Origin of the sequence: Paenibacillus sp. FSL k6-2145 (assembly GCF_037976585.1) — a bacterium.
GTDB lineage: Bacteria > Bacillota > Bacilli > Paenibacillales > Paenibacillaceae > Paenibacillus.
The window spans coordinates 3,460,062-3,921,434 of sequence record NZ_CP150267.1 but is presented as its reverse complement, the minus strand read 5'-3'; the positions used below and the strand labels follow the sequence as shown (position 1 = coordinate 3,921,434).

Below are 461,373 nucleotides of genomic sequence, written 5' to 3'. Positions count from 1 at the left end.
TTAACACCTGTTCACTTGTAATGTAATATTTCTGCCACGTATCTCCCTCATTCTGATGATTGTGGATAAGAGGCTGCAACCGATCAAGAGATGAGGCAAATTGTGCTTCAGGCGTCTGCTTTGCTTCAAACTCTAACCATAACTGGAGTAGTTCTTCAGCCTGTTCCTTAGGCAACATACCAAATAGCCGATGAGCCGCTTGAAGTTCACGATCATATTTATCCGTATTCCCCACCGTATCGTAGGCAAAAGTATCTCCCGCATCGATCTCAACCAGATCATGAACGAGAAGCATCTTAATGACTTTAAGAATATCCACATCCTTGTTGGCATGACTCTGTAAAACCAAAGCCATCATCGCCAGATGCCAGGAATGCTCCGCATCATTTTCAAGTCTCTCCCCATGCATTATTCTCGTCTTTCGTTCAATTGTCTTCAGTTTATCAATCTCAATGAGAAATTGAATCTGATCCTGTAATGATTCGCTCACAGCACATCCTCCTTCATGTCAGAAATCAAATCTTTTATTTTCATAGATTCTCGTCTCTTCATCATCAAGCAGATATCCTTTGCCGATATAGGCCCAGTTATTTTTTTCATATAGTCAGTCAGATCAGTACACAATATCAAAAATTTGCAACATGTTAATTTCCCTTCACGTGGATCTGATTCAACATATATTCCGCATACTCCAGAAGTAAGGCTTCATCACTCAAATTCACATTCTCCAGATCACCATTGTACTTTGCAAGGCATTGTGAGATGACCTCCTTGTATTTAGAGGGAAGGTTTGTAAGTGCCCATTCTCCTGCTTCTCGCTTGGAGTGAATGACTGAATCTTTCACATACAAAAGAACCCGAGACAGACTCAATACATAGTAGACCGGGTTTTCCACAATTTCTTCAATTGCTGAACTCGCGTCCGATGTGATTGAGGCAATCATATGTTCACGATTTTCCGGTTGGAACAGATCCTTAATAGGTTTACCTTCCAGCACAATACCTCGATCATAGATGACCGCCATATGTGCTACCAGATCCGGATCTTCATATCCGCCACAGAGATATTGCTCATCCGTTCGATATTTCTCCCGGTGATAAGCAGAGTAATGAAATTCGAAAGGAGTAGGGTATGCCATGGCAACAATCGCAGTTTCCAGTACAACACTGAGTTCAAAACCTTTCGTAATGTGCATCTCATCTTCAATATGCATTAGCTTTTGTGCAATCCTTCGATAGGTGTCGGCAGATCGCTTTTCCCGGCTAACGACCAAAATATCGATATCACTCTGATTTGGATGAAAGCATCCCATGGCCATAGAACCGTGTAGATATATCCCCACCAAGGCATCCGTTAATTCTTCTTTCAAAACATGAGTAACGCTATCTAAAACAGTTTTTTCATTCAACAAGAGCAACTCCTTTATGTATATGTTCAGGTGTCCAATTCAACGTTTAGTTCACGCACAAAAACAGCCGTCCCCTTCATTCTGACATCCATATCCTCACCATCCCGAATCACACTCACTTGAACCTTTCCATCTCTACCAATCTCATGCCCTTGTTCTATCACAAACTGTACCTCATCGATCTCCGGTTTCACATAAGTTAAATAATAAGCACCCATCACCCCGGAGGCTGTTCCAGTCACTGGATCTTCCGTAGTACCTGAGTAAGGTGAAGAGAAATGTCTGGCATGCATCATCGCATCGGAATCACGAGTTTCGAAACAAAAGGGATGCAGGGAAGCTTTGGGGTTCTCAATTAGAATTCCTGGGAACAGGGAAGAATCCGGTTTCATTTTCATAAAAGAGTTTAATTCACGAATCGGGATTAATAACGTCCAGGTTCCCGTACTCCCATAAACGACTGGCGTAGAAAGGTCGACATCATCCAGAGTTAGGTTTATGGCGCTTACCAGCTTCTCCATATCCCCCTGGAACGGTATAAACTGCGGCTGATCCTGTTTCATTTCCATGTAAATGGTGTCGGCATTGCGCTCAAATCGTATCGGTAATATCCCTACATTGGTTTCAATCGTGATCAACTCTTTGTCACTTAACATACCGCGTGTCTTCAAACCATACAGTGATGCCATTGTGGCATGACCACACAGATTAATCTCATGGCCAGGTGTAAAATAACGTAATCGGACGTCAGCTACTTCAGAGTTCAACACAAATACTGTCTCATTAAAACCAACTTGATAAGCGATCTGCTGCATCGCGATCTCACTCAAATGATCAGCATCAAAAACCACTCCTGCCGGGTTACCTTGACCAGGAACTGTAGAGAAAGCATCATAATGATAGACCGTAATATTACTCATCAACAGACCCACTCTCTCTGTAATCTATGAGACGCACATTTCCATATAACTCTACGCCTGCACCATCAATTACAAGCCCGCCACCATCTTGGCACGCATAAACCGCCGTACAGTTAACGCGTGTATACTCTCTTAATGAATTCAGAGTGTTCTCCGAACCATCCCAGTGCGGTGCAAATTCAAAATCAACGAGTCCCAGTGCTTTCATATCTTTCAGATCTACATTGTTTTCATCTGCATCTTCCCCATACCCAGCTATCTCTATCGTAGGTGTAGTCAGAATACTGCCTGCGCTGACCCCAATCAGAATGCCACCACTCTTCACATAGGAACGCAGCAAACCAAGCACATTTCTCTTCTGTAATAAACTTAGAAAATAAAACGTATTTCCTCCGGATAGATGAATCGCATCACATTCGAAAATAGAGCCAAATGTGCTCTCCTCATACTCCAGATCAAGATCATAATATTGAATGTTATCGATTCCTACTTGATTATAATAACGTCTGGTGTGTTCAAAATATTTCCGCTCCGGATCGGAACACGAAGGAATATATCCGATGGAAGGCTGTTCACTGTTAAATAAGCTTCGTATTCTCTGATCCAATTTATCGTTAGATTCGATTACCAAATCACTTAGCAGAACTAACGTAGTCATCTGATTTCCTCCCGTACCTATTAGACTGGCTTAAACTCTCTATCCAAAATCGAGAAAAAATACTGGTCTGTCCACTGATTGTTCCACCATAGTTCTTCCTGGAAAACGGCCTCGCGTGTCATTCCCACATGCTGCATCAGTGCTGCTGAGCGAACATTTTGTGAATTGCACATGCCGACGACCTTATGAGCTTGTAACTCTTGAAATGCAAATTGTAACAAAAGACGGGTAGCCTCGCTCCCATATCCGTTGCCTGCGCATTCTGAAAGCACACCGTATCCAAGTTCCCAACTTTTTCGGTAATCCACATAACTCCATATCTGAACGATACCAAGAGGTGTATCCTCCGGATCATTCAAGCGGCGTATAACGAAATCATAGGCATACGGTTTCTCATCTGTGACAGCAAAATGGCTGCGATATTTCTCACGGGCCTTTTCCTCATCCGTTTCAACAGTTTCCTCAAAGCTCCATATGTTTGTATCACATTCAAGTTGACCTATGAAGTCGAGGTCCTGCTCTGTGACTGTTGTTATTCTGACCTTCTCTCCCACGAATTCCATGTGGATTCATCCCCTTTGGATTAGGATCATTGTTTGGGAATCTCCCACTCTGTATTAAGCAAACCTCTACCAATATTCCATTTGGCGAGCAATACTCTCTGTTTATTTTCCAGATCAAGGTATGGTGCTGCAACACAGGATAATGTGTCAAACATTTGGATAAAATGAGGCCCTTCCTTGAAACGTCGAAGCCCGCCATATTCTTCATCATCTGCTGCCCATACAATCTTCTTAATCCCCGACATTAATATGGTGCACGAACACATGGGACAAGGCTCACAGGTAGTATAAAGCGTCAAGTCTTTCTTCTTCGAGAATTTCTTCTTCTCTACATCCAGCAAATGTTTTCCTGCCCGACGAATGGCATCCACCTCAGCATGTGCGGTGGGGTCGCAATCCGAGAAGACTCGGTTCCGGCCTTTACTCACGACAATCCCATCCACATCCACGATTATCGCACCAATCGGATACGTTCCTTCAGTAAATGATTGTTCTGCTTCTTCCAGAGCCAAAGTTAGATACTCATAATCCGATAACTTCATTGAAAATCCCCCTAAGTGCAGTTATAGTCGCTTATAAAGCAGATCCTTGTCTAATGTGTAGTAAAAGAGATTGTCGGGATCTCCTTTAAAAGTTAAAAGTTCTTGATCGTGTACTGCCCTGCTTCACCAAGAAAATCACTTTTGGTTAACCCTTCTTCTCCGAGTACCATCCTGTAGTTCGATATCGTACCATCATGGGAAATGATAAACGTATTGCCGCTCTGTTGCCTGCACCACTCAAGAAGCTGTTCAGCTAATATCTTGAATCGACATGCATCTATCTGATTAATACTTTCTCCCCAACAATCCAACCCCAGCTCAACCAATCTTATGTCAGTATACTGATGACTGATCTCTTCCTTGGAATAGATCTGATCGCAGACGAAAGGAACAAACTCTGGATTCTGAGGAAATATTCTTGGGCCAACCAGCGGGCTGAAGAACACAAGATTTTTGTTAGGGGTTAGAAGGAGTGCTGTTTCGATCGTACGTTTCGTTGGACTAACCAAAATGACGTCTTCAGGCGCAAAAACCACTTGTTTACGCAACGCTATGACTTGACTTTTTCCCAATTCAGTGAGGCCAGGATGCAGACAATTTAATTGGTTTGGATAATCCATCAAGTGTTCGCCATGACCATGACGAATAAATGTAATGTCCATAGGCACCTATCCCTCTATTTCTGAATGAAGTGTTTGATGCCTTTTGCATCGAGGAGATCAGTCAGTTCCTTTTTCAAAAACACAGGATAAACTTCCATCTGCTCCAGTTCGTCCAAGGAAAACCATCGGAAGATTAACTTACCGTTATCCTCTAGACCGTTGAATTCAATTTCACTATAAAGTTTATGGGTTTCAGGCAATGTGATGACATAATAAAAGCCAACTTCATGATACTTCAGGCCATCATATTCAAAGAAATCTTCACTAACATATGCGAGCCTTTGCACTTCTACATGAACCCCCAGTTCCTCCATCATTTCTCGCACAATAGCCGCTTCTGTTGTCTCGTTCAATTCTACCCGCCCTCCGGGCAGATTCCAGAAATCATCCTGTTCAGTCGTATGCAAAAGAACTCTTCCCGCATCCATCACAATACCTGCCACACGGAAGTTGAATTTGTTGTGATTTTGTTCAAACGATATATTATTGTTATCTGCAGTGGTCATCTCGCTGACCATCCATCAGCAAATCCGTCCATGAACCCGTTAATGAACGAAGGAATAATAAGTACGAGCAATAGAACCAAACTGACCATGCCCCATCTAACCAATGGTTTCCGTTTGCTTCGAACACCTATAATAATTAAGATTGCGGTTGTTGCAATTAAGGCTACTTCATAAAATGTCATAAAACTGACCTCCGGTATGTATTCGTATTTCATTAAGGTTACTGCAGAATCTTTTCTAGCTTGTGCCTACAAGCCTCGCGGTCATAATCCGAATTATCCAGCCATACCTTATCCATTTGAAGTAACCCATAGATTTCGGTCTCCAGCTTCTTTCTTTCCTGCAAAACCTGTACCGTACCCTCAACACCCTGATAACCCTGTGCCTGCCCCAAACCCTGGTTCGTATAATAATTAATGAATCCCTCTGACCATTCTTTTGGTCTTTCACTAACTGCCTTATCAAAGGTATAGGATATATCTTTCTGGTCGATATAGATGAGAAGCGGATTCAGAGCATGAATGATACGCCCCAGTTCCAATACATACTGCACGTTCTGCTCTTTGGATTGATTGCATTTTACAAGACCCATGGTTAGTGGATTCTGGATAAAACAACATTCAAATATCGTGATGCAGTCATCATTCGTGCTTAACACATTTCGGGCGAAATCTTGCCACTTCTCGGTGATCAGCTTAACATTTTGCTCAAAAGGAATTTCGTAAATATCTCGGCTGAAAATATCCTGTACAATGTGATCGGGAAGCTCTATTCCCCATTGTTCTTTCATCTTACGATAAGGAATCAAGAAACCTTGATCATGGGCAATCGCATTACTTTCCAGAACCTCTCTGTATTTTTCATGCGTTTTCAATAAAGTCTCGAAGTCTCCTGCATAATAAAAAGATACGCCCTCGTAATCAGCAGGGTGATCCAGGTTTCCTTCCTGAAATAGTTGTACCTTCTTGCCTTGTTCTATCAAAATTTCGGAAACCATCTCGGCAATCGTTGACTTGCCTGAACCCGGTAACCCTTCAATCAGTATTAATTGCCTTGTCATCATTACATCATCCTTTATGTTGTGTGATGATATGGATCTTCCATCTATCAGCCACTATGTTATCAATCAATATCTGCAATAACCCATTGCGCAGAATCGCCATCTTCTTTCTTTTTCCAAAACACCATCGTATTGTTATACTCTTCGTTGTTCTCTTTTAACTCATTAACCGTCACCGCTGCCTGATAGAGCTTCCTTTGCTCCTGTATAGTTATATCGCTCATCGAAGTAACCTTGAGAACTTTGTATCTTCCCATACCTGATATAGGAGATTTCGGATCAAAAAGATTCATATATCGCTTTTCATCCTCTTCGTATAAATAACGCATACGGGCATTCATAAGTTTGACGATTTCCAATTTGTCCCCTGTATAGTTTGTTTCATCTAGATACTCTGGTGGGATGTCTTCCTTCTGTTGGGATGTCGATATTTCTTCATCCTGTTGTGCCTCTTTTTCTGTGACACTTTGAGCCGAGGAATCTATTGATTGTTGTGCATCTTCAGTGTTTTCCTGGTTCTGACAGGCCATTAGAAGTAGAAATAATAATGAAACTACAGTTAACTTTTTCATCATCAGCCCTCCATTTAATCATGGATAACACTCCCCTGGTAAAGACCTTAAATGCCTTTTATTTAGAACGAAGACTTCCTATGTTGTAAAATTTTCTCTCAAGGTACATCATAACCCATAATGTGGAATTTGCGAATAAACGAAGTAAACCATCTCTATTTCTAGCACTTTTCACGCAAAAAACACGCTTCTGCACGAGTTACATCATGCAAAGAGCGCGGATATCAGCAGAAATTCCTCCCAAATTTTTTAACTGTCCACAATCATTCTACCTATCTATTAAATAGCATATTCATTATGCCGACCGCTTTAATCTGGATCTCTTTTTCTTCATTATCCGAAAAAAGGTAACTATATGTTGAAATCCCCATATGCTGTATATGTCCACCTGTATAATGAAGCGTCTTTTCCTCACCGTTGATCGTCTGCGTAAACGTCCTGCCTTCATTCATATCATACGAAGAATGGATATCATGTTCACTTGCGAGCCATGCAACAAATTCTTCTTCGTTTGGATTGGCCATTACTAGAATAACGAACAGAACAACAAGCACAACAATGCCCGTTCTTAGTCCTGCTCCCCTCTTGCTACCATGCTGTGTGTACTCACGCCTCAACCCGTTCACCCCGTTTCTTGAACAGAAATCTCTACGTTCTTCGCCAAAACCCAACCACTCAATCCATACGAGGATGAGATCACCATATACTTGTATTTCTCCTCGATCAGCCGGATTTGTAATTCGTCATAGGAATCATAACTGACAGGCCAACCCTGACCCATCCCCGATTCTAACAACTCTCGATTATAAGGGATAAAATGCTCTATATCCCACTCATCCAGATCCAAAATAATGCTGCCATGCAGCGGTGTATCAAACGCATGGGCCATAACACCAGAGAATAAGACATCCATATTTTTCGGCACATCATGACTCGAACGAGTACACATCCTTATCCTTTCGTTCTCTAAATCAACTTCGTAGCTTAATATGATGTTGTCATGCAAACTTGGCATAGTAACTCTCCTTCCAGTGTGCACATATATCAAACACCGTAATATTGTTCATAGTCTGAGACCCATTCCACTTTGGAAAAATCAACAAAATCATACGGCTCGCACTGTTTAAGGTAAAGCAACTCCTCATGTGCCTGCCCCCCGTCCATATTTTCTAGATAAAATAAGGTCCGCTCATATCCCGCACCACATAATAACTGCACATCAATATAACTGCCCGTATCCTGATTCTTTCGTTTGGCCCGCCATATTAGCTGGGTGTCCTCTACATTTCCAATACAGAATAACATGATGCACAATAGTTTCAGAACTTCGTTATCCTCTAAGTTTTGATTCTCTATCTCTTGGTGAAGCAACTGTCGAATGGCCTCCCAGTTTACCTCATCAGGATCCAATCCGTACAGCTCCAACAGTTCTTCCTCGTTCATACGTGTACTCCCTACCTACTTGAGAATGTTGTTTAACTCTTCCGCTTTTTTCCTGCTATCCATTCTAGCATAAAAATAAAAAGCGATGATGTGCAGCACAATGGATAACAACCACATGCCGGGGAACCAGGGAGCAATCATATGGAACATTTCCGTGGAGAATAACCATACGATCGCCATACCTCCTGCAATATTGAATGTGGAAGAAATGGCGATATTCCATACCGGTTTTAACGTAAAATGGTTCCATAGCGCATTGTACATCACGCCAAACAACACAGCTGCAATAGCTGATATGCCGGCAATATTCCACAAATAGCCCATTTCGATTGGTTGATCATTATAGAATAGGGTCAATAGCAAGGTCACCCAGAGTGAAGTAACGGTGAATACTTGAAAAAAGGACATCCTAAGCTGCATCATCATGATAATTTCCCCCTAAAGTTTTTAATATAAAATCGACTGACAAAGTAACTGGAGCTATCACTCAGATCTACCTTAATCCGAGCATGGTCTGTTGCAGAGAATGCGGTGATATACCGTGTGTTGATGATCGTTTGATTATTGATTTTCACAAAATGAATGTCATCCAGGTCTTCTTCCACAAATTTCAAGCGTTTGTTAAGCAAGTATCTCTCGCCTGTAATCACACGTACACAACACATCCGATCCTCTGATTCAAAGGCAATCACCGAACTCAATTGGATCTGTATATTGCGATTATTCTTGGCATGGATGACCGTTAATTGAGTTTCCGATTCACAGATTGCCTTCTGAATACGGTCCCACTTCGACTTCTCCGCCGGATGTGTTATGACCTTGGCTAACCTTTTTTCAACTGTCGTGTCCTCTTCAAAAATGACTTTCATGTGTTTGCCCCCCTCTCACAACTCATATTACAAGCATAGTTACGACTATCCCACTGTATTGCGTTTTGTTGCATGATTTTGCAGGTTTGTTGCATCGGCACTCCATAGATACGAAAAAGAACCACTCCATGGGAGCAGTTCTTCTATGTACTCATCCAGAGTATTCAAGGCATGAGCTATTCTTTTTTATCAAGGTGCTGCCTTAACCTACTCGACCTCCAGATACATCTCCTGATTTTGCAGGATTATCTTATTCATGTGTGCAATAGCTGCTTGCGCCACGGTCTGATAGGTTGCATACAACACCTCTGTTCTCTGTAGCAAGATTGGGTCCTTCTCCATATCCGTTGCTAGCACCTCACGCCACTCTTCACCCACTTTATTTTTGTCCGTAATGAGACTTTCTATCTGGTCCAGTACAGTTACCATCTCATCTATACAAAAAAAGTGCATCCCTTTTTTAATCCCATGCCAACTCTTAATCTCAATGATGTTATATGCAGAAAACCAATAAAACTCTGCCAGACTCTTCGTGTGATTGTGATAGGAATAGAACAGAAATAAAGCTTGTTGCCCTTCGTGTAACTGTCGGTATATCTCTGTTTTGGCTGCCATATCTCTGCCCCGTACAGAAACAAGCATCGGTTTAATACACAACCAGCTAAGCTGCTTTGAATGTACATCTTCTGGTCGAAGTTTAGCCTTCATAACATGCTCCTCTCTATTCACCACTTTAAGGATTCTCTGGTGCTTTCACTGCCGGGTCATTCTCTCCGCCCATTCTGCGTCTGGATGTCTCCATCTTCCCTGTCGAAGGCACATGTTCAGACGCTTTAGCTAATCCGAATTTGGGCATGTTGGCGTATATGGTCTCAAAGGAACCCGACTGAGCCTTGTATGTTTCATGATAAATTCCTACTGTTCCGTCAGTACCAATGGATCGGTTGAATCTTTTCCAAGCTTCCAAGTGTAATCCGCCCCGTGCGTATTTCTCCAACTCATCGTAAGAGCGCTAGTATTGCAGTAGCGTCACCCCACGCCAGCTTATAAAATACTCTGTACTAAGAAATCCGGTCTCCGGATTCATATACAGTTCTTTAATCATCGGGCCCATGGACTTTAAGACAGGCAGCCATTTATGTATAGCCCACAGACGATTGATCCTCATTCCGATAATAAAAACAACAAATTCTCCCTCAATCTGTGCTGAGTATCTTCCCTTATATATATTCGGCACGTCACCCCTCCTTCTCGTCAAAAACAATCGATTTCATCGGGTCTGGACAACCCTTCCTATCCGCTCATAGGCATTCAGGGGAAACTCAAAACTCCACCGTTTGTGATATTCCTCTGGTCCCATTTCCTTCAATTTGCTTAGTTCTCTGTAAAACAGCTTGGTCAACTTGACCAGCGTTAGCTCTTCAGACATGAGTAACCGACCCTTTGTAACGTCTTCTGGGCTAAAGTTATCACTCATCTCATACACCATGAATTGAACGATTACCTGCGAACGTTTCTTGATCCAGAAGCGATATTCTCCTGGTTCGGTCTGCATGGTCATAGTTACCTCTGTTGCTCCCTTGTGCAATGCAACGAATTGACGTGCAATCTCATCAACCGCATCCGACAAAAAAGAAACTGGGATCTCAATTTGTTCTCCCTGATTGGGTTGAATCGTAATATCCATCCATCCGTGTGGTTCAAGCGTCATAACGATGTCCATGTCCTTCCTCCTTTATGTGATTCTATGATGCAAGAATAACTGGAGACCATGCCTTTAATTACATATACTTTCTAATTTAGAATTAGGTGAATTTGGGAGTAGTATACGTCCTTTTAATTTGTGTCCAAGTCCCTTATGGTCCTGTTTGTTTCTCTGCCATTAAAACTCTTACAATGCTGTTCGCGTTGTTAAATTTCATTTTGTTATTCTTCTGTTGGTAGTCCCACCCTTGTTTTATAGCATATTGAATAAGGTTGGATATCAGTCTGGGTTCATAGACAAATATATCCCATGTATCTTCCCAAGCAACATCGAACTCTACATATGTGGATTTAAGCGCATTCGAATAAACCCGAATGACGATATCGTATGCTTGCTCATCCACAACGTACAGGAAAAGTGTATCATTCACTACAATTTTGCGGACTTGTTTCCTGTATATCTTCAGGTAAATCCCTCCCTTGCTTACACAGTGCTGCGTAAATCTTCATACACATTCCATTTTGTATACAATTGTTTTAGAGCCAATCCGGTTGTATGTATGAACTCTTCCATAGCTTCAATGGATAAAATATTAAAATCCCCCAAAGGCTCGTTGTCAGGGGCAGCTAAAAACGCCAGTTTCTCTCCTCTATACTGATACACCTCAGACTCCAGCAATCCGCCTAAATTAAATGCTCTCCCCACGTTCAGCTCATTTAACCAATCGTTGGCCTTGTTCCAATTCCGTAAAATCACAAACTCCAGCTTTGTGACATCCTGTGTATACACGTTTCTTCCATTGGGGTGAACTTCATATGCAGGATATATATCGAATGTCCACACCCGGTCCGTATAGATATGAGCGATGTAACCGCACAGATATTGCAGGAATTTGGGATCACTATAAGCTATCTTCTTGTTGGACTCAAAAAATTCTTTAAGTTCTTCGTCTGTTGCGAACCTTCCTGCCTCTGGCATGAGGTGGGTTTTCGCCTTTTCGGTACGAAGATTAGTTCTTACGTGAATGGAATCTGGAGCGAGGCTTCCCAATAATAATTCAGGGGATGGATCTGATATCAATTCGGATGCAATTGCAAAATGAACCATAGGCCAAGGCAATGTAAAAACTCCTTTCTTTATTAAAAGGCTCCACTATGATGTTCTATGATTTACAAAGCTAAGTGCTCACTCTCTTGTACATGTATCAATTCAATATCCTCACAATAAAATCCTAATATTCCATCCTCATAGTCCTCAACAAAATATTTCATCGGATGATATCCGTGATCTTTTAAATCTTTAATATTAAACCCAATTATCTTAACTAAAACACCATCAGGATCATAACGAAAACTTTCAATATTAGTAAATCTAAAAAGTAATTCATATGTAACATTTGAGAATTTCATTAAAAATGTAATATCTGCTATCAAAATATTTTCATAATATTTGTCTTGTTTTATATACAGATTCAACCCAGCAACCCACTCCAAATTTTGAACAGAAAATGCTGGAATAAAAGGTTGAATTAATTCCATGTTTTTCATCAATCTAACCTCTATTCATTTTGAGCTATTCTATTAACGCTGTCACTCGCGTAGCAATTTAGACTCTCCTTGCTTCAAGTCTACAAATATAGGCTTCTGCACATTGTTAATTGTCGAAATATCAATCTCATCCAGACTTTTAAAAACAAGCTGTAATGACTCCTTTTGTTCATCTTCAAATAAAAGAGTTACCTGATCATCACAGAGTTTTCCTTCCAACTCCGCAATAACGTCAAATAAAAACATTACAAATACTACTTCATTTCCATCCGGATACGTATAGTGCATCCTCTCGCCCGTGTATATGGAGGCCAATTCATAAGAACTCACCTCAAGCCCTGTTTCCTCTTTCACTTCTCTAATCATGGTTTCTTCGATTCGTTCACCTGGCTCCATACCTCCACCGGGTAACCCCCAATCTCCATAATCTGATCTCTTTTGCAGCAGAACCCTCCCCATATAATCTCGAATAATAGCTCCACCCGTAACTACAATACGACTAGTCATTACTCTTGCTCCTCTCTAATGGGTTGCTTCTCAGCAGCTTAAGATTTTTATCAGGAAACTTTTCTATTGATTCATATCCCAAAATGCACAATACATTTCCCATTTACCTCAGCATACTTTGCCATGTTTGCAAGCTTGTTTAATTCGTTGATTAATTCAACTTTGTTGTACACGAGTTTTTCGTGACAGCCCTTCCGTTCTTCTCCATCAAAACAGTAACTCCCTGTTAGAACAATCGGATCCGCCGCATGGCTGAATAGATTGACCCAGGCCCGAATGATTTGATGAAACTTCAACAAAACATCCTGTTCTTCAATAACGGTTATTCCATAGTTGTTCAGTCCACTACATCGCATAGAGGTAGATGGATTCCATGTATCCAACCAGCAAAGGGTATCATAGATGTACGCAACGAATTCGTCTTCCAAGGTCGCATGATTCTCCGTGGTTAATCCACTTCCATGTATTCTCCCTTGTGAATCCCATGAGTAGTAGGTATGAATATTCCCGTCTACTTGCGATTTGTTTTCGATAACAAAATGATGATTCGGCATACCTAAGTACTTCCCCCCCCTTACACGTCACTCCCATAGACTCCTCTTAATTCATCATAACCCATGTATTGGTAAATGGAAATTGAAAAAGATCCTATCTAACTCCCAAATTAGGAGAAGCAAAATAGGACCGTGAAAAAACTTCCTTACATTCATAAAATCCTTCGTCTACTCAGAAATTCTGTTTCTTCTTCTCGATACATCTCTATAAACTCATTGGTCACATGATCATGCCTCAGTATTCCCATATAATCTGTTCCAGGTTTCTTTGGTCTATAATCTGAATCCACCATGTAGATATTGAAGTGCACCTCATCTTCGTCTTCTGATACATCCGTATGATCGAAAAGTGAAATCACTTCATATTTACCGAGAAACCTAAACGGAGATTCCTGACGCTCTATAATATAAAAAGGATATGTGAGGTTCTCTATCTGAAAGAATTTCTGGTATCCCTTAAGCTCATCTGGTATAAGATCCATGTACTGTCTAGCTACATCTTCTGCCTGAAATACACCCGAAATCCACTTCAAATCCCCCTTGGTTGCTGCGATAATGAACAGAGCAATCACCTTCTAATTCAAATATTATTTCTCTCTTTCACGCACAAAAGTCTGGGACAAAATCCGGTGGCTACCAGCGATGTTGTCAATCTCAATGCTATATTCAGACTCGGTATATTCAATCTGATGTTGCTCATAATATTTTTTCCAGAATGAAACTGCGGCTGCATTATTAGCAAGCTGTTCTACTTTGAATGTACCCTCAAATTGAGCAAAAACCAAGTCAACCGCTTGTGCTGCCAGCCCCTGTCCACGATACTTTTTCACCATGAACAGCTCTTGGACGGTATAATCCACGTCTTCCGGCACATATGGAGGTGAGCACACCAGTACGAATCCAATAACCTTTCCTTCATACTGAATCAAAAACGGATGTAATTCATCGCGTTCCAGATATAGATAGGTGTTCGTTGGATCATATTTCCCCTCTTCAAGTAAATCTTCCCCAGAAAATTCAGACAGATCATATAAGTACAAGTTGAACAGGTTGAGAAACAATTCCTTTTGTTCTGCCAAAATACTCGTAATTTTTACATTCATCTTCATTACACATCTCCCTTAGTTAATGAGTTGGTTAGTGATCCATACATAACCTTTCCGATGTCCACAACGAGTTTGCTGTGCCCTGTTCTCAATATATCCTTTCAACCACAGCAGATATAGGAAAAGTTTGGTTTAAACCATAGAGTAACCTTAACTGTCGTAGTGGAAGTGTACATTTGTGCAAAAAAAAGACTCCCTACAGAGTCCGATTATTGGTCTTATCTTTATTTTTCACCAAGTATCCATTAGCACCTAGCTAATAATTATTGAATTATATAGGTTCAACTAAACTTTTTACACAAAAACGGAGAGGACAGAAATAACCTGAAGAAGCGGAGCGTTCGCCTTTATCACCGGATTTCCCCTTTAAAAAGGGAATCAAAAAAATCTGGGGATAACAGCGATCGGAAGGTTGTTCTGTCATTGGAGTGCTCAGTGTAAACCTCTTTAGTTGAACTTATATAGATAATCAACCACAGGATATGAGATCACATTTCGATCTCTATACGTTGAAGTCACCGCTTCGGGATGTGTGCTAAGAATTCCATTTTGCAACATCACCGGCCTGAAACCTCGCTCCATCGCACCGTTGTATGTAAATAGAACACATTCCTCTGCGGCAAACCCGGAGATAATCACCAATTCAATTCCATGACTCTTCAAAACCTGCTCCAGATTAGTTTGCCAGAAAGCATTGGAAGCTTCTTTGGTAACTGTGATATCCTTCTCATTCACATCTACCTCGGGAATAATACGATATTCTTCCGGTGGTGTCTCCTCCATGCCCTCCACATCCTGCACGTGAACGACCACATGATCATTCGAGCGCAGCACGTTAGCTACATGGTTAATGTACTCGCAAGCATGGTCTATCGATCTCTGGTCCATCTTTTTCCGCACAATACTCTCTTGCATATCAATGATTATGAATCCTACTTTCATCCAATCTCTCCTCATAAAATGTAGTATTAATCTTGGTATCACATCTCAAGTTAGTCTTTGAATAATTCATTCAGCATCCGGTCACGGTTCTCCAGAAAGCTGCGGGTAATCTGGTAGTGATCGGTATCCTCATAGGTTACCTCTTGAATATGGTTATCGTCAAAACTTAAAATCTCCGCCCCCGGATACCCGAGCAGAATAGGTGAGTGCGTCGCAATAATGAATTGTGAAGTGCCCGAAAGATCATGAAGGATACGCAATAAAGAGAGCTGCCTTGCTGGAGATAAAGCGGCTTCGGGCTCATCGAGCAGATAGATGCCTTTGGAACTGAAGCGATTGACGAACAGACTGAGAAAAGACTCCCCATGTGATTGTTCATGTAATGAACGCCCGCCATAATATTGAAGCGATGCCGGCATCTCATCGACATGTGATGCGAATTGATAGAACGATTCAGAGCGCATGAAGAAACCATTCGTTATTTTGGGCAACCAGGCCAGCCTGAGATAACTCCCGAGCGAGGATTCCGAAGCATGTGTCTCATAGGTATTATTCCTGCCACCCCCTGCGGTATTGAAGCCACATTGATGTGCGATGCCTTCCAGCAGCGTAGATTTCCCTGAACCATTTTCACCTACAAAAAAAGTAACGTTATTCGTGAGCTCCAATCGTTCCAAGGACCGGATCGCGGGGATGTCAAAAGGATATTGGTCCCGATTCTCGATCTTGGCCGACAGGAGTTCCACACTTCGAAGATACATAGGCATACTCCTATTCATGTTAGATTTAGCTCCAACTACGGCAGGTACCTTTTCGTTTACACATTCCCTATATTAAACGACGAACAGTCGGATGACAAAATTATGGTTGACGGGGGCAGATCAGCTTTTATATTATGTAGGAAGAACGTTCTGATGAAAACATAAAATGAATTGGCGTGTTACCACCCCAGAGGGCATGAGCCAAGAAGCGAACATGAGACTATACTCGCTTCTTGGCTCTTTTTGCGTTCCGGAGGAATGAAAGCGTTAACTTTAGAAACGAGGAGGCGGTGAACCGTGAGTAAAGGAATGGTTCTGCAGGTGGAGCGGGTCGTCGGCAGCAATATTGTTCTGGCCCGGTCGCAGCAGAATACCAAGGAGTACGTACTGATTGGCAAAGGTTTGGGATTTGCGTTCAAGGTGGAAAGCACCGTTCAGTCCGATGATCCGCGGATTGAGAAAAGGTTCCGGCTGGAAGACCGGGAGGAATGGGGGCAGGCTCAGGAGCTGATGAAAGACTTGGATCCCAATGTCATCGACATCTCTGACCAAATTATCCGTCTCATCGCTGATCAGTTTCCCGGCAAGCTGAATGACAAGATCTACCTTGCTCTTCCTAGTCATATTCAGTTCACCTTATATCGTATCCGCAACGGGATGGAGATTCTTAATCCTTTTCTTACGGAGACAAAGCTCAGTTTTCCGAAAGAATTCGAAATCGCCTCGGAAGCGGCGGCCATGATCGGAGAGGCCTTTGGCGTAGAGGTGCCGGAGGATGAGGCCGGGTTCCTGACATACCATGTGTACTCCTCCGTAAATCACGTCCCTGTCGGACAGTTGGTTAAGGTATCCAATGTGATCAGCAAGCTTCTGTCGATTATTGAAGAGGAGGGTGGCGTTCGCTTTGATCAGGGCAGCCTTAGCCAGGCAAGACTCATGATACACCTGCGCTTCTCCATGGAACGCCTGTATCAGCAGCCGATGACGGCCCCCACCTTCGCACAATATGTGAAAAATGAATATACGTCCGAATATCAGCTGGCCAGAAAACTGAGCGCTGTAATGGCCGAGGATTTGGGTACAGAAGTGCCCGAGGAAGAAACGGCTTTTCTCGCAATGCATTTATACCGGCTTTTTCAAACCCATGCCAAAACCAACAACAGAAAGGACAACACACAATGATCTGGAAATGGAAAAACAACAAATCTGCCAAAACATCTGAAACAATATCCGTCGCCTCCCCGCTCACCGGAACCTGCGTCAGTTTGGAAGAAGTGCCTGACGAAGCGTTCGCGCAAGGACTTATGGGACCGGGAGTCGCAATGATTCCCCAGGAAGGCAGGCTGGTCGCCCCTATCGACGGCACTGTGGTGCACCTGATCAAATCGCACCATGCCGTAATGATTGAGCATGCTTCCGGGCTGCAGCTGCTGCTGCATATCGGTATGAACACTGTCAGCCTAAAAGGACAGGGCTTCACACCCCAAGTGCAGACCGGGGATCAGGTCACTATCGGTCAGACTCTGATTGAATTTGACCTGAACGCGATCTCTTCGGCCGGTTATCCGGTCATCACCCCTGTCATCGTTGCGAATGCGGCTGAACAGCCATGGGAGTCGCACCCGGAGTATGGCAGCGTAGAAGCAGGCATGGGAACTATCATGAAAGTCAGCTTGTCCAAATAACCTAAATCAAAAAGGAAAGGAAGAACAATATGCTGAAATCACTGCAAAAGCTGGGAAAATCCCTGATGCTTCCTGTAGCAACCCTGCCTGCGGCAGGTATTCTTCAAGGCCTCGGTCTTCTTAATTACGAAAAGGACATTCCACTCGGTCCCGTGATTGGGGGATTTCTTAATCAGTATGTAGTTCCATTCCTGAATGAGGGAGCGGGGGCGATCTTCGGCAACCTTGCGCTCATCTTCGCCATTGGGGTGGCAATCGGACTGGCGGGGGATGCGGTCGCCGCGCTTTCTGCCCTGATCGCTTATATGGTGCTGACGCGGATTCTGGGAGCTGTTCCAGGTGTATTCGGCTATATTCCTGACGATGTCAAGCTGGATATGGGCGTATTGGGCGGGATATTTGCCGGACTGCTTGCAGCCTATATGTATAAAAAATACCATAATATCAAGCTTCCTGACTGGCTCGGCTTCTTCTCCGGCAAACGCTTTGTGCCGATGGTCACCGCCGGCTCCATGCTGGTGTTGGCCATCCTGTTCGGCATGGTCTGGAGCCCGATTCAGGATGCCATCGGCGCTTTCGGCGCCTGGATTGTAGGCTTTGGAGGCGTTGGCTCCATGGTGTTTATGATCGCCAACCGCCTACTCATCCCGCTTGGTCTGCATCATGTCCTCAACTCCATCGCCTGGTTCCAGATCGGAGATTATACCAATGCAGCCGGGGAAGTCGTGCACGGCGACCTGACCCGCTTCTTCAACGGAGACCCTACGGCAGGCATGTTCATGTCTGGCTTCTTCCCGATTATGATGTTCGCTCTTCCGGCGGCGGCGCTAGCCTTGATTCATACAGCCCGGCCTGAAAAGCGCAAAATGGTCGCTTCGATCTTTATCGGCGCAGCGGTGGCTTCTTTCTTAACGGGTATTACCGAGCCGCTCGAGTTCTCCTTCATGTTCGCGGCTCCTCTGCTGTATGTGGTGCACGCTATTCTTACCGGTGCAGCGGCCCTGATCATGTACCTGCTGAATGTTAAGCTGGGCTTCGCCTTCTCTGCAGGTCTGATCGATTACCTCGTGAACATGAAGCTGTCGACCAATCCGCTGCTCATGATCCCGGTCGGACTCGCATTTGCAGTCGTCTATTATTTCCTGTTCCGGTTCATGATTGTCAAGTTCAACCTGAAAACGCCGGGGCGCGAGGATGACGCTTATGATGCCGATCCCCCCTCTGATACTTCCGCCGTGGCAGCGTCTGCCGACAGCAAGGCTGGCAAAGTGCTCGCCGAGATCGGGGGAACAGATAATATCGAGAGCATTGACGCCTGCATCACTCGCCTCCGGTTAGTTGTCAGGGACGACAAAGCCGTCAACGATCAGGCGCTCAAACAGCTTGGCGCTTCCGGCGTCATGAGGCTCGGTGGTGGAGCTGTGCAGGTCATCTTCGGCACTCAGTCCGAAATCCTGAAGGATGAGATTAAGAAGCTGATGTAATACTCGTCCTCCTGTGAGTTTAAAAGGCGAGAACAAGGGTATGTTTCCCCCTGTTCTCGACCTTTTTTGTTAACCAAGAAGCACAGGATATTCTTTTGAAACGGTTTGGATTGAAAAAAAGAGAGCAAGCTATATGCCCACTCTCTCTGTGTTAATAGACAAATCTGCGCTGCGCCCAATAGCTGAATACAAAGATCGATACCTCGGTCAATAATTTGGCTGCGAGCAGTGGAATAATCAGTTTTTCATTATAAAAGTACAATAAACCATAGTTTAATAACAGCACCAGCAAGACAAGTGAGAAATATTTGGGCAAAGACTGCCGAACCTTCGAGGTTCGTCCAGCGGAAAATACATACTTCCGATTAATCGTATAGTTGAAGATGGAGCTGCATAGTCTTGCTGCAACAACCGACAGAAACAGATTGTGTGTGAAATACTGAATAACAAATAATAGTCCAAAATCAATCAGAGCAGACAGCACCGAAGATGTGCTGAACATCAGGATTGGCATATAGATCCGGAATGAATCAACCAGCGGGCGGAAATGGGAGGACTCATTGTGATCCAAATACACCGTATCAATAAACTCCTCCGTAATCTCATACCCTTCCTTGTGTGCCGTTAACAGCATGTTCATCTCGTATTCAAACCGATCCCCGGGAATCTGGTTCAACCAGTCCAGCATGGAGTAAGGAAAACCGCGTAGACCCGTCTGCGTGTCATATACTTTGGTACCTGTCGTGAGCGAAAAGACCGCCCGTGTGACGGTGTTGCCAAAACGGCTACGTGCTGGAATTTTACCACTGAAGCGACGGCTGCCGAGTACAATTCCTGGTGTCGTTTGTGCAAGAAGTACTTCGAAGATACGCTTAATATCATGTGGCAGATGCTGTCCGTCACTATCTGCGCACACCACACCGCCCTGTGGTCCAAACTCCTTAATATACTGAAAGCCCGTCTTTAAAGCCCTCCCCTTACCCAGATTGACGGGATGTGTCAGGACCGTACAGCCATAGGCTTCTGCCGTTTCAAAAATGCCACGGTAACCGGGTCCACTGCCATCATCCACAATCACAATGGGTCCAAGTTTAAATGTCTGTAACTGCAGAACAAGATTTAGTAAACGCACATCGGGTTCATATGATGGAATTAATATCGTCATGATCCTTGTCCCTCCGTCAGATATAAAATGTCACTTACGCCACGTTCCTGGTTACGCCCTAGCGGATTATTGACGACTCTGCCCATAAAATACATCGTGGATGAACCGCCGCCGTCCAGATTGTAGGCTTCGGTTGCTCCAAGGCCTTTCATGACATCCGCCAGTTCTGCCAAGGTCATGCCACGACTGTCGTCCTGCCGTCCGTCCACCACCACGAAGACGTAATGATTCGGAGCAATCATGCCGATCGCAGTTCTTGGATTCGCATCCTGAATGGAGCGGTTGCCAAAGTTGTTATCGATTTTCACACTGCTAAAATCACTGACAATCTCGCCATCCTGGATCAGAATCGGTCCAAAGGATAACGTATTGGTTGCACCTTCGGCCAGCAGTTCCGAGGAAGAAATTTCGTTCTCGTTGTAGGTTTTCATCGTTCCGTCATTGAACAGGGCAAGTGCATCCCGCGTGGGGCTGTCCCGATACAGTGTTCCATTTCGAATAATGACACCATCATCACGGAATCCGTAATAATCACCGTTAATGGCAAAAATCGCATTATTGGCAGCGGCAATCTCTGACGTATTCTCGGTAATGTTCGTTCCAAAGCTATTGTCCGCCAGCGCGGTTCGCAGGCTGCTTGCATCTGTTAGCTGAACATCAGCGACATAATACGTAATCTGATCTGAGCCAGATCCTGTCTGTACCTTTTCAATATTGACCTTCATATCATCACTCGAATAATTCCAATCATCTGACGTTGCATTCACTTCAGTTGCGGTGGTCGAACTGCTGGTAGAATCATTGGTGGCGCTGCCTGTTGTAGCCGTTGCCGTGTTCTCATCCGCTACAACCACCTGCACATGCCGGATCAGGTAACGGTCAGCCAAGCTGTACAGGATTCCACCTACCGCAAGCACGATGACAAGTGTGCTAATGAGCCATCTGCGCTTTCTTGGGGAGATCGGTCGTTTATTTGGGTCTTTCCGGGTTGGTTTCTCATAGATCTTCATCATGTAAAGCTCACCTCTTCATCTAAGTTCTTAAGGCCATATTAGGCCGGGTAGCTTAAATGAATCTGAAACCATATCAAAAAAGGCCACCCGTTTTCCTAGTAAGGAAATCAGATCACCTTGATTTCAGTTTATATAACCCTAAATGTCACTGTTATCGTTTATATATCTCGTTCAACATACATATCACATATCTTCAACAGAGCTTCCTGTTATGCATCTGCAAAAAGAGCATCGTATGCGGGACAAGGCCGCTTTTCCAAAAATTCCGTTAACGCCGGCGGCTGCTGAGCGTAGATATCCTTCAACGACGTTCCGTTGTAGATGTTGCCAATCACGACAGGATGGCATAACTCACAGATGAGAATATCCCCGTTACCGTGCAAGTGCAGCTGTTTCGTGCCATCCACACAATTAGAGAAATACACACCGGGTTGTTCACGCAAATTCAACTGTTCAGCGAACCGATCCATACAGGTAAAATAGAGCGTTGTATCTGGCTTCTTATGTTCAATCAGCTCCGTTACAGATCGAATAAGCGACTCTCTGGAGACAACCTGACTCCAATCCGTATGCGGCATCTTAATGCTGTTCTGGATCTCATGGATGCGCACACCCAGATCATACACCTTATCGCTAATGGCCTGCATATTCGCTTGATTACCTTCAAACAGTAACGTTTCTAGCACCGTCTCCAGACCGGCCTCCGTGCACAGACGGATATTCTGCTCCAGTCTCTCATACATGCGAGGATGTACGCGGTAGTACGCAGCATACGACTCCGCATCCGTATAATTGAACGAGATATGAATGTTGGACAAGCCTGCATCTCGCAACGCAAGAATCCGTTCTTCGGTCAGCAGACTGGCATTACTATTCAATTGTGTATCAATGCCATGTGCTGCACAGTACGTCACAATCTCCAGGCAATCCTGGTATTTCAGTGTTACTTCTCCTCCGGATAATCGCACTCGCTTGAGACGAGGAAGTTCACTAATAATACGGATGACTTCCTGACTATCGATGCACGCTCCATCATCCCGATTGTAGGCGCAGCAATAGTCACATTTATAATTGCAGTTCGATGTCACTCCCACCTCAAGTCCTTCCAGCTCATATACGCCGGGTGTTTCCAGTTCGAGTGATTTATATCTGTTTTTGGTCGTCAATTCGTTGTACCTCCTGGTTCCTTCATTCAATCCACATTTGGATAACTTGAAGATTATAGCGGTAGGCATCCAGTTCACGATATGACATTATGTACGTTGCTTGCTGAAAACAAAAATAAAACCCATTTCCTCAATAATCGGGAATGGGTCAGAGCTTGGCATATGATTATTGGATTACCAATATAAAATACGATACCTTGACCTTTTGATGCAGCAATTCAAGCTCTTTCTTATTTCTACTTTTATTGTGTACCACTGATAAATTCAGGATTATAGGAAAATCCATGGCTCGCCAGCATGATAAATGACATACGACTTTCAATAACACGTTCTTTATTTAACACGAGTATAGAAATCATCTTTTACGATAGCATACATCTTCAGATCCTGAAGTTCATTTTTCACCCTCATGTATTTCCTCAGCACACCTTCGAATCGCATGCCTGCCTTCTCCATAACCTTGGCAGAACCAGTGTTTTTCACCAAACATCTGGCCTGGATTCGCTCGAGCCCCACTTCGTCAAATCCAAATTGGATGATTCGTTTCACTACCTCGGTCATGTAGCCCTGATTCCAAAATTGATCAGATAACACATATCCCAGCTCGACTCTCCTGTTATCACTATCACACCCTAGATAGTTACAACTACCGATCAGCCTCTTGGTGTGTTTATCTTCAATCCCCCATGGGCCTATTAGATCCGTCTCATAGCGACTCATGACAAAATTTAAAAAAGCTTTTGTATCTTCTATGCTCTGATGCGCGTCCCAAGTGGTGAACTCCGATACAGCAGGTACAACGCAATAACTATACATATCATCCAGATCATCATAGGTAAGAGGCCGGAGTAACGTCCGTTCGGTTTCCAACACCGGAAATGGTTCGAAGAAACTTTCAATCGTTTTCATAGATTTATCCTCCCTCAGATTGTTAGGAAAAAGAAACACACAGCAGTTCGGTCACTATTGCCTAACTCATCTTTTCTAAAATTAAGGCCACAATCTGAGTGTCTTCCACTGCCCATCTTGCTTTACATATTGGACTCGTACATGCTTGCGCTCCGAATCTCCCTGCCAAAATTCTACCTCTTGTGCATTCACGGCATATAAACGCCAATGAGGTGTAACAACACTGGGGTCACGTCTTATCTTTTCCTTCTGAGCTTCGATGGAACGATCCAGTACTTCCTCGCTATCCAAAACCTCACTCTGATGTCCTGTCATGGCAACTGCTCTCGCTCCAGCTGAACGTTTGCGGAAATCATTAGCGCCCGCTTCATCTCCACAATCTTCGGCAATTCCCCTTATCCGAATCTGTCTTCCAAGGGAAGGCCAGTAGAAGGTGAGAGCCACATGAGGGTTCTCCTTCAACTGCTGACCTTTTCGGCTCTCCGAACTGGAGGCAAAATAAAACGTTTCGTCAATTACGTTTTTCAAAATCAACACCCGCGCATCAGGATAACCATCTTGATCCACGGTCGAGATCGTCATGGCATGAGGTTCTTTCACTTCGTTCTCAACCGCCACTCTCAACCAATCCAAAAATAGCTTACCTGGCCGCTCCGGCAACTGCCCCATATCCCATGTTGGAAATGGTCCGGATAAAGACTTCAAATGTTGTAACAGTGAAATGGATTGATCACTCATGTCATCGCCTCCGTCTTCTATTTTCTAATCAAGGTGACTTATCCGCTCATGATCTAGCATCTATATAAATTGAACTAAAGAATATTTACACTGCACACTCCGATGACAGAACAACCTTCCGATCGCTGTTATCCCCAGATTTTTTTGATTCCTTTTATAAAGGGGAAATCCGGGGATAAAGGCGAACGCTCCGCTTCTTCAGGTCCTTTCTGTCCTCTCCGTTTTGTGTAAATGTTCAGTTCAATTTATATAGTAAACAACTAATCAAGATGAATTAACACATTTGCGTTGCTAAGTTTCCAACCATGTCTTCCCTTTTCAACGGTATGTACACTGGTGTTGTCCATGGGATAAAAGCTGGATTTATTACTCCACTCCCTATTTCCAAGCAGATAATACAGAATATTAATCACTCCGCCGTGAGTAATTAACAGAACATTGGACTTGACTGTTTGTTCCTCCATACCTTCGAAAAGTCTCTCGAAAGATGTGCTTATCCGGTTATAAAAATCTCTTGGACTTTCTCCTCCCGGAAAAGGTGAATCCATCTCAAGGGTGTTGAAATAAACCCCTGGGTAATGTTCTTCAGCATCCTTATGGAGCATGCCTGCCAAATCTCCGTTATTCATCTCCCGCCAATCTTTCATTAAGCTAGCCTGCATGTTTAATTGTTTCTCAATTTCCCGTGTAGTCTGCACTGCACGAGGAAGATCACTGCTAATGATCGTATGTATGTTGTACTCCTCAGCATGATGATGCAAATGTTCTCCCAGTCTTTTAGATTGATTGATCCCCTGTTCCGTGAGTCCACGCTCGCTCCATCCGCCTCGATACCCTTCCTCATCCATCCCATGCCTTACCAGGTAAATTTTCAAGATCTCTCCTCCTTTTCCTTCTATAATGAACAATATACCTTTAGACTGTATGACTAGCCCGGTATATATAAAATAAACCCGACCTCAGATAGCTTCTATCCAAGATCGGGTATTTCCTGCTTACCATTTATCTTACAAATGTGTTATGAACTCGCTCGGATTTGATAAAATAAGGAATCCAGATGGCACAAGTGATGACAGATTTAGCAATTTCTCTGATCGAGCTTCCATCTTCCAATTCTTTTGCTAACGGAATCTGGAGCAATAATAGATAATCAATAATGCCAACAATCAGACTGAGACCATAAAAGATAATCATAAGACGGGGTAATATTGCTTTCTTGCTATAAAACGCAAAAATTGTATATACACTGAATAATAAAAACAGCGTATTGTACACCATCTCAAAAACAAGTACTGGACCCCATAATGGGTGATAATAGTCTGATTGTTTGGAAGTTAGCATTTCCCAAGTCTCAGTTGTGAATGTGGGTATTATCTGCTGAAATAATTGCACTGCAAGTAGAATTACCGTAACAAATAAGCCAATCTGGATGAGAATCAGCCAACCACCCAATCCCGATACACCTAGTGGACGGTAGTCTGTTTTTTGCTCATGAATATGTGGTTCCACCTTGTAACACTTCCTTATGTAGTTTTGTTTTTCTGAGATGAGTCTTCCTCGTAATATTGCCAATTGAATCTACGGGTGCTTCACTCCGTTACTTCACGTGCGCTGTATGTATTTTCACACTCTTCTTATAGCGACCTCTCCGCCCTCCTCCTATATAGAATTTTACACAACTTCCTTATTGTACTACGCGTGTCAAGGACGCAACATCCATTTCAAAACATCGTACTCATACACTGTGAAAGCAAACAAGGCCTTCGCTATACTTCCGCCATGTTCAGCAAAGTACACGTACGTCATAATCCTATACAGATACAGGTGGTGACTCTGCATTGGACTACAAAGGAGGATATGGATATGCCCAATCCTAAAGTAAAACTTCTGCCTTTTGCCGATATTTCAAATTATGTCGAGGGCTTCGATATCGTTTCCACCCAGTGGGGCGGTGATGGCCTTGTCTATGTGTTGTTGATGAATCAGATCCCGGAAAGAGAGCGAGGTATGTTCGTCCAAAGTAAATTGAAGCAAAGCTATACGTACAAAGTGCTTATTGTGACAGATCAAACTATCGAGGAAGTTGTCATCTGGGGGCAGACGTTTAATTATCATTACGTACAACCATTACATGATCATCTGCTGCTCGTCGGAGCACGATGTGCGAATTACGGAAATGAAAAGTTTGATCTGAATGCCAAAGTGTGTGATCTGGACGGAAATACATTTCGCGAGTTTCTGTTGGGAGACGGTATCCAAAGTGTACAGGTCACAGAGAAGGGAACGATCTGGACCAGTTACTTCGATGAAGGGGTATTTGGTAACTACGGATGGAGCGATCCAATTGGATCAAACGGTCTGTTGGCCTGGGATGAGCACGGTAATAAAGTGTACGAAAACCGCGCAGCTGACATTGCAGATTGTTACGCACTCAATGTGGTGAATGAGAAGCAGGTCTGGTTCTACTTCTATACCGATTTTGAACTCGGTTGTATCTCAGGGGGAACCAGTGAACCCGACGTTACATTCATGAATCCAAACATCTCCGGTTCCTCGGGCTTCAGTACGGATGGTTATCATTTCTTGTTTGATGCGGGGTACGGTAAACATGGGACGTTTGTGCTAAAAAAAATGGAGAAACCCGGTAGATTGAGCAAGGGGCAGAAGATTGATTTGCTAAATGAAGATGATCAGCCCTTCAAGCAGGCACGGCAAGATTTTCGCCAACATCGTCTGCTACTTAGTGAAGGTAACTTGTTGTATCGGGTAACGATGGAGGAGATTACATCCGCTTCTGGTTTGGATTAAATGACAGGATTGAAGAGGGTTATTTCTTAAAAGACAATCCCTCTTCTTCCAATGCGTTCCGCAGTTTAGGCATGGCAGATGGCCCGATTCCATGCAGCATCAGGATTTCTTTCTCCGTGTACTCCGTAAGTTGCATTAGTGTTGTAATCCCTTCATTCTCCAAGGCACGTCTGGCGGGAGCTGACAACAAGGCTAGAAATCCCTCTGTCGGTTTACGTTCAGCTTCGCACGTTGGACAGGTTGGGCAGTCACTTTTTTTATAATACGAATGTCCTTGTTCGCATGTTCTGAGTGTTCCTTTATCGTTTGTCATTTGGGTGTCTCCCCCTAATTTAAGTATTCAACCAGATCTTAATATCTGAAATCATATTTTCGTATTGTTTTAAAGCCTCTAAAGTCCAAATGACTTGTGATGTTCCTACTAACTGTTCCTCTACGTCCGTACATTCAATCCACAGTGACCGTTTAAGACTATACTCGAGCCAGTCCAACTTTCCAGCAAAACCATTATCCAGAACCACTTCCCAATTCGCTGTTAGACTACCCACTCTCTTCTCATATCCAGCTATAAAAGCCAAGAACCTCTCCTTGTTTATACTTCCAGCGCTATCTACTGACCAATACACAGCTGTTTCTACCAGATCATGCATCGGATTAATATAACCTGCCGATTCCCAATCTATAATAATAGGTATGCCCTGTCTCCACATCACATTCTTAGGCTCCAGATCTCTGTGACTAATCACTTTATTGAATGCTAGCATTGAAGATGAATTCTTAGCCTTCATGCTCCACTCATACAGCTTATTGATATTAGAATCCAAAATCTCAATCCATTCCGAATTCTCATTTTTTCCTTTGTTCAGATAAAACATCCAATCTATTTTTTTAGAATTAGTCGCCTGTGGACTATCCAATTCTAGTTGTCTAAAATCCGTTTTATGGATATCTGCAAGGATCGTTCCCATCAGAGAACTGTTATTGATAGTAACTTCATCTTGTTTCAAACATTGACCCTCAATCCAATCAAATATTAGATAGAATTGATTATCAATGTTATGTATAGAAGCACCCTTTAACCTTTTTGCAGGTTGAGCATGGATATGTTCAGCTGCCACGTCTGCTATTTTTTCTGAATTAATATAATTTTGCACAGCAGCAGGTCGTATCATGATCTGGGGATTCAATGCCTTAACTGCATAATTAGCTTGCGTCGTTTCAATGGCGTACATTCGATGAAGAAGTCCACCTGAAATCGGTTTGGGCGAACTGATCAATTCACCAAGCTGTAATTCATTACACAGTTTCTCAAAATTTAAATTATATTGAGTATCGTTCATATGTTATCCCCTCTCATTTTGGCTATTTGTCTGGAGCAAAGCTTACATTCCGTACTCGGCAAAAACGGCTGCATATTTCTTTTCTAATATCGTCCAGCGCTTTTCGGCTCCGTATTTGGCGTGCAGTTGCTGTAAATAATGCTTGGCTTCTTCCGTATCGCCGGCTTTTAGCAGGAAACGGAAGGTTACTTCGCTTAAATGTAGCGCTGTCTTATCCATATAATAATGGACTATATCTCTGGCCCCTGTTAGCGAGTGTAAGAATGACATACCCTCTTCCAAATGTGACACCAGTTCTTTCGATAAAGCGTCTGGATCGATATCAGGCGTTAAGGTATAGTGGGCCGGAGCGGAAGGGGCTATTTCTCTGATTCGGCAGGTAAAATGAGATGTGAACTCCAATATGTCTCCATTCAATCCAACGGAATGCAACTCCGCAAGTTCGGTGGAATGAACACCACAATTAACATAAAACTGGACTTGTCTACTGGTGTTATACTTTGCTCTTTGAATGTTGAACTTATATGCGAGGTTTCCATCCGCTTTGTAGAAATTCAGATTTTTCTTCGAATAGCCGTGTTTGGCAAATACGGGTTTGACGTCTGTTTTGATGATCTTCTTAAAAAGTTCCTGCATTGATATCACTCCCAAGGCAAAGTTTATTTAATTCGTTGTTACCCTTTTTTGTTCAGAATCATGCTTGTTCTATTTTATAAAAATAAGGGCCACACATGGATTCGTGCGTATACACGTACGTCCATGTAAACGCTCGGTCGAAGATATAGATATCCTGCTCCGAATCAAAATCCGCTGCAATGACCCGATTCGCGTTTTCGTATAAAAGCACCCAACCACCACTTTCATACATCACATATACTTCATCTTTCGGCTCGGCATCGAAAGCATCTCGTGCTTCATCATGTGTCAGACATTTCTGTTGTTCATAACTGAACATATGCCACTTGTACTGGCTATAATGGATAGACTCTTTGACCACATCATCGATATTATGGGCAAATACGCTGTCCCATTGCTGTACAATCCCTTCGGATTCCTCATACAGTTCGGATACGACAACCCCTTTATCCTGCAATTTCTTCTTGAACATATATTCCTGATGGATACGCTCAACCCCCCAATATGCTCGGTTCAGTTCCATTTCGGGTAACGCATCCAGCAGCTCGTTAATTTTATCTCGAATCATCATTACCTCCGTAAGTTATCTGGAATTATAATACCTGGCCCTTGCCTGACTGTTTAGCTTCTTCTCGTAGCATATGAGCCAGTTTGTACATTTCTGCAATGTCATGCCTGTTCTGTTCCTGGAATCTTCGTATTGCCTTATCAATCTCTACCACTTCCACCGCAACCACCTGCTCGCCATCTTCCGGATTCAGTGGATCACCGACAAGTTCAACATCTCCATATCCGATGATTCGTACAAAATGGGGATGCGGAATATGCGGCCGATACGGTTCCAAAGCACTGGATGTGCAATAGAATTGACCAAAGATCTGATAGGACCGCATTTTTGCCCCAAGCTCCTCCATCAGTTCACGCTTCAGTCCATCCATGTAATGCTCACCTGCTTCAAGCGTACCCCCAGGCAGCTCCCAGGCTCCATTATCCAGTTGGAAGACAACACATTGATCCCCGACAAACGGAATGATGCTAATATTACTCACCAGCTTTTCATCCACGATGTCGTTCAATCTGAACTCCGCCTCAATAATTCCCCAATGAATTGACGTACTCAGCGCCGGAAATAGTTCCGCACTCAAGCTACTCATCCGCACCCGATCCTCTCTATCTAATTCCACTATTCTTCCAATTATAGTCGAAAACACAGAAAGAAGGCCACCTTCCCACCGGGGAATACGTGACCCTCTTCTTACGCTCTCTGCCCTTAAGCCTTGAATCAGTGTTCTCTCCAGACTCTCAGACCATTCTCCTTCTAATGCTGCACCAGTTTCCCATTTTCCAAAAAAAGAACCCGGCTACAGAGCGGCAAAATCCGCTCATCATGCGTAACCATCACTGCACTCTTGCCCTGCTCTTTCACGAGCCGTGCAATCATGCAGACAATATCCAGCCCACGTTCCGCATCCAGACTGGCTGTTGGTTCATCCGCGAGCAGAACAGCCGGATCGTTCATCAATGCCCGTGCAATGGCGACCCGCTGACGTTCCCCGCCAGACAGCTTCTCTGCATATGCCTTCCTCCGATGGGTCAACCCCACCGTATCCAGCAGCTCATCCACTCGTTTCTCCGCCTTATTTTTATCCGTTCCGGCGAGCTTTGCGACCACCATCAGTTGTTCTTCTACTTTCAGATACGGAATGAGGTTGGCACTTTGAAATATAAAACCAAGCTGCTGAAGCCGTACATCGGATATATCTTGTTTGCTTTTGCCCATAATAGAGGCTCCGTCCAGCAAAACCTGTCCTTCCGTCGGTTCAAGAAGTGCGCCTGCAATGGACAAGAATGTACTTTTGCCCGAGCCGGAAGGCCCCATCACAGCCACAAGTTCCCCTTCAGCAACTTCAAGGTGCAACTTGTCCAGAATCGTCCGTTTACTGCCACCATCTTCAAAGGTCTGTGTAATTCCCTGCAATACCAATCGGTTTCTCATGCTGCTGTCCTCCCAATCGCATCAAGTGCATCAATTTTGGTAACCTTCCACACCGAGAACAATGAACCCGCCATAGACATGAGTATGAATAATACACAGGTCAGTGCGAGGGTGGATAAACCTAATTGAAACGGCATCGATGCTGGCAAGATGGACTCAAACAGTCGAACCAATAGTACGCTAATCACCAGACTGCCAACCGACAGAACCAACACTTGTAACGAAACACTACCCGCCAGATAAGCATTCCGCGTTCCGATGGCTTTTAATATACCGAACTGACTCGTTTTCTGAATCGTGATGACATAGAAGAATACCGCAAGCACAAACGCCGAGATGACATATAAAAATGCGATCATCATGAGCAATGATCCCTGTTCTTCCTTATATCCAGGAATAGCCGATACGGCATCCGACTTTGTGATGATTTCCGTATTAGGCATTGCAGCACTCAGGCGGTCTATCTGATCGCCCCCATCCTTAATCGCAATAGCATTGTATATCGGAGCATTGGCATTGGTATCTGCTGAACCTTGCGTAGTTCGTGAACTTCCCTGGAGTGCGAGCCACTCCTGTTCATTCAGGAACACCACAGGGGAGTGACTGAAGGACTCATTTTGTACAAATCCACCAACGGTCCACTCCGTTCCGGAAGCTTGATCGACGAGAACAGTGCCAATTGTGACGCCAGATTCAGACAACTTATGATCTACCACAACCTGCCCTTTTGTCTGATCCGTAATCGGAGATCCTTCGGTAACAGTTGGAGCAAGCCAACCTTCGGGATTAACCATGAACAGCGTGACATCGATCTTTTTTGTGTCGCCCGTTGGACTGACCGTTGTCATTTTCACACCCAGTGGTTCAGCGTTCTCTTGCCCCACTACGGAGCGAGCTTGATTAAGCTGATCCTGATCCACTTGTGACCGGGTAAACCGATGATTCGAATCCTGTTCCAGCACAAAGTGGGTTGCTGCCATATTTTTGACCGAAGCTGCGTTATCATACGCCAGCCCCTGTGCAAGACCTGTAACAAACAGTACCAGAAATGAAACCAGTACCATGATTGTAGCAATTAAGGCATACCGCCCTTTGGCATACCTCATTTCCCGAATAGCCAAGTACATGTTCTGTGACCTCCCTCTTGATAACCCAAGTATAGGAGGCGAAAATGAACGGCAAATGAATAACAGATTACATCTGCGGAAGGGTCACGGTGAAGACCGTACCGTCAGGCGAACTGGAAACCTCGATTGTACCGTCATGAATTCGGATAATTTTCTGTACAATGGCAAGTCCAAGCCCGGTTCGTCCGGAAGAACGTTCCCGCGCACGGTCCACCCGATAGAATCGATCGAACAGGAAAGGTAGATGCTCCGCAGCAATCCCGTCTCCTGTATCCCGAATCTGAATCACACACTGGTTATCCGTCTGCGCGGCATGAATCTCGATGCTTCTTCCCTGTGGCAGATGATTCACTGCATTTCCCAGCAGATTCATCCACACCTGCATGAGCAGTACTTCATTGCCGACCAGCTGGATGGATTCGGGCACCGATATCCGAAGCAGCAGTTCTTTTTCTTCGAGTTGCCATTGCAGCACCTGAACCGCTTGCCGGAATTGATCTCGCAAAGAGAACTTTACTTTGGACAGATCCTCGTTGCCTTGTTCAAGGGAGGACAATAGAAGCAATTGTTTACTGAGCAAAGAGAGATGACGACTCTCCTCCTCAATGATCGATGCATAGTGCTCTCGTTCCTGTTCGGGCAGATCGCGATCCGCCACCAATTGGGCAAACCCCTGAATTGAGGTCAGCGGCGATTGAATCTCATGCGATACGTTGGATACAAACTGCTGCCGCGCCTGATCGACCCTCTCCAATTCACGACTCATAGTCATGAAATGCTGGGCCAGCTGTCCAATCTCGTCACGCCTTGCGGTAGGCAATTTCAGATTATATTTTCCTTGTGCAATCCGTTTGGTCGCCTCGGACAGACGTTCAATCGGATGAACCAGATAGCGGGTACTGATCAGAAAGATCAGAATACTGATGCCTATCGTAAATGCTCCAATCAGCGCAAAAAAGATTCGCAGCTCACCGAATTGCAGAATTACATCCGGGCGCATAAAGAGAGCGTAATTGGTATTGTCCAACTGTAGTTGAACACCCACGGTATTGCTTAATTGATTATCGAAAAAACCTGTGATGAACGGTTTGCTTGGAAACTGCGCGACACCATGGTACACTTCACCTCGCAGCACCAATTCTACAGCTTGTTTGTCCAGATCTTTCTCTCGAAATTCGCGGCCGTAGAATCGGTCACTTTCCTTTCCATCTGTCACATAGATTTCGTATCCAAGATCGGCGGCATTGTTCAGATACTGCTCCATTGTGTCCGGTTGCTGCTCTACAAACTGTTTCATTTGTGTCGCAATGCCCACCAGCTTCTCATCATTAAAATCCTTGAGCTTTGCATGATAGTAGATATTCGACAAAAGAAAACCGAGCATGCCGCTGACCACAATCACCGCAACTGTAATGAGGAATACCCGGACGTACAAGGTCCTCAAGGTGCTTTCACCTCCATCTTGTATCCAATGCCCCGCACAGTCTGGATGATGAAATCGTCCGTATAATCGGCAAAACGATCACGGAGTCGCTTGATATGTACATCAACGGTACGGTCATCTCCTTCGTAATCTGCTCCCCATACAAGCCGAATGAGTTCATCCCGCGAGAACAAACGCCCCGGAAACTGCGCAAGTTGTGAGAGTAATTCAAATTCTTTCATTGGCAAAAAGAGAATGGATTGCCCGTCCGTAACCTCCACATTGTTACGGTCAATGACGATTCGGTTCATGCGGATGATATCGCTGGATGTGCGATGGTACCGACGAAATAACGCCTTTACCCGGTAGACCAGTTCTTCAGGTTCAAACGGCTTGGTCACATATTCATCTGTTCCTTTCAAATAACCATCTCTCTTGTCCGATAGCTGATCTCGAGCCGTCAGCAACATAATGGGAATGTCGTAATGCTGCCGAATGTAATCACATAACTCCAGTCCGTCCATGCCTGGCATCATCACATCTAAGATTGCCAGATCGATCGGCGTTTCTTGCATTAGTTTGACCGCTTCCAATCCATCCTGCGCTTCATGAACCCGATACCCTTCCTTGGTCATGACATGCCGCAGGAGTGCTCGAATATTGGCATCATCGTCTGCCAGCAGCAGATGTTTCATATGGTTGTCCGCCCTTCTATGTAACGAGTACATCTCACTTTGATCCTGCACAGATGGTAGCATAAAAGCAATCTCATTCGCCAGCACACATTCTCGGAAACACCGCGGCCATGTTTACATTTCCATGAATCTGGTTGACACTATTATGAGGCGCAACTATAATAAAACCATAACATATGAACGAGCGCTCATATATTCATTTGTAGGTGATCAAACATTGCTTAAGATCATCTATAGTCCACACTAGAAATCATATTACATAACGGAGCCTCGCTCCAAAGGAGAGGATTTAATATGTCCGGACATCATCACAGTCATAACCATGGGCACGATCATGGGCACAACCACGCTCACACCACCAATAACAAAAAAGTACTGTTGTTTTCCTTCATTATTATTACCATCTATATGATCGTAGAAGCCATTGGTGGATTCATCACCAACAGTCTCGCACTCATCTCGGATGCAGGTCATATGTTGTCCGATTCCATTGCGCTCGGGATCGCTTTGCTGGCGTTCACCTTTGGTGAAAAAGCGGTGAATACTGGCAAAACGTACGGATACAGAAGATTTGAAATTTTGGCCGCCACGTTAAATGGAATTACGTTAATCGCCATTGCGCTTTACATTTTCTACGAAGCGATTGGGCGTTTTATCCACCCGCCGGAAGTAGCAACGGTAGGAATGCTAATCATCAGCGTCATTGGACTGCTCGTAAACATTCTTGTTGCCTGGATCATGATGCGTGGTAGCGATACAGAGAATAACCTGAATATGCGTGGTGCTTATCTCCATGTGATCAGCGACATGCTGGGATCGGTCGGGGCCATTGCGGCAGCGCTGCTCATGATGTTCTTTGGCTGGGGTTGGGCCGATCCACTTGCAAGTGTAATTGTCGCGGCGTTGGTATTACGAAGTGGGTTCTACGTCACCAAATCATCTCTGCACATCTTGATGGAAGGAACTCCGGCCAATGTGGATGTGAATGACCTGGTGCAGACTATTAAACAAGTCGATGGCGTCAAAGGCGTTCATGACGTGCACGTCTGGTCCATCACCAGTAACCTGAATGCGCTGACGGCTCATATCGTAGTAGATGGAACGATAGATGTTTATGCATCCGAGATCCTAGTTCAGAAGATTGAACATATGCTGGAGCATAAAGAAATCAAACATGTGACGCTCCAAGTGGAGTCCGAGAAACATCTGCATGACACCTCGGTATTATGTACGGTCAAAGGCGACGCACCAGATGCCCATGCGCATCATCACCATTGAATGTTATACTAAGCATAATTGCTAAATGAAAACAGGGCTGATTCCCCTCACTGGGAAAGCCCTGTTTTTGATTTTTATAATTTTATGGTATATCCTACGGCTTGATGAACACATCCCTGCCTTCTTTTCTGACAGGTTATTCCGCTGTATCATCGACATCTTCTCTTTTTCCATTCTATCGCTAGCTTCATACTTCATTAATCTCCGCCACCACCACAAGATGAACAGCTGGATGAGCTGCAAGAAGAGTCGGAGGATGATCCGGATCCTCCAGAGGAACTACTACTGTCAGTACATTGATCCGCATAACAGCTAGAACTGCTCGAGCAACCACTACTTGACGAGGAACCATAGGCTGCCTTTTCCTGTGGAAGAATTTCCTGCTCCAGCCGGCCCATGTGTAGACCATATGTCGCCTCATTGTGCATGGAGTAATATACCATGGCTCCAGCCATGACGAGAGCTACATCGCTACTTCCGGAAGATGCTGGAGATAGCTCTTCTTCACTTAGAGTTGCGCATCTATGTAGTTGATCAATCAAGTAACCAATCACCTGAGCAGCTTCAGGATCCTCCTGCATGCGTCTGGCATGAAACAGCTCATTCACCAGTTCAGACTGATCTCCCTGTGCGATCAGCTTCTGTACATCACTGGATAATGGGTAAGTGAAAAAATCACCCCAGATTGCAGCACTGTAGGGAGTGAACTCGAATAATTGACAGTACACCCAGTCAAACCATGCACGTGCTCCTGGCGTTTCGCGGCGGGTGATTGCCGGCTCATGGTGCACCGTGGAACCCATGAATTCTGCACAAAAATCAGCGTAAGATTTCGTAAACATCAGCATCTCATGCCACAAATCATCAACTTCATCACTGAACATGGGCACCTGCTTAAGTAATGAAGCCATAATGAAATATCGCTTAAGCTCTATCAATTTCCACCGATACTCCATCGTTTTCATCTGAGGATATTCCTGTTGAATTCGGATCTTGAGTTTGTTGGCAAAATGCTTATTGTAACTCTTCTCCAATTGAAGAATGGTTTGTTGATAGGAGACTTCTTCTCGAAGTCCTAGATTCAATGGTGCTTTTTTTCGTCTGTACGTAACTTTCGTCTGTTTCCTGCGTCTTCCTGCTGGACGGAAAATCTTGAGCTTACGTCGAACCAAATAGACTGTTACAACTAATAAAACTGCTACAAAGTAGTAGTAGATCGGCATAATAAAACCGCTCCTCTCCGTTGATCTTCTCTATGTAAGGGTTAAACTGTCATTAGTATAAATGAGGAGCGGCAGTGATTAATAGAGCCCTTTGGCATACATGCCAGGGCTCTAGTTTTATATATTTCTTTGTTGCTCATTGTTATGAAATGGCAACCATTATACTCGCTACCAGCATCAACAACGTTACGGGCGCCCAGATTCTTCGTTCCCATACACTTCTCGTAATCAGATTCAAAATCGTCCCAAGTACTAAATACGCGACGATAAACCAGATCGCTGTCTCTGCAAAAACAGACAACTGAGGCCAAAGCAATCCTGCTTTACTTAGAACAATGATACCCATGAATGCTAAAATTGCAATCTGAACTATACAGGCAAAACGCATGGAAATGGGGTATTTCCCGGGAAACTTTCCACCCATGGCGTACTCTCCCCAGGGCACACCTACCGCTAAAGCAACCTGAAAGAGAATCACGATTAGGATCAGGATGGTAAATGCTATTGCTGACGCTAATACGATCATGACCACACTCCAGTATTCAAAGTGGCAGTAAAATCACTACCATAATAAAGATACCTTATTTTCCAATCGCAGATCCTTCTTTCTCTACAGAAAGGTAAACATGACTGTTCTCTAAATTATACAGGATATTCCACTAAATCATACTTTCTTTTTTGCCTTTTAGACTCCCCTGCCTGTCCGCTTTCAACATTCATGTCTCTCGATTGGAAATGAATACAAATAGAGACTTTCACTAAAGGAGAGTCTCTATTTGTATTCTATATTGTATTTTACTGAGCAACTACGTTGCTACGGATAATAACTTATAAAAACATTATTTACCCATTAAGCTGAGTCATCATTTCTTTCATATAACGTGTTCCATGGACTTCATTTTTGGGGCTTACCTTTTCAATACGAGCTAAGTCATCAGGTGTCAGTTCAATCGTTGCAGCGTTCGCGTTTTCCTCCAAATATTTGATTCGTTTCGTTCCCGGAATCGGCAATGCGTTGTTAGCCATGGTCCAAGCTAAAGCCAATTGCGCAGGCGTACAACTCTTCTCCATCGCGATCTCTTTGATTTTATCCACAACTTCTACATTTTTGGCGAAATTGTCTCCTTGGAACCTCGGCATATATCTGCGCAGATCATTAACATCCAAATCCTCGAATGTCCGTATCTCACCTGAGATAAACCCTCTGCTCAATGGACTGTATGCAATATGAGTAATATTCAATTCTCTCGCAGTTGGTAGAATCTCGTCCTCAATATCCCTGCTCCACAGGGAATATTCACTCTGCAACGCAGAGATCGGATGAATGGCGTGTGCCCGACGTAAAGTGGAAGCCGATGCTTCCGACAAGCCAAGACAGCGGACTTTTCCCTCTTTAACCAAGTCAGCCATCGCACCAACGGTTTCCTCAATCGGAATCTGAGGATCTACCCTGTGTTGGTAGTATAGATCAATATAGTCTGTATTCAGCCGTCGAAGACTTGCTTCTACAGCCTTTTTCACGTAATCCGGATGGCCATTCAACGTTTCATAGTTCGGAGTGTATCCAAATTTGGTAGCAATAATGCCCTGATCCCGACGTCCCTTCAGCGCTTTCCCCAGTAGTTCCTCATTATGACCGTTCCCATACACATCTGCTGTATCTAGCAGTGTAACGCCAATCTCCAGCGCGTGATGTATGGTCTTCATTGACTCCTCATCATTGGTTTCCCCGTACATCCCCGGAGACATACCCATAACTCCCAATCCAATCGAAGATACGACGATATCGCTATTTCCCAGCACTCTTTGCTTCATTTCTCCATCTCTCCATCCGTTAATATTAGTCTTTACCGATGCTTTCCATTTGATCTAGCAGTTTGCTTTCTGAAGGAAGCTTTCCTGTCTCTATGTCTTCATAGATGGTCAATTTGTTATTCACCGCTGCAAGCGCTTCGGCAATTTCAAGTTGGCGGCGATGTAATTCTTCTTTATATTCGTGAAGGATCGCTTTCCTTTGTGGAATCGTTGAGTCACCATCCAGCGCCAGACTAACCATATGTTTCAGTGTAGATACTTTCATCCCCGTTGCCCGGAAACAGGACATCAGTCTCATCCAATCCAGATGTTCTTCCTCAAACATCCGATTTCCATGTTGATCTCGTTGAATGTACGGAAGCAGTCCCTCCTTCTCGTAGTAACGAATTTTATGTGCAGGACAACCCAGCCGCTCCGAAGCTTCTTTTATCGAGAAAGCCATAATGCTGACTCCTCCTTTATGTTCATTTGTGGATGTATTGGCCGGTTCTTTTACATCCTAAGGCTTAATGTTCACATTAAGGCAAGCACTAATTTCAAAAAAAATTAAATTCACTGACATTCACTATTTTTAACAAATGGAGGACATCACGCACGCTTCGATACTGGGAAATAACGAATAGAGGAGATATGTCGAAAAGATCGTGTGAAAGCTGAGATTCGGAGAAAAAAACTTGGGGAATCTGAGCAATTGTTTCACTTACTTTAATTGTTGAGTGCCATAAAGTACCCTGGCTTGATCACAGTTCAATGGTTCGGTAAAAGGTACTTCCAAGAAGTATTCCAGCTGCCATTGCTGCGTTTTTAGAGCCTGTTTACTTGTTGGCTTGTCCCAGGACGGATATACACGTATGGCGCGCTTGCCACCTTTGCCTTGATCGATACGATATCTCGCTGTAACAATACATGCTTTGGAAATACAAATTGACCAAAATGGCTACCTGAGCGCGTACTAATGACATACATATCTGCTGGATCTGATCCATCATATGGCTGTGTCGATCCATCCTCACTACGCTGCCACCGGGTAACAAATTGTCCAATCTTGGTTGGCGTGGTTTTGGCGACGCGAAATCGAATGGAGAAAGAATTCAAGGTGAAAACTTTACTATTTTAACATCCCTGACATAGTCTTTTCCATTCATTCCATGCCTTTAAATACTCAGGCAGATCATCCGGATGATGCTTGTTACTCAGCCCAATTCGGCAATACAGATGGACCAGAGCTTCCTCTATCAATCTGGATTTATCCATTTCTACTTGCTCTAAAAGTTCGAACGTAGCAAATAATGTTTCGGTGTTGATATCATCCGGCGAAGAGCTAAAAGCATACAAGAAATCATAGAGGATAGGTCCAACCATTGGAGATGGGTCAATAACGCCGATGAGTTCATTTTGATCATATACAAAATTATGAACTCCCGTATCGCCATGCAAAAGAAACTTCTCTTCTTCCTCATGAAACAACCGATCCACTTTGGATTGAACCAGATTATAATCATCTGTCATTAAAACACTTCCAATATTCATCTTTGCTTCATGAATACTAATCTGATTGAATTCCTTCCATGTCCTCCGCGGGAACTCCACTCTCCCCCATGATTTCGTATCTGTAGAACGCACATATGTATTGAATAACTCTTTCACCAGACGAGTTAACCAGTCTCTCTTCTGTCCCCTGTTGAAATGGGTCGTGCCTTCCAGATACGTATAAATAAAATAAGTGTTATCCGGATCAGTGAACACAACTTCAGGCAATAAAGAAGAATTCTTATACGTATCCAAAAACTGCCTGGCGATGTGAATCTGTTCGGATTCATCTGATTTCAGAATATAGTGCTTATTCAGACTTGTACTCAACCGATAAACACGTCCAGCTGTGGTACCTGACAAACTTTGAATTTCAGATATTTCTTCATTGATATGATGCATCTTGAATAAGTTATTGACCTCATTTATCGTTGGATTAATTAACATATGGTTCTCCTCATATAACTAGGATCTTGATTCATTTGGTTAACATAAGGTGGTTTAGATTCCAATTGCACAGTGGCTTATCTTTCAAAATGCGCCCGTTCCTCTTGGTTGGAACTAAAAATATAATCTGGGTACTGGTTTGCCATGGGTGGAAGCTGATCCTCCGGGAAAAACTGCAGATCCTTCATCTCTTCATTATCGGGCGTAAGTTGTCCAGATCTGATCCCGCATTCAAATACGATAGTCAAATATTCAACCTGATGACCATTGCTGTATGTAAACCGTCTGGCTTCACCCCCGTATATTCCGATAATCTTCTCCGGTTCAACAACTAGACCTGTCTCTTCCAGTGCCTCTCTTACCATCGCTTGCGCCGGTGTCTCACCAAGCTCAATTGCTCCGGCAATCAACCCCCAGGTTGATTCGTTATGTTTACGACCGAACAGAATCTCCCCTTGTTCATTTCGGATAATCCCAGCTACACCCGGCATAAAAATAAGCTCATTGCCGATCTTTTCCCTGAGGTTTTTGTAATAGTCTGACATGCCCATGCACAGTTACCTCCTGTCTTCTATTTTCTGAATTCCCCTTCCATGAATGATCCATTGTACGGCATCCCAAATATCCTCTGCGATATAATCAGGTTCAGTCTCCGTCCATTTGTCTCTGAAATTGGTTAATGAAGATTCCCCCCAGCCTGTTCGCACCATGATCTTGGTCGCTCCTACGACATGGGCAGCAAGCATGTCTGTATCTCCTACATCTCCAATAACGATACATTTGGATAAATCCAGACCGAGTTCCTCTGATGCCTGTAATAACATTCCGGGTTTAGGCTTTCTGCAACTGCATTCTTGCTCGTGCGGACATATATAGGAGTGATCGAATCCGTACTCGCGAAATTGCTCTTCAAAATCCTCAACACTTGCTTCTCCACGTGAGATTCGGTATTGATTCGTAAAAGCCAGCACCATAATTCCTTCTCGTTTCAAAAGCAAAATTGCTTCTTGAGCATTGGGGTATAATCTGAAATCTCTTGGATGAATAAAATGACCTGTACCACCGATTGTTCCATCTCTGTCTATAAAAACAGCTTGTACGTTTCCCTGTGGTTTCATCATGGTCTGTTCCCTTCTTAGAAAAATTTCAAGTCGTGTCGTTCATCTATACTTTCTCATCGATAATATGCTTGCTACCATCTTGCTGTTTATGGTGTTGCAATTTTTTAATTTCAGTTTTTAGATAGTGTACTTCTTTGATCAATACATCCAGCTTTTTCGATGTTTTGGATGAATCTATCGCATAACGTACAATTGCAGCAAAGATAAGAACCACAATTAAACTTATAAGTGATACTACTAGAGCTCCATAAAACTCCAAAATGGTGTTCAACTCCTTGCTGTCAAAAAAATAAGTTGTAAAACTCTTCTGAAAACCAAAACCATATAATCCCCAGGATAACCATAATGGTGCCTAGTACTTTTAATATTATTTCGATATGTTTAGGGATATCACTATTGGGAGGGTTATCTTCAAACTCGTAATTCGGTTTAATATTTCGATATCTCATCAGGACAAATATTTTGTATAGAAAATCAGGAAAGAAGTAACATGCAATACCCACGACAAATACGGGAGTAGATAAATAACCAAACGTACTGGTGGTCCATTCCATCTCTATTCCCTCCATATTCATCCTCTTGGTCTCTCTCATTCTTCCTCTACAAGAATGTCAGCACAGCGCACAATCAATTCAGGCATATTTTCTCCACCAAATAGAACATGAAGCTCATATCCATTATCGATCCGATACAGCTCTTGATACAGCCAGTAACTGCCTACAATTCCACCGTCTTGCTTAAGGATTTCCGGCGCAACGAGCGTGAGTTTATTTATATTGGTGAAGCCCCCACGGGTGTCAAAACGAATGACCACTTCATCCCCTGTCAGCAGTTCCGTCACTGTACAATCATGATATTGAACCCGGCTATGTATTTCATCGGAAATATCCTGTGCGATCATCACTTCTCTAAATTCTTTCGATATGCGTTCCATTTCTCTTCTATTTTCTGCACTCTGTTTCTTCAGCTGGAGCATAACTTCTCTCGTGCAATAACCCAACGTAAAGACACGGATATCCGCAATTTGTTCAACGATTTCCTGTGGCAAATTCTCCGCCTTGTATTGAAAATTCCACTCCATCGATTCTTTGTACTCTTCCTTACATTTCTTCTCATCAAAAGGAGGGCGCACATCATATTCTGCAATGAGTTTCTCGATATGCGCTCGTTCTTCCGGAGGCATGTGATAAACGATCTGATCCTCTTCTGTCACTTCTTCGCCACTGAAAGCTTTGTCTACGCGAGTAAGTACTTGACCATCATGCTCCAGCATGTAACGTGGGTCCAAGTTATATAACTCTCGCTCCTGCTTCACATGTGCTTTTTCCTTTCGTTTATACAGCCTTAAAAATAGATTCTCATCGAACTCGTAAGCTCCGTTATGTACTCTTAAACCAAAATGAAGATGTGTCTGCTGACAAAGCTCATACCATTCTTTCGTTAGATATCTCATGGGCATCTCTCCTGTTGATTTATAGAATCAACTTTGCTATTAAGCATAGACCTTTTTAATTTGTGACAAGAATTAAGCTGCACCTCCTCAACGATTCCTTATACTCAACAAACGTACTGGTCTACCCCAAGGTTTGAAACAATTTGTGTTTTATTTCTTTGTCGTTTCGCGCCGCCCATTCATGCACAGCTTCTGCGCCTGCGGACTCCTGACCTCGTTGAAAATAAAAACATAGATCCATCGGAACTAAACGTTTACCATAGAGTTTGATGCCAATCCGTCTGTAATTCATATAAATACACTCAATCTGAGATGCATCATATCTCTGATGTTTCATAGAAATCACATGATCGCTTTCCAGCGTAATACTGGGTTTAGTGAAAAATAAACGCCAGATCAGGAAAACGATATAACCGAGAATAAAGGTCAATATAACGATCAGCGAGTACTTAAAAAAACCATTTTTACCGTAAATACCATCCCTGAAAAGTATAGCTTCAATGACCAACATACATAATAGGCTCAACCATGCTCTTGGATAAATCGTCTTGTATGTGATGAGTTCCACCTCCTAATTATTCTAACCATTAATCCGAAGCCACTCGGAAGGGCCTTTTCTGACAAAATGCTTTTCAACAAAATCCAAAATGTCATCAATTCCAGGCAATGCCGCATTTTCTTTAGCTTCGTCAAACGTCATCCATTGGTACTCGATATGTTCATGATTTAACCGGACAACCTGGCTTTCATCCACATATCCTACGAATACGGGAGCAATATAGATATACTCCCCCATGGGTGAATAATATTGTTCGAATTGATTGGCAGAATACAAACGGACTTCCGTAATACCTGTTTCCTCATGAACTTCTCTAAGTGCAGCTTCCCATGCCTTCTCGCCCTTTTCTATCCCGCCGCCAACATAACACCACTCGTTATGCAACATACGACCAGCCCGCTTCAGCATCAGTACACGGTATTGATCGAGGCTTTTCTTCAGCAGAACTACAGCCACGCCTTCACAACGAATGGGAACTGCCTGTTTCACGTGCTCTGCACCACTCAATTTCTCGCCCCCTTCTCTTCAGAATCGAAGTCCTCCAGAACCTTGAACTTATCCCCGTGGATTTTATCCAGATGTTCCTCTCCCCAATAGCACAGATGATCCAGGGCAGGCTTGAGCCCCCAACCGTAGTCCGTTAACTCATATTCCACTTTGGGAGGTACCTCCGAATATACCTTGCGTTGCACAATCTCGTCCTTTTCCAGTCCTCTGAGCTGTGTTGTCAGCATCTTCTGCGTAATGTCCGGTATCAATCTTCGAAGCTCCGACGTGCGTTTCCGTCCTGTCATCAAATGATAAATAATCAAAGGCTTCCACTTTCCGCCCATCACTTCCAAGGCCGCTTCCACGCCAACTTTATATTTCTTTGTAGCGTTTGTGTCTTCATGTTCCGTCATTTTTGAACCCCTCCATAATCAGGCTATATCAAGGTGAATCATAATCTTTTTATTGCTCTTTTTTCTATTATTTGAGCCTATTTCGAGGAATCCATTTAGGGTACTTTAATGTTCCTATAGCACTTCATTCTTCCTATAGAACATCAAAGTGCGTACTTCCAGATGTTTTCATACCTGTTTATAATAGCATCAGCCACTGATTTATGGCTACAATACTGCAATCCAGAAAGGTAGTGAAAGATAAGATGAACGTACTCGTTGTAGTATCCCACCCCAGAAAAGACTCCTTGACCTTTCAGGTAGCTCAACGTTTTGCACAGGGGCTTACCGAAGCTGGTCACGGTTATGAGATATTGGATTTGCATGAGATTGGATTCGACCCGATTCTTCGTGAGATAGACGAACCAGACTATACCCAAGAAAATCAGGTATTCTCGCCTGAGGTTGAGACGGAGATGGAGCGGTTGAAGAAACACGATGCTGTGGCTTTTGTGTTTCCTCTCTGGTGGTGGCATCTGCCAGCCATGCTGAAAGGTTATGTGGATCGTGTCATGAACAACGGATTTGCCTATGGAGCGAATAAACTTCCTCATCAGCAGATATTGTGGATCTCTCTTTCGGGAGTGACGGAAGATCAGATGCATAAGCGCAACTATGGTCAATCGATCGCCAACCTGCTCAATGTGGGGATTGCCGATTATTGCGGCGTGTCCCAATCGAGAGTTGAGTTTTTATATGAAACGTTGGAATCCAAGCCTGAGCATTATGAGGCATTACTGAATCATGCACATCACTTGGGACTGAACTATGTCAACGATATTCCGACTCCATGATCGTATGAGAAAAAAGGTATGACCCGAATATGTATTCTGAAGTTTTGTGGTACGTTCAATGGCGAATCACAACGCTTGAACACGCAAAAAGGTCGCTCCGAAGAGCGACCCTGCTTGTGTGTCTTGCATTATTTTACTGTCGAGAGAAGAAACTTCTCCAGCATAGTGATATCAGTGATGCTATGGTTGCAAGCTGTGTTATCCATGCATACGTACTGGGCAATGGAAGAAAAGTTGTCTGGCGAATGAGCCTTGGTCTTCACGTTGAAGAATCCAAGCTCCTGATGACGATGACAGAACATACAGTACCCTTTTTTGTTCGTGGGTGTAATCCGTCCCTCGATACCGAGGAATCTGCCTTCGTACGGATACACGATGAACAAACGACTTGTCGCAATGTCAGTCCATCTCAGATAGGTAGTACGTGCGTAATCGATGGATTCGAGATCGGGCACTTTGAGCTTCTTTGCCTTTGGAAACAGCTTCTGAATCTGCTTCGCTGATACTTGCGGATATGGAATCAGATATGATTCGAGCTGGTTCATATACGTCTGCAATTCATGTGTCGTCTCATACGTGGATAACTGCTCCAGCAGTTGCTTTTGTTCCGGAGTCAGTTCATCGAAGATGCTCACCGCATTGGTGCCGACCGTATAACGGACGGTTTCCAATACTTTGGGATCTACAACCGAGCGTAGCGTTTTGAGCAGGAAATCAGCTTGTTTTTGAATATAATTAAATTGATGATTTTGAATAAATGGTGTTTGCATGGCGTTCAGCCCCTTATTTTTATTGGAAGAACAAATAAGGTGCAAAGCCTGCGGGATGTAACATTATGTTGATATTGATTTCAGGGCAACAATCTCATTTTTGTCGCGCCCTACACAAAGTCCGCCCCTATTCAGGCTTTGCGTAAGGCTTTCTAGCGAACGAGCAATCCGGCATTATCCATATTGCCACGTCATAACCCCCAATACGATAGATATAACGAAATTATAGCAGGGCAGCATAGTGTAGGCAACGGGCTTCGTTACAATCTCCTCTGTTCAAGAAATTATTACATCTCAGGCTTTCTTCCCATTCTCCAGCAAATGATCTACTGCTGACTGCTCAATGGCCAGCCCTTCCGTGTAACGCTCCATGAACAAGGCAAATCCATTCACGTCTGCGCTATTTGGAGAAACCTCTTGTCCTTCTGCATCAATAAACACCTTAGTAGTAAGGTACTCTGCCAAACCCTCGTGCTGTTGCTTATTAACCATGTAGGAAGCCAAAATAGCCATTCCCCAGGCGCCACCTTCACCAGCGGTAGACATGACCGACACGGGAATATTCAGTGCGGATGCGCATATTTTTTGAGCGACTAGTGGGGTTTTAAACAATCCCCCATGCGCCCAAATGTGCTCAATCGTTACGTGCTCCTTCTGTGTCAGAATATCCAGCCCGAGCCTTAGTGCAGCAAACGCAGCAAACAGATGGACTCTCATAAAGTTTGCCAGATTGAAACGGCTCTCTGGAGAACGTACGAACAACGGACGACCTTTTGCAATTCCTGTAATGTTCTCGCCTGAATAGTAGCCATAGCTCAGTAAGCCACCGCCATCAGCGTCAGCTTTCAGTGCTTCATTGAACAACACACTGAATAACTGGTTCATATCGGGTTTCTGTCCCATCGCCTCATAAAACTCACGGAACAAGTCGACCCAGGCATTAATATCGCTGGAGCAGTTATTCGCAAGAACCATAGCCACAGGATTGCCATCAGGTGTAGTCACGATGTCAATCTCAGGGTATACCGTAGATAGCTTTTTATCTAATACAATCATGGCAAAAATCGATGTACCTACGGAAATGTTACCCGTACGTTTTTGGACACTATTTGTAGCGACCATCCCTGTTCCAGCATCCCCTTCCGGAGGGCACAGTGGTATATTGGATTCCAAGTTACCTGATGGATCTAACAATCGAGCACCAGCTTCACTAAGATATCCGGCATGTTCACCGGCAGTGTACACTTTAGGTAAAATATCTTTAAGATTCCACGGGTAGCCTTTGTCGGCAATTAAATCGTTAAACTTTTTCACCATTTCTTCATGATATCCCAGTGTGGATTCATCAATTGGGAACATACCTGAGGCATCCCCTATACCTATAGCTTTACTGCCAGTCAACAGCCGATGTATGTAACCTGATAGTGTCGTAATATAATTGATGTTAGCGACATGCTCTTCTCCGTTCAAAATCGCTTGATACAAATGTGCGATGCTCCAGCGCTCTGGAATTTTAAACTGGAATTTCTCGGTTAGCTCTGATGCAGCCTTCCCCGTTGTGGCATTGCGCCATGTACGAAACGGAACCAATAACTCCCCTGTTTGATCAAGTGCAATGTAACCCTGCATCATAGCAGAACATCCGATTGAGCCAATTTTTTGTATCGTTACACCATAATTTGTTTCAATCTCTTGCTTTAATTGATGATAGGTTTGTTGCAACCCATGAATCATTTCATCCATCTGGTAAGTCCAGTAACCGCCAATCAATTGATTTTCCCACTCATAACTGCTGGAACAGATGGTATTAAAATGGTGATCAATAAGTACAGCTTTGATTCGTGTGGATCCAAATTCAATGCCTAGCGAAGTTTCTCCCCTGACTATTGCTTGTTTCAAGATTTGATCCATCATCGTATTCATCCTCTCTGAATTTGGAATCTACCTGATTCGAGAATAAAGTCATCTTAATAACCCAAGTCATTTTAAAATTCAATACATTCGATAAAATTATCCCAAGTTATTCTTCTAAAATCCATTTTGAATTCCCTCCTGCACTAATCATCATTACTATTTTCTTCTCTATCTCACTGCACTCGTAAAACTCGCTTTAAAAATAAGATCATACACATTCGTGTAAGAATCGTAATACTCAAGTGCCTGTTTTCTCTCTTCGTAAAACGACTTCAACCTCTCTTTGTCTCCAGTATCGACATAAGCGATTAACTCTCGACTTGCTTTTTTGTATGCTTCTACACTTCGTCTCGCAGATCCAAAATCAAAGGAATTATAGTCTAGCACGGGAGTAAAGTTCTCCGGTCGGATTCCCGCATTTGATTCAGCTTCCGCTATGAACTCGTGTAATTTCGAGAAATCTACCGGCTCTTCCAGCAGCACATTGCCCAAAATGTGAACCACTTCCTGATCCACCTTGTTGAATCGCGTTGTAAAGACATGATTAAACACATGCATCTCCATCAAATTTCTGGTGTACAGAAAATAGCTATTAACCAAATGAAGCGTTGAGTTTTTATATTCTACCGAGAATCTCGCACCTCGAAGGATATTAGCCGGGATATATACTCGGCCGTCTATCATTTTTGCTTCGGCTCCTGCCTGTGTTTTGAGTTCCTTTTCATTAAAAATTACGCTGATTTTCTTAGGTGCACTTGAAACGGTGTGAGCCATGGAGCAGCTTAATAACGTTACAGCAAGTGTCAACATCATCATCTTTTTCACTATGTACAACTCCTCGTTAGGAATAATCAGGATATATTTGCATTTCACCTTTCTTATCGTACCATTTTATTCAAATAAAGGTAATACTCTACATATGTGCAACGTTCTTATTCCATACACCAAAAAGAAGCCACCTCCCTGGCCTTCCCCAGTTCAGTGACTCCTTTTTCACAACCCTATCCTAACCCCTACATTCAACTACTCCTTAACAGCTCCAACCACAATCCCCGTTACAAAGTACCGTTGCAGGAACGGATACACAAGCAGGATCGGAAGCGCGCTGATAAAGATCTGCGAAGCCCGAATCGTCCGTTGGGACAGGTTCTTCACCGCTTCCGGATCAAGCTTCGACATATCGGCCTGCACGATGATCGTCTGCATGAATGTCGCGAGTGGAAGTTTTTCCGCATCACGGATGTAGATAATCCCGTCAAAATATGCGTTCCAATGCCCAACCATCATGAAGAGTGAAACCGTTGCAATAACGGGTACGGAGACGGGCAGATAGATCTTGATAAACGTCTGCAAGTGCCCTGCGCCATCGATAAATGCAGCTTCCTCCAGATCCTTCGGAACGGTACGGAAGAAATTGAGCAACAGAATGATGTTGAACACCGCGACCAATCCTGGCAAAATCAATGCCAACAATGTGTTCATCAGACCCAACTTCAGAATCAGGATATACCCCGGAATGAGGCCACCGCTGAACAGCATGGTGATGACAAAATACCACAGATAGATGTTACGTGCACGGAACACCCGCGTCTCTTTGGAAAGCGCATAGGCTGCAAGCGTATTAACAATTAACGCAAGTCCAGTACCGAGTACCGTCCGCTCCACAGATACCCATAAGGAGGAGAGGAAGTTGGTATTGGCAAATGTCTTCGCATACGCCTCCAGTGTAAATCCAATCGGCCAGAACGTTACGAGACCAGCATTTGCAGGCGCAGATGCGCTAAGTGATACCATGAGCAAGTGATACAAAGGCAGCAAGCAGAGCAGTGAAAGGATGGTCAGGAACACATTGTTGAATATGCTGAATATGCGGTAAGGCATCGTTTTATGATACATTCGTTTGTCCTCCTTTCTAGAAAATTCGGTATCCGGCGAATCGGTAAGCCAGTCGGTACGAGATCACAATCAGGATCAGGCTGATGACCGATTTGAACAGATTCACAGCGGTAGCGAAACTGAACTGCCCACTTAACAGACCTTCTCTATACACAAACGTATCGATAATATCTCCTTGTTGGTAAATCAACGGACTATATAAGTTAAAGATCTGGTCAAAGTTGGCGTTAAGCACGTTACCCAGTGCCAGTGTTGCGATTACGATCCCAATGGGAATCAGTGCCGGGATGGTAATATACATCGTTTGCTTCCAGCGTCCTGCTCCATCCACTTCAGCTGCTTCATAGAGTGCAGGGTTAATGCCGGACAGTGCCGCGAGGAAGATGATTGTGTTGAATCCAAACTCTTTCCAGACATCACTCGCTATAATCGTGAACCGGAACCAGCTTCCATCCCCCAGGAAGAAGATCGGCTTGATACCAAATACGGAAACCAGGAACTGATTGACAATACCCGTCTGGGCCAGAATGTCGATCAGAATGCCTGATAGCGTAACCCAGGACAGAAAGTGAGGAAGATACACGAGCGTTTGAATCGTTCTTTTCAGCGCCATCTTCCGTACCTCGTTAAGCAATAAGGCAAAGATAAACGGAATGATCAGATTCATGACGATCTTCGTACAGGCAAAAAATAGCGTGTTCCACGTAATTTGCAGGAAATAATCATTTTCCCACATATACCTGAAGTGCTTCAGTCCTACCCATTCGGAATTGAAAAATCCCAGTGCAGGTTTATAATCCTGAAATGCCATTAAAATCCCGGACATCGGAATGTATGAAAATATAAAGACCATAATAGCCGCCGGCAACACCATGAAGTGCAGAATCCATGGCTGTTTGTAGCGTTTTTTTCTCTTTTTATCCAGCTTGTTCCCAACGTTTGCCTGCGGGATCCGCTTACCCTCCAATTTAGCCTCCATAGCGCTTCTCCTGTTCCCAAAAAAAGTTTTTGTGTGTGATCGGGTTCTCTGATATAAATAGTATCAAGCCGTTCTGAGGTCTGACTATATAACATTGTTAGGCTTGATAGTGTTTTGTTAGGGTATCATCGGAAGAGGTTGTTTACACACGAATTAGAAGGAGACTTTTCATGCATATATGGAAGCGCTTAATGCCTTTTCAAGGTACTACCAGATCCCGATTCAGTCTTTTTGCCAAAATAAACTTGTTAATTGTGGTCTTGTTCATCCCCATTCTGATCATGTACACCTACTCGAATAACGTCACCTATGATGTCGTCAGCAAAGAACTGCAGATCTCCAACACCAAACAGCTCACGTTTCTGTCCAGTCAGATCGACTCCCGCATCAATCAGATGATGGATTTCAGCCTGATTCTCTCCCGAGATCCCAATGTCAGAGCTTTCAACGGCCTTAACATGTGGGATGATCGATATGACCGGATGCAGACCCGTTATGTGATACAAGAGAAGATGACGCTGCAAACCGGCGTTACGGATATATGGCCCACCCGATATGCGGTGTATTCACAGCAGAATAAGGATGTCATAGCCAACTACAACCAAACGACAGGATATGATGAGGGGTATTTGAAAAAAAATATGAGTGGACGATGGACCTATGGGGATCAGGGAGCCGCATCACAGGACGAACTAAATTCCTTCTATTGGTTTTATACCGATTCCTTGGCACAGCCGGGGATGCTCACGGGAAGTAATCTCGTGATTGAAGCCAGCTTCAGTTATGAGAATATTCAAAATATGCTGGATACGTATAAAGCGGGCGGACAAGGCGATCCTTTCTTGTATCACAAAGGAAATTCACCCATTCTCAATCGCAGCGCGGACAAGCAATTATCCGCAGAACTCATTCAGTATCTGGATACACACTCTCCAGAAGATACCACCCAAGATGTCGTGAAGCTGAACGGGAAGAAATATCTGGTTAGCTCTGTGAAGTCCACTTATCTGGATTGGCACCTGGTGGACGTGATCCCGTTGTATCAGATTTTGAAACCCATCTCGCTGAGTCAGAATCTGTTCTACACCTGTATGATATTGCTGCTGGTGGTGGGTATCTCTGCGTCAATCCTGCTGTACCGGAATGTGCAATATCCGATCAAACAGCTGATCAAAGGCTTACGCCGCGTTGAGCAAGGGGATTATTCTGTGCGACTGCATAGCAAAAACCAGAATGAGTTCTCATTCCTGTTCCGCCGATTCAACGATATGTCCCATCAGATTCAGGATCTGATCGAGAATGTATTCCATGAGAAAATTAGAGCCAGGGAAGCTACGCTGAAGCAATTACAAGCGCAGATCAATCCGCATTTCCTATATAATTGTCTAGGTTATATCATCAACATGGCCCAGATGAAGGACGAGCAAGCCGTGGTCTCCATGGCGCATAACCTTAGTGCCTATTATCGCTACACCACCCGTATGGAACGGGAGACGTCGTCGCTACAAGAAGAGATCAAGCTGCTGATCAACTATCTGGATATCCAGAAGCTGCGCAATGGTCGCATTGAGTATCACATCGATATCCCTGAGGATATGCTTGCCCAGTCGGTACCACGATTAATGCTTCAACCGATGGTCGAGAATTCAGTCATACACGGCGTGGCGAAGTCCTATTCATCCGGGGAAATTCGAATTACCGGAGAGCGATTGAATGGTTGTGGCCGAATATACATCGACGACGATGGTCCTGGCCTCAGCCCAGAACAGTACGAAGCGCTGAACTTGAAGATGCAAGAACCTTTACAAGAAGAAATGGGCTGCGGCCTTTGGAATACGCACCAACGAATCACGCACCTGTTCGGCAGTCATTCCTACCTCCTATTCGGCCCATCCCCACTAGGCGGATTCCGAACCGAAATCATCTGGGAGATACCAAAAGAGGATACGGATTCCGATAAAGGTAATACCGATACGAATTAATTTCGATACGAACGATAAGTTGATATTTGATTTTGAACGAACCATTTACACGAACATTTATATAAGGCCTTGTTTAAAATAAATGATTAGAATTTACGTGAACTCAAGCGAAGGATTGAAGGGATTCTGTAGAAACGAAGTGTTCGCCTTTCAAGCACCATTTTAACCTTATAATCATCTAATTCAGAAAATGGGGCTTGAACAGCGATCGAAAGAACCCTTCAAATCCGTAGCGATTTTGTTCACTTCACGTATCCTTTGATTTTGATTATTGGCCTTATATACCAACCACCAAGGGAGACATTAAAATGCACATGATGATCGTAGACGACGAAGCACACTGGGTCGATAACCTGTCCATGACCAAGCCCTGGCATACGCTGGGGATTGAACATGTGCATAAAGCATACTCGGCACACGAAGCACTACAAATGATCGACACCCATCCCATCGATATCGTGATCTCGGACATCCAGATGCCCGAAATGACAGGTATTGAACTAATTGAACGCATCCGCATCCGGGACAAAAAAATAAAATGTATTCTGTTATCCGGGTATTCCGAATTTGATTACGCCAAAAAAGCCATCCAGTTCGAAGCCGTAGACTATCTGCTCAAGCCCCCGACTGACGATGAATTAATGGGGGCTGTTCAGAAGGCCATCGATCAATTGAACAACGAATGGGAACTTGTCAGTTCACTGACACGAACGCAGTTTACGTTGCGGGAGAATCTCCCCCATTTGCGGGGACGACTGCTCCTGGGAGCTTTACAGGGACAACGAATCGCTGCTGCCGAATGGGATCGGAAACTCGCTAATTACAATCTTCCCTTTCATACCGGGGATGCCGCGTTGATGTTAGTTCGTTTAGAAGAAGAATTCGGACACTATGACAGCAACGATCAGACCCTGATCGAATATGCCATCATCAATATGGCGGAAGAGATTATGGGTGAGTTTATGGAAGTGTGGGGCGTGAAGGAGGAGCACGGATATCTGGTGTTTTTACTTCAGTTGAAAGAACGGAAAGGCGATATTGGGAAAGAAACCATTCTGGAGAAGCTGTCCATTCAGCTTCAATCCAAAGTAAAACAATTTCTGAAAGGCTCCCTCTCCATCGTTATCACCGAGTGGTTCACCTTTCCGGATCAGCTCTACGATCGCTTCCGTCAGGCTTCCGCCTATTTCCGACAGATTGTTGGAGACGAACGCGAATTCGTCATGCGTGTCAGCGATGTTGAGACACCTGCGGCACAAGGTCCCTTGGATGTGCTGTACACCCCGCCAACGTTTATTAGTCTGCTAGAGAGCGGACAGTGGGATGCCGCGGAAGAGAAAATCCTCGCGGTCTGCGCTGAGCTGGATGAAAAATGGTCGGAATCCTGGGAGCATTGCATGGAGGCAGGTTTTCTTATTACGGCTTCATTCACCAATATCGCCCACCGGAACAAGCTGACTCTGACCACTCTGATGGGAAATGATGTCGAGGATTTGCAAAGTGGGGAAGTTTTCGCTACCATCAGCAAACTTCGGAAATGGTCGCTCAGTGTGCTTGGCAAACTCAAGGAAGGCACGTCCAACGAGATCAAGGACATCCGTTCCGAGTATGTGAAGAAGATTCAGGATTTTACAGATAAAAACCTGCATCTGGATGTGTCTTTGCGTGTGCTCGCTGACCATGTCAATCTGCATCCGACCCATTTGTCCAAGATCTATAAGATTGAAACCGGCGAAGGCATCAGTGATTATATCTCGCGCCTGCGTATGGATCGGGCCTGCCACAAGCTGGTCACGACCACCAAAAAAGTGTACGAAATCAGCATGGAGATTGGTTATATGGACCCGGCTTATTTTATCAAAGTATTCAAGCGTCAATTCGGCGTTACGCCGCAGGAGTATCGCGACCAGCATAAATAACATAATAGAGTCCTATCGAAACTAACAAACTCATATAGATGCCCTCCCGCCCAAATTGGTACAGTTACATTGTAAAGATCATACACCGTAGGGGGATTGAACAATGATCAAATTCAAAACATGGTGGTCACTGCTCATGGTTATCGCGCTCATCACGATCACTGCGTGCGGCAGTGGCGAGACAGCCAGTGACAATGGTAGCGATAATACGCCGGGAACAGTCGGCTCAGCGGAAGCAGAAGCTGCTTTTGCCAAAGGAAAATATGACCCACCCATCGAGTTCAGTTCGGTATTAATGCCGAAGAAATACGTGCAAGGAGATACCAAAGAAAATAACGTGCACGATCGCTGGATGCTCGAAACGCTGGGTATGAAGCACAAAGATACTTGGTATCCGGCCAATGACGATCAATACAGACAAAAGCTGCAACTGGCTATCGCCTCTGGCGAGAAACTGCCTGATTTCGTTACCGTACCCACCAATGCGGTACTGACTAATCAGCTGATCGACTCCGGTCAATTCATCGCTATCGATGAGTTGTTCGACAAGTACGCGAGTCAGACCCTGAAAGATCACGCAGCAGCACATCCTGAACTGTGGTATCCGTTCACCAAAGACGGCAAGAAATACAACATGCCGATCATGGAGTACACCGATAACGACGATACACTGCTCTGGCTCCGCGAGGACTGGATGGAGAAGCTGAACCTGGAAGCTCCGAAAACCATCGCAGACCTTGAGAACATCATGGACAAATTCAAAAACGAGAACCCGGACGGCCTGTCTCCAGACAAAGTATTCCCTCTGGCGATCTCACTGAAAAATAACACCAACACCTGGATGGGTCAGCTCGACTGGTTGTTCGGTGCATACGGCACAATCGAGGAGCAATGGAACAAAGACGCGAACGGCAACCTCGAGTACGGCTCCGTTAACCCGGGTGCCAAACAAGCGCTTGCCAAGCTGGCTGAATGGATGGATAAAGGTTATATCCACGCTGACTCCGCTCTGTGGGACGAAGGCAAATCCGCTGAAAGCTGGACAGCTGGCAAAGCGGGCATTCTGCCTGGCGCAAACTGGGTACCGGACTGGCCTGCACCTGACCTGCTGAAGAACGTACCTGGCTCTAAGTATAAAGCTTACCCTGTTCCAGCTGGCCCAGACGGCAAGATCGGTACGAAGTGGCAGAACTCTGGTGTCAACGCAAGTATCATGATCAACAAGGATGCGAAGCATCCAGAAGCCATCTTCCTGTACTACAACTACTTGCTCGATAACCTTGCGAACCCGGCTGCGGGCAGTGAGTATGAATACGGCTTCGCCAAAGGGTACGACTGGGATATCATTGACGGACAACCGACCAGTGACAAAGAGAAGATTAAAGACTTCTCCAACGAATTCCCGTTCCTGACCGGCCCAGCACGTATCCCGGATCTGTACATGAAAACACTCGTGAAGCTGGCCAACGGCGAGAAGCCTGAAACACCTTACGAGAAACAAATGGCCGAATTCCGTAAACCGGAAAACTGGTATGCTGGTAAAGTCGTTATGTCCCAGATCGACGTCCGTAAACAAAACTACTTTACTGGCGCAGCCACACCAACCATGGTGTCCAAATGGAACCTGCTCCGCCAGTCCGAGATGGAAACCTTCAACAAAATCATCTACGGCAATCTGCCAATTGATGCCTTTGACCAATTCGTCGCCAACTGGAAATCCAATGGCGGAGATCAGATCACGCAAGAAGTGAATGATTGGTTTAAGTCGGTAAGCGCGAAGTAAGAATTGGATTTTGGAAAAGTAAAGCATTAAAACCCGAGCCGAAGCGAGTTATTCACGCTTCGGCTCGGGTTTTTAAGTTAAAGATCTAGGCAGCTTCCCCTGACTTATGGGTTCGCCTTAGTGGATCAAGCCTCAGTATCGGTCTCCTCTGGCATCGACTGACCCAGCAAGGATACTGTGAGCTGAATGCCATCTCGTAGTCCCTGCATATACAACCTCTCATTTTCTATGCCTTTGCTGACAATATAACGATTCTCCCACTCGGTATATTCAGGTGTTTGCTCGACATCTTTACCTGCGAACAAAACTTCAAATGCTTCGTCTGTTCCCCCACGTATACGACTCAATTCAAGGTCATGTTCGATTCGGGCAGATACTTCATCTAGCCTCGCCTGAATCGCTTGTTGCAACCACGGTGGAAGTTTCATATCTTCTCCTCCCCTACACGTTATGTACCTCACTCATCATCGAACAACTCGGCTCTGTCTCGCCTTCATTTCACCCACTCGGGCCACCAGTTCGTCCACCCTTCGGCTCTGTTCTTGCACTTCGGGGTTGTCCCACAACGGAATCGCTTGCTTCAAGGATGCCTCTCCAAGCTGATTAAGCTTGCGCCGTTCCTCTTCCAATAAGTCAAGCAACAGGCTCATACATCCACCTCTCTGATGGGTCTAAACTGCACCATATCTTGTTAATGCTAGACGTGAGCAGTCACTTTTAATGCGATTATCGGTTTATTTTATTTTAATTCGATATCCGCATTAAAACAACCATTATTTCTCATACAATTTGGTTGAAATGAGGTGTGTACATAATGAAGCATAGACAAGAACCACCTGGCGATAAAAACATCATCGGCTCCCGGGTCGTAGCTATTCGTAAAAGTAAAGGTATCAAACAACGGGAATTCCTCGCCAGATTGCAAACATTGGGCTTGGATATCAGTCAGACCAGTCTTTCGCGTCTGGAGGGTCAATATCGTCTTGTTCAAGACTATGAAGTGGTGATGATTGCGAGGGTTTTGGAGGTATCTGTTGGGCATTTGCTTGGGGAAGTTGAGGAGTAAAGAACATTAATTCTTTGAATATTTTCAATATCATAATGTCCCATTGTTTGATTAATGAAAACTCTCTTCTAATTCTTCTTCACTCATTGCTCATAACCTTATATTTTCTACTTCGCTAGTCTACGTTGTCTACGTTTATGCCTTCTTAGTTTATGAACTAATGTTTTCTTTTAAGGTTACAACCAGCACGAGGGTGAAGATTAGATTCTGTCCTCTGAACCGATACACGCCCAGAATGAACCCCAAGATGAGCAACAGAAGTCCCTTTTCATGACACTTGTTGAGTAATATTTTGAGTCCCGTCATAAGGATGCCGGGAAGTAATATCGCGACGCTTACGTAGCATGGTGTGCCTTAAGCACGGGCCAAAATACAGCTTGGCATCTTCCGCGCTAACCCGGAAAGCGAATTCTCGCACATTGATTCAACGCTCAACAACCTGCTCCTATCGCTTGTCGCTTTCCTGCATGACTTTCTGAAGGTATATTTACCGGTGCGAAGTAATCCATGCAGACTTTGCAACTTTTTCGGTAAGGTGTACTTATTATGATACTGAATATGTTTAAAAAATGGTTGTAAGCTAGAAAAGAAGTGGACACATCAATTAAGGAACGAATAATTGATCTACGAAAGATGAGGTGTCCACGGCGCAGGAGAACAGCGGGTACTTTAACAGCATAGATGCTCGGTTATTAGCAAGCAAAAGAAAAACTCAGTTCTTTAACCAAAATTGTACTTCATTATTAGTAGTTATTTCATTCTTTATTAAAGTAGAAAGTATCTGCTCATTTCTAACTTCAAGAATAAACTGTTTATAAACGTTTTCTCTACCACCATTTTCTTCATACCACTTATTTATTCGCTTTTTGTGCTCACTGTCACTTCTAACAATTTTTTCTACTTTTTTGTACTCTTCATAACTGTCGTACTCCCAGATAGCGAATATTTCAGTAGTCGATTCATTACCTGGAACCATCCACCTTCCTACTAGTCTAGCCCCATGCTTAATTTGATTTGGCAAATTAGTTTCTTCAAAATGTGCATTGAAAATATCAACAAATTCATTTCTTACAATGTAAAATTTTCTTCTATAAAACAATATTCCCACATCCCCTTCTAGAGTCTAAAAATCAATCTGCTTTAACTTAAGCAGTAATTATCCCTATGCCGGGACCACGATAACCTTAATCCCAAGTTCTTTAATTTTTTCAATTGCTTCTGGGTCTGCATTCTCATCTGTGATTAAAAGGTCTAGATCTTCAATTCTGCCAGCCTTCGCAAACCCATCGCTGCCAAGAGTACGATGTGTGACAATTCCAATACGGCGTCGAGAAGCGGCAGATACTGCCCGACCGAACGCTCCTACTTCAGGGGAGGCCACAAAAATCCCTTCATCCGAAATCCCGCCTCCTGTGATGAAGCTGATATCAAACTTAAATAGGCGGATAAACTCTGTCGCTAGTACATCTGTAATATTTCCAGATGGTTTTACCCGACCACCGATCAGGTAGGTTTCTATCCACTGTCGTTCCCTTAAAGTATCAGCTACCCGCATGCTGTTCGTGACGATTGTAAGAGGTAGTTGATCAGGTAGATACTGTAATAATACATATGATAAAGATCCGCTACCAATAAAGACAGTATCATTTTCTCGAATATACGATACAGCAAGTTTAGCAATTGCATTGCCTTGTAAGGTCCCTTCTCCATATCGTATTTCTGGTCGAGTTGGAGCTTGTCGAACCTTTATGGATGGAATTGCGCCACCGTGGGTTTTTTTGAGTAATCCGTGATCCTCCATAATGGAGAGATCTCGCCTGATTGAATCAATGGAAACCTGGAACTTTTCCGCCAAGTCTTTGACCATTACACGTTTTTCCTCATTTAATAATGAAAGGATTCTTTCCCGTCGCTCTTCAGCGAACATTCCCGTGTCTTCCTTGATCACGTATCGCACCTCCTGAATATTCATATTCATTCCTGTATTTATTCAATTATATTCATTAATATGCCGTTTTGTAAAGTTTTACACTAATTATAAGCCTCTTTTTTGCCGTTTCTCGCGTTTTTCTTATTACGATTAAATCGAGTTCGGAAAGAACTAAAAACGGCTATTGTATACATATTATTTCTAAATGACTCAATTGTTCTACTAGTATAGATTTAGTGGACTGCATATAACGCAATATAAGAGGCACTAAATCTTGATCAAGTTTAATCTCATTAAATGATTCCATTTCTTTCATATCCCCCTTCAATATGCCGAGGCACAAGTTGCCAAAGGGCATACTAACACAAAGGCAGCAGTCCCACATAAGGAACTGCTGCCTTTACTCCTTTTAAATTAACCCCACTTAATATCAGTGATATATAGGAGTCATCCGCGAGCCTTTGTAGTACTTGAAACATCTATATTCTCGTTTACCTCTCTAAACATACAAATTCCATCCCACAATAAAAGAAGCCAAGATGAAAGCCGAGATGCCAGACATGATGTACATCACCTTTTGTTTTTTGCTGTAACTGTTCTTCCGCAGTTTGTAGATAAGCAAGCAAAGATACGCCACTGCTAGAACCACATATAGTAGGTTAAACATTAAATTGATGCGTATCGAAGAATAAGCAGGATAATTTGGAAACCTCAACTTCGTCTGTATGATGAAAAGATTAAGAAGGAGTGCCACACCTGCAAAGTTAATTGCAAGATGATATTTATCAAAATCGGTCTGAGGATTCACTCGTTTATTTAGTTTGTTAAGAAGCACCCGGATTAAATAGCCGATCAAAGCACATAAACTGAAAATGGCGGCAAGCACAGCAGGAATAAGAGATATCTTAATCAAGTTTACCTTTACATTTGATACAGGCAAGTAATCAATGTAAGGAGTAAAGGAAATTTTATCAACAACCCCATTATGCTCGACAACATGATAAGAACTACTTAATTCAGCTTTTGTGAATTTCCTGATATCAAGGGCCGTAAATAAATTAGTAAATCTAGATGCTGCCCGTCGTGCGGATTGAAAATATCCTCCCCCCTCCGCAGTAACTATATTAGAATTGACGTTATCACCGAAAATTTCTTTAATAAGTCCATAACCATAAACTTCTTCAAAAGACTGATTTGTCATGACCACCACCCCAAATTTAGATTCGGGATCAAAGACAACTTTGCTGGAGAATGCTTTCAAATTCCCTTCGTGCATCAGTGTAGGCACCCAGTATTCCATCTCAACGAACCCATGCGCAAATCGCGGAGTAGAAGTACCTTCATAATATAGACTTGTTGACAACATTTCGTTTAACGTATCCCTGTTCTTAAATAATACATTGCTATCATCTACTGGCATCAACGCTGCAAGGAATTTCCCTAAATCTTCTGCTGTCCCAATCGCTGCCCCGGCAGGATAAAAGGTTACGTATCCTCTGTTCTCAGGGATCAGTTTCAAATCTTTCGTATACCCTTCAATCTCATTCCTTCTTTGTACTAGGTCTGGATGGTCTTGCCCCGTTGGATGAATCGAGGTGTCATTCATATGAAGCGGTTTAAATATATGTTGATTGACATACTCATAAAAAGGTTGGCCACTTTGTAATTCCACGATGTACGCGGCTAAACCAACGCCATAGTTTGAATAACCTACTATATTATTGGGTTTATATATCTGTTTCGGCTCATTTTTACGCAGCGTTTCTCCTAATTCTAACGTTTCATTCTCAGAGTAATATAACACCTCAGCCGCTGTTTGATCTTCCCAACCGGCATTGTGATGCATCAGGTTCATTAGGGTAATTGGATCATCATATTTCAACTTTTTGAAAAATCCCTCTGGCAGATATTCTTGGATATCCGTCTCCAAATCAAGCTTGCCTTGTTCGACAAGCTGCATCACACTCGTATAAACCAACAGTTTAGAGATGGAAGCCCATTCAAAAACCGTAGAGGTATCCGCCTTTCGCTGATTCTCAATATCTGCGTAACCATATGCCTTATTCACAATGGTTTCACCATCTTTGATAGCTACAACCGAAACGGCAGCGGTATACTTCTCATACGATGCAACATAAGCATCAATCGTTTCCTCTAACTTGGATAAAGGAATCCTAGATGGTGTAGTCTCAACCTGTTTCTCTTCAGCGTGGGCAGATACCGCTATTGCCATAATGATAAATATGAATGACAAAACACAAGCGATTAATTTGTTTACAGTGTGATATCCACGATTCATCTGCATTAGCTTCTCTCCTTTTATTTTAAATGTTAATTACATACTCTTTTTTCACGTATGCGTTTTCAAAAGAGTCCACATGAATCTAAATCATTCAACTTTCTCGTTTACTATATTCACAACCCAGCGTTTGCTAGGTGTCAGGCGACTGCCCGCAGCGTGAATATTATGTTAGGCGCTGTCCTGCTCTTCTTCAGTCTTCTATCATCAATTCTTAGCTATAAATGTATAAGTCAATATCAATTTCCGCCCCTAAATCATAAATGAACTTTATGGTATCTTTGTTTAAATACATTGCTGGCTTTTCATTATTCTCTATATTAATTACGACTTCAAACTTACATTCGAGATTGTACTGCCTAATTAATTTTACAACTTGATCTTTTCGATCCTGAATTAGAATTTTAACCTTATCGATCTGATCATTGATATCCAAAGATTCTTCGTACTCTGTAGCTAGCTCCCAACACGTTTCCTTACGAAATAGATCTCTCTGTATAGGATCACCTTTGAGCCAAGCTCTTGTGGGAGGAATTAACAATGTATTTGTAATTATATTGAGGTCAAATTGATCTCCAAATAAACTGAATTCTACTTTTACATTCGTTCTTTCCATCTTGGAATCTCCTCAATTTATATGTCTAGCAGGTTTTCACCTAACGATTCTGTATTCACTACCCAGCTTATGCTGGGTGGCCGGCAACTGTCGGACCAAGGGCGTATGACCGATGCATGAATATAATGTTAACTAAAGTACTTAGCCTCCTTGAATACCCTTAAATAGGATCACTTCTGTATTTATTTATGTACTCTTCTAATGTCTTTCTCGCCTCTTCATATGTTCTAATTACTTCATCTAATTCGTTCTTCAGTTCTCTATGTTCTTCCCAATATTTTTTCCCTACCTTGAGCACCGAACAAAATAAATCCCCCATGTACAAATCTCCTGATCTTAATGGGATCTCCACTAATTTCTCCAAGACTAGAGGTAAAAGAAGATCTAGACTCATTTGTTGCCCGATCAAAAGCCTTAAATCCTCATTATTCAATTCACAGAGAGGTTTCTTTCTTAATTCATTTGCTCGGAGAACTAATCGAGAAGCAAAATTCGGTTTATCCCACTTTTCGTCTTCTAGGTCTTCAAGGGTTTTGGTTACATCCACTTGCTGCATAGCTTCCCCCTCTTAAATAAGTGATTTCCGGCATTTCACATACGTTGTGTATTCACGAACCCTCACTGGCTTAAGCGCGTAAGCGCGGATCAGACGGACTTAGCCAGTACAGAGTTGTCCGCCTGATTCAGCTTCCCCGAAATCCCTCCTGGCGACCGAGGGAAAATGTCCGATGCGTGAATATGGTGTTATGAGATGGTGATGTCTTCTATAGACTACTTTCAAATATTACGCTAGAATATGGTTTTATTACTTGATCCGAAAAATATTCTTTAAAGAATTCATTGGTTGTTCCAGGAAATTTATAATGTTCTAAAGATTCTTCTAGCCTATACACTGTCCTCTTAATTTCATTAATGGGTAACCATTCAATCCCAACCTGTCCAACATCAGCTTGTAGGCTTCTTAATTCATTATTTAGGAATTGAGTACTGCACTCATAAATAAAATCAATAGAATGAACTTCCTTCATTATGAAGGAGTATTCATGATTGCGCGACATGTATTCTCTTACACAAACTAACCTACTACTCAATATTTCAATACCCAGTTCTTCCATACACTCGCGACTTAAAGCCTGTTCCAATGTTTCGTTCTCTTCTTGAGCTCCTCCAGGCAGTACATAATAAATACCTATATTTGCTCTCCTTTTCTTTATTAATAGAAGATTGTCATTCTTGATAATCAATGCTCTTACTGTATTTCGAATCATCTAGAATAATCTCCCTCCATACAATGTCTACATCACTTTCTCATAACGTTACTGTATCCACGACGTCCCACCGACTTAAGCGACCAACGGGAGCGGCCGCGATGCGGTTAGTCGGTGCGGATGTGTCCGCTGAATCTCCCCCTCTGCCAATTGCTTCTCGCGGACCGAGGAGCCACCAGGTCCGAAGCGTGGATATGATGTTAGCAGATGTTAATGCCATCTTAGAATTGCTTCAAAAGTTCTTCTCTTGCTTTGATTAACCACGGATGGACTAATTTCAATTTGTCTCTTTGTTCCCATATGTTATTTAAATAGATTAGTATTCCTTCTGTTAATTTGTGTTCATCCACTTTTGTTCGTATGTCCTTCAAATATTGATGGCCTCCTGGAAGTTCCCATGAGATCTTATCAGAAATAAATAAGACTTTATCCAATAAAGAGGAATGTGGCTTCATAGTTGTATGACACTCTATTGCACTTAACATTTCTTGATCATCAATTTTAAATATTTCAATAGCCATTGCTTTTGATAGCTTTTGATGTACGATTCGGGCATAAGTTCTCTCTTCCGGCAAGATTTCTATTGAAAGCACTTCTGCAACATGTAACATTTCTTTGACTGGAATGACATTACTTATGTCATGAAGAAGTCCTACTTGCTCCGCTTTCAATGGATCTGCATTATATAATTGAGCAACTCGTCTTGCTTCAGCTGCGACTTTCAATGTATGTTCCAATGTTTCTTTATCATTATGTATTGTGAAAAACTTCTGGATATCATACTTTAGATCATTCGTTAATTTAAAGTTTGGCACACACTGTTCAAGTATGGTGTTCATGTTTTTGGGTTCCCCTTTGCATTAATTTCGGCTAACGTTCTTGTGTTCACGAACCCGAGAGGCTTAAGGCGACCAACGGGAGCCGGATCGAAGACTTAGCCTCGCAGGGTTGTCTGGTTTCATCCACTTCCCCGATTACTCCTCTGCCAGACCGAGGGCGTCAGCCCGATGCGTGAAAACAGTGTTAGATGAGGTTACCTTGAGCTACTCACAAAATCCCTCATGCCCTCTCTTAGCATGCTAACCCCTTCTTCTACACTCTTCATATTCTCATCGTCATTCATATTATTCCTTGCATGTAATAATGCCGGTCTTAATGATTCTACTGAATTTCCAAATTGGTACATCCATTCATATCTAGGAACCATCCATAAATGAAAGTGATGTGTTGTATCTTCATTATAAAAATAATAGACCTTATCAATTCCCAATCGTTTTCTTTGTTCACTTCTGAGCTTATGGATTAACGAAATAAATTCTAATCGCTCTTCATCTGTTAATTCATCCATGCAGTAAAAATGCCTCTTTGAAGCTAATATAACTAACCCTTTAATTGGGTAAGCAATATCTTGATGGACATGAAAGTTGCTTGATTCAAAAATTACTCCACCTGTTGAAGAAATCAAACCACTTGTCAATGCGCAGCTTACACATTCAACTTCTACTGATCTTCCATCAGCTAATGTAATTAGTCTTGGCATTATGCACCTCATAGTTTTTGATTTTGATAAGAACTTGCATCGTAATTTCATCTAACGTTATTGTATTCACGACGTCCCACCGACTTAAGCGACCAACGGGAGCGGCCGCGATGCGGTTAGTCGGTGCGGATGTGTCCGGCTGAATCTGCTTCCTCGAAAACTGAAATGCCACTCCGAATCCTCATCTAACTTCGTGCCGGACCAAGGGCGAATGCCAGATGCGTGAATATGTTGTTATAGGATGTCAGCACCTTCTTCGAGATCCTTACAATGTATTTGAATCTAAAGCTTTCAAAATATCCTTCACTAATAATTCTGTTATCATATCACGTGTAGATTCATTAATACTTACTAGCTGTACTTCCTTGTTATATTTGATTTTGTCAATTCCCGGATGACTATCTAGCGGAACTGTCCCTAAAACAATTCGATTATCATAAATGATTTCTTGTACTTTTCTTTGGAAAGATAAGGATAAATTCTGCATGAATCCAATTTCATCAATTACAACAATCTTTTTAAATGTCATGGCCTCTTGTAATACTCTTAAAGCAAATTCTTCGAATTTTTCTATATCGATTCCGTATCTTCCAATTCGAGTTTGACTGGGACTCTCTACATGCGCAATTTCCACACTCTCTCCATCAACGGATACGCATCTGAAACCAATTCGCTCATTAATTGAATTAGTTATTTCCTCAGTGTAAAATCCACCCCAAGTTTCTGATCCAATCTCATTTATAAGTTTTTTTATCAAAGTTGATTTCCCTGCTCTTGGCTTTCCCGTGAGCAAAAATACTCTTTTAGAGCTCTGCTGTTCCCCGTCTATTCTTGACAACAACTTATAGTCAGGTGGATTCAAATTCCACGTCTCATAGGGGACAGAGCGTGGCACACGTAGGGTATCTAAAATGCGAGATTTTAAATGAGGCCGTTTAATGTATTCATCCATTGTAGTTTCATCCAAGTGTAAAAACTTCGCATCTAGTATCTCTTCGGGTTGAATTGTTATTTCACCGCTCACATAGTCCGCATTAAAAACCACAGACAATACGTGAAGTCTTTCATTATAGTAGACGCCGGACACTCCGATGGGGCGGATGACAACTCCGGTTTCTTCAAGGAATTCACGACACACCGCTAGTTCTAATGACTCCCCAGCATCAACAAATCCTCCCGGCAATTCCCAAGTATCAGCTCGTAAATGTGTTCGAACCATCAATACATGCCCCATCTTATTCTGAACAAATGCAGATACAGCAACTAAATGTTTTGACTGTTCTTGCATTGTCAAACACCACCGATCAAGTATTTTGTATTCTGTTCGATATCAAAAAAAGAAGTTTAACATTTAGGGTTTGCGCTGATTTCACATAACATCTAATTTATGTACTTCGTGAATACCACACATCCTGTCCATTAGCTGAACTACGTATATGATAACCCATATTGTTACATTTGCGAAGAAAAATTCCTTAAAAAAAGGGACGGGTAGCATAGTACTCAATCTCCCAAATCCATCCGATCCAACTGGCTTTGAATACGCTGGATATTTTTCGTACTAACATGCGTATATCGCTGAGTTGTACGTGCACTCGTATGACCAAGTAACTCCTGAATGTAGCGCAGGTCTGTCCCGTTTTCCAGCAAATGAGTGGCAAAGGAATGCCTCAGCGCATGAATACTTACCTTTTTCATAATTCCTGCGCGTTGTCTGGCTTCTTCAAAAACCTTCTACACGCTCCGCTCGGTAAGATGTCGATCAGAAGATTGCCCCGGAAAGAGGCAACGATTGAGTCTATATTCAGCTATGTATTTCTGCACCATATCCCAGGCGAGGCTTGAAAGAAGCGTCCTCCGATCCTTTTGCCCCTCCCCTCTCTCACGACGAGTGTTTTCCTTTCAATATCCAGATCGCTGCAACGCAGACGCACAACTTCAACTACACGAAGCCCGGAAGAATAGGTCAGAGACAATACAGCCTTATGTTTAGGGTTGGTTACGGATTTGAGTAATCGAGTAACTTCCTTTTCGGACAATACTTGTGGAAGCTTGGTCTGCTTCTTGGGAAGAATATACTGTTATGGTGATCGTCTCTTCGGTTGTAGTATCATCGTTCATAGGAAACTCTCCTTTGTTCGAGTCTACGTCTTTCTCCGCAATTTTGAAAAATAAAAAAGGAAGGATCTCTACATCCCAAATAGGGAATCAGATGACCTTCCAATCTTTCGGAACATTTATGATGTTGTAAAAGTAGAGATGAGCATAGCAAGTTCAATAGCAAACCTCTACTCCATGTAACTTCACCAAAGCATACACTACTGATCAATTTGTCCTGATGGATAACAGTAGACGATTGAACCAGCTGGTATTTTGTTTGGGGAGATCCCTTTTCCTAAACATATACTGATATTCTTCTTGCCAGCTATAGAATGGTTAATTTGAGTAGAAACAACTTCAAATACTTGCTCTTCCCCATCCGTTTTTAATCTGGTCACCGATCATCTCTTTGATTGTTGAAGGAAGTAGTTCATCCAACTCTTCATTGGCCCCCATAACGATGGTTCCGAATTCGGGTGTATCGAAGACTAAGCCAACGCCAAACAGCATTTTAGCTTCCATTCTGTGCCCACCTTATCTCTGATCTATGAATAGCTCGCCTTTGACATCTCTTACCCTGAGATCGGCATTACGAAGTCTAACCATGGCATTTATCAACAATGTTTAAGTTACCCATTTAGCTTGTAACGTTCTAAACATACAAATTCCATCCCACAATAAAAGCAGCTAAGATGAAAGCCGAGATGCCAGACATGATGTACATGACCTTTTGCTTTTTGCTGTAACTGTTCTTCCGCAGTTTGTAAATAAGGAAGCCAAGATACGTCACTGCCAGAACTACATAAAGTAAGTTAAACCCTAAATTGATGCGTAACGAAGAATAAGCGGGATAACTTGGAAGTCTCGTGTGTATGATTAAAAGGTTAAGAGGAAGTACCGCACCTGGACAACATTAATTGCAAGATGATATTTATTAAAATCTATCCGAGGATTTCCTCGTTTATTTAGTTTGTAAAATAGCATCCGGATAAAATATACGAGCAAAGCAGTCAAACTGAAAAGGATGGCTAGTATGACAGGAATAAAAGATATTACAATCAAGTTCACCTTCCATTTCGATACAGGCAAGTAATCCATGTAAGGAGTGAAGGAAATTTTCTCAACAACGCCATTATGCTCGACCACATTATAAAGACTACTTAACTCAGCTTTTGAAAATTTGGTTATATCAAGCTGCCTGAATAAATCGGTAAATCTAGCGGCTGGCCGCCGTGCGGATTGAAAATATCCTCCTCCCTCCGAAGTAATTATATTAGAATTGACGTTATCACCGAAAATTTCTTTAATAAGTCCATAATAATAAATTTCCTCAAAAGACTGGTTTGTCATGACGACCATCCCAAATTTAGATGCGGGATCAAAGACAACTTTACTTGAGAACCCTTTCAGATTCCCCTCGTGCATCAGTGTAGGCACCCAATATTCTATCTCAACGAATCCATGAGCAAATCGCGGAGTAGAAGTCCCGTCATAATATAGACTTGTCGACAACATTTCGTCTAACGTATCCCTGTTCTTAAATAATACATTACTATCATCTACTGGCATCAGCGCTGCAAGAAATTTGCCTAAATCTTCTGCTGTCCCGATGGCTGCCCCTGTCGGATAAAACGTAACGTATACTCTGTTCTCAGGGATCAGTTTCAACTCTTTTGTATACCCTTCAATCTCATTCCTTCTATGTACTACGTCTGGACGATCTTGCCCCGTTGGATGAATCGTAGTGTCGTTCATATGAAGCGGTTTAAATATATGTTGATTGACATACTCATAAAAAGGTTGGCCACTTATCTTTTCCACGATGTAACCGGCTAGACCAACGCCATAGTTCGAATAACCCACTATGCTATTCGGTTTATATATCTGTTTCGGCTCATTTTTACGCAGCGTTTCTCCTAAATCAACATTTTCATTCTCGGCGTAATAATACACTTCCGTCACTGTTTGATCTTCCCAACCCGCATTGTGATGCATCAGGTTCATTAGGGTAATTGGATCATCGTATTTCAGCTTTTTGAAAAATCCCTCTGGCAGATATTCTTGGATATCCGTATCCAAATCAAGCTTTCCTTGTTCGACAAGCTGCATCACACTCGTATAGACCAACAGTTTAGAGATGGAAGCCCATTCAAAAACCGTAGAGGTATCCGCATTTCGCTGATTCTCAATATCTGCGTAACCATATGCCTTATTCACAATGGCTTCACCGTCTTTGATAGCTACAACCGAAACGGCAGCGGTATACTTCTCATACGAGGCAACATAAGCATCAATCGTTTCCTCTAACTTGGATAAAGGAATCCTGGATGGTGTAGTCTCAACCTGTTTCTCTTCAGCGTGGGCAGGTACCGCTATTGCCATAATGATAATTATGAATGACAGAACACAAGCGATTACTTTGTTTACCGTGTGATGTCTACAATTCATCTGCATAGCTTCTCTCCTTTTATATTAAATGTTAATTACATCTCTTGTTTTCGAGTATGCGTTTTCAAAAGAGTCCACACGAATCTAAGTTATTTCTCCAATGCAATTACACTCCATTTAGGAGAGATGTCGGAGAATTTCGCCTTTCCAATTAACGATGTTTATTTCTTTATCTTTCAAGAGGCACCAATCAATAATTTCACCTATCCATTTTGGCGTGATGATCTCATCGCTCCATTGCGGTGTTACTACTCTTCTGTATCCTATATATTCTGTTGTCCAGCCTTCGAATTCTTCTCCGATGATGACTATATATGGGGGCTTGTTCTTAATACTGTGTTGTCCCACTTCATAAGTGACGATTAACTTCTTATCCTCAGAAACGATATGTAATTTGATTATCCCTTCATCGTCAATATCCGGTTCAACATACCAATAAAATAATCGATTGGATCGAACGATTTTACGTTTATATTTTTTTCTTACGCCCATAACTCACCTCACATATTTTGCTTAACACCGTATGAAGTATTTCAACAGTTTGCCAATCCACAACATTAACACTTTGTTATCCGATGTTGAAGGCCCTTAAGATTCATTAATTCTATTACTTTGTTATTCTTTCTTTATTGCCTAATATGACTTCATGAATTTCATCATATAATTGTAAATCTATAAATTCTTCATGAATCCATAGTCCTTCCTCAACATCTCCTCCCCCCATACCTCCACTAATCCCATCACCAGGAAAGAGTTTTTCGTAAAATAGTCCTTGGCCTTCTCCCTCATTACAGTCCCATGCAATGGTATCTAAATCTTTTAATAGAGTATGTAATGTCTCCTCACTGCAATTTACTAGTTTCATAGGGCAAGACAAGTAGATTTGTCCTCCATCATCACCTTCCATAATTACATATGCATCTGGAGTATCCTGAGCTTTCTTAAAACTGTCTATAAATTGATTGCTCGGTAGTCCATTTGCTTCATTAAGCATATGTCGAACAGGGCTATGGTGCTCTGGAATTACACCCATCTGATTGTTATCATCTTTTTTTCTTTCCATAAGAATACACCTCGTTGTTAGATATATTTTCTTAAAGTCATCTCAAATTAGTTATTTACTTCATTCATTCCTATGACTTGTTCAAATGCTATATTAAATTCTTTAACATTAATGTTTAACTTGATTATCCCTTCTTTATCAAGCCCTTTAGTATCTAATTTAAAAGTACCTGTCAGTTCTTCCGAGCTATTACCATCAATTTTCATATTTATGTCCAATTTAATATTCCTATCAATTAATCGCTCCTGAATATCCTTACTCAAGATCGGTTCAACTGTTTCTAACATTATTGATTTATTGGTTCTATTTCGAAGAGTGAAATTGTATGTTACAACTGTAATACCTGCATCTTCTTCGCTCTCTCCCAGTCCAAATGAACTTGAGTTTATTATCAACCCGTCCTCAACAATTTTATCTGTCTTCACACTGTATGAAATACATCCACTTAGGGCGAGTATTGTTAAAAGAAATAGTAAAATCATTAAACGCTTTTGATTCTTCAATTCGGAAACTCCTTTAATTTTTTTCTTCATTTTTAAGATCCCTATTTGCAAGTTCAAGTGCAATCGCTAATCTAATCCGTGAATATTTCCTAAGTCCTTTTAAATAGTTATTGTCTAGTTGTTTGCTTTCAATTATAGGTTCAACATTGGAGTCGTAACGATCGATTTCTACCTTTGCAATTGTATCGTTATTAATCAGCAACGAAAAAATGTCTTCCCCTTGTTCAGGTGTCCAAAATAAGATATAGGCAGTCTTCATTTTTGGGAAAAACCTCTTAATAACTGAAAGCAATCCTGATCTTATTTCATCATTAAATAATGACTCATGCGATCCTACTAATTCTCTTCTTATAACTTCTTCAGTTTTACTGCCCTTTAATTTTATTAATTTCATAATGCCTCGCAAGTTATCCTTATTTTAATTTTTTGACTTGTTAATTTCCTGTAACGTTCACTAAATACCAACGGGAATGATTCGACAGACTGAGATTTGTAAGGTTGTCCGTTAACCCCACTGATATAGATCTAAGATAAATACTTCATCACCTAACGAAAAATAAATCTGTTCCCAATCAAACTTATCTTTCCATTTAAATTACTATTAGTATTATGAAGTTCTATTGCTCGTTCTAATGGCGAATCAATTTTTATAAACTGATATTCGTGCCCATAGCATCCTCCGAAGTGAGTAATTAAACTACTTACCCCTTCTAAATATCCATTAATTTTATTGAATAGTTCATGATTCATACAGTCACATCCAATATCTTAGTAAATTGATTTTGTCTGTTCCACAATTAAATTCCTCATTTACTCCATAAACTCTTGATATCTTCTACTATAGTTTTTGAAATATGATTGGATGAATCCTGCGGATACAACCATACTGTTACGATAAGAGTTAAACATATCGTTAATCCTAGAATAACTCGCTCAACAATTCTAAATCTGGTGTATTTAAGCAAATAATAAACTAAACTGGATAAGATAAGAATAATCATACCATTCACCAAAAAGGTCATGGGCAAGCTTATAATCCTGCCTAACCCGGTGTTAGGATATTTTAATAAAAGTAAAATCTCTAATACTACAAATGGAACTGACAGTAGAACAATATAAAAAAAATGACTTTTGAATTTCCTCTTCACCACTGAACTCTCCTACTCCAACTCTTTTAATACAATTGCACATAACATTTAGTGTTTACGAGCCCGAGAACCCTAACTGACCAGTAATTATTATTCTTGCTTCCATTGATGTGATTCGTGTAGTTTACCAGTTTCATAAAAATACTTTAGTACTTCAAGCATGGGTATTAATTCTATACAAATGTTATCGCAATAATTTCCCAACTGACCACCAATAACTAGAGAAAATTCACTATTTCCCTGCTTATCGTTCATAAGCGTATATATATATGTTCATCAATTGTAATAGACACTACAAAATATTCCGGTCCGCCTCCAACTAATGCTGAACCTGTGTCTGATACCTCAAAAAAAACTAATGTAAATTTATCTCCATCGAGTTTTCTCAAAAAACGTAAACTGTCTGCCCATGTAGGGTTCATAACTATCTCTTCATTAAATGTGGTCCCATTCCGTTCATCAATGCTAATAGAATTTATCACTTTTTCTTTTTATCCTCCTTCTTTCATCACACATATCCATCTTCAGGTTCACCAACATCAAAACCCAACACTTTTGTCGCTTCCAACTTAAATGTCTCTATCCAAGACATCCATACATCGCTATTCATCTGTGCATAAAATGATAATCCACTAGGCTCAACGGATGCTTCAATGAAAACATCATCCTCTTCAGTTCCAAACCAATATGGAATTCCACTTTTATAACCAATCCACCCTGGCATACGCTCATATACTTTAGAAACTTTATCCCATACCTCATCAGGCAGGTCATACCTTATATTTAGGTTGCAATTATGAGAGTTTATGTTGTTCATTTACATTCTCTCCTTCTACCTTAGACGTACCAAAAAGATCCTATATATACTTCTCCCACTACTTGATCAAGGATGTGTCTCTTGTTCTTTATATACTATTTTCGTTTATCGTTTACCAAATATCTTCTTCCTTTAAGATTTCTTTGGTGGGCTGGTCTACAGCTAACCAAGTAGAAATATCCCCTTCTATTTTTCTCTTCCACGCTATCAAAAAATGTACTTGGCATATCTCGCGGGAATCCATCTGTATCATAGGTACTTCAACACCTTGATCAGAATGTAAGACAGAACTATACTTCTCAAAATCAGAGTTTAAAACAAGAAATTCAGGAATCATATCACCTTGGTTTCTTTTTCGCATTATCAGTGGTTTTTCTTGAGTTCCTATGTGTAGACGGTATTGTTCATTCTCATATTCTACAGCTTCAAGATTTTCTCCCGTGTCAGCTCCGTGATCTTCCCAGCTGTATCCCTCTTTCCACGAAGCAGAAAAGCTACACGTGCTTATCTGATGATATGCATTGGGTTTGATTCTAAATACGGCCCCCCAGCATTCGTCTACTTCCTGAGGTGAAGAAAGATTATGGTTCAGATTACAGAGCAATAACTCGCAATCAAACGAGTCGTAGTAATACTGGTATAGTGTGCCGCCATGTTTGAGCTGAGCACAGTGAGTAGGAAGATAACATTCGCTGGAGACAGCAAGAGAAAGTTCAATTGTTCCTAGAGGCGTATATATTGAAGGTTTTATATGATCAGTACCTTGAATTAAGGCTTCTTTTCCACGAAAAAGCTTCATAATGTCCCTCCTTACTCATCTACTTAAGAGTTACTTTCTATTCTTGATAATTAAAAAAATATTTATTATATAAATTTGGCTCCATTTCTTTTATTCTAATTCCATTCTCTCCTGCGTCCTCTATCCCTCTTATGTAGAAAAGACACTTTAAATTTTTATCAAAGACAATACAAGAAAAGTCCCAGTCTTGATACCTATATTGATCTAATAAATCTTTCTTGGATTTGATATATGGTATAAAACTCATCTTATTTGAGTTATCGATTATTTGTATCACATTATCTAACTTTAATACTTTATTTTTAGATAAGTAGGTATCGAGATCTTCTTCATGGTAAATGTCTAAAAATAAAATAGAATTATCTTCTATTAGTAATCCATCTAGAACCTCGGTGATATTACAATTTAGAATCTTAAAGTATGGAGGCATTTTGATAATTTGTAATGGTTTCATCAGTTCTCCCCAAAAAAGTTTTATCGAGAATTTCATAAAGTGTTCTTATATCTACTAACCCTCACTACCTTAAAGAGTGCAGCGACTTGTCGCAATTCAATAAGGTAGTTCAGGGTTACCTGCTACCTCCACTTCTTCGAAACCCTCGGTATACAAAGAAGTGGAGGCAACGTAGCGTAGATATGTTGTTATTTAGATGTCAATTGTCTTCCACAAAACACTTATAGATTGTATTTCGTTTTCATTCTTTCATATAACTTATATTCCGTATTTCGATTTACAATCTCTCCAATTAACTCTTTCCATTTATTTTCAATCCACTTAGGACTTTGTTCTTTCAGAATATCCTCGTTAAATTGACTATCGATATACTCCAAATCTTGTTTAAGCACTCCTATATCCTTAATTAGTTGATTTCTGGATTCTTTTTCTAGCGATATCTTATTCGATAAAATGTCGTCTGTGATTTCTACACTTATATACGTATACATATCTCTAAACACATTGTAGATTAAATTAGTTGATGATAATTGATCTTCCTTGAAGTCGGAATTCAGAAAGACGAATGATTCTTCACCAACTTTCAAAGATACCGCCACATTTCCTAAGGCATGTATGACTGTTTCCTTGGAAGAGCCGTCCTCTAAACTTTTTATCACATTATCTAAATTGTAGATGGATTCTTTTATACCAATTTCAGTTCCATGATTCATTTTTACGGTGTAATCAACTTCTTGATTGTCTTTGTACGCTTTGAATTGATAGTTGAAGCACATACTTATTATCAATCCAACCATTAGTATGATTATTGCAATATTTTTTCTCATTAAATCACCTCGTAATCTTTCCATACAATGATTAATTTTTTTGTATTTCTCACATACAACAAATTCCATCTACTAGTACCTGAACTAAGTATATGATAACCCATATTGTTACAATTGCGAAAGGAAATTGGCGAATAAGGGAGATTTATTAGTTTTCTCAACCCCTTATCTAATCGATCCAATAGGCTTTGAATACGCTGAATATAAGCAGAGTTGTACAGAGTGCGAATATGCAGTGAGCCCTACATTATAGTAATAATAAAACAAAAAGGTCCTTCTTCATCCCATAGGGAATCCGACGACCTTCCAGTGCTTTTGGAACATATCAACTTTTTAAAAGGTAGAACGTACCGTCTTTCGCTGCAAGCGGGGCTAGCGCCGGCAACCACCTGCTCAAGTCAACAAAGCCTGTGCAATCTGATCCACAATGCCATTGATGCCTGTTGGTCCATAACAACCGATCCATGTCGCGGCATCTACGGAGTGTATTTGCTGTCGCTCATCTGTATCAAGTATCCCCCAGACACGTTGCTCTGTTGCGGATATGCCCTCCTGCATGATCTCATTGCTAAGCAGGAAGTAGTGGCTCGCCTGCACAGCCGGTAGTCTCTCAACAGAGATATGATAGGCCGTGTCGGTGGTATCTGCTACAAATAACGGAACAGGCAGACCCAGGTCACGGTACAGTACAGCACCTGTGCGATGAGAGGCAGAGTGTACGCGAACCAGAGAATCCAGTGGACGAATCAATGCCACGCTCTTACCTGCCAGTACTGGAGCAAGTTCTTCAGAAAGCAATGTGGTTCGTCGGTGATAATCCGCAAGTATACGTTTTGCCTCTGCTCGTTTACCAGTTAATTCACCGAACAGGCTAAGAATGGTCTGCCAACTCTCATTGCGCTTAAACATAAGAACTGGAGCGATCCGGCTTAACCGTTCATAGTACTGATCATGCACCTCGGTGCAAATAATCAGATCCGGGGACAGTCGTTCGACAGCAAGCAGATCAGGGTACTCATATGTTCCTAGTAATTCGGTACCCTGCAGTCCTGCTCTGATATATTGCGGAAAATGGAACGTTCCACTTCCCAATCCCACACTTCCTGCTGGAGATAATCCAAGCGCAAGCAAATGATCTGCATATTGCACATCAAGTACGGCAATTCGCTGTGGAGAACGGGTGACAGGATATTCACCTCGCATATGGCATATCACTGGACCTTGGTCCGACTCGTACGAAGAAGCCATGCGATTCCGCAGCAAGGATTGAGCATAATTTGCATCTGTTTCCTTAGCAGCATCAAGTCGATAACGCAGCGGAGGGACGCCATAATATTTCTTAAATGCCCTACTGAAATAATACATATCGCGATAGCCCATCTTGTCAGCAATTTCTCCAATGGACGCATCCGTATGATGCAGCATCCGCGATGCATTTTCCATCCGTAGCTGGATGACGTACTCCATCGGTCCAAGCTGCTTCTCTTGTTTGAATCGTCGCTGTAACTGCCTTACGCTGCAACCGGCAAGGGCCGCCAACTCTTTAAGCTCCAGATTCTGGCGATAATGCGATGATATATATGACACGACTACATCCACCATGTCGGACTCTGCTCCGCCTTGACCACGTTCATACTCCATGATCAGTTCATAGATCATCCCCTGGAGCAAAGCATGGGCATGAAACCGTTCCAGTCCTTCGCCACGACGCCATTTGGCAACGATTTTTTCCGCATTCTGGATCCATTCTGCCTGAGTCACAGGGTTCTGAATAAACGAATTTTGCAGCGGATGTTTGCGATACGAGGGCATGGTATGTGAGGCTCCTTCCATGGAAGAAGCCTCGTACATGATTACGATATAATAAAGTTCGTCTGATCTGGCCGTCAGCGTAAAGGATGATCCCTTCACCACATGACAGGCAAAAGAAGCTCCAATGTGGCAACCCTCGCCATCCATTGCAAGCTCCCCCTCCCCTCCGTATGCCAGCAGTAGCACATTTGAAGTTAAATCCGTTTCGTGTAAAACGCTGCCTGTCTGCAAAGTACCGCTATACCCGTCAAGCATCTTGATCGTTGTATCACTCCATAGACTTGTCTGTTCTTGCAGCGGCATTTCTCTCATCTCCTGACAATAGCAAAGGTAAAATTCTTGCTGTTGTCATTTTAGTTGAGATTCTTTCTCATTGTCAATTTTCGGACATTTGAGACAATATTCCCCTGACATCTGGTAATAGAAACAGCAGGTAATTCGCTCGCTTTTGGCAACATGCACATTGTCCTTACAATCCGTGAAGCGGGTTAAAGGATTCTTCCTCTCACCAAATACCTCCCCGGATGCCACCTGCGTCAGATATGAAAAGTCCTCTTGAATGATCTTACTTTCCTGCTCAGTCTCGGCTTCATCAGGAGCGAATAGTCGGCCGATACGTACCATGATATTCTCCCAGAGAATACTCATCGAAAGAGGTGCAATCGCAGCAAGTGTCTTTAACAGAGGTGTCAGCTGTACCGCAAACATCTCCTCGAGCACCTTTTCCCGCCATACTCCCCTGTCTCCCGTTAGTCCTTCAGCCTGAAGTCCATTCACCGCTAGAAAAGGAAATCGTGTGCCGCCCTCATGATCTGAGAGCGCCGGATGATAGAGAAAGCTGTTCTCCAGCTGAAAGGTTACATGCTGATGATGAAACGTCATCGCGGTCACGAGCGGAGTCGTCCATAGATAGCCAAGCCGCTTGGCTAACATGGAGGCTGCGACTTTCATGTCAGGCGCATCGATATAGTTCTGAAACCAGCGGATATACTCTCGACACGCCTCTTCGTCATGCAACTCACTCAAAGCAATGGTACGGACACTATGTTCAGGCGGCTCACCAAGCAAAATCGAATGATCCTCTACCGTCTCTTTCCATAAGTCTGTCGAGAGATATGGGTTCATATTAGTTCGATCCGAGCAGGGCTTCCGATGCCTGATCTACAATCAGATTAATCGCAAGCGGTCCGTAATAAGCGATCCACAGAGTTGAGTTTACGTCATACGTGCGGTTATTCTTCACAGCATCGAGGGACTTCCACACGGGATTAGTCAACATAGCCTCTGCCTCTGCTGCGAACAGCTCATCCGACAGCACAAAATAACGATCTGCCTTAATATCAGGGACTTTCTCCATGGAAATTTCAACAGAAGTATCATCCTTAATCTCTTTAACGAGTTCAGGCATGTTTAAGCCCAAATCATTATACAAAATGCCCCCTGTGCGGTGCTCGATGCCATGGACACGGATACCTTCTTTACGCGGACGAATCAGAGCGACTGTCTCATCTCCCATTTTCTCTGTCAGCTGTGCCTTCAGACCAGCAACTTTCTCCTCATAGGCTGTGCGCACTTTCTCTGCCTCGTCCTGCTTGTCTGTAATCTTAGCCACTGTAGCTAACGTATCACGCCAGTCTTCGTAGAAATCGAGCACCAGGGTAGGTGCAATTTTGCTCACACTCTCATACTGTTTCTCCTGGAAGTCGGTCATGATGATCAGATCCGGGTCCAACGCTACAATCGCTTCCAGATTAGGCTCGTCCCGTGTACCCAGAACCTGTACGTCACTCGGTTGATCGCCTAAGTATTCTGGAAAATCCGTATTACCTCCAGCGATAACACTACCTGCCGGCTTCTCGCCAACGGCTAACATTTGATCCAGAAACTTAACATCAAGCACTGCAATTTTCTTTGGTTTTTCGTTTAGAGTGATGTCACCCTTCATACCCTTGATCGTTACGGGAAAAGCTCCGTCCGTCTGCGTTTCCGCATTCGCAGGTGTCTCCGCTGGCGTTGCCGCAGATTGCTTACCACTATCTGTACCTGTTGCGGCACCGCAAGCCGTCAGGACTAGAATAAGGGCCATCATCAAGCCCATAAATAATCGTGATTTGTGAGCAGTATAGGCCTTCTTACCAGCCGCTTGCCCCTTTGTTCCTTGTTTCATTTGTGAATCCCCCTTATGTATAATACTGATAATGATTTTCATTATCGAAACATAAAGAGAGTATATACGATCTCCGTATCGTGTTACCATGTACTTTTGCGACATTTGAGCCGGACTAATGCGACATCGCGAGCGCTTATCCGCCCTTTAATTTCTCAGCGATATACCCTTGCAGTCGGTAGATGTCCGAAAGAAGCTCTTCTTCCTCCGGCGTATTCCCATACTCCCCTAACCAGCGCGGTGTGCGGATATGCCACTCATCTGTCAGGTATTGCTGTTCATCCCGATACTCCAAAATATGTCCCAGGAAATATTCCAGTGATCCAAAAGATTGTTTACGACTATCGTTGATGATGGATTGTGTTTGTTCAATGATTACCTGTAACATGTGTTGAATATGATCTTCTGGATTCATAGCGTTCTCCCCCTTGTCCAGCAAAGTTCTAAAAACAAAAAGAGGAAGGCCCTTCTCTATTCCATAGAGAATCAGACAACCTTCCAATCTTCTTTTCAAAACATGAATCATGTATTAACTCATCTGATGTAGAACTCATCATTTCGAAGCTACTCTGGATATTCCCTTGATGCCTCGATCAATTTATTTTCTTCATCAAAAACGTTCAGCACTCTCTCAATGTCATCCACTTCATAGCTTCTAACAACAATCAGTTGCTGCATATGAAGACCTGGTGGGTCAATGTCCGGTCGAGACAAATTATTTAGCAAACGTTCTGGTGTATATAAGATGCTCCATCGTCTGGAACCATCTGTAAAGACCATCGTGATCTCTATCCAATTCCATTCTTCCGAGTTATCCGATCTCACCTCATCATCAAAGCGCCAGCTTACCAGCCTTGGTCTTAAATTCATTTCTTTTACGATGTTTTTACCTCTCTTCTGCTTAACTTCTTAAATGCCGAGTATTCCTGATCGGACTTCATATAACTTAATATCTTTTCCGCACATGCAGCTGAGCTAAGCTCTTCCGTATTTACTTCCAGATCATATTCATCATAGGAGTAGATGTAGTCGAACTGGGAATGGGCAAGTCCAATCGCGCGATCTCCCCTGCTCTGCTCTCTTCTGGTGAGTTCTTCTTTCGAGCAATGCACACCTACAAACAATATCGGATAATCCGATAGTAAATTATAAAAATCGTTAAACCACTTGTCATTGCTGATAACCGTATCCACGATGACATTCAAACCCATTTCCGAAAACAGTTTAATGGTTGCACAGTACAACGAATTGATGGGGTCAAACAGGATATCTGTCATCACATGGTGTTCCACTTCTCTTGTTGGTTTCATATCTGGATATGTATTGTCGATAAACTGATCATAATTATGCAGAAATTGATCTACAGATAGATGATGAAACGGAATGTCTCCCTGATTTTTCATTTCCATCGCAATGCTCGTCTTCCCCGAACTTGACGTTCCGTTCAAAAATATGATGAGTCCTCGTTCCATATCTATCACCCTTCTCTATAAAATTGGCATTAACTACGACTTGTAGTTCTCAATGATCGCTTGTTACATGTGTTGTACATGATCTTCTATACTCATGAGCGACTGCCGATGAATAGCTTATTTTGAGTCCAATGAAGGTTATAGCCATAACGATATAACTCAAAGTAAGGAAACAGACAGTCCTTCGCTTCTTGCAAACCTCGGTAGCGGGGCCACTGTAAGTAATAGGCTACCCAATAATCGCAAGCGATGGAATAATAAGCTTCGCTCAATATTTCGACAGCTTCGTTGTAATCTTTGCGTGAGCTGAGAAGCTCTCCAAGTGCTTCGTAAACGGACTCGTTATCTTCTTCATCCATGCCTTGAATCGCTCTTTGCTCTAACTTGTTAATCTCCCCTGCTGCCAGCACAACGACCTCCGTCAGACATGCCAAATCTTGTAATGCTTCCTTAGCGGCGTCCGCTACTTCGTCATCCTCTGTAACCATGGAGAATAGACTCTTCAATCCTCCGATTAACTTCTCCCCCAGATCACGCAACGTCGCCTCAGAAGCCTCCTCATTTCCACCGTTGAAATAACCTGGCACGTATTCACCTGTGAAGTCCTCCGGATTCAGTATCTCATAGATCGGACGTATTCTGTCCAGATAACGCTGACCGTCTGGAATCGGCTCAAACACATGTTCAACCCCTGTCCCCGATGGCATAAACCACTGAAAAAATCCGTACAGATGGTCTGCCTCAACCTGCTCATCGTCCGCTGGCTTGATTTCTTCTCCGCCCATCTCTAATAAATAGCGACCATATGCTTGTGGGTCCATGATATATCTCCTCAACTTTCTCAGTCTAATTAAACTACCATTCTCTCCATTCTTCCGTAATATCTTCATGCCCTTCAATCTGTAATCCAGCTTGCCTAGCAGCCTTGTCGATAAAATCAGCCAATTCTTCACGTTCCATCGTTTCAATGAAATAATCATTGGCCTCATTCATTTCATTAAAAGCAACCACCACTTCTTCTACAGCCTTTATTATCTGCTCGGAATCTTTCTTTTCTTGTAATGCAATTAATTGGTTTATAAAGTGATCCAAAGCTTTATCAGACATGAGTAATCTCTCTTCTGTAAAAAGCTCATCTCCGCCTTCAATCATTCTTTCGTTCCATAATTGGGTTGGTTTCTCATGAACTAAGTTATGTAATGTCATTGGAATCTTCCCTTCCATATTTCCATAATCAAAGATATCTATATTCTAGCTGTATCCACGAATGCGTACAAGTGTTCTTATATATCATTTCCAGAGCCTTGTCACATTCTCCAACTCCATCTCGTTGAATTCTAATTGATAGATGTCCGGTTTCTTGGTTTGGTTCATAAAATCCAATCCGTAACTCGAATCAAAGTAATTCATCATCAATGTCATAACATGTCCATGGGTGCCAATAGCTACTTTTTCACCCTTATATTCTTCTAAAATATGTTTTAACACGTCCACTGCTCTATTCTGGCAAACCATGTTCGACTCGCCTCCTGGCAATGCATAATCAGGGTCATCAAACATTCTCTTCGAAGCAGGCTCGAACTCTTCATCTGTAATCATATCATCTGAAAAATGTCTTTCTCGCAGATCCTCCATGATCTGAATATTGATGTCCAACACTGTTGCCAACCCCTCCAAGGTTAGGACAGCTCGGGCATATGGACTTGAGATAATAGTATGTATTCCTTCGTCTTTTAACATTTCTGTTATTTTAGCTGCGTTCACCTTGCCCTCCAAGGTAAGTCCTCTGGTCCTTTCCGTTCCTTCCGTGTACGGTGACTCCGCATGCCTAACCATATACACAATGGTTTTCATAAGATTCTCCTTCAATTCTTCTGACTTATACAATTAAATTTACAATAATTTTCAGATATGTGTATAGTAGAAATGCAGCAAATTTCTTGCAAGGAACTCAAATTCAATGAGAGGATGAGATCATGTCTTTTTTCAAAAATAAAATTGTACTAACCTCTGTATTGATATTCCTAGCTGTCTCCATTGGTACATCAGCATATATGAATGGTCAATCGAAACAAGGGGAGCCCATTCATAAAGTCGTCAACCTTTCGGGCAATTCCTTAACTTTTCATGAAATAGATGAGCTCGATGCGTTTGCTGAACTGATCGTCATTGGCTATGCCATAGAAGACTTTAGAGATCGAGAACATGTCATTACTGCATTTGATGATGGGACTATGCAATCCTTTCACACCAATACAAACATCAAGATTGAAAAGATATTAAAGAAACCTGAAGGTTTCCCTTCAGATCAGAACGAATTAACGATCATCGAGCCCGTTAGCCTGGATGGAGACGTTAAATATACAGCTGATGACTATGTAGAACTTCAGAAGGGTGATAAAAGTGTGCTTTTCTTAATGAAAAACACCTTTGGTGATTATGGATTAATCAATGATAACTTAGGCAAATTCAGCCTTGAAGGGATAAGTCAATATAGTGTACCTCAATCCTCCACTTCTCAAGCGTTATCCAATTACGCGACATTTCGCGACTCTGTCATGAAGAAGTACCATTTGAATTGAGGCTTACGTCAAATGATGAAGTTATCGATTTTTGTCTAAAATCATTGGGTATCACTTTAATCTCCACGTTTAAATGTATAGATTCAGGCAGATTCATTTCAGTTATATTCTCATAACCAATGAAGTAATAATGCTTCTCGTCTAGTTCTATCAAACCGCCACCTGTTGAGCCAGAAGTTGAAATCAAATGTCCGTCATGATAAAGCTCACAAGCAATATTATATTCCGTTAAACTAAACCCTTTCACTTCATATCCAACCTTGATTTGATTTCCCGTGTAATCAGCATTTCGTAAACTAATCGCACCACCATCGACCATTTGGGTCTGAATTGCAATATTTGCCTCGGGCATCTCTGGTTTCTTTAATAAATATCCTACTTTTAGGTACCATATAGCTCCTAATACAACTACAGCAAGTACAATCATAGCAATGATAAACTTCTTTTCTTTTTTATTCATAGCCCTTACTCCTTACATCTGAACACTCTTGAAGTTCTTTCCAAACCTGTGTTTCAAATAATACATTATCCCTGCGCGATCAACATCAGAAAATTGTATTGGATCATCCAACCCACTATCCTAAAAATACCTTGTTAATTCTGTCTCTATCATAATCTAAAATCCAATCGTTATATTCTCTATAGGTATCCACTAGCTTTCCCCTTGATGCTGAAATAACATCGCAACCTCTATCATCATAGATATGAAATATCGTTTTCTTACTTATATTAATGAAATACACCCTATGATATATCTTTGGCTTAATTCCAACTTCATGATTACATATAGCTTTGATTAACTGATTATATTTCAAGTCCTCAACTCTACATTTAGTCCAGTACCTATACATGTTGTTCCTTGGGTCTGAGATGTCACCTGTTTCACAATCCAGACCTGGAAATATCTCAAGGCTCAAGGCTCTAATTGGCCCTTTCTTCTTGATATATTTTCTGTACAGGTTCAATTTTTTCACTTTGTGTTTAGGCTTATCTGCAAAATAAGCTTGAGTTATTAATAGGACTTCATCTTCTTGATCATGAAGAGCCTTAAATAGTTCAAGTGATCGATGATAAACTTGTTCCATGTAATGCTCCGTATTCATTCCAAACATCAGCGGATTGCCAAGTTTGAATCGTATTGCAACATCCCAATTATAAAAAAGAGGTGGCTCTAAGGTCAGGTTTGGAAAATGCTCTGCCAGATACGTCTTCAGATCCATTCTGTGGCCTCCGTGTCTTCTAGGGTTTTTACAGTACCTTAATATGAGAGCTTGAATGTTGTAAAAAAAAGCGCCCCGACCTCATAGTCGTGGCGCTTCCTCTTGCTGTATGGCAATAATTAGCCCATGCAGCTTATCTCAGGCCGCGGCATCTACATGGCAGCGGCTTCTTCTCCCAGCGGCAGCGTGTAATACTGCGCCTGCTGCCCTTCATGCTGCTGGTACACAACGACCAGCAGCGTCCGGCCTTTCGCGGCAAGCGGGCTGGCGCCAGCTAGCACTCGCTCAAGCCGGAACGGAAGCACATCCAATACGGTGTGCTTCTGCAGTTCCTTTTCGCCGAGACCAAGGTCGGCGAAAGCACGGGCACCCATGACCGTCTGTGCGGTCATGGCCGAGGTCATCGGCAACGCACGCGAAGCGTTGCCGTCCACCATGTCCGCCGCTCCATCCGCGGCGGACCCTGTTGCGTCGCCCGAAGTGAGCGACGCTGCACCCCCGGCATCGCTGCCGATCACACCCGTCGCATCTGCGGCAGAGTCTTCTCCGGCAGCAGCCGAACTTGCCCCAGCGGCACTCGGACCCGTGCCGCTGCTTTCCAGCCATGCCGTGCCTGAGGCGCCGGCAACACGTGGCAGGCGAACGTCTTCTGGACGTTCAGCCAACGTTTTCATATAACCCGCCCACTGGTCTTTCTGGAGCGGATCTTCCCACCAGATTTTGCGCGGTTTGTATTTGTGGCCGAGGAAATAGTCCAGTTTCATCAAACCTAGCACGATATCCATATGCGGCGTATTCCGCGACTCCAGGAAGCTGTGCAGACGAGTGAACAGATCCTCCAGTTGGTGACCAATCTTCTGCCAACCCTGACCTTCCCAGTAATCCCCAAACGCCTGGAAGAAATCAAACGGCGAATTGAACTCCTGCTCCATCAGATACTTCAGCGTATGGTCCATCCGGTGTGCATTCCAGTATTTCTCCAGTACATCTTCCAGCCGCTTCAGGCGCACGATGTCGCTGAACGGCAACACGTCACTGCCCAGAATCTCATACGGCGCGTGATCCATGTACGTATAGTTATACTTCTCCGCATCCAGACGCAGACCCGTACCACGCAGCATTTTAAGGAATCCGAGTTGAAGTTCTTCCGGCCCCAGTGCAAACACATCGTTAAACGTCTTGCGGAACGTATTGTAATCTTCCTCCGGCAGTCCGGCGATGAGATCCAGATGCTGATCGATTTTGCCACTAGCTTTGACCTTGTTGACCGTACGGCTCAGCTTGGTAAAGTTCTGACGGCGTTTCACCAGTTCATTTGTCGGATCATTCGTGGACTGGACCCCGATCTCGAACCGGAATGTGCCCGGCGGCGCATTCTCTGCCAGATAATCGAGCACCTCGGGACGCATAATATCCGCCGTAATTTCAAACTGGAACACCGTCCCCTGATGATTCTCGATCAGGAATTTGAACATTTCGAGCGCATAATCCCGCTTGATGTTGAACGTCCGGTCCACAAACTTGATCAGCTTTGCACCCTTCTCGATCAGGTACAGAATGTCCGACTTTGTCCGCTCAATATCGTAATACCGCACGCCGACTTCAATACTGGACAGACAGAACTGACAACTGAACGGACAGCCACGACTGGTCTCAAAATAAACAACGCGCTTCCCAAGCTCCGGAATATCCTCTTCAAATCGATGCGGTGAAGGCAGATCGTTCAGATCCGCTTTTGGCCGTCCTGGCATGAGAATGACTTCTTCCCCTTTGCGATACGCCAGTCCATAGACAAAGTGGAACTTCTTACTTCCTTCCAGCTCCGTCAACAGCTGATGCAGCGTCTCTTCCCCTTCACCCATCACGATGAAATCCACATTGGGAATCCGGTTCATCCAATATTCCGTGTCGTAAGACACTTCCGGCCCGCCCAGCAGAATTTTCACGTTCGGCATAACCTTTTTCAGATTATCAATGACCTTGATCGTCTCTTCGATGTTCCAGATGTAACACGAGAAACCAATCACATCCGCGCCGCGCTGATACAGATCAGACACAATATTCATCACTGGGTCCTTGATCGTATACTCCGCCAGGTCAATATCAAAATCCTTCTCACTGTACGCCTTCAGACATCGCAAGGCCAAGGAGGTATGGATGTACTTTGCATTTAATGTAGAAAGAATAACCTTCATGGTTCACAACCTTTGCCTGGACACCCAGACCATATTTTTTTGGTAAAAAGAAAGCTGCACAGCCATCCTTCCCCGGATGCTGTTCATCTAACCCTTTTGAACTAGCCATTCCATGTCTCATGGACATATCCAACTTTTGTCTTTCAAAGAGTGGACACTCTTTTCAAAAAGACATAGACACCTCGCCAAACCCAGACCACAACATACAGTATAAAACACGCACCTCTAACCTACATGTTGTATACGATGCGGTCAGCCATTTCTAACGCAAATGTCCACCCTTTGAAAGACATTTCGCCACCATTTGTCCACTCTACAGAGACAAAACAATCAACTTCAAACTCAACTTCAACCTGTAAAAGACCTCAATCGTGTTCCATCCACAATTCGTTATCCCCATATTACTGCCTTGAGCCTTTAATCTCGAACCTCTACTGGACACTTCACCCATATCATGGAGAAGCCATCGAATTCTTCTTGAGCGTGTCTTCAAACTCAGGCAAGAGATACGTTGAAAGGATTCCCAAGGTCCAACCCCTATCCCAGCAACTGTAGCTTAAACTCGGCCAAAGGATCGATCATTCCTTGCACCGGAGAAGATGGAACTGTCCAACGGATTGTGGAACAAACGGATTGCACGGAGCAGGAAGATGCTGTGAATGAGAACACAGGCTTGCTAATCCTTGCGAATTGTCCAGACGATTTTCTAAGGAACCGAGGACGACTTATTTGGCCATCCGGTCCTCCTTTTATTTTGTAAGGAACATCAGACACGTTATTGACCAAAATCACCTGACAAACCTGCTGTAAACGGCTGTTTATCCTAATATAGCGAGTTTCAGATTCCTTAGATTGCTGTGGGCGCTTCAAATCCCTGAATAAGACGTCACAGGTTCGTTAGCACTTCCGCTCCATGTTCCGCCCCTGACACTCAATTGTGCTTCGGCTTTCGGCAGATTTCAAGATACCCTCTAGATACATATCTATCATCTTTTCATACATTGAGCTTTAAGCACATGAACTTCAAAGATTGGAAAGTGAAATTTAACAATTTATACTCATTTCATACTCACTCATACTCGTAAAACGCATCGTCATCCGTATCCACTTCTTCACCCGATTGCTTTTGGAAAAACTCCAGGAACGGCAGTCCGTACTTGCGGTACTTGACCTCGCCGACCCCTTTGATATCCAGCATGTCACGTTCTGTCTGTGGACATACCACACTCATCTCACGAAGGGTCGCGTCATTGAAGATAATGTACGATGGTACATGCTCTTTCGCCGCCAGATCACGACGGATCAGACGAAGTTGTTCAAATACCGTCTCATTAACTGCAGATGGCATCGCATCGCGTCCGCGACGTCCGCCATAATTTGTACCCGAAGCCGTTGCCGCTGTTTTGCGGACGACACGCTGCATCACTTCACGCTGGCCTTTGAGGACTTCCACCGCTAGTGGCTGCAAACGAACAACCGGATACTGCCCCTCGGACAACATCAGATATCCTTCGGATACCATCACGTTGATGATCTCCGATATCTCACGCTCTGTCCGATTGCCCATCACGCCGTAGGTTGGCAGAGAGTTGAAGCCGTAATCAAGCACCTTTTTGGCACGGGAGCCTTTGAGCACCGAAGCGACCAGCGATACACCATACCGTTCACGCATGCGGTGAATGCAGCTGAATATTTTCTGCGCATCAATCGTCATGTCTACCAGCTCGCGGTCGTCCGTACAGGAACTGCAAATACCGCAAGGTGTATCGTCATGAACCTCACCGAAATAATCCAGCTGCGCACTGCGCAGACAACGCGTTGTGTAACAGTAATCCACCATCTGTTGCAGCTTCCGGTAATCGTTCTGTTTGCGGTCGCCCTCCATTGGATTCTGCTCAATCAGGAACTTCTGGGTGATAATGTCCTGTGCACCGAATAACAGAATACACTGGCTTGGCTCTCCATCTCGGCCTGCACGTCCGGCTTCCTGCACGTATGCCTCCATGTTCTTCGGCATGCTGTTATGAATAACGTAACGCACGTTCGATTTATCAATCCCCATGCCGAACGCATTAGTCGCCACCATAACCCGTATATCATCGTACAAAAAAGCTTCCTGGCTCTGGGACCGTTCATCGTCCGTCATGCCGGCATGGTAACGTCCAGCGGGCAAACCTGCCTGCAACAAACGCTGATGTAGATCGTCCACGTCCTTACGGGTCGCGGCATACACAATCCCTGGCTCGCTGGCATGCTCGCGCGCATAATTCAGGACAAAGTCCTTCTTGCTCTCGCCGCGCAGCACGCTAAACGCCAGATTATCCCGCCCCAGTCCGGTCACATACGTCTGCGGATCCTGCAAACGCAGCAGCCGCAGAATATCGCCCATGACCTCGGGCGTCGCTGTCGCCGTAAAGGCCGCAACCACCGGCCGCTCCGGCAAACTGTCCACAAACGGCGCTACCGCCAGGTAGCTTGTCCGAAAATCATGCCCCCACTGTGACACACAGTGGGCCTCATCCACAGCAACGCAAGAGATCGGCAAATAGCCCATCTCCTCGCGGAACCAATCCAGCTCCAGTCGCTCAGGCGCGACATAGAGCAACTTCAGCTCACCGCGCTGCGCCGCGCGGATGCGATCATTCACTTCTTTGCCGCTAAGTGTACTATTAATATACGCGGCAGCAATTCCGGCGGTCGTCAACGCATCGACCTGGTCCTTCATCAATGAGATCAACGGGGAGACAACAAGTGTCAGACCCGAATATAACAGGGCGGGGATCTGATAACAGATCGACTTACCGCCCCCGGTTGGCATAATACCCAACGTATCTTCACGTTCGAGTAGGCTGGCTACGATCTTTTTCTGTCCCTCACGGAAGTCGGGGTAGCCATAATATTTTTGCAGGAGACCCTGCGCTTCTTCTAATGTAGGTGTTTGCACACTCATGTAAAGACTCCTTACTTATCACCGGTGTTTTTCCACCAGCTTGGTCCGATCCGATTCTGACATCCGAAAGCGGCTCATATACCGCATCCTTGACAACAAAATGGCGTTCTCATGACTTGTCCGTCAAGCAAACGCCGCTCCCTTTAGTTTAACGGCCCAGCCCCGAATGAGCAACCGCGTTTTACTGTAAAACGTTTGAAGCTTCTTCATCAAAATAAAAACAACCGTCCTGCCATAGGTAGGCAAAACGATTGCATTAAACTTTTATTCACAAATCACACTCATATCATGCTAGTGTACCCGTACCCGTTCATCTGGTGAACCTACCACACCTTTAACTTCACTTTAATCTTTTAACGACTCTACCTCAGACTCCGGCAAGCCACTGGCCTTTGCAATAACAGAAACTTCGATCCCTAATGAGAGCATGTTTTTCGCAATTTCTATAGCCTTCTTTTGTTCGCCTTTTGCTATGCCCTTTTCCGTAGCCCATTCAATCATGGAAGCTTCGTCATGCAAATACTTCTGCCGTTCTTCATACAAACGACGCGCTTCCCGATCCTGACTCAAGAACTCCAGCGTATCCCTTATTTTCTTAACCCCAGATTCATTCATGTTGTATCACCGCCTTTTGCATTCATGCGATAATACAATCCTTTCCTCTGCATCAGTTGTTCATGCGTTCCATCTTCGGCAATTCGGCCATGCTCCATCACAAGGATGCGAGAGCACTGACAGGCAACCTCCATGCGATGTGTGACGAGCAATCCTATTCTGCCTTTCATAAAGTTCAACAAGTGATTCATCACCTTCTGTTCTGTCTGAATATCCAGTGATGACGTTGGTTCGTCCAGAATATACAGATCCGATGACCTCATAAAGAGTCTAGCAAGCGACAGTCGCTGCTGTTGGCCTCCAGATAAATTGGCCCCCTTCTCTTGCAACATTGCTGCGTATTGTCCTTCCTGTGCCTCAATGTATTCATGCAAACCTGCCTTCCCTGCCGCAAGCTTTACCTTGTCCAATGTAACGTCTGAACCCAGACGGATATTGTCTTCGATCGTTCCTGTAAAAAAAGTGGGTGTCTGCGGCATATACGTTAGTCTGGACTGGTCATCCATCTCTACATACTCTGCAACATGTTTATCACCCAGCAAAACGCTTCCGTTTGTTGGCTCGATCAGCCCTGCACACACATGGCATAAGGTAGATTTGCCTGCACCACTGGCGCCAACTACCGCAACCAGTTCACCAGGAACCAGATTAAGCGTAATCTGATTCAAAATCTTCCGACCACTGTCTTCATCGGTTACTGTTACCTGTTGAAGACGTAGCATAGCAACTTCGTACTCTTTATGTGCCCGTTTTTGTGTACTCCCTTGATCTTGGTTACAAATTCCCTGTGCAAACTCCTCATGCTTAGTATTGGATGCGTCAGTCTTCTTGTTCTCCGCCAATTTCAACCATGCAGAGATACGTCCAAATGCACCCACGCTGGCTTGCATCTGACTCCACTGGCTGGACAAGCCGAGTACTGGCCATACCACCAATTCGAACAGCAGACTACTTGCAACAACCATGCCCGGAGACAAAGTCCCCCTAGCCGCAGACAAAGCAATAAGGAACAATGCTGCCAACTGAGCCAGACCAAACACTGCCATCGCTACGTTATCCGACATGCTCAAAGTCATCTGTAACTTGGCCTGAACACGATTCAGTGAATGCTGTTGTGTCCGAAAACGAGCGAGAAACCACGGTGAAGCATCATACATCTGAATCACCGGTATCCCTTCAACATACTGCTGGATCTGTTCTTGGGACTCGCCTTCTCTGGATTCGACCTCATCGGACAGATGTACAATCCGCTGATCATACAACCTCGCCGTGAACCAGATTGCCCCTGCACTTACCAAGGCGATAACAGCAACCCATGCATCTGCTCTGTACAAATATCCCAGCGATAGAGCAATGATGAATACAACCGTAACACCCTCTGCAATAGCCTCCACAACTTCTGCACCATGCTTCGTGTCCTCCTTGATGCGAAGCATCACATCCCCGGACTTCTGTCTGCGCACCCAAGAATAAGGCATCCGGTTTAACAGTTTCAACAGATCCATGGACATGTCCCGTTGCATTGATTCCTTGAGCCATACCAGCACATAACGATGCATCGCGAGCAACACGATAAATCCTGCCAGAATGGCGATAAAGATCAACGCCGTAGCATTAAGCTGCTCCTGTCCCCCATTATGAATAGCGTCTACGAAGAACCCCTGTACAAAGGCAAGTCCCCAATCGAAGATCGCATCTGCTGCGATAAAAATGAGCAAGATCACTACAGCTAATCCATAAGGCTTCATCCAGCGAAAAATAACGGGCCACACTGTTCTCAGTGATACAACTTGCTTTGGATCATCTGGAACATCACTTTTGTTCATCTGATGATGAGCTTCTATTTCAGACTTTTCATTTTCATTATTTTCATTTATCTCATATGCTCCACTTTTCTCATGACTGCTCTTCATTTCAACGTCATCGGTATATGCTGTATCTTCGATCTTGTTACTCATGCTGTTCCTCCACTTCCGTATCCTGCTCCGCAATATAACTTCGATATCCGTTTGGCCGATCCAACAATTCACGATGAGTCCCCGTATCTTCGACGCGTCCCTTCTGAATATAGATGACCTGATCCGCCCGTTCGATCAGCGATAATCGATGAGTAACGGCAATAACCGTTGTGCCTTTGTCAGCAGTGATTCGGGCAAAGAGATCATTCAATCGTTGCTCATGCCACGGGTCTTGAGATGACGTCGGTTCATCCAACAAGAGAATATCCGGGTTCCTCAGCATCGCTCTGGCTAGACTGATACGCTGAAGCTCTCCACCCGACATCGTCCCGCCTTGTGGCTGAAGCTCTGTTCCATAGCCGAGTGATTGACGCATAATCGCGTCATGTGCATGCGTCATGTGGGCCGCAACCTCTACTTGATCGGCAGATATCCCCTCTTGTCCAAAAACAATATTCTCTTCCACTGTACCTGTGAAAATAAAGGCTTGTTGCGGAACATACACCTGATTGACTTGCGCTGTCTGAACTTCGTGCATATCCTTCAGTGAATTCTTCTGATCTTTGACCTTAATCGAACCAGTAACCGGTGTATCTAATCCAGCTATTAATTTCAATAACGTGGTTTTCCCGCACCCACTTGGCCCCGTGATAACAGTAAGTTTTCCTTTCTTGGCCTCAAAAGAAATATCTGTTAACACTTCTTCTTGCTCCGCATACCTGTAAGACACATGCTGCACGTTGATGCTAGCTGGTTTAGATTGCTTTTCAAGCTGCCCCAAATGCGTATCGGACTGTACATATGTATTTGTACTGGTATTCGCAATCCTGTTCTTTTTCTCCAAATCCAGCACTTCAAAGATTCTGGACGCATGAGAAGCCGAGCCAATAAAATCATTCCACAGCCCAGATAACGATTCAATCGGACGAGTTAACTGACTGCTTGCTACCAGAAAAGCTGCCAATCCGCCTACATCCATATGTCCATTCAGGACCTGCATGCCGCCTAGATAGAGAATCAGAATCATGCCACCATATGTCGAGACCCGTCCGGCTGCTTCCGAAAGTCGTTGTAACACAGATACGGACATCGTATGTCTGAACACTTGATCCATTCGATCTTTAAAATGATGGTGTACATAACCCGCGAGTCCGTAACTTCGGATCTCAACTGGGGCTTGGATGATCTCAGTTAGTATCTCATCTCTTGACGCTGCGCTGGCATTCAACTGATCATGCCGTCTTTGCAGACGTTTACCAAGTCCTACCGTTACAAGAGGATAGATCAATGTGAATGCAATGATAGCCAACGACAGCGGCAAGTTCACCCAGCTGAAGTAAGCAAAGGCAAGAATCAGCTGAATAATATTTTTTGCGAGTTCAATGCCATGTTGGTTGATCCCCTTCTGTGCTTCCTTGGCTGAAGTCCAGATCCTGGAGGTTAGGTCACCTGTATGATATTGTGCCAGATCACTTGTCTCTGTGTTGCTAAAGGATGAGAGCAGTAGAGACTGCACAGACAATAATGTCTTTTGCTGGAATAACGTCTCGACCCTCGTCATGAATGCGGTTACAATCAATCGTAATACGACAATGCTAACACCTATGATCAAACCTGAGTAGAGTAACGAAAACTGTGCTTCAGTCGCACCTTTGACCAGTCTTCGGATCGATTCCAAATAACCGACCTCAATCAGGGAGACCATACATGCGGCGAAAAGTAACAGAATGATGAACATACGGTACTTGCCCGTTAGTGTCCATAATCGAGTTAACATGCCTAACGTTGTATAAGTTCTTTTGTCAGCAAACATGGATGGTTTCTCCAATCTTGTCATTAAATTATGTACTTGGTTATGATATCATCGGTGATAAGGAAAAAATGAACATTTATTGCTGTAAGTACTATTAGAAGTAGGGAGATTGATATGCAACACGATCTGCTAGACACACTGGATAAGCTATTCGACTACATAGAAGACCATATTCAAGACAAATTAACGCTGGATCATCTGGCATCTGTGACTCATATATCGAAGTTCCACCTGCATCGCATGTTCAAACATGTAAGCGGACAATTGCCTGGAGAATACATTCGTTCACGCAAACTGGCACGCAGCCTGGAACAATTGGTGAACCTGAATTGGAAGATTATCGATATCAGCGGACATTATGGGTTCGAACATGAACAATCCTACATACGTGCTTTCAAACAAACCTTTGGTATCACCCCCCTGCAATATCGCAAACAGGGAGCTGGAGACCTTGAATTCACAGCCCGCATGACTTCGTCCATGATCACGATGCTTCCGTACGGATATATTTTCACACCAACGTATGTACGAAAACCAGTCATGAAACTCATCGGACAGCGTTCTCATATTCGGTATGCAGATAATGAAGAGCACTATGAAGCCAATTCAGCAGGCAACGACTTTTTCGAAAAACACTTTCATTCGATTCCTAATGTGTTGCAGCCCAACGTGTATATTGGATTTACCAATGAAATTAACGAGGATTACAGTACATATCAGCCGTCTGTAGAAGTGACCTCTCTGGATCATATCCCTGAAGACCTGAATGGAATTGAGGTCCCGGCCAACCAGTATGCCGTATTCAAATTCGTCTGTGATTTCCATCCAAGTCTGATCAATATTGATCATCTGGACAGTGTCTGGACATTTATTGATGAATATTGGCAGAGCCATTCGGGGTACGAGAAGAGTGATCCATACTACTTTGAAAGAATTGATGGCAGTCTGGCTCAGGACCACTACGGAGAAATGGACATTTATATTCCTGCAAAGCAAATTTCACTGTAGGTGGAGGTTAGATGCTTATGGACTCAAATACTCAAGCTAATTCAAGTTCATCTCATACCGATTCTCGCAAACCTTGGATACGCAGACACCCGTTTTTCGCCGCATTTACATTATTGATTCTTGTACTGTTTGTTGCCATATTCCTAAATTTCTGGCTCCGTCCATACTTCTCTACATTTGAACGTTCCGAGCTGGGGGAATTGAGTTATTCCATGCCTTCACGGAATGGTGAGTATACTGCCGAAATTTACGGCGTACCTTACGGTGGTGCGGCAGGCGGCGTTACAATCTGGGTCGATGTTAAGAAGACAAATGGCCCTGAGGACGCCACGGTAAAAACGATCTATCGTGCCGAGCACCACGGAAATAACCATCTCGAATGGGAAAGTGAAAACACACTCCGAATTGAAAACTGGAATGAGTACACGGATGAGACCATTACCCTCAATATCGATGACGAAATATATGATGGATGGGGCTGGGCGTGCAAAAGCATACGAATGAAGGACCAGTCTGTGCGATGCCTGGCACCCGAAAAATAAAACAACTTAGCAGCTAATATGATGGCTCTGAACACTCAAGGTCTCATCTTAATGCGTAATCCTCACTGCACCGCATGTCAGAAGTTCCAACGTTCTGTATGCCTTGTGAAAATTACGCCAAATGCCAATCTTCATTAGATCATGACAGGAGATACACGCGGCAAAAGAAGCCTAAAAAGCCCCACTCACCGACTCTTTCGGTTAAGCGGGGCTGCTCTTGTTCTACATTTTATCGTTTATTTACTTATACTTCATTTGTGGTCTGATATGCTTGTTCACTCATAACTTCGTATCTATCGTACTTAAAACATATGGCAGCATTAAAATTTATCTATCATATCTATTCTACCGCTTAATCTGCTTCTGCTTCTGCTTCTGCTTCTGCTTCTGCTTCTGCTTCTGCTTCTGCTTCTGCTTCTGCTTCTGCTTCTGCTTCTGCTTCTGCTTCTGCTTCTGCTTCTGCTTCTGCTTCTGCTTCTGCTTCTGCTTCTGCTTCTGCTTCTGCTTCTGCTTCTGCTTCTGCTTCTGCTTCTGCTTCTGCTTCTGCTTCTGCTTCTGCTTCTGCTTCTGCTTCTGCTTCTGCTCGCAATTGTGCCTTAAACTCTATTTCCACTCAACCCTTATTTTCACTGATCCGTCTTATCGCATCCTACAGCAACGATTAGTTTTTGTTGTCCTTTCACTTCTATTTCAATCTATTTTCTCTATCTATACTCCCGCTTCAAACTCCTTTGTCCTCATCTGTCCCAGCTCGTCTCCTACTTACGAGGTGATACTTCACCACGTTCTTCCCGCTCCTTCATCTCTTTGCGCACTACCACTTCGAGCTTTTGGCGATTGGCAAGCAATCCGGGATCGTTGGGCAAGTACTCACGGGCTTTGGTGTTATGCATCAATGCGTGCTCCCAGTTGCCCAGATGGGCATAACAAAGGGATAAACGGGCATGTGGCAGCCAAGTGCGGCAGGCCTCTGGTACTGGGCGCAGTCCAGGATCGCGGCTACTCACGTCTACCGCCTGCATATACCAGTAGATCGCCGAGACGGGTTCCTGCCGCTCATGAAAACAGGCCGCAATGGCACAGCAGAAGTCGGCATGTGGCAGATCATACTGGAACGACTGTAGCAATGCGCCGAGCTTACGGCCCGGCTTGCCAAGTCGTTCATAACATTCCGCTAGCCGCGCGCAGGCAATCAAGCGATCCTCGCGGTAACCACTTGGCTGCTCCAGCAGCTTTGCGTACCCGCGTGCCGCCGCCGCATAACGCTGGCGGTCATAACATTCGCCTGCATAATAAAACAGCAGGCGACCTTGGGCTACGCCCTCTTCGGCGATCCATTTGCGCAGAATGCGCACGTTTCGCGCCGAATGATGTCCCGCTTCGCGGCGGTGCGTGACGGCAATGTCTGCCGTAATGACTTCGCCGCGCGGGAAGCTGAGCTGCTCGTGCAGCCGGCCATGCCAGCGGCACCCGGCATCCCGCTTGACCAGGCGAAGGCGTCGGTCCGTCACAAGTGGACTCCCCTCCACCCCCTCGGCCAGCGTATAGTTCAAGATCACAGCTTCCGTCTCCCCCTCAGACGGAAGCTGCTGCTTCAATACCTCCAGCTTCGCCCGTTCCGCGGGCAGCAACACATCGTCCGCATCCAGCCACAGGATATACTCCTGCGTGGCCTTGGCAAATGACTCATTCCGCGCTGCGGCAAAGTCTTCCTTCCATTCATACGTGTAGACCTGGTCGGTATACTGCGAAGCGATGTCCATCGTGCGATCCGATGAACCGGTATCCACAATGACGATCTCGTCCGCGATGCCGGCAACCGAGTCCAGACAGCGCGCCAGCGTGCGTTCCTCGTTCTTCACAATCATGCACAGACTGATGGTGATCACGTTTTGAGCCCCTTCCTGTCGTACGCGTATTGCGAAATGTCATAACGATTTGCTTGCGTTGGTTAAATACTTCGAACAAAGTACTATCGTAAGTTGAACTAAAAGATTTTTACACTGGACACTCCGATGACAGAACAACCTTCCGATCGTGTTATCCCCATTTTTTTGATTCCTTTTATAAAGGGTAAATCCGTGGATAAAGGCCAAGCATATGCTTCCGATGCAGCTTTCATTCAGAACGCTTTTAGCTCAGCTTCTTAATTCTTTCGGGCTTCTCCGTTTCGTGTAAATGTTTATTCCAATTTATTTGGTATTTAGTATTGGTCACGGAATTCATTTCATTTCCACCTTGGCTAACGAACTGAGGTGACGCTATATGGTGTATTTCAGCCACTTGGAAAATGTAACGAATCTGAAGCGCGCTATTCTCGCATTATAGGCATCCATGCGTCGTTTATTGCAGCTTTCAGATAAAATAACGTCGCTGAGATTCGTTACATTTCCTATCTCTGCAAAATCATCTAAATAAGGCGTGTGAGATTCGTTAGAACATAGGATAGCTCTGTCGTCATACTAAACAACACCGCTACCCTTCCCCACTCTCCTGACGACGAAGCCGTTTCACCTGCTCCACCGCACTGTCCAATGCCTTCTTGCGCTGCTTCATTACGCGAAGATGATTTTGTTCCACTTCGGCAAAATGGACATGATCCAGCTCCATCCACTTCATCAGTTGATCCAAAGTCGGGGACATATGCAGCTGTGTACTCCGCCGTTTGCGGGCCACGCAACATAGATATTTATGATGAATTTCGAGTTTCAAGACTTCAAAATACGGCATCAGGGTCATCGCGAGACTTCCCGCATAGAAGGTCTGCTTGTGGTCATAGAACGGGTGATACCCATACGGCACGGTTACCACCAGCGTCCCATCTTCTTGCAACAGCCGATGAATCTGGATCAACAACGTCTCCGGATGAGCAAAATGTTCCAGCACTTCTCCAAGCAGCACAGTATCAAAGGTAGCCCTTACTTTCCATTGCGTAATATCCAGCATTCGAAAATCGACATTGTTCCGAACTGGCCTAGACTCTTTCGCAAGCTCAGCTTGCGCATACCGGACACTTTCTTCTTCCAGATCGATCCCTGTTACACGAAACCCTTCACGTGCCAGCAGAATGGACGTAATCCCCTGACTGCACCCGACATCCAGGATGCGTTTGCCTGTTGCCTCACGGCACATCCAGTGGATACGCGTTCTCGTCGCTTCATGAGAATCTTCCGAATTAATCTCGCCATAATAGCGTTCACTTACACGATCATGATTTGCCATGGGCATCTCCCTGATCCTCGTCGGGATCGATCGCAGCTTCACGACGAGTTACGGCGCCCTCGACTGCCACCTTGACTTCCTCTTTTTGCCCGGACCCTTCTACTCGTTCCTGTTGCTCGTAAACTCTCTTGGCCTCATGCCGTACAGGCTGACCCAGTACCACAATATTTCCCCCGTGGCATCCGGCCGTTGCATTGCGTGTATCAAAAATCAGCTTTGCATGATCTGCCATCTCCTGATAATCAAAACCCGAATGATCCGTCGTAATAATCACCAGATCAGCTCCTGTCCACAATTCCGGCACCGCCGGACTAGCGTGAAGCACTGTACCGTCATCTTTGCGGAAGACAGGCACCATCGGATCGGTAAAAACCACATCTGCGCCCGCTGCGCTCAGCAGCCGGAAGACGTCCAGCGCAGGCGATTCGCGCAAGTCATCAATGTCTTTTTTGTAAGCCATACCCGCGAGTACAACACGTGCTCCCCGCACAGATACACCCTTCTGCTCCAGCAGCTCCGTAGCACGTTTCACCACTCTCTCTGGCATTTGCCGATTGGTTGCATCCGCCAGCTGAATGAATTGCAACTCCGATCCCTGACGATTTGCAGCCCAGGACAGATAGATCGGATCGATTGGAATACAATGTCCGCCGATTCCGGGACCGGGATAAAATGGCATGTAACCAAATGGCTTGGTTGCCGCCGCATTCAGTACTTCCCAGATGTTTACCCCCATCTGTTCACAGGCTGGGGTCAGCTCATTCACAAGGGCAATATTGACACTGCGGAATGTATTTTCGAACAGTTTTGCCGTCTCTGCTACCGTCGTTGAACTAACCGGAACAACTTCGTTGAGGAACGAGCCATAGAACTGTTTACCATAATTCAGACAAGCAGGTGTGGAACCGCCAATAATCTTTGGGGTATTTTTCACACCATAATGCACACTGCCCGGATCTACCCGCTCTGGAGAATAACAGACGTAGAACTGTTCTCCAGCACGCCAGCCGTTTGCCGCTTCAATCGGTTGTTTCACGCGTTCCTCCGTTGTGCCCGGATAGGTCGTACTTTCCAGAATAACCAGGCTGCCTTCCTGCAAATACGGAGTCATGCCATCCACCGCCGCCGAGATATACGAGATATCCGGTTGATGCTCGGCAGTCAGTGGGGTAGGCACACAGATTACAATGACATTTGCCTGCGCCACAGCTGCATAATCAGCACTTGCCTTGAATAACCCAGCCTGCATAAGCGATTGCACAACATTATCTTCTATGCCGATGACATACGACTTCCCGGCGTTCAGCTTGGCTACCTTGGAAGTATCGATGTCAATTCCGTGGACCTGATAACCTGCCTGCGCCATCTCTACGGCCATGGGTAAACCAACATAACCGAGACCGATGACAACAGCTTTCAGGGAGCGGTCATTCATATGTTGTATTAGGGTACGTTGCTGTAACTCTTCATTTCCTTCGTGCTGCTCATGCTGATGATTCTCTTCCATTCCTTCCACCTCCAAACGCTCCGCCTCCCTTCGGTGGGCGTGTCTGAGAACTCCGAACGAGTTTTGAGACACACCCTAATCGATATAGCCGCCTGCACGCAAAAACCGGGCAATCGCTGGTTTGTTCATCATGTCACTGTCCGAGCGATACTCGGAGAAGTTCACACGAGGCAGACTGCTGTACTGATCCGTCAGGCTCTTGTCCTTGTGCTCCGGCAGGATCACATAATACTGCGCATCGTATTGGTACGTACGCGGCGCTTCAAAGGGCGAGATCAGCACTTCATGTAGTTTCTCGCCTGGACGTATTCCCGTCACCTTATAATCGAAGGATGGACGACCTGCCTGTTCCAACATGACGGATGCAAGTTCCGTCATCTTGCAAGCTTTCATTTTCATCACAAAAGTCTCTCCGCCCACGGCCGCTTCAGCCGCTTTAAGCAGTAAATGTATAGCTTCGGTACGCGTCAGGAAAAAACGGGTCATGCCTATATCCGTAATGGTCGGGCTTTTGCCTTCATCGATCTGACGACGGAACAGAGGCACGACACTACCGCTGGTTCCAAGCACATTGCCCCCACGGATACAGACAAACCGAGTACCCTCACTTAGCCAGTTGGCACGGATCATCATTTTTTCACCCAAAGCCTTTGTCATGCCATATACGTTAATCGGATCTACCGCCTTATCGGTGGACACATCGATGACTTTGGGAACCTGCATACGTATCGCTGCCCGAATAATATTCTGAGTACCGATCACATTGGTCTTGAACGCTTCATCAGGTTGGTCCTCGCACACCGGAACATGCTTCAGCGCAGCCAGATGGAAGAGCACATCCACACCTCTGCATGCATCTTCCACTGCCCGATAATCGCGGATATCCCCAATGATGAATCGCAGACGTGGATCATGGTTGAACTCTCGCTGCATCGCAATCTGGGCGTATTCATTACGTGACAGGAGGCGAATTTCAGCCGGGTTCTGCTCCAGCAGCACCTCAGTCAGCTTTTGACCCCAGGAGCCTGTTCCTCCAGTGATCAGAATTGTTTGTCCTTGAATCATGGATGAATCCCTCCCTGATCAGATCATGAATTCGCGTAATACCTGTGCCATCTCTTCGCGGCTTAATCGGTCTTTGGGTGGTACCTTTTTGACTGACGTATTGCTCGAATGCACGATGTTGACATAGTTACGCGGCGTCAGCAGCTCATGCGGCAGATCAATGACATTGCCATGTGTACCTCTGCCCGGAAGCTTGACCCGGTATCCTGCTGCGTATTCGGCTGTCTGATATAAGTAGACATAGAATTGCGGAGAACGGTGAAACGCCGGGGCCATCTCGTTATTTACACTGTCCCACAGATAACCATTCTGGTTGATCAGTGCCATCGTCTGCGGCTGTGGTTGAATATCGTAGAGTTGTTGAACAAAGGTTTTATGGTATAGATCATCCGAATCCAGACGGGCAATATAGAGTTGCTCCGCACCTTCGGCAAACGCCAGAATGGCACGCACACTCTCAATGTTGGTTCCAAAACGAATATTGGAAGGAAGCGGCTCCTGATCCGCCAGAATCTCCCGCATTAAGTCCCCCGATTCCTTGGACAACTTCACCACTGTGAGGAAATCCTGATTCGTCTGTGCCTTCAGGCAATGCAATGTGAACGTGCGGAAGATGCCCATCCGACGCTCCAGCCATTCCCGCGTCAATCGCTGCGGGTCCATTCCGTAATTGTTAAAGTTAATCTCAATCACAACTTTCCTGGACATAACATTCCTCCTCATGTACGCTGCATGTTCCGTTTGTCGAATACAGACTGTTTTCATAGTTTTGATGCCGTCTTCCTACGAAGACCATCTTCTATCTATCTGATCGTTTACAAGCCACATCTCGCTTGTGAATCCAGCACTCTATATCGTATGAAACGTTGATAGAAGCGGTACCGACAGATGTACTAACTTTCATATAAATAGATTGATATACAACCGAAGATGGCGCCCTTCGGGTCGAACGTACATATCGTTACGGTATTCGCAACATAGAATAGAACAGTTCAATTTTCAAAGGAGGCAACCCATCAAATGAATTCGATCTATCTTGAAATGGAAGATGTGCTTGATCAGCTCGAAGCGGCACTTCTGGAACACCGACCGCTGTCTCTTGTACGAGTCGGTGATGGAGAGAATATCGTCATGTCCCAGGAAACCGTGTGGACCACGGAACAGGTCCTTCAGGAGCGTTGGGCCAAGAAGGCCAACTTAGGTCAAAAGGGACTTCGCCTTCCCAACCCGAAACTCCGGGATGAAGTCGCCTCTTCCTTGCAACGTGCCGATATCGTCGGCATTCTTCCTCGCGGTGACAGCACCATTAATGCTCCGGATTATCTCAAAAGACCCCTGACCGACATGGTATTTGCACACTTTGGCATCTCTCCTCCACTGACTTGTCACGCCTGTGTTAATCGGGAACTGGCGCAGAACCCGCGTTTCTGGCAGATGCTTGCAGGCAAGCGTGTGTTACTCGTTACCCGTGAGATTGAGGCACTGCGTGTCATGCTCGAACGTGAGCCGTATAATCTGAACATTGTGACTGCCCTGCCCTTCGACAGCTATGATCAAATGGATGAAACGCTGCACTGGATTCAGACCAATCAACATACCTTCGATGTCGCTCTCTTCTCCTGCGGCGTCAACGCGGTTGTTCTTGCTGAGCGAACAGCCGCACTCGCAGGTAAAGTCGCCATCGACTTTGGCAAAGCCAACAACATCATTCTGAAAGGCCGTGCCAACTGATTTTCAGGCACCTCCAACCTCGAATCAGTGTTTTGCAGCGAAACTTGCATATGGTTGTACGGCAAAAACCCCCGACTTCTTGAGCCGGGGGTTTCTTGCTGAGCGCTAGGCGAAACCTATCGCAGTATTGTCTTGCGTTTCTGGGGTATGAAGCGAACTCTGCCGTCAACAGAAGTGATGACGAAGCACTCTGCTTGTTATATTTCGCCTTTCACTACTAACCGGTGGCTGCAATACCGTATAACATCTCCGGCCCGGTTCTTACTGCTGTGGACACCCCCGAGATGAACGAAGTATACACACTTTCCAATGCTGGTGGTGCAGACAGATCCTGAGCTGTGAACGAATGGAATTCGGCACCTCCGTTCTGTCCAATCGTACCTTCAGCACGGTAGATGATATAGAAAGGATCATATAAAAAACCCCGCACAAGCTCCACAACAAAGGTATCTCCCAGTTCTCCCGTAACACCTACTGTCCCGTTCAACGTAATAATGGGATTCACCACACCCTGCGTCTGTAGACCAATGGTGCCGAAGGCTGCCGGGGATTCTGACAGTGACAAACCGGGCTGTCCTACGGTTGCCGAGTTCATCGAAGTTCTCATATCGAGAAACACGCCCATGAGTAACACCTCCAATGCTATGGGATACCCTATCCTATGAATCTCACTACTCTTATGATTGGATGTATAGCAGATTGCATGAACCTATTTTTATTTGTCGACTGTTAATGGTATATTGAACTGCATAACGAAAATGAACGGATCGTATGCACACAAGCGGTACAGGCTGTTCAGAAGGAGATTACTATTCATGAATAAACGCAAACGTCCAACAGGCAAGACATCGGCCTCGGCCAAGGGGAAATCTTATGCAGGTTCATCCTCAGCACGTTCCGGCAAGTCCAACTTCTCATCTGCCAAAACATCAGGTGCTTCCGCATCACGCAATACGGAGGAGAATAAGAAGCCAATAGCCGCGAAATCATCGGGTGCACCCAAGAAAGCTGGAGGCAACAAACCCAAAAATGCCAGCGCATCCAAACGACCAGGCAATTCCTATTATCGCAAGCAGGAACCACCACGCCAGTACAAAGTGACCGAACCGGATGAACTGTTGAACTTCCTGTTGCAACATCTGAAATCGGGACGGAATGCAGTAAAATCCATTCTGGGTCGTGGACAGGTATCCGTGGATCAGAAGGTCGTAACCAAGTTTAATGAAGCGCTGACGCCAGGTCAGATTGTCTATATTCGAAAAGAAGGTGCAGTCGCTGCTCCGTCCTTGACGGGTATTAACATTTTGCATGAAGACGATGATATCATTGTGATCCGTAAGGAAGCTGGACTGCTGTCCATTGCCGCTGACAAGACGGATGACCTGACGGCATACCGCCAACTGACAGAGCATGTACGCCGCACTAATCCGCTCAACCGGATCTTTGTTGTCCATCGTCTGGATCGGGATACGTCGGGTGTCATGATGTTTGCCAAAAGTGAAGAGGTACAGCAGAAGCTGCAAAACAACTGGAAGGAAAATGTGCAGGACCGCGTCTACGTTGCCCTTGTTGAAGGTGCAGTAGCCAAAGAAGAAGGTACCATCTCTTCCTGGCTGAAGGAAACCAAAACGCTGAAAATGTACTCCAGCTCTCGTCCGAATGATGGACAACACGCCATTACACATTACAAACGTCTGAAGTCGAACCGTGAGTTCTCCTTGCTGGAAGTGCGTCTGGAGACAGGGCGTAAAAATCAGATTCGTGTGCATATGGAAGATCTCGGACATCCGATTGCCGGTGACAGAAAATATGGTGCACGCACAAGAGACCTTGGCCGTCTCGGACTTCATGCACGTATACTCTCGTTTATTCATCCCACAACGGATGAGCTGATGTCATTTGAAACGGATATTCCGAAGCCATTCCTGTATCCGTTCCGTGCAGATGCTCCACCTTCGAAATAACTGCACCTTGATCATGCCTGAAAGGAGGAACGGACACTGAAAAACCTGTTGATCACCGGTTACCGGGCACATGAATTGCAAATTTTTGGACAGAAACATGAAGGTATTCCTTATATCAAAAAAGCCATCTCCTCCCGCCTCACTCCCCTTGTCGAGGACGGTCTGGAATGGGTGCTGACGCCGGGACAATACGGTGTGGACCTGTGGGCCTGCGAAGTGGTGATTGATCTAAAGAAGACGTATCCGCATCTGAAGCTGTCGATCATTACTGCCTTTCAAAACCCGGAAGAGCAATGGAAAGAAGACAAGCAGGAGTATTACCGTTCCATCCTCTCGGGTGTGGACTATTACGGTGCGATTAGCAATCAACCTTATATCGGGCCGTGGCAGTTCACTGCACGGGATGACCTGTTGCTGCGCAAAAGCGACGGTCTTCTGCTCGTCTATGACGAAGATGCTGGAGAAGGCAGCCCCCGTTTTGTGAAGGAAAAAGCCGTGAAGAAACAGCAGAACGAGGATTATACAATCATCAGTGTCACTTCAGAGGATATTCAATCTGTAGCTGAGGATGAGCGCATGAACGATGTTATAGACTTTGACGATTCTTCATTCTGAAAAAATGTAAATCATCTGAAGTCCATTCATGCATAGCTTTCATCAGAAGGGAATCGTATTTTGAATGACGTACATATGTTTTTTTTCGAGGCAGGTTGGGTATAAGTAGTATTATAACTGCGATGATATGTCGTATGGGATAAGGGGAACTGCAACCATGACAATTACGCCAGAGCAGCGCATTCAACTGCATGGATTTAACAACCTGACCAAGTCGCTCAGCTTTAATATGTACGATATTTGTTATACCAAAACCAAAGACGAACGTGAAGCTTACATTGAATATATTGATGAACAGTATAACGCCGCCCGGCTGAGTAAAATTCTAAACAACGTCTCCGATATCATTGGGGCTCATGTCCTGAATGTTGCGCAGCAGGATTACGTGCCTCAAGGTGCAAGTGTGACGATGCTTGTCTCCGAAGGTCCAATCGTGGAGATCCCTGAAGAATCACTTGATGAATCTCCCGGCCCTCTGCCCGATAACGTTGTCATGCAGCTGGATAAAAGCCATATCACTGTGCACACCTACCCTGAATTTCATCCTAGTGAAGGTATCAGTACCTTCCGTGCGGACATTGATGTCTCCACCTGCGGTGAGATCTCACCGCTTAAGGCACTGAATTATCTGATCCACTCATTTGATACGGACATTATGACGATGGATTACCGGGTGCGTGGTTTTACGCGGGATACAAGCGGGCGCAAGCTGTTCATTGACCATGAGATCGGCTCGATTCAGAATTATATTCCGGACGAGATTAAGAGCAGCTTTGACATGATTGACGTGAACGTCTATCAGGAGAATATTTTTCACACCAAGTGTAAACTGAGGGAGTTCGATCTCGACAATTATCTGTTTGGGTACACCAAAGATAAGCTCAGCAAGAAGGAACAACAGGAGATTACAGAATGGCTGAAGCTGGAGATGGACGAGATCTATTACGGCAAAAATATTAATCGTCCCTCTTAAAGAGGTTGTTCAACGCTGATCCATAAGGGCAAGGTCTAAGACAAGACTTCATGAAGGCAGGGTTCTTCTTTTCGGGGGACCTCCGGCATGTGCTTGTCTTTTTCTTTGTTTTGTTGACAGTGTGCAACTTTATTTCTTATTATAGAAGTAACTGTACAATCTACAGTGAAGGAGACTGAGCCCGTGATCGAAACGAATACGACAAGACGTAACGAATCACTGTTACAAGCACTGACTGCACAACACAATGCCATCACCAATAACATTGCCAATGCAGACACACCCAACTACAAAAAGAAAACGGTAGAATTTCAGGAAGAGTTGCGACGTATCGTTGAAAATGGCAAAACCGATCAGCTCGCCATGAAGCGGACTCATAACAAACACTTTCCTATCAGTGATCCCAATTCTTCCATCGTACAGTACCGAATTGTCGAGAACAACGAAACAACGATGAACAATAACAACAATAACGTTGACATTGACAAGGAAATGGCGGACCTTTCAGAGAACCAGCTCATGTATAACTACATGGTTGATCGGGTCAGTGGACATTACAAAAAAATGAAGAATTTATTGAATGATCTGAAATAATGAATGTACAAGCAGCCCGAAATGGCTGCTTTTTTTTATGATCTTTTTCCCTGAGTGTAGCTCGTTTGGTGCCATTTTTCGGTATCCTCTCCTGTTCGTAGTATAATGGGGAGAAACGAATGAATTCATATCGAATAAAAGAGGTGCAACATGTCTCCACGTCATTTAAATGGTTTTCAAGGTTCCAAAGTCAGATTAGCGGCCCCATGCCCGGAAGATTGCATGCGTCTCTCCCGCTTCACAGACGATTATGAATATTTGCGCAACATGGATACCGATATCGCGATCCCGTTAACGCCGGATGAGACAGGGTCCTCCTCCGTCCGCCGCGATAACGGATTTGAATTTGCATTACGTACATTGGAGGGTAACCGATTCATTGGATTCACAGCCCTATACCGGATTGAATGGAACAATCGCTCCGCTCGTCTGGCCATTGGTATCGGCGAAGAAAATGATCGGGGTAAAGGATACGGAAGCGACGCTCTGGCTCTGATTCTTCGATATGGGTTCCATGAATTGAACCTGAACCGGATTGCGCTGGAAGTCATCGAATACAATGAAGCCGCGAGACGTGCGTACCTAAAAGCCGGATTCCGGGAAGAGGGTCGCCAGCGTTCTGCAGTTTTGCGGGATGGCATGCATTATGACCTGATCTCAATGAGTATCCTTGCGGAAGAATGGTCGGCACAGTCTGGGCTTCCTTTATCATTCCGGTCTAATCGTACTCCTGAATCCGGGGATATGGTAGCGGGTGGTTTTTCACAACGTAATGGGAACGAACAAGCTGCGCTGTCCCTGTCGGAATTAAGCTCAGTTCCAAAAGGTGAATCTGAAATTTCACCTCGCATCGGCGTAGGTGCGGTCATCCTGAATGAACGGGGCGAAGTGCTTCTCGCCTGGCGGAATCGTCAGCCCGAACAGCACACCTGGAGTATTCCCGGCGGGAAAGTAGATCCCTATGAATCACTGGAAACTGCCGTCATCCGTGAAATCAAGGAGGAAGTGAATCTGGATATCACCATTGACAGGCTGCTCTGCACGGCGGAGACGATCCAGCCAGAGCAGAAGGAACATTGGATATCCGTGCTCTATTCCACCAAGGTGATTGGCGGTCATGCTCGTAATCTGGAAGAAGGCGGAGCCATCGGCGAGATCGGTTGGTTTCCGCTCGATGATCTGCCCTCTCCACTCGCCTGCTTTGCCGTGCCTGGACTGGAAGCTGTGAAGAAGCTGTATAACCAGAATTAAGCTTGGAGGTGCTTGCAAGTGTTGGAGATTCCTCTTCCTCAACCCGTCCCCTTCATTCTGCATGAATCGAGTTCCCAATTCGATTGGAAAGGCAGCGGCTCGCTATCACTGAAAACATTCCATAACGGAAAAACGCTCTATGAAGCGGGGCGCGGTCACTTCGCAGTCAATAATGAGAACTATCTGCTTCTGAATGAGGGCCAGGAATATAGTCTTCACATTGATTCATCTACTCCAGTTGAATCCTTCTGTATCTTCTTCCCTCCTGGTTATGTGGAAGAGATCGGCCGGAATCTAATTACCAGTGATCTTAAGCTACTTGATGAGCCGTATAGCTATTCATCCTCAAACAAGATGGAGTGGGTAGAACGTACATACGCGATGGATAATCGGCTTGGCGCAGCCCTGAATCAGCTGCGTAATTTGTACAGTCAAGACACGCTGGATTCCTGGGCAATAGCGGAGCAGCTTCATCAGCTTGCTGTTCACATGCTGGATCTACACCGTAACGTTCAGCAAGAGATCAACGAATTGGATATGATCAGACGTTCAACCAGAGAAGAATTGTATCGAAGAGTGTATATCGGGCATGAGTATATCTCCGCCTACTATGATCAGCCGTTAACGGTAGAACAGACAGCATCGGCTGCACAACTATCCGTGAATCATTTTCTACGCAGTTATAAAAAGTTGTTTGGTACTTCACCCCATCGTTATCTGACTGAATGCAGGCTATTGGCTGCGAAGCGGCTTTTGCTAGATTCGGACAGGTCGGTCACCAATATCTGTTATGATGTGGGCTTCGAAAGCCTCGGTTCGTTCAGTTCATTATTCACTAGACGCTTCCATAGCTCTCCTTCCCAGCTGCGGGCAAAAAGGTGATTATGAAGAAGAACCTCCGAAGAGGAACATCTATAATTACATTATCTCATCAGATGGAGGTATTCCTTATGAAACATGCAGAACAGATGAATCAACTATTTCAGGCTGCTCAGTCTGGAGATTTGGCCAACCTGCAATTATTACTCGCCTCTCACCCGGAACTCACCAATACTGAAAATCAGGACGGGTTAACTCCGCTGGGGTATGCCTCTCATTATGGACAAGCAGGAGCAGTTCGTCTTCTTCTGGAGCATGGAGCGGATGTTAACGCCCTTTCTCATTCCAAGGTTTCCTTTATTCCATCCAATACTGCACTGCATGCCGCGCTTGCCGGAGAACGCTCGCCAGAAGTTATCCGCCTTTTGCTCGAACATGGGGCATCAACGAGTATTCTGGACAGCGATGGACAAAATGCGCTGCACTCCGCAGCATTTCATACGGATCAGATTGAACTTATCGAGATGTTACTTCAGCATGGAGCTGATCCAAACGCGCTAAACTCAGCGGGCCAGACCGCACTGGAGATTTCACTTGAACGTGGCAACACGTCTACAGCTTCATGTCTGCGAGCAGCCTTGGCAGCACAGCAGCAACAATGATTAGATAACGTGAGCAATACCGTGAATAACCGTCAGGACTCTTTTTGGAGTACAAAGAGAAGGTCCGACGGTTATTTGTTGTCCTCTACGTTCTCGTATACATAGGTAGTTCAACTTCTATAGAAATCGCAATACATCATATTTTTTTCAGGAAATAAGAACCGTTTGGAGCCTTACGCGGTCTAATACTCAACATATCCATGAAAGGAGGAGCCATGTGACCCCTACCCAGCTCACCATCGCCGCACAAAAAGGGGATGCCGAGGCTTTTGCAGCCTTAATGGAATTACATCAGAGCCGACTGTACCGTATCGCCTATGCCTACCTGCACAATGAAGGCGATGCCCTTGAAGCTATTCAGGAATCAACGTTCAGGGCGTTCCGTCAACTCAAAAAATTAAAAGAGCCCTCCTACTTTGGCACTTGGCTCATCCGCATTCTACTCAACTACTGTGCGGACGAACGCAAACGCAAAAGTCGGTTCAGTCCCGTCACCGAGATTCATGAATCCAGCAGTTGGGATCGTCCTGCGGACCCCGATCTTGCTGCCGCCGTATCCACTCTTGACCGGGATTGCAAACAGATTATTATCCTGAGTTATTTCGAAGGTTTCTCCTTAACTGAAGTTGCCGATATTCTCGACATCCCTACCGGAACCGTAAAATCCCGATTACATCGGGCGCTCGGACAGCTCCGTGATCAACTTGAAACGAAAGGAGATGTATCCTCATGACAGATGAACAAAACTCATTCGACGCATTGGAAGAACGGCTGAATGCTCGCAAGACGGAATATGAAACCATGCCTGTACCGGATGCTGCCTATCAGGCTGTTCAGTCCGGAATCCGCCAGGCTGCCCGCAAACGCAAGTCCCGGCTGCGCTGGTACATGAGTTCCATCTCGGTAGCGGCCTTCATCCTGCTGTTTACCGGATGTATCCGTGTCTCTCCCGCTTTTGCGTCCTTCGTGGAGCAATTGCCCGGCATGGAAGGCATTGTGAGTATGATTCGCCAGGACAAAGGATTAATGATGGCCATCGATAAGTCCCTCTTACAGCAGGTCGGTGTCACCGACGAGCATGATGGTGCTTCCTTGACCGTTGAAGGCATTATTACAGACGAGTCACGTATGGTCATTTTTTACACAATGAAAGGCATGAAAGATCCGGAGAAGGGTGGATATGATATCGATTTGCTGGATGAGAACGGTAAAGATCTTCCGGTTGGATTTAGTTATTCCTCTCCTAAGCCGGCTTCAGAAAGTGGCGTTTACGAGGACAAAATCGATGTCTCATTCACAGAATCTTTACCGCCACAAGAGCTGACCGTTGTATTTAAGGAACGAGGTAAGGAACCGAATAATAAGTGGAATGTCACCTTCCCCGTGGATCACAACTTAACAAAAGGCATGAAAAAAATCATTCCCGTAAACCAAACTATGAACGTGGACGGACAGCGTATCCATGTGAAACAGGCCGTTCTGTATCCCACTCGTCTTGTACTTGATATCGAATATGATCGGAACAACACCAAAAAAATCTTCGGCATTCGTGATCTGCACTTGGTAGATGAGCAAGGCCGAGCATGGAGAACCGATTCATCTTCCATCGGAGGCTCTGGAAGTTCCGTCTTTTTCGAAAGCATGTACTTCTCCACTCCGAAAAAATTGACTTTGCAAGGGTCTGGCCTTTCAGCAGTGGATCAGGATGAACTGGTTATCAGCTTCGATCCCTCTTCAGGTGAAATACAAGGCGGTCCATCGAGTTTGAAATTGCTGCAAAGCACGGTCCAAGGCAAAAATCTGATCCTCGAGTTTTCAATTGCAGATGCTCAAAATGCTACTTCAGGGCTATCATTTACCAATATTGAGGACAGCAAAGGAAACCCTTTCGACATTAATGAAGTAAGCTGGAGCCCTTCCGTCTCTGAAGCAAGAGTTGTCATTAAAAATGGAGCCGCAGCCAAAGGAAATCTGACAATGGAAATATTCTCTTACCCTGATCAAATTCGTGCACCGTTCTCTATTGAAATTCCTGTGACTCCCTAAAGAAAATGTAACAGCCATAATTGCAAGCCAAACGACGTTGTCATGCACTATAATGATAATATTAAACAGCTACATTAAATCGATATGCTTATAGGAAAGGGTGTTTCCACAATGAATAATCGCTCTATCCGTTATCCGCAACCACTCGCGCAAGGGGACATGATCGGTGTGGCAGCCCCCTCCAGCGGTGTAGGCGAATCCCTGTACCATTATCTTGAGGAAAGCAAACGCAATATGGAGCGCCTTGGTTTTGGCGTGCTGGAAAGCCCATCGCTCCGCCACAACACCAAATGTGTGAGTGCCTCCAAAGAGGAACGCGCCGAAGAGATGAATGAGTTTTTCCGCAATCCAGATATTCAAGCCATTATCCCTCCATGGGGAGGGGAATTTCTGATGGATATCCTCCCTCTGCTGGATTGGGAAGCTTTGAAATCGTTACCGCCCAAATGGGTCATGGGATACTCGGATATCAGTACCTTCCTGTTCGCATACACCTTGATCACCGGAACAGCATCTGCACATGGCACCAATTATATTGATCTAAGATCAAACGCCATTGATCCCGTGACTGCGCGCTGGATTGATGTGTTACAGACCAAAGATGGCGGACAGATCACACAATCGTCTTCCACACATTATCAATCGGCATGGAAACCGGAATCTCCTGGTTTTAACCTGGATACACCTTCGCGCTGGAAACAGCTAGACCACTCGGAAGATGCAGATACCGCTGTGGCGTTCTCCGGTCGGCTGATCGGTGGCTGTATGGATACGATCACTAGTCTGATTGGTACGCCATACGCACCCGTCCAATCGTATCTGGATCAGTACTGTGCAGACGAAGGAACGATCTGGTATCTGGAGAGCTGTGAGATGAATGCGGGGGATATCTACCGTCATCTGTGGCAGATGAGACAGGCCGGCTGGTTTGCAGGTGTGAAAGGCTTCATGTTCGGCCGACCTGCGGGTTATTCCGATACAGCCGATTTCAATTTTACTGATGCCCTATCCTCTGCACTTGGGGATCTGGATGTCCCTGTACTGTACGATGTGGATCTCGGCCATGTTCCGCCCCAGCTCACCTTTGTGAATGGAGCATTGGGCAAAGTCGCTTATGAAAATGGACGCGGGAGCCTTGAGATGGCGTTTGTGTAATCACCTTTTATAGGCAGATGCATACCTTGAAGTAAGAACTTATTTTGAGGAAGGGTTGTGCATCATGTCTGAATCCACATCCACGCCATCCACGCGTGTCGTGTATCAAGCCAATCGACCGATGCTTCAATCCGTGCAAAGTGTGCGGAATATGCTTCATCATACAGCTCGGCAGCATATAGGCAAGAAGGTACAAGTCCAGAATATCGATGGGCAAGTGTGGGAAGGTGTCATCATCAGTGCAGACCGGGGGATTTTGTATCTCCAGGTTACCCCGATGCATGGATATCCTGAACCGCGCGCCTTATTTGGACCAACAATTTTGCCGCTTGTGCTGTATGAATTGTTGGTTATCACACTGTTGATGTAGGGCATTGTACTGCTATATCCGAACCTGTTCCAAGAAGCTTCGCTCCTGAGATCTTCAAAGTCTTGGGAACGAAGCTTTTTTATGGTCTCGGCGATGGTGCGGTATGATTCCTTGCGAGCGTGTGAAATATGATACAATGGTGTCGCACCACCCCATATCTCATATGAAACGGAGCTTGATCCGGTTGAAATACATACGTCATGATTCATCACCCGTATCACAAGCCGAGACGGGTATGATTGGCAGCAACCCTACTGAACAATCCCGCGTGATTGCAATCTGTCTGCTCGCAGGCAAAATCATGCTGCAAAGCGGTGGTGAAACCTACCGTGTGGAAGATACGATGAAACGTATGGCGGCTGCGCTGGGTTTACCCCATTCACACAGTTACGTTGTTCCGACAGGCATCTTTTTCTCTGTTGATGCAACCGAACCTGCCAAGCTGATTCGTATCTCCGAGCGTACGACGGATTTGGACAAGGTGTCCGAGGTGAATGCGGTCTCCCGCCGCATCGGACAAGGTGATCTATCCGCTCAGGAAGCCCATGATCTGTTGGTACAGATCGAAGGCAAGCCCTCCTCCTATTCAACGGCTGTGCAGCTTACGGCCGCGGCGTTATCCAGTGGTTGTTTTACCATTATGTTTGGCGGAGGTTGGAGCGACTTTCTTCCGGCGCTGATCTGTGGGGGCATAGGTTATGCAGCCGTTATTGCCTTTCACCGGTTGGTGCGGGTTAAATTCTTTGCCGAGCTTACGGCATCCTTTGTTATTGGCTTACTTGCTTTTCTCCTGATCTATATGGGAGTGGGTCATGAACGGGACAAAATAATTATTGGTTCGGTTATGCCGCTGGTTCCGGGGCTGCTGATTACCAATGCTGTACGCGACCTGATGGCCGGACATCTCGTATCCGGATTATCCAAGGGAGCCGAGGCATTTCTGACTGCTTTTGCCATAGGTACCGGCATTGCAGTTGTATTTTCACTTTTTATGTAAGACGGAGGAATACAGGAGATGCTCCATTTTATTGAACAAGCCTTAACCAGTTTTGTCGCTTCAGCCGCGTTTGGAATCATCTTCAATGCACCAAGGCGCATGCTGCTCCACGGTGGATTTGTCGGCATGATCGGCTGGATCATCTATATCGTGCTTGAATATGCAGCGGATGCGGTTCCTGCTACACTTGCAGCGACCATAGCCGTAGGTGTCATCAGCCAGGTATTCTCTCGCATGTTTCGCGCACCCGTCATCATCTTCAGCGTTGCAGGCATCATCCCTCTGGTTCCTGGTGGACTGGCGTATAATGCGATGCGAAGTTTTGTGCAAAATGACTACAGTGCCGCTATGGAGATGGCCGCCAAGGCACTCATGTTATCCGGCGCCATTGCCGTAGGCCTGGTGTTATCCGAGGTATTAAACCAGATGATACGCCGAATTCCCGCCTCACTTCGGGCAAAATCATCATCGAAATGATTATTCTTTTCATATATCAGCACACGTAAGGCCCGTTGGCATACAGGATAAAATCTTGTATAACAACGGGCCTTACGTGCCACTATCCTATAGAGCACTATAGTGCAGTGAGACAATCAAAGAAGTCTATTTACTTCACGAACGTATTCTTCACACGGACCGATTTTAGGAAATACGGGATAAAGATACAGCACGTCAGAATGGATCGTACGATCAACTGAAAAGCCGGAGTTGCATCAAGCACATGCTGTTCTCTTGGGATTTCATTGCGCGCAATCAGAATCCACGTCACGATGCTTATGATCACATTCATCAGGTACATCACCATCATCATACGCGGAAACTGTCTCTTCCGTTTATATAAAAGAATGAGATTCACGATAACGATCATCAATAGAATGGTACTGCTTATGAAACCAAACCACAGGAGTGGACGGATCGTCTCCCTGTAAATCTGAGGATCGACACCACGGCCTACTTCCCATCTGGCAGGGTCCATGATAACATTCACCTGCGATACATCCGAGATGAGAAACACCAGCGCAAGCCAAAGACTGATCTGGATTAAAATAAGCCATCCGCCCAATCCGGAGATACCAGGCCGTTCCGGTCTGATCCCGGTTTTGGGTTGCAGCGAGTTCATATCCGTATCTGTATCCGAGTTACTATAGTTCATTCCATCCTCCTTTTACACTAGATAAAAAAACATATTATACATTAAAATCTAGATTCTGTGTATTTAAGAGGATAAACGGAGCATCTGGCCTATGATCTCCTCCCTTAGACGTTTATCGCATCGCGCGTTTCATTACCGTTGCAAACAACTCCGCTGCAACACCACTTCCTGACCTCATATAATGTTCTGTATCTGTATGATCAAATCCCATCCAAACCGCCGCAGTCCAATTACTCGTATAGCCCACAAACCACAGATCCCGATTGGCCTCTCTTCCCACACCTTGTATTGCAGCCTGTGTTGTTCCCGTTTTACCCGCTACCTTGTGCTGCCCTAACTGTGCCCGGCTTCCGGTCCCCTGACTGACTACATTTTGCAGCATTCTGGTCATGGCATTCGCCGTGCTAGAGGAGATTACCTGCTTGTTTTCCGACGTATGAGCATATATTGTTCGTCCACGGGAATCTGTAATCTGGCGTATCAGATGGGCTGTATTCAACTTGCCATTATTCGCAAACACGGTATAGGCCTGAGCCATCTTCATTGGTGACACCCCCTGATGCACACCGCCCAAGGCAATCGAGAGGTTTAGATCTTCTTTCCCCAGTTCAATGCCGAGTCGTGCCGCAAATTGATGTGCATCGTTTAGCCCTGTCTCATGAAGCAGCCATACGGCTGGTGCATTAATGGACTTTTGCAGGGCTTGGGACATGGATATTGAACCACTGTAACGCCCACCGAGATTGGAAGGTTGATAGCTGCCATATTGCATGCGTTTATCCGGTAGTATGCTCTCTGGCTTGAACTTCCCCGACTCCAACGCAGGGCCATATGCAATAATCGGTTTAAAAGAAGAGCCTGGCTGCCTTGCATCCATAATCGCCCGGTTGATGCCCCCTTTTAAGGGATTACGTCCACCCATCATCGCTTTCACTTCACCGTTGTGCTGATCGATAATAACCATACTTGCCTGGACTAGCTCGTCTTGGCGATCATCGGGGAATCGGGTAGTGTCTGCAAATGTTTCTTCCATCGCCAGTTGTGCCTGCTGGTCTAGCCCGGTTTGAATAACCCAACCTGCCGATTGAATCTCCGCTTCACTTTTACCTGTGAGCCGAGAAGCCTCCTGAATCACAGCATCCACGGCAGACACATATGCGGGCTTGCTCAAGCCCGGTGAAGTTGTTGCATTCAATACGGTTTCAGGCGGCGTGAAATCGACGTCACGGGCTTTGAGCATCTGCTTTCGTGTAATTAGTCCCTGTTCATGCATTAGTCCAAGGATAACGGCACGTCTTTGTTTGGAAAGTTCAGGATGATCTACTGGATTGTATATGGATGGACCTTTGGGCATTCCGGCCAATGTAGCAATCTGCCATAGTTCCAACTGGTGCATATCCTTAATTCCGAAATACCGCCAGGCTGCCGCCTTTACACCATACTGCTGGCGTCCCATGTAGATCTGATTCAGATACATCTCCAGAAGTTCATCCTTGCTATACCTCTTCTCCAGGGCCATCGCAATCGATATCTCATTCACCTTTCGACTCAACGTTTTATCCCCATTCAAATACAGATTTCTTGCCAGTTGCTGTGTAATGGAGCTTCCTCCCTGACTCAGATTCATATGTATAATGTCTTGCACAATGGCCCTGCCGAGTCCGATGAAATCCAGTCCATCATGGTTGTAGAAACGTCGATCTTCTGTAGCCAAAAAAGCCATCTTTAATAAATCCGGCATGGCGTTCAGATCAGCATATTCGGAATACCCTTTGGTCTGCGTATGCAACCTCGAAATTTCGGTCCCCTCTGCATTCGTAATAATGGTTGAGGAGGCCACCTGCATGGCCTCAGGACGATTGCGAAGCAATCCTTCGCCATAAGTAATCAGATAGAGATAGAAAAAGGCCAAGATCAAAACGACAACCACTGCTCCATCAAATACGTGATACATCCGTCGCTTGCCCCTGTGCTTCAACATTCAGGCTCCTTGTGTACCTGTTCCATTGAAACTCCGCGTTCCTGTCCATTCCGTTGTGTAATCTCTAGAGCATGTTGAAGCAGCAATGTCTGTTCATATGCCAACTTGGCCCAATGCTGAACTTCCACCTCATCCTGACAGCGCCCTTCGATGATCTCATCCAGAGAAGATTCAATACCGTAGAGAGTAAGTTTTATCGGCAAGTCAACCTGTGTAGAAGTAGTTTGAGCGTTCTCCTTGTCTTCTTCCACATGTTGCTGAAGTCCGGGTTGCTCATGCTTAATAGAAGCTCCCTGTATCTCTCTTTTCTCCTGTTTCGGTTCTGATCTGCTCCGCCCTTCCTCATGCAGGAGAATAGCAATCCTATTCAGATTGGCAGCAATTTGTCGTAGTTCACCACCACTTAGAACATCAATTCTTCCAGGATTGTGGCCCAATGCAAGTTCGGCTGTTCCACGCGCAAGTTGACTGAGATCTTCCGCAATCTTCTGGGATCGAATCCAGAAAAAGATCGCAAACACGGCTCCACCAATGAATATGAAGAACGGCTTTGTTCCAATATGGTTGATTCCCCAGTTCATCATACGCGTTATCCATGCTGTATCAGGAAGGACGTGGTGATGCGCAAATCGCAGCACGTGATAAACGACAAAAAGGAGCGCTGCGCTCAGTAACGCGCTTGCTCCTCCAATGTATATGTATCTTAGTCTTACAGTACTGAATCGGGTCTTCATATTCGTATCCTCCTCTATACAACAATAAGTAATAGAGGTAGCATACCGAATATTTCTTAATGAGGAAGTAGTTAACTTCTTACCAAATTCTTAATTATTACTACTCTTCGTAATTACTTGGCGGAGCAGCAGTTACAGGAAATCGGGTAACAAAATCCGTTCTGCCCTTTTCACTGTAGGCAACGATACTTCCTCGATGTAATTCAATCATCGATTTGGCAATCGCCAGGCCTAGACCCGTACCTCCCGTTTCACGGGAACGCGATTTATCCACACGATAGAATCGATCAAACAGATGTGGCAGATCTTGCGCCGGAATCGGTTCACCATAATTACTGATGCGGACTACAGCCTCATCACCTTCAAGGGCCAGCCCAATCTCCATTAGTTTACCTTGCGAACCATACCGAATGGCATTGCTGAACAGATTCTCATACGCTCTTACAAGCTCTCCTGGAGCAGCTTGTATCCATAGTGGCTCTTGCCCGCCGATGATCTTGTAGGTCATGCCAGCATCCTCCAGCATGGGAGTAAACTCTTCAGCCAGCTGCATCAGAAACGAATTCAGGTTCAATGCTTGCAAAGACAACGGAAGACTCCCGCCACTCACACGCGTATATTCGAACAAGTCATCAATCAGCTTACGAAGAGTCAGGGATTTCTCATAGGCGATGCTAACATAATAGCGCATCTCAATCTCATCCTGGTAGCGATCCTTCTCAATGTACTCCAGAAATCCCAGAATAGAAGTGAGTGGTGTTCTCAGATCATGTGATATCCCCGTAATCAGATCGTTTTTGGCAGCAACTGCATTACGCTCTTCCTGAAGCGATAACTGCAATTGTTCAGCCATCTGATTAATGCTTGCAGCAACCACTCCGAATTCATCCGAGGTCTTCACTTCGATGCGATGGGATAACTCTCCTTTGGCAACTTCCTGAATTCCCGCCGTAATTTCATCCAGAACCCGCATCACCTTACGAGAGAACAGGAAAAAAAACAGCACAAAACCAAGCACGCCCACCACAATCATCAAAGGCACCGAACCGATATTATTCACCAACCACCTGATCCCTTGGGCCGGAATGGAATAATCCGGATACGCCTGAGCTTCCAGGATGGTCTGCCCCACCTGGCTGCCCCCGTACAAAATAACTGCAGTTAATATGCCGCTCAGCAGAAATGCATAGATAAATTTCCAACGGACTGTATTAATCAACTTTGAATTCATAGTAGGAACTCCCTGAATGTGTTCATGTCACATGACATCCTGTGGATGTACATGTTTATTGCGGTTTGATCATCTTGTAACCAACACCCCATACGGTCTGAATGAACTTGGGATGTTTGCTATCGAGTTCAATCTTCTCACGAATCTTGCGAATATGTACCATGACGGTATTATTCGACTCCATGAATTCTTCCTTCCAGACCTGACGATAGATCTGTTCCATACTGAGTACTGAACCTTGGTGGCGAGCCAGTAATTCAAGAACAGCAAATTCACGCGGAGTCAGACGAACCGGCTGCTCATCAACCCAAACTTCATGTGTATCTGTATTAATGACTAGATCATCAATAACCCACTCGTGCTCTTTGTTCTCCCGACCTTCATTGAAGGTATGATACCTGCGCAGCTGGGATTTGGCCCGTGCGACAAGTTCAAGCGGGTTAAATGGTTTGGTCACATAATCATCAGCACCGATGCTTAGCCCTGTGATTTTATCCATATCCATACTTTTGGCGGACAGCATGATAATCGGCATTTTCTGCTCTTCCCGAATTTTCATACAAGCTTCGATTCCGTCCATATTTGGCATCATAACATCTAGAATAATGAGATCGATCGACTCTTTTTTCAATTGTTCCAGTGCTTCAAGCCCATCATTCGCGGTGAGAATCCGATAACCCTCGTTGCCAAAATAAATTTCCATCAGTTTAATAATCTCCTGCTCATCATCCACAAGCAGAATGGTTGCTGGCTGTGCCACGGCATTATTCCTTTCCCTTCCCCAATTTTTTACCTGTTCAAAGTATACCACCGAGGGACGAAACTGCGAAAATCATCGTGATCTTCACGGACACGTTCGATCTTGGTCATCATCTCATGTGTCTCTTCCGGCTTCACCTGCTGAATCCACACCACAGAAGACACCAGCGCCATAGCCGTATACAGTGAATACAATCTCCAGAATAACTCATCCGGTTCATTGCCATCGAAATAGCCCTGAATCTGACCTATGGAATATGGAATACTGATCTCCGAAGCAAACAAACCCAGCTTCAAAAATTCATGGATGGGATCCCCTTGATCATAACGATTAAAATCAATCACTCCTGCGAGTTTATCCTGCTTAACGACAAGATTGCTCGGGTGAAAGTCATCATGCTGAAATCCATCTGGACGATTTTTCATCCAACCGAGATGGTCTGCAATAAACGTTAGAATAGCCTGATCCTCTTTCATCACGATCGGGCACTGTTTATAGCGCTCCATGTAACGTTGATGCTTGGTGCTCTTGCGTATGTACCATGATTCTGTCTGTTCCTCCATCGGCAACTGGTGAATCAGCTGTAGCTGCGCTCCTGCTTCAAAGCCAACCGCCCACTGTTGCTGTTCATTCAGTTGAGGCAGTCTCTCGGAAGCATCTTCGCCTTCAATGTAGCTAAGAATCATATATTCGTTCTTCTCATCCAATCTACCTGTGCCCAACGTTGCTGGACACAGTACACCTAATTGTTGCATGCTCTTCAAACATTGATATTCCCTTTGCTTCATCCATTCCTCAGCAACATCATATACCCTCACCAACACATGGCCTTGGTCAGGGACAAACATTTTGAATTTAGCATCCGCTGAATAACCCTTCATAACGGGTTCAATCCGTGTAGCCTGATCAAGTTCAGGAATCTGTTTTAACCTGTCAATCAACGTATTGTCCATCGATGCATTCCATGTATCGTGTCGTTCCATACCAGAATCCTCCGTTATTTCACGTATAACGTGTAGTATCGTCGGTCTATTACCACTTTATCCCATGATGTTTCCTATAACATGCTTATATGTATTCTATCTGTTTCTATTTAAAAAGTACTGATTCGGGTTCTTTGCCCGTTAGGGTCAGCATCGTATACAATTGTCCTCTGTGATGATATACATGCCCCATAATCTCAAGTAACCACTCCAGCCGACTATAGGAAGCTCCCCAGTACGAATCCGTCACATGTAATAACTCTTCCGTGTTAAACTGCCTGTACCGTTGGTATAGATACATCTGGTTATCAATTAAAGCCTGCTTGATCTCATCGAGCGAATGCACCTGGTTCTCTGCATAGAATTGAGCCATCTCTTCCTCCGTTGCACCTTCGGAAATATAAACATCCGCTCGGCAGATCACAGACAGATGGGCTAGTAATTCTCCAACAGGCCGTTTACCTTCAATTGGAGTCAAAGCCAAATCTTCTTCCGACAACTGATCACATATATCAATCAACGATGTTACAGCCACGTCAATATGTTTGAACGCAGATTGAATCAACAGATACACTTCCTTTTTATCCCATTATACAGAACATATGATCGGTTATCAACCAAGATATCCCTCCCTAATATATACCCCAAATCTATATAAATTGAACAAAACATTTACACAAAACGTAGAAGACAGAAAGGACCTGAAGAAGCAACGCGTTCGCCTTTATCCCCGGATTTCCCCTTTATAAAAGGAATCAAAAAAATCTGGGGATAACAGCGATCGGAAGGTTGTTCTGTCATCGGAGTGTGCAGTGTAAATATTCTTTAGTTCAATTTATATAAACATCTACGAACAAAAAAGTCCTTCCTCCTTCTTATAGACGGGATTCAGGACATTTTGTTGCCTATTTGATTTCAAATCTTTGCTCAACTTGAGTATAACGAACAATACGTATGCTCGAATCGTCCAGCCTCCAAGTCAGACTTGCGAATGAAAAATTGTAATTCCCCGCAATCCCACCATTGGAAACCAATAGCATCATGTGTATCTATCTTTAACAGCAGCAGCGTATCGGATAGTTCCTGCCATGTCCGATCCTCATCACCGCCGTAATGCTTGGTCAGCTTCTTCTCACACTCCTGCTCATTATAATCATACTCTTCTCCCAGTGCGATCTGTAATAAGGCACGATGCTCGGCATCTGGATGCTGCCCGTCAGGATATCCAAACATACCACCCCAATTCAGCATACTCGGATGATTCCAGCTCGACTCGAATTCAAGGTATCGGTCATACAGACTCACTTCCGCTTCGGCCTCATCGCTCTCAAGCTGAGACGGCGAGAGCTCATTCAGCGCGTTGACGTCAATATATGCATATGTAGGAAACTCAAGATTAGGCAGCACAGTCACCGAATGTGCAACAAACGGGGCTCCATCCAGCGCGGTATCTCCCTCAGGCTCTCGCCTTATCAGGTTATGAGAACTCGGCTCAAAAATCACACGATGTTCAATGGGACAAGCAGATTCATCCGTGCCAACGAAAAAGTATAACATGCCACGTTCAGGCAATGTCCCGCGCCCATCATTCGGCGTATACGGCGACAAATCCACCAGGTTCAGTTGGGCCAGGAAAGTCATTGGAACTCCTTCTTGTGTTACGGGCCATTCCATGCGACTCGGCAAATCCGGATGTCCACCCACACGTGAGTTTCCTGTTCTGCGATATTCGTCCAGTGTGGATACATCCAGGCGAATTCCCCAGCGGCTTGAAGATAACAACAGATCGGCAGCAACTCCCAAACCATATTCCTCAAGTGTTTTACGGGCTTTTCTGGTCAGACGTTCACATTGTTCTGGCTTAATCATATAGATCCTCCCCTTTTGACAATACACCTATGCTGAGACATATTCAGGTTCACACCTGTATATTCTTCCGCCCGGACGTCTTTCCCTGCTTCTATATAAATTGAACTTAAGAATATTTTACACTTACAACTCCGATGACAGAACAACCTTCCGATCGCTGTTATCCCCAGAATTTTTTTGATTCACCTTTGCAAAGGTAAAAATCCGGGGATAAAGGCGAACTCTTTGTTTCTTCAGGTTCTTTCTGTCCTCTACGTTCTCATGTAAATGTGTATTTCAATTTATATAGAAAAAAGAGACTGACATTCCTTGTCAGTCTACTTCTTTATCCTATATTGCATTTAACGATTCGGATCAGAGGACTTTTCCTGGTAAGCACGCATATGCTCCTCACCGTCCAGGAATTCATGGGCCTGATGGGCTGCCATCACACCATGATAGCTGATATCCAGACCCAGATCTTCCTCTTCTTCTGTCGAACGTACAGGCACAATTTTGCCAATCAACTTTAACCCGATCCAGGTCATGGCGAATCCCCAGATGACCAAGGCTGTAAGGCCAAGTGCCTGAACACCCAGCAACCTCCAGCCGCCACCCATGAATAATCCACCATCCGTGGCAAACAGACCTACAGCAATCGTGCCCCACATCCCTGATGCGGCATGCACCGGGAAAGCACCAACCGGATCATCAATCTGCCGACGGTCCAGCCAGTTGGTGGCAGCCATCATCAATAAGCCGGATACTGCCCCAATGAATATCGCTGCTACATCGCCAACAAAAGCACAGCCTGCCGTAATGCCGACCAGTCCCGCAAGCGAACCGTTAATGACCGATGGTGCATCTGAACGATTGAAGCGGAATAACGTATACAGTAACGTAACCGCACCACCCGAAGCCGCAGATAACATCGTGACAATCGCAATGTGACCAATTCTTACATCCGTCGCGCTGAGTGTACTCCCAGCATTGAAGCCAAACCAGCCGAACCATAACAGAAATGCACCTACAGATGCCAGTGGCAGATTGCTCGGGAGTGCGATGGCACTTACACCAAGTGGCGTGTACTTCCCTTTACGCGGACCAATGATAATCGCAGCAGCCAGTGCCGAGAATCCGCCGAGTGCATGGATGACAGCCGAACCGGCAAAGTCCTGCATCCCCAGCTGACTAAGCCAGCCGCCGCCCCATGCCCAGTGTCCACCAATTGGATAGATGATCGCCGTCATCAATATGATATACAACAGGTAGGCACGGAAGTTGATCCGCTCTGCTACCGCTCCTGAAACGATGGAAATAACGGCAATGGTAAAGGCAGCCTGGAACAACCAGAATGTCTCCAGAGATACCGGTACGTCCAGATGAGACAAATCCCCATTCAGGAAAAATCCCGTTACTCCCGCAAAACCGCCAACGTCCGAACCATACATCAGTCCAAAACCGATGGCATAGAACAGTAACGTTCCAATCGTAATGTCAGCAAATACCTTCATAATAATGTTCACACTATTTTTATAACGCACAAAGCCAGCCTCGAGCAGGGCGAATCCACCCTCCATCAATAAAATCATCGCTGCACTCAGTACGACCCAGACCGTATCAATCCCGGTGCTTAACGTCTCCAAAGTCATGCTTGTACATCCTCCGTTTCACTAAGCTGTCTGAGCTCACGGATTGTATCGGGCGCAAGCTCAATCTCGTCTCGCTCAATGCTGTCCGGATGCTTAATTCGTTCTGCGATCTGATCCAACTCACGTATGCGTCTGCGAATCTGTTCCATCTTGCGAAAACGTTCCTTTACCTGCACCATATACTCTACCGCCTGATGATGGGATGCGGGGCGTCCCGCAAACCATTTGCGTACGGGCGACAACGATTGATAAGCAACCTCTTCTGCTCGACGCTTTTGTTCGAACTGTTCTATCTTCTGCTTGAGCGTTTGGATCTCATTTTCTTTTTTGACCTTCAGCCGTTCGATAAGGTACAATAAATCGGACGATGATATTTGCAATGCTGTATGGTGATACACCTCGTCGATTACTAACATATCATGTCAGGACTCCTTACATATCAAGTTACTTGTACCGATTATAGTTTGCCGGGGTCTGCCCGTCAATCTTTTTTTGGACTTGAGATGGATTGAAACGAACCGTTCATTAGAGAACGGCTTTTTTTATTGGGCACAAATTACATCTAACAAGGCTAATCTTACCTATGATTCGCATTCATTCTTTCCATTCTTTAGGCTTATAGGATAAGCATCCATATTTGGGGTAATGAACATACACAGACTGCCCGCATCACAGAACCCATATATAAGGAGAGGATTATACGATGTTTACTCGTAATGACGATATACGCAACCAAATCTGGGAAGCCGTCTCGGGACTCGAAGAAGAACAATTGAACCAAAAACCTTCACCCGCGCAATGGAGTATTATGCAAGTACTACGTCATCTGAACCTGATGGAAAATGTAATTGGAAAACAAGCCCGCCTGGCTCTCGAAAAGGAACAGACGGTGTCTGTGGACAAAAAAACATATGAATTATCGTTGGACCGCAGCCGCCCCGTCGAGGCACCACCCCATCTTCAGCCGCCAGCAGCGCCTGAAGCACTTGCAGATGTACGCGGTGATCTGGACGAATCTCACCAAGCGTTAAATAACTTTGCATTGGATCATGATCCTGACCTGCTGCGCAGCAAGTCCTTTCCTCATCCCGTATTTGGTGAGATGGATCTTACACAATGGATTGACTTTACAAGTTATCATGAGGAACGTCATCTGGGACAGATTCAAGAGATTAAACATCAGCTTGGCGTGTAAGCACAACCTACACTTTCACATAGCGACGAATATAGTTGAACGACAAAAAACCTCCAATCCTATCATTTAGGTTGGAGGTTTTCAATGTTCTTATCTCACGAACAAGAACGACACTTATATTTTTTTGCCCAAAATCGCCAGATCTCTATTCATACCATCCAACACGGCCACTTCGGGATAATAACCCCACTGTTCAAAACCATGCTTGCGCAATAACCCCAGACTCGGTTCGTTATGTCCGAAAACAAATCCGAGAATGGTCGTAATCCCAAGTGCAGGACATGCTGCAAATACCGTTTCGAGCAAACGTCCACCAGCCCCAATTCCACGGCATTGCTGATCCACGTATACACTGACTTCCACCGTTCCATTATACGCAGGACGTCCATAGAATGAACTGAGACTCGCCCAAGCGACCACCTGTCCTGCCTGCTTCATCACCCAAAGCGGACGATGTTCCGGTGTATGTTCCTCAAACCAAGGCAAACGTTGCTCCACCGTCACCGGCTCCAAATCCGCTGTTGCCATACGGCCCTCAATGGTAGAATTATAAATTTCTACAATCCTCGGCAAGTCCTCCAGGCGCGCATATTCAATCTGCACATCTTCCAGTTTCATCGCTATTCCTCCATCATTCCAGATCGTTCTATTATCATAGAGGATATTATAATGGAAAATAGAAGCCTTCGTCATCCCTAACATTCTGACAGAGAATTACTCCATCATTACTCCGCCAGTCCCTGTATTGTGTTCCCACGAGTTAACTGCTGACTCTGGTCTGCCCAACGAATGTTAATTGAGCGAGATGTGAACAGATCCGGGCCATCCGATACCTGGAAATGCAGATGAGCTTCACTGGAGTTACCCGAATTACCAAGCTCACCGATAGGGTCTCCCTGCTTGAGCTTATCTCCTTTTTTGACCGAAACACTGCCTTCCTTGATGTGTCCCGTGATGCTGTATTCACTGTTGCCATGGTCGATCACCACATAGTTACCCGCCGGCTCTTCTGGATTCATCACACCCGGTACATTGTCCGGTATATCGTTCTTGATATCGACAACGGTTCCATCGGCAGCTGCATAGAGTGGTTCACCAAAAGCATAATAGTTTTCGTTTGCCGTTGCATCACCTTGATAACTGGATTGTTCTTTGGTCCGTACGATATCCAGTGCATAACGCTGCGTTTCGTGCTCATAATGATAGTTTGACAAGGCATCATTGCCTCCCCAGAATACGTACCATTCCCCCTTCATCGGCAATTGAAATTCCGTTTTGGTGAATTTGGCATCCGTGTCCTCATAAGCTTGCAGCGGTTGGATCAAGAGGCCTTCAATTTGATTTTCTTCGGAAAAATAGGCTCGAATCCCTTTGGTCCCAGTCTGATCCTTCCAGGCAACCTCGGTTAATTGATTCATTTTGGCGTCTACCACTTGCTCCCACGATTCAACACCCTCCAGAAAAGGATCAGCGGTCGTTTTGAACTGTTCAAGCGTTAACGTCCCCTTAAACTCGGGAGAGAACTGATTATAGATTGCATCCTTTGAACCGTTCATCAACGTATCTATGAAATTGTCCGGTGTAACCATCGCGCTCACCTCTGAACTTGAGTTCTGCTCCTGATTAGAGTTCTCGCTCGTTTCATTATTGGATGCCTGTTCGGCTGACTGCTGCTCTGCCTGGTCAGAAGTAATGGAATTGCTGTTGCCGCAAGCAGACAATATCACGCAAGCTCCAAGGGTAATCGCAAGCACCTTCCAGCCCTTTCTATGCTGTAATTTTGAATGTGTATGATGTTCTGATTTCAGATGACCTTCTCTGTTCATTCTCAACATCCCTTCTGTTAATCGTTATACTTTCCAGTTAAGTGTACAGAATGAGTCTTATCCTTCGTCTAACCCCATCTTACATGTAGTTAAACTTGCAATACCTTTTGAGGCTGTATAATTAAGATTCCGTTAAGATAGCTCATACGCTATACAGCCTTCTTGGATGGTATGATTAGCAATACACACAACGGAAGGATCAGGAGGTCATTTTTAAACTATGGATAACGTCTCATTACTGCTTGTGGATGATGAACAGGCCATTCTGCATATGCTCAAAACCGTTCTGCTCAAAGAGCAGTTTCTCGATATTGATACCGTTACAACAGGCGAAGCTGCCATTGAGGCATGCAACAACAAGACCTATCATTGCATCGTGCTCGACATCATGCTTCCTGGCAAAAGCGGACTGGAAATCTGTCCTTTTCTACGGCAGGTCACCGATGCGCCCATCCTGTTTCTGACGGCCAAGACAACCGATTATGACAAATTAACCGGATTCGCCGTTGGTGGCGACGATTATGTGGTCAAACCCTTTAATCCTCTGGAAGTCGTTGCTCGAATTAAATCATTGCTTAAGCGTTATTTACCTTCTAAAACCGCAGCGATCTCGGAACCCTTCCCATCCAACGTAAATACGTCATCTCCCAGCATGCCGGAAGGCGTGTACGACTTTGGACGATTCCAGGTGCTGGAATGGGCTGGTGAGCTTCGGGTTGAAGGAGAATCGGTATCCTGTCCGGCACTTGTGTTTCAACTACTGCTCTTTTTCTGCAAGCATCCCAATCGAATCTTCACCAAATCAGATCTATATGAACGGGTCTGGGGCTCTGAATCCATTAGTGATGACAATACCGTGATGGTTCATATTCACCGCATTCGGGAGCGCATTGAAGCCGATCCTTCCAATCCGGTGTTTCTCGTCAACGTCCGGGGTCTGGGTTACAAACTGATTCAGCCGGAACATGTGTCACGCCCATGAGTATTCGTCGCAGGTTAATGACCCGGTTTATCGGGATGCTTGCCGGTGCAGTCGTTCTGATCATCCTGCTTGGGTCTGTAGCCACCTACTGGGTTGTGCAAAAGGTAAATGAAGTGAATCTGGTGGATGATTTTGCTGTTAATGGTCTGGACCAATTGATTAATACAGCAGAGATTCTGCCAGATAATACGATCCGATATGACCCCGAATTGCTGAAACAAGTGGATAAAAATCAAGGCTGGCTCCAGGTTCTGGATGAACAAGGTTACGCTATTGATGAATATCACACACCTGCTGATGTTCCTACTCACTATAAACCGGGGGAATTGATTGCATACTGGGAAATCCAGAAGCCGTTCCCTTATCAGATTGTCATGCTGATTCGGGAGAAAAACGGGAAGGAATTCACCTTGTTATATGGTGAGAGTAACCCGGCCAAGTCCTTAATGAATAAGATTCGTTCAGACCTTGCTTTCACCAACGGGAAGCTTGATCTTAAGACCGACCAACAGGAGGCCCTCCGTGCCGCCAATGCTTATCTTCAAGTATTGGACGCGTCAGGAAGCGAACTCTCCTCCTATAACAAACCGGCCATGGGCGTACCTAGCGAATACACCATTCAGGAACTCGTTCTGCAAGTTCGCTATCCGAGTCGATCAGGTATGTCTGTTGCCACGTGGTACGACGAACAGAATGAAACTACCTGGCTGATTAGCATACCTGGTGATCCATTGGCGACCGGAAACCAAAACCCCTACAGTTTTATTCTGGAACCGGCATTGGTTGTATTGATTGTGTCCATCATCATTCTGCTCATTTTGCTTGCCTTCTGGTATGCCAACCGATTCGGTTCACCCATGCTGCATATGCTCCAATGGTTACAGCGTCTGGAACGAGGACATTACGAGGAACCTACCGGAGCCTTTGGAGTGCCTCGCAGTCAGCGTCGTAACGGAAAGTGGAAGCGAAAATACAACGTGTATGCTGAAGTGCTTCGCTCCATGCAGGCCTTGTCTCACACTTTGAAGCAAGATGAAGAACTTCGGAAACAGACCGATTCTCTGCGGGAGGAGTGGATTGCTGGCATAACACATGACCTGAAGACCCCCCTCTCTTCCATTCAGGGATATGCTCATATGCTTGAGGCAGATAAGTATAGCTGGACGGCGGAAGAAGTCAGGGAATTCGCGGGCATAATGCTTGATAAATCCACGTATATGGACAGGCTTGTCAACGACCTTGCCATGACCTATCGATTACGCAGTGGAGGATATCAACCTGTGGTGGAAGAGACTGACGTAAATACGTTGCTCCGTGATCTGATCCAGCGCGCTGAACGGAATCCGGCATACGGGGAAGGTCGCATCCTATTCCAACCTTCTGAAGTGCCAGTGTATGGCCTTGTCCATATTCCGTCGTTTGAACGAATTGTGGATAATCTGACCGCCAATGCCCTTCTTCATAATCCGCCCGAGTCCATTCTGGTTGTCAGTGTGCATTCTGGTACGCAGGCAGATGAATTCAGCATTCAGTTTGCCGATAATGGAAGAGGCATGGACCCCGAGACGGTATGGAAGTTATTTGAACGATACTATCGCGGTACAGATACAGGTACATCGGACGTTGGATCAGGGCTGGGCATGGCGGTAACCAAAGGTTTGATCGAAGCCATGAATGGTCGTATTGAGGTACAGTCCACCCCTGGTGAAGGAACGATCATTTGCTTAATATGGGATGGGCCGTCCGAAACCAATTAAAATGTTCCGCTTGACCTTTCCATTTTCAGTCTATATAATCGACACTCAATAACACCTGTTCCAATATATTGATATTGAATGCAACACATTTCAGGATAACTTCAATGAGTTGATCTAACATATTTGGCGATGACCAGAGACATGATTTCGTTTGCGTGCTGCCCAGAGAGAGAGGGGATTGGTGAAACCTTCTTCAGCGAACGGACCGGAATTACCCCTCTGCAGCCGTGACCTCGAACCTCATCATTTCGAACCTCTCTCGGATGTTCGGCTTGTTGCCAGTAGAGTTCACCGCCTGATCCCCGATAACGGATTCCAATGAGGGTTATGATGTTTTCTGTTCCGGCGGCTGGCCGAGAGCAGGGTGCACCATAACCAAAATTAGGGTGGAACCACGAGCCAAGCGCACTCGTCCCTTTTCCGGGACGGGTGTTTTTTGCGCTTTCATTTTAAGAAATGGAGAGTGGTTCACATGAGCAAACAAGAAAACAGTAACTCAGCAAGCAACAATTCAGGTAAACAAATAAACAGCCAAGCAAATGATCTACAACCATCCAGTCAATCCATTGAGGTCCGTCTGCAAGGTGGCGTGGTACGTTCTTACGAAGCAGGCATCACTGTAGGTGCGGTCGCCTCATCTATCAGCACAAGCCTGGGAAAACAGGCCATTGGCGGTATTGTAGATGGTCAAAATGTCGATCTCGATTGGGTGCTCAAGCAAGATTGCGAACTCGTTATTGTTACTTTGGACAGCGCGGAAGGTCTGTATCGTTATCGTCACAGCGCAGCACATGTGCTGGCACAGGCGCTCAAACGCATCTACGGTGCAGAACAAGTGAAACTGGGTATCGGCCCAGTCATTGAAGATGGATTCTATTACGATGTTGATCTGGAGCATGCCTTGTCCATCAGTGATCTGGCTGCCATCGAGCGGGAAATGAACAGAATCATTCAGGAGAATCATAAGATCAGTCGCCGGGTCGTTAGCCGGGAAGAAGCCCTCCGTATCTTCGGAGAGATCCAGGACCCCTACAAGCTTGAACTCATTCAGGATTTGCCAGAGGACGCCGAACTTTCAATCTATGATCAAGGAGAGTTCTTCGATCTGTGTCGCGGTCCCCATCTTCCATCCACTGGTCGAATCAAAGCGTTCAAGCTGTTGAATGTAGCTGGCGCGTACTGGCGGGGGAACTCGGATAATAAGATGCTGCAACGCATCTACGGCACTGCTTTCCCGAACAAAGCACAGCTGGATGAACATCTGCACTTGCTCGAAGAAGCGAAGAAACGGGATCATCGTAAACTTGGCAAAGAGCTCGAACTGTTCATGTTCTCCGAAGAAGCTCCTGGCATGCCCTTCTATCTGCCTAAAGGCATGACTGTTCGCACTGAACTGGAGCAATTCTCGCGTGAGCTGCAATTACAGGAAGGTTATCAGGAAGTTCGGACTCCTCTCATGATGAACAACCGGCTGTGGGAGCAATCCGGCCATTGGGAGCATTACAAGGACAACATGTATTTCTCGGAAGTGGACGATGCCACTTTTGCACTGAAACCGATGAACTGTCCTGGGCACATGCTGATCTTCAAAAACACACTCCATTCCTATCGCGAATTACCGATTCGCATGATGGAATTTGGTCAGGTTCACCGTCATGAATTCTCAGGTGCCCTGAACGGCATGATGCGTGTGCGGACATTCTGCCAGGATGATGCTCATCTCTACGTCATGCCAGAGCAGATCGAGGACGAGATTAATCAGGCGATCTCACTGATCGGACGTATGTACGATATCTTTGGGTTCGAATATAAGATCGAATTGTCCACTCGTCCGGAAGATTCCATGGGATCGGAAGAACTGTGGGATCAGGCGGAACGTGCATTGCAAAATGTACTAGATCGCCGGGGCGTGGAGTATCGCATTAACGAAGGAGACGGTGCCTTTTATGGACCGAAAATTGACTTTCATATCCTCGATGCGTTGAAGCGCAGCTGGCAGTGCGGAACAATCCAGCTTGATTTTCAAATGCCGGAGAAGTTCGACCTCACTTACATTGGCGAGGATAGCCTGAAACACCGTCCGGTCGTGATTCACCGTGCCATCTACGGTTCCATTGATCGTTTCATCGGCATCCTGACTGAGCACTATGCGGGAGCGTTCCCACTCTGGCTCGCACCTGTGCAAGTGAAGCTGCTGCCTGTATCAGATCATTACGCAGACTACGCACTCCAAGTACAGAGCCAGCTCCGAGCTGCGGGCATTCGGGTAGAAACAGATCTACGTAGCGAAAAGCTCGGGTACAAAATCCGTGAAGCCCAGATGGAAAAAGTGCCTTATTCGCTCGTACTTGGAGAGAATGAGAAAAATGCCTCATCCGCCTCTGTCCGTGCATACGGTCAGGGAGATCAAGGCATCCAACGTATTGAAGCTGTTATTGAAATGATCCAACAGGCTGTGAAGGCAAAAGTATAAAAGAAGTAACGACCCTATCTATTGGTCACTTATCAGCTTGTGCTGAATTACAACTTCTCATCAGGTTTCAGCCCAACTTGTTCTTCGCTCCATATCCAGAAACGCTCAGCTGAAGCATCATCAACGGCATGTTTCTTCAGCTGCTGCTCTTTCTGTTGATAGAAGTAACGCCCGGTGATGCCGACAACTTCAGGGCTTGTGGCCAGATAAACAGCCGTTCGCGCTCCTTCTTCAGGGGACAAAAAGAATGGAAGCTTGCCCACAAACGCCATAATGCGTGTGCCAAATCCAGTATTGCGATCTACGCCAATACTCGTTCCCACCGCACCAGGGTGTAGACAGTTCACCGTGACAGATGTACCTGACAGTTTGCGGGCCAGCGCACGAGTGAACAACACGTTAGCCAATTTGGATTGGGCGTAGCTTTTGATCGGATTATAACCTTTGTGCAGATGTGGATCTTCGAAGTGGATTTTGCCGGCCTTGTAAGCACCTGACGAAACGTTCACAACCCGTCCCTGCTTCGCAGCTTTCAGAGGTTCTATCAAAAGTAAGGTCAACAGGAAATGCCCCAGATGGTTAATACCGATACTTTGTTCGAACCCGTCTGAGGTTTCCTTCCGCTTGACCATCACCACCCCCGCATTATTAACCAGAACGTCAAGGCGATCATGACGCTCGCGGAATGTGCGGGCAAACTGGCGTATACTTTCGAGTGAACCCAGGTCACACAGCATCAATTCAATCGCAGAAGAGCCGGACTGACGCACAGCTTCCTGAAGAGCCTCCTGTCCGCGCTTCTCACTGCGGCACGCCATGATTACGTGATATCCTTGTCTTGCAAGTTCAATGGTGGTTGCCAACCCCATACCTGAGTTAGCTCCTGTTACAATTGCTGTCTGATTGGACATGAGGTACTTCCCTTCTGAACCTGAGGTTCCGAAATTAGAGGCGCAACGACGGACAATATGAGATAATGATAGGATCACATCTCGGTTTCCATGGGAGGACAAGTATGCTGACCAAAGAAGATTTTAAAAAAGTTAAAAAACAAGCCAAACTTGAAATCGCACTACTCGAACAGGAATATCAGGAAATCTTGCAGAACGTTGATTCTACGCTGTATGAAAAATACGGTATTTTGGACAAAGAAGAAACACGTGAGCTCACCCGAAAACGCAAAAACCGAAGATATGCTTCACTGGTCATCGAACTATGCGCCATTATTGAACAAATGTTACATCAACTGTACAAAGACGTATATCAGAAAAAGTTTAATTCGACCCAGCTGATGAAAACTCCTGCCTACCGTGCACGCTCCAATATGGAGATTATTCAGTCCGAACTCAGTAAAGAGTTCATTGCTCTGGAATCCGAAAAGGAACACTTCGCTGAAGCCCTTAGCCTGGTGTTTCAGACGAGGAACAAACTTGTTCATGATAACTTCTCGTTTGTCTCCATCGTTAAGGACGGCAGTAATGAAGAAGAAACGTTCGAAACATTACTCCATACGGTAAAAAAATATAGAAAACACTTAAAATATAATCGCCCTGAATAACAACAATCATCGCTAAAAAAGAAAAGGAGGTGTACCGGACTACGGTCCGGATCACCATGAGCCATCCAACAACTTCAATTACTGTGCTAAATCTTCAGATTCCTACACCTTCCGGGAACAGCCCCATATTCCCCGTCATGCTTCGTGATTTAGATGGCGTTACCTTGGTGGATACCGGCATGATTGGACAATTTGCAGAACTTCAATCCGCATTGGAACATGAGGGTGTACAGCTCTCGGACGTCAAACGTGTGATTATTACCCATCAGGACATTGATCATATCGGTAACCTGGGCGCTCTGCTGGATGCCATCCCCGATCTGGAAATCTGGGCACATGCCGATGAGATTCCATATCTAACAGGTGAGAAACCTTTGATCAAATTCACGCCTGAACGTCGTGCGCTGTTGCCCGCGCCCGTTTTGGCACTGGCAGATCAACTGCTCTTGCAGCTGCCTGAAGTGAACATCAGCAGAACTCTGTCGGACGGAGACTTATTACCCCTTCAAGGAGGTACACAGGTCATTCATACACCGGGACATACGCCAGGCCACATCTGCCTGTATTTCGGAGAGCAGCAATTCCTGCTCGCTGCCGATGAACTTCGTGTGGTCGATGATGAACTGGTTGGCCCAGCGCCACCCGCGACACCGGACATGCCGGAAGCGCTGCGAAGCCTGAAGAAACTGACCAACCTTAAGCTCAATAAGGTTCTCTGTTATCACGGTGGAGAGTACACGAATGATCCCGCTCAGCGCATTGCCACACTTGTGGAGAGCGCAGAGTAGGTAAAGAACGCGGAGCTGTGAATGCTTTGGGAACGATAACGCATCCTCTTAACGCCGTTTCTCTTCGTGCAGCATTGTGCGTTGTAGCTCATTCAAGGTGAGGATGAAACATACATTACAATCAAGGAGCTGTCCCATAAGTCATGAATTTGACGGGGACAGCTCCTTTAATTAATTAACCACGCACTTCTACCACTCTACTGCACTGGTGTTGACCGTATGCTAGCTCCTATTGCACACGCTATGCATACAGTATGCACGCAGTATCTTATATTGAACTACGACATGTGCACAGTATCTTTCCCTGCCCGGTTGGCAAATCAATTCACCGGAAAATCCGTAACGTAAGTGCCTACTTCTTCACAGAGTTTCACCTTTAATGAATTAGGCACAGTCTAAACGCTATAGTTGTTTTGTAACGAATCTCAGACACCCTATACGCAGTATTTTGAGTATCAGTATTTTCTAACGAACTCCAGATACCTTAGTTACTCATTTCATTGGTTTTTCGGCAGGTTTCTAGTGAATTTTGGCGATATAACGTGACTGAGGTTCGTTATATACTATGAACGCCACCAAACCTCTATTTAAGGTGCGTCAGGTTCGTTAGAGAAATTTTATTTAGAGCGATTCAGATTCAGGGCACTTCAGGGCTTTGGCTCAAGATAAGCGGCAACCGTTCGTTTTAAACTTACTCCATCCACTACCTTACGGCGAGACGAGTTCGGTTCGACGCTTTCCTGTAACACTGATTTTATCTCCTTTGACCCCGACTTAGCTCTCCGGAGTAAGTACAATCAGCTTGTCATCTCCATCACGTGGCGATCCTCGTCCATCCCGATTGTTCGTAAGCACATACAACTTTCCGTCCTCGCCAGCACTCACATTGCGAATTCGACCCCATTCATCTTCGAAGATGGGTTCCACCTTCTCCACCTGTGTGCCATCTTCCGAAAGAGTAACCTTCAGCAACTGCTCTCCACGCAGATTTGCAGCAATCAGCGATCCGGCCCATGGTCCTTCTTCAACAAAAGCTACACCGGACGGCGCCCATGTATCATTCCCACTATGTGCGAGCGGAGCCTGATATGCGCCATTGTCATCGTTGTCTCCCTCCACCTCAGGCCAGCCATAATTCTCACCAGCTACAATCCGGTTAATCTCATCATGATTACGCTGACCATGCTCAGTGGCATAGAGATAACCGTTGTCCGGGTTCCAGGCCAGTCCCTGTGCATTGCGGTGTCCCATACTGTACACAGGTGAATTCGGCCATGGGTTGTCTGTAGGGATCGATCCGTCGAGACTAATCCGCAATATTTTACCCCCAAGGCTATCTTGGTTCTGTGACAGTTCCGGTTCATAACGTTCACCTGTCGTGATATAGAGCAACTTGTCCGGGCCAATCTTGATCCGCCCACCATTATGATTTGTCCCGCCTGGAATGTTACCAAGTAGTTCTTTGTCTATGACCGCTTTGCCATCATTCACCTGGAGGCGTAACACCCGATTGGCAATGTCGTCGCCTTCCAGATAGGAGTGGTATGCATACAGATAACCGTTATCCTCAAAGTCCGGATCAGCTGCAAGACCCAACAGACCTCCTTCACCTTCTTCATTAAAGGGGGCTGAGAATTCAATCAGTGGTTCAGGGGCTAGTTTTCCATCCTCAATGACTCGAATCGCACCAGGGCGTTCCGTTACGAACATCCGACCATCAGGCACACTCACAATCTCCCATGGTGCATTCAATCCTTCAACCAGAACGGAAGCCTGATACGGCATAACCGTCTCTCTCTGCGCTCCACTCTCGTCTCCACTTGCACTGGTATTGCCTCCGTTGGCTGTCTGTCCCTGACCGGTTCCCTGTCCCTGAGACGACTGCTCTGTTCCTCCCGTAAAGGGTTCGCCTGAAGAACATGACGCTGTTAACAGTGCCACACTTAATAATGAAGCATACAGCGGAACGTTTACTCGATTATTCATGATTACATCTCCCTTCGCATATCGTTCTTTTGTATAAAATAACTAAGCCAAGATTCAACGTATTGTTAATATATTTTTCTCTATAGTTGTGGTGTTATTATTCATGTGTAAAGCGGTTTCGCCCTGTATTACCCTTCACACCAGCCGCTTAAACCGAGAATTCAAGGGATTCCGAGGACATGAAATCACCGCAGTTTGGAATTCCATCATAATCTTTTATAATAGAAGGATAGTATGAATGGAAAGGTGGACAACTACACTTATGAATCAAAATCCTTTATCTCGTCTTGAAGCCGATCTGTCCGGGCAAGGATTGGACGCCATGCTGATCACAGATCCAAAACATATCTACTATTTAACTGGATTTGCAAGCAATCCGCATGAACGTTTCCTCGGTCTGGTTCTTGCACGTGGCGAAGAACCCTTATTGATTGTACCCGCACTGGACGCTGAAGCTGCCGCAGCCGCTTCCTCGGTATCCAACATTGCCACTCACACGGATACGGATAATCCATACGCTTTGTTTGATCGTTATCAGGGGCGCTTGGGCCGGGTTGGTCTCGAAAAAGAATATGTGACTGTCTCACGTTATGAGCAACTGACCGCCGCTCTCGGTGCTGCCAGCTTTGAAGATGTCGGCCCTTTGCTTCGCACATTACGTGTGAAAAAAACACCTGATGAGGTAGCCCGCATTCGCCATGCTATTTATCTGATCGAAGAAACACTGCGTCAAGGCCTCTCTCATGTTCGCACAGGCGTAACCGAGATTGAACTTGTCGCCGAGATGGAGTATCAGATGAAAAAGCTGGGTGCTGATGGCCCTTCCTTTGATACCATGGTGCTCACGGGACCCAAAACAGGCCTGCCACATGGTACACCGGGTGAACGGAAACTGCAACATGGTGACCTGTTGATGTTTGATATGGGTGTGTATGCTGGAGGGTATGCCTCGGATATCACGCGTACATTCGCTTTTGGTGATATCTCACCTGAACTCAAAACCATCTATAACACTGTGCTCGCAGCGAACGAAGCTGCTATCCAAATCGTGAAACCAGGCATTACCTGCGCCGAAGTGGATCGTGCAGCACGCCAGGTCACGGAAGAAGCGGGATACGGCGAACGTTTTATGCATAGAGTAGGCCATGGATTGGGTATTGACGTGCATGAGTATCCTTCTCTCCATGGAGAGAATATGGACATCCTGAATGAAGGTACCGTATTCACGATTGAACCGGGCATCTATACCGCAGCAGGCGGCGTTCGTATCGAGGATGATGTAATTGTGACCGAGACGGGTGTCGAAGTTCTGACAACATATCCAAAAGAGCTGCAAATCCTTACCGACTAATCCAATGGGATCTATGTCAAAAACAGCCCATATACATCAATGCTCAGCCGATATTATGTATCATGAACTAAACTGCACGCAACTGTGCTGAACTGTATCTTCAATAATATAAAGTACACACGCGAACGCAAAAATCCCGCGAATCCATGAATATCATGGGTTGCGGGATTTTAATTAATACAAAGCATATCCTAAATTACTCCGTCTGCATTCTACGTAATCTTATTCCTGCTCACTCATTTACCATTAGTCAAACTCATGCGTGATATCCTGCCAAGACTCTAGCTGTGGCAACTGTTGCTTCCCCCAGTAATCCAGAAACCATTGAATAATCCTAGTTGTATCTGTTGTGCTGTAGCTGTAATGCAGGAAACCGTCCTCGCCTTCCTGCAAACGAATCTCCGCCACCATTTGCCCTGGTTCCTCAAGCGCAGCAGCCTGCATATACATACTTCCCTCCACCAGCTCCGAAGGTTTAAGTACTACGTATTCATGCAATTCCAGATTGGAGATCAACTCCACCAATAATGAGGCATTAATGTTATCATTCTCGTAGGTTGTGCCATTGCTTTCCAGTGTATAACGCAGTGTAGAGTACATGTGCGATTCCCCTTTGGTTGAAATCATCGTTGGCTAATGATACACGCTCATAACGACAGGTCGTTTATATTATAACTTTTTCATAAAAATGTAAAAAGGATTTTTCTTGTTTCGGGTCTATGAAAAAAACCCTTGCAGAGTCCGAATTAAAATGGACTGCGCAGAGGGTAATTTTAAGTGATACTCTTTGAATATTCTCTAAGCTTCATCCTTAAACTTAAAGCTGCGTGCAGCATACAGAAACGGCGTTCCGACTGCAGTTAATACAAATTTGATAATATACGTAGTCAGGAAGATTTCCAGCCAAACATCCCAAGGATAGATGAACGCAAATGCGATCGTGCAGAACACCAGTGTATCCACGAATGAACTGATGATCGAACTACCGTTGGTGCGTATCCACAACTGATTGCGCCCTGGGGCCACCTTGCGCAGCCAGGAGTATAATCGAACATCCAGGAACTGACTGATGAAGTACGCCGTCAGACTTCCGAGTGCCAGACGTGGCAGCAGACCGAACAGCTTCGCCATGGATTCCTGTGCAAAGTCCGTTGGTGCCGGGTCAAAGAACAACACCATCTGCATCAGAACCGTCGTCATGATGAGCGTGAAAAATCCGAACCATACGGCTTTGCGTGCCTCACCTGGTCCATATTTCTCATTGAGCAGATCACTGGTCAGATACATGCTGACATACATCGTGTTACCTAACGTCAGTACGATACCCATGATATCTATCGTTTTGGTCACCTGAATGTTGGCTATAACCGTAGCGACACCAATCCAGGCATAGAGACCTTTTTTACCGAACAAGCGGTAACACAGCAGGAAAAATCCATAAGTTACGAGAACAAAAACTGCTCCCCACCCTAAGTTAAACATAAATACATACACTGCCTTCCTAGTTTTGATTACGCGGGATGGTTACGAACCGCGGTTTGGCTCAGGGCCAAAACATGAATACTCTATCACATTTCTCGTCCCATGAACAGAACTAAATAACTCCAAGTCTGCCTGAGTGAATATGATCCCTGCTATATTTCTCCTCTGTCACTCTCGACCATACGACTGTTTTTGTACTTCCTTGCCTTACACCGTGTATCGAAAAAGAAGACGGCTTCACACACCGTGCACAGCATAGTTTGATTTCCGCAAAAAAAAAAAACCGCCCTCCAGATTCCTCCGAAGGACGGCTTTTCTCACTTGATTTGTAGACGGCTCTAGCTATCTTAATGTGAGCTTCTATCTAATCCATTCTGTATTAAGCCTGAGCCGCAGAATCCAGCTCACGGCTCTGATCGTTAAACGTGTCCCGATCGTTTTCCTTCAAAATTCTGCTCGTCACGAGTCCTGATGTCATTGACCCGTTCACGTTAAGCGCTGTACGACCCATGTCGATCAGCGGCTCCACGGAAATGAGCAGTCCAACCAGAGCCACAGGCAGATTCATGGTGGACAATACGATCAGGGAAGCGAAGGTTGCCCCGCCGCCAACGCCAGCCACACCAAACGAACTGATCATGACTACGAGGATCAAAGTCACAATGAAGTCCCAGCTCAGCGGGTCGATGCCGACCGTCGGAGCAATCATTACCGCCAGCATGGCCGGATAGATCCCGGCGCAGCCGTTTTGCCCAATCGTAGCCCCAAAGCTTGCAGACAGGTTCGCAATACCGTCCGATACGCCGAGTTTCTTCGTCTGTGTCTCCACATTCAGCGGGATCGCCGCTGCACTTGAACGGGACGTAAAGGCAAATACCAGTGTTGGCAGCACCTTCTTCAAATACGTAACCGGGTTGAAGCCGGACAGAGAGATAATAATCAGATGAATAATAAACATGATCGCCAGCGCGATATAAGATGCAATCACGAATTTGATGAGCTTTAATATCTCTTCCGCATTCGTTGTCGCCGTTACCTTTGTAATCAGTGCTAAAATCCCGTAAGGCGTAAGCCTCAGCACCAGTGTAACAATTCGCATAACCACCGCATATACCGCATTAACCATACCGCGGAACGTCTCCGCCTGCTGAGGTTTTTTGCGATCCAGTCCAAGTACGGCTACACCGATAAACGCGGAGAAGATAACCACCGCCAGTGTGGATGTACGACGTTCTCCTGTCATATCTGCAAATGGATTCGAAGGAATGAATTCCAGCACTTGCTGCGGGATGGTCTGATCCTTCACATCAACAAGCCGTTCCTCCACCTTCTGAATCTGCGCATTCTCCCGGTCTCCTCCTTGAATCTCAATGGAAGTCAGGTTGAAGCCCAGACTGGTCACAATGCTGACCCCTGCGGCAATCGCTGTGGTGATCAACAGAATGGCAATAATGGAAACACTCATCTTGCCGAGATTTTGCTTGCCCTTCAGATTCATAATGGCCGAGATGATCGACACCATGATCAATGGGATCACGACCATTTGCAACAAACGAACATATCCTGAACCGACCAGATTGAACCAATCGACTGATTTCGTAACTACATCAGAACCTGATGTGTACACCAATTGGAGAATAACCCCGTAAACAACCCCCAGTCCCAGACCCGCAAATACGCGTTTCGTAAAGGAGATATGCTTTTTCTGCATCCAGTAGAGGATGCCAAGTAAGGCAAGCATAACCACTACATTCAATATGACTAGAAAAGTATCCATTTCTTTAAATCCTCCTCAGGCATGTGTGTAACCGGAAAATATCCGGTTTTCTCTTCTATCTTTTGTACTTCCAACAAAGACATTTTACAATATACCACATAACAAACTATTCTGGTAGGTATTAATTGATATTATGTAATATGCATGTAACAGATTCATGTATTTCTGAAAAAAATACACCAAATCGTGAAAATTGTTCTATTCAACCTCCGGTTAATTTTGTAATATAGGTATATCCGCTTATTCCCAAGTTTTCTCAACGTTTAATTTAGGTCTTTCTTCATTGGTAGATAGGTCTTATGATTACGGAAAAGCGACAATGTTAATGAACTTGACGTGAAAGGATGATCATATGTTTCGTAATCGCACCGTCGCCGGTAAAATCAGAGGCACCTTATTCCTCGTTCTGCTGGTTGCTTCCCTGTTGTTCAGTATTAGTTTTTACGCCGTATCGATGAATATTATTCAAAGCTACGTGCTGCCGCAGTTTGACAAAGTCCTAAACACGTCCATTCAGGATATATACAAGAATACTTCAGCATCCAAAATCCTACAGGTACAGAGTGGCGGAGCCGGTTCTGAAGGTGCTGCCATGACCGTGGAATCGTATCTGGCAGATAAAGCAAAAGAACATAATCTGGATGCTGCTTACGTTGTTGCTATTCAAGATGGCTCAGCCAAAGTCGTTGTGGCCAACCCTTCTTCAAACATGAAAGCGCAGGATGAGATCAGTGTAGAACCCGCAATGAATGCAGCTATTGAGAACAAAGAGATGGTAATCAGTGAGGTCTACTCCGATTCCTTTGGTGTACATAAAGCAGCCTTTATCCCTATTGCAGGAAGTAACATGATTATGGCTGTGAGCATGGATGCCCAGTTCATTCAAGACAAGATTACCCAGATTTTCTGGTTATGTCTTGGGATTACAGCATTAGTGTTTGTGCTCGGGTGGCTTATCTCCACTAGTATGATCAAAAGAGTTACCAAACCAATCATCAAGCTCGTCCAACATAGCAAACAAATATCCCAGGGTGATCTGACCGCTGAACTAGAGATCAAAGGTAAAGATGAAATTGCCCAGCTTGCCGCAAGCTTCCAGACGATGACGCATAACCTGAAAGAGATGATTAGCCGTGCCTTGTCCACATCCAATGAAGTTGTATCAGGCTCCAATGACCTGCTTCAGCGGGTTGAATCGATGTCTGGTATGGTTCGAAACTCCAGCCGCTCCGCAGAAGATGCAGAAAAAGGCAGCATCAGCATTGCGTCAAGCGCATCCGAGAACGCCAGAGCTATGGAAGAAATTACGCAAGGTATTATGCATATTGCTTCTTCTTCCGCTGAAGTGTCTGACCAGATTGGTGAAGCAGCCAACGAGGCAGTTAACGGTAACCGACTGGCTCAGAATGCCATTGAGCAGATGGAGCGTGTAGGCCAGACAGCAAGCGAATCGTTGCGTTATGTCGAAACTATGAATGAACGTTCGGTAGCCATCGGCACCATTGTTGCTTCCATTTTTGAAATCACCAAACAGATTAACATGCTGTCACTCAACGCCTCCATTGAAGCAGCACGTGCCGGAGAGCATGGCCGCGGATTCGCTGTTGTTGCTGGAGAAGTTCGCAAACTTGCCGAGCAATCCAAGACAGCCACCGAAGAAATTTCGGATTATCTGGGTACCATTCGTGAAGATGCTGAGCGCTCGGTTGATGCAATGAACCGTGTAACCCAGGAGATTGGTTCAGGCACAACTGTTGTTCAACAAGCAGGCTCAGCCTTCCAGCAACTGAATGAATTGATTCAGAACGTGAATCTGACCATTCAGACCGTCTCTGCTTCTACACAACAAGTATCTGCTGGTGCTGAAGAAGTGAGTGCATCCGTTGAAGAAACGGCACAGATTACGACCAAATCCCGTGAGAGCATGTTACAGATTGCTTCAACAGCAGATCTTCAGCTCAGCGAGATGGATTCACATTCGAATACGGTTCGTCATCTGCATGAACAAGCTGTAGAGCTGCAATCCGCTATGAAAAATTTCAAAATAAACTAACAGGTTAACCATTAACCTATCATCACCTGTTTTAAACCTCATTTAATCATAGGATATACAATACCCCCATGCCGCTAACATGCCGTTTCTAGAGAACGGTTTGTCGGACATGGGGGTATTGTTGTTTCACTCGGGTGCCTGAACACCCATAATCTCGTACACACGCTTCATATCCAATGCCGAACGCAACGATTCGGCTACCCGATCAAACTCCATCTCCTTACGCTCATGTGCACTATATGTCTCCTTAAGTGGAGCCAGTCCTTTTCCTGCACGCAAGGCATTTAGCCACGAACGTCGGAATTGATCACTTTCAAACAATCCATGCAGGTAGGTTCCCCACACGCCGCCATCTACAGAGCCCCAGCCTTCTTGGAAAGGTTGACCACCTGGATGTGAGATTTCAAACAACGCGGTTACACGTTCGGGCTCGTGGCACTCCGTAACGCCCATATGAATCTCATATCCATTCACAGGTAATGAAGCCTCTGTTACATCTTGCTCACCATACAGACGAATCGGGTTATTAGGCTGCACCCGTCCGGAAGCTCTGACGGTCTGCTTTTCCTGAAGAAACGTTGTTGATAGCGGGAGCCAGCCAAGCCCTTTTGCTTCCTGAATCTGATTCGCCTCCACAGCAAAGGGGTCCTTCAGATGACGTCCCAGCATCTGGTATCCGCCACATATTCCTACGAGCTGAACATGCTCACGCTCGGTCTGGCTGGCAATCGCCTGCTCCAGCCCAGACTCACGCAGATATGCTAGGTCACCTATGGTGTCCTTCGTACCCGGTAGAAGAATGGCATCCGGACTGCCCAATTCCTCTGGCGAGGTCACGTAACGCACATTCACATCCGGTTCACGGGAAAGTGCGTCAAAGTCTGTAAAGTTGGAAATTCGCGGATATCGGATCACCGCCAGATCCAGCTCGGTTTTACCGGATTTCCCATGACGCATGGAGTCCAGCACCACTGAATCCTCTGCTTCAATCTGAATATCTCTTATGTAAGGCAATACACCTAATACTGGAATGCCTGTCCGTTCTTCGAGCCAGTCGAGTCCTGGCTGCAACAGGGACAGATCACCCCGGAACTTGTTGATAATGAACCCTTTGACTCGCGCCACCTCATGGGGTTCAAGCAGTTCGAGCGTACCTACGATGGAAGCAAATACCCCGCCCCGATCGATATCAGAGATCAGAATTACCGGCGCATCGGCCCAACCTGCCAGATTCATGTTGACGATATCCCGGTCCTTCAGATTGATTTCGGCCGGACTGCCCGCCCCTTCCATCAGCACAATATCATAGGTATCCCTTAGCCGGTTCAACGCATCCATAACCGTCTGCTTTGCTTCAGGCAGGAACTTCTGCCGATAATCTGATGCACTCATCTGGGCAAAAGGTACACCATGTACGACGATCTGCGAATGCATGTCCCGCACCGGCTTGATCAGGATTGGATTCATATCGGTTGTCGCCTCAATACCGCAGGCCTCGGCCTGTGCTCCCTGAGCCCGACCAATCTCCTTGCCATCTTCCGTCACATAGGAATTCAGTGCCATATTCTGTGACTTGAACGGAGCAGGCTTGAAGCCATCCTGCTTAAAAATCCGGCACAATGCCGTTGTGATAACACTTTTGCCCACATCGGAAGCCGTTCCTTGCAGCATCAGTACCGCCGCTGGTTGTGATGGCCTATCTTCCACGCTCTCTCCCCCTGTCTCCGTGTTATACCAGATCACCTTGCTCCCAACCTCATGCATAACACTTTCCATACTGCTTCTTACTTCAAAAGTTACAGCCAGAACAGTCCTTGAAGCACGCTCAGCACGGTCAACAAAGCCGCCTCCAGCAGCTCATTCATGGCACCATACGTATCCCCGGTTAAACCGCCGAGCCGTTCACTGATCCGGGCAGCCACGAATCGGCCGATATAATAACACGCCACAGGCAGTATAATAACTGCCGCCACCGGGTATAGCCACCATGGCAGTGTTCCCAGACCACTCACCATCGCATCTGCAATCCCCATATCCGGCTTGAAAAGCCACACCGCGGCAAACGTAATTGCCCCTGCGATCAAGGTCAGGCCCACAGCTGAGCTGCGTGCACGCTGGACTTCCTTCCGCTCACCCAGACCTTTAAACAATACAGCAAGTCCATCATCTCCCCGTGCATTCGGCCAGGCCGACATCGCATACACCATGAACCAGCGGCTCCAGATCATCGGCAGGATCAGCAGCGCACCGTACACCCAGTGACCCCGGGCAATAAAATCGGCGATCAGCGCAGCCTTCATCATCAGAAGCAACACGCAGGCGATCACGCCCATTGCCCCGACACGACTGTCCTTCATAATCTCCAGCATCCGCTCACGGGTACGATAACTGAGCAAGCCATCCGCCGTATCCATCCATCCGTCAAGATGGAGTCCTCCGGTGAGCCATACCCATAACGTCAGGGTCAGGACGGCAGCCGGAAAGGCCGGAAGCACTGCACCGCTTAAGGCTCCCAAGAGCCAGACACACAGGCCGATTGCAGCACCGACCAGCGGATAAAAGACTACACTTTCCCGCAGCAGCGACGGGACAAAATCGATTTGCATTTTGACAGGGAAACGGGACAGAAATTGAAAAGCGGCTGCCGCTGCATGTTTACGCTGAGAAGCAGGCGTGCCATCCTTCATAAGCGGTACTCCTTGCTTTTTAGTTCAATCGCAATGCCTGCGGTCACCAGAAACACTTCACCGCATATTGCCGCAATGCGCTGATTCAGTACACCGGCCAAATCCCGATATTTCCTGCCAAGGGCATATTCCGGTACGATCCCGTCCCCCACTTCATTTGTAACCAGAACAAGTAAACCTGGATAGGTTCGAATCGCTTCAACCAGCGCATCCAAATGTCCCTGTAACACCTGCTTCTCGTCATGCTCATGCGCTAACAAAACATTTGTCAGCCACAGCGTCAGGCAATCCACCAGAATGGTGGGTGCAGAAGTCCCTGTATGCCCTTCACCCATGCGGCTAATCAAAGCAGGCAGATGTATCGGCTCTTCCATCGTGTGCCACAGATACCCTGATGCCTCGCGCTGATGCTGATGCATGGTGATACGCTCACGCATTTCATCATCGTACGCCTGAGCTGTTGCCACATACCACGCCTCCGAGGAACGCTGCATGCAGAGACGCTCGGCAAAGGAGCTTTTGCCACTGCGTGCGCCGCCTGTCACCAGTACGCTCATCGGGAACTCTCTCCTTGCAGGGATGAATCACCCGTCACAGTAGAGTCCGAAGCAGGGCTTGTCCCATCCGAGACACCCGCGCTTGCAAAGGTTGCCATCTCGTTCAGAATGAGACATGCTGCGTCAATCAGATGAAGACTAAGCACGCCGCCCGTGCCTTCACCCAGACGCATGTCCAGATCCAGCATCGCTTTCAGGTCCAGTTCACGCAGCAGCGCTCCATGTCCATTTTCATGTGAAGTATGAGAAGCGATCATATAAGCCGTACTCAGAGGTGCAAGTTGTCTCGCAACCAGCGCTGCCGCTGTAGAGATGAACCCGTCTACAACGACCGGGCAACGATGAGCAGCGGCGGCGAGGATAACCCCCGTGAGTCCGGCAATCTCCAGTCCCCCCACCTTGCACAGAACATCTAGTGCATCATCCGGGTTCGGTGCGTTTACACTAAGCGCCTGGCTGACTACAGCAGCCTTGCGCTGTAAGCCTGCATCATCAATGCCGGTGCCTCGCCCCACGGCGGCAGCTGGTGCAACTCCGGTTAACGCGCTCATTACCGCAGCACTTGCGGTGGTGTTGCCGATTCCCATCTCCCCGGTGACAAACAGCTGTGTTCCCTTCGCCACTTCTGCCGAGACAACTTCGGCTCCTGCAAGGATAGCCCGAACTGCCTCATCCCGGGTCATTGCTGCCCCTCGGGCCATGTTGGCCGTCCCTTTGCGAATTTTTCGGGAGAGCAGGTCCGGATGTTCAAGATCGGCATTCACCCCGATATCCACACAGATCACATCAGCTCCGGCGTGACGGGCAAGCACATTCACCGCTGCGCCTCCAGCGAGGAAATTCTGGACCATCTGCGGGGTCACTTCGGCAGGAAAAGCACTGATGCCTTCTTCCACTACGCCGTGATCTGCGGCCATGACAATGACCGCCCTGTGATCAAAACGCGGACGTGCATTGCCCGTCATTCCTGCCAGGCGGATCACCAGCTCTTCCAATTTGCCCAGACTTCCCGGCGGCTTCGTCAACGAATCCACATGCGCAGAGGTTTCTGCCGCCACTTTCTGGTCAGGAGCAGTAATCTTACTTATTAAATGCTCCAACACCTGTTCATTATTCATACAACCAGCACTTCCTTCATCAAAATATGGGTCGCCCCGCTTCATTTAATCGATGTCACGCCGCAGCAGCAGTTGAGGTATGGCATGATCGGGATGGGAGACAATTGCCGGTTTGACGCGAAATATGTCTTGAATATTCTCATCGTTGATCAACGTATGAGGCGTGCCCTTTCCAACCACCATGCCCTCACGCAGCGCCAGAATGTGATCGCAAAATAACGCGGCCAGATTCAGATCATGCAGCACAGCCACAATCGTAATGTTAGTCCTCTGTCGCCATGCCGATAACAATTCCATGAATTGCAATTGATATTTAATATCCAGAAACGTGGTCGGCTCGTCCAGCAGCAGTAACCTCGGCTCCTGAGCCATAACTTTGGCTAGTGCGACCCGCTGCCGTTGTCCGCCGCTGAGTGCATCCAGCGGTCTGTCCGCCAGCTCTGTCAATCCCAGATCTTCAAGCACTCTGTCCACCACAAGTGCCCCATCACCCGTTTCCCGCCCCAGCCAGTTCTGGTATGGATATCGCCCCATCTCCACCACGTCTCGTACAGGATAGGAGATGGCTGGCAAGCCATCCTGTTGCAATACAGCGATCATGCGCGACAGATCCTTACGGCTGTAAGAGCCGATGTCTCGACCATCGATACGGATCTGACCTTCGCTTAACTGTTCCGTTCCGGCAATAAGCTGGATCAGGGTGGACTTGCCGCTGCCGTTTGGTCCGACAACTCCCCACCAGTCACCTTCGCCAACATGCCAGTCTACATTGCGCAGGGCCTGATGATTGCCATATGACTTCCCTGCTCCCTTAATGGAGATAAGTGAGGTCGAGTTGGAACTGGTACTGGAATTCATGGCATCATCCCCTTCTGCAACTTTTTGTTCCGGTGCAGCAGGTAAGCAAAGAACGGCGCACCAACAAAGGCGGTGACAACACCGAGCGGAATTTCAGTTGGCGCCAGCAACGACCTTGCGATGGTATCGGCCCACACCATGAAGATCGCTCCACCAATGGCAGACAAAGGTACCAGCAGTCGGTAATCCGGTCCCACCACCAGCCGCAACATATGCGGGATCACCAATCCAACGAATCCGATGACACCCGATACCGAGACAGCCCCAGCTGTCAGCAGTGTGCCAACTGCCAGCACGGACAGCTTGAGCCTGTCCACTCCGATCCCGATATGTGCCGCTTGACGTTCTCCCAGTGCAAGCACATTCAACGAGCGTGCGCGGCTCCAGAGAAAGACCAGCCCTAACAGAAAATACGGGAAAAGGATGGCCGTATACGACCACCCACGCAGAGCCAGACTTCCCATCGTCCAGTATATAATTTCATTAATCGTCTGTTTCGACATGGTCGACAGGAAGGAAACAACTGCGCCCAGGAAACTTTGCATGACCACACCAGCCAGAATGAGGCTGTGTGTAGGTATTTTACGCCCTTCACGAGCCAGTGCCATAACAAACCATAACGTGATTACACCCGTCAAAAACGCCACCAGTGGCAACGTCCAGATTCCGATCAGTGCATACTGCAATCCGAAGAAAATCAGAAAGGCTGCACCCACCGAAGCACCGGATGATACGCCCAGGGTGAACGGGTCTGCCAGCGGGTTCCGAAGAACCCCCTGGAATCCCGCACCGGCAATCGCCAACGATGCGCCCACGAGCACGGCAAGCAGTACACGTGGGAATCTGACTTTCCAGATAATCTGTTCGGCTGCCTTATTCCAATCCGGTGTAATCCAATCGCCCACCCAGGGAATTTTGTGAATCAGGATACCTGCAATATCCCGGATCGGCAACGCTACTGAACCAATGCCCGTGCAGATGAGCACGGTCAGCACCAGCAGCACCATGCCCGTCGTTCCGAACAGGATCAGCTTTTTACTCATTGGAATAAGTCAGGGTAGATCGCTTTGGCTACTTCTTTCAACCCTTGAGTTACCCGTGGACCCGGACGGCTCAGCAGGTTGGCATCCAGGCCAATAACCGCGTCATTTTTCACAGCCGTAATTTGATCCCAGCCGCTGCGCGCCTTGATGATCTGATCCAGTGTTTTGGAGTTTTCATCAATTACATCGTTGGCATACAGGATCACATCCGGGTTGGAGGCAATCACGTTCTCTTCATTAATTTCATACCAGCCCTCTTTGTCCGAAGCAATATTGCTACCACCGGCTACAGTGATGAGTTCATCCATAAATTCGCCTTTACCCACAGTCCAGCCTGGGGAGAATTCAACGTATACTTTTTTCTTCTCTTCCGGTTTAACTGCCTTCACCGCTTCGGTTACATCCGTCACGTCCTGTTTCATCTGGGTGATGATTTCTTGTGCTTTTTCCTGATGATCCGTGATTTTACCGAAGGTTTCGATATTGTTCATTACATCGTCAATGGATTTAGGGTCCGTTTTGAAAATGGTAATACCCAGTTCGCGCAGCTTCTTCACTGCATCTTCGCTCATCGAGATACCTGTGAAGACGATGTCGGCTTCAGCAGCAATGATGGACTCTTCATTGGGCTTGGTAATACCGCCCATTTTAGCTTTGGTTGTTGCCGCTTCCGGATAATCGTCATAGTCGGATACACCAACGATTTGATCGTCCAATCCAAGGGCAAACAGGGATTCCGTCTCAGCCGGAGACACGGATACGATTTTGGCTGGTGCCTTTTCAAAGGTGAACGATTCACCCGTTGCATCCGTAACGGTAAGTGGATATTGTGTTTTGAGGTCCGTCTGCGCCTGGCCTTGGGATTGCTCCTGTGCCGGTTGCTGTGAAGTACCTGTACCCTCGTTTGTTGTTGCATTGCCACATCCGGCCAAAGCCAGTGCGAGTGCCGCTGCACTTAGCAGGGACGCTACGTTTTTCCAATTTTTGAAATTCATTCTGTTATTCTCCCCTTCTCTATTTGTACTATTTTCTTGCATCGTGCTCGAACTCTTACTCCCCATGTCTTGGTGTTCCTGTGTAAGGTTTGAACTGCAACATTTACACGCTAACGGAGAGTGCAGAACCAATCTGAAGAAACGAAGTGTTCGCCTTTATCACCGGATTTTCCTTTCAAAAAGGGAATCAAAAAATCTGGGGATAACAGCGATCGGAAGATGGTACTGCAATCGGAGTGACCTCGTGTAAAATTGGTCTCGGTTCATCTTACATGAACAATAAAAAATCCCCAATCCTTAGACAAAGATTAGGGATGACGTCTCGCATATGGCGATCTGTACATGTTCAACCAAGGGTTGTCCATGCGCATAGAATAGCCCGAAACGCTGTCCTTTCCTCGAAGGAACACCGGTTTGTACGTCCAGGGCAGGTAACCTGACTTACAGGAATCATCCTGTTTTACAGTGGCGGGACCGTGCCGGATTTGCACCGGCTTCCCCATTTCACCCTTGTGTGTTTCATGACTCGTAGTAATCTGCCATGAAAACAGCCTTCACACGCGGGACCCTTGGTCGCTGATATGGTAAACCATTGCCGTGTAATTTCTGCATGTTGCATACTCATTCAGGCTTCACAACCTGCAGCGTATCTGTATCCATGCTGAAGTCACACTTCTGTTGTGATTATAGGGTATATTGTACATCCTTACAACCCGATTGGCGGAAAAGTCACTCTGCTGCCAAACCATTGATTCCCCTGTTGTTCAAGCTGAACCTGAATCGCCTGTCCCGGTACGACATGTGTATCCCAGAACCCAAGCCCGGCAATCAGACAGGACAAGGCATACCGGATGACACCACCATGCGTAACCACAACTATGGTTGGCACTTGACCCTCATTAACGTGCGTCGAAGGACGGCCCTCCAACAACATCTGTTGGAGAAAGGAGTCCAACCGTCCGGTAAACTCCTGCCACGATTCCCCTCCGGGCGGAGTGACCTCCTGCGGCGCATCTATCCAGCTTCGGTACACAGGGTTATCCTTGAGCTGATCATACGTCAGCCCTTCCCACTGTCCAAAATCATTCTCGCGCAGACGCGAGTCGAACTTCACCTGTCCGATGGCATCAGGAAGAATCTGTTCCAGCGTCTGCCGGCAGCGAAGCAGATCACTGCAATATACCTCATTCCACGAAACACCGCTCAATTGTTCATGAAGCGGAGCCAGCTCTTCTTTGGCATTTGGCAGCAGACCGATGTCGGTATGCCCCAAGTATCTTTTTTCCACATTCCACAGCGTTGTCCCATGACGGACCCACAGAATGTTTCGTTTCAGCGGCTCAGGCTGCTGATTCGTATGTACTTCATTTCCTGCATTTATGACCATAACAGCGTCCCTCCTGCTAGCCACACCCCCAACGTTATGAACACGCATAGTACCACAAAAGCCCCTGCCGACCAGAACATCAGGCGTGACGTTTGCACAATATCCTCGGCTTCCATCGGCCGTGTGGCTTCACCCATGTAGGCACGAAATGAAGCAACGCCGTGATACACGTTATGTCCCCCAAGCCGGATGCCCAGTGCTCCGGCCACCGCAGATTCGGGAAAACCACTATTCGGACTTGGATGCAGTCTTGCATCCCGTGCGACCATGCGTGCTGCTCCTTTGGCGTCCAGCTTCATGACCCAGGCACCAACGATTAACAGAATCGCGGTCAGCCGCGCAGGTATCCAGTTCGCCACATCATCCAGACGGGCCGAGGCCCAGCCAAGATGCAGATACTTGTCATTTTTATATCCGACCATGGAATCCAACGTGTTGACGGCGCGATAAGCCATGGCTAGTGGAGCGCCTCCAATAAGTGCATAGAATAACGGTGATACAATGGCATCCACGATATTTTCGGCAACCGTCTCTACCGTACCCCGTACAACCTCCGGTTCATCCAGATGCCCCGTATCACGTCCAACAATCATGCCCAGTGAACGTCTGGCCGCCGGCCAATCCTGCTGCTTCAGATGACGATACACTTCCATACCTGCATCCTTCAGCCCTTTTGAAGCAATAGTCGTTGCAATGAGCACCACTTCAGCTGCCGCTGCAATGACAGGGTGGATTAGCCCAAGCACATATACGAGTCCCCAGGTGATGGCAAAAGAACCCCCCGCAATCAAAATCGGGAACAACAGCCCGGCTCTCTTCAGCCCCGAATCTGTGCGCACACGCGAGCGAATGACACGCTCCAACGCCGAGATGCCTTTTCCCATGCCAATCACTGGGTGGGGAATCCAGCGCGGATCTCCGATACATCGGTCCAACAGGTACGCCAGTATAATAATCCAGGCTCCCGCCATGCCTGTCCAGAACGGCCAAGTCCATAGATGCTCCACGTCAAAAGTCATTTTTGCCTGATCCTCTCTTTCCATAACTGTCCGGCCTGAAGGCTCTCCGTCACCGTGTCGTATACCAATCTGCCAATCGCCGCTCCTGCCGTAGTTGCTGTCCCGGCATAAGTGATCATCGACTGAGGTTCTTCCACTGCCTGACGTACCGCCAACACAATGGCATCGGTTGTGGTGCCGGTGGCGGGCAACCCGTTCTCCGAATCCAGAACACCCGCATCCGCCAGCGCGGCCGCTTTGGCTTCCACTGCCGTCTGAACCGCATTCACCATCGCCCCGGTGGTCATGCGTCCATTCAACCAGAGCATGATGTTAATTGTACCCGGGACATAGGGGTGAATCGTTAGATTCCGTGCTGAAGGAGCAGAGCGCTCCCTGCCGGAAGACATCTTCTTATTTCCCACCGTATCAAATACCGTTCTCTCCGATCCCGCACGTGCTGCATTCGATACACCCGCAGTGGTACAGCACAGAAGACCAAATTCTTCACTTGTATATTCCTGAATGGACGTATGCTCCAGCCTTACGGCTGTCAATAATCCGGCGCATTGATCCCGCGGCTCATGCCATTCATTCAGCGCTTGTTCGATATCACGCGGCGGATCATCACAGCGGTAATGCCTGTCCACATAGATGTTAAATATGCGATCCAGTTCAATCATCCCACCGCCATATACCGCACTCGACAGCGCTTGGGCAGCCCTTGGGCTCTGTGCTTTGATATGTCGTTCATATGCGGATATGTTCAGTCCGGGCCAGGAAGAGGAAGCATATTCATTCTCGCCTGTTTCTCCATTCGCAAAGTAGTTATAAAACGGGAGTGTCACGACCGCCTCCCTCCCTGTGCCTGTTCCGAATCTTTCGTCTGCTCCTGCTGACTTGATTCATGAATGGAGGACTGATCGACATTTGGATATCCCTTGGTTTCCAGCACGCCGCCCAGCACTTTGAGTAATGTAGCATTGGCGTCTGCATCCTTGACCGCAAAACGTACATGACCTTCGTCAAGCCCCGGATACATGGCACAGCTGCGAATCAGGATGCCCCTTCGGCCCAGCGCCTCCTGCATTGATGCTGCTGTCCAAGGGGCCGGCACACGTACCAAAATAAAATTCGCCTCTCCCGGTGTCACCGCACATCCGTACCCCTTCAGTCCTTCGATGAGACGCTCCCGTTCCCGCGTGATCTGTGCTATGGTCTCCTGTTCGTACCGTTCTCCGCTGCGCAGACAGGCTTCCCCTGCCATGAGCGCCAGACCGTTGACACTCCAGGTCACCTGTTTCTTCGTCATCGCCTGAATGTATTCGGCACGGCCCAAAGCATATCCGAGACGCAAGCCCGGAATGGCATAAAACTTTGTCATCGAGCGAATGATGATCACATTTGGATAGTCATTCAGATGTGATGCCAGGGACTGGCGCCGGGCTACCGGAATAAAATCCATAAATGCCTCATCAATAACGATTACAGTTCCCGTTTCTTCCGCTTTGCTGGCAAGCCTTTGCAATACCTCAAGCGGATATTGTACACCGTTTGGATTGTTGGGCTGGCCAAGGAAGAGCAGGTCTACCTTTTCCATGAGCTGCTCGATCTCCTCGGGTTCCGCTCGCCACGCCAGCTCTTCTCTGCCCTCCGTATGCACAACCTCGGCACCGAATTGTCGTGCCAACGCGCGGTACTCCGAGAATCCAGGTTCCACCGTACCCACCTTGCGCGGGGCAAGCCCCAGCAGAATGAGCGCCATACTTTCGGCTGCACCGTTGCCCACAGAAATCTGCTCCTGCATCACACCAAGACGCTCGCTCAGCAGTGCTTTGAATCCCCGATGCCCCGGATCGGGATACCGAATCACCGACTGTAATCCTTGCTGTATAGCCTTCAGCACCCCTCTGGGCGGACCGAGCGGATTAATGTTGGCACTGAAATCCAGAAAATCAGCGGCTTCTCTCCCAAATCGTGACGCAGCCGTCTCCACGTCCCCGCCATGTCCGAACACTTCGATATAACCGGTCATTCTTCCGTCATCCTTTCTGTATGTCCTTTTTATTATGGATGGCACGGGAGGTGTGGGTCAATCCTGTTTTCTTTGTGTCCCAACCATAATTCGTTTACAATAGAAGAGGAATTTCGGTTCCTTTTGATATACAAGGTTCACTACATAAGGGACTAGCAATCCCTCACATACATTAATGGAGGAATGACCATGCTGTTTGTAGACAACCAGGGCATTACAGATCCTTCTGTAAACCTTGCCATTGAGGAGTACATTCTGAAACATCTGCCGATGGAGGATGACAGCTATCTGCTGTTCTACATCAACCGTCCGTCGATTATCATCGGAAAACATCAAAATACGATTGAAGAAATTAATATCGAGTACGTTCAGGATAACGGTGTCCAGGTGGTTCGTCGTCTTTCGGGAGGCGGAGCGGTATATCACGATCTGGGCAACCTGAATTTCAGTTTTATTACAGCGGATGACGGTCAATCCTTCCACAATTTCCGCAAGTTCACCCAGCCTGTGGTTGAAGCTTTGCATGAGCTTGGTGTAAATGCCGAGTTGACCGGGCGTAATGATCTGCAAGTCGGCGAAAAGAAAATTTCGGGCAACGCCCAGTTTTCCACACGTGGGCGCATGTTCAGTCATGGCACATTGATGTTTGATCTGAATTTGGAGCATGTTCAGGCTTCCCTGAACGTCAATCCCGAGAAATTCAAATCCAAGAGCACCAAGTCCGTGCGCAGCCGGGTCGCCAACATACGGGATCTGATTGACACCAACCTGACGATTGAGCAGTTCCGCGATGAGCTGTTACGTCACATTTTCCGGATGGAGCCTAAGGACGTTCCACAGTACACGCTCACTGACAAAGACTGGGACAAAATCAAAGAAATCTCCGCTGAGCGATATAACAACTGGGACTGGAACTATGGCTTGTCTCCGGAAAGCAATGTGAAGCACACTCGCAAATTCCCTGTTGGCATCATCGATCTGCGCATGAACATCAAGGATGGACGCATCGAAGATATCAAAATCTTTGGCGACTTCTTCGGTGTAGGCGATGTGGCGGATATCGAAAATATGCTGCGCGGCAAGCGGTATGAGGAATCCGAGGTGCGTACTGCACTTGAGGGCCTGGATGTAAAACATTACTTCGGCAACCTTGAGCTGGAAGACTTTATCGGCCTTGTTTTCCTGGAAGAATAGGTATATAAGTTCAACCCAAGAATGTTTACACCTGCCACTCCGATGACAGAATAACCTTCCGATCGCTGTTATCCCCAGATTTTTTTGATTCCCTTCTTCAAAGGGAAAATCCGGTGATAGCTTATGCTTCCGATGTAGCTTTCTTTCAGAAAGCTTTCAGGCGAACGCTCCGCTTCTTCAGGTTTTTTCTGTCCTCTCCGTTCTCGTGTAAAACGTTTAGTTGAACTGATATAGATTAAGTCGGGTATAGATACCAGATAGATACAGATAAAAAAAGGAGAGAAACACAGATGACCTACAAATTGATTGCAATCGACATTGATGACACACTGATCAACGACAACAAGGAAGTAACCCCTGCTACACAGACTGCACTGGAACAAGCGGTTGCCCATGGTGTAACTGTAACGCTGGCGACTGGACGTGCTTATGCTTCCGCACAAGCGCTTGCTCGTCAAACCGGACTTAACGTGCCGATCATTACGTATCAAGGCGCATTGGTGAAAAACCTGCTGGACGAAAAAGTCCTCTATGAGCGTTACGTTCCACAGGAAGCTTCCCGCAAATTGTATGATTACTGCCTGGAGAACAATCTCCACCTTCAAACATACATTGACGACAAGCTGTATGCCCGTGAGGAAAACGACAAGCTGCGTGATTATGCCAAATTAAACGGTACCCAATATTATATCGAATCTGATTTCATCAAAGTGATCGAACAAAAAACTCCGAAGCTGCTTATTATCGATGAGCCAGACTACTTGGATAAGGTTGCCGTTGACCTGCGTGAATTGCTCGGACCACAAGTGCATATCACCAAGTCCAAACCTTACTTCCTGGAGATCATGCACAATGAAGGAACTAAAGGCCATGCCCTGACCTTCCTGGCTGACCATTTCGGTCACCAGCTCAGCGAGTGTATTGCCATCGGCGACTCCTGGAACGACCATGAGATGCTCGAAGTTGCTGGTCTTGGTGTAGCGATGGGGAATGCCATTCCTGCGCTGAAAGAGCTGGCGGACTACATTACGGCAAGTAATAACGAAGACGGCGTAAAAGAGGTTATTGAGAAGTTTGTACTGAACGCAGAGTAATTAAGATCAACGAACAGCCCAGTCGGCGAATTTCGCCGTGCAGGGCTGTTTTTTTGATTTTAAAAATATGTTCATTATCCTATTTAAACGATTATATTAGGTATATTTCTCTCTTATTTTTTATGTTTTGAGAGCAACAATGCGGTAATCAAGGATAATTGTAGTGAAATCGTAATCGCCATAGATAAGATGACACGATTTGTATCTGGGACATCAGCAAAAAACAAAACAATAAAAAATACAATAAATGAGATTACAATGCTAGCTATGAAATTTAAAATTATTCGTTTCATGTTTTGCCTACTTTCACGCACCACGATTCATTGTCTCTTACTTGCTCATGGCATGCTGGAAAGACTCCAGCAGTTTTTTGATTTGCCCATCAAATTCCAGTTGAAATGACGGAATGATCTCATCTATTCTTTGCTGGAACAGCTCGGGATCTTGGACACCAAGCTCTGCCCTTAACTCCATTTCTTCTTCGGAACCATTGTCGTTCAGGATCATGTTCAGGATTTCACCTTTAAAGTATTCACTTGGAGGAAGGATTAGAGCATTCATCAGGAACTGAGTAAAAAAGAGATGATTATTATTTTCCTGACTCGCCTTTTTCATCGCCTGCTTAGTAAACAAGTTTATATACTTCTGAGCAAACGCAACCCCTTTCATTCGGGAAGGCCCAACATGTTTGACCCCTTTCCAACGCAGATCAGCCACCGAACTAAGCCACCAGGCCGGTTCAATAGCCTGCTGCATACGAAGCAGCACTTGACGCTCAAACTGCGGCTCAGGATACATTCGCTGCTCATCCAAACATTTCGCTATGGTCTCGGCTTCAATTGCAGCAACCGTCATGCCTTGGCCATGGATCGGATCGAAGCTGCAAAATGCATCGCCAAGGACGAGTAATCCGGAGGGCCAATTCTCCATCAGTTCAAAATGTTGACGGACAGACTCGGAAATACGGTATCCCCGCGGCCCTTGAAAAGGCTCCAGCTGGTCTGCCAACGCTACGATTTCATCCGAAGCAAACAGATGTTTGATTTGCTCTTGGAATTCATCCGGATGGGTTGAAGGATATTCATCTCCTCCTGCGTTGAACAGTAATAGTCCAGCGATATCATTTTCAATGCGCCACAACATGCCTGCACGAATTCCTTGCACAGGATCGGACTCTGTTATCACCGTTCCCCAGTCATTTTGAATAGAGGATGGTATCTTATAATAGCGGGTGCTGTAACCAAGAGACACCTTCAGCACTTCCGGCTCAGGCACGGACAACCCTATCTTATCGAGCCATCTGATCAATTTGGAAGAACGTCCCGCTGCATCAATAACCATATCCGCCGCAAGCATTTCTTCCCGATTATCCCGGCCTCTTTCTTTGGTATATACACCCGTAATGGAACGCCGATCTTCTGATGCCATTAACCCGGTAACTTCCGTACTCGTTAAGAAGCTTATATGATCTATGCTCTGGACTCGCTGACGCAATACCCATTCCAGCAGGGCTCTGCTGCTCGATGCAATTTTGAATGAGGAAGCAGCATTCGCTTTATTGACCAAAGTACCGTAGCGATTGGCAATCACAATTTTCTCTTCATGTGAAGGAATGGCACCAAGCGCGACCAATTCATCATTGTATCCGGGAAAGTAATGTTCCAGAATGAGTCCGCCGCGCGGTAATACACGATGTGGATGAAAGGATTGAGGCACACCCTGCCGATTCGCCGGCTCAGAAGGTAATTCATCTCGCTCAATGATACATACCTCATCATAATAATCAGATAACATCCTTGCAGTGATTAACCCTGCAATACCTGCCCCAATTACCACAGCTTTTTTCATATCGGGCATCGCCACTTCATCCTCTCTAATCCATCATATTTTATCTACACTTGTAGCCCTATCAAAAAATTACTTATAATACCAATATACACTTGGAATCTCGCATCAAGTAAGAATCAATATCAGGATACTATATAGCTAAACTACAATAAGGAAATGATGTAGATGAAAATGATTGATAAAAAGGTGGATTTGAGAGTTACCCGAACTCATAAATTGTTAACGATGGCGCTTCTCGATCTGTTATGTGAGAAAGGCCAGCTATTCAGCAACATCACAATTAATGAAATATGTGACAAAGCTATGGTTCACCGAACAACGTTTTACAAACATTTCAAGGATAAATTTGCTCTACTGTCCTCCACCCTAACTTGGGTCCTTCGGGATTATTTACACATGAATGTAGAAGATCGATTACAGCAGCCTTTGCAAAGCGTATCTAAAATTCTGTTCGGAAATGTACTGGAGACTATCGTGCAGAACCAGCAGAAGGATGAGGGGTTTAACAACTTTTTCATACATTATATCGGAGAGATATTCAGACGAGATTTTCTGGAATTGAAGAGAAGAGGTAAACAATTTTCACTTCCCATAGAACTTGTAGCCGAGTTTCACTCGGGGGTGATTCGTTTACTTGTGACGTGGTGTATACAACATTTCGAAGAAAATGTTACGGCAGAACAGATGGATGAATATTACTACCTACTGGTTAACGAGAACATCATGATGGAATAACAAACAGCTCAACCTAAAATCAAGGGCTGATTTTGAGCTTGAGCTGCATACCTTCAAACTTTACCTATTTTAAAACAGATTCGGAAGCCTGCACTGTCATCCTCGAACGACTTCTTTTCTTCAACCAGCCGCTCACCTTCTCATTCATCGCCAGCAGACCTGAAACGACAAGCACTACACCGATCCATGTAACCCAGCTGACATGCTCACCATAGACAACAGCACCAAGCCCTACCGCAATGGGTGGTGAAATGTATAACCATGTTGCTGGAAACAATGGGTTGGTACGCGACATAATCCAATAGAACAGACTATGCCCCACCATGGAGCCGATGACAGTCAGATAGATCACCGACGAGACGGCAGGCACCCAGTCCAGAGCAGACATATTCCACGATTCCGTTCCGGCTGAGAGCAGGGATAACAGCAATCCCCCATACATCATCTGCACCGCATTAATTGCTACAGGACTAGCCTCCTTGAACTGATGAATGACCTTTTTGGAGTACAATGCACCTGCTGAATAACAAACTTCCCCCACCAGTACCGCGATACAACCCCACATGAATAGAGAACCTGCACCAAGCGATACACCTGGCAGCACAACCAGAACCACACCGGTGAACCCGATCAGGCAGCCTGTAATCATACGGGCAGATGTTTTTTGCCGTAACAGCGCCGTCTGCATCAACATAATCATCAGCGGCCCTGTCGCTGACAGAATGGCACCCACACCTGAGCTCACATGCTGTTCAGCCCAATATAATGTGGCAAAGGTGCCGAAGGTCAGCCCCGCTCCCGTTAACAACATCTCCTTGCGGAACAGGAGTGACCAGCTCACTTTGCCCTTCATCCACATCCATGCAAACATCAGCGCTCCCGCGATTACAAATCGCAATCCGGCTGACAGAAAAGGCGGCATGCCTGCCTCTACTCCAATTTTAATAGCCAGAAATGTTGTACCGAAAATAAGACACATGACCGTAAATGCAATCCCCACCATGATAACCACTCCTTTGTCTGTTCTTCATCATATCTCATGGTCTACAGAACAGAATGAACAAAACAGAACAGTTGTCGCCTATTAGCTGTTACAATAGAGTTCAAAAGGAGTGTGAGCCGGGTGGGCAGAACCATGATGATGACAGATAACAGCCTGAAACTATATGAGCAAGTAATCCATTATCTCGTTGTACGTATAGAAGCGGGAGAGTGGGCAGAACATGAAAAGCTGCCATCTGTACGAAGCCTGTCCGAGCTACTCGGCGTACATCGTCTGACTGTTTTCAAAGCCTATCAGGAGTTAAAAGAACGTGGGAATGTTTATGTGAAGGACAAGTCCGGCTATTATGTCAGTCCAGCAACTCCATTCTCAGTAACGGATCAGGCGGATGATCCCGCCGTGTCTGCCTGGCTGCATTGGGACTCCCTCGCACGTGTACAGTCGCTTGAAGCTGAATTCCAGTTTTCCAAATCACTGATTGATCCCGCCCTGCTTCCCAATCGGTATTGGGGAGAACTGATGCGTGATCTGCTGGACCAATATCCACGTCTGCTCGGAACGTACTCCACGATTCAGGGTGATCTGGAATTGCGAAGTGCGCTGGCAAGCCATCTAACGAAAAAAGAACGCTTCTATCTCTCTGCAGACGAAGTGCTCATTACTTCGGGGGCCCAGCAAGCGATTGACGTCATCTCGCGGACGCTAGTCAAACCCGGGGATCGGGTGTTAATGGAACGGCCTACGTATGGACCGGCAATGGAGATTTTCCGCAAACAAGGTGCTCGTCTGATCTTTACCGACATTCATCCCGAGGGTTATGATCTGGAGCAGATCGAACATCTGATGAAGAGTGAGAAGCCACGTCTCTTTTATATGACACCGACCTTTCAGAATCCAACCGGCATGAATGTTCCAGTAGAACAGCGCAAGCAGTTACCCGAACTGGCAGAACAGTATGGTTGTTTTCTGCTCGAAGACGACAGCACCTATGATATCTATTTTAAGGAGAAACCACCTGCACCGATTTTCACCTATGACACCACCGGACACACCCTGTACATCCGCAGTTACAGCAAGTATGTTGCACCCGGGCTACGGATTGCAGCCATCATATGCCGTCAGCGTTTCATGCCAGGACTACAGGCTGTAAAATCACTGACAGATAACGGATCGCCCCTTCTGAACCAGAAGCTTTTTCTCCGTTATTTTCAGTCAGAACGTATGCATCAGCATCTATCCAAGCTGCGGACCGCCATCCAGCTACGGATGGAAGTAATGGAACAGTGTCTGCTGGAAACGGACTGGACGTGGACCCGGCCGGAGGGCGGACTCAACTTTTGGGTAGAGCTTCCTGAGGGTGTGGATACCGGAAGACTGCTTCACCGATGCATGGAACAATCCGTTGCCTTTGTACCCGGAACCGTATTTGATTCTTCGGATAATTCAGCCTGTCGCAAACTGCGCCTGTCCTTCTCTTATGCACATGAGCAGCAGATTCGGGAAGGGATGAGCAGGCTTATTACGCTGGCCAAAGAAATATAAGGTTTGGATTTCCTAGAACAGAAGCCACTCCGAAAACTTTCAAGTGCAATTTGCCGCTGGCCCCGCTACATCAAAAAAAGTCGCCTTGTGGCGACTTTACTTTTGGTGTTCTATATTCTCTACCTGCACCCGCTCTGTGCTTAAAGGTCTTTTCTTGCAAACAGGCGGATCGTAATAAGATAAGACACTACAAACAAACCTATTATGCCTACAGAAACCAATGCCATTGTCGTTGTGGTAATCATGCCGTTCTCGTTGGCCATACTCATGAGGTACGCAACGGGTTGTGCCAGTATAATCATACAGACCATGAATATCGCATTGATGATGCCTGCCCCTTTTTTGCTAAGTCCGTAGAATAGAGGCATGTATATGGAGACTAGCACAAGCACCATGCCTACGGAAATGGCAATATCCATAAGTGAATAATTCGGTTTGTTCAGTTCAGGATAATTCAGGTTCACAAGCTCGTGAATTCCGTACGACGCGAGCACCCCGAAAAATGTATAGACTATAGCAGAGAGGTACTTGGCTTTCACAATCTGTTTGCGGCTAACCGGGAGCGTGACCAGGAAATTATGATTATGGTTCTTGATATCAATCATAGTTGCCAGCATGACCAAACCAAAGGCTGTGTAGATGCCTACAAAATACATTGACATTTCACTCTTTGGTATAAATGCAAGACTAAACACCACCAGGTATAACCCAATCGTCCACAGTGAACTTTTCAGTACAATGAAGTCTTTACGAAGTAGGTTAAGCATATTTGCGTCCTCCCTTCGCCGTAAAATAAATGAGGTCTTCCAACGTAGGTCTTTGTAAAAGAGCAAACCTGCCAAATAACTGTTCGGCCTCTGCTTTATGATCCGACAATGCTTCAAAACCAACGGCTGTCTCTCGTATTCCGATGAAATGTTTCCGAATGTCGGAATCAAGCAGACTCGTATCCCCTTTTACAATCGTATACCTTTCCAGCACATCATCTTTGGCTTCATTGAACACCAGTTTTCCTTGATGAATAAACGTAATGTAGTCTGCAATACGTTCCAGATCGGTCGTAATATGCGTCGAGAAAATAATGGACCTTGTTTCGTCCTGTATCATATCTGCAAGAAGATCGAGCAGTTCCCGCCTAAATACAGGGTCAAGCCCGGATGTCGGTTCATCCATAATTAGCAGATCTGCTTCATGCGACAAAGCTACGGCGAGAGAATACTTGATCTTCATGCCTTTGGACAGATCCTGGATTTTCTTTTTGGGAGACAGTTCGAACTGATCCAAATAGTCATTGAACGCTTTATTATCCCATTTGGTGTAAAAAGGAGCGATCATTTGTGTCATCTCCCGGATCGTTAGATGCTCATAATAAAAGCATTCATCGGACACAATGCCAAGGCGTTGCTTGATGTCAACTTCCTGATTGGGCATCTCACTGCCCAATGTCTTGAGGCTCCCCTTATCGGGATGGATCAGACCCGTGATCATTTTGATCAAAGTACTCTTTCCCGCCCCATTCGGACCAATAAGTCCCGTGATATATCCTTTTTTCACATCAAGAGATACATTATCTACTTTAAATAAGGGATACGTTTTGGTTACATTACGTAATTCGATAGCGTTCATTATGCTTATTCCTCCTCAACCAACAATGTAAGATGATGGATCACATCCTGTGAACTCATGCCCAGTTCTCTGCTCTCACGAATCACTTCGAGCATCTTCTCTTCCAATTGTTTCATCCGCCGTTCTCGAATAAAGTCCTGATTGGCTCCGGATACAAAGCTCCCTTTTCCTACAACTGAATCGATCAGTTTCTCCTTCTCCAGCTCTTCATAGACACGTTTAGTTGTAATAACACTGACTTGCAGATCCTTGGCGAGCTGCCGAATGGAGGGGAGACTATCTCCAGCAACCAATTCTCCGCTCAAGATGCTCTGTCTGATCTGAGTTAAAATCTGCATATAGATCGGATCGCTGGAAGCGTTCGATATTAAAATGTTAATCTTTCCTCACCTCATTATGTTAAATAGTTTTCGGTAGGTATAGTGTATATATATAATATATACACTATACCTACCGATGGTCAATCCTTATTTCAGATTGTTCTCATTCTGAATCATTCCATAGACGTGGACTGGCTAATCTGGACGACAAAAAAGAGGACGTCAGTTTCCTGTTCGTCCTCTTGATTAATCAAGTCCGAAAGGTCACATGACCTTCCGGGATACTGTTATGAGCTGGATATGACCTTATCCACCAATCCATATTCGACTGCTTCAGCAGCGGTCAGGAAATAATCTCGATCCGAGTCCTTCTCAATCCGCTCAATCGACTGCCCTGTATGGTCGGCTAACAGCTTGTTAAGGCGTTGACGATGCTGAATGATGCGGTTAGCATGAATCAACATATCCGACGCCTGCCCCCGCGTACCGCCATGTGGCTGATGGATCATGATCTCACTGTTGGGCAGCGCCATACGTTTGCCTTTGGTTCCACCCACCAGTAATATCGTACCAAAACTAGCCGCCATACCTGTACAGATCGTGGAGATATCCGGCTTCACAAATTGCATCGTGTCATAGATCGAGAATCCCGCAGTCACCGACCCACCAGGACTGTTGATGTACATCTGGATGTCCTTCTCCGGGTCCTCTGCAGTCAAAAACAATAACTGGGCCACGATGGCATTTGCCATCTGATCCTCAATCTCTCCGGACACCATAATGATCCGGTCTTTGAGCAAACGTGAATAAATATCATAACTCCGCTCTCCGCGAGCGGTTTGTTCCACTACATACGGCACTACATTCATATGTGTCGCCTCCTCGGTTTAGGCAACCATGTTGACCGTGTACCCGCCTCCATACGACATCGAGTTCATACCAGAAGTGGAGTACCCGTACATCATTGGCTGCATGGATGGAGACGGCAAAGTCTGCTGCAAAATCGTCCCCGCCACAGCCATCGGATCATCCGAACGATTCAGGCACAGATCAATGATTTGAGCTGTATCTCCATTACGAAATGCCAGCAGATAACTGCGCAGTTCCTCCCGATTGTCCACCACTGTGCCCTCCTCATACTGCAATTCACCGTCTGATTGTTTCAACCTGTGCCTCACTTCAGCTATGGCAGAGCGGGCTCGACTTAATGCCGCTTTCACAGCGCCTTCTGTCGTATCCAACATTTCCGCAGTCTCTGCCGCCTTGTAACCCATTAATTCACGTAATACATATATCACTCGCTGCCACGGTGGTAGCTCATTTATTAAGAGTTGAACGGCAGACTCCAATTCCTCGAATCGCCTTTCCTCCTCCATCTCGTGCAGGAGCGGCTTCAAGCTATCCAGTTTATAGGCTAATCTCTCCCGCTGACGTAAGATATCAATCCAGCTGTTGCGTGCAATACGGATCAGATAAGCTTCCCAGTTTATATCTTTATTCATCCCATAAGTTCCAACTACACTCGACGACAACACTTTGAGACAGGTCTCCTGAACCAGATCCTCCGTGTCTGGAACTGATTTCGTCAGAGATAAACAATACGCATACAACGAACCCATCAGATCGGGTAGTACGGTATGGATGCTTTGGTTCAATTGATTTTTTCTGTCGTTGCCATTGAATTCAATATCGAATTTATCTTGTTTACCATCATCATGTGGTCTGTTGATTCTGCAATCCACGGACTTCACAAAGGCCATCTTTGGGGCCCCCCTTTGCTGGTTCCTGATTGATTTTGACTTACACTATGTAAACGAAGAACCCCTTGTAAAGGATACGCTCTTCTGAATTTATTTTTATTACGCTGGTTAAGTTGGGTTACGCATTCGTTTCCAGCTTTAATGTTCCAAGCGGCACCTTCATCCCGGTAAGGGCAATCGTAATACCTTGATCCAGATTATAATTCTGCCTTACATCTACGTCATGAGACATATGTGTAAAATAAGTATGACCCGGCTTCAGTTCCCACAGCAGCTCCTGCGCCTCACGCATATCGTACACGGAACGTGTTGAGAATTCCGCAAGCTCATGCACAAAGCTTGTTCCAAGCACCAGCATATCCAGTCCGTGCAATGGCTCTTTCTCGGCGTCTTTCAGGTCAATAGCATCTGAACAGTACGCCCAGCTATACCCGTCTCGATCCAGTCGATAGGCGTAAGAATACCCGTTATGTCCGTGGCATACTTTCCAGGAATGTACCTTCCAGCCGCCGAGTTCAATATCATCATCCGTTTCCAGAAAGTCCATATGACGCCCCAACCAGGGAAACTGTCCCTGAATGGTGGCAATCACTTCACTCGGTGCATACAAACGCCCTTTTACACCCAACCAGCGGCATGCATCCGCCCATTCCGGCAATCCTCCAATATGGTCAAAATGAGCATGAGTGATGAGCAGCGTATGCACCATACGCAATCCCTGATCCTCCATCTGTGATCTCCAGTCTGGTCCGCAGTCAATCATGAACTGTTCACTCGCACCATCCCCAACACCACCGTCAATCAGAACAGAAGAGCGTTTCCGTTTATTTTCTCCCGTAAGCCTTGCCTCTGTACATACGTCGCAATCACAATACACACGTGGAACGCCCATCGCATCGCCAGTGCCCAGAAATGTTAGCTGATTCAATCCGCATTCCCCCTGAATTAATGATATGTAAATTGTAATCGTCCACCTCTGTTTTTGCAAAAAAAAGACCATCCCGCTGCAGTTCTCCACTGCAATTCGGGACAGTCCGTGGTCTGACTGTTCACCGTCAGACTTTAATTCCATGCTACGCTCCATTCGGGAGCTTCCGCTCATCCACATCTGGTGCGCCCTCTTATAGCTGGGTCGCCAATATGAAGAGCAGGCCTTACCTTTTTTCACAGGCCATGACCGACTGAATCGAGTCACATTAACCCAACGCTAGAATTAAACCAGTGCCCGCAGCTTCAAAGTCAGTTCCTGACCCGCAGGTACATCCTTCGATTCTGTAATGACCCAGTTCGATGCAAGCCGCTTCGCCAGCACCTCTGCCTGCTCCGGTTTCAGCTGTAATCCGGTTACTATACCTTCACCCACCGTGAAATCTTTCTCTGGCTGCACCTTAAAGGCCTTCTCCAACCAGATTCCGAGTCCACCACGCGTGTTAAAGGTAATCCGGTAGCCGTCTTTCACTGCTGCCTCCAGATTTTCACCATGCTCGTCAGCATACGAGAAAAATTCATTATATCGGTATTCCTCTTCAGACACGGCGTCAAAAGCGGAAACGTCTTTGGCTTGAATGGCTTTTAATATTTCTTCCTCAGGCATCCCCTTACCGCGGGCTTGCTCCAGTCGAATCGCTGTACTTTGGGATAATTTGATCTCTGCACTCATCCAATTCACACCTTCCTGCACTATGTAACAATCATGGTCTAGTATACCTCTATTATATCCTTTTGGCAGTAAAAAACCTCCATCTCTACTTCCATTGAAATGAAGGTTTAGTATCCATATGCTCGGTTACCTATTCGATTACATCAGCTATGCTCATATTCCCGCAAGCACCTGATACCACACGCCGCGTTTGGAGTACAACGTACTGCGTACCTCATCCCATCCACCCAGATAGTTGATATCAAATAATCCTTCAGGCGTTGGGAATGTGGACTCGGTCTGTGCAAATACATCCGGATCTACTGAACGAAAACCATGCTTGGCAAAAATGCGCTGTGCTTCTGGTGTACGCAGATATGCGACAAAAGCTTCCGCCAATTCACGATTCCCATGTTTATCGGCATATTTATTCACCACAACTGCCGGGTTCTCAATCAGGATCGTATTTTTTGGAATGACGATGTCATAATCTACACCTTTAGCGATCCGGGCAAGCAATTCATTTTCATACGTGACGATTACATCACCGACACCATACTCGAATGCCGCCATCGAAGAACGCCCACTCTTGTCCAATGATTCAACGTTGCGATGTACCTGTTCGAGAAAAGCCTTGGCTGCGGCAGGATCTTTCTTCCCCTCTTGTTCCTCCGACAGTTTTAATCCAGCACCGTAAATGGCATTAATGTCCCATTGTGCGCCCCCGGATGTCTTTGGATTAGGGTAGAGCACCTTCACTCCCGGCTTGGTCAAATCCTGAAAATCATGAATTCCGAGCGGGTTGCCTGCTCTTGTGCCCAGAACAACAATCGAACGGGTGATCATGCCCTCATTAGGGGTCTGTTTCCAATCGGAGCTAACCAGATCGGCTTTGACCAGCTTCTCGATATCACTCTCCATCGCGAGCAAGGCCACATCAGCCTCGAATCCACCAACGATGGCTCTTGCCTGTGTACCCGAAGCTTCATAGGATTCCTGGAAGTTAATTGTCTGTCCGGTTTTTGCCTTCCACTCCTCTTGGAACTTGGGCAGCAATTCGCCTACAGCGTCTTTTGCTACACTATAAGCACCAATCACCAGCGTATTGGATGAATCGTTACTAGAGGGCTCGTTCTGTTCGCTTGCCCCCTCCTGCTTGCTGCACCCAGCGGTCATGCAGACGAGCAGAAGCATGAGGGCAACATATAAGAGTATGGCTTTCTTCTTCCTCGTCTGCATGGGCAGCCCCTTTCTTCCACTTGATCTAAATCATCACCGGCATCGGATCTTCCTTCAGTCGGTTCTCAACCACCCAACTGTTGGAGTCATTGAACAGGTATGCACGGTGTACAAGGACTCGAATTTGTTGACCGATCTCCAAGGTCGTTTTTTCCAGGGAACGATATGTGATTAACTTATGACCCTGTACGTCCACCTCTACCATCCATTCACTGCCCCGGAAATGAAGATGTTTGACTGTACCTTTTTCCGTTGCAGACAACATGGTGAACTCATTTTTCAAGCCGATCTCAATATACTCCGGTCGAATAAGCGCTTTGGTATGTTCACCCTCGACAGCATGTTCGAATCCTTTCAGCTGGGAAGCATCCTCCACAACCGTAGACTCCCCGATAAAGGTAGCGACAAACGGTGTCTGCGGGTTTTTGTAGATATCCCAAGGTGTGCCCTTCTGTTCCAGACGACCTTGACTGATAATCATAATCTCGTCCGCCACTTCAATCGCTTCATCCTGGTCATGCGTTACAAAAATCGAAGTGATTCCTACCCGTTCGATTAGCTCCCGCAACCATGAACGCAGTTCCTGACGGATCTTGGCATCAATGGCAGCGAACGGTTCATCCAGCAATAACAGCTGGGGCTCCGGGGCGAGCGCTCTGGCAAAAGCCACACGCTGACGCTGCCCACCAGACAGCTGATGCGGATAGCGCTGTTCGAAACCTTTTAACCCAGTCAATTCAACCAGTTCCATAACCCGATCACGGATCTGGGCTTTTGGGGTCTTCTTGACCTTGAGTCCAAAGGCGATATTCTCAAATACCGTCATATGTTTGAACAAGGCATAGTTCTGGAATACAAATCCGATGCCCCGCTCCTGTGGAGGCAGATGGTTCACGACTTTTCCGTGAAAGCGAATCTCTCCGGAACCCGGATTCTCCAGACCCGCGAGCATCCGCAGAATGGACGTCTTCCCGCCTCCGCTGGGTCCAAGCAGACCGATCAGATGGCCTTTGGCAATATCGAATGAGACATCTTTTACCGCATGAAAATCACCGAAATGTTTGTTCAGATCACGGACTTCTACATGCATATCAATGCACTTCCTTTCGCTTCTTGGCCCATTCCATCATGAGCAGCAGCCCGACGGAGAAGGTGACCAGCACCAATGCCACACCATTTGCGGCAGCTACATTAAAATTCTCAACATCCTGATACACCAGGGTTGTTGCGGTCTGCGTTTTGTTCATAATATTACCGGATACAACCAGCACTGCACCGAATTCCCCAAGCGAGCGCGCAACCGTCAAGACTAGACCATACACTACCGCCCAGCGGATCGAAGGCCATGTCACACTCCAGAACGTTCTCCAGCCGTAGGCGCCAAGTGTAGATGCGGCCTCCTCTTGCTGAGAACCGAGTTCCTGGAGGACAGGCATAACCTCTCTGACCATAAGTGGAAAGGTAACAAATAACGTTGCGATCACCATACCTGGGAAAGCATAGACCACATTGAATCCAATCCCTTCAAAAAAAGCGCCCATAATGCTGTTAGGTCCCAACATCAACACAATCATCAAGCCGCCAATGACAGGAGATACGGCATAAGGCAGGTCTACAATGCTGTTCAGCAGCCCTTTTATCCGTTCACTCAGCCATCCGGCACGAACCAGATACAGAGCCATCATGATGCCAAACAATGTATTTAACAGGGTGACCACCAGGACAACCAGTCCGGTCATCATCAAAGCGTGTAACGCCTCAGGGCGCATCAGCCCTTTCAGGAATCCACCTGCCCCATCTTCAAATGCGCCAATAAAAATACGGCCAAGCGGGATGATCAACAGTACAATAAATACCGCAAACGTCAGTCCGATTAAGAGTCGTCTCATCGTCTTCTCCCCCGCATCTGCACCAGATTGATCAGCCAGAGGATCAGGAAGGAGAGCGTCAGGAGCAACACGGATACAGCAGCGGCTCCCGTTGGATTATCACTTTCAATCTCCCCGTAGATAAATACGGAAGCGGTCAGTGTTCTTCCTGGAATGTTACCAGCCACCAGCACAACAGCTCCGAATTCAGCCAGTCCTCTGGAGAAAGCGAGCATCCCCCCACTGATCATGCCAGGTGCCATGGAAGGCAGAATAACCTGCATGAACGTGCGAGCCTTGGATGCCCCCATCGTGTACGAGGCCTCTTCCTCCGAAGGATCAATTTCTTCCAACAAAGGCTGCACTGCACGGATAACAAACGGAAACGTGACAAAGGTCATCGCGATAACAATTGCTGGCTGGTGAAATACAATCTCAAATCCCATGGATTCTGCGAGTTTCCCGATGGCACTGACCGGACCCAAAAGCAGCATAATCATCAAGCCGCCCACCGCTGTTGGCAGTGCAAACGGGAGATCAACCAGACTGTTTAGAAACGATCGGCCCACAAAGCGATACCTTGTCAAAACCCAGGCGATCATCGTGCCCAAAACCACATTAATTAGCGTGGCAATGACGGCCAGCCGAATGGTCAGCAGTACGGCCTTCCACGCGATGGGGTCCATAATGCTCTGAACAAAGTTGCTCCATCCTTCAGAGAAGGAATTGACGTACACACCGATGATTGGAAGTACAATAAGTACGATAAAATATAACAATACGGTACTGCGAAATCCCCAAGTCCATCCCTTATGACGAAGAACGGTATTCATTGCTGCGTTCCCTCCCAGCCTCCGGCTTTAGCTCCGGTCGGCAGTCTTCCTGGATTCAATACGACATTTTTCCTAAGTTGGATGATATTACTTTAATATTATTCCCATTAGTCTACTTGGTTTTGCTTTTCTGATACTTTACCAGTTTGCAGTGCTAATCGTCAATGCTTTTATTGAATATAATTGGGCCATATATGAGATTAATTAATAAAATCACTTCCGGTTATTTCTGTCCTCTCCGTTATCATGCGATTTGCTTTTTTCACCTTGCATATGTGGTTTGTTTGGTATGTAGTGGTTAAGGTACAATCGAGGGTAAGAACAGAGATGATAAGGAGTGATCTAACATGTTATATACGAAGAGTATATCTACTTCCACACGAGACGAAATGAAGGATATCACATGGGACGTGAAGCAGGTTGTCCAGAGTAGCGGGGTGCAGAATGGGACGGTGCTCATCTACTGTCCACATACGACGGCAGGTATTGCCATCAACGAAAATGCAGACCCGGATGTAAAACATGATGTCTTGTTACGCCTTGACGAAGTGTACCCTTGGGAGCATCCCGAGTATCGACATGCCGAAGGCAATACAGCCTCTCACCTCAAATCCATTACAACAGGGCCATCACAGACAGTTATTATTCACGAAGGCAGACTGCTGCTTGGCCGCTGGCAAGGCATTTACTTTTGCGAATTCGATGGACCACGTGAGCGGGAATATTTTCTCAAAATCATGGAAGGTTAGTTGGGTCCAATAGACCTGCCACCTACTCATTCATTTTTGCAAACACAAACAGGCGGTCCACCCTCATTCCGGGTCGGAGCCGCCTGACTTGGTCTGCTGCGCATATTAACTTTCGCGAGATAACGTTATAAAGAATTAAAGTTATGACAAATCACCGCCCTGAAGTGTAGGGGTGCAACAATAGCGCCATTATTGGACGCCAGGCTGCTGACCCAGATTGCGGCACAGCACTTTGACATGAGACAGCGCAGACGATTCAATCTCCACAAACGTTAAACGGTCCTGAATGTAATAAGAAATGAATCCGTGCATAGCCAAAAATAGCGTACGCGGTACCCTTTGAATATCCTCTTCCGTACAGTTTTCTTCATTCATATACTGCCTTATAATCGATGCAAACAATTCGAAGCAACGTCCCTGTTCGGTACGACAATAAGACAACAGTTCTTCGTCCCTGATCATAAACATGATTTCGTATTGATATGGGTTCTCCAGACCAAAGCGAATAAACTCCATCATAATGTGCTCTACCTTACTCACATCATCACGAACCGGCCTGACCATGGCTTGCAGCAGCAAATGCCCCAGATGATTAAAATCTTCAACCACGATGGCATAGAACAGCTCTGCCTTTTCCTTAAAGTGATAATACAGCGACCCATGACTATAGCCCAGATGCTGGCCGATGCTTCGCATCGAAATGGCGCGGTATCCTTTGGTAATAAAAAGGTGCCTCGCCGCCTCCAGTATCCGCTCCCTCGACAACTCCTGTTCGACTGCTCTTCTAGCCATATATTTTATTCCCCTTCAATAAAATAAAGCCGCTGTCCCTCCGTGATCCGGGATTGCCCTTGCGTCAAATCCGTGATCCAGGCTATAAAAGCCTCGGTTTCACTATCCGGCGGAAGACAAGTCAACGTAACCTTATCGGTGAATCCAGTTTCACCTGTACGGACTTCCCGGCTTCTTAACTCATTTTCCACTTTTCCCAGCCACGTATAATCCAGTTCAACAAACACTTCACGATGCAGCACGTTGGTAATGGCTTCTCCGGCTTCAATGGCTGCTACAGCTCCATCCGTATAAGCACGAATTAACCCGCCAGCTCCAAGCATAATTCCCCCGAAGTATCGCGTAACCACAATTGCCACATTTTTTAATTTCTGATTTTTGATCACTTCAAGAATGGGTTTCCCTGCTGTTCCGCTGGGTTCACCGTCATCGGATTGCTTCTGGATCTCGTCTCGCTCCCCAATCATGTATGCAGAGCAGTTGTGAGTCGCATTCCAATGTTTTTTCTTGATCTCATCGATAAAGGCAACAGCCTCTTCCTCTGTCGTGACCGGCATAATATGACCGATAAATCGCGACTTCTTGATTACAATTTCCAGATTGCCCGGTCCTCGAACCGTGCGATAACGTTCAATCATCCTAAATCCAACTTTCTGATCTTTTCCTGAGTCCATTTTACAAGAAAGCAGTTCACCGCGCGAACGCGGACGAACTGCCCTGGTTATCTATATCCGGGAACCCTGCATCTTAAACGAACAGTGATTCCCGGTTAGATTTACATTACATTATTCAACTATATGAGCAGACCGATGAATTATTCGGAAAGTCTCGCTTCGAGCGCTGCTTTCTCTTCTTCAAAGCCTGGTTTGCCCAGCAATGCGAACATATTTTTCTTGTAAGCTTCCACGCCTGGTTGGTCAAATGGATTGACACCCAGCAGGTAGCCACTGATACCGCATGCTTTTTCAAAGAAGTATACCAGATATCCGAAAGAATATGGAGTCATATCTGGAATGTTCACAATCAGGTTTGGTACTTGACCATCTGTATGTGCAAGCAGTGTTCCTTGGAACGCTTTTTTGTTAACAAAGTCCATGGTTTTTCCTTCAAGGAAGTTCAAACCATCCAGATCGTCCGGATCGGATTTGATTGAGATATGCTCAGCAACTTCAGTAACCTGGATAACAGTTTCGAAGATATTCCGGCTACCTTCCTGGATGAATTGACCCATGGAGTGCAAGTCTGTAGAGAAATCAACAGATGCAGGATAGATCCCTTTGTAGTCTTTACCTTCACTCTCTCCAAACAGTTGTTTCCACCACTCGGACACGAAGTGCAGGGAAGGCTCATAGTTTACAAGGATCTCAGTGCCTTTGCCTTTGCGATACAATGCGTTACGAACTGCAGCATATTGATATGCTTCATTCTCAGCTACGTTCGGGTTGCTGTATTCTTTGGATGCGTCAGCCGCACCTTGCATCATTTCTTCGATGCTGATACCAGCTGCTGCAATTGGCAGCAAACCTACAGCTGTCAGAACGGAGTAACGTCCACCTACATCATCAGGGATAATGAAAGATTCGTATCCTTCTGCATTTGCGAGTTCTTTCAGTGCACCGCGCGCTTTGTCTGTTGTAGCATAGATGCGTTTGCGAGCTTCTTCTTTACCATATTTCTCTTCCAGTGCTGCACGGAAGATACGGAATGCAATAGCCGGCTCAGTTGTTGTACCGGATTTGGAGATAACGTTGACGGAGAAATCTTTGCCTTCAACCAGGTCCAGCAAATGAGTTACATATGTGGAGCTGATATTGTTTCCTGCAAAATAGATTTCAGGCGTTTTGCGTTTGTCTTTTGGCAGATTGTTATAGAAAGAGTGAGTCAGCATTTCAATCGCTGCACGTGCACCCAGGTATGATCCACCGATACCGATAACGATCAGTACTTCGGAGTCGCTTTGGATTTTGGCAGCCGCTTTTTGAATGCGAGCGAACTCTTCTTTGTCATAAGCCGTTGGCAGGTCAATCCAGCCCAGATAATCGGAGCCTGTTCCTGTTCCGTTGTGAAGCTGCTCGTGAGCCAGACGAATCGGTTCTGCGAAATAATCCACTTCGTGCTGATTTACAAATTGCAATGCCGTGCTATAGTCAAATGTCACTTTTTTTGCCATGATCTCAAAAACCTCCTGATTTCGATTATATTGCGTGTTCAAACTTTGTAATCAAAAGCGGACTTTTTGAACAACCTCTTATATTATGTCCGTATTCCATTCTAAACAACTTGCCTTAAGGATACTTCAAATCCACGGGGCTGACAAGCTTGCAGCTCGAACTTTGTCGTTAGAATTCAAGAAGTAAAAAGGGTAAACCGAATCCGCAGGTTGCGGTTCTGCTTACCCTTCTTATGTTATTCCGCCGGGTACGAGCAGACGTAGTCAGTAACGCTGCGTATCTCCAGTTTAAATTTGGATTCGGCAGGCACGTGGAACGTAGCTTGACCTTGAATCTCTTGCCACTCTTCTTCTCCGGGAAGCAATACTTTCAGATCTCCGGACAGAATCTCCATAATTTCACGAGAATCCGTACCGAACTCATAACTGCCTGGAAGCATGATGCCCAGAGTCACTTTGCTGCCATCCCCCAAAATAACCGTTCTGCTGGTTACTTGACCATCATAATAAATGTTGGCCTCTTTCACTACACTGACTTGATCGAATTGTGACATGCGTACCCGCTCCCCTGAAGTTAATGAAAACAAAAGGCAAAACAGATCAGGGCGATAACGAATCACCGCCCATGTTCTGCGGAAATAACTTGCTGCCATGGATCAGGACAGCATGATGCCCTCCCAACCATAGCAGCGTTTATGAAACTAATTGCGTGTTCAAAAAGTCAGGTTTTTAGTACCAAGAAGATGGGATGAAGCTAGAAATGGATTAGCGGAGCGTAGGAGAAAACTACGTGAGCAACTACAATGTTTCCGAAAGAAACATACTCCGTAAGCATTTTCTTATTCGGCTGAATCCCATCTTCGACGCTGATGATGCCGTGAGGCATCCTTCGTAATCAAAAGCAGACTTTTTGAACAACCTCTATTACAGCAATGCTTTTACGCGGCTAACCACGTTGTCCACTGTAAAGCCATACTCTTGGATAACACGGTCGCCAGGCGCGGAAGCACCAAATGTGCTGATTCCGAGAATGTCACCTTGATCTCCAACATATTTCTCCCAGCCCATTGGATAAGCCATTTCAATGGCAAGACGAGCTTTAACATCCGGAAGAAGAACGGACTCTCTGTAAGCTTTGTCTTGTTTCTCGAACAGATCCCAGCTTGGCATGCTGATTACGCGAACTTGGATGCCTTGCTCTGCAAGTGCTGCTTGAGCTTTAACAGCCAATTGCACTTCAGAACCTGTAGCGATGATTTGTGCTACCGCTTTGCCATCTTTTGCATCAGAGACAACATAAGCACCACGTTTCACGTTCTCACGTGAACCTTCAACGGTACCTTCGAGGATCGGCAGGTTTTGACGAGTGAGTACGAGTGCAACCGGGTTGCTCTTGTTCTCAAGCGCGTAAGCCCAAGCAGCCGAAGTTTCATTACCGTCAGCCGGACGAATAACCGTCAGGTTAGGAATGATACGCAGGGATGCCAATTGCTCGATCGGTTCGTGCGTAGGACCATCTTCACCAACAGCGATACTGTCGTGAGTCAGAACATACGTTACAGGCAATCCCATCAGGGCAGCCAGACGAACAGCCGGACGCAGGTAATCGGTAAATACGAAGAACGTACCTCCGAATACTTTCACACCACTGTGCAGTGCCATACCGTTCATTGCTCCAGCCATACCGAATTCACGGATACCGAAGTAGATGTTACGGCCGGAGTAATCTTCAGGTGTGAAGTTCTCCAGGTTGTTCAAGTGAGTCATTGTGGAGCTTTCCAAGTCAGCAGATCCACCTGTCAGTTGTGGCACGTTGTGTGCCAGACCGTTCAGAGCGTTACCGGATGCTACACGAGTGGAGAGCGCTTTGTCTGTTGCTGCATATTTAGGAAGATCACGGTCCCATCCTTCTGGAAGGTCGCCGTTAATCGCTGTTTCGAATTGAGCTGCAAGCTCAGGATATGCTTTTTTGTACTCGGCAAATTTCTCGTCCCAAGCTTTATTAGCAGAGATACCACGATCTTTCACTTGTGCAAAGTGATCGCGAACTTCAGCTGGTACGTGGAAGTTTTCTTCATAAACCCATTTGTAATACTCTTTAGTCAATTTGGCTTCGTCTGCACCCAGTGGAGATCCGTGAGTACCGCCGTGGCCGCCTTTACCTTGTTTGTTCGGGCTACCGTAACCGATAACCGTTTTAACTTCAATCAGTGTAGGACGCAGTGTATCTGCTTGACCTTCCTGAATTGCTTTTTCGATTGCAGGCAGATCGTTACCATCTTCAACGCGCAGCACTTGCCAGCCATAAGCTTCAAAACGCTTCGCGATGCTTTCGGAAGAAGACAGATCCAATTTACCATCCAACGTGATGTCATTGGAGTCGAACAACATGATCAGTTTGCCCAGGTGCAAACGTCCAGCCAGGGAAGCTGATTCATGAGATACGCCTTCCATCAAGTCACCATCACCACAGATTGCGTAAGTGTAGTGGTCAACTACGTTGAATTTGTCTTTATTGTATGTTGCGCCCAGTTGAGCTTCAGCCATCGCCATACCTACAGCCATTGCAATACCTTGACCCAGTGGGCCGGTAGTTGCATCAACACCTGCAGTATGTCCGAATTCCGGGTGACCCGGAGTTTTGCTTCCCCATTGACGGAACTGTTTCAGTTCTTCCATTGGAAGATCATATCCGCTCAGGTGCAGCAAGCTGTACAGCAACATGGAGCCATGTCCTGCAGACAGGACAAAACGGTCCCGGTTAACCCAAGTTGGGTGGTCCGGGTTATGAGTCATCGTTTTTGCAAAAAGTTGGTACCCCATTGGAGCGGAGCCCATAGGCATACCCGGATGTCCGGAATTTGCCTTCTCAATTGCATCAATCGCCAAAGTACGTACGGTAGTAATCGACAGGTTGTCGATTGTAGTGTTCTCGTCCTTTTGAATCGCTTCGTTCTTGTCAGTCATGGTTTGTCCTCCTCATGTCTTTAGATAAGTCGGGTGCGCAAGCGAATCCCTCTCATCATACAAGCAAACCGAATTTCACAATAAGTGAATCCGCTTGAGTGTTTCATTTTGACTTATTCACTTTTGTATTGTATCACTTGGCGTGAAGCTTTTCCATAACCTTCTTTGAGAAGTTCATGAAAAATCGGTTGTTTGTGATGAATAATCCTTGGCCAATCAAGCAAAAATCGTACTTTAAAAGGTACTAAATTCCAAAAGCAGACTTAAGGAGCCTCGCAAATCCATCGCATGAAGTATAACCTTTAACCTGAAAACCATGCATATTTTAGATATTCATCCTCAATTCACATATAATGTTCCTTAATATGGATTTGAAAATCGGGCTGTGGTTTACTTTTCAGATGTCCATGCGTCAATCATAGGAGGTCGCGATCATGCCAGATCCTGCTGCTCACCCATCAACATCGGTAAAACACTCATTACCCTGGTTATCCGGTATTTTAACGGGGATTCTATCCGGAGTTGTCCTGGGATTTTTCCTCAAAATGATTCAGGCCAACACAGGCGAACAAGTATATACCCTGCTGTTGAATATTGATTTTGTGCCTGGTCTTCCACCAACCTTACCCGAATTTATTGAATTTACTTTGCATCTCATCGTATCCGTTATCATCGGCATCTTCTATGTGTGGTGGATACGACATTCAGGCCGCCCAATGATCAAAGGAATTATACTTGGTTCAGTCTCGTCCCTGCTCTATATCCCACTCTCTCAATTGTCATCACGTGTGCCAGACCTGTACGATGTTTTTGCCATCCTCTATTGGATTGCAGGACATCTGCTATTTGGTATTATGCTTGGCTTGTGCGGAAAGTATATCAACACAACAAAAAAAGCGATTCCCGTTTCGTAAACGAATTGGGGTCGCTTTTTGGTTAATCTATTACGTGGTTCCGAATCAACCTTGCACAGTATTAAAGCGTGAGCTTAAAATACAACGGTTTTATTTTCGTGAACAAGAACTCGGTCTTCAACATGCCATTTCACGGCACGTGCAAGCACAACACGCTCAATGGTACGTCCAATACGCTTCAGCTCGGTTACATCGTCCCCGTGGCTTACACGCTGCACGTCCTGTTCGATAATTGGTCCGCCATCCAGTTCTTCCGTAACATAGTGCGCTGTCGCACCGATAATTTTGACACCGCGGTTGTACGCCTGCGCATACGGTTTACCACCAACGAAGGCTGGCAGGAACGAATGGTGAATATTAATGATTCGATTGCGGTAATGCTCAATGAACATCGGAGAGATAATCTGCATGTAACGAGCCAGAATGATCACATCCACATCGTTGCCGATGACGTCCAGTTGACGCTGTTCGGCTTCTTTCTTCTTGTCTGCTGTAACTGGGATATGATGATATGGAATGCCAAATGATTCTACATAGTCCTTCATGTCCAGATGGTTGCTGACCACAAGAGCAATATCAGCATCTAGGTCGCCAGCCTGCCATTGCCACAACAATTCAACCAGACAGTGATCTTCTTTGGATACAAAGATAGCCAATTTCTTCTTGCGGCTAACCGCAGATAGCGTCCATTCCATTTGGAAACGGCTTGCTACTTCTTCAAAATCAGCTTCCAGTTTCGGCAAATTGACCAACAATTGCGGAAGATCAAACTCAATCCGCATAAAGAACATGCCGCCAGCAGGGTCCATTGTATACTGGTCCGACTGAACAATGTTTGCACCATGCTGGTGCAGGAAGTGAGAGACGGCAGCTACAATTCCTGGACCATCCGGACAGGAAATAAGCATGCGCGCACGATCGGCGCGGTTTTTAGAATCAGGGCGTACTTGTTTAGCGTGGATCTCCATCGGGTTATTCTTCCTCCTTCAATTAAGCCATGACCTGCGGGATTAACCCGCAAGCCATGCAATCAAGCGATGATTCAGTTGTTCTTCATTCAAATGCGGGAACAATGCAGCTTCAGTCACCATGTCATAGAGGCGTTCCAGCGGTTCGCGCGGATCTGCCTTTTTGGCTTTGGCATCATTTTTGAGCAACGTCCACACATCCAGAATATACGAACGAGACTCAATCTCTTTACCTTTGAAAAAGTGTTGCAACTGTTCTACTTCTGTCAGGAAATCCTGGCCGAATCGACCGGCAACATCCCCACGAAGCAGGGCAATCTCCACCTCATACATTGGACGCTGGGTCTTGGCCTCTTTACCAATCCAAGGTGTCTCAAGAATAAATGGACGTCCTTGAAGCTTCTCATGGTTGACGATGCGGTTAATCGCCTCAAACCCGATCCAGCCAGAGCCAATTGGTGTATGACGGTCCTTGTGCGCACCCATAGCATTCTTACTATCATTAATATGCATTACAGCAATGCGGTCAAGTCCTACCGTGCGATCGAATTGTTCCAGTACACCGTCAAAATCATTAACGATATCATATCCGGCATCATGAATGTGACATGTATCCATACACACAGTGAGGCGCTCGTTATACGTTACTTTCTCGATGATCTGGGCGATCTCTTCGAAACTACGCCCCATCTCCGTACCTTTGCCAGCCATGGTCTCCAGAGCGATGTTCACATCTGTCTCTTTCACACCCTCCAGCACTTCATTCAAACCTTCTGCGATCCGTCCGATCCCATAGTGGGCATCTTTATCTGTAAAAGCGCCAGGATGTAATACGATGTTTTTCACACCAATGGCATGTGTACGACGAATCTCTTCCTGAAGGAAATCTACAGCGAGTCTATACGTGTTGTCTTTGTATGAGCCAAGATTAATAATGTACGGTGCATGGACAACGATATCTTCCATTCCACCCTCTTGCATGGCAAGTTTGCCTTCTTCAATATACATGGATTCAATTGGCTTGCGACGTGTATTCTGTGGTGCACCAGTATATATCATAAACGAACTGGAACCGTACGAAGACGCTTCTTTCGTTGCACTCAATAATCCCTTGTCCGAAAAGGACACGTGGGAGCCGATTTTCAGCATTATTGATCCCCCTTAATCTGAATTATCCCTTATTCTAACGCGATTATCGAAATAAATCTAGAAATGCGCTATAATTCGGGATAGAGGCTATTTTTTACAGCTAATATGTGGAACATGGGTAGGCGGAATCCGTCTTTCCGTGAAAATCAATGAACCGAGGTGACTCCGCAATGATTTTCGACTCCTACGCGATGATACTGACCAGTAGTTCCCCCAGCAATTGGTTTATGAATACAATCGCATTCTGGACTTTTTTATTGCTTGGCAGCATGTGTATCGGTGGATTCTTCATGATGCGCAAGTTTTTGAAAGTGCTACCAAAAGCGGACGGAAAGTCCAAGCTGGATTGGCAGAATTATTGGGTTGAAGCCAGCCGTCACTTGTGGACAGATGAAGCCAAAGCTTTTTTGGATCAACTTGTGGAGCCTGTGCCCGGGCCATTTCGTGACATAGCCAAACATTCCATTGCTGCAGAGATCGGTAAGATTGCAGTTGAAGACAACGCCACGGAAGTATCGAGAGATCATTGTATCAAAGGATACATCATTGCCACACCGAAGCGGGATAATAAGTTTTTGGTAAAGTTTTTGGAGAAAAACAAAATCGATTATTCCCCTTATCAACATTTGATTAAATAAAATAAAAGATGAGTTAAGTGGCATATAAATTGGGTTAATTAGATACAGATATGCTCCGTCAGGTAAGTTGTTCCCAACAGGCATTGCTTACCTTACGGGGCTGTTTGTCGATCCAACGGTATATCAGCGCAGTGAAAATACAGAGAGGATGTTTGATATGAAAATTGCCATTTGTGGAGGTACCGGATTTGTGGGAGGAGCACTTGTAGATTACTGGCTGCAAGCCGGGCACCATGTGAAAGTTATTACACGAAAACTGCCTGACTTGCATAATCCAAGTAAAAATCTTACATATATATCGTGGGAACAAGTCGAAGAACAACCTCACTTGCTGGAAGGTATGGATGCTCTCGTTAACCTTGCCGGAGAAACGCTGAATCAACGTTGGACAACCAAGGCGAAGCTGGAGATTGTTGAATCCAGAGTAACAACCGTAGCACGGGTAGCCCGATTGGTGGAATCTCTGGAACGAAAGCCGGAAGTGGTCGTTCAAGCTTCTGCCATGGCCATCTATGGAACCTCCCCTAATGAAACCTTTGACGAGAGTAGTCCGCAAAAATCCATGAACTTCCCGTCACGGGTCTCGGAACAATGGGAAGTTGCTGCAGATGCAATCAAAGATGTAAGACTCGTTAAAATCCGGGTGAGTTTGGTGCTTGGACATAAAAGAGGTGCTTTTCCATTGATGAAACTCCCTTATATGCTGGGTGTTGGTGGCAAGATCGGCAGTGGCAAGCAATGGACTAGCTGGATTCACATTATGGATATCGTAAGACTCATTGATTTTAGCATTCAAAATAAACAAGTGTCAGGTCCAGTCAATGCTTCCTCACCGAACCCTGTCACCAATGATGAATTCGGTCGTACGGTCGGTAAAGTGTATCATCGCCCTCACTGGTTCCCCGTACCCAGCTTCTTAATTAAAACCTTAGTTGGTGAACTATCCGTTGTTCTGCTTCAGGGGCAGAGAGTCATTCCGCAAAAAGCACTCGACCACGGATTCCAATTCACTTTCCCTACCTTAACCCAGGCACTGGAAGATCTGAAGCACCGCGGCTTATCTGACTGATTGAACTATGTCTTCTCCAACCGACCGATAAGTGTAGACTGATTCCGCAAGTGTAAATGTGTCTCCATCCGCCAATGGATATTCCTTATACGGAGCAAGAATATTGCCCTGAAGAATGGTGCCATTGACGGAACCCAGATCCTTAATCACATAGCCCGATTTGTTCCGGCTCAATTCCACATGAGCACGGGACACCCCGGTCGCTGTGTCCACCCACTGAACCATGTCTGCTGATCTTCCGATGACAAAAGATGCTCCTTGCACATCCATCCGTTCATGTTGGTCACCGGTGCCTGATCTTCGTTCAAGATAATAAGACGCCATCACCGGTCCTGCCCCTGTAACATTACCTCCACTCAGATTCTGCAAATTCACGGTTGCTTCCGCAACTGCATCCTGTCGAATTAGCTCTGAAGTTGAAGCTACCGTTTCCACATGGCGCTGAACGAACGGTGGATCAGAGTGTTCAGGTGTCATATGCAGACTTTGATAACGGGAATGCTCGCTACCACCTTCTGAGGTGGATGCAACCGTTTGGTTTATGCGTTCCGCTGACCTTTCAGCTGTATTCCAGCGCCAACTCTCCTGAAATTGTTCCTCTTCCGTTTGCTTGCCTTTGTTCTTACCTAAATTGAATGAAAAAGACCGCTTATTCTCTGAGTCATTATGAGGACTTCCCTTGCGCTTCCACGTCCATCCTGCTACACCAAGCAAGCCAAGGCTTAGTACCATGCACAGGATCATCTGCGTCTGTCCCGGTTGCTCCATGTATATAAATCTCCATACCAATGCCATGGCAACCATGCAGCCCAGTATGATATAGGTCACTTTGGAAGATCCGGACTTCTCCTCCGCGTCCATATCAACACGCTCTAGGGAATCATACGGGTTACTTCGTCCCTTATCCATGCTGTTTGAGCTCTCAAATGAAGATAGCTCAGGCGAGCGCCTGCCTGGAAAGGTTCGAGATCTCACCGGAATGTCTTCCACCTCGGATTCACTCGTTTTTTGCGGCTGACGAAAATTTAATTGCGGCTCCACAGCAGCATTATGAACGGGAGCACTGGGTTGATATGGTCGAGAATTACCAGTGGCTTGCCTGCTCTCTCGCTCAGAAATCGACGAATGAAGATCACCTCTTGAATCATTGGGTGTTTCCAAAGTTCTGGATGAGAGAAATGCTGCGACTCCTCCATTCTCTTGCTCGTCAGCATATAACTCCAGCAGAAGCTCTCGCAACTGTCTGATATCCCAACGTTCATTGTCACATAACTGCAGAACACGCTGAATGCCTTCTCCTTGCAGTTCCTGCACCTGGGCCATCAGCCTGATCACAAGCTCACGGAATTGCTGCGGCGTTGGATCAACTTCAACCGTATCCATGATTGGTACATAGACCATTCCAAGCTCACCCTGTTCAAATGAACCGTTGATGAACAAGTACTCTTCCTGGATCAATAATTTACGAGGCTCCAACATATACTGTCGGCATTCCATGAAGGCATCGGCTAGTTGGAACAACAGACCATACAGAACACGCAACTTGATTTTGCTTGACTTTAACATCTGGGATAACATTTTGTACCCTGATATGTCGTACTGCAAAGTTACATTTCGATCGACTTCCCGAATATGAACAGGGAGAAGTCGCGGAATCTGATTGGACGACAACATCCCCATCTGTACCCGGCTTAATTCCTCCATTCGTAACCCGTCCTCTTTCTCCAAAACCATGAACGCTCCGCCGTTACGAATAAAATCTCTCGTTAATCCATACATGCCAATCCTCTCTTTCCGTTGCTATATAGGATCAACTAAAGAAAGTTACACTGGGTACTTCGATGACGGAACAACCTTCCGATCGCTGTTATCCCCAGATTTCTTGATTCCCTTTGTAAAGGGGAAAATCCGGGGATAAAGGCGAAGCATATGCTTCCGATGCAGCTTTCTTTCAGAAAGCTTTTAGCTCCGCTTCTTCAGGTTTTTTCCGTCCTCTCCGTTCTCGTGTAAAAAGTTTAGTTGATATAAGTTGAGTTACAATACACCACACTCTTCCACTCCAATCGCAGTGCTATCTTCGATCACTGTTATCCTAACGTTTTCCAGACTCCTGATATCAAGGGAAAAGTCCTGAGACAAGGACCGTGATAAATCCAGGTAACACCGCCAGCATAAATGGAAACTTCAATGTCTTCTCTTTATTTACCAGCTTGAGCGAACCGAGCATGAAAAAACCTGCAAGACTACTTGCCATGCCTCGAATCCGTTTCGCTGAATCTTTACGGAATAGAAGTATTACTAGACCAATTGCGCCCGCGTACAAAACGGAGTAAATAATGACATGAATGCCAAAAGCAAGCCCCGTCCATGCGCCAATCCCACCAAACAATTTCACATCTCCTGCCCCTACGGCTCCAATCGCATACATCAGAAACAAAATACCAAAACCTGCTGCAAATCCAGCGGCTGAAAACAAGAAACCATCCCAACCGCCCCATATGATATGGGCCAATACGCCTGCAACAGTCACAGGTAAAGTCAATCGATTTGGAATTTTCATGGAACGAATATCTGTAATAAAAGCTGCAATGACGTATATGCCACAGGCAATGTAAAACCACTCCACCTCCATCATCCCCTTCCTTATTTTCTGGAGGCTACCGTAAACGTAGTCTCCGTCTTGGCACCGTCCCCTGTCTCGACAACAAAACTCCATGTTCCTTCTGTTGTCCGAGTACCAACAAACCAGTTCCATTCAATAATTCCATTCTCATCTGCGGTGGCCCAGCCAATGTGCTTCGCAGAACTTTCACCTGACTTGTAAAATATCGTTAAGTTGGCTGTCGCTCCTGGTTCTACCTTCACCTTAATCGTTGCATTATTGCCTATGTAAGCCGGGTCAGGCTTCGACAGTACCGTTGCTGAACCCGCAGTATCCCCGTCTCCTGCGCTGCCATCTGACCCTTCTCCGGTATCTCCAATCCATATCCGTTCTGCCGCAGCAGCCTGAATCCGAAGCGGTTTACTGAGAAAGGGGACTTTTATCGGCAATTCATAACTCAGTTCAAGTCGGAAATAAGGATTTGTTTTGTTTTTAAGATCAGGTATGGAAACACCGTTCACATGCACACGTTCCATATCCAGTAGAGTTGGCTCGATAAATGGTTGCAGCAGCGGTTTGACCATCGGATCAAGCACCGTTTCCAAGACGGATGTCTTGATCTCCTGTAGTGGTTGTTCACCACTGGCCGCCGCTGAAAGTACCCAATCACTTAATGGCTCGGGTAGAGAAGAAGCATAACCTTCTGCCCATTCCGTCAGAGACAACTCCGGTATCTTCCAACCCCCTCCAGAGCCCTCACCACCTGCAGAATCAGAAGGTGTGAAGGCAAGGGAAACCGGATATATTTTCGTTGATAACTGCTTCACCGCTTCCCCTGCTGTGCTCTGTAACGCTGTGGAGATTAGAGTCATTTGCACAATGAAGATGAGAAACATGATAAAGAACAGAAAAACAGGTAACACCAGTGAAGCTTCCAGAACCATGCTTCCCTGTTCCTTTTTCGGAGAACATATCTGCTTATTCAGAGACTTCAATCGTTGCAATCTGATTATTCTTGTTAAACGAATCTGCAATTGTGCGCTTTCTTTTTCGTAATGTTGCTGCTTATCCATAATCCCTCCACCGAAACGATCCTGATCATTCAATAGGAATAATCCGCCTTCCGCTCAATGAAAAATCGCCCATCTTCAACCTGATCCGCACTACCCATAACTGCACCTATGCTTCTAACCACCCCTGGTAAAAACCACAGCTTGATGCTGCTGCGCATGTTACCCGAAGCATACGTCTGTTTCTCATCTGGATTCACACCAGTATTCAATCGAATTAGCGCCAGCATTCTGGACATTTTGCGTTCATTGTTACTATGCATCAATAGGAACAATCGGAGATGGTCCCTGTACGTCAGTTTGACTTTGATATACTTGGACAATTCCACACTGCCCTCTTTTGCTAGTTTCACCATATCCGCGATGGCGTTTGTAATCCCGTATAAGATTGCCGCCGATAAAACCAGAAGTGGGTTCCCAAGCTTGCTATGCTCAATTAACCCTTCGGCCGTCCGAATAGCCAGCCGCAAACCAAATATCTCCGCATATGCCGCAGCGATGTTACCCGAAGGATTATGAAACCCGTAAACGATATACTCCAGTTCCTGATTCTCCAGTTTGAAGACATCACCAGCATCTCCACCACCTTCAGTCCAGGTAAATAGTTGACCAAAATCCATGGAGTTGAAATAGGCTAAAGCATATTCATTCTGAAATAATTCGTCACCAAGACTGTCCAGCAGACCGGACATCCCGCCAAACAAACTGTCCATTCTCTTCATGGCATCGCCACCAGAGTCATAAGGATCTCCAGCAATCTCTGCCTTTTTGGCTTCCTCACGACTAGCCTCGTTAAAAGCAATATTAGCGTTGTAATATTCCTCCAACTGTTTGAAAGCGTCCATGGAACCCGAACTTCCATTCTGAATCTGCGACAAGATTCGTTTGACTTCCTTCAATTTCCCTTTGGATTCTTTATCATTCGCTTTGCGTTGGGCATCCGACCCACGACCACTTTCCAGCTGCTGCTTACTTTGGAGGATGAGATTGGCAGGACCGCTACGTACATAGGTGTCCATATATCGTTCCGTAACCTGACTTGCCTGTCTGACCGCTGGTTTAATCGGAACACCACTCATGACCGTGACACTGCGAAGCTGTGTATTCAATTCTATGTTGTCTCTTCTGACGTTAGAGAAGTCCGTATTCTGGGAAACAACTCGTGCTTTCAACTGATCAAATAGGCTATCTGCCCTCACAAGCTCCGAAGCAAGAGAACGTGTACTTTTGGCTTCCGTGCCTGATCCTGTAGATGCCGGGCTCGTTCCAGGCAGATTCGAGTTGCCCACGTTGTCGTAGCTGGCATTCTGCGAACGGTTCTCCCCCTCCGCGATCACACGTTTCATTTCCTCATTGATCTTGCGTGCTTCTTCGATCTTGGACTGTGCTTCCTCCAGCTTCGTTTGATGGGCCTGTAACGCTGGTTGTATGATCATGCTGATACCTATCGCCACATTACCAACACCCGTCCGATAACGGGCCAGTTCCAATATGTATTGTTGCTCTCTGAATGGCAATCCCTCATCCGCCTGTTTCTTGTTTAGATAATCTGCATAACGTGCTGCTGCCTCGGCAGCTGTCTCTGGTGTTTCTTCCAACATTTCTTCATAGATGGCCTGTGAAGGCGGGTCCATGATTAATTTTGGAAGATTCTTTAGCTTCTCCGCGGATTCCGTCTGATTGGCAATGGCTTCGTCCAGTAGTTCTTCACGTTTGTCATATAACTTCTGTAATTTTTTCAGCAAGTCCACCGTGTGCGCTGCTTCCTTCATTTCGTCTGATATCGGTTTGAACCGATTGATCACTTCAAGGGTAAAATCAACCGGAGCCCGATACTTCATGTCCTCCTGAATCTGGCGATTAAATATATCGTATCTGCCCAGTTCACGCTCCATGCTCAGCGAAGTTGTATCCCACTGGATATCCAGAATGGGAAATCCATCTTTTACAGCTGAAGGCTTCACACTATCATTCAGCACTTTAGCCATAATTGCATCCCCACTGCTGTCGCCATACCCGAATAAACCATACTCCCGGAGTGATGTGTCATAGGCTGACATGACGGATCTCATTGCAGCATGAGTCATGCGTTCGGTCTGCACCTTGAATGCCGCTATACGAGCGTAATCAATAAATATTGCGACAAACATATAAACTCCGGCCAATATTAATATTAAAAAAAGGGTTACGGCTCCCAACTCACCGTCTTTTTTTCTAAACAGCTCCGCCCTCCTCCTTTTCTCACTTTTTGCTTTTGCCAAAATGCTGCACAACCTGTCCGGCTTCTGCCGCTGTACTGGTCGCCGCACCGCCTTTGCCTTTAAACTTGGCTGCGTAATAACGGACCAAATCTACCGTTCGAATGAATTCAACCGGTTCAACAACTGCGGACGATCCTTGAGTGAGGACACGGTTGCCTGAATCGAACAAAAAAGAAGGAAGAGGCAAAGAAATTACTTGTTCCAGCTTGGTTGTTACTTTCCGTTGAATCAGAGAATTCTGATACTCAATCGTTCCTTTCATGGCTGAGGGCATCTGTTGCACCGCTTGTGCTAATTTCTGTTCCGAGAGATTGCCGCCTTCACCAGCAGGTATAGAAACGCTAACCTGATCATCCGCTCCCGCCCAGCCAAACAGCGCTCCAAGCATACGATCATCCGTCAGTCTCCAGTACAGATTGTCATGTTCTCCAACAACATATTCACCTGTCATCGCCTGTTTGTGGCTGTTGTCCCAGCTATAGGCTGCACGTTCGGAAGCTGCATAAGCATGTTGATTCAGGAATGTCTTTTGATACATGTACATGGTGAAAAAGAGCAACAACACAAGAATAAACAGCACAACAGGGAAGATCAGGGAGGCTTCAACGGTGAAGCTCCCTTCTTCCTTTTTGAACTCGTTATTCGAAGAATTCATTACTTTTATTACTCACATTAGTTAACAGTCTTTCTACCAATTTTTTAATTTGGTCTTTAAAAATCAAAGCAATAATGATAATAACCCCGATAATCAGAATCAGCTCCAACGTGCCGAGTCCGTCCTCTTCCTCCCAAAACGCGTTTACCTTGTTTTTCAATACTTCCATCATCCCAATTCCTCCTACATATTCATCATCATAAAAGCAGGTGCCCCGATCATGACCACAATCGTAAAAAAGATCAGTACCATCGGAAACACCAGTTTGGAAGAAGCCTGTTCTCCCTTCGCCCGACTGACAGCCTTGCGTTTCTCCCACAACACATGGGACAGATCCCGCAGCGCCAATACAAAGTCACCTCCCCCACGCCGGAAATTCAGCAGCACTGTTGTCGTAAAAATCGTCACTTCCTGTACACCGCAGCGACGACTGAACTGTTCAAATGATTGTTGAAACGAGTAACCATTATTCCAATCTCCCACCGTCTTTCTGAGTTCGTTGTACAACGGATGATTCCGTTCCCCCTGGCTTGTCACACAGTGAACGATGGCACGTTGCACGGTCTCCCCTGCGCCAACCAACAGTACAATTCGGTTCAGCAGCTCAGGCAGTTCCATAAGAATATCCTGGTCTCTTCGCTGCACCTTTGTATTGAGGTCTTTGTAGAGCGCAAAAGGCAACGCTGCACCGAGCACGAGCCCACCCGCCATACCTCCGATGCCCATATCTCCAACGAGTGATAACAGGCAGCCCACCAGCAGCATGAGCCATGTGTAGGTCAACATTTCGGCGCAATACAGCATCGTTTTCTCTCCACTGTGCTGTATGCCATACATTTTCTGAATGGCATGTTGCATTCGAAACATGAGCACTGGCAATCTGCGTCCAATCTCAAACTTGTCCAACATAAACAGGAAGGGACCATGCAATTTTTTCAGTCGTAATCCTTCCATATCCAGCTTGCGCAGATGCCGGTAGGTCTGCCCCCGGGTTCGATCCAGCACCAGCCATCCCGCTCCGAGCATCCCTGCGACTATAACGGGAAGCAGCATCGTTTCAGCTCCTTATACTTTGATATCCATAATGCGATTAATCCACAGATAACAGCAGGCGAGTACTGCCAATGCACCACTTGAGATGATGTACCCCATCCCGCTATATAATGGCTCCATAAAGTCCTTAGCAGTCAGATTGAGGAATATCAGAAAAATAAATGGAGCGGCAAACATCACCTTTGATTCGAACTTTTTCTGCGATACCGCGACCATAATATCCTGCTGAATGTCCAGCTTCTCACCAATCACCGCAGAGGTACGACGCACAACCTCAACCAGATCCCCGCCAGTTCGTTTGCAAGTAATGAACACATCTGCAAAGTTCGTAATATCCTCAATCTGTGCCCGATCCGAGAAATCATGTAGTGCCTCTTCTATTGGTTGTCCATACTCCATCCGTGTCCGCAATATCGTGAACTCACGAATCAGATCGGTATCCGCTTCCGGTCTCAACATCCGCAGATCCTCTACGGACTCCTTGAATCCATTTTCCACCGATTTTCCTGCGGCCAGTGCCGAAGATAATGCATATAATGCTTGCTTAAAATGTAAACTGAGTGTCATTCTTTTTCGTTCCAACAGCACTTTAGTCCAATGTTTTGGTACCCATATGCAACCCGCAGCCAGGATCGCTCCAGCCAACCAGTGATGGTAGAACAGAATTCCAATGCCAAAAAACAGCAGACCACTAATCAACATACAGACCATTCGTTGTCTCCGGGAAAGCGTATATACGGTGTAATCCGTCAACATCTGTCTGGCTTCACCCAACAGTAATCACCTTCCAATGACTTTAATTCACGTTGTTATCTGATGAATTTGTTTCAATACTATATTGTTCTATGTATCCATCCAGCCATTCCCCAAGCCCCGCCATCTGAATTTTATCCACCTGATTCAACTTTCCAACCTGTACTAACCCGCCAATAATTTTGCCTTCACGCTCTTCTTGTTCCTGGAAACGAAACAGTGGATTCAGCATAACCTCACCGTCCTGCATGCCAATCACTTCACTAATCTCTGTCACCCGCCGTGAACGATCTCGCAGCCGGGATAGATGTACAAAAATATCGATTGCTGAACTAATCTGCTGCCTTACAACCGCAATAGGAAGATCTGCACCGCTAAGTACCATCGTTTCGAGTCTGCTAATCATGTCAGAGATGGTATTCGCATGCCCTGTAGACAAAGATCCATCATGGCCAGTGTTCATGGCCTGTAACATATCCAGCGCTTCTGCGCCCCTGACTTCCCCAATCACAATCCGGTTGGGACGCATCCGTAAGGAAGATTTGATCAGATCCCGAATAGATATCTGTCCCTTGCCTTCGGTGTTTGCATTCCGCGTCTCCAGTGATACCAGATTTGGTACCGTAACAATCTGTAGTTCAGCCGAATCCTCAATCGTTATAATTCGCTCATCGGCAGGGATAAACTGCGATAAGGCGTTCAGAAAGGTCGTTTTTCCCGATCCGGTCCCACCTCCAATGAAGATGTTGTATTTGCTCCGCACCAACTGCTGCAATAATTCTGCCGCTTCTTCATGTAGGGCTCCCTTTTCAATCAGATCGGACATCTTCATCGGTTCACTGGGGAATTTACGAATCGTCATCGTGGGACCTTTCAAGGCAATAGGAGGCAGCACGATATTGACCCGCGAACCATCCTTTAAACGGGCATCTACGATTGGAGAAGACTCATTCACAATCCGGTTTACCCCGGACACAATCATCTGGATGATATCCTCGAGCCGTTCCCTGGACTCGAATTCAAGGGTGATCTGGCTGACTTCACCTTCTTGCTCCACAAAAATCTCCTTGTGACTATTGATCATGATTTCCGTAATATCGGGATGATCCACAAGTGGCTGCAAAATATCCAATCCACGAAAGGAATCAAACAATCGCTGTACCAGCGTGTGACGCTCTCCTGAGGTCAGATCATCTAGCTTCGGGTCAGTGAGAACTTTGCGTTCTATCCCCTGCCACAGTTCATCATCTCCTGCTGAAGAGGTTAAATCGAGTCCAGCCCTGACCTCCCTGCGCATCATCTGAAACTGTTCTTCACGATCCAGCATTCTATTGGATGAATCCATCATAGTGCCCACCGATCCTGCTTCTGAATTCGTCCCGTCTGCTTCAATTCTTCTTCGCCATCTTGTACCAGCATGGCACATAATCTCTTCACTTCACGTTGGAAGATCGGAGAACTAAGCATGACTTCCTCCTGACTGAGTTGCTTCCAAGAAGGGATATAGGGCAACACTGCATCCAGATGCAGATCAGGACGTGGGAGTGCATTGACGACATTGTCCCGATATTTGTTAACCACAAAGCGTGAACGCTCCAGTATACTTTCGTACAACTCTGGCTTCGTACGCTCAGCATGCTGCAACCATTGTCCCCATCGATGCATGGCAGATATATCATCCTCAACGAGCCAGACAAAAGCATCTGCTGCATCCAGTACCCCTTCACTACGCCCATCCCATCCGGAATCCCCATCCAGAATTAGCACGTCATATTGTCCGCAATCCGTTAAATAACGAAGCAGATTTGACGTATCCTCACGAGTCATTTGCAACAGTTCTTTCCGATTCGATAATGGCCAGAACACATCGGATCTCAGCGCTTCATGCCGGACCACATATCTATCCACAGCCTTAGATTGCACCTGTAACTGCTTGCCGGATTCCTTTCTGCCCACCTTCAGATCGTATAACAGACGTGACAATCCCGTCTCCGCATCCGGGTTACGCTGCCCACTTCTAGTTAGTCCCTTTTCCAGAAACGGGAGCGTACTGTCCAGCGTCTCCAGATTCAGATAGAGAACAGCATATCCTGCAAGTCCCAATTGCTTTGCCATATGCAGGGCTACTGTCGTTTTGCCACTTCCACCCGAAGCGGATACTACACCGATGGAGAGAGTCTCTTGCCCCGGATGGTGAACCTTCTTACGGCGTGGCTGCCGGCAAGCATGCATCACAGCATCCAGCAAAGCAGGCAAGGGTTGATATTTCATCAGCCGCTTGGCCTCATCCACCTCTTCCATCCCTTCACTAAGCATTAGCCAAGGTACACCTGATCCTTCTCCCCCGTTATTCAGCCAGTCATTCAGAAACTCCGGTTCCGCAATAACCAGATCCGGTAATTCTCGACCTTCTTGCTCATTCATATGATCCCTGAACGAATCCCCTTGGGAGAATGCCGTGAAACGCACATGGAGACCAGGCGAATTTCCCTGTACATAATCAAGCCAGGCGCTAATGTAATCTCTATCTTTTGAAACCAGAACTACCTTCAGTACAATCAAATTTTCCTTCCCTCCCTGTCAAAAAGCACAAAAAAGCACCGTCCAATAACCGCATGAATATGCAGTATATGGACGGTGCTTCCGTCACGTGCTATGAATGTATGGATAATATAGCATACAATTTCTGGGGGAGCAAGGGATTTATTCTAACCCTTTTCCCTTAAGAGTTATACGGTGAATCGAACTCAATAATGTTACGGTCAGGATCAAGTACAAAAATCTGTGCGAATCCCGCTACACTATCCGGTCTCGCTTCATACTCAATTCCCTGCTGCTCCAGCCAAGCTATAGTCCCTGAATAACTGGTGACCCAGATCGCAAAGTGACCGTCTGTTGTATCAATCCCAGCCTCACGTAACGTGTGCCCTTCCGGGTGCTGTAACAGATGAAGCTGCTGGCTACCGATGGCATACCATGTACCTGTGGAGCGGAAAGGCGGGCGTTCAATCTCCTGCATTCCCAGTAACCCCGAATAGAATTTCTTCGCGATTTCCAGATCACGTACAGCCAGACTAACATGGTGGATGTGTGCATATTCGATCATCTTTTATATCCCCTCTCTACTTCAATATGACTATACTATAACACCTTCATCCCTGACCATAATCTCCGCTAAACAGAAAAACACCCCTGATTCTAATCTGGTAAACCTCTCGGCTCACACAAATCTAGTTCAGAGGTGCCTGTTTTATTTTGCGCTATCCAATGCTTCTTGTGGAATCTTGATCTCTTCCACTTGATCCTGGTTGGAGAACGTACTGGTCATCTTCATGTCCATCGTCATTTTCTGTCCATTCTGTTCCATCTCCATGACCATGGTTACGTCCGTACTTGCAGGCAAATAGGTTTCTTTGTTGATCATATATTTCATTTTCATGCTGGTGATATTCATCTGATCAAGCATGGCTTGCATCTGGGCATCCGATCCGTTCTGCTCCATTACGGCTTTGGCCAGTTCCTTTACATTATCACCGGATACGTCAGCGTTAATCACATATTTGTCGCCTTCTTCGGTCACTTTAGTATCTTCTTCAATCTTTTTGAATTGCTCCAATTCACCTTCGGGATTCATGCTTGCTTTCATCTGCTCAATCAGTTCCTTGGTTTGAGCTTCAGGAATCGCAACCCATTGATCCCCAACTTGAGAGTAGATTTTATCCGAAGTGATATACTGCTTCACGTTCTGAGCTTCCTGTCCCGACATTTCCATTTTCATCTCTTGATAGATCATCATTGGATCTTTGATAATATCCATCTTGAGCGATGTTTTAACCTGTTGATCCTGGGACTGTTCACCAGCATCCAGTTTCAGATTCTGATCAATGTTTGCTTCAGTTGTGAAGCTTTTCATTTCTTTGGTTGCTGCATTGGTTTTGGTAATCAATTCGTCCAAGGTAGGGATCTTTGTTTCCTGCTCCGCAGGTGTATTACCCTCGTTAGATGTTTCGTTGTTAGTCGCTGGCGGCGTTGCCGTATTATCTGTATCGTTACCGCATGCTGCCAAGCTCACTGCTAATAATGCCCCGATAAATAATGTAGTCCACTTCTTCAAGTTGTTGTCCTCCCAAAATAGATATGATCTGTAGTCATTACCCAATTATTTCCGTTATTAATCACACTCACAAAAATCGATCTTTGATCTCTGGGGTAGGCAACATGCACGCTTCATCCTTGCCAAACCAGCGATAACGGTTGCGAGCAACCAAGTTATAGACTGCATTACGAATAAATTTCGGTACAATAATGAACACATATAACAACGGATAAGGAAACTTCAGACCTTTCGCCAATCGCAGCGCGGCGGTTGAACGTGTATAGTATTTTCCATTTTCAATCAGAACAAAGGTGTCCATACTGTCTGTCGACAGATTGCCCTTCTCCAGCAGTTCCTTGGCTACATCTGATTGGAGCGAAGCAAAATGATATTTCCCTTCCGGGTCACGCTTGATAATCCATTTGGTTAAGCCCTGGCAGAAGTGACAGACACCATCCACCAGTACGATCGGATGTCCCTGATGCACATCTGTTTGATTTGCTGTCATATTGGCTGCCTCCTATTGTTGCGGTTAGAGTAACTTACCCAATCTGGGCCTTCTTGTTGACTAATTCTAAATTTATTTCTAGAGGTAGTTCAAAAAGACTGAAAACCGCTCTTTTTGAACACGCATTTATTGGAAATATAAAGAAAAAGAGCGCAGGCATTGTGCCCGCGCTCGTATCTGTCCGACAATTACTCCGTAACTGCCTTTTCCATCCATTGGTCATCGATCATCTGTTGATGCAGGTCACTTGCCCACTGGTCCATACATTTGCAAATGAAATCTTTGCGACATACTGGACAAGGCGTTTTCTGCAAACGACTGATATTGGTCATCTTCCATTCCGGGGAACGGGAGTAGAATACACGGCATTTTGTACCGTCTACCAAATTCATTTTAAATTCGTACAATCCGTCTTCCTTGTTACCATAAGCTAATTCTAAATCTGCAATACGCGGTCTATAAGACATGGATATCACCTGTTTAATTCAAATTTGGTTCATGCAATGACACTACTCAGTACTAAGTTATATTAAAGAAAATTCAGTTCAATGTCAACTCGCGCATGTCTACCCGCCAAACAGAATATCCAGAATAGTCCCTACCTGCCCCTGTTTTTTCCCTTTCAAGACATCCGGATCAAATACTTCAACATACCCGCAGGAAGCACAAGCCACGAACAGGTAGTGATTATGCTGTATATCAAACATCTTGCTCAGGCCTGCTCCTGACATGGAGACTTCCTTAATGTTACAATCCGTGCCCCTGCATTTCGTACACACAAATCGCCGCTCGATCATCTCTTCAATACTCATCTTCGTTCCCCCTTTATGGAATGTGTAGCATGAAGTGGGAGTGCAATTATGTAAAATAGTACGCGATCTGGCATCTAATCTCCTGCATCATGTCCATATATTATAATCAACACAAAACCCTGCCGATTGCCAGCAGGGCTTTGTAGTCGAACATCAGGTATATGGGACGATACCCTGCTCTATATGTTCCCTTTACTTGCCGGGAGTCAAATCTTAGACTACGTTTAAAACAACATCAATGTTGCCGCGTGTTGCTTTCGAATATGGACAGAAATCATGCGCCTTGCGGGCCAATTCCTCTGCTTGACTATGATCTACACCAGGCATGCTAACGTCCAGACGAACAGACAGCTGGAAACCGTCATCCGCAGGGTCTTTACCAATGGATACGTTACTTGTAACGACCACATCCTCCAATTTCACACCTGCTTTGCGTGCTACATTGGCAAGGGCACTTTCATAACATGCTCCATATCCAGCGGCAAAAAGCTGCTCAGGGTTAGTACCTTCACCACCGGATCCACCAAGCTCTTTTGGCATTTTCAGATCATGCTTGAGTACGCCATCCGAAGAAGTCACGGAACCTGTACGTCCACCTTTAACTGTCGCTACTGCTGTATATAAAGCTTCCATTAAGAATCTCTCCCTTATCCATATAGTTTTTACTGCCTTCCTTTCAATTTAAACTTCTGGCTCATTTTGAAACGCAATTTTGTATCTTTATCAGCTTTTACAACTTTATTATTTTCATGCATTTCAATGCGATGGCTGTATTTTCCCTATGTTTGGGTAATATACGAAGGGGCATCTGAAAGCTGCAACCGAAATTTTGTGCTGATACATAAAAGTTGCACTAGACAAAAACAATTGAAGGAGTACAATGTAACAATAAACATAAAAATTTAGATATATCATGAGCGGGTTATCCCGCATCAATATCTCAAAATCAATAATTCAAAGTCAGGTGATTATCGTATGAGTAAAAAAAATCCGTTCAACGCTCCTTCAAGAGAATCATTGTCTACTGCGGGCATGGCCCCTTCACTTGGAGAAGCACATAGTTCAATGAAAGTTCCGCAGAATGCTGCATGGTGGAAGAAATTCCTCGCCTTTGTAGGCCCAGGATACCTTGTTGCCGTAGGTTACATGGACCCCGGGAACTGGGCAACAGATATCGCAGGCGGCTCGCAGTTCGGGTATACTTTGTTATCCGTTATCCTGTTATCGAACCTGATGGCCGTTGTCCTTCAGTCGCTGGCTGGCAAGCTTGGCATCGTCACTGGACGGGATCTGGCTCAAGCCTGTCGTGAACGATTCAGCATGCCTGTTGTCATGATGTTATGGATTCTGTGTGAGCTTGCCATTGCAGCTACCGATCTGGCTGAGGTCATAGGTTCTGCCATCGCATTAAAGCTGTTATTTAACATCCCCATGTTATACGGCGTTATCATCACCGCAGTTGATGTACTCCTGATTCTTGTGCTGCAAAACAAAGGCTTCCGCGCTTTGGAAACTCTCGTCATTGTGCTCATGGCAACCATTGCCCTCTGCTTCGGTATTGACCTGTTTCTGGCGAAACCGGATATGGGCGGTGTGCTCCACGGTTTTGTGCCAAATGTCGAGATTCTGCAAAACCCGGCCATGCTCTATATTGCCATTGGTATTATCGGAGCAACCGTGATGCCGCATAATCTGTATCTGCATTCTTCCATTGTGCAGACCCGTCAGATCGAACAGACACCACAGGGCAAAAAAGAAGCCATTCGGTACTCGACCATGGATTCTACAATCGCGCTGACACTGGCCCTGTTCATCAATGCAGCCATCCTGATTGTATCTGCTGCTGTATTCCACAGTGCTGGTATGACACAGGTTGCCGAGATCGCAGATGCGTACCATCTGCTGACACCTCTATTGGGTACTACGGTTGCAAGTATTCTGTTCGGTGTGGCGCTGTTAGCATCAGGTCAGAACTCCACCCTTACAGGTACACTCGCTGGGCAGATCGTTATGGAAGGTTTCCTGAACATTCGAATTCCGGCTTGGCTGCGCAGACTGGTCACACGTCTGATCGCCATCATCCCGGCGGTAATTGTCACAGCCATTGCAGGAGAACATGGCACAGAAGAACTGCTCATTTTGAGCCAGGTCGTGCTGTCTCTTCAATTACCCTTTGCTGTAATTCCCCTGGTGATGTTCACGAGTGATAAAAAAAGCATGGGTGCATTCGCCAACAAATTGTGGCTCAAAATCATCTCATGGGTCATTGCCGCGATTATCGTTGTGCTGAATGTATATCTGATCATTCAGACGATTCGGTTATTCTAATCTCGTTCTTATCGACTAAATACTAAAAAGGCTGATCAACTGCGGTATTCTATACCCAAGTTGATCAGCCTTTATTGTTGCAATACAGCAACATGTTTCCTTTTATAATAAAACGCTAAACTCTAATAAACAATTATCTAATCCTGATTGGGCACCAGTAATGGCAGGAGTTCATCCAATGAATTAACAGTCCAATCCGCACGTTCGTCATCCGATCGGTCTGGCTGGAATCTTCCGTAACCCTGCATAATCCGAATTGTACGCATGCCCAGCTTCCGAGCAGGTATAATGTCGTTATCGATCCGATCGCCGATCATGACGGCTTCCTCCGGTTCACAACCGGCCTGCTTCAAGGCCACAGCGTATAACTCAGGGTCTGGCTTGGACACTCCTTCTTCAGCCGAACACGCCAGAACATCAACATACTTCCGCAAGCCGTAGCTCTCCAGTCTTTCTTCCGTTCCAGGACTCTGATTGGCAATAATGCCAATACGATAATACCGTGACAACTGCTGAAGAACGGAATCCGCTGAAGGAAAAGGACGTTCAAGATCTTTTTGAAACTTCAACTTGTCCTGAATCTGTTTCTGGTGTCCCTCGTCTTCAACGAATGTGCGAATCGCCACTCTCATAGGCCATTGCTCATATTTTCGGTAACAGTTCGCGAACAGTTCGCGTACCGCCTCAATCTTTACCGGATATCCCAAAGCACAGGCTTCACGGACGAACTGTCCGATAATATCATCAACCGGCTCCCATTCATCCACCAGCGTATCTCCAACATCAAAAAACAACCATTTCAATCCACCTACATCCGGCACGCCAATTCCTCCTTGTAAGCCACAGGTGATTCCTGATCCAAATCTAAAAGTTCGTGTCAAAAAGTCTTGAACTACCTTTAAAACCATAAAAAAGAAGACTCACCATCATGCATGAGTCTCCTCAAATTTCCGTTTATCGATACATTCAATTATAACAGGCACCTTACACCTGAGCAATCACAAGCTATGGCATTACCCATTGAGGAGAAAGCCAACTTCCCCATTGAGCGAATATACAATCCGGTCTGCGCCCATGCCCCGATAGATGCCCTTAGGATGACTCTGCTCTGTAATGACGCACAGGGATTTCGATGTCCATGAACGGCAGATCTGTAAATAACGACAGGTCAGATTCAGGCTGTTCTCGAAAATAAACACGTTGCCTACGCTGCCCTGCGGCAAAAACCATTTTTGAGCTGCAGCCGTATTCATGCGAATGACATGTTCTACTCCGATTCTACGGAGTCTGCGCTCTTCCCCTGCACTGTTGGTTAGAACGGCAAACGGCATTTTTTTGTACATCAGCAATTTAATAAATTTGCGTCCTGCTTCATTTGGAGCAGTCACTAAGATCATCTCAGTATCCATCATTCGTTCCTCCCTTGGCGTGAAAAGACAACAAAAAAGAAGCGTGGGGGACCAAGGCCTCCCGAACGCTTCTTAAAGAACCCATGGCGAAAACGCCATGAACCAGCGTACGGCTTGTTGCCTCTCCCTTTAACGCTTACGAGGTTAGCTGACGGATTCGGGCGCGAGAGTCGCCCTATTTCCGGCTGTCACCGGAAAATTCACCCCATGAATGCCTACTGTCCTGGACAGCGCATTCTGTTGGTTCCCCCGTTTCCCACTCATCAATGAATGGAAACTCAGCGATTAAAACATCGTTCGTATATCTTAAAATAAGATCGAGCGATATTATCGTTTGTTTCGTTTTTCAGGTACAATTTAGTTTAAATTGAAATTACGTTATGAATCATACACCCGCGCCATGTCGGTGTAAAGTCCGCACAGATCACCGAATCGACAGATTTTCGGCAATACTCACATATAATAGCGCTTACAACAAGGTCATACTCTATCCATCTCTTTAAATCTATCTAATTCTCACTCTGACGAAAATCACTACGCATTTCATTCACGCATTCTGCACAACTTGCCTCTTTTGATTCATTTAACACCATATTAGTTTTGCATTATTTAATTGTAACCAATATAATAAGAGGTATCAGATGATATCATGGAGGCGATTTAGATGACAGTCTACGATTACAAAGTGAATACCCTTCGCGGTCAAGAAGTTGAAATGTCCGACTACCGTGACAAAGTGTTACTGATTGTGAATACGGCAAGCTCATGCGGCCTTACACCTCAATTCAAAGGTCTGCAAGAATTGCAAGACAAGTTCAAGGATGCGCCATTTGAAGTCCTTGGTTTTCCAAGCAACCAGTTTGCCCAGGAAAAAGGATCTTCCGACGATATCGCCGAGTTCTGTCAGATGAATTATGGCGTGAGCTTCCCTATGTTTGAGAAAATTGATGTGAACGGCTCAAGCGCTCACCCTCTCTTCCAGCACCTTAGCACAGAAGCTCCTGGCCTGCTCGGCTCCAAAGCAATCAAATGGAATTTCACCAAATTCCTTGTGGATCAGAACGGACAGGTAATTAAACGTTATGCTCCCAAAACAACACCGGACAAGATTGAAGAAGATATCAAGAACTTGCTGCAAAAATAATACATTGGCCACCCGTAGCCGGAAGGTAGAGCAGCATTGCCCCGGTAATGGATGGCCTTTTTTATCAACTTTGATGTCAAACTGTTCAAAAAGACAAAAAAAGAAGCCTTCCATTAATGGAAAGCTTCTTTTTAATCGTTCATATGATGCGGTCGAGAGGACTCGAACCTCCACGGGCATACGCCCACTACCCCCTCAAGATAGCGTGTCTGCCATTCCACCACGACCGCATGTCGTAAATAATCGGCAACAGAATTGATTATACCGGGTTCAGAACCAAAAGTAAAGTATTTTTTAATACTTCTTTTTCAGCTAGGCATTTTCATCAAAAATCGCATAATCTCGTCATCTTTACCCATGAACTGCATACATTAGATTTGATCCCCTCCTTTCCGGATTGAGCTGATCTTATTGATTCATTTATATCTAGTCCTCCCTGCACTTCGCAGATATTTAACCTTATATGTTATATAAAATAACACAAATATTTGAATCACAGATTTAATCCATTAAATTCAACTGATACTATTGACAAAAGGCGGACATTTATGGGATGATAACTATCATATAATTCGGATTTTTAAACATAATGCAAACAAAAAGGAATATAAATGTCACTTTAAGTGACATTTAACGAACACAGGAGGCGAATGATTGTGAACCGTGGGAATAAGCTGCTCGATTATGTCAAACTGCTTGATTCCTCTATTCAGGTTGGAGGGTTCACCCATTCCTTCGGCATGGATATCCATATCAGGGAGGGTACCATTCGTAATGCTGAAGATCTCGAATCATTCATGCGTTGTCAGTTGCATCCGAGCATCGTTCGTCTAGAAGGTATGGCCATCAAAGGCATCTATACCGCAGCAGATCACAAGGATACATGGCGGATAGCTCTAATCGACAAGCTCGTCCATGTTCAGCGAACCCCTGGAGATCTCAGAGAACAAGCTGCCGCCATGGGTAAACGATTGATCAGACTTGCACGCGCTCTGCACCCCTGGATTGAATTCAGCCAGCTCGAACAGATCTTTGCCAAATACGATTCGGTTGGCTGCCTCTCCACTGTTCACGCCTGGATTAACCACCACCTCGACATCCCGGTCGAGGAGGCGGTCCTTGGTTACCTGCATTCAGCCATGAATGCCTGCATAACCGAAGCCTCCAAAGTCATTCCCCTGAACAACGATACAACCAAGGATCTGATGGTCCGCCTGGCCACAGATCTGGAGAATGAATGGAAGACCGTCAGCGCCTCGGCTGCGGATGGACTGGCACAGCCAACCTCGATGTCCATGAAATCATTTTTCCCCAGTTTCCATATGCTTGGAGCTGGACTTCATGCCTACAGGGCCTAATCCTCTTCCTCCTCATACCTGCTCCCCTTTATTCAGACAAACTAAAAAACACGCGGCAACCTCCTTGCCGACGTGTTTTTTGTCATTTTATTTGTTTTATTTACGTATTTACGCCATTTATCATCACAAAATACACTTTTTTCCGTCTTTTTTAATTGTTAGATGACGAATTTACGTATATAATGAAACATACAGCTCGCATTTCTATATATTTTACATGAAGAAAGGGCGGCTGAATACTACATTCTAACCAGGGGTGAACCCTTTTGAACAAGAAAAAACCAGTTACTCCGTTCGGATGGGCCATCAAACGACGGCTAACCGAACTTCAAGTGGACCAGAAGACCTTTTGTGAACAGCATGGCATCCCACCCTATCGTTTATCCAATCTTATTCACGGCACACGCAAAGCAACCCGATTCAGGCACCTGGTCGCTGATATTTTGGATATTCCAGATGAACTGAGATAAGATTTCTGCCAAAGGAGGGTCCCATCCATGAGACATGTTACATCCGATCTGGAGAGGCTGTCGTTCCAGTCCATACGTCACCAGCTCATCATCGTTGATCACAATTGGATTATCCAAAGTTGTAACCGTGCCTGGCAACAGGGACTCGGTCAATGCTCACCATCCCCGGATACACACAGTAATCATAGACATTACCTGCATCTGACGGAAGCCTGGGCAAAACGAGGCAAGAACGCTAACATGGCACTTGTCGCACAGAATTTGAAAGAACGCGGAATACCCTTTAATCGAAATCATACATATGACATCTGCGTGTATACTGTATACAACGAAAAGAGGTGGTTTCGTGTAGAACTCACCCCTCTATCTTATGCAAATTCAATTCAGGATACCGATCTCGCTTTGATTGCACACATGGATATTACCGAACAGAGAAAGACAGAACACCAATTGAAGAAGGCATTGTCTGAAGTGCGCACATTGGAGCGTTCCTGAAACCTTCCTCCACTCGCCGACTAACTACAACTATACGGAGAGATGATGTTCAAACTGCGACATATCCAGTTCTTGCGGTGTCCCATGCAGGGTTATGGTTCCTTTGTCCATGATATAGATGTAATCTGCGGCACTTCGTACAAAATCGATACTCTGCTCTACCAGCAGAACCGAGAGGTTCCCCTTTGCCTTGAGCTGCAAAATAACCTGCCGAATGTCCTCCACGATAGAAGGCTGGATGCCTTCTGTCGGCTCATCAAGGAGCAACAACCCCGGACGCGAAGCCAATGCCCGGGCGAATGCCAACTGTTGCTGCTGTCCACCACTCAGATCCCCGCCCTGCCGTCCATACATCGTCGCAAGTACTGGAAACATCGCCAGCACATCTTCCGGGAACGTTTTTACTCCCGGCGCACTTGTCTCCAGACCAAGCAATAAGTTTTCTTTCACCGTAAGCTGCGGGAAAATTTCCCGCCCCTGCGGTACATAACCAATCCCCGCCCTTGCACGCTTGGCTGTATCCAACGTGGATAACTCCTGATTTTGCCACTGAATATTGCCCTTGCGTGTTTTGAGCAGCCCCATCAATGTTTTCATCAACGTCGTTTTACCTACACCGTTACGGCCCATCAGACACACCACCTGCCCAGGCTGTACGTCCAGGCTTACACCCCGAAGCACATTGCTTTCCCCGTAGCCGGATTCAATTCGTTGCAGCGACAGCATGGTCATCCCTCCTTTTGCCCAGATACACTTCTGCCACTTTCGGATCCGCCTGCACTTCCGCCATCGTACCTTCCTTCAACAATTTGCCTTCATGCATCACGGTCACCTTGGCTGCAAACTCTCGCACAAACTCCATATCATGCTCCACCACCACAACCGAGCGTTCACGCGCAATTTCTTGCAGAAGTCGTCCGGTCTTGTGTGTCTCTTCATCCGTCATGCCCGCCGCTGGTTCGTCCAGCAACAACACACGAGGCTCCTGCAAGAGCAACATACCGATCTCCAGCCACTGCTTCTCCCCGTGGGATAATGCTCCTGCACGGGCGTTAATGCGGTCTTGCAGAGCAATCTGGAGAGTAACATGCTCCATGGCAGCACTCATTTTTCCATATCGACGAATACCGATGGCCTGTAGAGGAGAACGGCGAGTCTCCGCCGCCAGCGTCAGATTCTCCTGTACCGTCAGACCCGCGAAGATCGATGGCGCCTGGAATTTGCGTCCCACCCCTTTGCGAACAATCTGGTGCTCCTTCAGTCTTGTTAATTCCGTACCATCCGCCATCTTTACCGAGCCGGACATCGGTTTGGTTTTGCCACATATCACATCCAGCATCGTGGTTTTCCCCGCACCATTCGGTCCAATCAGAAAATGCAGGTCATGTTCATGCAGCTTCAGATTCATGCCTTTGACAGCAACGAACCCACCAAAGGCCACCGTAATGCCCTCGGCTACTAACACCGCTGATTCCTCAGTAGACTTTAGGTTTTTCCCGAGTGACTTGGACATGCGCACTCTCTCCTCTCCGCTTCAGCAAGCGAACGACATGACGATATACACCTACAATACCGTTTGGCATGAACAAAACTACCGTTACAAAGAGCCCACCAATGACGAACAGCCACCCTTCGGGATAAGCCTCACTTATGCCTGTTTTGGCTGCATTCAGCACCACCGCTCCGATGACCGCTCCAATAAGCGTACCGCGACCACCCAATGCAACCCACAGGACCATCTCAATGGAAGGCACAATCCCCATCATCGATGGCGAGATAATACCCACCTGAAGAACAAACAACATGCCCGCGATGCCTGCAAGCGCACCGGAAAAAGCAAAAGCCAGCGTTTTATATCCTGCCGGATCATATCCGAGGAATCGCACCCGATTCTCTCCATCACGCGCAGCTTCTAGCACTTGACCAAACCGACTGTTCACCATTCGACGACAGAGCACATACGCGATCACCAGAACAGCAAGCGTTATATAGTAGAGAACAATTGTTGTTCCTGCGGAATGAAGTGTGAAACCAAAGATCGAATTATATCCGGTAATGCCATTTGTCCCACCCGTCCATTCCTGTTTACCAACAAAGAGTGTTACCGTAATAAGAACCAAGGCTTGAGTCAGGATGGTAAAATATACACCGGTGATCCGGTTACGGAACGTAAACCACCCCAGGGCAAAGGCGAGCAATGCCGGAAGGGCTATCCCCAATAACAGCGCCACCGGGAAAGAACGAAACGGCTCCCAGAACCATGGCAGACCACTGAGACCACTCCATCCCATGAAGTCAGGAAGTGTTGCTCCACTGGCCTGAAGCTTCAGATACATCGCCATCGCGTATCCACCCAGACCAAAGAACACCCCATGCCCAAGACTCAACACACCGCCATAACCCCAGATCAGATCGAGACCAATGGCCAGGATCGCCAGCGCCAAAAACTTGGCTAACAGACTCAGACGAAACTCCGTGGAGATTAGTGGAGCAAGACACATCATGATGAGTACAACCGCCCAGATAATCCTCATTTTCAGACTGCCAGTCTTGAGTAATGCCGACATGAACTAACCCCCTTCTTCACGTTAATCGAGACTCCGTGTGCGCATCGCGACCAAACCGCGTGGTTTCCATTGCAGGAAAGCAACGATACATACAAACACAAGCACCTTGCCAATGGAGGCCGAGGTATAGGTTTCGAACAGCGTGTTGAACATACCAATCCCCAGTGCACCGCACACGGTTCCAACCAATTTCCCTACCCCACCCAGAACAACGACCATGAACGCATCCACAATATAATACGTACCAAGTGAAGGACCAATCGGACCAATGAGCGTTAATGCACAGCCAGCAATTCCGGCAATGCCCGAACCAATCGCAAAGGTCATGCCATCTACCCGCCTGGTCGAAATCCCAAGACACCCCGCCATGCTCCGATTTTGCATTACAGCCCTCATTCGTCTTCCGGAAGATGTTCGATAGATATAGAGATACATGCACAACAGCACAACCGCAACCAGTGCGATAATGAAAATTCGTTTATACGGAAATACAATACCATCCGAGATCGCCAATCCCCCATTGAGCCAAGCCGGACTGGATACTCCCACATTTGGTGCTCCGAATATTGTACGGGCCAGTTGTTGCAGCATCATGCCTACACCCCATGTCGCAAGCAGACTGTCCAGCGGCCTGCCATATAGATGCCTGATCAACACCACTTCAAGCAACCAGCCAATCAGAGCAGCTACAATGAACGCAATCGGTAGAGCCACAACAAAGTAGGCACCAAACCACGCCGCTGGAGCATAGGACATGAACAGATTTTGTGTTACATACGTTGCATATGCACCGATCATGATCAGTTCACCGTGAGCCATATTGATGACATTCATCAGGCCAAACGTTACTGCAAGCCCCAATGCAATCAACAACAGAATTGAACTGATACTCAGACCGTTGAACATCTGCAGGATAAACATATCCATCGCTATCCCCTCCTCCATACCGTGACTCTCGATATTTCAACATGACTTCAATTAGCGGCAACAACATTCCCCACACCACAGTAACGCTTTACCGTGATACGGTGAGAGGATGTGTTGTCACACCCTCGTTTATGTTTCGGCTGCTTTGAAGCGAGTTACCTGTTTTATTGCGAGGTTTCTATGTTATTTAGCGCTGAGGGAAGCTCCCCATTCATACGTTTTCAGATAAGGGTCCGGCTTGACAGGCTCACCAGAATTCCACAATTCCTTGAACTGCCCATCTTCCTGCACCTCACCGATCCGTACGGTTTTGTAGATATGCTGATTCTCTCCATCCACGGTTACCTTACCTTCCGGGGCATCAAACTCTAGACCCTTGGCAGCTGCCTTCACCTTCTCTACGTCGGTTGATCCTGCTTTTTCCACCGCCGCCTTCCAGAGATAAACCGCCACATATCCCGCTTCAATCGGATCAGCTGTCACTCGATCAGCACCGTATTTTTCTTTATACTTGGCAACAAATGTTGCATTCTCAGGTGTATCCGTTGTCTGATAATAATTCCACGAAGCCAGATGTCCCTTCAATACATCTGCGCCGATGCCACGGATTTCTTCCTCCGCCACACTCACCGAGAGGGTTGTCATCTGATCCGAGGAGATTCCGGCATCCTTCAATTGTTTGAAGAAGGCCACATTGCTATCTCCGTTCAGCGTATTGTATACAATATCCGGCTTCGCAGCTTTGATTTTGCTAATGATGGTACTATAATCGGTATGGCCCAGCGGTGTGTACTCCTCACCCACTACTTCGCCGCCTTCTGCTGCGAGTTGTGCCTTAATGACCTGATTGGCCGTTTTTGGGAATACATAATCTGAACCGAGCAGATAAAACGTCTTGCCCCTGTTCTCCAGTAACCAAGTTACAGATGGAACGATCTGCTGATTCGTTGTTGCTCCTGTATAAAAAATATTTGGCGACGATTCCAATCCCTCATATTGCACCGGGTAAAACAATAAACCTTTGTTCTGTTCAAACACTGGGAGCATAGCCTTCCGACTTGCAGAGGTCCATCCACCAAATACAGCAGCTACCTTATCCTGTTGCAGTAACTTCCCAGCCTTCTCCGCAAAAGTAGGCCAATCCGAAGCGCCATCCTCAACTACAGGCTCGATCTGTTTACCCAAAACTCCGCCCGCGGCGTTGATCTCTTCAATAGCAAGCATCTCGGCATCTTTAACAGATACCTCACTGATCGCCATCGTTCCGCTGAGAGAGTGAAGAATGCCAACTTTAATCGTATCACCGGATGCAGCCGGCTCTCCTGTACCACCTGAACCCGAAGCTTCAGGCGGCGCAGCGCCCTCCACACATCCTGTCATCACAATGACCGCACCCAGCAAAATACTCCATAACTTGACCGACCTCTTCTTCAATAGCCTACACTCCCTTTTTTTAGTCTATTGACGAACATTAAGGTCATTTGCGTCCGAAATGTTCGTTGATCCAAATTATGGAGGGTTACACTCTTCATGTCAATATAGCTTACATAATTTTATTTCATGCCTACTCGTTTCATGCATACTGCTAATAAGCTTTGAAGCTTATTGACAAAGGATTCACCCTGTGTGAGTATATTTAACATATAACATGATCCATGAACATATCAGACATTATAAGCGAAAGGTCGGATTGCCTTGCACTGGACTGAGCAGGAAAAGGAAAAACTCCTGATTACCGTGGCCGCTAACCTCGCCCGTGAACGAAGAGCACGCGGACTTAAGTTGAATGTTCCCGAAGCCATCGCCTTGTTGACCTCCGAACTGATGGAACGAGCACGGGATGGAATGAGTGTTGCCGAATTAATGAGATACGGAGGCACCATCCTGACACGTGAAGACTGTATGGATGGTGTTCCCGATATGATTCCTGAAGTACAGGTAGAAGCCACATTTCCTGACGGTACAAAACTGGTTACCGTACATGAACCTATACGCTGAGAAAGGCAGGAGAAACCATGATTCCTGGTGAATACCGTTTGAAGCCAGATGACGACATCATCTGTCATCCGGATCGTTTAACCCTACGACTCATTGTCCTTAACCGCGGCGACCGCCCCGTCCAGGTCGGCTCTCACGTTCACTTCTATGAAGTTAATGCAGCACTGGACTTTGATCGCACGTCAGCTTTTGGACATCGCCTGCATATTCCGGCAGGCACCGCAGTTCGCTTCGAACCTGGTGAAGAGAAACCTGTTGAACTCACAACCTTTGGCGGCAAACGCCAGATTCACGGGTTCAACGGATTAACCGAAGGCTCTGCGGATCAAGCTCCTGATCCACTGAAACTGGAGGCATTCCTGAAGACGTTCTCCCCTCCCATACAAGATGGGGGTGAATCTTCATGAAACGAATGAGCCGTGAACAGTACGCGTCCATGTTTGGACCGACAACCGGCGATGCCGTAAGACTTGCAGATACCGAACTATGGGCAGAGATTGAACATGATTATGCCGTATACGGAGATGAGAGCAAGTTCGGGGGCGGCAAGGTTATCCGCGACGGGATGGGCCAGTCTACTACTGCTCTGCGAAGTGACGGAACTCCTGATACTGTTATCACCAACGCTATCATTATCGATCATTGGGGCATTGTAAAAGCTGATATCGGCATTCGGGATGGTCACATCTGCGCCATTGGCAAATCCGGTAACCCGGATACAATGGATGGTGTTCATCCCGCCCTGGTCATCGGTGCTTCCACCGAAATCATCGCCGGTGAAGGCATGATTGTAACTGCTGGCGGCATTGATACCCATATTCATTTCATCTGCCCACAGCAGATTCAGACTGCATTATCCTCCGGGGTCACGACCATGATCGGCGGCGGAACAGGACCCGCAACAGGAACCAAAGCCACCACCTGCACACCAGGAGCCTGGCACATCCACCGGATGTTAGAATCGGCAGAGGCTTTTCCCATGAACATCGGTTACCTTGGCAAAGGCAACAGTTCCAGTACCGCACCTTTAATCGAACAGATTGAAGCGGGTGTAATCGGCCTGAAGCTGCATGAAGATTGGGGCACTACCCCGAGCGCTATCGATGCCTGCCTGACTGCCGCCGGGGAACATGATGTTCAAGTCGCTATCCATACCGATACATTGAACGAAACCGGATTTCTCGAAAATACCCTGGCTGCGATCAACGGCCGGACGATCCACACGTACCATACGGAAGGCGCTGGTGGCGGACACGCACCGGATATCATCCGGGCCGCTGGGGAGTCCTACGTTATCCCCTCATCAACCAACCCAACACGACCGTACACACGCAACACTGTAGAAGAGCATCTCGATATGTTGATGGTGTGTCATCACCTGGACCCTTCCATCCCGGAAGATGTGGCTTTCGCCGATTCGCGGATTCGTCCCGAAACCATCGCAGCCGAAGACATTTTGCATGATCTTGGCGTGTTCAGCATCATTAGTTCCGATTCTCAAGCCATGGGCCGAGTGGGCGAAGTCATTATCCGCACCTGGCAGACAGCCGACAAAATGAAAAAACAGCGTGGTAAACTTGAGCTCAACCCGAATTCCCCCTCCGATAACGATCGGATCAAGCGATATGTCGCCAAGTACACCATCAATCCAGCTATCGCACACGGAATCGGTCATCTCGTCGGTTCGGTGGAAGTTGGAAAGCTGGCCGATCTAATCATATGGAAACCAGCTTACTTCGGAGTTAAACCCGAGATTGTCATCAAGGGTGGCATGATTACATTTGCCCAGATGGGCGATCCCAATGCGTCCATCCCGACACCTCAGCCCGTATTTGGCAGACCCATGTTCGGAGCTTATGGTAGCGCCATTGCCAGCGGATCGATCACCTTTGTCTCCCAAGCCGCAGCAGAAGCAGGGATCAAAGAGTCATTGGGCCTGAAGAAACGGGTTGAACCCGTCAAGGGCTGTCGCTCGGTCAGTAAAAAAGACATGATTCATAACGACGTCACCCCTGTCATTGAAGTCGATCCCGAAACCTACGAGGTACGCGCCGACGGCGAGCTTCTCACCTGCGAACCCGCAGACGAGTTGCCTATGGCACAGCGGTACTTTATGTTTTGATAGGAATACGGATTAGCTGATAAGGGGGCGCTCATGATGAATAGTGGCACAAAGCTACTCCGTTATGTTCAGCTGCTGGATTCAGCCCTGCCCATCGGTGGTTTCTCCCATTCCTTCGGTTTGGAAGCTTACACGCATGATGGCACCGTGCAAAATACCGCGCAGCTTGAACAGTTTATTCGCAGCCAGCTTCATTCCAGTCTTGTACGACTAGATGGTCTTGCCATCAAAGGCGTCTATCAGGCGATAAAACAGCAAGATGCCGCTCTACTTGCCCTGTATGACAAACGTGTCCACGCCCAGCGCTCCCCTCGGGAACTCAGGGAAAGCGGCCACAAAATGGGAAAACGACTGCTCAAGCTGGCCCGTTCACTCTATCCATGGATGGACTTTTCCCTAATTGATGAGGCCATACGGGAATACGGCGCGTATTACGGCATCACGACCATTCACGGTTATATCAACTATCAATTGGAGATTGAATTGGATGAAGCCGTTACCGGGCATCTGTATACCTCAGTGAACGCTTATGTGAACAGCGCACTTCGCCTGCTGCCCATCGGACAAACCGAAGCGCAGATGTTGATTCAGAAACTGCTTGATGATATCGAAGCGGAATGGGCTCTCATTCGGGGAAATGACCCCGAAGATATGCACAGCTTCGGAATCGCCCAGGAAATCTACGCCATGCGGCATGAGACCTTACCCGCGCGGCTGTTTATGTCTTAACTACAACTTTTATCTAACTTAGGAGGAATTGTTATGTGTGGAGGAGCTAATCATACGCATCATCCGGAGTGGGAACGTAAGGCATTTGATCGGAGTCGTCCGATGCGAATTGGAATTGGCGGACCGGTAGGTTCAGGTAAAACAGCCCTTGTGGAGAAGCTGTCCAAGGCACTGCGTACACGTTATAGCCTTGCTGTCATCACCAATGACATTTATACCAAGGAAGATGCCGAAATCTTGCTGCGTCAGAATGCACTGGCACCAGAGCGCATTATCGGCGTAGAGACAGGCGGATGCCCGCACACGGCTATTCGTGAGGATGCCTCAATGAATTTCGAAGCAGTTGACGAGTTGATTGAACGTTTCCCGGATCTGCAACTGATCTTCATCGAGAGCGGCGGCGACAATCTCTCTGCTGCATTCAGTCCGGAACTGGCTGATGTATTCATCTACATTATCGACGTTGCTCAAGGAGAAAAACTTCCTCGCAAAGGCGGTCCCGGCATCACACGTTCAGATCTGCTGTTAATCAACAAAACCGACCTCGCCCCTTACGTTGGAGCAAGCCTGGAAGTTATGAAAAATGATACCGAGCGGGTACGCGAAGGCCGCCCTTATGTCATGTCTAATCTAATGAGCGGTGAAGGTGTATCCGAGATTGTCCACTGGCTCGAACATCAATATATGGATGACGATGCTTCCGCTGCACATCTGCATTCACACAGCCATGAACATGGCACTCACTCGCATTAATTCATCTTCTGCCCCCACGGGGACAGAGCTAAATGGGAAAGAAAGTGCAGGTGCGCCCGTCACACGTCGCAGCGAGCTTCGGGCCTCCTTTGCCTTTCAAGGCGACCGCACTGTCATGACCGATCGTTATTACAGCGCACCACTCCGGTTTAGCCGATCCTTTCGACCTCCCGGAGGCGGAACCGAATTATGTGTGTACACGTCCGACGTCTCGCCCGGAGTCCTTAACGGGGATCATTATCATTCCGAGTGGGAATTAGGTGAAGGCACCCATGTCATGTTGAGCAGCACATCTGCTACCAGACTCCATCCCACACCTTCCATTCCTTCATCCGTTAATCATCACTTTCGGTTGGGAAAGGGAGCCACGCTGGAATACTTTCCTGAATGCGTCATTCCCTTCAAAGGAAGTTCTTCTTCGCTCGCTGTAACCTTTGAGCTGGAAGAAAGGGCAATCCTGGCCTATGCAGATATCTGGTCTGCCGGACGGATTCATCGGGGAGAAGCTTTCCAATTCGAGCGTTACCGCAGCTTGACGGAGATATGGCAAGGTGAGCAACTGGCTGTCTGGGATCGATTCGGACTCGAACCGGATACCGATGATCCCAAACACTCCGCATCTCTCCTTCACTATACCCATACCGCTGCGTTGTGGATGATCGCACCGGGGCTTGGTACTGCGGAGTTGGAGCAAGTCAGATCCGCGCTGCCACCAGATGGACGAATGCTCGCAGGTGCAAGTTTGCTGGCAACCGGAGGCATCGGCGTTCGACTCCTTGGCATGGCAGCTTGGGAGCTTCAGGAGCAGTGTCTTCAGATCTGGAACACACTCCGCCCCCATCTGCTGGGCAAAGAAATTCTTGTCTTTCGTAAATAAGGGCATGAAGCATGCATGGTTAATACAAAAAAACCTCTGAACTGTCTCCGAGTGTGTTCGGATTAGTCCAGAGGTTTTTGAACATTCAGTCTATGATTGCTGCTCATATCACTTACGCTTCGTTTTCCTCAGAATCGTTCTCTGATTTGTTCTCAGGTTTGTAGCGATAGTCGCCTGCATCCTTGCTTTCCTTGGATTTGCGGTAACGGGTGAACTCAATATATTCGCTGATAAAAGACTGTTCCACAGTCGATAATTCACTTTCTTGGCAATTCAATTGCCGCAAAACGTCAAAAAAATAATCCTCCCGTTTTTCCCGAACCATCGCTTCCTTCGATGGACGTCCAATCATGAGCCAGTCGAGGCTCACATCAAAAAACGAAGCAATCTCAATTAATTTATTCGTACTCGGAATAGACTTGCCACGTTTCCAATCACCCAGATTGCCTGTGCTAATCTTCAGCTGTTGGCAGAAAGCCTTTTTGGTCATTCCTCGTTCGGCAATCAGGTGTTCAATTCGCTCATAGATCGACTGCATACAAGAACCGCCTTCCAACCGTAATAATCAACTCATCTGCTTGAATTATACCACATTATTCCTGAATGCTCAGCCTTTATATGCCTAGAACAGGATGATGCATATCGTATAACACAAAGATAGACTCCCATGAATGATCATAGAAGTCTATCTTTTATTGTTGCTTTGATGCGGTCGAGAGGACTCGAACCTCCACGGGTATACACCCACTACCCCCTCAAGATAGCGTGTCTGCCATTCCACCACGACCGCATATTCAATTGTAAAAATGGTGAGCCATGAAGGGCTCGAACCTTCGACACCCTGATTAAAAGTCAGGTGCTCTACCAACTGAGCTAATGGCTCTTGCTGTAAACTTCACCGGATGTGCCATGCTTCATTCTTGTCTATAAGAGCAATGACTTTGAGGATTACTCATCGAAAATGTAGATCTCATGAGGTGGTGAAGATATGACCCGTAGGGGATTCGAACCCCTGTTACCTCCGTGAAAGGGAGGTGTCTTAACCCCTTGACCAACGGGCCTTAATAACAAGTTTGTCTTTCTTGGCGACAAGAATGAGTATACCACAGGACAATTTGAACTTGCAATACTTTTTTTAAATTTTATTTTTCAAGCGTTTTTGTCTTTGGCACACGGCTCTTCAGATCCCTAATATTAGCCATCTCCCCATTCATGCCAGTGTCATCCCCGTGCAGGAACAATGTTAACTATTCATTAAAACACTTATAAAAACTTACGTTCACTTATAATATTGCAAATTACATTAAGAATACTTATAATTAAAGTATCAGTATAAGTACGGTCATCCATACACTCGGAGGTGACATGTTTGTTTCAAGAAGAACGAATGCAGCTCATTGTTGAACATCTACGCAAACACAATCGCATCTCAGCCGATGATATTGTCGCCTTGTTTGATGTATCACGGGATACTGCACGCAGGGATCTGATTAAGCTCGAGGAACAGGATGCAATTATCCGAACCCGTGGCGGCGCGATTCTCCCCCCTCCTCCGCAAGAATTCAGATCCTACAAAGACCGTTTACTCGATGTATCTGAGGAAAAGAGGGCCATCGGCAAACTCGCTGCGGCTATTGTAAGGCAAGGCGAGATCATTATTCTGGACTCTTCCACGACTGTGCAGGCCTGTGCCGAGAACTTAGACGGCAAATCCTGTACCGTCATTACTAATTCGATTCATTCCGCTGATCTTCTCTCCAATCACACTGCTGTCCAGATTCGTTTGCTCGGAGGCAAAGTAGATAAGGAACAACGTTATGTCTACGGTACCTCTGTTATTGAGACCCTCTCCCACTATTATGTAGATAAAGCCTTTATCGGTATTGGCGGTATCACCATGGATGGCTTCAGCGCTTCCGAAGAGGAAGGGAAAATTAAACACCAAATGATGAAAGCTGCCAAGAAGGTTGTTGTTCTTGCAGATCAATCCAAGTTTGATAGACGTTATGGTTATCGTTTTGCCGACTGGTCATTGGTGGATGTATTGATTACGGATCAATGGCCAACCAAAGAATGGCTTGTTTTTCTAGCCGAACAACAGGTTGAGATTCTCATTCCTGAACCAACAGATGATAAGGAGTTGTAAATATATGAAATTATTTGCCACAGATTTAGATGGAACTTTGTTGAATATAGATAGCCAGATTAGCCCGGAGAACGCCGCAGCCATCCAAAAGGCCCAGCAATCCGGTATGAAAGTTACCATTGCTACAGGACGTGTCTATTCCGATGTTGTGACCATCAGCCGCGAAGGCGGGATCAAAACCCCAATTATCGGCTCCAACGGAGCGACAATTCATGATGCAGACGGTGAACGTTTATTCCATCTTCCGCTTGAGCGTGATACAGCAGCTTCCGTCATGCAGTGGCTGGAAGATCATGATGTCTATTATGAGGCTTCAACGCAACAAGGCATCTATGCCCCGCGTAGCAGTCATGAGACCTTGCTCGCCGAGATGGAACGTGTTCTTGGTTCGAACCCTGGTGAGGACATTGCACGCATGATTCGCTCCATCAAGAAACACTATGACAAAAAAGACTACCACCGCGTAAACAGCCATCTCGAAATTCCGGCAGAGGCCTACATCTATAACATTATGGCCTTCTCCATGAATCCGGACAAAGTAAAAACAGGACGAGAATACTTCGCTTCCCGATCCGATGTCGCTATGGTTGTATCCTTTGAGCATAACTTCGAAATGCAGCACCCGGACGTATCCAAAGGTAATGCCCTCACCAAACTGGCGGCTCACCTGAACATCTCCATGGAAGATACAGTAGCGATCGGCGATAACTTCAACGATGTCTCCATGTTAAAAATGGCAGGACTCGGCATCGCCATGGGTAATGGCGAACCCGAAATCCAGGCATTAGCCAAAGCCATAACGCTGACCAATGTGGAGCACGGTGTAGCCCATGCCATCGAGTGCCTGCTTGAAGGTAAACCGGTATCCCGCCCAGAAACGATTGTCGGAGAAGGTTAGTAATTGAACCCATACTGAATTAAGCACTGAACCTGCATGGTCGCCTGTTGAGCCATGCAGGTTCGCTTCATTTTAACTCCGCAGATCGAACGTGAGGCACGTCCTGTAACAAAATAATCAGTTGCTCGCCCCGGTATGAACCCGGCAATTGTAACGTGAACTCAAGCACAGTCTCTTCCACGGAGTCTGTGCTTGTTTGCTGTTCAGTCTTAAATCCGATGACCGAGATCTTCTCCTGTCCCAGCAGTGCCAAAACAGTCTTCAGGGCCTCTCCCTCATTTTGCAGATGGATGGTTAACGTCTCTGTTCGGGCGGATACCAGCCAGCGTGTGGGTCTATGCAGTAACATCTGTGCCACGACAATAAGCAGTGTCACGCCTGCACCCGTCCAATACAGACCTGAACCCACAGCAAGTCCCATGCCTGCCGTAGCCCATATGCCAGCCGCTGTGGTCAATCCCCTGACCGTGTGACGCTGTGTGAAGATCATGCCCGCTCCAATGAACCCCACACCACTAACGACTTGTGCAGCGATCCTTGAAGGATCAAGAGACAGATTGTCCCAGCCAGCCTGATCCTGGAATCCGTATTTGGACACAATCATCATCAGGGCAGCACCGACAGCGACCACAAAATGAGTACGAATTCCCGCCTCTTTCATTCGATTCTTGCGCTCATATCCGATTAGCACACCACATATTCCAGCTATGAGTACACGCATCAAATATTCCACTTCCATGCACATCACCTCTTTCATTATGTATATGCTTACATTAGTCTATCTTTACTATTACCCAATCTTTACATGACTAATAAAGAACTTCCGTCCAGGTCAATTCTCTGCCCGGAAATTTTCCCCTTGTCTCTCTCCCAATCCGTAATAATGTCTGAAATTATATATCAGCGGATGCCATTCCTCTGGATTAATCTTGTTCGGTCCAGATATTAGCCTTGTGTGCGCGTGCACCTTTAACGCTTTCACTTCGACAATCGCCATGAACGGTGTATGTTCGGGAATACGAATGTTTTGTACTGCCGCTTCAATCTGGAGCGGACATTCAACTATTTTATCTGGTGCCACCTGAACCGAGCATTCGGATGTCAGTCCAGCTACAGTGAATTTATCATGACAATATTCATAGCCCATCTGCCTTTTCTCCTCAGGAACCGGGTTAACTCCCGTATAACGACCCAATGCCTCAACCTGTCTCCACATGGTCGCATCTGGTAAATTAATCACACACTCCGGATGTCGACTCAGATTTTCATAGGCTTTGCCTTGAGTACCTAGACCGAGAACCAGACAGTCTCCAAGCGCCCAAGACGAAGATAATGGTGACAGGTTGGTTGACCCATCCTCATTTAATGTGCTTAGCAGCAATACAGGCGTACCATAATATAAAATACTGGGATTAATCGTTTCATGTTGAATCACTGCTGGACTCTCGTACAACTGCCCTGTAGCAAAGTCCTGTTTCGTTATCTTTTTCATCCTGTACCTCTCCTGTTCCCATTTCAATGATTTATAAGCTCAATCTGACCCATATGGGACGATACAACTGGATTGTAATACAGTAATAGTTCAGATATGATCGAAGTATGAATGTATATCCGAATATTACTGTTATTGCGTCGTTAATCGCTGATCCAAGCCGCGCTATTTTTCTGTCATCCTTACTGGATGGCCGTGCGTTGCCCGCAGGTGAGCTTGCTCATATGGCAAGTGTCACTCCCCAGACGGCAAGCAGCCATCTAGCTAAACTCGTAGAGGGGGGATTACTTGAAGTTGAACAACAAGGACGCCATCGATACTACCGTCTTGCAAACAAAGAAATTGCTAATCTGATTGAAACGATGGCCAGTATTGCCCCGCCTGTTCAGATCCGCTCTCTCAAACAATCCGATCAGCTTCAACAACTGAGCCATGCACGGACCTGTTATGGTCATCTGGCCGGAAAATTGGGAATCTCGCTCTGTGAAGCCTTATTACAGAAGGGGTATCTTTCAGAGCCCGAAGAGGCACACAGCAAGGATTATCAAGTTACAGAGAAAGGAATACAGTGGTTCACTTCGTTTGGAATTAAACTTCAGATGCAGCCAGGATCACGCCGGGCCATCGCTCGCAAATGTCTGGATTGGAGCGAACGCCGTCATCATCTCTCAGGTATGCTTGGGGAACAACTCAGACATCGGTTAGCGGAACTGGACTGGATTCGTCAAAAAATAGGAAGTCGCTCTGTCGAAGTGACGGAAGCAGGCAAGAAAGGTTTATACGAGGTGTTGAGCATTTCACTTTAAGCAGAAGCGTATACAAGGGATAAGCAAAGATGAATAAACGCAAAAAATCCCCTTCACACTGACCGTTAACCGGTCTAATGTGAAGAGGATTTTTTGTGCAATCAGAACGGAGAGAGAGGGATTCGAACCCTCGCACCGCTTACGCAGTCTAACCCCTTAGCAGAGGGTCCCCTTATAGCCACTTGGGTATCTCTCCAAGAAATGGCTCCCCGAACAGGGCTCGAACCTGTGACAACTCGATTAACAGTCGAGTGCTCTACCAACTGAGCTATCAGGGAAAATTAACTTGAATAAGATTAATTTATCATGATTAATAATCCAAGTCAACATCCCTTCCATCACTTTCTTTAATACATTGGATGATACACACATCAGATATTTTGAAGGCCCAGTTTTCCCGCGCAACGACCACAGCGATAACGCTTCGGATCTATTTTCCGTTTGCGCAAATATTCCGTACCACAGCTCTTGCATACCAGCTTATAACGATATGGCAACGGCTTTCTGCCTTTGCCGTCAGGAAGTGATTGGCAGTAACGCGAGCCACCTACCTTCTGCAATAAAGCCTTGAATTCCGGGTCACGATGCTGATAGCCGCGCCCACGAATATGCAGATGATAGTGACACAGCTCATGTTTGATGATTTTCTCAACCTCATCTCGCCCATAGGCTTCGAGTTGATGCGGATTGATCTCAATCCGGTGACTTTTGAGCATATAACGCCCACCCGTCGTGGTCAGGCGACTGTTAAACAACGCTTCATGGGTGAACGGTACTCCGAAATGATCCAGTGATACCTGTTCAATCCATTGTTGCAATTCCTCATTTTCCATCGGTATCTCTCCTTGCACCCCCTCGGAGCATTTGTTTTTCCGGCATAATACTTGAATTTTAACCGTTTCGTAGGCTACACTGTCAAGTAGAATGTATGAGGGGAGATTATTACTCGTTATGCCTACAATGCGCTATGTCATCCTGCAGCAGGAACAACAATTGCAGTTCGTGGAAATGCCGGCAGATTACGCCTATCAACTCAGTGCGCTCAACCTGCGCCTGCACAAGGAAATTGATAAACTCACTGCAGCAGATGTCCCTGTCCTGCCTTGGGCGATCGCCGAATGTGACAGCCTCGATCTCCTGAACGAAAATCTTACTATCATCGGCGGCCTTGATTATATCAATGCGCTTGAAGAATCTTTTGCAGCACTACGTGAAAGCCATTATCCTTTGATTTCTCTGCTGACTGAAATCCGGGCTCTTCAGGCCCAATTGGAACAATGGTATGAAGAAGAGATGGAAGCTCTCTAATTCAACCGCAGGTATCATTTTATAATGATGAGAACAAAAAGCACATTTTCCTGAATTGGGATTTGTGCTTTTTTTGATGAACAAGATTGATTTGCCGGAGGCCTCCACTTATCCCGCACAGTCCAGGCTATTGCCACATATGCTAACGTACAGATGAATTATGCAAGAGGAGGAGATACCCTTGCCTCAATGGCTTTGCAATCAACTGATGCGTGCATTTCACAAAAAGGATAGCCGGCAAATCAAGTTGCTGAACGAATGCTGGTTCTTTTATCGTAACAAACCAGCAAATGGCACACCACGCAGCGCGGAGAACGAACTTTAAGAGGTTGTTCATAAAAGTCTGCATTGGATTACGAAGGATGCCCTTTTGAACACGTACTTTAAGAAAATGCACATATTGCCCACCGTACTTACTAGAGGAATTAGAACGGACAACGGGACTATTCCTGTCGACAACAAACAGCCTTCCTGGTTAGGGAAGGCTGTTCTCCAATCCTACTATTTAAGAAGACTGTTGCGCAGAAGCAGGCTTTTTCATCGTAAGGCCGACACGGCCTTTTTTGGTATCCACATTCATAACCCAGACCGTTACATTATCCCCGACAGATACAACATCCATCGGATGTTTAACATACCCGTTGCTGAGCTGTGAGATATGGACAAGCCCATCACTCTTAATTCCAATATCAACAAAGGCACCAAAATCAATTACGTTCCGAACCGTACCTTGCAACTCCATGCCTTCTACCAGATCCTCAATTTTCAATACATCTGTACGGAAGATTGGCAACGGCATTTCTTCACGCGGGTCACGACCCGGACGCTGTAAGCTGTCCAGAATGTCCCGCAATGTAGGCACACCTACGTCCAGTTTCACAGCCAATTGCTCTGGCTGTTGCTCTGACAGTAATACCGACAGTTCCTTGCTTCCCAGCTTGTCCAGTGCAACCTGAAGCTCCTTGAACAGCTGATCCACAACCTTATAGGACTCTGGGTGAATCGGTGTACGATCCAATGGATTCTCACCCTCACCAATACGCATAAATCCTACGCACTGCTCATAGGTTTTGGCACCCAGACGTGGCACCTTCTGAAGCTGACGACGGTTCGTAAACCGGCCATTTTCTTCACGGTACTTCACGATGTTTTTGGCAATCGTAGCGTTAACTCCGGCAACATATGACAGCAACGAAGGTGATGCCGTATTCACGTCCACACCCACATGGTTAACTGCGGATTCGACGACAGCCTTCAGGCTTTCTTCGAGAATCTTTTGGGAGACGTCATGCTGATATTGACCCACGCCAATGGCTTTTGGATCAATCTTAACCAACTCCGCAAGCGGGTCTTGTACACGGCGTGCAATGGAAGCTGCACTGCGCTCCGCAACATCCAGATCCGGGAACTCTTCCTGGGCCAGCTTGGACGCAGAATATACACTCGCGCCTGCTTCATTAACAATCAGATACACAAGACTTTCATCACCGTTCTCCTGAATGATCTCGGCAACAAACTGCTCCGTTTCACGTGATCCGGTACCATTACCAATGACGATCAGTCCGATATCATATTGCTTGATCATCCGATGGAATACTTCCGCAGCTTCACGTTTCTTGTTGTGTGGTGGCGTTGGGTAGGTCACAGCCACTTCCAGCAGCTTGCCGGTATCATCTACTACAGCCAGTTTACAGCCGGTACGATAGGCCGGATCGACACCCAGCACACGTTTGCCATGAATCGGCGGTTGAAGCAACAGATTACGCAGATTGGCCGAGAATACTGAAATGGCTTGATTTTCACCTTTTTCCGTCAGTTCTCCACGAACTTCACGCTCGATGGAAGGCGCAATAAGCCGCTTGTATGCATCTTCAATCACATCACGCAGGATATCCTGCACGGCAGAAGCACCACGAATGATCTGTCCTTCCATATGACGATGGGCCGGTTCTGCCTGTACATCCAGGCCGACTTTGAGAATACTCTCACGTTCACCGCGATTAATCGCGAGAATACGGTGTGGAGGCATCTTTTTGGCTAGTTCGCGGTAATCATAATAATTCTCGTACACGGACTCCTCTTGAGCATCCTTCGCTTCTGAAGTCAACATCCCGTGATCCAAGGTGTACCGACGAATCCATGCACGAATGGCAGCATCGTCTGCGATATTCTCAGCGAGAATGTCTTTGGCCCCCTGAAGTGCCGACTCTGCATCTTCTACACCCAGTTCAGCATTGATATATTTCGCAGCTTCCTGAAGTGCATCACCTTGTTTCGGTTGACCCCAGATCCATACAGCAAGGGGTTCAAGACCTTTTTCCTTAGCCACGCTGGCACGCGTTTTCCGCTTCTGACGGAACGGACGATACAAGTCTTCCACTTCCTGAAGCTTCACAGCTTGGGTAATGGAGTTCTTCAGCTCTCCGGTCAGCTTGCCCTGTTCCTCTATAATACGGATGACTTCCAATTTGCGATCCTCAAGATTGCGCAGATAAACAATGCGTTCTTCAATCGATCGCAGCTGGTTCTCATCCAGCTCTCCAGTCATTTCTTTACGGTAGCGGGCGATAAATGGAATCGTATTGCCTTCGTCCAGAAGCTCCGACGTTGTGCGGACCTGCTTCAAGGACAGTGACAGTTCCTTGGCTACCTGTTTGATGATTCGTTCATGGCGTTCTGCCTTTATTGTTTCTTCATTGGGTTCCAGAACCGTTTCCTGTTCAGACAAAATAAATCCCTCTTTCCTTCCTGAATCGTTCGTTACAATCATTTCAGGGCAGCTTTGCTGCTGTAATTACAGTATAGTTGAAGCATTTGTTTCTTCCACTCTACCCTATATTATCACAGAATCACGTCCAGATTTCCATCAATCCGCAAGCATACAAGTTCTGACAGAATGATGTCATCCTCCAGCCTTCCCCAATACGTCAAAAAAAGACCGAAAAACGTCAATACGACGCTCCTCGGTCTTTCCTTATTCAAAACTTTAAATACAATAGCAATCTAATAAGTGAAACTGCTCATTTACACGATAACGGAGAGGACAGAAAAAACCTGAAAAAGCGAAGCTACAAGCTTTCTGCAGAAAGCTACTTCGAAAGCATACACTCGTCTAAAAGCTTTCTGAAAGAAAGCTACATCGGAAGCATACGCTATCTCCGGATTTTCCCTTTGAGAAAAGGGAATCGAAAAATCTGGGGATAACAGCGATTGGAAGGTTGTTCTGTCATCGTAGTATCCGTGTAAATAAAATGTAGTTCACTTATCTAGATGCGTTCAAACCGGAACATTTCGCTCAGATAGTCTCCTGATGCACTGCCTACCGAAATACCGCCATACATCAAGGCATCGCCGGTAAAGGTCTCCGATCCGCCTTTCAGACGGTAATCCGCATTAGGGTCCAATCCTTTCAGCTTCAGGCGCTGAAGTGGCGCATTAGGCTCAGAGAGCACGCGGAAGTAGAAAACCACGGCTTCGCTTCCGTCCGGTGCAATAAACATCCACGCTGTCTCATTGCCTTCAAACGGACTGAGCAAGCGACGGAATGTTCCATATTGAACTGTTCCACGGATCTCCTTGTACAGCTCTACCTGTGCTTTCACGATCTCGTTCTCTTCCTCAGTGAATTTCGTCAGGTCCAGCTCGTACCCGAAGTTGCCCGACATCGCAACATGTCCCCGAATCTCAAGCGAAGTGATCCGGTTAACCTGATGATTTGGTACAGCTGAGATATGCGATCCCATGGAACTCACCGGGTACACAAGACTGGTACCGTACTGAATCCGCAGACGGGATATAGCATCCGTGTTATCACTTGTCCACGTCTGTGGCATGTAATACAGCATACCTGGATCGAAGCGGCCACCACCACCTGAACAACTCTCGAACAGAATATTGGGGAACGCCGAAGTGATTCGTTCCATGACGTCATACAATCCCAACATGTAACGATGCGCGGTCTCACGCTGTCTATCTGCCGGAAGCAACGCGGAACCCACTTCCGTCATATTCCGGTTCATATCCCATTTCACATAAGTAATTGGTGCAGAACCAAGTACGTCTGTTAACATGCGCACGATCTCATCACGTACATCCTGACGAGAGAAATCGAGTACCAATTGTTGACGTCCTTCTGTCCGGCGACGATCAGGCACATGCAGACACCAGTCCGGATGCGCACGATATAACTCACTGTCTGGCGAGATCATCTCAGGCTCAAACCACAGTCCGAACTGCATGTCCAGACCTGTTACGCGGTTAGCCAGATCATCCAGTCCCTGTGGCAATTTGTTTTTATCTACAATCCAGTCACCCAGCGAGGAGTTGTCACTGTCCCGGTGTCCAAACCAACCATCATCCAAGACAAACAGCTCAATACCCAGCTTCTGTCCAGCACGAGCGATCTGTTCAATCTTATCTGCATTGAATCCAAAGTAGGTTGCTTCCCAGTTATTGACCAGAACCGGACGTTCCGCATTACGGAACTTACCACGCGCAAGACGCTCCCGATACAATTCGTGGTAAGACTGAGACATACCATCCAGACCTGCATCCGAGTATACCATAACCGTTTCAGGTGTCTGGAACGCTTCCTGTGGCTCCAATTTCCAGCTGAACTCAAACGGGTTGATCCCGAGCGATACACGGGTGGTGTGGAACTGATCCACTTCAGCCTGTGCAGTGAAGCTGCCACTATAAACGAGACTGAATCCGTAAACTTCACCTTGGTCTTCATCCGTGCCTGGTGTCATCAGCGCAATGAATGGATTCTGTTGGTGACTGCTTGAACCGCGACGGCTCTCAATCCCTTGCAGGCCTGACGCAAGCGGTCTGCGAACGATATCACGTTCACGTGTCCAAGCCCCTGACAATTGCAGCAGTTCATAATCAGCATGCGGGAAATCAACAGAAGAACTGAGCGCACGCACCACATTCACTGAGGTAGCGCTCTCATTAACGATACGCATGGAGCGTGTAATCGCATTAAATGCCGTAAAGGCTGTATAAGAAAGCTCGATTTTGATACCAGCGACGCGGTCTTCCAACTCAATAACCAGTGTCTCTGCTTCGTCATCGGATTCAACATACGTTGCTGGCAATCCAGTAAGCGCTATCTTTCCTTTGACCAATCGATGGCCTGTATACGTAAACTCCGAAACCGTTGAGCCATTCTCAAGTTCCAATTGGATTGCAGGATTACGGAAATCACTCGTGCCATACACTGGTAATTCTACTGGCAACGTATCGAACGAGATTGTACGATCCTCTGGTACCGGGTTCGGACTGAAAGATGCTCGTTCTGTACGAACATGCAACCAGCTCAGATCGGTGTCACGTAATTTTTTGCCATAATACAAATGCACCAAATATCCTGAAGGCAGTACCTGAAATACGTAACTGGCCTCGCGGGTCTGTAAATGAAATTGAAGTTTCTCCTGATTGATGTAAATGCTCATATGTCTCCTCCACCTCTATATATATAGGTCTTTCGGGTAAACGGTTTCTCAGGTTTCATTATAGCGAAAAGATCGCCAATGTTCTACGCTCTCATCAAGCTTTAATCAAAAGAGCGCATAACAGCCCGAAGGTTGTCATACGCTCTTTTGGTTACAGTCTGAATTCAGTGTGTTCCCTTACAGGAACATCCATTGCCAACGGACGGCAGGGCAGCGTACAAGACACTGGTTGCTGCCTTAAAAATCGATTAAACCAAGGCTGATCTGTAAGGCTTCGTTGACCAGTTTCATGGTCTCCTCGTCCAGATGGGTAATCTTGTCAGTCAGCCTCTGTTTATCAATCGTCCGTATTTGTTCGAGCAAAATAACCGAGTCCCGGTCAAAGCCGTGTGCCGCCGCATCAATTTCAACATGCGTTGGCAGCTTTGCCTTCTGGATTTGGGCGGTGATAGCCGCCACAATACAAGTTGGACTGAACCGGTTGCCGATATCATTCTGGATCACCAGAACCGGCCTGACTCCACCTTGCTCGGAACCGACAACGGGAGAAAGATCCGCAAAAAAAACGTCACCACGTTTTACGATCAATGTCTACACCCCGCTAACTAAGCGGTCCAGAGTGCTGTCCGCATCTTCCTCCGCATGAAAGGCTTCGGATGCCATGGTCAGATTAATTTTTGCCATCTCCATGTACCCTCGCTGCATCGTTTCACGGATGTAACGTTTCTTACGCTCCGTTAAATACAGCTTCATAGCCTGCCTAATCAATTCGCTGCGGTTGGAATTCTCCAGCGCTACGATGCCATCCACTTCCTGCAAAAGATAATCAGGTAAACTGATCATGATCCGCTTGGTGTTCTGCAAGTTGGCCACCTTTCTTCCACCCCCACAAACCTTTCGCCATTGTGAACCAGTATTACGTTTTTCCAGAACTTTTATACAAAGGAATATATATGCCCCGAGTATATCAAGTATGCTGTACTCCATTATAAACACGGGGAACAATATTCGTACAGACCAAACATCTCAATTCAGGAATTAAATCCTTACCGTCATACATAATTCGAGATGCTCCGACAGTTTTCCTTCTGTTCTGAAAAAAAGTTTATTGGGAATGACGTCCAGTTTACCTGTCAGGATGTCAAAAGTGGATTAATTTTGGCGACTACTGCTCCCCCGCGGGTATATACCCGCGGAATGCGGTGCGCCATCATGCAGATCACTTCATAAGCAATCGTACCGAGCTGGGATGCCACCTCGTCTGCGGTTATTACGCCACCAGACTGATGACCGATGAGGACAACCTCTTCGCCGACTTGAATTTCTTCCGCCTCTTCCGCGAAAGATTGTAACGACACCATACACTGATCCATGCAGATCGTACCGACGACAGGGACGCGGCGGCCGCGTACAAGCACTTGTGCTTTACCTGTCAGCATTCTGGAGAATCCGTCTGCATATCCGAGCGGCAGGGTCGCTATTCGTTCGTACCCTTGCGTAAAATAACGGGTTCCGTAACTGATCCCCCAATGGGGTGGCAGTGTTTTGACCAGAACCGCTTTTGTCTTCAGCGTCAATACCGGGGACAGCTTCACCACCTGATGATTCACCTCAGCCGAAGGATACAGTCCGTACAGGCTTATTCCCACACGTACCATGTCATAGGACAATTCCGGTGTATCAATGGCAGCGGCGCTGTTCGCCGTATGTATAATCGGGATGGAACATCCCTGATCCCTGAGCGCATGAACCACGCTTTGGAACCGTCTATACTGCTCCAGTGTATAGGTTTTGTCTTCTTCATCTGCTCTGGCAAAATGGGTAAACATGCCTTCCAGCATCACCTGATTGAGCGAAGCTACTTCCTGAATGAAAGCCAATGCCTCATCGCCAGGCAACAGACCTAATCGGCCCATGCCGCTGTCGATTTTAATATGAACCTTCAGTTTGTTAGCGAATGTGCTCGCATCCAGATGTCGAATGGCGTCAAGCACTTCCCTGCTGAACAGTGTGACGGTCACATCATGTTGCCATGCAACAGCGATCCCTTCAGGCGGCGTATAACCCAGTACCAGAATTGGAATCGTAATCCCATGTTGTCGCAGTTCCAGAGCTTCGTCAAGAAAAGCCACACTTAAGTAATCCACACCCACTCGTTCCAGTTCTCTAGCCGTCTCCACCGCTCCATGTCCATAGGCATTGGCCTTCACACAGGCGAGGAATTTCATGCCCTGAGGCAATGCCTCGCGGAAAGCTTCTACGTTAGTACACAAATGATCCAAATTGATGTCCGCTTGGGTCGGCCGATATTGTCCTTGCACGTTAAGTCACCTTCTCTAATCATCTTAATCCGGCTCACGTCAGACTCCATCGTAATGCTCCAGCATGTGACTGTCAAATGAACCGAAGTTTCGCATTCAAAAACAGATGTAAGGTGCGCCGTTTGAGGAACAAATGCGATCACAGAAGAAGACCAATAAGCGAGATTGGCAGGGCTAAATTCCACTTTTCCACCCCAGCAAAATCTGCTTATATCGATTATTTACCCGGTTCCCTCTGCGTAGAAGCGCATTTTGCATTATTGGGTGTATCGAGTAAGAAAAACGGCGAAAGATGAATACCTGTCTTACATCAAAGCAAAGCACCGGAGAACGGGTCTCCGATGCTTCTTAGCATTCCTTATGTTTATGCTACTATTCGTTCATTTGTTCAAAAATCATTTGCCTGACTCTTCCTGCATCGAAGTTGCAATGCGTACCATTTCGTTCTGAGGCAGGTCTGCACTGGTGATCCGATATTCTATACCATCTGTCATCCATGTCAGTGTCTTCAATGCATCTCCGCTGATCATCCCCAGTGTGAATCCAAGATCCACTACACTGGATGGAGCAAGCGACACAGCTCGATCCTGCGGTCTGGCTTCGAATATGGTGTAATTATATATTCCTTCATAACGAAGCATAACCGAATAGTCTCCAGCCTCTTCCAGAATCTGATCATCCTTGAGCTGCACGCCTTCCGGCGCATAGGTCGGCTGAATTACGCCGAAGCTGTCTGAGCCTTCCGGTTCTGCAAGGGTTGGCTCTTCGCCTTCCTGACCTGTTGCAGCACCTTCTGTACCTTGCTGCTCTGTGTCCCCACCTACACCTGTCTGTCCATCAGTAACAGCTCCGTCAGGTTCAGGCGCAGTCTGAGGATTGGCAGGTTCTTTACCGCCCTCATTCCCGGTTTGCTCTGCAGGAGTCACACCGGAGTCCGTTCCTGTTTTGCCACCTTCTTCTGTAGCTGCTGACATGTTACGTTGCATGTCAAAGGCATCTTTCTCAAATTCAGTCCCGAATTTGAAGGAGTCAAATTTCACATCGACCACAACATTGGCATTGGAGTCGGATACTTCCACCTGTTTAGGTGCATAATCGCTTTTGTTCAGCCAGATCTTCTGTCTGACGAGTGCATGTGTATTATAATTGGCAGCTACATCAAAAACATAGCTCTCCTTCTCATCCGCAAACTGACGGGTTGTATCTCCCGTAATGCTCCGAATCAATGTTTCATAGAGGTATACCTGTCCTTGGTTATCTGGCCAATTGCTCTGAAACCGGAAGCTTTTGTTCTGGCTTGGCGTCAAAACAAATACACCTTCATCGTTACGCAGTACAATCTGTGTTACATCCTTTTTGGCATTCGTTAACGCAATACGATAATAGGAAGGCTTCTGATGCCATACCTCGACCTTGTACTGCTGCGGCGTATCTCCGGTATGCAGCGTCATCACGCCTGCCCCCTGGTAACTTTCCATCTCTCCTACGACTTCGTTCAGATCTTTGACCACAGCTGCCGCATCCTTCTTCCCGCAGGCGGCAAGTAAGGCCGATAAGACCAATACCATGGCAAGCATCCATGATATTCGGCGCATGACATCATCCCCTTTAGCACATGTTTTCACTTCAGGATTGTGCTTGCAGCAGAACCCCTACTTGATTAGTACATGTTATGAGGGACTTGTTCGATATATGCGGACTAGTTTGACAAGCAATCGGTGAAGTCCGTTAATACGGCATTGCTACGCAAAATCAGTCTCGGGGAGGATGTTAACTTTATCCAGAAAAGGCATAGTAAATTGTAGGATATTATTCGTTTTGTTGAATATTGGGAGGGAAAAGGTATGACGAAAACAAAGCTTCGCACATCACTGGAAGGACTGGATGAATTCATCAACGAGCAGCTTCAATTATGGAATGGTGTCGGCACAGCGGTGGCTGTGATCCATAAGGATGAAGTCGTCTGGCAAAAAGGCTACGGTTATCGTGACCTGGAGTCCAAACTTGAAGTTACCCCTAATACGTTGTTTGCCATCGGTTCAAGTACCAAAGCCTTTACCGCAGCAACCGCTGCTCTGCTTGTGGATCAGGGGATACTCGACTGGGATACCCCTGTGAAGTCGTATATGAAAGATTTTCAGATGTTCGATCCGATCGCAACAGAACGTATAACTACTCGCGACATGCTGTGTCATCGTTCGGGTCTTCCAAGGCATGAGTTGGTATGGTACAACTCCCCGCGTACAAGAGAAGAACTTGTTCGTACATTACAGTATCTGGAGCCAAATCAGGATTTCCGAAACAAATGGCAGTATCAGAACCTAATGTACATGACGGCAGGTTATCTGGTTGGACAGCTCAATGAAACTTCGTGGGAGCAGATGGTTCAGAAGACCCTATTTAATCCGCTGGGTATGAACTCAAGTCTGTTCTCTGTTGAAGAAATGCAACTTCAGCCTGACTATGCTTACCCTTATATGGAGAAGGATGGTCAGAATACGAGAATACCTTTTCGAGCCATTGATGCCATAGGACCTGCTGGTTCCATTAACAGCAATCTAGTCGATATGATTGCATGGCTTCAATTCCAATTGCATCAAGGTCAATGGGAAGGAACGTCATTGATATCTAAGGAACAGATGAAGATTATGCATAGTCCTCAGATGCCCAGTGATTCGCCGTTCATAAGCCAAGAACTGCCTGTGAGTACATATGGTCTGGGTTGGATGATTGAGCCTTATCGTGGACATGCCATGATTCATCATGGTGGGGCTATTGATGGCTTTGCATCGCAAGTTGCCTTTTTGCCAGAGGAGCAGATTGGAATCGTGGTTCTGAGCAATACCCACGGAAGTATAATTCCGTATACGGTTGCTTTTCATATCATGGACCGACTGCTTGGATTGGAGCCCGTTAATTGGAGTTCCAAATTAAGAAAATTAATGGGGAAAGAATCAGCAGACACGGAGGCTAATCCGGAGAATCCTTTGGAAATACCTATTCAGCCAGACACTGCCGTTGAGGAAAAAATTGAAGAACCTCACATTACACCTTGTGATCGTCCTTACACCGCTTATGCGGGTATTTACACGCATCCTGGTTATGGCGAGATGTCTATTCAGGAGACAACGGACGGGTTGCAGGCAACCTTTAACGCCATTGAAATGCCCATGGAATACACCGGAAAAGATACGTTCTCCGTCGAATTTGTGTTATTCGGTCTGAAGATCACCTATACGTTCACCCTGAATGAATCATCAGAAGTTGCACAATCCATCTCCATTCCTTTGTTGCTTGAACCGGGGACAAAGCCTATTGAATTCATTAGGGTTTCGTAAATAATCAGAACCTATATAAATTAAACTAATGAATGTTTACACTGGTCACTCCGATGACAGAACAACCTTCTGATCGCTGTTATCCCCAGATTTCTTTGATTTCTTTTCATAAAGGGAAAATCCGGGGATAAAGGCGAACGCTCTGATTCTTCAGGTTATTTCTGTCCTCTCCGTTTTGTATAAATGTTTAATTCAATTTATATAGAGAACACTTGCTTCATTTCCGTTGTGGTAGCCATACCTACCACAACGGAATATACACCGGATAACTCGTGTCCTCTTCCTCGGCACCAGGGCTTCTCTTCACCCACAATCTGCGCAGATCAGGCAGACCATACCCCGCAAGACGATAATCTCGCAACGAATCATGATGGGCGTGTTCTTCCTTGAAGCTGTATGTGGGCAGAAGCAACGCCTCCTGAATCAGTCGATCTTCTAGCCGAATCAATCTACTCAACCGCTCCGCAGGTTCCTGGATCATGACCACTCGTCCACATTCCTGCTCCAGTTCATGTCTCCAGTAATCATTCATCGCAATCAGGAATAACGTGTTCTGGAAGGTATACATCATCACGAGACTCAGTATGACATGATCATTGAAGACTTCTCCTGTATAGATCAGATCACAATCCCCGAACCCATCTTGATAGACTGCATGAACCGGATCTCCCGGGATAATGTTAATATGTAGGCCAATCTGTTTACATCTCTCTGCAAACCAGACCATATCTGCCTCCATCTTCTCTCCTTCTTCCACCCACAGACTTAAACTTTGCCCTTGGTAAGAGCTACGACGCAATAATACTGAGGCCCGCGCCAGTGAGGTCTCGACAGAAAGTACTGTTTCAGGTGTGACCGAACCATCCGATTGTTCCGATTGCTGTTTCCATAGCTCCCCTTGATCCGCACCCTCCGTAAGATGTTGCTTCTGTACTCGTCCTCGAATCAGACTATAAGCAGCCTGCGTGTTCGGGCTTCCGAGTGCTTCCGACAACTCCTGCGCATTCAATAGCTGTTGAACAGCCCGGCGAAAATTCACATCATGCTGCGGCCCTTCCTTTTGCATATTAAACGTCATATACACTCCGCCCTGCATCTCATGCTGTACAGCACGAGGTTGTACATCCGGAAATAAATCATGTTTGATGATGGACTCCGCTTTTCCCGAGTGGGGGAGCTGCCACACTTCAACGCGATCCACATAAGCCCGCCCTCTGAAATAGGTAGGGAACACCTCAAGCACGAGCAGCTTCGAATCATGACGAGTCAATTGATAAGGTCCTGTTCCAATCGGATGGAGCGGGTTCATCTCCACATCTCTAGGCAGGATAGATGCAGACATACTACTCATTAGATCCGGGAACATGAAGTTGGGCTTATTCAACACAAAACGTACAGTCAACTGGTCATACGCTTCTATGCTCCCAATGGAACTAAACAGAGGCCTGCACGGGTTACTCTTGTCAGAGATAATGCGATCAAAGGTAAACTTCACGTCCTCTGCATCCAGTATCCTTCCATGGTGAAAAGGTATGCCTTTGTGCAGATAAAAGGTCCATTCCCTTCCGTCCTCATGACTCTCCCATGCTATAGCCAGACTCGGCTCACATACTTGGCGTTCAGCATGATAACGAACCAGACGATCAAAGACCTCTGCAATGATGAAAACTTCTCCCCACATCCCCGTCTGCGTTGGGTCGAGAGTCTTAAAAGGTGTATTCTGCGGAATTCGCAAAGTATCCACTCGCCCTCTGTCCCCTTCATTCGAACGCAGACCGAATTGAGTCTGCATTTGCTGCATCAGATGTTCTCGCATCGTAATTGGCAAAGCGGCGGCCAGTTCATAGGCGTCCTCCATCCTGTTGCCACTCAATAGATAATCGAACCGTTCACGCGCCACTTCAAGCAACGGGATGTAAAATACCAGCATCGATTTTTTGCCCCTGCCACGCTGCGGGTTCCACCTGACCCACCCGTTCTCCTTGAATTTGTTCATAATGAGGTTCATGTTGCGCATAGTACAACATAAAAAATCGGCGAGTTCACCTACCGTTGTATATACTTCTTGTTCATCATGCACATGTGGAAAGTTTAATCGCAGTTGAATGTAATGTTCTGATACGTCCATATATGTCCTCCCTTCTGCTAAAATACGAAATCCATCCGGATACTTCTACTGTTTTTCTTCAGGTTTTCCTCCATTATACTCAGTAACATCAACATGACCAGTGGGAAGGAAGAAAAACGACTTATGAAATACGCCGATTTGCACCCTAACATCAGGATACGTATCATTACTGATTTTTTCACGGATCTGACCCAAAAGTCCATCATTCCATTCATGGCGATCTATCTGAGTATTCAGATTGGCGCAGGTTTGGCAGGGTTATTGCTGACTGTCAATATTGTGGCGTCCATGATTGTGGGATTGTGGGCAGGATATTGGTCTGACCGGATTGGACGGAAGAAATTGATGGTGATCGCACAAAGTCTCCAGGTCATGGCTCTACTCGGCTTGGCCATCGCCAATTCGCCCTGGATGGATTCGATCATTGTCACTTGTCTCATGTTTCTGCTCAGTAGTCTCAGTTCAGGGATCACCGTGCCGATTGCTAATGCCATGATTGTCGACGTGAGCAGTGAACATGAACGTCATTATGTATATGGATTGCAATATTGGACAACAAACGTTGCTGTAACCTTTGGCGCACTGATGGGCGGACTATTTTTCGAATCATTTCGTTTCCTATTGTTCAGTCTGGTATGCCTTGAAAGCCTAGCTACCCTGTTTATTTTGATCTTTATGATTCGTGAAACAATGGATAAACGCGTTTACGATTGTGAAGATCAATCCAATAATTCCGGCCCATCCACCAGAGCATTGGAGGCCGATGCTCCCATCCAGAGGAACATACTGAAAACGTACTGGGCCGTCTTTCAGGACAAACGTTTCATGATATTTTTCACGGCTACGGTACTTGCAGTCTCCCTGGAATTTCAGTTGGATAAATACATCGCTGTTCGTCTAAAAAAAGAATTCACCGCTCAACTGTTCGGCTCAGATATCTCAGGTTTGCCTATGTTCAGCCTCATCATGGTCATCAACACCGTACTGGTCGCCTTAGTTGCCATTCCATTCTCCAAATGGATAGGTCGCTTCCAGTCCCGATCTATCATGACTGTCGGTATGCTGCTCTATACTGCAGGTTTCACCGTACTTGCTTTCAGCAACTGGGCCTGGTTACTCATCTCATCCGCTATATTGCTAACCATTGGAGAATTGATGTACGCCCCTGTTCGTCAGGTCATGCTCGCGGGCATGATTCCAGATTCGGACCGTGCTGCCTATATGGCTGCTGACGGGTTGAGTTACAACGCTGCTGCCCTTCTCGGCAGTCTCGGGTTAACCATTGGAGCCTTTCTGCCCTCCTATGCAATGGCTGGTCTGTATGTCCTGATGGGGCTTGGAGCGCTCATCTTTTTCCGAATGTTACTTCGGAAGGCAGAGGACCAGAATCAACATCTGCCGTGTGCAGATGCATCTTGATTTCACTTTTCCGACAACAAAATAATCATCCAAGGGAGCCCAGCAGGCTCTCTTTTTCATGTCCATTATCAACGTTTAGAAGTAAATTATATTTAACATTTTGTATATTATAGTTTACATTTAGTAAAATATCATGTACATTAGGTTCATGGAGGTGAGCAAGTGGAAGAATTACACAATCACGTTCGGGAGTTACGAGCCAGAGACCGGCTATCCCAAGCGGAACTGGCCAAACTCATTGGTGCATCCCGTCAAACCATTGCCCTGATTGAGCGTGGAGATTACTCTCCGTCGGTCGTTCTGGCACTAAAAATAGCACATGTATTTGGTGAACCTGTCGAAAAAATCTTTGAACTGAAAGGTGGAGATTAAAATGAAAAATTCATCATCCTCGTCCATTAAAAAGCGGTTGCGTCTTCCCTTGTATGCAGCAGGTGGCGCTGTAGTTGGTTTTCTCGGAGCTAGCGGAGTCAGTAAAGTCCCTTCTGACTTGAACTGGACGCTGTCCGTGTACTATGACTATGATCTTTTATTCGCAATACTGGCGGCTCTTGTGGTAGTTATGACGGTGTGGAACATCTTCAGTCTCTCCCGCACGCCATCTGTCCCTCCCATGGAAGATGATGCATATGGAGACTCCGATTCACTCATCTCTCCCGCAGAGCGCTCCCTCGGAAAAGCGATGATCCTCAGCGGATTCAGTGTTATTCTTACGTTTACCTGGGCAGCACTTGCCTTGTCCTTGTATGCATCCAACCGAACCATGCCGAATTCTCCAGAACTGTTTAACCTCTTGAATCTTGTTGCTTCGTGCATCTCTATTATCATCGTTGTGGTCGTGCAAACTCTGACTGTGAAGCGATACAACCTTTATTTCCCTGATCGTGCGCTGGATTTGAACTCGCGCAATATGAAAAAAGATCACTTCGAGAAATTAGATGAAGGTGAGAAATGGATCGTGTATCGCGCAGCCTATCGTTCTTTTCAGATGATGAATGTACTTCTTGGTGTTGGAATGGTCTCTATGGTTCTATATTCGATACTCTTTACCTTTGCTCCATTCCCGATTGTAGTGCTCTCTGTAATCTGGATTGCCAACATCGGAATCTATTATCGTGAAACCTATCGGGCGAGTAATCAGTAATACATGGGTAGGTAACTATTTTGTAAATATTTTCATAAAGGAGTGTTTGCATGCATTTATCCAAACGAAAGACCCGTTTCAGGTTCACCTCCCTAACAGGCGCTTTTATGGCTGTGGTTCTGTCTCTCAGTCTGTGGGTACCCGCAGTTCAGGCGGAGACCGCGACTCCAGTAGTTGCTGAACAGGGAAAGACGAAAGCGCTGACAACTGAATCGGCTACAGCATTTCTGGATTCTTTCTTCGATTCACCTGAGGCAAAGCCCCATTATGTGGGAGCCTCCGTGGTTGTTGTGAAAGATGGCAAAGTACTGGCGGAAAAAGGATATGGCTTCTCCGATGTGGAGAGTAAAACAGCGATCGATCCGAAAAATACGGCCTTCCGTATAGCCTCTGTCTCCAAAACGTTCACGTCAGCAGCTGTTATGCAGCTGGTCGAGCAAGGCAAGGTTGATCTGCAAGCTGATTTTCAGACCTATGTGAAAGGGCTCGAATTCGATAATCCTTTTGACAAACCTGTAACTGTGGAGAACCTGCTCACCCATACGACCGGATTCGAGATCCGTGATCCGCAGCAGGAAGACATCCATACTGATTTTGACAAGTACATAGCGATGGAGGATTACGCACAGCAACATATGCCTCCTGTCGTTCGGGAGCCTGGTAGCGCCTACATGTACGATAACTTCTCGTTTTTGCTACTTGGCATGATTGTTGAAAATGTAAGCGGCGAGCCTTTTGAATCCTACATGCAACAACATATCTTCAAACCGCTAGGAATGGGTAACAGCAGTTTCATGCTGGACAAAAAGTTCCAAAAGCAGCTAGCTACAGGCTATGATGCGGCACACAATCCGCTTGATCTGTACACCATCTCTCCAACACCAATGCCTCAAGGTGGCATGTTGTCTACCGCTGAGGACATCGGGAAGTTCATGATTGCGTTCCTGAATGATGGTGTGAAGGACAATAAGCGAATTTTCAAGGAATCCACGGTGAAAAGCATGGAACAGTACCGTTCATCCATTCATCCACTGTTACCAAACACCACGTATGGATTCGAAGCTGCATTTCAGCTTCCCGGAGCAGGAAGTAATCCAAGTATCATTACAAAAGGAGGCGACCTGACCGGATTCAGCTCTTATCTCTTCCTTATTCCCGAGCAAAATACAGGCGTTTTCCTGACGTATAATCAAAATGGAGCACTTCGTAATCTGTTCTACCCGGCATTCATTCAAAGTTTCTTCCCGCAATATGCAGAGCCTGTACAGTTCAAGGAATACACGCCGCAATCTGCAGCTGAGCTGCAACGCTTCACCGGATTGTACGCGGATCTACGAATTAGCACGATCGTCAGCTCTTTAAAAAATGCTGGTACAGAGCCTGGACAACTGAGCATTTCGGACGTTTTTCTCGGTCAACGCAACCTGATTCAAGTGGAAGATAATCTCTTCAAAGATGAATTGACCGGTCAATTCACAGCATTCAAAGAATATACAGATGGCACCACATACATGAAGGAACCTTACCTCAACCCTATGGGTTATGAGAAAAAAGGACAAAAGCCTATGGGCTTCCGGGATGTTCGTGAGAACAGTCCTTATGCTGAAGCAATCTATGCCATACAATCTCTTGGATATTATGAGAATGATGCTAACAAGTCTTTCCAACCGAAATCAGCTGTGACACGAGCTGAATTTATTGAGAACACGCTTAAACTGAGTGGATTGAAGCCCAGCAAAACAACACCTCCTGCAGGCACCGACTGGGCAGACCATGAAGCAGCCGGATATATTCAACTTGGATATGAAATGGGTATGATTACTGGCAAGGACGAACAGCAGTTTAAGCCGGATCAAGTAATTATCCGACAGGAAGCCATGGTCATGATGTGGAGAATTCTGCAACTGCAATATCCTAGTGAACTGTTCACGGATGTCAAACTTGCGGGACACACGGACCCATGGGCTGTACCAGCCGTTCAGATGATGGCGAAGCTTGGTATCCATGGACCTGAGGTAAAAGTGCTGGAAGATGGATCCATTGATTTACTTTCCCGCAAACCTCTGATTCGTCAGGAAGAGGCTGCGATTATGTATGCGCTGCTTACCCAACCAACAGATCAAATCGTCGCTGAACTGATGGCTGCTCAGCAGCCGCAAGCAGAACCTGCTGAAGAAGCCGAAGCTGCAGAGGAGACATCTGAAACTGCACCGATTCCATCACCAGCGCCGGTCCCTTCTGCGACTTCAGCACAATAAAAATAAAATATCTTCATACCGTTTAGATTTATCATGCTTATGAGGCAAGAAAAAACAGGCTTGTTCAGAAGGGTAAGATCCTTCTCGAACAAGCTTGTTTCGTTACTTTTCATAACTTATTATAGCGATCTGTTATTGAGTTATATCCGTCTCTATTCGATCAACGAAGATACATGGTGGTTCCCGTTGCGCTGATCAAACTTGGCTGCAGCGGTCTGAGCATGCTCCGCAAAGTAATCGGCCAGCTTGAGCAGGTCGCCTGGATCGCCTTCATACGGGAAGGATGCTGGCAGACGCAATCGGTATTCTGGAGATTCTTCCGCCCAGCGGCGAAGCAACGATGCTGCTCTGGCATAAAACAACATTTTGGCGTAAGGATCTTCATGATCAGCAGCGAACACCAGTGTTTCCTCCAGCACATCAATGCCTTTTGCAGGGTTCGTACGTGTGAGATAATCCATCTGTTCCGCAAAACTCTGCACAAAATCGTTCTGGCCTTTGATCAGGCGATATCCCTTGGTCTGATGTTTATCTGCTTCCGCAGTCCGTCCCAACCGATATAACGGCATCAAAATTTCAGACAAAGTCAGATGTGGAATCTCCGCACAGCTCATACGCCCTTTCAGGATAGGCTGTGCCGCCTCCAACACCTTCTCATCGTCTCCTTTTAACAGGAAATATCGCATAATCTCATCCTGCTCACAGGCTTCGCAGTCACTCATAAAGTCACGATCCATCGTTCTGAATCGATCATAACTGCGTCCCGCTTCCTCCAGCTCCCCAAAATCCATAAAGATCCGGAATCGATAATACCAGTAGGAGCGTTCGCTGTAACCGTACGACTTGAAACGCCGTCCGAAATCCTCCAACAACTCCATGATCTTCTCACGTGATATTTCCGGGAAGTCGGGCATCTTGCCCAATATCCATTTGTACGACCACATTAATGTTTCTTCATCATATTCTTCGGGCTGTTGGTCGAACTTGCCCAGCTGCCAGGAAAAAGCTATCAAAGCTTTCATCGGATATCCACAGAAGGTGGCTACATCCACAATCTCTGAGCGTGCTTCGTACGCTTCCATAACCATACCATTGACATCGGCCACCCGCGCTGCTTCCTCCAGCATACCAAGCTTCGCCGGACCATTGGGTAAGCCATAGGCCTCGTCCATCAATTCTTCAAAATCCATCTCTGTCTTCATCACGCATCCCCCTTACGATCTGTATTTGCACGCAAACCCCAATCTATAAAACGAACAATGCCCTGATTTAACACTTCAAGCTCCTGTTTGCTCATGGCATAATGCCCCATCATCAGTGCATTGACGTATAACATTTCGATGGCAATCGGCGTCATCTGATCATCCGGTGATGTCAGTACCCGCTGAATGATCGGATTACTCACGTTCAGATACAAGGTTGAGTACCCTGCTGAACTCATGCCAGAAGACAATGAACCCAGAACAGACGAGAACAATTCCGTGCTCTCCTCGCTTGCTTTTTCAAGTGCGCGAAGTGTTGAAGATTCTTGAGACAGCGTGAACAACACCGGCAGATCCGCTGGCTTGAAACCTTTCACCTCAGCCCGACAACGGAAGCGCTGTAAGGCAGAATCTGCGAGTCGCAATGCATCATAATATTGATTGCGTTCAGCGGGAGGTACATCGGTGAAACTCATCGAGACCTGGTCCGGTTGTAGACGCTCCGTCTGTACATTGTGTACAGCCATCGGCAATGTCGTCATCAACTCGCTGTCATAGATGTACCCACCGTTAATCACCAGCATCGATTGTGCGGATGCCACATGATGGATCTGACGGTACTCATCCACAGAAGACGTGAAATACAACGTCTCTCCTTCATCGATTAGTTCACCCAGCTCCCGGTGGCCCCTTGTGCTCTCAAATGGCAGCCAGCGATGAATCATGGCGTAGAATGCCTGATCCTGCACAGCCAGTGCCTTCATGGACAGAGCATGCAGGCGAATCAGCTTCTGCAGCCGTTCCGTCTGGCTCTCAGCCATGTCGGCCAGTCCCTGGCGAAGTGCGTCTCCAAGTTCGGAGCGAACTTCCTCCAGCTTTTCATTTTCATAAAAATGTTCCCGTGATGCCGTCGGTTGAAGCTCATCTGTCCAGATCAGGCATTTCACAAAAAACGCCCACTCAGGCAAAATGTTCTCTGCCTTCTCCGAAATCAGCATTCTCTTCAGGTAAACCCGGTGAGAACGCTTGGCATTCAGATTAACCGCGTGTGGCAGTACAAAAGCAATACCCCCGGTACGGCCTGAAGCCGTTGTCAACGGAATGAAGTCCTGGAACTGCTCGCCAAGCAGACGTTCACCAAATGCCAATACCTCTGATCTGCGTGAACGTGCGAGTGCAGGGTCCATCAGCCAGATCGGTGTCTCGCTATTCACTACATGTTGGGCGCCGTCATGATCCAGCGTGACTGGATACGGCAATAACGCTCCGTAATAGAACAGAGCTTCTTTCACATACTCTGGTTCAAAATAGTGCGCCGCGTCCGGTATGCAACGCAGATATACTTTGGTCCCCGGGGACAGCTGTGTGTCCAACTGTCGAATCGTATAGGTGCCATCCGGCTTGCCCCGCCACTCCATCGAAGGGCCGCCCTTCGCGGATTGCGTCAGCATGACGATTTCGTGACTCACCATGAAACAGGATAACAACCCAATCCCGAAACGCCCGATAAACGAAGTCTCTCCATCCAGCAGCGCTTGCTGCCCCCTCTTCGAGGATTGTCCAATCATCGCCAGGAATTCATGGATATCAGCTTCAGTCAAGCCGATGCCGTTGTCCTCCACCATCATGGTCAATTGTTCACCTGTTCCTGTCAGTTCCACACGAACTTTGCCCTGATACCCTGGCTCCGCCTCCGTTCGTGCAGTAATCGCATCCGTCGCATTCTGCATCAGTTCTCGCAAGAACACTTTCGGACTGCTATATAGATGGTTGGATAAAATCTGGATCATCCCGCTCAGGTTCACTTGAAAACGATATTCATTGGATGCTGTCATGACTCACTCACCTTCCTCTAAGTCCAAACACAATATGTACCCATACGATGTAATCATATGGATGTGTTAGACGAATTCATTATGTAATCGTTAAAAACAGACGTTCCCGTGACAGGCACGCCTAAACATCACGTCAAGCCGCCCCTGGATAACCAAGACCGGCGTTAGATGAATATTACAGGCATTCATGAGACGTATGGCCTTATCTGTCATTACCACATTATGAATGGCAATGAAACGGATGTTCTACCCTAAAATAAGGATACATGTTACACGGCAGAGAAAAAACAAACCTGAGACCCGATTTCAGACAGACTTCAGGGTAAATATGCATCCTACATTCGGGACTATTGAAGGAGGAAAATATCTTTTTTGTCGTCCATTTGAACGATATCAGCCTACCACACGTATAATCTCCAAACTCAGATCGGACGGTGAATATACATGATCGAAGTACGCAACATATCCAAGCAATTCAAGGAGCATCAAGCACTGCATGATGTCAGTTTCACAGTTAAACAAGGCAGTGTCACCGGGTTGATTGGACCCAACGGTTCGGGCAAAACCACACTGATCCGTATCATGAATGGGGTCTTGGGCGCTTCCGGTGGACAGGTGACCATTAACGGATTGGACGCCGCTCGTGAGGCGGAGAAAGTACTGGCAATGTGTGGCACCCTTACCGAGCAAAGTGGATTATATGAAAATATGAGCGGGCGTGACAATCTGACTTTCTTCGCAGATATTTTTGGCCTGAAGCATGCCAAGAAACGAATCGACGAGCTTGTAACTCTGTTCGAGTTGCAGGATTATCAGCATCGAAAAGTCGGCACCTATAGCACAGGCATGAAGAAACGCTTGGGCCTTGCACGAGTACTCTTGCACCGTCCTTCCATTCTGTTTCTGGATGAGCCCACCAATGGCCTGGATCCGGATGGAATTCAGATGGTACTGCGCATTATCCGTCAGTTAAATAAGGAAGAAAAGATGACAATTCTGGTCTCATCCCATGTGCTGTCCCAGCTGTCAGCCGTCTGTGATCATTATATTTTCATGGAAAAGGGGTACATCGTGGAGGAAGGCACGGAACAGGAGATTGTTAGCCGGTACCTGTCCACTCCGAAGATCGAAGTAGAAGCAGACATGCCCAATGGATGGCACACGGCAACCAACTTCACGCCTGAAATAATCTCCGCACATCAAGCAGTATTTCAGCTTACATCGCGTGAAGACATTCCATTACTCCTAAGGCAATTAACGGAGCATGGTCAAGTCTATCAGGCCCGCATCACGGGCAGTGATCTGGAAAGTATCTATTTTGCCATAAGGGAGGCACACCACCATGAATAACCGCCAAGCCATACGTGCACTGGTACGTAAAGATATCCGGTCCGTCACAGCCAGCGTTCAGCTCTGGTTGCCCATGTTGATCGTCCCACTGATTATCGGAATCATTATGCCCTCTGCCCTCCTGTGGGCGGCCTCCAGAATGGAACTTCGTTCTCTGGGCAACATCAGCTTTCTACTCGAATCATTGGATGCGTTAACCCATGGTGGACAGATTCCTCAGCTTGCTTCCATGCCTACAGATAATCATCGTATTGTCTATTACTTGGCCATGTATATGTTCGCTCCCTTGTTTCTCATCATTCCGGTGATGGCCTCCAGTATTCTGACGGCCAATAGTTTCGCTGGTGAGAAGGAACGCAAGACGCTGGAAGGATTGTTGTTCACACCGATCAGTATCAACACTCTTTTTAAAGGCAAAGTGCTAGCTGCCCTGATCCCTTCCCTTCTATTATCCTGGGTTACTTTCCTGATCTACGGAATCATTGCCAATATTCTGATGTACCCCATGTTTGGAACGTTGATGTTTCCCAATCTGAACTGGATAATACTTGTCATCTGGGTTGTTCCCGCTTGTAGTCTTATGGTCATTTTATTGAACGTTCTGATCTCGGCCAAGGTCCGTGGGTTCCAGGAAGCCTATCAGCTCGGCGGATTAATTGTCCTTCCCCTCATCGCCTTAGTCGCTGGTCAAGCCAGTGGCATGCTGCTCATTGGTCCTTGGATGTTACTCATGATTGGAGCAGTGCTCCTGCTCATAAGTTTGGTTCTTCTTCGTCTGGTCACGGCGTGGAATAGTCGTCAGCAACTGGCGGAAAGTCAGATCTGAGTTGTACAGATTGAGAAATAAATATACGCGGGTTATGATGTGGAGATATATGCTATGGGATGATTCTAGAGAGGAATGGAACAACTGCATGGAATCCAAACTACTTCAAAAATTAAAATATGCTTCACAATTAACGGCACAAGAGAAACATATTGTGGACTATATCCTGAACAATCCCGAAGTTGTATTTGATTCTACAGCCCATGAACTGGCTCAGCAGACCTATACAAGCTCATCCACCATTGTTCGTCTATGCAAAAAGCTGGGTACCAAGGGGTACCCAGACTTTCAGCTCAAGCTTGCTCTTGAATATCAACAGATGCCTTCCGCGATGCAGACGCAGGATTCTCCGTTCGCTGAACAAGGCAACGTGCTGGCTGCCATCGACTCGGTTCCTTACCTGTACCAGCAGGCGCTGGAGGATACCCGCCGGATGTTAAACGCTCCTGTTTTGCTACGAATCGCTAGCTGGGTCAAAGAATCCGTACGCATTGATATCTATGGCAGTGATATGAATTATTATCTGGCTCAACAGGCTTGTGCCAAGTGGAATGAACTCGGCATATCTGCGATTGCTCACAACAGTCCGAATATGCATTATTTGAACACGATGAATCCCAATAGCCTGACGCTGTCTTTTGTTATATCGCACACAGGTGAGAACCAATCCATGATTGAAACCGCCAAAGTGCTCAATAGCAAACAGATGAAAGTCATCGCAGTCACGGGCAACAACCATTCAACCCTGTCCAGACATTGTGATGAAACGCTGCTGGCTTATGGATACAATGAACAATTAAGGCTATCCAAAATGTCTTCGATGGTCTCGGTACTCTACATTTTCGACATGTTATACATGGGGAGCATTAGCGATACGTTTTAACGATTAAAGCTGGTCCGCTGCAAATACAATCCCGGCATTCTTGCGCGCACTCATGAGTACACTCATCACAGACTGGCTGTGTTCGAGTAGTTCGTAACACCGTTTGTAATCCCCATTTGCATGGATGTCCCTGAACGCTTCCCACTCATAGTACAGCCAATTGGATTTGGTCTGCTCATTATACCCCTCAGCAGGCTCATTCCCGATTTGAAGCTTGATCTCCCGGCAACCGTTTGCTCCTCCCACAACCTGAAGATAACCTTTCTCGCCCTGAATGAGCACAAAGTTCATGCTGTTTGTGTCTTTGGCACCTACACATTCCGCAATAAACTCCGGATATTGGAGAACCACTACACCTGACGTATCAATGCCGTTTGCATGCTGATTCGCGGTATACGATACGGTATTTGGACTCCCAAACAGATTCATGACCAGATGAAGATTATAAATATTGATATCCATCAGCGCTCCGCCAGAGAATTGTGGATTAAATACGTTCGGCGTTTCCCCTGCAAGCAGATCATTGTATTTGCGCGAGTATTGACTGTAGTTACACTGGATGAGTTTGATCGGACCAAGCTTTGGTAGCTGCTCCTGTATGACTTTAATATTGGGCAGATGAATGTTGGAGATAGCTTCAAACAGCAACAGATTCTTTTCTTTTGCAAGTGCAATCAGCGTTTCTGCTTCCTGAAGCGTGGACGTGAACGGTTTTTCGCAGACGACATGTTTGCCATGTTGAAGTGCCTGATAGGCCTGTTCGTAGTGCATGCTGTTTGGTGAAGCAATATATACGAGATCTACATTTGTATCTGAAAATAGGGATTCCAGGTCCGTATAGATGGTATCGACCCCATACTTACCCGCAAGCTCCTGTGCTGTCTCTCTCTTCCGGGAGTACATCGCTGTACACGTAACATCATCCAGTTCATTGATCGCAGATAAAATGGCATCCACAATGGACCCTGTACCAATCGTTGCTATATTCATCATATCGTTTCGCTCCTGTCGTTGGTTGTTTGTCGGTTTGCTCTCTTCGCTGCTTCGATTCCGTCATGTAAAATATCCAATACATATAAAACCTCTTCATCCTTGACCGGTTTATCACCGTTATGTCGAATGGCTTGAAGCAGTTGATCATATAAAATGCCATAGTCCGTCGCTTCCGAAGGAACTTTCTCCGTATGTGATGTTCCCTCATCGTCCACATAACTAATCGTACCCCAGTTATCCTCCGGTTCAGCTTGAATGGATACCCGGGTTCGTCCATCTCCATTTTTCGTTTGATGCCCACTGCTATATTTAACAAAGCTCCCTCGATCCCCGTGGACAATGAATTTTGGATGCTCGATCTTCACAAGCAGACTGCACTTAATCGTGGCCTTCATTCTTCCATATCGAAAATCAATATCGATGTAATCATCGGATTCACCCGGCGCGATCAAACTCCGAACATCATAATCAATTCGGTCAGCTACGCCATAGATGGAGATTAACTGATCGATGGTATGCACGGCCAAGCCATGCAACAATCCAAATCCACTTCTCGTATACTGTGGGTGAAAATAATCATAGTGGGACTGGATTTCAACAATATTCCCCAGTTTGCCGCTCTCAATCACTTTTTTTAATGTCAGAAAGTCACCATCAAATCTGCGATTTTGATTTGCCATGGCATTGAGATTTTTACGGCTCGCTAGTTCAAAGACAGCTTTGGCTTCCGCAGAAGTGGAGGCAAAAGGTTTCTCGACCAGCACATGTTTCCCATGTTCCAACGCCTGCTTGGCGTATTCTACATGGCTATCCACATGGGTAGCAACAACAATCAACTCAATCTCATCATCCTGCAATATTTCTTCAAAATTGGTTGAAAAAGCAATCTCGGGATAAAGTAATTCACGCTCTGTATCGCCAACCCGATCTTCCTCGCGACGGTATATCGTCTTCACCTTGATATTTTCCTTTTTGTCCAGATAAGGCAAATGATAATTCACCACCGCATTCCCAAATCCGATGATCGCCACATTCATGAACATGATCGCTCACTCCTCTGCTCTGGTTGAGTGTAATGTTATCACGATCAAGTCAGGCGGAGAAGGCTTTGGGACGGGATTGGCAGCATCATGCGCAATTTGATTTCAGGTTTGAATGACTATGAAATTGAATTTCATCCTCTTCTTTTTTTCATGTTTGAGATCTAACATATCTTCCATAGTTTACCGATATAACATAAGGAATTAACGACATACATATAGAAGAACGAAGGGGACGATGAACAAATGAAAACAGGGTATACATACTTACAGCGCACCATCTGTACATTGCTGTTATTTACACTCATTGCAGCAGTGACATTGGGAGGTGGAACCGCAGCCCAGGCAGCTTCACTCAGCCAATCCACAGTGTATTATGAGTCAGATGGCGTCCTGTACAAAGTATCCGCTGATGGCAGCAATACAACAGAAGTATTAATTGATTTCCAAGGGGTGGACTTGCACGCGGCAGGCTCTTATCTCTACTACACGCAGACTGCTTCTTCCACAACATTGCTTCGGGTTCCAAATGACGGGTCCAGCGATGCGGCAGAGACATTTGCTACAGATGTACTCAGCTATTATACGGATAACGGATTCATCTATTATCTGGATGCTACAGGTACCATTTATCGCGCGAATGGCAATAGTAATGCTTCAGCTGTCACCAAAATTGCTGACAAGGCTGATACCGACTTCCCATTCCTCCTGGTAACCAAAGGGCGTGCCTACTATAATGCGTTGGTTAATGGAAACACGTGGATCGTGTCCAAAACGTCCAACGGTTCTGGAGCTGTGCAGCGGATTGCCGCAGGCGCAGTGGAAGGACGTTATTTTACGAACCAAGCCAAAAACGAACTGCAACTGATGGTAAATACAGACCCGTACGAGGATTTCTATTCCACCAATGCTGTTGTCATGTATAAGGTTAATTACAACACTGGTAAAGCGACCGCTGTTAATCCCAAAGCCAAACTGGATGTGAATGCTGTATATTCCGGTGGTTGGGGAAACAATCTTTACGTGTATAACAAAGGAATCGATCTCGACAGCAACAAAGATTACAATTATGGCAAAGGCAAAGCGTTTGCGTTAACAACTTCAGCCAAAACACTTCAACTTCATAACAAAAGCGTTCGGGAAGTAAGTGCTTTAGGTACAGACAAGGTTGTCCTTATTGATGCAGACAAAAAGGCTTATGCCAAAACGGTCTCGGGCAACAAAGTGACCAAATCCGCCAACCTGAATTTGAACAATGTAACGTACGTTGCGAATCAATTGACCAACGGCACACCTACGGCTGCATACATCTCGGGCAACAACGGTCTCTATTCGGTCAATACAGCTCTCAAGGTAACGAAACTTACCGGGGACGAGTGGGATGCATTCCATATCAGAGATGATGTTGCGGGCCTCTTCTACATCAATGCCAAAGATCAATATCGCTTGTATCACGTGCAAACGGGTGGAACAGGGAAAAAAGTAATGAGTGACGTTTTTCTCGACAATATTCTATTGGTGACACCGTACTAACATATCCTGTTGATTCAAACATGTAGCCCATTCAACGGACTTGTCCATAATAAAAAGGATTACCTGGTAGCCATAACGGCTCTTGGTAGTCCTTTTTTGGTTGTGGAAAACTATTTTTCAAAAACATCTTCCATATGAGAATGATAATTGTTATCATTAAGAAAATAAGACAAAAGGATGGTCCGTATGACTGAACAGTTTCCCTTCATTGCTGAAATCTCATCTCTACCGCTCCTCTCCTCTATGTGCCGTGTGCGTCGTGGGGAGAATTTCCGTGTGCAAGGCAAGACGGTGTCACGGCCCATGCTCTGTCTTATTTTGCAAGGAGACGGTATTCTGGTCCTGAATGATACAGTCTATACGGCGCAAGCGGGCAGCTTGTTTGTACTGAAGCCAGGAACAACCATTGAGGCCGCTGCACGCTCGAATGTGACCGAATGTATATTGCTAAGCATGGATACGGTTTGTTTGCAGCAAGTGCGCGGTGAATGGAAAATGACCTCTTCACCCGCCTTCCCGCTGGATTGGCAGACAGGCAGGTTGCTGGTTCGTCATGAGCAGCAGGCTGTATCACGTTTGGAACAACTGTATGAAACCTATCGCGGTCTTCAACCGGATCACTTTATCAGCATACATAGCCAGCTGCATGAACTGTTGCAATTTCTCTCAGAGAACCGGCTGGAAGCCAATCATGAGAAAGTAGACCCTGCCTTGGAACGCAGTATTATGTATATGCGACGTTACATGAGTGAAGGAATCAGTATGGATCAGCTTGCCAAGATTGCTGGACTCACACCCAGCTCTTATTCACGCAGTTTCAAGAAGGCCAAAGGCATGTCACCGACCGATTACCTCAATCGTTTACGTATAGACGAAGCCAAAAAACAGCTGACAGAGGAATCCTGTGTCCTCAAAGACGTCGCGGTATCTGTCGGGTATGGCAATGAGTATTATTTTAGCCGCAAATTCAAACAAACCTTGGGGATTGCTCCCAGCGTATATATGAAAAGAGATCAACTTCGCGTAGCTACAGCATCCATTATGGGATTCCATGAGAACTTGGCCTCGCTTGGACTGCACCCGGTAGCTGTGCTGGAAGGTGAAGGTGTGTTTGACCGAGAATCGGATGAATATGAACAAGAACGCCGACTAACCAGACAATTAGATCAACTTCGGCAGGCGAAGCCAGACTTGATCATCGGTGACTTTTACCACAAGCCCTATTACGATCACCTGAAAAGTATTGCACCCACCATCATCTTGGAGTCCACTGATGACTGGAAAGAGAACCATATGCGCATCGCTGAACTGGTCGGACGTGAGAAACAAGCGTTGCTGAATTTCAAAGAACTTGAGTTTCGCAAGCTTGAAGCAAGCCTGAACCTGCAACCCTATTTCGGACAAAAACGGTTTGCTCTGATGGAGATTACGAGTCAGTTCATCCGCTTACAAGGGACTGGCGAGCATCCATTAAATCACTTGTTGTATGCTGAATTGGGACTCCAGCCTGCTCAGCTTGTATCTCCCGAAAGTTCCAGAAATGAGTATGTTGCGGATAGTATTCCCGTGCTGGACACGGATTACCTGTTGATCCATCGTGCTTCGCTTCAGCCTGCCAGTGAAAAGCTGTTCCGACGCATGAAACAAACGGCATCGTGGAATCGATCCCCTGCTGTATTGTATGGTCACGTTCACGATATCTCGAACTGGCAACGGTTATGCTGGGCCCCGGCTGGCCGGTTGCAGATTCTGAACGAACTGGAACAGATTGCTCAGCAATCTGTAGTCTTTCCTCAGGCAGGTCTGATCGGACATTAGACGGTGAACATAGGTCGATACGATGGGCAAGATTATCTTTTACATCGTGTTCCTTCATTATAATTCAGTAAGTTATTGCACAGGCCAAAGGGCCCTCTCCTATAACGGAAAGGGCCCTTTGCATGTAATTATGAATGTTCCTTAATCTCCTCCTTCGGAACCAGCTTGTATATCTCTTCATCTTCCATGGTATCAATCAAACGATCCAACCATTTGTAATATGCTTCCGCTTGCAAAACTTTGTGTTTGTCTTCCATCAGGATGTGGATAAGTTCAGCATCCGCCTCTTTATCCAGATCTTCGACTAATCGATTCAGTTCTTCAATTGATTTGCGTAGAACCTGAAGGTTACTCTCCACGGCTTTTCTCCACTTAATCGCAAAATAATCCGTAAACGTCTGATGCCAGTCATATTCCACTTCATATAGGTCTTTTCTGGAGCCCTTGCTCCACACTTTATTTACCATTTTCAAATCCAGCAGTGTTCGTACACCTGTACTCATACTCGTTTTGCTCATTTCCATTTCCCGTCCCATATCGTCAAGGGTCATTGGTTTGTCTGCAAAAAATAGCAATCCATATAAGTGTCCCGTAGACAGCGTAACCCCGTAAAGATCCATATTACGTCCAATGGCTTCAATGACGCGCTTACGAATCTTCAGCACGGTTGCCTGCTGTTCCTCTTGTAAATGGTCCAAGCCCATGCTTGCAACCTCCATTCTGAACATTCCACAGTCTTTGGCGAAATAATTGCAACACTTTAAAAGTCCTGCTTACATGGGAAAGCACTCGGCCGGACATCATATATGCCAGAGGGCTTTCATTCACCCAATGTATGAAAATGGGAACTTTACCAGGCTACAATTGCCTATGACTATCTTTTAACCAAAAAATTCAGCTTCAATTCAGCTCATTTTCTATTGTAGAAAAAGCAATATCAAATGTAAAGGAACCTTATTAGGCAGAATAAGGAGAATGACGGAGCATATGGGAGGAAAACTTTGTACAGTTTTTACTGTACAAACATTATGTACTGTTTATTCGGTTGCTATACAGGGTAAGTATTGTTAGAATACAAAACGTTACCCAGAAAGACGGGAAGCGAAGCAACAACTACCGGATTTCGTGGCTGGGCGCATAAGTGTATGGGCTTATGGATGCTGAAAGCCGTTCGAAGTGCACAACACATCAGAAGGGGTGAAAACATGACCATACTTGAAGTGAAAAACGTAAGTAAATTGTTTGGCCCCCAAACCGAGCAAGGTCTGCAATTACTGGAGCAAGGTTGGGGTAAAGAAAAGTTGGCCAAAGAAAAACAGATAACGGTTGGTGTCAACCGGGTCAACATGGACATTAAGGAAGGCGAGATTTTCGTTATTATGGGACTGTCCGGGAGTGGTAAATCCACACTGGTTCGGATGTTCAATCGTCTGATTGAACCAACATCCGGAGAAATTCTGGTCCATGGTAAGGATCTACGCAAGATGAACAAAGAACAATTGCGCGAAGTGCGCCGGAAAACGATCAGCATGGTCTTCCAGAAGTTTGCGTTGTTCCCGCACCGTACCGTTCTTGATAATGTGGAGTATGGATTGGAAATACAAAAAGTAGATAAGGAAGTACGCCGGGAGAAGGCAAAAACTTCACTGGAGCTGGTTGGCCTTAAAGGCTGGGAAGACAAAATGCCAGATGAACTCAGTGGTGGGATGCAGCAACGTGTCGGCTTGGCGCGTGCACTTGCCAATGACCCGGAAGTACTACTGATGGATGAAGCCTTCAGTGCACTTGATCCATTGATTCGCCGTGATATGCAAGATGAGTTGATCGAGCTTCAGGATAAGATGAAAAAGACCATTATTTTCATTACCCATGACTTGGACGAAGCGCTGCGCATCGGCGATCGTATTGCCCTCATGAAAGACGGCGCAGTTGTGCAGATCGGTACACCGGAAGAAATCATGATTCAACCGGCCAACTCATATGTGGCCCGCTTCGTCGAAGACGTGGATCTGTCCAAGGTCCTTACAGCATCTCACGTAATGCGTCGCCCTGAAACAATTACGCTTGATCGTGGTCCTCGTGTTGCCCTCGAATTAATGCGCGAACGTGGTATTTCCAACCTGTTTGTCATTGACCGATCGAAAAAACTGCTTGGTGTCATTACAGCTGAAGATGCAACCCGTGCAATGCGCGAAAACAAAGTATTGAACGACATTCTGATCACGGACGGGCCGACGGTTTCGCCTGAGACCCTGATTCATGAATTGTTTGAAATCGTAAGTTCTGCCCATGTGCCGCTCGCTGTTGTTGGTGAGAATGGCCGTCTGCAAGGTGTTATCGTCCGCGGTGCCCTGCTGGGTGCGCTTAGCGGTGAAGTTGCAGTAAAGGAGGAACTTGTGAATGATTCCCAAAATACCACTCGCATCGTGGATTGAATCCATCGTTGACTGGATGAGCTCCTCGCTCTCCGGATTGTTTAAAGTTATCTCTGTTGTTATTCAGGAAGTGGTCGGATTTTTCTCCGGGCTGTTCATGCTGCCACATCCACTCCTGTTCATTGCGATATTGGGTGTTCTTGCGTTCCTCGTAGGTCGACTCCCACTGACACTGTTTACGGTTATCGGGTTCTTGCTCGTAGATAACTTGGGATACTGGTCCCAATCCATGGACACACTCGGTCTGGTTATCACTTCAGGATTGGTTTCGATCCTGCTTGGTGTGCCTGTCGGAATCTGGCTCGCATACAGTAAAACTGCGGCGCGTATTGTCACACCGTTGCTTGACTTCATGCAGACAATGCCTGCATTTGTCTACTTGCTGCCTGCGGTTACATTCTTTAGCCTTGGTGTCGTTCCAGGTGTTATCGCATCCGTTATATTTGCGATTCCGCCAACGATTCGTCTGACTCACCTGGGTATCAGACAGGTATCTGGCGAATTGGTTGAAGCAGCTGATGCATTCGGCTCAACTTCCATGCAAAAGTTGTTCAAAGTACAACTTCCACTCGCTTTGCCTACCGTGATGTCCGGTATTAACCAGACCATCATGCTGTCACTATCCATGGTTGTTATTGCATCCATGATTGGTGCACAAGGTATTGGTGCGGAAGTCTATCGTGCCGTAACACAGCTGCAAATCGGTAAAGGTTTCGAAGCTGGTCTGGCCGTTGTTGTACTCGCGATTGTTCTGGACCGTTTTACACAAAATGTGTTTATGCCAGGTCGCAAAAAGACCTCACGCATTACAGCCAAGCAAAAAGCATGGATCACTGCTGCGGCAACATTCCTTGTGCTTGTAGCTGGTTTCTCACAATACTTCGTTGGTGGCACAACTTCCGCTGGTGGCAACAATTCAGCAGCCAATGCTGTAGGTCAAGAAGTGAACTATCAGATTATCGGTATCGATCCAGGGGCTGGTATTATGAAGTCCGCTGCAAAAGCGATCGAAGACTATAAACTGACTGACTGGACTCTGATTGAAGGCTCTGGTGCAGCCATGACTGCTACATTGGACAAAGCGATCAAAAATGAAGAACCAATCATTATTACAGGTTGGACTCCGCACTGGATGTTCAACAAATATGATCTGAAATATTTGGAAGACCCAGAGAAATCTTTCGGTGATGCTGAAGAAATTCATACCATCGCCCGTAAAGGTCTGAAAGAAGATCACCCTGTTGCGTTTGAATTCCTGTCCCGTTTCCAATGGACATCGGATGAAATGGGTGAAATGATGACTGCTATCCAGGATGGCACATCCGCAGAAGAAGCAGCTAAAGCTTATGCTGAGAAACATGCCGATCAGATTGCTGAGTGGACCAAAGGTCTGACTCCAGTGAACGGTGATGCATTCAAACTCAGCTATGTGGCTTGGGATTCCGAAATCGCAAGTACGAACTTGCTGAAATATGTGATGGAAAACGAATTGGGTTATAAAGTTAACGCTCTGCAAGTCGAAGCCGGACCCATGTGGACGGGTGTTGCCTCAGGCGACGTAGATGCCTCTCCAGCAGCTTGGCTGCCATTGACACACGCAGACTACTGGGAACGTTACAAAGACCAGGTGGACGATCTGGGTGCCAATATGACAGGTGTACGTACAGGCCTCGTGGTTCCTAAGTACATGACTGAAGTCAATTCGATTGCAGATCTGGAGACAGGTGCCGCTTCTTCCACTCCATCGGCAAGTGCTAATGTGGGCGAAGAGGTTAATCACCAAATCGTTGGTATTGATCCAGGTGCAGGTCTGATGAAGGCCACAGCAAACGCCATTAAGCATTATGATTTGTCTAACTGGAATCTGATTGAAGGTTCTGGAGCAGCAATGACTGCATCATTGGACAAAGCTTATAAAAATGAAGAACCCATCATCGTTACAGGTTGGACTCCGCACTGGATGTTCAATCAGTATGATCTGAAGTATTTGGATGATCCCGACTTAATTTTCGGCGATGCAGAGGAAGTTCACACGGTTGGACGTAAGGGAATCAAGGAAGATCATCCCGTTGCCTACGAGTTCTTCTCTCGTTTTAATTGGACTGCGGATCAGATGAGTGAAATCATGGTAGACATTCAAAAGGGCGTTTCGCCTGAAGAAGCTGCCAAGACTTATGCAGAAAAACATCCGGACCAAATTGAAGAATGGACCAAGGGGTTAACCCCGGTTAAAGGTGACAATTTACGTCTCGGTTATGTTGCATGGGACTCTGAAATTGCGAGTACCAACCTAATGAAGTACGTGCTTGAGACGGATCTGGGTTACACAGTCAAAGCACTGCAAGTCGAAGCTGGTCCAATGTGGGCAGGCTTGGCGGCAGGTGATATCGATGCTTCTCCAGCCGTATGGCTCCCGCTTACACATGGGGACTACTGGGAGACATATGGAGACAAGATTGAAGATATCGCTGTCAGCATGACAGGAGTTAAACAAGGTCTGGTTGTTCCAACGTATATGGATATCAACTCTGTTGAAGACTTAAAAGATAATTAAACCAGATTGAGATGGATAAACCTGAATTTGGTAAAAAGACCACCGAAATTTTTCGGTGGTCTTTTTGTTTTGGCTACGATTTTTTTCAGGCATGCTATTTGATTTGATATTCTATCTTGGTCATACTGCATACTGCTACTTTAAGTATTCACACGCTTTTTCCATTTGACTCTTCTCACATATCCTCTTACTTTGCCTTCGCTCATGAACATCGTATGTAGATGATACTTGGTGAGTTCGGTTATTTCCCAATAACTATCCGATCAGTAACAGTAGTACACCAATGACAATCATAACTACACCGAGAATACCATATACCACTCTTGCGCCCTGCCGTCCAATAGTCTTCACAAAAATTCCTGCTCTGAAACTCTTCATAAACCAGTCCCAATTGTTGATACCACCGAGCAAACTAAAAATTCCTGCCGCTATGGCAAATAGTGCGATTAAAACGGGTTGATCTTGCATTTCGTCAACACTCCTTCAATATAATCCTGTCTACTATACCTTCACTTGGTGAAAATTAACAGGCATTAATTGGGCGTATCTCAAAACTCGCTGAAGTGCATCTTTCACCGCCTTTTCGCCCCCTGCTGCGTCACTTTCCCTTGACGTGCCCCGGCACGCCTGCAGAAAACTTCCTTGCTTGGAACGAAAATTCGGCAAAATCTACTTCCTTCGGAGTTTCAGACACGCCCTAGTAAAAAAACAGCTTGCAGATGAAAGTCTGCAAGCTGTTCTACACCGTCTGTATCATGCGTTTTATTGCTTTTGCAACTCGCTTGCCGACAATAACAAGGTCACTACTTCAGCACGTGTGGCTTCAGCGAGGGGGTTAAACATATTTTTCCCTGTCCCCTTTACCAGTCCTGCATCATATGCAGCAGCGATATATGGAACAGCCCACGCCGGTACTTTATCTGCGTCCGCAAAACTCAGTGACGAATTGGACTGTACCGGAAGGCCGAGTGCTCTGACGAGCATAACCGTCATCTCTACCCGTGATACTTTCCCCGTTGAACGGAACGTATCATCCGTATAACCACTAATGATGCCTTGATCGACTGCCTGAGCAACAAAGGATTGTGCCCATGCAGGTATCCCAGCCGCATCCCTAAACGTCAATGCCTTGTTGCTGGCTGGAAGTTCAAATGCTCTTCCCAACATAACAATGAATTCAGCACGTGTGGCTGGTGCATTCGGACGGAAATTGCCATCCTGATATCCGTTCACAATTCCCCGGGAAATGGCCTGCTCAATGGCAGCCGCCGCCCAGTGATTTCCGATATCTTTCAGGTCCACAACAGGAGGGGTTGGATTCGTACCTCCTCCATTACCAGGAACGGTTGGCGTAGTTGGGTTCGTAGGATTGGTTGGTGTCGTCGGTGTTGTTGGAGTTACAGGCTTAGTAGGTGTTGTAGACCCTCCACCACTGTTACCACTGCCCGGATTACTTCCATTATTGCCGCCACCATTACCAGGATTGCTTCCATTATTGCCGCCACCATTACCAGGATTGCTTCCATTACCATCCCCGGGAAGTGGCGTGCCTTTCAGATCCGTACTGCGTCCTTCCGTCTTTTGATCGACTGTACCTACACGGTCCAGATGTTCATGGAAGATTTCATAATCGACCAGATTTAATTCGTAGAATCGATTATCATCTTTCGCCATTCTCATAGCACGATAGAAGTCTCCACCGTTAGCCATGAATGAATTGGTAGCGACGATATAATACCCGTTCGGATCGATATCCGAGTACGTACCATCTGCATTCTTAATCTGAACTTTGACCATACGTTGACCGACTTGGGTTACGGTGTTGGTCGTTGCATCAATTTTCTCGCCTGGTTTCGTGGAATCGTAATAGAAACGCATGCCTGCCACTTGCGGGAAGCGCCCTTCTCCCGTTTCCACACCACTAACGCCATTTTCCAGCGCGGCTGTGATTTCCTTGCCTGTCATTTTCAAAGCAGACAGATTATTACCGAATGGCATCACAGACAGGAGATTGCCCAGCGTAATATCCCCTGTCTGGAATGAAGCTCGAATGCCACCGCCGTTCTGGATCGCCACGTATCCTTTGACGTCATTTTCCTGCACAATGGATTTCACTTTCTCCAGCATACCGTCTGTCATCAGGTTTCCTAAATTGGTTTCCTGTTTCCGCACAGTGCCACGTTCTCCATCCAGGAAGACATTCGTTTTACCAATAACTTTTTTCTTGAATTGTTCCAGCTGAGGCGCATATTCTTTCAGCTTGTTTGCGGCTTCCATATCATCAGCATAGACGAATTGGCCGTTTGCATCTTTGGCATCCAGACTCAACAATTTGCCGTTCCACTTTTTCAATACGCCTGCTTCATCAAACGTAACATCCAGTTGACCAAGAGAAACGTCATATTCCCCAGTCTGCACAACCAAAGTTGGGTCCGCATGGGTATCCACCAAAACTGGTGCGTTCAGAATGGTGTGTGAATGACCACCTACCACAATGTCGATTCCTTCTACGGCTTCAGCCAATTTGAGATCCTCTGAGTAGCCCAGGTGAGTCAAAGCAATGATTTTATTGATGCCTTCATTTTGCAGCATCTCTACAGTTGCCTGTGCACTTGCTTTGTAATCCACAAACTTCAAGTCATCCCCTGGTGAGGAAAGAGATACCGTGTCCGGTGTCGTCAGTCCGAAAATACCGACTCGCTCACCATTCACCTCCGTAATAATCGCCGGATAGATTTCGGCTTTCTCACCCGGATTCCCGATGTGATTGTTGTACAAACCACTTAAATTCGCATCTTTTGAATAATCAATATTTCCACTCACAAACGGGAACTCTGCTTTTTCAATAAATGCTTTCAGTACGCTTGGACCTTTATCAAACTCATGATTACCAAAGGTCATGGCATCATATCCGATCATGTTCATGAATTCCAGATCAGCCAGACCGTTAAACAGATTGAAGTACAATGTACCCGAGAACACGTCCCCAGCATCCAGCACCAGGGTCTTATCATTGCGTGCTTCCTTAATTGCCGTTACTCGGCGAGGGATGTTATCCAGATGCGCATGCGTATCATTCGTATGCAGCACGCGAAGGTTGAAGTCCCCTTCTTGCACTGGATCTCCAATACTCAATTGTGCGAGTAGTGGATCATGATCGCTCACTCGTCCATCCGCTGTCTCAAAATCGGCATTTACATGTACGACTTCGATGGCTGCTGTCTTAGTCAGGTTTTTGCTCACCAGAATGTGATCCAGTGTCTGAGAGTTTCCATCATAGATGTAGGAATAGCGTTGGTTCTCTGGTAGTTCGTTTACCAGATTGTCCAGTTCATTACCTTCGACAATGTTCAATGTTTCTGAGAATTGGAAGTCATTGAAATCACCGAGAACGGCGACATTTACGTCAGGGTCTTTGTTCAGTAACTCTTTCACAAATCCATTCACCAATGCAGCTTGTTTCGCCCGTTGAACTTCACTGCTTCGAGTGGCAGGCTGTATATTTCCAAAAGGTTTCAGGTCTCCACCTTTGGAATTGAAGTGGTTGGCAATCACCACTACACGTTCACCATTGAATTCGAATTCAGCGGCAAGTGGTTTGCGGGAGCTGGCGAACGCCTCATCCCCTGGTGCAATACGACCCGGATTATTGGATAAGCTACCGTCTGCTTTGACTGTGATCGCTGTCGTAGCATTTCCTTTTCCGATACCAGTAGCCAACGATACACGGTTCGGTTGATAAAGGAATCCTACACGAATATTGGCACCAGGTGCCCCGCCATCCTTGTTATTTTCCGGAGAAATCTCACTATATCGATATGTCGGTCCGTTGTTCGCTTTGATTGCATCAATAAGAGTCTGAAAACTCTCATTGGCCGCTGTTGTGCCCGTGTCGGCATCGCCATCGTTATCCTGAACTTCCATAATACCAATGATGTCTGGCGTGTTCAGATTATCTACGATGATTTTGCCGATTTTAGTTGCTCGTGATGCATCCTTTTTGCTGAAATTCTCCACATTAAATGTGGCAATGGTCAGTTTATCTGCTGCTTTCTCAATGGAAGTAACCGCTTGTTTCGTTTCTCCCGGGATGACTGCTGGTAAATTCCCTTCAGGACTCACCTTGAAATTGCCGCTAGAGTAAGTCATTACTCCGATTACATTACCATCCAATTTGTCACCTGTTTTTACTGCTTTGGAAGGTTTCTTGCCGATAAACAGACGCTGTGGATTGAGATCACTCTCATTCATATCTTTCTTGTTATCAGTCAGAATAACACCACCATTAGGTGTGCGAAGTGGATTGTTCTCACCATTATCCACAACAACAGCCAGACCCGGTTGACTGGAGTAAGGACCTATAATTTCAGGCTTTTCCAGTTCAACACGCATGCCTTCCAGACTTTCATAGAAGTCTATAGCATCCGTCTCCGGATTAAATTCTGCAAAAGAGTCCGAGTCAATGACTGTGGGAATAATACGCCCATTGACACCCAACTTCACAGGAACAGGTAGATCAACTTTATCTAACACTTTTACAATGGTATTTGCCGTAATTTGCGTGGTGGTTAATTCGTTAACCGCCCCATACTCCGTAACTTTGCCGGATACCTTCACCTGGTTGCCAACGATAACCCCATGACTGGGTTTATATACCTGAATGGCTTCGGAGGTTCGAACATCATCGTCAATCTCACCTGGAAGCTCTTGCATGTAAAAACTGCTTGTACTGACGGAAGTAACAATACCTTCGATATCCTTAACATCGTATCCGTTAAAAACAGAGGTATGTCCTGCGCCCTGAATATCATGGATACGCAAGTTTTCTTTATCAGGAAGTACTTGATACGTAAAGGTGTACACTGCACTGGATTGTCCATTAAGAATGGCAACAGCCTTGATTACGATGTCTTGATCAATCACTAATGGGCCACTATACACGGCGGAAGAAGAAGTAGGCTCTGTATTATCCGTTGTGAAGTGTACAATCGCACCCTTGGCTGGAGAGGTTAATGTGACTTCATTGTTTCGGGGAATCCCGCCGGATGGAACACTTGCCATCACAGACATGCTATTTTCTACAACATCCGCTGCTGTTCGCGGAATCAGTTCCAAACCATAGTTTGTATGGAACGTGAGAACACCCTGCACATATTCGTAGGTTTTGCCGACAGTTAGCGCGGTAGGAGAGTTTTTGGCATAAATCGTCATCTCAGCACCATGACTATCCGTAGCGTAGAACGTCGAACTACTGCCCCGTGTTACCTGAATATCTCTTACTTCGACAAACATTCCCTCATACTTTTCGCCCGGACCTTTGTTACTTTGGTCTGCTGGTCTGACAAAGTCTGTGGACACCATATTTTTGGGTCCGGGGAGTGTTACATTTTGCTCAGTTACCTTCATGTATCCTTCGGTAAAACCTGACTTATCCTTCTCGATCTGGACGAGTCCACTGTAGTGGGTAATTGGGCCATACACTTCAATGCGATCCCCCACGTCAACTTGATTTTTCGCTCGGACTACAATGCCAGCTTCTTCGTCTTGAATATAATAATTCGTGAATTCTCCGGAGAGTTCACTGTACGTTACGACACCTGAAACGGCTACATTTGTATTTGGTGCAAGGACTCGCGCATCAGCAATGGATATGATTCCAGTCCCGTCTGCTTCCTGCACTTCTGAATTATCGGTCTCAGCTGGTTCCTCACTTTCAGTTCCATCAAAATCACCATCTTCGTTAGTTGGTGACTCTGTCCCCTCCAGGTCTGACGATTCTTCCGTTGAAACAACATCCGGTATAGAGGTCTCCTGTTCACTTGTTTGCGGCTGTTCCGTTACTACACTTTCCTCATCAGCATATGCGATACTACTTAATCTACCTATTGGTGCTGCACATGTAACGACAAGAACGAAAACCAGAAACCCTTGTGCCCAACGTTTCACTTGCTTGTTGTTCATTCGTCCTACCCCCATGTTTTCAACTTGGCAATCATTTGTTCAGCCAGTTTGTACATTAGTTCAAATATAAGATAACTGAATAACAGGTTGGTGTAAACAATATTTCTTCGATATGAAAGAAAATAGAACATATACATTACAGAAATAAATCATTTTCTATTATTCAAAGCTAATTAGGACTAATTACAGATCAAATTCATGTCTTTTTGATCTTTTAGAGTCATATCCATGTGCACATTAAACCATATACGTTAGATAAATTAACATCAAAAAATATAAATCGTTTCGTATTTCGACATTTATTTACAGTATCTTTCTATCCCTTCTCAAGAAAAATCAGACTTAAGTCTTATAGAATTTCAAGACACAGGCATAACAATACGACGATCAGGATTGATCGCCGCATGTTTATTTTGAGATTAGCTTACCGTTATTTCTTTACCGTACTGTTATATTGCGCAATCTTGTCTGTAATTTGTTTGGCTGCTGCATCCAGTGCTTCCTGTGGTGTACCTTGTCCATTCAGGACCGTTTCAATCGCTCCTTCGACAAGTTGTCTGGCTTCTGGGAATACACCCATCAATGCCCCGGATGTTGCTGTCGAATCCGCGGAAGCGTGCAATTGATCGACTGCTGTCTGGAATTGCGGGTACTTCGCCATATTATCCTTTAATACTTGCTCATTGTAGGCTGCTGTCGTAATAGGGAAGTATCCTGTCGCAACACTCCAATTCGCTTGTACCTCTGGTGTAGCCAAATACTTGATGAATTCCCATGCCGCTTGTTGTTGTGCTTCCGATTTGTTATTCATAATGTACAAACTCGCTCCACCCACTACAACGCCGCCTTCTTTGGCATCCGCTGGACGAGGCAGGAAGCCTGTTCCCAGTTCAAACTTGCCACCTGAACCTTCTACGATTTTACGCAGACCAGCCGTAGAATCAAGGGTCATACCGATTTGCTGAGCGGTAAATGCTGCTGTTGTATCGTCTGTGCTACGTCCCAGATTGGAGAGGGTTTTCTCGTCAATCATCTTTTTCCACCACGTTAATGTCTTCACTCCAGCTTCGGAGTTCAGCAGAGACTCTGTAGCTGCCTCAGTTCTTCCGTTTCCATTGTTTACATAATCTGCATTCTGGTTTGCAAAGAACTGTTCCATAAACCAGCCATAGATCGCCATGGATGCACCTGGCTTACCGTCTTTTGCCAGTGCTTTTGCCGCTTGCTCAAACTCTTCATACGTCTTCGGCGGGTTCTCCGGGTCCAGACCTGCTGCTTTGAACATATCCTTGTTGTAGTACAGGATCGGGTTCGATGTGTTAAACGGCATGGCGTTCAACTTGCCATCGATGGTGTAATACCGGATGATGTTTGGCTCCAGTTGGGAAAGGTCGAACTGGTCCTTGTCGATGAACTGTTGTACTGGCGTAATCATGCCCGAATCGATCATGAACTTGCTGCCGATCTCATAGACCTGGATAATGTCTGGACCGCTGTCTGAGCCCATGGAAGCTTTGAGTTTGTTCAAGCTCTCATCGTACTTCCCTTGATAGATGGGTTTCACCTGAATGTCGGGATGGCTAGCATTAAAGTCAGAAGCGAGTTGATTAATGGCTTTCTCCCCAGCGCCAGACATGGAGTGCCACCACGTCAATTGTGTTGTTTCAGCTGCGGCTGCTTCTGCTTGAGCTCCACTTGCCGGGCTACTTGTTTCCGCTTTTGTTCCGCAAGCGGAGATAACCAACATGAGTGCAGCCAGCATTAATGCAAATGTTCCTCTTTTTTTCAAACGAAATCGCTCTCCTTTTATATGGCTCGCGTACAATAAAATCTTGGGATGACGCGGTGTGGCCGTTACGGTTACGAATCGTTCTTTTGATCGCTGTTACCCCCGGATTTCTTTCATCCCCTTTCAAAGGGGGAAATCCGGGGATAAAGGCGAACGCTTCGCTTCTTCAGAATCGATTTCGTCCCCTCCACTACTATCGTCGTCCATTTCAACATTTTATTTGAAGCACGAGCCTCATTTTATTCGCTCCTGGTATCCAAACATTAGACCTTGTACGAAGATACAAGGTTTAATTCAAAACCTCTAATCAAAATCTTTAGATCAAAACCTCTAAATCAAAATCTTTAGATCAAAACCTTCAGAGCTTCCACTTCAATTAAATAGTTTTAAAACTTTCTCACCTTACCCCTTCAGCGCGCCTGCGGCCATTCCGCGGACAAGCTGTTTCAACCCGAAGACCAATAGCAGCAAGGACGGTAGAATCACCATTGCTGTCCCGGCAAATACCAGATTCCACGCTGTGGATTCCTGGAACTCCAGCATCGAGATCCCGATCTGTGCGGTTCTCATTTCCGGTGTATTTGTCACCAGCAGCGGCCAGAGATATGAATTGTACATGCTTAAGAATGAATAGATTGCCAATGTACCAAGTGCCGGACGGGACAAAGGCAAGACGTGCGATATGAAATAGCGAATATGACCACAACCGTCGATCCTCGCCGCCTCGAACAGTTCCTTGGGTAACTGCATGAAGAACTGTCTTAGCAGGAATGTTCCAAACGCCGTTGCCAGAAAAGGCACCATAAGCCCCTGGTAACTATCCAGCCAACCCCAGCTGCGAACCGTCAGGTAGTTGGGGATCATCGTCACTTCCCATGGAATCATCATCGTTGCGACAAACATGCTGAAGATGACGTTTTTGCCTTTGAACTGCATTTTTGCAAAAGCATAAGCTGCCATACTCGCTGTAATCAGTTGACCAAGCGTTGTCAGTCCTGCCACAAGAAAGGTATTGCCGATAAATCGGCCGATCGGAACAATATCAAATACTTCGCTAAAGTTGGACAGATCGATGGAATTTGGAATGATATGCGGCGGATAAGCGCTAGCATCTTCCGGCGTCATCACGGCCATGAAAAAGGTGTACATCACCGGATACAGCACAAGTGCTGCACAGATCGTCAGTAATACATACAACAGCGTTTTGGTCCATGTCGCACTCATTGGTAGTGCACTTTCCTTTCTACCCATTTGAACTGGATCAGGGTCAGCAGCATAATCACCACAAACAGGATCAGTGCCTGCGCACTACCTGTACCAAAGCGGAAATTAACAAAGGCTTCCTGATAGATGGAATAGACAAAAACATTTGTACTGTCCATCGGGCCACCCCGGGTTAAAATGTTGATCTGACCAAACGATTGAAAAGCACCAATGATCGATACGACCGTAACAAAGAATAACGTGGGTGACAGTAGCGGCATCGAAATTTTGCGAAACGTCAGCAATGGTCCTGCACCGTCAATCTTGGCGCTCTCGTAGATCTCATCCGGGATGCCTGCCAAACCACTGGATAGAATAATGTAGTTGAATCCGAGGTTCATCCAGATCGTCATGATGGAGATCGAGATCAATGCCCAATCCGGGCTGGTGAGCCAGGGAATTGGATCGATGCCTACTTTGCCAAGCAGATAATTCAGCATGCCCAGGGTGGGATGGAAGAGAAACTTCCAGATGACCGCTGACGAACCAACGGATAACACCACGGGCAGAGAGAACACAAATTGGAACACACGCATTCCCTTGAATCGGTTGTGAGTCAGTGCAGCCAGAATCAGAGCAGCCAGCATACCCGTAGGCACTGTAAACAGGACAAATAGTAAAGTCACTTTCATCCCTTGCATAAACAGTCCCGACTGGAACACAGCCTTGAAGTTATCCAGTCCTACATAAGCCGCAATCTGTCCCGTCGGATCTGTGGAATGCAGACTGAGGTACACGGACTTAAACATCGGGTAAAACAGAAACACTGCAAACAAAAGCAGCGATGGTGCCAGGAAACCATAGGCCAGCATATTCTCCCGCATTCGCTGCACACGCAGCGAGGCTGTCCGGCGCTCACTCGTACCGGATACGCGCCGTTTGGCGGCGGGCAAGCTGATCCGGTTATCAAGCTCACTCATCGGATTTTCTTCCCCCTTGTTTCACGCATTCAGTGTGTGTGGAATGTTATATCAACTTCAGCACCACGTTATCTAGTGTAAGAGTCGAATGTCACAGCAAAATTCATTCTGAATCAACGTAACGTTAATCATGGACAAGGGACTTTACGCAAATGTGCATCCATTCGAAAGCGGTATCCAGACCGGATCTCATGACAAAAAAACCGCAAGAACTCCCCTTTTTGGAGATATCCCTGCGGTTCGATGTGTAAATGGAATATGAACGTTTGTCTGTTAAAGAACTTGACTCATTTTACAATAATCTGTAAATCTCCCACACGAGGTAAAGCGATTAACCGTTCGAGTTAACGATTAAGATGATATGGCACCGTGGTGACAATCACGTCTTTGTAATTGATCAGATAGGCCCGGATCATGAAGCTGGTCTGGTTGTGCAGTACATTTTGCCACCAGTGCTTGGTGATGAATTGTGGAATCAATACGGTGATGTGATCGGTCTCGGCCGTTTTCCACTCTACGGTATCAATGAATTTCTTCAGCGGCCCCATAATGCTACGGTATCTCGATTTGATCACGACCAGACGAACACCTGGATTCCACTCCTCCCACTTCTGCTCCATCTTGCGTATCGCCTCATCATCGAAGCCAATGTACAGCGCGACCACGTGATCCGACATCGTCTGGGCGTAACTGATCGTATTCATGACGACCCGGGTAATGCCCGCAACAGGAATGACTATCGTATTGCCTTTTTTGGCTGGCTTATCGACCTGAATATCAATCCGCAGCTCATCGGCAATGTTGCAATAGTGACGGTGAATACGCATGAACACATAAACAACGAGCGGCAAAAAGATAAAGATGACCCATGTCTGTGTGAACTTGGTGAAAATAAAGATCAGGGTAATGGATAACGTAGTCAGCATACCGACGGTATTGACCAGCAACTTCATCTGCCAGCCAGACGGTTTGACTTTGATCCAGCGAATCATCATACCGAGCTGTGACAGGGTAAATGGAATGAACACCCCTACCGCATAGAGCGGAATCAGGCTCTCCGTATTTCCTTTGAACCCGACCACCAGCAGCGCAGACATCACACTGAGGAAAATGATTCCGTTTGAGAAACCAAGGCGGTCTCCTCTGACCATAAATGCATGCGGCATGTATTTATCCTTTGCCATCATGAAGGATAACAGCGGAAAAGCCGAATAAGCTGTGTTGGCTGCAAGGAACAGGATCAGTGCCGTTACACCCTGGATGATAAAATACATCGTCCCCCTGCCAAATGTCGCTTCAGCAATCTGGGAAATGACCGTTGCTTTGGGATCAGGCTTCACTCCGTACCCATAAGCCAGTAAGGTGATGCCGATGAACATGGCTCCCAATATACAACCCATGAGCAGTAATGTACCCGCGGCATTTTTCTCGGCAGGCTGCTTGAAGTTTGGGATCGCGTTACTTACCGCTTCCACACCAGTCAAGGCCGAACATCCGGAGCTGAATGCTTTCAATAACAGAAACATACTTACATGGGATAGACTTGTTCCGAATTCAGGTGCAGCTGCTTCCATCCCCCCGGCAAGAAATTTGATTCCGCCCGAGATAATCAGAATTGCAATCGAAAAGATAAACAGATAGATGGGGATCGCCAGCACAGACGCTGACTCCGTCACTCCCCGCAAATTCATAATCGTTAGAAAAACAATCATAATGAGTGCAATCACAACACTGTAGTCATGCAGCATAGGAAAAGCCGACGTAATCGCATCCGTCCCTGCGGACGAACTTACCGCAACGGTCAGAATATAATCGACCAGCAGAGATCCTCCGGCAATCAGACTGGATGTTGTACCCAGGTTATCCTTGGCTACGATATAAGCGCCGCCCCCTGTTGGATAAGCAAATATCGTCTGGCGATAGGAAAAAATTAAAATGACGAGTAATCCCAGTACGGCGATGGAAATCGGAACAGAATACCACAGGGCGGCGAATCCGGCCGCAACGAGCACCAGCAAAATCTGTTCCGTACCGTAGGCAACGGACGATAGGGCATCCGAGGACAGGATGGCGAGCGCCTTCCATTTCCCCAATTTTTCTCCATCCAGTTCAGCCGATTTCATTGGCTTGCCTATTAAGATTCTCTTCATTTTGCCAAGCATGATCATAACTTCCTTCCGTCTCTCATCTGTGAAGCATTGTTATTATGCAAAATCGCAGAGCTATTGACAATACGTCATTTCACCCGAAATTCGCCAGCGCGTGATAATGCATTCTACGATTCAATAATCGATAACAAAGCCATTCTTGTTCAGCAATTTGAACTTTTTTGAACCAAAATGACGATTGTTCGTCAAAAAAAAGGAAATGGCCTTTGGTTCAATGAACCAAAAGCCACTTCCTTGATCTATGCGTTGACTATTTTAACTGCCCAGAATGCCGGGACGAGGGGTAACACCAAACGCTTGTGCCAGTGTGGTCAGCTGCTCATCCGTAATTCTCTGCCGGATCTCGTGGCCGGCAACCAGCATGTACACTTGGGCTGCCTTCTCAATGGTCTCAATCAGACCAAATGCCTCGTCAATCGTTGTTCCTGTTCCAAAGATGCCATGTTGCGGCCAGATGACCGCGTGGTATTCTTTCATTTTCTCAGCCGTTTCGCGGCCAATCTCATTCGATCCAGGAATCATCCATGGAATAATACCAATCCCATCCGGGAATACAACTACACACTCCGTGCACATCTGCCAGAGGGTCTTGGTGAATTTTGCTTCATCCAATTCGTGGATAAACGTCATAGCCAATACATGAGTGGCATGGTTGTGCATGACCACCCGGTGGTTGGGGTCTAATTTCAGACGTTCGATATGGCTCATGAAATGTGTAGGCAACTCACTTGTTGGATTCGCCCCGGACTTCAATCCCCAGAGCACTTCCAGCTCCTGTCCATCCTGCGATACACGCAGCAACCCTAGATTACTCTCCGGATCAGCGAGTACATTTTTGAAGTATTTGCCCGATGCGGTCACGATAAAATACTTGCCTGCCAGCTCCTGCACCGAAAATGCCGGTTTGATCTTGCGAATCACATGATGGATATCGATATATTGGGTAACTTCCTCTTCCTCCAGCAGATAGCTGACATTACCGCCATTACGCTCATCCCAGCCATTTTTCCACATATGCTGTGTAATCTCAGCCATCTCACGGACAAATGGAATATGGAAACCTGCAGCCTGCGTTGTTTCATTGGTAAGGGTCACGTTCATGATCAATCTCTCCTTATATTGAAAATCATATGGCTTGCCACGTACATAGTAAGTTCTTTATTTCACATTCATTATAACTTTGTTTATCTTTGATAGTCAATAAAAAACACAGAAATATACTTTTACTTATTTTTGTTTAGTTTTGTTTATTTGAAAATCAAACAAAAAAATACCCCACCGGCGCCCGGCGGGGTCAGTCACACATCTATTTAACACGAGAAGGGGTTTACAAGAGTTATCTTACCTCTGCTACCTTAATAGAAGCTGAAAGCGAAATAAAAAAAGCATGAAAACCAGGTTGATATACAGTAGACCACATTTCTCATATAAATGAATTCACTTCATTAGGATAGCCTATGGCCTGTCCCTATTCGAAGCATATTTACGGTTTTTTCAGCACATATGATGGGTGCATCTTTCCTGTCGGTTCATAACGTTCATCACCTGTATACTCAAATCCCAGCTTCAACAAGATGTGACGTGACACTTCATTATCCTGATGATGCCCGGCAAACAGTGCCTTCACATTCATTTTGTCAAAGGCATAACCAATTACCGCCCGCGCCGCTTCCTGCGCATACCCTTTGCCCCAGTGATCCCGGGTTAGATGAAATCCCAATTCATAGATCTCCTCTTCTGGAGAATACGGACGCAGGCCACAGCAACCGACAAACACCTCCGACTCTTTCTCAAAAAGGGGCCAATATTGCACACCCGCTTCCTTCTGCCTTTGAATCTCCTGTGTCAATCGCGCTTCTACTTCATCCTCGCTCAGGAACCCCTTGCTGCTAATCCATTTGGCAACCTCATGATCGCCCCACAATGCAAACGCCAGCGCACGATCTCCTTCGTTCCAAGTCGCACATTCCAACCGTTCAGTTTCAAATAAGATTGTTCTGTTCATCATCGACTAACCTCCTGTATGCCAACACAAGTCTGCGTGCCGCTTTACCTTAAATTAATCGAATGACCGCCAAAGTAAACAAACCTGTATAAAGGCGCTGTTAAATTTTAAGGGTAATACGTATTTATTATTTACCAAGAAAAATTTTAAAAGCATTGAATACAGATGTAATCGTAAACCAGCCACTTAATTAATTTAAATCTATGTATATCCATAAAAAAAGAAGACCCCCGTCGACAAGATGTCCGACAGAGGTCATTCCATTTCAGTCCACACCAATTACAAATCTGCTACGGCAAATTGAATTGTTCCGGAAGCTGCGCCTCCAAGGTTAGCTAACAAGGCAAAAACCAGAACTCCACCTGCAGAAATGGTAAGGCTGCTGTTTACAGGAATAACGTAAGTGACTACAGGTTCATTAACACGTGTTATTACGAGAGATACTGGAAATGGTCCAAAGTTGTTCACTGTAGCGCTGGCATTGGTGCCTCCAGCCAAGTTTTCGTAGTAAGACTTGCCTACACCGGCTGGAAGATTGTAAAACTGTTGCGGTAAAAGGATGGCCATCGAAATCACCTCCTTTTGCTGTGATACGGTATTCTATGCTTAAAATCTATTAAAGCAACGGTGAATTACCAGCGTCATAATGTCCAATTTTGATAGACTTCATAGATTGATAGACGACTGTACGCAAAAAAAGCCCCACCGGACTATCCGGTGGGGCTAACTAAGCTTACTTTATTATTACAGGTTTAATTACGCATACAGCATGAAAAAGTTCAGTTCATGGCCCTGCTGCTTGAGATAGTTATACAGCTGCGAACGGTGATGGAATACATGCGTTACCGTTTCAATCTGCCATTGAACCTGCAAATGACCATGTTCCATATAAAAAGCTTTCGTTGAACGATTCAAAAAGTCATCTTCGCTCAATCCCGTGATATAGGCTTTGTAGGATTCGAAATTGCTCCATAATGTTGCTTCAAGCTTCTCGATATCCTCAATCCCCGACAGGCTATTCTCTACCAGCCCAACCTCAGCTTCACCTTTTTCCTGCATAATGGCAAGATCGGATGCGGTAATCTGGATAAAATGATGCACTAGCTCCACCAATGAACGCATATTCTCCTGTGGACGATAAGACCAATCCTCCGAACGGATCAAGCGAATTAACGAAGCCCCCGTACGTACGCCTGTTTCCAATTCATTTAACAAGTGATCCCGAATCTGCAATGTTCCATTCATATATGATGTCTCCCTTACCTTTTATTCTCACGATTTAAGTATAACCGACGTTTCTACAGATCTATTGTACAAATCGGACAACATCCTGCCATGCTCTCTGGCTGCCGTCAATGGAGTCTCTCCATAAAACTTGCGAAATTGCCGAATCAGATGGGCTTGGTCAAAAAATCCATGATTCTGGGCAAGCATTGCCCAGTCTGCCGTGTTTCCCTGATGAATATCGCTCAGCACACGATGAAAACGAACCACCTCACTGAATCGTTTGGGGCTGATTCCGACCCATTCCGAGAACTTGCGATGCAACTGCCGTTCACTAATCACTTCACGCATCGCCAGCTCTTGGACAGTCATACGTCCCCCATCTATAAAGATGCGGTGCAGCACGTTTTTCATCAAATTGTTCTCAGATGTGCTTGCCTGCACGGGCAACGGACTCAAGTACGCATTCATAACCTCTACTCGCTCTGCAAAACTATTCGTTTCGGCCATCCGTTCCTGAAGCTCGTTAAGCTTCTCCGGCCAACATTCCTGAAGGGCAATTCGCTTATCCGTAAACCACTCCAGAGGCATGCCATGGAAGACATGAGCTCCACCCGGGAAGAACCGGACACCAAAGGTGTAGTCTCCAGCAGGGGAACCATCATCGGATGGCTCAGGTAGAGCGAACGGCTGTGTATAATTGCCACAGTAAGCATAGGAGTGCTCTGAACAGACCGGGTCGTATGTAATCAGCATGTCCGTGCAACCATCCGGCAATACCCGGGCAGGTACCGTCGTCATCGATCGCTCTGGAACTTCTCTCTTAGCAACATCCGCATGTGTTTTAGGAAGAGATCCTGATTCCCAATAACAGGCCACATAAGCCATCAGACCGGCAGCAGGTACTTTCTCAACATAATAACTGTTAGGGTACGTTCCATTCATCTGAATAGGCTTAAACAACGGGTGCAAACTGTGATCCACAATTCCATCCTCCGGTCACTCGAGTTGGTTACACATTATGTATTTATCTATCATACCATCAACCGAAGAAATGAAGAAAAAAAGTGCCCTACCGGAGGACAATCCGATAGGGCCAGTCACACATCTATTTAACACGAGAAGGGGTTTACAAGACTTATCTTACCTTCCCAACCTTAATGGAAACTGAAATTGGGATGAATAACAGATCAAAATTCAAAATGAATAACAGCATTCAGACTTTCAATTCAGTCCGTGCAGTTTGCGAAAACGCTCTGGACTCATGCCTGTATGCCTTTTGAACATCGCACAGAAATAACTGGCATTCTCGTAACCCACCCGATCAGCAACTTCATATATTCGAAGCTCTCTCTCACTGAACATAAGTTGTTTGCTTCGATTGATCCGTTCCTGGTTCACGTAAAATACAGGTCTGGTATGGAGTGCTCTCTGAAACAGCCTGCACAAATATTGGGGAGATACCACAGCCACATCGGCAAGTTCCTTCAGGGAAAGTGAACGATCCAGATGCTCTGCGATATAACGTAGCACAGGCTTCAAGCGCTCCAGTTCATCATTATAATTGGCGGATGCGATGAGCAGTGGCTTCAGATCCAGCAGCAGGGCATATAATTGTTTGGAGCATTCCACATCGTAATCTGCGTAATCCGTATCACCGCCATTCTCTCCTCTAACCAGAAGTTGCTCCAGGCCACGCAGCAGCGTTGCTGTCCTGAGTCTGCATACGCGTGAACCGGTTATCCCCGCATAAGATAATAACTGGCTGGCTTCTCTCCCCTGAAACGAGACCCAAGCCAGCTCCCAGCGGTCACTGATGGGCATATATCGATGCGGAACATCGGGATATAGAAAGAAAACGTCACCCGGTCCGACAATATACTCTTCTTCTTGTATAATCAGCCTCCCCTGACCATGAATAATCTGATGGATCTGATAATCCGGGAATCCCTCTGGACGCTCGGTTTCATATTGGTGTTCCCAGTAACCAACCGTGGTCATATAGATCGGCAGGCGAGCAGCTTCTTCTGTTTTACCAAAAAAAATCCGGGTATCCATCCAGTACACCACTTTCTTCATCGTTAGTTTCATATTGTGATATATATGGGCAATATTCTTTATTCTCTAAGTCATCATTCAATTCTATAATGACAATATTATAACATTTCAGAAGGAGTTGCTGTTATGCGAAAGAAACTGGTACACACCCCTCCGGCAAATGGATACCCGGAATGGAACAACAATCCCGAGACTTTTCAAGTAGGACGTCTACCTGCACATGCGTCTATGGTAGCGTTTCCATCTGTAGCAGAAGCGTTATCCAATGAATCCAGCGCATCACCATGGTACGAATCACTGAATGGTCAGTGGAAGTTTGCCTTTGCGGAGACACCGGAGCAACGGATTACATCCTTTTATGAGAACAACTATGATGCCAGTGACTGGGACGAGATCGCCGTTCCTTCCAACTGGCAGCTACAAGGTTACGATTATCCCCAATATACGAATATGACCTATCCGTGGGTCGAACGTGAGCCTGAATTGAAGCCACCATTTGCACCAACAACTTATAATCCGGTGGGTTCGTATATCCGTACGTTTACGGTTCCTGCTGACTGGAAAGACCGTCCTGTTCTGCTGCACTTTGAGGGCGTTGAATCTGCCTTTTATGTATGGGTGAACGGAGAGCTGGTCGGTTATAGTGAAGACACGTTCACGCCCGCAGAATTTGATATTACTTCGTATCTAACGGAAGGTGAGAACAAGCTGGCTGTGGAGGTATATCGCTGGTGTGATGCGAGCTGGCTGGAGAACCAGGATTTCTGGCGGTTAAGTGGCATCTTCCGTGGTGTATACCTGCATTCCCCTTCCCCGGTTCAGATCGCCGATTTCTTTGTTCGCACTGAACTGGATGATGCCTATCAGGATGCGGAGCTACAGCTGGATTTAAAATTATTTAATCATAATGCCGCGCAGAACACTGCCGGATTGTCCGTTCAGGCACAGCTCTATGATGCACAGCAACATACTGTACTGAAGCAGCCACTTACTGCGGCCGTTACGTTCCAAGGTGAGGATGAACTTTCATTCCAGTTGTCAACAGAGGTTATAAAGCCGCTTCTATGGAGTGCCGAGTTCCCTCATCTATATACACTTGTGCTGTCCATTCAGAATGAATCGGGCGAAACACTGGAGGCTGTTCGCAGCCGGATTGGATTCCGCAAGTTTGAACTGAAGGACGGCCTGATGCAAATCAATGGCAAACGCATTGTGTTCAAAGGCGTGAATCGTCATGAATTTTCCCCGGATAAGGGTCGAGCCATTGGGCGGGAAGACATGATCCGTGACATCGAGTTGATGAAGTCCTATAACGTTAACGCGGTGCGCACATCCCATTATCCGAATCAGTCACTCTGGTACGAACTGTGTGATGAATACGGCCTCTATGTCATTGACGAAACTAATCTGGAAACTCACGGCACATGGTATTATGGGCAAAAGGAAATGAATGAAAATAACATTCCCGCAAGCAAGCCGGAATGGCGTAATAATGTAATCGATCGCTGTAACTCGATGTTCCAACGGGACAAAAACCATCCGTCCGTTATTATCTGGTCTCTGGGTAATGAATCCTTCGGCGGCGATAATTTCATCGCCATGTACGATTATCTGAAACAAGTCGATCCAACCCGTCTCGTTCATTATGAAGGGACTTTCCATTATCGTCCTTCCGATTCGGCAAGCGACATTGAATCGACGATGTATATCAGCCCACAAGATGTGGAGCAATACGCGCGCATGAAAGGTCCGAAGAAACCTTATATTATCTGCGAATACAGCCATGCCATGGGTAACTCCTGTGGAGGTCTGCATCTGTATTGGGATTTGTTCGATAAATATGATGTGTTGCAGGGTGCATTCATCTGGGACTGGGTCGATCAGTCCATTCGTACCACTACGGCAGACGGTGTAGAATATTTCGCTTATGGCGGAGATTTCGGTGAATCCCCTCATGATGGCAATTTCTGCGGGAACGGACTCATTCTGGCCGATAAGACGGTTACACCGAAGCTGGAAGAAGTGAAGAAATGTTATCAGAACGTTCGTATGGAAACCATTGATGTCAAAGACGGCCTGCTGCGCATCAAAAACCAGTTCCTGTTCACGGATCTGAGCGAATATTCGCTCGTATGGACAGTAACACACGATGGTGTATCCGTAGAGAACGGCTCGTTGGATATCGCGGTACCTCCTGGCGAATCGGTTGAAGTTCGAATCCCATACACGCCATCATCCGATCTGTTCAAGGAAGCGGTGCTGACTGTATCTCTGGTTACCAAAGTAGCAACAAAATGGGCAGGAATAGGTCATGAAATCGCCTGGGATCAGTTCGTGGTATCTCCACGATTGCGTCCAATCCAAGCGGTACATCAAGGGCAAGGCAATGCGCCGCAGGTACAGGATCTGCAAGATGAATTGAAAGTGACAACGGATAAAGTAACCTTGATCTTCAATCCAGCTACTGGCGCGTTAACGTCCTATCAGACCAACAATCAGGAGCAATTGACCGCACCTGTCCGGCCGAATTTCTGGAGAGCCATGACAGATAATGATATGGGGAACCGCCTGAATGAGCGTTCTGCGTTCTGGAGAGATGCTCACGCTACCAGCAGATTAATTCGTTTCGAACACCATGCAGACGAACAAGGCATTCTGGTGACGACCGATTATACTTGGGATTCACATCCGGGATGTACGCTCTCGATCACGTATCGAATCGATCCGGATGGCGTACTCGAAATCAGCCAAACTCTTATTCCAGGCGTCGGCTTACCTGATCTACCGGAATTCGGTATGCTGCTGCAACTGAATGACAGCTTGGATACGATATCCTGGTACGGCAGAGGACCGCACGATAACTATGCAGACCGTCTAGCCAGTGCACGTCTCGGTTATTACACAGGTGCAGTCCAAGATCAATTCGTTCCATACCTGAAACCACAAGAGTGTGGTAACAAAACGGATGTACGCTTTGCTGGAATTACGTCAGCGGATGGTCAGTTTGGCCTGCATGTTGAAGCCACCATACCATTTGAAATCAATGCGTTGCCGTGGACACCCGAGGAACTGGAAGCAAACGACCATGTGTACAAATTACCTCAGAGCACACAAACTGTCGCTCGCATCAATTACAAACAAATGGGTGTTGGCGGAGATGACAGCTGGGGTGCACGTACCCACGCTGAATACACCTTGCCAGCCAACCGCGCGTATCACTTCACCTTTACGGTAAGACCTGTATAACATCAAGCAAGCACTGCTGGCAATATGCCGGCAGTGCTTTTTTTGTTCATACAATCTAATCTTACATTTTTGAAAGATTCGTGAAAGATAGATACATAGGAGTTACAAACACCATTGATTATACTTTAAACAAACAAGATGCTGACAATGAACACAAAAAAAATGGAGGAGTTACAAATGGATTTAATACAAGTTATAGGCAGAATATTGCCTATCTTAGCTATTGCATTGGCCGCAGGAGTTGTTGTAATCGGTATTACTTATTCAGTATATATTGCATATAGGAAAAGAGGGGGTAAAAGAAGCATAACTAACAGGCAATTTATAGCGTCATTTTTGATCTTGGGTTGGTTTGTCATTGTTATGACTTTAACCACATTTAGCAGAGGAGCTAATTATGAGGGTTGGATCAATTTAGAGCTATTCAGTGGCTATATAAATGCATGGAATCAATGGTCGTTGAGCGAATTCCAGCTCATCATTTTTAACATGTTGATGTTCGCACCATTCGGTTTTATACTTCCGCATATCGGAATGAAAACGCGTCACTTTAAGCCCGTGCTACTCATATCGCTGTTGGTAACATTGGGTATCGAAATTTTACAAATGATCACCGGTAGGGGAATATTTGAACTTGATGATATTCTACATAATACACTAGGCAGTATGGCAGGATATTTGTTGATGAGAGCGATCCTCGACAGTGTTGAGCAAAGAAAGATCACCTTAAGATCACTATGGAAGGCACTCTGCATACCACTAGTTTTTACGATGCTTTTTTCCAGTGCTTTTATCATTTATCACAACAAAGAACTTGGTAATCTCTCCATACGTCCAGCTATTTCTCAAAATATGAATCAAGTCGAAGTAACGCTTAACACAAGGTTACCGGATGAGGCCGAGAAAGTATCTCTTTATCGCAGTAGTGAAATTCACAACCTGGAATATGCCAAACGAGTTGCCTCTCTAATGAAGGATTATTTTGAATTACATCAGAAAGGTAGCATATCTATTGATGGATACAACCGAATTTGGAGTTTTCTTGACAATACGGGAACAGAATACACCTTTAATTATGACGTCAGTCGAGGCACATGGTGGCTGGCATCTAATATTGAAGCAAGCACTCCAGTAGAGCCGGAAGATTTAATCAAACAAGGACAAGAGTATGGCAGTTGGTTGATTAAGAATGACTTATTGCCTAAGAAAGCGATATTCAGCACGCAAAATGGAGACACGGTCCGATGGGATATCGAAAAAACAGTTACAGATATCGCGAAGGGTGACCGCGATTATGATACCGGACTAGTTATGATTGTCCCATCAGCAGAACCTATGATTCCTCAGAATTTATTATACTCTATGAATAAAAATATTTATGTGCGAGTGGTTGATATTATCAGTCCGGCTGAGGCATACGAAGAAATTCCCAAGGGAAACTTTTCGATCTATAACAACTTAAAGAAAGGAGACAAACTAAGTGTGAACAAGTATGAACTGACTTACACCTATGATTCAAAAGGTTATTATCAGCCAGTTTATCGATTTGAAGGAGAGATCAATGGAGAGAATTGGGATGCTTTGATCCCAGCAGTAATGAATTGATTTCAACTTCTACGTGCCTTGATGAAGCATACCATCCTGAAATGCTTGACAAACATTGGCTTTTTTTGGGTGAGTGGTACGTAGTAGAGTTTGAAGTTTTTCATGAGAACATTATAATAAATGAGGTGCTCGAACGATGAAATTATTTTGATTACGAGGTGAGAATTTGCAATATCTGTTTACCGCTCTCTTCATTCTTGGTTTCATTGCTTTCTTAAGATTTCTTGTTCTGATGATCTTATCTATTCGCAAAGGTAATAGGTTGCCGATCAAATACATTATTCTAACAACGGCCTGTTTTGCGATTGCTTCAATTGGGTTGTATGGCATGCTGACTTTATCTTCGAACTCTAATCAGTCTGAAATAGATCAGCCCCCTTCATCCCAAATCGAACTTTCTGGCCTCCATATGACTACCGATGAATTTAAAAACAAGTTTAATGGTGCCGTAGGCAAATACCGACTGAACGGGCTGAGTATTACCCGCTTGGATATACAAGACTCTTCGGAGCAAGGCAGTGGTGCTTTCGAGTATATCTTTAATGACGAGTTGCGTTTGGTTGGTGTAGTGAATGCAGATCGGAGCATTCAGGAAATCAGCTTATACGCGACTGGTGACCCGCGCCAACCCACAGGTGGAATTCTGTTGACCGCGATCGCCACACTCATTCTCACAACCAATAGTGAGTACACGTATAACGATGCACAAGATGTCATCCAGGATATCGGTCTATTGGATCGTGATGTGAATCAGTCTGATTTTGATGGGGCGACGGTTCGAAATGGATTGGAATATCGCTTCAGCATTCAGGATCATGATCACTCGACTTTTGAAATAACTGTTGCGAAGTAAGACTTCGTTGTGAAAAAGGCCGCTCCCTGAAGGAACGGCCTAACGTGTGGAATATACTATATAATGATTCAGTAGTTGCCACCAAACCACTGATGAACACCTCCCGAATGCGAGAGTTACTCAAACGTTACAATCTCGCTTTGATTGTTCCAACTCATTTTAAAAGTAATTGGGTCTTTCGTATTCTCCGCCTCAGTAACCGTTCCCGACATACTGAACGGTACCCCTTGTTCCTCAAGCGCTTTCCCCTGTTGTTTTATATTATTGCCGGTAAGGTCAAAAACAAAATCCTTTATACGCTTTTCATCACCTATATAAGTAATACTATAGATCCCTGTTGATCTCTGAAGAGACACATCCCAGTTATCGCTCTTTCCGTGTAACCTATCATCCGCACCACAAGCTGAAACAATAGATAAAAGTACTATAACACAAAGAATGATTGGCAGTTTAAATAATTTCATAAAATCCCTCCTTTTAGGAATATACCCAAAAATGTGAGTTATGATATTTGCTAATCATTCCTGATATCTAATCTATATAAGTTGAACTAAAGTTATTTACACAGACACTACGATGATAGAATAACCTTCCAATAACTGTTATCCCCAGATTTTTTTGATTCCTTTTCCGAAGGGGAAAATCCGGCGATAAAGGCGAACGCTTTGCTTTTTCAGGTTTTTTCTGTCCTCTCCGTTATCGTGTAAATGATTAGTTCAATTTATATAGTCTAATGTGACTTACCTTTGATATGACTAACGATTCTTTGAGCATCGTACTTGACCCATCCCAACAGTGCTGAACCTCGTGATGTCTGCCAAGGCAGTCCTACAAAGTAAAGTCCAGCCACCGGTGAGACTCCTCTCTCGTGTAAAATTGCACCTTGGGAATCAAAAGCAGCATTGATATTGATCCAACCATCATTTCGTTTGAACCCAGTCGCCCAAATAATATTGTCTACTGCTGTCTCACTACCATCCTCATATAGGATGCGGTTATCTATTGCATTTACAGCACGTGGGCGCATGTTAACTTTCCCTTGGATCATCAACTCTTTTAACTCGTAGCCATAGACGTAGTCTGGCTGATTTCGCAACCATTTTCCAACCATACGGTCTGCACTTGCACGTAATATTCCGAGCTTTTCAAAATACCAGAATATACTTCGTCTCATAATATGCAAAGGCCTAAAGGTAATATTTCGAGCTATGGATATGTATACGGTTTGTTGTTCATCTGATGTTAACTCTACAGCAATTTGGGCACCTGAATTCCCTCCACCTACGACCACTGTTGTTCCAGGATGCAATTGAGACATATTTTTATACTCTGATGAATGAAGCTGAATTACACTCTCGGATAATGATTTCGCAAAATGAGGAACATTCTTGGTCTGGAAAGGCCCCGTCGCAACGATAATATTGCGCGCTTCAATCATTCCATCATTAGTTTCAGCATAGTACACCTCATCTTGCTTCGAGAGACGCGAGATTACACAGTTTAACTTTATAGGAAGATGCATTTTCTTGGCGTAACTTTCAAAATAATCTGCAATTTCATCTTTGCTTGGCAGGCCATTTTCATTTCCACTAAGCGGCATTCCCGGTAACCCATCATACATTCGTGGGGTAAACAGACGTAAGGAATCATACCGTTTACGCCAAGACTCCCCGACAGATGAGGCAGCGTCAACAATTAAAAAGCTTAACCCCGACTGCTGAAGATAGTAACCTGTTGCCAAGCCTGCTTGCCCAACTCCGATAACCAATACATCATACATATGTCTCATCTCCATTATCATTTATGTATCAATATATGAGTACTTATTCATATGTTAATTTTACTTAACAACTGTCTGTTTAGCAATAGATGAAATATCAGTACTTTTTTCAGAAAAATTAACATTAAAAAGACTCCCTCACGGGAGCCTTTACTCATTTCAGCGTAGGATACATGTAACGTAACTTTGATCCTAAGTATGATATGTTCTTTTGTTCGTTCGTTAGTTATTACCTGGTGTATCGATCAATGTCATCGATCGCAGATTGGTGCTCTCTTCTATGATGATCTTCATGCTGACGAACGTCATTCTTTAACTTTGCTAAGAATCCCCATCCCATAAAGGCAAGTAAAAGCACGGTAATCAGTGCATAAGCAAAGCTATATAGATTCATGAAGAAGTTGATAAATATTGCAGTGAGCATCAAACCCAGAATCAACGAACATCAGGATACTATTATAAACCTAAATCTCTTAACAATCTAATTCACCTAAATGTTATCTCATGGTAAAATATAACTAGTAATTCAGTAAATTTCAAAGGGGCTAATTTTATGAACGAGATTAATAAACTTAGAGCAGTAAGACAATTTGATGAGAGTTCCACCGGAAGAGACTCTAGTGATAACCGTTCACCATTTGAAAGAGATTATGGACGTCTTATACACTCACCTACATTTAGAAGACTCCAGGGAAAATCGCAAGTTTTTGGAGCCGGATCAGGAGACTATTATAGAACTCGACTAACACACTCTCTAGAAGTAGCCCAGATTGCAAGAAGTATTGCAAGAAGCATTACTACTACTTCTGCAAACAAGGAACATCCAGGGCTAGTAATTGACCCACTTGTTGTAGAGTGTGCGGCACTTGCTCATGACTTCGGACATCCACCCTTTGGTCACAAGGGGGAACACGATCTTAATGAGAAATTAAAAGAGTATAATTTATTGTTTGAGGGCAACGCTCAAAATTTTCGTTTATTAATGTTTCTAGAAAAAAGAGACTCCAGATATGATGGACTTAATTTGTCAGCAGCGACTCTACTGGCAATTAATAAATACCCATATGAACTTACTGTTGATTCCTCTAAAGGTTTATACAGTAGTGAGTGGAGTTATATTTCAGAAATTCGGAACAAATGGGACATGCCAGAAAAGAAAGCAACTCTAGAGGCCCAACTTATGGATTTAAGTGATGATATTGCTTACTCTTCGCATGACATTGAAGATGGTATTAGGGCAGGAAAAATACAGATGAACGAATCTTTTTTACTTAATGATCGATTAATTGATTTTGTATCATTAGAAGTTGATAAAGCATATGAAAAAGAGCCTGAGCTTTGGGAAGGGGTACAGATTAAGCAGGAAGTCAAGAAAGTATTGCAAGAATATCTCGAAAATTGGGATGAAATTCACAGTAAACTGCAAAAAAACAACTCCTTGACTCGTAAAGAGAACAAAGCCTTTTCAGTAAATAATTTTGTTAAACAAGTTGGGATTATTGAAGATGGTGAATGGTTTAAAGTTACTTTTGTAGATTCAAATGGGATGGAAGATGTTGACCTTAAAAGAAAAATGATTATCTTAAAGAAACTTGCTTGGGTAACTCTAGTGAGGGACTTACGTGTACAACGTCTTCAACAAAGAGGCGAGAATATCATTAATAAATTGTGGGATGTATTCATGAAGAACACAGATTCAATCATTCCTACAGACTGGCTAGATAGATTTAATAATGATGATTCATGGTGTTCTGAGAGGTTTGTTGCTGACTATTTATCAGGAATGACAGATTCATACGCAGAGAAGCTATATGAAGAATTATATGGTAGCCTCCCTGGTTCTATATATGATCTGGATTAATTCAAGGGAGGTAATTATTGCTCATAGCAACAATCAAGGAAAATGAAAATTATCTTTTTTCTCACAAATCAAAACCACACTAAATTAAGTAGTGTGGTTTTTGTTACATTTATAATATATGAGTTGCCATTGCTTCTCAAATTTTTGTCACATCGTAGAAAATTCACTCTCCCAGGCAGATGATATATTTAAATTTTTCACCTTTAATACATCATACCGCCCATGTCAAGCATCCCACCACCAGCGATATCCACTTCGATTATTTTAATCCACTCTCCAGTCGGAGCGTTGAAGCCAACGTCTATTGTCGGAACATTACCTATTATTATCAATCTTAATGTAAATATCACCTGATATTTACACTCAATTGTTGCGGGTGATTTACTGTTCACGTTATAAGCTTCGTTAGCCATCCCCACTGAGTTCTTCTCCAACACATCCCAAAAAGTGCATCCAGTCAGAAGCCATACCGTAGGATGGATATTAAACAAGGGCATCAGTATAGGAATATGTACGTGCTAGAGTTTAAAACGCAGAGACTAGGTTATTCCCTAACAGTCTTCCCACCTTAGTGTGGAGTCACTATGTTCATTAACCAGGTCTGACTCGATACATGAACGTTGGTATTTTTGAAGAATTCAAAACGTTACACATTTAATTTCTTGGATACAAGGCCCCACTTATCTTCAGTTAGTTCCCTAATCAAATTAAATCCGTTCTTCTCCAAGTAGAAATTATATAACTTATCTTTTTTATGGTAGTCAACCGTTGAAAGGGACGCCTTTACTGTTTCAATTCCCATTCCTTTCAGGACAATAAACAAATTTTGTAAAATATATGTCCCTATACCTCGGTTTGTAAACTTCCCACAATTGATATCCTCTATTTCTGCATTATTGCTACCTCCAAAAACATGCTTCATTAGGAGTGGCTGTTCTTTCTCACCATCAACGAATACAACACATTCAATTTCCCTAGAATGTTTCAACGGACTCCGGTCTCTATCAATAAATTTTTGCTGAAGTTCCTGGCTATACTCTAATTCTTCATCAAATATAATGACTACTTGTTGTCCTTCATTAAGATTACAAATGAAAACATGCCTGTTAAAGTCCTCAGGCTGTTTATAATTTATAGCATTCTGTAGATTCAATGCCGATAACCGCATTTTTTTAATTATGCTTTCTTTACTTTTAATACTATCACGCAATTGGTAATTGGCTTCATTTAGTTTATTATTCTGATCTCGGTGGAATTTCACATCCCATTTTAACCTTTTTATCACCCTCCAGATTACCCCTCCACAAATTATAATTACCATCAACAAGACTAAATAAATTCTTAATTCCAAACGACCATCCGCCCTTCAATTTTTAGAGAACTTTCTTTACTATCATCAAAGAACTTTTAAAGATTTAAAAACCACTCCTTAAATAAGAAGTGGTTTTTGTGTTGTTTATCATTTGTAACAGTGGCTGCTTCACAAATTCTTGTCACATCGTAACGAGAACTCGCTCTGCCAGGCACATGATGCGTTAAAGGTTTTTACACCTTTATTACATCATGCCGCCCATTCCACCCATACCGCCCATGTCAGGCATTCCGCCACCAGCACCTGCTGGTTCTGGTTTGTCAGCGATAACCGCTTCAGTAGTCAAGAACATTGCAGCTACGGAAGCAGCGTTTTGCAATGCATAACGAGTTACTTTCGCAGGGTCAACGATACCAGCTTCGATCATGTTAACCCACTCGCCAGTTGCAGCGTTGAAGCCGATGCCTGTTTGTTCTTTTTTCAGACGTTCCACGATTACGGAACCTTCTTCGCCAGCGTTAGCTGCGATTGTGCGGATTGGTGCTTCCAGAGCCCGCAAGACGATGTTTACGCCTGTTTGCTCGTCACCGGACAGAGCTACAGCCGCAACCGCGCTATATACGTTCATGAGCGCTGTACCACCACCGGATACGATACCTTCTTCAACCGCTGCGCGAGTTGCGTTCAGGGCATCTTCGATGCGAAGTTTGCGTTCTTTCAATTCTGTTTCAGTAGCCGCACCAACTTTGATTACTGCTACACCGCCCGACAATTTAGCCAGACGCTCTTGCAGTTTCTCTTTGTCGAACTCGGAAGTTGTTTCTTCCAGTTGTGTACGGATTTGGCTAACACGTGCATCGATATCGGATTTGTTACCAGCACCGTCAACGATGATTGTGTTTTCTTTTGTTACGCGGATTTGACGAGCTGTACCCAGTTGTTCCACAACAGCGGATTTCAGGTCCAGACCCAGTTCTTCCGTGATCAATTGGCCACCAGTGAGGGCCGCGATGTCTTGCAGCATTGCTTTACGACGGTCACCGAATCCTGGAGCTTTAACAGCTACAGCATTGAATGTACCACGCAATTTGTTCACAACCAGCATAGCCAGTGCTTCGCCTTCGATATCTTCAGCAATCAATACCAGCGGTTTGCCTTGTTGAACGATTTTCTCAAGCAATGGCAAGATATCTTGCGTGCTGGAGATTTTTTTGTCTGTGATCAAGATGTACGGATTGTCCAAAACAGCTTCCATTTTGTCCGTATCAGTGATCATGTAAGGAGAGATGTATCCACGGTCGAATTGCATACCTTCAACCACTTCAAGCTCTGTAGCGAATCCTTTGGATTCTTCTACTGTGATTACGCCATCTTTACCTACTTTTTCCATAGCTTCAGCGATCAGTTCGCCTACTTCTTCGTCAGCTGCAGAGATTGCTGCAACTTGTGCGATAGATTGTTTGGAATCGATTGGTTTGGAGATGGATTGCAATTCTGCAACCGCAGCTTTAACCGCTTTGTCGATACCTTTACGGATACCAATTGGGCTAGCGCCCGCTGTTACGTTTTTCAGACCTTCTGTGATCAGCGCTTGCGCCAATACAGTTGCTGTTGTAGTACCGTCACCGGCAACATCGTTTGTTTTCGTTGCTACTTCTTTAACCAGTTGTGCACCCATGTTCTCGAATGCATCTTCCAGTTCGATTTCTTTAGCAATGGTTACACCATCGTTAGTGATGAGCGGGCTTCCGAATTTTTTCTCCAGAACCACGTTGCGGCCTTTAGGACCGAGTGTTACTTTTACTGCATTAGCCAATGCATCCACACCACGAAGCATGGAGCGACGAGCGTCTTCACTGAATTTAATGTCTTTAGCCATGTTAAGAAAACCTCCCTAGTTTTTGTTGGAAAATGGTCGTGCTATATGGTTCGGTTATCCGATTAAATTTGAATTAGTCGAGAATCGCGTGAATATCGCTTTCTTTCATAATCAAATATTCTTTACCTTCGAATTTGATTTCTGTACCGGCATATTTGGAGAAAATAACGCGATCTCCTTCTTTCACTTCCAGAGCTACACGTACGCCGTCTTTCAATACTCCAGCACCAACTGCAATGATTCTGCCCTCTTGCGGTTTTTCTTTGGCGGAGTCCGGGAGTACGATCCCGAAAGAAGTTGTTTGTTCTTGCTCCAGTGGTTCTACCAATACGCGTTCACCTAAAGGTCTGATCATGAAAAATAGCCTCCTTTTGAAATTATATAACGTTACATTGTAGGTTGTAGCCATATGTATTAGCACTCGACAGTGTTCAGTGCTAACAACCAACTTTATGATACTCAACTTGAAGCATGATTTCAAGTCCTTTTGACGAATTCCTGCGAGAATTTACGTTGAATTTACACAAACATAGCCAAATTACACCCGCTGTGCCTGGTTCTATGTTGCAATTCACTAATCTTATTCTACGAAATTGTTTAGCCCTTCTGCAACGTTAGCGGACAGTCCCTTTCCCATTGTATCCATTGTTGAACATAATATGCCTGCTTGTCCTGTCGTGTTGGTCGGCAGTCTACAGAAATAGCCCGGATAAGAACATACCGTCTTTTCCGGGCACATTACAGCTTATCCTCATTCAACCCGCATGTTTCTTATCCTCGGCACGAACATAGCGGGATTCGATCTCTTCATCGGCTGCAAGCTGCTTGCGATATACGATTGCGGATAATAACACACTGATCTCATATAACAGGAGCAAGGGAATCATCACCAGCAGATCAGATATAAAGTCTGGAGGTGTAATAACCACTGCAATGAAGATCAGAACAAAATAAGCAACTCTGCGCATCTTGCGAAGGCGAATTGGATTCAGGATCCGCAGTCCTGTCAGAAACATAATAAGTAAAGGAAGTTCAAATAACAGGGACACAGGCAACACAATTCCAAACAGGAAGCTGAAATACTGTTTCATCCCGTAGGTCTCCACAAGCCCCATCTTCTCTGTTATCGCTGTTGTAAAGGCAAGTGCCATCGGAAAAATAACATAATACGAAAAAGCCATACCTGTCAGAAATAAAAGAAACACGTAGGGCACATACTTCAGCGTTGCTTTTCGCTCGCGCGGTTTCAGCCCCGGACTAACAAACTTCCAGATCTGATACACCGTAAACGGCAATGTAATAATAAGTGAGAACAACCCTGCAATCTTCATGTAGATGCCAATCCCGTCCCAGAAAGAGAAGGCATGTAATACAAAACCTTTTGCCGACTCTGCCTTGGTCAGATATTGGTATACCGGGTCCGCCACAAAAAATCCTGCAATCAGTCCCAGCACAAAAATGCTTAGTACATAAATCAGCCGCTTCCGCAGCTCACTCAGATGTTCCGTAATCGACATTTCTTCCATTTGCTGCGTCATGCCTGCCCCCCATTATTGCCAGCTTAAAATACAAAACCCTTCCGGCAGGAAGGGATTTCTCTTTCATTGCCGTCAAGATTATTCCGGCAGGCGTTTATCAGCAGGCTTGTCTGCAGGTGTGCTCTCAGCCGCCAGCGGTTTCGCCTTCTCCTGCTCTTTGCGATTGGACGAGTCATCCTCAGAGATAATCTCGCGAGCGCCCTCTTTGAATTCACGGAAGGTACGCCCAACTGCACGTCCCAGTTCCGGAAGTTTGTTGGGTCCAAACAACAACAATGCAATCACGGCCAGCAAAATAAACCCCGTTGGTCCAATGGAACTAAACATTGATATTCCTCCTCGTCTCAAGCTTCGAAGATGCGCATATTCGGCCAGATGTTCATAGATGTCTCTGCTGCGTTCTTAATTTAAGCCCATCATACCATAGATGTAACCACTTACATAACCCGCAAAATTCACAAATAAGAGATGTCACTAGAACAATCTAACAACAGTCATGGCTAATCGGATATCTTGCCCCAGAGTCCATGCTCGATTATTGCTTGAACTGACCCGTAACCATCAGCAGCGCTTCCGGAAGCTGATCCATAATGGCAGCCAGATGTTCATGCACACCCTTTGGTGTACCTGGCAGATTAACAATCAGCGTGCGTCCACGAATGCCACATACCCCGCGGAACAGCATTGCAGAACGGTTTTTGCTCATTACACTGTACCGCATGGCCTCTGCCATCCCGGGAACTTCCCGCTCAATTACGCGCCGGGTCGCTTCCGGAGTAATATCACGAATGGCCAGCTCCGTGCCACCGGTAGTCAGCACCAGATCGGCGTGAAAATAATCCGTCATCTCAATCAAAGCCGCAATAATCTCATCGGGTTCATCCGGAACGATACGGTACTCCACGATTTGACCACCCAGCTCTTCTTCCACCAGCTCCCGAATGACTTGTGCACTCGTATCCTCACGTTCCCCGCGGGCTCCTTTGTCACTGGCTGTCAGGATTGCTGTTCTCCACACCATAAAGATCACCCTTCTCCTCTATGAAAATAAATATTGCCTATCGGCTGTAATCACCGTTTTTGCCACCACTCTTGGAATTCAGCATGGTTGGACCGATAATCATATCTTTTTGCATGGCCTTGCACATGTCATAGACCGTCAGTGCTGCAGCTGAGGCAGCCGTGAGCGCCTCCATCTCAACACCCGTTTTGCCTTCAGTTTTGACAGTAACTTCAATGTGTAATTCATCCACTCCGTTATCATGAAAACGAATATCCACACCCGTCAGTGCCAAGGGATGGCACATCGGAATCCAGTCCGACGTTTTCTTCGCGCCTTGAATCCCGGCAATCTGAGCCACAGCCAGAACATCACCTTTACCGATTCGGCCCTCCCGAATCGCTTCCAGTGTATCTGGATTCATCGTCACCTTGGTTACGGCCACAGCCGTACGTACGGTAATTTCCTTACCCGAAATATCAACCATCCGGGCCCGCCCCTGTTCATTAAAATGGGTCAGTTTGCCACCCGAAGCCTGGCTGTTCACTTCTGAACTCAATCACATCACAACCCTTTATTCGATATGTAATATACCTTCGGTTGTTATCAACAGATCAATCCGCAGATCGAGCAGGTCCATCGGGATCTCCTCTTGTAACTGACCCGGCAATACCATCGCAGCCATCAACGGTTTCTTGCCCGTCATCGCACATGTTGCTGCAAGCGTCTCGGCAAAACGATCATAATAACCGCCACCATAACCAATACGCCCTCCATGGAGATCATAACCAAGCCCCGGTACCAATACGAGATCGATATCCAGCCAATCATCAGTTGTCAGGACTTCACAGGAATCCTTAGGTTCGGGTATCCCCCATATGCCTGGCTCCAGATCCTGTTCTCCGGTCACTCGCCGTAGCTCCATTCGGGGTGGATTCGCCAATACTTTTGGTGCAAGCATCACATCTCCATGTTTCCAGCCCTCTTGAAACAGAAAAGCTGTGGACGCTTCGCTTCCATAGGACAAATAACTGAATATGACGAGTGGTCTGTTCACGACCTTACTCTTGGCCTGTCTAAGGCGTTCCAGCTCCCGCTTCACTCCAGCGTTAATCTTAGTCATTGCCTGCTGACGCATGTTTGCATCCATCAGATCACGGCTCTGTCTCAGTCTGGATCGAAGCTGACTTTTCAGTTCCGCATGATCCTGCATATCCTTGAATAACCTCCTGTTGATAGGGAAGGTAGAAAAAAGCTCTCATTAAAAACAATTTATATGTTATGACCAGTTGTCATCTTGTTGAAATGGTTAAAATGATTCATTTTCTGCAAAATCCTCATGTAATAACATGCCTTCTTTCAGTTTATCATTGATTGATCAAAAAGACTACATGCCCCATGCGTTCCCAATCGGTGCAATTGCTCTGTATTTCATGTAAACTGGGATATAGTTGTCATATCAAGAACTGGACCTATGGAGGAACTTAATTTTATGCTGCTGCAAGTATCCGGAATTATCAAACGTTTTGGTGTCGATCCAATCCTGGACGGCGTGAACTTACAAATATTAGAACGCGAGCGCATCGGCCTCGTTGGTGTAAACGGTGCAGGAAAATCCACTTTGCTCAAAATTGTAGCCGGTGAAATGTCCTATGACGGGGGACAGATTTTCAAATCCAAAGAAACAACGCTCGGTTACCTGGCTCAGAACAGCGGGCTGCAGTCCGACCGTACCATCTGGGAAGAAATGATGAACGTCTTCGCTCACCTGACACAGGCTGAAGCAGATTTGCGTCAGATGGAACGCGATATTGCCGACCCTGCCCAGATGGAAGATGAGAAAAAGTACGCGGACCTGCTGGAACGTTATGCGAAACGCTCCGATTGGTTCAAGGACCATGGCGGTTATGAGATGGAAACCCGCATTCGCAGCGTACTGCACGGGATGGGATTCGGCGAATTTTCGCCAGACACCCCTATTGCTACTCTAAGCGGCGGGCAGAAGACACGCCTTGCGCTAGCTCGTATTTTGCTTCAGGCACCCGATCTGCTCATGCTCGACGAGCCTACCAACTATCTCGATATCGCCACCCTTACTTGGTTGGAAGATTATCTGAGAGGTTATTCAGGCGCACTGCTCGTGGTATCCCATGACCGGTACTTCCTTGATCGACTCGTAACAACCATCGTGGAGATCGAACGTCACCGCTCCAAAAAATACACGGGCAATTACAGCCGTTATATGGAACTCAAAGCTGCCGAATATGAAACTCAGATGAAGCAATATGAGAAACAACAGGGTGAAATCTCCAAGATGGAGGATTTTGTCCAGAAAAATATCGTGCGTGCCTCGACGACCAAGCGGGCTCAAAGCCGCCGTAAGGCCCTCGACAAAATGGAGCGCCTCGATAAACCGATGGGTGATCTGAAAAAAGCTCATTTTTCCTTCGAAACCGCCGTTATGTCCGGCAAAGAAGTGCTTCGAGTGGATCAGCTGTCTGTCGCTTATGATGAGGCTTCTCCATTGTTCCGCAATGTATCCTTCGATCTGCGGCGCGGGGAAACGGTTGCTCTGATTGGTCCAAACGGTATTGGTAAATCCACCATGCTGAAGTGCCTCACCGGAAGTTTGCGTCCGGTAACCGGGGATATCCAATGGGGAACAAAAGTGCAGATTGGCTATTATGATCAGGAGCAGACTGGGCTCAATCCGTCCAATACGGTTCTGGAAGAACTGTGGAGTGCCTATCCCGGGATGGAAGAAGCACGCATTCGGACCGTACTGGGGAACTTTTTGTTCAGCGGTGACGATGTGCTCAAGAAGATCTCCTCCCTCAGCGGCGGTGAGAAAGCACGTGTCTCTCTCTCCAAGCTGATGCTGAAGGAAGCGAATATGCTCATTCTGGATGAGCCTACGAACCATCTCGACCTGTTTGCCAAAGAAGTGCTGGAAGCGGCGTTAATGGATTATGAAGGCACTCTGCTGTTCATCTCCCATGACCGGTACTTCCTCAACAAAATGGCTGAGCGCATTGTCGAGCTTCATCCAGGCGGCACGGAACACTATCTCGGTAATTATGATGATTATGTGGAGAAGAAACAGGAGCTTGAGGACATCGCACGTGAAGCAGCTGAGGCACGTCAGGCTTCAGCCAAGAACTCGTCCAAATCCGATCTGAACACAGCCACAACCGAAAAATCCGGAGCGGCTTCATTCGAAGCGGAAAAACAGGCGAAACGTGAAGAACGTAACCGGCAACGCAAGCAGGAAGCTCTGGAACAACAGATTGCGGAGTTGGAAACGAAGATTACAGATCTTGAGGCACAGATGGCTCTGCCTGAAATCTATCAGGATTATATGAAGCTGCAAGAACTCCAGCAACAAACGGAGGAACACAAAGCAGAACTCATCAAGGCATACGAGGACTGGGAAGAACTAGCTATGGAATAGTACCAATAGTACAGACTCATAACATGGTTTGATCGCGTCCATACAAGTATAGTTGTACCATCGGCTGATTCCTTATTGGGATCAGCTTTTTGTTTGTTAAGGATGAGTATTGAAGGTATGCACCTTATGTTTTTTATGTTCCATGAGATTGAACTCTAACAAACGGAGGTTGGGAGAGCTGTTTTGGCTTTTGTCAAATTTACTCGAATGAAGAGAAATATTTTTATCCCCCTTCCCCTCACACTTATCCACAAGAAAGCAAGATAGCAAGCACATTAATAAGCTTAATTATACAGCGGTAGAATAGCCTTTTACACACAAAAACCATATTTATCCACTAAGTTATCCACTTTATCCACAACTTTGTGGATAGTAAGGAGTCATTCTATCCCCTAAACCCTTTTCGTTTCGAAAACTATACTGGTTTGACTTTGCGGTAGTTACCCACAAATTACACTGGATATGTGGATAACTATAGTCACACCTTGACAAATGCATTCTCCCGCTACTCAATGTTCCTCCATAATAAGACAAAAGCAGACCTTTGTCGTTCAAGGCCTGCCCGTCATTTATTTACTATATGCCATGCATATTTACATCAAATCGCACTTGCTACTATTGCCGCTGTAGATGCGATCTGGCAAAGATGTTTTACGCATGCGCTTCTTGTTCATGATGTTCGGAAGACTCGGCCTTCAGCCCAGCAGCATTACAAGCCGCTACATACGCAAGACCGGCAGCCATGACGATATCATTATGTGTTGCCGTTCCCCGGAACTCACGCCCTGCACGCTCCACAGTAACTACTGCTTCTGCACTTGCACCTTCTCCCCCACTCAAGGCATGCATCTCCATATCAACAAATGCAATATCATCGGAAATGCTCTGACCAATCGCACGAATGGTCGCATCCACGGGTCCACCGCCAACAGCGGAGTAAGATTGTTCTCCAGCGCTTGTGCGAATACGTACGGCGGCCATTCGATCCGTCATGCTGCCCGCCGTCACCTGCAATTCAACCAGTTCATAGTCCTGTGCAGGAATATTCATGGTCTGGCTAACCATCTGTAATAACTGGTCATCACTGACCACTTTTTGCTGGTCTGCGGTTTCTTTGAACACCTCATATAATTGCTCCATCTGTTGCTCATCCGGTTCAAAACCGTATTTGCGAACCCGATCCTTCAGGGCGTGACGACCGGAGTGTTTGCCCAAAATAATCATGCTGCGCGGAATACCCAGCGCTTCCGGGTCCATAATCTCATAGGTATTCCGATTCTTCAGCAGACCATCCTGATGGATGCCTGATTCATGCTGGAACGCATTACGTCCCACCACCGGTTTATTGTATGCAATCGGGAAGTGCATCGCCCGGCTAATCTGCCGTGAAGTTTCATATAGCTGATTCAGCTTAATGTTCGTCGTTGCACCAATCGCGTCTCCCCGAGTCTCCAGCGCCATAATCAGCTCTTCCAGTGCACAGTTCCCCGTCCGTTCTCCGATACCATTAATGGTCACTTCAATCTGGGTAGCTCCATTGGCAATCGCAGCCAAACTATTGGCTACGGCCAAGCCCAGATCATTATGACAATGAGCACTATAGCGAACCTGATCGCCGCCTCTTGCACCCTCACGCACCCGGCGGAACATCTCACCATACTCATGTGGCAGAGCATAACCGACCGTATCCGGCAGATTAATAATGCTCGCTCCAGCTTCAATGGCGACTTCAACCATTTCAATCAAATCGTCCATCTTGGTACGGGCAGCGTCCATAGCTGTGAACTCTACGATGTCCGTGAACTGACGTGCATAAGATACCATCTCACGAGCGGTAGCCACCACTTCACTGCGCGGACGGCGCAGTTGATGCTCAATATGAATATCCGAAGAAGAGATAAACAGGTGAATTCGGCGCCGTGCTGCATCCGCTGTTGCTTGAACAGCTGCATCGATATCACCTTTGGCCGCACGCGCGAATCCACAGATCTCCACGTTCTGCAACTGTCTCGAAATCGCCTGAACCGCCGCGAACTCACCTGGACTGGAGATCGGGAATCCAGGCTCAATGACGTCGATACCCAGAGAAGCCAGTTGGTGTGCCAGTTCAATCTTTTGCTCGGGTTGCAGACTTGCTCCTGGTGCCTGTTCTCCATCGCGCAGTGTTGTATCAAAAATCTCAATCATGCGTTTGTTATTAGTTGTTGTCATATCCATCAACCTCCATCAAATTTTATAATCATTTTTGTTACGATCCACGAGGGTAAAACACCTGTTGATGATCTCCGTCACTGTTGTTATATATTTTGTTTGTAAACGCGTATGTTATTTGTAGCTTAGTCCTTGGTAATCATTAAAGCCTGTTGAATTTTTAGTGCCTATACTTGATGTTCGATGTTCATTACTCGTTACATATCCTGCTTACCCTCATAACAGAGTGTACGTCGACTTACACCCTGACCTTCTGACTTTTCAATCTCCATATGGTTCTTCCCATGCCCACCCTGCTGCCGGCAGCAAACACAAATAACCCGCCATCTCATATAAGAGACGGCGGGTTATTATCCCCTCCGCGGTACCACTCTTGCTTGATGGGCCAGGCTTGCGCCAGACTCCATCCACCTCGTCGTCTCCGAGATCCAATGGATTGTGCATGTGCACACGACACCACTGGAATTCGGAGAAACACCCTATAACGGGGGTTAACCGTTGCTATGTAACACATGTTATTGTCCATCAGGACAACTGGGAGATTGATATCGTCCCCACGCTTCCACAGCTCCGTTCCCGGGCGAGATTCGAATGATTCCAGCCACTGCGTCGCACCACCCCGCAGCTCTCTGAGCGCTTTATCGTTCTACTGCTCCCGTTCATCACATTTATAATATGACCTACTTCATTCATCCTTATTTTGAAAATCAAAAAAAGCCTGCCACCTCATGCAATAATGCAAGAGACGACAGGCTGTTCACCTTCGCGGTACCACTCTTGTTGACTTCCTTCCTGTTCATTCAAGACAACTCCTGAATGCTTTCGCATATCCGGATCACTTGAAGCAGCCTGAAAGCCCCCTCAGTTATCGTCAGTCGATCCTTGAAATAACGGTCCTACCGACAACGGCCCATTCACGGAGGCAACCCGTAACCATGTACTTTGGGCCATGATCGGCCTTCGGATTCTCCCAGGGAGTCACCGTGTTCCATCGTTCCGCTTCCAGGTGAGTTTCAGGTTTCCTTCGACTGCGTTGCACCATACCGCAGCTCTCTAAGACCGGGAATGACCTTACTATTCCTGTTCATCGCGTTTATCAGTTCAGGAATCTGAATTCCTGTTTAAATTTGTAACTAAATATACATTCTTTACATCCCTGCTGTCAACTCTTAATCTCAAACTGCCTGACTATACGGATTGAACGGACCATTCCTCCAGGGAAAGTCCTGGATCTGCCTTCGCATCAAATTCAGCAATTTCTCCCCGCTGCCATTTCAGATACGCAGCCGCTCCAATCATGGCCGCGTTATCCGTACAATATTCCATTGGCGGGATTAACAGTTCAAGCCCTTCCTTCGTGCATCGCTCCTGTAATGCCAAGCGTAACCCCCGGTTAGCTGCAACACCACCACATAATAACAGTTGACGTGAACCATACTCACGAACTGCTCTAACGGCTTTCTCCACCAACACTTCAACAACAGCTTCTTGGAAACCACGTGCAACCGCAGACGGCTCCAAGGTTTCTCCGCGCATTTTGGCCTGGTTGAGCGCATTCAGTACAGCAGACTTCAGACCACTGAGACTGAAATCGTACGAACCTGCTTCCAGCCATACCCGTGGTAATGGCACTACGTCCTCCGCTTCAGATGCCATCCGATCCACATGCGGGCCACCCGGATAAGGACAACCCAATGCACGTGCTACTTTGTCATACGCTTCGCCTACAGCATCATCACGTGTACGACCAATCAGTTTGAACTTACCCTCGGATTCCATATGCACAAGTTCTGTATGTCCACCAGATACGACCAGTGCCATCGCTGGATATTGCAGTTCATGAGTAAGTCGGTTGGCATAGATATGCCCGGCAATATGATGTGTGCCAATGAGCGGTTTGCCCAGTGCCATGGCCATCGTTTTGGCCGCAACAATACCCACCAGCAGTGCACCGACCAGCCCCGGACCTTGCGTCACGGCAATTGCACTTAGATCACGTGGACGAATGCCGGACTGTTCGATCGCCTGTTCCAGCATCAACGTAATGACTTCAACGTGTTTGCGTGAAGCCACTTCAGGTACAACACCACCAAATGCCTTATGCGTCTCGATCTGACTTGAGATCAGATTGGACAGCACTTCCCGTCCATCTTTGACTACTGCTACCGATGTTTCATCACAGCTTGTCTCCACCGCCAAAATGTAGGATGGTGCAGAATTTATTTTTTCATTGAGTTCGTTCATGAATCCAGTACGCTTCCTTCCTCTTCGCCGCTCCGGCCTGCAGACGGCAAGTTCGCCCACATAATCATCGCATCTTCCCCATTATCGGAGTAATACCCTTTACGAAGACCCGCCGATTCAAACCCTTTTTTCTGATATAAACGCTGTGCAATGCTGTTCGAGACTCTGACCTCCAGCGTCATTCGTTCCATCCCGAGATAAGCCGCTGTGCTCATTAATTCATCCAGTAACTTTTCGCCAAGCTTGCGTCCACGATACGCGCCTCTGACTGCAATATTGGTAATATGGGCTTCATCCATGATTGTCCACATACCTGCATAGCCAATGGCTTTTCCTTCTAATTCCATCACCATATATTTAGCAAAATGATTGTGTGTCAATTCATTTTGAAATGCTTCTTCCGTCCAGGGCAGGGTAAAGGCCTCATGTTCAATCTCCATCACATCGGGAATATCCGCAAGTGTCATGAACCTGAACTGAAGCGTTGCTTCCTGCTTATTATTCGCCACGTTGTCCATCTGCTTTCCCCCCTTTAGTGCGTGTTCAAAAAGACCGGTTTTCAGTACCGAGAAGATGGGATGAAGCTAGAAATGGAGTAGCGGAGCGTAGGGAAAACTACGTGAGCAACGGACATTTCGGCTGAATTCCATAATCGATGCTGATGATGCCACCAGGCATCCTTCGTAATCAAAAGCGGACTTTTTGAACAACCTCTTTCAGCCTTTGCGCAGAAGATTGGCTTCCGCTTCAGACAGCTGAGTGTAGTTCGGCACCAGCGCATGCACGTCATCACGCTGACCTGCAAGCAGCGCGGCGGCGCCAAGGCGCCCAACCCAGCGGCCTTCCAGCTCATAAGGTACGAGCTGGAGTGCCGTTCCTGCGGGGCAGCGAAGCTCCGCCGCTGCCGCAGCATGAGGGCCCGTCTCGCCGACGATCCAGACGGCTGCGGGCCGCTCTTCCGGCGCCGCCTCCGCCATGCGGGCGGCGAGGGCTTCCAGCCATCCGTCCATCTTGCGGATGGCATCAGGCGCCAGACGCCGGGGCGCATCGCTCCCGGCGGAGGCAAACAGCGCGGTGCACGCTTGACCGCGCCGTGCATCCACAAGCGGAACGATCCAGTGGACAGGGGCAGCACTTGTGCTGCCCTGGTCCGCGGATAGCGTTCCGCCAGCCCCTGCTGCGGCATCCTCTGCCGCAGCTTCCGCCTTGGCAGCGAGGCCGCTGTGCCAGCCGCCCCAGGCGATGGCCTGAAGGCTGGACACCCCGGCTACGGGGATGTCCCACGCCCAGGCCAGTGTCTTCGCCGCGGTCACCGCAATGCGGATGCCCGTGTACGAGCCTGGGCCAACGCCAACGGCAATGCCGTCCAGTTGGCCAGGCTGTGTGTTGCTGGCGGCCAGCAGCTGCTCCATCACCGGTACAACGTGTACCGAATGGTTGCGCTCAGCCCGTTCATTGCGTTCTTGCAGAAGCGCATGATCTTCCATCATCGCAGCTGCCATCACTGCGGTGGATGTATCCAACGCCAAAAACCGCTGACGCGGCTCTTTTTGTAAATCTTCCATCATCATTTGACCCCATTCTGTCTGAACTGTCGGCACATGGCTGCATAAGTCTCGCCGTACCCATCCAGTGTAATCGTTCGATCCTCCAGGCCCGTTGTTTCAATCTGCACATGCAAGTGCTCTTGCGGCAGCAATTCGGGAATGATACTCGACCACTCCACCAGACTGACTCCGGCTCCATAAAAATATTCATCAAGTCCAAGCTGATCCGCTTCTTCCAGCGATATGCGATATACATCCATGTGATATAAAGGCAGACGCCCTTCGTACTCCTTGATTAGCGTGAATGTGGGACTGCTTACCACATCACGTACACCCAAATGCCAGGCAAATTTCTGTGAAAATGCCGTTTTTCCCGCGCCCAGATCACCATCCAAAGCAATCACCATGCCGGCGTTTGCCTGTCTGGCGAGTGCGGAAGCGAGTGCTTCTGTATCTGCAATGCCATGGGATTGATACACCCACTGCTCGTGCGTCTGATTCAATATTCGCCCCACCTTTGGCGGTCCAGCCGCCTGAGTTCACTTTGAACCTTATTATATCGGTCCCTTTCTTCCCCCGCAACATCCAAGGAGGCAAGCGGAAGTATAACATGCATTATTAGACGTGTCTCAAAACTCGCTTCCTTCGAAGTTTCAAACACCTACTGGGAAAAACCAAAAACCGGCACCTCTCGGTACCGGCCGTGTTATGCATATATTTCAGCTTTTATTCATTCTCGAATCCCTCAATAAACTATATGTTACTTGTATCTACTCCTCCAAGCGATCCACACGTACCGTCTGGGTATTTCCCGGTCTGCTGCCAACCTGAACGGTCGCCATGCCATTCGCTTCATCCACATTCTCGATCCAGACTGGATCTCCCTCCAGCGTAACGGCAATGGTATCCTTCGAATCATAGATCGCTTTGGCGCGCTTTGCATCCATCATCTTATTCATACTCCCCTTCCGGATCATCATGTGATTCTCGAACCATGCTGTCTGTTGTACTTTCACCAATATAACCGTTATCTTCCGTAACCTGTCCACCGCCTAACCCTTCATTCACCATCCGGTCAATGTCGAGCATGAACGACTCCCGATCAAGGGGCAATTCTTCCGAAGTGACCGCTTCCCAATTCACAGCTGTTGCGGGTGTATAAAATTCTTCAGCACTTTCGGCTTCCGCAAGAGGATATGGAGAAAATGCATGCTTGTGTGCTTCTTCCTCATCACGTCTGTTCTTCAATATTGCACCTCCCGGCATATGTGCTGCGAGAATAACTACCTATCCCATGCCCATCTTCCTGTCGGAATTCAAGCATGTTTCTGTTATCATCCCCGAGTCTCGCCGAACCATACGAATTCGTTCGTCCATTAGACGATTATCCCTTGCGCCAGATGCCCATACTATTAAATATAAATCCGTGTTCAAAAAGTCCAGTTTTCAGTACCGAGAAGATGGAATTTTTGAACAACCTCTAAAAGGTACCTCAATGAAAGGAGCCGATCTATGCATACCGTCTGGAAAGGTGCAATCAGTTTTGGCCTTGTGCATGTCCCTGTCAAAATGTTCTCGGCTACCGAAGACAAAGACATCTCCATGCGCTATATCCATAAAGTCTGCGGTAGCCCGCTCGCTTATGTTCGTCAATGTCCCTCCTGTGAAGTGGACGTCAAGTGGGAAGAGATTACCAAAGGCTATGAATATGAAAAAGGAAAGTTTGTACTCTTCGAGAAAGATGAATTGGAAGCGTTAAATGATTCCACCGGCAAAACCATTACCATACTGGATTTTGTCGACTTGACTGAGATTGACCCGATTTATTTTCAGAAAACATATTACCTATCGCCCGATCAGGCTGGTGGAAATGCCTACCAGCTCTTGATGAACGCGATGCGGGATACCGGAAAAATTGGCATCGCCAAAATCTCCATTCGCTCGAAGAGCAGTCTGGCTGCCATACGTGTGCTGGAAGATTGCCTCTCCATGGAGACAATTTTCTACCCGGACGAGATTCGCCCTGTCTCCCAGGTGCCCAACTTGCCGGAAGTACAGAACGTGAATGAGAAGGAACTCACGATGGCAAAGCTGCTGATTGACCAATTGTCCACGCCTTTTGAACCCGGTAAATACACCGATGACTACCGCAGCAAACTGCTGGATCTCATTCAGCACAAAGTGGCAGGCGAAGAAATCAAGATTGCTCCAGCCAAACCTGAAGCCAATGTAATGGATTTGATGGCTGCCTTACAGGCTAGTATCGAGGCCGTGAAGCCTATTCCGGCTGACCCTGGGACAACAACGGCCAAGCCTAAGAAACGTGCACCGCGAAGAACGCCTGCTCAAGCGGTTGCCGGAGGAGAATCCGATACACCTGCGACACCAGCCAAAAGAAAAAAGGCGACACCCAAACCAAAAGTTTGAATGTCGCTAAGGCAAGACCGATTCCGTTATATAACTCATGTAATGAGGTTTACTCCGATCCGGCTTCACAGTCGGATTTTTTTGTTTTACAGAACTATGGAAACAGTTCTTGTCAGTAAAACTCCAGCTATAATCGTAGAATACGATTGACGAAAGCTGATTTATATTTTATATTAACTTATGAAAAGTAACTTATTTATAAATATACAGTCACGCTGTAATTCTGCTTTAACAGTATGCAATTAAATAATCCGTTTTCAACGCATATACACAATCAAACGAGAACCCATATTATCTATGATCAGGAGGAAACAATCATGAATACAACGTATCAAATCCCTGCCACAACCCATCTGGGTGAAGTGAGTCTGCGAATTATGAACCTAGATCGTTCAATTAAGTTCTATACCGAAGTGGTTGGATTGAAATTACTGGAGCGTAGTGACAAAGTGGCTACGTTGACAGCAGACGGAAAACAGTCCCTGCTGCGATTGGAAGAGCTCACGGATGGAATTACCCTGCCGGAACGCTCACACGCTGGCTTGTATCATTTCGCCATCCTGCTGCCCGACCGCAAGTCCCTGGGTCTTGCTCTTCGTAATCTGGCTGCATCCGGTATCGATATCGGCCAAGGCGATCACTTGGTCAGCGAAGCCTTCTATATCTCCGATCTCGATCAGAACGGGATTGAGATCTATGCTGACCGTGCACGTGATACCTGGAAACGGGATAGCGACAATAACTACGTGATGGCAAGTGATCCGGTTGATGTGGAAAGCTTGTTTGCCATATCGGAGAATGAACCTTGGCAGGGTCTGCCTGCTGGCACCGTTATTGGTCATGTACATTTCCACGTCCGCAGCCTGGAAGAAGCCCGCAACTATTACGCCGGCATACTCGGTTTTGATATCGTGGGTAACTTTGCGAACATGTCAGCACTATTTGTATCCGCAGGCGGCTATCATCATCATCTGGGACTTAATATCTGGGCAGGAGTGAATGCACCTGTCAATCCAGATAACGCTACAGGAATTGACTACTTCACCATTGTGTACGCCACAAAGGAACAATTGGATCAGGCACTTGAACAATTGCGTCAATCCGGTGCAGTCGTTACACAAGTGGAGGGTACCTGGTTTACGGTAGACCCACAAAATATTCGTATCCGTCTGACAACTGCGAACTGATTTTGTTTAGGCGTTACAATATGTTTGCTTAACCTCATTTTATTAAGCCCGGGTAACTGATTTCTCTACATCTCAGAGAGATCGGCTGCACGGGCTTTTTGAGTTGGCTTTTATAAAACTGGCACAATTGGTGCATTCTAACCAATACATAGACAAGATATGTTAAGGAGATACCTCATGATCGAAAAGGGACGTTTGACTGTTAGACAGCTCGCTTCACTCATGTTCCTGTGCACAATTGGGGAGCAGATTCTGGTCTTCCCTTCCATGATCACATCCTACGCTCATCAGGATGCCTGGTTATCAGCCTTGTTGGGAGTCGCAGGGGGCCTTGGCATACTCTTCATTATGCTTGTTGCCTACAAACTGCATCCCCGGTTAAATCTGATTCAAAATGCCCTTCGAACACTGGGACCCTGGATCGGGACCTTGTTTGGCTCTTTTTATCTCTTTTATTTCCTGATCAGTACCTCAACGTTCATTAGGGAGATTGGCGATTTTATGTCTACCCAGATCTTGCCGGAATCTCCATTACTGATTCTGCATATGGTTTTTATGTGTGCGCTTGTCTGGGGGCTTCTATCGGGTCTGGAGAGCATTGGTAAAACTGCTGAGGTCTTTCTTCCGCTGATCGTGTTGTTTCTGCTTATTCTGACGGTATGTCTAATCCCTCATGTACATTTGGCCAACATCCAACCTGTGCTTGCACAAGGATTTCTTGATCCATTCAAAGGTTTTGTTGCTGTACTCACATATCCCTACTGTGAACTATGCATCTTCATGATGCTTTTTCCCTACACAAAAAAAGAGCCCCATCTGGAGAAGGACATCCTGTTAGCAGGGATGATTGGCGGATTGTTACTCACACTGACGCTCAGTATGTGTCTGCTCGTTATGGGACCATGGATGACCCAGCATCACTGGTTCGCTTCATTCATCCTTTCACAGAAAATCAATATCGGAAACTTTATGCAACGCATCGAAGCCTTCATAGCATCGGTCTGGATTATCGCTGTTTTCTTCAAAGCCGCTCTGTTCTTCTATGGTTTTGTCCTGGGCGTCGCTCACCTGTTTCGCTTGTCCAGTCACCGTTCTCTGATCCTGCCGGGTGCCATGCTTATTCTCGCCATGTCTATTCTAATCTCTCCGAACGAGAACTTTTATCTCAAGGTTGTTATTCCTTATTGGATTGATTGGGATCTGACCTGTGGCGTAGCACTTCCGTTACTTCTAACTCTGGTGCATCATATGAAGTCCCGCTTCAAAAGATATAGTAAAATTCCGAATTAACCTGCGCTAATTGGTGTACGAGAGAGGAGTTCCCCATGTTCAAACCGTTGATTCCGTTCGAACCTATCTCCAGAGATACTTTGCCCACAGGTCCGCAATGGATTGCCCAGGTCAAGTGGGATGGAGTCCGCATGCTTGCCTATGAGGACGGGCATGAGCTGCGCCTGGTGAATCGCAGATTACATGATCGAACTGCACAGTATCCCGAGCTGGTAACACCACGCAATTTATGTTCAGGCTCCTCTTATATCTTGGATGGAGAAGTTATTGCGCTGGACCCAGACACCGGAAAACCTTCGTTTTATCACGTTCTGCGGCGGGATCGGATGAGCAGACCCGAAGGTATCGCCCAAGCCATACATCAGATTCCAGTCACATATATGGTATTTGATATCCTGTTTTATGAGGGGAAATGGGTGACGGATCAGCCTTTGGCAGATCGACAGCGCCTGTTGCACGAGGTCCTTAACACCGCTCCCCATGTTCAGGAGGTCACCAATACACTTGATGCCGCTTCCCTACTTACGGTCATGAGACAACATCAGATGGAAGGCATCGTCTGCAAGGATCTCACCAGCAGTTATGGCATACAGGGCAAGGACCAGCGCTGGCAGAAGGTCAAAATCATGCATGATGTATATGCCATGATCGGGGGAGTCACGTACCGGAGCGGTATTGTAAATGCCGTCGCGGTTGGTGTATATGATGGGCCTGATTTTGTCTATATTGGTCATGTCGGGACTGGCAAATTGAACTCTAATACGTGGCGGGAACTCACACATCAAGTCGAGCCTCTGATCAGGCAGGACAGACCGTTCCATAATGTACCCGAGCGCAGTGCAGAGACCACCTGGGTGGAACCGCAAATAGGAGTCAAAGTGCAATATATGGAGCTGACCCACCATAACACTCTACGCCATCCCAGTATTCAGACCTTTGCGGATGTAACCCGCGAGGATTGCCTGGCGAACCAGCTTCTTCCATGATGAAGAGTTCGCTGCACTCGTGTTTCGGCCCATGTTTCAATAATTCATTAAGCATATAGGAGGTGTTCCATATGGCCCCCAAGATCCAGGGAACCATCATAATAGAAGGCACTGAGCTGACGGTAACGAACCCGGACAAGCTCTTATGGCCGGAAGCAGGTGTTACCAAAGCCATCTATCTGCAAAAGCTGGCCGCTCTGGCTCCTTATCTGCTCACGTATACGAGCAATCGACTTCTCACCACGATAAGATATCCCCACGGCGCCGGAGGAACATTTTTCTATCAAAAGAATGCTCCTGAGCCTGTACCAGATTATGTACACACTGAAGTTCACGACGGCATCCGCTACGTGGTCATGAATGGACTTCCCGAATTGTTATGGCTTGGCAATCTGGCTGCACTTGAATTTCATCCTTCTCTGCATACTGTGGGAAGCCATCTGCCCAGTGAATGGATGATTGATCTGGACCCCTCTCAGGAACATGAGCCGCGGATCATGCAAGCTGCACTCATCGTTGGCGAAACCCTGACTTCCCTTGGTCTGAGGTCCATTCCCAAAACTTCGGGCGCAACAGGAGTTCAGATCATCGTTCCCATTGTGCAAGGGGTAACCTTTGATGAATTGAGAGAGGTTGGTTATTTTGTAGGCAAATATGTCACTCAAAAGCACCCGGATCTGTTCACACTGGAACGACTCAAAAAGGACCGTGGAGACCGCATTTATTTTGACTATCTCCAGCATTATGGAGGCAAGACCCTTGCCGCTCCCTATACACCACGTGCCAAATCTGGCGCCACTGTCTCTACACCCCTTACCTGGGATGAGGTTAGAAGTAACGTCTCCATCCAGGATTACCATCTGATGAACATTATTGAACGCTTGAACCAAACCGGTGATTTAATCGCAGCTGTTGAACCCCAACCCGTTGAACACATTCTCAAACATTTGAAGAAAAAATAGCCGACTCCCTCATCATAAGGGTGTCGGCTATTATCATTCATGCGTATATCAATCGCTAATGGATACCTTTTTTCTTGAAACGTCCGCCCTTCACGTCATGAATGTTACCGATAGCCACAAAGGCTTGCGGGTCCCAATCTTCAACGATGGTCTTCAGCTTCGCTTCTTCCAAACGGGTGATCACCACAAAAATGATCTTTTTCTCGTCCCCGCTGAATCCGCCCTCTCCATCCAGGAAAGTTACACCACGACCAAGACGGTCTGTCAGGGCTGAACCGATATCACGATACTTCTCACTAATGATCCATACCGATTTGGACTGGTCAAGTCCTTCATTCACAATATCAATCATCTTCATCGCAATATAATATGCAATCATGGAATACAGGGCATTCGGCCAGCCGAATACAAATCCTGCACCTGCGAAAATAAACACGTTAATGAACAATACGATCTGTCCTACAGACAAAGGTGACTTCTCACTAAGCAAGATGGCCACAATCTCCGTACCATCCAGTGAACCGCCAGACCGAATGACAAGTCCAACACCCACACCCAGGATCAATCCGCCAAATACAGCTCCGAGCAAAGGCTCCCCTGGTGTTAATGCAGGAACATGGTGCAATAATGATGTCCCGATGGACATGACCACAATCCCCAGCAGCGTGGATAACGCAAATGTTTTACCAATCTGCTTGTAACCCAGAATCAGGAAAGGCAAGTTGAGCAAGGTCAGGAATACTCCGAGTGGCAAATTTGTAAGTTCTGACACCATAATTGAAATCCCCGTAATCCCACCATCAATAACACCATTCGGTACGAGAAACACTTCAAGCGATACAGCCATTAGTGCAGCACCGATCAGAATCATCACAATACGTTGCAGCAACTTTAATGTAAACACCGAGCTTTTGACCCCGCGGTCAGCTTGCTTGGCTGTTAGTTCTTTCACCGTTACATTGGACATGGTATCCCCCCCGTTAAATCAGTGTGTGAATCCATTTTATAAATCATTTAAATACTCAGGGTGAATCTACATATGGAGAACAGCAAACTGCGTTCTATATGTACCCTGGCTATACAGCGCAAGCATCTAAAAGCGATATAAAATGGATTCAAAATGTTATTCATCCCGGTTTGCACTTTCAAAAGAGAGCAAAAGGGAGCCTGTTTTCCCGCAGACTCCCCTCCTTCGCCAAGACATGATTTATATATCTATTATATCATAAAAGATCAAATTTGCGCAAAATACTTAGCAAAAAGAAGATAAATTCACAAAAAGTGAACTTATCTTCAGAAATCTGCCCTAAATCGGCTAAAGAAGCGGAGAAAGCATCCGAGAAAGCATTTCTGCGCCTTTTTGCCGTCGTGAACGCTTCTGAAATACCTCCCCATCGATCTGACTGCATTCCCCGAGATCACGTTCAAAGTCAGTGATCAAACGACGAATCGGAGAGGATTCGAACAGGACAGCCGTTAACTCAAAATTGCAAAAAAAACTGCGCATATCCATATTGGCCGTGCCTACCGTTGCAAGCAACTCATCCACAATCATCACTTTGGCATGTACAAAACCTTTGCGATATTGGAAGAACTCAACACCTGCTCGCAGAAGTTCCTCTACATATGAAAGGGACGCCAAATGAACAAGCTTTGAATCGGATTGATACGGAATGATAATTTTCACATCAACGCCACTGACAGCAGCTGTTTTGAGTGCCTCATACAGGGCAGGATCAGGAATAAAATAAGGGGTGGTAATGTAAATCCGGTCACAGGCTACCGAAATGGCCCCAAAACACATTTCCTGAATCGCATCCCAGTCCTGATCCGGCCCACTGGCCAGAATCTGAATTCGTTCTTCCCCGCTACAGATATGAGGTGGAAACAATTCCGCAAGCTGGGGTTCGGTAATTCGCTCACCGGAAGCCAATTTCCAGTCGTTAAGAAACGTACTTTGCAGGAAATATACAGCATCTCCCTCGATCTGCACATGTGTATCCCGCCAGAAACCCACCTCCGGATATTGTCCAAGGTAATCATCGCCTACATTGATGCCACCCACGAAGCCAACCTGTCCATCCACAACGACTATTTTACGGTGATTCCGGTAGTTGACTCTTCGGTCAATCGTGGCAATCAGTGGCGGTAGAAAATAATGAAACTCCACACCTGCATCCTGCAGTTTGCGGATAAAACTCCAGCTCATCTTGTGACTGCCGAGACCGTCACATATAAACCGAACCTTCACGCCCTCCTGTGCCTTGCGAATCATGACATCCTGAAACTTCGTACTGATCACATCATCACGGAAAATGTAAAATTCCACATGCAGATGGTGCTTTGCTTTTTCCATTTCCCTCAGCATTGCCGCAAATGCCTCTTCACCATTTGTGAGCACCGTACTGTGGTTACAACCTGTAATCGGGCTCTCTGACAAATGGGATAACAGGTTAAACAATCGATGCTGGTGACTGAAACGATCTCCAGGCATCTGTTTGACATCTCCAATGATGTGGGCTTGTTCCCAGATCGTTTCCTTCATTTCACGGAAGATGCGCGATCCACCCTTGCGGAGTTTTTTTCGTTTGTTATAATCCTGCGCCACGAAATAGTACACTACAAAACCGATCAAAGGAACGCAGAACAAAATAAACAGCCAAGCCACAGCTTTAGCCGGATTACGAAATTCCAACAAAAGAATTGTAGCTGCCTGGAAAATAAATACGAGTAATATAATGACCAGCCAGAACATTCGGCTTCCTCCTCAAGTGGCAAGCTTCATGACCTTGCCCTTCTCTCACCTACACAGCTTTGACGATTCTGTATACAGCTAATCATAGATACCCAATGTACCCCCTATTCGTAACGTTTGCTTAGATAAAACTTTACATAAGCAGACGGAATACTCCATTCTGGAAATTCAAATTTCTACTTTGTTCATTGTATATTCTGACTGTGTTACCTTCTACATATCAGTTTAATGATGGAACAGATTCGCATTGTGACGCCAATCTGCTCATTCCACCTTCCAGACTCTTCCTCATTTCTTTGTCTGGAGGTGGTCTTCTTACGTAAAATTAGATATAATAATCGTTAAAAACTTATTACTTAAAGGAGAACAGTAGTGAATGGACAGTGAGAGGTATGCGTTAAATTTAGTATTGGTTGCGATTTTGATAGGACTTTCGGCGTTTTTTGTCGCAGTGGAATTCGCTCTGGTACGGGTTAGACCGAGCCGGATCGACCAAATGATTGCAGAAGGAAACAAGCGTGCGCTGGCTGTTAAACAAGCCGTTGCCAATCTGGACGGATATTTGTCTGCCTGCCAGCTTGGAATCACGATTACATCTCTGGGACTGGGCTGGCTGGGTGAACCAACGGTAGAGAAGATTCTCCACCCTGTGTTCGAAAGCATGCAAATTCCTGAGGCGGTTTCTTCATTCTTATCGTTTGTAATCGCGTTTGCTTCCATCACGTATCTGCATGTTGTGGTTGGTGAACTCGCTCCAAAAACGATTGCAATCCGGAAAGCCGAGACTGTTGCACTGCTGACGTCTACACCTATCATCTGGTTTAACCGAATTATGTATCCTTTTATCTGGCTGTTAAACGGCTCAGCGAACCAACTGGTGAAACTGTTCGGAATCAAACCTGCTTCTGAACATGAAGATGCACACTCCGAAGAAGAGTTGCAGATCATTATTAATGAAAGCTTTGAAAGTGGTAAAATCAACCAAGCTGAATTCGGTTATGTAAGCCGGATCTTTGCTTTTGATGAGATGTTAGCCAAAGAAATTATGGTACCCCGGACCGATATGGTCTGCCTTTATGTGAATAGAACAAACGAGGAAAACCTGGAGATCATTCGTGAAGAACAATATACACGTTTTCCAGTAGTGAATGAGAGTAAAGACGATATCATCGGTATCATTAATACGAAACAATTCTTCCTGGAACTTTACGGAAACGATGAACCTGTTGATCTATCCTCCCTGATTCAGCCTGTATCGGCTGTTCACGAAACAACTCCTGTGAAGGACTTGCTCAAGAAAATGCAGAAGGATGGCGTACATATCGCCGTACTTGTCGACGAATATGGAGGAACTTCCGGAATTGTAACCATTGAGGATGTGCTTGAGCAGATTGTTGGTGAGATCCGCGACGAGTTCGACGCAGACGAAGTGGAAGATATTCAAGTCATCAATGAGAACTATGTCATTATGGACGGTAAGGTTTCCTTATCAAAGGTGAACGACATGTTTATGTCCAGCCTGGATGCAGATGAGTGGGACACCATTGGTGGATGGCTCTACAGCCATCGTCCCGAGATGAACGAACAGGAAGAATATGAGTTCGAGAATCTAATCTTTGTTTTGCTGGAAAAAGACAAGAATCGGTTCTACAAAGTGGCCGTTGTTCCCAAGGAACCACTGACCATGTCTGATTATACCGATGAAGACGAGAAAGAGTCCAATTGGTCTAAATAAAGCAAATTTATAAATAAAAAGAGGAACACTTGCCTATATTGGTAAGTGTTCCTCTTTTTATATCTCGCCCCATGTGTCACTTCCCATTGTTATCACTCAACCAAGATTGGAACTCCCGTTTTAGTTTGATTTTAATACCCACTTCGCAATATCATCGATAATGGCTTTGGAGACATTAGATGGCTCAGCGTACTCTTGACCGATTGAAAGTCCATCATAGCTGGATAAAAGATGATTTACCTTTGGATAGCTATTGTACGTTACATTGGAATGACCTTGCAGAGACGATTTCCAGGTTTGGAATTGATTCATAGACACTTGCACATCGTTTTCGCCTTGTATAACAAGCATAGGTGTATTTTGTGTTTTAGCCAGTTCCGCAGGTACATAATCTCTCTGCTCAAACCACCAATAAGCAGGTTGAAGTGGAAACGCCTCAGGAAGATGATCTACAGAATATTTTGGATCTTTAACCATCGCAGCCACATTTTTATAAAAATCAGCTTGCCCTTGAATGACATCCGTGTCTAAACCAAGCTGCTTCATCCGCTCTACCAATTCGTCCTGCTGCTCGGTAAGCACATCCGCAAAGCTACTACTTGGTGCAGCAAGCAGAATACTTCCTGCAATATCATGTTGTTTATCCTCAGCAATAATTAACGGCATTGCAAACCCGCCTTGACTATGTCCAGCTACAAAAATCGCTGTAGAATCAATATGTGCATTCTTTTTAAGCAATTCCACTGCATCGTTTACCTGATCTACGCTCTCTTGTTTTAATGTGAATTTAGGCTGTGAAGCCACCTTATAGGTATGCTCATACGTGACCTTATCGTATCTTAATACAGCAACTCCTTGTGAAGCCAAACCTACCGCAAGATCGCGAAACGGCTTTGCACCACCAATGGCAGCATCTTGATTGTTAGGCCCGGATCCGTGTACCAGAACGACAACCGGGAAAGGTCCCTCTCCCTTGGGCAAAGTTAATGTCCCTGGCAAAGCTAAATCACCCTGACCAACCGTAATGTTTTGTTCTGTATAGGCAGATGGGTCGTCGTAGCTTGGTTTTTGATACACATCTGGCGTAGCGGCGGCAATATGCAAATCATCCACAAGTCCGTTATGATTCATTCTGACCGTAATATTTATACGAGTTAGCTCTGTTTTGAACGTATAGGTAACATTGCGATGCACTGTATTATTTTCTACATGCTTAGCTATGGCTTCACTTGTAATTTTGCCATTTTGTCCTTCTAAAGCTCCCCACAGCTGGCTCAACAACGTGGGTGACAACACTCCACTCACAGAGGTATGAACATACTTGGCTGCCTCCTTGCCATCGCCCTCACTAATAAGGGAAATGAATATATCCTCAGGTTCTGCCTTCAGCGTCTCGGTAAGAAATGTCCCATCCATATAGGTAACTCCTTTCGTTAACTGAACAGGATTGTCTAAGGATATGGCTTGCCCATTCACCATCGCCTGTTTCTCTCCTACCTTAACTACAATAGTAAGCTCACTTTTTCGTATTGTGATTTCTCCTGTCTTTTGTTGCCAAGATACCTCTGCCCCATTCTTTTCTGCAATCTCACGAACAGGAACAAGATTTTCACTACCAGCGGATTTTTCAGCAGCTTCTGAGATGGATGTCACCGGAAGAATGAGACCTACGAAAGTAAGAGAAAGTAATAGCTTTTTCCAATTGTTCATTGTAATAACTCCTCCTAATCAGTTTTTATGTTATGCATAGATCTATGAGCATTTATTGGCTCAGAACTCTGCTTATAACAACAATAGCAATGATGAATACCAACAGGACCCAAGATAGTGGACGAGCGAAGTTAATCGTCCAGCCTATTCCATAACGCTTTTCTACGGTAAAAGAAGGATCATTGGCATTGAAGTAAATAAAACCAAGCTTCCAATGTTCATCGTCATTCACAGGCTGCTCCTTGGATCGTTCACGATCCTCTTGATGGTTCCGAATTTTCCCACCGCCTTGTCTGCCTGTGAGAGATAGCCCTACCGCGCCTAACAAGATCAGCACAGGGGTAATGAAGATAATACCTTTTAACAAGACGAGATTCGGGACGAACATATTCATCTGAATGAAGGCAAATAAAATGGTAAGAAGCAACCCCGTTATGATCGTAAATAGGGACCATTTACGGCGGAATTGAATATTTTCAGCAGCAAATTGGGCAGGATTAGACGCGGTAAGCTGTTGTTTGCTTGTTTTGATACTCCAGTTCACCAACATCATAAGTGCAATGATGCCTAGCTGCACAAGATTAATAGCCAGTACCGAGAGGTAGGTTTTAGGCGCACTGGAAATGACATGGCCCTGAAGATCATATTTCATTGGAATGACGTTAGGGAGTGCCTTATAATTCAGGATTGAAATGATTCCAATGGCTACAATAATAGCAATGTGAATGAGAAACCAATAGTTGGAATAGGTGAGTTTATTTTGACGGAAGGTGGTATCGATTTTAACCCGTTGAGGTGCGTCTACAGTTGTAAGTGTTCCTTTTATCTTTTTCATCTTGAAATGAAATAAGATGTGTAGTGCTGCCCAGTATACAATAAACAACACTGTGCAAACACCGGTGATCATTGCCGTAGACTTTTCATTAGCAGATGGGAGTAAATACAGACAGACAAGTATAATCATCCCGTTTCCGATCAGACTTACGGTAGCAAACGTACTCCGCAGCTTACGCAAGATGGGTGTGTAGTAATTATATTCACTTACCGTAACCCCAAAGCTGATTGTTTCCCTTGTCACATATGGTGCAAAAGATAGAAATACGGCTAATGGAGCAAAGATTAAAATGATAGGTAATATACTAAATAGTTGCATACATAACACACTCCCTCGATTCTTTATTCTTTGTTGTGACCCATCTTCACATCATCATACATTTGGTCTAACAACGCAGATAGTTCCTCTTTGGTCATTCCGCGACAGATCGCTTCGGCAATAATCGGTCTTAATTCTCTTTGCTGCTTTTTCAAAAAATCATCCGTTAAACCAGGCATTCCATCAGGGTTCACTACGACTCCCTTTTGCCTATGAACCAGAATGTATCCATCTTGCTTGAGTAGTGTATAAGCCTTGTTGACGGTGTGAAGGTTAACACCAATATCTGCGGCTAAATTCCGAACCGAAGGTAACGCCTCACCTAGCTGTAACTCACCACTAGCAATGCCTTCAATAATTTGATAAACAAGTTGCGAATAGATGGGAAGTTCGGATTGCATATCCAGTTGAATAATCAAGGGTTCACCTTCTTTTTGTTATCTGTTATATACCAAGTATAACAGCTATAACATAAGTGAGCAATATGTATGAAAAAAAGCCGCATATCAATGGCGAGGGCAAACCTACCTGACCCTTCACCATTGATATGCGGCTTATCCTGTTGAGCTTATCGATGTGATTCAATAACAAACATTAGTAGTGGCACATGACAGAGTGGTATTTCAGATTCCATTTAAAGTTCAGTCTTATCTTCGACAATCCGATAATGGATTTTGCGAACTATAATTTTCAGAATCATATACAGCGGAATCACGATGATCATACCCAAGATATTTCCCAGGTCAGCACCCACGAGCAAAAGGATAACGGTAGTCAGTGGATGAATATCGAGCTGTTTGCCATAGACGTAAGGTGAGATCAGATTATCCTGAATTTGCTGTGCGATTACAATGATGACCAGTGACCAGATCGCCATCGAAGGTGATTCGATAAACGCAACAATGACAACCGGAATAGCTGCCAGCAAAGCACCCACATAAGGGATGAAGTTTAGAATAATGGATACAACAGTCAGCAGCAAAGCGTAAGGCAAACCTAAGATTAGAAAACCGATGTACATCAGAATCCCTAGGGCTACATTAACAATAACCCGCCCAACAATATAGTTACTTAGTGCTTCATCGATCTCATGGACGGTTTCTTCCCCATCCTTCCGATAATGTCTTGGCAACAATAAGGTTAGATTCGTACCAAACTTGCTGCCTTCCTTGAGCATGTAATACAACATGATCGGGAACGTTGCCAGAATAATAACCAGATTGGATACCACGGAGAATAACCCGGAGACATAATTGGTTGCCTGAGTGATCCCTTGGCTCAGAACATCGGATAATCGTGAGAATAGATTGGAATCATCAGGCAGGTATCTGGATACAAAATTGCTCTTTTCAAGTGCATTCAACTGATCGCTGAGTGAAGTAACCAACGCTGGAGCATTCTCCACAAAATTCATTAATTGTTCACGCAGGGAAGGCCATACAAGCACACTAAAACCTGCAAGTATTAATGCAATTACGACATAAATAATCAGAACTGACAATGCACGTTTGATCTTATGCCTTTCCATATAATCGACAAGCGGGCGCAGCAGATAATAGAAGAAACCGGCAATCAGCAGCGGGATGATGATGATGTGAATCAGTGAGGTCAGGGGGCTGAAAATAAAGTTCACTTTATCCCCCAAATACACGATGAGCAGCAGCAGAATAATCGCTGTGCATATGCGGTAGAACTTGTTATTTATCAAGAAACGTGATCCCTCCATGCGCTGCTCTGCCAAAGTGACTGCGGCGTTCATATGTATATCTAGTCATTTACTTATGAGAGCTTTTTTCATAAATCCCCTGAGCGTCTTCCAATCAGCAAGATAGAGATCGAAATGATCCTATTCGTCTATATCTTGTACCCGTGAGCGGTGAAATTCGAATTATGAAAAACGCTACTGATACTAAGTACCCTTAAATGACAGTCATGCCACAGCCGATGCTGAATATACACTTTTTCTTTCCAAAACAAACATTGGAGCAAAAAAAGAAGCAGGCGTTAGCCTGCCACATCTCTTTTGCTGAATACAACCCAGGAAATCACCATGAAAATAACGTAATACACCGCCAGGACTGCAATGGAGAAACCAAGTGTCATTCCTGCACTCGGACCACCCATTAGCGCAAAATCCGCCCCGGAGGTCATATATTTGCTAAGATCCATGTTGTTGAACAGAACATACTTGGCCCATTCATAACGGACCGGATTGAATATGAGTGAGAAGATACTCTGTGAGAACATAATGAACAGGGATAATCCAATCGCAAGTGCACCTGAACGAAATACGGAGGACACCATAAAGGCAATCGCAAGTGTAATGAACAGATCAACATACAAATATCCCCATAACGTCAGAGCATTCGTAGCCGGACTACTGCTTCCTCCCGGAGCATCATGCGAGAAAAGGATATAAGACGTTAGCATGGCCATCACGATGACCAGCAATGTACTGACAATACTGAAGCCAACTACGGTCAGATATTTGGAAGCAAGAACTTTGCTTCGTGACCATGGACGGATCAGCAATAGCTTAATGGTTCCCCAGGTAAATTCGCCCGCGACCGATTCCGCTGCAATCACAACACAAAAGATCGTGTTCAGGAAAAACGTAATCTGGATGGTCGTTACAGCCGCTTCCCAGTACAAAACTTCATTGGACCCCATTCCTTCTCGCAGTAACACTGGCATTAATAGCGAGATCAGCGCCAGAATCGATAACATGATCCAGGTACGGGGACGACGGAAAATTTTCATATTCTCATTTAATATCAGATTACCAAAACTACCCAATGCCTCCACCCCCAGTGACTTGCAAGAATTGTTCTTCCAGGGTGTGAGTCACGTTACGAATACCGTATACCTGAAACCCTTCGCTAACCAGCTTGGCATTGATATCTGGAATCTGCTCACGAGACACCCGTGCCACCAGGACATTGCCCTGTACGACAGCACCCTGAATCAGATCAGCAGCGCGTTCTGCATCATTCACTTCAAAAGCAACTTCAATTAATGCATCCGCACCCGTTTCAGCTCGAAGGTTTCTTACATCGATTAACTTGCCGTTCTGGATAATAGCCACCGTATCACACATCAGTTCCATCTCCGACAGCAAATGGCTTGAGACGAAGACCGTAATGCCTTCCTCTTGAGTGAGCTCACGCAAATAGTCTCTCAGTTCCCGTATGCCCTGCGGGTCCAGTCCATTGGTTGGCTCATCCAGTACAAGCAGCTTCGGTTTATGTAATATCGCTTGCGCGACACCCAGACGCTGGCGCATACCCAGTGAGTAGGTTTTGACCTTATCGTGAATACGGGCCGTAAGCCCCACACGTTCAATCGTTTCCGCAATACGTTCCTTCGTAACTCCCGGCGACATGCGGGCAAAGTGAACGAGATTCTGGTACCCGGTCAGAAACTTGTACATTTCCGGATTTTCTACAATAGCTCCTACCTGGGCTACCGCCTTCTCAAATTCATTCTTCACACTGTGTCCCGAGATCAAAATGTCACCTTTACTGATGGACATCAGTCCAACCATCATCCGAATCGTTGTTGTTTTCCCCGCGCCATTAGGTCCTAAAAAACCAAAAACCTGCCCCGGAGAAATATCCAGAGTCAGGTCGCTGACCAATGATCGGGAGGATATGATTTTGCTGACGCCCTGAATCCGGACGACCGGCTCCTGCTGCATTCAATCCCCTCCTTCATGGACGAGCACATACCTCATGCCCGTTTCTCATATGCACATAGTGTATCATAATCTTTAGTATATTGTCCCGCAAACTGGGATTTCCCCTGACGTTTCGCTTCAACTACACACGCTTCACAGCATCCAAGCGGCATTTCACTCCGGTAGAATCCGGTGCGAAATACGTGATTGCCTCCATTGCCCTCTTCCTTCATTTCGACAGAGCTTCTAGCGACCGACACAATCATCCCACAACTGACACAGTAAAAGCGGCCCGTTTCGATCAATGATATTCCTTCCCCTCACAAGGAGCTTAGAAGTCCTTGTTATTTGTCGTTAGACGCTGAAAATTGATACATTTTGTATCTATCTCGTAATTTACTTGACACCGGGACTAATGTCAAGGCTTTACAGCCATAAAAACAAGCAAAACACAAAAAAAGCTCCAAAAATGCGACAAAAGTCTCGCATTTTTGGAGCCTGATGTTAGGTAAATGATACAATTCGGTTCAATGTATGGGTTAATATCATCATATCGGAGTTCCAGTCTCTTTCACAACGATGCCCACGATGTGATGCCTGATCAATCACTATTGTCGACATGCGAGGTATCCTCATTTTTCTGATTTGGATAATACCAGAGTAAGGTCCACTCATCGCCATCCTCTACCAGATAACAGGTCTGCACAATATCGAATTGGCCAAAGGTACCTGAGTACTTCTGGGTGACCCGAATTCTGTAGGCTTCAGAAAATGGTTTAACCCCATCGATCACGGTTACATCGAACTCGCGCTCCGGCTTTTCCATCTCCAACTCAAACGTTTCCACGCCAAAGTGCTGCATAAATATATGTGCTCTGTTCTGTACGTAAGCACTCTTGGGAAACCGCTCTTTCATCAGGGGATGAAAGAGTTCCCATGAACTGCCGAAGTCACCCGTCTGCTCATATTTGTAAAACTCTTCGGCAACAGCAGCAGCTTCATCCGATGTATCTGCCTGAAACAAATACGGAATGGTTCTGGCAATCAACCACAGCAATAATACAATGATCGCGATGAAGCCGATCTTTTTGAGCAAAGCATTCCGGTTCCTTCTTCGCAGCATGTCCAGTCCTCCTTGTCCTACTCCATACTTATGATGGATGGCAGACAAGTAGAAGTTGAACGATACATCTAATTTCCTGGGAAATCACTCACTGTGAATGGAAGTATGCTTTCCCTTTCTAATCCTTCGGATAATGGACTGAAGTCCTGCATATATGGCAATCCCACAGCAGCCGCCGAGCAAGTCTACTCCCACATCACGTATCGAGCTTGTCCGGTCCGGGCTGAACTGCTGAATATACTCATCAATGGAGGCTATAACAAACACCACAGCCAGAGCAGAAACGATACTGGTCATAAGGGATGTTCTTCTGTACCGCAGCCCGCCATACACAAGCATGGCGAGCACAGCGTATACAAATAAGTGCGCACTCTTGCGAAAGACGAACTCTGCAAAATCATACGGCCGCTGCTTCAGCGAATACTCATACTCCCCGTAAGTGAATTGCACATCAGGAAGTGTAAAACCGATGTGAAATTTTTGAGACCATTTATGAAGCCACGGCTGAATGTCTTGCTGTTGAGAGGATTGCGTGGACATGGACCAGATGACCAGAACCCAGATCACAATCAACAGCAGAGCAATGAGAAATCCGTACGTTCTTCGTACATGCTTTTGTCTCGTGCGCCCGGAGCCCTCCTCCATCATTTTAATCTTCACCACTTTCATATCTCACTCGTTATTCTATTGATCCAACATACATGCCTCTGCCATTTGTACCTACATATACCTGACCATAGATTTGACGGTCTGCTGCCATAATTTGCGGTTCATTGCCCAGCCCGATTCCAGTACCTAAAGGACCTATATTGTTCCAGGTTGCCCCCATATCATCGGAACGGAAGAATCCATTCACGTTATTTACGGTGCCATATACATAGACAGCTGGAACTAAATTACCTGGCTTCGCTTTACCAAAGGCAAATAATTTGGAATTCTGCACACCCTGGATCTTGGAAAATGTATTTCCCGAGTTCGTTGATGCATATAATCCATCGGTTCCCAGACTCACCCATACATTATTCGCCACGCCAGGTGCAGCCTCGACTTTAATGAAGCTTGTATTGATATCCGTATTAATAGGAAGGCGAACCGCATTCGCTTTGGACCAGTTGGCTCCTGCATCCGTAGACCGATACAGATAACCAGCAGCATACATATAAAATTTATATCCATTGATGCGATCCGCAGCCAATGGATGATTATAGGCAAAGACCATATTCCCCCCAATGGCCTGAAATGGGGCACCATTCATATTTTGCCATGTTGCGCCACGATTCGTGCTTCTGACCGGATTACCGGTCTGGGGGTAATAAACAATTACATTTGGATTAATGGCTGAATAGGCCACCCTCCCCAGTGTAGAGCCTGCCGGAACGTTTACCGGGGTTACTGTAACTCCGTTATTGGAAGAGACAAATAAGCGTGTGGTCGTACCATACCAGTCACTGCTTCCCAGAAATATCATGTAATTCGGATTTGCCTCATGATAGTCAATACTCACAATTTCTCGCATACCTGAGAGCGGGATTTTATTAAAAGGAACATCGGTTACATTTTCATGTCTAAATCCGACTTGATCCGTTAAACCACTAAAGAATGAAACACCCTGAGGTGGTGTGGATGCCGTGAGTGCGACGACTTCTTCATGACCATCGGTAATAGCTTCCCAAGTACTCGCAGTACTGCCAGTCAATCCATTGGTACCATTGATATTTTCCGTCTTGTACACGCCAAACCAGTCTGTAGCATATACGGTGCCCGGGTTATGCGGATCAAACTTGATACTGGATGTCGCTGAGAAAAACATGTTGGGTGTCCACCATGACGGTTTGGATACCAACGTTTTGCTCACTGTTGTCCAACTCTGTCCGCCATTAACGGAACGATACAGTGGCAGATTATCTCCGCCTGTTCGAACGGCTGCCAGGATGTGATTATCATTATTGGGATCAATCGTGATTCCATAATAAGATGAGTAACTGGAGCTGGGTGTTATATTCGTCCACTGCACACCATTGAACTTGTAAACGCCTTGATTATCCGTTGTCACATACAACGTCCCGTTCTTCGCCACAGTCATACGTGCAGGATATTCGGGACTTCTCCCGGTAAGTTGCCAAGTGGTCTGCCCATTGCTTCTTGGTGCTTTGCTATACACACCAATGCCGCGAACCCCCGCATACACAACTTGACCTTGCTTCGTCACGGGATTCAATCCATAAGCTACACTTCGAATTCCCTCACCGGACAGCCCACTAGGTACATCCCATACCTTACTCCACGTGGCCGCACCATCACTGGAAGTGTACAATCCATCATATCGTGTACCCACGTGCAGGTAATTGGAGTTCGTGGGATTAACCGCGATGCTCTCTCCCATGGCTCGATGGATATTACCATTCGATTCATTCCGAAGATTAAGTCCGGTTCGAATCCAGGTTTCTCCCCGATCTGTGGATTTCAGAATATCACTCGGCCCCACGTTACCGTACTTCCCAGCAGCGATATACACGACATTGGGGTTTTGCTGATCCAGCGCAATTCCATCCACGCCGTACAGATTGCTGTCCTCATCTCCAAAATGATCCAGTAGTGGAACCCAATCTCCTGAGGTTACATCCAGGCGGTAAGCTCCTCCAACGTCAGTTCGAGCGTAAACCAGATCAGGCTCAGTCGGATGAATGACCACCCCCGTAACGTACCCCCCACCACCAATAGGTATATTCTTCCATTGATAGTTTTGAGCTGATTGAACATAATTTGTACTTGCCGGTATCATGAGCATATACATTAGGAGCACAATCAGGGACAATTTCATTAGCCTGGAGATACGCATCTGGTTCACCGCCCTATCCGATCATTTTGTATGTTCTTCAATCATCTGATGTATCCTGTCTCGTTCCGACTGATCCACGATATAATAATACACTCCGTCTATTTTTTTGCCCGTGCCTTTAATCTCAACGGATTCAATATGATCCAGTACCGAACGATAATTGGAGAACATCTGCTTCATCTCATCAAAGGTAACGTCGGTTCTGACGTGAGCACTGACTTCGTCCAGCAACGTCTCCAGTTGCAACACGTTGGATACCTGGACCGTATTCTTCAGCACTTGTTTGATGATCTCCCGCTGACGGTCATTCCGCCCGAGATCTCCCTTCGGATCATCATAACGCATCCGCGAAAATCCCAAAGCAGCTTCACCATCCAGATGAATATTCCCTTGCTCGAACCGGTAACCCTCATAGTCAAATGCAAACGGGTTATTCACATTCACTCCACCAACCATGTCGATGACTTGTGCAAAGCCCTCCATATTCACTTTCATGTAGTAATGTATGGGAACGTCAAGCAATTGTTCCACCGTTTGCACAGACATGTTAACGCCCCCAAAAGCATAGGCATGGTTGATCTTATCCTCCGTGCCGTGACCAACAATATTCGTTCTGGTATCTCGGGGGATGTTAAACATAAGTGCGGATTTTTTTGCAGGATTAACACTTAATACAATCATGGTGTCGGAGCGCCCCCGATCATTGGAACGTTCATCCACACCCAGAATCAAAGCATTAAAAGGTTCTTCATTCTCCATGTCCACAGGGAAATCTCCCCCACCCCGCTGGTCTACAATGGATACCTGCTTGATGGGTTCCCGGGGTTCATACATTTGATCCGCCGCTGATTTAACATGCGAATACAGATACACAGAATATCCAATCATGACAACTGCAACAAGGGAAAGGGCACCTAATGTTATTTTGATCCCGCGTCTCATGTTATGGCCTCCGTCAGATGACTGCCGTTTTTCTTCCATCAATATTGGTTAGACCTGGACGACCAACGGAGTAGTATTGAAAGGACGTATCTTTAATCTGATCTTCTCCGTAGATGTTTCTTCCATCAATCAGGATGGGTTGATTCATATGCGCTGCCAAATCAGTCAGATTAACCTCCATGAACTCTTTCCATTCCGTCAGAACACAGAGTGCATCAGCACCTTCCGCCGCTTTCATGGCACGCTCTTCCCACGTAATGGATGGGGAATCCACCTCTTTGCGGAAGTTCTCGGTAGCGATGGGGTCATATGCCCGAATCACTGCTCCCTGCTCAAGCAAACGTTGAATGATCTCAATCGCCGGAGCATCACGAACATCATCGGTATCCGGTTTGAAAGCGAGCCCCCAGATGGCAATCTCCTTCCCTTCGAGTGAGCCTAGTGCATCTTCCAGTTTACGAATGACGTTGAAGCGTTGATCTTTGTTCACTTCCACCACGGACTTCAGCAGTTTGAAGTCATAATCCACATTACCTGCAATTTGAATCAGAGCCTGTGTATCCTTAGGGAAACAGGAACCTCCGTAACCAATGCCTGCCTTGAGAAAGGAGGCACCGATTCGTCTGTCATAGCCCATGCCTTCGGCAACGCGGCTGACATCTGCTCCTACTTTTTCACAGATGTTAGAGATTTCGTTGATAAATGAGATCTTGGTTGCCAGGAAAGCGTTGGATGCATATTTAATCATTTCGGCCGAGCGAATATCCGTAACAATAATCTGATCGGTTAATGGCTGATGCAGCTCTTTCAACGTGGCGACTGCCCGCTCACTATGTGTCCCAATGACTATCCGGTCAGGATAGAGCGTATCCTGGACAGCGGTACCTTCTCGCAGGAACTCCGGTACCGATGCCATGTCGAATGGATGATTCGTCAAACTGCTGATCCATTCCTGAATACGATCGTTGGTTCCGACAGGAACAGTGCTTTTAGTCATTATTATTTTATAATTATCCATATAAGAACCTATTTCTCGCGCGACAAGCTCAATAAAACTCAGATTTGCTTCGCCATTAGGCAGGGATGGCGTACCCACCGCGATGATGATGATATCCGAACGACTGATGGCATCCTGAATGTTGGTGGTGAAGGACAGCCTTCCTGCTTTCATATTGGCATTCATGATATCTTTCAGACCCGGTTCATAGATCGGAACATGACCGTCCGTTAACATATTCACTTTTTCCACATTGTTGTCTACACAGATCACGTTATTTCCCAGTTCCGAAAAACATACGCCCGATACCAAACCCACATACCCTGTGCCAATCACCGTAATATTCATTCCATAATCTCCCCCATGTCCTAATGTGTTGTTACGCGTGCTTCACATATGTCTGAACAATGTCCTGCCATTCGGTAGACACTCTAACGATATCTTCCTCAATCAGCTGGCTGCCGATCTGTACTTCAATGATCTCCAGTTCCGTAACGGCTCTGACGGAATGAAGCATACTCCGGTCAATGATCACCGTATCTCCTTGCCCGATCATTCGGCTCTGCCCATCCAGAATCAATTCCCCTGTTCCCGATACAACCGTCCATACCTCATTGCGGAGCAGATGATATTGATAACTCAGGTTTTTCCCGGCACTGATGCAGATTCGTTTGGTGAGAACTTCGCCGCCAGCTTCGTTTCTTGTGTAATCCAGAACCCTGTAGCACCCCCACCTACGCTCCTCATACATGGGGCGTTGATCCTCATTCTTCAAGATTTCCTTGATACGTGGGCTGGCTTCTTTGTCACTGACCAGAATGCCATCCGGACTCACGGCGACCACCACATCCGACAATCCCAATATGGCAACCGGAATGTTCAATTCATTGACCAGGTGCGTATTCAGGGAATCTCCCGTAATCCACCCTTTTCCTACAACCGAGCTTCCCATCTCTTCCGTGAGTGTGTTCCACGTGCCTAGATCTTTCCAGAAGCCGTTATACGGAATAGCGATAATCTGATTTGCCTTCTCGACAACCTGGTAATCAAAACTGATCTTATTCAATCTTCCGTATTGCTTCATCATTTCGTCATACTGGATCGGCAGCTCCATCTCAATGAGCAGATTAATCAAATAACCCAGCTTAAAAGCAAAAACCCCGCAATTCCATAATGCGGCCTGCTCCATCATAAGGACCGCATCGGATTCGCAGGGTTTCTCCTGGAACTTCGCTACATTCACGTATTCATTGTTATTTTCACTGGAAGATAGGGATTGCGGAATGATGTATCCGTATTTCTCTGACGGGTATGTCGGCACAACTCCCATCAAGGCCAGATCAGCACCAGACTTATCAAGCATCTCCGGTAAGGTTGCCAGCACTTCGAAGAATTCTTTTTCAACAAAGGGATCTACCGGCAACACTGCAATCGTCTCATTCAGACTCACACTCTCTACGGAATACAGATAGGAGGCTGCCAGCGCAATCGCAGGAAACGTATCTCTGCGCTCAGGCTCCACAACCAGTCTCACATCGTCTCCCAGCTGAGAAGTCAGAATCTCAACCTGTGGCAAACTCGTCGCGATCAGCGCCTGTGATGCAAGTCCGGCATGATTCAGCTGTCGCCATACCCGCTGTACCATGGATTCCGGATTCCCCTCAGGCCCATGGAGTACTTTAAGAAATTGCTTGGATCTGGAATCGTTGGATAACGGCCAGAGACGCTTGCCAGAACCGCCGGATAACAGAATACTTCTCATAGCGCTGCACCATCCGACAGCACAACCGTACTCGCTCCCTTGCTGGTCTCGGTTGGCTTGTTATATGTGCTGGTCTGATTGGATTCCAGTCTGCCTGCCGGATTGCTCTTGGTCCAAGCTGCATAATAATTCGAGTTCTTGCCGTATGAATTATCCAGCAGGATGTTCGGTTGATCCAGGAGACAGGCCAGAATATGTCCATGCAGACGGGATGTCGTGATGGTCTGGTATTGATTGAATTCCTTAATGGCCGTATGTACCATCCGATCAGAGTATTTGTACCACAACCAGCGGGCAAAAGAGCTGCCTTTCCCTGACTTCAACCGGGATGTAATCATGCGAATGATCTTCCGGTCTACCCGGTTGTACAATGTCTCCCAGTCTTTAAACGTGGCCTTGGGTCCACTGACGGATTCGTAATGCACCTGATTCTGAGTTTTCTCAATGTCTTTACGGAAGAAATACAACATCTCTGCCGTAGGCTTGCTCTTGGACTTCAAAGGCCACAACTGATGCGCCATATCGGGAGATAGATACACATTGGTTTGTTGAAATTCTTTACTGGCTATCTCATAAGATAAAGTGTCCCGGACAAAAAAGTGTACATCCTTATGACGATTGAATACTTGGGCTGTCTTTTTCAATTCAATATCACTCTTGTAAAACATCGTCTGTGGCAGAATGACAATCCGGTGATTCGGATGTTGTGCAATCATTCGTTCTCTCAATTTCTGATGGGCAGGGTACAGATCACCAAAGTTACCTCCCCCGTGCAACACGATCGTTATACCTTCCGGAACCTTGAGGGACAAAGGGCAATCCAGAATGCTGTATCTGGCACGTACTTGAATATCATTGTCCCGGAAGAAAGCCTCAGTACCTTTCATAATCAACAAGTCGCCACCATTGCTATGCACCGGGTAATCCAAATAATAGATTTCGGTACGCGGTGGAATGACCTTCAAAATCTGACGTAAATGTCCCTTCAACTCTTCCATTGGATGAATATTGTTAGTGCCCAGCATCTCCATCTCCTCCTTGGGTGACTCTTCTTCTTTTTTTGTTTAACCGTTCATAGAGAAACGGTATATCTTCCTTGTCATAGAACATGGCGGCAAACTTCACCTTAAATACAATCTTCATCGCGGCCACAGTAACCACCATTCGCACAATGGACCCGATCAATAAGGCAATCGCAATTCCGTTGAGTCCCCACAGCGGGGTGAATACAAAGAACAAAGCCACCGTCACCGAGAGTGCAATGAGCTGTCTGATCATCACAAGTCCAGGCCGACCAAGTGCATTAAACGCGGATGCCAGAATCCAGGAGCCACCACCAATAATGCATTCCACAGCCAAAATATAAAATGCTACGCTCGCCTCCAAAAATTCGGAGCCAAACAGAAGACCCATCAGGTAGTTCCCCACAAACATGGTGGGTATTACAATGATCATCATGACCATGAGCGAGATGCGGAAGGCTCTGCCAACTGTTCGAATAATCTGCTCTTGGGGCAATCCGGTCACTTTTGGGAAAACAACATTGCTAATCGCCGTCTGAACTGCGTTATAGATTCGGGATAACGCAAATACGACGGAATACAGTCCAAAGTCACGCGGGGTGAGCAAAGCCAAAATAATGATTTTATCAAACTGGGTATACAACGTTCCTAACAATTCAACACCATACACCTTGCTGCCATAACCAAAAAGCTTTTTCGCCGAACTCTGGTCCACCCGATCCTTGAACCATCTCAGTCTCAATTCATTACGGTTGGCATAGATAGCCCACGCCACCACGGAGAAGCTGGTTACAAAATAGATTGCAGCCGCGAGCTGAATGCTCAGCATGCCCAGGCCCCATAACACAAAAAGCCCGCCTACATTAAACAGGGGGATCATTAACCGGATACCATTATATACAGCGAATTTCTCCCGACTCTGCGAGAGGGCTGATATGAGATTGATGACAATAAGTACAGGAACAGTAGCAATCGTATACCATCTGGATATCTGCACGACCTCCGGCGGAAAGCTGGAGAGCCAGAAAGGTAATCCAAACCAGGCCACAATACCAATGATGATGCACACCGGAACTTGAAAAAGAAAGCTTAACCGAACATACTGTGCACTCTTCTCGGTTGCGCTCTGTTTGATGTTATAAATGATAGAAGTTGGTAGTCCGAATCCGACCAATCCGGTTAAGAGCGCAGGCCAGAATAGGATGGCCGAGAATGCGCCCTTTCCCTCTACCCCGAACATGCGTGACGTCAAAATGGAAGACAACATCGTCAGTGTCATGACCAGCAGATTGGTTCCACTTGTCTGAAATATGGCACTCATTAAGCCGTTTCCTCTGAATACTTTGCGAAGTGCAACTTGCGCCATAGCGATCCTCATCCCTTACTGTTTTGACGAAGCGACCCAACGATCATGCCGTTTCGGTAACATACTTTGGCAAGCTGACGTGTGAACCGATCTGCATTATAAATGTAGATCAGTGAGGTTGTGATCCCCTGTGCAAGCTTGATCCCATGTTTGGCCGTACGCACAACACCACGGTCCTGATCACGAATGGCATCACTCACACCTTGCCAATAGATTCGGCGCAGAAACCAGTTCTTCGTTGTTCGCTCTTTGGCTACTTTATGTTGTACCGCACCATACGGCGTGTAATATACCTTGAACTTTGTCCGTATTCTTGCAATTAACTCACTCTCTTCACTAGAGAGAAGATTGTTCCCCACTCTTCCAAGGTCTTCACGGAAGGGAGCCAGTTGATCAAAGACGGATAAACGAAAAGCCACATTTGCACCAAATGGAATATAAGGACTTTTCATCTCAGTGACTTCATCTGCAAAATCCAGAATGGTGAACAGCGACCTGTTCTCTGGTGGAATCCACATTGGCTCAGGCACTTCCCAGATCGGGTCAATCTTGCCACCGACACAACCGATATTTTCATTCATCTCAAACACGCTAACGATCTGGCGAATCCAATCCCTGCAAGCAAAGGCATCATCGTCAAGGAACAGGATATACTCGCCGCGCGCCTCGTGAATGGCCCGGTTACGGGCTACAGACAAGCCTTGCTTTTCTTCCAACACATACCGGATCGAATGGTTCTCATGCTGCAAGATGGTTTGGAGCACGATTTCTCGTGTGTTGTCTTTTGAATTGTTATCAATGAGTATGATCTCATAGTCGCTGCTTGCGTAATTCTGTTGTACGGCACTTCGTATAGCCTCTACCGCATCCTGTGCACGGTTATACGTACAGATCGCGACGGTTACTTTCATCATTTCATCCCCATATTTTTCAATTAGGTCCACCCGTTCATCTGCACTAACTGGAGTACAGGGTAAGTGTCCTTTGGGCAATCACTGGCCAATCCAGCCGCTCCAACGCTTTGACAAAACCACTGCCTTCCTGAAACTCCGATTGTTTTAATCGGATCATATTCATCGCTTTAAGCAATCCATCCGGATCAGAAGGTTCGTAGAGGACCGCACAATCTTCAGGCAGGTATTCCTCCAACAAGCCAATCCGTGGTGCCACCACAGGTTTACAGAAGGTCAATGCCAGAATTGCACTACCAGAAGTTGCAATTTGCTTGTATGGAAGAATGATCGAATCGACTGCATCAAAATAATCCGAATATTCATCATCTTCGATGAAATGAAAATGGGTATGAATATGTCCACTCTTGAGAAATTCATCTCCAAGGTCATAATCCTTTACCTTTTTACCGGCAATCAACAGATGGGCTTGTTCGGAATCCAGATCCTTGAATGCCTCCAGCAAATCATCCACGCCCTTATACGGCGACACCTGACCGAAGAACGCATACACATAACTATCCTCCGGGATGCCAAACCGGGAGCGGATATTCACGCCTTTCCCCTGATACACTCCCTTGTAATGTCCATGCGGAATAACCTCGATCCGGCTGGAATCAATCCCAAACGTCGAACAGATCTCGGAGATCAAGGGTTTACCCATGACAATCAGCTTGGAGCAATTTTGGACCAGTATTTTTCTCATCCAATAATCAAACCGCGTCTTGCCGCTGTTGTGAGGCCAGATGTTATGCACCGTCCAGAACAATTTGGCCCCACGCAAGCGTGCAAAACAAATCATCAATACATACAGAATGGACTTGATCACTGTTGTCAGCACGGATGAACCTCTGTAATAGAAGCTGGGCCAATGAAAATGCAGCACATCATTTTTTTTCAGTTTGATTAGATCTCTTTTGGTAAACTGTTTCACTTCCCATCCCTTGTTCTCAATGGAATCGGATAACAGCTCATTGAATTTATTGTTCTCAATCATCTTGGGCAGCATATACACCGTCGGATTTTCCATCCAGGCACCTCTTACTTTAGTTTCATTCGCACAGGTTCCTCTGTATACGTTCCAACTGCGCGCCTTGCATGAAATCTCATTAGAAATCCTTGCATCATAATTTTGGTATTACGCTTGAGCAGCACCCAATCTTTCCACCAGGGATACAGCGACAGTGCTTTTTTCAAATAAACGTTATTGCGAAGCGTATTTCTCGACCATTCGAGCATTCGATAATGGTGTAATTGACGGCGCTTCTGTTCCTTGGACATGTCATTGTAGTATTTCAAAATAATCTTGCGTTGGCCCTTGTACTTGGCCGTTGTAGAGGTTGAAATTCGTGGACCACTGTGGATGTTGATATCCACCAGCGGTTCTTTCACATTCACGGCGATGTAGCCTCGTTTCAATATGCGTAGATAAAAGTCATAATCCTGAGCGGATGTCAGATTTTCATCGAATCGAACTTCACGGGCCAGTGAGGTAAGTACCATGATTTTGGACGTTTCCCCGATCCAGTTGAATGTAAGCAGATCCTCATACCGAATAACATCGCGAGGTTCCACCGACAATTTCCGTTTGACCACCTGATGCTGCTCATTCGTGTATGCGAGATACTTGCTGCAAAAGGTGAATGATTCCTGAGTACGCTCCAGCACTTCCGCCTGGGTTTTTATTTTGTCAGACATCCATTCATCATCATCATCCAGGAAGGCAATGTACTTGCCATTGGCTTGGGATATCCCTACATTCCGTGCATGGTTGGCTCCTTTGGGATATGGAACCCGGATGTACCGAATCCGTGAATCTTCCCGTGTCCAAGCCTGACAGATTTCTGGCGTCTGATCTTCTGAACCATCATCTACTATGAAAATTTCCAGATACGGATGTGTTTGCTCACGTACACTTCTCAACGCATTTTTCAATAACTCGGCCCGATTATGGGTCGTAATGATGCAAGATACCAAGGGGGTCATTTCATCACCTTTTCCTGTTCACTAGGATACCTTCACTTGAAGTGCATCATATATTCCTGACAATCTGCCTACGAGAAGATTCATATCGAACTTATCCGATATAATCTCTCTGTTATGTGAACCCATTCCCGCTCTAACCTCTTCATCCATGATGAGATATTCCAGCGCTGATGTCAGCCCGTGCACATCTCCCGGCTCGATTAACAGCCCATTATGACCGGATGTAATCACTTCGGGGATGCCTCCGACGGTGGTCGATATAATGGGCAAGCCACAATTCATTGCTTCAAGTATGGCCATAGGTAATCCCTCATGATAAGAAGGCAGGACCAGTAGATCCGCTTCCCGCATCAGCTTTTCCTTTTGCTCTCCGTTAATCCAGCCGAGTACATTGACACGATCCTCTATTCCATACTGCTGCACGATTGCTTTGACCTCTTCGACTTCACCATCCCCTGCCAGATTAAAGGTAGCTGTAACGCCCAGCGCCTTCAATTGCTGAATGGACTGAAGCAGATCGTAGACTCCTTTTCGCTCACCGAGTCTGCCCATGAAGAGAGCATTAACGGCTGCCTGTTGTTCTCTCACAAACGGTTCTTTGACAAAGACCCCGTTATAAAGAACCTCAATCGCTGTCTCCGGCACAATCGTAGCAAAGTATTCTTTCCACGTCTGGGACAAGACAATCAACTTATCTGCCTGATTCAGAATGTAGTGACAATACTTGCGCTGCAGAGCAAATTGATTGTAGAAATCATCAAAGCTGGCCGCATGAATATGCAGAATAACTGACTTTCGAAACAACTTTCGTGCCGTTAGCAGAAATAGAGACTTCCGATAAAAGCTCCCGTTGTTCGCCATATGAATATGCACGATATCCGGCTTGAACGTGTACAGTTTCATCCAGAATTGAATGAATCCCCGTATAAAAATAAGCAGCCGTGAGAATACGCTGCCCGTGATATATGTCTCGACCCGCTGCATAGCGTACATTTCCGAGATCGAAGAATCCTCAATGTTTTTGATGACACTCACAATTCCGCCCATATCCTTCAAGGATGATCCAACAACCAATACTTTTGGTTTCATGATAGACTCCTTTTTTTCATGGTTAATCTTCATACCTCTTACAGACTGTTCACGTAATTTTTAATGGATGAGATCAGATCAGACTGTTTTCTCACATAGGGCTGGAACGTCAGCTCCTCTATGCAAGGAACCAAGTTTTGTAATTCAGCCTGACTCTCCGCGACGGCCACATAGCCGTTATCCTGAAAAACTTTGGAGATCTCAAGCTGATGGTCATCCACATGCTCGCCCCATTCTTTCCGGCGTGGAATGACAATAACCGGCTTGCCACGTTCAAGACAATTTGTAATGGAGCCAACACCCGCATGAGAGATAATGCATCTGCTGCGCTCCACATATTCATCCATCTCTTCCTGCGTGAGGAAAGGAATCACAGTGAAATTTCGCGGCTGATATTCGGTATATCCAGATTGGGCAATAACCTCTTCTTCAATAATTCCTGCCTCAATCGCCTCATCAATAAGCTCAAACATCCGATTGAAGGGAAAACGCTGGGTTCCAACGATAGCAAATATCAAAATAAAGCCCCCCTGTATTTCGCATTGGGATAGCTATCCTGCAACGTTTCCCATTGGATGAAGAACTCATCCGAGATTTTGTACATCAATCTCCCGGTTGCGCTGGAGGAATAGATTTTGGCATAACTTTCGATATAAATCAGCTTGGCACCGAAGATTTTACCGATGAGGCAAAAAGGATATGTGGCCCCTGCCCCTGTCGTAATGATTACCTTTGGACGCTCGCGCAGATATAAAAAGAATGATTTGAAAATGTTAGCCATAAAAATCAGCAAAAACATCGCATTCTTACGCTCTTGCTGCATTAAAAAATATACTTTACCCTGAGACGAATCTACTTTTCTGCTTTTGTTCTTCTCGGTAATCAGGAAATAATCATGTTCTTCAACCGCAGGAATAATTTTGGTTAATTCATCAAAATGACCGCCTGTAGAACTGATCAAACAGACCTTCATGTTCTAATCTCCTTTGAAAAGGATACGTCCTTGGCTCGCTGTATCTGTATATCCACTTCTGCTTCAGCCCCTGACTTGGAATGAACTCCATTTCCCGTAGCATATAACGCGTTCAGGAAGATACAGAATGGAGCAATCAGATGAACCGTGGACAGGGTATTGTCAAAAAAGGAATAGGTCAGGAAACCGATAATCATTCCGGCAAAATACAACCGGATCATGCCGCTCAACCGGAAGTACACGGCCCGGAACACCAGCAGCAGCGATAGAAACAACAGGATGGCTCCAACTAACCCGCCATCGTAATAAAAACGAATGTATTCATTATGCGGAACGACGAATCCAGAAAAGATACTTCCATCATTCGCTACGAGGGTTGAGCCGAGTCCGCGTCCAAATATCGGATACTCATTTGCTTTGCCAATAAAATAATTCCAGGCTACATCCCTTCCCGACAAGCCTTTGCTCTCTGACCTCATCTCATAATTGTCCCACTGCGCTATCACCATATAGGCCACAGCGACAACAAACAGAATGAGAGGAATAATGGCACTGACTCTGCCTTTGATGAAGGCTTTCAGTTGATCAAAAAGATAGACCAGTATAATCGGAATAAGCGCAATAAGTGGCCCCCTTGTTCCCGTCTGGACCAGAATGACCAGATGTGTCAAGGTAAGCATGTAATACAGAACAACCTGATGGCCTTGCTTGATCTGAATCAGACAGACGCAGATTGAGATAAAACACAACATGGCCAGATGCGCGGCGATGTTAGCTCCCTGTAACCGGGTTACACCCGACATCTCCAGGTTAGTAATGGACAATATGCCGGCGAGTTGCAGAATATAACCACCAGCAAGACTGAATAGTGGCAGCCATGCGAGTACACGTATAATACGTTGACTGATCTCTCTTGAAAAATGGGGCATCAGCAACAAAAAAGGAACAATTACTCCTAGAAAGGCCTTAAATGGATCGAGCGGACTAACCTTGCTGGGCAGATCAGATAGAAAATAACTTTCCACAAATAAAAACCCAATCGCCAGTGCAGGATAGATCAGATCTTTGCGAATACCAAAGCGTAAAAAAAGAGAGACCACAAAACCCAGAATCGCCAGCTTGTAGAAGGACAGCGAATCCAGTCCTGCCAGATGTATGCTAAATATCTTATCAATGGACAATGAAAAACTTACAATGAGAATCATAAAGATCCAGCTGGGCTGTTTAATATAAACGCCCAGCAGAATCACAGCTATAAGTGCAACAACCGAAACTAACGGAAGATAGATTGCTGCGAAGACAATTACCAGCGAAAAAAGAATGATATTAAACGACTTCATATTCAATGCAGCAAGTATACCGGTCTTTTGCATATCTGCTATGCCACCTCAAAGCCAGAATCGTGTTTCAAAACGCATCCTTCGAACCTACCAGCACCTTGAACGTTCTGAAGATAATTTTGATATCCACCATCATGCTGCGCTCACGGGCATACGTCAGATCCAGCTCCACCATTTCTTCAAAACCAACACTATTTCGACCGCTGACTTGCCATAATCCCGTACATCCCGGGATCATCTGAAGGCGTTGTCTGTCATAGGAAGTGTAGTTCTTCACTTCTCTGGGCAGAGCCGGTCTGGGTCCAACGAGACTCATCTCTCCTCTGAATACGTTCCACAACTGAGGCAGTTCATCCAGGCTGGTTTTCCGAATGAACTTGCCAATCCGGGTAATGCGGGGATCATTTTTCATTTTGAACATATTTCCATTCACTTCATTCTGATCAATCAATTGTTCCAGCAGATCTTCTGCATTCGCAACCATGGACCTGAATTTGTACATATGAAACTCTTTTCCATTCTGTCCGACCCGTACCTGACGAAAAAAAACAGACCCCTGCGGGGCCTCGATTTTGATCAGTAATCCGATGACCGCAAACAAGGGGCACAAAATGATCAAACCTATGAAAGAACCCAGCAAATCGAGCATTCTTTTCATAAATAGATACACTTTATCCGCATTTTGTCCTGACATCGTTGATGCATTGTACCCCAGACTTGGGTCCATAACAATCTCCGCTTCCTTCGATTGGGGAGATGGACTCATTCAAACTCCCCCCCGGCTGCATGTTCTACCGACTCTTTTTCCAGAATCTGTTGCAGAGCTTGCAGCATTGGAATTCTAAGTTCCTGTTTTTGCAGAGCGAAGTCGATGGTTGTCAAAATGAATCCCAGTTTCTCGCCCACGTCATAACGTACTCCCTCGAAATCGTAAGCATACACTCCTTGTGTCTCATTTAAACGCTGAATCGCATCTGTTAATTGAATCTCTCCCCCTTGACCAATCTCTTGTTGCTCCAGATGTTCGAAAATCTCTGGACTCAGTACGTATCTCCCCATAATCGCCAGGTTGGAAGGCGCTGTGCCTTGGGCAGGTTTCTCTACGAACCTGAGAACCTCTGTCAAACGGCCATCCGATTGAAGCGGGTCCACAATGCCGTATCTGTCTGTTTGTTCAGCAAGTACGGTCTGTACGCCAACAATGGAATGTTGAACCTGATCATATTGATCAATCAATTGTTTGGTGCATGGAACTTCCGATACGACGATATCATCTCCGAGCAACACGGCAAAAGGTTCGTCACCGATAAAGTTACGTGCACACCAGACAGCATGACCAAGTCCTTTGGCCTCTTTTTGTCTTATGTAGTGGATATCCACGTTAGAAGATTTGCGGACCTCTTCAAGCAAGCCCAGTTTCCCTTTTTCCAGCAAGTTGTGCTCCAGTTCAAAAGCGTTGTCGAAATGATCTTCAATTGCCCGCTTCCCTTTACCGGTTACGATGATGATGTCTTCGATTCCAGAGGCAATGGCTTCCTCAACGATATACTGTATAGTTGGTTTGTCCACAATAGGGAGCATTTCTTTGGGCATCGCTTTTGTGGCTGGCAAAAATCGTGTACCTAGTCCAGCTGCAGGAATGATTGCTTTTCTCACTTTTTTCATAAATACCACCCTATCCTCTTTTTTTTTAGTTTGATAAAAGTTGAACCAGGGCATCTAACCCGTCCTCACGTCATACCTTCGACGATTAACGTCTAAGGTTCATTGAACCCACAGCATGACCGAGTGCCTACAGTGATAAAGGTGCAGTAGACATTACCTGTTTACTTGGGAGCATTGGATGGAAGGTTTACTTCTCTCCGTAGCCCACCGGAACTGCAACGTTTTTGATATTGTTCAGAATTGCGCCCAGGATTCGTGCATTCACATGCTCCAGAGCAGCCTTGGTCTTCTTCACTAATTCCTTCTTGACCTTGCCCGAGTTCACGACCAGCAGCACACCATCACACAGCGAGCTCACAATGAGTGCATCCGTTACCGCGAGCACCGGCGGTGTATCAAACATGATGACATCATATTGATCCTCTAACTTCTCAATCAGCCTTTTCATCCGGTTGGAACCAATCATCTCGGAAGGGTTCGGCGGAATTGGGCCAGAAGTGAACAATTGGAGATTATCGATATAGCTCTCTCTAAGCACGTCTTCCACACTGTACTGATTAGACAGCACACTACTAAGACCGATATGATTCGGTACGGAAAACACCTGGTGCAAGGAAGGATTACGCAGATCCGCATCGATCAGCAGAACTTTCTTGCCTTCCTGGGCATAGGTTACCGCCAGGTTGCTAATGGTTGTTGTCTTGCCTTCGCCGGATTCAGCGGAAGCGACCATGATTTTTTTGATATGACTGTCGATTGAGGAGAACTGAATGTTCGTCCGTAATTTACGGTATCCCTCCGAGATCTGAGATTTGGAGTTAAAATAGGTCACCAGACTGTTATTTTCATTGGTTAGCCGCGACATATTTGCCATCCCCCACTTTCTGTTGAGATACGTAATTTTTCGTATTTTTCAGATCATCTTTTTTCATTTTGGATATCACTGTAAGCACAGGCAGGCCCAGCTCTTTTTCAAGTTCAGTTTCGGATTTGAATGTGTCATCCAGATAATCCATCAGGAATACAAGTGCAATCGCGAGCACAAGACCTGCGAACAGACTGACAATGATGCTTAATGTGGTTTTCATATTGATTGGAGATGCGTTACTATCCACTTTTGCTTCACTGAGGATAGCCACATTATCGATTTTCATGATTAGGGGGATTTGAGATTGGAACACGTTGGAGATGGCATTGACCGTTTTTGCGGCTTTTTCGTAGGTAGTCCCTTGTACAGTTATGCTCATCACTTGGGATTCGCTGGCTGTAGAGACGGAGGTGCTATTCATGAGCTGAGCAGAGGTTAAGCCTAGGTCTGGATACGTGGTAGCGACTTTATCCATAATGGCGGAAGATTTAATAATTTCTCTGTATGAGTTAATGAGTTTGATATTGGTTTGAATCATGCTGAAGTCCATCATCGCCTGGCCTTGAACGTTAGAGGTCTGGTTCACGATCAGTTTGGAACTTGCCTCATAGATGGGCTGGGTGAAGAAAATGCTTTTGACCCCTGCACCCACACCGGCTATCAAAGCAATTGCAACAATCAACCACAGTTTCTTTTGTAAGAGTCGAAAATATCCTTTCAGTTCCACTTTCATTCCTCCTATACGTTGTGATCTATCTATGTAACTACCAGATGGACAGCAGCCATTTGCGAGGTTTCCAGCGTTCTGTGACCAGACACGAATTCGATAGAATGTGCGACGCATTCTCTGCCAGCCTTTTAACGGCTTCGGCTCCAAATCGACGCTCGATGGCCCGCTCTCCTTCACTTATGGCAAATGTCCTTTTGCACGTATCATGTGCATCTGATGAAATGAAATGAAACCCGTTTTCTTTGCAAAAATGAAAACACCACTGCCGAACTTTCCATCCGAAAAGCCCAGTGAAAGATTGAGCTGTGAGCTGACATAGCCCGCCTTGACTCAAGTAATCAGCCAACAACTTTGGCTTCTTCAAAATGACACGATTGCGTTCCGGATGAGCAATAATAGGGGTAATTCCCGCTATTCGTAATTCATGCAGTATCCTGGGGAACTGTGAGGGAATATGACCAAAGGGCAGTTCCAGCAACATGTAACGACTTCCGGCGAGTGTGCAGCACTTTCCTGCATATAAGTCTCCAATCAGGTTGTCATGCACCCTGATTTCCTGTCCGGGACGGATCTCCAGGCGAATGTTGCGTTTGCGAAGTTCTGCATGGAGCAGGTTCACGGCCTGATTGACCACCATCGGTTCATTGTTGTATTGCCCGTTCAGGTGATGCGGAGTAGCAATAATGGAGGTAATTCCTGAGGCTGCCGCCTTCTCAGCCATCGCAACGGACTGCTCCATTCGAACAGGACCATCATCCAGGCCGGATAATATGTGGCAGTGCATTTCAACCATATCCAAACTTCCTGAAATAGTATGAGCCCCCTCGCCCCTTTATTCATTGCGCAAATGCTTTTGGTGTTAAAGAACTAATGCATAACGCTATGAAATATAGTAAAATGGCGTTAAGTACATGTTTTGTTCAGAAAATGTTAAGAATCGCTTGGAATTATATGGTGAAATCAATGTAATGATAGGGTTCCTGCAGAGCCTTTTGTTCTGTTGCCTTTTCATACTGAAAACGGGAAACTGCGGGAAACTGAACTTCAGTAAGCATTGTGTTTAACTGTCCAGTTATATATAGTTTCTGTTCGTGCTGAATATGCAAGTTTGAATGATACATTGTGAGCTCTCCGAAGGGCTGTTTCCATTGCAACCTTGCGTGAAGTCGTACACATACATGTTGATCTTCAACATCCAAACCAATGAGCATTTCTGATGATACCGGCAACTTCAGGTCGCTCAGGAAGGTGATTGCTTGAGTGTCCATTCCAAGTAACAGAACAGGGCGTCTTTTGCGGTCTATCATTTTCCCATGAAACTCCTGAATGTACATATGGACATTTAATTTCATATCAGCCCATTCCTGAATTATTGAATACATGGTTTCATTCCTTTAGAATGGATTAGCCTACATGGACTGCCTACACTTCCTTCTCACAGGTATATGGTCCAGGCAACAAGGAGATACTTAAAATATTCCAAATGATACATTTTGTAACTCCATACGTCCAATTTACGATACAATACGTATCATGTCAAGCGGTATTTGGACATGGTTCTTTTGATTTACGACAATTTGAGATGTCCTTAGACAGACCTATTTACAAATGGAAATGGGTTAAAGGAAACACATGAGGAGTTACTCTTTTGCAGGAAAGCTGCCCTGATCAAACACTTGGCTCAGGATTGTTTCAATATATATTTGATGTCGTTCAGGGGGAAATAGCTTATGAGCTACGGAAATCGCATTGCTGAATTACGGGAACAGCGGGGACTTACTCAAGAAGAACTTGCGAGCTCCATTCATATTACCAGAGCTGCTCTCTCCCACTACGAGAAGAACCGTCGTAAACCGGATTTCGAAGTGTTAACGAGACTTGCTGACATCTTTGAGGTGTCTATTGATTATCTTATAGGACGTACAAAGCAAAGCGATGTCGTGATGGATGAAGATGTACGTGAATTCGTGGATACCTTGGAGTTGTCGGATAAAGAAGTGTTAGAACGCTTCGATCTGATGATTGATGGGAAGTCCTTAACAGAAGAAGAGGCACGTCGTTTTATTGCGTTTGTCCGAATGGAACGCAGTATGGACTAAACCCGAAAAGAGGACCCAGTTTCCGAGAGATAACATCTCTGGCTTCTGGGCTTTTTTTGTGTCTTGATTCCCTTTCATTCCATGCTTGTCTATTGTGTCAAGGACGCTTGTTGTTGACGGAGGATACGAAATGGTTCCAACGCTCCGGGTCGATTCCGCATTGCAGTAAAACCTTCATGATGTCCATCTGGGTTGCTTCGACTTGTTTACCTGTCGGCCTACGATCGTCCCTGTTTGGATGCTTCATATTCATTCCGCTAACCTCTCTTATCTTTATACTTTCCCTGCCCTCCAAAACTAGCCTTATTATACTTGAGAATGTTCCTCGATGTTGTCGTCTCATGGCGATAACGTTTTTTGAAGGGGTTCTAATTTTGTCGAAAGCAAAATAGGAGCAATATGGTGCCGGAATGGCAACCATATTGCTCCTATTATTCTTAATACAACCTGTTCATGCACTTCCACCTTTGAACAAGGAAGTTTTATTAACCTCCAGCACGTGCAAGTTCACGCATATTCGCTTCAAACGCTGCGAGCAGCGCTGCTTCTCCCGTCAAACCTGTTGCTTGAATCCGTTCGATCTGTTCTGTCATACGTTTGAAGTCCTTCGGAATAACCCGAACGAACTGATTCAGCGCATCTTGCCAGTTATCCAGAACGCGCTGACCGACAGCACTTCCTGTATTGGCAACATGACGTTGAATCATGCCTCGCAGATCTGCACTTTCGGCCACATCTTCGATACGCTCCAAAAGAACCATTTCCAGATTACAACGTTTCAGGAATGTGCCTTCTGGATCATATACATAGGCAATACCTCCGGACATCCCTGCTGCAAAGTTACGACCTGTATCGCCCAGTACAACGACACGTCCACCTGTCATATACTCACAACCATGGTCGCCTACACCTTCAACGACTACTTTGGCGCCCGAGTTACGTACAGCAAATCGCTCACCCGCAATACCACGGATATACGCTTCACCGCTTGTTGCTCCGTAAAGAGCCGTGTTACCGATAATGATGTTATCTTCCGCCTCAAACGTTGCTTTCGGAGAAGGCATCACGATCAGTTTACCTCCGGACAGTCCTTTACCTACGTAGTCATTGGAATCCCCTTCAACGGTCAAGGTCATTCCTTTAGGTACAAAGGCCCCAAAGCTTTGTCCGGCAGAGCCGACAAATTTGAATTTAACCGTATCTTCAGGCAATCCTGCGAGTCCATATTTGCGTGTGATCTCACTACCCAAAATGGTACCTACTGCACGGTTAACGTTTGTAATTGGAAGCACCGCTTCAACCGGTTGACCGGATTCAATAGCAGACTGTGCCAGTGGCAGCAATTGTTGCATATCCAGCGTTTCTTCCAATTGGTGATTCTGATGCTGTGTGCGGTAACGTGCAGAGCCTTCCGGCATTTCAGGCACGTGCAGCAATACAGACAGATCCACACCTTTTTTCTTCCAGTGATCTACGGCTTCTACCGTTTCGAGGCAATCTGTACGTCCGACCATCTCCTGAATAGTACGGAAACCAAGATCAGCCATGATCTCACGCACATCTTCAGCAACAAATCGCATGAAGTTAACCACATGAGCTGGATCACCCATATAATTTTTACGCAATTCCGGATTCTGTGTCGCTACACCAACCGGACAAGTATCCATTTGACAGACACGCATCATGATACAGCCAAGTGCAACGAGCGGTGCTGTAGAGAAACCATACTCTTCTGCTCCAAGCAAGGCTGCAATCGCTAGGTCACGTCCGTTAAGCATTTTGCCGTCTGTTTCGAGGACGACACGGTCACGCAGATTGTTCAGCATCAACGTTTGATGTGTCTCTGCAAGACCTAGTTCCCAAGGCATACCTGCGTGGCGAATCGAACCTTGCGGTGATGCACCTGTACCACCGTCATAACCGCTGACGAGGATAATATCGGCACGGCCTTTGGCTACACCAGCTGCGATGGTACCCACGCCCACTTCCGATACAAGCTTCACGTTAATCTCAGCACGCGGATTGGCATTTTTCAAGTCATAGATCAGTTCTGCCAGATCTTCGATTGAGTAGATATCGTGATGCGGTGGTGGAGAGATCAGACCTACACCCGGTGTAGATCCACGGACTTCAGCAACCCAAGGATACACTTTACGTCCTGGCAGTTGTCCGCCTTCACCCGGTTTTGCTCCCTGAGCCATTTTAATCTGAATCTCGTCAGCATTAACCAAGTAGTTGGATGTAACACCAAAACGTCCGGATGCTACCTGTTTAATCGCACTGCGACGGGAATCCCCGTTGCTATCTTTAATGAAGCGAGCCGGGTCTTCTCCACCTTCACCGGTATTGGATTTACCTCCAACACGGTTCATAGCGATGGCAAGATCTTCATGCGCCTCTTTACTGATCGAACCGAAGGACATTGCACCTGTTTTGAAACGACGCATGATATCTTCTACGGATTCAACTTCTTCGAGTGGAATGGAAGCTCCCACCGGTTTCAGTTTCAGCATGGAGCGAATGGTCAACAGTTGATCATTCTCACCTTGTACAAGTTTGGAATATTTTTTATACAGCTTGTAATCCCCAGTGCGTACCGCATGTTGCAGGGTATGAATGGTTTGCGGATTGAACAGATGCTCTTCTCCGTCGTTACGCCATTGATAATCCCCACCGGAATCCAATACTTTATCGTTACCGTCTTTTTCCGTAAAGGCACGGTTATGATGTGTCAACGCTTCGGCTGCCACTTCTTCCAACCCAATTCCACCGATACGGGAAGGTGTCCAAGTAAAGTAACGGTCAACGAAGTCTGATTTCAGACCTACCGCTTCGAATATTTGAGCTCCACGATACGATTGAATCGTAGAAATCCCCATTTTGGACAACACTTTAGTAACGCCTTTGGTAGCTGCTTTAATGTAGTTTTTCACTGCTTTCTCATGCGAGATACCACGCAGCAACCCTTGCTGAATCATGTCATCCAGCGTTTCAAAGGCCAGATAAGGGTTCACCGCACTTACACCGTAACCCAGCAGCAACGCGTAGTGGTGAATATCACGCGGTTCTGCCGATTCGAGCATAATGCTGACTTTGGTTCTGGTTCCCTGGCGAATCAGATGGTGATGCAGACCTGCTACAGCAAGCAATGCAGGAATGGCAGCATTCTCTGCGTCCACACCGCGGTCAGACAGGATCAGAATGTTATGACCTTTGTCGATGACACGATCCGCAGCTTCGAAGAGCAAATCCATCGCTTTGCGAAGTCCTTCTGCTCCTTCCGCAGCGGTGAAGAAGATTGGAATCGTCATGGAGCGGAAGCCTGGGCGACGCACATGGCGAATCTTCGCAAAGTCTTCATTGGACAATACCGGTGTATCCAGACGGATCTGGCGACAGCTCTCCGGTTCTGGATTCAACAAGTTGCGCTCAGGTCCAATGGTTGTTGCCGTAGACGTTACAATCTCTTCACGGATTGCATCGATTGGCGGGTTGGTTACCTGGGCAAACATCTGTTTAAAGTAGTTGTACAGACGCTGCGGGCGATCCGACAGCACAGCCAGCGGTGCATCATAACCCATCGAACCCGTAGCTTCCATACCTGTTGTTGCCATGGGCTCCAGAATTTTACGCAGTTCTTCAAATGTATAACCATATGCCAGCTGAAGCTGGGTCACGTTATCATGTTTTGGATCAGGAAGTTCCGGTGCTTCCGGCAACTCGCTCAGATCCATCAAATGCTCATCAAGCCAATCCTGATACGGATTCTCGGCTGCAATGATTGCTTTTACTTCCTCATCCGCGATGATGCGGCCTTCTTGTGTATCCACAAGCAACATCCGACCTGGGCGCAGACGATCTTTGTACAGGATCTCTTCCGGTGCGATATCAAGTACCCCAACTTCGGAGGACAGGATAATACGGTCATCTTTGGTTACATAATAACGAGCTGGACGCAAACCGTTACGGTCGAGTGTTGCACCAATTTGCAAACCATCTGTGAAGGCCATTGCTGCTGGTCCATCCCAAGGCTCCATCATTGTGCTGTGATATTCATAAAATGCTTTTTTGGCAGGGTCCATGCCTTCATCTGTGCTCCAAGGTTCAGGAACCATCATCATGGCCACGTGTGGCAGGGAACGGCCGCTCAGATACAGGAACTCCAGCGTGTTATCGAACATCGCTGTATCCGAACCGTCTGGATTGATGACCGGTTTTACTTTCGCGATGTCGTCACCGAACAACTCGCTCTCGAACAAGGACTGTCTAGCATGCATCCAGTTCACGTTACCACGCATCGTGTTGATCTCACCGTTGTGGATCATGAAGCGATACGGGTGGGCACGTTCCCAGCTTGGGAAGGTGTTTGTACTGAAACGGGAATGCACGAGTGCAATAGCCGATTCAACAAGGTCTTGCTGCAGATCCAGATAGAACTCTCCCACCTGTTCCGTTGTCAGCATGCCTTTATATACAATTTTGCGACAAGACAAGCTTGGAAGGTAGAATGAACCGCCTTCTGCTTCATCTGCCGAATAACGAATAGCCAGCTCAGCGCGTCTGCGAATAACATACAGCTTTCGCTCGAATCCAAGCTCATCCTTCACATCTGCGGATCTTCCAATGAACACCTGACGTACATAAGGTTTCGCTGCAAGCGCAGAACGGCCAAGCATTTCATCAAAAGTAGGAACATCCCGGAAACCCAGGAACGTCTGTCCTTCTTCTTCAATAATCTTCTTAAGGCTCTCTTCATGTGCACTACGAATGGCAGGGTCTTGGGAAAGGAACAACATCCCTACGCCATAGAAACCCTGTTCTGGCAATGCAAAACCAAGACGTTCTGCTTCCTGTGCAAAATAGCGATGTGGAATCTGAATCAGGATACCTGCTCCGTCGCCGGAATTCGGTTCACTTCCCTGTCCTCCACGGTGCTCCATGTTACTGAGCATGGTCAGTGCCTGACTAACGATATCGTGTGAAGGTACTCCTTTGATGTTGGCAACAAAACCCATTCCGCATGCGTCTTTTTCGAACTGCGGGTCATACAGACCCTGTTTTGGAGGTAATCCGATGTGTCTCATGGAACGCAACCTTTCTATAATGAAGTATTTCGGAAAGATCAAGAACATAGGCAACAGGCAACAATGAAACGGGAGGAGCTGGCCTTTCGCTTGCGATAGAGCCTGCTAGATAGAAGAGGTGACAGCATGAGACTGTCAAAAATAATGCCTGCTATTGGGCAGAAGCCATTAAATGAGATGAGCTGATCCGGACGATCCGGCAAACAGCCTGTATAAATCAACATGCAGCCGCTGGCACGGCTACTGAAATGGAGCGACGTTTTTTTGATATAGTTCTATTATTTTAACACCGACCTAACATCAGCGCAATTTAAACTTTTTAATACCTCTGATAAGAAATGTTTTGCAGTACAGCTTTACAGTAGTGACGTTTAAATTCATCTCTTTTTCGAATAATTATACACTTTTTAAGCCAGAGTACAACTGAATTAAATTGCTGACAGAAGAAAATCGTTCCATGTGCAGCCTACGTTTATCCATAATTCCACCAAATTTTCACTGCTTAAGCCAGCGAAACTTTACTTCTCTATGCATTTGTATACAAAATAGCCTGCAACCCCTTTTTGGGGTCACAGGCTATTTGCACTATTTGACTACTATATTGCATAATTTCACTACAAGAAAATAAAGTTTTTTTTCATAAATATGACCCTGCTGAAGATCAGGTTCGACTTATGCCGTCACAACTTGACCAGAATCAGCCTGTTCGACTTCTTTTTTCGGACGTCTGCCATTCCAGAGGAAGTAAGCAAGCGTCAGCAGAATGGATACACCTGCATAGATGCTAAGAATACCTGCCTGATGCCACATCACATCCAGATTACCACTCGATACAACGGCTTTGAAGCCCATAATGCTGTGTGTCATTGGCAACCAAGGGCTAAATGCCTGAAGCCATGATGGAATCAGTTCTACCGGGAAGGTTCCTGCACTAGCCGCAAGCTGGAAGACCAGAAGCAGAATGACGACATAACGTCCAGGCAGATCCAGCCAGGTTACAAGTGCCTGAACGATCAACATGAAGGTCAGCCCCGTAATAATGGTAAACAGATAGAACAGCCCTACGCTGTGCGTCTCCAGTCCAAGACCATATAACATGAAACTTGCCACAATAACCGATTGGAAAATACTCACGGAGCCAAATACCAGTGTCCGGCTGACAAAACGATTCCAGCCTGTTGCACCAGGTACGGACGTTTCCCGCATTTTCAATACAATCGTGGAAATCAACGATCCCACAAACAGACCGATCGACAGGAAGAACGGTGTCAATCCTGTACCATAATTGCTTACGTTCTCTGCTGTGTTCTCCGAGGAGTTTACAGGTTCAGCGAACATGTTCACTACATCATCCGTTTTCTTAACTTCGGATGTTTTCTGCGCGGCATCATTCAGCTTGGTAGCCAGTTCACTTGAGCCATCTTTTAGCTCGGTAAGACCGTCAGCCAGTTTGCCTGCGCCATCCCCCAGTTGTTTGGAACCATCGGTAAGTGAATTAACACCACCACTGAGTTTGCCTACACCCGTTTGCAAAGCTGTTGTACCTGAGCCCAGCTGCTTGGCACCATTGGCGAGCAATGTACCGCCACTTGCAGCATCACCCAGTTTGCCACTGAACTGCTTCAGACCATCGGAGAGCTTCGCTCCTCCTTGACTAAGCTGTCCGGCTCCTGCCAGCAATTGCTTTTGTCCATCTACCAGCTGGTTTGCACCAGCAAGAAGTTGCTCCTGGCCACCATGAAGCTCGGATGCGCCCGCAGCCAGCTGCTGATTGCCCTGATGCAGCTGATCTGCACCCTGTGCAAGCTTCTGCTCGCTCTCATGCAATTGTGCACTGCCATCGGCAACGGCTTCACTCGCCGCAAGCAGTTTCTGTACATCAGCACTTTCAGCCAATTCCGGGTTCGAGGCAGCAAGCTGCTTCAATCCGGCGGCTACGCTCTGTGCACCATCAGCAACCTTGGAGCTGCCATCTACAGCCGATTGCAGGCCTGTTGCCAGTGTACCGCTGCCCTGAACGGCACTTTGCAGACCATCCGACAGCTTCGCACTGCCCTGTTCTGACGATTTCAGGCCAGCCTGCAACTTACTTGTGCCATCCAGTGAAGACTGGAGTCCCGTTTCCAACTTGGCGCTGCCATCCTTCAACTGATCTGCTCCGCTCTGAAGCTGGCTCGAAGCAGCTGCCTGAAGCTGTTGCAGACCGGATACAAGATTCGATGTTCCACTTTCAAGCTTGGTTGCCCCAGTGTGCAGCGCGTTAACACCATCACTTAATGGAGAAAGTCCTTCCTGAAGTTCAAGCGTTCCTGATGCAAGCTTCGCCAGGTTATCCTTGAGCTTAACAGCACCATCATCCAGTTTGCCTGCGCCGGTATTCAGTTCACCCGCCCCGTCGCCTGCCTCAGCCAAGCCATCCGATACTTCGGAGAACTTGTCGAGCAATGTCTCTGCATAGGATTCCGTTACTTTGGCTGAGACTTTTGCTTTCAGGTCCTTAATAGCGGTCTTACCGATCTGTGCACCGACAAAACTGTAATTGCCATTCGGTTCATAGATCAGATCAGCCGGCTCCGGCTTGTCATCGAGCAACGTTGTTGCTTGGGATGAGAAGTTCTCCGGAATCGTAATTTGCATATAATATTTGTCATTACTCATGCCTTCTTTGGCTTGACTCGCACTGACAAAATCCCATTTGAAATCGGCATTTTTCTTCAGCTCATCCACCAGATCACTACCTACATGGAGGGATTTGCCCTCCAGCTCAGCGCCTTTATCCAGATTGACAACGGCAACCGGCATCTCATCCACATGACCATACGGGTCCCAATAGGCCGCCAGATAGATGCCACTATACAGGATCGGTATAAACATAATTGCAATAACAGGGATCAACACCTTCGGGTTTCTCACGGCCGATCCCACATCCTTGAAAAACACGGATAAAGATTTCATGTCATTTTCTCCCCTTAATCTCTCTGCTCCATGAGCAGGAATAACCATAATGAAATACAATGTCGCATTCCAGAAAATATACTGAAACACGAACTGACCACTTTCCTCAAACAGTCACTTTAGGGCAAAAAAACAACCTGTCTTCCGACAAGCCTCACTGCTTGATACGCGTGAAAATCCTTATATTATAGTAGATAAAATTCGGATTACGTTACAGCAGCAATTCCTTCCATTAAGAAAAGGCGAAAGTAAGTCTTAATTTCCTCTTTGCTCAGCGGTTGATGTTGTTTGCTCCAGTCTGAGGTTAATGCAATATACAGGCGAATCATCATAAATGCAACGACTTGCGGATCACAATCTCGAATCTCTCCATTGTCTTTTGCTTTCTCAAGCTCCTTAGCCAGAAAGTCGGAGATTACTTTCTCCACCTTGTCCAAACCTTCCTTGGCCTGCAGCGTTCCAAAGTCCTTCAGCTCCTGAGATAACTTAACGAGCAGATCGTGATCACGACGAAACTCTAACAAGGCATCCAGTACTCGAAACAGATTATCGAAAAATGCACTTTCCTGATGTACTTCACGATGCGCGATGTTCTTCATTTCCTGAATCACTTCTACCAGGATCTGATCAAACAATTGTTCCTTATTGGTAAAAAACGTATAGATCGTTCCTTTGCCAACGTTCGCAATCTTGGCGACCTGATCCATCGTCGTTGCTTTGTATCCAAACATGGCAAACGACTGGGCTGCTGCATGAATAACCTGCTGTCTCCTGTCAATCGGAGCCATCATATCCCTCCTTTAAACACATTCATTGTTCAATCGCTCTACATAAATGACCAAAAATACAATTCGGTCATTCGGTCAAAATATACAATACCACCTTAGAAAACAGATTGCAACCCTAACATTTTAAAAATTGTGTTAATATTTTTTAACCTAAATGCAGTGGAAACTCCTTCTGTCGTCGTCTATAGTGTAAGATGACTCAGATAATACGTATATATAATGAAGTTTAGGTTGTCTCATTGTAAGATATATGGTGTAAATATTCATAGAAGAAACATGATTTTGAGCTTCAATGTATATTCATGTAGTAACGCATTCCCTAGCTAGAATATCTTCATTTTGAATTAAAACTTATGAATAAAGGTGAACTCATGCGAAAACCAAGAGTGCTCTTATTATCGGAAGGTTTCGGTACCGGTCACACTCAGGCCGCTCATGCGCTGGCACATGGCATCAAAAAAGTCAGTCCACATGTTCACAGTCGTGTCATTGAACTAGGCAAATTTTTGAACCCAACGGTAGCTCCACTAATTTTCTCTGCATATCGAAAGACACTATCGGTTCAACCCAAACTGGTCAGCCTGTTGTACCGCACACAGTACAATAAATCATTAAATGGTTTTACCAAGCTGGCGTTGCACCGAATTTTCTATACACAGACGGCACAGGTCGTATCCCAACTAAAACCCGATGCGGTGATCTGTACCCATCCTTTTCCGAATGCTGTCATCTCCCGGCTCAAACGCCAGGGTCTGAATATCCCGCTCTATACGGTTGTGACGGATTATGACGTGCACGGAACATGGATTAATCCGGAAGTGAACAAATATCTGGTCTCTACCCCTCAGGTCAAAGCATTGCTTGAGATCCGGGGTGTCGATCCCTCCCATATTCAGATCACGGGAATCCCTGTGCATCCAGACTTCTGGGAAGCTGGAGATAAGGTGAAGCTACGGGAAGAGATGGGGCTTCAGAACATGCCTACGGCGCTGCTTATGGGTGGCGGATGGGGACTTTCGTTTGATGAGGATCATATGAAAGCTCTCACGTCTTGGGCAGATCGTGTTCAATTGGTCTTCTGTCTAGGAAGCAATGAAAAAATGATTGCAAAAATGAAGGAAATGCCTTGCTTCCAACATCCGAATATTCGTATTTTGGGATATACACGGGAAGTAAGCAAACTGATGGATGTATCCGATGTGCTGATTACGAAGCCAGGTGGCATGACATGCACTGAAGCGCTGGCCAAGGGTCTACCGATGTTGTTCATTCCTCCGATTGCAGGTCAAGAGGAAGAGAACTGTGAATACTTTGTACAAGCCGGATACGGCCAGGTCATTCACTCTGCCGACGTGATCACCAATCGTTTCAGACAACTAGTGGAACAGGCATCTACTCAAACTGAAAGCCCGCTGAACGTAACACATATTTCAGGTAACCATTCGGCCTATGATCCGAAGTGCTGTGCTCAAGCTGTTCATAACTTATTGTTCCCGACTACGGCCGAAGTCACAACAACCTCCGTGGAGCGCTTCACAGCCGGAATTGCTGCCACGTCCTTGTCAGGTACCAGAATACCATTCTGACGCCTCTATGGACCTATAGAACAGCTCTCACGAGGTGTTATAGGGGACAAGACAATTGCTCACGATATACAAAGAAGGTTCCCTTCCGAATTTTTGGAAGGGAACCTTCTTTTATTTTCACTAATTCCACCGTATGATTTGGCAGAAAAAAGGGTAATTTAGAGTATAACGATATTTTAAATAACGAAATAAAACTACGATTCAGGCTTTTTCAAGGGCCGTGTGATACACACACAGTTAACTACCCTGCCTGTTTGCAGAATTTACGGGTCGATTACTTGTAAAAAGTATGATGACCGATCGTTTTTACTTTTTTCTGCGAGCGAGCAACTGTCAGATCGTCGGCAAGCGTCAATGATAAGAAATAATACGTATCATCGGCAACTTCCTTCTTCCCGTTCAACGCAGCATTCACTGCTTTGATGCTGTCCTCGTTGGGAACTACACGTTTCATACGTCCGTTCGCTACAGGACTAAACTGGGATTTCTGATAGATGACCTTGTAAATGGTATCGGGAAAATTGGCTGACCGCAGCCGGTTTAAGACAACATTGGCAACTGCCACTTTGCCTTCGTACGGTTCACCTTCCGCTTCTGCCATGACGATTTTTTGCAGCAGATGCAGTTCTTTATCGGACACACTGTATGACCAGGTTGCAAGTTTCGAGTCTTCCTGGTTCAGAAGTTTGGTCCGTGTAAAGTATAGTTTTTGGGGGGGAGTTGTTACAGCAGCGACTTCTTTGGCACGTTTCACTTTGGCCAATTTCAGTGCAGCTTCTTTTTTGGCTTTGGCCGCAGCTACCGCTCTAGCTTTGTTCTTGGCCTTGGCTTCTTGCAGTTCCTGCTCTTCTTGAGCAGTCGTAAGCCAGTTCTTCGCTGGCAGAGATTCAGTCCACGCTACGGTTTGGGCAGACAGATTAGAGGACAGACTTGTCCCATCTTCCATCATACGCCTCTCTTCTTGCGTAGATGTTTGGTTATTTTGCACAGAAGCCGCAAGTTCGGTCATCTGTTTACTATCACTAGCTTCATTCCACTTCCCCGTCGCCTGAACGACATTTACCCCCACTATACATACAAGCAGCACTGATAACATCGGTGCTACCCAACGATTTTTGCTTATAATGTTCATTCGAAGATTCCTCCTGTCGAAACAATTCCCTTAACTAAGTAACCCAAAAAAAAGAATTTGAATAACGATGGCTAATATTACATAGGGATAAACGTTATGTCAATGTGATTTTATGGCATAAAAATGATTATCAGGAAAAAGAGAACGTGTCCAGGACCTCATACATTGGCGATTGGCCCAGCCTTGTCACATAAAGTACAATGTCCTCCACCATCCATGAATTAGCACCTGTGGAATGTTCCGGAAGCACTCCAGATACCCCTTTATTTTCATTACCTGGAAGCTGTCCCAGATATTTTCTGGCAATGGTAATGTGGGGAGCATAAGGTCTTAATTCAGCTTCATACCCAAGGGGCGAAGTCGCCTGCACGATTTGTTTTTGCAATGAAAACAAGTGCTCTACCTCTCCGCTAACACCTTTCCAAAGCACCTTAGGTGCTTCTTCAAGTCCAAATGTGCCCCAGTCGGAAAGCTGAAGTTCAAACGGCTGAAATCCGCTTGCTGCTGAGCGCAATGCTTTTCGCAGGTGCCCGATGTCACTAACTAACGTATCCCCCAGAAATTGCAAGGTTATATGATAATCTCTATGATCTGTCCATTTACGAAAATCTAGCTTGTTCTGTACAAGGCTTGCATCCATCTGAAGAGACTGCTGAACAGCAACAGGAAGACGAATTGCTACAAACAATCTTTCCCGTCGTGATGAATGATCCTGATGTGATTGGTTATTCATTGCATACACCTCTCTAAAGTTCGCTCTATTATTTCATAACTATACATATCGTTTCAAGTTGGGTAAGTATAGAGTGACACAAATATAACCATTTGCAAATAAGGCTAGATTCCTGCATTTCCCACCTTAATGCACATCCAACACTAAATCTGATACACTTTAATTATCAAACTCATCAAACTATTTATCTCAGGAGGACCACACATTATGGGTAAAATTGTATGTTTTCCATCTCTATCCGAAGAACAGCGACAACGCATTCAGAATGCTGCACCAGGATACACCCTGAAATTCGGAAAAGCCAAGGAATTGGACCCCGCTGAGTTAAAAGAAGCTGAGATTATTCTCGGCTGGTCCCCACTCGTCACAGAACATGCATTGAAACAAGACAGCCTGTTGAAGTGGGTTCAGGTCTGGTCTGCTGGTGTGGACAATCTCCCCTTCGCAGATTTGCAACAAAAGAACGTTCAGGTCACCAGTGCAAATGGAGTTCACGCGATTCCAATCACCGAAATTATTCTGGGCATGATGTTATCCCACAGTCGCTGGCTGAGACAAGCCATGCTGCATCAACAGCAGGCCGAATGGAAAGCTCCTGCCAAACCACTGCCGGAACTGCATGGCAAAACAGCGGTCATCGTTGGTGTAGGTGAGATCGGTACGGAAACAGCCCGTATTCTCAAAGCACTCGGCATGCGCACGATCGGAGTTCGCCGCTCAGGTAAGGATGTCCCCAATGTGGACAAAATGTACGACATGACCGGTTTACATGAAGCCTTGAGCCAGGGCGATTATGTAATTAACATTTTACCGCTAACTGATGAAACCAAACATATATATGATCAAACTGCATTTGAGCAGTTCCGATCCGGTGCCTGCTTCGTCAATGTCGGCCGTGGCCCCAGTGTGAATACGGAAGCGTTGCTGAATGCACTCCAAAGCGGCCAAGTTGCCTTCGCCGCACTGGACGTGTTCGAAGAAGAACCTCTTCCTGCAGACCACCCGCTATGGGGCATGGATAACGTGTTAATTACGCCTCATATCGCAGGAAGTACAGAGCAATACACGGATCGAGCAGTCGATATTTTCGTCAAAAATCTAGAAGCTTACGTCGCTGGCGATACCCTGCCGGTGAACCTTGTGGATTATAGTCATAAATATTAACACAAACACCCGTTCCCATGCAATATTGTGCAAATCAGATCAACGATATACATTGAACTAAAAAGATTTAGACTTACAACTCCGATGACAGAACAACCTTCCGATCACTGTTATTCCCAGATTTTTTGATTCACTTTTATAAAAGTGAAAATCTGTGAATAAAGGCGAACGCTCCGCTTCTTCAGTTTTTTCTGTCCTCTACGTTCTCGTCTAAACAGTTAGTTCAATGGATATTGTAAGCAATAAAAAACTCTACCTCTGGAAATTTCCTCAGAGGTAGAGTTTTTGTTTTTTTGCGCTTACATACACAGCCAAATATGACGTATAAACGTGCCTTTATGTACTGTTCGATACTCTTTTACAGTCCATCCCGCTTCCAACAAGTGCTCTTCTACCCACTCTGTGGAAACAATCACTGCCCGTTTTGCCAATATGCGCAAACTCTCCAGCATGGCTCGTTGCTCAGCATCCGGAAGTACAGAGCAGAGATTATAAGGCATGTCCAGAATTGCTGCATCATACAAATCTTGCAGCTCATTCATATCCCCCAGTGTGATTCGATCTGAATCATATCCATAATGCGGCAGATTGATTCGCGCACCTCGGACAGCTAGCGGATTAAGATCGTTACCTTTTGCATCAATTCCCATGGATAAAGCCTCAATCACAACCGTTCCCATACCGCAGCATGGATCAAGCAAGCGATGGTTTTCTACTCTCGGAACAGCAATATTAACCAGCGCTCTCGCAAGCGTGATGCCAAATCCAGTCGAGTAGTTTTGCGGCTTCTGCCTATGAATTTGCCAAGATCGATCAGCTTCTGTCCACTGGCCCAAGATCCATTTTTCTCCTGTTCGGATTAGGCCGAAAGTCACCTTAGGTTGTTTCATCTGTGCCTTGCCCTTAATGCACATGCCGATTTCTTTTTCCAGTTGACGAGACTGTGCATAATCAGGGGTATGATCCCCTTCTTTCAGACAAATCACCTTAAATGTCTCTTCTGGCAACAGCTGAATCTCTTTGGCAAGAGGAAGCAGATCAGTCACGCTGCTCCCTTCGCCGATCACGTCCAGTCTGCCATGGATAAAAGGACTGCGTCCAGGTGGAATACATCGTTCAGACCACACATACGACCCCATATCCATACGGATCTCCAAACTCGGTTCAAGCAGCGTATTCAGTTCCATCATGCATAATTCATGCTCGTTCTCGTGGCAAGCAAAAGTGTAGAGGTGTTTCCCAGAAGTATCGTAAATACCAAGTGTTTCATCAGGCAAAATCCCCCTCTCCTTCCTCCATTAATCATGTTTCTTCTATATAAATAGTAAGCTCATTGAAGACATAACAAATACGACTCATACGTTTGCTTCAGGTAGTCATTGTATACAATGTTAGGCTCCTAGACAACTATCCATTTCCTTACACGTATCTAATTGGAAAGAAAAAAATAAGGTGTTCCCATTGTTTAGGAACACCTTATTTTATTTTGAGATTATAACATTGGAATCCTAATCATTCTTGAAAGCAAACGTTATAGGCCAACAGCTCATATATCATACTGATATCTCACCAATTGCCGCCTGCGTGATTCCAGCTTCTTCTATTATAAGAAGAAGGTTATATTTTTAATTTTTCAATGGATGTAAGCAAATCTTCCGATAATTCTTTCAGACTTTGAATGTTGCCGCTAATCGTTTCCATGGAACTTACCTGCTCTTCCGCCGATGCAGAAACTTCTTCCACACTCGCTGCCGATTGTTCCGAAACAGCGGAAATCTGCTGACTGAAATCATTCATTCGTCCGCTTGCTTCCTGCATGCCTGCCAGTCCATCTGTCATCGTGCTGATGACACCAACCATGCCTTCCACCGATTCGTTAATTGTACGGAAGAGTTGACCTGAAGCAAGCACATGTTCCTGACCCAGTTCGGTTTCCTGAACGCCCGTACGTAATTCCGCAACCACCCCTTGTGACTCCTGCTGAATATCCTCGGTAATCGCCGTGATCTCTTCGACCGAAGTCTGCACAGCCTCAGATAACTTCCGCACTTCTGATGCCACTACAGCGAATCCACGTCCACTCTCTCCCGCACGTGCTGCCTCAATAGAGGCATTCAATGCAAGCAGATTGGTTTGGCGTGCAATGTCATGTATGACCTGAACCAGTTTGGAGATATCTTCATTTTTACGATTCAACCGTTCCATCTTGTTCATGGAAGCCGAGACCGAACCGGAAATCTGTTGCATCTGCTGCACCGACTGTTCCATCGCCTTGCGACCATTCAGCCCTTGTTCCAGAACAAGATCCGACATGACGCGCAGCTGGCTGCCTTGTTCCGTATGATTTTGAATGTGATCATTCAACGCTTCAACCGTCCGGGCTGATTCCACGGCTGTCTCTGCCTGGCTCTCTGCGGCCTTGGCTGACTCTTCCATGGTCACAGCAATTTGGCGACTACCAATCTTAACCTCTTCTGAGGATATTGCCAGTTCCCCACTTTGCAGATTGACAGCTTCCGCAATTCGTCTGACGCTCAGAACCATGGAAGTCAGGTTACCTTTCATGTCATTCACCGCTTTGGCCAGAACACCGACTTCATCCTCATGTTTGGTATGTATGTCCTGAACATTCAATTGGCCTTCTGCAATCAGTTTCACCGCACTAATGACACGTAGCAGTGGTTTCACGACTTGTGAACGAATAATCGGAATGCTGATCGCTGTAATGACAATCATGACAAGAACGCCAATAATGATGCTTAACCTACCATCCTGCACCGATCTGATCGTTTGGGCCGCCGCAAGATTGGACTGTTCCTGATTGTATTCCACGAGATAATCGAGATCAACTTGCATGGTGTCAAAGGAATCAGCACCTTTATCAGCTACTTCCTTCGCCAGCTGTGTCTGACCCTCATCACTCAGCTTAATCGATTGCGTATTAATCTTGAGATATGCTTCCCACTTGTTCTTGAACGCAGTCCAGTGTTCGAGCTCTTCCGGAGACTTCTCCTGCTGATCATAGATTTTAATCGCCTGCGTCGTTTCACGAATATACTTGGTACGCTCTTCTGACAAAAATGCCTTGTCTGTTTCTTCCGCGTCAAAGTGACGATAACTTAGTGACAGGACATGCTCTGTGGTATAATTTAACCGATTAATTTGCTGGATTGATGGCATCCAATTGTTCGTAATTTCGTTAGTATTGGTTTCAATTGAATTCATCCGGGTGACAATCGTGACACTCAAAATAATTAAACAGAGGATTAACAAGTAGAACGCGATGCTGATACGCAGACCGATACTCTTGATCTTGAATCTGCTGAACATATGATTTCCCCCTTGACCTCTTCGGTCATCCCGAATTCAGGTGCTTTTGTCATTGTTTTCCCCTTCTTTTGACCTCTTGTCAAAAGAGCTTATCTATATTATATCGATAGGAAAATAGACGTAAAGTATTATAACATTATTTTGTCATTAAGATGCTTGGTTTTGTAAAAGATTGTTGAATCTTGACAAAGTCCAAACCGAAGAGCTGCAGCATACGGTAAAGTCCCGATCTGCAGCTCTTCGGTTTGTTCCGATTTCAACGGCTAACATCATAAAGCGATCAGCCTAGTTCAGTATTGCTGTCTTATGCTCAGCCAGCAATCGATACGAATCCAACCTGCGCTCATAATCTGGTCCTGCCGTAACCAGAAGCAACCTCTCCGAATCCAGCCTGCGACTCACCTGTTGCAATCGAGCCCATACCTGCTCAGGTGTGCCTGCATAGTGCCGTACCGATTCATTTTGATCACTAACGGCTTCATCACTCGTGTTAGAGACCGCGATACCACTTGAATTCGGCTCCGTTGAACGTTCTTTCCCATCCAGCTTGCGCCTCTCCGCCATGTCACGACTCCAGTCCAAAGCATCCGTCTCTGACTCGGCACACAATACGCTCACTGCCACCATAACCTCAGGCACCTTCATCGTTGCACTGGGAATAAATCCTTCTCGGTATCGCCTTACAGCCTCTGTACCATCGGCATCACTCATGAATTGACCAAAGACATATCCCATGCCAAACCGTGCCGCAAATTCTGCACTCTTCACGTTAGTTCCCAACATCCAGAGTGATAACGGGAGCTGGGGAATCGGACGAGCTGTCACGGGATGATCCTCGTACATGTAGCGGTCCTCGAGCAGTTCTGTGAGTGCTGCGAGCGATTCAGGCAGCTTGGACACATGGTGCAAGTAATTGCCACTGAGTGCCATCGTGGCATGAGGTCCACCGCCAGGAGCACGTCCAAGCCCAAGCTCAATACGCCCCGGATAGAGCGCAGCCAGCAGGCGGAACGACTCCGCAACCTTGAGTGGGCTATAGTGCGGCAACAAGACCGCACCAGAGCCAAGTTGGATCGTTGTTGTCCTTGCTCCGATGTGCGATAACAGTACTTCGGGAGAGGCCGATGCCAGTTCAGCCATATCATGATGCTCTGATGTCCAGTATCGGGCGTATCCCCAAGCCTCGGCATGTTGCGCAAGTGTCAGCGATTGTTGAAGTGCCTGTTCCGCTGTGGCATCGTTTAACCTTGGCACAAGGTCAAGTACGCCCAGACTGAACATCTCACTCATTCGCTTAGCCACGCGTCTCATCTCCCTTTATATCGGTTAATTTTAATCCAGATCGTAGATCGAACCCACCTTCAGACCGTAGAGTTCATTATATATTTTCTCGGCAAATGCATCCGTCATTCCTGCGATATAATCGATCACCATGTGTTCCCAAGTCCAGATCGGCTGAGCTTTGGCTTGATCCTTCTCATACCGTTGCAGCCAGTCGGATGGAATAATGGATTTGGACGTTTCCGGATCGAGGAATGCATCCCATAATCGCTTAATCATCCACTCACTGCGCTTCTGTAGACGCTGTACACGTAGGTCACGAATCATGGTCACCCAGGCAAAACTCTTGAGCACACTCACCGTACGCAGCATATCAAGGTCTTCAGCCCCTTCACGGACAAAAGTTACCTTCTTCCAGTCGCCGTCGTCAATAACGCCTAGGCTGCCTACAAAAAAGCTCACCCAATAGGCTTTCACTTCACGACGGGTACGCGAGTAATCATGCTCGCAGAACGGCATCTTCTCATTCCAGATGCGCAGGAACGAAGCGAGGACCTCTTCTACCTTTTGCCCAATCGCTTCTCGGGTCCATCCGTTCCAGAACAGATCCTCCAGCGTTGTAATCTTATCCACAATCAGTCGATTCACATGCGGATCTTGCAGGAAATGCTCATGTACTTCAATTTTGCCTGCTTTGATGCCATCCTCCAGGTCATGTGAGGAGTAAGCAATATCGTCGCAAAGGTCCATCAACTGTGCTTCCAGCGTCTTCTTGCCTGCCGGCACGTTCCAGCGGTCACGAATCTCCCGAATATATTGCCACTCATGATGATACATGCCTTTTTTGCTCTCTGTCCCAGGGTACGGATACTTGTTGATTCCTAGTAATACCGCATCAGACAGATTCAATCCGTCGATATCTTCACGTTTCTCCAAGTGCATAATGAGACGGAAGTTGTGTGCATTGCCTTCAAAATGCTCGTATTTTCGTTTTAACTCGGCACGGACTTCAGACTCCACCTTGGGAACTTTGGCACTGCGGCTTTTTTTCATGATTTTCTTAGCCTCGGTGTTAATGAGGTCATCCAGAATACCATCTAATACTTCTTCACCTTTATGTCCAAACGGCGGGTGACCAAAATCATGTGCGATTGCAGCGCACTCCACCACTTCTGAATCAATAATAAGGCCGGGGTTGTCCGCACGGTCCCAGTCTACCTCAGGAAAACGGCGAATCAAACTTCGGGCAGCCTCTCGGGCAATCTGTGCCACCTCCAGGGAATGGGTCAAGCGAGTACGATAATAATCACCCGTTCCTGCGCCAAACACCTGCGATTTGCCCTGTAACCGACGGAAGGTCGGTGAATGAATGAGTCTCGAATAGTCCCGTTCATACGCTGCACGAGATCCATCCAATTTGGTTAATTCAGGATATTGTCTATGTTCTCTCAGATCGTTCCATTGCATGGGGATCACTCCTAGCCGACTGTCTCTATTTTGAGTGATTATACACAACATCTGTGGTTTCGAAAAGTAAAACCTGTCTGCGATTGTCATCTCTTCTTACATCAACTTGTAATAAACAGTCCTATTCTTTTATTATACCCTGCCAGACTATCATTCGTGCATCTAAATCATCATGATTATATATTGAACTCATTATTCACATATGCGCGCTCACATTGCAGAACAACCATAAGTACTCACTGTGCCAACAGGTGGCCGTTCCGGTTACGGATCGTTCTTATGATCGCTGTTGTCTCCAGGTTTTCTGAATTCCCTTTAAAAAGGAAGAAATTCGGGAATAGCGTATGCTTCCGATGCAGCTTTCTTACAGAAAGCTTTCAGGCGAACGCTTCGCTTCTTCAGAATCGATTCCGTCCCCTTCACTACTTTTGCTGTCCTTTAAATACAATAATGGTATTCACCAGTTATCTCGCTAAAATCGAGTGAAGATCAAGTTCAATTTAAAAAATATCATCATTTGCTTCAATGATAGTCTGTCTCCCCCGCGCCCTCCCCGTTGTGGGTAAAAACAAAAAAAAACCGACAGGACTGAAACGCCCTGTCGGGGTGGAGAAGGTGAGTGCAAGGGTATTTTGTAGTTTCCAGGCTACATGAGCTCTGAGTCTTTCACCCGGAAACTGTATGGAACATTCCATCACTTTGATTCAGTGCACCGTTCTTACATCACTGCGATATCGCAGAAGTTTACACCATCACCTTGCAGATATCGTTGGTGAACTCTACTGGATCTTGAATTGGCAATCCCTCAATCAGCAATGCCTGGTGGTACAGGAGGCTAGTGTAGAGGTTCAGCTTTTCCTGATCCTGCGCGAAAGCGTCTTTCAACGATTTGAAGACATCGTGATTCACGTTGATTTCCAGCACTTTGTCGGCTTGTACGTTTTCGCTGTTCGGCATAGCTTTCAGGATTTTCTCCATTTCAATCGTCAGCTCACCTTCAGTGGACAAACATACCGGGTGGCTTCTGAGACGTTTGGAAGCTTTAACAGCTTTGACTTTACCCACCAATTGAGCTTGCATCGCTTCAAACAACTCTTTGTTGTCATTGTCCTGAGCATCCGTTTCTTCTTTGTCCGCGCTATCTTCGATACCCAGGTCACCACTGGAGATGGATTTGAATTCTTTGTCCTTATAGTTCGTGATCATCTTGATTGCAAACTCGTCGATGTCATCGGTAAAGTACAATACTTCGTACCCTTTCTCAAGAACACCCTCGATCTGTGGCAGCTTCTCAATACGGCTAATGGACTCACCTGAAGCATAGTAGATGTACTTCTGATCTTCCGGCATTCTGGAGACGTATTCGTCCAGGCTCACAAGTTTGCTCTCTTTGGAAGACGTGAACAATAGTAGATCCTGCAATGTATCCTTGTTCACACCATAGTCGCTGTATACACCATATTTCAATTGACGACCAAACGCTTGATAGAACTTCTCATAGTTCTCACGCTCGTCCTTCAGCAGGCTTTGCAGTTGGCTCTTGATTTTGTTCTTAATGTTCTTCGCGATCAGGCTAAGCTGACGGTCATGTTGCAACATCTCACGGGAAATGTTCAGGGACAGGTCTTCCGAATCCACCATACCTTTAACAAATCCAAAGTAGTCTGGCAACAGATCCCCGCATTTATCCATGATCAATACACCGTTGGAGTATAACTCAAGGCCTTTTTCATACTCTTTCGTATAGTAGTCAAACGGCGTATTCTCCGGAATAAACAGGATTGCATTGTATACCACTGCGCCATCTGCGCTGATATGCAAGTGTTTGAGCGGTTTGTCAAAACCGTAGCGTTTTTCCATATAGAAGTTATTGTAATCTTCTTCGGTCAGTTCGCTTTTATTTTTACGCCAGATCGGCACCATGCTGTTCACGGTTTGTTCTTCTTGGTATTCCTCGAATTCGTTCTCCGTGCCCTCTTTCGGACGTTGACCCGTTACATCCATCTTGATTGGGTAGCGAATGAAGTCGGAGTATTTCTTGATGATGGATCTCAGGCGGTACTCTTCCAAAAATTCGTCATACGAATCTTCTTCGGTATTTCCTTTGATCGTCAGGACGATCTCTGTACCTACAGAATCTTTCTCAGCTGGTGTGATCGTGTAACCATCCGCGCCTTCGGACTCCCATTTCCAAGCCTCGTCGCTGCCCAGCGTTTTACTTGTTACGGTCAGCTTGTCCGCCACCATAAATGCCGAGTAGAAACCAACCCCGAATTGTCCAATGATGTTGTGACCGTCTTTTGCTTCATTTTCTTTCTTGAACGCCAGGGAGCCACTCTTCGCGATAACTCCCAGGTTGTTCTCCAGCTCTTCCTGCGTCATCCCAATTCCGGTATCTGTCAGTGTGAGGGTGCGGTTTTCTTTGTCGATCGTGAGCTTGATGAAGTAGTCCTCTTTGTTGAAAACGAGCGAATCGTCCGTCAGTGCTCTGTAATAAATTTTATCAATGGCGTCACTGGAGTTGGAGATCAATTCTCTCAAAAAGATTTCTCTTTGGGTGTAAATGGAGTTGATCATCATATCCAGCAAACGTTTGGATTCTGCCTGGAATTCTTTTTTAGCCATGAGTGGTTTGACTCCTTTCAAATTTGGATATCGAATGATTTGATTGAAAATAGAAAGTAACTGAGATAATCCTGCGGCCATTAGTAGACTCAAAAACCTTGATCGCTCTAGTCCACAGATATGTGATTTACTCTAATGGCTCATTGTAAAAATAAGTGCACGACATTCTGCAATGTAGCCGTTCCGGTTACGAATCGTTTTTCGGATCGCTGTTATCCCCGTATTTCTTTGATTCCCTTTTTAAAAGGGAGAAATTCGGTGATAAAGGCGAACGCTTCGCTTCCTCCTAATCGATTTCGTCCCCTGCACTACTTTTGCATCTGATCAGCGACTGATTTTTAGGATAGAGATCATCAATGAAGTGATATCTTTTATTAAACGTGGAATGCCGCGTCAGGTCTGTTGTGCCCCTTTGGGCTTCGCATGTCTGACTCAGGTTCAATATCTATTTTCAAAAACAGAATCATTCCATATGTAGGCGTATAGTAAAAATATCATTTGTTAGCACTCTAATGATCGGAGTGCTAAACCCTTCCTTTTATATAACATATGGGAAAATTGGGTGTCAATACGCAGGCGGTTATTTTAACAAAAAGATCGAATAACCCTTCAACTTATGTACATCATCAATCATTTTAACGTAATCCCGCAGGTAAAACAAAAGCCGCCTCGAACCAAAGTTCGAACCGGCATAGTCAAAGATTGTGATGTGTCTGTTGCTGTAGTAGATAACGTTAAAACATATCCATCCAATGTACCTTGGAGTATCCTCGGCCTTACTGTGTTGAGACTGATGTATGGGTACGTTGGGATATTAGTATGTTGGTACCTTGGTATTGTGGTTGCTTGAATGTCCTGAACAGCATGGTAGTTACGCGCTAACGAACCTCAGAGGCGTTAAATAGCCTTTTTAGGATGAATTTATTATCTAACGAATCCTAGACACGCTATTGCTCGCCTTTAGCCAATCTATTGAGCACATTCGAAAGTTTTTCACCTAATAGCGTGTGTGAAGTTCGTTAGATTGGGAAATTGTCTGGAAATCGTAAAATAGAACCTCGTAGGTTCGTTAGAGTTGAAGCAGAAGTTAGCGTTACGATTAGAGTTAGACCCTTCTACTTTTTCGCCATTTTCGGATCAAGGGTATCGCGTAGTCCATCGCCCATGAGGTTGAAGCCGAGCACGGTCAACATAATGGAAACGCCGGGGAAAATCAGCGTCCACGGTGCTTTTTGTATAAACTGACGGGAGTCCGACAGCATTTTGCCCCATTCCGGGTCGGGTGGTTGTGCACCCATACCTAGAAATCCGAGTGCAGCGGCCTCAATGATCGCCGTTCCAATTCCAAGTGTACCTTGCACGATCAGAGGAGTAAGGCTGTTAGGCAAGATATGGCGAAACAAGATTCGCCCGTTGCCCGCTCCGAGTGTCCGTGCCGACGTAATGAATTCCTCCTGTCTCAAGCTAAGTACCCGTGAACGCACCAATCTTCCGTAGGTCGGGATGTTCACGATGGCGATGGCAAGTAGTGCATTTTGCAACGACGGGCCCAATATCGCCACAATGGCGATGGCCAGCAAAATCCCGGGAAATGCGAGCAAGATATCAAATAAACGCGAGATGAGCATGTCCGCCCATTTTCCATAAAATCCGGCAATCAGCCCTAGCAGCGTACCCGCGATAATGGAACCAATGACGGAGAAGAACCCCACCCACAAGGAAATACGCGCCCCGTGCAGCACTCTGGAAAACACGTCACGCCCCAGATCATCGGTACCAAACCAATGCTCTGCCGAAGGAGCCTGAAGCCGATCCACCAGCACCTGTTCCTTGTAATCGTAAGGTGCGATGTAGGGCGCAAGGAAGGCCAACAGGATAAAAAATACGATAATAATCAGACCAGCAAGCGCAAGCCGATTTTTCCGAAACGTTCTCCACGCTTCCCGCCATGGACCGGATGTGCTCGCCGACGCAGCGTCAATGGATGGTCCGGTATTGGTCGATAATTTGGCCATGCGGCGTCTCCTTTCTTGGATATGAATATAACAAAAGATCAACGAGTTCTATTACACTCAAGCACTACGATTGCAGTATCTTCTTCTGATCGCTGTTATACCCAGATTATATTGATTCACCTATTTAAAGGCGAAAATCCGATGATAAATGCGCAGCCTATGCTTCCGATATAGCTTTCTTTTAGAAAGCTTTTAGCTTCCCTTCTGCAGATTGGTTCTTTATTGAGTCCCTATTTATAACTAATACGAGGATCAAACACGGCGTAGAGCAAATCTACAATCAGGTTGATCACCACGAAAAAAAACGCCACGATCAGAATGCCACTCTGGATCACCGGATAGTCCCGCGAACTAATCGCTTCATATATATAACGTCCCACGCCAGGCCAAGCAAAGATCGTCTCGGTCAATACCGCACCCCCGAGCAACGATCCGGTCTGGATGCCGATAACCGTAAGTACTGGAATAAAAGCATTTTTAAGTGCATGTCCATATACAACAAAAAACGGCCCCAGTCCCTTCGCCTTTGCAGTACGAATGTAATCGGAACTCATCACTTCCAGCATGCTGGAACGAGTCATCCGGGCAATAACGGCCATCGGGATCGTACCAAGCGCAATACTTGGGAGTAACAAATGTTTGGTCACGGTCCACAACTGATTCCATTGTCCAGCGATCATCGTATCCAGCACATACAAGCCCGTAATGGCTTCCACCGGATCTCGTGCATTCATGCGCCCAATGGATGGTAGCCACTGCAACTTATTGGCAAACAACCATTGTTCCATCAGACCTAGCCAGAAGATCGGCATCGATACACCCACCAAAGCAATGACCATACAGCAGTAATCAAACCAGGAGTTGTGCTTCCATGCACTGACAATCCCGGCATTCACCCCAATAATGACAGCAAACAACATACTCGCCATCGTTAATTCAAGGGTTGCTGTCAGATAAGGCACAATTTCCTGGGCAATAGGCACCTTGGTGCGGATGGATGTTCCCAAGTCTCCTTTGAGCAAATCGCCCAAGTAGGCGAAATATTGCTGGAACCAGGGTTTATCCAGACCGAGCTGGTCACGAAGGGCCTGCTTGGATTGTTCGGTTGCCTTTTGCCCAAGTATGGTCTCGGCCGGGTCACCCGGAATGGCGTGGATGATGGAAAAGACAATCAGGGTCATGCCCAGCAGTACGGGCAGCAACACAAGCACACGTTTGACAATATAGCTGTTCAATCCTGTTCACCTGCCTTCGACAAATCATACAAAAATAAAAAGCGCCGGCAGACACGCATGCTTTGGATAGTTACGTCCGGATGTGGGTTCTGCCAAGCTTTTCGTCTCACCAGCGCTTTGATAGAAAGAATGGTTAATGCGTTAGATGCATATTCAGATTCAACTTCCCTCTACTCTATTCGAAGTAGGCCCCAGCATAGGATTCACTACCCAGCGGAGATGGTACAAAACCTTTCAGGTTTGATTTACCCGCCAGAATTGGGGTGGTATGCACAAGTGGAATCCACGGTGCGTCTTCCTTGATAATTGCCTGCGCTTGTTTGTAAAGCTCGGCACGTTTCTCCTGATCTGTTTCTTTCTGCGCATCGGTCAGCAACACATGCAACTCTTCGTTGACATAGAAGCTGCGGTTATTGCCCGGAATGGCGTCTTTGTCCAGCAACGTGTACAGGAAGTTATCCGGATCCCCGTTGTCACCCGTCCAGCCGAGCATGTAGATGTCATCTTTCTCCCCGGCTTTGGCATCATCCAGATACGTTGCCCACTCGGGAGATTCAATGTTCGTCGTAACGCCAATTTTCTCAAAATCAGCTTGGATCGCTTCCGCTACCTTCTTGCCATCAGGCATATACGGGCGGGATACCGGCATTGCATAGAAGGTTACCGGATCAGGCAATCCGTCAGGGAAGCCAGCTTCGGCCAGTAGAGCTTTTGCTTTTTCCAGATCATATGGGTAATCCTCAATGGTATCGTTGTACCCCCATAGCGTTGGCGGCATCGGGTTCACGGCAGGCTCAGCTTGTCCAGCAAAAAACGCATCAATAAGAGCCTGCTTGTTCACCGCATGATTGAGAGCTTGTCTGACTTTCACATTATCAAATGGTTTCTTCTTGAAGTTAAAACCGATATACGCCACGTTGAATGGTGGCCGCTCGATCTTCTGTAACTCGCTGTTGCCTTCAAGGATGGACAGATCGTCCGGGTTCAGGTCTTCCATAACATCAATCTCGCCGTTTTGCAGAGCATTGAAGCGAGCGGTGTTATCCGGAATTGAACGCACGATTACTTTGTTCAGCTTCGGAAGTCCTTCTTTCCAATAATCCGCGTTTTTCTCCAGGGTGATGGAGTCATTACGCTTCCACTCTTTGAATACAAATGGGCCGGTGCCCACAGGCTCGCTCTTGAAGTTTTCTTTTTTCTCCTGAATCGCGGTTGGGCTGGCAATGCCAAATGGCGTCATCGCAATATTTTGCAGGAAAGGCGCTTGTGGCTGGTTCAATGTGAACTCCACCGTAGTCTCGTCCGTCGCCTTCACTTCCTTGATCACACGTCCGTCCTCTGGACCAAACATGGAGTCGTAATAATCGAAGGAATCTCCTTCGAATTTATATTCACTCGCCGGATCACCCCAGCGGTTGAAGTTGAACACAACAGCCTCGGCATTAAAATCAGTTCCATCATGAAATTTCACACCGGACTTCAGCTTAAACACATACTTGAGCCCATCTGCCGAAATCTCCCAGCTCTCTGCTAGTCCAGGAATGACCTCTGTTCCGCCTTCCTTGTAGTCCAGCAACGAATCAAACACCTGATGTCCAATCTTCAGTGACTCTCCATCGGTCACAATCGCCGGGTCGAGTGCGACGGAATCCCCGCCACGTCCCATAATCATCGTATCCTGCGCTACCGTTTCGGTTGGAGGGTCGGTTCCTTCCGCCGGAGCAGGCGAATTCCCAGCCCCCTCATTGCTTGAGCAGCCTGACAACACCAAGACGGTGCTCAAAGCCAGAGTCAAAAAACCGGACATCCATTTCTTTCTCATTCGCATACGTACAACACCCTTCCCTGTCTCATAATGTGTGTGATGCTGGCATGAAAGATCTCCAATGTTGGCAATCGGTTTGGTGCTATGTATCATATAAAAGGCTTTAGATGCCTGTGATACCTGAATTAATGTTATGGGAAAAGTACGGCATGGATGAAATGTAAACACAGCATGGGACACGTATGGAATACAGGTAAATTTCAGATCGTGCACATGGATTGAGGACGTCGTTTGATTACTTTTATAGAAAATGAAAAAGGTTCAACAACGTATCTTGTGAGATGAATCTATGAAATCGAATGAAATTGTTGCGTTTTATTTGAACTAAGGTCAATAAGTAACAGTGAGTGGGTATGGACTGGTAAGAGCAAGTTTAAGTTGGTAGATTAAAGATACTGATAGGCATATGGATACTACGCTGCTGGCTATGCTATAAAGTCTGCTCCTTGAGCGTGTCGTGTTGAGCATGGAGTGTGGAGACCGGATTAGGTATCGTTATCGTTCGTTAGCAATGCGGATGAAAGAAACTCAACATAGACTAGGTTGTTTGATGAATCGTGTAAGTTGTTTAAATCGGTGGCTTTCTCTTGCAGATTGGATAAGTAAAATGTATGAACGAGTCATCTTGAGATGTTGGATTGTACAACAGGGAGACATTACAATAACTTCATATGTTATGGTTTTGTCATGATGAGGAGGATTGTGTAAATAAACTGTGGTGAAAAACAATTTCGTGTAACTTACTTTACATCACATTAATCAATTAGACAAGAGATTTACAGACATAAGTCTTCAACTTTATTATATGCGTTAATATTACTTACACAAAACACAAAAAAGGAACACGGTTCGACAAAAAGCGTCTCGTGTTCCTTCTCCACTCAATCCACATTTATATAAAATCAACATTCTAATTTGCTAAGAATCAGCTCACTTTTTAAACAAACCTCTGCGATGCATCACGGTAATAAAACGGTAAAAATCATAACTTGCCCCATTATCGATGCTGAACAATGGATTTTTGGTGTCATATGCCAGTGCTGCATCCACAGCTGCTTTTGCCCATACTGGAACTTCCATTTGCTGACGCGCCTGCAGTTTGTCGACCTGGGATTTGAGCGCATCAAACGCTGCTTTCTCTTCGGCTGTCATCGGTTCGCCCCCTTTCGGTGGTACGGTTGGTGGATTCGGATTACTTGGATTCGTTGGATTGGATGGCTCCGGTGGTTTCGGAGTGGCTGCTGCGTATCTTGCTCTGAGCTGTGCCGCTGTTCCCTCGAATTCATTCATATCCACGTTGCCACTAATGCCATTCACCTTGCCTGAATCCGTATACTGCCAGAACGTCCAACGCTTCCATGCCGGCTGGTCGTCCGGTACACGAGTGTTGCTGTAACGCGCGATCCACAGATCGTATGAGCTGAGTGATGTGTCAAAATTCCCGGCAAAAGAATTGCCCGTGTATATAATCGGTTTTACACCTGTGAGGCGTTGTAGTTCGGTTAAAAAAGCTTTGGCAACCGTATTCATCTGCGCTTTGCTCAGGTTGCCGGGGTTGTTCTCGTAGTCCATGACGGGTGGCAGCTGTAACGCTTTGGCGCCTCCAACTTTGTTAAGTGTATTGGCATAATGTACCGCTTCTGCCTTGGCACCATCGGTCGATGTCGCACGGAAGAAGTGATAGGTTCCGACCAGCATGCCCGCTGCCAGTGCGCCTGTTACATTTTTCTGATAATTGGGATCGGTATATGTCTGTCCCTCGGTTGCCTTGATGAACACAAATGTCATGCCACTTGCCTTCACTTTCGCCCAGTCAATATTGCCCTGATACCGGGAGACGTCAATGCCCTGTGTGTTGCCCGAACTTCTCGTTTGCATGTTTCTCACACCCTTTATGCGGCAAATTGCCGTTTGTATCAGCATTTTACATCATTCGATTCAAGCGTTCCCAGGTACAAGTATAGACAGATTAGAGCATTCTGATCTATACATTGCTGATTGGATGTCACTCTCTGGATTGATGCAAAATGCTCCTATAGTTAATGCGGTTGGATCAGGGGTTGCTTGTGTGCGTGTCCCTTATGTGTTGAGTTATGTGTAGTTTCAAGTGCTAGCTTGCTAAGTCGCATTACTTCTTACTATCTCCAACCTGTGAATCTATCTCATCCGGGTCTGCCTGTGAAAAAGAGTCTTTGGCACTTGGGGAGAAGTTACCGGGGAGTTCCCCGGTTCCCCCTTTGCCCTTGAGCACTTCAATGGCTTGCCGAATCACAGGGGGGATAGGAGCGCCCAACTTGCCCCCGTTTTCGATAATGGACAACAACTCATTTGCGATATAAAAAAAGGCGACCGCATCCCTGAACAAATGTCCGTCTCCCAGAACACCGTCCACCAGATGAGCCACCGATACCATCGCAAATATAAATACCTTTCGTGCGATGCCGAACATGCCAACGTTGCTTTCTAACTGCCCACTCATGCCCGCCGCCGCGATGCCGGTAAGGTAGTCGAGGATGACGAACACGAGTAGTACGCCGAGTACGCCTGACCAACCTCCGAAGAAGTAGGTTACAGAGCTGCTCATGAGTGCAATTCCCCATTTCCATAGGGTGTCCCATCGTTCCATGGTTTCACCTCCTTTGGTTCTACTTTTAAAATAAGTATTCTGTTTTCGTATTTCATTCAAATCAATTACAAAGAAATGAAACAAATTAATTTACAGAATTTTATTTACCCTGTATTTCCTTTCAATTAAATATAAATCCCCTGATCTATTTAAATTCTAATCGAAAACGATGTTTTATTTTATCGTGCCTCCGGTACGAATAATTTCAGAAGTAGTACCTGATGGTTGTCCATTACTTTTAACAATACTCGACCCAAGAGATGCTTCAAATACAACATTATTTGAAGTACCTGAATTATTATCTGACATAACATGTGCAAAAGAAATCGCTTTTATAGCTACATCTTTGTTTGATATATTACAGGAAAACACATCCACAAATGATCGAGATGCCTCCACACCATGTATCGTCTTGACAGAGTTATTTATAGCTAGATTTAGTTGTACATGTTGACAGTTATAAACACTTATAGCTGAAGTATATCTAGTAGAACCATCATAATTCACATTAACTCCACCAATCATAATGCGGCTTGAACATGCATAAAAACTTATGCGACCATCAATAATACTAGTACTGCCACTATCCCCAGTGATTAAAAGAAATCCTCCTCCTAAAAAACCATTTAATGAAAGACTTTCTTTATAAACTCCAGCCGAGACTCTGATATTGATGTCATGATTTATAATTTTAGGTAGCATTGTTATAGCTTTATTGATAGTTTTGAAAGCACTATTACTCTGTAATCCTGTATTACTATCACTGCCTGAATTAACATTCACGAAGTAAGTTATATCAGCTGTAGATGCACTTATTAACTTAACCCAAGAATTTCCGTCTACGTACTCCAAACTCCCTGTATTGACTCGTAAGCCATGGATCCCCACATTAGTTACCATTTTTTCAGAGTGTACATCTATTTTAGATTGTGTTTGTGCTATCAAAGAATTAGATTTTATTGTGGCATCCCTAACTGCCTTCTCCGTCGCAGCCAACGTCTCAGACGTTCCATCTGTCTTACTAGACAACTGCACCTTCCCTTTCTGCGTCAAAGACGCATCGGGAATATCCATCTGACTCACCGCTTCACGAAGCGCATCCAAATCCGCTTGCGTCGCCACACCTGCGTCAATCTTTTCAAAAATCCCGTTAATACTCTCCCGAGTCACATTCTCATTCCCCAAGGGAAGAGGCAATTTTAGTCGATCTGTTTCTTTTGGCATTACGCCCACACCTCCAGTTCATTCCACGTCAAGGACGCGGCATCGAGTTCGTCCCATGTCATCTGTTTGTCGTCCAGATCATCCCAGACCAGATAGCGATATTCATATTCTACGGACATATGGGCTGGTTTCAATTCTTCAATCGCCCGTTTGAGATCGTCGATATTGGGCGGGATACCCATCGTATCCACAAAGCTCACTGTAAAACTCCACGCTTCCGGCTGAAACGTCACATCCACCTTGCCCCCGGCATACGCCTCAGCCACATTCGCAACCAGTCTCCCCGAAAACTTCCCGGCACCGCGCAGTTTCGACTCCACCACGGCACGCCGCTGCTCCACTGGTTTGAGACGCTCCGTCTCAATGCCGAGCTCCTGTTCCCAGAAGTCCAGCCCCCACGTCGCCGTGCGGACAAAAAACTGCTCCAGCGTCTCATCCAGCGCCTTGTACAGCAGATCCATTTCGCTGCCTTTGGTCTGCATATCGGCCTGCATTACACGAGAAGTCTCATAATACCTGGGCAAATACGAGAACAACTCCCGCCCTTTCTCACTCGTCAGTCCAACATCTACAGTAGAAGGAGCACTCATGCCCTGTCCCCTCCCTTCCTTGCAAATCAATATGGAGTGTCTCGCTCACCAGTTCCAATCCGGATCCGCTTACTTCTCCCGATCTTCTTAAGTCTCCGCACTCCCCAATTACATCCTGATCAACCGTCTGCCCAACACTACTCATTCACATCCACCGCCCCCAGCACGGCCACCTGACTCGCGGTCATCTCGATATTCTGGTCGCTCACACCGTTCACGGTAAGCTCCGAATAGTCGATAATAGGCGGAATGTCCAGCAGGATCGCGGCAATGCGAGTGTAACGAACGAGTGGATCAGCAAAAGCCAACTGTTTCAGATACGCGGTCACCCCGCGTTCGATCAATGCTCGTACATCGGCCAACGTCGCATCACTTGCCAACGTCAGCTTCACCCGAATGTTCATCGGTACTTCCTCAGCTGGCATCACGGACACCACTGGCCCCGCCGGTGCCACGCCTTCACCCTGTCCATCTTGCGTGGGGTCAACGTACTTCTGTACCGCCGCCACCAGATCGGTACCCGCAGCACGTTTGTCCGTGTCCAGCAGATATAATCCCACCGTGCCTGGCCCCTCCCACAAGGGAATCACACGCGTTGCACCAACACCTGGTACTTCACTGGCCCATTGCACATATTGTGCTTTGTTACCGCTTGTCCCTTGGTTGCGGACTTTGGCATAAAAACGTTCCAGCAGCGCCGTGTCTGCCTCAATATCTGCACCGCCTTTAATAACCTCAAGGTTCGTGACAGAGGTTACGCCATTTACAGGTGTAGACAGCACAGTTACGGTGCCCGCAGGCACATTGCTCTCTTTTCCAGCAACAAGCGCTCGCACACCTACCAACCCGGAGCCCTCTGCATCCAGTTCCAATCGTCCCACTGTCTCATATTCGAGCGAAGCTTCAGCAGACACTTCATCCGCGAGCGTAGCTACGACCGTTCCCGCAGGCACCACTTTCCCCGGCGTACCCATGAACCTCACTGCACCTTGTGCCGCCACCGCAGCTCGCCGTGTGATGCCGTGCTCCCCTGCCCGCAGATCCAGCTCTTCCGAACGAAAATTCGGATCACTGCTCGCAGCCGTACTTGCAAACCCCCGCCGCAATAATTCCTGCGCCCACAAAGCTGCCTCAGACAGCATAAACGCAACCGGAGCCTCCGCATCCCACAAGAACGAACCCTCCGACTTATCCAGATCCGCGGGCAGACGATCCAGCATACGCTGCATAATCTGTTCCTCCGTCTGGTCCTCCAAATAACGCGGAATCTCAGCCATCCCGTCAGATCACCTCACTTTCCAGAATAAACATCTCTTCCTGCACACTCGCCACCCGGCACGAGAACGTACACTGCTCCCGATTCCAATCAAACGTAAACTGGTCTACCGAATCCGTCCGTGGATCAGCCAGCAACGTCTCCGTCACCATCCGTGTAATCTCACTTTCCATCACACCCCGGCTATCACCCTGCCCTACCAGATCCTCCAGCTCCGAACCATAGTTCCGGGAGTAAATCACATGTCTGTACCGTGGCGTTTTCACTGCCTTAATACACCACTGCACCCAGGCTTCATGCGCACCCGCCGCAGCTACTTTGCCACTCGGGGTCAGTACAAAATCCCCTGCATCATAATCGAATCGCCAGCTCCGTCCGAAGCGCACCTCTTCCAAAGCCGCCCCCAACAGATCCTCCTCATCTCCCCAGACCACACCCGTTTCCGGGAACAAACTAGGCATGCGCACTCACCACCTTACACAGCACCACAATGTCGTTACCGCCATTCACCCGCATCGCCAGTACGCGATCTCCCGCTTTTAATCCCTTACCAAGAGACAACACCGCTTCATCCACTTCCTCTTCTTGCAAAAGAAACCGTCCCGTGCCCGTCGTTCCGCCGTTTGCCACGTCAGGTATACCGGAAATCGCGCCAGCAGCCTCGCGCTCCGGTAGTCCAAGCGTGCCCGGCAGCTCGGCCACGAGATAATCCTGCACTTCGTGCTTGAAATCATCCAGCTTCACGCCGGATGAGGTCATCGTACCCAGTACCGCGCCCAGCCCGCTCACGGCCTGACGAGAATGTGTACTCATCGCGCCCCGCATGACGTCGGCAAAATGCCCATACGGATCATCTTTATTCAAGGTAATACCTCCTTTTCACCATCTCAGCTGTACCCAGTTCCAACGTCATCGTTCCAGGCCCAGCGGACAGATCACGGCTGACCGACATGACGATTAGCTTCAGTCCTTTCAACAACACTGCATCCCCGGCGCGAATCGTATTCACATCCGGTGCGGATATCGTAAAGGTCTCCTGAATACCCGTCAGATGACTTTTCGCCAGTTTCTTCGCGGCAGTTGCTGTTTTGACCTGATCGTCCTCGACCAGTTTTTGCAATGTACCCAGTTCTTCCACATTATCCTGCTCAATCGCGAGCACTTTGGAAGGAACTTCTTTGCCATTTCCAGACTCCGACGCTGCCATCACTTTAACTTTGGTAACCGCCCCTTCGAGCGTACGCATCTGGGTCAGATCAATTAGTCGATCAAGTTCATACACCTTTGCATTACTTCCGACCTTGAAGAGCTGCAGCCCACCGGGTGTCATCCGTGGATGATACATGTCCCCACCGGACTTCGCCGTTTCCTTCAGATCAGCAAAGATCATCGAAAAAATCGTCTGTGACCGATACACGGCTTTGCCCAGCTTTGTCTTGGTATCCGGCAGTGAAGCGTATGGAATCTTCCACTCTTTGGCGTAGGTTTTAAGCCGCTGTGTAGCCGTCTGATCCTTCGGCAATAGGAACTCGTCCTCCGATTTTTCCAGATAAATCATCCGGTCGTACACCGTGAGAGACAGCCGCTTGGTGCCGCTGTTGGAACTCTCCACCTCCCAGATGACCGCAGGATGCAACAGATGAACCATGGATTTTTCACCAAAAGGAACCCCACTAATCCGCACCGCCATGCCCGGTGAGATCGAAGGCAGACCGGAAGATGCAGACACCGCCAGCCGGATGTTGGCCTGATAGGCAATCTGGTCGAGCGAATCCTTCAGCGTAATCGTCTCCACCAGCTTGGTGATGTCATATTTGTCGTCGACAATGACCTTGTAGGTCATGGCATCACCAGCTTTTGCCCGGGTTTGATCCGGTTCGGATCACTGCCGATGATCTTTGCGTTGAGCTTGTAGATCTCGTTCCATTTGGAACTGCTACCCAGCTCCAGCTTTGCAATTTTGGACAGGGAGTCACCAGATTTGACAGTGTAGGTCTTGCTGTTTTTTTTCAAATCGGTACGAGAACCTGACTTGCTCCCGGATGCCGCAGAGCCCACCTTTTCCACCTTGGAATCCCGCCATGTGCGTAGGGTCAGGTCGAAATAAATATCCCCTATCTCCCCCCCACGAAAGCTCGAATTAAGCGAAACAATAAAAACAGGCACGTTCACGCCCGTCTCTGAAATGATGAAACGCAGCGGCTTTTTGGAGATCAGAAAGGTGTTCAGCACATTCATCGCCACACGTGGATCTAGAAAAGATTTTTCATCCATGCAATAGGACGGATCAAATCTTTTGGGAAAAAAAGAAGAGAAGGTGATCTCCTTCACCTTCTCCCCTTGTGCAAAATCAAACTCGCCATGCTCCAACATATTGACCGTTTCATATCCCTTAGACCTGGAAATATTAACTTCTTCAGGGTTCACTGGGAATTGAAATGGAGTGTTGCCGTCCTTCAACGTAAATGACATTTTGTTAGGACCAACTTTATCTTCAAGTACTGACATATCTGCGGCCTCCTTTCTGCTTAGGCCATAATTGTTTTGCGGTTTTGCATCGCACGGCGGAACTCGTTAGAGATCCGTTGCCCCACCTGGTGAGAAACTGCGTCATAATCAATCGCATTTTCGCGCACGGTCACCTGCACCGCACCTGGTGGAATATTTATCGCAATCTGATTGGTAGTTTCGGTTTTGAAATCCTTCAAGTAACCGGACAGGCTGCTCATCTGGTCTTCAGATATCTGTACCGTCATCGTGGACGATTTTCCATTCGTCTGCGCACCGTTACCAAGCGCCATCGCTTGGCTCTGCATCATGCTTGTTCCCATGAATCCAGCAGATGTAGGCTGACCGACTTTGCTGTTCATATAAGCCGTTGGGCCTGTCATGGTCAGTGCCGGTGGAATATAAGCAGGTGCCATCTGCGGAACAGCGGGTACGGAAGGCGGTGAAGCCACCGTTGCGACCGAGACTGTCTTTTCTTCTTTTTTAGAACCAAAACCGAAAAAGCCGGATATGCCATCGGTGATTTTTTTTGTTTTCTCAGAAACATAATCAGCTGCACCCGACAATGCATCCCCTACACCCTCGGTAGCACTAGACATAAAGTTTCCAATATCCTTCGCTTTATCTCCAATCCAACCGCCTGCTGCACTTCCGGCCCAACCACCTACTGCACCACCAACCCATGTCCCGATGCCAGGCAAAAGAACGCTACCGATGGCGCTACCAATCGCTGTACCTGCTGTGCCGCCAATCATAGAACCTACAGCTCGGCCACGTTCTTCCGGTGGTGCTGTCGCTACATTCGCCACATCAGCAAGCATGCTGATGGGTCCAAGCAACCTTTTTGCTCCTTTGGCAAAGCCACTACTTAAATTATCCATCAATCCATTACCAGCCAGCATGTCGGTTAAAGATCCCAATCCACCATCCGCAAATCCTAATCTACCGCTTCCTCGTATTCTTCTACCGCCTCCCCTATTACGGTTGCGATCGGCCGGAGGAGTTGGAGTATCAGGTACAGGATTGGGTACTGGTGATGGGCCCCGGTTCGAACGATTACTAGACCTTCTACCGCTTCGGTAATTTCGTCTTCCACGATCTGATCCACCACCATCCGCATTCGGTGAACGAACTCTACGGTTTTTGCCCATCTTTCCACCTGTGCAACAGCAGCATTTGGATGCTGGACTTCTGGTTGGATCTGATGCAGGATTATCTTCTTTTTTCTTTTTGAAACGATCAATAATATCTCCAATATTGTTGAACGCATCCATAATGCTATTAGCTACTTCTAGTGCCTTTTCCCACCACTTTTTAGGTTCTTCTTCCTTCGTATTGTTAGTAATGTTTTTGTTGTTCTGAATCATGACAGCCATAGTTGGGCCAGTTTGCCCTCCTTTGCCCATCGCCACTTCAATCTTCTGCCGAACTTCAAGGGATACTGTTCCCGAAGCCGTAACCATCTGGTCCCTGAATCTATTCAGTTTAACCCATGCGCGATCCAGTGCCGGACTCAGCTTATCAATCAACCCAATCGTCGGTGTGATTCGCAGCCTGCTGATTCGCACAGCCATACTATAAATATGCTCCAATCTGCGTCCAGTCGTTCTCAGCTCATTGTTCACCTTAATCAGACTCTGATAACGAACTCTGCCCAGACGTTCCGTTGAGCGCTGGATCTGATCCAGGTATCGAAGGGTTGTCCGCATTTCCGCATTGGATTTGGATAGACCTACAATCATTTCTGCCATTTTTTCACCTCCTGCCTTATATCGTTATCGATTCATTTGCGAAGTTATCGCTGACATTTCCTCTTCTGAGAACGCAATTAACAGCGAGCGCTCCCCGCGTGGCAAAGACCAGAACTCTCCGGGCCGGAGATGATGACGTACCCACATGTGATACAGGAACGTGGTCATCCCGCCGGAGTGAATCAGTTTTTTAGGTCTTCAATCTCCACACCAAATCCGGACAGCTCCAGCACTTTATCGCCTACAGCATCCAATTCACCAGCCAGCAACATACGACGTACTGCCTGTTCGCCACCGGACAACTTCATGCGGCCGGTAATGCGTGTGTCACCCCAGCCGGACAATTCCAGGCTGCGGACTTTTAATTTCACGGTTGCTTCGGAAATGAGCAGCGCGTTAAACGTTTCGGTGTCCACCTTTTCCTCGGTGCGGCCTTTGGTCGTTTTTCGAATCGTACAGCGCTCGCGAATGTGATCCACTTTGGAAGACGTCAGTCCACGCAAGGTCAACAACAGATCCAGACGTTGAATGCGCACATTCTCCTCTGGCAAACGTTCTGCTGCTTCAAACAACTGATCCAAAATCTGTTCTTCGGACATATTTTCATTCATACTCATCGGGCGTTATCTCCTTCTTATTTCACAAATGGGTTTATCTATGCCAGCTTCCAAGCCTGTAGAGACAACAAAGAGACCGAGATCATCTCGGCCCGCATTGGTGTCCATATTATACGAAGTAACTATGCAATCACGCTTGAGCAAACTAGCTCAAATAACGTGGCTATTCCAGAGCTTAGTTCGCCACAATCGGATTCAGCAATTCAAATCCTTCAAACGTAAAGCCCGTTTCCTCCGGTACTTCTTCGCCGGCTGTCCAGTTGGCAAGCTGAATTTTGTCCACCATGCAACCTCTCAGCAATACACTCTCATGTCCATATGATTCAGGGTCGTTCAGCTTGGAAATAATCTCGAATTTGGTGAAACCGCGCTGGATCATATCCGAAGTGACTTTGTAGCCCGTCATCGTGCCTGTTCCTTTTTTCGCGCCATTTTTGTGTACTTTCCAGTCGTTACCGACCAGATTCAGCTCACGCTTTTCAATCTCCACACTCGCTTCCAACTTGTTAATGTTTGTCTGCCACACGCCATCGATATGCAACTGACCATGGGTACCGAGAATTACTCTTGACGCATCCAACATATATTTTCCTCCTTGGGTTCGTTGAACTAATAAATATTACACGGTATAACTCCGCAGTCAGAACAATCTTCCGATTGCTCTTATCGTGTAAACCATCAGTTCAACGTATGGTGAATTTTTCTAGAAAACGGTTCTTTCCTCTCACACAACCTTATTGCACGTAAAATGTACCAAACAACTGCTCCATTACATCCGTCAGCTTCACATTCCATTGCAGGAATACTTGATCTGCCTCCGGTTTCAGAACTGGTGCCGCGCCATAATATGCCGGGTCAAGAATGACATCATAACCGTCAGCTTCAATAACATTACTCTGTGCGAGCAGCGCCAAATAGGCCTTCATGGCACTAATCAGTGCCTGACGACCCTCTTCGGTATTGTTCACTTTACCGATATACGTATCTTCCGCAGAACGTTGCAAATCCGTGTTAATGGCGTCCAACACACGAATGGAACGGATTTTTTTCCACGCATTATTCTGTCCAGCGACTGGCGTTACCAGTGTGTTTACACCGCGAAGTGCCTTCACCTGACGACCATCATGGAAGAAAATAAATACGCCATTCTGTACCGCCTGTTCCTGTTCTGCACGCGTCCAGCGACGTGTCACATCATCGAACGGAGTAGCTGCATAGGTTGTGGATTGGTTCAGACGTTGTCCGGCAATCAGTCCTGCAACATAAGCGGACGTTTCTGCCGAGCTGTAGAATGCATCCCCAAGGCGCACGCCTGTACCGACATTAATCACACCTTCATGGTTCAGCGCAAGCGAACGTGCTGCCGCTTTTTGTGCTGCTGTAGCAGAGGTATCATCCGCTGCGGAACCGCCGAATACAGCCACCACCGGTTTGCCTTCACTACGTACACGTTTCACCCATGCTGCAAAGCTTGCAAGCAGAGGTGCATCTGCCGTCTGATCCAAAGCCAAGACGTCGAATTGCTCCCCTTCCAGCGCACCCTGTACTGCAATGTACTCCGCATTGGTCAGGTCATCGTTGCCACTTACGCCACCTTTGAATGCCGCACCCGCAATTGTTGCAACTACACCTGCACCATCGCCAATCGCCTGCGCCGTCACCCAGACATTTTGTTCATCTGCGTTAATCTCTTTTGCCAGAGAAGCTGCCGTAATATCCGCTGTCAGGAGCGCATACAACATCCGATTACCTTCAAAAAGGCGCACTTCATGTTTCGTATTATCAATCACACCTGGCTGGATGGTGACGTAGAACCCGTTCGCACGATCCCCCGGATATTTCGCATCCAGTTGCAGCACATTGGCATCACTGCTGTCCTTCAAAGTAAGCGTAGCTACTTTGGCCGCAGCACTTGCTACCCGATAAGCGAGTAACTTCTTCGGACCACCCAACAGGGCGAGCTTCAAGGATGTATACGCTGTACCGTTATCCAGCACATTCGCGGCATAAATGCGTTCAATCGCCGCTTCGCTCCCTACTTCAACAAAAGTCCCCACAGGACCCCAGTTGGCCTTGATTGGCACAACGACCGTTCCCCGCGTTCCCGCTTGAATGGCCGAGGATGCTGCCGCCTGAAAATTCATATATAAGCCCGGAAGGACCGGACGATTCGTTTGCTCCCAAGTTCCACCTGCCATTATCCCTTCACCTTCGCTTTCATAAATTGGTTAATTCGTTCTTGCGTTTCTTCAATGGAAAACGTCTCTTGCGCCGCTTCGTACAGCGCACCGTACAGCACCTCTGCCTTAACGGCAAAGAGGGCTTCTGCATGATTCATCAGTTCGGCCCGTGTATACCGCGGGGCTGTCTGTTTGCTTTTTTTCACTGAGCTTGCCATTGCCATCTCACCTCATTTGTTGTACTACTAAATTTGTGAACATTGATCTTTAAACTTGACCTATGAATTTTCGATCCTATGAACCTATGAATTTGAAGCTACAATGTTGAAGCTACATCTATCATCTCAAAGCTATAATCTGGAACCACTCTTAAAAGTGCATGTTCAAAAAGATCGGTTTTCAGTACCGAGAAGATGGGATGAAGTTAGAAATGGAGTAGCAGAGCGTAGGGAAAACTACGTGAGCAACTACATGTTTCAGAAGGAAACAATCATCGTAAGCATATGCTTTTTCGGCTGAATTCCATATTCGGTGCTGATGATGCCGTTAGGCATCCTTTGTAATCAAAAGCGGGCTTTTTGAACAACCTCTAATAAAAGGTTCCTCTCGACTAACGTTTACTCCATACCTTTGCTATGGTGAATCTCACGAATGAAAGGTACATTCGTACCCGGACGACGAATCCGCTGTTGCAACGTCAGGCGAATCTGACCGTTCAGATAGGCATCTGCCTGTAAATCTGCCGTGACTTCATCCACTGTGATATATCGCGTGTTACCTTCCTGCTCTTCGCCACCCGTTTCAGTTACGGCAAGACGAGCTTGGACCGCAAGTTGCTCTACCAACCAAGTAACGGTCTGGCGTGTTAACACCGAATGATCGGAGAGCACATGCCCAATCCACTGTTGTCGAATCTCCAATGCCGAAGTGCCCGCCACAGACGTGCTGCATCCGGCCAATCGCCATAACACAGACGGCATCTCATATCCTCCAGGCCAGACATCACCATATACCGACCAGTTCGAGCCAAGCTCTTGCTGTGTCCAGCCTTGAAGCGCAGCTAACCACGCGTCCTCTGTTTCAGCGAGGATAGCTCCCGAGTCTTCGGGAACATACACTCCGAACCGCAGACTGCGCGTAAGCATGCCAGACCCTGCATCCACCCGGTCACTATCTGAAGAACCCAGATAGATACAAGTGAAGGACTCACCTGCTTCATCCACCAGCCTTACTTGATGCAACCCTTCGATTAGAAGGGCTGACCAAGCTTCCACTTGTTCAGCGCCGCCATCTTCCGGACGAGCGTATGGTGAGATTTTGATGATCCGTCGATATCCCGCCCAAGCAGACTTCGGCACTTCTTCGGCAAACGCAACCACTGCGCAGGGCCCGGTTAACACTTCGCCTGACGCAGGTACATCCAGCACACGACCGTTCCACTCTGGAACAAGTACCGCGAGCTTCTGATTCAGCGTTTTTTTAATGAGCGTACTCATTTTACTGGTACTCACGGTAGTGCTAATTTCATTTCTCATAGACACATTCATTTCGCCCCCTTTGGCTGCAAGTTTGAGATCTGCCCACACCATGCAGCGTCAATGCAGCAGCAGTAGGCTCCCCCTTTTAACTCAGAGTCTGTATTCCGACCGAACCAGTACCGGGACTAATTCACCGCATCAAAAAGACCGGCCACTTGGCCGGTCTGTACATTAGCGTATGTGCTTTCGGTGTGTCCCTTGTTATTGATCCGATAATACAATCTTACACCCTCTCATCCCTAGCGCGGATGGTGTTCCGTACGACTTCGGTGCGATTAAGGGCGTCGTTCGGGTGGAAAAAAGACGATTCTGGAATCATCATTTTAAAGAATACCTAAGTAAGCTTTAAGATCAATTAATTGATAAATTTATCCAAATACATTAAAATTTTATTATCAAATTCATTGTCTCTTACGTAAAAGAAGGAGAAATACCTATGAGTAAAACTTTCAAGATCACTTCACTTGTCATCTTATCATTTATACTCGGGATATCCTGCTGGGATTACATCGGACTGCTTGGTAATCCGCTCAAGAAAAATGATGCTGAACAACAGGTAACCACTTACCTGATTGAACAGAAAGGTTACTCACCCGAACAGCTTATCGAAGTACAAGGTACTTACTCCTCAAAAAGTTCTGAAGCACCTTACGGTGTCTCAGTAACATTCGCGGATGAACTCGAAGCGAAGTATCAATATATCATTTTTAACAACGGCGAGATTAAGCAGTACAGTCATACCAGTGATGATCCCAAACACGAGGAGCCCATGGTGAGATAACCGTTTAGTTCAGCGTAACTTGCGGGTTCAACGTAATCTCAAATGCACGGCCCCAGATGAAATCAGGATTCGCATATTCCAGCAGCGCACTAGCATACGTCGCATAGGACAATTCGTCATTACAGATCTGTTTAATCGCCACATTGCCTGTCTGGAAGGCTGTTTTATTCGCAAGTGCCGTGGTATAAGTCTGCATCAAATCACGGAGCAATGTTTGCAAATGGGCATAGTCTTCCTCTGAGTTGAACAGCAACATATTTTGATCCGAAAGGGTAGCCACGTTGGTATACAGCGCATGGGCTCGGGAATACGTACGGATGTCCGCAATCGCTACCGCTTTGTAATAATAATCCTTCAGGAAACGCTTAAACAACAGCGAGCCATGCGCATTCATTTCATCTCGCAACTTATGCTCATGCTTCTCTGTTGTAATTAACGCGTACCTCGACTGTCCCATGCCTACGGCAATACCGATCTTGTTGCCCGGTGTATTCCAAGCACTGTATCCCAGAACCCGCCCGGTATACGGACTGTTTAGCAACGCTTCAGCAACATCAACATTGGCTGGTCCTTTACCCACAAAATCAATCAATACCGAAGGCAGACCTTGCTCACTATTCAGCGTCAGTTGCTCCAACGCAGCTTGCACCTGATCCAGAGCGGTAATGGCAATAATCTCGATGTCGATGCCCGTGTTCTCTCCGGAATTACCCGGGTGACCCTTCGTCATACGATCCAGTTCGGAGGTCATGTCAAACGGGACAACTTGATCGGCTGCTACAGCCACTAGCTGTTCATTTTCCAAGCCAGCACCCACATCCGTCACCACCTCAGGTTCAGGATATGCCGAATCCGCTACAAGCACACCACCTACAATATCCACATGACGAACCACATTCTCGTGTACATCCATGTATTCATACGTGTTAATGATGGTATTGCCGTGAGGACCAAAATATTTCACTGCGTAACGTGTCCTCGCCCCACCTCGGAACAACTGGTTAGCCATGCGAGCGACCAAAGCGTGCCCCAAACCATCCGCATCCGGCAGGATGATCGCACGATCCGGATTTTGTCCATTGGTTCCACCCAGCCATTCATTGATCCGCGCTTCTACATATTTGATTTCATTGATCTGAACACCCTGCGTGTTTGCATCGTCGACGCCAACCGCAAGGAAATCGATATAACCTGTGCGAGCCAGCTGATCCAGAATGTATAGATTTGTTTTGAATTTATGTTGTCTTGTATTGTAATACTGTTCTTTATCAAAATAGGTCGTTGTCCCATATTCCACCCCATCGGGGGACAGGTTATAACCTTCGATAATATCCTCAAACTCGGTGTATGTCTGACGTGGCTGCTGCATCAACGCACGAGACTCATTATATGCATCGAGCGCCAAGCCATCTGCAAACGAGGTCGTAGCCAAACGCATGATGGTATCCATTACAAATACGGGTTTGCGTGGATATTTCTGCTTGATCACGCGGATCACATCCAGCAAACGCGTGGTTTCTTCATCGTATTCCGGATAGGCGCCTCCTCCATCTTCACGGAGCTGACGACTGCCAATCAGACCGCCATAAGCGAGCATATCGGATGAGATAATGAATCCGTCGACCTTGGCAGCATGTTTCAGAATAAAGTCGTGAATCTTGGACGGTTTGCCATACACCGGCGTGGAGGTGCCGAGCAGCGTTGTGCCATCTACGGTTTTCTCCGAGTCCAGACGATTCTTAATATCACTCAGGTTCGGTGTAACGATATGGATACCGGCTGCTTTCCCTTGCACAATCACATCATCCAGATTCGCTGGACGATCATCCAGTGGAACATACAATACTGTTTTCATATCACGTAGCCTCCTGTTATCTATATAAGTTGAACTACAGAATATTTACACTTGCCACTTCGATGACAGAACAACCTTCCGATCGCTGTTATCCCCGGATTTTCTTGATCCACTTATATAAAGGTAGAAATCCGTGGATAAAGGCGCAGTGTATGCTTCCGAAGTAGCTTTCTTGCAGAAAGCTTTTAGCTCCGCTTCTTCAGGTTATTTCTGTCCTCTTCGTTCTCGTGTAAATCGTTAGTTCAACTTATATATCTAGTCTTTAATACCCGATCAGGGCAGGGATGCAATCACCGAATTAAAAAACCGGCCCCATGGCCGGCTGTACTTTAGCGTATGAGCTGTCGGTGTGTCTTCCTTGCGGCTGATCCGATAATACCATTTTACCGCCTTTCCCCACTAGCGCTGATGGTAATCGGGATGAATTACGTATGAATGTGGTCGTCTCTATGGCGGTTAAATGCCGATTTCTCGCGAGAAACTCCTATCGATAACCCAACCAAACCCATCCTGATGATGTTTATATGACATAAGTAGCTTTCAAATCCTATGAACAATAAAGGATGGATATGACCATGAAGAAAAGGTATTTCTTCTATCTTTGGATTGCTGTCACCAGTTATATGGCGGGCCCCGCTATGTATGCGTTGGGAATGTACATCTTATATCAGGAAACAGTTGTTATAACAACATCTCTCATTGGATGGACTGCGGCAACATTCTTATCCGTTGGTATCCTGTTTATCCTGATCACAGTCATCATGCTACAAGTGTTCAACATCTATTATTTCTGGCTGCAAACCCTGCTCTTCGAGTTGTTTTTCCTTGTCCTCGTCTATATGACCACTGTTCTTCTTGGGGCTGGCAACAGGGGACTGCCCAAGCTGTCCTTTCTATTTACACCCGAAGGCATCTCCTTATGGATGTTCTGGGGGAGTATTGCACTTATGAGTTCCTGGGGAATATGGGCAGCGCGTCAGCCCGTACGAAAATCACCATACATGCTGGTGTCCAGAGTCATGCTGATCCTTTTTATCCTTGAAATTTGGCCCCGTTAAAAAGGTACAGGTTGCCCACAATTCGGTAAACCCAGAATAATGCCTACAAGGGGTGTCCGTCATGACGGACACCCCTTCTGAAATGTATGTTTTATCTCACGCGATGATATAACGAAAATTCTCCCATGTTTCAGGTACGGGCTCCCCGTTCTTGGCATGATGATAGAAGCTGAACGGGAATTTGAATATATGACCTCCGTTCCAGTCACGGGAACGTCTGTCGGTGAGCCAATATTCCAGCTCATGAGGGAGCGCCACTGATCGTTCCGCCCGTTCCAGTGGCAGCAGGTCTACGGGTGATTGCAATGTCGGCATCGCCTGTTCAATATCCACATCTCGGCTTAAACGTAGCGCCTTCACCATGGTAAGGAAAGGTGGAATGCCTTTATGGAACAATGCCGGATAACCCAATTCATATAATATGTTAAGCGCATGTCCGTAGGTGAGCATATGACCAATTAGATCATGATGTGCTTCCGCGTGATATATGGTCTGGAACGCACCAAGCTCATCCAGAATCAGGCGTGACAACTGAACTGGATTTTCAATTTCGGGGAAACCATCGCTTTTTTCCGGCTTCAGACTGCGAATTTCTTTCATCGTTGTATTCATCCAGGATCTTCCCGGGATGGTTCGATCGAATGAATCGATCAGTTCAACCAGCCGACCAATATCCTCCGCAGTGCCCCATCCATCCAGTTCGCGAATGGCTTTCAGGCTGATCGCCCCGTAGATGGCCTGGTGTCCAACCCAGTGTAGCTCTCCAATCGTTCGATCCAATGCGTCCGTAATACGCGCTTCAGCATCTTCCCTGGGCATCATTTCACCAATCGGAGAGGTCTGACCAGGGTTGATTCCATGCTGGCGAAGCATGGCTTTTGCTTCGGCGGTAACACTGCCGGCGGCAAGGGCAGTGAGACGATTTTCCCGTACCCAAAAATATGCCGCAATCGCACCCGCCCCATAATGGGCGTGCCACAGATCTCCTGTACGTTCCCGACTGGAAACGATAATCGCAAGTCCCTCTTCCAACAAACGTCGATCCAAGCTTGCCACCACCCTTCATCATATGTAAGCCGATCAGAGAAACTATATAAGTTGAACTAAGATCTGTCCTCTCCGTCGTTATCGTGTAAATTTAGTTCAACTTATATATCCTAATTAATAAATAAAGCGTTTACTTCTATAACATGATGGAAATGCTCCACATATGCCCGTTTTACCCCGGAATGCAAAGTTAAAGCCAATTCGAAGCTTGCCCACGCCATGGATGGATACTTCCAGCGGATAGATCTGTGCTTTTTGCTTAGAGAAAAACCACGTCCGATCCTTCTTCACCACAATAAATAAACCATGTACATCTCCTACAGGAGCAAAGGTTTCACTAACCTCACCCCAGCGCGTGAGTCCAATCTGCTGAAGCTCATTCACCGTAGACAGAACATCCTCCGTCACCAGTCCAACTTCACATACCTGTAATATATCTTGAGTCGAGAATTCATGGTCACTCTCGTTTTGAATACGATGATGAGCAATCAGCTCAATAATATTGCCTGCCGGATCTTCAAAATAGAGAGAATGAGAGTCCCAATTAGTAGAGTATGTCTCATCCCGATTTTCCTCCCTGTTTAAAACAACACGTGATGCAGCCCACTGCTTCGCTTCCTTGAATTGATTTGTCGGAATTAACCAGGCCACATGATAAAAGGGCTCATGATTTGTTTCACACGGTTTGAAAATCATCTTTGTCCTTCCAACCTGCAGGTTGAAGGCCTGATCTGTCGCATTGGACACCTCCATTCCCAACGTATCACGATAAAAATGCTTGAGGTCCTCCAGCCGTGTTGTATATAACTGCAATTCTTCGATCATCATACGGCCTTCTCCTGCAACTCCTCCCACTGACTCCATGGCACCATGCCAAGCTCAGGCTTCGCTTCATCCGGGAGCATGGCGATGAATTCAAGCGAGTGACCATCCGGATCGTTAAAATACACAGATACCGCAGGCATCCAGCCAAAGACGTACAGTTCACCGATATCATCATCCAGGAAGTTCTGTGTCTTGATTCCTTTGTTCTCCAAGTGAGCCACCGCATGTTTCATATCCTCCAGAGATACATGAAAAGCAAAGTGCTGACGCTTCACCTCGGAAGGTTCCTTTTGCCACAATCCAAGCATGGCATTGCCTTTTCCACCAATCCAGTAGAAGGAGTTTCCACGTTCTTTCTGCCCGTAGGCATGAGGTAAACCCAGGACCGTTTCATAGAAATGATGGGATCTCTCCAGATCCGTCACGTTTAGATGTGTTTCAAATATGCCTGTAATCATAATGCTCAACCTCTTTTCCTTTTCCGATTTTCATCTTCCTTGGTTCTCAACTCATGGTAGATTTCCGCGCATTCGTTAACGTCTGGGCCAGATTTAAAAACGATCCAATAACCCGCTGCACCCGGTCCTCTATATCCTGACTGCCTTCGTACTCTTCGTATCCGTCAAATGTTGCTTCGAATCGTCTGCGCTGCGCACCACCAATGGAAATCCACTCTTGGGCATTGATACCATGCAGATTCCGGACAATCGCTTGCAGTTGTAAAAGGGAACTTACCCCCACCGCTCCGCCAGAGGAGCTGATGGACAGGACAGGCTTGCCGCTAAAATGAGCCTGGCTCAGGTGATCCAGTGCATTTTTGAGCACACCGCTAATACTGCCGTGATACTCTGGTGTAGACAGGATGATGGCATCTGCCGCGAGCATACGCGTGTTCAGGTCTGCCAGATGTTCATGATCCGCTTGTTTTTCATCTGGCGCGTAGAATGGAAGTGGCTTCTGATACAGATCAAACAGGCTGGCCTGATGTCCCTGACCTCGAATAATCTCCACAGCATACTCTCCCAGACGTGTACTGGTTGCATTGTTCCGATTGCTGCCTGCCAAAATAACAATATTCATTCATGTCACTCTCCTTAGTTTTTTAATAATTCAAACTCTCATGTTTCAACCGACCTGTTATTTCTACTCTTATCTTACCTTTCTTTTGCATCCAAATCGTCAGCAGATAGACTTAACTTGAAATACCAAAAAACTCAACCTTTAGGTTGAGTTTATACGACTTAAGTATGAACACATGTCGGAATTGGTCAGACGACCCAGCCATTTCTTACAGCATGAAGAGCCGCTTGTGTCCGATCCGCCAGTCCGAGTTTGTCCAGCAGATGACTGACATGTGTTTTGACCGTTTTTTCGGTGATGACCAATTGAACTGCAATTTCCTTGTTGCTCAATCCTTGAGCAATCAGCCCCAATACCTCTTGTTCACGGCGAGTAAGCATATCCGGACCACCAAAGGATGTTTCATTTGATTTTCCAACCTGCTTCAGCTCTTGAATTTGACTGTCTGCTGACTGATCTGTCGGTATATGCTGTGGTTGCTGTTCATTTATAGACCAATCGGATGAAGCCATCACATGCATCAATTGACCTGCTGCGGCGGGATGCAATTCTACCTGACCTGCATGCACATTGCGAATGGCCACAGCCAGATCCTCCGGTTCAATATCCTTGAGTAGATATCCTTTCACCCCTGCGCGCACAGCAGGAACGACATGATCCTGATCCGAAAACGATGTGAGCACAATAATTCGCGTTCCTGGCATTAATGCACGCAGCCGTCTGGCTGTTTCGATTCCGTCCATGACCGGCATATGCAGATCCATTAATACCACGTCAGGTTTTAACAATTCCGCCTGCGCCAGAGCTTCCTGCCCGTTCGATGCTTCACCAACAACTTCCATGTCTTGCTGTGTGGTCAAAAAAACGTGCAGCCCTCGTCTCACCATCGCATGATCATCTGCGAGCAATATCGTAATCGGCATCTCTTCTTCCCCCTGACTTTATACAGATTCGAACGGAAGTGGAATGACTGCCGTTACTGTTGTTCCCTTGCGGGGAGAACTCACTATTTCTAAGCTGCCCCCGAGCGATTGGGCCCGTTCCTTCATAATGGACAGGCCAAGCGAGCTTCCAGACGACACTTTTGGCCTGTTCGCACCACCTTTTCCCTGATCTGTGACGGTGAACATCACTTCATGATCACTTAACTTGAGGGTGACCTCAGCAGAAGAAACATCAGCGTGTTTCCGTACATTATTCAGCGCTTCCTGTCCGATTCGCCACAATGCTTCTTCTATATTACGCGGTAAAGACCGCGTTCCCGTGCGATTCATCACCACTTGAAGCCCCTGGCTGGTGCCGTATTCCTGTAGCGCATGGAGCAGCCCTGCTTCCAGTCCCGCGGGACGGAGCTGCATAATCAATGCGCGCATTTCCTTGAGAGCCTCCTGAGACAAAGCCCGAATATCCTTCATCGCTTCCGCTGCCGGGTGCAGCTGCTCGGAGCCGGATAACATACTTTCCGCGCCTTTAGCCGTTAACGACAGTGAAAATAAAATCTGATTAACCGAATCATGCAGATCGCGAGCCAACCGGTTCCTCTCTTCGAGTCGTGCCAGTTCGCGGCGATTCTCCGCCAGCTTCAGACTCTCCCATGAGGCAGCAATATGTTCAGCCACTGCCTCCAGCACTTCACGGTCCGCCTGCGCAGGACCTGATGTTCCTATTCCGATCACCAGAATCCCCGTTTCCCCTGGCGTATGGTAGGGAAGGGGAGCAGCAATTCCCGAGACAATGGAATTCATAACCTGTTCAGACTTGCACAAGGTAAATATCTCAGCGATCTCTGTCCCAGACAGAGATGTAGCACGATGACTATTGATTACATGGTTAATGTGGCTCGTCACTTCTGAAGATAACGGAGTAATTGATAACGTTCGAACCTTATCATCTGCATAGGCTGCCTGCAAAACGAACATTCCGTTTTTCTGCTGAATAATTATAGCAAAAGGCCAATCATAATGCTGCCCAAGCAGCTGTACAACTTTTAAAGAAAAAGCCTCAGAATTGCTGCATTCGTTCACTGCAAGACCCAAGGCCGTGCTGAACTCCCCCAGCTTGGCATACAGATCAGCCCGTCGCTGCTCCGCACGATACAATCTCATCCGTTCTATCGCACTACCAATCTGGTATGCCACGCCCTGTAACAGTGCCAGTTCACTGTCGCTGAAATGTTCCTTGGCTGGCGCAGCCACGTTGAGCAGGCCGAGCATCTTCTCACCTGACCTTAACGGGACGGTTGCATGGTGGGTAATATCATGGGTATCTCCCCATTGGAATTCCACCGCATCCTCCAGCCGTTTACAGTTAATGATGTTGACCGCATGATTCAGACGACCGTCCTTGAAGCGGTTCACACACCAGCAGGTACCCGTTCGCATGGGCTCCTTATCTTTACGCAGCAATGCCGGGGGCAGATTGTAATCCGAAACACAGGTATAGTCTCCACGTTCATTAATCAGAAACATCCAACCTGCCGTTAATCCGGTCAACTCCAGTAATTTGCCGACAACGGTATCCAGCATTAAGTTCAGATCATTGGACGTATTGAGCGTTTCCGCGATTGTCTTCAACGTGACCATTTCCTGCATTCCGACTTCTTCCGACATGGCAGACTTCTCTCCTTTGGCTGTGCCAACTGTGGTTTGTTCAACTATTGTACCCAATCCACCTTGGATATTAAAGGATCAACTTCTTCAATCACTCACTCAGCCCAGCTTCTGTCGCTCTTTGCGGGACACAGACAAAGGCTCCATATTAATCAGACCTCGATCTGACAGAGCCAGTGCCATTTTGTAGAAAGCACGTGTACGAATCTTCGTGTACGTATCCTTGCTGACAGGTGGATCAAACACATGGTTATACACTTTATAGTCAAACACATCATCGTCTTTCAGATATCGTTCACAGACGAGTACACGTTCCTTTTCACTCAGCCGTGACACAACAAAATCAATCGTATCGCAATATGCCTGACGTGCGCGCTGCACGTCCACATTGTAGATCGCCGTTCTCGCCGTGGAATCCCCCGTCACATTGGTTGCACCGTGGAAACGCTCGGCATAACTTGCCGTCACCATAACCTCTCGTTCTTCAAATGCAATGGTTTTATAGATTCGGTATTTCTCCAGCGCAGCCTCAACAGCTGTTTGCGTTTTGCGTCGGTCCAATTCGGGCAGCATCAATTCCATATTTATCTTCCTCCTTTAGTATTCTTCATATCACTCACTCTATCGTTCACGTCATGTTGTTTTGCAATCGTTCTTTGCACGATGGCAAAACGCTCTTATTCATAGAGTTGTCCAGTTTTCCAAAAAAGTAACGACATCTTTTCAATTTTCCCCTGTTGCCTTTTGGAATCACTCCAAACTGCTATAATCCGGGGAATTCAATTTTTCAGAAGGTGATTACAAAACACACGCTCTGCCTCAACTTTACATTTTGTTCGTATAGTGTTCGTATTTCTATTTGAGGATACCACTTTCTGGAGATCGGAGTAAACCTTCATTTTGGATCGTTTTGACGATAAAATAAAACCTTCGCTCTCATTTCCTATGCCTTTTGGCATAATTGTTTCATATCTCTTTACCTAATGGTATATATACGTTATAGTACTGTTTAATTAATGAACTTCCGTATAAGTCATTTGATTTTTATAAGTTAAGATGTGGATTAGATATGCACATTAACGGAGAGGACAGAAAGAACCTGAAGAAGCGAAGCGTTCGCCTTTATCACCGAAATTCCACCTATGAAGATATACATTCAGGAAATTCGGGGATAACAGCGATATCGGAAGGTTGTTCTGTCATCGGAGTGATCTGTGCAGCACGAGCTCTCTTAATTTATAACTCAAGCACTTGTACGAATCGAAGGAGTTGGCATAATTGTGGAGCACGCTTTTGGTCCTTATATGAAACAACTGCGCGAGCAACAGGGATACAGCATCAATCAGCTCGCCGAAGCAGCCGGAATAAGCAACTCACAGATTTCACGTATTGAGAATGGGGTCCGGGGTGTGCCGAAACCAGCGACCATCCGCAAGATTTCAGATGCACTCTCGGTGCCCTATACAGAGATGATGAAACAGGCCGGTTATATTGAACCAGGGAGTGCTGCTGAACTTCAGGACGTGCCGGAATGGGCTACATACAAAGACCGTCGTGATTTCAAAAAGATGCTGGAAGATGATGATGATCTGATGTTTGACGGCATTCCACTCGATGAAGAGGACAAAAAACGAATCAAGGATGTGCTGACAGGTCTGTTCTGGGAAGCCAAACAGATGAACAAACGCAAAAAGACAGACGAATCGGACAATCGCCCATGAGGCAAGACCCACTGAATTTAATGAGGCAGCAGGTGAGATCATATGGATGACATCGTAACAAAGCTGATTCGAAAACACCGGACCAACTGCCCGTTCAGCATTGCCCGCGCGGTTGGAATACAGATTCGTTTCACCAATTTGGGGAAGTCCACCAAGGGACTCTACTTTCGCAAGCTCCGGCGCAGGTTTATCGTCATACACAATGATTTGCCGCCGGAATGGCAACGGTTCGTGTGCGCCCATGAGCTTGGACACGACCGGCTTCATAAAGGGATTAATCGATTCTTTCTGGAGGAACATTCCTATTTTGCTCCAGGCAAGCTGGAAAGACAGGCCAATCGTTTCGCCATTCAATTGCTAACCTCAGGAGTGATGCCTGAACCGGATGAATCTTTGGAGAAATTTTGTTTACGTACCGGACTGCCGCGTGAAGCGCAGCATTTTTTTTACACACTTTAAGAACATACGTTCTTTCCGAAGATTATATTTTCCAACAGCAGATTTACATGTCACTTTCAGGTTACGTATTTTTACGTAATTCGCGAGATTTCCTAATAATAGTCTGTTAAAATACTACGTGAGCTATGTAAACGCTCAAGTAGATTATTATTTTGGGAGGTTTCGGATTCATATGAAAATCTGGAAGAATTACGTTTCACTTCTGCTAACGGTCTGTTTGCTGTTTGGCAGTGTAGGTATTGCCGCAGCTGCAACGGATACCACTCCGGGCACAGGTAAACACATTACCATTCTACATACGAATGATACGCATGCCCGTGCAGTTGAATCTTCACCTGCTATGGGTTTTGCCAAAGTAGCTGGAATCGCTGACAAATATCGTAGCGAAAACCCTAACACACTCTTGCTCGATGCTGGAGATGCTGTGCATGGTACAACATTTGCCACTCTTGTGAATGGTGAGAGCATCGTGAAAGTCATGAATGAAATGGGATACCAAGCCATCGTACCGGGTAACCACGAATTCAACTACGGTTCAGATCGTCTGATCGAACTGGCGGACATGATGAACTTCCCCATGCTGAGTGCCAATGTGAAGAAAAAAGACGGAACACGTCTCTTCGATCCTTATCTCATTAAAGAAGTCGATGGCGTGAAGATTGGTATCATCGCTTTGACTACACCGGAAACGTTGTACAAAACGAATCCAAAAAACGTAGAAGGTCTTGATATTACAGATCCATCTGCGGAAGCTAAAGTTCTGGTGAACGAAATCCGCAGCAAAGTAGATGTTGTTGTTGTTCTGGGACACCTTGGACAAGATGCGTCCAGTACCGATACTAGCTTTAAAGTTGTTAAAGAAGTTCCTGGCATCGATGTATTCATCGATGGTCACAGCCACACTGTACTGCAAGATGGCCTTGTATCCGATAACGGAACATTGATTGCAAGCGCAGGAGAATACACTAACTACGTCGGTGTCATCGATCTGTGGGTAGACGGTGGTAAAGTAACGAAGAAACAAGCAACATTAATTGATGAAACTGAAGCAAAAGACATCAAACCAAATGAGAAGGTTGCAACTCTCGTAAACTCCATTCAAAAAGAACAAGAACCTATTTTGAAAGAAGAAGTAGCCAATACAGCTATTCTGCTGGATGGTAAACGTGAACAGGTACGTGCAGGAGAAACTAATCTGGGTGACCTGCTTGCAGATGCCATTCGTGATGTCAGCAAAGCCGATATCGCATTGACTAACGGTGGTGGTATCCGTGCTTCCATCGAAAAAGGTATTGTAACCAAAGGTGATATCATCACAGTGCTTCCTTTTGGTAATCAAGTGGTAACCCTTGAAGTGAAAGGGTCCGATATTCTGGCTGCCCTTGAAGTCGGTGTAGGTTCCTACCCCGAACCAAGCGGTGGATTCCCGCAAGTATCTGGTATCAAGTTCAAAATCGACACTTCCGCTGCAGAAGGTAACCGTGTACATTCCGTAACCGTGGGTGATAAAGCCCTTGATCCGGAAGCAACGTATACACTGGCAACCAATGATTTCACAGCTGTTGGTGGTGACGAATACACCATGTTTGCCAAATATCCAACTACGGGTATGTATGGCGCGCTGGACGAAGCATTGATCAATTACATGCAGAAGCTTGGCGCTGTAGACATCAAAACAGATGGTCGGATCAGTGAAGCGGTAAAACCTGCAGTAGAGCCGGAAACTCCTGCAACAGAAACACCAGCTCCAACCAAGCCAAAACCAGAAACACCAAAACCGGAAAAACCGTCTAAACCAACACCAAGCAAACCAGCTCCAGCCAAACTGCATGTTGTGAAATCCGGAGATTCCCTGTACTCTATCTCCAAACAATACGGCACAACTTGGCAGGCATTGCAAAAGCTGAACAATATCAAAAATCCACACTGGATTTATCCAGGTCAACAATTGAAATTGCCTGCAGCTTCTTAAGCTCAGCAAAGCAAAGTGCATATAGGCATGATCGCTTATAAGGCGCAACAACATAACGAATATATCTTGTCACAACAAAAAGGGTGTCCCTCAGGCCAGATTACTGGTTAAGGGGACACCCTTTTGTATCTCCTTTCTTAAACATCAATCCACATCAGATACTTGAACATTTCCTGTGGACATATCCTGCTGATCCTGACAATCATCTGAGGCAAAAATAAATCCCAGCTTGGCCATTACGGACCAACTTTATCATGTGCCTTCGACACCGAACTATATAAAAACTCTCCGGAATTACCGTATTCATGCGCTTATTGTACATTTAATTTCGACATCTCTGTCTTCTCAACATTGCATACTTGCACATAAATCCACCTGCGTATAATCATCTTCAAATCCTTAATCATAAAATCATTTGTATACTAAATACATATGTCCAAATATAGTTATTTCGTATGATATCACTCATAAAATCCTACCAAATTGCATGCCTATAGCCCTCTTTTTCATGCTCTCATTGGTATTTCAGCAATCAAAATCATCTACCGCATCATATTCGGTACTATTATATGAACTCATATAATTAGAAAATCCCCTGAATTTAGGAAGTGAGTTGTTCCTTCACATAAAGCACAGCCTCCTGTGCGGTCAAAGCGATTCGTTTCGATTCACCTGATGCTGCAAGTGCGTGTGATCCCAGTTCGACCTGTCCTTCTGCTGCTCCTCGGCCAATAACGATCTGCACAGGCAATCCGATCAGCTCTGCATCCTTGAATTTCACACCCGGACGTTCATCCCGGTCATCAACCAATACGGTGAAACCGCCATCGATTAATTGTTGTTCCAGTTCGAGGGTGAGCTGACGCTGCTGCTCATCCTTCCAACTTACTGTAATCAGATGCACATCATAAGGCGCAACAGCGGCAGGCCATCTTATGCCATCATCTCCTGCATACTGCTCAGCTATTGCGGCCATCAGGCGGGATACGCCAATGCCGTAACATCCCATGACTGGCGCACACTGCCGACCATTACGATCCAGGAATGAAGCGCCCATGGCATCACTATATTTTGTTCCCAGTTTGAAAATGTGTCCAACCTCAATACCTTTGGTAAACACAAGCGGTGATCCACATGTTGGACAAGCATCCCCTTCAGCGGCAAAGCGAATTCGTTCTACTCGCTCCAATGCAAAATCAATGCCTGGGCGTACGCCGGAAACATGCACATCCACTTCATTGGCTCCTGTAATTGCACTCTTCATCACTGCTACGTCAGCGTCCACTACCATCGGCAGATTTAGTCCAATCGGACCCAGGAATCCTACCTTCAGATTTGGATGTGCGGCAATGGCTGCATCGTCTGCAAGGATCAGTTCCTCTGCCCCCAACACCTGCTTTAATGCGATGTCATTCAATTCATGATCTCCACGCACAAGCGCAGCGACGAGCTGACCATCCGCCACATAAAGCAGCGTTTTGATCATATGTTCAGCACCTTTGCCCACAAAGGAACTTAACTCTGCGATCGTACGAACGCCAGGTGTGGAGATGCGTACTACATTTTCCGCTCCTGAATGTTCATCCGTTTGAATTGAGTCTGAACTCGCAAAGTCGGCTGGAACTTCCAAGCTTCCTTCTTTTTTCTCCATATCTCCTGAAGTCTGATAATCCGCTTTCTCCAGATTTGCAGCATATCCACAATGTTTGCAGGTTACAATTGTGTCCTCACCCACATCAGCAAGAGCCATGAACTCGTGTGTTTCTCCTTGACCGCCAATCGTTCCTGCGTCAGCCTCAACACGGATATAGTCCAGACCACAACGCTCCAGAATGCGACTGTACGCTGTGTTCATCGCCTGATAAGTCCGATCAAGCTCTTCCCAGTCCGAAGCAAAAGAGTACGCATCCTTCATGATGAACTCACGTCCACGCAGCAATCCAAATCGAGGACGGCGTTCATCCCGGAACTTGGTTCCGATCTGGTACAGGGTGAATGGCAGCTTACGATACGAACTCACCTCGTCCCGCGCTAAAGCGGTTACGACTTCCTCATGTGTTGGTCCAAGAGCAAATTCCCGTGCATGACGATCCTTCAGACGCATCAATTCGGGACCATACTGTGTGTATCTTCCGGATTCTTCCCACAACTCCGCAGGCTGCATAATTGGCAGCAACACTTCCTGACATCCCGCACGATCCATCTCTTCACGAACGATTCGTTCAACATTTAACAATATACGCCGTCCAAGGGGCAGGTAACTGTAAATTCCCGCAGCAAGTTGGCGAATCATACCGGAACGTAGTAACCAGCGATGTCCCGCCGCATCTGCCTCCGCTGGCGCTTCACGTAATGTTGGGACAAGCATTTCACTTTGACGCATCATAACACACTCCTAATCTTCCTTTTTGTTATCAAATACGGCGCATAAACAGCAAAAAGACACATCCGTCAAGGGACGAATGTGTCGTGGTACCACCCTTATTTAACTGCAAATTAATCCGTTCGCAACCTATGCGATCTGTAACATGCAGTCCTACGGGGCATAACGGGCCCTGCCGGCGGAGGTTGCAACCCTGTATGGGCATTCTCTTCCGCAGCTCGCGAGGTAGGAATTTATGAAGCAGCTACAGGAACCTTGCACCACACTGTTCCCTCTCTGTTGAAGCTGGCTTGCACAATCATGTCCTCGTTATAACGCTGTTATCATTTTTGACCACATTAGTTCATTTACAAGTAATTGTCAACCAATTAGTCGAATACAACTCCAGAATAATACTCCACTACATCACGAATGAGCATAAACGCATCCCCATTGGTAAGATTGTTCTTGTCAGCAATGCCAGCAAGCGTGTCGGCACTTATAAAGTTTTGCGTTTGTAATTGAGCAAGTGCCTGTTCAAGTGAAGTTTCCGTTTCTGAAGATCCCATTGCCAGACATAACATATACGCAGCATGATCCAATGTTAAAGGTAGGGTTACGGCATTCTCCATATTTGCTAGAGCTTGGTCGGCACTGCCTGAGTAGGCTTCTGGAAACATCGCTTGCATTCTTTTCAATTTACTTAAAAATCGTTCTGGATTCATTCCTTTATCCAGTTCCCAACCATCGTTATTATAATTGCCTGAAGTCATATACATACTCGCTGCAGCCAGCAATCCCTTGTAATCCTTATGTTCCATATAATCAGGCTGTTCGAAACGATGTACTTTCAGATCCATCCCCTGATTCTCCAGCATCTTACGTAGTTCAGATGCTCGCTCTTCGGAAGTTGAGAGTTCGCGGAAGGACTCCTTATGGATATATGCCAGCTTGACCGCCGCTCCTGCTGCTTCCCCCTCTGCCATTCCCAGTGGGACAACTCTTGCACTACCGTGTGGGATTGTATCATAACTTGCTGCACGTCCAACGACGAGCAAACCATCAACCTTTAGCGGTACAAGCGAGCGAAAGGGTACACCATATTGAATTGGACTTAACATAATCGTGCCGGGATTTCCAACACTTGTGCTCTGAATATCAATATCGTATGAACCGTATCCAATGGCATCCCAATGATCACGATTTTCCATGACATCAGCTAATGTTAATCGGTACTCGCCATAGATATGACGTGACTCCCTCACATAAAGTTCGTTCGCTGTTCCAGCATATTGTAGCCCTGCAAATTCATCATAATTTTTCTTCAGAAAATCAACAATTAGCGGGGCTTCCTTACGCCCGATTTCCAGACCTTTTTTCACAGATATCGGATCTAACGGATCTACCCCAAAGATTTGCATCGTATTAATCAAGATTGTATCATCATTTTGTCTTCCGATATTCAGACTGCGAATCTTAATATGTTGTGGATTGGAGGATTCATATTTTCTAGCATCACCGTACCCCCAAGCACTCATCTTATCAACCCCGGTTCCCTCTCTTTCCCTAAACTTTTGCCATACCTCATCAGTAACACCGCTTAGCTTGAATACAAGCGTAGAGACCATTTTGGATTTACCATCTCCAATATCTTGTCTGCCTATGGAATATGGAACTCCTGCAGCGGCTGCAATATCCGCATCTTGCGTCGCATCAATGATGGAGCGGGTTGAGATCTGAACAGTTGTTCCATCTTCTTTAGTTATACTCATACCCGTTATTGTCGTGTGATCTCCCGTAGATTGTTCAGTAAGTGGAACTAATTCCTTAGCATTCATCAACAGGTCAATATTAGGTTCAGAACGAACCATCCGATAGAAAATGTTAGCCGCTGTATTGGTATCAAATGAACTACCCTCGATCTGGTCAAACCATTCCTGGAAAATGCCTTTGTTCAAAAAGTCAGGCTGCCGTAAACTACTCAATAACTGCGGTTGTTCAGGGGAATAATTTAGATCCAGCGTATTAAGGCCTCCCTCGGTCAACAATCCTCCCAACATGTTGCGATCTCTTGCTTCCACCAGCAATACACGCATCCCATTACGAGCAGCTGATAAGGCAGCGGTAATACCTTCCGGATCCGTTCCAGCTACAATAACGTTATAGGAATCTTTCAGGTTTAGTGTAGATTTCACGTCCTCCAAAGGCTGCCATACATAATTATTATTAAATTTATAATTTTTGTTCCAAATATAGAATGCACCATATGCAGCGCTCATTAAAACAATAAACACACTAGCTGTAATTGCTGTTATTTTCAATTTTCTACTAATCAAAGAAACAAACCTCCATATGTACTTTAAATTCAATAATACTAACTCGTGAAGTAGTTTTCCTATGTTATACCAACAACCGACTAACTTTTTCTCCTTTCCTACATGAGTATGCCATAAATAATAAAAAACTCCCCAACACTTCAAACGGTGTTAGGAAGTTTTGATAATAAGACGGAAAGTTCTACTTTTATGTTGCCATAGATACAAACAAAATATAGGAAAGTCCCTAACTTTCCTCATTATAACGACCACTTTTTGTGAAGTAAAGACTTACCAAAACCGGAAATGCATCAGAAAGATCATTAAACACTCAGACTGTCCGTTCATCCTGACTACAATGAATTCTCTAGCGATGGCTGACATGGCAGCACGTTCCCTGTAATATAGAGAAATAGAAATCTATCACAGGTATTAATTGATAAAGGAGCTTGTCCTATGCCATATATCATATATGATCTTGAATTCACGGTAAGCCGCAATACTCGCTATTCTTCTGAAATTATTGATATCGGTGCCGTCAAAGTTACGGAAAGTGCGGATGGATTGGTTGTAACGGATACGTTCCATACGTATGTTCGTCCTTCCAATAAGTCTGTTCTGTCCACTGACACAATTCAATTTACAGGTATCACGCAGAAAGATATTGATGCAGCGCCTCTTTTTCCGGCAGCATTAAACCAATTCATTGCCTGGATGGGAAGTGACCCCTATTACATGTGTTCCTGGGGACCCGATGACCGCAGCAAACTGATCTCTCATTGTCGCACCCATCAACTTGATGTGGCCTGGATCACCAATCATAACGACCTCCAGCAACAATGGTCCCGCACCGTTCGTAAAGAAGGTAAGTTCCGTCAACTCGGACTCGCTCAGGCTCTTGAAATCTGCGGAATTGAATTTGATGGTACCCAGCACCGTGCTTTGGATGATGCCATCAATACAGCCAAGGTGTTTATGCATCAATTTGACCGTTTCACTCTGGAAAATAACTGTGCAGCCGATGATGAGGGCATTACTTCCAAGGTTGTCTATTCCAGCTCCACAGAAGATGAAGAAAAAGAATCTCCATTTGGCAATCTGGCAAGCCTTTTCAAAACCAAAGAGTAACCGTCCACAGCACAGTACTTAATCGTGTCTTGGCTTAGGATGGATGGCATTCTAATCTCAACTTTTATTGTACATTTGTTGCCAATAGTTTAGGCGTTCTTTCATCTTGATGCGGCAGATCTCAGGTTCGAGAATTTCCGCATCAGGTCCATATTTAGATATCCATACGAGAAATTCGTCAACATCACTTAATATGGCTTCAAATAACAGGCTACCTTCCGGTTCAATGGTTAGGATGGGTCGCATAAAAAATTGCTCCTGCATCACACGCTCCACAGCATGGGGTGCAAATCGAATTTTGAACGCAGTCCACTCCGTACTTCCCTCGTATGCCCAAGGAATGCGGAAGTGCGATTGCATCAGATAATCCTCTTTGCGAAACGTGCGTGGCAATATCCGTATCTTTTGCAGCCGGCTCACCTGAAATATTCGAAGTTTCTCCGACAGGTGACAATACCCTAACAGCTCAAATCTGTATTCACGAGGGATAAGACAGTAAGGATCTATACGTACGATCCCTTTTTTACCTTGAGACAGATACTCCCCTTCAATGGTGTTCTGTGAAATGCCAGCCTGAAGCAGGGTAATCATGGATTGATTCTGCGAATCGTTGTTTTCATTTTGCCATGCGGGCAATCCCGCTTTGAACAATCCACTAATTTGCTCCGACCATTCCACTCGTTCTGTTTTGTTTTTCTGACTCGAAGCAACCACTTTCTCATAAGCGCTCTCAAAAGCAGGTTTCAGCAAAGGACGAATATTCTCCATAACTTCAGCAAGATGCATGAAAGCTTGGGCTTCTTCATCAGACCAATTTAGCGGATACATGGCAAATTGGCTGATAAACATGTACCCTTGTCCGTGTCCCATATTGGCGATCGGGATATGCATTGCACTGAGGGCCTCCATGTCGCGGTATATCGTCCTTTCCGTCGTCTCGCATCGCTGGGCGAGCTCACGTGCCAGTATGCCCGGCTTGGCCTGCACCAGTGTGATAATGCGCATTAATCGGATTAGTCGGTCTGTCATTTTGCCGGACCCTCCACGATGTTGTTTCAATAAATTTGATACAACTCCATCCATTGTTTAATATGATATTGATACATACATTCGACCTTCTCCTAAACTTCACCTTCAAATATGTAGACTCTCTCTATACCGTTACCATCTGAAATCAACCCTATTCCCCTAATATCTTTTTTTCACGATCATGATATCCTGTTGTAAAGGTGATCCCGTAGTGATAACGCAGCTTTTCAACGATCTCGGCTTCCGCGTAATAGTCCAGATCTTGCTTCCGTGCAGCTTCAATTAACAACGCATCAGCATGGCGACGCAACATATTACTTCCCTCCTGAACCCGGCCTCTTTCGTAGGCGCGCAGGGCTTGTTTGATCAGGGGCACGGTTTCACTTAATTTGATCGTCTTCTCCACCTTGGGATCTTCCGGCTGGCGCAACATACCCAGATGACTGGTGTACTGAATATACAACTGTTCTCTTCGTAACAATACACGTTGACTTTGCTTCAACTTCCTTGTGCTCCAGTAGGCTGAACATACGGCAGCTTTTCCTGATACACGGGGTCCCATGACGAATTCAAGCAAAATTTGTTTACTTTCTCCCTTGTACATATCCCCAAGCCTCAATAACCAGCCAATATCCGTTTCTTTGGAACGACATCCATAGATGCCTTTTAGCTGCACTCCATATTCCGGTTTGAGCAAAAGTTCCAAATCTCTTGATACAATTTTGGGTGCTATTTTCCTAAGTCTTTTGGCAGGGGCACCGTTACGCCACTCTACCATCATATATACGGGGTCGGCTCCCCCTGTCGGTATGGCCTCTTTATTCCACGAATAAGATACTTCAAAGACTGAGTTCACTGGTAGTCTCTCCCCCGATTTATATGTATTATCTTCTAAGTTATCAGGGTGAATGGACACTATATTGTCACGGAACACATGTTCTCATTAAATTTTTCCAATATATTAGTTTTATATCCCTAAATCCGTCTCAATACGACAATAAACGACGAAAAAGCCTGGCACTAGGCCAAGCTTATCAATCACTTATCTATGACAAGTCCCAAATTAAACAGTAGGATGATCGATTCCCATTTTGTGTAAATATTGTACACCATCTGCTTCGTTTACCGGTGCATAGGTGACACTGTCAATGACCAGCTTACGCCCTACTGGCTCTCCATTCACAGTGATCATGATTGTTTTGGTTGATGTGTTCTGATCTGTTGTGTACATATGTTTCTACTCCTTCATGTTCACGATCTTATATTCAATCGGATATATTGGTATCGTTCATTAAATTGCGCATTTGTGAATAGCATGCACCCGGAACTGAAGTAAAAGATCTGTAAAACGGTCCGGTGTGCTTGCCTATCGTTCTATTACCCCACAGATTTGTAAGTTAAACAGCCCTGTTCCTAAATAATTTTAAATATTTCGGGTAATAAAACGATATCATCTTGAACCCATCGTCCCGGTTTTGACGTATAATGTAAGAGCCGTATTTCAACAATAGACGACGAATTCGGCGATTGATCTATCTAACCGAAGAAAGAGGTGTTAACGATGCCAAAATCCATTCAGGGTTATTTCATTCGGGTGTTATTCACCACATGCATTCTATTTACCGTTTCGATCGCTTCAACAGTAAGTGCAGCCAGTGCCAATATTTTTACGGATATATACAGCGGATGGGAGCGAGTCTCCGAACTTCCCGGAGAAGTGAACGCTCTGCAGGAAAGTTATAAGCAAACGATGGAGCAACTAAATCAAACGTCCGCTCAGTTGGGACAAGCCCAGGCCAATGTCGAAGCATTTAAGACCCAGAACGAACAACTGCTGGCTCAGAACCAGAAACTCACTGAAATGGTAAGTAAATTACAGGACGACCAGAATGCCAAAGCAGCTACCACCAAACGAATTCAGACGACGATCATCACTGTCGTTTCTCTCATATTGGGTTACTTTGTTCTGATTCGTGTGATGCGCTGGGGAATGCGTCGCCGTTCGGGCCGAGTATAAAAGAACAGGAGCAACTGCATGAACATACACCTGAACAATGCTGAAGCAGGCGGAGCAGGACAAGTCGTCACATTTTCACTCATTAAAGATGACCGCCTTCATATTTTGCATCCGCAGCAAATTGTGGCCTTCCGCGGTCCAAGTGGGAGTCGCAATGATAAATTCATGAATATCACGGGCATATATCGCAAAAAAAAGCTGATTAAATCCGAAATCACCGGACCTTGCCAATTTGTGGCTGCCCTGCCTCCCGGATTCACGATGAAGGAAGTGGAGCTCACGGAGGACAGTGATCTGCTCTATGACTTCCGCCACCTGTTCTTCTACTCTGATGGTGTAACCATGCATACCAAAATTCAGAAAATCAAAAACATGCTGATCACCCGTGATGCAGTGAAAATGAAATTTTCCGGCAAAGGCAAAATCGGATTGCTCACTCAAGGCCAGGTCTGTCAACAGGAACTTCACCCAACAGCGCCGCTTTATGTGGATGCTGGCAGCATTATTGCCTATCCCGAAAATGCACATCTGGAACTCACCGTATATGGTAACAACCTTGCCAGTCAGCATATGAATTATCATTGGAAGATGACAGGACATGGATCTGTACTCTTTCAGGCTGGACGTGAGAATCACCGCTTGGAACAGGATCTTAACGATGAGGGACTGTTCAAACGAATTTTGAAAGAAGTGATTCCTTTTGGCAATGTATTGATCAAATAAACTGATCAAATAAGCTGTTAGTTGATGGAGCCGACCGATTAGCTGCCACTATGCTCCAGTGGGGTGGTCACCACACGGTTTCATGTTATAATGGTTCAGACAATTAAAGAAGAAAATCCATGCCTGTGGCATGGGAGAGGTTCGCGAACTCCCTCTATAAGACTTGACCATGTGATGGTCAGTATAAGTCTTGCGTACACGTTGCGGTCACTATGCAATCAGGTACGTAAAAAACTAAGGACACTTACTCTTACCTGCTTTTTTGAAGCGGTTATCGAGAAAGTGTGTTTTTTGATGGATGCCAGTTCATGAACTTCTCTGTTCTTCCGACACTCTATGCCTACGTGCATGGTTTGATCTCAAGAAGATAGAGAGGTTTTTTTATGTTGAACGAAGAAAAAGCAGTCGTAGTATTCAGCGGCGGTCAGGATAGTACCACGTGTCTGTTCTGGGCCAAACAACAGTTTGCCGAAGTCGAGGTCGTTACGTTTGATTACGGCCAGCGCCACAAGCTGGAGATTGAATGTGCAGCCGAGATCGCTCGTGATCTGCGTGTACAGCAAACGGTACTGGATATGAGCCTGTTAAACCAGCTTGCCCCGAATGCCCTCACTCGCACGGATGTAGAGATTACACATGAAGAAGGCGAGCTGCCAAGTACATTTGTAGATGGACGAAATCTGCTGTTCCTCAGTTTTGCGGCCATTATGGCAAAGCAAAAAGGAGCACGTCACCTGGTTACAGGTGTATGTGAGACGGATTTCAGCGGATACCCGGATTGCCGGGATTCATTTGTGAAATCGATGAATGTGACACTTAATCTGTCGATGGACTACCCATTTGTCATTCATACCCCACTCATGTGGCTGGACAAAGCCCAAACATGGAAGATGGCCGATGATCTCGGTGCCTTTGATTATGTCCGCGAGCGTACCCTGACCTGTTATAACGGCGTGATCGGCGATGGATGCGGAGAATGCCCTGCTTGCAAACTGCGCAAAGCCGGACTGGATCGCTATGTACAGCAACGTGCAGCTGAATCTGCGGGAGTGGATGTACGATGAGAGAACCCGGAACATTCCGTATTGTAGAGCATCTGCAACGCATCGGAGAAGATATTCTACCCACCCAGCTGCGCTATCACCGCAAACGTGTGCTTGTAAGCAAAGAATTCACCTTTGACGCAGCACATCACCTGCATTGTTATGAAGGCAAGTGCAAAAACCTGCACGGTCATACGTATAAAGTTATTTTTGGCATCAGCGGTTATCCGGGTGAAACCGGGCTGACAGTTGATTTTGGACATATCAAAGATATATGGAAAACTCAGATTGAGGGCTATCTGGATCATCAGTACCTCAACGAGACACTTCCTTTAATGAATACAACGGCTGAAAATATGGTCGTATGGCTGTTCGAACAGATGGAACATGCGCTCCAGACGGAGCCCTATGCCGGGCTGACCGATGGTGGTCGGACGGAGTTTGTCCGACTCTTCGAGACACCAACCAGTTACGCGGAAGCGAGACGGGAGTGGATGATCGATGAGTAGTATTGTAGAACAGAGACAGTCGCGCGAACGCAACCAAGAGGCGCGTATCCCTGTGATGGAGATTTTTGGTCCGACAGTTCAAGGCGAAGGCATGGTCATCGGGCAAAAAACGATGTTTGTTCGCACCGCGGGCTGCGATTATCGCTGCTCCTGGTGCGACTCGGCCTTTACCTGGGACGGCAGTGGCAAGGACCAGATTCGAATGATTACGCCAGAGGATGTATGGGAAGAATTGCGCCGCGTTGGCGGCACGCGTTTCTCCCATGTCACCATCTCCGGCGGCAATCCCGCCCTGCTCGCTTCGCTGGGCGGGTTGGTTGCCCTGCTGCGGGAGAACGGCATCCGCACCGCGGTGGAGACGCAGGGCTCCCGCTGGCAGCCTTGGCTGGCGGACATTGACGAAGTCACCGTCTCGCCCAAGCCACCCAGCTCCGGCATGGACACCGATTGGGCCGTGCTGGATGATCTGATCGAACGGCTGGCCGCTGGCCCGGTAGAAAGAAGCTATAGTCTGAAGATCGTGATCTTCGATGAGACTGACCTGGACTATGCCCGCCGTGTGCATGCGCGGTATCCGGGCACGGATTTATTTTTACAAACCGGGAACCCGGATGTGACTTCCGCCGATACGCCAGAGCTGGCGTCCTCACTGCTTGCTCGTTATGAGTGGCTGATCGACCAAGTCAGTGCCTCCGATGACCTGAATGACGTTCGTGTGCTTCCACAGCTTCATACGTTGGTATGGGGCAACAAACGCGGCGTCTGATGGGCAGTGTGGGTGGAATGGGCGGCATGATGTAAGGATGAGGGCGAAAGGTCCTCAGACAATGAAGAGAATTAAACAGGCAAATGGCCTATTCATATATACCGCGAGGCTTTGGGCTTTGGCGGAAACAAGGAGCGTTTAATAACCGATGAGACAACCTGATGAGATGCAAGATGTGACGTTGCTGGGCAACCAGAACGTTAAATATACGTTTGAATATGATCCGGGCATCCTGGAGAGCTTTGATAACAAACATCCGTACCGCGATTATTTTGTAAAATTCAACTGCCCAGAGTTCACCAGCCTGTGCCCGATTACGGGTCAGCCGGACTTTGCGACGATCTATATCAGTTACATTCCTGATATCAAAATGGTCGAGAGTAAATCACTTAAGCTGTACCTGTTCAGCTTCCGCAACCATGGTGATTTTCACGAGGATTGTGTAAATATCATCATGAACGACCTGATCAAGCTGATGGACCCGCGCTACATTGAAGTATGGGGCAAATTCACACCGCGCGGCGGCATTTCCATTGACCCGTATACGAACTATGGTAAGCCAGGAACGAAGTACGAGCAGATGGCCGAGCACCGCATGATGAATCATGATATGTATCCGGAGACGATTGATAATCGTTAATGGATTCCGAAAATAAAAGCAAAAGCCGAACTCTTCCATCTGAAGAAGTTCGGCTTTTGTTTTTTTACAGTTTATACGATTTTTATACGAAGTTCAGCTTTCTTCTAAATCCTCGATTCAACTGACGTTCAATTGGCTTGATCGTCCTTTAGTTCTCTGACTTTTTTGACGTAATGTCTCAACATCAAAACACCAATCGATTGAAAAATGATAAAGATGACGATAGCAGCAGATAGAGATTTCGGTGCAACATAGATAGCCTGAAACGTTATGACAGCCATATATAAAATGGTCATTACCAGCTCGCGTTTGGCGGATTCATAAGGTGATAAGGATTTTATATCCATCCCTCCTCTATCCTTCTTACACATAAATATGGATTTTCTTACAGTAGATGCTAAAGCAATACGTTTCTTTTGTAAATGTAATGCTATTAATAAACACCTCAGAAATAGTGTTGAATTCATCAACGTTTTCCCTTGTTCCCCTTGTCGGTCCAATCAATCTATCCTATTATGTAACAATATGCTTACACGCATAGAATACAACATCAGGCGCTGATCCCTCGTGACCGCGACCAAAGGAGAATTGTACATGTCTACACAAACCTCATTAACCAAGGACGCCACAGCGCGTTCGAAAAACCCACCCGGATTGGATGCCCAAAGCACCGTATACCGGATACTCATTGCAATCAGTCTGGTTCATCTGTTCAATGATTCAATCCAGTCGGTCATTCCCGCCATTTTTCCGATTCTGAAAGACTCTATGCATCTCACGTATACTCAAATCGGATGGATCTCATTTGCTATCAACTTTACCGCTTCCATTATGCAGCCTGTCGTAGGCTGGTTTGCTGATAAAAAACCGACGCCGTCCATTCTGCCCATTGGCATGGGTTTTACATTTACCGGCATGTTGCTGTTGGCCTTCGCCGACAGTTATATGGCTGTCCTGATTTCCGTTATCTTTGTCGGTCTGGGTTCCGCTGCTTTCCATCCGGAAGGTTCGCGTGTATCACACATGGCTGCTGGTCAACGCCGTGGACTGGCACAGTCCATCTTCCAGGTTGGTGGTAACGCTGGGCAATCCCTTGCCCCATTGCTTACACGCTGGATCTTTATCCCGTTTGGACTGTTTGGTGCCATTGGATTTACAGGCATTGCTGCCATGGGGATTGCAGTTCAGATCTATATAGCCCGTTGGTATGGACGCATGCTGCAATCAGGAGGATACCTGCGCAGACAGGCTGCTGCCCGTCGTGCACCCAATCCTGCTTTACGCAAAAAGATTACTGCCGCCATTACGATATTAATCTTGCTTGTCTTTGTTCGTTCCTGGTATATCGCTTCCATCGGCAGCTTCTATGCGTTTAATCTGAAAGATACTTTCGGATTGTCAACAGAGGACGCGCAGATCTATATCTTCTTGTTCCTGGCTGCTGGAGCACTTGGTACGTTCTTCGGAGGCCCACTGGCAGATCGATTCGGCAAACGTAACCTGATCTTCCTGTCCATGGCTGGAGCTGCTCCGCTGGCTCTGTTGTTACCCTATGCGAATCTGTTCTGGACAGGTGTACTGCTAACCATTATTGGTTTTATCATGTTATCCAGCTTCTCGGTTACGGTTGTGTACGCACAAATGCTGATTCCAGGCAAAATCGGAACAGTTTCTGGTCTAATTACTGGTCTAGCATTTGGTATGGGAGGCCTGGGTGCACTCGTGCTGGGCAATTGGATTGATGTTTTCGGTGTATCACCCGTAATGCAGATGTGCAGCTTCCTGCCCCTGCTCGGGATCTTCACGTTCTTGCTTCCATCCGATAAATTGCTGAATATCTGGGCAAAAGAAAACGGTAGTGAAGAGTAAAAAATACATCAACAGGTGTCCATTTTTTATTCTATATTAGATCCAATCCTTACGTGGCAGCATCGCCCTTATAAGACGTTATCTAGCGCTAACGAACCTGACAGCTCTTATTTGAACGAATACTGCTGGTTTCGCAATCTAAAGAATCTGAGCAACGCTATTCCCGAGAAAAAGGCCAAAAACCTTGGAATGTGCGTTTAAATGTAGAAATAACGTGTCTGAGATTCTTTAGAAATCGGGATTAGTGAAGTATCGCCAAATAACGTCTGCTGAATTTGTTAGATTTCACTTTAGTCACCTGCATTTACAGTATGAATAAAAAGTTCAACCATAACAAAAAGGTTCCCGCCATCTCTGTATATACAGAACGGCAGGAACCTTTTTTTTGTTATATATGTTTTTCTCGTATTTAGCTTCAAACGTATTATTCAACGTCACACATGATAACGCTGCTGCCATGAGCTGTAATCAGTTCCTTCACATCTTCAAATTCAAGAAATACCGTCGCCGTATTTTCCATCGGATGAATTCCGATTTTCTGACCGACTAGATCCTTGTCAAAAACTACGGTCACGTTTTTCTGTATGTTATTAAACACTCCCATTGGATTTACATGGCCCTTTTCCAATCTGAGGAATTCCAACAAATCCTTTTCACTGGCAAAACTTAATTTGCGGCTAGGTATCTTTTCGCTTAAACTTCTCAAATCAACGGACTTCGTCCCAGCAATCGTCACCAGATAATAGTTGCGCTTCTTGTCATCACGCAGAAACAGATTTTTAACGATACGTTCTGTATGCGGAATCTGATAAGAGAATATTTCCTCCATCGTGTATACTGCGGGATGTTCAATACTTTCGTAAACGATATTATTTCGATCTAAAAGATCATAGAAACCCTGTTTGTTTAACATACCAAATTCAACTCTTTCAATATAAATATTCTTCTATAATATAACTTCTTCTGTAATATTACTTCAAACGCTGAAGGATCAGCCGTTTTTTGTACAGCATTTTACCTGCTTCGGCTACATCTCGAATTGTATTTTTGTTGCTCACTGAACCAAAGACCATGCCGGCAATAGGCACGAGTTGGAACAGTTTCTTCCAACCAAAGGATTCACTGTAGGAGTTAAACACTTCCCGCCAGCCCTGCATCTGCGATACCACTTCAATGGGCTTGTCCGGATCGTCGTATGCTGCCAGTTCTTCAATAATCGCTTTCTTGCCTACAATATCAGCGGAAGAGAATTGCAGACATTTGACAATAAAGATGCGCTCCAGCGGTTCATCCGGATCATACCCGTAACATAGTGCCATCTCCTGCAGTACCTTCAAGGAAAGCCCCATAACCATCGGAATATCTGCTGCAATGGTTACAATGCCACCAAAACCTGTAGCTGCTCCCTGAGCCGCGGCAAACTTCGTTCGACTCTCGGTAATGTTATCGGCCACCTGATCAAGCACTTGAAGTGGCAGATTCTGTACACTATGAATTTTGGCTGTGCCCTCAGCTTCAGCATCCTGTTCCAGACGATAGGTCGTATCCATCATGGAATAACCGGACCTCTCGGCTTCCTCTTGCAGCAGCTTGGCTACTTTTTTCTTTTGTACGAGGAACTTGCCTCCATTCTGCACATACTGACCCACATCGTTCAGGGAATCTCCGATCTTCTGTTTCAGTGCTTTAGGCATCACTTTATCCAACATCGCAAAGGGCAAACGCCCGATTTTATCCCAAATAAATAAGTCTTTCTGTTGTTTCTCCCATTTCAAAATCTGTTCAAGTTCGTGGTCCAATGTTTCGCGTGAATCCATATGTGGTCCTCCTAATAGGTTGTGTATCGTAATCCGTATCCTTCTCATACGCAGAAATTATCGTTGTGGTTGCTTTGTTTTGTGTCCAGGACACATATGTTCAGACCACTCTATCTTATCGTTCACATACAGAAGAGCCCTTAATCAGCATCACTCGCTAACTAAGGGCTCTCGGATATAAGGTTTCATTACATCTTATTTCGCTTCCGCTGCTGCTCTGCCATCCGGTGCCGGAACACCGAAATCAGGTGTGCCATCTTCACGCCAATGAATTACTTGAGCACGGGCATGGCGGTTCGGATCATACAAGGGATCACCCTCGATGTCTTTGTAATTACGCGCATGATAAATCAGAATATCGGTCTTGCCATCCGGTGACACCGTAAAGCTGTTATGGCCCGGACCGTATTGGCCGTTCGCTTCACAAGTCTGGAATACCGGCTCGGGTGATTTCACCCAGCTGGCCGGATCAAGCAAGTCGGCATTTTCATCTGCGGTGAGCAGACCCATACAATAATTGTAATCGGTCGCGCTTGCCGAGTAGCCGATAAATAACCGTCCATTCCGATGCATCACAGCTGCTCCTTCATTAACTTTAAAGCCGATGATTTCCCAATCATACTCCGGTGTAGAGATCATGACCTGTTCGCCGCGTAGCGTCCACGGGTTTTCCATTTCGGAAATGTACAGGTTCGAGTTGCCCACAATATCAGGATCTTTCTGTGCCCAGACCAGATAGCGGATACCCTTATGTTCAAAGGTCGTTGCATCCAGTGCGAATGATTCCCACCGGGTGTAAATCTGCCCTTTCTCTACCCACTCTCCTTCGAGTGGATTCGCGGAATCGTTCTCTAGAACATACATCCGATGATCGAACAGTCCTTCGTTGGTCTCACTGGTGTGAGCCGCAGCGTAATGTATGTACCATTTGCCATCGATAAAATGAATCTCCGGTGCCCAGATGTTGGCACTCATTGGCCCTGTGTCACGCTTGGTCCAAGCTGTTACTGGCTTGGCATCTCTTAACTCTTCCAAAGTCTCTGCTCGCCGGATCTCAATCCGATCAAAGGCTGGTACAGAAGCGGAGAAGTAATAGTAACCATCTGTATGACGGTACACCCAAGGATCAGCGCGCTGCTCCAGGATGGGATTAGTAAATGTAATAGAATCAGTCATGGGAATGCTCCCCTTTCAAATGTTGTTTGGCTCGAAGTTTGGAGATTTAACCCAATTGCGCAAAAAACGAAAACCTTTTTGGGGTGGTGCACAGCGGACGTTCGGGGGTGGCAGGGCCTTGGTGCTCTCTTGTCCTCCGATTTCTTTTCCACCGCTTCTGGCGGTTGAAATCGGATGCCAAACTCACTCCTGCGGCTCCTTCCTCCCCCTCACTGCTTGTGCACCATAGGAGCAGCAGCTCGCTTTTACCGCGCTCGCTGGGTTACAATCTCACTTCGAGCCTTTTTGTTGGCTCGGTCTTATGGGGTTGACCGCTTCGCAGGGTCAACTCTCCCCATGTAATGCAGGGCTGGCCGCAGAGCTATTGGCCGGCTTGTCATGCACAGCGGGCGTTCGGGGGTGGCAGGGCCTTGGTGCTCTCTTGTCCTCCGATTTCTTTTGCCCACCGCTCTTGGCGGTTGAAATCGGATGCCAAACTCGCTCCTGCGGCTCCTTCCTCCCCCTTACTGCTTGTGCACCCTCGGAGCGGCAGCTCGCTCTCACCGCGCTCGCTGGGTTACAACCTCACTTCGAGCCTTTTTGGTGGCTCGGTCTTATGGGATTGACCGCTTCGCTTGGTCAACTCTCCCCATGTAATGCAGGGCTAGCCGCAGAGCTATTGGCCAGCTTTGCCATGCACAGCAGACGTTCGGTGGCGGTAGGGCCTTGGTGCTCTCTTGTCCTCCGATTTCTCTTTCCACCGCTCTTGGCGGTTGAAATCGGATGCCAAACTCACTCCTGCGGCTCCTTCCTCCCCCTCACTGCTTGTGCACCATCGGAGCGGTTGCTCGCTTTTACCGCGCTCGCTGAGTTACAACCTCACTTCGAGCCTTGAATGTAGCTCGGTAAATATAGTGTGGACCGCTTTGCCCTGAGCCGACTCTCCCAACCAAGTGCACGGCTGGCCTATAATCTTGTGGCCAGCTGTGCAACCTCTGGGTCGACCCTTATTCCTCCACAGCGCTGATCTGCTTGCCCCAGACCGCCACGCCGTGGTCATCGAGCCCTGTCACCACCAGCGCAGGTTGGCTTCGCTCCCAGTCCCAGGACGGGAGCAGCTTCAGCTCTTCCGTGGAAGCTCCGCCCCATGGGCTTTCTTTCCACTTTAGTGTCAGTGTTTGTTTGTCATCAAACGTCCAGGTTCCTGAACCTTTTTCGCTTTGGATTTTTCCTTTGTCCGTTAAGGTATAAGGCACGGCTTGAATCTGCCCGTCCACGGACGGATCAATTGCCATGCCTTCCCACTCCCCGGCAATCATGGACTTCGGAACATCCTGTGCTGTTTCACCAGCGTAACGTTCAGGTGAAACCACAGGCCAGCCATCCTTCGTCCATAACATTTTGCGTACATGCAGATATGGCCAGTTTTTATCCGTCTCACCCCGCGCATGATGCACGATGTAATAATCGTCTCCGTCCTTCAAAACGGAGTTATGTCCGGGCGCAACCCAGCCCTCGCCGTCTGTGAAGCGATAACCGCCGAGAATTTTGGTGCCGATCTCATATTGCGGCAGATACTCTGTATCCAGCATGTTATTGCCGTTTATGTCCGTATACGGTCCTGTGATTGAATCAGCACGCGCAACCCGCACGTTATAATCTTCGAACAAGGAATCATATGAGACGAACAGATAATACTTTTTGAACTCGGGGTTATACACAATGTAAGGACCTTCGACTGCACCTTCTTCGGTAGCACGATCCCGAGCGGCAATGCGTGTACCATAACCCTCGTCCTTAAATTTCCCCGTCTCCGGATCGAGTGGCGCAATATAGATGCCGTCAAAAAATGAACCATATACCATCCACGAATTACCCTCGGCATCCACAATGGGATTGGCATCAATGGCATTTAATTTGTCCTGTTCATTCGCAGAGGTTTTCACAACGAGTCCTTCATCTGTCCAAGGACCTTCGGGAGATGAGGATGTCTGAAGACCAATCGCCGACTGGGTACTGCCAAAAGAAGAAGCCGAATAATACATCCGATAGGTATCACCAGCCTGAATCACATCCGGTGCCCACAGATTGGCCGCACCTGTCCAGTCCAGCGCTTCTTGCGGGATACCCGGCAGAGCCTGACCTACCCATGTCCAGTGGATCAGATCATCTGATTTGCGTACCATGACGCCGGGTTTTGCTTCTCCTGCTACACGCACGTCTGTGGAATAGACGTAGTATCCCTGATCGGTTTTGATAATAGCTGGATCATGCGCATTGTTTACCGTCCAACGGGATTCATCATCCAGTATGGATGTGTCATACAGCTGAGTATATTGAGGAGCTTCAGGAAAGACGGGACGGGACACCGTTTCTCCTGCTCCTTCTCCAGAACAACCCGTAGCTCCAACAATCAGCATCAGCAACATGGAAGCAACAACCCCTCTCTTCGAAAATGTCCACCGTCGGAATTTCTTCCGCTGGTTCATCCCTTCACTCCTGAAATAGCAACCGACTCAATAATCTGTTTCTGGAAGATCAGGAAGATGATTAATACAGGTAACAGAGCCACAATCGACGCCGCCATAATAAGTGGGTAATCGGTTTGAATTGCATACGTGGCATTAAAGTTTGCTATAACGAGCTGTAACGTCTGCTTCTCCGGTGAATTCAGATAGATAATCGGTGCCAGATAATCATTCCAGATGCCCATGAACCAGAGAATCAACTGTGCAGCAATCGCCGGTTTGATGAGTGGAAACGTAATACTGGAGTACAACCGGAAGTAGGAACTTCCATCGATTTTGGCCGCCTCAATAATTGCATCAGGTACACTAAGCAGGTATTGGCGAAGGAAGAAGATCATGATTACGTTACCGAACAGGCCAGGAACAATCAGTGGTAACAGCGTATCCACCCAGCCCAGCTTCGCAAACATGATGAATTGCGGGATCATGACTGTTGGATAAGGAATCATCATGGATGCCAGCAATGCGAGAAACAGTTTGTTTTTGTGTGGGAATCTTAATTTGGCAAAAGCAAAGGCTGCGATACTGGACGTAAACGTACCCACCACCGTTACACTCACCGCAACAATGAGGCTGTTTTTGATCCCGCTGAGCAGCGGACCTGCTTCCCAGATTTCTTTATACTTTCCAAATTGGAATACTTCAGGTATCCATACAGGCGGAAGCGCGAACACATCTTGCTTCTCCTTCAATGACGTGGACAACATCCAGATCAGTGGTGCAATCATTGCAATTGCCCCAATCGCAAGTACGATAAAAATGATCGAGTTTGTTAATTTCCTCTTTTGACTGTAAGACATCTCCGGTTCACTCCTTTCCTTGACAATCAATCCCCATCATAGGCTGATTTTTCGTTCATTTTGAATTGCACCAGGGTAATGACAAAAATGAAAATACCAAGAATCATGGCCATCGCTGAGGCATAACCCATCTGCAAGTTACTGAAGGCTTTCTGCCAGATGTAGAAAACGATCGATGCCGAAGAATATTCAGGACCACCCGTAGGTGTCATAATGTTCATCTCGGTGAAGATTTGGGAACCACCAATGATATTTGTAACAATGAGGAAAAAGGTAACTGGCTTCACCATAGGCCAGGTGATATTGCGGAAGATCTGGAACCCATTGGCTCCATCCAGTTCAGCCGCTTCGTAGTATGTACGTGATACACTTTGCAGTGCCGCCAAGTACAATAACATCGTGTATCCGAGACCTTTCCACACCGTCATAATAATCAGAGCGGGTTTGACCGTGTCTTTGTTCGCGAGCCAGTTAGGACCTTTAATCCCAAACAGATCAAGGAACTGGTTCACTAGACCATAATCCCCGTTGTACGCCCAGTTCCACATAATGGACACCGCAGCGAGGGAAGAAATGACCGGAATGTAATAGATCACACGGAATGTCGTTGTGCCGGGAATTTTACGATTCAGACCCATGGCCAGCAACAATGCGAGCAACAATCCAATCGGAATACCAAGCATCAGGAAAAATGTATTAAACATCGCTTTGTAGAAGAGGTCATCCGTGAGCAAATCCTTGAAGTTGGCCAAACCGATAAAGTTCATCTGTCCCAGTCCGTCCCAATCCGTAAAGGAACCATAAAGGGAGTAGAGGAACGGGAACATGACAAAGATCAGCAATCCAAGAATCGGAGGTAAAATAAACAGATATCCGTACAGCATCTCTTTGCGATACAAACTCGATTTCGTAATCACGGCGTTCACCCCTGTTTCTAGTATCAGCATGTGGCATTCTTCGATTGAACCTTGCCGATCAACGAATGCCACATGCCCGTATGGAATCCAATAAGTTCCAATACGAATGATGCCAGCAGCATGATTGCAGGCTGCCGGCATCACCCTTTCCTATCTACTATTTCTGAGATTTCTTTTCTTGTTCAACCGCTTTGTCGAGCAGTTTTTGCATTTTCGGTTGTTGCTGCTTCACATAGTCTGCGGCTGTAATCTTGCCATCCAATACCGGCTGGATGTCTGTGAAGAACAGGTCATACCATTCCGCATTGTACGTGTAGTTACCTGGCAGAGCCCGGCCGTAATCCTCAACGATATCAATGAATTCCTGTTTGTTGGCTGGTTTCGTGGATGTATCTTTGGCCCACTCGTCTGCCATATCAAGCAAGTTCGGAATCTGTACCTTGGCATCCACCAGTTGCTGCATGCCTTCCTTCGAAGCTGTAAGGTAGTTCACCAATGCTGCTGCTTCTTCTGGATGTTTCGTTTTCGCAGATACTCCAATTCCCAGAGATCCGATCCACGTTGCCGATTTGCCAGTCGATCCCGCAGGGAAAGGTAGCAAATCATAATCGAAAGGTAATTTCTCAAATGTACTCATATCCCATGGGCCTACAGGGAAGAAAGCCATTTCACCTTTCATCCAGCGTTGATACGTATCCAATGTTTGCGCTTCCTCAATGGAAGGTGTGATTTTGTATTTGTTTTGCATATCTGCGAAGAATTGCAGTGCTTCCGCGAATTTTGGATCATCAATCGTTACCTTAGTTTTGGTCTCATCCAACCAATCCCCACCGTTGCTCCATACAAAGGATTGCAGTGCCCACTGTACGTTGAATCCGGTACCGTACACATCCGGTTTACCGTCCCCATTGGTATCTTTGGTCGCTTGCTGGTTCACCTTGATGAACTCTTCCCATGTGTATGGTTTATCCTTGTCAGGGAGTGGGATGCCCTCTTTTTCAAACAACGTTTTGTTGTAGCCCAGTGCAAATGGCCCCAGATCCTTCGGCATACCGTAGATATCGCCCTGTCCTGCCATTTTTCCATCATAACGATACAGGTCCACGCCGTATTTCCAGATATTATCGAGATCCACATCCGGATTGTTTTCAATATACGAAGTGAGGTTCATCAGCACATTGCTGTTCACATACGCTTTCACGTCACCCGGATTGATATAAAATACGTCAGGCAAGCTGTTGCCTGTAATTGCCGCTCTCAGCTTGGTCGCATATTGATCCGCAGCCGTTACGATAATTTTGACTTTCACACCCGGATGATCTTCTTCGAATTTCTTGACCACCGCTTGGTATGCTTTCTGCTCGTCTGTACCGCCGCGGAACATAAATGTTAACTCCTTGTCCCCACTTGCACCGCTGCTTCCTCCGCATCCCGCAAGTACCAGCGCACTTACCAGCATAAGAAGCATAAATGTGACCCAACTCTTTTTCTTTACCATCTGAACCCCTCCTGATCTGGACTTGTAACCGTATTCAATTGGATGAAATAAGATTTCTGTTGTTAAATTTATCAAATCCAGATCACTTTAGTCAACACTTTTATAAAACATTTTATATTTATATAAAACAAATCAGTATTTCGGCCAGCCATTCGAGTCCCAAAGCAAGTCATTAATCAGCAATTTCGGATTGCCATTATCCTCTGCATCATAGGCATGTCTTGCGATGACATTACCGTTGTACACGTCCTGACCACCTGGACCTTTCCATTTCACATTGCCTGTATCCAATATCGTTCCGCCACCATTCAGCATATTAACTCCGTTTTTGTCCACATAAGGGCCTGTTATACTGGTCGAACGTCCATAGACCATTTTGTAGGTACTGTTCACCCCTTGGCAGCAAGAATCAATGGAAGCAAACAGGTAATAATAACCGCCACGATATACAATACTTGGTCCTTCAATAGCCCCTCCGTTATTCGGGCGCGCAGCAATGGAAGTTATACTTCCCGTCGGTTTCATCGTATTTTTGTCCAGCTTGACAATCTTCAGACCGCTCCAGAAAGAACCGAAGGCCAACCATGGATTGCCTGAAGCATCAATGACCAGATTCGGATCAATGGCATTATAATTATTGGCGGTCGTGGTTTGAAGCACCAATCCTTCGTCCTTCCATTGCCCTGCACCGATACTGTTCGCAGACGCAAGACCAATTGCAGACCGATTGGAACCGAAGGTAGAGATCGAATAATAGAGCCATACTTTTCCGTTGTACTGCTCTACGTCCGGTGCCCATACATCCAATCCGCTTTGTCCCGGAACGGCAGAAGCCCACCAGGATGGCTTACTTAAGAAGATTTGTGGAACACGATACCAGGACGATCCATTATCGGATTTCAATACTTGAATGCCCGGGCCGGTTGAAAAGGTGTACCAGGAACTGCCCTCTTTGATAATCGACGGATCATGAACAGCGGTATCTCCGGTCAGATTCCAGAACGCCGCCAAAGCTTTTGACTGACCTGCCAGCAGTAATACCATCACAAGTAATGCCGGTAACGCCAACCGTTTCCACTTAAACCTCTTCACATTGCTTAACTTTTCCAAACCAAACTCCACCTTTCCTGATCAAATGGTTAATTAGGTTCATGAAGTAATGAATCAATTTAGGTATAATAGGATTATAAAAGCGGTTACATTACATTTCAATGGTATATTTCAAATATATGTGAACTGATTAACACTTATTTTAACCGGAATAGTGAACAAAATATAGATTATATTTTCGTATTTGCGCTATACACAAGGGTTTTGGCTTCTATTTCTCCACCCTTCCCTTCCATGAGGGAATGATTTATAATTATCTGAAATAAAACATATAAATGTGCAAATGTCTGTGTCGAAGACTTTGTTCAGAACGGGGAAAGGAAATCCACCTATGATTTATATTAAAGATCTGATGTCGGGTGTGAATATCTTCAAAGCGCTCAGTTCGGAAATCCGGATTCAGATCATCGAGCTGCTGGCCAAGAACCAAAGCCTTAATCTCAATGATCTCGCAACCAAGCTGGGACTGAGCAATGGTGCCATCACAATGCATATCAAGAAGCTTGAAGAGAGCGGATTGATCGAGATCAACACCGCCGTTGGCAAACATGGAATTCAGAAGATATGTTATCTCAATGAGGAAAAATTGATGGTTGATCTGCGTTCACAGGAGATTAACAATCGTTATGAGGTGGAAATTCAGGTCGGTCATTACAGCGATTATCAGGCTGCACCTACATGTGGTCTCGCTACCCGGGACAGCATTGTTGGAGAGTTCGACGATCCGCGTTACTTTGCTGATCCACTGCGAATTGATGCGGAGATGATCTGGCTGGCTGAAGGTTATCTGGAATATCGGATTCCCAACTATCTCAAGCCTAATCAGTCGTTTAGCGAAATTCAGTTGTCGATGGAACTGGGATCGGAGGCCCCTGGCTTTTGTGACAATTACCCTTCGGATATTTATTTCTACATTAACGGTATTGAGATTGGCTGCTGGACTAGTCCGGGGGATTTTGGCAATACACGCGGTACCTTCAACCCGGAATGGTGGCCTCCGCACTTGAATCAGTACGGCATGCTGAAGCTGATCCGGATTACACAGGAAGGCAGCTATATCGACGGATGCCGCATCTCGGACGTGACGTTGGACCAGATTGGGCTGGATTACAAAAGCGATATTCACTTCCGCATTGCGGTTACGGACGAACCTTTGAACAAACGGGGCTTAACGATCTTTGGTAAAAACTTCGGTAACTATGGACAGAATCTGCTCGCTCGGGTTCTCTATAACGTGCAAGAAGAGTAGAGCCGGCTCTGACTATTCACTCGATATTAAGCCTCGACCGATTTGCTAACGTAACTGTTCAACACAACAACAGCAACAACAATGTGTCTTCAAAAGGGTGCTATCCAGCACTCTTTTTTTCATCTCGCCTAAGAACTTATTCAACCAAGTTGTGAAACAAACATACTGGATGATATGACTTCCTATAGACCCTTTGTGATCCTCCATGTTGTTCACCATGTCGTGATATAATAATGGCCTGTAATGACAAAATGGAATAACGGGCGGGGATACCTTTTGAAATTGGAGCGATTAATCTCAATCATATACAAATTGCTGAACCACGAAGTATTGTCTGCTTCCACCTTGGCGGAAGAGTTTCAGGTGTCCCCAAGAACGATCTATCGGGATATTGATGTAATCTGTGCCGCCGGCTTCCCGGTCGTCTCCCATCAGGGACTCAAAGGCGGCTACGGCATGATGGACGGATACAAGATGGATAAAAGCTTGCTTGGTTCTTATGATGTGGATTCCCTGATAACTGTCCTGAGTAGTCTATCCACAGTATTCGAAGATGCACGTGCACAAGGTACGATTGAACGTCTGCAAACGATTGGACCGGAGCATCAAACCCCAAGTCTATCGGTGGATCTGGAGACACGCCGAACAGAACCTGATGCCCTTCCTCATCTGCGTAAAGGTATTACGGATCATCAGGTTGTCCGTTTTGACTACATCAATACAAAAAATGAACATACACCCCGCCATCTGGAACCGGTAAGACTTCATTTTAAATATCGTAATTGGTATGTTTATGGATTTTGCCAGACACGGCAGGATTATCGCGAGTTCCGACTGTCCCGGATGATGAACGTGCAACTGACATCGGAACACTTCCAACCCCACCTTGAGCTTCCCCAAGAGACGGTTGTGTCAGATCCGTCATGGCAAGATCAGGTAAGTGATGTGGTATTTCGGGTGAACCCGGAAGCGCTCGCGGAAGCCATGGATCATTTTCAACAGGCAGATAAGCAATTTCACGAGGATGGAAGTATGACGATGCGGATCCAGGTTCATCAACCGTTACAAGCCAGATGGCTCTGGTCGTTTCTGCTTAGTTTGGGAAGTGGTGCTGAGGTGCTTGAACCGATTGAATTACGAGGCATCCTGAAAGAACAACTTCAAAACGCACTTAAGCTCTATGAAGAAGTATGACACGCTGTTGTCATACTTCTTTTTTTATAATCATCTCAGTAAGTTAACCCAATCTATCGCGAAATTAAAGGAGACGATTATCAATGAATCATCCGGAGCAAATGTATAATTACCACGCATGGGCCACTCAAACAATCCTGGGCAGAATCAAGGAACTGCCCTCTTCCGTACTGAGTCAGGAAGTGAACAGTTCGTTTCCAACCATTGCTCACGCACTCAGCCATATCTACGCCGTAGATAAAATGTGGTACGAGGTATTGAATGGCACCGGTATGCCCGAGGCACTGCAAGCATGTATACCACTAAATAGTGAAATTCACGGTTCTGTGGATGAGTACGTCCAACGTTTTACCGACCTGTCGGCACAATACAGTGAGTGGTTACGAGGCCAAGCGGATCTGGAGCAAACCATTCTACTCGATAATCCATTTGCCGGCGTTCGCGAAACCAGCTTATCGGAAATCGTATTCCATGCTGTTAACCACGGCACCTATCATCGAGGCAATGTTTCTACCATGCTGCGTCAATTAGGGCATGCCTCCATCATGAATGACTATTCACTCTTTTGGTATCAGGAACCGGCTCAAGTATAGTTGACAATCGGATGGAACATGTACATTGTATCCCCGTGACGTCGAGAAATGAATTGAGAAATTGGTTGCAGACGCATGGAAAAGTCGAGAAATCTTGCTGGGTAATGATAAGCATGAAACCCGTGCCAAATACCCTGCTGTATTTGGACGTGGTTGAGGAGTCGCTGTGTTTTGGCTGGATCTATGGAGTCAAAAAGAAAATATCCGAGACTCAATTAGCACAGAGATTATCTCCTAGGAGTAAACGTAGCTCATGGACTGAATTGAACAAGGAACGTGTCCGTCGACTTGAAAAGTTGGGCTTCATGCATGACGAGGGTAGAGAGGTTCTTCCTGTTATGAAGCCAAATGCTTTCACTATTGATGGTGTGATCGAACAAAGGCTGAAAGAAGACCATCAGGTTTATGCAAATTTCATGGCCTTCCCTACCCTGTATCAAAACGTTCGGATCGATACGATCCAAAGTGTTAAGAATCAGCCAGCATTATTCCAGAGCAGACTGGATAAGTTCATAACCAACACAAAGGAAAATAAAATGTACGGTCAGTGGCATGACAACGGACGGCTATTGGACTATTGAATTTTTCCCGAGACAGCAGACAGGACCTCCATATGAGGAGGCCCTGTTTTGGTGTCTTATATTCGGTCAGATATTAATGAGTCTGCCTGTATGTTTTGGGAGACTTGCCAAAAGCTTTCTTAAACTGACGGGTGAAATAATTACTGTCGTTAAATCCACATTCATACGAAATTTCCGTGATGGACATATTCCCGTTTTTCAACAAATGACACGCCTTCTCCAAACGCAACTTTTGCAGATAAGAGATCGGGGTCATCTGATAATAGGATCGAAAAATCCGATTCAGATGCCTTATTGAGATATTCGACTTCCCCGCAATATCCTCTAGCGACAATGGCTCCAGATAATGATCTTCGATAAATGAAATGGCATTTGCCAGATGCATCAGATTATTACCTTCGATCCCCTTCTCCTGCGTATCATATTGCCTCGACAAATAAACAACCATCTCCGTAAGACGTGAGATCAACATCGTCTGATACCCTTGCTGTTTACTCTGATACTCCTCAATCATGAACGATATCAGCGATTCTACATACTCCAGACTGGAAATGGATAACGCCAATTTACTCGGAAAGGAGTGAATATTACGATAAAACGGTTCCAAAACAAACAGCGCCTGGAAGCCGTTAGATTTTCTCAGATCAGGCCCAGCCGAAGCAAGCATTTCGGGACTGAACATAATGTTACAGATCCTAAAATCATGAGGGTCTTTATACGCATGATGGGTGTCGCCATTAATCACAAATGCGTTCCCTTTTTTAATAAAAAATTCCTCGGTGTTCACCACATGGGTTGCATGACCACTCAGAACAATGACAAGTTCCGTAAAGTCCACATGATTATGAAGTTCCATGTCTTGGTCGTGTCCACCATACTGAATGAAAAATGGAAACTGCTGATCCGAAGTAAACCATCTCAAATATGCATTACTCAAAAGCATTCCCCTCCGCAAACCATGTTGGGTTGAATGTCTATATCATGCTATTCGAGGACCGAAAAATCAAGGTTGGAAATGATTAAAGACGATATAATTCCCCTTATAGCAAGGATACATTTCATACGTTCACGTTCAGATCCATATTAAACTCTCGAAATGAATAGGAGCATAATGATGAAATATACCAATCCGGTGATTCCGGGGTTTTATCCAGATCCAAGTATCTGCCGTGTAGATGAAGACTATTATCTGGTAACCAGTACCTTTGAATATTTCCCTGGTGTACCCATCTTCCACAGCAAAGACCTTGTGAACTGGCGACAGATCGGCCATGTCCTCACAACCACTGAGCAACTCCCTTTAGCGAACGCAGGCAGCTCTGGCGGTATTTTTGCCCCAACACTCCGGTACCATGATGGTTGGTTCTATATGACAACAACCAATGTCAGCGGCGGCGGAAATTTTTATGTACGTAGTGCCCAGCCCGAGGGACCATGGTCTGCTCCGATTTTTGTTGATCAGGGCGGCATTGATCCCTCTTTTCTCTTCGATGAAGATGGACATGTGTATTTTCAAACGGCCTGTAACGGCGATGAAGGTGAGGGCATCTATCAATGCGAGATAGACATCACGACCGGATCCAGACTAACCGATAGCCGATTGATCTGGACTGGAACCGGAGGAGCAGCCCCCGAAGCTCCCCACATGTATAAAATAAACGGCCTCTACTATCTGATGATCGCCGAAGGTGGAACCGAGTATGGTCATATGGAGACCATTGCTCGGAGCACAGAGCCATACGGACCATTTGATCCGTGTCCTCATAATCCAATTCTGTCCAATCGGAGCATGAAATCCAGCATTCATGCAACCGGTCATGCAGACCTTGTCCAGATCCAGGATGGAAGCTGGTGGGCCGTATCTCTTGGCATTCGTCCAGCAGGTTACCCCATGCGGCACCATCTGGGACGTGAAACGTTCCTGGCACCTGTCACTTGGACGGACACCGGTTGGCCAGTGATCGGTGTGGACGGACATATTGAGCAGGAGATGACTGGGCCTTTGTTGACTGAGCACCCTTGGTCGCCCCAGGCTATTCGGGATGATTTTGACGAACCATCATTAGGCATGAACTGGATCTTCTTACGTAATCCAGTTCCGGGTAGTTGGACGCTCACTGAAAATCCCGGGCAACTCATCCTCCGAGGTCATTCGGTTTCACTCGATGATGGACAAAATCCAACCTTTGTCGGGCGTCGATTGAGCCATTTCTTATGCAATATGGCAACCGAGCTACGTTATGAGCCAAATGTGAGCGGTGAGGAAGCTGGATTAACCTTATTTATGAATGATAAATATCATTACGATTTGGTTGTAACACGGATCGATGGGCAGAAGAAAATCATACTACGGCGAACCGTCGGCTCTCTGCGAACCGAGCAGGTGTTTGACTGTGACACGGGGCCGGTTGTATTACAAATCAAGGCTGACCGTAATCACTTCACGTTCCTCTACCAGCAAGGTTCATCCGATGCCATCGAAGTGGGTTCAGGGGAAACACATCTGTTATCTACCGAAGTAGCAAGTGGTTTCACAGGTGTGATGATCGCCATGTACGCTTATGCTCCATCGGGGGAGTGTACACCTGCAAGTTACGATTGGTTTGACTATGAACCTCTGGACGAATAATCGTTTTAACTCCTATATTCAGTAATAGAAAAATATAATATATGATAAGCTAAAATTATCCCCTTAAAGTAGATACTCTTTGAAAAGCCTTGTGTGGTAGCATAAGGAAATGAGTGAACTTTGAGGGGATTTTGCTATAGCTATATCTTTATTACGGATTGCACTTGAATTTATAAAAGAACCATTGCTTTATTAGAGAAGTTCTCCTAGTATTTTTAGAAGGAACACCCCAGCAGTTCCCATCTTGGCAATAACTTCACTGCCCATATGAGAGCGCTATCGCTGCAGCACGAAAGAAAAACGGGAGGTTGCAGATATGAAATGGAATCACTTCAAGTCCAAGCTTCTGTTTAAGTACACCCTATCCTATATCTCCATTTTCCTTATCCCTCTTGTTATTTTAACCATCATTATTTATCACAACGCTGTGGACACGCTCCGTTCAGAGATCGAGCAGACCAATGTCAATCAGCTCACTCAAGCCAAAACTGTCATTGATGATCGCATGAAGGAACTACAAGACATCGCTTTTCGCATCGCCTACGATGAGCAGTTAACGCGGTATTGGACCCACCATCCGTACTATAGCCGGGAATCAATAAACGCATTGGTCAAATACAAAGCTACCAGTTCCATTATCGATGAGTTATTCCTGTTCTTCCGCGGAGATGATAACATCTATTCTTCTCAAGGTTCTGAGAACCTGGATGTATTCACTGGCCGCTACAAATTTACTACGTGGAACAAAACAGACATGATCCGGGATTTGAATAACGTACAGTCCCCCACGATACGTCCAGCGGAGCAGGTCGTCCAAGGAACCAGAATACCCAATTCCATGCTGGCCTACCTTGTACCGATTGCACCTAACAATACGCCCGCCCATGGAACCGTCATGTACCTGATTCACGAGTCCAATCTGACGGGCCTAATTGATTCCATCCTCAGCGACTATCACGGGATGACTTATATTTTCGATAATTTCGGGCAAGTACTGGCAGCCAATTACAAGGGAGAAATCATATCCGAACAGGAAGTTAACGCTCTGTTTGCTCTTGAACCCGGAACGCACAGCATCTCCTTAAATCAAGAACCACATTCGGTTGTATCCGTTAAATCGGATGCGGGTTGGACTTATGTGACCGCTATGCCGAGCAACCAATTTTTTAGCCGAATCGTTCATATTCGCACCTTTGTTGTTCTTGTTTTCTCCTTCATGGTGGTGATGGGCACGTTCCTCGCCATTATGTTGGCCCGAAGACATTACCATCCGATTTCAGACTTAATGGAGTTCATTCGGTTGAAAAATGATCCTGATCCATCCTCCACCACCAACGAGCTGGAATGGATTAAGAAAACACTGCATGATTATAGTCAGCGCGTAGATCTTCAGGAGCCCTATGCTCGCAATCATATTTTGCTCATGTTGCTGAAGCACGGTCACACCGGAGATTTCCCCTCTGAGTTTACGGATAAGCTTGGCATACGCTTTAACCGATCCCATTATTTTGTGATGACCATGGGCTGGGAAATGCATGCTTTTCCTATCGGTGATAACCCCGAGCAACCTACTGTCATGCAGCTGATGAACGATGTGGAGCTGCCGGAGTTGTCTGCATATGCTTACGGCGTGGAGCTGCCACAGGCAGACCAATTGGCCCTTATCGTGGGATTCGATGCCGAAATAGAGCATGAAGGTAGACTGAATGCTCGTATGGAGCCTATTGTTGAAAAACTGCAATGGATGGTGACAGAACACACCGGGGTCGCGCCCGCAATTGGGATAGGCAATCGGTACATTTATCCGAAACAGCTGAATCAGTCCTACATTGAGGCCTCGACCGCTCTGGAAGCATCGATGCTGCATGGACAGGGCAGCAGTACATACTTTAACAACCTTTCCGGTTCCGATGTACAGGATTCTTCCTTCTGGGTTCCTAAGGATGTGTTATTAAAGCTGGTTCAGAGCTTAAAACAAGGCAGCTATGATGTGGCGGTTCAGATGGTGTCAACTGCGTTGAATACCCTGAAATCCGAAATGCCGTCTGTACCGCTGCTGCGTTGCATCTGCTTTGATATTCTGAATACAATGCTCAAAACCGCTTCGGAGCTTGGAATTCATCATGTGGTTGATCAACTTCCAAGGATCACTTCCTACGACTCGTTGGAGGATTTGGAGAAAAAACTGACAGGTCTTGCCGCCGAAATCTGCGCCCATGTCGAGGCAAAGAGTGAAACGGAAGAAAGCTCCCTGATGGATGAAATTGTTGCTTATATCGATGCCAATTTCTCTGATTATGATCTCAGTCTGGGTACGATTTCATCGAAATTCACGATCTCTTCATCCTATTTCAGTCGTTCTTTCAAAGAAAAGATCGGCATGAACTTTACCCAATATATCTGGCAGAAACGGATGGATGAGGTCATTCGACTACTGCTGCATACTACCGATCCGTTAAAAGATATCATCACGCGTGTCGGTTACCTGGATACACCAAACTTCATCCGCAAATTCAAAAAAGAGACGGGTTATACCCCAGGGCAATACCGTAAAATGCACCGTCCCAACGGCTCCGCCGATTCCCCTGATGATGATGACGAGGAATGTATTGGATAAAGGGATACATTGTCTCTGTGAATGGTTACATCTCAAAACAGTAAACAATGTATATGAGAGCGAATAACCGTGCCTGATTCATTAGACCAAAATAACGCAAACAAGGGGCCGTCCTATACGCCATGCTCATGACGTATAGGACGGCCCCTTCGTATGTTTTTAGTCCTTAGACATAATCGATCCGTCGGCTTCGACGTGCTTATCCTATTTCCCAGCTGGAAGAACCTTCAGCCCTTGATGTACTGCACCCAGCAAACGGTGAGTTGGATCACAGCCGTACTCCCAGAACATGATCCCGGCCAGACCTTGATCCTTTACGTAATCACATTTGCATTGGATCGATTCTTCATCATCATACGATATTAAGCTGGACCCATTAAACAGAAACGGTGCACAGGCTTCTTCATCCCAATAACGAGTGTAACCATTCTTGTTAATGTACTTCGCTTCCAGCTCGGCAAATGATGGTCCATATCCACCTGTACTACCGGCCATTTGATGGAGCCCGTAGTTTCCGTCAGGAACCTCAGTCCAGATCCGGGAATAGAACGCAGCTCCGATCACAATTTTCTCCTTCGGAACGCCTGCGCGAATAAACAGGTTCACGGAAGCATCCGTACTGATTCGAAACAGATCTCCGGTTGGCGTGTACAGATTCGTATGATGTCCAGTCAGGACTTGAAAACCGCCACGCATATCATAGGTCATCAACTGCACGTAGTCCAGGTACTGCTGCACCTTAGCCATCTCTGTACCATCAACGTAGTATTGATCAGCCCCTGCCGCAATGGTGAGCAGATAATAACGGCCCTCCTCTTCTCCCTTGGCACTCAGTGCCTCCCGCATCGTCTTGAGAAGTAAAGTGAAATTCCGTTTATCATCAGGACTGGATGCGATACCTGCTTCACCATAACAAGGATACTCCCAGTCCAGATCAATCCCGTCAAATGGATATTCCTCCAGCACCCGGACCGCAGATGCAGCCATGCTGTCCCTCCCCGCCTGGGTTGAGGCGGCTTCGGAAAAACCGCCTGCGCTCCATCCGCCTACAGACAACAGCACTGTAAGATTCGGATGCTCCCGCTTGATGTGCTGGATCACATGGCCGTTTTTTAAATGCTCGGTGGTGATTGCATCATTCTTGACATGTCCGAAGGCTACGTTCAGATGTGTTAACTTCAAGAGATCCTCATGTGCCATATCGGGGAGAACTGAATCAACAGCATAACCCGCAGCAATATATCTCGTCACTCTCTTCACTCCGATCCGTTCGATGATTGAGATATCGCAGCAGCAATCTGCAAGGCTTCCTTCCCGGTACCAATCTTGTACCCGGAAGCCAGATAACGAACTTGATGCTGAGTATCCAGCACAAACAGATGTGGATAACCCGCTTCATAAGCCGCAGGCTTCGAATTGAAGCCTGAAAAGGAAGCATAACTGGAATCTCGTACAAAAACCGTGCGTACAGGCAGTTTTGGATAATCAGCAGGGTCAAAGGCAGCGTTCCATTCCATATCTCCGATCATGAGTACGATGGGTATGCCCAGCTTATCCAGCGGCTCTGCCAGCTCGCACAGTTCACGAATCAGATGTTTGGTCGGTTCCCGCTCCGGTTCAATCCAGGCAGCAATGGCACCCTCCGATCCCAGAAGTTCCTCCAGTTCTACCTCTGAACCATCCAGACGGGTCAGTATACTTCCTGGTGCCAGTTTACCCAGTACAGGAATATCAACCTCATTCTCGCGATAAGACAATACAACATCAGTTGTATCTCCGGCGTTCACGGTAAAGTAAACGAATCGTACTTTTGCCGTTCCATCTTTCAGACGAATGCCTGTCGTTAAGCGATAAGCTCCTGCCTCAACCTCATATGGCTCACTATAGACATCCGTACTGCCATAAGGATAAATCAACGTCTTGTAGACGCCATCTTCCAGACGGGCAAACGTAAAGTTCTCGAAATAAGATGCTTCAGGTGTATCCTGCGAAGCTTTTATATCCCTATGAAGTTGGAGCATTCCCCAGCTTGTGCTCTCCTGAGTTTGAGGTAAGGCGAGACTAAACACTGCATCCTCCCAGCCTCTGTCACTTAGATACTGTGGTTTCTGTGCGCTCGGATGTAATCGGGCCGGAATACCCAAACTGCGACATACAGCCACAAACAAAATATCCAGCGACTGAGAGTCTCCCTTCATTAGACTAAACGTCCCTATCGGATTCCCTTTACCTTTTAGATTAGGAAGATCTTCATAGTATTCGTATTCCTGTTCCAGCATTCGGGCAAGTGTCGCAGGATTTTCCCTGAACGTCACTACCTCCTCTGCCGAAAAGGCATTCTGGAATACACCTCGATAAGGGACCAGCATCTCATAGGAGATCCGCGGACACAGGATGTATCTCACAAACGTATCTTCCGCCCATGATCCTTGCTGCGAGAGTGCACCAATCAGATGATCGTCCAGCGTCTGGCGAAGGGTATCAATTAAATCTTTTTCATTCATCGACTCCAGCAACCGGAGCGGCCATTCACCGTATGAATTGGAACGTTCCTCTAGGAAAGCTGCAATTTCACGACTGTTCCCCCTTGCCTGCTGGAGAACATCCCACACACGTACCGAGGGCAGTCCAACCTTTTTAGCCAGCGAGACAGCTTCCTCCTCACTCAGGAACGTGTCCTCATACTCGCTCCGGGTCTGCGCTCCTTCCTCCAGCCGACGATTGTGAATCTGGATCTTCTCTTCCGGTAACACAATCACAGCCTCTCCCTCCCTTTCCGGAGGAGGAACTATATCGAAATCTACAATCCCTGTAGGCTGCTCTGATGAGTTCAGCACAAGCTCTATAACCTTGTTTTCCTGAGCCTTGAATAGGATCTCACTCCACTTGCCGCCGCTAACCGCACGAATCAAAAGGTCGCCACAGCCTGTCTTAAAGGTCGCTTCCCCTTGTGCATCCGTCCTAATCTCGGCAATTGGATAAAATTCAGCCGTATTGTACAGCTCAAAACGGACGCTCGCGCCGGGTACGGGCTCTCCCTGTTCATTTTTCACCTTCACATAGATGTTGCGTGTTGGCGCATAGTTCTCAAGCAGATTAATCTCCGTAAATCCCTTTTCGGAGAGCGTAATATCCTCTGGGCCGGGATAGTCGGCATAGATTCTCGTATTAATCAACATGGCCCTCCGGGCTGGCGGACTGAACCACCCTTGGTTCAGACGGACTTCCGGCTCGCATGCACCGATGTAATACCATTGACCATCTGCCCAGGCTTCTACCCAAGCATGGTTACTGTCACAGTGAGCCCAGCGCGGTGTGTAGACCTGACGGGCAGGTATACCGATGCTGCGAAGAGCGGCCACCGCCAGCGTGGATTCTTCGCCGCATCGACCACGAGCATTGCGGATCATCGTCAGCGGTGATATCGTACGCAGATCGCTGCCTATATAGGTCGCTTTTTCATGACACCAGTAATTGGTCTCCAAAATGGCATCTGCCATGGATAAGTTCGTAGTCCGCTCGGCTAATTCGTCATACAATAAGCCGCGGTAATCTTCAATATTTTCCGTATTTATGCGATAAGGCAGTACAAAATGAAGGAACAAATGATCAGGAACGCGTTCTCCCCAAGGCACACGTTTACGGGTGTCCAATGCCCGGCGCACATGACTCAAGAACAAGTCCCCGTTATAATCAGCCATGTCGTTTACCGGCATATAGGCATAGACATACTTCAATGCCCACGTCTCTTCTTGCGTTAGCTCCTGCTGAAAAATATGAAACAACTCCGATTTGCGAGCCTCTGCAAAACGTACCTTCTCCTGGAACTTCTGCTCGATCCTCTCCAATGACTGTGCATCAAGGGAAAATACCAAGGTTTGGCTGGTCATTGCGTTCTCACTCCTTCCACAGCTTTCCGTCTTCCCGAATACAGATCAAGGCCGTTCCGTCCAAAGACGGCGCAGTAATCTGGAACAGGCTGCGAGTCGTTTCAATAACAGGCTCACAGCTCCACGATTCCTTACCCATAAGCAACTTCACATCTTGGGTAAATTCACCATGCTTTTCATAATAATTACGTTCACGGTAATAAAGCTTGCGAAGCTCCCATTTGATTCGTTCGTCTTCAGGCAATTCAAATGACTGATCCGTTCCGTCATCCGAGAATACAACATAACCCCATAACTCCGGGTAATGCATGTTGATAATGCCCATAGGTGACCACACCCAGTTGTCCTCGGGATAAGGTTTACCCGTCTCTGGATTCAATACCTTGCGGTACTCATCGTCTTGCACTTCCGTCTGCCACTCCACACGCGAGAAGTTGACACGCCAGAACTCACCCGGCGCAGGTGGACGGTTTCCTTCGGCACATTCCTTTAGACTGGCCCAGGGAATCGCGACTTCCACGCACCATTTCCGGTTCTCTGCACCAGGTCTGTTCAGTTCCCCATCGATATATACGGCTGTCTTGAGACCGCTAATATCCCAACCGTTAACCGGAGGCCCACCATCCCGATACGGCTTCACTAATAACAGGTCCCATACCGTATTGAGCGCATTGATCTCGAACTCATAATATTGATGGGAATCCCCGTCGGGATCGATAAAAATCTCGAAGTCATTGTCATAAAAAATAACGGAATCACGCTCAGTCAAGGTAGCCCATATCTGATCTTCAATCAGCTCGGCAGCAAAATAGAAATAGTCGTCATCCCACAGCATTTTTACCCGCGTCTGTTTCTCAGGCTTTGGACGAAGATCACCTTCGATATCAACGAAATCATCTGTCCAATGGGCCGCATCCCAAAATGCCTTATCCACACGACCGTCTAACACCAACGGTTCCTGCGCACGCCTGCATATATAATGTTTGGGAGCAAACGCAATCCTGGGTTCTGGCACTCCACTTCTGTTCATGTCACTCTCTCCAATTCGTAAGGGAGGGCATGCATCTACCAGCACACGCCCTCCCCGTAATGGTTAGTTATGGGTGACAACGGCTCCAGAGCCGCCGTACATTTCCAGCTCCTCATTGAATTCGAGCTTAAGAACGGTCACTTGTTCATGCGTGTCCTCCGGGGTCATCTTGATCCACGTTGTCCCCGGGATATTGAACCAAGGCACGCCCCCATGAATCTCATGATTAAGCTCTTTGCCCGAATGCAGCACGGTAATTTTCTTGATCGGATTGCAGAGCCCCTTGATGCACACACTCTCTTTTGGATCGTCATACACAAACAGGTACAGCGTCTTTCGATCCTCGGATACGGTGCTTCCCCCCAGATAATAGCGAGGCATAATGCCTTCACCCGTTCCGAAGACGGCCTCTTCATGGGTTCGGATCCATGCTCCCAGTCCAAGCAGAATATCCTCCTGCCTCTGATCGATGGTGCCATCTTCACGCGGACCGATATCCAGCAACATATTACCACCCATGGAAATGCAGTCGCAGAACATTCGAATGATCTGATTCAGGGATTTATATTTATGATCGGTTGGCACATAACCCCATGATGTGTTAATCGTGGTGCAGAATTCCCAAGGTCCCTCCGGTCTTGTGATCGGAATGCCCTGCTCAGGCGTTTTGTAATCCCCATAACCTTGAAGGCGGGAGTTGATGATGATATCCGGGTTAAAAGTTTGCAGATAATGCTTGAACTCAGGCAGATTCCACTGCTCGGCACTCCGTTCCCAGTCCCCATCAAACCACAGCAGATCCACCTTTCCGTAATTTGTTAAAATCTCTCCCAGTTGATGGTTATTAAATTGCAGGAACTTCTGCCACTTTGCCTGATCCTGAACGCCGTCCACAGGACTTGAATGCCGGTTGACACTACTGAGATCCTCCGGTACTTTTCCACCTTCATACACGCTAGGATAATCCGGATGTGACCAGTCAATGAGCGAGAAATACATCCCCAGATGAATGCCCTTTTCCCGAATCGCTTCCGCATATTCCTTCACAATGTCACGATTCGCTGGTGTCTGTTTGACAACATTGAGATCACTATATTGCGTATCCCATAACGCCACGCCATCATGATGCTTCGTTGTCAATACGGCATACCGGGCACCAGACTTCTCAATCAAGTCCGCCCACTTCTCAGCATTAAATTCCGATGCCGTAAAACCATCCAACTGTTTCATATACTCTTCATAGGATATCCTGCCATTATAGAAGGACCAGGATTCCGCAATCCCGTCCACCGCATAGATGCCATAGTGGATGAATATCCCCAGTTTGGCTTCTTCAAACCATTTCTGCATAACGCTCCACACCTCCCCCGAGAATTCTTATATGCGAAAAATTTAATGCAGCTAACATTATTGAAGCTAACTGCTGTCTTTTTGCATGGGATGTATCTCGATAGGCTTTATTGCCCCGAATTCCAGCGGTCATATGCCCCCTGATACAGTTCGATGATACGGTCACTGCCCATTTTCTTCATCTGTGCAATGTACTTATCCCAGTTCTCAAGTGGTTCCTGGCCGGTCACAAACTTCGCTTCCATCTGTTTAACGTACGTATCCAGATCAGACAATAGAGCGGTTGCTTCGCTTTGCTCTTCATTCGTCAAATAAACGTTAGGAAATGGTGCTTTTCCGATAGGTACCAACTTCTCTTGATTCTGCTGGTCAATCCACTCATCAAATTCGGTGCGTAGACCCTTAGCTACATCCGGATCATTAATACCCGGTGTCAAAATACCAAAGTTCGGCGTAATTTTACCCCGGTATTCCTCGCGATCACCGCCGCCAGGAACAGGGAGCCACTCTTTAACGTGATTTTCCTTGTCTTTGAATTTCCACAGCACACCTTCCGGACCTTGATTGAACAGTGTCGCACCTTCATAGCTGTATAAGTAATCGATCCATCGCATTGTCGCCTCGGGTGACGGGTTGCTGCTTGTAATAGCAAAGGTACCGCGAGCCGACATGCCCGGATGTTTGCCGTATACCGGAGAGTCTGCCACATCGCTCTTCACGGGTGTCATCAGCGGATGATCCGTGCTAGGTTCACCACCAAGCGTGAAGTATGGATGGTAATCGTTAAACAGTGCAAGTTTGTTGCTTTCACCTTTTGCTTTTTTCTGATCACCTGTTTGAGAGAAGGTCTCATGATCCAGCAAGTCTTCCTTCCACAAGCGGTTCATGAATGTAAGATAACCTTTGTAACCTTCTTCTTGATAAGGATAGTGAACTTTACCGTCCTTATCGGAATAGATGCCTTCGTTGTACATTCCCCAGAAGCCGAAGAAAAACATGCGAAGATCATCCAGTTTCACAGAAGTAAGCGGAATTTCATCTTGCTGGCCATTGCCATTAGGATCTTCTTCTTTTACACGCTTGAGATACGTATACAATTCTTCCGTAGTCTTGGGCTCTTCTACGTTAAGTGCCTTCAAGAATTCCCCGTTGTACCACATTGGGCCTCTATACCATACGGCCGCTTTATCAATGAATGGGAGTGCATACATATGCCCATCAGGTGTTGTAAATGATTTGCGGACATCCGGGTTCTCATCGAGTATCTTTTTGATATTTGGGGCGTAACCTTCGTCAATGTATTTTTCCAACGGGATCAGGATGCCCTGGCTGCCATAAGTCACCTGCTCGGCAGGCTTGAGGTCCGCAGCATAGAACATATCCGGTAAGTCTCCACTCGCGAAAACCAGATTTTTTTTCGTTTCAAAGCTATCGATCGGTGAGAGCTGGTATTCCAGCTTGATGCCCGACAGTTTCTCCATTTCTTGCAGCACAGGCATCGTGCTCCAGTCGGCTACGCCCGCATCCTGGGACATAACCTTCAACGTTAGCGTTTTGTCTACAATGGGGAAACCTTCCTTTTTGACCCCCTCTACTTTGGAGGTCGTGCTTCCGTCTTCATTGGTTGAACCACAAGCTGCAAGCAATGTTGCGAATAAGGTGAGACAGAGTGTAATGGATGAAGCCTTGCGAAGCTTTTTCATAACAGCAACTCCCCTTGTTTAATGTGGTATATGGATTAAGATCATCCCTTAACGGAACCGATCATAACACCCTGTACAAAGTAACGCTGGAGGAATGGATACACCGCAATGACCGGTAGGGTGGCAACAATAATGACAGCATATTTGACCAGTGCAGCAATCTCCGCTTTGGTATTCATCGCCGTTGCTGAAGACGTATCGATAGCGCCTCCCCCCTGTGCCGCCATTTCCTGAAGCACCAGAATCTGGCGCAGAAAGAGCTGCAGTGGGTACTTGGAAGAATCATTCAGATAGATCATGGCACTAAAATAGCTGTTCCAGTGTCCGACTCCATAGAAGAGCGCCATCACTGCAATGATTGGCATGGAAAGCGGGAGCACAATCTTGATGAACAACCGGGTGTTGGTACACCCATCAATATGCGCCGCTTCCTGTAACTCCTTGGGAATGGTTGATTGGAAGAACGTCCGGCATACGATAATATTCCAGATGGATGCAGCCCCGGGCAGAATAAGTGCCCACATGCTGTTCACCATACCAAGATCCTTGACCAGCAGGTAACTTGGGACAAGCCCTCCGCCAAAGAACATCGTTACCATAAACATCGCCATGAAGAATCCACGTCCCACAAAGTCCGAGCGGCTGAGCGCATAGGCTGCCGGTAGTGTAACAATCAGGTTAACGATGGTGCCTACAACGGTATAGATAATCGTATTTTTGTACCCAATCCAGATGTTGGTGTTCTCAAACACCCGGGCGTAACCTTCAAACGTAATCCCTTTTGGAAGCAGCCACATCTCACCGGAGGCTACATATTTGGGATCACTGATTGAAGCACTGATGATGTATAACAGTGGATACAGCACAATGACGAGCGCTACCGTCAGATAGATGTAATTGCACAATAAGAACAATTTATCACTTCTGCTTTCTTTCACAGCGGATGACATGTGTATTCCCTCCTTTTACCACAGGCTGTTTTCACTGGTGCGGCGTGCAATCTGATTTACGGTAATAAGTAGAATCGCATTAACTACGGAGTTGAATAATCCCACCGCCGTAGAGAAACTGTACTGCGCATCGACCAGACCGGACCGATAGACAAATGTTGAGATGACATCAGACGAGCCCATGTTCAGCGGATTTTGCAGCAGCAGGATTTTCTCGAATCCGACGCCCAGAATACTGCCCATATTGAGAATTAACAAGATGGTGATCGTAGGAATAATCGCTGGTATGTTAATATGTAAAATCCGTTTAAACCGGCTCGCACCATCCACCACAGCCGCTTCATGCAGTTGCGGGTCCACACCCGATAGAGCGGCAAGGTATATAATGGTGCCCCAGCCTGCACTTTGCCAGACTCCTGAAAGTACATACACTGTCTTGAACCACGCAGGGTCTGTCAGGAATTGAGGTGACTGAAATCCAAGGGCCTGTACCAAATTGACAATCATGCCTGACGAGGGTGATAAAAAGGTAATGATCATCCCCGACATCACCACGACCGAAATGAAATGTGGTGCATACGTGACGGTCTGCACAGTACGCTTGAAGAAGGAATCCTTCACTTCATTGAACGCTAACGCCAGAATAATCGGCAGTGGAAAACCTATAGCCAGCTCATACAAGCTGATGCTAAGGGTATTCCATAGTAAATCCCAGAAATAATACGAATTGAAGAAACGGATGAAATGATCGAATCCGACCCATGGGCTTCCTGTGACACCAAGCGTTGGGATAAAGTTTTTAAATGCAATTTGTATGCCGTACATCGGACCATAATGGAATATCAGAAAGTATAAAAAGGCTGGCGCAATAAACAGATACAACTCCCAGTTCCGAATCGTCCTTCTCCATAATTTATTTTTCTTACTGCTCGGATTGGTGTATACCGATAAGTTTTGCGATAAGGCGGACTTCCCATCTGGTTGCATCAGTTGTTTCCTCCTTTTTTGGTAACGCTTACATACCGAGTTTATGGTTCATTGCCTAATCCGTAAATATGCCATTTCAATCTTCACTTCTAAAATCACGGAATATACTGTTACAACAGGGGTTTACACTTTTGTTGCCAGCTTGTCATTGTCATTTCGGGGTTGTAAAACATGTAGAATTTGACCTATTTCCCTCCTGTAGTTGTCATTGAGTGTTTCATCACATGAACTTGAAAGATGTCAGATCCGAACTTAGGTTAGAAAACAGACCTTAAAGTCAAAACCCACATATACGCATTGGACACGGTATTCATGTCTACAAGCATCATACTTTAATGTAATATTATCTGTCATATATCTTTCGCACATTACAAACCTGTAATGGCTTGCCTTTATTCTATATTTCTCCTCCCTCTTTCGTATATATGTTGTTTTTATCTTTGCCTTCAGGATACATAAACGCTTATAAACACTGGAAATATGAAGTCATATATGTAGATTTTGCACAAGGTGTGGAATCTGAAAACAGTAGATATTTCGGAAAAGACCATTTAAAAAAAGCCATTCCGCTAACACGAACTGGCTTTACAACCTAAGCAGATATCCAATTTCATTCATAAAAAATGACATAATTAATCACACTACATGTAATATAAATGATCATATAAACCTATGTACAGTTTCAACTCAAATAAAAAAACCACTCTCCATACATGTATGGAGAGTGGTTTTGAAGATACACATCCGTTTTAACCATGTTCAGTTCATAGGGGTTGCAGTGAATTTACTTACCAGAAGGTTGAGCTTCTGCTGTATACCCTGTTGGAATATCCGTTTCTGCAGTCACATTTGTGATAACCATCGGATACATCATGTCTGGATCAGGTTGAATAATGGAATAGAGCACGATCGCGCGTCCATCCTTCTCCAATTTCACATCATCAATCTTCAATCCATAACCAGGGTGTGGCATTTCAGCAGTGAGTTTAACTTTGGTTGTTTTGTCATCAACCTTCGTTGTTGTCACTTCAGGTACGATCGCTTGTTGGCCTTCACCTGGATTGGTTGGAGCTGGCTCTGCTGAGCCGCCATTGCCGTGTTTATCCACAAATTCGAGTGCATTGAAGATCATGCTTGCAGCCTCCATACGGGTAAGCGACTGATCTGGACGGAAGTTACCGTCCTTATCCAGTTCAATGATGTTCATGTTCAGCAAGTTCTGGACTGCAGATATGGCGTCCTTACCGATTTTATTTTCGTCCTTAACAAGATTATACTTCATAATAACCGGATAATTCCCGGTTGTGTTAATGCCTTCATGCAGCAAAATAACAAATTGCTCGCGTGTCATCTTGCCTTGGGGATTCAATTCTACCGGAATGGACAATCCGTTTTGCGTAGCCGCTTGAACAGCGTCAGCATACCATGTGTCTGGACTAATTTTATCTTGAGCGGAAGACGCAGCATATGCATTTTTCAGACCAAATGCATTTACAATCAGTTGAACACCCTGTGGCTCGGACAATGCGAGATCTGGACGGAACAGATCCGCTGTTACTCCGCTAACAATGCCTTTTGATTTCAATGAATCCACAATCGACTTCTGACCTTCATCCTTCACATCTGTGAAAGCAAATACCGATGCACCTCCTGCTGTCAAAGAAACGCAGAGCGCAAGTGTTGCAGCCAAACCTTTTTTATGTTTCATTTCCTGGCACCTCCATATGATTAGTAAAGCCTATTTTTCACCTCTTCATTCCTACAGACGGCATACCCATGAAAAATGTTTCAGTAATTTCGACATCTGGTGAATACAACACGGGAACACGGCATAGAGCTCCTTTCCGACGCCGCTAATCCGATCACCTGCTTTTTGCTAACTGGCTTCGTTGACATCCCATCGGATTAGCGCAAAAATAAGAATAGAGAAATCTATCGGATGACGGATAAACAACGAACTAGATCGCATACAGTAAGAGGGCACGACGCGCTAATAACAGGTGTCGGCCCTTTTCTTGACTTCACCTGCCTGAACTGACTTCACCTATAACAAAAGGAGAACAACGCTTATGTCCAAGAAAGGATTACTTCGCGGTTATGTTGTGTCGAACTGGCCTGTTTATCTGGTTGCTGTTCTTCTGATTATTGCCTCCAATGTCGGGCAAGCATCCTTGCCCCGGATACTCGGCAGCTTCACGGATCAGTTGATGCAGAACACGCTTCAGATGCAGACGGTCGTAAGGTACAGCCTGTCCCTTTTGGCTATTGCCATCGGGTATAATCTGCTGTTCGGTACCGGGCAATTCATGATTATGAAGCTCGGTCGACGCTTCGAATTCATGACGCGTGAGCGTATATTCAGTAAGTTTTCCGAACTTAGCGAACATTATTTCTCCAAACAGGGGAACGGAAAGCTGCTCAGTTATGTCATGAATGACGTTACTTCCGTTCGTGAAGCGATCTCCAATGGTGTGACACTCATGACCAATGCCACCTTCCTGCTGTTGTCCTGCATTGTCATGATGCTGCTTAGCGGGATTCCGTTGACGCTCATTCTAATCAGTGTTGTCCCTTTGCTGGCGATTCCATTTCTGGTCGTGTTTTTTGGTCCGCGGATTCGCAAGCGCTCTCGCGACGTGCAGGAAGCTCTTGCTACCATGACGGAATCGGCGGAAGAGCAACTGGGTGGCATTCGCGTAACCAAGACGTTTGCCATCGAAGACAGTGCTCGTGCACGCTTTGGAACTACCGTCGATGCAATCAAGAGCAAGCAGCTTCGACTGGTTCGTCTGTCTTCCTTGTTTCAAGCCTTGCTACCACTGCTGGGAGCCATCTCATTGGTCGTTTCTCTGCTTGTTGGAGGTATTATGACCATGCAGAATTCTATTACACTCGGGAGTTTTGTCGCCTTAACCTTATATCTGCGCATTATCATGGGACCGCTTCAACAGATCGGCAATGTTATTAATACCGTTCAGCGCTCAGGCGCATCACTGGAGCGGGTGAATGACCTGCTCAGCGAAGTAGCGGATGTACGTGAACTTCCTGAAGCCACAGCGCTCCAAACCGTACAAGATATCACCATGGAGAATCTAACCTTCTCCTATCCTGGCAGTTCATCTCCTGCTCTCAAAAACATTCAACTCAATATCCGTGCCGGGCGAACGGTCGGTATTGTAGGCAAGACCGGCTCAGGTAAAAGTACCCTCGTTAAGCTATTGCTGCGTACATATGAACCACCTGAAGGAACAATTCGCATCAATGGTACCGATATTCGTCAGCTGTCGCTGGAAAGTCTAAGGTCGCGCATCGCCTATGTCCCTCAGGATGGATTCCTGTTTAGTACCACCATCCGGGATAACATCGCATTTAGCGACCGGGAAGTATCGCTGGATACAGTGGAACATAGTGCACGGCAAGCCATGATCTATGACAATATTGTCCGTTTTCCCGATCGCTTCGATACACTGCTTGGCGAACGTGGACTCACCTTGTCTGGTGGACAGCGTCAGCGAACCAGCCTTGCAAGAGGACTGATCAAACAAGCACAGTTACTTATTCTGGATGACAGTATGAGCGCGGTTGATGCTGTCACCGAGAGTGGTATTCTGCGTAGTTTGCGCGAAATCGGCAAGGGCAAAACCACATTGATTATCTCTCATCGCATCAGCGCGGTCCGTCATGCGGACGATATTATCGTGCTAGATGAAGGACGAGTCGCTGAACAGGGAACACATGCTCAGCTGATGGTTGCCAAGGGGTTATATGCGGCCACCTACCGTTTGCAGGAGGAGGGATTACATCATGTCTAACGCTAACCCTGAACTTCACCCAGATGCAGAGGCCGATCAGAGTAAACGAACTTCGTTTAAAGCGATGATGGCATACGCCAAACCGCATAAATGGGCTTTTGCCGGTATCTTCTTCTGTTCACTGCTTGGCATATCGGCAGATTTGTTACAACCCTATCTGGTGAAGATCGCCATCGATGATCATCTGGCCGTGGGCCAGACCAGTGTGGGCTTTCTCGTTCAGCTCGCAGCCATCTTTCTTGGGCTGGCTGTCATCAGTTTTATTTTTACCTATATCCAGAATAATCTGTTGCAGCACGTAGGACAGAACATTGTATCCCGGATCAGAAAGGACCTGTTCAAGCATATCTCCAAAATGTCCATGTCCTTCTTTGACCGTTTTCATATCGGCAGTCTGGTTACAAACGTATCCAGTGATACGGAAACCATCAGCAGCTTTTTCACTCAAGTACTGCTCAGTCTGATTCGGGATGGTATGATGCTGGTGCTCATTATCGTCTTTATGTTCCAACTTGATCCTGTGCTGGCGACATACTCCCTGATCGTTCTGCCTGTCATTGCGGTGGTTGCGGTATTATTCCGTAGTCGACTGCGGAAAGCTTATCAAAATGCCCGTACACGGCTTTCCCGTTTGATCGCATTTACGGCGGAAAACTTGTCCGGCATGTTCCTGATTCAGGCTTTTCACCAGGAGGAAGAACAGAAGAAACGTTTCTCGGAACAGAATGCGCTCCATCTGAAAGCCAACATTGCTCAAGCCCGCTCCAATGTCATATTCAACCGGACGTTTGATATCCTTGGCAATGCGGCACTGGTCATGATGGTCTGGCTTGGAGGTCGCGCCGTACTGGGCGAGTCCCTGCAAGTCGGGGTATTGTATGCGTTTATCAGCTACATCCGTCAGTTCTTTCAACCAATTAACCAGATTACGATGCAGTGGAATACATTCCAATCCACGACCGTATCGATGGATCGCATCTGGAACATTCTGAATACGCGGCCTGAAGTTGCTGATCCCAAACCCGGAATGGCCTCCTCGCTTGAACCACAAAATGTGATGGGCCAGATTGATTTTAATGATGTGTCGTTTGGTTATCGGGCAGACCGGCCCTTGATCCAACAGATGAACCTGCACCTCTATCCGGGTGAAATGGTAGGTATCGTAGGAACAACAGGCGCTGGCAAAAGCACCCTGATCTCCCTGCTCAATCGCTTCTATGATGTAAACAAGGGCAGTATTGAGATTGATGGTACCGATATTCGGCATCTGCCGCAGGCTAAGCTTCATCGTATCGTGGGTCTGATTCAACAGGAACCCTTCCTGTTCTCCGGTTCCATTATTGATAATGTGAGGATGTTTCGTGAGGATATTACGCGAGAGCAGGCGATTGAGGCCTGCCGGTTTGTCGGGGCACATACGATGATTTCACGTTTACCACAAGGATATGATACGCATCTATCCGAACGCGGAAGCGGACTGTCCGCCGGGGAGCGGCAATTGATTTCATTTGCCCGGATTGTGGTGTTCCAACCCCGAGTGCTCATCCTGGATGAGGCAACCGCCAATCTGGACTCACACACGGAACAGCTTGTGCAGCAGGCGCTGGAATCGGTATCCCAAGGACGCACCACCATTGTCATTGCTCATCGCCTGTCCACAGTGATGCATGCTGATCGAATTCTGGTGATGGAGAATGGTGAGATTGTGGAGGAAGGACCGCACCAGGAACTAATCGCAGCCAAAGGTGTATATGCAGACTTGTACACCCATGCGCGTGATGCAGGTAAAAATTCAGCTATATCAGGGTAATGAACCTGAGTTATAGTAAATACAGAACGTTGAACATGCCGCTCTGCTTATGCAGGCGGCACGTTTGGCATATCGATCAGCATTGTTAATTAGGAGGAACATCTATGCAACAACATGAAACACCCAAGCGTGACCATCAGCAGATTCGTTACCGACGCAGCACAGCTTTGTGGAAAGGAAGTTTATGCTTCCTGTTCCTTCTCTTGTGCGTGAGCTTATTATGGATCATCGTGGACGGACAAGCGGAAAGACTGGAGACCATATACTATTCCATCGCTGCCGTGCTGGGTATGTGGTTGATCGGACCGCTATTCTTCATGTTTGTCTCACGACTAACCAGAACCCCTGCCGTATTGTTATCCTGGGATGAGGATGCGTTGAGCACAGGCAAACAGAAGATTGCTTGGAGCCAAATTCGCAAAGTTGAACTCGCTTCACCTGCCCGCAGCAAGTGGCTCCTGTCTGCTTCTCCCATGTTTGTCCTGTACTTAAAGGACGGCACACGCTCTCATATTCAGACAGATCATCTGCTGAGCAAAAAAGAGTTGAACCAGGCGGTGACCTTGCTTCAGGAGACTTTGCAGCAACAGAAGCAGGATTGTTGAGTACCGGGATGGATGAGGGCAAGTTCCCCACATATCACTGTGATTTCTCAACACCTATGGACAGACTGACTCTGTAATTGCCGTAAGGTAGCAATGCTTCAAGCAGTTGGCCAAGCTGCTCTGTGGTGCCAGTCTGCACTCTCATCAGATAACAGCCTTCTCCGCTGACGCGATGGACTTCAACGATGTCCTTACGATCAGCAATGAATGTACGAAAGGGGGCATGTCTGTCGCCGGAGTTCAAGAAAACCGTGACAAATGCCTGTAGGCCGAGGCCCAGGCGTTCCGGGTTCCATTTTACCGTATACCCTTCAATCACGCCCAGATCTTGCAGCTTGCGGACTCTTGCACCAACGGCCTGTCCCGTAAGATGAACCTCTTCACCGATCTCTTTGTGAGAACGTTTGGCATCTTGAATCAGAATCTGCAAAATACGTATATCTGTGTCATCTACCATTTCATTCATCTTACTTCAGCAATCCTTTCACGGTGAAATTAGCGTGGCCTAATTCCATTCATCATGTTATGTACGCCGTTAAACGGGTTGTATACCATATAGGGTAATACTATTAAACAACTCGAAGGAGTGCAAATATAATGAAAATTCAATTGATTCGCAATGCTACACTGTGGCTGGAATACGGAGGGCTGAACATTCTCGTTGATCCGATGTTGATGGACGCCGAAGTCATGCCTGCATTCCCGAACACACCCAATGAGTTACGTAATCCAAGAGTGAGCTTGCCCGAAACCGAAACGGATTATCTGAATCCGGATCTGTTGATTGTGACACACACCCATCTGGATCACTGGGATGAAGCAGCGGCAAAACAACTTGGCAAAGACATTCGCTTGATCTGCCAGCCTGGGGACGAGAACGTATTTCTGGAGGCTGGATTCACGAATGTAACAGCTGTAGATGAAAAACATGAGCATCACTCTGTCCGATTCGCCCGTACATCCGGGCATCATGGCACAGGTGAAATCGGCGAACGTATGGGCAAGGTGTCCGGCTTCGTACTTGAAGCAGATGGAGAACCTGTCACCTATATCGCTGGAGATACGATCTGGTGTGAAGAACCTGCTGAGGCCATCCGCCAATATGCCCCAGAAGTCATTGTTGTAAATGCCGGAGGTGCACGCTTCGTGGAGGGTGATCCCATTACGATGGACGGGCCTGACGTTGTCGCCGTGAAGCGCCATGCGCCGTCTGCTCATGTCATCGCTGTGCACATGGATGCGATTAACCATTGTGTGATGTCTCGTACGGATCTTGCGACTTATCTGGCATCCGAGCAGTTGGATGGTCAGGTGCTCATTCCACGTGACGGCGAAAGTTTTGAGTTTTGAAGCGGAAGCTACGCTGAATCAAAGCTGAGAAATAACCTTTTCACACAGGTGGGTGGATTGTAACGAACTCAGCACACGCTATTAGTCTGTTTTTGGATACTCTAATATTCTAACGAATCCTAGACACGTTATTTCCGCTCTGGGCTTGCTTTTCCCGAGATTTATCCATCTTTTTGCCAGGATAACGTGTCTCCGATTCGTTAAATTTCTACTATAACGATAATCGGCACAATAAGGTGTCCTAGGTTCGTTAGCGCGTATGACAGGACTGTGCACTTCATTTTCAACACACCCATTACCTAACTTATATGTTACCTTGTCTGCCACATCATCACTCATGTCCCCCACTCCTTACCTTTTCCTATAAAATATAACGAAAAAAGCTGGATGCGATGAACTCGCACCCAGCTTTTTTTGGCTTCAAGGAACACGCTGATCCTCTGAGCCGCTGAATTCCTTCTCGGGCATCATGCCTGCCATTGCTCTCTCACGTGTCCCATCCCTTTATGCTAATCCCCTACTGAACTTTCAAACGGATTACGTTCCATGATGCTTTCGCCAAGCTCGCCGTAATCAGGGTATCAGATACAACTGCACCCCCGCGATTATGAGGAACAACACGATTCGGTTGTGCTGCCGTATTAGATGCTTTGAGATCATCACTCTCCAGCACGATATGCTCGATCACGGTACACTTCCCGAAGCTGCGCAGATCCACTTCGAGCGGAAGGGATTCTTCCAGATGACGGTTGACTGCGAATACAGTCACTTCACCCTGCTCTTCGTTATGAACCGCAATAGCTTCCAGATAAGGAACATCTGTGATTTGTTTTGTATCGTATTTTGGAGACTGGATCAATGGCACCAATGCTGTTCCACGCCCGAAGAGAGATGTATGCATGAATGGATAGAAGATTGTCTGTCTCCATGAACCACCGCCCGTATCTGTCATGATCGGCGCAATCACGTTAACCAGTTGTGCCAGACATGCCATTTTAACCCGATCCGCATGTTTGAGCATACTGATCAACATACATCCAACAAGCAGTGCATCCTCATGATTGTAGATATCCTCCAGCTGTGGCGGAGCAATCTGCCAAGGGTCCATCTTCGAATCATTTTCATTGGAGTGATACCATACATTCCACTCATCAAAGGACAGATACATCGTCTTTTTGCTGCGTTTCTTCGCTTTGATATAATCACAGGTCGCCTTCACGGTATCGATAAAACGATCCATTTCAAGCGAGCGTGCCAGGAACGTTGGCGTATCTTGCTCTTGATTGCCGTAGTATTGATGCAAAGACAGATACTCCACGTGATCATACGTATGATCCAGCACCGTTGCTTCCCATTCCGGGAATGATGGCATATTCAGGTTTGAACTTCCACAGGCTACCAGTTCAATCGTCGGGTCCGTCCACTTCATGACTTTTGCCGCTTCAACGGCTGCACGTCCATACTCTTCTGCCGTTTTGTGACCGATTTGCCAAGGGCCATCCATCTCGTTGCCCAGACACCATGTTTTGATCGCATGTGGCTGCTTGTATCCATGCTTGATGCGAAGATCACTATAATACGAACCTTCCGGATGGTTGCTGTACTCTACAATATTTCGTGCTGCATCGGCGCCCCGTGTTCCCAGATTAACGGCCATCATGACTTCAGAATTAGCCTGTTTCGCCCAGTCCACGAATTCATTGAAGCCAAATTCATTGGTCTCAATCGTTCTCCAGGCCAGTTCCAGTCTGCGTTTGCGTTCTGACACAGGTCCAACCGAATCTTCCCAATTGTAACCGGATACAAAATTACCTCCAGGATAACGTACAATCGGTACATTTAACTCCTTGACCATCTCCAGCACATCCGTGCGGAAACCCTGTTCGTTCGCTGATGGATGCCCCGGCTCGTAAATCCCGCCATAGACGGCACGTCCCAGATGCTCAATAAATGATCCGTACAAGCGCTTATCCACTACACCAATAGTAAAATCTTTATCTACCGTCATTTTTGCTTTTTCCATAATGAATTTCAACTCCTTAAGATTAATATAAAAATTAATTGATATTCTATGGATCAACGTTCATATTTATATTAAAATCGATTATAGCCTTAATTTCAACCTGAATTTTGCAAAATGTTATTCTTTTTACTGAATTTATGTTTAACTTAATTCTATACAGATAAAATGGAGGAACAACTGTGATCAGAGCAAATACCGATGCCGAATGGCTCCCCCTATATGAAGCACTTGCCAGTGAAGTCCGTCTACAGATCATCCGCCTTGTTGCAGAGACTCCGATGAATGTGAAGGATCTTGCTGCTTCACTGGGTCTGAGTAGTGCCATCGTGACCATGCATGTCCGCAAACTTCAAGATGTGGGCATTATTCAGTCCAAAATGATACGCAAAGACGGCGGCACACATAAAATGAACAGCCTTGCTGTAGACTGGATTGGCATCTCCATGCCGCAGGAAAGTGGTACAGCCCGCAAGCTGCACGAGGTTTCCGTCCCTGTGGGACACTACACCCACTTTGACGTCTATCCGACATGTGGTCTGGCTACGTCCAATCATGTTATCGGACAGTATGATGACCCTCGTTATTTTCTCGACCCTGAGCGGATGCATGCCCATATTTTATGGTTTGGCCGTGGGTTTGTGGAGTACAAAATTCCAAACTATATCTTATCCGGACAGCAGATCAATGCCATTGAATTGGCCCTCGAGATCGGGTCAGAAGCACCTTCGGTTAATCCGAATTGGCCCTCGGATATTACATTTATGCTTAATGGCATCCGATTAGGGGAATGGACAAGCCCCGGAGATTCAGGCAACGGACGTGGTATGTTCACCCCGGAATGGTGGAGTGACAGTGTCAATCAGTACGGCATGCTCAAGGTACTGCGAATTACCAATGAGGGTACGTTTATTGATGGACAACATCTATCCGACATTACACTCGCAGATATCCCGGTTGAACGCAACCAGTGGACCCTTCGTCTTTCGGTGGAAGAAGATGCTCAGCATGTAGGCGGGCTTACCTTATATGGTGAGGGATTCGGCAACTACAATCAGGATATCCTGTTCCGACTGTACTATCACGATTGAGTTCTTCAAAATAATAAATAACACAAAAACACCTCCCACTCGCCTGTCAAGGGCAGAATGGAAGGTGTTTTATATGCATATGAACATGTGCGGAATATCTAGTAAGGTTCTTGTTCTAACCTATAGCGCACTGCCACCAAACAGGAAGCGATACTCCCAGTGTTTGCCGGAGATATCACTAGTTGTTACACCACCGCCAGCGTTGGAATAGGTGTGTAATACCTTGCCGTCGCCAAGGTAAATCCCTGTATGAGTAATCGTTGCAGTAGATTTATTCACGCCCGAATACGATGATGCAGAGCTGCCTTTATACGACATGAAATACATCAGATCTCCGCGTTTCAGGTTTTTCCAGTTCGTCTGAACTGTCCCCTTGGCTTTTACATAGGCTCCCTGTTTGCGGGAATCCGCTGGAAGCTTGATGCCAAGTGCATCAATGAAGGCCTGGCGTACAAAGCTGGAACAGTCAAAAGTAGCTGTGCTGTTACGACTGGCTCCGAACTCATAAGGAGTTCCCAAATATTTCATTCCCGCTGCAATCACTTTTTCTACAGATGCATTGCCAGTCACCGATGTACCACTATTCGAACTCGATCCGCTTGTGCCGCCACTAATCGCTTGTGTGTATTTGGATGAAGAAGATATGTAGCCTGTCCGGTTAGCAGAATCCTTAATCTTATACCAATCCGAACCGGATTGCTGAAGCACCGTTACCGTTTCCCCTTTAGCGACCAAGCGAACAATCTTCGCAGAAGAAGAAGGTGTTGTGCGTAGGTTTACGCCCCAAATTACTTTTACTTGTGAATTGTTAACAGCAGCTGCCGATACCTGTGCCGTTAGTGCTCCTGTCGTCAGACTTCCCATCAGCATCGTTGCTGTGACACTTGCCGTAATAATCGTTTTCTTCCAGTTCATGATGTCGAGTTCCCCCTGATGTTACAGAATTTTAACCTGGCTTGGTTCTCCCGGGCTTGCCCCATTGTAAACGGGCTATCCATAACGTTCATCAGTCAAAAGTCCTGTATTGATGCAGGCGAACTTGAGTACTAAGTATCAGGGTTTGTCCATAATCTGCTGGAAAAATTCACTGCTGATCCCTTCTTTTTGAAAGGTTAAATTATTGTAACTATTTGATGTGCTTGATTTTTCCGCGATACAAGGGCTAGGTCGTTTCTCATTCAGGGCATATGCCATATGACCTATATTTTAATGTTTAAAATCGCAAATATGGTAAACATTACTATGATTCATTTGCCGATTACCGTTCCCCGAATTCACATTTTTGCCTCCAGCCTCAATACGGATTGATTTATCAGCAGTGTCCGTTGATTATTTCGTATTCCATTTTTGCTTTTCCATAAAAAAAGAAAAGCCAGGGATTTCTCCCCGGCTTAACCTGTATGATGAGTAACATCACTCTACAATTGGTCGATCAACTCATTTAAGGTTCAATTCCCCATACCTTGGCGCCATCCTGATAAGCTGTCACTTTTGTCCAGGCACTGAAGGCCGTTTGGGTGGAATCAAAGGAATAATCATTGGTTTGATCAAAATTCGTCCAGTTGTTTTTCGAGAAACGTCCCTGGATGATTCCGGTCTCGGCACCAGCGGCCAAACTGCCGGCACCCGCTTTGAATTCAATCTCCAGATACGTATCTGCCGTGCCCTTGGCCGGATCTATCGAAACAAAATGCCCTTCCACGTTACCACTGCCAATCTGTGCATAATCACACCAGAAACTCAGATCAGCGGCACTATCCTTCGTGAAATAATACCGGACCTTCACTTTGCTCAAGTCCACCGCAGTTGTACCTGTATTCTTCAAATTAAATTGTGGAGTAATCGCATTGACCGAAGTTCCTGAACTACCATTACGGTATTGTACTTCAAGCGTTCCCGTTGTGACTGGAGGTGCTAATGGAGTCAACACCAATACATTTGAATTCGTCTGACCACTCGTATTACTGGCTACGACTCTATAATTATAAGCTGTACCATTAACCGCTGTAGCATCGGTATACGTCAGTGCAGTCAAACCTGTTGCCAGATCAGCATATGCCCCGCTGCCTACCGAACGTTGTACCTTATAACTTGATGCTCCAGTTGATGCAGTCCATGTCAGTACCGCCTGGGCATCGCCAGCCGTTCCAGTAAGGTTGAATACACCTGGCACAACGGTACCTGCGAGTGGTGTTGCAGATGCCTGTGTCGACGGTGCAGACTCACCTACGGCATTCACCGCAGTGATCACATAATAATACGTTGTGCCGTTGGTCAAGCCTGTATCCGTGAATGTTGATCCTGTGACCCCTGTTGCTACAGACGTATAAGGACCACCATTCACCTCTGCACGTTTCACGGTATACGAGGCTGCACCAGCGGCTGCGTTCCAATTCAGAACCACTTGCTCACTTCCTCCAGTTGCTGTTACGCCAGCAGGAGCAGCGGGTACTTCCACTTCCGGACTATCGGAATCTCCGAGGAGACGATCATACTCGCCGTAGGCTGTAGCCATATCCACTTGTGACCAGAACCGGTGATACGTAAAGGTAGGTGCACCGTTTTCCCACTGCTTCGTGGTCGGATTATATGACGTTTTGTACAGATTATCCAGGTAAGCCCACGCCGGATCTTGCTTGATGGCCGGACGCAGATCGGAGTATCCAATGTATACGCCATTGCCGCCTTTTGCCGGATCGGAAGGTACACCTGCTGTACCAGGAATCGTGTTGCCTTGACCAAAGGTTCCAGACCAGTTCGCCGGGATATAGATCTCTTTGGCAAAGAAGCGGAAGTAGTCTTTACGCTCTTCTTCCGTAACAATACCCACACCATCATTGTAATCCCAAGCTGTATCCAGCAGAGCCTCGGCCAAATCCTTGGCTTCTTGGCCTTCCGCGTTAAGTGTGCCGTTCTCTGCCTGTGTTCCCGCTGCGAAGAAAGTCAGAGCTTTAACGTAACTTCCCAGAACTCCTGTGTCCTGCACTGGATCTTTGGTCGTTACACGGAAGTTCGGATTTTCCGTAAACGAACTGAATCCATTCCACTTGTCCGGTTGACCCTGCCATTCCTGACCACCCGGAATCCAGAACTCTCCGGGAGCCGGCGTTGTCGCTACCTGAACATTAGTTCCACCCAAAATGCGCTGTCCAGCCGCATTCAGATAATAGCCTTGCGCATCCGTCACCGGACGCTCACCTACAAATACATAATCCTTACTCCAGTCGATCCACTTCGTGATTACTTTTTTGGCCATCTGGAAGTTCTCAGAGGTCAAATCACCGCTCTCCGCAAGAATATAGTACATCTCGGCTACACGCTCCAGCGGCCATGCCTGGAATCCAAACCAGGTGTTGGAATCCGGATCACGATATACAGGTGCCTCCTGATAAGCCATGTCATAGAATGTACTTACGCCTGCCGGATAGGCTTTGTATGAACCATCCAGACTGTTCGTTGCTCCCCCGCCGATAGCTCCTTCATGGGATTGTAGCCAAGTGTAGAATTCCAACTGACGTTTCAGCGTAGCATTCCAATCTGCCTTCGCTGTTGCTGATTTCGGAATCAAGCCGCCAGCCGGATCAGACAAAGCATACGCTGCAACCGGGTTTTGATAAGCCTGATGGGTATGGCTCGCTCCAATGCGCCAAGCCCAATCCCCACCTTGACCCAGGCCACCGCCCCAAGACGTATACCAAGCCATGAGATACATGTTGGAATCCTTGCCTGTACCCGGAGTCGGTGTACCGTTCTTTGCACTTCCAATTTTCTGGAAGTATTTATCATACATACCATAGCGTAGATAGTCCCCCATCTTCTTCGCTTTATCCAGATATTCCGGATTGTTGTATCCCATCTCCTTTGCCCAATACAGCACCTGTACAGCACGCGCATCGGCATCCGTTGCGTTTGTGTAACGCCATTGTGCTGACGGTACCTGATTTTCCTTTGTGAACAAGCTCATGAAACCTTCGTTTGCCTTACCAAAAGATTTATCATCCTGGGATGGATGCGGAATGGCTTCCCACACAGACTCCTGCTCCCCACGTTGGAAAGTATTCACATAGGTAGCCGTATGTGATGGATTCAACAGGTTTCCATATCCATACCAGTCATCCACATCGACCAGCCAGTGCATGAGATAGGTCTGATTGTCACCATAGGTCGCCTTAAGTTCGGCATCAATCGGGTCTTTACCCGCTGCATATTGACCATTAAGTTGCGATGGATATTGATCTGGGAAAGGTTTTTCCGCTGCATACGTAGCAGGGCTGTTTGGGTTGTATGAGCTCATCGTAGGCTGCTCTTCCTTGCCGTCACCTTCGTTGACCGGGATAATGTATTTCTCCATACTGTCCCAAGCTGCTTCCAATTGGGACCAATCTCCCGTGTAGTGACCATACATGGTTTCCAACCACAGCCAGTAACTATATGCCTCAGACGTCGTCATATGACCATAATCCGGGGCCTCACTCAGCAGGGTCTCAATGGAATGATACGGTAGACCCTCTGGCGAAAAATATCCGTTCGCCGGATCTTTCAACTGATCATACAATTGCAAAAACCGGGCTTCATTAATGCTGTCTGCCTGAATCTCGATGGCCTGATCTGCGGCATGTGCTGTTTGCGGCCCTGCCCAGAGTCCGGTGTATCCGGTCAACATGACGGTTCCCGCCAGCATCGCTGTTAAACTTTTTTTCGCAGCTGATTTCAACATTAATATATACCTCCCTGGAATAGTGGAAATTGAATATAAACGCTGTTGGTCTGACCATGCTGCTCTTCGGCCAATGATCTTGAGCTAGTTACGGCTCCAAGCCCCACACTTTGGTGTTTCCCTGATACCCGGTTACCTTGTTCCATGCGGCAAAAGCCGTCTTGGAAGCATCATAGGAATAATCATTACTTTGATCGAAATTGCTCCAGTTATTTTTGGAAAAGCGTGCTTGAATCACGCCGGTCTCTGCTCCAGCGGCCAAACTGCCTGCTCCCGACTTGAAGCTAATCTCCAGATACGTATCTGCGGTACCCTTCGCCGGATTCACTGCGACAAATGTACCTTCAACATTGGCCGTGCCCATCTCGGCATAATCACACCAGAAAGTCATTTGATCCGCACCATCCTTGGTGAAATAATATCGGATCTTTACGGTACTGAGATCAATCGCTTGTGTTCCGGTATTCTTCACGTTGAACTGCGGAGTCACCGCATTACTTGAATCCCCGGACCCTCCGCTGCGGTACTGCACTTCGAGTGTACCGGTCGTCACCGGAGGTGCAGAAGGTGTCAGTGCCAGGACATTGGACAGTGTCTGTCCGTTCGCATTCACAGCTGCAATCCGGTAATTGTATGTGGTGCCATTCAGCGCTGTTGTATCGGTGTAAGTCAACACGGACAATCCGGTTGCCACATCCGCATATGTCCCACCTGCCACCGAACGTTGTACCTTATAGGTAGTAGCGCCCGAGGCTGCTGTCCAGGTCAGGACCGACTGCGCATTACCAGCTGTCCCACTTAAAGTCAGTGCTCCCGGCACCGTCGAAGCTGCTTGTGGGGTAGCCGACACCTGCACAGAACCCGATGATTCCCCTGCTGAATTCACAGCAGTCACTACATAATAATAAGTCGTCCCGTTGGTCAGCCCCGTGTTTGTGTAGGTCAATCCATTAACCCCTGTCGCAACAGTTTTATATGGTCCTCCACTCACCTCGGAGCGCTTCACCGTATACGATTCAGCCCCGGATACAGCGGCCCAAGTCAGGTTAACCTGACTACTTCCCGCTACAGCCTGCACGCCAGCAGGTGCGCTTGGAACCGTGACTGGTGTAACACCAGGCTCCTGTCCATACACCTTTACCCCTGCATCATAGACTGGAAGGTATATACTCTTCACAGGAGTGCCTGTGGTCAGCGTCTGGAACGAATGATCATTACTTGCATTCCATGCACCCTGTGGGCCTGTAATGCGGAACTGTACTTCTTTACGATAATTTCCTTCCCCACCTGGATAGATCTTGGTATTACCGAAGTTCGCCGTAATGGCATAGATATGCTGGGCTGCATTCACCACAACGGGTTGGGATACCGTCGCCCCCTCTGTATAGGAGGTTGTCACTTGCACGTCCGATACCGTACGTCCGGCAGCATACACTTCACTCAAATCCAGGAAATACTTAAAAGACAGTTGATCTCCCATTCGGGCAGGCCAAGCGGAACGATTATTAAGCTGTGCTCTGATTTCCGTATAATTGGCACCTGATGATTTAATTGCAGCCTCCACAAAGAACTCATCTCCCTTCACCTCAGGTGCAGGGAAGTTCGCAAGGGGCTGATGATTCTGACCAAATAGCAAATTCATCTTTGCCAGTGCGCCGGTAAAACCAGCATTGTAATCGGTTGCGACCTCATTACTCACGTAATCCCCGATATCATCGGTATATCCATCCGATGCATCCGGGCCACCGACCATGGCACCATACAGAATGTGGCGATGGTTAGCCGGGATATCTTCGTTATTCAGCCATGAACCGTGAGCGGTCCGATGATGCGGATGTTGAGGTGCATTTTGCCCATATCCGACCACATAACTGCTCTGACGTGGATTATCGCCCAGAATATAATTCATCTGTGAGACAGCAAAATCCTGATATCTTGACTTTTTCACAGGATCACTGACCCAGTCGGAGTATACAAAAGAAATAAAGGATGCATTCGCTGCATATCGGAGCGAGCCCCACTGATCCAGCCACGCCAGACCTCCTGGCGTATACTTGACTCGTGTCCCATTGACTCCAACCGTCCAATAATCCAGATTGCGCTCAGTCGACTGAATAAATCTCGTCGCCTCCGGCATGTTCAAACTGGACGTAATACGGGCAAGCAGGATCTGGGCACCATAATGTTTACTGTCCCAACCTTGTGTCCAGGTATACGGCCAATTGGCTGAGCCTCCGCTAGAAGACCACCGGTCCGTAGCTGCAATGGCTTTGGACAAGTAAGCGCTATCATTAGTGGCTAAATAAAGCCATGCTCCGCCCCATGCCAGCTCGTCTTCGTATCCTGTCCACGAATTATAGAACGCTGCAGCATCAGTGATACAATCGGTGTATTCCCCCCGATATGTATCTGCGAAGTTATACAACTCTTTCGCATGTTGGAGCAGTCTTGCCGAATATGCCGGATCATCATCTGCAAATACAATCGATGACGCTGCCAGTGCTGCAGCCGTTTCTGCCGCCAGATCACTGCCCGGGCATGAAGCATCGATCTTGAACGAAGGACGGTTCATCTGCATGACTTCTGCGGGTCCCCACCAGGCATGGTCGGTATTGCCTGCCCCTACTTGTCCCCATAATTCATTTGGTTTCGTATGCGCTTTCATAAAATAGTCGGTCGCCCATCGGATATTATCCTTGATCTCCTCCAGTTGTCCGGCCTGTTCATATCCGTCGCCGTATTCCACGACAGACCAGGCGAGCATCGTTGCGGAAGCAGCCATCGGAAAACCAAACTTCACATGATCTCCGGCATCATACCATCCTCCGGTCAGATCAACGCCTACATCAGCCCCATCCTGCATGCCCGAATTACCACGCCATTCGACCCGATTACTCGCTGGCAACGTGCCCGAACGCTGTGCCTCATAGAAGTAAATGGCCTTTTGCAGTGCTTCAGCATAGTTCTGATTTCCGACGGCCGCATCCGCCTTAGGAATTCCTGTGCCCATCGATAAACTCCCTGCCAGTAGTCCTGCCGATAACGCGATCATAGCGACTCGTCTCCACCAGCTCCCCTTCATGTTCAACTATTCATCTCCTCTTCATCAATATTCCGTATGCATTACTCTGGACTGCAAGTTTATATCGCTCCTCCCCATGGTGTATTTCAGTGTAAGTTCCACCATTAATTACCATTATAGCCGTTTGTTTCACTAGCTATATAAGCGTTGGTGACTTCTGAAATAACATTGTTGTGACCTGCTCTGCGTCATGCGACAAAAAAAGCTGTTTCTCTAACACATATACGCGTTAGAGAAACAGCTTCTCGCCCTTGCTATCATCAACAGTATAAATCGAATGGCATTCTGACCATCCTGTCAGTATGTTTCTGTACACCTTAGGTGTCAGAACATCTCATTGGTTACACTTTGAACTTGTTAATCTGCTCCTGCAGTTCTTCGGCCATTTTGGATAATGAACCTGCGGATGATGCAATCTCTTCCATCGAAGCCAACTGCTGCTGAGTAGCGGCAGATACATTATGAACCCCGCCCGCTGCCTCTCCAGCAATGTTGGAGATTTGACTTACATATCCTACAACCTCAGTTGTACTCGCCGACATTTCCTCTGAACCAGCGGATACTTCTTGAATTTCACCCGCTACTTTGTTGACCGCATCCGAGATCTGCTCGAACGCTTGTCCTGCCGCAGTAACCATCTCGATTCCTGCTTCTGTCTCACTGCTGTTCACTTTGACTGCCTGAACAGCATGATCCGTATCTTTCTGAATCAATTGAACGAGATCCGTAATTCTTTGCGCAGAAGTAGAAGATTCCTCAGCCAACTTACGCACTTCTCCCGCAACTACGGCGAAACCACGTCCATGCTCTCCTGCTCGTGCGGCTTCAATGGCTGCATTCAGTGCAAGCAGATTGGTCTGCCGGGCAATGTTGTTGATTACCTCGGTAATGGTTCCAATCTCTGCTGAACGTTCCCCCAGCCCTGTAACCAATTCAGTAAGCGAAGCAATGGAATTTCGAACAGAACCCATCTGTTCAACCGCTTGTTGAATAATCATATTTCCTTCGGAAGATTGATTTGCCGCATCTACAGCAGATACGGATACACTCTGAGCAAGCTCGGCAATCTGCTCTGATCCGAGAGCCATCTCATTCATCGCCTGTGAAGAACGCTTCACAATATCAACTTGATCAGACGTACCTACAGCCAGTTCTTCGACCGTTTGGGAGATCTGTTCCGAGGCTTGAGTATTTTGCTCTGCACTTGCAAGAAGCTCCTCCGATGAAGCGGCTACCTGTTCGGAAGTCATCGATACCGATTCAATCATGGAGCGCAAATTGCCACTCATGGTATTGAAGGAAGCTGCCAGTGTGCCCAATTCATCCTTGTTCTTAAGCACAATCGTCTCACCCGTCAGATCACCGTTGGCAATGGCCATGGCTGCTTCATTCATCTTTTTGATTGGACGTGAGATGATGCTTGCAATGAAGAAGGCAATAAATACAGCTGCCAGGAATGCAAAAATCGTCACTGCCAAAATCACATTAAATGTATTCTCCGCTAACACAACAGACCCATTCGTTGCCGCTTCCGACCCTTCATTGCCCATGGTAATTAACTTGGCGAGTGTATCGTTGGCTGTATACCACAATGGATAAGCCTCGGTATGAAGTTTGCTTGCTCCCGCATAATCGTTTTTCAGACCCAATTCGATGAATGCAGGCATTTTTTCCAGATAGGTATCATAGTTCTTACTAAAATCCTCATTATATAGCTTAAGTGCTGCTTCATTGCCTGCAATGTACGTTTGCAGTTGTACTCGTTCATCTTCAATCTTGGTGAGAAGCAGCTGCAAAGCTTCATTTAGCTTGGCCGTTTCGTCTTCATCCTGTTCTACAATGACGGCCAGTGCGAGTCGTTCTACATCTGATACATCACCATTCATCATGCCCAGCAGGCTTACACTAGGCATCCATGTTTGATCCACTTCATTCGCCTTGCTCGACATATTATGGATTTGGACTAATGCATAGACACTTACAAAAACCAGCATAGCCACAACTACAAGAAAACCAGTTAGTAACTTGCCTCGAATCGTTAACTTCAATATCCCCAACTTATTCCCCCGCGTGTCTTCCATGTGTCCCACTCCTCAAAATAATACATATTTATAGTATATCGTCACCTATCGTCATGAATTGTAGATGTTAGAATTCATTTTCTATAAATTTCGCTTAACTTCGAATATAACGCAAAAGAAGTCTCCCATCTTTGGCAGAACCAGAGAAAGAGACTTCTTTATTGAACAAAACTATTACGATTTCGCTCCATATTACGTGCAGAAGCTAACGAAAAACACGTCGGTGTATGTTAATGAAGAAGTCGGGAACCGACTTGGTATAATTGCGGGTCTTAATCAGAATCACACTAATCAGACTACCCAGAAGGAATCCACCCAGAATATCTCCTGGATAATGCACACCAACATATACACGCGATACCCCTGTCAACACAGCCAGTAACAACATCCATGACCCGAAGCGACGTCCAATAAAGAATGAAGCAGCCGCTAGAGCAAATACAAAGGAAGCATGTTTACTTGGAAAAGAAGGATCAGGTACATGGGCAACCAGTTGATGCACTGGCCCTTCTACAAAAGGCCTTGGATGACCCACTGCTGGTGATATCCCCCATTTGGTTAGAACTAAAGCTACAATGGAAGCTACACAAGCATAAAAAACAATTCGCTGTTTCGACGGATCGTCGAGAAACCATACGATAACGAGCAGTGCGATCATGACCCAAACCGCATACTCGGATGATGTGATCATAAACCAGTCCAGAAACGGTATTTGGTCTGCAAACTGATTAATCCAATTAAATAGTGATTGATTCATAACTGACTTTTAATACCCCCATTACACAAAACAAGATTATTTTTTACATAATAAATATACACTAACTATTTGTCAAACAATTCTCACATTGACCGAAGTTACGAAATCAAAGAGGACATTTTGCTTTCTTTTTGTTAAACTAGTTTGGGTTACATATCAGTTCAATCATAGAAAGGTGAAGATTATGCTTAAAAAATGGTTATGGGGTACAGCCCTGACCCTGGCACTTGCGATTACAGGTGTCGTTGTATATTACGGATATTCGATTGTTCATTTTGCCAATAGCATCTCCACGGCTTCCGGGACTTCAAACTCGTCCTCTTCCGGCACAGACAGCGATTCAGACACACCAACGACAACGATTCCCAGATGGGAGGGCCAGGAACGGGTGAACATTTTGCTCCTTGGCGGAGACTCAAGAGGCGACGATGCAGGACGCTCGGACTCGGTCATGGTCGCTTCCATTGATCCGGTCACGAAGAAAGCCCATCTATTCTCCGTACTGCGAGATACCTATGTAGCCATTCCGGGGCATGGCAAAAGCAGACTTAATGCAGCCTTTTCCTACGGGGGTGCGGAGCTGACCAAACAAACCGTCAGTGATCTGCTCGGTATTCCCATTCAGCATTATGTCTACACAGACTTTACAGGTTTCATGGCACTTGTTGATGCGGTAGGCGGCATTGAAATCGACGTAGAGAAAGACATGTATTACACCAGTAAAGCAGATAAACATATGTACGACATTGACTTAAAAAAAGGATTGCAGCATATGGACGGCAAGACCGCCCTGCAATATGTTCGGTTCCGACATGATGCCACCTCGGATTTCACCCGTACCGAACGGCAGCGGATCTTCATGACCGAGCTGGCCAAGAAAATGCAGAGCACCACGTCGCTCTTCAAAATCCCGGATATCCTGGAAGCCATCGCTCCCTATATTGAGACAGACCTCAGTCCAACCCAGATGTTAAAACTCGCATCACTTGGCTTCGATATCCATGTGAACGATATCGATCAGCAGCAGATTCCACCGAACAAACTCCTCACCAATGAACTGGTCGGCTCAGCTCAGGTGCTGGGTGTTGATGTAACCAAACTCCAGTCCTACATTCAGAAACTGTTTGAAGAAGATGCCGCGTCCTCAGAGACTCCATCATCAGAGGAACAGAACTAAAATAAGCATCAGATATATCAACAAAAAAGACGGCCATAGCCGTCTTTTTTAGTACCTATTTTCTCCATTTAATGCAGTCTTAATGTTTAACGGGTACCCTTATATGATGAACTCCGGTTCCTGGAGGGAGGATTACAATGTGAAAAAACCGCGAATAGCGGAATGGACCGAACTGCGGGGCATTGCCTTTCTGGCAATCGTCATGCAGCATAGTATCGCTGAGTATATCTATCGCGCTGATATTGAACAACCGGATTCCATTATGCTGACCATGATTTATCATCTTACCCGATTTGGTACGCCAACGTTTGTATTTCTATCGGGTGTAATGTTGTTTTACCATCATCGTAACACCAAACCGGAATATCCTCGCTTCATTCGAAAGCGATTTGGCGATATCTATATGCCGTTTGTTGTATGGACACTGATCTATTGGCTCGCAGTCCGTATTTTCACCCCCGCGTTCTGGCGTGCAGGCATACCCGATTTTCGCAGTCTGATTCGTGAACTGTTTGTCCCGCAGACGGGATATCATCTCTGGTTTGTCATTATGGTGTTTCAGTTCTATATTCTGTTCCCCCTTTTTTTGGCGGGAGCGAAAGCCATTCAGAGACGTATCCAGAACACCTCACGTTTCACGCCCATGCAAGTCATTGTGGCACTCATTGTCTTGGCAGCTGCATTCTACGGCCTGCTTATGAAATGGTCCTACTATAATATGGGGAGCTGGACAGAATCCATGTCTGAGCCATGGTCAACGTTGCTGCAATATCGCTCCTATTCATGGGTGATGTACTGGTTCTACTTTTTACTGGGTGCCGTATGTGCCTGGTCAGTGGATAGCTGGAGGAGTTGGACCACCAAGGTGCTGCCATGGACGATCTGTCTGTTTATAGGGATGTATATATGGCTTGGTTACGATGTGCTGCGTGGGTCCGGGGATGTTGTTAATCTGAATATCTCCACCTATCTGAAACCAACCACATTCCTGATCATTATGGCTCAGATGTTTATGATGTATGGTTTCCTTGTACTAATGCGGGGCAAAGATACACGGTTTCAGCGCCTGTTATCCTGGATTGGCCGCTATTCATTTGGTGGATATCTGGTTCATGCACTGGTAATTTACGCTATCGCTTATGTAACCAGACCGCTTCAACTCAGTGGATGGCATCTGCCTGTAACGTTGCTATCGTTCCTTGTAACGGTTGTTATGGCTCTTGCAATCAGTTGGGCGCTGTCCAAGCTTCCTGGCTCACGTTTCACGGTAGGGTTAATGCGCAAACCACGTTCAACCTCCCATTCATCAGCTGCTGTGGACAAAAGAATTACACCTGAGCGAACTCCGTCACCCGGCCACACTCGCAGCCCGGGAACGAGTGAGCCGTTTTGAAATAAAGAAGAGCGTCCCCTTATGGAGACGCTCTTCTTTATTTCACTTCACTCGAAGTTGATCGTCCAGGAACAGGTTCCTGGGGACCCGGGGCTGGATGCACATTGCCCTTCTGATTCACAAATCTCTTCAGATCACCCGTTAATTGTTCCTTCAGCTTGTCCACCAGCTGCGTTTCACTAATGCCTTTTGCCTGAGCAATCTCAGCCAGTGATTTCCCTCCCTGAAGCTGCGCGTGCAGTTGAGCAGGGGTGACTCCAATAAACCGGGCAATTTCGCCTTTATCTACCATGGAACGTTTGCCATGGTGGGCAAATTCACGCCGCAAGTCACGCAGCGGGGTATTAATGACCTTTTTCAACTTGGTATCCATGTCCGCCTTCGTAGCTGCTGCTTGTTCCTTGGTGAGGCACCCCTCATCGACAGCTTGATCCAGACGCTGTGCAAGTGTAGGCTTCAACTTCTGCAATAACTGCTCCTCATTAAGTCCCTTACGCTCTTTCGCAATCTGGGACAACGTCTTGCCAAGTTCCATCTGTTCTTTCAGATCCCGAAGTCCAATCCCAAGCAAGTCTGCCGTCTCACCAATCATAAACAGACCGTGTCCTGCCTGCATGCATGGCTTTGCTGGTTTGCCGGAGGAAGAAACTTTTGACGCATCGTCATGTTCCTCAGCCCGAACGGTTGAATCAGCAAATGCCACATGTCCTGTTGCTGCTGTTATAACTACGGCTGCCAATCCGGCTGCCATCCATGTTTTCCATTTCAAATTCATTTTTCTGCCGCCTTTCCGATGTCGAAATCCTGTGCCTTCCTAGTTTGAGCCTAAAATCCACTTTTTTATGCCATAAAATACAAAAAGTCATCATTTTTCTCACAATTGATCACAAAAAATCCTATTTTTTTCAGTTTATTTCCGCTATACTAAGTGTAACTTCATGATCTAGTCGAACAGTCCTTAATCACCTTATCGCAGGAAGGACGATATGTAACGATGCGGAGAGATTGGTTAGATCCGTTTAGATCCGATCTGGAGGTCGTGTTTGCTTCAGCGGAACAACTCGTACGGGAATATCCCGAACCCTTTTCAGGACATGCATTAGAGCAGATTCGATCGGTTAATCCGCTGTTACGAGATTCGGGACACAGCTACATCGGGTACATCATTCCACTTTGGATGCAACACTCAGATAAACTACCCCCAGAGAAAGCACACCAATTAAGTACAGCCTGTCTCATTCACATGTTATATTTTCTGAATCAGGACGACGTGATGGATGAACAACCGGAGAATGCCACATTGAAGTTATCCCTGGGTAATCTATATTACATGGATGCTCTTCAATCTTACTCGGTATTATT

The 461,373-nt window shown here is 46.1% G+C and carries 437 protein-coding genes, 6 tRNA genes, 4 pseudogenes, 2 riboswitches and 2 other annotated features (2 of these 451 running past the window's edge); of the genes and pseudogenes, 113 read left to right on the top strand and 334 right to left on the bottom strand.

From position 1 onward, the window contains the following. The 27 genes and pseudogenes from NZ043_RS17455 to NZ043_RS17325 form a co-directional block, all read right to left on the bottom strand. Positions 1 to 490 carry the 5' portion of an HD domain-containing protein gene (locus tag NZ043_RS17455; RefSeq protein WP_339308972.1) on the bottom strand. Its footprint begins 101 nt before the window's first position, so 490 of the gene's 591 nt are visible here — the first part of the coding sequence; the start codon lies at positions 488 to 490; its stop codon lies off the left edge, out of view. Between the two features lie 154 nt (positions 491 to 644). Then, positions 645 to 1,409, bottom strand: a complete 765-nt coding sequence (locus NZ043_RS17450; protein WP_249911352.1) for an aminoglycoside adenylyltransferase domain-containing protein — start codon at positions 1,407 to 1,409, stop codon at positions 645 to 647. 26 nt (positions 1,410 to 1,435) lie between these two features. Further along, on the bottom strand, positions 1,436 to 2,329 hold the full coding sequence (locus tag NZ043_RS17445) for a PhzF family phenazine biosynthesis protein (protein WP_339308971.1): 894 nt from the start codon (positions 2,327 to 2,329) through the stop codon (positions 1,436 to 1,438). Then, positions 2,322 to 2,987: a Type 1 glutamine amidotransferase-like domain-containing protein gene (locus NZ043_RS17440; protein WP_339308970.1), complete on the bottom strand. Its 666-nt coding sequence runs from the start codon at positions 2,985 to 2,987 to the stop codon at positions 2,322 to 2,324. The genes NZ043_RS17445 and NZ043_RS17440 overlap by 8 nt, the downstream gene beginning before the upstream one ends. Positions 2,988 to 3,007: 20 nt before the next feature. Beyond that, positions 3,008 to 3,550, bottom strand: a complete 543-nt coding sequence (locus tag NZ043_RS17435) for a GNAT family N-acetyltransferase (RefSeq protein WP_339308969.1) — start codon at positions 3,548 to 3,550, stop codon at positions 3,008 to 3,010. Positions 3,551 to 3,576: 26 nt separating this feature from the next. Then, positions 3,577 to 4,092 carry a nucleoside deaminase gene (locus NZ043_RS17430; RefSeq protein WP_289391713.1) on the bottom strand — a complete coding sequence of 172 codons (516 nt, stop codon included), beginning with the start codon at positions 4,090 to 4,092 and terminating at the stop codon, positions 3,577 to 3,579. A gap of 92 nt (positions 4,093 to 4,184) precedes the next feature. Further along, on the bottom strand, positions 4,185 to 4,754 hold the full coding sequence (locus NZ043_RS17425) for a phosphoglycerate mutase family protein (RefSeq protein ID WP_133384044.1): 570 nt from the start codon (positions 4,752 to 4,754) through the stop codon (positions 4,185 to 4,187). 14 nt (positions 4,755 to 4,768) lie between these two features. Then, positions 4,769 to 5,260, bottom strand: a complete 492-nt coding sequence (locus NZ043_RS17420) for an NUDIX hydrolase (protein WP_133384043.1) — start codon at positions 5,258 to 5,260, stop codon at positions 4,769 to 4,771. Further along, a complete protein-coding gene (locus NZ043_RS17415) occupies positions 5,257 to 5,442 on the bottom strand; it encodes a hypothetical protein (RefSeq protein WP_133384042.1) in 186 nt (61 codons plus the stop codon). The genes NZ043_RS17420 and NZ043_RS17415 overlap by 4 nt, the downstream gene beginning before the upstream one ends. Positions 5,443 to 5,480: 38 nt before the next feature. After that, on the bottom strand, positions 5,481 to 6,323 hold the full coding sequence (locus NZ043_RS17410; RefSeq protein ID WP_339308968.1) for an adenylyl-sulfate kinase: 843 nt from the start codon (positions 6,321 to 6,323) through the stop codon (positions 5,481 to 5,483). Positions 6,324 to 6,382: 59 nt separating this feature from the next. Then, complete coding sequence (locus NZ043_RS17405) at positions 6,383 to 6,895, bottom strand: hypothetical protein (RefSeq protein ID WP_339308967.1); 513 nt, start codon at positions 6,893 to 6,895, stop codon at positions 6,383 to 6,385. A 269-nt stretch (positions 6,896 to 7,164) separates the two neighbouring features. Continuing rightward, complete coding sequence (locus tag NZ043_RS17400) at positions 7,165 to 7,509, bottom strand: hypothetical protein (protein ID WP_339308966.1); 345 nt, start codon at positions 7,507 to 7,509, stop codon at positions 7,165 to 7,167. A gap of 5 nt (positions 7,510 to 7,514) precedes the next feature. Then, complete coding sequence (locus NZ043_RS17395) at positions 7,515 to 7,907, bottom strand: hypothetical protein (protein WP_133384038.1); 393 nt, start codon at positions 7,905 to 7,907, stop codon at positions 7,515 to 7,517. A 29-nt stretch (positions 7,908 to 7,936) separates the two neighbouring features. Further along, positions 7,937 to 8,335, bottom strand: coding sequence for a hypothetical protein (locus NZ043_RS17390; protein WP_133384037.1), 399 nt, complete (start codon positions 8,333 to 8,335; stop codon positions 7,937 to 7,939). 15 nt (positions 8,336 to 8,350) lie between these two features. Further along, positions 8,351 to 8,761: a hypothetical protein gene (locus NZ043_RS17385; protein WP_133384036.1), complete on the bottom strand. Its 411-nt coding sequence runs from the start codon at positions 8,759 to 8,761 to the stop codon at positions 8,351 to 8,353. After that, entirely contained in the window at positions 8,758 to 9,204 is a 447-nt protein-coding gene (locus tag NZ043_RS17380) for a LytTR family DNA-binding domain-containing protein (RefSeq protein WP_133384035.1), read from the bottom strand. Before NZ043_RS17380 ends, NZ043_RS17385 begins: the two co-directional genes overlap by 4 nt. A 207-nt stretch (positions 9,205 to 9,411) precedes the next feature. After that, on the bottom strand, positions 9,412 to 9,912 hold the full coding sequence (locus NZ043_RS17375) for a hypothetical protein (RefSeq protein WP_133384034.1): 501 nt from the start codon (positions 9,910 to 9,912) through the stop codon (positions 9,412 to 9,414). 25 nt (positions 9,913 to 9,937) lie between these two features. Continuing rightward, positions 9,938 to 10,441 (bottom strand): annotated as a pseudogene (locus NZ043_RS17370) (DUF4188 domain-containing protein). A 33-nt stretch (positions 10,442 to 10,474) separates the two neighbouring features. Next, on the bottom strand, positions 10,475 to 10,927 hold the full coding sequence (locus tag NZ043_RS17365; protein ID WP_133384032.1) for a hypothetical protein: 453 nt from the start codon (positions 10,925 to 10,927) through the stop codon (positions 10,475 to 10,477). 465 nt (positions 10,928 to 11,392) lie between these two features. After that, positions 11,393 to 12,028 carry a hypothetical protein gene (locus tag NZ043_RS17360; protein WP_133384030.1) on the bottom strand — a complete coding sequence of 212 codons (636 nt, stop codon included), beginning with the start codon at positions 12,026 to 12,028 and terminating at the stop codon, positions 11,393 to 11,395. Between the two features lie 50 nt (positions 12,029 to 12,078). Then, positions 12,079 to 12,456: a hypothetical protein gene (locus NZ043_RS17355; RefSeq protein WP_091033157.1), complete on the bottom strand. Its 378-nt coding sequence runs from the start codon at positions 12,454 to 12,456 to the stop codon at positions 12,079 to 12,081. Positions 12,457 to 12,498: 42 nt separating this feature from the next. Beyond that, entirely contained in the window at positions 12,499 to 12,963 is a 465-nt protein-coding gene (locus NZ043_RS17350) for an NUDIX domain-containing protein (protein WP_133384029.1), read from the bottom strand. Positions 12,964 to 13,034: 71 nt separating this feature from the next. Beyond that, on the bottom strand, positions 13,035 to 13,517 hold the full coding sequence (locus NZ043_RS17345) for a hypothetical protein (protein WP_133384028.1): 483 nt from the start codon (positions 13,515 to 13,517) through the stop codon (positions 13,035 to 13,037). A gap of 152 nt (positions 13,518 to 13,669) precedes the next feature. Next, positions 13,670 to 14,050, bottom strand: a complete 381-nt coding sequence (locus NZ043_RS17340) for a hypothetical protein (RefSeq protein WP_133384027.1) — start codon at positions 14,048 to 14,050, stop codon at positions 13,670 to 13,672. Positions 14,051 to 14,104: 54 nt separating this feature from the next. Next, positions 14,105 to 14,626 (bottom strand): GNAT family N-acetyltransferase, encoded by a 522-nt coding sequence (locus tag NZ043_RS17335; RefSeq protein ID WP_240767955.1) that lies wholly within the window; start codon positions 14,624 to 14,626, stop codon positions 14,105 to 14,107. A gap of 444 nt (positions 14,627 to 15,070) precedes the next feature. Then, positions 15,071 to 15,565, bottom strand: coding sequence for an isochorismatase family protein (locus tag NZ043_RS17330; protein WP_091033168.1), 495 nt, complete (start codon positions 15,563 to 15,565; stop codon positions 15,071 to 15,073). 50 nt (positions 15,566 to 15,615) lie between these two features. Beyond that, positions 15,616 to 16,326, bottom strand: a complete 711-nt coding sequence (locus NZ043_RS17325) for an AAA family ATPase (protein ID WP_091033171.1) — start codon at positions 16,324 to 16,326, stop codon at positions 15,616 to 15,618. Positions 16,327 to 16,623: 297 nt separating this feature from the next. Between NZ043_RS17325 and NZ043_RS17320 the strand changes: the two genes are divergently transcribed. From NZ043_RS17320 to NZ043_RS17310, 3 genes are read left to right on the top strand one after another with little or no spacing between them, the layout of a single operon-like run. Continuing rightward, positions 16,624 to 17,508, top strand: coding sequence for a PRD domain-containing protein (locus NZ043_RS17320; protein WP_249911368.1), 885 nt, complete (start codon positions 16,624 to 16,626; stop codon positions 17,506 to 17,508). Then, positions 17,505 to 18,011, top strand: coding sequence for a PTS glucose transporter subunit IIA (locus NZ043_RS17315; RefSeq protein WP_339308965.1), 507 nt, complete (start codon positions 17,505 to 17,507; stop codon positions 18,009 to 18,011). Before NZ043_RS17320 ends, NZ043_RS17315 begins: the two co-directional genes overlap by 4 nt. 29 nt (positions 18,012 to 18,040) lie before the next feature. Further along, complete coding sequence (locus tag NZ043_RS17310) at positions 18,041 to 19,495, top strand: PTS transporter subunit EIIC (RefSeq protein ID WP_339308964.1); 1,455 nt, start codon at positions 18,041 to 18,043, stop codon at positions 19,493 to 19,495. 151 nt (positions 19,496 to 19,646) lie between these two features. On the opposite strand, the gene NZ043_RS17305 is transcribed toward NZ043_RS17310, so the two are convergent. The 7 genes from NZ043_RS17305 to NZ043_RS17275 all read right to left on the bottom strand — a co-directional run bounded on the left by NZ043_RS17305 (position 19,647) and on the right by NZ043_RS17275 (position 25,995). Then, positions 19,647 to 20,660, bottom strand: a complete 1,014-nt coding sequence (locus tag NZ043_RS17305; protein WP_091033179.1) for a bifunctional glycosyltransferase family 2/GtrA family protein — start codon at positions 20,658 to 20,660, stop codon at positions 19,647 to 19,649. After that, the gene (locus NZ043_RS17300) at positions 20,657 to 21,673 is read right to left on the bottom strand and encodes a phosphodiester glycosidase family protein (protein ID WP_339308963.1); all 1,017 of its coding nucleotides are present in this window, start codon (positions 21,671 to 21,673) and stop codon (positions 20,657 to 20,659) included. Before NZ043_RS17300 ends, NZ043_RS17305 begins: the two co-directional genes overlap by 4 nt. A 209-nt stretch (positions 21,674 to 21,882) precedes the next feature. Next, complete coding sequence (locus tag NZ043_RS17295; protein WP_339308962.1) at positions 21,883 to 22,839, bottom strand: radical SAM protein; 957 nt, start codon at positions 22,837 to 22,839, stop codon at positions 21,883 to 21,885. 333 nt (positions 22,840 to 23,172) lie between these two features. Further along, entirely contained in the window at positions 23,173 to 23,748 is a 576-nt protein-coding gene (locus tag NZ043_RS17290) for a GNAT family protein (protein ID WP_339308961.1), read from the bottom strand. 81 nt (positions 23,749 to 23,829) lie between these two features. After that, complete coding sequence (locus NZ043_RS17285; protein WP_339308960.1) at positions 23,830 to 24,486, bottom strand: pyridoxal 5'-phosphate synthase; 657 nt, start codon at positions 24,484 to 24,486, stop codon at positions 23,830 to 23,832. Between the two features lie 260 nt (positions 24,487 to 24,746). Then, complete coding sequence (locus NZ043_RS17280; protein ID WP_339308959.1) at positions 24,747 to 25,361, bottom strand: histidine phosphatase family protein; 615 nt, start codon at positions 25,359 to 25,361, stop codon at positions 24,747 to 24,749. 127 nt (positions 25,362 to 25,488) lie between these two features. Continuing rightward, positions 25,489 to 25,995, bottom strand: a complete 507-nt coding sequence (locus tag NZ043_RS17275) for a DUF2569 domain-containing protein (protein WP_339308958.1) — start codon at positions 25,993 to 25,995, stop codon at positions 25,489 to 25,491. Positions 25,996 to 26,349: 354 nt separating this feature from the next. Between NZ043_RS17275 and NZ043_RS17270 the strand changes: the two genes are divergently transcribed. Continuing rightward, on the top strand, positions 26,350 to 27,294 hold the full coding sequence (locus NZ043_RS17270; protein WP_249911375.1) for a hypothetical protein: 945 nt from the start codon (positions 26,350 to 26,352) through the stop codon (positions 27,292 to 27,294). Positions 27,295 to 27,313: 19 nt separating this feature from the next. On the opposite strand, the gene NZ043_RS17265 is transcribed toward NZ043_RS17270, so the two are convergent. The 9 genes from NZ043_RS17265 to NZ043_RS17225 all read right to left on the bottom strand — a co-directional run bounded on the left by NZ043_RS17265 (position 27,314) and on the right by NZ043_RS17225 (position 34,511). Then, complete coding sequence (locus tag NZ043_RS17265; RefSeq protein ID WP_249911376.1) at positions 27,314 to 27,607, bottom strand: RNA polymerase alpha subunit C-terminal domain-containing protein; 294 nt, start codon at positions 27,605 to 27,607, stop codon at positions 27,314 to 27,316. 19 nt (positions 27,608 to 27,626) lie between these two features. Beyond that, positions 27,627 to 28,634 (bottom strand): phosphotransferase, encoded by a 1,008-nt coding sequence (locus tag NZ043_RS17260; RefSeq protein WP_091033205.1) that lies wholly within the window; start codon positions 28,632 to 28,634, stop codon positions 27,627 to 27,629. Between the two features lie 42 nt (positions 28,635 to 28,676). Further along, a complete protein-coding gene (locus tag NZ043_RS17255) occupies positions 28,677 to 29,270 on the bottom strand; it encodes a DUF4304 domain-containing protein (RefSeq protein ID WP_036610462.1) in 594 nt (197 codons plus the stop codon). 58 nt (positions 29,271 to 29,328) lie between these two features. Continuing rightward, positions 29,329 to 29,841 (bottom strand): DUF4275 family protein, encoded by a 513-nt coding sequence (locus NZ043_RS17250; protein WP_339308957.1) that lies wholly within the window; start codon positions 29,839 to 29,841, stop codon positions 29,329 to 29,331. Between the two features lie 22 nt (positions 29,842 to 29,863). Next, on the bottom strand, positions 29,864 to 30,424 hold the full coding sequence (locus tag NZ043_RS17245; RefSeq protein WP_091033209.1) for an NUDIX domain-containing protein: 561 nt from the start codon (positions 30,422 to 30,424) through the stop codon (positions 29,864 to 29,866). 164 nt (positions 30,425 to 30,588) lie between these two features. Next, complete coding sequence (locus tag NZ043_RS17240; protein WP_339308956.1) at positions 30,589 to 31,266, bottom strand: ABC transporter ATP-binding protein; 678 nt, start codon at positions 31,264 to 31,266, stop codon at positions 30,589 to 30,591. Further along, a complete protein-coding gene (locus NZ043_RS17235; protein WP_339308955.1) occupies positions 31,263 to 32,393 on the bottom strand; it encodes an ABC transporter permease in 1,131 nt (376 codons plus the stop codon). Before NZ043_RS17235 ends, NZ043_RS17240 begins: the two co-directional genes overlap by 4 nt. Positions 32,394 to 32,460: 67 nt before the next feature. Further along, positions 32,461 to 33,837 carry a HAMP domain-containing sensor histidine kinase gene (locus tag NZ043_RS17230; RefSeq protein ID WP_339308954.1) on the bottom strand — a complete coding sequence of 459 codons (1,377 nt, stop codon included), beginning with the start codon at positions 33,835 to 33,837 and terminating at the stop codon, positions 32,461 to 32,463. Next, the gene (locus tag NZ043_RS17225) at positions 33,834 to 34,511 is read right to left on the bottom strand and encodes a response regulator transcription factor (protein WP_076252748.1); all 678 of its coding nucleotides are present in this window, start codon (positions 34,509 to 34,511) and stop codon (positions 33,834 to 33,836) included. The genes NZ043_RS17230 and NZ043_RS17225 overlap by 4 nt, the downstream gene beginning before the upstream one ends. Before the next feature lie 294 nt (positions 34,512 to 34,805). Between NZ043_RS17225 and NZ043_RS17220 the strand changes: the two genes are divergently transcribed. Beyond that, complete coding sequence (locus NZ043_RS17220; RefSeq protein WP_339308953.1) at positions 34,806 to 35,789, top strand: cation diffusion facilitator family transporter; 984 nt, start codon at positions 34,806 to 34,808, stop codon at positions 35,787 to 35,789. Positions 35,790 to 35,986: 197 nt separating this feature from the next. On the opposite strand, the gene NZ043_RS17215 is transcribed toward NZ043_RS17220, so the two are convergent. The 14 genes from NZ043_RS17215 to NZ043_RS17150 form a co-directional block, all read right to left on the bottom strand. Further along, the gene (locus NZ043_RS17215; RefSeq protein ID WP_133384006.1) at positions 35,987 to 37,012 is read right to left on the bottom strand and encodes a hypothetical protein; all 1,026 of its coding nucleotides are present in this window, start codon (positions 37,010 to 37,012) and stop codon (positions 35,987 to 35,989) included. Positions 37,013 to 37,154: 142 nt separating this feature from the next. Then, positions 37,155 to 37,538, bottom strand: coding sequence for a hypothetical protein (locus tag NZ043_RS17210; RefSeq protein WP_133384005.1), 384 nt, complete (start codon positions 37,536 to 37,538; stop codon positions 37,155 to 37,157). Between the two features lie 317 nt (positions 37,539 to 37,855). After that, positions 37,856 to 38,827: an aldo/keto reductase gene (locus tag NZ043_RS17205; protein ID WP_133384004.1), complete on the bottom strand. Its 972-nt coding sequence runs from the start codon at positions 38,825 to 38,827 to the stop codon at positions 37,856 to 37,858. A 25-nt stretch (positions 38,828 to 38,852) separates the two neighbouring features. Then, complete coding sequence (locus NZ043_RS17200; RefSeq protein WP_091033235.1) at positions 38,853 to 39,269, bottom strand: MerR family transcriptional regulator; 417 nt, start codon at positions 39,267 to 39,269, stop codon at positions 38,853 to 38,855. A gap of 362 nt (positions 39,270 to 39,631) precedes the next feature. Then, positions 39,632 to 39,922, bottom strand: a complete 291-nt coding sequence (locus NZ043_RS17195; protein WP_240767952.1) for a MepB family protein — start codon at positions 39,920 to 39,922, stop codon at positions 39,632 to 39,634. 18 nt (positions 39,923 to 39,940) lie between these two features. Continuing rightward, positions 39,941 to 40,804, bottom strand: coding sequence for a phosphotransferase (locus NZ043_RS17190; protein ID WP_133384003.1), 864 nt, complete (start codon positions 40,802 to 40,804; stop codon positions 39,941 to 39,943). A gap of 77 nt (positions 40,805 to 40,881) precedes the next feature. Continuing rightward, on the bottom strand, positions 40,882 to 41,355 hold the full coding sequence (locus NZ043_RS17185; protein ID WP_133384002.1) for an NUDIX domain-containing protein: 474 nt from the start codon (positions 41,353 to 41,355) through the stop codon (positions 40,882 to 40,884). Between the two features lie 6 nt (positions 41,356 to 41,361). Beyond that, the gene (locus NZ043_RS17180) at positions 41,362 to 41,925 is read right to left on the bottom strand and encodes an HAD-IIIA family hydrolase (protein WP_133384001.1); all 564 of its coding nucleotides are present in this window, start codon (positions 41,923 to 41,925) and stop codon (positions 41,362 to 41,364) included. A 43-nt stretch (positions 41,926 to 41,968) separates the two neighbouring features. Next, the gene (locus NZ043_RS17175) at positions 41,969 to 42,184 is read right to left on the bottom strand and encodes a hypothetical protein (protein ID WP_133384000.1); all 216 of its coding nucleotides are present in this window, start codon (positions 42,182 to 42,184) and stop codon (positions 41,969 to 41,971) included. 22 nt (positions 42,185 to 42,206) lie between these two features. Next, positions 42,207 to 42,479, bottom strand: coding sequence for a hypothetical protein (locus tag NZ043_RS17170; RefSeq protein WP_133383999.1), 273 nt, complete (start codon positions 42,477 to 42,479; stop codon positions 42,207 to 42,209). A gap of 35 nt (positions 42,480 to 42,514) precedes the next feature. Beyond that, on the bottom strand, positions 42,515 to 43,378 hold the full coding sequence (locus tag NZ043_RS17165) for a DUF4085 family protein (RefSeq protein ID WP_133383998.1): 864 nt from the start codon (positions 43,376 to 43,378) through the stop codon (positions 42,515 to 42,517). A gap of 121 nt (positions 43,379 to 43,499) precedes the next feature. Then, positions 43,500 to 43,889: a hypothetical protein gene (locus NZ043_RS17160; RefSeq protein WP_133383997.1), complete on the bottom strand. Its 390-nt coding sequence runs from the start codon at positions 43,887 to 43,889 to the stop codon at positions 43,500 to 43,502. 69 nt (positions 43,890 to 43,958) lie between these two features. Continuing rightward, complete coding sequence (locus NZ043_RS17155) at positions 43,959 to 44,444, bottom strand: NUDIX domain-containing protein (protein WP_133383996.1); 486 nt, start codon at positions 44,442 to 44,444, stop codon at positions 43,959 to 43,961. Beyond that, positions 44,441 to 44,839, bottom strand: coding sequence for a helix-turn-helix domain-containing protein (locus NZ043_RS17150; protein WP_047842123.1), 399 nt, complete (start codon positions 44,837 to 44,839; stop codon positions 44,441 to 44,443). Before NZ043_RS17150 ends, NZ043_RS17155 begins: the two co-directional genes overlap by 4 nt. Positions 44,840 to 45,084: 245 nt before the next feature. Between NZ043_RS17150 and NZ043_RS17145 the strand changes: the two genes are divergently transcribed. Next, positions 45,085 to 45,672 carry an NAD(P)H oxidoreductase gene (locus NZ043_RS17145; RefSeq protein WP_133385906.1) on the top strand — a complete coding sequence of 196 codons (588 nt, stop codon included), beginning with the start codon at positions 45,085 to 45,087 and terminating at the stop codon, positions 45,670 to 45,672. A gap of 128 nt (positions 45,673 to 45,800) precedes the next feature. Here the strand turns inward: NZ043_RS17145 and NZ043_RS17140 are convergent, their stop codons facing one another. From NZ043_RS17140 to NZ043_RS17120, 5 genes are all read right to left on the bottom strand, one after another. Continuing rightward, entirely contained in the window at positions 45,801 to 46,442 is a 642-nt protein-coding gene (locus NZ043_RS17140; protein WP_133383995.1) for a FusB/FusC family EF-G-binding protein, read from the bottom strand. 294 nt (positions 46,443 to 46,736) lie between these two features. Next, a complete protein-coding gene (locus NZ043_RS17135; RefSeq protein ID WP_133385905.1) occupies positions 46,737 to 48,353 on the bottom strand; it encodes an FGGY-family carbohydrate kinase in 1,617 nt (538 codons plus the stop codon). Positions 48,354 to 48,524: 171 nt separating this feature from the next. Then, entirely contained in the window at positions 48,525 to 49,181 is a 657-nt protein-coding gene (locus tag NZ043_RS17130) for a hypothetical protein (protein WP_339308952.1), read from the bottom strand. 198 nt (positions 49,182 to 49,379) lie between these two features. Further along, positions 49,380 to 50,252, bottom strand: a complete 873-nt coding sequence (locus NZ043_RS17125) for a carbohydrate ABC transporter permease (protein WP_047842119.1) — start codon at positions 50,250 to 50,252, stop codon at positions 49,380 to 49,382. 16 nt (positions 50,253 to 50,268) lie between these two features. Beyond that, a complete protein-coding gene (locus NZ043_RS17120; protein WP_175623691.1) occupies positions 50,269 to 51,126 on the bottom strand; it encodes an ABC transporter permease subunit in 858 nt (285 codons plus the stop codon). Between the two features lie 275 nt (positions 51,127 to 51,401). Here NZ043_RS17120 and NZ043_RS17115 point away from each other — a divergent pair, with 275 nt between their 5' ends. The 3 genes from NZ043_RS17115 to NZ043_RS17105 all read left to right on the top strand — a co-directional run bounded on the left by NZ043_RS17115 (position 51,402) and on the right by NZ043_RS17105 (position 56,915). After that, the gene (locus NZ043_RS17115; RefSeq protein ID WP_339308951.1) at positions 51,402 to 53,213 is read left to right on the top strand and encodes a histidine kinase; all 1,812 of its coding nucleotides are present in this window, start codon (positions 51,402 to 51,404) and stop codon (positions 53,211 to 53,213) included. 314 nt (positions 53,214 to 53,527) lie between these two features. Beyond that, on the top strand, positions 53,528 to 55,132 hold the full coding sequence (locus NZ043_RS17110) for a response regulator (protein WP_339308950.1): 1,605 nt from the start codon (positions 53,528 to 53,530) through the stop codon (positions 55,130 to 55,132). A 103-nt stretch (positions 55,133 to 55,235) separates the two neighbouring features. Next, entirely contained in the window at positions 55,236 to 56,915 is a 1,680-nt protein-coding gene (locus tag NZ043_RS17105) for an ABC transporter substrate-binding protein (RefSeq protein WP_091033277.1), read from the top strand. Between the two features lie 125 nt (positions 56,916 to 57,040). On the opposite strand, the gene NZ043_RS17100 is transcribed toward NZ043_RS17105, so the two are convergent. Then, positions 57,041 to 57,343, bottom strand: a complete 303-nt coding sequence (locus NZ043_RS17100) for a hypothetical protein (RefSeq protein ID WP_091033280.1) — start codon at positions 57,341 to 57,343, stop codon at positions 57,041 to 57,043. A gap of 36 nt (positions 57,344 to 57,379) precedes the next feature. Next, positions 57,380 to 57,565 carry a hypothetical protein gene (locus NZ043_RS17095; RefSeq protein WP_091033284.1) on the bottom strand — a complete coding sequence of 62 codons (186 nt, stop codon included), beginning with the start codon at positions 57,563 to 57,565 and terminating at the stop codon, positions 57,380 to 57,382. Between the two features lie 164 nt (positions 57,566 to 57,729). Here NZ043_RS17095 and NZ043_RS17090 point away from each other — a divergent pair, with 164 nt between their 5' ends. Continuing rightward, positions 57,730 to 57,981: a helix-turn-helix transcriptional regulator gene (locus tag NZ043_RS17090; protein ID WP_091033286.1), complete on the top strand. Its 252-nt coding sequence runs from the start codon at positions 57,730 to 57,732 to the stop codon at positions 57,979 to 57,981. Positions 57,982 to 58,693: 712 nt separating this feature from the next. On the opposite strand, the gene NZ043_RS17085 is transcribed toward NZ043_RS17090, so the two are convergent. The 35 genes and pseudogenes from NZ043_RS17085 to NZ043_RS16915 form a co-directional block, all read right to left on the bottom strand. After that, positions 58,694 to 59,080 carry an NIPSNAP family protein gene (locus NZ043_RS17085; RefSeq protein ID WP_091033289.1) on the bottom strand — a complete coding sequence of 129 codons (387 nt, stop codon included), beginning with the start codon at positions 59,078 to 59,080 and terminating at the stop codon, positions 58,694 to 58,696. Positions 59,081 to 59,143: 63 nt separating this feature from the next. Then, positions 59,144 to 59,908, bottom strand: coding sequence for a DeoR/GlpR family DNA-binding transcription regulator (locus NZ043_RS17080; protein ID WP_133385904.1), 765 nt, complete (start codon positions 59,906 to 59,908; stop codon positions 59,144 to 59,146). 502 nt (positions 59,909 to 60,410) lie between these two features. Then, positions 60,411 to 62,216, bottom strand: coding sequence for a serine hydrolase (locus NZ043_RS17075; RefSeq protein ID WP_133383991.1), 1,806 nt, complete (start codon positions 62,214 to 62,216; stop codon positions 60,411 to 60,413). 208 nt (positions 62,217 to 62,424) lie between these two features. Next, positions 62,425 to 62,826 (bottom strand): DUF4279 domain-containing protein, encoded by a 402-nt coding sequence (locus tag NZ043_RS17070; RefSeq protein ID WP_091033295.1) that lies wholly within the window; start codon positions 62,824 to 62,826, stop codon positions 62,425 to 62,427. 160 nt (positions 62,827 to 62,986) lie between these two features. Further along, a complete protein-coding gene (locus NZ043_RS17065; RefSeq protein WP_091033298.1) occupies positions 62,987 to 63,382 on the bottom strand; it encodes a contact-dependent growth inhibition system immunity protein in 396 nt (131 codons plus the stop codon). 208 nt (positions 63,383 to 63,590) lie between these two features. After that, a complete protein-coding gene (locus tag NZ043_RS17060; RefSeq protein ID WP_091033301.1) occupies positions 63,591 to 64,094 on the bottom strand; it encodes an NUDIX domain-containing protein in 504 nt (167 codons plus the stop codon). 40 nt (positions 64,095 to 64,134) lie between these two features. Further along, positions 64,135 to 64,314, bottom strand: a complete 180-nt coding sequence (locus tag NZ043_RS17055) for a hypothetical protein (protein ID WP_133383990.1) — start codon at positions 64,312 to 64,314, stop codon at positions 64,135 to 64,137. 1 nt (position 64,315) lies between these two features. After that, positions 64,316 to 64,933: a bis(5'-nucleosyl)-tetraphosphatase (symmetrical) YqeK gene (gene yqeK, locus NZ043_RS17050; protein ID WP_091033303.1), complete on the bottom strand. Its 618-nt coding sequence runs from the start codon at positions 64,931 to 64,933 to the stop codon at positions 64,316 to 64,318. Between the two features lie 194 nt (positions 64,934 to 65,127). Continuing rightward, positions 65,128 to 65,634 (bottom strand): diadenosine tetraphosphate hydrolase, encoded by a 507-nt coding sequence (locus tag NZ043_RS17045; RefSeq protein WP_091033306.1) that lies wholly within the window; start codon positions 65,632 to 65,634, stop codon positions 65,128 to 65,130. After that, positions 65,609 to 65,806, bottom strand: a complete 198-nt coding sequence (locus tag NZ043_RS17040; RefSeq protein ID WP_091033309.1) for a hypothetical protein — start codon at positions 65,804 to 65,806, stop codon at positions 65,609 to 65,611. The genes NZ043_RS17045 and NZ043_RS17040 overlap by 26 nt, the downstream gene beginning before the upstream one ends. A gap of 93 nt (positions 65,807 to 65,899) precedes the next feature. Next, positions 65,900 to 66,418 (bottom strand): annotated as a pseudogene (locus NZ043_RS17035) (nucleoside-triphosphatase); the annotation flags it as partial. Positions 66,419 to 66,460: 42 nt separating this feature from the next. Further along, positions 66,461 to 66,922 (bottom strand): annotated as a pseudogene (locus tag NZ043_RS17030) (NUDIX hydrolase); the annotation flags it as partial. A gap of 215 nt (positions 66,923 to 67,137) precedes the next feature. After that, the gene (locus NZ043_RS17025) at positions 67,138 to 67,332 is read right to left on the bottom strand and encodes a tyrosine-type recombinase/integrase (protein WP_091033314.1); all 195 of its coding nucleotides are present in this window, start codon (positions 67,330 to 67,332) and stop codon (positions 67,138 to 67,140) included. A gap of 110 nt (positions 67,333 to 67,442) precedes the next feature. Further along, complete coding sequence (locus tag NZ043_RS17020; RefSeq protein WP_240767951.1) at positions 67,443 to 67,673, bottom strand: tyrosine-type recombinase/integrase; 231 nt, start codon at positions 67,671 to 67,673, stop codon at positions 67,443 to 67,445. After that, positions 67,624 to 67,755, bottom strand: coding sequence for a hypothetical protein (locus tag NZ043_RS17015; protein WP_256332359.1), 132 nt, complete (start codon positions 67,753 to 67,755; stop codon positions 67,624 to 67,626). The genes NZ043_RS17020 and NZ043_RS17015 overlap by 50 nt, the downstream gene beginning before the upstream one ends. 336 nt (positions 67,756 to 68,091) lie before the next feature. After that, positions 68,092 to 68,256 carry a hypothetical protein gene (locus NZ043_RS17010; protein ID WP_165980127.1) on the bottom strand — a complete coding sequence of 55 codons (165 nt, stop codon included), beginning with the start codon at positions 68,254 to 68,256 and terminating at the stop codon, positions 68,092 to 68,094. A gap of 354 nt (positions 68,257 to 68,610) precedes the next feature. Beyond that, positions 68,611 to 70,188, bottom strand: coding sequence for a serine hydrolase domain-containing protein (locus NZ043_RS17005; protein ID WP_133383989.1), 1,578 nt, complete (start codon positions 70,186 to 70,188; stop codon positions 68,611 to 68,613). Positions 70,189 to 70,299: 111 nt separating this feature from the next. Further along, positions 70,300 to 70,674, bottom strand: a complete 375-nt coding sequence (locus tag NZ043_RS17000) for a hypothetical protein (RefSeq protein WP_091033318.1) — start codon at positions 70,672 to 70,674, stop codon at positions 70,300 to 70,302. Positions 70,675 to 70,789: 115 nt separating this feature from the next. Continuing rightward, a complete protein-coding gene (locus NZ043_RS16995) occupies positions 70,790 to 71,245 on the bottom strand; it encodes a hypothetical protein (RefSeq protein WP_076209375.1) in 456 nt (151 codons plus the stop codon). Positions 71,246 to 71,292: 47 nt separating this feature from the next. Then, the gene (locus NZ043_RS16990; protein ID WP_091033320.1) at positions 71,293 to 71,778 is read right to left on the bottom strand and encodes a hypothetical protein; all 486 of its coding nucleotides are present in this window, start codon (positions 71,776 to 71,778) and stop codon (positions 71,293 to 71,295) included. Then, positions 71,762 to 72,142, bottom strand: coding sequence for a hypothetical protein (locus tag NZ043_RS16985; RefSeq protein WP_176872735.1), 381 nt, complete (start codon positions 72,140 to 72,142; stop codon positions 71,762 to 71,764). The genes NZ043_RS16990 and NZ043_RS16985 overlap by 17 nt, the downstream gene beginning before the upstream one ends. A 1,005-nt stretch (positions 72,143 to 73,147) precedes the next feature. After that, a complete protein-coding gene (locus tag NZ043_RS16980) occupies positions 73,148 to 73,378 on the bottom strand; it encodes a hypothetical protein (RefSeq protein ID WP_339308949.1) in 231 nt (76 codons plus the stop codon). A gap of 26 nt (positions 73,379 to 73,404) precedes the next feature. Continuing rightward, positions 73,405 to 73,713 (bottom strand): hypothetical protein, encoded by a 309-nt coding sequence (locus NZ043_RS16975; RefSeq protein ID WP_091033326.1) that lies wholly within the window; start codon positions 73,711 to 73,713, stop codon positions 73,405 to 73,407. A gap of 112 nt (positions 73,714 to 73,825) precedes the next feature. Further along, positions 73,826 to 74,512 carry a hypothetical protein gene (locus NZ043_RS16970; RefSeq protein WP_091033329.1) on the bottom strand — a complete coding sequence of 229 codons (687 nt, stop codon included), beginning with the start codon at positions 74,510 to 74,512 and terminating at the stop codon, positions 73,826 to 73,828. A 37-nt stretch (positions 74,513 to 74,549) separates the two neighbouring features. After that, positions 74,550 to 74,966, bottom strand: coding sequence for a hypothetical protein (locus tag NZ043_RS16965; protein ID WP_091033331.1), 417 nt, complete (start codon positions 74,964 to 74,966; stop codon positions 74,550 to 74,552). A gap of 221 nt (positions 74,967 to 75,187) precedes the next feature. Further along, positions 75,188 to 75,793 (bottom strand): oxidoreductase, encoded by a 606-nt coding sequence (locus NZ043_RS16960; RefSeq protein ID WP_091033334.1) that lies wholly within the window; start codon positions 75,791 to 75,793, stop codon positions 75,188 to 75,190. Between the two features lie 393 nt (positions 75,794 to 76,186). Next, positions 76,187 to 77,908 carry a helix-turn-helix domain-containing protein gene (locus NZ043_RS16955; protein ID WP_091033336.1) on the bottom strand — a complete coding sequence of 574 codons (1,722 nt, stop codon included), beginning with the start codon at positions 77,906 to 77,908 and terminating at the stop codon, positions 76,187 to 76,189. A 45-nt stretch (positions 77,909 to 77,953) separates the two neighbouring features. Then, on the bottom strand, positions 77,954 to 78,730 hold the full coding sequence (locus NZ043_RS16950) for an IucA/IucC family C-terminal-domain containing protein (RefSeq protein ID WP_339308948.1): 777 nt from the start codon (positions 78,728 to 78,730) through the stop codon (positions 77,954 to 77,956). A gap of 1 nt (position 78,731) precedes the next feature. Next, positions 78,732 to 79,772 carry an iron-siderophore ABC transporter substrate-binding protein gene (locus NZ043_RS16945; protein ID WP_339308947.1) on the bottom strand — a complete coding sequence of 347 codons (1,041 nt, stop codon included), beginning with the start codon at positions 79,770 to 79,772 and terminating at the stop codon, positions 78,732 to 78,734. A 136-nt stretch (positions 79,773 to 79,908) separates the two neighbouring features. Then, complete coding sequence (locus NZ043_RS16940) at positions 79,909 to 80,187, bottom strand: hypothetical protein (RefSeq protein ID WP_339308946.1); 279 nt, start codon at positions 80,185 to 80,187, stop codon at positions 79,909 to 79,911. A 149-nt stretch (positions 80,188 to 80,336) separates the two neighbouring features. Continuing rightward, positions 80,337 to 80,642 (bottom strand): hypothetical protein, encoded by a 306-nt coding sequence (locus NZ043_RS16935; protein ID WP_249911431.1) that lies wholly within the window; start codon positions 80,640 to 80,642, stop codon positions 80,337 to 80,339. A gap of 5 nt (positions 80,643 to 80,647) precedes the next feature. Then, positions 80,648 to 81,244 carry an AAA family ATPase gene (locus NZ043_RS16930; protein ID WP_339308945.1) on the bottom strand — a complete coding sequence of 199 codons (597 nt, stop codon included), beginning with the start codon at positions 81,242 to 81,244 and terminating at the stop codon, positions 80,648 to 80,650. Positions 81,245 to 81,336: 92 nt separating this feature from the next. Beyond that, positions 81,337 to 82,065: a hypothetical protein gene (locus NZ043_RS16925; protein ID WP_338592451.1), complete on the bottom strand. Its 729-nt coding sequence runs from the start codon at positions 82,063 to 82,065 to the stop codon at positions 81,337 to 81,339. A gap of 34 nt (positions 82,066 to 82,099) precedes the next feature. Next, positions 82,100 to 82,450: a hypothetical protein gene (locus tag NZ043_RS16920; protein WP_338592449.1), complete on the bottom strand. Its 351-nt coding sequence runs from the start codon at positions 82,448 to 82,450 to the stop codon at positions 82,100 to 82,102. An 84-nt stretch (positions 82,451 to 82,534) separates the two neighbouring features. Further along, the gene (locus NZ043_RS16915; RefSeq protein WP_062833232.1) at positions 82,535 to 83,098 is read right to left on the bottom strand and encodes a histidine phosphatase family protein; all 564 of its coding nucleotides are present in this window, start codon (positions 83,096 to 83,098) and stop codon (positions 82,535 to 82,537) included. Positions 83,099 to 83,220: 122 nt separating this feature from the next. Between NZ043_RS16915 and NZ043_RS16910 the strand changes: the two genes are divergently transcribed. Further along, positions 83,221 to 83,826, top strand: a complete 606-nt coding sequence (locus NZ043_RS16910) for a hypothetical protein (protein ID WP_339308944.1) — start codon at positions 83,221 to 83,223, stop codon at positions 83,824 to 83,826. Here NZ043_RS16910 and NZ043_RS16905 read toward each other — a convergent pair. The 7 genes from NZ043_RS16905 to NZ043_RS16875 form a co-directional block, all read right to left on the bottom strand. Further along, positions 83,801 to 84,286 carry a hypothetical protein gene (locus NZ043_RS16905; RefSeq protein WP_339308943.1) on the bottom strand — a complete coding sequence of 162 codons (486 nt, stop codon included), beginning with the start codon at positions 84,284 to 84,286 and terminating at the stop codon, positions 83,801 to 83,803. The two genes, NZ043_RS16910 and NZ043_RS16905, sit on opposite strands and share 26 nt — an antisense overlap. Positions 84,287 to 84,401: 115 nt before the next feature. Then, positions 84,402 to 85,046, bottom strand: coding sequence for a DUF3885 domain-containing protein (locus NZ043_RS16900; protein WP_339308942.1), 645 nt, complete (start codon positions 85,044 to 85,046; stop codon positions 84,402 to 84,404). Between the two features lie 152 nt (positions 85,047 to 85,198). Next, positions 85,199 to 87,241 carry a B12-binding domain-containing radical SAM protein gene (locus NZ043_RS16895; protein ID WP_339308941.1) on the bottom strand — a complete coding sequence of 681 codons (2,043 nt, stop codon included), beginning with the start codon at positions 87,239 to 87,241 and terminating at the stop codon, positions 85,199 to 85,201. A gap of 1,069 nt (positions 87,242 to 88,310) precedes the next feature. Further along, a complete protein-coding gene (gene recQ, locus NZ043_RS16890) occupies positions 88,311 to 90,191 on the bottom strand; it encodes a DNA helicase RecQ (RefSeq protein ID WP_307538748.1) in 1,881 nt (626 codons plus the stop codon). A 345-nt stretch (positions 90,192 to 90,536) separates the two neighbouring features. Then, entirely contained in the window at positions 90,537 to 90,806 is a 270-nt protein-coding gene (locus NZ043_RS16885) for an Rpn family recombination-promoting nuclease/putative transposase (protein ID WP_339308940.1), read from the bottom strand. Then, a complete protein-coding gene (locus NZ043_RS16880) occupies positions 90,803 to 92,764 on the bottom strand; it encodes an ABC transporter ATP-binding protein (protein WP_339308939.1) in 1,962 nt (653 codons plus the stop codon). Before NZ043_RS16880 ends, NZ043_RS16885 begins: the two co-directional genes overlap by 4 nt. Then, entirely contained in the window at positions 92,757 to 94,577 is a 1,821-nt protein-coding gene (locus NZ043_RS16875) for an ABC transporter ATP-binding protein (RefSeq protein WP_339308938.1), read from the bottom strand. Before NZ043_RS16875 ends, NZ043_RS16880 begins: the two co-directional genes overlap by 8 nt. Positions 94,578 to 94,691: 114 nt before the next feature. On the opposite strand from NZ043_RS16875, the gene NZ043_RS16870 reads away from it, so the two are divergent. Beyond that, complete coding sequence (locus NZ043_RS16870; RefSeq protein WP_339308937.1) at positions 94,692 to 95,585, top strand: helix-turn-helix domain-containing protein; 894 nt, start codon at positions 94,692 to 94,694, stop codon at positions 95,583 to 95,585. A gap of 17 nt (positions 95,586 to 95,602) precedes the next feature. Beyond that, positions 95,603 to 96,127: a DUF5412 family protein gene (locus NZ043_RS16865; RefSeq protein WP_339308936.1), complete on the top strand. Its 525-nt coding sequence runs from the start codon at positions 95,603 to 95,605 to the stop codon at positions 96,125 to 96,127. 352 nt (positions 96,128 to 96,479) lie between these two features. On the opposite strand, the gene NZ043_RS16860 is transcribed toward NZ043_RS16865, so the two are convergent. The 6 genes from NZ043_RS16860 to NZ043_RS16835 form a co-directional block, all read right to left on the bottom strand. Next, the gene (locus tag NZ043_RS16860) at positions 96,480 to 96,740 is read right to left on the bottom strand and encodes a hypothetical protein (RefSeq protein ID WP_339308935.1); all 261 of its coding nucleotides are present in this window, start codon (positions 96,738 to 96,740) and stop codon (positions 96,480 to 96,482) included. 145 nt (positions 96,741 to 96,885) lie between these two features. Continuing rightward, positions 96,886 to 98,016 (bottom strand): glycosyltransferase family 2 protein, encoded by a 1,131-nt coding sequence (locus tag NZ043_RS16855; RefSeq protein WP_339308934.1) that lies wholly within the window; start codon positions 98,014 to 98,016, stop codon positions 96,886 to 96,888. A gap of 586 nt (positions 98,017 to 98,602) precedes the next feature. Next, a complete protein-coding gene (locus tag NZ043_RS16850; RefSeq protein ID WP_091033411.1) occupies positions 98,603 to 99,349 on the bottom strand; it encodes a methyltransferase domain-containing protein in 747 nt (248 codons plus the stop codon). Beyond that, positions 99,336 to 100,865, bottom strand: coding sequence for a nucleotide sugar dehydrogenase (locus NZ043_RS16845; protein WP_339312784.1), 1,530 nt, complete (start codon positions 100,863 to 100,865; stop codon positions 99,336 to 99,338). Before NZ043_RS16845 ends, NZ043_RS16850 begins: the two co-directional genes overlap by 14 nt. A gap of 66 nt (positions 100,866 to 100,931) precedes the next feature. Then, a complete protein-coding gene (locus tag NZ043_RS16840; RefSeq protein WP_249911449.1) occupies positions 100,932 to 101,921 on the bottom strand; it encodes an SDR family NAD(P)-dependent oxidoreductase in 990 nt (329 codons plus the stop codon). Between the two features lie 18 nt (positions 101,922 to 101,939). Next, the gene (locus NZ043_RS16835; RefSeq protein ID WP_249911450.1) at positions 101,940 to 102,629 is read right to left on the bottom strand and encodes a glycosyltransferase; all 690 of its coding nucleotides are present in this window, start codon (positions 102,627 to 102,629) and stop codon (positions 101,940 to 101,942) included. A gap of 312 nt (positions 102,630 to 102,941) precedes the next feature. Here NZ043_RS16835 and NZ043_RS16830 point away from each other — a divergent pair, with 312 nt between their 5' ends. Next, the gene (locus NZ043_RS16830; protein WP_091033419.1) at positions 102,942 to 103,652 is read left to right on the top strand and encodes a GT-D fold domain-containing glycosyltransferase; all 711 of its coding nucleotides are present in this window, start codon (positions 102,942 to 102,944) and stop codon (positions 103,650 to 103,652) included. A 217-nt stretch (positions 103,653 to 103,869) separates the two neighbouring features. Here NZ043_RS16830 and NZ043_RS16825 read toward each other — a convergent pair whose 3' ends face one another. After that, entirely contained in the window at positions 103,870 to 104,277 is a 408-nt protein-coding gene (locus NZ043_RS16825; protein WP_091033422.1) for a hypothetical protein, read from the bottom strand. Between the two features lie 190 nt (positions 104,278 to 104,467). On the opposite strand from NZ043_RS16825, the gene NZ043_RS16820 reads away from it, so the two are divergent. The 14 genes and pseudogenes from NZ043_RS16820 to NZ043_RS16755 all read left to right on the top strand — a co-directional run bounded on the left by NZ043_RS16820 (position 104,468) and on the right by NZ043_RS16755 (position 115,575). After that, on the top strand, positions 104,468 to 105,616 hold the full coding sequence (locus NZ043_RS16820; protein WP_289391578.1) for an RluA family pseudouridine synthase: 1,149 nt from the start codon (positions 104,468 to 104,470) through the stop codon (positions 105,614 to 105,616). A 36-nt stretch (positions 105,617 to 105,652) separates the two neighbouring features. Next, entirely contained in the window at positions 105,653 to 106,231 is a 579-nt protein-coding gene (locus NZ043_RS16815; RefSeq protein WP_091033429.1) for a DUF1273 domain-containing protein, read from the top strand. A 157-nt stretch (positions 106,232 to 106,388) separates the two neighbouring features. Then, entirely contained in the window at positions 106,389 to 107,204 is an 816-nt protein-coding gene (speD, locus tag NZ043_RS16810) for an adenosylmethionine decarboxylase (protein ID WP_036610662.1), read from the top strand. A gap of 183 nt (positions 107,205 to 107,387) precedes the next feature. Beyond that, the gene (gene flgB / locus NZ043_RS16805) at positions 107,388 to 107,798 is read left to right on the top strand and encodes a flagellar basal body rod protein FlgB (RefSeq protein WP_133386825.1); all 411 of its coding nucleotides are present in this window, start codon (positions 107,388 to 107,390) and stop codon (positions 107,796 to 107,798) included. Between the two features lie 150 nt (positions 107,799 to 107,948). After that, positions 107,949 to 108,437, top strand: a pseudogene (locus tag NZ043_RS16800) (GNAT family protein); the annotation flags it as partial. A gap of 210 nt (positions 108,438 to 108,647) precedes the next feature. Beyond that, positions 108,648 to 109,049, top strand: a complete 402-nt coding sequence (locus NZ043_RS16795; protein ID WP_339312782.1) for an NUDIX domain-containing protein — start codon at positions 108,648 to 108,650, stop codon at positions 109,047 to 109,049. 18 nt (positions 109,050 to 109,067) lie between these two features. After that, positions 109,068 to 109,931: an AraC family transcriptional regulator gene (locus tag NZ043_RS16790; RefSeq protein ID WP_339308933.1), complete on the top strand. Its 864-nt coding sequence runs from the start codon at positions 109,068 to 109,070 to the stop codon at positions 109,929 to 109,931. A 68-nt stretch (positions 109,932 to 109,999) separates the two neighbouring features. Further along, complete coding sequence (locus tag NZ043_RS16785) at positions 110,000 to 110,530, top strand: ankyrin repeat domain-containing protein (RefSeq protein WP_339308932.1); 531 nt, start codon at positions 110,000 to 110,002, stop codon at positions 110,528 to 110,530. A 217-nt stretch (positions 110,531 to 110,747) separates the two neighbouring features. Further along, positions 110,748 to 111,263, top strand: a complete 516-nt coding sequence (locus tag NZ043_RS16780; RefSeq protein ID WP_339308931.1) for a sigma-70 family RNA polymerase sigma factor — start codon at positions 110,748 to 110,750, stop codon at positions 111,261 to 111,263. After that, on the top strand, positions 111,260 to 112,576 hold the full coding sequence (locus NZ043_RS16775) for a DUF4179 domain-containing protein (RefSeq protein WP_339308930.1): 1,317 nt from the start codon (positions 111,260 to 111,262) through the stop codon (positions 112,574 to 112,576). Before NZ043_RS16780 ends, NZ043_RS16775 begins: the two co-directional genes overlap by 4 nt. 111 nt (positions 112,577 to 112,687) lie before the next feature. Next, positions 112,688 to 113,731, top strand: a complete 1,044-nt coding sequence (locus NZ043_RS16770; RefSeq protein ID WP_091033445.1) for a S66 peptidase family protein — start codon at positions 112,688 to 112,690, stop codon at positions 113,729 to 113,731. A 64-nt stretch (positions 113,732 to 113,795) separates the two neighbouring features. Beyond that, positions 113,796 to 114,101, top strand: coding sequence for a hypothetical protein (locus NZ043_RS16765; RefSeq protein WP_091033448.1), 306 nt, complete (start codon positions 113,796 to 113,798; stop codon positions 114,099 to 114,101). A 235-nt stretch (positions 114,102 to 114,336) separates the two neighbouring features. Next, complete coding sequence (locus tag NZ043_RS16760) at positions 114,337 to 115,098, top strand: threonine/serine exporter family protein (protein WP_091035078.1); 762 nt, start codon at positions 114,337 to 114,339, stop codon at positions 115,096 to 115,098. An 18-nt stretch (positions 115,099 to 115,116) separates the two neighbouring features. Continuing rightward, positions 115,117 to 115,575, top strand: a complete 459-nt coding sequence (locus NZ043_RS16755) for a threonine/serine exporter family protein (protein ID WP_036610676.1) — start codon at positions 115,117 to 115,119, stop codon at positions 115,573 to 115,575. Positions 115,576 to 115,705: 130 nt separating this feature from the next. Here the strand turns inward: NZ043_RS16755 and NZ043_RS16750 are convergent, their stop codons facing one another. The 10 genes from NZ043_RS16750 to NZ043_RS16705 all read right to left on the bottom strand — a co-directional run bounded on the left by NZ043_RS16750 (position 115,706) and on the right by NZ043_RS16705 (position 125,856). Next, positions 115,706 to 116,251 (bottom strand): DUF2569 domain-containing protein, encoded by a 546-nt coding sequence (locus NZ043_RS16750; RefSeq protein WP_339308929.1) that lies wholly within the window; start codon positions 116,249 to 116,251, stop codon positions 115,706 to 115,708. Between the two features lie 112 nt (positions 116,252 to 116,363). Next, entirely contained in the window at positions 116,364 to 118,205 is a 1,842-nt protein-coding gene (locus NZ043_RS16745) for a PBP1A family penicillin-binding protein (RefSeq protein ID WP_249911456.1), read from the bottom strand. A 20-nt stretch (positions 118,206 to 118,225) separates the two neighbouring features. Continuing rightward, positions 118,226 to 118,966, bottom strand: coding sequence for a hypothetical protein (locus NZ043_RS16740; protein ID WP_133386818.1), 741 nt, complete (start codon positions 118,964 to 118,966; stop codon positions 118,226 to 118,228). A 100-nt stretch (positions 118,967 to 119,066) separates the two neighbouring features. Further along, complete coding sequence (locus NZ043_RS16735; protein ID WP_091033461.1) at positions 119,067 to 120,197, bottom strand: HAMP domain-containing sensor histidine kinase; 1,131 nt, start codon at positions 120,195 to 120,197, stop codon at positions 119,067 to 119,069. Positions 120,198 to 120,252: 55 nt separating this feature from the next. Continuing rightward, positions 120,253 to 120,957 carry a response regulator transcription factor gene (locus NZ043_RS16730; RefSeq protein WP_026081203.1) on the bottom strand — a complete coding sequence of 235 codons (705 nt, stop codon included), beginning with the start codon at positions 120,955 to 120,957 and terminating at the stop codon, positions 120,253 to 120,255. Positions 120,958 to 120,986: 29 nt separating this feature from the next. Beyond that, entirely contained in the window at positions 120,987 to 121,940 is a 954-nt protein-coding gene (locus NZ043_RS16725) for an aminoglycoside phosphotransferase family protein (RefSeq protein ID WP_339308928.1), read from the bottom strand. Between the two features lie 106 nt (positions 121,941 to 122,046). Then, positions 122,047 to 122,514 (bottom strand): DinB family protein, encoded by a 468-nt coding sequence (locus NZ043_RS16720; protein ID WP_240768266.1) that lies wholly within the window; start codon positions 122,512 to 122,514, stop codon positions 122,047 to 122,049. Positions 122,515 to 122,867: 353 nt separating this feature from the next. Next, positions 122,868 to 123,809, bottom strand: a complete 942-nt coding sequence (locus NZ043_RS16715; RefSeq protein WP_133386815.1) for a YwqG family protein — start codon at positions 123,807 to 123,809, stop codon at positions 122,868 to 122,870. Between the two features lie 341 nt (positions 123,810 to 124,150). After that, a complete protein-coding gene (locus tag NZ043_RS16710) occupies positions 124,151 to 125,440 on the bottom strand; it encodes an ammonium transporter (RefSeq protein WP_036610695.1) in 1,290 nt (429 codons plus the stop codon). Beyond that, on the bottom strand, positions 125,437 to 125,856 hold the full coding sequence (locus tag NZ043_RS16705; protein WP_036610699.1) for a hypothetical protein: 420 nt from the start codon (positions 125,854 to 125,856) through the stop codon (positions 125,437 to 125,439). The genes NZ043_RS16710 and NZ043_RS16705 overlap by 4 nt, the downstream gene beginning before the upstream one ends. A 287-nt stretch (positions 125,857 to 126,143) precedes the next feature. On the opposite strand from NZ043_RS16705, the gene NZ043_RS16700 reads away from it, so the two are divergent. Continuing rightward, the gene (locus NZ043_RS16700; protein WP_339308927.1) at positions 126,144 to 126,635 is read left to right on the top strand and encodes a DinB family protein; all 492 of its coding nucleotides are present in this window, start codon (positions 126,144 to 126,146) and stop codon (positions 126,633 to 126,635) included. A gap of 114 nt (positions 126,636 to 126,749) precedes the next feature. Here NZ043_RS16700 and NZ043_RS16695 read toward each other — a convergent pair whose 3' ends face one another. Both NZ043_RS16695 and NZ043_RS16690 read right to left on the bottom strand, forming a co-directional pair. Beyond that, a complete protein-coding gene (locus NZ043_RS16695) occupies positions 126,750 to 127,253 on the bottom strand; it encodes an N-acetyltransferase family protein (RefSeq protein WP_339308926.1) in 504 nt (167 codons plus the stop codon). Between the two features lie 107 nt (positions 127,254 to 127,360). Continuing rightward, positions 127,361 to 128,461, bottom strand: coding sequence for a peptidoglycan DD-metalloendopeptidase family protein (locus tag NZ043_RS16690; protein WP_133386812.1), 1,101 nt, complete (start codon positions 128,459 to 128,461; stop codon positions 127,361 to 127,363). 220 nt (positions 128,462 to 128,681) lie between these two features. Here NZ043_RS16690 and NZ043_RS16685 point away from each other — a divergent pair, with 220 nt between their 5' ends. From NZ043_RS16685 to thrS, 3 genes are all read left to right on the top strand, one after another. Further along, positions 128,682 to 129,443 (top strand): response regulator transcription factor, encoded by a 762-nt coding sequence (locus NZ043_RS16685; RefSeq protein WP_339308925.1) that lies wholly within the window; start codon positions 128,682 to 128,684, stop codon positions 129,441 to 129,443. Continuing rightward, the gene (locus tag NZ043_RS16680; protein WP_339308924.1) at positions 129,440 to 131,200 is read left to right on the top strand and encodes a HAMP domain-containing sensor histidine kinase; all 1,761 of its coding nucleotides are present in this window, start codon (positions 129,440 to 129,442) and stop codon (positions 131,198 to 131,200) included. Before NZ043_RS16685 ends, NZ043_RS16680 begins: the two co-directional genes overlap by 4 nt. 472 nt (positions 131,201 to 131,672) lie before the next feature. Beyond that, positions 131,673 to 133,673, top strand: a complete 2,001-nt coding sequence (gene thrS, locus NZ043_RS16675) for a threonine--tRNA ligase (RefSeq protein WP_339308923.1) — start codon at positions 131,673 to 131,675, stop codon at positions 133,671 to 133,673. 47 nt (positions 133,674 to 133,720) lie between these two features. Here thrS and NZ043_RS16670 read toward each other — a convergent pair whose 3' ends face one another. Further along, positions 133,721 to 134,584 (bottom strand): SDR family oxidoreductase, encoded by an 864-nt coding sequence (locus tag NZ043_RS16670; protein WP_091033492.1) that lies wholly within the window; start codon positions 134,582 to 134,584, stop codon positions 133,721 to 133,723. A gap of 104 nt (positions 134,585 to 134,688) precedes the next feature. Here NZ043_RS16670 and NZ043_RS16665 point away from each other — a divergent pair, with 104 nt between their 5' ends. Both NZ043_RS16665 and NZ043_RS16660 read left to right on the top strand, forming a co-directional pair. Continuing rightward, positions 134,689 to 135,231, top strand: a complete 543-nt coding sequence (locus NZ043_RS16665; RefSeq protein ID WP_133386809.1) for a hypothetical protein — start codon at positions 134,689 to 134,691, stop codon at positions 135,229 to 135,231. 56 nt (positions 135,232 to 135,287) lie between these two features. Beyond that, positions 135,288 to 136,019: an MBL fold metallo-hydrolase gene (locus tag NZ043_RS16660; protein ID WP_339312780.1), complete on the top strand. Its 732-nt coding sequence runs from the start codon at positions 135,288 to 135,290 to the stop codon at positions 136,017 to 136,019. A 774-nt stretch (positions 136,020 to 136,793) separates the two neighbouring features. Here NZ043_RS16660 and NZ043_RS16655 read toward each other — a convergent pair. Then, on the bottom strand, positions 136,794 to 138,005 hold the full coding sequence (locus NZ043_RS16655) for a PQQ-dependent sugar dehydrogenase (RefSeq protein WP_133386807.1): 1,212 nt from the start codon (positions 138,003 to 138,005) through the stop codon (positions 136,794 to 136,796). Between the two features lie 262 nt (positions 138,006 to 138,267). Here NZ043_RS16655 and NZ043_RS16650 point away from each other — a divergent pair, with 262 nt between their 5' ends. Continuing rightward, positions 138,268 to 139,356 carry a Xaa-Pro peptidase family protein gene (locus NZ043_RS16650; RefSeq protein ID WP_133386806.1) on the top strand — a complete coding sequence of 363 codons (1,089 nt, stop codon included), beginning with the start codon at positions 138,268 to 138,270 and terminating at the stop codon, positions 139,354 to 139,356. A gap of 246 nt (positions 139,357 to 139,602) precedes the next feature. Here NZ043_RS16650 and NZ043_RS16645 read toward each other — a convergent pair whose 3' ends face one another. From NZ043_RS16645 to NZ043_RS16635, 3 genes are all read right to left on the bottom strand, one after another. Continuing rightward, complete coding sequence (locus NZ043_RS16645) at positions 139,603 to 139,956, bottom strand: hypothetical protein (protein WP_133386805.1); 354 nt, start codon at positions 139,954 to 139,956, stop codon at positions 139,603 to 139,605. 198 nt (positions 139,957 to 140,154) lie between these two features. Then, a complete protein-coding gene (locus tag NZ043_RS16640; RefSeq protein ID WP_017689950.1) occupies positions 140,155 to 140,838 on the bottom strand; it encodes a queuosine precursor transporter in 684 nt (227 codons plus the stop codon). Between the two features lie 379 nt (positions 140,839 to 141,217). After that, the gene (locus NZ043_RS16635; RefSeq protein WP_091033512.1) at positions 141,218 to 142,615 is read right to left on the bottom strand and encodes an L-cystine transporter; all 1,398 of its coding nucleotides are present in this window, start codon (positions 142,613 to 142,615) and stop codon (positions 141,218 to 141,220) included. 352 nt (positions 142,616 to 142,967) lie between these two features. Between NZ043_RS16635 and NZ043_RS16630 the strand changes: the two genes are divergently transcribed. Continuing rightward, positions 142,968 to 144,668, top strand: coding sequence for a methyl-accepting chemotaxis protein (locus tag NZ043_RS16630; protein ID WP_047842054.1), 1,701 nt, complete (start codon positions 142,968 to 142,970; stop codon positions 144,666 to 144,668). 126 nt (positions 144,669 to 144,794) lie between these two features. Here the strand turns inward: NZ043_RS16630 and NZ043_RS16625 are convergent, their stop codons facing one another. The 11 genes from NZ043_RS16625 to cobD all read right to left on the bottom strand — a co-directional run bounded on the left by NZ043_RS16625 (position 144,795) and on the right by cobD (position 156,346). Further along, positions 144,795 to 146,339, bottom strand: a complete 1,545-nt coding sequence (locus tag NZ043_RS16625; protein ID WP_339312778.1) for a cobyric acid synthase — start codon at positions 146,337 to 146,339, stop codon at positions 144,795 to 144,797. Positions 146,340 to 146,464: 125 nt separating this feature from the next. Further along, positions 146,465 to 147,355 (bottom strand): adenosylcobinamide-GDP ribazoletransferase, encoded by an 891-nt coding sequence (gene cobS / locus NZ043_RS16620; protein ID WP_339308922.1) that lies wholly within the window; start codon positions 147,353 to 147,355, stop codon positions 146,465 to 146,467. Then, the gene (cobU, locus tag NZ043_RS16615) at positions 147,352 to 147,912 is read right to left on the bottom strand and encodes a bifunctional adenosylcobinamide kinase/adenosylcobinamide-phosphate guanylyltransferase (protein WP_339308921.1); all 561 of its coding nucleotides are present in this window, start codon (positions 147,910 to 147,912) and stop codon (positions 147,352 to 147,354) included. Before cobU ends, cobS begins: the two co-directional genes overlap by 4 nt. Beyond that, positions 147,909 to 149,030: a nicotinate-nucleotide--dimethylbenzimidazole phosphoribosyltransferase gene (gene cobT, locus NZ043_RS16610; protein ID WP_339308920.1), complete on the bottom strand. Its 1,122-nt coding sequence runs from the start codon at positions 149,028 to 149,030 to the stop codon at positions 147,909 to 147,911. Before cobT ends, cobU begins: the two co-directional genes overlap by 4 nt. Before the next feature lie 45 nt (positions 149,031 to 149,075). Beyond that, positions 149,076 to 149,888 carry an ABC transporter ATP-binding protein gene (locus tag NZ043_RS16605; protein WP_249911474.1) on the bottom strand — a complete coding sequence of 271 codons (813 nt, stop codon included), beginning with the start codon at positions 149,886 to 149,888 and terminating at the stop codon, positions 149,076 to 149,078. Beyond that, complete coding sequence (locus NZ043_RS16600) at positions 149,885 to 150,931, bottom strand: iron chelate uptake ABC transporter family permease subunit (RefSeq protein WP_133386799.1); 1,047 nt, start codon at positions 150,929 to 150,931, stop codon at positions 149,885 to 149,887. The genes NZ043_RS16605 and NZ043_RS16600 overlap by 4 nt, the downstream gene beginning before the upstream one ends. Beyond that, positions 150,928 to 151,926: an ABC transporter substrate-binding protein gene (locus tag NZ043_RS16595; RefSeq protein ID WP_047842049.1), complete on the bottom strand. Its 999-nt coding sequence runs from the start codon at positions 151,924 to 151,926 to the stop codon at positions 150,928 to 150,930. Before NZ043_RS16595 ends, NZ043_RS16600 begins: the two co-directional genes overlap by 4 nt. Positions 151,927 to 152,334: 408 nt before the next feature. Then, positions 152,335 to 152,453, bottom strand: a riboswitch (cobalamin riboswitch). A 179-nt stretch (positions 152,454 to 152,632) separates the two neighbouring features. After that, the gene (locus NZ043_RS16590) at positions 152,633 to 153,313 is read right to left on the bottom strand and encodes a histidine phosphatase family protein (RefSeq protein WP_339308919.1); all 681 of its coding nucleotides are present in this window, start codon (positions 153,311 to 153,313) and stop codon (positions 152,633 to 152,635) included. After that, positions 153,304 to 154,284: an adenosylcobinamide-phosphate synthase CbiB gene (cbiB, locus tag NZ043_RS16585; protein WP_249911846.1), complete on the bottom strand. Its 981-nt coding sequence runs from the start codon at positions 154,282 to 154,284 to the stop codon at positions 153,304 to 153,306. Before cbiB ends, NZ043_RS16590 begins: the two co-directional genes overlap by 10 nt. A gap of 44 nt (positions 154,285 to 154,328) precedes the next feature. After that, positions 154,329 to 155,159, bottom strand: coding sequence for an adenosylcobinamide amidohydrolase (locus NZ043_RS16580; RefSeq protein WP_339308918.1), 831 nt, complete (start codon positions 155,157 to 155,159; stop codon positions 154,329 to 154,331). Continuing rightward, the gene (cobD, locus tag NZ043_RS16575; RefSeq protein ID WP_339308917.1) at positions 155,156 to 156,346 is read right to left on the bottom strand and encodes a threonine-phosphate decarboxylase CobD; all 1,191 of its coding nucleotides are present in this window, start codon (positions 156,344 to 156,346) and stop codon (positions 155,156 to 155,158) included. Before cobD ends, NZ043_RS16580 begins: the two co-directional genes overlap by 4 nt. Before the next feature lie 189 nt (positions 156,347 to 156,535). Here cobD and NZ043_RS16570 point away from each other — a divergent pair, with 189 nt between their 5' ends. Together NZ043_RS16570 and NZ043_RS16565 are read left to right on the top strand one after the other, a co-directional pair. After that, a complete protein-coding gene (locus tag NZ043_RS16570; protein ID WP_133386795.1) occupies positions 156,536 to 157,540 on the top strand; it encodes a lipoate--protein ligase in 1,005 nt (334 codons plus the stop codon). Between the two features lie 290 nt (positions 157,541 to 157,830). Then, positions 157,831 to 158,634: a Cof-type HAD-IIB family hydrolase gene (locus NZ043_RS16565; RefSeq protein WP_062833159.1), complete on the top strand. Its 804-nt coding sequence runs from the start codon at positions 157,831 to 157,833 to the stop codon at positions 158,632 to 158,634. 330 nt (positions 158,635 to 158,964) lie between these two features. Here the strand turns inward: NZ043_RS16565 and NZ043_RS16560 are convergent, their stop codons facing one another. Further along, positions 158,965 to 160,491 carry an FAD-dependent monooxygenase gene (locus NZ043_RS16560; RefSeq protein WP_339308916.1) on the bottom strand — a complete coding sequence of 509 codons (1,527 nt, stop codon included), beginning with the start codon at positions 160,489 to 160,491 and terminating at the stop codon, positions 158,965 to 158,967. Positions 160,492 to 160,647: 156 nt separating this feature from the next. On the opposite strand from NZ043_RS16560, the gene NZ043_RS16555 reads away from it, so the two are divergent. Further along, complete coding sequence (locus NZ043_RS16555; protein ID WP_339308915.1) at positions 160,648 to 161,217, top strand: TetR/AcrR family transcriptional regulator; 570 nt, start codon at positions 160,648 to 160,650, stop codon at positions 161,215 to 161,217. A gap of 64 nt (positions 161,218 to 161,281) precedes the next feature. Here the strand turns inward: NZ043_RS16555 and NZ043_RS16550 are convergent, their stop codons facing one another. After that, positions 161,282 to 162,220 carry an EamA family transporter gene (locus NZ043_RS16550; protein ID WP_091033558.1) on the bottom strand — a complete coding sequence of 313 codons (939 nt, stop codon included), beginning with the start codon at positions 162,218 to 162,220 and terminating at the stop codon, positions 161,282 to 161,284. A 120-nt stretch (positions 162,221 to 162,340) separates the two neighbouring features. Here NZ043_RS16550 and NZ043_RS16545 point away from each other — a divergent pair, with 120 nt between their 5' ends. Beyond that, positions 162,341 to 163,762: a PLP-dependent aminotransferase family protein gene (locus NZ043_RS16545; protein WP_339308914.1), complete on the top strand. Its 1,422-nt coding sequence runs from the start codon at positions 162,341 to 162,343 to the stop codon at positions 163,760 to 163,762. Between the two features lie 140 nt (positions 163,763 to 163,902). On the opposite strand, the gene NZ043_RS16540 is transcribed toward NZ043_RS16545, so the two are convergent. From NZ043_RS16540 to cysT, 11 genes are all read right to left on the bottom strand, one after another. Continuing rightward, positions 163,903 to 164,529 carry an ABC-2 transporter permease gene (locus NZ043_RS16540; protein WP_339308912.1) on the bottom strand — a complete coding sequence of 209 codons (627 nt, stop codon included), beginning with the start codon at positions 164,527 to 164,529 and terminating at the stop codon, positions 163,903 to 163,905. Then, complete coding sequence (locus NZ043_RS16535) at positions 164,522 to 165,388, bottom strand: ABC transporter ATP-binding protein (protein ID WP_249911481.1); 867 nt, start codon at positions 165,386 to 165,388, stop codon at positions 164,522 to 164,524. Before NZ043_RS16535 ends, NZ043_RS16540 begins: the two co-directional genes overlap by 8 nt. A 5-nt stretch (positions 165,389 to 165,393) precedes the next feature. Then, positions 165,394 to 165,768 carry a GntR family transcriptional regulator gene (locus NZ043_RS16530; protein WP_036610760.1) on the bottom strand — a complete coding sequence of 125 codons (375 nt, stop codon included), beginning with the start codon at positions 165,766 to 165,768 and terminating at the stop codon, positions 165,394 to 165,396. A 227-nt stretch (positions 165,769 to 165,995) separates the two neighbouring features. After that, on the bottom strand, positions 165,996 to 166,577 hold the full coding sequence (gene clpP, locus NZ043_RS16525) for an ATP-dependent Clp endopeptidase proteolytic subunit ClpP (RefSeq protein WP_017689971.1): 582 nt from the start codon (positions 166,575 to 166,577) through the stop codon (positions 165,996 to 165,998). Positions 166,578 to 166,595: 18 nt separating this feature from the next. Continuing rightward, positions 166,596 to 167,468 carry an RNA polymerase sigma factor gene (locus NZ043_RS16520; protein ID WP_339308911.1) on the bottom strand — a complete coding sequence of 291 codons (873 nt, stop codon included), beginning with the start codon at positions 167,466 to 167,468 and terminating at the stop codon, positions 166,596 to 166,598. 118 nt (positions 167,469 to 167,586) lie between these two features. Then, positions 167,587 to 168,396 carry an MBL fold metallo-hydrolase gene (locus NZ043_RS16515; protein ID WP_339308910.1) on the bottom strand — a complete coding sequence of 270 codons (810 nt, stop codon included), beginning with the start codon at positions 168,394 to 168,396 and terminating at the stop codon, positions 167,587 to 167,589. A 285-nt stretch (positions 168,397 to 168,681) separates the two neighbouring features. After that, complete coding sequence (locus tag NZ043_RS16510) at positions 168,682 to 169,128, bottom strand: hypothetical protein (protein WP_339308908.1); 447 nt, start codon at positions 169,126 to 169,128, stop codon at positions 168,682 to 168,684. Positions 169,129 to 169,281: 153 nt separating this feature from the next. Next, positions 169,282 to 170,346 (bottom strand): sulfate ABC transporter substrate-binding protein, encoded by a 1,065-nt coding sequence (locus tag NZ043_RS16505; protein WP_339308906.1) that lies wholly within the window; start codon positions 170,344 to 170,346, stop codon positions 169,282 to 169,284. 25 nt (positions 170,347 to 170,371) lie between these two features. Continuing rightward, a complete protein-coding gene (gene cysA / locus NZ043_RS16500) occupies positions 170,372 to 171,436 on the bottom strand; it encodes a sulfate ABC transporter ATP-binding protein (protein ID WP_036610770.1) in 1,065 nt (354 codons plus the stop codon). A gap of 1 nt (position 171,437) precedes the next feature. Further along, on the bottom strand, positions 171,438 to 172,235 hold the full coding sequence (locus NZ043_RS16495) for a sulfate ABC transporter permease subunit (protein ID WP_017689977.1): 798 nt from the start codon (positions 172,233 to 172,235) through the stop codon (positions 171,438 to 171,440). Beyond that, positions 172,232 to 173,047 carry a sulfate ABC transporter permease subunit CysT gene (gene cysT, locus NZ043_RS16490; protein ID WP_017689978.1) on the bottom strand — a complete coding sequence of 272 codons (816 nt, stop codon included), beginning with the start codon at positions 173,045 to 173,047 and terminating at the stop codon, positions 172,232 to 172,234. Before cysT ends, NZ043_RS16495 begins: the two co-directional genes overlap by 4 nt. A gap of 347 nt (positions 173,048 to 173,394) precedes the next feature. On the opposite strand from cysT, the gene NZ043_RS16485 reads away from it, so the two are divergent. Beyond that, on the top strand, positions 173,395 to 173,796 hold the full coding sequence (locus NZ043_RS16485; protein ID WP_339308905.1) for a secondary thiamine-phosphate synthase enzyme YjbQ: 402 nt from the start codon (positions 173,395 to 173,397) through the stop codon (positions 173,794 to 173,796). A 189-nt stretch (positions 173,797 to 173,985) separates the two neighbouring features. On the opposite strand, the gene NZ043_RS16480 is transcribed toward NZ043_RS16485, so the two are convergent. The 5 genes from NZ043_RS16480 to tkt form a co-directional block, all read right to left on the bottom strand. Continuing rightward, entirely contained in the window at positions 173,986 to 174,588 is a 603-nt protein-coding gene (locus NZ043_RS16480; protein WP_017689980.1) for a TetR/AcrR family transcriptional regulator, read from the bottom strand. 5 nt (positions 174,589 to 174,593) lie between these two features. Further along, the gene (locus NZ043_RS16475; RefSeq protein ID WP_036669098.1) at positions 174,594 to 175,226 is read right to left on the bottom strand and encodes a YigZ family protein; all 633 of its coding nucleotides are present in this window, start codon (positions 175,224 to 175,226) and stop codon (positions 174,594 to 174,596) included. A gap of 176 nt (positions 175,227 to 175,402) precedes the next feature. Continuing rightward, entirely contained in the window at positions 175,403 to 176,758 is a 1,356-nt protein-coding gene (locus NZ043_RS16470) for a glucose-6-phosphate isomerase (protein ID WP_017689982.1), read from the bottom strand. 236 nt (positions 176,759 to 176,994) lie between these two features. Next, the gene (locus NZ043_RS16465; protein ID WP_017689983.1) at positions 176,995 to 177,312 is read right to left on the bottom strand and encodes a pyrimidine/purine nucleoside phosphorylase; all 318 of its coding nucleotides are present in this window, start codon (positions 177,310 to 177,312) and stop codon (positions 176,995 to 176,997) included. 370 nt (positions 177,313 to 177,682) lie between these two features. Next, positions 177,683 to 179,725: a transketolase gene (gene tkt / locus NZ043_RS16460; protein ID WP_133386785.1), complete on the bottom strand. Its 2,043-nt coding sequence runs from the start codon at positions 179,723 to 179,725 to the stop codon at positions 177,683 to 177,685. A 434-nt stretch (positions 179,726 to 180,159) separates the two neighbouring features. Between tkt and NZ043_RS16455 the strand changes: the two genes are divergently transcribed. Next, a complete protein-coding gene (locus NZ043_RS16455) occupies positions 180,160 to 180,639 on the top strand; it encodes a hypothetical protein (protein WP_339308904.1) in 480 nt (159 codons plus the stop codon). 74 nt (positions 180,640 to 180,713) lie between these two features. On the opposite strand, the gene purU is transcribed toward NZ043_RS16455, so the two are convergent. After that, positions 180,714 to 181,607: a formyltetrahydrofolate deformylase gene (purU, locus tag NZ043_RS16450; protein ID WP_339308903.1), complete on the bottom strand. Its 894-nt coding sequence runs from the start codon at positions 181,605 to 181,607 to the stop codon at positions 180,714 to 180,716. 42 nt (positions 181,608 to 181,649) lie between these two features. Beyond that, on the bottom strand, positions 181,650 to 182,756 hold the full coding sequence (locus NZ043_RS16445; RefSeq protein WP_289391537.1) for a deoxyribonuclease IV: 1,107 nt from the start codon (positions 182,754 to 182,756) through the stop codon (positions 181,650 to 181,652). 170 nt (positions 182,757 to 182,926) lie between these two features. Between NZ043_RS16445 and NZ043_RS16440 the strand changes: the two genes are divergently transcribed. Both NZ043_RS16440 and NZ043_RS16435 read left to right on the top strand, forming a co-directional pair. Beyond that, the gene (locus NZ043_RS16440; RefSeq protein ID WP_176872741.1) at positions 182,927 to 183,394 is read left to right on the top strand and encodes a DUF2621 domain-containing protein; all 468 of its coding nucleotides are present in this window, start codon (positions 182,927 to 182,929) and stop codon (positions 183,392 to 183,394) included. Positions 183,395 to 183,551: 157 nt separating this feature from the next. Continuing rightward, positions 183,552 to 184,463 (top strand): TIGR01777 family oxidoreductase, encoded by a 912-nt coding sequence (locus tag NZ043_RS16435; RefSeq protein ID WP_133386782.1) that lies wholly within the window; start codon positions 183,552 to 183,554, stop codon positions 184,461 to 184,463. Here the strand turns inward: NZ043_RS16435 and NZ043_RS16430 are convergent. From NZ043_RS16430 to NZ043_RS16355, 16 genes are all read right to left on the bottom strand, one after another. Continuing rightward, positions 184,452 to 186,242 carry a DUF6382 domain-containing protein gene (locus NZ043_RS16430; protein ID WP_339308901.1) on the bottom strand — a complete coding sequence of 597 codons (1,791 nt, stop codon included), beginning with the start codon at positions 186,240 to 186,242 and terminating at the stop codon, positions 184,452 to 184,454. The two genes, NZ043_RS16435 and NZ043_RS16430, sit on opposite strands and share 12 nt — an antisense overlap. A gap of 337 nt (positions 186,243 to 186,579) precedes the next feature. After that, on the bottom strand, positions 186,580 to 187,095 hold the full coding sequence (locus NZ043_RS16425; RefSeq protein ID WP_091033592.1) for an A24 family peptidase: 516 nt from the start codon (positions 187,093 to 187,095) through the stop codon (positions 186,580 to 186,582). Positions 187,096 to 187,106: 11 nt separating this feature from the next. Next, complete coding sequence (locus tag NZ043_RS16420) at positions 187,107 to 188,171, bottom strand: pilus assembly protein (RefSeq protein WP_339308900.1); 1,065 nt, start codon at positions 188,169 to 188,171, stop codon at positions 187,107 to 187,109. Further along, on the bottom strand, positions 188,168 to 190,285 hold the full coding sequence (locus tag NZ043_RS16415; RefSeq protein WP_339308899.1) for a hypothetical protein: 2,118 nt from the start codon (positions 190,283 to 190,285) through the stop codon (positions 188,168 to 188,170). The genes NZ043_RS16420 and NZ043_RS16415 overlap by 4 nt, the downstream gene beginning before the upstream one ends. A gap of 91 nt (positions 190,286 to 190,376) precedes the next feature. Beyond that, complete coding sequence (locus NZ043_RS16410) at positions 190,377 to 191,051, bottom strand: TadE/TadG family type IV pilus assembly protein (RefSeq protein WP_249911491.1); 675 nt, start codon at positions 191,049 to 191,051, stop codon at positions 190,377 to 190,379. Beyond that, positions 191,035 to 191,223: a Flp1 family type IVb pilin gene (locus NZ043_RS16405; RefSeq protein ID WP_091033599.1), complete on the bottom strand. Its 189-nt coding sequence runs from the start codon at positions 191,221 to 191,223 to the stop codon at positions 191,035 to 191,037. Before NZ043_RS16405 ends, NZ043_RS16410 begins: the two co-directional genes overlap by 17 nt. An 11-nt stretch (positions 191,224 to 191,234) precedes the next feature. Then, on the bottom strand, positions 191,235 to 192,104 hold the full coding sequence (locus NZ043_RS16400) for a type II secretion system F family protein (protein ID WP_339308897.1): 870 nt from the start codon (positions 192,102 to 192,104) through the stop codon (positions 191,235 to 191,237). Positions 192,105 to 192,116: 12 nt separating this feature from the next. Further along, positions 192,117 to 192,860, bottom strand: coding sequence for a type II secretion system F family protein (locus NZ043_RS16395; RefSeq protein ID WP_339312775.1), 744 nt, complete (start codon positions 192,858 to 192,860; stop codon positions 192,117 to 192,119). A 40-nt stretch (positions 192,861 to 192,900) separates the two neighbouring features. Further along, a complete protein-coding gene (locus tag NZ043_RS16390) occupies positions 192,901 to 194,205 on the bottom strand; it encodes an ATPase, T2SS/T4P/T4SS family (RefSeq protein WP_339308896.1) in 1,305 nt (434 codons plus the stop codon). Beyond that, positions 194,202 to 195,419, bottom strand: coding sequence for a ParA family protein (locus tag NZ043_RS16385; protein WP_339308895.1), 1,218 nt, complete (start codon positions 195,417 to 195,419; stop codon positions 194,202 to 194,204). The genes NZ043_RS16390 and NZ043_RS16385 overlap by 4 nt, the downstream gene beginning before the upstream one ends. A 160-nt stretch (positions 195,420 to 195,579) precedes the next feature. Next, positions 195,580 to 195,963 (bottom strand): VOC family protein, encoded by a 384-nt coding sequence (locus NZ043_RS16380; protein ID WP_017690000.1) that lies wholly within the window; start codon positions 195,961 to 195,963, stop codon positions 195,580 to 195,582. Between the two features lie 144 nt (positions 195,964 to 196,107). Beyond that, complete coding sequence (locus NZ043_RS16375; protein WP_339308894.1) at positions 196,108 to 196,971, bottom strand: DUF6612 family protein; 864 nt, start codon at positions 196,969 to 196,971, stop codon at positions 196,108 to 196,110. Between the two features lie 67 nt (positions 196,972 to 197,038). Continuing rightward, complete coding sequence (locus tag NZ043_RS16370) at positions 197,039 to 197,461, bottom strand: thiol-disulfide oxidoreductase DCC family protein (protein ID WP_091033612.1); 423 nt, start codon at positions 197,459 to 197,461, stop codon at positions 197,039 to 197,041. Positions 197,462 to 197,649: 188 nt separating this feature from the next. After that, entirely contained in the window at positions 197,650 to 197,928 is a 279-nt protein-coding gene (locus tag NZ043_RS16365; RefSeq protein ID WP_017690003.1) for a hypothetical protein, read from the bottom strand. A 99-nt stretch (positions 197,929 to 198,027) separates the two neighbouring features. Then, positions 198,028 to 198,273, bottom strand: a complete 246-nt coding sequence (locus tag NZ043_RS16360) for a zinc ribbon domain-containing protein (RefSeq protein ID WP_036610816.1) — start codon at positions 198,271 to 198,273, stop codon at positions 198,028 to 198,030. A gap of 213 nt (positions 198,274 to 198,486) precedes the next feature. Beyond that, a complete protein-coding gene (locus NZ043_RS16355) occupies positions 198,487 to 198,906 on the bottom strand; it encodes an organic hydroperoxide resistance protein (protein WP_036610819.1) in 420 nt (139 codons plus the stop codon). Between the two features lie 399 nt (positions 198,907 to 199,305). On the opposite strand from NZ043_RS16355, the gene NZ043_RS16350 reads away from it, so the two are divergent. After that, positions 199,306 to 200,601, top strand: a complete 1,296-nt coding sequence (locus NZ043_RS16350; protein ID WP_036669231.1) for an Nramp family divalent metal transporter — start codon at positions 199,306 to 199,308, stop codon at positions 200,599 to 200,601. A gap of 137 nt (positions 200,602 to 200,738) precedes the next feature. Here NZ043_RS16350 and NZ043_RS16345 read toward each other — a convergent pair whose 3' ends face one another. Both NZ043_RS16345 and NZ043_RS16340 read right to left on the bottom strand, forming a co-directional pair. Then, the gene (locus NZ043_RS16345) at positions 200,739 to 201,422 is read right to left on the bottom strand and encodes an HAD family hydrolase (RefSeq protein WP_165980370.1); all 684 of its coding nucleotides are present in this window, start codon (positions 201,420 to 201,422) and stop codon (positions 200,739 to 200,741) included. 192 nt (positions 201,423 to 201,614) lie between these two features. Continuing rightward, complete coding sequence (locus NZ043_RS16340; RefSeq protein ID WP_235193755.1) at positions 201,615 to 202,013, bottom strand: hypothetical protein; 399 nt, start codon at positions 202,011 to 202,013, stop codon at positions 201,615 to 201,617. 115 nt (positions 202,014 to 202,128) lie between these two features. Continuing rightward, positions 202,129 to 202,304, bottom strand: a riboswitch (cyclic di-AMP (ydaO/yuaA leader). Between the two features lie 370 nt (positions 202,305 to 202,674). On the opposite strand from NZ043_RS16340, the gene NZ043_RS16335 reads away from it, so the two are divergent. After that, positions 202,675 to 203,154, top strand: coding sequence for a glutathione peroxidase (locus tag NZ043_RS16335; RefSeq protein ID WP_091033621.1), 480 nt, complete (start codon positions 202,675 to 202,677; stop codon positions 203,152 to 203,154). A gap of 147 nt (positions 203,155 to 203,301) precedes the next feature. Here NZ043_RS16335 and NZ043_RS16330 read toward each other — a convergent pair. Beyond that, a tRNA-Leu gene (locus tag NZ043_RS16330) sits at positions 203,302 to 203,384 on the bottom strand. 426 nt (positions 203,385 to 203,810) lie between these two features. Here NZ043_RS16330 and NZ043_RS16325 point away from each other — a divergent pair. The 3 genes from NZ043_RS16325 (at position 203,811) to NZ043_RS16315 (ending at position 205,477) form a co-directional block, all read left to right on the top strand. Beyond that, positions 203,811 to 204,512: an urease accessory UreF family protein gene (locus tag NZ043_RS16325; protein ID WP_162158974.1), complete on the top strand. Its 702-nt coding sequence runs from the start codon at positions 203,811 to 203,813 to the stop codon at positions 204,510 to 204,512. Between the two features lie 266 nt (positions 204,513 to 204,778). Then, the gene (locus NZ043_RS16320; RefSeq protein WP_017690011.1) at positions 204,779 to 204,982 is read left to right on the top strand and encodes a hypothetical protein; all 204 of its coding nucleotides are present in this window, start codon (positions 204,779 to 204,781) and stop codon (positions 204,980 to 204,982) included. Between the two features lie 27 nt (positions 204,983 to 205,009). Then, complete coding sequence (locus NZ043_RS16315; protein WP_339308892.1) at positions 205,010 to 205,477, top strand: hypothetical protein; 468 nt, start codon at positions 205,010 to 205,012, stop codon at positions 205,475 to 205,477. Positions 205,478 to 205,507: 30 nt separating this feature from the next. Here NZ043_RS16315 and urtE read toward each other — a convergent pair whose 3' ends face one another. From urtE to urtA, 5 genes are all read right to left on the bottom strand, one after another. Continuing rightward, the gene (gene urtE / locus NZ043_RS16310; RefSeq protein ID WP_062833124.1) at positions 205,508 to 206,203 is read right to left on the bottom strand and encodes an urea ABC transporter ATP-binding subunit UrtE; all 696 of its coding nucleotides are present in this window, start codon (positions 206,201 to 206,203) and stop codon (positions 205,508 to 205,510) included. Next, positions 206,181 to 206,990, bottom strand: coding sequence for an urea ABC transporter ATP-binding protein UrtD (gene urtD / locus NZ043_RS16305; RefSeq protein WP_339308891.1), 810 nt, complete (start codon positions 206,988 to 206,990; stop codon positions 206,181 to 206,183). The genes urtE and urtD overlap by 23 nt, the downstream gene beginning before the upstream one ends. Then, on the bottom strand, positions 206,953 to 208,044 hold the full coding sequence (urtC, locus tag NZ043_RS16300) for an urea ABC transporter permease subunit UrtC (protein ID WP_091033633.1): 1,092 nt from the start codon (positions 208,042 to 208,044) through the stop codon (positions 206,953 to 206,955). Before urtC ends, urtD begins: the two co-directional genes overlap by 38 nt. A gap of 21 nt (positions 208,045 to 208,065) precedes the next feature. Further along, positions 208,066 to 208,971: an urea ABC transporter permease subunit UrtB gene (urtB, locus tag NZ043_RS16295; RefSeq protein ID WP_036610830.1), complete on the bottom strand. Its 906-nt coding sequence runs from the start codon at positions 208,969 to 208,971 to the stop codon at positions 208,066 to 208,068. A gap of 183 nt (positions 208,972 to 209,154) precedes the next feature. Beyond that, positions 209,155 to 210,405 carry an urea ABC transporter substrate-binding protein gene (gene urtA / locus NZ043_RS16290; protein ID WP_169480114.1) on the bottom strand — a complete coding sequence of 417 codons (1,251 nt, stop codon included), beginning with the start codon at positions 210,403 to 210,405 and terminating at the stop codon, positions 209,155 to 209,157. Positions 210,406 to 210,666: 261 nt separating this feature from the next. Between urtA and NZ043_RS16285 the strand changes: the two genes are divergently transcribed. The 6 genes from NZ043_RS16285 to NZ043_RS16260 are packed head-to-tail and all read left to right on the top strand — an operon-like array spanning position 210,667 to position 215,450. Then, entirely contained in the window at positions 210,667 to 210,969 is a 303-nt protein-coding gene (locus NZ043_RS16285; RefSeq protein WP_076209470.1) for an urease subunit gamma, read from the top strand. A gap of 17 nt (positions 210,970 to 210,986) precedes the next feature. After that, entirely contained in the window at positions 210,987 to 211,376 is a 390-nt protein-coding gene (locus NZ043_RS16280; RefSeq protein WP_076209471.1) for an urease subunit beta, read from the top strand. Continuing rightward, positions 211,373 to 213,091, top strand: coding sequence for an urease subunit alpha (ureC, locus tag NZ043_RS16275; RefSeq protein WP_036610857.1), 1,719 nt, complete (start codon positions 211,373 to 211,375; stop codon positions 213,089 to 213,091). The genes NZ043_RS16280 and ureC overlap by 4 nt, the downstream gene beginning before the upstream one ends. 33 nt (positions 213,092 to 213,124) lie before the next feature. Continuing rightward, the gene (locus tag NZ043_RS16270) at positions 213,125 to 213,820 is read left to right on the top strand and encodes an urease accessory UreF family protein (protein WP_339308888.1); all 696 of its coding nucleotides are present in this window, start codon (positions 213,125 to 213,127) and stop codon (positions 213,818 to 213,820) included. A gap of 33 nt (positions 213,821 to 213,853) precedes the next feature. Beyond that, on the top strand, positions 213,854 to 214,573 hold the full coding sequence (gene ureG, locus NZ043_RS16265) for an urease accessory protein UreG (RefSeq protein ID WP_017690021.1): 720 nt from the start codon (positions 213,854 to 213,856) through the stop codon (positions 214,571 to 214,573). Then, entirely contained in the window at positions 214,479 to 215,450 is a 972-nt protein-coding gene (locus tag NZ043_RS16260) for an urease accessory protein UreD (RefSeq protein ID WP_339308886.1), read from the top strand. The genes ureG and NZ043_RS16260 overlap by 95 nt, the downstream gene beginning before the upstream one ends. A 112-nt stretch (positions 215,451 to 215,562) precedes the next feature. On the opposite strand, the gene NZ043_RS16255 is transcribed toward NZ043_RS16260, so the two are convergent. The 4 genes from NZ043_RS16255 to NZ043_RS16240 all read right to left on the bottom strand — a co-directional run bounded on the left by NZ043_RS16255 (position 215,563) and on the right by NZ043_RS16240 (position 216,511). Then, a complete protein-coding gene (locus NZ043_RS16255) occupies positions 215,563 to 215,988 on the bottom strand; it encodes a helix-turn-helix transcriptional regulator (RefSeq protein WP_036610863.1) in 426 nt (141 codons plus the stop codon). Between the two features lie 169 nt (positions 215,989 to 216,157). Next, a tRNA-Leu gene (locus NZ043_RS16250) sits at positions 216,158 to 216,240 on the bottom strand. A 17-nt stretch (positions 216,241 to 216,257) separates the two neighbouring features. Beyond that, a tRNA-Lys gene (locus NZ043_RS16245) sits at positions 216,258 to 216,333 on the bottom strand. Positions 216,334 to 216,439: 106 nt separating this feature from the next. Then, positions 216,440 to 216,511: transfer RNA gene (locus tag NZ043_RS16240), tRNA-Glu, on the bottom strand. A 308-nt stretch (positions 216,512 to 216,819) separates the two neighbouring features. Here NZ043_RS16240 and NZ043_RS16235 point away from each other — a divergent pair. Together NZ043_RS16235 and NZ043_RS16230 are read left to right on the top strand one after the other, a co-directional pair. Continuing rightward, positions 216,820 to 217,596, top strand: coding sequence for a DeoR/GlpR family DNA-binding transcription regulator (locus tag NZ043_RS16235; RefSeq protein WP_076251528.1), 777 nt, complete (start codon positions 216,820 to 216,822; stop codon positions 217,594 to 217,596). Between the two features lie 4 nt (positions 217,597 to 217,600). Further along, entirely contained in the window at positions 217,601 to 218,494 is an 894-nt protein-coding gene (locus NZ043_RS16230) for a Cof-type HAD-IIB family hydrolase (protein ID WP_339308884.1), read from the top strand. A 67-nt stretch (positions 218,495 to 218,561) separates the two neighbouring features. On the opposite strand, the gene NZ043_RS16225 is transcribed toward NZ043_RS16230, so the two are convergent. Both NZ043_RS16225 and NZ043_RS16220 read right to left on the bottom strand, forming a co-directional pair. After that, positions 218,562 to 219,233 carry an MgtC/SapB family protein gene (locus NZ043_RS16225; protein ID WP_017690026.1) on the bottom strand — a complete coding sequence of 224 codons (672 nt, stop codon included), beginning with the start codon at positions 219,231 to 219,233 and terminating at the stop codon, positions 218,562 to 218,564. 93 nt (positions 219,234 to 219,326) lie between these two features. Further along, positions 219,327 to 219,986 (bottom strand): flavin reductase family protein, encoded by a 660-nt coding sequence (locus tag NZ043_RS16220; protein ID WP_339308883.1) that lies wholly within the window; start codon positions 219,984 to 219,986, stop codon positions 219,327 to 219,329. Positions 219,987 to 220,093: 107 nt separating this feature from the next. On the opposite strand from NZ043_RS16220, the gene NZ043_RS16215 reads away from it, so the two are divergent. Beyond that, entirely contained in the window at positions 220,094 to 220,792 is a 699-nt protein-coding gene (locus NZ043_RS16215) for a winged helix-turn-helix domain-containing protein (protein ID WP_339308882.1), read from the top strand. Between the two features lie 107 nt (positions 220,793 to 220,899). Here NZ043_RS16215 and NZ043_RS16210 read toward each other — a convergent pair. The 3 genes from NZ043_RS16210 to NZ043_RS16200 all read right to left on the bottom strand — a co-directional run bounded on the left by NZ043_RS16210 (position 220,900) and on the right by NZ043_RS16200 (position 221,625). Further along, a tRNA-Ser gene (locus NZ043_RS16210) sits at positions 220,900 to 220,988 on the bottom strand. Between the two features lie 6 nt (positions 220,989 to 220,994). Next, positions 220,995 to 221,070 (bottom strand) — tRNA-Asn (locus NZ043_RS16205). Between the two features lie 93 nt (positions 221,071 to 221,163). Continuing rightward, the gene (locus NZ043_RS16200) at positions 221,164 to 221,625 is read right to left on the bottom strand and encodes a SprT family protein (protein WP_036669054.1); all 462 of its coding nucleotides are present in this window, start codon (positions 221,623 to 221,625) and stop codon (positions 221,164 to 221,166) included. Between the two features lie 118 nt (positions 221,626 to 221,743). Here NZ043_RS16200 and NZ043_RS16195 point away from each other — a divergent pair, with 118 nt between their 5' ends. Both NZ043_RS16195 and cmpA read left to right on the top strand, forming a co-directional pair. Beyond that, on the top strand, positions 221,744 to 222,100 hold the full coding sequence (locus NZ043_RS16195) for a hypothetical protein (RefSeq protein ID WP_017690032.1): 357 nt from the start codon (positions 221,744 to 221,746) through the stop codon (positions 222,098 to 222,100). 181 nt (positions 222,101 to 222,281) lie between these two features. Beyond that, the gene (gene cmpA, locus NZ043_RS16190) at positions 222,282 to 222,425 is read left to right on the top strand and encodes a cortex morphogenetic protein CmpA (protein WP_017690033.1); all 144 of its coding nucleotides are present in this window, start codon (positions 222,282 to 222,284) and stop codon (positions 222,423 to 222,425) included. Between the two features lie 180 nt (positions 222,426 to 222,605). On the opposite strand, the gene NZ043_RS16185 is transcribed toward cmpA, so the two are convergent. The 6 genes from NZ043_RS16185 to NZ043_RS16160 form a co-directional block, all read right to left on the bottom strand. Further along, a complete protein-coding gene (locus NZ043_RS16185; protein WP_339308880.1) occupies positions 222,606 to 224,828 on the bottom strand; it encodes a Tex family protein in 2,223 nt (740 codons plus the stop codon). A gap of 538 nt (positions 224,829 to 225,366) precedes the next feature. After that, complete coding sequence (locus NZ043_RS16180) at positions 225,367 to 227,556, bottom strand: alpha-galactosidase (protein WP_339308878.1); 2,190 nt, start codon at positions 227,554 to 227,556, stop codon at positions 225,367 to 225,369. Between the two features lie 237 nt (positions 227,557 to 227,793). Further along, complete coding sequence (locus NZ043_RS16175; protein ID WP_024630714.1) at positions 227,794 to 228,144, bottom strand: type II toxin-antitoxin system PemK/MazF family toxin; 351 nt, start codon at positions 228,142 to 228,144, stop codon at positions 227,794 to 227,796. Between the two features lie 3 nt (positions 228,145 to 228,147). After that, positions 228,148 to 228,429: a ribbon-helix-helix protein, CopG family gene (locus NZ043_RS16170; RefSeq protein WP_017690037.1), complete on the bottom strand. Its 282-nt coding sequence runs from the start codon at positions 228,427 to 228,429 to the stop codon at positions 228,148 to 228,150. Between the two features lie 260 nt (positions 228,430 to 228,689). Next, on the bottom strand, positions 228,690 to 229,877 hold the full coding sequence (gene alr, locus NZ043_RS16165; protein ID WP_133386767.1) for an alanine racemase: 1,188 nt from the start codon (positions 229,875 to 229,877) through the stop codon (positions 228,690 to 228,692). Between the two features lie 395 nt (positions 229,878 to 230,272). Then, positions 230,273 to 231,472 (bottom strand): DUF4367 domain-containing protein, encoded by a 1,200-nt coding sequence (locus NZ043_RS16160; RefSeq protein ID WP_339308877.1) that lies wholly within the window; start codon positions 231,470 to 231,472, stop codon positions 230,273 to 230,275. Between the two features lie 249 nt (positions 231,473 to 231,721). Here NZ043_RS16160 and NZ043_RS16155 point away from each other — a divergent pair, with 249 nt between their 5' ends. Continuing rightward, positions 231,722 to 233,215 (top strand): serine hydrolase, encoded by a 1,494-nt coding sequence (locus tag NZ043_RS16155; RefSeq protein ID WP_133386765.1) that lies wholly within the window; start codon positions 231,722 to 231,724, stop codon positions 233,213 to 233,215. A 241-nt stretch (positions 233,216 to 233,456) separates the two neighbouring features. Here NZ043_RS16155 and NZ043_RS16150 read toward each other — a convergent pair whose 3' ends face one another. Beyond that, positions 233,457 to 235,343: an ABC transporter substrate-binding protein gene (locus tag NZ043_RS16150; protein ID WP_339308874.1), complete on the bottom strand. Its 1,887-nt coding sequence runs from the start codon at positions 235,341 to 235,343 to the stop codon at positions 233,457 to 233,459. Between the two features lie 123 nt (positions 235,344 to 235,466). On the opposite strand from NZ043_RS16150, the gene NZ043_RS16145 reads away from it, so the two are divergent. The 4 genes from NZ043_RS16145 (at position 235,467) to NZ043_RS16130 (ending at position 240,164) form a co-directional block, all read left to right on the top strand. Then, a complete protein-coding gene (locus NZ043_RS16145) occupies positions 235,467 to 236,762 on the top strand; it encodes an MFS transporter (protein WP_339308873.1) in 1,296 nt (431 codons plus the stop codon). 162 nt (positions 236,763 to 236,924) lie between these two features. Further along, on the top strand, positions 236,925 to 237,134 hold the full coding sequence (locus NZ043_RS16140) for a helix-turn-helix transcriptional regulator (RefSeq protein ID WP_289391517.1): 210 nt from the start codon (positions 236,925 to 236,927) through the stop codon (positions 237,132 to 237,134). A gap of 1 nt (position 237,135) precedes the next feature. Next, positions 237,136 to 237,906 carry a DUF3169 family protein gene (locus tag NZ043_RS16135; RefSeq protein WP_249911511.1) on the top strand — a complete coding sequence of 257 codons (771 nt, stop codon included), beginning with the start codon at positions 237,136 to 237,138 and terminating at the stop codon, positions 237,904 to 237,906. A 50-nt stretch (positions 237,907 to 237,956) separates the two neighbouring features. Further along, positions 237,957 to 240,164: a serine hydrolase gene (locus NZ043_RS16130; RefSeq protein WP_339308871.1), complete on the top strand. Its 2,208-nt coding sequence runs from the start codon at positions 237,957 to 237,959 to the stop codon at positions 240,162 to 240,164. A 152-nt stretch (positions 240,165 to 240,316) separates the two neighbouring features. Here NZ043_RS16130 and NZ043_RS16125 read toward each other — a convergent pair whose 3' ends face one another. Both NZ043_RS16125 and NZ043_RS16120 read right to left on the bottom strand, forming a co-directional pair. Continuing rightward, on the bottom strand, positions 240,317 to 241,366 hold the full coding sequence (locus NZ043_RS16125; protein WP_249911513.1) for a hypothetical protein: 1,050 nt from the start codon (positions 241,364 to 241,366) through the stop codon (positions 240,317 to 240,319). Continuing rightward, entirely contained in the window at positions 241,366 to 243,201 is a 1,836-nt protein-coding gene (locus tag NZ043_RS16120) for an HSP90 family protein (RefSeq protein WP_091033685.1), read from the bottom strand. The genes NZ043_RS16125 and NZ043_RS16120 overlap by 1 nt, the downstream gene beginning before the upstream one ends. Before the next feature lie 444 nt (positions 243,202 to 243,645). On the opposite strand from NZ043_RS16120, the gene NZ043_RS16115 reads away from it, so the two are divergent. From NZ043_RS16115 to NZ043_RS16105, 3 genes are all read left to right on the top strand, one after another. Then, entirely contained in the window at positions 243,646 to 244,551 is a 906-nt protein-coding gene (locus tag NZ043_RS16115) for an ABC transporter ATP-binding protein (protein WP_339308870.1), read from the top strand. Then, positions 244,544 to 245,377, top strand: a complete 834-nt coding sequence (locus NZ043_RS16110) for an ABC transporter permease subunit (RefSeq protein ID WP_133386759.1) — start codon at positions 244,544 to 244,546, stop codon at positions 245,375 to 245,377. The genes NZ043_RS16115 and NZ043_RS16110 overlap by 8 nt, the downstream gene beginning before the upstream one ends. An 88-nt stretch (positions 245,378 to 245,465) precedes the next feature. Next, positions 245,466 to 246,260, top strand: a complete 795-nt coding sequence (locus NZ043_RS16105) for a MurR/RpiR family transcriptional regulator (RefSeq protein WP_339308869.1) — start codon at positions 245,466 to 245,468, stop codon at positions 246,258 to 246,260. A 3-nt stretch (positions 246,261 to 246,263) separates the two neighbouring features. Here NZ043_RS16105 and NZ043_RS16100 read toward each other — a convergent pair whose 3' ends face one another. Further along, positions 246,264 to 247,250, bottom strand: a complete 987-nt coding sequence (locus NZ043_RS16100) for a Gfo/Idh/MocA family oxidoreductase (RefSeq protein WP_339312773.1) — start codon at positions 247,248 to 247,250, stop codon at positions 246,264 to 246,266. After that, entirely contained in the window at positions 247,250 to 248,296 is a 1,047-nt protein-coding gene (locus tag NZ043_RS16095) for a Gfo/Idh/MocA family oxidoreductase (RefSeq protein WP_339308868.1), read from the bottom strand. Before NZ043_RS16095 ends, NZ043_RS16100 begins: the two co-directional genes overlap by 1 nt. 243 nt (positions 248,297 to 248,539) lie before the next feature. Between NZ043_RS16095 and NZ043_RS16090 the strand changes: the two genes are divergently transcribed. Together NZ043_RS16090 and NZ043_RS16085 are read left to right on the top strand one after the other, a co-directional pair. Continuing rightward, a complete protein-coding gene (locus NZ043_RS16090; protein ID WP_133386756.1) occupies positions 248,540 to 249,826 on the top strand; it encodes a DUF5050 domain-containing protein in 1,287 nt (428 codons plus the stop codon). 186 nt (positions 249,827 to 250,012) lie between these two features. Next, the gene (locus NZ043_RS16085; RefSeq protein WP_165980366.1) at positions 250,013 to 251,644 is read left to right on the top strand and encodes a helix-turn-helix domain-containing protein; all 1,632 of its coding nucleotides are present in this window, start codon (positions 250,013 to 250,015) and stop codon (positions 251,642 to 251,644) included. A 128-nt stretch (positions 251,645 to 251,772) separates the two neighbouring features. On the opposite strand, the gene NZ043_RS16080 is transcribed toward NZ043_RS16085, so the two are convergent. Continuing rightward, the gene (locus NZ043_RS16080) at positions 251,773 to 252,348 is read right to left on the bottom strand and encodes a GbsR/MarR family transcriptional regulator (protein WP_133386754.1); all 576 of its coding nucleotides are present in this window, start codon (positions 252,346 to 252,348) and stop codon (positions 251,773 to 251,775) included. Between the two features lie 501 nt (positions 252,349 to 252,849). Here NZ043_RS16080 and NZ043_RS16075 point away from each other — a divergent pair. Next, a complete protein-coding gene (locus NZ043_RS16075) occupies positions 252,850 to 254,079 on the top strand; it encodes a glycine betaine/L-proline ABC transporter ATP-binding protein (RefSeq protein WP_076331983.1) in 1,230 nt (409 codons plus the stop codon). Next, entirely contained in the window at positions 254,045 to 256,633 is a 2,589-nt protein-coding gene (locus NZ043_RS16070; protein WP_339308867.1) for a glycine betaine ABC transporter substrate-binding protein, read from the top strand. The genes NZ043_RS16075 and NZ043_RS16070 overlap by 35 nt, the downstream gene beginning before the upstream one ends. A gap of 255 nt (positions 256,634 to 256,888) precedes the next feature. Here NZ043_RS16070 and NZ043_RS16065 read toward each other — a convergent pair whose 3' ends face one another. The 12 genes from NZ043_RS16065 to NZ043_RS16010 all read right to left on the bottom strand — a co-directional run bounded on the left by NZ043_RS16065 (position 256,889) and on the right by NZ043_RS16010 (position 274,042). Further along, the gene (locus NZ043_RS16065; protein ID WP_047842001.1) at positions 256,889 to 257,101 is read right to left on the bottom strand and encodes an immunity 17 family protein; all 213 of its coding nucleotides are present in this window, start codon (positions 257,099 to 257,101) and stop codon (positions 256,889 to 256,891) included. Positions 257,102 to 257,395: 294 nt separating this feature from the next. Beyond that, a complete protein-coding gene (locus NZ043_RS16060) occupies positions 257,396 to 262,594 on the bottom strand; it encodes an S-layer homology domain-containing protein (protein WP_339308865.1) in 5,199 nt (1,732 codons plus the stop codon). A gap of 430 nt (positions 262,595 to 263,024) precedes the next feature. After that, complete coding sequence (locus NZ043_RS16055; RefSeq protein ID WP_133386752.1) at positions 263,025 to 264,383, bottom strand: ABC transporter substrate-binding protein; 1,359 nt, start codon at positions 264,381 to 264,383, stop codon at positions 263,025 to 263,027. Positions 264,384 to 264,785: 402 nt separating this feature from the next. Further along, positions 264,786 to 265,607 carry a carbohydrate ABC transporter permease gene (locus NZ043_RS16050; RefSeq protein WP_339308863.1) on the bottom strand — a complete coding sequence of 274 codons (822 nt, stop codon included), beginning with the start codon at positions 265,605 to 265,607 and terminating at the stop codon, positions 264,786 to 264,788. Further along, positions 265,604 to 266,566 carry a sugar ABC transporter permease gene (locus NZ043_RS16045; protein ID WP_091033725.1) on the bottom strand — a complete coding sequence of 321 codons (963 nt, stop codon included), beginning with the start codon at positions 266,564 to 266,566 and terminating at the stop codon, positions 265,604 to 265,606. Before NZ043_RS16045 ends, NZ043_RS16050 begins: the two co-directional genes overlap by 4 nt. Before the next feature lie 344 nt (positions 266,567 to 266,910). Beyond that, positions 266,911 to 268,728 (bottom strand): APC family permease, encoded by a 1,818-nt coding sequence (locus NZ043_RS16040; RefSeq protein WP_133386750.1) that lies wholly within the window; start codon positions 268,726 to 268,728, stop codon positions 266,911 to 266,913. Between the two features lie 261 nt (positions 268,729 to 268,989). Continuing rightward, complete coding sequence (gene rhaD / locus NZ043_RS16035; RefSeq protein WP_133386749.1) at positions 268,990 to 269,835, bottom strand: rhamnulose-1-phosphate aldolase; 846 nt, start codon at positions 269,833 to 269,835, stop codon at positions 268,990 to 268,992. 382 nt (positions 269,836 to 270,217) lie between these two features. Continuing rightward, positions 270,218 to 270,742 carry a GNAT family N-acetyltransferase gene (locus NZ043_RS16030; RefSeq protein ID WP_339308862.1) on the bottom strand — a complete coding sequence of 175 codons (525 nt, stop codon included), beginning with the start codon at positions 270,740 to 270,742 and terminating at the stop codon, positions 270,218 to 270,220. Between the two features lie 276 nt (positions 270,743 to 271,018). Continuing rightward, positions 271,019 to 271,306 (bottom strand): hypothetical protein, encoded by a 288-nt coding sequence (locus NZ043_RS16025; protein WP_091033737.1) that lies wholly within the window; start codon positions 271,304 to 271,306, stop codon positions 271,019 to 271,021. A 189-nt stretch (positions 271,307 to 271,495) separates the two neighbouring features. Then, positions 271,496 to 271,984: a DinB family protein gene (locus NZ043_RS16020; protein WP_091033740.1), complete on the bottom strand. Its 489-nt coding sequence runs from the start codon at positions 271,982 to 271,984 to the stop codon at positions 271,496 to 271,498. A 27-nt stretch (positions 271,985 to 272,011) separates the two neighbouring features. Continuing rightward, entirely contained in the window at positions 272,012 to 272,947 is a 936-nt protein-coding gene (locus NZ043_RS16015; RefSeq protein ID WP_339308860.1) for a helix-turn-helix domain-containing protein, read from the bottom strand. 240 nt (positions 272,948 to 273,187) lie between these two features. Continuing rightward, on the bottom strand, positions 273,188 to 274,042 hold the full coding sequence (locus NZ043_RS16010; protein WP_339308858.1) for an AraC family transcriptional regulator: 855 nt from the start codon (positions 274,040 to 274,042) through the stop codon (positions 273,188 to 273,190). A gap of 105 nt (positions 274,043 to 274,147) precedes the next feature. On the opposite strand from NZ043_RS16010, the gene NZ043_RS16005 reads away from it, so the two are divergent. The 3 genes from NZ043_RS16005 (at position 274,148) to NZ043_RS15995 (ending at position 279,725) form a co-directional block, all read left to right on the top strand. Beyond that, on the top strand, positions 274,148 to 277,267 hold the full coding sequence (locus tag NZ043_RS16005) for a glycoside hydrolase family 2 TIM barrel-domain containing protein (protein ID WP_339308856.1): 3,120 nt from the start codon (positions 274,148 to 274,150) through the stop codon (positions 277,265 to 277,267). A 177-nt stretch (positions 277,268 to 277,444) separates the two neighbouring features. Beyond that, positions 277,445 to 278,872, top strand: a complete 1,428-nt coding sequence (locus NZ043_RS16000) for a VanZ family protein (RefSeq protein ID WP_339308855.1) — start codon at positions 277,445 to 277,447, stop codon at positions 278,870 to 278,872. A 166-nt stretch (positions 278,873 to 279,038) separates the two neighbouring features. Further along, positions 279,039 to 279,725 (top strand): hypothetical protein, encoded by a 687-nt coding sequence (locus NZ043_RS15995; RefSeq protein ID WP_339308853.1) that lies wholly within the window; start codon positions 279,039 to 279,041, stop codon positions 279,723 to 279,725. A gap of 116 nt (positions 279,726 to 279,841) precedes the next feature. Here NZ043_RS15995 and NZ043_RS15990 read toward each other — a convergent pair whose 3' ends face one another. After that, positions 279,842 to 280,189 (bottom strand): hypothetical protein, encoded by a 348-nt coding sequence (locus NZ043_RS15990; protein WP_339308852.1) that lies wholly within the window; start codon positions 280,187 to 280,189, stop codon positions 279,842 to 279,844. 266 nt (positions 280,190 to 280,455) lie between these two features. Next, positions 280,456 to 281,514: an NAD(P)/FAD-dependent oxidoreductase gene (locus NZ043_RS15985; protein ID WP_165980380.1), complete on the bottom strand. Its 1,059-nt coding sequence runs from the start codon at positions 281,512 to 281,514 to the stop codon at positions 280,456 to 280,458. Positions 281,515 to 282,058: 544 nt separating this feature from the next. On the opposite strand from NZ043_RS15985, the gene dgt (NZ043_RS15980) reads away from it, so the two are divergent. Further along, positions 282,059 to 283,366, top strand: coding sequence for a dGTP triphosphohydrolase (dgt, locus tag NZ043_RS15980; RefSeq protein WP_133386740.1), 1,308 nt, complete (start codon positions 282,059 to 282,061; stop codon positions 283,364 to 283,366). 203 nt (positions 283,367 to 283,569) lie between these two features. On the opposite strand, the gene NZ043_RS15975 is transcribed toward dgt (NZ043_RS15980), so the two are convergent. The 9 genes from NZ043_RS15975 to NZ043_RS15935 all read right to left on the bottom strand — a co-directional run bounded on the left by NZ043_RS15975 (position 283,570) and on the right by NZ043_RS15935 (position 290,308). Then, on the bottom strand, positions 283,570 to 283,779 hold the full coding sequence (locus tag NZ043_RS15975; protein WP_339308851.1) for a hypothetical protein: 210 nt from the start codon (positions 283,777 to 283,779) through the stop codon (positions 283,570 to 283,572). A gap of 233 nt (positions 283,780 to 284,012) precedes the next feature. Beyond that, positions 284,013 to 284,717 carry a hypothetical protein gene (locus NZ043_RS15970; RefSeq protein WP_133386738.1) on the bottom strand — a complete coding sequence of 235 codons (705 nt, stop codon included), beginning with the start codon at positions 284,715 to 284,717 and terminating at the stop codon, positions 284,013 to 284,015. A 205-nt stretch (positions 284,718 to 284,922) separates the two neighbouring features. Further along, entirely contained in the window at positions 284,923 to 286,557 is a 1,635-nt protein-coding gene (gene groL, locus NZ043_RS15965) for a chaperonin GroEL (protein ID WP_036611259.1), read from the bottom strand. A 73-nt stretch (positions 286,558 to 286,630) separates the two neighbouring features. Further along, complete coding sequence (gene groES / locus NZ043_RS15960; RefSeq protein ID WP_017690077.1) at positions 286,631 to 286,912, bottom strand: co-chaperone GroES; 282 nt, start codon at positions 286,910 to 286,912, stop codon at positions 286,631 to 286,633. A gap of 400 nt (positions 286,913 to 287,312) precedes the next feature. Beyond that, positions 287,313 to 288,095: a twin-arginine translocase subunit TatC gene (gene tatC, locus NZ043_RS15955; protein WP_091033760.1), complete on the bottom strand. Its 783-nt coding sequence runs from the start codon at positions 288,093 to 288,095 to the stop codon at positions 287,313 to 287,315. 78 nt (positions 288,096 to 288,173) lie between these two features. After that, positions 288,174 to 288,422, bottom strand: a complete 249-nt coding sequence (gene tatA / locus NZ043_RS15950; RefSeq protein WP_036668966.1) for a twin-arginine translocase TatA/TatE family subunit — start codon at positions 288,420 to 288,422, stop codon at positions 288,174 to 288,176. 208 nt (positions 288,423 to 288,630) lie between these two features. Beyond that, positions 288,631 to 289,116, bottom strand: coding sequence for a MogA/MoaB family molybdenum cofactor biosynthesis protein (locus NZ043_RS15945; RefSeq protein ID WP_017690080.1), 486 nt, complete (start codon positions 289,114 to 289,116; stop codon positions 288,631 to 288,633). A 37-nt stretch (positions 289,117 to 289,153) separates the two neighbouring features. Next, the gene (gene moaC, locus NZ043_RS15940) at positions 289,154 to 289,654 is read right to left on the bottom strand and encodes a cyclic pyranopterin monophosphate synthase MoaC (RefSeq protein ID WP_276324007.1); all 501 of its coding nucleotides are present in this window, start codon (positions 289,652 to 289,654) and stop codon (positions 289,154 to 289,156) included. Between the two features lie 15 nt (positions 289,655 to 289,669). Next, the gene (locus NZ043_RS15935) at positions 289,670 to 290,308 is read right to left on the bottom strand and encodes a 5-formyltetrahydrofolate cyclo-ligase (protein ID WP_133386737.1); all 639 of its coding nucleotides are present in this window, start codon (positions 290,306 to 290,308) and stop codon (positions 289,670 to 289,672) included. Between the two features lie 279 nt (positions 290,309 to 290,587). Between NZ043_RS15935 and NZ043_RS15930 the strand changes: the two genes are divergently transcribed. Further along, positions 290,588 to 292,546 (top strand): ABC-F family ATP-binding cassette domain-containing protein, encoded by a 1,959-nt coding sequence (locus NZ043_RS15930; protein ID WP_091033765.1) that lies wholly within the window; start codon positions 290,588 to 290,590, stop codon positions 292,544 to 292,546. Positions 292,547 to 293,197: 651 nt separating this feature from the next. On the opposite strand, the gene NZ043_RS15925 is transcribed toward NZ043_RS15930, so the two are convergent. The 7 genes from NZ043_RS15925 to NZ043_RS15895 form a co-directional block, all read right to left on the bottom strand. Further along, on the bottom strand, positions 293,198 to 294,757 hold the full coding sequence (locus tag NZ043_RS15925; RefSeq protein ID WP_339308848.1) for a 2-isopropylmalate synthase: 1,560 nt from the start codon (positions 294,755 to 294,757) through the stop codon (positions 293,198 to 293,200). Between the two features lie 332 nt (positions 294,758 to 295,089). Further along, positions 295,090 to 295,429 (bottom strand) — a binding site (T-box leader). Positions 295,430 to 295,495: 66 nt separating this feature from the next. Beyond that, positions 295,496 to 295,854 (bottom strand) — a binding site (T-box leader). A 91-nt stretch (positions 295,855 to 295,945) separates the two neighbouring features. Further along, positions 295,946 to 297,001: a tRNA (adenosine(37)-N6)-threonylcarbamoyltransferase complex transferase subunit TsaD gene (gene tsaD / locus NZ043_RS15920; RefSeq protein WP_133386735.1), complete on the bottom strand. Its 1,056-nt coding sequence runs from the start codon at positions 296,999 to 297,001 to the stop codon at positions 295,946 to 295,948. Continuing rightward, the gene (gene rimI / locus NZ043_RS15915; RefSeq protein WP_036668955.1) at positions 296,998 to 297,519 is read right to left on the bottom strand and encodes a ribosomal protein S18-alanine N-acetyltransferase; all 522 of its coding nucleotides are present in this window, start codon (positions 297,517 to 297,519) and stop codon (positions 296,998 to 297,000) included. Before rimI ends, tsaD begins: the two co-directional genes overlap by 4 nt. Before the next feature lie 198 nt (positions 297,520 to 297,717). Next, a complete protein-coding gene (tsaB, locus tag NZ043_RS15910) occupies positions 297,718 to 298,572 on the bottom strand; it encodes a tRNA (adenosine(37)-N6)-threonylcarbamoyltransferase complex dimerization subunit type 1 TsaB (RefSeq protein ID WP_206105812.1) in 855 nt (284 codons plus the stop codon). Further along, entirely contained in the window at positions 298,569 to 299,051 is a 483-nt protein-coding gene (gene tsaE / locus NZ043_RS15905; RefSeq protein ID WP_133386734.1) for a tRNA (adenosine(37)-N6)-threonylcarbamoyltransferase complex ATPase subunit type 1 TsaE, read from the bottom strand. Before tsaE ends, tsaB begins: the two co-directional genes overlap by 4 nt. A gap of 267 nt (positions 299,052 to 299,318) precedes the next feature. Next, positions 299,319 to 299,495 (bottom strand): H-type small acid-soluble spore protein, encoded by a 177-nt coding sequence (locus tag NZ043_RS15900; RefSeq protein WP_026081228.1) that lies wholly within the window; start codon positions 299,493 to 299,495, stop codon positions 299,319 to 299,321. Positions 299,496 to 299,499: 4 nt separating this feature from the next. Then, positions 299,500 to 299,796 (bottom strand): hypothetical protein, encoded by a 297-nt coding sequence (locus NZ043_RS15895; protein ID WP_036668952.1) that lies wholly within the window; start codon positions 299,794 to 299,796, stop codon positions 299,500 to 299,502. A gap of 264 nt (positions 299,797 to 300,060) precedes the next feature. On the opposite strand from NZ043_RS15895, the gene NZ043_RS15890 reads away from it, so the two are divergent. The 5 genes from NZ043_RS15890 (at position 300,061) to ligD (ending at position 305,400) form a co-directional block, all read left to right on the top strand. Then, the gene (locus NZ043_RS15890) at positions 300,061 to 300,975 is read left to right on the top strand and encodes a Ku protein (protein WP_133386733.1); all 915 of its coding nucleotides are present in this window, start codon (positions 300,061 to 300,063) and stop codon (positions 300,973 to 300,975) included. Between the two features lie 317 nt (positions 300,976 to 301,292). Further along, entirely contained in the window at positions 301,293 to 302,162 is an 870-nt protein-coding gene (locus NZ043_RS15885; protein WP_133386732.1) for a VOC family protein, read from the top strand. 177 nt (positions 302,163 to 302,339) lie between these two features. Beyond that, positions 302,340 to 303,452: an endospore germination permease gene (locus tag NZ043_RS15880; RefSeq protein ID WP_339308847.1), complete on the top strand. Its 1,113-nt coding sequence runs from the start codon at positions 302,340 to 302,342 to the stop codon at positions 303,450 to 303,452. A gap of 35 nt (positions 303,453 to 303,487) precedes the next feature. Continuing rightward, on the top strand, positions 303,488 to 304,438 hold the full coding sequence (locus NZ043_RS15875) for an RNA ligase family protein (protein WP_339308846.1): 951 nt from the start codon (positions 303,488 to 303,490) through the stop codon (positions 304,436 to 304,438). 71 nt (positions 304,439 to 304,509) lie between these two features. Further along, the gene (gene ligD, locus NZ043_RS15870; protein ID WP_091033789.1) at positions 304,510 to 305,400 is read left to right on the top strand and encodes a non-homologous end-joining DNA ligase; all 891 of its coding nucleotides are present in this window, start codon (positions 304,510 to 304,512) and stop codon (positions 305,398 to 305,400) included. Between the two features lie 55 nt (positions 305,401 to 305,455). On the opposite strand, the gene NZ043_RS15865 is transcribed toward ligD, so the two are convergent. After that, positions 305,456 to 306,367, bottom strand: a complete 912-nt coding sequence (locus tag NZ043_RS15865; RefSeq protein WP_036611290.1) for a YitT family protein — start codon at positions 306,365 to 306,367, stop codon at positions 305,456 to 305,458. A gap of 348 nt (positions 306,368 to 306,715) precedes the next feature. After that, positions 306,716 to 308,155 carry a cardiolipin synthase gene (gene cls / locus NZ043_RS15860; RefSeq protein WP_133386728.1) on the bottom strand — a complete coding sequence of 480 codons (1,440 nt, stop codon included), beginning with the start codon at positions 308,153 to 308,155 and terminating at the stop codon, positions 306,716 to 306,718. Positions 308,156 to 308,531: 376 nt separating this feature from the next. Here cls and NZ043_RS15855 point away from each other — a divergent pair, with 376 nt between their 5' ends. After that, complete coding sequence (locus NZ043_RS15855) at positions 308,532 to 309,890, top strand: hemolysin family protein (RefSeq protein WP_091033797.1); 1,359 nt, start codon at positions 308,532 to 308,534, stop codon at positions 309,888 to 309,890. 120 nt (positions 309,891 to 310,010) lie between these two features. Here NZ043_RS15855 and NZ043_RS15850 read toward each other — a convergent pair whose 3' ends face one another. The 28 genes from NZ043_RS15850 to NZ043_RS15715 form a co-directional block, all read right to left on the bottom strand. Beyond that, entirely contained in the window at positions 310,011 to 311,600 is a 1,590-nt protein-coding gene (locus NZ043_RS15850; protein WP_339308844.1) for an alpha/beta fold hydrolase, read from the bottom strand. A gap of 52 nt (positions 311,601 to 311,652) precedes the next feature. Next, on the bottom strand, positions 311,653 to 312,753 hold the full coding sequence (locus NZ043_RS15845) for a DUF5808 domain-containing protein (protein WP_339308843.1): 1,101 nt from the start codon (positions 312,751 to 312,753) through the stop codon (positions 311,653 to 311,655). 23 nt (positions 312,754 to 312,776) lie between these two features. After that, entirely contained in the window at positions 312,777 to 313,172 is a 396-nt protein-coding gene (locus NZ043_RS15840; protein ID WP_339308841.1) for a GntR family transcriptional regulator, read from the bottom strand. Between the two features lie 215 nt (positions 313,173 to 313,387). Continuing rightward, positions 313,388 to 314,461: an AI-2E family transporter gene (locus tag NZ043_RS15835; protein WP_249911539.1), complete on the bottom strand. Its 1,074-nt coding sequence runs from the start codon at positions 314,459 to 314,461 to the stop codon at positions 313,388 to 313,390. Positions 314,462 to 314,757: 296 nt separating this feature from the next. After that, the gene (locus NZ043_RS15830; protein ID WP_091015416.1) at positions 314,758 to 315,549 is read right to left on the bottom strand and encodes a DUF2705 family protein; all 792 of its coding nucleotides are present in this window, start codon (positions 315,547 to 315,549) and stop codon (positions 314,758 to 314,760) included. Next, positions 315,542 to 316,450: an ABC transporter ATP-binding protein gene (locus NZ043_RS15825; protein ID WP_091033811.1), complete on the bottom strand. Its 909-nt coding sequence runs from the start codon at positions 316,448 to 316,450 to the stop codon at positions 315,542 to 315,544. The genes NZ043_RS15830 and NZ043_RS15825 overlap by 8 nt, the downstream gene beginning before the upstream one ends. A gap of 32 nt (positions 316,451 to 316,482) precedes the next feature. Then, positions 316,483 to 316,734 carry a hypothetical protein gene (locus tag NZ043_RS15820; RefSeq protein ID WP_143023589.1) on the bottom strand — a complete coding sequence of 84 codons (252 nt, stop codon included), beginning with the start codon at positions 316,732 to 316,734 and terminating at the stop codon, positions 316,483 to 316,485. Positions 316,735 to 317,030: 296 nt separating this feature from the next. Further along, on the bottom strand, positions 317,031 to 317,552 hold the full coding sequence (locus tag NZ043_RS15815) for a hypothetical protein (RefSeq protein WP_249911540.1): 522 nt from the start codon (positions 317,550 to 317,552) through the stop codon (positions 317,031 to 317,033). 84 nt (positions 317,553 to 317,636) lie between these two features. Continuing rightward, entirely contained in the window at positions 317,637 to 318,221 is a 585-nt protein-coding gene (locus NZ043_RS15810) for a VanZ family protein (protein ID WP_339308839.1), read from the bottom strand. Positions 318,222 to 318,231: 10 nt separating this feature from the next. After that, positions 318,232 to 320,391, bottom strand: coding sequence for a hypothetical protein (locus NZ043_RS15805; protein ID WP_339308838.1), 2,160 nt, complete (start codon positions 320,389 to 320,391; stop codon positions 318,232 to 318,234). A 21-nt stretch (positions 320,392 to 320,412) separates the two neighbouring features. Continuing rightward, entirely contained in the window at positions 320,413 to 321,333 is a 921-nt protein-coding gene (locus NZ043_RS15800; protein ID WP_339308837.1) for an LCP family protein, read from the bottom strand. A 13-nt stretch (positions 321,334 to 321,346) separates the two neighbouring features. Then, entirely contained in the window at positions 321,347 to 322,678 is a 1,332-nt protein-coding gene (locus NZ043_RS15795) for a UDP-glucose/GDP-mannose dehydrogenase family protein (protein ID WP_091033824.1), read from the bottom strand. A gap of 31 nt (positions 322,679 to 322,709) precedes the next feature. After that, positions 322,710 to 324,092 carry a sugar phosphate nucleotidyltransferase gene (locus NZ043_RS15790; protein WP_339308835.1) on the bottom strand — a complete coding sequence of 461 codons (1,383 nt, stop codon included), beginning with the start codon at positions 324,090 to 324,092 and terminating at the stop codon, positions 322,710 to 322,712. Continuing rightward, on the bottom strand, positions 324,089 to 325,117 hold the full coding sequence (locus tag NZ043_RS15785; protein WP_339308833.1) for a polysaccharide pyruvyl transferase family protein: 1,029 nt from the start codon (positions 325,115 to 325,117) through the stop codon (positions 324,089 to 324,091). The genes NZ043_RS15790 and NZ043_RS15785 overlap by 4 nt, the downstream gene beginning before the upstream one ends. Then, the gene (locus tag NZ043_RS15780) at positions 325,104 to 326,480 is read right to left on the bottom strand and encodes an oligosaccharide flippase family protein (RefSeq protein WP_091033833.1); all 1,377 of its coding nucleotides are present in this window, start codon (positions 326,478 to 326,480) and stop codon (positions 325,104 to 325,106) included. Before NZ043_RS15780 ends, NZ043_RS15785 begins: the two co-directional genes overlap by 14 nt. 8 nt (positions 326,481 to 326,488) lie before the next feature. After that, a complete protein-coding gene (locus NZ043_RS15775; protein ID WP_249911545.1) occupies positions 326,489 to 327,394 on the bottom strand; it encodes a glycosyltransferase in 906 nt (301 codons plus the stop codon). 43 nt (positions 327,395 to 327,437) lie between these two features. Beyond that, positions 327,438 to 328,460 carry a glycosyltransferase gene (locus NZ043_RS15770; RefSeq protein ID WP_076209611.1) on the bottom strand — a complete coding sequence of 341 codons (1,023 nt, stop codon included), beginning with the start codon at positions 328,458 to 328,460 and terminating at the stop codon, positions 327,438 to 327,440. Between the two features lie 11 nt (positions 328,461 to 328,471). After that, positions 328,472 to 329,416: a glycosyltransferase family 2 protein gene (locus NZ043_RS15765; protein ID WP_339308832.1), complete on the bottom strand. Its 945-nt coding sequence runs from the start codon at positions 329,414 to 329,416 to the stop codon at positions 328,472 to 328,474. A gap of 21 nt (positions 329,417 to 329,437) precedes the next feature. Continuing rightward, positions 329,438 to 330,505 carry a glycosyltransferase family 4 protein gene (locus tag NZ043_RS15760; RefSeq protein ID WP_133386716.1) on the bottom strand — a complete coding sequence of 356 codons (1,068 nt, stop codon included), beginning with the start codon at positions 330,503 to 330,505 and terminating at the stop codon, positions 329,438 to 329,440. 38 nt (positions 330,506 to 330,543) lie between these two features. Then, complete coding sequence (pssE, locus tag NZ043_RS15755) at positions 330,544 to 331,023, bottom strand: PssE/Cps14G family polysaccharide biosynthesis glycosyltransferase (protein ID WP_339308831.1); 480 nt, start codon at positions 331,021 to 331,023, stop codon at positions 330,544 to 330,546. After that, on the bottom strand, positions 331,020 to 331,478 hold the full coding sequence (gene pssD, locus NZ043_RS15750; RefSeq protein ID WP_249911547.1) for a PssD/Cps14F family polysaccharide biosynthesis glycosyltransferase: 459 nt from the start codon (positions 331,476 to 331,478) through the stop codon (positions 331,020 to 331,022). The genes pssE and pssD overlap by 4 nt, the downstream gene beginning before the upstream one ends. After that, a complete protein-coding gene (locus NZ043_RS15745; RefSeq protein ID WP_091033850.1) occupies positions 331,475 to 332,851 on the bottom strand; it encodes an O-antigen ligase family protein in 1,377 nt (458 codons plus the stop codon). Before NZ043_RS15745 ends, pssD begins: the two co-directional genes overlap by 4 nt. 34 nt (positions 332,852 to 332,885) lie before the next feature. Next, positions 332,886 to 333,545, bottom strand: a complete 660-nt coding sequence (locus tag NZ043_RS15740) for a sugar transferase (protein ID WP_047844154.1) — start codon at positions 333,543 to 333,545, stop codon at positions 332,886 to 332,888. A 35-nt stretch (positions 333,546 to 333,580) separates the two neighbouring features. Beyond that, on the bottom strand, positions 333,581 to 334,483 hold the full coding sequence (galU, locus tag NZ043_RS15735; RefSeq protein ID WP_091035105.1) for a UTP--glucose-1-phosphate uridylyltransferase GalU: 903 nt from the start codon (positions 334,481 to 334,483) through the stop codon (positions 333,581 to 333,583). A gap of 187 nt (positions 334,484 to 334,670) precedes the next feature. Continuing rightward, positions 334,671 to 335,348 (bottom strand): CpsD/CapB family tyrosine-protein kinase, encoded by a 678-nt coding sequence (locus tag NZ043_RS15730; RefSeq protein WP_091033856.1) that lies wholly within the window; start codon positions 335,346 to 335,348, stop codon positions 334,671 to 334,673. Next, complete coding sequence (locus NZ043_RS15725) at positions 335,329 to 336,084, bottom strand: Wzz/FepE/Etk N-terminal domain-containing protein (RefSeq protein ID WP_235193748.1); 756 nt, start codon at positions 336,082 to 336,084, stop codon at positions 335,329 to 335,331. The genes NZ043_RS15730 and NZ043_RS15725 overlap by 20 nt, the downstream gene beginning before the upstream one ends. A gap of 31 nt (positions 336,085 to 336,115) precedes the next feature. Beyond that, on the bottom strand, positions 336,116 to 336,874 hold the full coding sequence (locus NZ043_RS15720) for a CpsB/CapC family capsule biosynthesis tyrosine phosphatase (protein ID WP_133386712.1): 759 nt from the start codon (positions 336,872 to 336,874) through the stop codon (positions 336,116 to 336,118). 154 nt (positions 336,875 to 337,028) lie between these two features. Further along, positions 337,029 to 337,433 carry a hypothetical protein gene (locus NZ043_RS15715; RefSeq protein WP_133386711.1) on the bottom strand — a complete coding sequence of 135 codons (405 nt, stop codon included), beginning with the start codon at positions 337,431 to 337,433 and terminating at the stop codon, positions 337,029 to 337,031. Positions 337,434 to 337,811: 378 nt separating this feature from the next. Here NZ043_RS15715 and NZ043_RS15710 point away from each other — a divergent pair, with 378 nt between their 5' ends. Further along, the gene (locus NZ043_RS15710; RefSeq protein ID WP_017690127.1) at positions 337,812 to 338,180 is read left to right on the top strand and encodes a helix-turn-helix transcriptional regulator; all 369 of its coding nucleotides are present in this window, start codon (positions 337,812 to 337,814) and stop codon (positions 338,178 to 338,180) included. Between the two features lie 97 nt (positions 338,181 to 338,277). On the opposite strand, the gene NZ043_RS15705 is transcribed toward NZ043_RS15710, so the two are convergent. The 4 genes from NZ043_RS15705 to NZ043_RS15690 all read right to left on the bottom strand — a co-directional run bounded on the left by NZ043_RS15705 (position 338,278) and on the right by NZ043_RS15690 (position 347,007). Then, the gene (locus NZ043_RS15705; RefSeq protein ID WP_017690128.1) at positions 338,278 to 338,433 is read right to left on the bottom strand and encodes a hypothetical protein; all 156 of its coding nucleotides are present in this window, start codon (positions 338,431 to 338,433) and stop codon (positions 338,278 to 338,280) included. A gap of 232 nt (positions 338,434 to 338,665) precedes the next feature. Then, positions 338,666 to 343,264: a glutamate synthase large subunit gene (gene gltB, locus NZ043_RS15700; RefSeq protein WP_091033861.1), complete on the bottom strand. Its 4,599-nt coding sequence runs from the start codon at positions 343,262 to 343,264 to the stop codon at positions 338,666 to 338,668. 672 nt (positions 343,265 to 343,936) lie between these two features. Then, positions 343,937 to 346,219: a YhgE/Pip domain-containing protein gene (locus NZ043_RS15695; protein ID WP_091035107.1), complete on the bottom strand. Its 2,283-nt coding sequence runs from the start codon at positions 346,217 to 346,219 to the stop codon at positions 343,937 to 343,939. A 206-nt stretch (positions 346,220 to 346,425) separates the two neighbouring features. Continuing rightward, positions 346,426 to 347,007, bottom strand: coding sequence for a TetR/AcrR family transcriptional regulator (locus NZ043_RS15690; protein ID WP_036611349.1), 582 nt, complete (start codon positions 347,005 to 347,007; stop codon positions 346,426 to 346,428). Between the two features lie 371 nt (positions 347,008 to 347,378). Here NZ043_RS15690 and NZ043_RS15685 point away from each other — a divergent pair, with 371 nt between their 5' ends. Further along, positions 347,379 to 348,593 carry a glycosyltransferase gene (locus NZ043_RS15685; protein ID WP_339308827.1) on the top strand — a complete coding sequence of 405 codons (1,215 nt, stop codon included), beginning with the start codon at positions 347,379 to 347,381 and terminating at the stop codon, positions 348,591 to 348,593. Between the two features lie 274 nt (positions 348,594 to 348,867). On the opposite strand, the gene NZ043_RS15680 is transcribed toward NZ043_RS15685, so the two are convergent. Both NZ043_RS15680 and thpR read right to left on the bottom strand, forming a co-directional pair. Next, positions 348,868 to 349,725, bottom strand: coding sequence for a cell wall hydrolase (locus NZ043_RS15680; protein ID WP_091033869.1), 858 nt, complete (start codon positions 349,723 to 349,725; stop codon positions 348,868 to 348,870). Between the two features lie 130 nt (positions 349,726 to 349,855). Further along, positions 349,856 to 350,458 carry an RNA 2',3'-cyclic phosphodiesterase gene (thpR, locus tag NZ043_RS15675; RefSeq protein ID WP_133386708.1) on the bottom strand — a complete coding sequence of 201 codons (603 nt, stop codon included), beginning with the start codon at positions 350,456 to 350,458 and terminating at the stop codon, positions 349,856 to 349,858. A 207-nt stretch (positions 350,459 to 350,665) separates the two neighbouring features. Between thpR and NZ043_RS15670 the strand changes: the two genes are divergently transcribed. After that, positions 350,666 to 351,622, top strand: a complete 957-nt coding sequence (locus NZ043_RS15670) for a D-2-hydroxyacid dehydrogenase (protein WP_133386707.1) — start codon at positions 350,666 to 350,668, stop codon at positions 351,620 to 351,622. Positions 351,623 to 351,921: 299 nt separating this feature from the next. Here NZ043_RS15670 and NZ043_RS15665 read toward each other — a convergent pair whose 3' ends face one another. The 23 genes from NZ043_RS15665 to NZ043_RS15555 all read right to left on the bottom strand — a co-directional run bounded on the left by NZ043_RS15665 (position 351,922) and on the right by NZ043_RS15555 (position 379,713). Next, positions 351,922 to 352,899 carry an RsmD family RNA methyltransferase gene (locus NZ043_RS15665; RefSeq protein WP_249911551.1) on the bottom strand — a complete coding sequence of 326 codons (978 nt, stop codon included), beginning with the start codon at positions 352,897 to 352,899 and terminating at the stop codon, positions 351,922 to 351,924. A gap of 340 nt (positions 352,900 to 353,239) precedes the next feature. Then, positions 353,240 to 354,952 carry a methyl-accepting chemotaxis protein gene (locus NZ043_RS15660; protein ID WP_133386705.1) on the bottom strand — a complete coding sequence of 571 codons (1,713 nt, stop codon included), beginning with the start codon at positions 354,950 to 354,952 and terminating at the stop codon, positions 353,240 to 353,242. A gap of 285 nt (positions 354,953 to 355,237) precedes the next feature. Continuing rightward, positions 355,238 to 356,242 (bottom strand): MsnO8 family LLM class oxidoreductase, encoded by a 1,005-nt coding sequence (locus tag NZ043_RS15655; RefSeq protein WP_133386850.1) that lies wholly within the window; start codon positions 356,240 to 356,242, stop codon positions 355,238 to 355,240. 42 nt (positions 356,243 to 356,284) lie between these two features. Then, positions 356,285 to 357,700, bottom strand: coding sequence for a dGTP triphosphohydrolase (gene dgt, locus NZ043_RS15650; protein ID WP_076209597.1), 1,416 nt, complete (start codon positions 357,698 to 357,700; stop codon positions 356,285 to 356,287). A 744-nt stretch (positions 357,701 to 358,444) separates the two neighbouring features. Further along, on the bottom strand, positions 358,445 to 360,325 hold the full coding sequence (htpG, locus tag NZ043_RS15645) for a molecular chaperone HtpG (RefSeq protein ID WP_133386704.1): 1,881 nt from the start codon (positions 360,323 to 360,325) through the stop codon (positions 358,445 to 358,447). Between the two features lie 1,115 nt (positions 360,326 to 361,440). Beyond that, positions 361,441 to 362,340, bottom strand: a complete 900-nt coding sequence (gene nikC, locus NZ043_RS15640) for a nickel transporter permease (RefSeq protein ID WP_124117053.1) — start codon at positions 362,338 to 362,340, stop codon at positions 361,441 to 361,443. Positions 362,341 to 362,570: 230 nt separating this feature from the next. Further along, complete coding sequence (locus NZ043_RS15635) at positions 362,571 to 363,575, bottom strand: ABC transporter permease (protein ID WP_076209595.1); 1,005 nt, start codon at positions 363,573 to 363,575, stop codon at positions 362,571 to 362,573. A 175-nt stretch (positions 363,576 to 363,750) separates the two neighbouring features. Beyond that, complete coding sequence (locus tag NZ043_RS15630) at positions 363,751 to 365,397, bottom strand: ABC transporter substrate-binding protein (protein WP_133386701.1); 1,647 nt, start codon at positions 365,395 to 365,397, stop codon at positions 363,751 to 363,753. Positions 365,398 to 366,330: 933 nt separating this feature from the next. Then, positions 366,331 to 367,278, bottom strand: coding sequence for a glycoside hydrolase family 25 protein (locus tag NZ043_RS15625; RefSeq protein WP_133386700.1), 948 nt, complete (start codon positions 367,276 to 367,278; stop codon positions 366,331 to 366,333). A 250-nt stretch (positions 367,279 to 367,528) separates the two neighbouring features. Next, on the bottom strand, positions 367,529 to 368,026 hold the full coding sequence (locus NZ043_RS15620; RefSeq protein ID WP_133386699.1) for a phage holin family protein: 498 nt from the start codon (positions 368,024 to 368,026) through the stop codon (positions 367,529 to 367,531). Positions 368,027 to 368,200: 174 nt separating this feature from the next. Next, positions 368,201 to 369,250, bottom strand: coding sequence for a phage tail protein (locus tag NZ043_RS15615; protein WP_165980361.1), 1,050 nt, complete (start codon positions 369,248 to 369,250; stop codon positions 368,201 to 368,203). Next, the gene (locus NZ043_RS15610) at positions 369,250 to 369,840 is read right to left on the bottom strand and encodes a YmfQ family protein (protein WP_339312593.1); all 591 of its coding nucleotides are present in this window, start codon (positions 369,838 to 369,840) and stop codon (positions 369,250 to 369,252) included. Before NZ043_RS15610 ends, NZ043_RS15615 begins: the two co-directional genes overlap by 1 nt. Positions 369,841 to 369,977: 137 nt before the next feature. Continuing rightward, positions 369,978 to 371,117: a baseplate J/gp47 family protein gene (locus NZ043_RS15605; RefSeq protein ID WP_339312591.1), complete on the bottom strand. Its 1,140-nt coding sequence runs from the start codon at positions 371,115 to 371,117 to the stop codon at positions 369,978 to 369,980. A 4-nt stretch (positions 371,118 to 371,121) separates the two neighbouring features. Then, a complete protein-coding gene (locus NZ043_RS15600; RefSeq protein WP_339312589.1) occupies positions 371,122 to 371,577 on the bottom strand; it encodes a DUF2634 domain-containing protein in 456 nt (151 codons plus the stop codon). Further along, entirely contained in the window at positions 371,570 to 371,980 is a 411-nt protein-coding gene (locus NZ043_RS15595) for a hypothetical protein (RefSeq protein WP_339312587.1), read from the bottom strand. Before NZ043_RS15595 ends, NZ043_RS15600 begins: the two co-directional genes overlap by 8 nt. Then, positions 371,973 to 372,959, bottom strand: a complete 987-nt coding sequence (locus NZ043_RS15590) for a phage portal protein (RefSeq protein WP_091033917.1) — start codon at positions 372,957 to 372,959, stop codon at positions 371,973 to 371,975. The genes NZ043_RS15595 and NZ043_RS15590 overlap by 8 nt, the downstream gene beginning before the upstream one ends. Then, complete coding sequence (locus NZ043_RS15585) at positions 372,956 to 373,588, bottom strand: LysM peptidoglycan-binding domain-containing protein (RefSeq protein WP_339312770.1); 633 nt, start codon at positions 373,586 to 373,588, stop codon at positions 372,956 to 372,958. The genes NZ043_RS15590 and NZ043_RS15585 overlap by 4 nt, the downstream gene beginning before the upstream one ends. Positions 373,589 to 373,644: 56 nt before the next feature. Next, a complete protein-coding gene (locus NZ043_RS15580; RefSeq protein WP_339312584.1) occupies positions 373,645 to 375,375 on the bottom strand; it encodes a hypothetical protein in 1,731 nt (576 codons plus the stop codon). Between the two features lie 182 nt (positions 375,376 to 375,557). After that, positions 375,558 to 375,992 (bottom strand): hypothetical protein, encoded by a 435-nt coding sequence (locus NZ043_RS15575; RefSeq protein WP_017690174.1) that lies wholly within the window; start codon positions 375,990 to 375,992, stop codon positions 375,558 to 375,560. Positions 375,993 to 376,167: 175 nt separating this feature from the next. Beyond that, positions 376,168 to 376,575 carry a phage tail tube protein gene (locus tag NZ043_RS15570; protein WP_036611426.1) on the bottom strand — a complete coding sequence of 136 codons (408 nt, stop codon included), beginning with the start codon at positions 376,573 to 376,575 and terminating at the stop codon, positions 376,168 to 376,170. 151 nt (positions 376,576 to 376,726) lie between these two features. Beyond that, the gene (locus tag NZ043_RS15565) at positions 376,727 to 378,190 is read right to left on the bottom strand and encodes a phage tail sheath subtilisin-like domain-containing protein (protein WP_133386693.1); all 1,464 of its coding nucleotides are present in this window, start codon (positions 378,188 to 378,190) and stop codon (positions 376,727 to 376,729) included. Beyond that, positions 378,190 to 378,390: a hypothetical protein gene (locus NZ043_RS15560; protein ID WP_017690177.1), complete on the bottom strand. Its 201-nt coding sequence runs from the start codon at positions 378,388 to 378,390 to the stop codon at positions 378,190 to 378,192. The genes NZ043_RS15565 and NZ043_RS15560 overlap by 1 nt, the downstream gene beginning before the upstream one ends. A gap of 399 nt (positions 378,391 to 378,789) precedes the next feature. Continuing rightward, positions 378,790 to 379,713 (bottom strand): hypothetical protein, encoded by a 924-nt coding sequence (locus tag NZ043_RS15555; RefSeq protein ID WP_133386692.1) that lies wholly within the window; start codon positions 379,711 to 379,713, stop codon positions 378,790 to 378,792. Between the two features lie 433 nt (positions 379,714 to 380,146). On the opposite strand from NZ043_RS15555, the gene NZ043_RS15550 reads away from it, so the two are divergent. Beyond that, positions 380,147 to 380,491 carry a DUF3139 domain-containing protein gene (locus NZ043_RS15550; RefSeq protein WP_133386691.1) on the top strand — a complete coding sequence of 115 codons (345 nt, stop codon included), beginning with the start codon at positions 380,147 to 380,149 and terminating at the stop codon, positions 380,489 to 380,491. A 4-nt stretch (positions 380,492 to 380,495) separates the two neighbouring features. Here NZ043_RS15550 and NZ043_RS15545 read toward each other — a convergent pair whose 3' ends face one another. Beyond that, positions 380,496 to 382,346: a DUF4127 family protein gene (locus NZ043_RS15545; protein ID WP_133386690.1), complete on the bottom strand. Its 1,851-nt coding sequence runs from the start codon at positions 382,344 to 382,346 to the stop codon at positions 380,496 to 380,498. A gap of 575 nt (positions 382,347 to 382,921) precedes the next feature. Here NZ043_RS15545 and NZ043_RS15540 point away from each other — a divergent pair. Next, positions 382,922 to 383,404, top strand: a complete 483-nt coding sequence (locus tag NZ043_RS15540; RefSeq protein ID WP_133386689.1) for a hypothetical protein — start codon at positions 382,922 to 382,924, stop codon at positions 383,402 to 383,404. A gap of 96 nt (positions 383,405 to 383,500) precedes the next feature. Here the strand turns inward: NZ043_RS15540 and NZ043_RS15535 are convergent, their stop codons facing one another. The 7 genes from NZ043_RS15535 to NZ043_RS15505 form a co-directional block, all read right to left on the bottom strand. Next, complete coding sequence (locus tag NZ043_RS15535; protein ID WP_133386688.1) at positions 383,501 to 384,451, bottom strand: hypothetical protein; 951 nt, start codon at positions 384,449 to 384,451, stop codon at positions 383,501 to 383,503. Positions 384,452 to 384,565: 114 nt separating this feature from the next. Beyond that, complete coding sequence (locus tag NZ043_RS15530) at positions 384,566 to 385,279, bottom strand: VOC family protein (RefSeq protein WP_165980360.1); 714 nt, start codon at positions 385,277 to 385,279, stop codon at positions 384,566 to 384,568. Next, the gene (locus NZ043_RS15525; RefSeq protein ID WP_339312578.1) at positions 385,276 to 385,734 is read right to left on the bottom strand and encodes a VOC family protein; all 459 of its coding nucleotides are present in this window, start codon (positions 385,732 to 385,734) and stop codon (positions 385,276 to 385,278) included. The genes NZ043_RS15530 and NZ043_RS15525 overlap by 4 nt, the downstream gene beginning before the upstream one ends. Before the next feature lie 46 nt (positions 385,735 to 385,780). Then, positions 385,781 to 386,356, bottom strand: coding sequence for an NAD(P)H-dependent oxidoreductase (locus tag NZ043_RS15520; protein WP_339312576.1), 576 nt, complete (start codon positions 386,354 to 386,356; stop codon positions 385,781 to 385,783). A 188-nt stretch (positions 386,357 to 386,544) separates the two neighbouring features. Continuing rightward, entirely contained in the window at positions 386,545 to 387,279 is a 735-nt protein-coding gene (locus NZ043_RS15515) for a response regulator transcription factor (protein ID WP_133386684.1), read from the bottom strand. Between the two features lie 18 nt (positions 387,280 to 387,297). Next, complete coding sequence (locus tag NZ043_RS15510) at positions 387,298 to 388,965, bottom strand: GAF domain-containing sensor histidine kinase (RefSeq protein ID WP_339312573.1); 1,668 nt, start codon at positions 388,963 to 388,965, stop codon at positions 387,298 to 387,300. Positions 388,966 to 389,064: 99 nt separating this feature from the next. Beyond that, a complete protein-coding gene (locus tag NZ043_RS15505) occupies positions 389,065 to 389,547 on the bottom strand; it encodes an ArpU family phage packaging/lysis transcriptional regulator (protein ID WP_017690187.1) in 483 nt (160 codons plus the stop codon). Positions 389,548 to 390,242: 695 nt separating this feature from the next. Between NZ043_RS15505 and NZ043_RS15500 the strand changes: the two genes are divergently transcribed. The 3 genes from NZ043_RS15500 to NZ043_RS15490 all read left to right on the top strand — a co-directional run bounded on the left by NZ043_RS15500 (position 390,243) and on the right by NZ043_RS15490 (position 393,117). Then, positions 390,243 to 390,686 carry a helix-turn-helix domain-containing protein gene (locus NZ043_RS15500; protein WP_082219000.1) on the top strand — a complete coding sequence of 148 codons (444 nt, stop codon included), beginning with the start codon at positions 390,243 to 390,245 and terminating at the stop codon, positions 390,684 to 390,686. Positions 390,687 to 390,728: 42 nt separating this feature from the next. Beyond that, complete coding sequence (locus tag NZ043_RS15495; RefSeq protein WP_017690190.1) at positions 390,729 to 391,145, top strand: ImmA/IrrE family metallo-endopeptidase; 417 nt, start codon at positions 390,729 to 390,731, stop codon at positions 391,143 to 391,145. 172 nt (positions 391,146 to 391,317) lie between these two features. Next, entirely contained in the window at positions 391,318 to 393,117 is a 1,800-nt protein-coding gene (locus NZ043_RS15490) for a 5'-nucleotidase C-terminal domain-containing protein (protein WP_339312571.1), read from the top strand. 601 nt (positions 393,118 to 393,718) lie between these two features. Here the strand turns inward: NZ043_RS15490 and NZ043_RS15485 are convergent. Together NZ043_RS15485 and NZ043_RS15480 are read right to left on the bottom strand one after the other, a co-directional pair. Continuing rightward, positions 393,719 to 395,500, bottom strand: a complete 1,782-nt coding sequence (locus NZ043_RS15485) for a proline--tRNA ligase (RefSeq protein WP_339312768.1) — start codon at positions 395,498 to 395,500, stop codon at positions 393,719 to 393,721. Between the two features lie 368 nt (positions 395,501 to 395,868). Continuing rightward, a complete protein-coding gene (locus tag NZ043_RS15480) occupies positions 395,869 to 397,815 on the bottom strand; it encodes an FAD-dependent oxidoreductase (RefSeq protein WP_339312569.1) in 1,947 nt (648 codons plus the stop codon). A 435-nt stretch (positions 397,816 to 398,250) separates the two neighbouring features. Here NZ043_RS15480 and NZ043_RS15475 point away from each other — a divergent pair, with 435 nt between their 5' ends. Continuing rightward, positions 398,251 to 398,922, top strand: coding sequence for a 3'-5' exonuclease (locus NZ043_RS15475; RefSeq protein WP_017690193.1), 672 nt, complete (start codon positions 398,251 to 398,253; stop codon positions 398,920 to 398,922). 57 nt (positions 398,923 to 398,979) lie between these two features. On the opposite strand, the gene NZ043_RS15470 is transcribed toward NZ043_RS15475, so the two are convergent. The 3 genes from NZ043_RS15470 to NZ043_RS15460 all read right to left on the bottom strand — a co-directional run bounded on the left by NZ043_RS15470 (position 398,980) and on the right by NZ043_RS15460 (position 401,182). Next, positions 398,980 to 399,951, bottom strand: coding sequence for a WYL domain-containing protein (locus tag NZ043_RS15470; RefSeq protein WP_165980359.1), 972 nt, complete (start codon positions 399,949 to 399,951; stop codon positions 398,980 to 398,982). Between the two features lie 151 nt (positions 399,952 to 400,102). Further along, positions 400,103 to 400,807, bottom strand: a complete 705-nt coding sequence (locus NZ043_RS15465) for a hypothetical protein (RefSeq protein WP_091033957.1) — start codon at positions 400,805 to 400,807, stop codon at positions 400,103 to 400,105. Between the two features lie 207 nt (positions 400,808 to 401,014). Next, positions 401,015 to 401,182, bottom strand: coding sequence for a hypothetical protein (locus tag NZ043_RS15460; RefSeq protein ID WP_017690196.1), 168 nt, complete (start codon positions 401,180 to 401,182; stop codon positions 401,015 to 401,017). Positions 401,183 to 401,512: 330 nt separating this feature from the next. Between NZ043_RS15460 and NZ043_RS15455 the strand changes: the two genes are divergently transcribed. From NZ043_RS15455 to queF, 6 genes are all read left to right on the top strand, one after another. Next, the gene (locus tag NZ043_RS15455) at positions 401,513 to 401,968 is read left to right on the top strand and encodes a hypothetical protein (RefSeq protein ID WP_036611459.1); all 456 of its coding nucleotides are present in this window, start codon (positions 401,513 to 401,515) and stop codon (positions 401,966 to 401,968) included. Between the two features lie 18 nt (positions 401,969 to 401,986). Continuing rightward, entirely contained in the window at positions 401,987 to 402,691 is a 705-nt protein-coding gene (locus NZ043_RS15450) for an AIM24 family protein (RefSeq protein WP_036668803.1), read from the top strand. A 386-nt stretch (positions 402,692 to 403,077) separates the two neighbouring features. Continuing rightward, on the top strand, positions 403,078 to 403,755 hold the full coding sequence (queC, locus tag NZ043_RS15445) for a 7-cyano-7-deazaguanine synthase QueC (RefSeq protein ID WP_091035125.1): 678 nt from the start codon (positions 403,078 to 403,080) through the stop codon (positions 403,753 to 403,755). Further along, a complete protein-coding gene (gene queD, locus NZ043_RS15440; protein ID WP_036611465.1) occupies positions 403,752 to 404,243 on the top strand; it encodes a 6-carboxytetrahydropterin synthase QueD in 492 nt (163 codons plus the stop codon). Before queC ends, queD begins: the two co-directional genes overlap by 4 nt. After that, entirely contained in the window at positions 404,236 to 405,009 is a 774-nt protein-coding gene (gene queE, locus NZ043_RS15435) for a 7-carboxy-7-deazaguanine synthase QueE (protein ID WP_339312567.1), read from the top strand. The genes queD and queE overlap by 8 nt, the downstream gene beginning before the upstream one ends. Before the next feature lie 148 nt (positions 405,010 to 405,157). Further along, positions 405,158 to 405,649, top strand: a complete 492-nt coding sequence (queF, locus tag NZ043_RS15430; RefSeq protein WP_076209554.1) for a preQ(1) synthase — start codon at positions 405,158 to 405,160, stop codon at positions 405,647 to 405,649. Between the two features lie 128 nt (positions 405,650 to 405,777). On the opposite strand, the gene NZ043_RS15425 is transcribed toward queF, so the two are convergent. Further along, complete coding sequence (locus NZ043_RS15425) at positions 405,778 to 405,996, bottom strand: hypothetical protein (RefSeq protein ID WP_339312565.1); 219 nt, start codon at positions 405,994 to 405,996, stop codon at positions 405,778 to 405,780. 247 nt (positions 405,997 to 406,243) lie between these two features. Here NZ043_RS15425 and NZ043_RS15420 point away from each other — a divergent pair, with 247 nt between their 5' ends. Then, entirely contained in the window at positions 406,244 to 407,518 is a 1,275-nt protein-coding gene (locus NZ043_RS15420; protein WP_176872761.1) for an MFS transporter, read from the top strand. Between the two features lie 424 nt (positions 407,519 to 407,942). On the opposite strand, the gene NZ043_RS15415 is transcribed toward NZ043_RS15420, so the two are convergent. The 8 genes from NZ043_RS15415 to NZ043_RS15380 form a co-directional block, all read right to left on the bottom strand. Further along, positions 407,943 to 408,431 (bottom strand): prolyl-tRNA synthetase associated domain-containing protein, encoded by a 489-nt coding sequence (locus tag NZ043_RS15415; protein ID WP_249911584.1) that lies wholly within the window; start codon positions 408,429 to 408,431, stop codon positions 407,943 to 407,945. A gap of 58 nt (positions 408,432 to 408,489) precedes the next feature. Next, positions 408,490 to 409,335, bottom strand: coding sequence for an EcsC family protein (locus tag NZ043_RS15410; RefSeq protein ID WP_339312562.1), 846 nt, complete (start codon positions 409,333 to 409,335; stop codon positions 408,490 to 408,492). A 195-nt stretch (positions 409,336 to 409,530) separates the two neighbouring features. Continuing rightward, on the bottom strand, positions 409,531 to 410,511 hold the full coding sequence (locus NZ043_RS15405; protein WP_339312560.1) for a family 43 glycosylhydrolase: 981 nt from the start codon (positions 410,509 to 410,511) through the stop codon (positions 409,531 to 409,533). 986 nt (positions 410,512 to 411,497) lie between these two features. Beyond that, a complete protein-coding gene (locus tag NZ043_RS15400; protein ID WP_339312765.1) occupies positions 411,498 to 412,919 on the bottom strand; it encodes an arabinan endo-1,5-alpha-L-arabinosidase in 1,422 nt (473 codons plus the stop codon). Positions 412,920 to 412,975: 56 nt separating this feature from the next. Further along, positions 412,976 to 413,818, bottom strand: a complete 843-nt coding sequence (locus tag NZ043_RS15395) for a carbohydrate ABC transporter permease (RefSeq protein ID WP_036611483.1) — start codon at positions 413,816 to 413,818, stop codon at positions 412,976 to 412,978. A gap of 26 nt (positions 413,819 to 413,844) precedes the next feature. Continuing rightward, positions 413,845 to 414,735, bottom strand: coding sequence for a sugar ABC transporter permease (locus NZ043_RS15390; RefSeq protein WP_036611613.1), 891 nt, complete (start codon positions 414,733 to 414,735; stop codon positions 413,845 to 413,847). A gap of 157 nt (positions 414,736 to 414,892) precedes the next feature. Next, positions 414,893 to 416,233, bottom strand: coding sequence for a sugar ABC transporter substrate-binding protein (locus NZ043_RS15385; protein WP_091033985.1), 1,341 nt, complete (start codon positions 416,231 to 416,233; stop codon positions 414,893 to 414,895). Between the two features lie 132 nt (positions 416,234 to 416,365). Beyond that, entirely contained in the window at positions 416,366 to 417,277 is a 912-nt protein-coding gene (locus tag NZ043_RS15380) for a glycoside hydrolase family 43 protein (protein ID WP_053061664.1), read from the bottom strand. A 397-nt stretch (positions 417,278 to 417,674) separates the two neighbouring features. Here NZ043_RS15380 and NZ043_RS15375 point away from each other — a divergent pair, with 397 nt between their 5' ends. From NZ043_RS15375 to NZ043_RS15360, 4 genes are all read left to right on the top strand, one after another. After that, entirely contained in the window at positions 417,675 to 418,592 is a 918-nt protein-coding gene (locus tag NZ043_RS15375; RefSeq protein ID WP_091033990.1) for a winged helix-turn-helix transcriptional regulator, read from the top strand. Positions 418,593 to 418,868: 276 nt separating this feature from the next. Next, entirely contained in the window at positions 418,869 to 419,786 is a 918-nt protein-coding gene (locus NZ043_RS15370; RefSeq protein ID WP_339312555.1) for a YafY family protein, read from the top strand. A gap of 83 nt (positions 419,787 to 419,869) precedes the next feature. Next, positions 419,870 to 420,379, top strand: coding sequence for a DinB family protein (locus NZ043_RS15365; protein ID WP_339312553.1), 510 nt, complete (start codon positions 419,870 to 419,872; stop codon positions 420,377 to 420,379). A gap of 11 nt (positions 420,380 to 420,390) precedes the next feature. Further along, the gene (locus tag NZ043_RS15360) at positions 420,391 to 420,960 is read left to right on the top strand and encodes a YdeI/OmpD-associated family protein (RefSeq protein ID WP_339312551.1); all 570 of its coding nucleotides are present in this window, start codon (positions 420,391 to 420,393) and stop codon (positions 420,958 to 420,960) included. Positions 420,961 to 421,033: 73 nt separating this feature from the next. Here the strand turns inward: NZ043_RS15360 and NZ043_RS15355 are convergent, their stop codons facing one another. Beyond that, the gene (locus tag NZ043_RS15355) at positions 421,034 to 421,897 is read right to left on the bottom strand and encodes a helix-turn-helix domain-containing protein (RefSeq protein ID WP_091034003.1); all 864 of its coding nucleotides are present in this window, start codon (positions 421,895 to 421,897) and stop codon (positions 421,034 to 421,036) included. 177 nt (positions 421,898 to 422,074) lie between these two features. Here NZ043_RS15355 and NZ043_RS15350 point away from each other — a divergent pair, with 177 nt between their 5' ends. Then, positions 422,075 to 423,589 carry a glycoside hydrolase family 43 protein gene (locus NZ043_RS15350; RefSeq protein WP_339312763.1) on the top strand — a complete coding sequence of 505 codons (1,515 nt, stop codon included), beginning with the start codon at positions 422,075 to 422,077 and terminating at the stop codon, positions 423,587 to 423,589. 316 nt (positions 423,590 to 423,905) lie between these two features. Then, complete coding sequence (locus tag NZ043_RS15345) at positions 423,906 to 426,206, top strand: AraC family transcriptional regulator (protein WP_091034008.1); 2,301 nt, start codon at positions 423,906 to 423,908, stop codon at positions 426,204 to 426,206. Positions 426,207 to 426,410: 204 nt separating this feature from the next. Here the strand turns inward: NZ043_RS15345 and NZ043_RS15340 are convergent, their stop codons facing one another. The 8 genes from NZ043_RS15340 to NZ043_RS15305 all read right to left on the bottom strand — a co-directional run bounded on the left by NZ043_RS15340 (position 426,411) and on the right by NZ043_RS15305 (position 437,824). Continuing rightward, positions 426,411 to 427,457 carry a glycoside hydrolase family 18 protein gene (locus tag NZ043_RS15340; RefSeq protein ID WP_339312548.1) on the bottom strand — a complete coding sequence of 349 codons (1,047 nt, stop codon included), beginning with the start codon at positions 427,455 to 427,457 and terminating at the stop codon, positions 426,411 to 426,413. A gap of 5 nt (positions 427,458 to 427,462) precedes the next feature. Next, entirely contained in the window at positions 427,463 to 430,096 is a 2,634-nt protein-coding gene (locus tag NZ043_RS15335; RefSeq protein WP_339312546.1) for a transglutaminase domain-containing protein, read from the bottom strand. A 7-nt stretch (positions 430,097 to 430,103) separates the two neighbouring features. Continuing rightward, positions 430,104 to 431,126, bottom strand: a complete 1,023-nt coding sequence (locus tag NZ043_RS15330; protein WP_339312544.1) for a carbohydrate-binding family 9-like protein — start codon at positions 431,124 to 431,126, stop codon at positions 430,104 to 430,106. A gap of 63 nt (positions 431,127 to 431,189) precedes the next feature. Then, entirely contained in the window at positions 431,190 to 432,476 is a 1,287-nt protein-coding gene (locus NZ043_RS15325) for an alpha-L-fucosidase (protein WP_339312542.1), read from the bottom strand. A 107-nt stretch (positions 432,477 to 432,583) separates the two neighbouring features. Beyond that, positions 432,584 to 434,179 (bottom strand): extracellular solute-binding protein, encoded by a 1,596-nt coding sequence (locus tag NZ043_RS15320; RefSeq protein WP_091034022.1) that lies wholly within the window; start codon positions 434,177 to 434,179, stop codon positions 432,584 to 432,586. Between the two features lie 41 nt (positions 434,180 to 434,220). After that, positions 434,221 to 435,129 (bottom strand): carbohydrate ABC transporter permease, encoded by a 909-nt coding sequence (locus tag NZ043_RS15315; protein ID WP_036668765.1) that lies wholly within the window; start codon positions 435,127 to 435,129, stop codon positions 434,221 to 434,223. Positions 435,130 to 435,144: 15 nt separating this feature from the next. Beyond that, positions 435,145 to 436,116 carry an ABC transporter permease subunit gene (locus NZ043_RS15310; protein WP_133386662.1) on the bottom strand — a complete coding sequence of 324 codons (972 nt, stop codon included), beginning with the start codon at positions 436,114 to 436,116 and terminating at the stop codon, positions 435,145 to 435,147. 784 nt (positions 436,117 to 436,900) lie between these two features. Further along, a complete protein-coding gene (locus NZ043_RS15305) occupies positions 436,901 to 437,824 on the bottom strand; it encodes an S-layer homology domain-containing protein (RefSeq protein WP_133386661.1) in 924 nt (307 codons plus the stop codon). Positions 437,825 to 438,185: 361 nt separating this feature from the next. Between NZ043_RS15305 and NZ043_RS15300 the strand changes: the two genes are divergently transcribed. The 3 genes from NZ043_RS15300 (at position 438,186) to NZ043_RS15290 (ending at position 442,343) form a co-directional block, all read left to right on the top strand. Further along, positions 438,186 to 439,928 carry an ABC transporter ATP-binding protein gene (locus NZ043_RS15300; RefSeq protein WP_133386660.1) on the top strand — a complete coding sequence of 581 codons (1,743 nt, stop codon included), beginning with the start codon at positions 438,186 to 438,188 and terminating at the stop codon, positions 439,926 to 439,928. Continuing rightward, complete coding sequence (locus NZ043_RS15295; protein ID WP_249911597.1) at positions 439,921 to 441,738, top strand: ABC transporter ATP-binding protein; 1,818 nt, start codon at positions 439,921 to 439,923, stop codon at positions 441,736 to 441,738. The genes NZ043_RS15300 and NZ043_RS15295 overlap by 8 nt, the downstream gene beginning before the upstream one ends. Positions 441,739 to 441,842: 104 nt before the next feature. Further along, positions 441,843 to 442,343, top strand: a complete 501-nt coding sequence (locus tag NZ043_RS15290) for a hypothetical protein (protein WP_339312539.1) — start codon at positions 441,843 to 441,845, stop codon at positions 442,341 to 442,343. Positions 442,344 to 442,377: 34 nt separating this feature from the next. Here the strand turns inward: NZ043_RS15290 and NZ043_RS15285 are convergent, their stop codons facing one another. Further along, complete coding sequence (locus NZ043_RS15285) at positions 442,378 to 442,809, bottom strand: Lrp/AsnC family transcriptional regulator (protein WP_249911599.1); 432 nt, start codon at positions 442,807 to 442,809, stop codon at positions 442,378 to 442,380. Positions 442,810 to 442,940: 131 nt separating this feature from the next. On the opposite strand from NZ043_RS15285, the gene NZ043_RS15280 reads away from it, so the two are divergent. Beyond that, positions 442,941 to 443,693 (top strand): MBL fold metallo-hydrolase, encoded by a 753-nt coding sequence (locus tag NZ043_RS15280; RefSeq protein ID WP_249911600.1) that lies wholly within the window; start codon positions 442,941 to 442,943, stop codon positions 443,691 to 443,693. A 517-nt stretch (positions 443,694 to 444,210) separates the two neighbouring features. On the opposite strand, the gene NZ043_RS15275 is transcribed toward NZ043_RS15280, so the two are convergent. After that, a complete protein-coding gene (locus NZ043_RS15275; RefSeq protein WP_249911601.1) occupies positions 444,211 to 445,716 on the bottom strand; it encodes an alpha-N-arabinofuranosidase in 1,506 nt (501 codons plus the stop codon). Positions 445,717 to 445,895: 179 nt separating this feature from the next. On the opposite strand from NZ043_RS15275, the gene NZ043_RS15270 reads away from it, so the two are divergent. Further along, a complete protein-coding gene (locus NZ043_RS15270; RefSeq protein ID WP_081745958.1) occupies positions 445,896 to 446,804 on the top strand; it encodes an ArsR family transcriptional regulator in 909 nt (302 codons plus the stop codon). 120 nt (positions 446,805 to 446,924) lie between these two features. Here NZ043_RS15270 and NZ043_RS15265 read toward each other — a convergent pair whose 3' ends face one another. From NZ043_RS15265 to NZ043_RS15245, 5 genes are all read right to left on the bottom strand, one after another. Beyond that, positions 446,925 to 447,719 carry an SH3 domain-containing C40 family peptidase gene (locus tag NZ043_RS15265; RefSeq protein ID WP_133386655.1) on the bottom strand — a complete coding sequence of 265 codons (795 nt, stop codon included), beginning with the start codon at positions 447,717 to 447,719 and terminating at the stop codon, positions 446,925 to 446,927. 526 nt (positions 447,720 to 448,245) lie between these two features. Then, entirely contained in the window at positions 448,246 to 451,521 is a 3,276-nt protein-coding gene (locus tag NZ043_RS15260; protein WP_249911602.1) for a glycoside hydrolase family 48 protein, read from the bottom strand. 88 nt (positions 451,522 to 451,609) lie between these two features. Next, entirely contained in the window at positions 451,610 to 454,531 is a 2,922-nt protein-coding gene (locus NZ043_RS15255) for a glycoside hydrolase family 9 protein (RefSeq protein ID WP_249911858.1), read from the bottom strand. Positions 454,532 to 454,944: 413 nt separating this feature from the next. Further along, the gene (locus tag NZ043_RS15250) at positions 454,945 to 456,684 is read right to left on the bottom strand and encodes a methyl-accepting chemotaxis protein (protein ID WP_133386653.1); all 1,740 of its coding nucleotides are present in this window, start codon (positions 456,682 to 456,684) and stop codon (positions 454,945 to 454,947) included. 205 nt (positions 456,685 to 456,889) lie between these two features. Then, entirely contained in the window at positions 456,890 to 457,441 is a 552-nt protein-coding gene (locus NZ043_RS15245) for an undecaprenyl-diphosphatase (protein WP_339312534.1), read from the bottom strand. A 184-nt stretch (positions 457,442 to 457,625) separates the two neighbouring features. Between NZ043_RS15245 and NZ043_RS15240 the strand changes: the two genes are divergently transcribed. Both NZ043_RS15240 and NZ043_RS15235 read left to right on the top strand, forming a co-directional pair. Then, on the top strand, positions 457,626 to 458,618 hold the full coding sequence (locus tag NZ043_RS15240) for an LCP family protein (RefSeq protein ID WP_249911604.1): 993 nt from the start codon (positions 457,626 to 457,628) through the stop codon (positions 458,616 to 458,618). Between the two features lie 139 nt (positions 458,619 to 458,757). After that, positions 458,758 to 460,011 (top strand): acyltransferase, encoded by a 1,254-nt coding sequence (locus tag NZ043_RS15235; RefSeq protein ID WP_249911605.1) that lies wholly within the window; start codon positions 458,758 to 458,760, stop codon positions 460,009 to 460,011. A 37-nt stretch (positions 460,012 to 460,048) separates the two neighbouring features. On the opposite strand, the gene NZ043_RS15230 is transcribed toward NZ043_RS15235, so the two are convergent. Next, positions 460,049 to 460,786 carry a hypothetical protein gene (locus tag NZ043_RS15230; RefSeq protein WP_289391406.1) on the bottom strand — a complete coding sequence of 246 codons (738 nt, stop codon included), beginning with the start codon at positions 460,784 to 460,786 and terminating at the stop codon, positions 460,049 to 460,051. 219 nt (positions 460,787 to 461,005) lie between these two features. Here NZ043_RS15230 and NZ043_RS15225 point away from each other — a divergent pair, with 219 nt between their 5' ends. Next, positions 461,006 to 461,373: the 5' portion of a hypothetical protein gene (locus NZ043_RS15225; protein ID WP_289391405.1), read on the top strand. 580 nt of this gene lie beyond the right edge of the window; 368 of the gene's 948 nt are visible here — the first part of the coding sequence; its start codon is at positions 461,006 to 461,008; its stop codon lies beyond the right edge, outside the window.

Coding starts and splice junctions, on each gene's coding strand:
- NZ043_RS17445 (WP_339308971.1), bottom strand. CDS start 2,329: ATGAGTAATATTACGGTCTATCATTATGATGCTTTCTCTACAGTTCCT.
- NZ043_RS17440 (WP_339308970.1), bottom strand. CDS start 2,987: ATGACTACGTTAGTTCTGCTAAGTGATTTGGTAATCGAATCTAACGAT.
- NZ043_RS17435 (WP_339308969.1), bottom strand. CDS start 3,550: ATGGAATTCGTGGGAGAGAAGGTCAGAATAACAACAGTCACAGAGCAG.
- NZ043_RS17430 (WP_289391713.1), bottom strand. CDS start 4,092: ATGAAGTTATCGGATTATGAGTATCTAACTTTGGCTCTGGAAGAAGCA.
- NZ043_RS17425 (WP_133384044.1), bottom strand. CDS start 4,754: ATGGACATTACATTTATTCGTCATGGTCATGGCGAACACTTGATGGAT.
- NZ043_RS17420 (WP_133384043.1), bottom strand. CDS start 5,260: ATGACCACTGCAGATAACAATAATATATCGTTTGAACAAAATCACAAC.
- NZ043_RS17415 (WP_133384042.1), bottom strand. CDS start 5,442: ATGACATTTTATGAAGTAGCCTTAATTGCAACAACCGCAATCTTAATT.
- NZ043_RS17410 (WP_339308968.1), bottom strand. CDS start 6,323: ATGATGACAAGGCAATTAATACTGATTGAAGGGTTACCGGGTTCAGGC.
- NZ043_RS17405 (WP_339308967.1), bottom strand. CDS start 6,895: ATGATGAAAAAGTTAACTGTAGTTTCATTATTATTTCTACTTCTAATG.
- NZ043_RS17395 (WP_133384038.1), bottom strand. CDS start 7,907: ATGCCAAGTTTGCATGACAACATCATATTAAGCTACGAAGTTGATTTA.
- NZ043_RS17390 (WP_133384037.1), bottom strand. CDS start 8,335: ATGAACGAGGAAGAACTGTTGGAGCTGTACGGATTGGATCCTGATGAG.
- NZ043_RS17385 (WP_133384036.1), bottom strand. CDS start 8,761: ATGATGATGCAGCTTAGGATGTCCTTTTTTCAAGTATTCACCGTTACT.
- NZ043_RS17380 (WP_133384035.1), bottom strand. CDS start 9,204: ATGAAAGTCATTTTTGAAGAGGACACGACAGTTGAAAAAAGGTTAGCC.
- NZ043_RS17375 (WP_133384034.1), bottom strand. CDS start 9,912: ATGAAGGCTAAACTTCGACCAGAAGATGTACATTCAAAGCAGCTTAGC.
- NZ043_RS17365 (WP_133384032.1), bottom strand. CDS start 10,927: ATGGACATCGTTATGACGCTTGAACCACACGGATGGATGGATATTACG.
- NZ043_RS17355 (WP_091033157.1), bottom strand. CDS start 12,456: ATGAAAAACATGGAATTAATTCAACCTTTTATTCCAGCATTTTCTGTT.
- NZ043_RS17350 (WP_133384029.1), bottom strand. CDS start 12,963: ATGACTAGTCGTATTGTAGTTACGGGTGGAGCTATTATTCGAGATTAT.
- NZ043_RS17345 (WP_133384028.1), bottom strand. CDS start 13,517: ATGCCGAATCATCATTTTGTTATCGAAAACAAATCGCAAGTAGACGGG.
- NZ043_RS17335 (WP_240767955.1), bottom strand. CDS start 14,626: ATGAAGATGAATGTAAAAATTACGAGTATTTTGGCAGAACAAAAGGAA.
- NZ043_RS17330 (WP_091033168.1), bottom strand. CDS start 15,565: ATGAAAGTAGGATTCATAATCATTGATATGCAAGAGAGTATTGTGCGG.
- NZ043_RS17325 (WP_091033171.1), bottom strand. CDS start 16,326: ATGTATCTTCGAAGTGTGGAACTCCTGTCGGCCAAGATCGAGAATCGG.
- NZ043_RS17315 (WP_339308965.1), top strand. CDS start 17,505: ATGATCTGGAAATGGAAAAACAACAAATCTGCCAAAACATCTGAAACA.
- NZ043_RS17310 (WP_339308964.1), top strand. CDS start 18,041: ATGCTGAAATCACTGCAAAAGCTGGGAAAATCCCTGATGCTTCCTGTA.
- NZ043_RS17305 (WP_091033179.1), bottom strand. CDS start 20,660: ATGACGATATTAATTCCATCATATGAACCCGATGTGCGTTTACTAAAT.
- NZ043_RS17300 (WP_339308963.1), bottom strand. CDS start 21,673: ATGATGAAGATCTATGAGAAACCAACCCGGAAAGACCCAAATAAACGA.
- NZ043_RS17290 (WP_339308961.1), bottom strand. CDS start 23,748: ATGAAAACGATTGAAAGTTTCTTCGAACCATTTCCGGTGTTGGAAACC.
- NZ043_RS17285 (WP_339308960.1), bottom strand. CDS start 24,486: ATGAGTGATCAATCCATTTCACTGTTACAACATTTGAAGTCTTTATCC.
- NZ043_RS17270 (WP_249911375.1), top strand. CDS start 26,350: ATGCCCAATCCTAAAGTAAAACTTCTGCCTTTTGCCGATATTTCAAAT.
- NZ043_RS17265 (WP_249911376.1), bottom strand. CDS start 27,607: ATGACAAACGATAAAGGAACACTCAGAACATGCGAACAAGGACATTCG.
- NZ043_RS17260 (WP_091033205.1), bottom strand. CDS start 28,634: ATGAACGATACTCAATATAATTTAAATTTTGAGAAACTGTGTAATGAA.
- NZ043_RS17255 (WP_036610462.1), bottom strand. CDS start 29,270: ATGCAGGAACTTTTTAAGAAGATCATCAAAACAGACGTCAAACCCGTA.
- NZ043_RS17250 (WP_339308957.1), bottom strand. CDS start 29,841: ATGATGATTCGAGATAAAATTAACGAGCTGCTGGATGCGTTACCCGAA.
- NZ043_RS17245 (WP_091033209.1), bottom strand. CDS start 30,424: ATGAGTAGCTTGAGTGCGGAACTATTTCCGGCGCTGAGTACGTCAATT.
- NZ043_RS17240 (WP_339308956.1), bottom strand. CDS start 31,266: ATGAGAAACCGATTGGTATTGCAGGGAATTACACAGACCTTTGAAGAT.
- NZ043_RS17235 (WP_339308955.1), bottom strand. CDS start 32,393: ATGTACTTGGCTATTCGGGAAATGAGGTATGCCAAAGGGCGGTATGCC.
- NZ043_RS17225 (WP_076252748.1), bottom strand. CDS start 34,511: ATGAAACATCTGCTGCTGGCAGACGATGATGCCAATATTCGAGCACTC.
- NZ043_RS17220 (WP_339308953.1), top strand. CDS start 34,806: ATGTCCGGACATCATCACAGTCATAACCATGGGCACGATCATGGGCAC.
- NZ043_RS17215 (WP_133384006.1), bottom strand. CDS start 37,012: ATGCCGATCTACTACTACTTTGTAGCAGTTTTATTAGTTGTAACAGTC.
- NZ043_RS17210 (WP_133384005.1), bottom strand. CDS start 37,538: ATGATCGTATTAGCGTCAGCAATAGCATTTACCATCCTGATCCTAATC.
- NZ043_RS17205 (WP_133384004.1), bottom strand. CDS start 38,827: ATGAAGCAAAGAGTGCTGGGAAATAGCGATATCGTCGTATCTTCGATT.
- NZ043_RS17200 (WP_091033235.1), bottom strand. CDS start 39,269: ATGGCTTTCTCGATAAAAGAAGCTTCGGAGCGGCTGGGTTGTCCTGCA.
- NZ043_RS17190 (WP_133384003.1), bottom strand. CDS start 40,804: ATGTTAATTAATCCAACGATAAATGAGGTCAATAACTTATTCAAGATG.
- NZ043_RS17185 (WP_133384002.1), bottom strand. CDS start 41,355: ATGGGCATGTCAGACTATTACAAAAACCTCAGGGAAAAGATCGGCAAT.
- NZ043_RS17180 (WP_133384001.1), bottom strand. CDS start 41,925: ATGATGAAACCACAGGGAAACGTACAAGCTGTTTTTATAGACAGAGAT.
- NZ043_RS17170 (WP_133383999.1), bottom strand. CDS start 42,479: ATGGAATGGACCACCAGTACGTTTGGTTATTTATCTACTCCCGTATTT.
- NZ043_RS17165 (WP_133383998.1), bottom strand. CDS start 43,378: ATGAGATATCTAACGAAAGAATGGTATGAGCTTTGTCAGCAGACACAT.
- NZ043_RS17160 (WP_133383997.1), bottom strand. CDS start 43,889: ATGTTGGTCATTGAAGCTATACTTTTCAGGGATGGTATTTACGGTAAA.
- NZ043_RS17150 (WP_047842123.1), bottom strand. CDS start 44,839: ATGACGGAACATGAAGACACAAACGCTACAAAGAAATATAAAGTTGGC.
- NZ043_RS17145 (WP_133385906.1), top strand. CDS start 45,085: ATGAACGTACTCGTTGTAGTATCCCACCCCAGAAAAGACTCCTTGACC.
- NZ043_RS17140 (WP_133383995.1), bottom strand. CDS start 46,442: ATGCAAACACCATTTATTCAAAATCATCAATTTAATTATATTCAAAAA.
- NZ043_RS17135 (WP_133385905.1), bottom strand. CDS start 48,353: ATGGATCAAATCTTGAAACAAGCAATAGTCAGGGGAGAAACTTCGCTA.
- NZ043_RS17125 (WP_047842119.1), bottom strand. CDS start 50,252: ATGTATCATAAAACGATGCCTTACCGCATATTCAGCATATTCAACAAT.
- NZ043_RS17120 (WP_175623691.1), bottom strand. CDS start 51,126: ATGGTGTTGCCGGCGGCTATTATGGTCTTTATATTTTCATACATTCCG.
- NZ043_RS17115 (WP_339308951.1), top strand. CDS start 51,402: ATGCATATATGGAAGCGCTTAATGCCTTTTCAAGGTACTACCAGATCC.
- NZ043_RS17110 (WP_339308950.1), top strand. CDS start 53,528: ATGATGATCGTAGACGACGAAGCACACTGGGTCGATAACCTGTCCATG.
- NZ043_RS17105 (WP_091033277.1), top strand. CDS start 55,236: ATGATCAAATTCAAAACATGGTGGTCACTGCTCATGGTTATCGCGCTC.
- NZ043_RS17100 (WP_091033280.1), bottom strand. CDS start 57,343: ATGAAACTTCCACCGTGGTTGCAACAAGCGATTCAGGCGAGGCTAGAT.
- NZ043_RS17095 (WP_091033284.1), bottom strand. CDS start 57,565: ATGAGCCTGTTGCTTGACTTATTGGAAGAGGAACGGCGCAAGCTTAAT.
- NZ043_RS17090 (WP_091033286.1), top strand. CDS start 57,730: ATGAAGCATAGACAAGAACCACCTGGCGATAAAAACATCATCGGCTCC.
- NZ043_RS17080 (WP_133385904.1), bottom strand. CDS start 59,908: ATGTTCGCTGAAGAGCGACGGGAAAGAATCCTTTCATTATTAAATGAG.
- NZ043_RS17075 (WP_133383991.1), bottom strand. CDS start 62,216: ATGCAGATGAATCGTGGATATCACACTGTAAACAAATTAATCGCTTGT.
- NZ043_RS17070 (WP_091033295.1), bottom strand. CDS start 62,826: ATGGAAAGAACGAATGTAAAAGTAGAATTCAGTTTATTTGGAGATCAA.
- NZ043_RS17065 (WP_091033298.1), bottom strand. CDS start 63,382: ATGCAGCAAGTGGATGTAACCAAAACCCTTGAAGACCTAGAAGACGAA.
- NZ043_RS17060 (WP_091033301.1), bottom strand. CDS start 64,094: ATGATTCGAAATACAGTAAGAGCATTGATTATCAAGAATGACAATCTT.
- NZ043_RS17055 (WP_133383990.1), bottom strand. CDS start 64,314: ATGGCATTAACATCTGCTAACATCATATCCACGCTTCGGACCTGGTGG.
- yqeK (WP_091033303.1), bottom strand. CDS start 64,933: ATGAACACCATACTTGAACAGTGTGTGCCAAACTTTAAATTAACGAAT.
- NZ043_RS17045 (WP_091033306.1), bottom strand. CDS start 65,634: ATGCCAAGACTAATTACATTAGCTGATGGAAGATCAGTAGAAGTTGAA.
- NZ043_RS17025 (WP_091033314.1), bottom strand. CDS start 67,332: ATGAAAAAGGTAAGTATTCATGCGCTGAGGCATTCCTTTGCCACTCAT.
- NZ043_RS17015 (WP_256332359.1), bottom strand. CDS start 67,755: ATGAACGATGATACTACAACCGAAGAGACGATCACCATAACAGTATAT.
- NZ043_RS17010 (WP_165980127.1), bottom strand. CDS start 68,256: ATGGAAGCTAAAATGCTGTTTGGCGTTGGCTTAGTCTTCGATACACCC.
- NZ043_RS17005 (WP_133383989.1), bottom strand. CDS start 70,188: ATGCAGATGAATTGTAGACATCACACGGTAAACAAAGTAATCGCTTGT.
- NZ043_RS17000 (WP_091033318.1), bottom strand. CDS start 70,674: ATGGGCGTAAGAAAAAAATATAAACGTAAAATCGTTCGATCCAATCGA.
- NZ043_RS16995 (WP_076209375.1), bottom strand. CDS start 71,245: ATGGAAAGAAAAAAAGATGATAACAATCAGATGGGTGTAATTCCAGAG.
- NZ043_RS16990 (WP_091033320.1), bottom strand. CDS start 71,778: ATGAAGAAAAAAATTAAAGGAGTTTCCGAATTGAAGAATCAAAAGCGT.
- NZ043_RS16985 (WP_176872735.1), bottom strand. CDS start 72,142: ATGAAATTAATAAAATTAAAGGGCAGTAAAACTGAAGAAGTTATAAGA.
- NZ043_RS16975 (WP_091033326.1), bottom strand. CDS start 73,713: ATGAACAACATAAACTCTCATAATTGCAACCTAAATATAAGGTATGAC.
- NZ043_RS16970 (WP_091033329.1), bottom strand. CDS start 74,512: ATGAAGCTTTTTCGTGGAAAAGAAGCCTTAATTCAAGGTACTGATCAT.
- NZ043_RS16965 (WP_091033331.1), bottom strand. CDS start 74,966: ATGAAACCATTACAAATTATCAAAATGCCTCCATACTTTAAGATTCTA.
- NZ043_RS16960 (WP_091033334.1), bottom strand. CDS start 75,793: ATGAGAAAAAATATTGCAATAATCATACTAATGGTTGGATTGATAATA.
- NZ043_RS16955 (WP_091033336.1), bottom strand. CDS start 77,908: ATGCCGCTGCAAGAACAGACAAGTCTATGGAGTGATACAACGATCAAG.
- NZ043_RS16950 (WP_339308948.1), bottom strand. CDS start 78,730: ATGAACCCATATCTCTCGACAGACTTATGGAAAGAGACGGTAGAGGAT.
- NZ043_RS16945 (WP_339308947.1), bottom strand. CDS start 79,772: ATGAAACAAGGAACAAAGGGGCAAGCGGCTGGTAAGAAGGCCTATACT.
- NZ043_RS16940 (WP_339308946.1), bottom strand. CDS start 80,187: ATGAATCCAGAAGATCATATTCAACACATGTTACAGGTAATCATTGAA.
- NZ043_RS16935 (WP_249911431.1), bottom strand. CDS start 80,642: ATGAATTTAAGACCAAGGCTGGTAAGCTGGCGCTTTGATGATGAGGTG.
- NZ043_RS16930 (WP_339308945.1), bottom strand. CDS start 81,244: ATGGAACGAGGACTCATCATATTTTTGAACGGAACGTCAAGTTCGGGG.
- NZ043_RS16925 (WP_338592451.1), bottom strand. CDS start 82,065: ATGGACCCACAAGCATATGGTCGCTATTTATTAGAGATGGGCGGAGAA.
- NZ043_RS16920 (WP_338592449.1), bottom strand. CDS start 82,450: ATGACATTACATAACTTAGTTCATGAGAAACCAACCCAATTATGGAAC.
- NZ043_RS16915 (WP_062833232.1), bottom strand. CDS start 83,098: ATGAAAACCATTGTGTATATGGTTAGGCATGCGGAGTCACCGTACACG.
- NZ043_RS16910 (WP_339308944.1), top strand. CDS start 83,221: ATGTCTTTTTTCAAAAATAAAATTGTACTAACCTCTGTATTGATATTC.
- NZ043_RS16905 (WP_339308943.1), bottom strand. CDS start 84,286: ATGAATAAAAAAGAAAAGAAGTTTATCATTGCTATGATTGTACTTGCT.
- NZ043_RS16900 (WP_339308942.1), bottom strand. CDS start 85,046: ATGGATCTGAAGACGTATCTGGCAGAGCATTTTCCAAACCTGACCTTA.
- NZ043_RS16895 (WP_339308941.1), bottom strand. CDS start 87,241: ATGAAGGTTATTCTTTCTACATTAAATGCAAAGTACATCCATACCTCC.
- recQ (WP_307538748.1), bottom strand. CDS start 90,191: ATGAGTGTGCAAACACCTACATTAGAAGAAGCGCAGGGTCTCCTGCAA.
- NZ043_RS16885 (WP_339308940.1), bottom strand. CDS start 90,806: ATGAATGAATCTGGGGTTAAGAAAATAAGGGATACGCTGGAGTTCTTG.
- NZ043_RS16880 (WP_339308939.1), bottom strand. CDS start 92,764: ATGAGTAACAAGATCGAAGATACAGCATATACCGATGACGTTGAAATG.
- NZ043_RS16875 (WP_339308938.1), bottom strand. CDS start 94,577: ATGTTTGCTGACAAAAGAACTTATACAACGTTAGGCATGTTAACTCGA.
- NZ043_RS16870 (WP_339308937.1), top strand. CDS start 94,692: ATGCAACACGATCTGCTAGACACACTGGATAAGCTATTCGACTACATA.
- NZ043_RS16865 (WP_339308936.1), top strand. CDS start 95,603: ATGGACTCAAATACTCAAGCTAATTCAAGTTCATCTCATACCGATTCT.
- NZ043_RS16850 (WP_091033411.1), bottom strand. CDS start 99,349: ATGGCAAATCATGATCGTGTAAGTGAACGCTATTATGGCGAGATTAAT.
- NZ043_RS16840 (WP_249911449.1), bottom strand. CDS start 101,921: ATGATTCAAGGACAAACAATTCTGATCACTGGAGGAACAGGCTCCTGG.
- NZ043_RS16835 (WP_249911450.1), bottom strand. CDS start 102,629: ATGTCCAGGAAAGTTGTGATTGAGATTAACTTTAACAATTACGGAATG.
- NZ043_RS16830 (WP_091033419.1), top strand. CDS start 102,942: ATGAATTCGATCTATCTTGAAATGGAAGATGTGCTTGATCAGCTCGAA.
- NZ043_RS16825 (WP_091033422.1), bottom strand. CDS start 104,277: ATGGGCGTGTTTCTCGATATGAGAACTTCGATGAACTCGGCAACCGTA.
- NZ043_RS16820 (WP_289391578.1), top strand. CDS start 104,468: ATGAATAAACGCAAACGTCCAACAGGCAAGACATCGGCCTCGGCCAAG.
- speD (WP_036610662.1), top strand. CDS start 106,389: ATGACAATTACGCCAGAGCAGCGCATTCAACTGCATGGATTTAACAAC.
- NZ043_RS16785 (WP_339308932.1), top strand. CDS start 110,000: ATGAAACATGCAGAACAGATGAATCAACTATTTCAGGCTGCTCAGTCT.
- NZ043_RS16775 (WP_339308930.1), top strand. CDS start 111,260: ATGACAGATGAACAAAACTCATTCGACGCATTGGAAGAACGGCTGAAT.
- NZ043_RS16770 (WP_091033445.1), top strand. CDS start 112,688: ATGAATAATCGCTCTATCCGTTATCCGCAACCACTCGCGCAAGGGGAC.
- NZ043_RS16765 (WP_091033448.1), top strand. CDS start 113,796: ATGTCTGAATCCACATCCACGCCATCCACGCGTGTCGTGTATCAAGCC.
- NZ043_RS16760 (WP_091035078.1), top strand. CDS start 114,337: ATGATTGGCAGCAACCCTACTGAACAATCCCGCGTGATTGCAATCTGT.
- NZ043_RS16755 (WP_036610676.1), top strand. CDS start 115,117: ATGCTCCATTTTATTGAACAAGCCTTAACCAGTTTTGTCGCTTCAGCC.
- NZ043_RS16750 (WP_339308929.1), bottom strand. CDS start 116,251: ATGAACTATAGTAACTCGGATACAGATACGGATATGAACTCGCTGCAA.
- NZ043_RS16745 (WP_249911456.1), bottom strand. CDS start 118,205: ATGTATCACGTATTTGATGGAGCAGTGGTTGTCGTTTTGATCTTGGCC.
- NZ043_RS16740 (WP_133386818.1), bottom strand. CDS start 118,966: ATGAAGACCCGATTCAGTACTGTAAGACTAAGATACATATACATTGGA.
- NZ043_RS16735 (WP_091033461.1), bottom strand. CDS start 120,197: ATGAATTCAAAGTTGATTAATACAGTCCGTTGGAAATTTATCTATGCA.
- NZ043_RS16725 (WP_339308928.1), bottom strand. CDS start 121,940: ATGGAACGACACGATACATGGAATGCATCGATGGACAATACGTTGATT.
- NZ043_RS16715 (WP_133386815.1), bottom strand. CDS start 123,809: ATGATTAAGCCAGAACAATGTGAACGTCTGACCAGAAAAGCCCGTAAA.
- NZ043_RS16710 (WP_036610695.1), bottom strand. CDS start 125,440: ATGACTTTGGAGACGTTAAGCACCGGGATTGATACGGTCTGGGTCGTA.
- NZ043_RS16705 (WP_036610699.1), bottom strand. CDS start 125,856: ATGTTAGTAATCGACGAGGTGTATCACCATACAGCATTGCAAATATCA.
- NZ043_RS16700 (WP_339308927.1), top strand. CDS start 126,144: ATGTTTACTCGTAATGACGATATACGCAACCAAATCTGGGAAGCCGTC.
- NZ043_RS16695 (WP_339308926.1), bottom strand. CDS start 127,253: ATGAAACTGGAAGATGTGCAGATTGAATATGCGCGCCTGGAGGACTTG.
- NZ043_RS16690 (WP_133386812.1), bottom strand. CDS start 128,461: ATGAACAGAGAAGGTCATCTGAAATCAGAACATCATACACATTCAAAA.
- NZ043_RS16685 (WP_339308925.1), top strand. CDS start 128,682: ATGGATAACGTCTCATTACTGCTTGTGGATGATGAACAGGCCATTCTG.
- NZ043_RS16680 (WP_339308924.1), top strand. CDS start 129,440: ATGAGTATTCGTCGCAGGTTAATGACCCGGTTTATCGGGATGCTTGCC.
- thrS (WP_339308923.1), top strand. CDS start 131,673: ATGAGCAAACAAGAAAACAGTAACTCAGCAAGCAACAATTCAGGTAAA.
- NZ043_RS16670 (WP_091033492.1), bottom strand. CDS start 134,584: ATGTCCAATCAGACAGCAATTGTAACAGGAGCTAACTCAGGTATGGGG.
- NZ043_RS16665 (WP_133386809.1), top strand. CDS start 134,689: ATGCTGACCAAAGAAGATTTTAAAAAAGTTAAAAAACAAGCCAAACTT.
- NZ043_RS16660 (WP_339312780.1), top strand. CDS start 135,288: ATGAGCCATCCAACAACTTCAATTACTGTGCTAAATCTTCAGATTCCT.
- NZ043_RS16655 (WP_133386807.1), bottom strand. CDS start 138,005: ATGAATAATCGAGTAAACGTTCCGCTGTATGCTTCATTATTAAGTGTG.
- NZ043_RS16650 (WP_133386806.1), top strand. CDS start 138,268: ATGAATCAAAATCCTTTATCTCGTCTTGAAGCCGATCTGTCCGGGCAA.
- NZ043_RS16645 (WP_133386805.1), bottom strand. CDS start 139,956: ATGTACTCTACACTGCGTTATACACTGGAAAGCAATGGCACAACCTAC.
- NZ043_RS16640 (WP_017689950.1), bottom strand. CDS start 140,838: ATGTTTAACTTAGGGTGGGGAGCAGTTTTTGTTCTCGTAACTTATGGA.
- NZ043_RS16635 (WP_091033512.1), bottom strand. CDS start 142,615: ATGGATACTTTTCTAGTCATATTGAATGTAGTGGTTATGCTTGCCTTA.
- NZ043_RS16630 (WP_047842054.1), top strand. CDS start 142,968: ATGTTTCGTAATCGCACCGTCGCCGGTAAAATCAGAGGCACCTTATTC.
- NZ043_RS16625 (WP_339312778.1), bottom strand. CDS start 146,339: ATGCTGCAAGGAACGGCTTCCGATGTGGGCAAAAGTGTTATCACAACG.
- cobS (WP_339308922.1), bottom strand. CDS start 147,355: ATGAAGGATGGCACGCCTGCTTCTCAGCGTAAACATGCAGCGGCAGCC.
- cobU (WP_339308921.1), bottom strand. CDS start 147,912: ATGAGCGTACTGGTGACAGGCGGCGCACGCAGTGGCAAAAGCTCCTTT.
- cobT (WP_339308920.1), bottom strand. CDS start 149,030: ATGAATAATGAACAGGTGTTGGAGCATTTAATAAGTAAGATTACTGCT.
- NZ043_RS16605 (WP_249911474.1), bottom strand. CDS start 149,888: ATGAATTCCAGTACCAGTTCCAACTCGACCTCACTTATCTCCATTAAG.
- NZ043_RS16600 (WP_133386799.1), bottom strand. CDS start 150,931: ATGAGTAAAAAGCTGATCCTGTTCGGAACGACGGGCATGGTGCTGCTG.
- NZ043_RS16595 (WP_047842049.1), bottom strand. CDS start 151,926: ATGAATTTCAAAAATTGGAAAAACGTAGCGTCCCTGCTAAGTGCAGCG.
- NZ043_RS16590 (WP_339308919.1), bottom strand. CDS start 153,313: ATGGTCATAAATGCAGGAAATGAAGTACATACGAATCAGCAGCCTGAG.
- cbiB (WP_249911846.1), bottom strand. CDS start 154,284: ATGGCGGGAGCCTGGATTATTATACTGGCGTACCTGTTGGACCGATGT.
- cobD (WP_339308917.1), bottom strand. CDS start 156,346: ATGACCGGTTATATCGAAGTGTTCGGACATGGCGGGGACGTGGAGACG.
- NZ043_RS16570 (WP_133386795.1), top strand. CDS start 156,536: ATGCTGTTTGTAGACAACCAGGGCATTACAGATCCTTCTGTAAACCTT.
- NZ043_RS16565 (WP_062833159.1), top strand. CDS start 157,831: ATGACCTACAAATTGATTGCAATCGACATTGATGACACACTGATCAAC.
- NZ043_RS16560 (WP_339308916.1), bottom strand. CDS start 160,491: ATGCCCGATATGAAAAAAGCTGTGGTAATTGGGGCAGGTATTGCAGGG.
- NZ043_RS16555 (WP_339308915.1), top strand. CDS start 160,648: ATGAAAATGATTGATAAAAAGGTGGATTTGAGAGTTACCCGAACTCAT.
- NZ043_RS16550 (WP_091033558.1), bottom strand. CDS start 162,220: ATGGTGGGGATTGCATTTACGGTCATGTGTCTTATTTTCGGTACAACA.
- NZ043_RS16540 (WP_339308912.1), bottom strand. CDS start 164,529: ATGCTTAACCTACTTCGTAAAGACTTCATTGTACTGAAAAGTTCACTG.
- NZ043_RS16535 (WP_249911481.1), bottom strand. CDS start 165,388: ATGAACGCTATCGAATTACGTAATGTAACCAAAACGTATCCCTTATTT.
- clpP (WP_017689971.1), bottom strand. CDS start 166,577: ATGAATGTAGTGCCGTATGTAGTGGAACAAACCGCTCGCGGAGAGCGG.
- NZ043_RS16520 (WP_339308911.1), bottom strand. CDS start 167,468: ATGGCCTTTGTGAAGTCCGTGGATTGCAGAATCAACAGACCACATGAT.
- NZ043_RS16510 (WP_339308908.1), bottom strand. CDS start 169,128: ATGAGTGCAGAGATCAAATTATCCCAAAGTACAGCGATTCGACTGGAG.
- NZ043_RS16505 (WP_339308906.1), bottom strand. CDS start 170,346: ATGCAGACGAGGAAGAAGAAAGCCATACTCTTATATGTTGCCCTCATG.
- cysA (WP_036610770.1), bottom strand. CDS start 171,436: ATGCATGTAGAAGTCCGTGATCTGAACAAACATTTCGGTGATTTTCAT.
- NZ043_RS16495 (WP_017689977.1), bottom strand. CDS start 172,235: ATGAGACGACTCTTAATCGGACTGACGTTTGCGGTATTTATTGTACTG.
- cysT (WP_017689978.1), bottom strand. CDS start 173,047: ATGAATACCGTTCTTCGTCATAAGGGATGGACTTGGGGATTTCGCAGT.
- NZ043_RS16485 (WP_339308905.1), top strand. CDS start 173,395: ATGTTATATACGAAGAGTATATCTACTTCCACACGAGACGAAATGAAG.
- NZ043_RS16480 (WP_017689980.1), bottom strand. CDS start 174,588: ATGGCTAGAAGAGCAGTCGAACAGGAGTTGTCGAGGGAGCGGATACTG.
- NZ043_RS16475 (WP_036669098.1), bottom strand. CDS start 175,226: ATGATTGAACGTTATCGCACGGTTCGAGGACCGGGCAATCTGGAAATT.
- NZ043_RS16470 (WP_017689982.1), bottom strand. CDS start 176,758: ATGGCAAAAAAAGTGACATTTGACTATAGCACGGCATTGCAATTTGTA.
- NZ043_RS16465 (WP_017689983.1), bottom strand. CDS start 177,312: ATGTCACAATTCGATCAAGTCAGTGTAGTGAAAGAGGCCAACATTTAT.
- tkt (WP_133386785.1), bottom strand. CDS start 179,725: ATGACTGACAAGAACGAAGCGATTCAAAAGGACGAGAACACTACAATC.
- NZ043_RS16455 (WP_339308904.1), top strand. CDS start 180,160: ATGCCAGATCCTGCTGCTCACCCATCAACATCGGTAAAACACTCATTA.
- purU (WP_339308903.1), bottom strand. CDS start 181,607: ATGGAGATCCACGCTAAACAAGTACGCCCTGATTCTAAAAACCGCGCC.
- NZ043_RS16445 (WP_289391537.1), bottom strand. CDS start 182,756: ATGCTGAAAATCGGCTCCCACGTGTCCTTTTCGGACAAGGGATTATTG.
- NZ043_RS16440 (WP_176872741.1), top strand. CDS start 182,927: ATGATTTTCGACTCCTACGCGATGATACTGACCAGTAGTTCCCCCAGC.
- NZ043_RS16435 (WP_133386782.1), top strand. CDS start 183,552: ATGAAAATTGCCATTTGTGGAGGTACCGGATTTGTGGGAGGAGCACTT.
- NZ043_RS16430 (WP_339308901.1), bottom strand. CDS start 186,242: ATGTATGGATTAACGAGAGATTTTATTCGTAACGGCGGAGCGTTCATG.
- NZ043_RS16425 (WP_091033592.1), bottom strand. CDS start 187,095: ATGGAGGTGGAGTGGTTTTACATTGCCTGTGGCATATACGTCATTGCA.
- NZ043_RS16415 (WP_339308899.1), bottom strand. CDS start 190,285: ATGTTTGTCGCAATATTTATTGATTACGCTCGTATAGCGGCATTCAAG.
- NZ043_RS16410 (WP_249911491.1), bottom strand. CDS start 191,051: ATGAATTCTTCGAATAACGAGTTCAAAAAGGAAGAAGGGAGCTTCACC.
- NZ043_RS16405 (WP_091033599.1), bottom strand. CDS start 191,223: ATGATGGAAGTATTGAAAAACAAGGTAAACGCGTTTTGGGAGGAAGAG.
- NZ043_RS16400 (WP_339308897.1), bottom strand. CDS start 192,104: ATGCTGCTTCCCGTTATAGTCGCAGGGATGCTCGGAGCGGGATGGCTG.
- NZ043_RS16395 (WP_339312775.1), bottom strand. CDS start 192,860: ATGTTGACGGATTACACCGTATATACGCTTTCCCGGAGACAACGAATG.
- NZ043_RS16390 (WP_339308896.1), bottom strand. CDS start 194,205: ATGATGGATTCATCCAATAGAATGCTGGATCGTGAAGAACAGTTTCAG.
- NZ043_RS16380 (WP_017690000.1), bottom strand. CDS start 195,963: ATGATCGAATATGCACACATCCACCATGTTAGTCTGGCTGTACGTGAT.
- NZ043_RS16370 (WP_091033612.1), bottom strand. CDS start 197,461: ATGACAGCAAATCAAACAGATGTGCATCAGGGACATCCGATCGTACTG.
- NZ043_RS16365 (WP_017690003.1), bottom strand. CDS start 197,928: ATGTCTTATAGACCGCGTATTGCAGATTTAGAATTAGCTTATGGTAAC.
- NZ043_RS16360 (WP_036610816.1), bottom strand. CDS start 198,273: ATGAGTATTGAAGAGATGATCGAGCGGCGATTTGTGTGTACGAAATGC.
- NZ043_RS16355 (WP_036610819.1), bottom strand. CDS start 198,906: ATGGAAGCTTTATATACAGCAGTAGCGACAGTTAAAGGTGGACGTACA.
- NZ043_RS16350 (WP_036669231.1), top strand. CDS start 199,306: ATGGCCCCTTCACTTGGAGAAGCACATAGTTCAATGAAAGTTCCGCAG.
- NZ043_RS16340 (WP_235193755.1), bottom strand. CDS start 202,013: ATGATGGATACTGAGATGATCTTAGTGACTGCTCCAAATGAAGCAGGA.
- NZ043_RS16335 (WP_091033621.1), top strand. CDS start 202,675: ATGACAGTCTACGATTACAAAGTGAATACCCTTCGCGGTCAAGAAGTT.
- NZ043_RS16315 (WP_339308892.1), top strand. CDS start 205,010: ATGAGACATGTTACATCCGATCTGGAGAGGCTGTCGTTCCAGTCCATA.
- urtE (WP_062833124.1), bottom strand. CDS start 206,203: ATGCTGTCGCTGCAACGAATTGAATCCGGCTACGGGGAAAGCAATGTG.
- urtD (WP_339308891.1), bottom strand. CDS start 206,990: ATGTCCAAGTCACTCGGGAAAAACCTAAAGTCTACTGAGGAATCAGCG.
- urtC (WP_091033633.1), bottom strand. CDS start 208,044: ATGTCGGCATTACTCAAGACTGGCAGTCTGAAAATGAGGATTATCTGG.
- urtB (WP_036610830.1), bottom strand. CDS start 208,971: ATGGATATGTTTATCCTGCAGATGTTCAACGGTCTGAGTATCAGTTCA.
- NZ043_RS16280 (WP_076209471.1), top strand. CDS start 210,987: ATGATTCCTGGTGAATACCGTTTGAAGCCAGATGACGACATCATCTGT.
- ureC (WP_036610857.1), top strand. CDS start 211,373: ATGAAACGAATGAGCCGTGAACAGTACGCGTCCATGTTTGGACCGACA.
- NZ043_RS16270 (WP_339308888.1), top strand. CDS start 213,125: ATGATGAATAGTGGCACAAAGCTACTCCGTTATGTTCAGCTGCTGGAT.
- ureG (WP_017690021.1), top strand. CDS start 213,854: ATGTGTGGAGGAGCTAATCATACGCATCATCCGGAGTGGGAACGTAAG.
- NZ043_RS16255 (WP_036610863.1), bottom strand. CDS start 215,988: ATGCAGTCGATCTATGAGCGAATTGAACACCTGATTGCCGAACGAGGA.
- NZ043_RS16230 (WP_339308884.1), top strand. CDS start 217,601: ATGAAATTATTTGCCACAGATTTAGATGGAACTTTGTTGAATATAGAT.
- NZ043_RS16225 (WP_017690026.1), bottom strand. CDS start 219,233: ATGGAAGTGGAATATTTGATGCGTGTACTCATAGCTGGAATATGTGGT.
- NZ043_RS16220 (WP_339308883.1), bottom strand. CDS start 219,986: ATGAAAAAGATAACGAAACAGGACTTTGCTACAGGGCAGTTGTACGAG.
- NZ043_RS16215 (WP_339308882.1), top strand. CDS start 220,094: ATGAATGTATATCCGAATATTACTGTTATTGCGTCGTTAATCGCTGAT.
- NZ043_RS16200 (WP_036669054.1), bottom strand. CDS start 221,625: ATGGAAAATGAGGAATTGCAACAATGGATTGAACAGGTATCACTGGAT.
- NZ043_RS16195 (WP_017690032.1), top strand. CDS start 221,744: ATGCCTACAATGCGCTATGTCATCCTGCAGCAGGAACAACAATTGCAG.
- NZ043_RS16180 (WP_339308878.1), bottom strand. CDS start 227,556: ATGAGCATTTACATCAATCAGGAGAAACTTCAATTTCATTTACAGACC.
- NZ043_RS16160 (WP_339308877.1), bottom strand. CDS start 231,472: ATGCGCCGAATATCATGGATGCTTGCCATGGTATTGGTCTTATCGGCC.
- NZ043_RS16155 (WP_133386765.1), top strand. CDS start 231,722: ATGACGAAAACAAAGCTTCGCACATCACTGGAAGGACTGGATGAATTC.
- NZ043_RS16150 (WP_339308874.1), bottom strand. CDS start 235,343: ATGGACGTATCAGAACATTACATTCAACTGCGATTAAACTTTCCACAT.
- NZ043_RS16145 (WP_339308873.1), top strand. CDS start 235,467: ATGAAATACGCCGATTTGCACCCTAACATCAGGATACGTATCATTACT.
- NZ043_RS16135 (WP_249911511.1), top strand. CDS start 237,136: ATGAAAAATTCATCATCCTCGTCCATTAAAAAGCGGTTGCGTCTTCCC.
- NZ043_RS16130 (WP_339308871.1), top strand. CDS start 237,957: ATGCATTTATCCAAACGAAAGACCCGTTTCAGGTTCACCTCCCTAACA.
- NZ043_RS16125 (WP_249911513.1), bottom strand. CDS start 241,366: ATGAAGACAGAGATGGATTTTGAAGAATTGATGGACGAGGCCTATGGC.
- NZ043_RS16120 (WP_091033685.1), bottom strand. CDS start 243,201: ATGACAGCATCCAATGAATATCGTTTTCAAGTGAACCTGAGCGGGATG.
- NZ043_RS16115 (WP_339308870.1), top strand. CDS start 243,646: ATGATCGAAGTACGCAACATATCCAAGCAATTCAAGGAGCATCAAGCA.
- NZ043_RS16110 (WP_133386759.1), top strand. CDS start 244,544: ATGAATAACCGCCAAGCCATACGTGCACTGGTACGTAAAGATATCCGG.
- NZ043_RS16105 (WP_339308869.1), top strand. CDS start 245,466: ATGGAATCCAAACTACTTCAAAAATTAAAATATGCTTCACAATTAACG.
- NZ043_RS16100 (WP_339312773.1), bottom strand. CDS start 247,250: ATGAATATAGCAACGATTGGTACAGGGTCCATTGTGGATGCCATTTTA.
- NZ043_RS16095 (WP_339308868.1), bottom strand. CDS start 248,296: ATGTTCATGAATGTGGCGATCATCGGATTTGGGAATGCGGTGGTGAAT.
- NZ043_RS16090 (WP_133386756.1), top strand. CDS start 248,540: ATGAAAACAGGGTATACATACTTACAGCGCACCATCTGTACATTGCTG.
- NZ043_RS16085 (WP_165980366.1), top strand. CDS start 250,013: ATGACTGAACAGTTTCCCTTCATTGCTGAAATCTCATCTCTACCGCTC.
- NZ043_RS16080 (WP_133386754.1), bottom strand. CDS start 252,348: ATGGGCTTGGACCATTTACAAGAGGAACAGCAGGCAACCGTGCTGAAG.
- NZ043_RS16075 (WP_076331983.1), top strand. CDS start 252,850: ATGACCATACTTGAAGTGAAAAACGTAAGTAAATTGTTTGGCCCCCAA.
- NZ043_RS16070 (WP_339308867.1), top strand. CDS start 254,045: ATGATTCCCAAAATACCACTCGCATCGTGGATTGAATCCATCGTTGAC.
- NZ043_RS16065 (WP_047842001.1), bottom strand. CDS start 257,101: ATGCAAGATCAACCCGTTTTAATCGCACTATTTGCCATAGCGGCAGGA.
- NZ043_RS16060 (WP_339308865.1), bottom strand. CDS start 262,594: ATGAACAACAAGCAAGTGAAACGTTGGGCACAAGGGTTTCTGGTTTTC.
- NZ043_RS16050 (WP_339308863.1), bottom strand. CDS start 265,607: ATGAGTGCGACATGGACCAAAACGCTGTTGTATGTATTACTGACGATC.
- NZ043_RS16045 (WP_091033725.1), bottom strand. CDS start 266,566: ATGAGTGAGCTTGATAACCGGATCAGCTTGCCCGCCGCCAAACGGCGC.
- NZ043_RS16040 (WP_133386750.1), bottom strand. CDS start 268,728: ATGCTTGGCAAAATGAAGAGAATCTTAATAGGCAAGCCAATGAAATCG.
- rhaD (WP_133386749.1), bottom strand. CDS start 269,835: ATGAACGTGACCCTTACCAATGAAACAACGCAGGCTGCAGGTTTCCAT.
- NZ043_RS16030 (WP_339308862.1), bottom strand. CDS start 270,742: ATGATGAACAGAACAATCTTATTTGAAACTGAACGGTTGGAATGTGCG.
- NZ043_RS16025 (WP_091033737.1), bottom strand. CDS start 271,306: ATGGCCATCCTTTTACCGCAACAGTTTTACAATCTTCCAGCCGGTGTA.
- NZ043_RS16020 (WP_091033740.1), bottom strand. CDS start 271,984: ATGAATGGAACATTGCAGATTCGGGATCACTTGTTAAATGAATTGGAA.
- NZ043_RS16010 (WP_339308858.1), bottom strand. CDS start 274,042: ATGAAGAAAGTGGTGTACTGGATGGATACCCGGATTTTTTTTGGTAAA.
- NZ043_RS16005 (WP_339308856.1), top strand. CDS start 274,148: ATGCGAAAGAAACTGGTACACACCCCTCCGGCAAATGGATACCCGGAA.
- NZ043_RS16000 (WP_339308855.1), top strand. CDS start 277,445: ATGGATTTAATACAAGTTATAGGCAGAATATTGCCTATCTTAGCTATT.
- NZ043_RS15990 (WP_339308852.1), bottom strand. CDS start 280,189: ATGAAATTATTTAAACTGCCAATCATTCTTTGTGTTATAGTACTTTTA.
- NZ043_RS15985 (WP_165980380.1), bottom strand. CDS start 281,514: ATGAGACATATGTATGATGTATTGGTTATCGGAGTTGGGCAAGCAGGC.
- dgt (WP_133386740.1), top strand. CDS start 282,059: ATGAACGAGATTAATAAACTTAGAGCAGTAAGACAATTTGATGAGAGT.
- NZ043_RS15975 (WP_339308851.1), bottom strand. CDS start 283,779: ATGGCTAACGAAGCTTATAACGTGAACAGTAAATCACCCGCAACAATT.
- groL (WP_036611259.1), bottom strand. CDS start 286,557: ATGGCTAAAGACATTAAATTCAGTGAAGACGCTCGTCGCTCCATGCTT.
- groES (WP_017690077.1), bottom strand. CDS start 286,912: ATGATCAGACCTTTAGGTGAACGCGTATTGGTAGAACCACTGGAGCAA.
- tatC (WP_091033760.1), bottom strand. CDS start 288,095: ATGACGCAGCAAATGGAAGAAATGTCGATTACGGAACATCTGAGTGAG.
- tatA (WP_036668966.1), bottom strand. CDS start 288,422: ATGTTTAGTTCCATTGGACCAACGGGGTTTATTTTGCTGGCCGTGATT.
- NZ043_RS15945 (WP_017690080.1), bottom strand. CDS start 289,116: ATGGTGTGGAGAACAGCAATCCTGACAGCCAGTGACAAAGGAGCCCGC.
- NZ043_RS15935 (WP_133386737.1), bottom strand. CDS start 290,308: ATGCAGGATCATGCGGAACTGAAAAGTCAGCTTCGATCCAGACTGAGA.
- NZ043_RS15930 (WP_091033765.1), top strand. CDS start 290,588: ATGCTGCTGCAAGTATCCGGAATTATCAAACGTTTTGGTGTCGATCCA.
- NZ043_RS15925 (WP_339308848.1), bottom strand. CDS start 294,757: ATGACAACAACTAATAACAAACGCATGATTGAGATTTTTGATACAACA.
- tsaD (WP_133386735.1), bottom strand. CDS start 297,001: ATGAACGAACTCAATGAAAAAATAAATTCTGCACCATCCTACATTTTG.
- rimI (WP_036668955.1), bottom strand. CDS start 297,519: ATGGACAACGTGGCGAATAATAAGCAGGAAGCAACGCTTCAGTTCAGG.
- tsaB (WP_206105812.1), bottom strand. CDS start 298,572: ATGATGATGGAAGATTTACAAAAAGAGCCGCGTCAGCGGTTTTTGGCG.
- NZ043_RS15900 (WP_026081228.1), bottom strand. CDS start 299,495: ATGGATGCAAAGCGCGCCAAAGCGATCTATGATTCGAAGGATACCATT.
- NZ043_RS15890 (WP_133386733.1), top strand. CDS start 300,061: ATGCATACCGTCTGGAAAGGTGCAATCAGTTTTGGCCTTGTGCATGTC.
- NZ043_RS15885 (WP_133386732.1), top strand. CDS start 301,293: ATGAATACAACGTATCAAATCCCTGCCACAACCCATCTGGGTGAAGTG.
- NZ043_RS15880 (WP_339308847.1), top strand. CDS start 302,340: ATGATCGAAAAGGGACGTTTGACTGTTAGACAGCTCGCTTCACTCATG.
- NZ043_RS15875 (WP_339308846.1), top strand. CDS start 303,488: ATGTTCAAACCGTTGATTCCGTTCGAACCTATCTCCAGAGATACTTTG.
- ligD (WP_091033789.1), top strand. CDS start 304,510: ATGGCCCCCAAGATCCAGGGAACCATCATAATAGAAGGCACTGAGCTG.
- NZ043_RS15865 (WP_036611290.1), bottom strand. CDS start 306,367: ATGTCCAATGTAACGGTGAAAGAACTAACAGCCAAGCAAGCTGACCGC.
- cls (WP_133386728.1), bottom strand. CDS start 308,155: ATGTTCTGGCTGGTCATTATATTACTCGTATTTATTTTCCAGGCAGCT.
- NZ043_RS15855 (WP_091033797.1), top strand. CDS start 308,532: ATGGACAGTGAGAGGTATGCGTTAAATTTAGTATTGGTTGCGATTTTG.
- NZ043_RS15850 (WP_339308844.1), bottom strand. CDS start 311,600: ATGAACAATTGGAAAAAGCTATTACTTTCTCTTACTTTCGTAGGTCTC.
- NZ043_RS15845 (WP_339308843.1), bottom strand. CDS start 312,753: ATGCAACTATTTAGTATATTACCTATCATTTTAATCTTTGCTCCATTA.
- NZ043_RS15825 (WP_091033811.1), bottom strand. CDS start 316,450: ATGCAGCAGGAGCCGGTCGTCCGGATTCAGGGCGTCAGCAAAATCATA.
- NZ043_RS15815 (WP_249911540.1), bottom strand. CDS start 317,552: ATGCTGCGAAGAAGGAACCGGAATGCTTTGCTCAAAAAGATCGGCTTC.
- NZ043_RS15810 (WP_339308839.1), bottom strand. CDS start 318,221: ATGAAAGTGGTGAAGATTAAAATGATGGAGGAGGGCTCCGGGCGCACG.
- NZ043_RS15805 (WP_339308838.1), bottom strand. CDS start 320,391: ATGCGTATCTCCAGGCTAATGAAATTGTCCCTGATTGTGCTCCTAATG.
- NZ043_RS15800 (WP_339308837.1), bottom strand. CDS start 321,333: ATGAGACGCGGGATCAAAATAACATTAGGTGCCCTTTCCCTTGTTGCA.
- NZ043_RS15795 (WP_091033824.1), bottom strand. CDS start 322,678: ATGAATATTACGGTGATTGGCACAGGGTATGTGGGTTTGGTATCGGGC.
- NZ043_RS15790 (WP_339308835.1), bottom strand. CDS start 324,092: ATGAGAAGTATTCTGTTATCCGGCGGTTCTGGCAAGCGTCTCTGGCCG.
- NZ043_RS15785 (WP_339308833.1), bottom strand. CDS start 325,117: ATGCTGGGCACTAACAATATTCATCCAATGGAAGAGTTGAAGGGACAT.
- NZ043_RS15780 (WP_091033833.1), bottom strand. CDS start 326,480: ATGGCGCAAGTTGCACTTCGCAAAGTATTCAGAGGAAACGGCTTAATG.
- NZ043_RS15775 (WP_249911545.1), bottom strand. CDS start 327,394: ATGATGAAAGTAACCGTCGCGATCTGTACGTATAACCGTGCACAGGAT.
- NZ043_RS15770 (WP_076209611.1), bottom strand. CDS start 328,460: ATGGAAAATCCGACGGTGTATATGCTGCCCAAGATGATTGAGAACAAT.
- NZ043_RS15765 (WP_339308832.1), bottom strand. CDS start 329,416: ATGACCCCCTTGGTATCTTGCATCATTACGACCCATAATCGGGCCGAG.
- NZ043_RS15760 (WP_133386716.1), bottom strand. CDS start 330,505: ATGAAACCAAAAGTATTGGTTGTTGGATCATCCTTGAAGGATATGGGC.
- pssD (WP_249911547.1), bottom strand. CDS start 331,478: ATGAAGGTCTGTTTGATCAGTTCTACAGGCGGTCATTTTGATGAATTA.
- NZ043_RS15745 (WP_091033850.1), bottom strand. CDS start 332,851: ATGCAAAAGACCGGTATACTTGCTGCATTGAATATGAAGTCGTTTAAT.
- NZ043_RS15740 (WP_047844154.1), bottom strand. CDS start 333,545: ATGGACCCAAGTCTGGGGTACAATGCATCAACGATGTCAGGACAAAAT.
- galU (WP_091035105.1), bottom strand. CDS start 334,483: ATGAAAAAAGTGAGAAAAGCAATCATTCCTGCAGCTGGACTAGGTACA.
- NZ043_RS15730 (WP_091033856.1), bottom strand. CDS start 335,348: ATGTCGCGGCTAACCAATGAAAATAACAGTCTGGTGACCTATTTTAAC.
- NZ043_RS15725 (WP_235193748.1), bottom strand. CDS start 336,084: ATGAAAGTGGAACTGAAAGGATATTTTCGACTCTTACAAAAGAAACTG.
- NZ043_RS15720 (WP_133386712.1), bottom strand. CDS start 336,874: ATGGTTGAAATGCACTGCCACATATTATCCGGCCTGGATGATGGTCCT.
- NZ043_RS15715 (WP_133386711.1), bottom strand. CDS start 337,433: ATGAAATTAAATGTCCATATGTACATTCAGGAGTTTCATGGGAAAATG.
- NZ043_RS15710 (WP_017690127.1), top strand. CDS start 337,812: ATGAGCTACGGAAATCGCATTGCTGAATTACGGGAACAGCGGGGACTT.
- NZ043_RS15705 (WP_017690128.1), bottom strand. CDS start 338,433: ATGAATATGAAGCATCCAAACAGGGACGATCGTAGGCCGACAGGTAAA.
- gltB (WP_091033861.1), bottom strand. CDS start 343,264: ATGAGACACATCGGATTACCTCCAAAACAGGGTCTGTATGACCCGCAG.
- NZ043_RS15695 (WP_091035107.1), bottom strand. CDS start 346,219: ATGAAATCTTTATCCGTGTTTTTCAAGGATGTGGGATCGGCCGTGAGA.
- NZ043_RS15690 (WP_036611349.1), bottom strand. CDS start 347,007: ATGGCTCCGATTGACAGGAGACAGCAGGTTATTCATGCAGCAGCCCAG.
- NZ043_RS15685 (WP_339308827.1), top strand. CDS start 347,379: ATGCGAAAACCAAGAGTGCTCTTATTATCGGAAGGTTTCGGTACCGGT.
- NZ043_RS15680 (WP_091033869.1), bottom strand. CDS start 349,725: ATGAACATTATAAGCAAAAATCGTTGGGTAGCACCGATGTTATCAGTG.
- thpR (WP_133386708.1), bottom strand. CDS start 350,458: ATGAATAACCAATCACATCAGGATCATTCATCACGACGGGAAAGATTG.
- NZ043_RS15670 (WP_133386707.1), top strand. CDS start 350,666: ATGGGTAAAATTGTATGTTTTCCATCTCTATCCGAAGAACAGCGACAA.
- NZ043_RS15660 (WP_133386705.1), bottom strand. CDS start 354,952: ATGTTCAGCAGATTCAAGATCAAGAGTATCGGTCTGCGTATCAGCATC.
- NZ043_RS15655 (WP_133386850.1), bottom strand. CDS start 356,242: ATGAGTGAGATGTTCAGTCTGGGCGTACTTGACCTTGTGCCAAGGTTA.
- dgt (WP_076209597.1), bottom strand. CDS start 357,700: ATGCAATGGAACGATCTGAGAGAACATAGACAATATCCTGAATTAACC.
- htpG (WP_133386704.1), bottom strand. CDS start 360,325: ATGGCTAAAAAAGAATTCCAGGCAGAATCCAAACGTTTGCTGGATATG.
- nikC (WP_124117053.1), bottom strand. CDS start 362,340: ATGGCCAAATTATCGACCAATACCGGACCATCCATTGACGCTGCGTCG.
- NZ043_RS15630 (WP_133386701.1), bottom strand. CDS start 365,397: ATGAGAAAGAAATGGATGTCCGGTTTTTTGACTCTGGCTTTGAGCACC.
- NZ043_RS15625 (WP_133386700.1), bottom strand. CDS start 367,278: ATGCAAACGAGAAGTTCGGGCAACACACAGGGCATTGACGTCTCCCGG.
- NZ043_RS15620 (WP_133386699.1), bottom strand. CDS start 368,026: ATGGAACGATGGGACACCCTATGGAAATGGGGAATTGCACTCATGAGC.
- NZ043_RS15615 (WP_165980361.1), bottom strand. CDS start 369,250: ATGCCAAAAGAAACAGATCGACTAAAATTGCCTCTTCCCTTGGGGAAT.
- NZ043_RS15610 (WP_339312593.1), bottom strand. CDS start 369,840: ATGAGTGCTCCTTCTACTGTAGATGTTGGACTGACGAGTGAGAAAGGG.
- NZ043_RS15605 (WP_339312591.1), bottom strand. CDS start 371,117: ATGGCTGAGATTCCGCGTTATTTGGAGGACCAGACGGAGGAACAGATT.
- NZ043_RS15600 (WP_339312589.1), bottom strand. CDS start 371,577: ATGCCTAGTTTGTTCCCGGAAACGGGTGTGGTCTGGGGAGATGAGGAG.
- NZ043_RS15590 (WP_091033917.1), bottom strand. CDS start 372,959: ATGACCTACAAGGTCATTGTCGACGACAAATATGACATCACCAAGCTG.
- NZ043_RS15585 (WP_339312770.1), bottom strand. CDS start 373,588: ATGTCATTTACGTTGAAGGACGGCAACACTCCATTTCAATTCCCAGTG.
- NZ043_RS15580 (WP_339312584.1), bottom strand. CDS start 375,375: ATGGCAGAAATGATTGTAGGTCTATCCAAATCCAATGCGGAAATGCGG.
- NZ043_RS15575 (WP_017690174.1), bottom strand. CDS start 375,992: ATGAGTATGAATGAAAATATGTCCGAAGAACAGATTTTGGATCAGTTG.
- NZ043_RS15570 (WP_036611426.1), bottom strand. CDS start 376,575: ATGTTGGATGCGTCAAGAGTAATTCTCGGTACCCATGGTCAGTTGCAT.
- NZ043_RS15565 (WP_133386693.1), bottom strand. CDS start 378,190: ATGGCAGGTGGAACTTGGGAGCAAACGAATCGTCCGGTCCTTCCGGGC.
- NZ043_RS15560 (WP_017690177.1), bottom strand. CDS start 378,390: ATGGCAAGCTCAGTGAAAAAAAGCAAACAGACAGCCCCGCGGTATACA.
- NZ043_RS15550 (WP_133386691.1), top strand. CDS start 380,147: ATGAGTAAAACTTTCAAGATCACTTCACTTGTCATCTTATCATTTATA.
- NZ043_RS15545 (WP_133386690.1), bottom strand. CDS start 382,346: ATGAAAACAGTATTGTATGTTCCACTGGATGATCGTCCAGCGAATCTG.
- NZ043_RS15540 (WP_133386689.1), top strand. CDS start 382,922: ATGAAGAAAAGGTATTTCTTCTATCTTTGGATTGCTGTCACCAGTTAT.
- NZ043_RS15530 (WP_165980360.1), bottom strand. CDS start 385,279: ATGATGATCGAAGAATTGCAGTTATATACAACACGGCTGGAGGACCTC.
- NZ043_RS15525 (WP_339312578.1), bottom strand. CDS start 385,734: ATGATTACAGGCATATTTGAAACACATCTAAACGTGACGGATCTGGAG.
- NZ043_RS15520 (WP_339312576.1), bottom strand. CDS start 386,356: ATGAATATTGTTATTTTGGCAGGCAGCAATCGGAACAATGCAACCAGT.
- NZ043_RS15515 (WP_133386684.1), bottom strand. CDS start 387,279: ATGCCGATTACGATATTGCTCGCAGATGATCATGCGATGGTGAGACGA.
- NZ043_RS15510 (WP_339312573.1), bottom strand. CDS start 388,965: ATGTCGGAAGAAGTCGGAATGCAGGAAATGGTCACGTTGAAGACAATC.
- NZ043_RS15505 (WP_017690187.1), bottom strand. CDS start 389,547: ATGGAATTGATGCTGCCCGAATTGGACCGACGCAAAACGCAAACAGCT.
- NZ043_RS15495 (WP_017690190.1), top strand. CDS start 390,729: ATGGATGACATCGTAACAAAGCTGATTCGAAAACACCGGACCAACTGC.
- NZ043_RS15490 (WP_339312571.1), top strand. CDS start 391,318: ATGAAAATCTGGAAGAATTACGTTTCACTTCTGCTAACGGTCTGTTTG.
- NZ043_RS15485 (WP_339312768.1), bottom strand. CDS start 395,500: ATGCGTCAAAGTGAAATGCTTGTCCCAACATTACGTGAAGCGCCAGCG.
- NZ043_RS15475 (WP_017690193.1), top strand. CDS start 398,251: ATGCCATATATCATATATGATCTTGAATTCACGGTAAGCCGCAATACT.
- NZ043_RS15470 (WP_165980359.1), bottom strand. CDS start 399,951: ATGACAGACCGACTAATCCGATTAATGCGCATTATCACACTGGTGCAG.
- NZ043_RS15460 (WP_017690196.1), bottom strand. CDS start 401,182: ATGTACACAACAGATCAGAACACATCAACCAAAACAATCATGATCACT.
- NZ043_RS15455 (WP_036611459.1), top strand. CDS start 401,513: ATGCCAAAATCCATTCAGGGTTATTTCATTCGGGTGTTATTCACCACA.
- NZ043_RS15450 (WP_036668803.1), top strand. CDS start 401,987: ATGAACATACACCTGAACAATGCTGAAGCAGGCGGAGCAGGACAAGTC.
- queD (WP_036611465.1), top strand. CDS start 403,752: ATGAGAGAACCCGGAACATTCCGTATTGTAGAGCATCTGCAACGCATC.
- queE (WP_339312567.1), top strand. CDS start 404,236: ATGAGTAGTATTGTAGAACAGAGACAGTCGCGCGAACGCAACCAAGAG.
- queF (WP_076209554.1), top strand. CDS start 405,158: ATGAGACAACCTGATGAGATGCAAGATGTGACGTTGCTGGGCAACCAG.
- NZ043_RS15425 (WP_339312565.1), bottom strand. CDS start 405,996: ATGGATATAAAATCCTTATCACCTTATGAATCCGCCAAACGCGAGCTG.
- NZ043_RS15420 (WP_176872761.1), top strand. CDS start 406,244: ATGTCTACACAAACCTCATTAACCAAGGACGCCACAGCGCGTTCGAAA.
- NZ043_RS15415 (WP_249911584.1), bottom strand. CDS start 408,431: ATGTTAAACAAACAGGGTTTCTATGATCTTTTAGATCGAAATAATATC.
- NZ043_RS15410 (WP_339312562.1), bottom strand. CDS start 409,335: ATGGATTCACGCGAAACATTGGACCACGAACTTGAACAGATTTTGAAA.
- NZ043_RS15405 (WP_339312560.1), bottom strand. CDS start 410,511: ATGACTGATTCTATTACATTTACTAATCCCATCCTGGAGCAGCGCGCT.
- NZ043_RS15400 (WP_339312765.1), bottom strand. CDS start 412,919: ATGTTGCTGATGCTGATTGTTGGAGCTACGGGTTGTTCTGGAGAAGGA.
- NZ043_RS15395 (WP_036611483.1), bottom strand. CDS start 413,818: ATGTCTTACAGTCAAAAGAGGAAATTAACAAACTCGATCATTTTTATC.
- NZ043_RS15385 (WP_091033985.1), bottom strand. CDS start 416,233: ATGGTAAAGAAAAAGAGTTGGGTCACATTTATGCTTCTTATGCTGGTA.
- NZ043_RS15380 (WP_053061664.1), bottom strand. CDS start 417,277: ATGGTATTACTGCTGGCAGGTCAGTCAAAAGCTTTGGCGGCGTTCTGG.
- NZ043_RS15375 (WP_091033990.1), top strand. CDS start 417,675: ATGATTTATATTAAAGATCTGATGTCGGGTGTGAATATCTTCAAAGCG.
- NZ043_RS15365 (WP_339312553.1), top strand. CDS start 419,870: ATGAATCATCCGGAGCAAATGTATAATTACCACGCATGGGCCACTCAA.
- NZ043_RS15360 (WP_339312551.1), top strand. CDS start 420,391: ATGGAACATGTACATTGTATCCCCGTGACGTCGAGAAATGAATTGAGA.
- NZ043_RS15350 (WP_339312763.1), top strand. CDS start 422,075: ATGAAATATACCAATCCGGTGATTCCGGGGTTTTATCCAGATCCAAGT.
- NZ043_RS15345 (WP_091034008.1), top strand. CDS start 423,906: ATGAAATGGAATCACTTCAAGTCCAAGCTTCTGTTTAAGTACACCCTA.
- NZ043_RS15335 (WP_339312546.1), bottom strand. CDS start 430,096: ATGACCAGCCAAACCTTGGTATTTTCCCTTGATGCACAGTCATTGGAG.
- NZ043_RS15330 (WP_339312544.1), bottom strand. CDS start 431,126: ATGAACAGAAGTGGAGTGCCAGAACCCAGGATTGCGTTTGCTCCCAAA.
- NZ043_RS15325 (WP_339312542.1), bottom strand. CDS start 432,476: ATGCAGAAATGGTTTGAAGAAGCCAAACTGGGGATATTCATCCACTAT.
- NZ043_RS15320 (WP_091034022.1), bottom strand. CDS start 434,179: ATGAAAAAGCTTCGCAAGGCTTCATCCATTACACTCTGTCTCACCTTA.
- NZ043_RS15315 (WP_036668765.1), bottom strand. CDS start 435,129: ATGTCATCCGCTGTGAAAGAAAGCAGAAGTGATAAATTGTTCTTATTG.
- NZ043_RS15310 (WP_133386662.1), bottom strand. CDS start 436,116: ATGCAACCAGATGGGAAGTCCGCCTTATCGCAAAACTTATCGGTATAC.
- NZ043_RS15305 (WP_133386661.1), bottom strand. CDS start 437,824: ATGAAACATAAAAAAGGTTTGGCTGCAACACTTGCGCTCTGCGTTTCT.
- NZ043_RS15300 (WP_133386660.1), top strand. CDS start 438,186: ATGTCCAAGAAAGGATTACTTCGCGGTTATGTTGTGTCGAACTGGCCT.
- NZ043_RS15295 (WP_249911597.1), top strand. CDS start 439,921: ATGTCTAACGCTAACCCTGAACTTCACCCAGATGCAGAGGCCGATCAG.
- NZ043_RS15290 (WP_339312539.1), top strand. CDS start 441,843: ATGCAACAACATGAAACACCCAAGCGTGACCATCAGCAGATTCGTTAC.
- NZ043_RS15285 (WP_249911599.1), bottom strand. CDS start 442,809: ATGAATGAAATGGTAGATGACACAGATATACGTATTTTGCAGATTCTG.
- NZ043_RS15280 (WP_249911600.1), top strand. CDS start 442,941: ATGAAAATTCAATTGATTCGCAATGCTACACTGTGGCTGGAATACGGA.
- NZ043_RS15275 (WP_249911601.1), bottom strand. CDS start 445,716: ATGGAAAAAGCAAAAATGACGGTAGATAAAGATTTTACTATTGGTGTA.
- NZ043_RS15265 (WP_133386655.1), bottom strand. CDS start 447,719: ATGAACTGGAAGAAAACGATTATTACGGCAAGTGTCACAGCAACGATG.
- NZ043_RS15260 (WP_249911602.1), bottom strand. CDS start 451,521: ATGTTGAAATCAGCTGCGAAAAAAAGTTTAACAGCGATGCTGGCGGGA.
- NZ043_RS15255 (WP_249911858.1), bottom strand. CDS start 454,531: ATGGGCACAGGAATTCCTAAGGCGGATGCGGCCGTCGGAAATCAGAAC.
- NZ043_RS15250 (WP_133386653.1), bottom strand. CDS start 456,684: ATGGAAGACACGCGGGGGAATAAGTTGGGGATATTGAAGTTAACGATT.
- NZ043_RS15245 (WP_339312534.1), bottom strand. CDS start 457,441: ATGAATCAATCACTATTTAATTGGATTAATCAGTTTGCAGACCAAATA.
- NZ043_RS15240 (WP_249911604.1), top strand. CDS start 457,626: ATGCTTAAAAAATGGTTATGGGGTACAGCCCTGACCCTGGCACTTGCG.
- NZ043_RS15230 (WP_289391406.1), bottom strand. CDS start 460,786: ATGAATTTGAAATGGAAAACATGGATGGCAGCCGGATTGGCAGCCGTA.